The following is a 429,060-nucleotide window of genomic DNA, read 5'->3' on the forward strand; positions in this document are numbered from 1 at the left end:
CATCTTCCCGGCGTATTCCCGGTAGGCCTCGCGGATGGGGCCGAAATCGTCTTCGCGGTAGTACGCCTCGTCCGGCAGGCCCAGCCCCGCCTGGTACAGGTAGATCAAGTAGCGGGTGGGGTCGCCGGCGTCGTTGTTGACGAAGAACGCGAGCGGATACGCGGCGCCGCTGCGGCTGAAGGCTCCGATGACCTCGCGCAGCCCTTCCCGGTCGGAGATTTTCGCGATCGCGGCGAACTGCTCCGCCAGCGGCGAGAAGCCCTTGGCCTCGGCCGCGTCGGTGTCCATGAAACCGGCGTAGAGTACGCCGATCTTTCCCGCCGGACTGGTGGGATCCGGGTGTGTGGCGGCGTCTTCGATGATGGCCCGAACGGATTCTTCGGAGGCGTCGCGCAGGGCGGTGAAGGAGCCTTCCAGCGCCCGGTCGTCGGGGATGGCGGTCTCCGCAAGCCACTTCCCGTTCACGTGCCGGAAGAGGTCGTCCTGCGGGCGGACGGCCGGGTCGACGTTGGACAACACGATGCCGGAGCGGCTCATGGGCGCCTCATTTCATAGTTGCTTTCATCTTTTCCCTCACATCCTACGCACCGTGCTAGTGTGAAATTGTGCGCGCAGGAATGCTCCTTCTTAGCTGCCGCGGCGAGGCCACGCGAACTTCTGTTTGACAGGCCGAACCCTCGCTGCGGAGTTTGTGTTGCCCGGCCAAAATTTTTCGATTAGCTCTCATGAGAAAAGGCCACACACCAAAATGCGAAACGCACAGAAGTCCTCCGGAATGCCCATCCATAAGTACATTCCCTTCCAGGACCAGATCGCCGTAGAACTGCCCGACCGCACCTGGCCGGACAAGGTGATGACGAAGGCCCCGCGCTGGTGCGCGGTGGACCTGCGCGACGGCAACCAGGCGCTGATCGATCCGATGAGCCCGGAACGCAAGCACAAGATGTTCGACCTGCTGGTGAAAATGGGCTACAAGGAGATCGAAGTCGGTTTCCCGTCCGCGTCGCAGACCGACTTCGACTTTGTCCGCCAGCTGATCGAGGGCGACCGGATCCCCGATGATGTGACGATCCAGGTTCTCACGCAGTCCCGCGAGCACCTGATCGAGCGCACCTACGAGTCCATCGCCGGCGCCGGCCGCGCCATCGTGCACCTGTACAACTCCACCTCCGTGCTGCAGCGGCGGGTGGTGTTCCGCGAGGACCAGGACGGCATCGTGGACATCGCCCTGCAGGGCGCCCGGTTGTGCCGAAAGTACGAAGAGGGCCTGAAGGGCACCGAGATCACCTACGAATACTCGCCCGAGTCCTACACCGGCACGGAGCTGGAATTCGCCGCCCGCATCTGCAACGCCGTCACCGACGTCTTCGAGATCTCCGCGGACCGGAACGTCATCTTGAACCTGCCGGCCACGGTGGAGATGGCGACCCCGAATGTCTACGCCGATTCCATCGAGTGGATGTCGCGGAACCTGAACAACCGTGAGAACGTGATCCTCTCGCTGCACCCGCACAACGACCGCGGTACCGGGGTGGCAGCGGCGGAACTGGGCTACCTGGCCGGCGCCGACCGGATCGAGGGCTGCCTGTTCGGCAACGGGGAGCGGACCGGCAACGTGGACCTGGTGACGTTGGGGCTGAACCTGTTCAGCCAGGGTATCGATCCGATGATCGATTTCTCCAACATCGACGAAGTGCGCCGCACCGTCGAATACTGCAACCAGCTGCCGGTGCCCGAACGCTCCCCGTACGGCGGCGACCTGGTTTTCACCGCGTTCTCCGGCTCCCACCAGGACGCCATCAAGAAGGGCTTCGAGGCCATGGAGGCCGACGCGGCCGCCCAGGGCAAGACGGTGGACGACCTGGTCTGGGCGGTGCCCTACCTGCCGGTCGATCCCAAGGACCTGGGCCGCAGCTATGAAGCCGTCATCCGGGTGAACTCGCAGTCCGGCAAGGGCGGCGTGGCCTACCTGCTCAAGCATGAGCACAACCTGGACCTGCCGCGTCGCGCCCAGATCGAGTTCTCGGGCGTGATCCAGCGCCGCACGGACACCGTGGGCGGCGAGGTCAGCCCGGCGCAGCTGTGGGAAACCTTCAACGACGAGTACCTGCCGACCCCGGACAACCGGTGGGGCCACTACACCCTGGGATCGGTCAAGACCGACAGCGCCGACGACGGTTCGTTCCAACTGACGGCCACCATGGGCGTGGACGGCGTCCAGAGCCGCCGCACGGCCGAAGGCAACGGCCCGATCGCCGCGCTGCTGGAGATCTTCCGGCAGGACGGCGTGGATGTCCGGGTACTGGACTACACCGAGCACGCGCTCTCCGAGGGCGGCAACGCCCGGGCCGCGGCCTACGTCGAGTGCGCCGTGGGCGACCGGGTGCTGTGGGGCATAGGCATCGACACCAACACCACCATGGCCTCGCTGAAGGCCGTGGTGTCGGCGGTGAACCGCGCCATTCGCGACGAGGGCGCCAAGAACTCCGGTTCGCTCTAGGAAACCGTTCAGCGGGCTTCCCTGCCGTACGCCGGAGGGAAGCCCGCTTTAGTGGGAGAATGGAACGGTGTCCAACAGATCGTTCGCCTCCCGCACCTACCGGGACCAGGGCGTCATCCTGCGGACCCACAAACTCGGCGAGGCCGACCGGATCATCACGCTGCTGACCAAACAGCACGGCCAGATCCGGGCGGTTGCCAAGGGCGTCCGCCGCACCAGCAGCAAGTTCGGCGCCGTGCTGGAACCCTTCATGGTCGCGGATCTGCAGCTGGTCTCCGGCCGGAGCCTGGACATCGTCACGCAGGCCCAGATGATCGGGCCGTACGGCCGGGACATCGCCGCCGACTACACCAAGTACACCTCCGCCGCCGCCATCTGCGAGACGGCGGAAAAACTCACCGACGTCGACGGCGAATCAGCAGGAGCGCAGTACGGGCTGGTCATCGGCGCGCTCTCGGCGCTCAGCCGCAGCGTGCACGCGCCCGAGCTGATCCTTGATTCCTACCTGCTGCGGGCCTTGGCGACGGCGGGCTGGGCCCCCAGCTTCGACGAGTGCGCCCGGTGCGGCGCGCAGGGCCCGCATACCGCCTTCGCGGCCCCGCTGGGCGGCGCGGTGTGCCACGACTGCCGTCCGCCCGGATCGGCCTCGCCCGCACCGGAGACGATGCAGTTGCTGGCGGCCCTGCTCTCGGGCGACTGGCCGGCAGCGGACGCCTCCGCCGCCGGTCCGCGCCGTGAGGCCGCCGGCCTGGTGGCCAGTTACCTGCAGTGGCACCTTGAACGAACCCTGAAATCCCTCAAGCACGTGGAGCGAGTGTGACCCCTAAATCCCGGCAACCGCAGCAGCCATGGCCGCACCCCTCCGGCGCCAGACCGCCCGCCCTTCCGCCGGCGCTGGTCCCGGAACACGTGGCCATCGTGATGGATGGCAACGGCCGCTGGGCGAACCAGCGCGGGCTGCCGCGCACCGAGGGGCACCGTGCCGGGGAAGCGGCGCTGCTGGACGTGATGGCCGGTGCGATCGAAATCGGCGTCAAACACGTGAGCGTGTACGCCTTTTCCACCGAGAACTGGAAGCGGTCCCCGGAAGAGGTCCGCTTCCTGATGGGCTTCAGCCGGGATGTGCTGCGCCGCCAGCGCGACCAGCTGGACGAATGGGGCGTGCGCATCCGTTGGTCCGGCCGCCGGCCCCGGCTGTGGAAGTCGGTGGTCAACGAACTGGAGGTCGCCGAGCGCCAGACGGCCGGCAACGCCACCTGCACGCTGACCATGTGCGTGAACTACGGGGGGAGGGCGGAAATTGCCGACGCCGCCGCCGCCATCGCCGCCGACGTCGCCGCCGGCCGGCTGCGGGCGTCGTCGGTCTCGGAGAAGACCGTGCAGCGCTACCTTGACGAGCCGGACCTGCCCGACGTCGACCTGTTCCTGCGCACGTCGGGGGAGCAGCGCTTCTCCAACTTCATGCTCTGGCAGTCCGCGTACGCGGAGATGGTGTTCATGGATACCCTCTGGCCGGACGTGGACCGCCGCACGCTCTGGGAAGCCATCGACATCTATGCCCGCCGCGACCGGCGGTACGGGGGCGCGGTGGACGCCGCCGCGGTCGGCGGGGCCTAGCCCTAAGGTTGCTGAGTGCCCGTGAGGTCCTCGGTCCGGTCGTCCTGCAACACGTACGCCTGGGCCCAGCGCTGCAGCCGGGCGTAGGCGTCCCGGCGCACGTCTGCCCGGGACAGGAACACATCGTGCAGGGCGTCCTGCACCTGCTCGATGGACACGCTGTATCCCAGCCGGACCGCCCGCTCGGTCATGGTGCGGATGTCCAGCACCACGTCCGTGCTCCTCATGTCCTCGTGCCAGACCGAGCCGTTCATACTGCGCGTCGAAGACATCACCAGTACCGGGATCTCGAGCTTGAGGCCCTTGGCGACCTTCGACTGTCCGTCCCAGATGGCGCTGAGCCACCCGGCGCGCACGGGGAAGGACTCCGGCGGCCGCAGCTTCGGGTCCAGGTCCCATTCGCCGTCGGCGGTGCTGCTGATGCTGCGGTAGTAAAAGCCGCGGACCGGCAACTTGATCTCGGTTTCCGGCTTCAGCCGGGACAACGGCTCCAGCACCGCGCCCGCGGCGCGGCGGACCAGGGAGCTGCCGTGCATTTCCAGCCAGGGACTGTTCAGGACCAGGGCGCGCAGCTCGCCCGGATGTTCCGCCGCCCACAGGGACGCCACCAGTCCGCCGGTGGAGTGTCCCATCAGCGTGACCTTCGTTTCCTCCTGCCCCCGTTCCTCACGGATCAGGTCCAGCGCCAGCGAAATCTCGTCCTCGTACTGGCGCAGGTCGGTCACAAAGCCGGCCGGGTCGCCCTTTTGCAGGCTGCGTCCGTGGTGGTGCAAGTCCAGCGCAAAGAACGCCACACCCTGGCGGTGCCAGAACTCCGCCAGTTCCGTATTGAAGAAATAGTCGCTCCAACCGTGCACGTACAGGACGGCGTGCCCGCCGGGGGAGCGCTGCGGGGAGTGGGGCAGGTAGCGGATCAGCGTCGCCCGCTGCTCCCGCCCGCCGGGGGCCGGCACCTGCAGGACCGTGGACTCGAACTCCGGACCGAGTATGTCTTCCTGCCAGTCGGCTGCCATCGCCACGGTGGTCCTTCCTCTCTGTCCGGTCGCTGCCCCCATGTTATCGCCGGGTGGACACGGTTTGGTGCGGCGGCCTCCGCACGGAAAACTAGGACCATGCGCCTCTACCCAGCCTTCTTCCGCGCCGCGTTCTCCTGGATGGACGCCGAGCGTGCACACCGAATCGGTTTCCAGCTCATCCGCGCCGCGCACAGGTGTGGGGCCGGGGCAGTGCTGCGCCGCGTCACCCGCCCGGATCCGTCGCTGGCGACCGAGGCACTCGGCCTGACCTTTCCCTCACCGTTCGGCCTGGCAGCCGGCTTCGACAAGGAAGGTCACGGCATCGAAGCGCTGGCCGACCTGGGCTTCGGCGCGGTGGAGGTCGGCACCATCACCGGGAGCGCGCAGCCGGGCAACGCGCAGCCCCGGCTGTTCCGGCTGATCGAGGACCGCGCCGTGATCAACCGGATGGGCTTCAATAACGACGGGGCAGCGGCCGTCGCGCCCCGGATCGCCGCGGCCCGGCGCGGCCTCGCCGCCAAATACGGCACGCTCCGGCCCGTCATCGGCGTCAACATCGGCAAGACCAAGGTGGTGGAACTGGACGACGCCACCGAGGACTACCTGAAGAGCACCCGGCTGTTGGCCCGGTCCGCGGACTACCTCGTGGTCAACGTGTCGTCGCCGAACACGCCCGGGCTGCGGCTGCTGCAGAACGTGGACACGCTGCGTCCGCTGCTGCAGGCAGTGGGGGAGACCGCCGATTCCGTGGCCGGCCGCCACGTCCCGTTGCTGGTGAAGATCGCCCCGGACCTCAGCGACGAGGACATCGACGACGTCGCCCGGCTGGCGCTGGAACTGAACCTGGACGGCATCATCGCCACCAACACGACGGTTTCCCGCGACGGCCTGGTCTCGGACGAAACCAAGATCGCGGCCTGCGGTGAAGGCGGCCTCTCCGGTGCCCCGTTGAAGGAGCGCTCCCTCGACGTGCTGCGCCGGTTGCGCAACGCCGTCGGGGACGACCTGGCGCTGGTATCCGTCGGCGGTGTCGAGACGGCCGACGAGGTGCAGCGGCGGCTGGACGCCGGCGCCACCCTGGTGCAGGGCTACACGGCCTTCCTCTACGAGGGACCCTTTTGGGCCGGCCGCATCAACCGCGACCTGGCCAAGCGCCGGCGCTGAACCGCCCGGCCCGGGCGCCGTGCGCGGCCCCGGCCGGGGCCGGCGGGCATGCAAAAGGGTCGGGAGCCGCGTTGCTCCCGACCCTTCGGACGCTCCCGTCCCGGCGGAATCAGCCGGGGTATTCGCCGCGCTTGACCTGCGGCTTCGGCAGGCGCATCCGGCGCAGCTGCAGCCCGCGCATGACGCCGTACCAGACTGCCCCGCGCTCCACGTCGCCAAACTTGGCGGCCAGGCGCTTCTTGAGCTGCCGGCCGAGGATGAAGGCGTCGATGGCCACCAGCGCCAGCAGCACCCAAAAGCCGACCAGGATGAAGGCCTGGACGTTGAGGTCGCGGACAAAGCTGAGGAGCACGAAGATGAGGGCGAAGACGATCAGGAATTCGCCCAGCACCCAGCGGGCGTCCACGAAGTCGCGGACGAATCTCTTCTGTGGGCCCTTGTCGCGCAGCGGCAGATAGCGCTCGTCGCCGGTGTTCATGGCCTCGCGCATCTTCAGCCGCTGATCCGCCATGGCGGTGCGGTTGGCCTCTTTGGCGGCCTTGCGGTCGTTCGGGACCAGGGGGCGCTTGCGCGCGGCTTCCTGGTCCTTTCGCCGGGGCGTGGGCGAGCCTTTGCCGTTCCGCGGCTGCTGGGCGTCGTTGGCCTGGTCGATGATTTCCTGGGGCGTGGGAGCCTCTTTTTTACGTCCGAACACCAGTCAAGAATACCGGACGGCGTGCGGCCATTGTCCCCGTTTGGACCCGCGCCGCGGGGGCAGCCATTGCGGCATCGTCGCGGCGGAGCCCGGGCGATAGGGTGTCGGCTATGACCAATGTGAACGTAGACGAACTTGCGGCCGCGGTAGACGTCGGCATGGGGCGCACCATCTCCTCGTTGGAACAGCTGGTTGCCATTCCGGGGATCGCCTGGCCGGCCTTTGATCCGGATGACCTGGCGCGCAGCGCGGACGCCGTGGCCGGCATGGTCCGGGAGCTGGGCCTGGAGGACGTGCAGATCCTCAGCGTGGCAAACGGCGAGGCCAACGGGGGCCCCGCGGTCGTGGCCCGCCGCCCGGCCGCCGCCGGCAAGCCGACCGTCCTGCTCTATGCCCACCACGACGTGCAGCCGCCGGGAGACCCGGCGCTCTGGCGGACGGAACCGTTCAAGGCCACGGAGATCGACGGCCGCCTCTATGGACGCGGAACTGCGGACGACAAGGCCGGGATCATGGTCCATCTGGCCTCGTTGCGGGCGTTGCTGGAGGTCGTCGGTGACGATTTCGGGGTCGGCATCACGTTGTTCATCGAGGGGGAGGAGGAGGCCGGTTCGCCCAGCTTCCGCCCGTTCCTTGAAACACACCGCGAACTGCTGCGGGCAGACGCCATCATCGTTGCCGACTCCAGCAACTGGAAGGTCGGGATCCCGGCCCTGACCACGAGCCTGCGGGGCCTGGTGGACGGCACCGTGGAGCTGCGCGTGCTGGAACACGCCGTCCATTCGGGCATGTTCGGCGGGCCGCTGCTGGATGCCCCCACGCTGCTTTCCCGGCTGATCGCCACCTTCCATGACGACGACGGGTCCGTCGCCATCAAGGGCCTCGTTTCGGCTCCGGCCGCCGCAGTGGACTATCCGGAAGCGGACTTCCGCCGCGATTCGTCGGTGCTCGAGTCCGTGCAGCTTGCCGGCACCGGCAGCATTGCCGACCGGCTCTGGAACAAGCCGGCCCTGTCGGTGATCGGCTTCGACGCTCCCAGCGTTGAACTCGCGTCCAACACCTTGATCCCCGCCGCCCGCGCGAAGATCAGCCTGCGGCTGGCGCCGGGACAGGACCCGGACCAGGCGATGGAAGCGGTGGCCGCGCACGTGGCCGCCCACGCGCCCTTCGGCGCCGCCGCCACCTTCGTGCCGGGCGAACGCGGCCACGCGTTCGCCACCGACACCTCCGCGCCGGCGGCCCAGGCGGCGTTGTGGGCACTGGAACAGGCCTGGGGCACGCGCCCGGTGGAGGCGGGCATGGGCGGGTCCATCCCGTTCATCGCCGACCTCACGGAGATCTATCCGGAGGCCCAGATCCTGATCACCGGCGTCGAAGACCCAGACTCGCGGGCACATTCGGCCAATGAGTCGCTGCATCTGGGGGACTTCCGCAACGCGGTCCTGGCCCAGGCCCTGCTGCTGGCACGGCTGAACACCGAGGGACTCTGAGGCTTGTTCGGGGCTATGCCGAGGCGGGGGAGAGTTATCCCATTTCGGCTGACCAGACGTACGATGGATGGGAAGCCCGACGCACCACTGAGTAATAGCAGCAGGTCACCGGACGGCCCGAAATAGATAAGGAAGTGCAATGAGCGCAACGACCAACTCGTCCGCCCCCACCACGGCACCCGAAGCGGCAGAACTGCCCACGCATGAAGTGGCATTGACCGACGTCGCCGCCGGAAAGGTCCGCAGCCTCCTGGAACAGGAAGGCCGCACGGATCTGCGCCTGCGCGTTGCCGTACAGCCGGGCGGATGCTCCGGCCTGATCTACCAGCTGTACTTTGACGAGCGGATGCTCGACGGGGACGCTGTCCGTGATTTCGACGGGGTCGAGGTCGTCGTCGACAAGATGAGCGTTCCTTACCTCTCGGGCGCCTCGATCGACTTCGAGGACACGATTTCCAAGCAGGGCTTCACCATCGACAACCCGAATGCCGGTGGCTCCTGCGCCTGTGGAGACTCCTTCCACTAAGGGCCTGCAGGGCGCTCTCCGGCCGCCGGAACGGCCGACGCACGGGGGAGCCTGTCACATGAAAGTCATGTGTGCGGGTAAGCTCTACAGTGAGTAGTAAAACTGGATATGCGGCCAGGCTCAGCTCTGCCATGGCCGCATCACTTGCACGAAACAAAGAGGAAGGGCCGTCTGTGAGTTCGCAGGTTCGAACCGGCAGTCGACGCGCCAGAATCGCCAAGGCTACAGGTCTGGGTGCACTCGGTGCGTTGTTGTTGACGGGATGTTCAGAAGAAGTCCGTTTGGGTTGGTTGCCCACCGAGCGGGACGTTACCAACCACACGCCCGAAATCATTGATTTGTGGGTTAACGGATGGATCGCCGCGCTGGCCGTCGGTGTCCTGACCTGGGGCTTGATCCTCTGGTGCATCATCGCCTACCGCCGCCGCAAGGGGGAGACGGGCTACCCGCGCCAGCTGAGCTACAACCTGCCGCTGGAGATCTTCTACACGGCGATTCCGGTCGTCATGGTCATGGTCTTCTTCTACTTCACGGACAAGACCACCTCCAACATCACCGAGCGCGTGGACAACCCCGACGTCGTCGTCGACGTGCGCGGCAAGCAGTGGGCCTGGGACTTCAACTACGTCAAGCAGGACAAGTACTTTGCCGGCGTGCAGGCCCACCTGACCGGCGAGACCGGCGTCCCGGAGACGCTGCCTACGCTGTACCTGCCGGTCAACCAGAGCGTGGAGCTGCAGATCAACTCCCGCGACGTCATCCACTCGTTCTGGGTCCCCGCCTTCCTGCAGAAGGTGGACATGATCCCGGGCAAGACCAACTTCCTGAACTTCACCCCCACCCGTGAGGGCATCTACGACGGCAAGTGCGCCGAGCTTTGTGGCGAGTACCACTCCGAAATGCTCTTCCGTGTCGCGGTGGTCTCCGAGGCTGAATTCGACGCTCAGATGGCGCGGCTCAAGGACGGCCAGCTCGGCGAAGAGTACGACCGCAACCCCTACGCTGAAGCGTCTGAGTAAAGGAGCGAGGGCCACAAGTGTCAACGTACGAATACACAGCTGACGACCGGGCTACCACGGTAGCTCCGCGCGTCGTGCCGGTATCCAAGGGGCGCATCGTCGTCAACTGGATCACCTCCACGGACCACAAGACCATCGGGTACATGTACCTGATCACGTCGTTCATCTTCTTCTGCCTCGGCGGCGTGATGGCCCTGGTCATCCGCGCCGAACTGTTCGAGCCCGGTATGCAGATCCTGCAGACCAAGGAACAGTACAACCAGCTGTTCACCATGCACGGCACGGTCATGCTGCTGATGTTCGCCACGCCGCTGTTCGCCGGCTTCGCAAACGTCATCATGCCGCTGCAGATCGGCGCACCCGACGTTGCGTTCCCGCGCCTGAATGCGCTGGCTTTCTGGTTCTTCCTGTTCGGCAGCATGATTGCCGTGGCCGGGTTCATCACGCCGCAGGGCGCAGCGTCCTTCGGCTGGTTCGCCTATGCGCCGTTGTCCAACACCACCTTCTCCCCGGGAGTGGGCGGGGACTTGTGGGTCTTTGGCCTGGCGCTGTCCGGCTTCGGCACCATCCTCGGTTCGGTCAACTTCATCACCACGATCATCACCATGCGCGCTCCCGGCCTGACGATGTGGCGGATGCCGATCTTCACCTGGAACACGCTGGTCACCGCCATCCTCGTCATGATGGCCTTCCCGCCCCTGGCCGCGGCGCTGTTCGCCCTGGGTGCCGACCGGCGCTTCGGTGCGCACATCTTCAACCCGGAGAACGGCGGCGCCATCCTCTGGCAGCACCTGTTCTGGTTCTTCGGCCATCCCGAGGTCTACATCATCGCCCTGCCGTTCTTCGGCATCGTTTCCGAGATCTTCCCGGTGTTCAGCCGCAAGCCGATCTTCGGATACAAGGGCCTGGTCTACGCCACCATCGCCATCGCCGCGCTGTCCGTGACGGTCTGGGCCCACCACATGTACGTCACCGGCTCCGTGCTGCTGCCGTTCTTCGCCTTCATGACGATGCTCATCGCGGTGCCCACCGGCGTGAAGTTCTTCAACTGGATCGGCACCATGTGGCGCGGATCGATCACCTTCGAGACGCCAATGCTGTGGAGCCTGGGCTTCCTGGCCACCTTCCTGTTCGGCGGCCTGACCGGCATCATCCTGGCTTCGCCCCCGCTGGACTTCCACGTCTCCGACACCTACTTCGTGGTGGCGCACTTCCACTACGTGGTCTTCGGTACCGTCGTGTTCGCGATGTTCGCGGGCTTCTACTTCTGGTGGCCCAAGTGGACCGGCAAGATGCTCAACGAGCGCCTCGGTAAGATCCATTTCTGGATGCTGTTCCTGGGCTTCCACGGGACCTTCCTCATCCAGCACTGGCTCGGCGTCGAGGGCATGCCCCGCCGCTACGCGGACTACATGCCGGAAGACGGGTTCACTGCGATGAACCAGTTCTCCACCGTTGCATCCTTTGTGCTCGGCGCCTCGATGATCCCGTTCTTCTGGAACGTGTACATCACCTGGCGCAACGGCAAGAAGGTGGAGGTAGACGACCCCTGGGGCTTCGGTGGTTCGCTTGAGTGGGCGACCTCCTGCCCGCCGCCGCGGCACAACTTCACCTCGCTGCCCCGCATCCGGTCGGAGCGTCCTGCGCTGGACCTGCACCACCCGGAGCTGGCACCGCGGCACACCCCGACGACTCCGGCGCCGGTGGCCCAGTTGGCCGGTCCCGCTGACCAGAAGGACGCATAACTGTGAAGATTGAAGCCTGGCTATTCATTGCGCTTGCGCCGTTCTTCGCCCTCGTTGCCACCGTCTACGGGTTCATGGGCAACTGGGAAGAGCCCGTCGGTTGGCTGGCACTGTATCTGACGGCCGGACTGTCCGTGATGATCGGCGGTTACCTCTGGTTCACGGCGCGGCGCATCGGTGCCCGTCCTGAGGACCGGGTCGACGCGGAAATCCATGAGGGTGCCGGCGAGCAGGGCATGTTCAGCCCGTGGAGCTGGTGGCCGATCGTGCTGGGCCTCGGTGCCGCCACCGGCTTCATGGGCCTGGCGGTTGGCTGGTGGATCGTCTACATCGCAGCCGGCCTCACCACGGTGGCCATCATCGGATGGGTCTACGAATACAGCCGCGGAGACCACGCGCACTAATTCCCGCAGCTGCAAGCGAAAAGGGTCCGGAACCGCAATGGTTCCGGACCCTTTCCGTGTCCCCGCGCACCGGCCGTGGGCGGGCTCGCTGGTCTAGACCGCTAGAATGGGAGGAATTCAACCGGCTGAGCAGGAGGCCGCATGTCCGTGAACGCCGCCGCGATCGAGGGTGAGCTCGACGGCTCCTCCCGCACCGCGAAACACGTCCAGCTCAGGGACATATTGCGGAGGCATGCCCAGGAGCGCTGCGAACCCGGAGCGGCTTTTCCCTCGGAGAGGGAACTGACAGAACGCTTCGGGGTGGCGAGGATGACCGTGCGCCAGGCGATCGACTCACTCGTCGCCGAGCAGGTGCTCGAACGCATTGTCGGTCTGGGAACGTTTGTGCGGCAGCCCAAGCTGGACCTGCAGGTCAAGCTCACCTCCTACAGCGAAGAGATGCAACGCCGCGGCATGGTTCCCGATGCCCGTGTCCTCAGCTTCGAGCAGATCGGCGCGACTCCGCTGGTGGCCCGCGAGCTGCAGATCGAGGAGGGCCAGCCGGTCGTGCGCTTCCGCCGCCTGCTGCTGGCGGACGCCGAACCGATGAGCGTGGACGAGAACTTCATCCCGGCGCAGCGGGTGCCGGGGATCCTCGACGAGGGACCGCCGTCGTCGCTGTACAACGTCCTGAGCGAACGCTACGGACTGATCATGGAGTGGGGAGAGGACACCATCGAGGCAACCGCTGCCCAGCCCTCGATCGCGCGGCTCCTGAGTGTGGACATTGGATCGCCGCTGCTGAAGATCCAGCGGCATGCCTACGTCTCCAAGACCATGGTTGACTTCTCGATCTCTTATTACCGCGCGGACCGCTACAAGCTGTGGGTCCCCCTGCAGCGGCCCGGGGGACGCGTCCCGCGTTCCTACAACGTCAAGCGTTTTTAGGGGCGCCACGGCGCCGCTGCAGGCTGTCTGGCCGCTATGGTACCGCCGGCCGAGGACGCCGGCAGTTGGGCAATGCAGGTCTGCGGCCGCAAGACTCGCCTGTGGCCGGCCGCACTAGCCCGCCCGCGCACCCTGCCCGCCCGTGCCGCACCTGCCCCCGTGACCGGCCGAAGCAGCGTCGGACATCACCCGTGGCCCGCGGTACCCGGCTGCAACACCGGTCAGCATGTTGAACCCCCTGCGCAACCGGGGGAGCGCGCCAGCGGCGCGGCGGCGCGGCCGCCCGTCGCCGTGGCTCAGCCCGGGCAGGGGCTAACGGGCGGGTGCAGGCAAAAGAATGGCCCCGGACCAGGTCCGGGGCCATTCTTTTGCAGTCGTTGCCTTAGCGGGCGCTGACTTCCGCCTTCTCGGCAGGTGCCTCAACCTCAGCGTGGTGGCTGTGCGCAGCCTCCAGCTCGGCCGGGGTAACCGGTGCCACACGGTCTTCGAAGAAGAACCGCGACAGGGCGCCACGCATTTTCTCGGAGCGCTTGATGTGCCCGGCCCGGTTGGGCTGCGCCGGGATCACTTCGGGCGACTCGTAGCTGACCAGCCGGTACTGCTTGTACTCGTTCAGCGGCTCGTGGACCTCGATGAACTCTCCATGCGGCAGGCGGACAATGCGTCCGGTCTCCCGGCCATGGAGGGCGATCTCGCGGTCCTTGCGCTGCAGCGCCAGGCAAATGCGGCGCGTGACGATGAAGCCGAGGATCGGGCCCAGGAAGAACAGCGCGCGCAGCCAGTACGTCACGTCGTTGAGCGACACGTGGAAGTGCGTGGCGATCAAGTCGGAGCTGGCAGCTGCCCACATCACCGAGTAGAAGACGATGCCGGCGACGCCGGTGGCGGTGCGGAACGGAACGTTGCGCGGGCGGTCCAGGATGTGGTGCTCGCGGGTGTCCTTGGTGATCCAGCTCTCGATCCACGGCCATGCGAACATCACCGTGAACAGCAGGGCCGCCGGGCCGAGGGCCGGGAGGAGCACGTTGAGCGAAATGGTCCGGCCGAAGATCACGAACTCGCCGACACCGGGCATCAGGCGCAGCGCGCCGTCCACCCAGCCGATGTACCAGTCAGGCTGGGTACCGGCCGAGACGGGGGAGGGGTCGTAGGGCCCGTAGTCCCAGATCGCCAGGATCTGGAAGTTCGCCGCAATGACGGCCAGGATTCCGAAGACAACGAAGAAGAAGCCGCCTGCCTTGGCCGCATAGACCGGGCCGATCGGGAAGCCGACGACGTTGGTCTCGGAACGGCCGGGGCCGGGGTACTGGGTGTGCTTGTGCACGACAACCATGAACAGGTGGATGGCGATCATCAGGAGGATCAAGGCCGGGACCAGCAGGATGTGAAGCACGTACAGGCGACCCACGATGTCCGTACCGGGGAACTCGCCGCCAAAGAGCAGCAGCGAAATGTAGGTACCGACCAGCGGGATTGCCTTGATCACGCCGTCGATGATGCGCAGGCCGTTGCCGGAAAGCAGGTCGTCCGGCAGGGAGTAGCCGGTGAAGCCGGCAGCCAGGGCCAGGATCAACAGGACACAGCCGACAACCCAGTTCAGCTCACGCGGGCGGCGGAACGCACCGGTGAAGAACACCCGAAGCATGTGGAACGAAACCGAGGCAACGAACAGCAGCGCAGACCAGTGGTGCAGCTGGCGCATGAACAGGCCGCCGCGGATCTCGAACGAGATCTCCAGGGTGGACTGGTAGGCGACGGACATTTCGACGCCCTTGAGCGGCACATACGGTCCGGCGTAGTGCGTATGAGCCATCGAAGGATCGAAGAAGAACGTCAGGAACGTTCCGGTGAGCAGCAGGATGACGAAGGAGTACAGCGCCACTTCGCCGAACATGAAGGACCAGTGGTCCGGGAAGATCTTCCGGCCGAATTCCTTGACGATCCCTGAACCGCCGACGCGGGTGTCGACGAAGTTGGTGATCCGTCCGGCCCGCGTCTTGGGTACGTAGGTATCAGTTGAAGCGCTCATGCTTAGCCACGCTCCCAGTAGCTCGGTCCAACAGGTTCATGGAAATCGCTGGTGGCGATCAGGTAGCCCTCGTCGTCGACGCTGATCGGCAGCTGGGGAAGGGCGTGTGCGGCCGGGCCGAACACAACCTTGCATTCCTGGGCTGCATCGAAGGTCGACTGGTGGCAAGGGCAGAGCAGGTGGTGCGTGTGCTGTTCGTACAGCGCCACCGGGCAGCCAACGTGGGTACAGATCTTGGAGTACGCAACGATGCCATTGTAGTTCCAGTCTTCACGGCCTGGGGAGACCTGGAGCACGTCGGGATTCAGGCGCATCAAGAGGACGACGGCCTTGGCCTTCTCCTCGAGCTTGTGCTCGGCCTCGTTGAGCCCCTCGGGGATGACGTGGAACGCCGAACCAATGGTGACATCCGAGGCCTTGATCGGGGTGCCGCTCGGGTCGCGGGTCAACCGGACGCCTGCGTCCCACATGGTGTGCCGCAGCACGTCCGGGTTGAGGTCCTTGGACAGGTCGCGGAAGATGCCGATGGCCGGCAGGATCGCCAGCACGCCGGCGCCGATCAGGGTGTTGCGGATCAACGGACGGCGGGAGATGCCCGACTCGTCGAGGACCTGGCCGATGATCTGCTCGGCGTCCTTGCGGTCTTCCTCGGTACGGACCTCGTGGCGCTCTTCCACGATTTCGTGGTCCGGCATGAGGGTCTTGGCCCAGTGGACAATGCCCACGCCAATGCCCAGCATGGCAAAGGCGGTGCCCATGCCGAGGGTGAAGTTCTGCAGTCGCAGCGTTGCGGTGGTGTCATCCAAGCGGATGCCAAAGTACCCGACGAAGAAAAGCACGGTGCCGATGATGGAGATTACGAAGAGTATCGCAACCTGGCGTTCGGCTCGCTTTTCCGCCCGGGGATCTTTGTCGGCAAGGCGCGGGCGGTGCGGGGGGAGTCCAGGATCCTGAAACTTCTCCACGTCGCTCTGACCAGCCGTAGCAACGGTGCCCGAGGTGTTCGGACTGCCGTGACTATGGTCGCCCATGATCCCTCTCATCCTTCTCTAAATAGTTCAAAACTCATAATGACTGTTGGCGCTTCTCCGGCGGCCCGCTGGGGCCGCCGGAAGCGAAGGTTAGGACGACCGCTGGGTCAGCCAGATGGTGAACGCGATGACCACGCCCAATCCAAGCGTCCACATCAGCAGGCCCTCGGACACGGGGCCGAGCCCCCCAAGCGCGAACCCGCCGGGGGAGGGCTGCTCTTCGATGGTCTTCAGGAAGGCGATGACGTCGCGCTTCTCCTCGGGGGAGATGTTCGCGTCGCTGAATACCGGCATGTTCTGCGGACCGGTGGCCATGGCCTCGTAGATGTGCGCTTCGCTGACGCCGCTCAGCGCCGGCGCGAACTTGCCGCGCGTCAGGGCCCCACCCGCTGCGGCAGCGTTGTGGCACATGGCGCAGTTGACCCGGAAGATCTCGCCGCCGGCGGCAGGATCACCCTGGGAGACGTCGAGGAATTCGTCCGCCGGAATCGCGGGACCGGCGCCGAGGGAGGCTACGTATGCCGCCAGCTGCATGGTCTGCTCTTCGTTGAACTGGTTCGGCTTTTCCATTGCCTGGGGGCCGGACATCTGCATGGGCATGCGGCCGGTTCCTACCTGGAAGTCGACGGCGGCCGCGCCGACGCCAATCAGCGACGGACCGGCCTGGTTGCCGTGCGCACCCTCCGGGGCCCCGACAGCACCGATTCCGTGACAAGTTGCGCAGTTGGCCACGAAGAGCTTCTCGCCCTCTTCGATGTCCTGCGCGGAAAAGGTGGTGGTTTGGGCCTTGGCCTCGTTGACGTTGCCGGCAACGGCGTACAGTCCGCCGGTGACGAGCAGTCCCATGAGCAGCAGGGCAACGGCCGCCAGGGGATGTCGTCGCCTCTGGGAGAGTGCCTTCACTTGTTGGTTCCTAACTTTGCGGTGCGTTTGTGTAGATGTTCGGCCGGCTGGGTCCGCAGCGAGGCGCGGACCTTTCTGCCGTCTACTTGAGGAAGTAGATGATGATGAAGAGAGCGATCCACACGACGTCGACGAAGTGCCAGTAGTACGACGTGACGATGGCCGATGTGGCTTCGAAATGGCCGAACTTCTTGGCGACGTAGGCGCGGCCGATGATCAGCAGGAAAGCGATGAGGCCGCCTGTGACGTGGAGGCCGTGGAAGCCGGTGGTGATGTAGAACGCCGAACCGTAGGAATTGGAGGACAGCGAGACGCCTTCGGAGACGAGCACCGCATATTCGTAAGCCTGGACGGAGACGAAGATGGCGCCGAGGAGGAATGTCAGCAGGAACCATTCGACCATGCCCCACTTGGCGACATTGAAGAGCCCGCCGGAACGGCGGGCCTGCAAGCGCTCTGCGGCGAAGACGCCGTACTGGCAGGTGAAGGAGCTGGACACCAGGATGATGGTGTTGGCCAGCGCAAACGGGACATTCAACTTCGCGGTTTCCATCGCCCACATGTCGCCTGAGGTGGCGCGGAGCGTGAAGTACATAGCGAAAAGGCCGGCGAAGAACATCAGCTCGCTGGAGAGCCACACAACGGTTCCGACGGAAACCAGATTGGGGCGGTTCAGCGTTGGATGCGCCGGGGTACTGGGGGCATGGGTTGCAGTTGTCACAAGGCCATTATGTCTATAAATCTGCCCACTTCACCAATGCATTTGAACGCGTGGCGCCGCGTTTCGGTTCCTGAACCGCTGGATTCCGCGGAACGGCGCGGAAGTTAACAATCCGGAAGTTTCTACAAAACGTAGATAACCTAGTGAAGTGACGACCGAACCCAACGCTCAGAACACACCCACCTGGCCCGAACTGATCTCGGCCCTGATCTCGCAGCAGGACCTCACGACGGCCCAAACCCAGTGGGCGATGAACACCATCATGTCCGGCGGGGCCTCCGACGCGCAGATGGCCGGCTTCCTGGTCGCGCTGCGGGCCAAGGGGGAGACGGTCGATGAGCTGACCGGCTTGGTGGCGGCCATGGTCGGCAACGCCCGGCCGATCGACATTCCGGGGGAGAAGCTGGACATCGTCGGTACCGGCGGGGACCGGCAGAATACCGTGAACATCTCGTCCATGGCCGCCCTGGTCTGCGCGGGGGCCGGCGCCCGGATCGTCAAGCACGGAAACCGCGCCGCGTCGTCGTCGTCCGGTTCGGCCGATGTGATCGAAGCCCTCGGGGTGCGCCTTGACCTCCCGGTGGAGCGGGTGGCTCAGACCGCCGTCGAAGCGGGGATCACGTTCTGTTTCGCCCAGGTGTTCCACCCGTCCATGCGCTATGCGGGCGCGGTGCGCGCGGAACTCGGTGTGGCCACCGCTTTCAATTTCATGGGTCCGATGACCAACCCGGCGAATCCCACGGCGGCGGCCATCGGCGTTGCCGATGCCCGGCTGGCGCCGCTGATCGCCGGCGTGCTGGCTGCCCGGGGGATCCGCGCGCTCGTTTTCCGCGGCGGGGACGGCCTGGATGAGCTGACCACCACGGGCCCCTCGTCGGTCTGGGAGGTGCGTGACGGCGGCGTGACGGAACACGAGCTGGACCCGCTGGACCTCGGCATCCCCCGGGCCACGCTGGACGACCTGCGCGGCGGCGACGCCGCCGCGAATGCCGACGTCGTGCGCCGCGTGCTCGCGGGGGACAAGGGACCGGTGCGCGACGCCGTCGTCCTCAATGCAGCCGCAGCCCTGGTGGCCAACGACACAACAGCCGACGCGCCGTTGCTGGAACGGCTGGCCGTAGGTTTGGGACGGGCCGAGGAAGCCATCGACAGCGGTGCGGCCGCCGAGGCGCTGCAGCGCTGGATCGACGCCACCCGCTGACCCAGGGCCCGCCTTCGGACGGCGCAGCTTAACCAGGAGTGCCCCGGACAGGATGTCCGGGGCACTCCTGCACGGTTGTGAAGCCTAGTGCTCGAATCCGAGCGAGAAGGCCGCGTCCAGGTCGTGCTTCGAATAGGCGCGGAAGGCGATGTGGGTCGTCGTTGCCTGCACGCCTTGGACCTTCGAGAGCCGGTCGGCAATGACATCGGCCAGCTCGTCGTGCTTGGCGACGCGGGCCACAGCGATCAAGTCCCATTCGCCGGTGACCGAATAGACCTCGCTGATGCCCTCGATCTCGGAGATCTCCTGGGCGCACTCCGGAATCCGGGTCGCATCGGTCCGGATGAGAACGAATGCTGTAGCCACTGCACTGCCTTTCTGCTGGAACTGGGTGTTCTTCCCTATAACCGAGGTTATTCCACCCGCCGTTTGATGAACAGCGCGGCCGCCGCCCGCCAACCCAGCAGGAGGGCGCCGAGCACCAGGAGGGCGACGATCTGGAAGGACAGGGCCAGCCCGCCCCCGGCGAGGCCGCGCAGGGCGAGTCCCAAGACCACTGCGGCCAGCCAGACGGCGACTCCGGTCGGCCAGAGGGCGGCCGGGCGGCGCCAGCCCCGCGAGGCCAGCCAGCCGACGAGCGCGCCGGCCAGGAACGGGCTCGCGGTGATCAGGATTCCGGCCAGGGCCAGTCCGTGTTCGTGCGTGTTTCGGCCCGCTGCCGCAAAAATGACGACGGCGGCCAGGTCCAGCGATGCTCCCGCCAGCGGGATGCCGGTGCGGAGCCGGGGCGATGTTTCAGTCACCCCTCCACACTATCGGGCGCGGGCGGGCGTACGATTCGAGGGACGAGCCGGTCAGGGGCTGGAACTCGGCGCAGTCGGGCAGGGGCCGCAGCCCGCGGCCGAGGGGGAGGAACGGCATTCATGAAGTTGGCACAGGTCGCGCTCGGCGTGCATGAGCTCGAGCGGGCAACCGCTTTCTACACCGACCTGCTCGGTTATCCGCCGGCCGGGGTGTTCGACCCGCCGGGCCTGGTGTTCTTCGATCTCGACGGCGTGCGCCTCCTGCTGGAGGTGGGCGCGCCAGCCGCCCTGTTGTACCTGGAGGTCGAGTCGGTCCGGGACCGGGTCGAGGAGCTGCGCGCCGCCGGAACACCGATTGTCGAAGAACCACACATCATTTTCCGGCATGCCGACGATGCTTTGGGGCCTGCGGGCATGGACGAGTGGATGGCCTTCATTCGCGACTCCGAAGGCAACCTGCTGGGGCTGGTGAGCCACCACCGGGGGGACTAGCAAGGGTTGTGTTGCGGCCTACAAGCCTGCATACTTGTCATCGGAGCAACAAGGAAGCAGGTTTGTATGTACGTGTTAACGGTGGACCAGCGGCGGTCCCGCCGCCAGTTGGACCTCGTCGAGGGCGCGCTCGGCACTTTGAATGATGACCCTGCCCGTCCGCTGGTGCGCGGTTTCGAACGCACCGCCGGCGACGAGATGCAGGCAGTGGTCGCCGATGCCGCCGTGGCGGCGGATCTTGCCCTGGATTTGGCCGTCAGCAACCGCTGGAGTGTGGGAATAGGTGTGGGCGGAGTCGTCAGTCCGCTGCCGGAGTCTACGCGGGCGGGCTCCGGCGAGGCATTCGAGCGCGCCCGCGAAGCGGTGACCGCGGCCAAGGTGTCGCCGGGCAACGTCGCCGTCTCCGGGGCCCGTGCGGAGGCCGGCCACGCCGAGGCGGTGCTGCAGTTGCTGGTATCCGTCGCACGGAAGCGCAGCAGGCAGGCGACCGAAGCCGGGGTGCTCAGTGACGAAGGACTCACCCAGCAGCAAATCGCCGACCGGCTCGGCATCACCCAGCAGGCTGTCTCGAGCAGGCTGCATAGTGGACTCTGGCAGGAGTGGCGCCGCGCGCGGCTGGCGGCACAAGCGTTGCTGGAAGGGGCCGACCGATGAGCGTCATGGCACTGGTCGCGCTGTGCATGGCGGCGGCGGTGGCGGCGCCCATGTACTTCGAGCGGTTCCAGGGCCGGGGCAACCGCTGGCTGTATGCCGCCAGCGCCGTGTCGCTGCTGCTCTTGGGTATCGCGGGATTGTTGGCGGTCTTGGGTTCGGGCGGTCTCGGTCCGGCAGCCTATGCGTTGGGCGTGGCTGCGGCGGCGATCGGCGGTGGCCCGGCCACCGTGACCATCCTGCGGTTGTCGTTCAATGCCTCGCACCCGGACAACACCACCGATCCCGAAGCATCCCCGGTACTCCGCGGAGGCGCCTGGATCGGGGTGCTAGAGCGGACGGCCATCGCGGCCACCCTGCTGGCCGGCTGGCCGGAAGGATTGGCCGTTGTCCTGGCGGTGAAAGGCTTGGGCCGGTATTCGGAGCTCGGCCAGTCCGGGGCGGCCGAGCGGTTTATCCTGGGCACGTTCGCGAGCGTGCTGTGGGCGGCGGCCGCCACCGGCATCGCGGTGCTCGTGCGCTGAGCGCAGGCGCGCCTCTCCAGTCGGCGAAGCGAATCGGCGCGGGCCGGCCAGCGGGGCACGGCCCGTAACATGAAGCACCGGACCACCCGGTGCCGCCGCCGCCGCCCGCGCAGAGCCCGCGTTCCGTCCCGCGAAATATTCCACGGTGTTTGTTGCCCACGCCACATTCGTCCTTTTATGATGATCACCGGTCAAGGAGCGGCCATGGGGAACTCTTGAGGGGACAAAGTATGGATCCCAAACTGCGAGTGGTCGTCCGGTTGGATATCGATAGGGAATCCGCCAACATCGAAGTGCGCGGACACGTGACAATCCGAAACATTGTGGCGCTGTATTCGCTGGTCCGCCGCACCAGCGCCCTTGCGCCCGGGCGCGGTGTCACCATCAACCTCCAGCATGCACGGATTGAAGTTGCGGCGCTCGAGGAGCTTCACCGCTGCAGTGAGAGCAAGCGGCTTCCCGGCTATGCGGCGCCCGAAGGGGTGGGGTGCCGCCTGCAGGTGATAGACCCGGATGGCCCGGACGCCACGGACCTGGAGCTGGCCGCCGCGCGCTGAGCAGGGAGGCCTGCGTGGCGTTGAATGCCGCGGGCGCTCCGTTCACACACCCGTGGGGTGGTTCTGGTACGACTGACGCAGGGGAGGAGCCCATCATGCAGAAGATCACACCGTGCCTGTGGTTTGACGGCGAGGCCGAAGAAGCAGCACAGTTCTACGTCCAGCTGTTCAACAACTCCAAGATCCTCGACGTGACGCACTACGGCGAGAGCGGTCCCGGATTGGAAGGTGAGGTGCTGACCGTAGAGTTCGAGTTGGACGGCCAGTCCTTCACTGCGCTGAACGGGGGAGCCCAGTTCACGTTCAATGAGGCGGTGTCCTTGCAGGTGGACTGTGACGACCAGGCAGAGGTCGACCGGCTGTGGGACGCGTTGACCGCCGACGGCGGTGCCGAGAGCCAATGCGGATGGCTCAAGGACAAGTACGGATTGTCCTGGCAAATCATTCCCTCCGTGTTGCCGCAGCTGATTGCCGGGCCGGATCCGCAAAAGGCCCAACGCGCTATGGAAGCCATGCTGCAGATGAAAAAGATCGACATCGGCGAACTGCAGCGCGCTTACGACGCCGGATAGCGCCTTCGGCTGCCACTTCCAGGCGGTTCCGCCGGCTGGAAGCTCAGAGGATGCCGGCCGGGAGGTGCGTGTTCCTGACGGCATCAAAGACGACGTCAGTGAGTCTGTGCTGGCGCGCGAGGACTCCCCGCTGCCTTGCCGCGCCGGTCCCGTCCCGAAGGATTCCATCGACGACGGTCCGTATGGATTCCAGATCGTCCGTTTCCGCCAACACGGGGCCGACGTGTTCGAGCAGGGCGCCGACCACGTTTCGGGCCGGGGTGCGGTCGCTCTTCAAGGGGTGGAGCAGTTCTTCTTCCAGTCCTGACCTGCTGGCCCGCCAGGAAGCCAGGCGCAGCAGTTCTGCCGGTACCGGAGGCGGCGGGCCGCCGTCGCTCCATTGGCGGGCCGCCGTCTCTACCAGCGCCCGGCACAAAGCGGCCACGGCGGCGGCATGTTCTGCTTGGAGGCAGACATCGGCCACGCGGATTTCGACCGTGGGATGCTGTTGACCCAGCCGCGCATCGAAATAGATCATCCCCTTATCCAGCAGTACGTCGCACTCGAGCAGCATCCCCAACAGTTGGTGGTAGGCATCGGGGGAGCCGAAGATGCCGGTCGGCCCGGCGGTGGGCCAGCGTTTCCAGACCTGGTACCGGAAGCTGGCGTAGCCACTGTCCACGCCTTGCCAGAAGGGGGAGTTGGTGCTGAGCGCGAGCAGGACCGGCAGCCAGACGCGGATCCGATCAAGCACGGCAACGGCTTCCTCATCGGAGGCAACGGAAACGTGCACGTGGAACCCGCACGTAAGTTGTTCACGCAGGGTCATCCCGAATCGGGATTCCATTGCCTGGTAGCGCGGGCGCGGCACGATGCTGGTAGTGGCAGGCAGGGGATAGGTGCCCAAAGCTGCAGCCCTGGCGCCAAAGCGCCGCGCCTGCCGGTCGGCCTCGGCCCGTCCGGCCCTGATACCCGCGGCCAGGTCCTGCAGATCCTTGTACGGGGCCGACACTGCTTCGAGCTGTTCCTGCTTGACCTCCGACATCAGGCTGCCCTTGTAACCGCTGTGGGAAGCGGTATCGGGGGCTGGATCCAGCGTCGCAGAGTCGGCCTGATCCCGGAGCAGTTGTTCCGAGACGGAGGCCAGGGCGCCGGTCTTGGCGTCCACCAGGAGCAGCTCTTCCTCCACGCCAAAGGTTCGCATGCTGTTTAGTGTTCACCACAGGCGGGCTTGGCGAAAGACCGTCGCGGCGTGCAGGGCATTCCGTGGGGGCGGGCGCGGCACGTTTGCGGGAAGTCATCCCAGTCGATCAGGTTCGCCTGCGGTGAGGCCTGCATTCAGGGGTCCCGCCGGGATGCAAAACGGGATACCGTTGCCGTCACGGGGACGATTGCGTACCCGGGCCCGCAACCGATCAGAACCTCTCGGCCTGATCCTCGGCAAGGCCGCTTTGCAGCTCCGGGGTCTGTGCCGTTGTGTCGGCTTATATCGGCCTCCAACCTAGGAGCGTCCTGTGGAGATTGTCGAAACCATGCTCCCCGGCGTCGGCATGCGATATGACCTTAAGACGAGGACCAACGTCAATTTCTCCCTGGTGATAGATCGGAATGGCGGGGCCGACATCCTCACCTTTGACGAGGACGATCCGGACCGGGCAGTGAGCAAGCTCCAACTGGAACCGGAAGAAGCCTTACAGCTGGCCGAGCTTCTGGGCGCGCCCCGGATCATGCAGCGCTTTGCGGATCTTTCCAGGGAGGTCCCGGGACTGGAAACCAGCCGCTTCACAGTTCGGCCCAACTCACGGTACGCGGGCCGGCCGCTGGGTGAGAGCAAGGCCCGCAGCCGGACGGGGTGCTCCATCGTGGCGATCATCCGCGGGGAGCGGGTGATCACTGGCCCCACCCCACAAGAGCAACTCCTGGCCGACGACGACCTGATAGCCCTGGGGTCGGCCGATGGGCTTGCCGCACTCGAAGCTCTCATCAATGCGCCGACCGCCACCTGAACGTGACACACCTGTCGCTCCTCCTGATCGAACTGGGAGTGCTGTTCACCGTCCTATCCGGGCTCGGGCTTCTAGCACACAGGCTTGGCCTTTCACCGGTCCCGTTTTACCTCCTTTCCGGGTTGCCGTTCGGCGAGGACGGGCTGCTGCCGGTGCATGCAGCGGGGCCCTTTGTGGAAACCGCGGGGGAGATCGGCGTCGTCCTTTTGCTGCTCCTGTTGGGACTCGAATTCTCCGCGGCAGAGCTGGTGTACAGCCTCAAGCGGCATCGTGTCTCGGGTTTGATCGATTTCCTGCTGAACGCGGTACCCGGGTTCCTGCTGGGACTGGTGCTGCAGCTGCCGTGGCAGGCGGCTTTGGCACTTGGGGGAGTCACCTGGATATCCTCGTCAGGCATCATCGCCCGGTTGCTGGACGACCTGGGCCGTTTGGGAAATCGGGAGACGCCGGCGGTGCTTTCGATACTGGTCCTGGAAGACATCGCCATGGCGTTGTTCCTTCCAATCTTGGTTGTCGTCCTTGCGGGCGGCGGAGCCTGGCAAGCAGCCGGGGGAGTTGCCCTGGCCGCGAGCGCTGTGACGCTCGCCCTGGTCGCGGCACGTAAAGCCGGGTACCGGATGGGACGTCTGCTGTCTCATCCCCAGAATGAACAGGTCATGTTGCGCCTCCTGGGCATTACATTGGCCGTTGCCGGGGTGGCCGAAGGTATGGGCGCCAGCGCAGCAGTGGGCGCCTTCCTGGTGGGTATAGCCATTCCCCAGCACTTTGCCGACCGTGCCCGGAGCGTTTTGAGCCCGCTGCGCGATCTTTTTGCAGCCATCTTCTTCGTGACCTTTGGCCTGGCCATCGATCCTGCGGACATGTGGCCCATCCTGCCTGCAGCCCTGCTGTTGTCCGTCGTGACCGCTGCTACGAAACTGGGTACAGGCTGGTGGGCAGCAGGAAAAGAAGGAGTGCGGCAGCGTGGACGCCTCCGGGCGGGGGCCGCTCTGGTCACCCGCGGTGAGTTTTCTGTCGTCATTGCCGGTTTGGCGGTTGCGGCAGGCTACACCGTGGTGGGGCCCATCGCTGCAGCATATGTGATGATACTGGCGGTCGCCGGTCCTCTCCTCGCCCGCTTCAGTGATTCTTGGATGCCTCCAGCGAACGGTAAGAACCTGCCGAAGGCGGGTCCCGAACCGCGAGGTGAAGGCCCAGTGCAACACTAGGTCAGTGGCTGCTTTCACGATATCGACCGCCCTGCCAGTATCCGATGCCGAACTGCTTTCGCTCTATGAGTCTGTTGGTTGGGCGGCCTATACCAACAACCCGGACCTGCTCTATCGTGCGATAAGGAACTCGTCCTTCGTAGCAGCGGCTCGGACTCAACCCGGCCAGCTAATAGGCCTCGCTCGGGCCGTTTCGGACGATGCGACAATTTGTTATGTGCAAGACATCCTGGTGCACCCGGCGTTTCAGGGAACCGGCGTCGGACGCGCCCTTTTTGATCACGTGAGGGAGCGGTACCAGCACGTTCGGCAAACGGTACTCATCACCGATGATGAACCTCGGCAACGCGCCTTCTACCAATCCATGGGACTGACCGAGGGATCAGATTTTGAAGCAGGCCCGGTTCGTGTCTTCGCTCAGTTCCGCTAAGCGCATCCGTCCGGGAAGGCCCCGGGAACCTTGGACAGGGGAGGACTAATCAATGCGTATGAAGGTGCTGAGTCTCTGGCATCAGTCGGCAGGTCTGGTGGTGGGCGATTGTTAGTGTGGGCAGATGACTTCCGTTGAACTTCGGTGGACTACTGAACTCTCCGCCTGTGACTACGGAGAAATCGCCGTTCTCTTTGACAGTGAATACGCGGAAGACTGGGGTTCCTGGAATGCGAAGCACGGCTACGGTTATGCCAGAGGCGAGTTGCACTGCCTTGCGCGTGCCGGTGGCGAACTCGTTGGATATGCTGCGTCAGCACGCCGCTTTGTAGGCGTGGGCAATGATGAGGTTGTCGTCGCAGGCGTGGGCGGTGTCCTGACGAGTGCAGCTTCCCGTGGCCAAGGTGTCGGGCGCAAGGTTATTTTCGCGCTGCAAGAAGCCATGCGTGGTTTGGCCCCTGCCGACTTCGGTTTGCTCGGATGCCGCGAAGAAGTCGTGGCCTTCTATCAGTCATGCCGCTTCACGCTCATTGAATCTCGCATTCGAGATGTTTCGCCGCGCGATGCCATGAGTGTGATGGAGAGCGGTGGCCCGACCTTAATCTGTGCGGGAACCAAGCCGGTAGAGGCCTGGCCCAAAGGGATTATTGATCTGCGCGGCTTGCCTTGGTAGGTAGAGTTTCATTGACTTTGCCGGGCGTCATGGGCCTAGTAGCTGCGTTCTCAGCGGATATTTTCACCAGGGTTCCGCCGCTGTTCCAGCGTGCTTCTGTGTGACTTGGTAGCTATAGCCGAGCATTTCGGCCACGAGCGGGGCAAGAACAGGCTGCCGGAACTGCTGCCTGTGCGCATGTGGGAAGGGGGCAATCTCTGTTCTACTTGACATAATGTGGATTATCGGCGTTACGAAATGGCTCGAGCGGGGGCCGATTTGAGACTGTTCTGGTCCTGCCGCAGCGGAGTCCACTCGGGTCGTCGGCTGCGCACTGCACCAAGCTGTCTTCGGCAACATGCGCAGCCTCCCTGGTGAATCTCATTGGCTGGTTACCTGCGTGCGGCTGATCCGTTGCCGGATCCGTTTGCAGACTGACTCAGAGGCTCAACGCGGCACGTCGGCTGGGTGCAGGCAGCCAGCAGTCCGTTCGGAGACACACTCAGGGGCGGCGGGCTGAAGGCTGGAGGAACCGTTGCAGCCGCAACCATGCCCCTATGATCGCGGGCCCCGTAAGCGGCGTAGGTTGACATAACTCTGCACCCGCCCGTTGCCGCCGGATTCGGACACCGGCGGAAACGTCCGCTCAGGCCCCGACGTACGCCGCGAGGTGCTTGCCCGTCAGCGTGGAACGATCGGCGACGAGCTCGGCCGGCGTCCCCTCGAAGACGATGCGGCCGCCGGCGTGCCCGGCTCCGGGGCCGATGTCGATGATCCAGTCGGCATGCGCCATGACTGCCTGGTGATGCTCGATCACGATGACCGACTTGCCGGAGTCAACGAGGCGGTCCAGCAGGCCGAGCAGCTGCTCGACGTCGGCCAGGTGCAGTCCCGTCGTTGGCTCGTCGAGCACGTAGATGTCGCCCTTTTCGCCCATTTGGGTCGCCAGCTTGAGTCGTTGCCGCTCGCCGCCGGACAGCGTGGTGAGCGGTTGGCCGAGCGTCATGTAGCCGAGTCCCACGTCGGCGAGCCGCTCCAGGATCTTGTGGGCGGCGGGTGTGCGCGCGTCGCCGGTGCCGAGGAACTCCTCGGCCTCGTTGACCGGCATGGCCAGCACCTCGGCGATGTTCCGGCCGCCGAGCCTGTATTCCAGCACCGCCGCCTGGAACCGCTTTCCCTCGCATTCCTCGCAGGTGGACTCGACGGTCTCCATGATGCCCAGCTCCGTATAGATGACGCCGGCACCGTTGCAGACGGGACACGCGCCCTCGGAATTGGAGCTGAAAAGAGCCGGTTTGACGCCGTTTGCCTTGGCGAATGCCTTGCGGATCGGTTCGAGCAATCCGGTGTAGGTGGCCGGATTGCTGCGCCGGGACCCTTTGATCGCGCCTTGGTCTATCACCACGACCCCGGGGCGGCGGGCGACCGAGCCGTTAATCAGCGAGCTCTTGCCGGAGCCGGCGACGCCGGTGATCACCGCAAGCACTCCGAGCGGGACGTCGACGTCCACGTCCTGCAGGTTATGCGTCGAGGCGCCCCGGACCTCCAAGGCACCGGTGAACGGGCGGACCGACTCCTTGAGGGACGCCCGGTCGTCGAAGTGGCGGCCGGTGGTGGTGTCGCTCCCCCGTAGTTCTTCCACGCTGCCTTCGAAGCAGATCGTCCCGCCTGTCGTGCCGGCGCCCGGCCCGAGATCCACGACGTGGTCGGCAATCGCGATCGTCTCGGGCTTGTGCTCGACCACCAGCACCGTGTTGCCCTTGTCCCGCAACTGGAGCAGCAGCTGGTTCATCCGCTCGATGTCATGGGGGTGCAAGCCGATGGTGGGTTCGTCAAAGACATAGGTGACGTCGGTGAGCGATGAGCCCAGGTGGCGGATCATCTTGGTGCGCTGCGCCTCTCCCCCGGACAGCGTCCCCGCCGGCCGGTCGAGCGACAGGTAACCCAACCCGATCTCCGCAAACGAGTCGAGCAGGTGCTGCAGGCCGGTGAGCAGCGGGGCGACCGACGGCTCGTCCAGACCGCGGATCCAGTCGGCCAGGTCGCTGATCTGCATCTGGCAAAGGTCTGCGATGTTCTTGCCGCGGATTTTCGACGAGAGCGCCTCCTGGGCCAGCCGGGTCCCGTTGCACTCGGGACAGGTGGCGAAGGTGATTGCCCGGTCCACGAAGGCCCGGATGTGCGGCTGCATCGCCTCCCGGTCCTTGGAGAGCATCGACTTCTGGATCTTGGGAATCAAGCCCTCATAGGTGAGGTTGATCCCCTCCACCTTGATCTTGGTCGGTTCCGAATAGAGCAGCTGGTGGAGCTCCTTCTTCGTGAACTTCGCAATCGGCTTCTCCATGGGCAGGCCGGCGCCGCTGAAGATGCGGCCGTACCAACCGTCCATGCTGTAGCCGGGCACCGTCAGCGCGCCTTCGGAGAGCGACTTCGTGTCGTCGTAGAGCGCGGACAGGTCGAAATCGCTGACCGAGCCCATGCCCTCGCAACGCGGGCACATTCCGCCGAGGCGGTTGAAGGTCGCTTTCTCCGCCTTGGTCTTGCCGCCACGCTCTACCGTGATGGCCCCGCTGGCCTTCACCGACGGGACGTTAAAGGAAAAGGCGTTGGGCGACCCGATGTACGGGTCGCCCAGCCTGCTGAAGAGGATCCGCAGCATGGCGTTGGCGTCGGTGGCCGTGCCGACGGTGGAGCGCGGATTGGCGCCCATCCGCTCCTGGTCCACGATAATGGCGGTCGTCAGGCCCGCGAGGAAGTCAACCTCGGGACGGGCCAATGTCGGCATGAAGCCCTGGACGAACGCGCTGTAGGTCTCGTTGATCAGGCGCTGCGACTCTGCGGCGATGGTGCCGAACACGAGCGAACTCTTGCCCGATCCCGAGACCCCGGTAAACACCGTGAGCCGTCGTTTCGGGATCTCGACATTGACGTCCCTGAGGTTGTTCACCCGCGCGCCCTGTACCCGGATCAGGTCATGGCTGTCCGCGGAATGCAGCGACGCGGGCTGCAGGTCCCCCGTTGTGGCCGTGCTCATGGTGTCTCCATCTCTTGGGTTCCTCGCCGGCACCGCCCAACCCTGCCGGAAGACCGTCCGATCGGCGTCGGGGTGCCTGCCCTGCGGGCGCCCCTCGCCCCGCCGCGGCATCGATTACGTATTTACCTTAATGGACTGGCCCAAAACCCGCGCTGGAAGTTGTTGGCCACGGACGGCCGGCGGTCACTCCGCCGCCTCGCCAGCCGACTCGAGCGCTTGCAGGATGCGGCGGGACGGTCCGCCCAGGTTCAAGTCCGTCGCGAGCTGTTCGACCCGCTCTGCCTGTTCGGTGTCCAGCGGCCCGAGGGTGGCATCGAATACCCCGAGATCCAGATCGCGGACGACGCCGACAACGGCCGGCGCGACGCTGAGGTAACCGGCGGCCTCCGTGATCTTCGCCCGCATACGTGCCGCCATGGAAGCCGTCGGATCTGCTGCCGCGGCAACAATCCCGTCGAGGCTGCCGTAATCCTTCAGCAGCCCGGCCGCCGTCTTGTCGCCGATGCCGGCAACTCCGGGCAAGCCATCGGACGTGTCGCCGCGCAAGGTGGCGAAGTCCGCGTACTGGCTGGGCAGCACGCTGTACTTACGCACCACCGCCACGTCGTTCATGACCTCGAGGTTGCTCATGCCCCGTGCCGTGTAGATCACCCGCACCCCGCGGTCGTCGTCCACCAACTGGAACAGGTCCCGGTCCCCCGTGACGATGTCCACCGGCACGGCGGCCTGGGCCGCGAGACTGCCGATGACGTCGTCGGCCTCATGGTGGTCCGCTCCGATGACGGTGACATTGAGCGCGTCGAGCACCTGGCGGATCAGGGGCAGTTGGGCCACCAGGCCCGGTGGGGTCTCCTCGATATCTGGGCCGTCCGGAACCAGCCTGGCCACACGGTGACTCTTGTAGGTGGGAAGCAGGTCCACCCGCCAGGCAGGGCGCCAGTCGTTGTCCCAGCAGGCCACCAGCCGGGTCGGACGGTAGTCGGTGATCAGCCGGGCCATGATGTCGAGCAGCCCGCGGACGGCGTTCACGGGCGTGCCGTCCTCGGCTTTGATCGTGTCCGGCAGGGCGTGGAAGGCCCGAAAGTACAGCGACGCGGTGTCGAGGAGCATCAGTCGTTCGGCCACAAGTTGCCCTTTCGCTGCCGGTGAGGATCACGTCCACTGAAGTTGGTACTACCTTAGTGGCATGGCTCCCGGTCCCCTGCGGTACCGCAGCGGCTCGGTGCTGCTGCTGGTGTCGGCAGCCCTGCTGTCCGCATGTTCGGACGCTCCCGGGAGCCTCTCCCCCGCCTCCCCGAGCGCCCGGGAATCGGTCTCTGCCGCCGTGGACCAGAGCCGTGCGCACTACACGGACCGGGTGGTCAACCTCATGATCACCAACACCTCCGAGGAGCCCCTGCTGGTCACGTCCGCGGCGCTGCATTCACCCCTTTACGACGGCGCCGCGGACTGGAAGCCGACGCGCACCGGCGGGACCAGGATTGCTGCCGGTGCAACGGTGAGCCTGCCGGCGGAATTGCCGGCGGCCCGGTGTTCGGACGGGAGCTCCCCGGAGGCTGCGGCGCATCGGATCACGGTGACCCTGGACGGCGAGGGGCCCGCGCCCGGCACGGTGGACGTCCCCGCCGCCGATCCGCACGGTGTGCTCGCCCGCAACTACTCCGGGGACTGCCTGGCGCAGGCGGCGGCTTCTGTGGCCGAGCTGCGGGTCAATGCAGGGCTGGAGGTACTGGCCGGGAACAACGCGGCCGTCGTCGACATTGATGTCCAGCCGTCCGGCCGGAATGGGTCGCTGGTGATCGAGTCCTTCGGGACCACCACCTTGCTCAGCGAAGACGCCGAGCACCCGTGGCCCAGGAACATCCACGTGGCCGGAACGGACCCGGCGTCGCGGCTGGCCCTGCATGTCGTGCCGACCCGCTGCGATCCCCATGCCCTGGCCGAAGACAAGGTGGGCACCAAGATACCGGTGACCATCAGGACCGCCGGCGGACACGGCGTACTCCGGCTGGACGGCGGACAGGATTTCATGCGGAAGGTGTACCGGTTTATCACCGAAGCCTGCTCCTCCGCGGACCGGAGCGGCTAGCGGCGCCGGACCGGCCCGCGCCCTACACTGGCAGCTGTGACCGACTACTCTGCAGAACACCTGCGCGATCTGGTCCATTCGCTGGCCGCCTCCGGCGGCCCGGCCCCGATCCTGCAGGTGGGCGAGCCCGTGCTGAGGCAGCCCGCCGCGACGTTCGACGGGCAATTGGACCACACGGAGCTGAACGCCCTGCTGGCGCTCCTGCGCCGGACCATGCACGCGGCGCCCGGAGTCGGACTGGCGGCGCCGCAGATCGGCATCCCGCTGCGCATAGCGGTCCTCGAGGATACATTCGAAGCGGCGCCCGAGGTGGCCGCAACCCGGGAACGAGCCCCGCTCCCCTACTTCGCCATCATCAATCCGTCCTACCGTGCCCGCGGCGACGAGACAGCCGCGTTCTATGAGGGGTGCCTGTCCTTCGCGGGCTACCAGGCGGTGGTGGAGCGTCCCCGCAGCGTCGACCTCGACTTCGAACGGCCCGATGGCGGCCGGGCACGCGAGACGTTCTCGGGCTGGCAGGCCAGAATCGTGCAGCACGAAACCGACCACCTCTCCGGCACGATCTATGTGGACAAGATGCATCCCCGGTCCCTGTGCGGCAATGACGAGTACACCCGGTACTGGGCGCAGCCGACAATTGACCGGGCACGCGCCGGCCTGGCCTTTTAGCCGGCACCCGGACTACGCCCGGGCTGCGGTGTCCGCTTCTGCCGCTGCGGCGGGTTCGCCGTCGTTGTTCCGTGCCGTGGGAAGGTGCGCCGCCCACCAGCGCAGGATCTCGTCGAAGCGCTGCTTCCGGTGCCACGGCGTGCCGGTGCGGGACAGCTCATGGTTCTCCCCGGGGAAGATCAGCAATTGCGTGGGGACGCCGCGCTGCTTGAGGCCCACGTAGTAGCGCTGGGCCTGTTCCAGCGGGCAGCGCAGGTCGTCTTCGGAGTGGATGACGAATACCGGCGTGCGAACGGAATCCAGCTGGGCGAACGGGTTCTGGCCGCGGACCTGCTCCGGATCCGTGCCGGTGTATTCGTCGGAGAAGAACCAGCCGATGTCCGAGGAGCCGACGAACGACGGCGGATCCAGGTAGCCCCGCTCCACGATCGCCGCCGTGAACCGGTGGTCCCGGGACACCGTCCAGGCGGTCAGGTAGCCGCCGTAGGATCCGCCCATGATGCCCTGCCGCTCACCGTCCAGCTGGGGGTATTTGTCGATGGCACCCTTCAGGAACGCCAGGACATCGGCCATGGCGAGGGTTCCCATCGCGCCCTTGACGGCGCGGCCGTGGGCCTGCCCGTAGCCGGCGGAACCCCGCGGGTTGCACATGACGACGGCGTAGCCGGCCTTGGCATAGACCTGTGCCTCGTCGAATAGCTCCCAGCCGTACTGCGCGAACGGCCCGCCGTGGATGTTCAGCAGCACGGGATGCGGCCCCTGGCCCTCGGGCAGCAGCACCCAGCCGTGCACCGGGTACCCGTCCGCCGAAGCGAAGGTCTCTTCCCGCGGCTGGATGATGCCGGAGTCCCGCAGCGCCGCGGAGAAGTCCGTCAGGCGGGTCAGTCCGCCGCCGGCCACGAGCCCCAGGTCGCCGGCGGTCGACGCGTCGGAGAAACTGAGAACGGTGCGACCCGCCGCCCGGGCGGCCGCCGCTGCGTTCAGCGGACCGTCGACCAGGACCGTCATGCTGCCGGTTGCCGAGACCTCCACCAGTTGCGCGGCGCCGCGGTGCCGGTTCAGGGCCAGCACCGCATCCGGACCGGCGGTCGCCAGCGTGCCGTCGGCCAGGTCCATCGCCTCCGGATCGGTCAGGCGGCGCGCCTCGTGGGGGGCGGAGACCGGAGCCGCGTACAGCGCGGTATTTTGGGCGACGAAGTCCCTCCCGCCGCCGATCAGGCCGCCCAGGTAGAACAGCCAGCTGCCGTCGGCGCTGGGTTGCGGCGAGGCGGCGGCCAGGAGCGGGCCCGAAAGGTTGGACATCAACCGCGGGCTGCCGGCGACGGCGTCGGGCTCCAGCGCGTACACATCCCGGCGCAGGTCCTCGTCGGCTCCCTCGTGGAGGGCGGCCGTGAAGTAGAGCGTGCGGCCGTCCGGGCTGAAAGCCGGGCTGTCGTGGTCGGCGTCCGCGAACGTCAGCCGGCTCGCTTCGGGCACGGCAGAAAAGGCGGCTTCGGCGTCGCCGCCCGCCTTCTGGGCGGCGCGGCCCACCGGGGCGACCGGCGGTTCGGCCTGCAGATCCGGTGCGTCCACCACGAACAGCTGGGCGCGCTTGTCGCCGGTGTAGCCGATCCCGTTCAGGCGGTACTTGTAGCCGGTGACCAGCCGGGCGTCCTCGGCACCGGGGCCGACGCCGTCCACCGTGCCGTAGCGCCCCTCGGCGGGGACCCGGGCCGCGAAGACCAGGCGGCGTGCGTCCGGGGACCAGACGAAGGAGGAAACACCCAGTTTCTGGTCGGTGACGGCGACCGGCTCCCCGCCCCGGCTGTCCACCACCATCAGCTGCGCCCGTTCCCCCGGGCCGGCCGCCCGCAGGAACGCCAAGGAGAGTCCGTCGGGCGAATAGGCAGGCTCGGTGTCCCTGAAACCGCGCGTGAGGCGGCGTGGCGGGGCACCGCCGTCGTCCAGCGGGACTTCCCACAATTGCCCCACGTAGCTGTCCGACGCGAAGTCGGGATGCGTTGCCGATACTGCGGCGCGGCCGCCGTCCGGGTGGAGCGTGGGGGCGGACACGGAATTAAATAAAGCAATGTCTTCAGATCGCACGTCTGTGAGCCTAGTCTCACCAGCAGGCCGGAGCCAATCGGCCGAGCTGGGTGCTGCTCTGCCTAGGATGGAGCATGCCCTCCGCCCCGCACTTCCTGGACCTGATTCCGCTGCTGCTCTGTCCGGTCTGCGGGGAAGGCCTGGTGGCCGCGGGGCAGTCCCCGGCCGAGGGGCTCCGCTGCACGGAGGGCCACCAGTACGACGGCGCCCGGCAGGGTTACGTCAATATGCTCACCGGGCGCGGCACCCGGTTCATTCCGGACAGCGCCGAGATGGTCTCCGCGCGGGATGCGTTCCTGGGCGCCGGCCACTACGCCCCCTTGGCGGAGCAGCTGTCCCGGACGGCCCGCGCCCTCCAGCCCGGCTCCCCCGGCTCTCAGGGTCCCGTGGTGCTGGATGCCGGCGCCGGCACCGGATACTATCTCGGAGCCGTGCTGAAGCAACTGGCCGGCGGGCGGGCCGTGGCGCTGGACCTGTCCAAGTTCGCCCTCCGTCGCGCGGCCCGGATGCTGCCGGATGCCCTGTGCCTGGTCTGGGACCTCTGGAAGCCGCTGCCGCTGGCGGCCGGGACCGTGGACCTGATCCTCAACGTCTTTGCCCCCCGCAACCCGGCCGAATTCGCCCGGGTGCTGAAGCCGAACGGACACCTGGTGGTCGCCACCGCCGCGCCGGGGCACCTGGACGAGCTGCGCGAGGTGGTCCCGCTGCTGGCCGTCGAAACCGACAAGGCGGACCGGCTGGGTGCGGCGTTGGGCGACGAATTCGAGGAGCTGGCGGCCGATCCGCTGCAGGTGTCGCTTCAGTTGGGCACGGAGGACATCGTGCGGCTGGTCATGATGGGGCCCAACGCCCACCACACCGATGCCGACGCCGTGCGCGCGGCCGTGGGGGATGCCGGGGGCCCGCTCCAGGTCACCGCGCGTTTCACCGTGACCACGTACCGGCGCCGCGGCCGCGGCGGGGAGCCCGTGCGCCCCGCCCGCTAGCCGTGCGGGGTGGCCGGCGTTTGCTTGCGCACGGCCGGATTCAGGTCGACGAACATCCACTTCAGGAACAGCTGAATCAAGGGGCCGATGGCCAGGACGAACACCAGCGTGCCCAGACCCACGACGCCGCCGAGCAGCCACCCGGCCAGGGTTGCACCTGCTTCGATCCCGGTGCGGACGATCCAGACCTGCCAACCGGTGGCCGCATGCAGGCCGGTCATCAAGCCATCCCGGGGGCCGGGACCGAGGCCTGCCCCGATATACAACGCGCTGGCCGCCGCCAGCAGGACCAGGCCGGCACCGAACGAGAGAACCTGCGCGGCCAGATGATCCCAGAGCGGAATGAGCAGCAGCCCGAAGTCGGCGAAAAAGCCGACGAGGATGGCGTTCGCGATCGTTCCAGCGCCCGGCTTTTGCCGCAGCGGGATCCACAACAGCAGCACGGCCGCGCTGATCGCCACCGTGGCCCAGCCGAAGCTGATGCCCGTGGCCCTGGCGATGCCCTGGCTCAGCACATCCCACGGCGCAGAGCCAAGATTGGCCCTGACCATGAGCGCGATGGCGATCCCGTAGGCGAAGAGGCCGGCAAAGAGCCGCAGCGTCCGCAGGGACAGCCGATCGCTGGTCAGCAGGGTTCGCATGGCCGGTTCCGGGGGGCGCGGCAGGGCGCGGTGTTCAGCACTGGATCATCCTATCCAGCAATGGCCAGCGGCCCGCCGAAGGGCCTTTCTGGTCACAACTTGGCCACGAAACGCTCCCGACCGCCCGGAAGTGGTGGATTTCACTCCGCCACGCGCCGTCGTCGGGCATGATGGAGGTATTAAGGGCACCAGCAGCCCGCGGTTTGATGCATGCGTGCAAGAGGCAGGCTCGGGAGACGGCGGCTGCTCCAACATCAGGGGGTACTGATGATCGAATGGCTCGTCGCCAACAGCTGGGTACTCTGGCTGGCCGTGTTCCTGATCCTGGCCATCGTCGAAATGATGACGCTGGACCTGTTCTTCATCATGATGTCCTCCGGTGCACTCGTGGCCCTGTTCGGGGCACTGCTCGGCCTGCCGTTCTGGATGCAGGTGGTCATCTTCTGCGTGGTCGCGCTGCTGATGGTGCTTTTCGTCCGCCCGGTAGCGCTGCGGCATCTCCGCAGCGGACCGCGGGACCTGGCCACCAATGTGGACCGGCTGATCGGCGAATCGGCAATGACCCTCGAATCCGTCACCGACCATTCCGGCGTGGTGAAGATCGGCGGCGACACCTGGTCCGCCCGGTCGGCGGATGGGTCGGCCATCCCGGCCGGCCAGCGCGTTTCGGTGGCCCGGATCGAGGGTGCAACCGCCGTCGTGACCCCGCAGCGCGCAGACGGGCCGCTGCCGGCCCAGTAAGACCCGGGCCGGGAACCGCGCCGGCACCGTGAGCCACCGACACCACTCTTAGAGGGGAACCATGGATAGCAATATCGGAATCTGGATCGTGCTGCTGGTCCTGATCATCTTCGTCGTGATCGTGCTGGTCCGCGCCGTGCGGATCATCCCGCAGGCACGGGCAGGCGTCGTGGAACGGCTGGGCAAGTACCAGCGCACGCTGAACCCCGGGTTGACCATCCTGATCCCCTTCGTGGACCGGTTGCTGCCGCTGCTGGATCTGCGCGAACAGGTCGTGTCCTTTCCGCCGCAGCCTGTCATCACCGAAGACAACCTGGTGGTCTCCATCGACACCGTCGTCTACTTCCAGGTGACCGATGCCCGCGCCGCGACCTATGAGATCGCCAACTACATCCAGGCGGTCGAGCAATTGACCACCACCACGCTGCGCAACGTGGTGGGCGGCCTGAACCTGGAAGAGGCGCTGACCTCACGCGACCAGATCAACGGCCAGCTCCGCGGCGTCCTGGACGAAGCAACCGGACGCTGGGGCATCCGCGTGTCCCGCGTGGAGCTCAAGGCGATCGATCCGCCCCATTCCATCCAGGACTCGATGGAAAAGCAGATGCGGGCCGAGCGTGACCGCCGGGCGGCCATTCTGACCGCCGAAGGCACCAAACAGTCCCAAATCCTGACCGCCGAAGGCCAGCGCCAGGCGGCCATCCTCGCGGCCGAAGGCGACGCCAAGGCGGCGATCCTGCGTGCGGACGGCGAGGCCCAGGCAATCCAGAAGGTGTTCGACGCCATCCACAAGGGCAACCCCACGCAGAAGCTGCTGGCCTACCAGTACCTGCAGACGCTGCCCAAGATCGCCGAGGGCGAGTCGAACAAGCTCTGGATCATCCCCAGCGAGGTCGGCGAAGCGCTCAAGAGCATTGGCAGCGTGCTGGGGACGGCTACACCGGACAGCGAGACCGCGCCGGTCTCAACTGCCGTCGGCGAACCCCGCGGCTAAGACCGCAGCGGCAAGCACGGGCCGGGAGTCCGGAGTGTCCGCCCATTTGGGATGCTCCGTGCTCCCGGCTTTGGTTTACCCGAAACCGCGGCCCGGACTATAATGGGTGGTTTGCCGGGAAGTTGCCGCCTACAACCATCCTTGACGCTGGCAGGATTGGCGTTATCATCGCGGCCGGGAACAGACGGCCGACCGCCGACGTTGAGAATGTTAGCGAGCCATCGCGGACGCGGTCCATCCGCCGGTCCGCCACAAGACAAGAGGGAGAGATCATGAGCGATCGTAGCCTGCGGGGTATGCGCCTCGGAGCGCAGAGTATGGAGACTGAATCCGGTGTCGAGCCGGCTCCGCGCCAGCGCGTTGAATACCGTTGCGAGGACGGCGAGCAGGTGTTCGTGACCTTTGCCGCAGAAGCAGAGATCCCCCCGGTATGGGTTTCCAAGTCGGGCAAGGAAGCACTTCTGGTCAACGGGGAAAGGCCCGTCGACCCGAACGCCAAGCCGGTGCGCACCCACTGGGACATGCTGCTGGAACGCCGCAGCGTTGAGGAGCTCGAACAGATCCTCGAGGACCGCCTGACCAAGCTGCGCGAACGCCGCGGCGAACGGCGCACGGCCTAGAGTCCGACTGTTCATCCGTCAAGAGAGGGAGCGCACCCGCCAGGGTGCGCTCCCTCTCTTTGTGCGGTCGGGTCTCTGTGCGGTCGGTCGGGCCGGTCAGGGTTTCCGGGCGCGGAGTTTCCGCCACTTGTCGGCGATCCCCCACTTGGTGACCAGCGCGATGGACTCCAGCACGATGCCGCCGCTCATTTTCGAGTCGCCGTATTCGCGTTCGACGAAGGTGATCGGCACTTCGCGGACCGCCAGTCCTGCCTTCAGGGTCTGCCAGGTGAGGTCGATCTGGAAGCAGTAACCGACCGATTCCACGCTGTCCAGGTCGATGGTGCGCAGGGTCCCGGCCTTGAAGGCGTTAAAGCCGCCGGTGATGTCCCGGATGGCCACGCCGAGCATGAGGCGGGAGTACAGGCTGCCGGCCAAGGAAATGCCCTTGCGGTGGAGGGGCCAGTTGACCACTTTACCGCCGGGAATCCAGCGCGAGCCTTTGACCATGTCCGCGCCGTCATTGAGTGCGCCCAGTAACCGGGACAGTTCCTCAGGCTGGTGGGAGCCATCGGCGTCCATCTCCACCAGGACGTCGTACCCGGCGTCGAGCCCCCAGCGGAAGCCGGCGATGTAGGCTGCGCCCAGACCCGCTTTCCCCTCGCGGTGGAGGACGTGGATGGCGGAGTCGTCGGCCGCCATTCGGTCGGCCAAGGTTCCGGTGCCGTCCGGGGAATTGTCGTCGACCACCAGGATGTCCGAGCCGGGTACGGCGGTGCGGAGGCGGGCTACTGTCTTCGGGAGGGACTCAATCTCGTTGTACGTCGGGATGATGGTGACGACCCGCACTCAGTGGCCTTTCGAACGTTGTGCTGCAAACCGCAGATTTCCTCGTGCAGGAGATGCCCCGGGGGCTTCCGCATCGACGGTCCAGTATAGGCCATGAGTTTGAACGGGCGGCCGGCGGGCAAACCCTGCCGCGCGGCCTCAGGTGAAAGGAAGGGTAGGTCCGCACGCCTTCGGGCCACGAAAGCAAACCTGTGGGGGAACGCAGACATGTTTTCTACTGACGTGCGGACCTACCCTGGAAAGTGCCGGTTCGTCGAGGGACAACGGGCGCAACTGCACTCAGGCAGGTGCCGCCCGCAGCCTCTCTCCCCGGCACGGACCGGAATCCGCGAAGAAATACCGGCCCATTGAGAGTTCAGCCTACTGGCTCTGTGGGATGTGTCAATACCGCTCTGACCTGCGGTTTTGTCCATACCTGCACGTCAGAGCGGGGCTCCCGGCGGCCGAAAGTTGCCGGAATCAAACAATTCGTTCAGATTTTTGGGCCCCCGCCCGGACGGGGCGGGCCTCAGAACGCATCGAAAATGGTTATTCCATTCATCACCGTGCGGACACACGCCGGCAACCTGTCGCTGTCCAGGGAAGGCAGCATGGGGGTTCCGGCACGCGCATCGGTGCTCCAGGCCGACACCCGCGAGTCGGGGGTCTGGATGGAGAGTTCGTCCGCGTCCCAGACGGCGAATGTCGCGGGAGTTCCCGGAGCCAACTGGCCCTCCATGGGATTCCGTTCCCCTGCGGCCCGCCAACCGGCCCTGGTGTGCGCCAGGAACGCCGCCCGGGCGGAGATTTGCTCAGACCGGTTATGGTGCTCCAGGCACGCTTTCACGGCGGCCCACGGGCTTTGTTCCGTAACCGGGGAGTCGGAGCCGATCGCGACCGGAACGCCCGCGGTCTGCAATGTTCCCACTGCGTTCATGGCGAGTGCGGCCTCGGCGCCGAGCCGGGTGGCGTACATTCCTTCCGCTCCTCCCCAATAAGCGTCGAAGAGGGGCTGCATGCTGGCGGTGACCCCGTGTTGAAGCAGCCGCTCCAGCGCCCCCTCCGGCACCATTTCCACGTGTTCGAGGCGCGGGCGGGCCGAACGCACCGCGGCGTGCCCGATCCGTTCGGCGGCCAGGTCCAGGGCGTCGAGCGCCCGCAGCAGCCCTGCATCGCCAATCACGTGGAAGCCCGCCTGGATGCCCTGCTCCGCTGTCACTTCCACGTGCCGCGCGGCAGCCTCGGTGTCGAGATAGAGGATCCCGTGTGACCCGGGGAGGTCGGCATAGCCGGCGCTGATGGCCGCCGAATGCGATCCGATGGACCCGTCCATGGTCAGGTCCCCGGCCAGCCCCCGCAGGCGTCCGGAGAAGAAGTGCACCGTTTCCCTGACCTGTTCGGCGGAGGTCATCAGCTCACCCCAATACGGCAGGATCCTGGGTCCTGGCTCGGCCTCGCCGAGCGCCAGCAGCCCCAGCAGGTCCTCGGCGGGCCCCAGTTGCGGGGCGGCCATTTCCGCCAGGGCGACGTAACCGCGGGACGCTGCGTGCTGCAGGGCCAGGCGCTGGAGGTCTTCACGCCGGCCGGCCGCAGGGGCCTGCACCGCTGCCCGGACCCGTTCGAGGGCCGGCCCGCTGGCCGTTCCGGTGCCCGACCAGCCCGGCAACTCCGAGAGGGACAGACGGGACGCCAGCGCAGCCGAGACGGCCGCGGAATGGACATCCACCCGCGTCAGCAAGACATCCGCCCCGCCCGTCGCGCGATCCAGTTCGGCGGCGGAGGGAGCGCGGTTCTCGGGCCAGCGGGTTTCATCCCAGCCGTGCCCGACGACGGGCCCGGCGTCCTGCCGTGAGGCGGCGGCAACGGCGTCGAGCAGTTCCGCCAGCGATGCGCAGCCGGTCAGGTTGAGCGAGGACAGCGCGAGCCCCGTCTGCGTCACGTGGGCGTGCGAGTCCACGAAACCGGGCGCCACCAGGCGTCCATCGAGGTCGACGACCTGCATGCTGCTGTCGGCGATGGACGTGGCGGCATGCTCCGAGCCGATCCAGGCCACGGTGCCGCCGTCGACGAGCATCGCCGTGGCGTACGGGTCCGCCGCGCTGTAGACGCTGCCATTGCGGTACAGCGTGAGGCCCGTGGCGGCGGGCAGGACAGAGTCGCTCATGGAAATCCTTTCAACATGGTGGTGCGCTGGTGCGCGGGGCCGGGCTATTCGGCAACGGCCGCGTAGGCGACGACGCCCCGGCGGACCAAGCCAATGGCTTGCCTGCCGCGGGCCGCGAGCTGTGGATCGAGGGCGGGTACTTTGATCAGCTGGTCCAGCAGGTCGATGACCTGCTTGGCCCACCGGACAAAGTCGCCGGCCGCGAGGTCCGTGCCCTTGAGCGCGGTTTGCAGGGACCGGCCGCTGGCCCACTTGTACATCGGCCAGGCGAGTCCCAGCTCCGGCTCGCCGGTAAGCGGCAGCCGGTGCTGTTCCTCAAGATCGGTCAGCTGCGACCACTCACGGACGGCGACCATGACCGACGCTTCCATGGCGGACGAGGGCATCTTGGGCCGGATGCCGGCTTCTTCCCGCTTGGCCTGATACACGAGGCAGGACACGAAGGCCGCCAGTTCCGCGGCGGTCAGCCCATCGAAGGCGTCCTGCTCCAGGCACAGCGCCACCAGCAGGTCGCGGTCGCCGTAGATCCGCCGGAGCCGTTCTCCGGCGGGGCTGATGGCGACACCGTCGCCGCCGGTCTCCAGGTAGCCATAGCTGTCGAGCACCTGGCAGACCCGGTCGAAGGTCTTGGCTATGGTGTTGGTGCGGCCCTGGATCTGTGTCACCAGCTGGTCGGTTTCCTTGCGGAGGGTCCACCAGCGCTCGGCCCAGCGGGCATGGTCTTCCCGGTCGCTGCAGCCGTGGCAGGGGTGGGCCTTGAGCTTGCGGCGCAGGTCGTTGATCTGCCGCTCGGCCTGTGTCCCGCCGGGGACGATGAAGTCACGGTGCTCGCTCCCGCGCCGCGGCGGACGCTTGTCGTGCAGGGCATTGCGCAGCGAGGACGCCAGGTCGCGGCGTTCCTTGGGGCTGCGCGCATTGAACGTCTTGGGGATCCGGATGGTGGAGAGTACCTCCACCGGGCCCTGGAAGTCGTCAACGGAGATGCGGCGGATGTGCTTTTCCTGGGTCAGCACGGTGGGGCGGGGCTCGCGGGCGGATTCGTCCCGGTCCAGCACCACGGCATAGCCGAGGTTCCGGCCAGCCGAGATATCGATGATGTCGCCGCGGCGCAGGCGGTCCAGGGAGGAAGCCGCCGCCGAGCGGAGGTGCCGGGACTGGGTGCGGGAGGCGCGTTTCTCGACCTCGTTCAGGTCCCGGCGCAGGCGCGCGTATTCGTTGAAGTCGCCCAGGTGGCAGCTCATGGCCTTCTCGTAGCCGGCCAGCGATTCTTCCCGGTTGCGCACCTGCTTGGCCAGGCCCACGACGGAGCGGTCGGCCTGGAACTGGGCGAACGAGGTTTCCAGGATCTCGCGGGCCGGGCCGCGGCCGAACTGCGCAATCAGGTTGATGCTCATGTTGTAGGTGGGCCGGAAACTGGAGTTCAGCGGATACGTCCGCCGCGACGCCAGGCCCGCTACGGCCCCCGGGTCGGTGCCGGGCTGCCAGAGCACCACGGCGTGGCCTTCGACGTCGATGCCCCGCCTGCCCGCGCGACCGGTGAGCTGCGTGTACTCCCCCGCCGTGATGTCGACGTGTGCCTCGCCGTTGAACTTGTCCAGCTTCTCCAGCACCACGGACCGCGCCGGCATGTTGACGCCGAGCGCCAGCGTCTCCGTGGCGAAAACGGCGCGGACCAGGTTGTCGGCAAAGAGCTTTTCGACCACTTCCTTGAACGTGGGCAGCATGCCGGCGTGGTGGGCCGAAAACCCGCGGGACAGGCCTTCGCGCCAGGTCCAGAAGCCCAGGACGTCCAGGTCCTCTTCGGCGATGTCCTGCACGGCCTCGTCCACGCGGCGGACGATGACGGCGCGTTCCTTCTCCGTGGTGAGCAGCAACCCGGATTCCAGGCACTGTTTGACGGCGGCATCGCAGCCGTTGCGGGAGAAGATGAACGTGATGGCCGGCAGCAGTCCCTCGCTGTCGAGCTTGGCGATGACCTGCGGCCGGCTGGCGCGCCGGATCCGGGTCAGCGCCTGCCGCGGGGGTTCGGGTGCGCGCCGGCCGCGCCGGCCGCCCGGACGGCCCCAATTGGCGCTGCGGTTGAGCCGGTGCTCGGCCGACGCCAGCTTCAACAGTTCGGGGTTCACTTCGTAGGCGCGGCTGCTGCCGGTGCCGGAGTCCTGCGCGGTCTCATCGAAGGCGACGTCGCCGGCGAAAAGATCGAACAGGTCCGAGCCGACCATGACGTGCTGCCACAGCGGAACGGGACGGTGCTCGGACACCACCACATCGGTGTCGCCGCGGACGGTATCGAGCCAGGCGCCGAATTCCTCCGCATTGGAGACGGTCGCAGACAGCGAGACCAGCTGCACGTCGTCGGGCAGGTGGATGATGACCTCTTCCCACACGGCACCGCGGAACCGGTCGGCCAGGTAGTGGACTTCGTCCATCACCACATAGGCCAGGTCCAGCAGGGTGTCGGAATTGGCGTACAGCATGTTCCGCAATACCTCGGTGGTCATCACCACCACGTCCGCATGCGGGTTGACCGAGGTGTCGCCGGTCAGCAGTCCCACTCGCTCGGGGCCATAGGTGGCCACCAGCTCGTTGTACTTCTGGTTGCTCAGGGCCTTGATCGGCGTCGTATAGAACGCCTTCAGTCCCCGCTGCAGGGCCATGTAGACCGCGAATTCGCCGACGACGGTCTTGCCGGCGCCGGTGGGTGCCGCCACCAGCACGCCGCGGCCGCGTTCCAAGGCCTCGCACGCCTCGCGCTGGAAGGGGTCGAGTTCGAATCCGAGCGTCTGGCTGAACGAGTACAACCGGGTCTTGGAGAAGGCCACCCGTTCGGCGGCCGCCAGGTAGCGTTCGGAGGGGGAACTCATAGCAAAAGCCTATCCGCTTAATCCCGGCCGCCCGATGGGTGCCGCCGACCCGGACCGGCCGCGGCCTATCTGGCCCCGTCCTGCTCTCCGTCGTCGGCCTTCAACTGATCGAGCGGCGTGGCCTGGTCGACGCCGGCGGCGACTTCCGCTTCGCGGACCTTGCGCCGCTTTTCCCGCCGCTTGTCGTTGAGCAGGCTGATGCCGGTTGCCACGAAGAACAACGCCAGCAAGGGGGCCGCCAGCAGGAACATGGACATGGCATCCGGGCCGGGGGCGGCCATCGCAGCCACCAGGCAGACCACGAACACCACGATCCGCCAGCTCTTGATCACCCGGCGGCCGGACAGCAGGCCGGCGAAATTCAGTCCCACCAGCACCACGGGGAGCAGGAATGCGATGCCGAGCGAGAGGAACATCCGCATCACGAACGTCAGGTAGTCGGTGGCCAGGATCTGGTTCACGCCGCCTTCGGGCGTGAACATGGTCAGGACCTTGACGATCTCCGGGAGCACGATCCAGCCGAAGTAGATTCCGAGCAGGAACAGCGGCACGGCGGCGACCATGAAGCCGAGCGTGTAACGGCGTTCCTTGCTCTTCAGGCCGGGCGTGATGAACGCCCACACCTGGTAGATCCACACCGGGGAGCTGACCAGCAGCCCCAGGAAGATGGAGACCTGGATCTTCAGGTCGAACGGCGAGCCGACACTGCCGTAGTTGATTTCGGCGCGCCGGCCCTCTTCCGCCGAGATTTCCATCAGCGGCGCCTGGACCGCGACCATCACGGGGTCGTACAGGAACCAGCCGGCGACTGCGCCGAGCAGGACGGCAATGCCGGAAACGATGAGCCGGTTGCGGAGTTCTTTCAGATGGGCCTTGAGCGGCATCCGCCCCTCAGGGTTGGCCTTCCGGCCTTTTTTACCGGCCACGGCCCTTACTGCTGGTGCGGCGATGGGGATCCGCCGTTCGCATTCGGCTGCTGTCCGCGGTTGTCAGTGTTGTTCCGCGGCGGGTTGACCACGCGGCCCTCGACGGGTTCCGATTCCGGGTCGGCAGCGGACGTGTCGTCGTCCTTCATCTGCTTCACCTCGGACTTGAAGATCCGCATGGACTGGCCCAGGCTCCGGGCAAGGCCGGGCAGCTTCGGTGCGCCAAAGAGCAGCAGCACAATGATGACCAGAATAATGATGGTCCAGGGGTTATCGAAGAGTCGTCCCATGCGTGGTTCCTTTCGTCTAGTCCATCCTATGCCATCGGCGGGTCAGGACAGCCGCAGATCGCGGAGGGACTGCCGCTGCCCGCGGGCCGCGCGCCGGGCGAACCTGCGCTGCCTCCGCTCCTCGCGCCGCCGCTCCTTGCCCAGCGAGTATTCCTCCTTGAGCACCGCGGGATCGGCGAAGAGGGCCAGCTTGGGGCGGTGCGGGTCGGCGGGCTGCTGTTCCGTCTGGAGTCCACCGGCCAGCCGGTCGGCCGCCGCCTCGAATTCACGCAACGTTCGCACGAACTGGCGGAAGATCCGCCAGCCGAGCAGGGCGATGAACACGAGGGCCAGCGCGCAGAGGGCAACCCAGAGCAGGATCCAGAACCAAAGGGGCATGTTGTCCACTCTAGCTTCCGGCCGAAGCCGGCGCCGCGCGGTAGGCCTCCAGCGCCTGCCGCAGCCATTCCCGGGTGTGGCGGGCCGCCTCCGCCGGTTCCAGCACGGCGACTTCGCCGCCGTGGCGTGCCGCCAGGCCGGGCAGCACCGCCGTGCTGGACAGCCGGATTTCGGCCGCGAGCGAACCGTCCGCCAGGACCGCTCGGCGCCGGGCGTTGTACCGGTCGGCCAGTTCGGCCAAGCGCTCGGAGATCCGCAGCACCACCACCTGGTCCGTCTCCTGCGGGGTGAACAGGCTGTCGGGGAATTCGCTGCTCCGCTCGGCCGGCGGCTCAAAGTGCTCGCCGGTGGCGGCCAGGGAACGCATGCGGTCCACCCGGAACTGCCGCACGGCCTGCTGGCGGTGGCACCAGGCCTCGGTGTACCAGTGGCCGTCCACGGCGAAGACCCGGAGCGGATCGATCCGGCGGTTCGTCATCTCATCCCGCGATGGCACGAGGTAGTCGATGTCCACGCTCCGCCGGGAGGCCGCGGCTTCCTGCAGCGCGAGCACCTCGGGCGTGCTGTCCTCGGCCGCCAGATCCGCGGCGATGGCCGTGTGGCGGGCGGCAACTCCGCCGGCCGCCGCCAGCAGTTTGCTGAGCGCGCTGCGCAGGGCGGGCTGCTCCCCCACCCCGGGCACGGTCTCGAGGGCCTGCAGGCCGACCACCAGCGAGAGCGCCTCGTCCAGGCTCAGGCGCACCGGCTTGTCGATCTCGTCGGCGTTGTTGATGGAGATGGTGCCGTCTTCCCAGAAGGCTTCGATGAGCTGGTCCGGGCCGTAGCCGGGAGTCCCGCAGACGAACAGCAGGTTCAGGTCCTTGATCAGCTGGTTCTTGCTGATCTTGAACTTCTCGGCGGTGGCGTCCAGCGGCACGCCCGGATTCGCCGTGACGTAGGAGACCAGGTCCAGCAGCCGCGGCAGATGGTCCAGGGACCCCGTCTTCCGTGCCGGCCGTGAGCTGTCCTCCAGCAGGGCGTACGACGGCGGTGCCTGGGTTGCGGCGGCCAGGGCGCCTTCCAGGCGGCGCACCACGGCGCCGCGCAGCTCGTCCGGACCCTGTACCAGGGCGTTGGCGCCGTGCGAGGCAATTTCCTCCGCCAGCACCTCCGCGTCGCCGTAGCCAAGTGTGACAGCGTCCCAGCCCGCCGGGGGCCGGACGCCCTCGGCGGCGGCAGCGGCCGCGCGAAGCGAGTTGGCCTTGTCCTGCCGGAGCAGGAGCACGGCCGTCCCGTTGTCCTCCGGCGCCTGCAGACCGTCCAGCACCGTACGCATGGCGAAGCCTTCCGGGATGCTGTACGTCCCGGACAGCTTCTTGATCGTGGAGGTGATCCTGGACAGCCGGAAGGTGCGCTGGGCGTCCCGGTCCAGGTCGCGGCCGGCCAGGTACCAGTGCCCGTACCGGTTGCCCAGCCCCCAGGGCTCGACCCGCCGCGGCTGCGGCCGGCCGTCCTTGGGCGACCGGTAGTCGAAGGAGACGGGGGTGTGGTCCAGCACCGCCTTGAGCAGCGGTTCGAAGGCCGGCTCCGCGGTGCGGATGCGCGGCTCCACCCCGATCAGTGGATCGCCGTCGGCCAGGGCGCCCTGGACGTCCAGCCGGCGCACGGCCCGGGCGGCTGCCGACCCCAGCGAGGCCTGCTGCCACAAGCGGGAGGCCAGCGAGAGCACCGCGCTCTCCCGGGCGTTGAAGTGGAGTTCAGGCAACCGGTACTTGTGCCGGTCGATCCGGTACCGCAGCCCGCTGTTGTCGTTTTCGTAGAGCGTGTCGTCCGGGAACGTCTCCACCGGGATACCCATCTCCCGCAGGTCCTCTTTGTCCCGCTCGAACAGCCGGTTGAAGGCGTCGTCGCTGGTCGCCTCGCGATACGGCGGGATCAGCGCGCGCAGCTCTTCCTTGCTGTAGCCCCGGCGGCGTTCCAGCAGCGCGATCAGCAGGTTGAGGAGGCGTTCGGTCTTGGAGGCGGACATAGTTGAAACGTTACTGGCTTGAGGGTTTCGGGGTGAAGTCAACGCCGGAGGGCGGAGTAACGATGAACTAACGTTCTCCGTCGCTCCGCCCCCGGCTGCCGGTCTGTGGGCTCAGCGGACGCCGAGCAGGTCCACCACGAAGATCAGCGATTCGCCCGGCGCGATCGCGGACCCGGCGCCGCGGTCGCCGTACGCGAGGTGGGCCGGGATCTCCAGCCGGCGGCGGCCGCCCACCTTCATGCCCAGCAGGCCCTGGTCCCAGCCCTGGATGACCTGGCCGACGCCGACGCGGAAGTCCAGCGGTGCGCCGCGGTTCCACGAAGCGTCGAACTCTTCACCGGTGGACCAGGCGACGCCTACGTAGTGGGTGGACACGGTGTCGCCGGCTTTGGCCTCGGCGCCGTCTCCCACGATGATGTCTTCGATCACCAGGTCCTGCGGGGTTTCGGTCCCGGGGAAGTCGATTTCAGGTTTGGTGCGGTCGTATTCGCGCTTGCCGAAAGACATGCTGAACCTCTCTTGCTTGACGTGTATCTGGTGCTGCCGTCGGCTACGTTACCGTACCGGGCGGCGGCATCCCTTACCGGACTTCCGTCAGCTCCACATAGAAGATGAGGTCTCCCACAGCATCTCCCTGGCCCTGCACGTAGGCCAGTTCGGTGGGAATGGACAGCAAGACCTTCGAGCCTTCCTTTAGGCCGGTCAGGCCCTTGGTCCAGCCTTCGATGACGCCGTCCAGCGGGAACTCGGTCGCTTCTCCGCGGGAGAAGCTGGAATCGAATTCGGTGCCCTCGGCCCAGTTCCACCCGGCGTAGTTCGCCTTCACCGTGCTGGACTCGGTGGCTTCCTTGCCGTCGCCTTCTTCGATGACCTTGACGATGAGGTTGTCCGGTGCGTCGTTGCCTTCCGGGATCTTGACCGAGGGGACGCCGTCGTCGTCGAGCGTGATCTGCGGCAGTTTGCCGGCCTTCTCCAGCTCGGCGACCTCGGCGGCATCGGCCTTGACGCCCTTGTCCTTGACGTCCTGCACGGTCAGGAAGAGCAGTTGCGGGTTCTGGGCGGGCGCGGAAGCACCGGTGTCTTCCGGCGGCTGGACGTAGTAGGCGATCTCGCTGCCCGGATTGGAGCCCAGCAGCGCCTCGTACAGGGCGGGGTCGGCGGTTTCGAAGCCCTCGCTCAGTTCCACCGTCTGGTCGGCCACGCCCGAGTAGGTTTCGCCCAGCTGTTCACCGGTGACGGCGTCCTTGGCCAGCAGACGGTAGCGGATCCACTGGCCCGCGGCAGCACCGTCCCCCTCGCCTTCGGTGATGACTTCGGCCCGGGATTCGGGCAGCTCCAGCGGCGCGGAGAAGTCGACGGTGGGGGCGGCGCCCGCGGCGCCGGAGGTCACGGAGATGTCATCCAGGCTGTCCGAGCCCGAACCGCCGTTACCGCCGCATGCGGTGAGCAGCAAGGCGGCCGGCAGGAGGATGGAGAATATTTTGCGCACAATCGACTTTCTTATCGCGGAACTTGCGGGCACGGGACATTCTCGCAGAGAAATCTGGTGGTCCGCTTGGAATATGCGGTGGAGGTCACAAGGTGGCGAGCAGTGCCTCGACCCGCGGGTCTTCGCTCCTGAACGGGTCCTTGCAGAGGATGGTCTGCTGGGAGCGGTCGTTGAGCTTCAGGTGCACCCAGTCGACCGTGAAGTCACGGCCGTTTTCCCGCGCCGCGCGGACAAAGTCGCCGCGCAGCTTGGCGCGGGTGGTCTGCGGCGGCCGGTCCACGGCGTCCTTAACGTCCTGTTCCTCCACCACCCGTGCCACCTCCCCGCGGGCCTGCAGCAGGTGGTAGAGGCCGCGCCGGCTGGAGATGTCGTGGTAGGTCAGATCCACCTGGGCGATGCGCGGCGAATCCAGATCGATGGACTGGCGGTCCATGATCCGGTTGATCAGCCGCTTCTTGATGGCCCAGTCGATCTCCCGCTCAATTCCGCGGTGGTCGCCGGATTCGACCGCCGCCAGGGTCCGTTCCCACAAATCGAGGATGCGTTCCACGTGCGGGCTGTGCGCCCCGTTGGACTCGACGAAGCCGCGCGCTTTGGACAGGTATTCCTGTTGCATGGCCAGCGCGGACATCTCCCGCCCGCTGGCCAGTTTCAGCGGCCTGCGGCCGGTCAGGTCATGCGAGATGTCCCGGATGCTGCGGATCGGGTTTTCCAGCCGGAGGTCGCGCATGATGACCCCCGCTTCGATCATCCGCAGGAGCAGGTCCACCGTCCCGACCTTGAGCATCGTGGTGGCCTCGGACATGTTCGAGTCGCCGTTGATGACGTGCAGGCGCCGGTAGTACTCGGCATCTGCGTGCGGTTCGTCCCTCGTGTTGATGATCGGTCGTGAACGGGTGGTGGCGGACGAGACACCCTCCCAAATGTGGTCGGCACGCTGGGAGAAGGCGTAGATGGACCCGTTTTGCGTCTTGAGCACCTTGCCAGCCCCGACCAGGATCTGGCGCGTCACCAGGAACGGGATCATGATGTCGGCCAGCCGGGAGAATTCGAGTTTGCGCGGGATCAGGTAGTTTTCGTGGCTGCCGTAGGAATTCCCGGCCGAGTCGGTGTTGTTCTTGAACAGGTAGACACTGCCGCCGAAGCCCTCCCGCGCCAGGCGCTCCTGGGCTTCGTTCATTAAGTCTTCGAGGATCAGTTCACCCGCCCGGTCCTGCGCCACCAATTGGGCGACGTCGTCGCATTCCGCGGTCGCGTACTCCGGGTGGGAGCCCACGTCCAGGTAGAGCCGGGACCCGTTGGTCAGGAACACGTTGGATGACCTGCCCCACGTGACCACTTCGCGGAAGAGGTAGCGTGCCACCTCTTCGGGCGAGAGCGGGCGCGAATCCGGCGCCGAATAGGAGATGCCGAATTCGGTCTCGATCCCGAAGATGCGTCGATCCATGGCTAGCCGTCCATTCCCTCGCCTAAAATCCGGGTCAGCTCAGCGGTTGGCAACCGGCGGAAGGCACGCCGGCTCCCCCGGTTGGACAGCGGGTCGCGGTCCAGGACGGCGACTTCCAGTCCCTCGGGACGCAGTTCCCTGCCCTGCCCCGCGTCCTGCTCGCCGGTCCCGCCCGACAGGGCGGCCACCGCTGCGCGGACCGCGCCGGGAAAGTCCCGCTCGTTAATCCAGTTGCCGCGCAGCCTCTCGCCCACTGCCTCAGCCGAGCCACCCATCACCACGAAGCCGCGTTCGTCGGCGATGGACCCGTCGAAGGTCAGCCGGAACAGCCGGTCTTCGGCGGGCGTATCGCCGACTTCGGCCACGGCAAGCTCCACCTCGAACGGCTTGCTGTCGGCGGTGAAGACGGCGCCCAGGCTTTGCGCGTAGACGCTGGCGAGGCCGCGGCCGGTGACGTCGTCCCGGTCATAGGAGTAGCCGCGCACGTCGGCGTAGCGGACACCGGCCTGGCGCAGGCTTTCGAATTCGTTGTATTTGCCGACCGCGGCGAAGGCGATCCGGTCGTAGATTTCCCCGATCTTGTGCAGCGCCGGCGAGGGGTTTTCGGCGACCAGCGCAATCCCCTCGGAGCAGCTGAGCACCACCACCGAACGGCCCCGGGCGATGCCTTTCCGGGCGAAGTCCGCCCGGTCCTTCATCAGTTGCTCGGGCGAGACATAGAACTGCTGCGTCATGCTCAGGCCTCCCGTCCGGCCACGGCGCGCGCCCCGATGACGGCCTCGGACGTGGAGGCCAGCTCCCGGTCCGGGATCCGGCGGGCGCCGGCGGCGTTGACCGTGTAGATCAAGGGCCACACCTGCCGGACGGCATCCGGTCCCCCGGTCGCCGAGTCGTCGTCGGCGGCGTCGTACAGGGCTTCGATGGCCACACGGACAGCTGCCGCCTCCTCCAGGTTTGGCTGCCAGAGCTTCTTCAGCGCCCCGCGGGCAAAGACCGATCCGGACCCCACGCTGTGGTGCTCCTGCTCCTCATAGCGTCCGCCCGTTACATCGTAGGAGAACAGCCGGCCCACCCGGCGCTCGGCATCGAAACCGGCGAACAGTGGAATGACCGCGAGGCCCTGCATCGCCATCGGCAGGTTCGACCGGATCATCGCGCCCAGTCGGTTCGCCTTGCCGTCCAGGCTGAGCAGCGTGCCTTCGATTTTCTCGTAGTGCTCAAGTTCCACCTGGAAGAGACGCGTGATGTCGAGGGCGATGCCGGCGGTGCCGGCTATGCCCAGCAGCGAATGGGAATCGGCCGGAAAGACCTTTTCGATATGCCGGCTGGCGATCAAGTTGCCCATCGTTGCCCGTCGGTCGCCGGCCATGAGCACGCCGCCGGCGAAGGTCATCGACACGATGGTGGTACCGTGCGGCACCATCGGTGCCGCCCCCGCCGGCAGCTGCTGGGCACCGCGGGCGCCCGGCAGCAGGTCCGGGGCGGTGCGCGCCAAGTACTCGCTGAAGGAGGCGGTGGCTGAGTGGGAAATCTGGGCGAAAACGGAGCCCGGACCGCCGGCCGGCATGTCCATCAACTACTGCCCGCCCTTCTGCACGAAACCGCGCACGAATTCTTCCGCGTTCTGTTCCAGCACGCCGTCGATCTCGTCCAGCAGATCATCGGTGCCTTCGGTCTCGGCCTGCGCGGCAGGTGCGGCGGCAGGCTCGGGCGTGGGCTCGTCGTCGTACTCTTCGTCGTCGCGGCGCGAGTCCACGTTCTTGCGGTCCTGGGTTGCCATGATGGCCTCCTTCTGGTGGGACGATCGACTCGGTCCTAGTGCTTATGTTGCCACGTGGGGCTCGTTCGCGGGGCCCAGCAACGCCGTGATGAAGTCCTCCGCTGACGAAGCTTCCTCGAAGAGCCTGCCGGTGAGTTCGCGGTTGCCGCGCAACGGCTCGCGGGTGGGGATGCGCTGCAGCCGGCGCCGGTCGGGAAGATCGAAAATCACGGAGTCCCAGCTGGCCCCGACCACCTCCTGGGGGAAGTGCTGAATGCACTTTCCGCGGAAGTAGGCCCGGGTGTCTTCCGGTGGCTCGCCCACCGCGGCTTCGATTTGGGCGTCCGAGAGCAACCGCCGGATCCGGCCGCGTGCGGCCAGGCGGTGGTAGAGGCCCTTCTCGGGCCGGACGTCGGCATATTGCAGGTCGATCAGGCCCAGGCGCGGGTCCCCCCATTCCATGCTGTCCCGGTCCCGGTACGCCTGCAGCAGCTTGAGCTTGGCCACCCAGTCCACTTGGTCGGCGGCGTCCATCGGGTCGCGGCGCAGTGTGTCCAGCACCTCAGCCCAGCGCCGAAGCACGTCCGCGGTCTGTCCGCTGTCGGTGTCGTGGCGGCGGCAATGCTCCACCGCCGCCTGCAGGTAGATCTCCTGCAGGTCCAAACCGGTGACCATGCTGCCGTCCTTGAGCGGGACCTTCTGCTGCAGGGAGGGATCGTGGCTGATCGCCTGCAGTGCCTGCACCGGGTCGGCCAGCTGGAGATCCGGTACTTCCCCGTGTTCGATCAGGGACAGCACCAGGGCGGTGGTGCCCATCTTGAGGAAAATCGACACCTCGCTCAGGTTCGCGTCGCCGATGATCACGTGCAGCCGCCGGTACTTGTCCGCGACCGCATGCGGTTCGTCACGGGTGTTGATGATGGGCCTTCGGATGGTGGTCTCCAACCCCACTTCGGCCTCGAAGAAGTCCGCACGCTGGCTGACTTGGTAGCCCGGGGTGCGGCCGTTGCTGCCCAGTCCCACCCGCCCGGCACCGCACACGACCTGTCGGGACACGAAAAACGGAATCAGACCCGTGACAATCCGGTTGAACGGCACGCTGCGCGGCATCAGGTAGTTCTCATGCGCGCCGTAGGAGACCGACTTGTTGTCGGTGTTGTTCTTGTACAGGTTCACCGGTGAGAACCCCGGCGTGGCGGCGATCCTGCGCATCGCTGTCAGCACGACGGCGTCGCCCGCCTTGTCCCAGCGCACCGCATCCAGCGGGTTGGTCACCTCGGGCGAGGAGTATTCCGGGTGGGCGTGGTCCACGTACAGCCGGGCCCCGTTGCTGAGCACCATGTTCATGAGCACGCCGGAGGCTTCGTCCGTGTAGAACTCGTTGCCGGCCGCGCGGCCGCCGGCCAGTGCAATCTGCTCGGCGTCGAGGATCGGCGGGACGTCGGTCAGTTGTGACGGGTCCGCCTGGTCGCGTGACAGGTCGAATCCACGGGCATCGTGCAGCGGCTCCTCGTCGGTGTAATCCCAACGGGTGCCGGCCAGGTTTCCCAGGCCTTTTCGCATGGTCGCCGCATACGCGTTGATCACCTGCGAGGAGAGGACCGTGGAGTTGGCCAGGGGTTCGCCGGGAGCATGGATGCCATACTCCGTCTCCGAACCCATCACGCGGTAGACGCTCACAAGTACTGCCCCGTGTTCGACATCGTTTCGATGGCCTTGCCGGCCTCCTGCCCGGCCTTGCCCTGCACGATGGTGCGGATGTAGGTGATCCGTTCGCCCTTCTTGCCGGATATCCGCGCCCAGTCGTCCGGATTGGTGGTGTTGGGAAGGTCCTCGTGCTCGCGGAATTCGTCCACCACGGCGCTCAGCAGATGCTCGATCCGCAGGCCCTTCTGCTGGTTGGTCAGCAGGTCCTTGATGGCGTTCTTCTTGGCCCGGTCCACCACGTTCTGGATGACGGCGCCGGAATTGAAGTCCTTGAAGTAGAGCATCTCCGTGTCGCCGCTGGCGTAGGTGACTTCCAGGTACTCGTTCGACTTGTCCGTGGAGTACATCTCCTCAACGGTGCGCTGGATCATCGCGTCGATGGTGGCCTTACGGTCCTGCCCATGCTCGGCGAGGTCCTCGGCGTGGATGGGGAGATTGGTGGTGAGGTACTTGGCGAAGATGTCCGCGGCCGCCTCGGCGTCCGGCCGGTGGATCTTGATCTTCACGTCCAGCCGCCCGGGGCGCAGGATGGCCGGGTCGATCATGTCCTCGCGGTTGGAGGCGCCGATGACGATCACGTTCTCCAGCTTCTCCACGCCGTCGATCTCGGACAGCAGCTGCGGCACGATGGTCGTTTCGACGTCGGAGGAGACACCGGTGCCGCGGGTACGGAACAGCGAATCCATTTCGTCGAAGAAGACCACCACCGGGCTGCCGTCGGATGCCTTCTCGCGTGCCCGGGCGAAAATCAGCCGGATGTGCCGCTCGGTCTCGCCCACGTACTTGTCCAGCAGTTCCGGTCCCTTGATGTTCAGGAAGTAGCTGCGGGTGTCGGTGCCGTTGCGCTCGATGGCCTTGGCGGCCAGGGAGTTGGCCACGGCCTTGGCGATCAGCGTCTTGCCGCAACCGGGAGGGCCGTAGAGCAGGATGCCTTTGGGTGCCTTCAGCCCGTGCTCGCGGTAGAGGTCGGGATGCAGGAAGGGAAGCTCGACGGCGTCGCGGATCTGGTCGATCTGCGGACCCAGGCCGCCGATGTCCTCGTAGGAGATGTCCGGCACCTCCTCGAGGATGAGGTTTTCCACCTCGCTGCGCGGAATCTTTTCCAGGGCGTAACCGCTGCGGGCGTCGATGGACACGGCGTCGCCGACCCGGAGCCGTTCGGTCCGCAGGGCGCCGGACAGCTTGACGACCCGTTCCTCGTCGGCCCGTCCGACCACCAGCACGCGGTCGCCGTCGAGCATTTCCTTGATGGTGACCAACTCGCCGGAGCGCTCGAAGCCGAGCGCGGCGATCACCGTCAGCGATTCATTGAGCAGGACTTCCTGGCCGGGAGCGAGGTGGTCCATCTTGACCAAGGGGCTGACCGCAACGCGCAGCTTGCGCCCGGACTGCACGATGTCCACGCTCTCCTGCACCATGGCAGCGTTGCTCGTGCCCGGCCGCGGCCTTTGTGCCTTGTTGACCTGGGTGATGGTCGCGAAGCTAAAGGGGGTTTCGCCGTCGCGTTCGAGGGCGGATTTGAGCCGGACGATCTCGGTCTTCGCGGTCTCGAGGGTGGAGACCAGCCGGGAGTTGTTTTGCGTGGCTGCGGCCAGCTGCTTGTCCAGGTGGCGCAGTTTGTCGCGCAGTACGTTGATCTGGCGCTGGGCGACCGTCAACGCGTCGCGCTGGTCGTCTTGCCGTTCAGCCGGTGCCGGTTGGTTGTTTTGGTTCTGGTCGTTCATCACCGCGACCTGCTTCCGTGATCGGTTCCTTCCCTAGACACTAACCGGCACCCGAGCCGGCTGCACCTGTATACGAAAGAAAACGCCAAACCGAGACATGTTGTTCCAATGTCTTCACCGAAGCGGCCCGCGCCTGGCCTCAGTCGGTTTCGGGATTGATGTCCTTGAACGCTCCCCGCTGCACGGTGGATGCTGCATCCTTGGCAGCACGGCGAAGCCGGCGGTCGGACACGGTCCGCTCCCCCAGTGCCTCGGCATTCCAGTCGTCCTCGTCGCCGGTCCACACCTGCACGTCCTCGGCGGCGAAGCCGGTCTTGGACGGACGGCGCTTGGGCGTCAGGCCGGTCACGCCGCCGGCCAGCCGGCGGGCCGTGAGCAGGAAGCCGGTGTGCGCCACCATGCGGTGGTCGGGCCGGACGGCCAGGCCCTCCAGGTGCCAGCCGCGCACCATCGACTCCCAGCCGTCGGGTTCGGTGAACCGGCCGTCGGCGCGGATCGCCTCGGCGGTACGTGACAATTGTGTAACGGTGGCCACGTAGTTGATCCACACGCCGCCGGGCGCCAACACCGTCGCCACCGCGTCGAGGCATTCCCACGGCGCCAGCATGTCCAGTACCACCCGGTCCACGCTGCCGGGTTCCTCGGCCTTGATGACTTCGTCCTGGAAATCACCCAGCGAGATCTGCCAGGCAGGGTGCGGTCCGCCGAAGAACGTTTCCACGTTGCCGCGGGCAACGTCGGCAAATTCCTCGCGGCGCTCGAACGAGTGCAGCCGTCCGCCGTCGCCCACGGCGCGCAGCAGCGAAATGCTCAGGGCACCGGAGCCGACACCCGCCTCGACCACCCGGGCACCCGGGAAAATGTCCGCCATGGTCACGATCTGGGCCGCATCCTTGGGGTAGACCACGGCGGCACCGCGTGGCATGGAGAGCACAAAGTCCGAAAGCAGCGGGCGCAGTGCCTGGTACCGGTGGCCCACCGTGTTTGCCACGACGGTGCCCTCTTGCCGGCCGATCACCTCGTCATGGGGAAGGAAGCCCTTGTGCGTATGGAATGCGCCACCGGGCGTCAGGGTGACGGTGTTCATCCGGCCCTTTTCGTCCGTGAGCTGGACCCGTTCCCCGGGCCGGAACGGCCCGCGTCGCTGGTCGGCGCCGTGCGCGCTGGTGGAGGAGCTCATGCGTGGATCACTTCCGGTCGTTGTTGGTGCGGCCGCGGCAGTGCGTGCCGGGCCGGTTCGTCGATTGTATTCCGGCCGCCGGTTAAGTTCCCGGCGCCAGCGGCTGCCGGGGTCAGAGCCTGCCGGCCTTGCCGGTGATGGCCCGGACCACCGTGCTTTGCTGGAGCACCCCGGTCACGCGGCCTTCGCCGTCGATCACGGCATACTCGCTGCCGGCCAGCCGGGCCAGGTACTGCACCAGCTCCTGGCCGGCGGCCGCCTCCGGGACGTAGGCCCCCGGCGCCAAGGCCCGGGAGACGGCCGCGGCCGGCGTGCGGGCGGCAGCCGACGGCGGCACCTGGCCCAGCGCGTTGCGGTCCACTACTGCTTCGGGTTGGCCGGTCGCGGCGGTGAGCACCACGGAGAGCCCGGGGTGCCCCTGGATCAGCTGCTGTACCTGGTCCACCGTGGCGGTGGCGGGCAGCGACGTGGCCGGAAGCTTGAGCTGCCCGGCGCTGACGGAGGGCAGGCGCAGCCGCATCCGGGCGTGCGAGATGGCCGAACTGGCGCCCATCCAGAGGAAACCGCACACCAGCACCATGAGCACCACCATCTGGAGATCCGGTGTTCCGCCCCGCAGCAGCGGGATGCCAATCACGCCGATCACCAGCAGCACCACGATGATGCGGCCGGCCCAGCCCGCCGCCACGGTTCCCTTTTCCTGGCTGCCGGTCGCTTTCCAGACGGCGGTCTCCACCAGCCGTCCGCCGTCCAACGGGAGCCCCGGCAGGATATTGAAAACGGCCACCAGGAAGTTGGCCCAGATGAAGATGTCGGTCAGCAGGAACGGAATCGGTTCGCCGCGGAACAGCGGCAGGACCAGCATGCCGAGGCCGGCCAGCGCAAAGTTGGCCACGGGCCCGGACAACGCCACCAGCAGGGACTTGCCCGGCGTGGCGTTGAAGTTGTCGAATTGCGTATGGCCGCCCCAGAGGTTGAGCACGATTTTGGCCGACGGCCACCGGAAGGTCCGGGCCGTCAGGGCGTGGGCGAGTTCGTGCACCAGCACGGAGAACAGCAGCAGCAGCGCGTAGCCGAGGGCCACGGCGTAGGCTCCCACGCCGATTTCCGGCATCAGGCGCTGCACCTGGGGGCCGAAGATCAGCACGATGAAGGCGGCGATCACGAACCAGGACCAGGCCAGCACCACCGGGACACCGAACATGCGGCCCAGGGGAATCCCTTCGCTGCGTTCCTTTTCCTCGGGCGGCCGGGGCGTCTGCGTGCTCATACTCCTGCTTCCTGGGCGGCGCGCACCAGGACGCGCTCCAAGTCCCTCAGGCCCCTCCCGGAAAGGCTCTCCCAGTGCGGGCGCCCCGGTGCCGGCGGAACGGGCACGACGTGCGGAATGGCCACGGTCACGAGGCCGGCGGCTTCGGCCGACGCAACCCCGGGAATCGAGTCTTCCAGCGCCACGACGTTCCGCTTGTCGGCGCCGGGCAGCTGGCTGCTGAGCCAGTCGAAGGCTTGCTGGTACGGTTCCGGGTCCGGCTTGCCGCGCGTGACCATGTCACCGGTGACAAGGTGCCGGAAGCTGCCCTCGGGCAGCGCGCGGACCACCTCGGCGGCCAGCTTGGTCTCGCTCATGGTCACCAGGACTGCCGGAATGCGTTCCTCGGCCAACTCCGCGAGCAACTCCCGTGCGCCGGGACGCCACGGGATGCGGCCGCGGACGCGTTCGGTCACCGCGTCGATCAGCCGGTCCACTATTTCGCGGATACCCAGGTCGACGCCGGCCTGCTGCAGCACGGCGGCCGATGTCTCCAGCGCATTGCCCACCAGCTTCTTGCCCAGCTCGTCGTTCCACATCCCGCCGAACAAAGCCACCAATTCGGACTCGGCTTCGATCCAGTATGGCTCGGTGTCGACGAGCGTTCCGTCCATGTCCCAGAAAACGGCCTGCAGGCCGGACGACGGGTGGCTGGACGCAGCGGGGGAAGGGTCAATTACGGGCATGCATCCAGTCTACGGTCCCTTGCTGCCCGGCCCCGGCACGGCCGCCGGCACGGGCTTATGCAGCCGAATCGGGCGGCTATGCTCTGCGCGAATCGAATGTTGGCTCACTGACAAGCCGTGCCGGGAGGATTAGGGTGAAACCGTGAGTACTCAGGACAGTGGCGACCTGCCCACGGAAGGCGACGGCGAGCAGCGCGGTTTGCACCTGCTGTTCCCGCAGGCGAAGCCCGGCGAGACACCGCGGCGTTACACCGTGATGCTGGCGGCATTCGAGGGCTGGAACGACGCCGGCGAAGCCGCCACGGACGCCGTCAAATACCTGAGCCGGCTGTGGGACAGCCACAAGGTGGCCACGGTGGACCCGGACCTTTATTACGATTTCCAGTTCACCCGGCCGGTGGTGCACCGCACCAGCTCCGGGGAACGCCGGATCAAATGGCCGACGACGAAACTGACCCGCAGCAGCATCCCGGGCACGCGGCTCGACATCATCTTTGTCCACGGCGTGGAGCCGTCCTACCGCTGGCGTGCCTACACCGCGGAGCTGTTGGCCCATGCCGAAGAGCTGGGCGTGGACTGCATCATCCTGGTGGGCGCCCTCTTGGCCGACGTGCCGCACACGCGCCCCATCCCCGTCACGGTCACCAGCGACGACGACGACGTCCGCCGCGCCCTGAATACCGAATCCAGCCAATACGAAGGCCCCACCGGAATCGTCGGGGTGTTGTCCGATGTCGCCTCACTGGCCGGCATTCCCACGATGTCCGTCTGGGCCGCGGTGCCGCACTACGTGGGACAGTCGCCCTCGCCCAAGGCGGAACTGGCGTTGCTGCACCGGCTGGAGGACATCCTGCAGGTCCCGCTGGAAGTGTCGGTCCTGAGCGAAGAAGCCGAAGCGTGGGAGCGCGGCGTGGACGAACTGGCCACCGAGGATCCGGAAGTCGCCGCCTATGTGCGGCAGCTGGAGGAAGCCAAGGACACGGCCGAGCTGCCGGAAGCGACCGGGGAATCCATCGCCCGCGAATTCGAGCGCTACCTCAAGAAGCGCGGGAAAGAGTAACGCCCGGGCAGGAACAGCCCACCGCTCGGCGGCCGGGGCGGCAGTCCCGTGTCGACCTCGTCGCCACTTGGGGTCGCTGCCCGCCCCGCCGGCGTGGCTGTTCCTGCTCCGGCTGCTGCGAAACTAGAGCCGGATGCCCAGCAGCGCGTCGAGCAGCGCCGCGAACTGTTCGGCGCCGTCCCGGGTCTGCCCGGCGGCCTGCTCGCGGGAGTGCTCGGCGAAGCCGTCGATTTCGGCCAGGGCAGCGGGTGCGTTGAGGTCATTGGAGAGCGCCCGGCGGATTTGCTGCGCCAGCTCGGGTACCTGTTCGGCCTGCACGCAGGGGGCGGCGGCGCGCCAGGCAGAAAGCCGTGCCTGCGCCTGGCGGAGCAGATCATCGGTCCAGAACCAGTCGCTGCGGTAATGCTGGCCCAGCAGCACGGTGCGGATCGCGGCCGGTTCCACGCCCGCCTCCCGCAGGGCCGAGACGAGCACGAGGTTGCCCTTGGACTTGCTCATCTTTTCGCCGTCGAGCCCGACCATCCCGGCGTGCACGAAGTGCTTGGCCAGCGGCTTGCCCGTCATGGCATAGGCGTGCCCGGCGCTCATTTCGTGATGCGGGAAGCTCAGGTCCGAGCCGCCGGCCTGCACGTCGAAGGTTTCCGGCAGGAATTTGCGCGCGATCACCGAACACTCGATGTGCCAGCCGGGGCGGCCGGCGCCGAGGGAGGCGCCGGGCCACTCGGGTTCCCCGTCGCGGGCAACGCGCCACAACAGCGCGTCCAGCGGGTGCTTCTTGCCCGGGCGCTCCGGATCGCCGCCGCGCTCGGCAAAGAGCGGCAGCATCTCGGCTTCGGTCAGCCTGGACGTGGCGCCGCTGTGCCAGCCAGGTCCTGCGGCGGCAACGGAGTCGAAGTAGACGTCGCCGTCGGGCTCACCGCCGGTACCGGGGACGCGGTAGGCGAGGCCGCGGGCCAGCAGGTCCTCCACCACCGGAACGATCCACTCGATCGATTCCACCGCCCCGACGTACTCCTCGGGCGGGATGACGTTGAGTTCTTCCATGTCCGAGCGGAACAGCTCGGTCTGGTCCTTCGCGAGCAGCTGCCAGTCCATGCCGGTGGCCTCGGCGCGTTCCAGCAGCGGATCATCGATGTCCGTGACATTCTGCACGTACTTGACGGTGCGGCCGGCGTCGCGCCAGTAGCGGTTGAGCAGGTCGAAGGCCACGTAGGTGGCGGCATGGCCCATGTGGGTGGCGTCGTACGGGGTGATGCCGCAGACGTACAGGCTTCCCGTGGAAGACGGCTCAAGCCGTACCAGCGACCCCACGGAGGTGTCGTGGATGGTCAGTTCGTCTTTGCCGCCCGGGATTTCGGGTACGGCACGGGCATTCCAACCAAGCACTCTTGAGTTTCCTTCCGATGAGGCGAACGGATGCAGATGGCGGGCGGGCCGCCGTCGTAAATTACGCTCCTAACATTCAAGGATGCAGGAGCCGGATAAATTCCCGCGGGTCAGGCGTTGATGACTCCGAAGCCCAGCAGCACGAACAACAGCGCGCCCAGGGCGATCCGGTACCAGACGAAGAGCCGGTAGCTGCGGGTGGACACGTACTTCAAGAACCAGCCGATGATCACGAAGCCCACGCCGAAGGCCACCACCGTGGCCAGCGCGGTCTCCCCCAGCCCGTACGGCCCGGGTTCGCCGAAGCTCTTGGCCAGCTGGTACAGGCCCGAGGCGAAGACCGCCGGAATCGCCAGCAGGAATGAATACCGGGCGGCGGCCTCGCGGGTGTAGCCCATCAGCAGGCCGGCGGTGATGGTGCCGCCGGAGCGCGAGACGCCCGGGACCAGGGCCAGCGCCTGGGCCAGCCCGTACAGGATGCCGTGCTTGTAGGTGAGCTTGTCCAGCGTGCGCGTCTGGCGGCCGATGGAGTCGGCGATGGCCAGGAACAGGCCGAAGACAATCAACATGGTGGCCACGATCCACAGGCTGCGGAAGGTGGATTCGATCTGGTCCTGGAACAGCAGCCCGAGCACGCCGATGGGGATCGAACCGATGATCACCAGCCAGCCCATCCGGGCGTCCGGGTCATTCCGCGCCACCTTGCCGGTGAGCGAGCCGAACCAGGCCTTGATGATGTTGACGATATCGCGCCAAAAATAGACGACGACGGCGGTCTCCGTGCCCAGCTGGGTGATGGCGGTAAAAGCAGCACCGGGATCGGCGGCACCGGGCAGGATCTCTCCGACGATGCGCAGGTGGGCGCTGGACGAGATCGGGAGGAACTCGGTCAGGCCCTGCACGAGCCCCAGGATGATTGCTTCTAGCCAATTCACATCCTCGACCTTATGGCACGCAGGCCCGCGGAACGGAAACGGACACAGCCGCGGAGGCGAAGATCCGACCACGGCATGAGGACGGCGGGCCGCTGCCAAGGGCGCGGCGCCGCAGGCCATAAGCTGGCTTTATGGAGCACAATCGCTTGGGTCACAGCGGGCTGAAGGTCCCGCAGCTGTCGCTGGGAACGATGACGTGGGGAGAGGAAACGGACGAGGAGGCGGCCGGCACCATGCTGCGCGCCTACCTGGACGCCGGCGGCACGCTGCTGGACACCGCCGCGCCCTACGCCGAAGGCCGCAGCGAGGCCATGCTGGGCGCGTTCCTGGGCGAGCTGGTCCCCCGGCAGGAAGTGCTGGTGGTCTCCAAGGCGGGCGTGACGCGCAGCGAGGGCCGGCGCGAGGTGGACACATCGCGCGGCGCCATGCTGCGCAGCCTGGACGCCAGCCTGGCGCGGCTGGGCACGGACTACCTGGACCTGTGGCTGGTCCATCTCTGGGACGACGGCGGGGCGCCGTTGGAAGAAACCCTGTCGGCCCTCGAATACGCGGTGTCGTCGGGCCGTGCCCGCTACGTGGGAGTGTCCAACTACTCGGGCTGGCAGTTGGCCCGTGCGGTCTCGACCAGCCCGGTTCCGCTGGTCGCGGTGCAGAACGAATACTCGCTGCTGCACCGCCGGCCCGAACACGAGGTCATTCCGGCTGCCCGCGCCCTCGGGCCGGGCTTGATGGCCTGGTCGCCGCTGGGGCGCGGCGTCCTGACCGGCAAGTACCGTACCGGCATACCTGCCGATTCCCGGGCCGCCTCGGAGCAGCACGCCCGCTACGTGGAGCCGTACCTGAGCGGCCGGCCGGCCCGGATCGTGGATGCGCTGGCCACGGCGGCGCGCGGCCTGGACGTGCGGCCGCTGGACCTGGCGCTGAGCTGGGTGCTGCAGCGGCCCGCCGTCGGCACGGCAGTGGTGGGGCCCCGCACTCCCGCACAGCTGGAAGACATTCTGCGGGCTCCGCTGGACGCCCTGCCCGCCGCGATCGCCCAAGCGCTGGACGAGATTTCCACGCCCTGAACGCGTGCTACTTTTCTTCGATCTCCAGATCGTCGTCGAACGGGTCCACCACGTCGTCGGGTTCGTCCAGGGCCTCGTCGTCCGACTCGTCGTAAATGACCAGCGGCGTCACTTCGCCGTAAGCATCGTAGAGCGCGTCCTCGTAGGTCTCGAACGATTCCATGATGGACGAGAACGCTGCTTCCACGGCAGGATCGTCATCACCCCGGCGGCTGGAGGCGGCGGCCAGATGCTCCTGCAGGGCGGAAACCAATGACTCAAGTGCGACGCGCGGATCAATGCTCATGCTGTAGACGTTAGCCGCAATGTGGAGAATAAGTGAAGAGAACAGGAGGGCAATGAGAGAACAATTTCTGGGTGCCGCCGTCACCCGCGAACGCGACTACGCCCGGCAGTACGAATACCTGGTCCTGACCGTGAATAAAGACGAATCCGTGGGCGAAGCCCGCCGCGCGCTGACCGAGCACGCCGAGTACGGCAAGTGGGATCTGGTCCGTACCCGGCTGTACCTGGGCGGCAGCCGCAAGTACTGGCTCCGCCGCAGGGTGCTCAAGGTCGAACGCACCGCCTGACCCCCGGCAGGCGGCGCGCGGCCCGCGTCAGTCCTCCAACGGCCCCAGCCAGGCCGTTGCCACGGTGCCGTGCGCGGACTCGTCGTCCGAGGGGTGGTACAGCCCGGCCAACACGTCGCGGTACAGCCGCTCCAGTTCGCGGCCGCGGAAGTATCCGCCGCCGCCGGAGACGCGTACCGCCTTCTCCACCACGTCCTTGGCGGTCTCGGTGGCCCTGATCTTGATGCCGGACAGTTTGGCGAACCAGAACTTGCCGTGGTCGGCCAGCGTGTCCACGTCGCGGGCAATGGACGCCAGCTGCGGATACAGCCCGTCCATGGCCAGGGCGGCATCGGCCACCCGCCAGCGGATGTCCGGATCCTGCGCGTAGCTCTTGCCCGTTTTCAGCGAACGACGGCGGTGCACGGCTTCCACCGCAAGGTCCAGGGCGCGCGTGCCGATCCCCGCGTAGACCGACGAGAGCAGGATTTCGAAGCACGCGAAGATGCCGAAGATCAACGGATCCGGATGGGGTCCCACCGGCAGTTTCCGAAAGACCCTCTCCGGCGCGGCAACCGCACCTTCCAGCACCGTGGTGTTGGACTGGCTGGCGCGCATGCCCAGGGTGTTCCAGTCGTCCTTGATCCGGTAGCCGGGCTTGTCCCGGTCGATGAACCCCCACACCAGCTGCGGTTCGGTGCCGGACTCGTCGCGGCCAAAGACGCCGAGCCGCGTCCAGGCGGGCGAGAGGCTGGTGAACACCTTCGTACCGGTGAACTCATAACCGCCGTCCCCGCGGGGTGCGGCGACGGTGCGCGAATCGAAGAGGACCTGGTCGTTGCCGGCCTCGGAGACGCCGAAGCCGAAGACTTCGCCGCGGCCGGCCTCGGCCAGGACGTAGTCCATGGAGTCGTCCCCGCGGGCCTTGAGGACCCGGGCGACGCCGGTCCAGACCAGGTGCATGTTGACCGCCAGCGCCGTGGCCGGCGCTGCAGTGGCGAGCCGCATCTGCGCCCTGGCCACCTCTTCCAGCGTGTAGCCCAGGCCCCCGTCTTCCTCCGGGACGAACATTTTCAAGTAGCCAGCCTCGACGAGATCGGCGAAGTCTTCATGGAAGAAGCTGTTCGCTTCGTCGTAGCCTGCGGCCCGGCCCCTGATGGTCTCGAGCAGGTCGTCCGGGAGCAGTTCTTCAACACTGGCGGGCATGCCTGTGGTCCTTTCGTCGTCGTCCAAGAAGTCAGGTCGTCCAAGAAGTCAGTAGGTGGTAAGCAGGCGCTGCAGGACGCGGGTGCCGAATTGCAGCGACTCCACCGGAACCCGTTCGTCCACACCGTGGAACATCCCGGTGAAATCCAGGTCGTCGGGCAGCCGCAGCGGAGCGAAGCCGTAGCCGGTGATGCCCAGCCGGGCCAGCGCCTTGTTGTCCGTCCCGCCGGAGAGTGTGTACGGCAGCACCACGGCGTCAGGATCCTCATGTGCGAGCGAGTCGATCATGGCGTCCACCAGGTTGCCGGCGAACGGCACCTCCAGCGACCTGTCCTGGTGCACGTAGCTGACCTGGACATCGGGGCCGGCCAGTTCGCGGATGGTGGCCAGCACCAGCTCTTCCTGTCCGGGCAGTGTCCGCGCGTCGATCCGCGCCTCGGCCAGGCCGGGGATCACGTTGTCTTTGTAGCCGGCCTTCAACACCGTCGGGTTGGACGTGTTCTGCAGGGTGGCGCCCACAAAGCGGGCCAGGGTGCCCAGTTCCTTGAGCAGGATCTCCGGATTGTCCGGATCGAATTCGACGCCGGTCAGCTCGGTCACGCCGTCGAGGAATTGGCGGGTGGTGTCCGTCAGCTCGATCGGCCACTGGTGGGCCCCGATCCGGGCAACGGCGGCCGCCAGCGTGGTCACCGCGTTGTCCGTGTTGATCTGGGAACCGTGCCCGGCCCGGCCGGCGACTGCGAGCCGCAGCCACGCGATCCCCTTCTCCGCGGTCTGGAGCAGGTAGGCGCGGCGGCCGCCAATGGTGGCCGAGAAGCCGCCCACTTCCGAGATGGCTTCGGTGGCGCCGTCGAAAAGCTCGGGACGGTTCTCCACCGCCCAGCGCGCCCCGTACGTGCCGCCGGCCTCTTCGTCGGCGAAGAACGCGAAGACGATGTCCCGGCGCGGCTGGATGCCGCTGCGGGCCATGTGCCGCGCCACCGAGAGGATCATCGCGTCCATGTCCTTCATGTCCACGGCGCCCCGGCCCCAGATGAGGCCGTCCCGCTCCTCGCCGCTGAACGGATCCACCTGCCAGTCATCGGCTTGTGCCGGCACCACGTCGAGGTGCCCGTGCACCACCAGCGCCGGAGCCGAGGGGTCCGTGCCGGCCATCCTCGTGACGACGGATGCCCGGCCCGGCGCGGACTCGAACACTTCGGTCGCCAGTCCGGCCTCTTCCAGCAGTCCGGCCGCATACTCGGCGGCCAGCCTCTCCCCCGGCCCGTCGTTGCTGCCGTAGTTGGAGGTGTCGATCCGGATCAATTGCCGGCAGATCTCGACCACTTCTTCGTGCGGGCTCGGTACAGTCATGAAGGCTCCTCGAAATCGATGTCTCTCCCAGCCTAACGAGCGGGAGCGGCCGAAGGCAGCAGTTGTTCCGCGGAGGCGCCGCGGCAGGGCGCGGACGGATCCGTGCCCGCCGCCGGCGCCGTCGGGCCGGCGGCGGGCACGATTCAACAGTTCGGGCAAAACATGTTAGAGTTTTTCTCGCTGCTTTCGACGGAATCGGTTCGCCTGAGGGCCTCCGGAGATCCTGCGAAAGTCCACCTGCGCGGGTGGCGGAATGGTAGACGCGCTAGCTTGAGGTGCTAGTCCTCTTATTGAGGGTGAGGGTTCGAGTCCCTTCCTGCGCACAGAGAAAGCCCCGGTAATCCGGGGCTTTTTTGTGCCCTCGCAGCGCGGCAGGCCACCGGGCGGCTCTGGCCGCCGCGCCCTAGGGAGACGGCATCCACCCCTGACCGATCGCGGCCGATTCGGCGCGCACCACGGCGGCCGCCTCCCGGACAATGCCGCTGTCGTCGTCCTCCGCCGCACGGGCCCGGCGGATGAAAGCGCCGGTATCGCCCCGGCCGGCACGCACCGCCCGCAAAGGTGCCAGGAGGGCAGCCCTGCGCAGCCAGGGAGTCTCTTCTTCCGCCCAGCGATCGAGGATCGCTTCGCCGCGCGAGCGGGGCTGGCCGGTCAGCCCCTGAATCAAGGGGCCGACGACGTCAACGGCGAGCGGGTCCGCCAAGGCCGCCGTGCGCGCGTCCCGCAGGAAACCTTCCAGCCGCGTCAGGTCCGAGCTCCGCAAGAGGCCTTGGTTCGACTGCAGCAGCACCACGGCGGCCAGGCGCCGCTCGAAGACCGGCGGGGCCCACAGTTCGGAGCTGAGCGCGGTTACGTCGTCGTGCGAGAGCGGCCGGAACTTCCGCCCGGCGTCCCGGACCGTACCCCTGACCGCGCCCACCGACGCACCGTAATAGCGCAATCCTTCGCCGGCCGCATTCTGCGCTTCCGCCCGTTCCCAGGAGGCTTCCCGCTGCAGAGTGAAGTCGATGAATTCTGCCGCCGCACTCATCCATTGATTCTTTCATTTACTCGGTGTCCCGGCCGGACTCCCCCTGCCCGGGTGCCGGGTCGTTACCGGCTTCTTCCTGCCCGGTGTAGGTGCGCAAGAGGTCCTTCGCGCCGTCGGCGGCCGGGCCTTCCTGGTCCAGTGACCGCTGCATGGTTTCGGCGTTTTCCCGGCCGGCGGGGAACGGCGGGAGGAGCGGAACATCGGGATCGGTGAGCACCTCGATGAGATACGGCCGGTCGGCGGCCAGTGCCTCCTCCCACGCGGTGCCGAGCTGCTCGGGGTCCTCAACCCGCTTCCCGTGCAGTCCCAGCAGGCGTGCATAGCCCGCGTAGTCGACATCGGGCAGGGCCTGGCTGTCCGCGAAACGCGGCTCGGCCTCCATCTCCCGCTGTTCCCAGGTCACCTCGGCGAGTTCCCGGTTGTTCAGCACGCAGACCACAAAACGCGGGTCCATCCACCGCTGCCAGAGCCGGCCGACGGTGATCAGTTCGGCCAGGCCGCTCATCTGCATGGCCCCGTCCCCGGTGAGGGCGACAACAACCCGTTCCGGGGCGGCCAGCTTGGCGGCAATGCCGTACGGCAAGGAACAGCCCATGCTTGCCAGGGTGCTGGAGAGGTGCGCCTGGGCGCCGGCCGGCAGCCGCAGCTGCCGGGCATACCAGTAAACGGAACTGCCTACATCGACGGCGAGCAGGCCGTCCGGCGGAAATCTTTCGCTGAGCTCAGAGACCACCCGTTCGGGGTTGACCGGTTGAGCCGGGGTCATCGCCCGCTGCCGCGACAGCTCGCGCGACTGCCGGACCCAGCCCTCCACCTGCGCCCGCCATGGGCCCGCCGGGCGGTCCTCAAGCAGCGCCAGCAGCGACTCCAAGGTGGTCGCGGCGTCGCCGGTGAGCGCCGCCTCGACCGGATACCGGTTGCCGATGGCACCGGAATCGTTGTCCACCTGCACCGCCCGGGCAGCGCCGGGCGGCGGGTAGAACTCTGTCCAGGGATCATTGGAGCCAACGATCAGCAAGGTGTCGCAGTTTGCCAGCAATTGGCCGCTGGCGGCGGTGCCCAGATGCCCCATCGTTCCGGCCGCGAAGGGCAGCGACTCGTCCACATAGGGTTTGCCCAACAGGCTGGTGGCAATGCCGGCCCCGAGCTTCTCTGCCACCGCCACCACCTGCCCGCGGGCGTCCCGCGCTCCCTGTCCCACCAGCAGGGCAATCCGCTGCCCGGCGTTGAGCACGTCCGCGGCGGCGCGCAGGTCGTCCGGGTCCGGGACCACGTGCGCGGGGCGCCAGATCGGCGCGGTGGCCACCACGCCGTGGGTGTGCTCGAGTTCGGGAGCGGGCAGTTTCTGGATGTCGTGCGGAATGATCACCACGGCGGGGCCGCGGCCGGACAGGGCCGATTTGAAGGCCCGGTCCAGTACCAGCGGAACCTGCTCCGGGGTGCTGACCTGCTGCCGGAAGGTGGCGACGTCCTTGGTGAGGTTGGCCAGATCCACTTCCTGCATGTACCCGGAGCCGAGCGCGGTGCGCGACTGCTGCCCGACGATGGCCACGACCGGAACGCTGTCCAGTTTGGCGTCGTACAGGCCGTTGAGCAGGTGCACGGCACCGGGGCCCTGGGTGGCCGTGACCACCCCCACCCCGCCCGTGTACTTGGCGTGCCCCACCGCCATGAAGGCGGCATTTTCCTCGTGCCGGGCCTGGATGAATTCGATCGTCCCCGCGCGCCGCAGCGCGCCCATGAACGTGTTGATGCCGTCCCCGCTGTAGCCGAAGATCCGCGGGACCCGCCAGGCGCGAAGCCGATCGACGATAAGGTCTGCAACGAGCCGCTGGGCCATGTCCACTCCACTCGCAATAGCCAGGGTGCTTACTGTCTCTCATCCCTATCATCCGCTGCCGGCGTTTTGAACCCTTCCCGGAGCCTACCGCCGCCCTGCGGCCGGCATGCAAGGATGGCGGCATGGAACTGGACGGAGAACTGGCGGCCCATCCCATCCAGCAGGGTGCGGTGGTTCAGCGGGACATCGACCTGTACCGCACGCTGAGCGCCGACATCGCTGCCGGTGTGGCGGTGGTGTCGACGCGATGGCGGAACCGGGACTACGCGGCGACCGTCAGCGGTTATCTCTCGGTGTCCTACGATCCGCCCACCATGCTGGTCAGCCTCTTCGAGGAGTCGAGGATTTGCGACGCCGTGGCCAACTCGGGGACCTGGGCCCTGAGCCTGCTGGCGTCGCAGCACCAGGGCACGGCGAACTGGCTGGCGAGCCCGGGCAATCCGGTGGAAGGCCTGCTCAACCAGGTGCCGTACCGGCGCGGCCCTGCCACCGGTACCGCGGTGATCGCCGGAGCCCCGGCGTGGTTTGAGCTGAAGACGACGGCGGTGCACCCGGCGGCCACCCACCTGCTGATCGTCGGCGAGGTGCTGGCCATGGGCCGGGACGCCGCCGGTTCGGAAAGCGCCGATCCGCTCATCCACTTCGCCTCCTCCTACCAGCGCCTGGGCCGGTAGGAGGGGGCCGGACCCGTGAGCGCCAAGCTAGGGCAGCGCCGGCGGCTCGGAATAGGCGCCTTCCCAGACGGCCCGCGATCCGGATTCACCGGTCAGCACCACCGCCACCGTGGCGCCGGCACACACGGCCAGCACGGCAACGGCGACCACCGCCGCGATGATGCGGTACCCGGCGCCTAGCTTGCGCCGCGAGGCGGCGGCCGCCGTCGTTCCGTAGCGGAACCACAGCCAAAGCCCCAGCGCCGCGGCGAAAAGGCCGGCCACCCAGGGCAGCATCATGTCGCCCAACCGCATGTGTTCGACGGCCTGCGGCGTCTGGTCGATCCTCAGGAACAACCAATGGCCGGCCTGCTGGGTGACCGGCACCAGCACCAGGGCCAGCAGGGCGATCAGCGGGGTGGCAATCCCCAGGCGGCGCCGCGCCGCCGGCCAGAGCAGGGTGAGCGCAACGCACAGCGCGGCGAGCGGAACGAACACGACGGTGGCGTGGACCAGGAGCACGTGCAGCGGCAGGGAATTGATTTCGTACTCCACCGGGATCCGCTCCTTGTGTTCCAGGCATGGCCCATCACCCGGTAAGACGCGTCCGCCTGACGTTGCGGTTCAGCCGGGCGTCCGGCCGCCGGTCCATTGTCTTACCCAGCCGCCTGCTCTATGAATGGACTATGACGGTCACGCTGAGGTCCCTCGAAACCGCTGTTCCGGATACCATCCTGATCCAGTCGGAGGTGCGGGACGTGTTTTCCACGCAGCCGGGCTTGACGCGCCTGGGGCAGCGCCTGGTGACCACATCGTTCGACCAGTCAGGCATCGACACCCGGTACACCGCCGTCGACGAACTCACGATGGCCAGGCGAACGGACAACCCGGTGTTTTTCGACGCCGATTCCCGGCGGCTGCTCTCGCCGAGCACCAAGGTGCGGAACGACGTGTTCGCGGACAAGGCTACCCCGCTGTTCATCGAGGCCGCCGGCAAGGCGCTGGCCTCCTGCGAGGGGATCGGCCCGGCGGACATCACGCATCTCATCACCGTCTCCTGCACCGGCTTCTTCAACCCCGGCCCGGACTACAAGATCGTGCGCGCACTCGGGCTCAATCCTGCCGTCCAGCGCTACCACCTTGGCTTCATGGGCTGCTACGCGGCGTTCCCCGCCCTGCGCGCGGCCAAGTCGTTCTGCGACGCGGATCCGGACGCCGTGGTGATGGTGGTATCGGCCGAACTCTGCACCCTGCACGTGCGTACGTCCAACGACCCGGACACCATCGTGGGGTCCTCGCTGTTCGCGGACGGGGCGGCGGCCGCGATCATCACCGCGCGCGGCCTGGCAGAGACCGGACCGGCCATCCGGCTGGACCACTTCGAAACCGTGCTGACCCCGGTTGGCGAGGAATCCATGGCCTGGAACATCGGCGACGAAGGCTTCGAAATGGTCCTGGGGACCTATGTGCCGCACATCATCGACGATCACATCGTTGGCGCCCTTGAACCCCTCTTGGCCCGTGAACCGGCCCTGGCCGCCAAACCGTACCGCGACATTGAACACTGGGCGATCCACCCGGGCGGCCGCAGCATTCTGGACAAGGTCGAGGCCAAGCTGGAGCTGACCGGGGAACAGCTCGTGCCGGCCCGGGAAACGCTGCGGCGGTACGGGAACATGTCCAGCGCCACCGTGATGTTTGTGCTCAAGCACATCCTGGAACAGCCGGCCGGGTCCGCCGAGGAGCGGATCTGCTCGATGGCGTTCGGCCCGGGCCTGACAGTGGAAACCGGGCTGTTCACCAAGACCGTGCCGGCCGCGACCCTCCAGACCCGCCAGGTCCCCGCGGCAGCGGCGGTGTAGGGCGGGAACGGACCGCCGTGGCCGCACGCCCATCGGCACGCAATGCGTCAACGTTCCTGGCCCGCCGCGCCACGGATGCCGTGGAGGAAATGGACAGGCCGGATTGCGATCCCGCCATGCTGCGGCGCACCTATGCCCAGTTTCCGCTGATCAACCGGGCGGTCTCCGGTTGGCACGGCATCTACCGGCGCCTGCTTCGCCCGCGCCTGGCCGGCATCGAGGCCCCCACCCTGCTGGATATCGGCTCCGGCGGCGGCGACGTTCCCCGGCTGCTCGCCCGCTTGGCGGCCCGGGACGGCCTGGACCTGCGGATCACGGCCATCGATCCCGACCCGCGCGCGCATGCCTTTGCCGTGTCCCGGCCGCAGTCGCCCGGCCTGGAGTTCCGGCAGGCCTTCAGCTCGGAGCTGGTCGCCGAAGGACGCAGCTTCGACGCCGTGGTGTCCAACCACTTGCTCCACCACCTGTCCGCCCCCGAGCTGGCCGGGTTGCTGGCCGACTCGCAGCGGTTGTCCCGCACCCTCGCAGTGCACAGCGACATCATCCGCAGCCGGACGGCGTACGTGCTGTTCGCCGCCGGGACGCTGCCGTTTTTTCACCGCTCCTTCATCCGCCGGGACGGGTTGACCTCCATCCGGCGCAGCTACACCCCGGACGAGTTGCGCGCCGCCGTCCCGCCCGGCTGGCGGGTGCTGCCTGATTCACGCTTCCGGCAGCTGTTGATACATGAGACCAATGCCTGAGGCAGCGCCCCCCGAGAGCCGGCCCGACGAAGCGCTCGGGGACCGCGTGCTCGATGTCGCGGTGGTCGGCGGCGGCCCGGTGGGACAGTTAATGGGCATCCTGCTGGCCCGGCGCGGAGTGGATGTGGCGGTCCTGGAGCGGCGCCGGGCACGCAGCAGCCACTCCCGAGCGATCGGGATCCATCCGCCGGCCTTGGCCGTGCTCGACGACGCCGGAGTGGGCCCGGAGCTGTTGGCGGCCGGCGTCCGCATCCGCCGGGGGGTGGCCCGCAGCCGCGGCCGGGAAGTCGCGTCGCTGTCGTTTGATGCCATTCCCGACGCGCATCCCTATGTGCTGGCCGTGCCGCAGGTCATCACCGAACGGCTGCTGGAAGAACAGCTGGAGGCGCTGCGTCCCGGGGCCCTGCGGCGCGCGGTGGCGGTGCAGGCGGCGCACGACGACGGAGCTGCCGTGACGTTGTCCTGTCGCGTGGGCGCGGGCGTGGGAGCGGGTATGGGCACGGCGCCGGGCGTGGGCGCGGGTCCGGACCCGGGAGCGGGTGTGGACACGGTGCGGGCCAGGCTCGTGGTGGCGGCCGACGGCGCATATTCCGCCTTGCGCCATCAACTCGGCGTCGGGGTGCGGACCCGGGTGTATCCCGACGCCTACCTGATGGGAGACTTCGCCGACACCACCGGCGACGGCAGCACCGCCGTGCTCTATCTGGAGGCGGGCGGAATCGTCGAATCCTTTCCGCTCCCCGGCGGTACCCGGCGCTGGGTGGCCAGGATGCCCGGCGTGGTCAGCCACCCGACCGCGGGCGGCCTCGCCTCCCTGGTCGCGCGGCGCACCGGCACCGGGCCGGACCCCGGCAGCTGCTCCATGCTCAGCGCCTTCTCCGTCAGCTCCCGGATGCCGCGGCGGCTGATAGCCGGGCGCATCGCGCTGATCGGCGACGCAGCACACCAGGTCAGTCCGATCGGCGGGCAGGGCATGAACCTGGGCTGGCTGGACGCGGCCGCCTTGGCTCCGATCGTGGCCGCAGCCCTGGCGGGCGAACCGACCGGCACGGCGCTGCGCAGGTTCGAGGCGGACCGGCGGCGCGCCGCCAACACCGCCATCTGGCAGGCGCACCTGAACATGGCCTTGGGCCGGCCGCTGCCGGCGCCGGTGCTCGCCGCCCGCAACCGACTGTTCAGCACGCTCACCCGCGTGCCCGGCGTGCAGGACACGGTGGCCAGCCGCTTCACCATGCACTGATCCGTCATCAAGCGGCTGGGGCTTATCCGGACGGCTAAAGTGGCTCTAGACAAATTCGGCAGCACGTCGATTTTCCCAGGCCGGAGACGTCCCGGCTGGCACGGTATGGAGGTGGGCATGGTCGGCGCGGACCGCATCGCCGTGCTGTCGCTGCATACCTCGCCGCTGGCCCTCCCCGGTGGAGGCGATGCGGGCGGCATGAACGTCTATGTGCGCGCCTTGGCGCGTGAGCAGGCGGCGCTGGGCACCGCCGTCGACGTTTTCACCCGCTCCCTGCATGACGGGCAGGAACCCGTGGAACATCCCCGCGCCGGAGTCCGCGTGATCCACCTCGACGGGGCCCCGGCCGACACGGTGGCAAAGGAAGACCTGCCGCAGCGGCTGGACGCGCTGGAGGCCTCGCTGCGGCAGTTCACGCAGCAGGACGGGGCACGGTACGACGTGCTGCACTCGCACTATTGGCTCTCGGGCGCAGTGGGGCTGCGGCTGCAACACGACTGGCACATTCCACTGGTGCATTCGATGCACACGATGGGGCTGGTCAAGAACCTGCACCTGCAGCCCGGCGAACCGCCCGAACCGGACTCCCGGATCCGCGGGGAACAAGCCATAGCCTCCGGATCCGGCCGGCTGATCGCCAACACCCTGACCGAGGCGGCCGAGTTGGTCGATCTCTACGGCGCGGACGAGGGGACGGTGGACGTGATCCCGCCCGGCGTCGACCTGCACACCTTCCGCCCCGACGGCCGGCGCGCGGACCGGGAGGCGGCGGGAATCGGTCCGGATACCTTCCACCTGGTGTTCGCCGGCCGCCTCCAGGTGCTGAAAGGACCGCAGGTGTTGCTGGCCGCCGCGGCGGAACTGCGCCGGCAACGGCCCGACATCCGGCTGCGGGTGTCCATCATCGGCGAGATCAGCGGAGCCGCAGGGCTGGACCTGCCGGCGCTGTCCAGGGAGCTGGGGCTGGATGACATGGTGGAGCTCTCGCCGCCGGTGGAGCCGCGCGAACTGGCGGCTACCTTCCGCAGCGCCGATGTGGTGGCGGTGCCGTCCTTCAGCGAATCCTTCGGCTTGGTCGCCTTGGAAGCGCAGGCGTGCGGTACGCCCGTCGTTGCCACCAACGTGGGCGGGCTGCCGGTGGCGGTCAGCCACGGGCTCACCGGCCTGCTGGTGGATGGTCACGACCCAGCCCGGTGGGCGGGTGCCCTCCGCGAGCTGCATGAATATCCGGAGTTCCGCCAGCGCCTCGGCGCAAATGCGGCGGTGCACGCCTCGTCCTTCGGCTGGGAGCAGACCGCCGCGCTGACGGCGCACAGCTACCAGCTGGCGGTCGACCACTTCCGCCGCTGAGGGCCTGTACGGGGCCGGCGGGACAAGGGATCGGGCAGCCGCACGGCTAGGATTCATGGGTGCCACTTCATGATTTCCGCATCCGCCGCGCCACCCGCGACGACATCCCCGCCACGCTCGACATGAAGCTCGCCGCCTGGCGGGAAACCTACGCAGCCCAGCGTCCCGACAGCTTCTTCGCCGCCGAAGAGGACCGGCGGGAGCAGCAGATCGACTGGTGGACGCGCGGGCTGGCGGCTGGCGCCGAGCTGTGGGTGGCCGAAGATCCCGGCGGGCGGATCACCGGCTGCTCGGGCGGCGGCCCCGTGCAGGACGACGACGCCGACGCCGGAGTGCCGCACGAACTGCAGATGCTCTATGTGCTGGCGGAGGCCCACGGGACCGGGCTCGGGCAGCGGCTGCTGGAGGCGGCGATCGGTGGCGGGCCGGCGCTGCTCTGGGTCCTCGAGGACAACCCGCGCGCCCAGGCGTTCTACCGCAAGAACGGATTCAGTCCGGACGGGCGCCGCGAGCCGCTGACCGGCCTGTGGGAGGGCCTGCACGAGATCCGGATGGTCAGGCGGGGCGGTTAGACCCGTTCCAGCTCGGCGCGAATGGCGGCGATGCCGCGCCACACTTCCTGGAAGCTGGTGGACAGCGGCGAGAGCCCCAGCCGGAGGCCGTCGGGCTCGCGGAAGTCCGGTATCACGCCCTGCTCCCAGAGCCTGCCGGTGACCTGCTTGAAGTCCGGGTGGTCGATGGTGACGTGGCCGCCGCGTTCGGCCGGATCGAGCGGCGAGGCGATGGCGACGCCGAACCCGCCCAACGCCTCCTGCACGGCTTCGACGGCAAACCCGGTCAGGGCGATCGACTTCTCCCGGACCGCTGCCAGCCCGGCCTCGTCGATCAGGGCGACCATGTCCTGCAGGGCGGTCATGCCGATGATCGGCGGAGTACCCGACGTGAACCGGCGGATGCCGCCGGCCGGCTGGTACCCCTGACCCATCTCGAAGGGTTTTGCGCTGCCCAGCCAGCCTTGGATCGGCTGGCTGAAGTGCTGGTGCTCGGTCCGCACGTAGGCCCAGGCCGGGGCGCCTGGCCCGCCGTTAAGGTACTTGTAGCTGCAGCCGGCGGCCAGGTCAACGCCCCAGCGGTCCAGTTCCACGGGCAGCACCCCGGCGGAATGGCACAGATCCCACAAAACGAGGGCACCGGCGTCGTGCGCCGCGGCAGTGATGGCCGGGATGTCCGCAACATAGCCGGAGCGGTAGGCCACGTGGCTGAGCAGGACGAGCGCGGTGTCGGGTCCGACGACGGCCCGGACCGCTTCGGCCGTCACTCCCCCGGCGTGCGGGGGCTCGAGCCAGTCCAGCTCCAGCCCGCACTCGGCGGCGATGCCTTCCACGATGAAGCGGTCGGAGGGGAAATTGTCCCGGTCCACCAGGATGCGCCGGCGGCCCGGGCGGGCGGCGATCGCGGCGCGGGCCAGTTTGTACAGCAGCACCGTGGTGGAGTCCGCGACCACGCATTGGCCGGGGGCGGCGCCCAGCACGACCCGTCCGAGCTCGTCGCCGATCTGCTCCGGCAACTGGAGCCAGACCTCGTCCCAGGCACGGATCAGCCGGCCGCCCCACTGCCGCGTCATGACGTCCCGGACACGCTCGACGCTGGCGGCCAGCGGCCGGCCCAGCGAATTGCCGTCCAGGTAGGCCACGACGGAGCCGTCGTCGTGGCCCAGAAACCGGGTACGGTATCCGCCCAGCGGGTCTGCGGCGTCGAGCATCCGGGCGCGGTCACGCAACTGATCGTCGTTGGTCATACGGCAAGCATAGAGGCGGCTGCCGCGGCGCCGCCGAACCGCGGCGCGAAGATTCCGAAAAAAATACTCCGTGGCTGTCGATATCCACCCCCGCCGTTCGACGGCATAGTAGAAGGCGCACGCCCGCGTCCTCGTACTCAGAAGGAGAAAGCCATGAAGTACATGTTCATCATGCGGTCCACGGATGAAGCCCTTGAGGCGTCCAAATCCATGCCGTTCGAAGAAATGATCAACAAAATGGGCGCCTACAACGATGCGATGATCAACGCCGGCGTCATGCTGGCGGGAGAGGGTCTGGCGGATCTTTCCGACGGCAGCGGCTTCGTTGTGGACTTCTCGGAGGAACCGCCGATCGTGACCGACGGCCCGTACGGCGAGACCCACGAGCTGTTCAACGGTTTCTGGATTGTCCAGGTGGCATCCAAGGAGGAAGCCGCGGAGTGGGCCAGCCGCTGCCCGCTGGGACCGGGCTCGAAGCTGGAGGTCCGCCGCGTGACCGAGGCCGCCGATTTCGCGGAGTTTGCCGACAACGAGTACATCCGGAAGGAAGAAGGATGGCGCGAGGAAGAGGCGAAGCTCCGCTCGGAGAACGCCTGACCGCCGGAGCGCAGGAGCCCGGGGTGATGGGGGCGAAGCCCTGCGGATCGGACGCGTCCTGGTTTCACTGGTGCCCCGGGAGCCCGAAGCGCACGCGCTGGTGGCCCTCATGGAGTTCCAGGCCTCGCGTTTCGGCGCCCGCACCCGGTCCGACGGCAGTCCGGTCCTGCTCGCCGACCAGGACCGGACGCGTTGGGACCGCGCCCAGATTGAACGCGGCCGCGCCGCACTGGCCAGGGCCGACGCGCTGGGCCGGGGCCGGGGCAGCTACGCCCTGCAGGCAGCCATCGCCGAATGCCATGCGGCCGCACCAAGCGTCGCCGGCATCGACTGGGCGCAGATCGTGCTGCTCTACGAGGCGCTTGGCCGGGTGGCGCCGAGCCCGGTGGTGGAGCTCAACCGTGCTGTGGCCGTGTCCATGGCCACCGGGCCCGCCACGGCCCTGGCCATCGTGGACCGCCTGGTCTCGGAGGGCGCCCTGAGCGGCTCCCACCTGCTCCCCAGCGTCCGCGGCGAGCTGCTGGCCCGGCTCGACCGGGCGGACGAGGCCCGCGCCGAGTTCGCCGCTGCCGCCGCCCTGGCGAAGAATGCGAACGGGAGGTACTCGAACGCCGGGCCGCCACCGCCTGACCGGTCCGACCAGGCGCCGGTCAGCCGGCGAGTGTGTGGACGCTGCCGGTGAAGTGCAGCCGGTGGCTGCGCTCCCCCCAGCCGGTGAACTCGGAAGCCTCCCACGACCCGTTGCGTTCCGTGTCATGGATCCTGACGCCCACCGTGGCGGGCAGGAAGACCGGCGCGGCGAAGTCGATGCGCCAGCTGAAGGGTTCGCTGGCCGTTGCTTCCACACTGGTCAGGACCCGGGACGCCAGGTACATGCCGTGGGCGATGGACCGCTTGAGCCCCAGCATTTTGGCGGATACCGCGCTCAGGTGGATCGGGTTGAAGTCACCGGAGACTCCGGCGTACTCGCGCCCGGCCTCCGGCCCGAGCCGCCAGCGGGCCGTCGGCTGCGGCGGCGTGAAATCGACGCGTTCCGGCCGGGCCGCCTTGTCCAGCCCGGGCAGGTAGACCGCCTTGGCCAGGTAGTCCGAGACGCCTTCCCATACGGCGTCGCCGCCGGCCTCGATCCGGGTATGCAGTTCGACCTGCGTACCCGCGTGGTGGCCGCGGAGACCCTCGGCCCAAGCGGTCACGGTCAGGGGCTCGGCGAAGTGGACCGGCCGCAAATGCCGCACCCGGTTGGCCAGGTGGACCATGCCGAGCAGCGGCAGCGGAAAGTCCGGCCGCGTCATCACGCTCATGGCCACGGGGAACGCGACCGAGTGCAGGAACACGGAGGGTAAGGTGTCCCGGACCGTCCCGTGGACCAGCTGCTGGAACCCGCTGATCCGCTCGGGCGTGATCTGCACCCCGTCCAGGGTATGCCGTACCGGCGGGACCTGCTCGGTGTGCTGGCCGACGCCAAGCTTGTGCCGTGCGGCAGTCGACGCGGCCGTCAGGTAGAGGCGCGAGAGCGTGGGCATCTCCCCCAGGATCACCTCGTTCATGCGCCGACCATGCTTTGCCCGCAGACCCGCAGGGTCTGCCCGTTGATGCCGCCCGCGGCATCGCTGGCCAGGAAGGAGACGGCCTCGGCGACGTCGCGCGGCTGTCCGCCCTGTTGCAGAGAGGAGAGCCGGCGTGCCACTTCCCGGGTCACGAACGGCATCCGGGCGGTCATGTCCGTCTCGATGAACCCCGGCGCGACGGCGTTGATGCTGCCTCCGGCCTCCGCGAGTTCGGCAGCCGATGCCCGGACCATGCCGATGATTCCCGCCTTGGACGCAGCGTAATTGGTCTGCCCGCGGTTGCCCGCAATGCCGCTGACAGAGGCCAGCGAAACCAGGCGCGGCCGCCCGCGGAAGGCGCCGGAGGCCAACAGCTGCCCGTTCATCCTCAGCTGGGACGAGAGGTTGACGGCGATCACGGAGTCCCATTTGGCCTGATCCATGTTGGCCAGCAGTTTGTCCCGGGTGATGCCGGCATTGTGGATCACGATGTCCAGTCCGTGGTGCCGCTCCACGGCGTGGGCGGCGATCTTCGCGCCGGCATCGGCCGCGGTGATGTCCAGCTGCAGGGCGGTGCCGCCCACCCGGTTCGCGACCTGTGCCAGCTGTTCCCCGGCCGCGGGGACATCGACGACGATGAGCTGTGCGCCGTCGCGGTGCAGGGTCTCGGCGATGGCGGCGCCAATGCCGCGCGCGGCGCCGGTGACAACGGCGACCTTGCCGGCCAGCGGACGGTCCGGATCCGCGGGGAGCAAGCCCTCGTCGGAGTCAACCAGCAGGAACTGGCCATTGACGTAGGCGCTCCGGGCCGAGAGCAGGAAACGCAGGGGCCCGAGGACGGCCGGCGCACCGGCGTCAACGCCTTCCCCGAGGAGGATGCCATTGGCGGTGGCACCGCCGCGCAGCTCGTGCGCCAGCGACCGCAACGCCCCGTCCACGGCTTGGCGGGCGGCGGCCTGCGCAGGCCGGGCGGCGCCGTCGGCAGGGCGGGAGACGGTGATGACGCGGCCGCCCGGCGCCAGATCCCGCAGGCTGGCGCCGGCGCCGAGCATCGGACCCGAAAGGTCCTCGGGCGCGGCCAGTTCGTCGAGCACCAGCACGATGCCGCCGAGGGGTTCCTTCGGTGCCGCATGCCGGCGGACGTCCAGGTCCCACCCGAGCATTTCCTTGGCCACGGTGTCGGCGCCGGCGCCCGCACCGAGCACCAGGACAGGTCCGGGCAGCAACGGTGCGCCGGGCCGGTAGCGCCGCAGGACGGCAGGCTGCGGCAGCCCCAGCTTCTTGGCCAGGCTCTTCACCGGTCCGGCATTAACCAAATCCAGGTACCGGTCGGCCATCAGTTCGCCTCCAGGATGGCGACGACGCCCATGCCGCCAGCGGCGCAGACGGAAATCAGGCCGCGGGTGGTGCGGGACTCGGCGTCGGCCTTCTCGCGCAGCATCTTGGCCAGGCTGGCCACCAGCCGCCCGCCGGTCGCCGCAAACGGGTGGCCGGTGGCCAGCGAGGAGCCGTTGATGTTGAGGCGGGTGCGGTCGATGGCGCCCAGGGGCTTCTCGAGGCCCAGTTTGTTGCGGCAGAACTCCTCGCTTTCCCACGCCGCCAGGTGGCACAGCACGGTTCCGGCGAAGGCCTCGTGGATCTCGAAGAAATCGAAGTCGGCGAAGGTCAGGGCCTGCCGGGCCAGCAGCCGGGGCACGGCGTAGGCCGGCGCCATCAGCAGTCCTTCCTTGCCGTGCACAAAATCTACGGCCGCGGCTTCGGAGTCCACCACCTCTGCCAGCACCGGCAGGTCATTGCTCCGGGCGTATTCTTCCGAGCTGAGCAGCACGGTGGAAGCGCCGTCGGTCAGCGGCGTGGAGTTGCCGGCGGTCATGGTCGCCTCGGCGCCTAGGTTCTTGCCAAACACCGGCTGCAGCTTGCCCAGCTTCTCCAGGGTGGTGTCGGCGCGCAGGTTGGAGTCCTTGGCCAGGCCGCGGTAGGGCGTCATGAGGTCATCGAAGAACCCGCGCTCGTACGCTGCCGCCAGGTTGTGGTGGCTGGCCAGGGCGAGTTCGTCCTGCGCGTCGCGGGTGATGTTCCAGGCGGCGGTGGTCAGCGCCTGGTGCTCGCCCATCGACAGCCCGGTCCGCGGCTCGGCCGTGCCCGGCGCGTTGGGCGCCAGGTCCTTGGGACGCAACTTGGCGACGGCGGTCAGCTTCTGCTGCATGCTCTTGGCGCGGTTCAGTTCCAGGAGTACTGCCCGGAGTCCTTCGCTGACCGCGATCGGTGCGTCGGAGGCAGAGTCCACGCCGCCGGCGATGGCGGAGTCGATTTGCCCCAGTTTGATCTTGTTGGCCAGGCCCATCACGGTTTCCAGACCGGTGGCGCACGCCTGCTGCAGGTCGTAGGCCGGCGTTTGAGGCGAAAGCGCGGAACCGAGCACCGCCTCGCGGGTGAGGTTGAAGTCGCGCGAGTGCTTGAGGACTGCGCCGGCGGCCACCTCGCCGATGCGTTCGTCCTGCAGCCCGAACCGTGCCACCAGCCCGTCCAAGGCCGCGGTGAGCATGTCCTGGTTGCTTGCCTGCGTGTAGGCTCCGTTCGCGCGGGCAAAGGGAATGCGGTTGCCGCCGACGACTACTGCCCTGCGCAGTCCGTTGGCGGAGCGGGTGCCGGTGGCGTCAGGTGAAGTGGCCATGTGGGCTCTCCTCGTGGTTGGGGCGGAACGGAACAAAGACAGTTACCGTAACCAAGCGTACCTGATACGCTGAGTTACGTGAACACCATCACAGGCCGCCAGGCCGCATCGAATCCGGCGACGCCGGCGGACGGCCGCTCCGCCCGCTGGGACCGTCACCGGACGGAACGCCGCCGGGAGCTGATCCGGGCTGCGCGCCACGCGGTGCACCGGCTTGGCCCCGATGCTTCCATGGAGGAGATCGCGGCAGCGGCCGGGACGTCCAAGCCCGTCTTCTACCGCTACTTCGGCGACAAGGCGGGGCTGCAGCAGGCCATGGGCGAGGTGGTAATCGGCCGGATGCAGGCCCGGCTCCAGGAGGCCGCCGCGACCGCGACTACAGCCCGGGAAGGCCTGCACGCCATGGTTTCGGTCTACCTGCAGATGGCCGAATCCTCGCCGCACGTGTACGCGTTCGTCACCCGCAACGCACCGTCCGAGCCACCGGTTGCGCAGCAGCCAGGCGCGAAGGGGGCCCGGCCGGACGCCGCACCCGAGGACGGAAGTTCCGCCGTCCTCCACGACTTTTTCGCCAACGTCACCGCCATGATCGAGGCGCCCCTGCGCGGCCATCTGGCCGCGGCAGCGGGCAGTGCCGCAGAACTGACTGCCGCATCCTACTGGCCCCGCGCCGCCATCGGCATGGTGCGGGCCGCCGGGGAATGCTGGCTGGCGGCTCCCGACGATGAAACCAAACCGAGCCGCGAGCTCATGACGGGCCTGCTCACCCAATGGCTGCTGGGCGGCGTCGCCCCGGGCCACAGCGCTCCCGCAGCTGGCTCCGGGCATCCTGGCCGGGCCGACACGACCACCGGCAAGGGCTGAACCGGCCTGCACCAGGCCGCCCGGCCGCCCGGCCACCTGACTAACACCTGACAACCGAAGGAACATCCGATGACGTATACGCCGCCAGCCCTGGAAACCCCGGAACCGGTTGAAGACAACGGAGCCGCCGTTGATGTGGCCGAACTCGGCCGGCTCTTGCTGGGCCGCTGGGCCGACATCCGCCAGGCGGCACGTGACCTGGCCGGCCGCCCGGAACTCCACCGCATCGACGGCCTGACGATGGAGGAGCACCGGCAGCGGGTCTCCGGACAGCTGAAGTACCTCGTGGACACCGGCGCCGTGCACCGGGCCTTCCCCGCACGGCTCGGCGGCGAAGACAATCACGGCGGCAATGTGGCCGGTTTCGAGGAACTCGTCACCGCCGACCCCTCGCTGCAGATCAAGGCCGGTGTGCAATGGGGCCTGTTCGGCGCGGCGGTGCTGCACCTGGGCACTCGGGAACACCATGACCGGTGGCTGCCGGACATCATGAGCCTGAAGACTCCCGGCGCCTTCGCCATGACCGAGACCGGCCACGGATCCGACGTGGCCAGCATCGCCACCACCGCCACCTACGATCCGGGCACGGAGGAATTCGTCATCCACACGCCTTTCCGGGCCGCGTGGAAGGACTACCTGGGGAACGCCGCCAACGACGGCCTCGCCGCCGTGGTGTTCGCCCACCTCATCACCCAGGGCGTCGACCACGGCGTCCACGCGTTCTATGTGCCCATCCGGGACGAACAACATGACTTCCTGCCCGGCATCGGCGGCGAGGACGACGGCTACAAGGGCGGCCTCAACGGCATCGACAACGGCCGGCTGCACTTCGACCACGTCCGCGTCCCGCGCACCAACCTGCTGAACAGGTATGGCGACGTGGCCGAGGACGGCACCTACTCCTCCCCCATCGCCAGCCCGGGCCGCCGCTTCTTCACCATGCTCGGCACCCTGGTGCAGGGCCGCGTTTCGCTGGACGGCGCCGCCGTGGCCGCCAGCAAGGTAGCCCTGGCCATCGCCGTGCGCTATGGCACCGAACGCCGGCAGTTCAACGCGTCTTCCGACACCGCCGAAGAGGTACTGCTGGACTACCAGCGTCATCAACGGCGCCTGTTGCCCCGGCTGGCCACCACCTACGCGGCGTCCTTCGCGCACGAACAACTGCTGGAGAAGTTCGACGACGTCTTCTCCGGCGCCCACGACACCGACGAGGACCGGCAGGATCTGGAAACCCTGGCTGCCGCCCTGAAGTCGCTCAGCACCTGGCACGCGCTGGACACGCTGCAGGAGTGCCGCGAGGCCACCGGCGGGGCGGGTTTCCTGGCCGAAAACCGCTTCGCGGCACTGCGCGCCGACCTGGACATCTACGCGACCTTCGAAGGCGACAACACGGTGCTGCTGCAGCTGGTTGCCAAGCGACTGCTGGCGGATTACGCCAGGGAATTCCGCCACGCAGACTTCGGCGTGATGGCCCGGTGGGTTGCCCATCAGGCGGCCGACGCCACCTTCCACCGCACCGGCCTGCGCCAGGTGGCCCAGACCTTCGCGGACACCGGTTCGGAGCGCAAGAGCGCCAACTACCTCAAGGATCCGGAGTCACAGCGACAACTGCTCACCGACCGGGTTTCCACCATGGTGGCCGGCATCGGCGGCGCGCTCCGCAACGCCACCAGGCTGCCGCAGGCGGAGGCCGCGGCGCTGTTCAACGAACACCAGCATGAGCTGATCGAGGCCGCCCGCGCACATGCGGAACTGCTGCAGTGGGAAGCCTTCACTGCCGCACTCGCGCAGATCGACGACGACGGTACCCGCCAGGTGCTGACCTGGCTGCGGGACTTGTTCGGCCTGTCGCTGGTGGAGAAGAACCTGGGCTGGTATCTCACGTACGGCCGGCTTTCCACCCAGCGCGCCCGCATCCTCGGCGGGTACATCAACCGCCTGCTATCCCGGTTGCGCCCGCACGCCCGCGACCTGGTGGACGCCTTCGGCTATGGGCCCGAGCATCTGCGCGCGAAGATTGCCACCGGCGCCGAGCAGGAACGCCAGGCCGAAGCCATGGCCTATGCCCGGTCGCGGCGGGCCAGCGGCGATGCCCCGGTGGACGAGAAGGTGCTCGTCGCCCGCCGGAAAGCCGCCGAAAAGCTCGCCCGGAACCGCCGGAAGCTGCCGGCAAACAGCTAGGAGCACGACGGCGGGGCCCAGCCGGGGGTGTCGATCCGGATCGCCACGGCGGGGGCCGCCGTCGTCAGCGGGTGAAGCCCGGGCGAGGCGGCGCACCCGTGGCGGGCACACCGCCGTCGTCAGCGGGTGAAGCCCGGGCGACACGGCGCACCCGTGGCGGGCACCGCCGCGGCAGCGGAGCGGGAGCGGCTAAGATTTTCTGGGCCCGCTCTTCCCTTCCGCGGGCGGAAAGCAAAGCATGTCCTTCACCCAGAATGCCCTTGCCCGCTGGCAAGAGCTGCAGGCTCTGTCCGCGACGCCGGGCCTCAAGCTCGCCGCCGCCAGCCCCTGGGTGCCGGCGCTGTTCCGGACCGCTTTCACCCGCTCCCGGCCGCAGCTGCCGCTGGAGGAGTTCCATCGGAACACCGACTCGTTCCTGGCCGAGCTGCGGCGCGCCGGAGCACCGCTGCGCGAGGACTGGTCCGCCCGCCAGTACGCCGACGACTGGGTGGCCCGCAGGTTCCTGTCCCGCCTGCGCGAGGGCGGCCGGTTCGTCTACGAGCCCACCGAAGCAACGGTGCGGTTCCTGGAGTACCTGGACGGCCTGACCGGGGCTTCCTCCTCCCTGAACAGCTCCCGCCTAGCCACACTGCTCACCCGGGTCGAGGCCCTGGCCCATGAGACCGATCCGGATCACGAGGCGCGCATCGGTGTGCTGCGGGCCGAAATCGCCGAACGGCAGGAAAAGATCCGAGCGCTGGAAGCCGGCGACGCGCCGGCGTCGTTGCCCGAGGCCGCGGCCGCGGAGGCCGCACGCGACATCCTGGCGTTGGCGGCCGGGTTGCCGGCGGACTTCAAGCGGATGCGCGACGGGTTGGAGCGCATGCTGCACACGCTGCGCGCCGAAATCGTCGAGTCGAATGCCACCAAAGGCATCACCATGGGCGAGCTGCTCGACGCGGACAAGCGGCTGCGCGGCACCAGCGAAGGCCGGACGTACGAGAGCTTCACGGCGTTCCTGAACGACGAAGACCAGCAGCAGCGCTTCCGGCAGGCCATCGCCGACGTGCTCGAGCGGGACTTCGCCGACGGCCTGGAGCCGGAGGACCGGAAGGCCCTGCAGCAGCTCATGCCCCAGCTGCGGGCCCAATCGGCCGAGATCCACCGCATCTACGGGCGGCTCTCGGAGAGCATGCACACCTTCGTGCAGTCGGACGACTACCGCGAATCGGTCCAGCTGCGCCAAGCGATCCGGGCGGCCGAGGCAGCCATCTTCAAGTCCCGGCACGGCCTGCCTGGCCGGCGGGCGGTGGTACCGGCGCCCCAGCTCTACGGCTCCGGCTTTGAATCGGTGAGCATGATCCGGCTCTACGATCCGCAGGATCACCAGGCGCCGGCCAAGTTGCCGCCACCGCCGGAGTTCACCGAGGCGGACATCCGCCACGTGGCCCGCACACCGCAAGCAGACGCCGCGGTGCTCTCCCGTGCGGTGCGCACCGCCGTCGAGTCCCGCGGGCCGGCGCCGTTGTCGGCGGTCTATGACCAGCTTGAACCGGAACACCGGCACCTGAACAGCCTGCGCTGGCTGCTGCACCGGGCCTTGAATTCCGGCGGCGTGCTCGATCCGGACGCGACCGAGAGCGTCACCCTGATCCAAATCGACGGCAGCGAACGCACAGCAGTGCTGCCTGCCGTTACCTTCACGAAAGCTGCAGATTCATGAACGAGTTGACCGAGGACGAGGTGGCCGAGGTTTTCCTCGCATCGCCCGCAGGGCCGGACGAGGCGGCTGCGCCGGAAGAAGAACACGGCCCGCTGGAAGAATCGGATCCCGACGAGGCTTGGGAGGAGCCCGCCCGCGACGAGATCGTGGACGGGCCGGAACTCTTCGACGGCGATACCGGCAAGCTGCCCCTGAAACTGCGCCAGGCCCTGATCCGGCTGCTGCGCGGCCCCTACCTGCACGGCGGCTCCACCGACCGCGTCTACGACACCGTGGTGGAACACCGCCGTGTCCTCGCCTCCCGGCTCAGCGAGTTGTTCCTGCAACTGGTCATCGACGAAGACCGCAAGGTCGCCATGCTGCGGCCGGTCCCCATGGCCGAGCCCCACACCAACGCCCTGCAGCGGCAGCGGGAAATGACGCGCGAAGAGACCCTGCTGCTGCTGCGCATGCGGCTCATCCAGGACCGGCATGCCGGCACCGGGACGGAGCCGCTGATCAGCCGGGCCGACGTGATCGACGTACTGCAGGACTACGTGGACCCGGAACAGCGCGACGCCAAGCACGTGGAGGATCTGGCCGACGCCTCCATCCGCAAGCTGTCCAACGAGCGCCGGCTGCTGGAAGCCACCGAACTTCCCGACGTGTGGGTCATTTCCCCGGCGCTGCCGCTGGCCTTGCCCTTCGAGAACATCGGCGACATACCGGCGGTGATCGGTTCGCTGGCCGGCACGCTCCCGCAGGCGGGCGAGGCACCGGAGACGGACCAGTCGGCTTTCGACGGCGAGGAGGCCTGACATGAGCATCGAAACGATCCTTCCCATGGACGGGCTGCTGAATCCCGGCCAGCACCGCCTCAGCCGCGTGCAGCTGGTCAACTGGGGTACCTTCGACGGAGCGCACACCATCCGCGTGGACCGTGCCGGAACGTTGCTGACCGGAGGCTCCGGCGTGGGCAAGTCGACCATCTTCGACGGCATGCTCCAGGTGCTGGACGCCCGGCCAAAGATGAACGAGGCGGCCCAGACCAGCGCCGGCAGCGCCGCCGAGGAACGGCGGACCGCGTTCAGCTACATGCGCGGGCGGCTGGGCGCCACGCCGGCGGACGGCGACGGCTCACGGACCGCCACGTTCTACCAGCGTCCCGGTGCCACCTGGTCGGCGGTCTGCCTGACCTTCGACAACGCCCTGGGCCAGACCACCAGCCTGTCCGTGCTCCTGGACCTGCCGGCCAACGGCACCGAACACAACGTGGGCCGCTTCTACGCGCTGCACAACAAGGCGCTGGACATTCCCGCGCTGGAGGCCGGCATGCTCGGCCGGTTCAGCAAGACGTCGCTGGAGGCGCTGCTGCCGGGCAGCCAGGTCTTCGATTCGCACAAGGCGTTCGCGGAGCGTTTCCGGCAAGCGCTGGGCATCGACCAGGACAAGGCTTTCGGCCTGCTACGGACGCTGCAGACGGGCAGGGGCCTGGGCGGCACCGTGAACGACTTCTTCCGCAACCACGTGCTGGACACGCCGCGGACGCTGGCCGCCGCCGAGGAGGCCGTGGAAGACTTCAGCCACCTCAGCAGCATCAGGCGGCAACTGGAGCGCGCGCGGCAGCAGCGGGACCTGTTGGCCCCCGTCCCACAGCTGCATCAGGAGCTGCAGCAGACGCAGTCCGAACTGGAGCACAACCGCGTGTTGGCGGACCAGGCCCTGCCGCTCTACCGGCGCCGCCTGGCGCTGGACTGCCACGGCCGGCAGATCGACCGGCTGGAAGCGGAAGCAACGGCAGCGGCGGCTGCGCTGGCAGCGGCTGAAGCAGCACGGGACGGCCTCAGGGAGAAGGCGGCGGCATTGCGGGCGCGGTACGGCAGCGAAGGAGGCTCCGCCGTCGCGACCTTGGAACGGGAGCTTGCCGCGGCCAAGGCCGAGCTGCGGGCCCGCCAGTCCGTCGAAGATGCCGTCCGGGGCGAGATGGCGGCCGCAGGGATTGAGGCCGATTTCAGTCCCGCCGGGCTCGCTGCCGCGCGCAGCCGTGCCGCCGTGCTGGCCAGGGATCTGGTCAAGGAAGCCGAGTCGGCCCGCGAACGCAGCAACGACGCCCAGGGCGAGGCCTGGACCCTCAAGGGCGGGATCCGTGCGCTGGAGGAAGAGATCGAGTCCTTCCGCCGCCGCACCAGCAACATCCGTCCCGACAGTTTGGAGCGCCGCCGGCACATCTGTGCCGCCACGGGCATCGCGGAAGAGGAACTTCCGTTTGCCGGCGAGCTGATCGACATGGTCGCCGCCGAGGCCCGCTGGCGTCCGGCCGCCGAACGCGCGCTGCGGTCGCTGGCCTCGGCGATGCTGGTTCCGGGCGACCGGATGACAGCGGTCACCCGCTACCTGAACGAGCACAATATCCGTGGCTTCCTGCGGATCATTGACGTCAGCGCCCCGCTGGACGGAAAGGCCGAAGCCGGCGACGACGACCTGGTCACCAAGCTGGTCACCAAGGACACCGCCATGGGGCACTGGGTCCGGCGCAAGATCACGGCGCACTACGACTACGTCTGCGTCGACGACCCGGACCAGCTGGCACACGTCGCCCGCGGCGTCACCTTGGGCGGCGCGGTAAAGCGCAGCAGCAGCACCACGGAAAAGGACGACCGGCACACCGGGGCGTCCGATTATCTGCTCGGCTTCGACAACCAGGACAAGATCGCCGCCCTCGCCGCCCGGTTGTTGGAACTGCGCGAGACGTACGGCACGGCGGATGCCGAATCCGCCGAACGGGCCCGCGAGCAGCAGGATCTGGGCCGCAGGCTGGCCGCAGCCAAGTCCGTGGCGGCCGAGACCCGCGACTGGGAGGAGGTTTCCGCCGAAGCACACGCCGCCGCCGTGGCCGCGGCAGCGGAACGCCTGGAGCACGCCCGGGACGCCAACGCGGACCTGGAGCAGTTGCGGTTCGAACTGGAGACGGCCGAACTGGACCTCACCGCCGCCACGGAGAAGATCGGTGTGCTCAAGGGCGACGCCGCCCGGCTGTCCGCGGAGCTGGATGCCGCGCGCGGGCGCCGCGACGCCCTGGCCGCCACCGGCGGAACCGCCGGACAGCTGACGGACGAACTGGCCGCCGAGCTGGACGCCCTCTTTGCCCCGTACGGGGAGATCACCGACCTGGCCTTCCTGGGGGACGTCTGCACCCGGGTGGAGCGCACACTCCTGACCTCCCGCGGCGTGCTGGAGCGGACCCAACTGGAGGCCGGCAACCAGCTGGTAAAGATCTTCGAGTCCTACGGCAGGCAGTGGGGCTCCGACCACGGCACGTCCCTGGAGGCCGCCGCCGACTTCGAGGCCCGCTACCACGACATTGTGGGCGAAGGCCTGCCGCAGCGGGAGGCGGAGTTCCGCGAGTACTTCAACAACCGCACCTACGAACGGTTCAGCGACCTGCTCCAGTTGCTGGACGAAGAACGCCGCAGCATCGCCTCCCGGCTGCAGCCGCTGAACCAAATCCTGCGGCGGGTGAATTACCACGCGGACAGCCACCTGCAGATTGAAATCGCCAACGCAGTGCCGGACGCTTCGCACAAGTTCCGCACTGACCTGAAGAACGCGCTGCCGGTCATGGGCAGGCGCCAGACCGCCGAGGACATGGACGCCCGCTACCTTGCCCTGGAGCGGATCGTGGAGAAGCTGGCCTCGGAGGACGAGCGCCGCTGGCGCGCCGAGGTCCTGGACGTGCGGTCGCACGTGGACATCACCTGCACCAATCTCCTGGCGGACGGCCGCGCCTACGCCAACCTGCAGGCCAGCCTGATGTCCGGCGGCGAGGGCCAGCGCTTCACCGCGTTCATCATGGCGTCGGCACTGGCCTACCAGTTGGGCATCGCCGGGCAGGGCTTCAGCACCTTCGGCACGGTGATGATGGACGAGGCCTTCGTAAAATCATCGCTGGCGTTCGCCGAGGCGAGCATCAACGCGCTGCACGAATTCGGTTTCCAGTTGCTGCTGGCCGCCCCGGAAGACAAGGTGGATCTGGCCCGCTTCCTCGGTTCGGTCACCGAAATCCTGCGAGATGAATCCGCCAACCGGTCGGGCGTCCTGGAACGCGGCCGCTCGCTGGCGCGGCCGGTGGACATCGTGCTGCGCTGATCGGTCGTGCCCGCCAGCCCCGTCCGGGCCACCTGCGTTCACGCCGCGGAAGGCCTTCGACGGCGCTGGCCAAAGCGCCTCCTCAGTCCCTGCTGGAGGTTCGACCGGTCTCGCCCGGATATTCTTCGGTTCCCGCCCGTTGTTGGGCAAGTTCGTCATAGGCCGTACTTGGGTCCAGGGGCGTCTTGGCGTGGTAGGCGGCCCGCGCGATGGCGAACGTGCCGATGGGGACGGTGATGAGCTGCAGGAGGATCGCCACGATCGCCTTGGTGATGGCGTCGATCTCCGCGACGGCGAGGGCGCTGCCTGCCACGATGCAAACGACGCCCAGGCCACCGGCTTTTCCGGCGGCATTGATCCGGGCGTAGGCATCGGGCAGGCGCAGCAAGCCAACCCCCGCGAGTCCTATGAGGATCAAGCCGACCGTGAGCAGAACAACGACCGCTACGTCCGCGGCGGTGCTCACGGCGTCTGCCGATCTATGAGCCGGGCGAGGGCCAGACTGGCCACGAATCCGACAAGCGTGGCCACGAGTACCAGGTCAAAAAACACTGGTTGATCGAACTGGAGGGCTGCCAGTGCCAGCACCGCGACGAGCACGAAGAAGGCCAGGTCGGCGGCGACGGCGCGGTCGGCATTTGTCGGTCCGGCCGCCATTCGCCAGACAGTGGCAAGGAATGATAAGCCCAACACGAGGAATCCAACGTCGACAACAACGAGCATGATGCCCCCTCAGGTCGCAACATCCAGGACAGCCAGCATACGTTCCTCCAGCTCCTGCATCTGTCGACGGAGCGTCCCGGAATCCGGGGCATGCAGGCCGTGCACGAACATGACGGCAGGAGTGCCGCCTACCTCCAGTACCAAGGTACCGGGAGTCAGCGACACGAGTCCGGTGAGCAGCGCCAGGTGACTTTCCCGGGTAGAACGCACCGGCACGCGCGTGATCCCCGGCACTGCTTGGTAACGGGGGCTTAGCACGTGTCGTGCGACCGAGAGGTTGGCCAGCACGAGCTGACCGAAGTACCAGGCGATGAATCTCAGCAACCGCCAGATGCGGTCGGGCAGGCGCAGGAGTCGTTTCAAGCGTTTTTCACCGCCTGTGCGTAGCCGTCCGCATCCAGCAGATCGGCTGCCGCTTGCTCAGCCACCCACAACAGGACCTGCCCGCCCACTCCGAGGAGCAAGGAGACCGCGGTGAGCAGCAGCGCCGGCGCGACGACGCCGAAACTGAGCCGGGGCCCGTCGAGCACGAGCCGGGACGCATTCCCCCAGAAGGCACCAAGCCAGATTTTGACCATGGAGGTCAAGGTCAACAAGCTGACTGCTACGGCAACGGCGGCGCCCAGGTACTGGCCTTCGGTGACAGCTGCCACCACGAGGGCGAACTTCGCCACGAACCCGGAGAACGGCGGAAGCCCGGCCAAGGACAGCCCGGCGCCGACGAAGGCCGCCGCCAGCAGTGGTTCCCGGCCTGCCAGCCCGCCAAGCCGGTCGAGGCGGTCGGTGCCGTAGCCGTGGACCACGGCCCCCGCAACCAGCAGCAGTGCAGCCTTCACGAGGACGTATTGCACGAGATAAAATACCGCAGCAGTCAGACCGATCGGCGTGAAAAGGGCGATACCCAGCACAAGGTAGCCGATCTGGCTCACCATGTGGAAGCTCAAAATTTCGCGCATGTTCTGCTGTCCCACGGCACCGAGAACGCCGACGATCATGGTGATGATGGCCACTGCAACGATGAGCCATTGATAAGCGGGATCGCCGTCGAAGACCACGGCGTAGACCCGCCACGCCGCGTACAGCCCGACCTTGGTCAACAGGCCGCTGAACAGGGCCAGCACCGCCGGCTGGGCGTGGGGATAGGAACGGGGCAACCATCCGTGCACAGGCACCACCGCCGACTTCACGGCCAAGGCCAGCAGCACCACCCCCGCCGCGACGGCGACCGGTGGCGAAGTCAACGCCTGCCCGCTCAACTCCCCGAGGTTCACCGTACCGCCCGTCCCATAGACGAGGGCGACCCCGGTGATCAACAGTGTGGAAGCGAGCAGGTTGACGGGCACATAGATGCGGGCAGCGGCGAGCTGTTCCTGCCTGCCTTGCAGGGTGAGCAGGACGTAGGAGGGCAGGAGCATGATCTCTATGCAAACGAACAGGTTGAAGAGGTCTCCGGTCAGATAGGCCCCGTAAACCCCGGCGCTCAGCAACAGCACGAGCGGCCAGAAATGCCTTTGTTCGTCGGCTCTGGTTGCCGCGGCGAAGGCTGTGCAGGCCAGCACGAGCACTGCGGAGACCGCCAGCAGGAGCGCGGAGAAGGTGTCGGCGACCAGCGGAATCGCGATTCCTGCCGGCCAGCCCGCCACCTGCTCGACAAGGACGCCGTCGCGGGTAGCAGCCACCACCGCGCCGCTGAGGACGAGCACCCCTGTTGTTACGGCGAAGCCGATCGCTCGATGCACCCACCGCGCCCGGACCAGGAGCAGAACTGCAGCCGCGAGCATCGGCGCGGCAACCGGCAGGGCCAACCAAGAGGTCACTGCGCCTCCTGCCCAGGTCCACGCTGACCGGGGAGATTCGTCCGCCCCGGGTTGGGTGTGCCGGCAGCTGGATCCCGGGACGACTCTGCCTCCCCTGCGCGGTCTTCGGAAGGCAGAGGGGGATCAGCCTTGTTCCGGTCACCGCGCTCATGAGTGCGCAAAGCCAGCACCAGCAGGTAGACGGTGATACCGAAGGTAATGACGATCGCCGTTAACGCAAAAGCCTGCGGCAAGGGATCCGCGCTCTCGCTTGGAACGCCCCCACCCACCAAGGGCAACTCACGCAGGTGAAGCCCACCCGCGGAGAGCAGGATCACGTTGGCCGCATGTCCGAGGAGTATGAAACCGAAAACGGCCCGGACGAGTTCCCGCTGCAGCGCCAGGAAGACGCCGGCGAAGACCAACAACCCGACCACAACAGCGGCGCTCATGTCGGTGCCCCCAAACGGTCCACGGCACGGACAATAAGCGCCAAAACGACCGCGAACACGCCGAGGTCGAAGACCAGGGCTGCGGTCAGCTTGACCACCCCCAGGACGGGCACCGGCACCTCCAGCTCACCGCCGGTGAGGAAGGAGTCGCCCAGCACGAGGCCGCCGATGCCCACAAGCACCGCCAATCCGATCCCGCCGCCGAGCAACCACGGCACGGCCCGGCTCAACCTATCCATGCCGCGCGGACCGTAGGCCAAGTAGTGCAAGGCGACGGCGACGCCGGCGACCAAGGCGGCGACGAACCCCCCACCGGGCTCGTAGTGGCCGCGCAGCAGCAGGTACACGGCCACGACCAAGATCACCGGTGCGAGCAGGCGCTGCGCTTGCCGCAGCACCAGCGGCGGTTCCGTCGCCCGCTCGAGGGCCGCCCTTGGGGCCGGCTTGAGCAGGACACCTACCCCAACTGCTGCTGCTGCCAGCACCGTGATCTCGCCGAGGGTGTCGAGGCCGCGGAAGTCCACCAGAATCGAGTTGACCACGTTCGTTCCCCCCGTCTGCTCCTCCGCCTCGGTCAGCAGATAACGGCCGGCCGTGGAGAGTTCACGGCGCCCGGTCAGCGCGTAGGTGGCACCGGCGGCAGCCAGTCCCGCCCCGGCGGCTAACGCGGCCGCACCGATCAGTCGCACCCGGCCGGTCCGGGCGAAATCAGCCGGCAGTCGCCGCAACACCAGCACGGCGACCATTACTGTCAGGATTTCCACCACCAGCGTGGTCAATACCAAGTCGGGGGCGCCGGCCAACAGGAACCAAACGGACACAAGGAAGCCCACCAAACCCAGCAGGGACACGGCCGCGAACCGGGAACGGACCATCACCAGAGCCAATGCCGTGGGTGCCAGAAGGGCTACCAAGAACCAATCCTCCGCACGGGTGGTGGCCAACGGTGGCGGGAGTTTCGGGCCGGCGAGGACCCCGGCGCCGGCCAGGATCAGCATGCCGACCAGGACGGGTGTCAGCTGCGCCGCGATGGACTTGCTCTGCGCAGGGCGGCCAACTGCGGCGCCTGCCCGCAGGGTACCCGCATAGACGGCATCGAACATGTCCGACCCCGTGACACGGATGTGCCACCGTTGCAGGCGGCGCTCCACCCGGTCGCGGGCAAGATAAAGAAATGTGCCGAGAGCGAGGGTCGCCGCGGACAGACCTAGCGCCGGGGTCAGTCCGTGCCAGAGCTCGATGTAGTACGTCGAATCCTGCCCGCCCGGTGCCACGTCCGTGGTGATGCGGTCGGCCAACGGTGTGAGCGTGCTCGCCCCCAGCCCCAGGACCACCGAGGCTACAGCCGGCACGACTATGGGGGCCAGGAAGGCTTTGGAAGGCTCATGGAGCCTCACTTGCTGCAAGGGTCCGAAGAAGGCGCCGGCGACGATGCGGGCCGCGTAGGCGAAAGTAAGGGCTGCAGCCAGCAAGGCGATCATGGCGGCGACAAGCCCCACCCATGACGGCCCTCCCGTACGTCCCGGTGCAGCCAGGAAGGCCTCGAAAAGGGTCTCCTTGCTCACGAACCCGAGAAGGGGAGGAACACCCGCCATCGACAGCGCCGCGATGGCAGTCAGCGTGGCAGTCACCGGCATCGCATGGCGCAACCCGGATAGCTCGCGGATGTCGCGGCTGCCGGCTTGGCGGTCGATGACGCCCACCAGCATGAACAGGGTCGCTTTGAACAGTGCGTGGGCGAAAGTGTGGGTCGCCACGGCGCCCAGCGCAGCCGGTGTGCCTACCCCGGTGGCGGCGACGAGCAGGCCCAACTGGCTCATGGTGGAGTAGGCCAGGAGTGCCTTGAGGTCGTGTTGGCGCAACGCCAGCAGCGCGCCGAGCACCGCGGTGGCCAGCCCGACGGTGAGCAATACATACGTCCACACAGGCTGGTCACCATAGAGGGGGGAGAACCGCAGCAACAGATAGATCCCGGCCTTGACCATGGTCGCCGCGTGCAGGTAGGCGCTCACCGGAGTGAGGGCGACCATTGCGCCGGGCAGCCAAAAGTGGAACGGCAATTGGGCGGATTTCGTGAAGGCCGCCAGGATGACCAACACCTCCACGACTACGCTGAACCCCGAGTCGTGCAACAGCGATGGTTCGGCCAGTACTGTGAACAGGTCTGTCGTGCCGGCGCCGACGGTCAGGAAGGCCAGGGCAGCAAACAACGCCAGGCCTCCCCCGCCGGTAACCAGCAGCGCGCGCATCGCGGGTTTTGCCCCGGTGGTGCCGGACCCGCCGATGAGGAAGAAGGAGCAGATCGTCGTCAACTCCCAGCACACGAACAAGGTCAGCACGTCGGCGGCCATGACCAGGCCAAGCATCGCGGTAGCGAAGCCGCTGAGCAGCGTGTAAAGCCGCGCCGCCGGGGCATCGGGCTCAAGATAGCGGGCGCTGTAGGCCATCACCAAGGCCCCTACCCCCAGCACCAACAGCGCGAACAACAATCCCAGGCCGTCCAGGCGCAGCGCGAAGTTCACCCCCAGGGACGGGAGCCACTCCCAGCTCGCGGTGAGCGACTCACCGCCCACGATTCGCGGGGCCTGGGCCGCAACGAGTCCGCCGGACAACAAGAACCCCGCCGCGATCGGATACCCGGCGCTACGGCCCGCATACCGTCCCAGCAGCGGGGCCACCGCCGTCAGCCCGACCAGCAGGACCAGGGGCAGGATCATGAGCGGCTCGTTTCCCGCGGTGCGTTCGGGGTCATGGGCTCACTCCCGATGCAGCAGCCCACGGCGTGTTTGCGCCGACATGCGGCGGGACAAGCCGATGCCGCTGGAGAGGACGCCGATGTGGCTGAACGCCTGCGGGAAATTACCCAGGAAGGCCCCGATGGACGGATTAATCTGCTCGGACAGCAAGCCGAGCGATCGGTCGCCCCTTTCGGAGTACAACAGCGCAGAGAACACCGCCGCGGTATCGAAGCGCGGCAGGCATAGCCAGTCGATGGGTCCGTCCCTGCCTACCAGGGCGGCGCTACGTCCGTATCCGATCAACCCGTAGTCTTCGATTGGCAGGTAACCGTCAGGGCTTCGGGCGGGAAAGCGCATAGAAGTTTGCACCTCCAGTAGTCGAACACGAGCGTCCAACCGGAAGCGGAAGCGGCGCCTTGCTGCTGTGAGAGAGCCGAGCCTTCCCGCTGAACAGTCCGAAGTCTCAAGGATACTGAAACGCACATCCCCAACACAAAGACGGCAGCCGCGCTGGGAGATGGCCGGACGCCGGAAGAAAACTTATCCAGGGGATCAGCCGGGGAATACGACGGGGCTGAACTGGGCGCCCACCGACCGGCAAACCCGCGCGATCGCCCGCGAGCAGTGGGCCACCAACGTCTTCGACCCCGTCACGATCGCCTAACTTCCCTCGCCGCAGGACTACGAACCACGCTATTCGGGAGGGGTGGGCGACAAGGAGGTTGCCGAAGCCGCCAATGTCTCCGCCGACCTGGACTGGCACGCCCAGCGACTGCAGGAATACGTCCAGTTGGGTTTCGACAGCATCTACCTCCACCACGTCGGACAAGAACAGCAAGCCTTCATCGACGCGTTCGGTGAAACCGTCCTGCCGCAATTAGGCGGCGCTTAACTGCTGGCGGACCGTCCATCAGACAACGGTCGCCCGACGCACAGCGGGTCCCCCTTTGTCCACGAGATGCTCTAGGCCGCTGATGCAGCCCCGGTAAATTCCCGATCGACGGGCGGCGCGCGGCCGTATACTTTTGAGCATGCCGATCACGTACCGCAACCGTGGGCTCTACGCCCAGCAGTCCGCCGTCGAGCCGTGCGGGGGCGACCTGTGAGCGGCGGTCTCGTCGCCCTGCTGGACGACGTCGCAGCCCTGGCCCGGATTGCGGCCGCCTCGGTGGACGACGTCGCAGCCGGGGCCGCCAAGGCAGGCGCCAAGGCCGCCGGCGTCGTGATCGACGACGCCGCCGTCACCCCGCAGTACGTATCCGGGGCGGACCCGTCCCGCGAACTGCCGATGATCAAGCGGATCTTCTGGGGCTCGCTCCGGAACAAGCTGTTGATCATCCTGCCGGCGCTGCTGCTCATCAGCGCCTTCATCCCGGGCGTGATCCCGTTCATCCTCATGCTGGGCGGCACGTACCTCTGCTACGAGGGTGCCGAGAAGGTCTGGCACAAGCTCCGCGGCCACCACGCGGCCGACAAGGCACCGGCGGTCGAACGAGGGCCGGAGGCTGAGGCCAAGGTCACCAAGGGCGCCATCACCACCGACTTCATCCTGTCCTGCGAGATCATGGTGATCTCGATGAACGAGGTGGCCGACGAGTCCCTGTGGGTCCGGGCGCTCATCCTGGTCGTCGTGGCGATCGCGATCACGGTGCTCGTGTACGGCGCCGTCGGGCTCATCGTCAAAATGGACGACATCGGCCTGCACCTGACCACCAAGGACTCCGCGGGCTCGCAGCGCTTTGGCGCGCTGCTCGTCAAGGGCATGCCCGCCGTGCTGGCCGCGATCACCCTCGTCGGGACGGTCGCCATGCTCTGGGTCGGTGGCCACATCATGCTCCAGGGGGCATACGACCTCGGCTGGCATGCTCCCTATGACCTGGTCCACGTCCTCGAGGCCCCTTTCGTTGGGATTCCGGTGGTCGGCGGCTTCCTGGCATGGCTCGTGAACACCCTGTGCTCGGCCGTCCTCGGACTCGCCTGGGGCCTCGTGGTCATGGCTATCCTGCACCCGCTGCTAAAAGTGCTGCCATTCGGCAAGAAGAAGGGCGGGCACGAAGAGGGCGACGTCCGCGCCGCCATCGCCGGCCATCGGCCGCCGGGACGCGACGCCGATCCCACCTCTTAGTCTCTGCGCGCCGGGTAGAGGACTTCCCCACCGAATCCCGGCCTTGGCCCCGCGCAGCAGCTCTTCCTGAAGCGGTCCCACTCTTGAGGAGTGGGACCGCTTCTGCATTCAGCAACTTAGACGCTCGACCGTAAGCGGATTACACGTGACCAGTTCCGTACCCATTGGATGACTTCGATCTGAGTTCTTCTGCCTGGGCAGCGATGTCCCGCCGCTGGTCATGGGTGAATCTTCTGGCCCCGCTGCTCGCGGGGATCGTCGATGACCGGGGTCGGATGCGCCTGCTACGTGCTAATTACGAGCCGGCTACACGCGCTGCGGTAGTCACTGCTGACGGGCATGCCCGGCCATTTGATGCCGGCGCCGCCCGCCTAGGTGAAGAAGTGCCGGATCTCATCCAGAGTGCGGTAACCATGCTGCATACTGACGCGGTGGCCCGCTCCGGTTACCTTTGGCTTGAGGCAGGCTGGTGGCGGGTTGTTATGACCCGCAGCGACGACATCTCCCAATCCCCTACTGATGTAGTGGTCGTGGTGGCGAAGCCTAGTGCGCCACCGGCAGGTCTGACTCGACGTGAACTCCAGGTACTCGCACTGATCGCGGACGGATTGACCAATGGAGAGATAGCTGCACGTCTCGTGCTCAGTGTTCGAACGGTCACGGCACATGTGGAGCACATCTTGAGCCAACTCGGCTGTCCGGGCCGCGCGGCCTGCGCGGCCCGGACGGAGTCAGACGGACTGCGACCGCTCTGCTAAAGAGAGGCTCTATCTGGGTAGCTCCCAGAGAAGTCAGTCCCGCACCCCAGACACGGTCAAGCGGTGGCGGCGAGACGTTCGTAGGCCAATGCGATCTCAACGAGCCGCGCTTCGCTCCACGGTGCGCCGACGAACTGCAGCCCTACGGGAAGGCCGTTATCGCCGATGCCCGCCGGGACCGAGATTGCCGGGAGCCCTGCGACCGAGACACAGAACGTGTACCTTATGAACGTTTCAAACGTGTCCACGCCGCGGCCGTTGTGCTGCATCTCGACGTCCTCGGCGATGGGAACCGCGGTTGCTGACGTCGTGGCCGTGAGGAGTACATCAATACCGGAAAGAGCCTCGGTGAAGCCGCGTCGGATGGCGGGTACTGTGCGGGACATCGCCTCGGCGTAGGTGAACGCGGGAACGGGCGTCGCCTCCGGCCCAACCTGGCTGCCGAGTGCGGCGCGCACGTCTGCGCCGAAGCTTTGCAGATTGGCGGCGATCCCGCCCTCGACGCCGGCCTCCCGGAGTGCTTCTTCGGTGAGCACAACGTCCTCAGGGATAACCGTCAGGAATCCTGTATGGCTTGCCTGCTCCACGTTCTTGATCGTCACCGGAACGAGGATTGCACCGGCTCTCTCAAGCCGCTGGTAATTCTCAGCCAGCACCCGGTCCACGTCCGGAGTATTGTCCGCGGCGAAATAACCGTCTGGTATTCCGATCCTCACGCCCTTCAAGCTCGCACCGACTTCGGCGATGGTTTCCGGCAGCCGCGCGCCCGAGGGGTCGTCAGTCGCAGATGGGTCAAGCGGATCCGGGCCGGAGGTGATTACTCGCAGAAGTGCTGCAGCGTCCGCTACGGTGCGGGTTATCGGCCCGAGGACGTCGTAGCTCCAGGACAGACCCAGCATCCGTCCGCGGCTCGCACGGCCCAGAGTCGGCTTGAGGCCGACCACACCGCACAGTGCAGCAGGGATTCGGACCGATCCGCCGGTGTCCGTGCCGATGGCCGCCGAACACAACCGCGCGGCTACCGCGGCACCAGAACCGCCACTGGAGCCTCCGGGGATCCGCAGCGGGTCGTAGGGGTTACGCACCGGGCCAAAGTGGGGGTTGTTGCTCGTTATGCCGAAGCCGCACTCGTGGAGGTTGGTTTTGCCCAATACCAACGCGCCGGCGTTCTTGAGAAGCCGCACCGCGGTCGCATCCTCGGATGGGACAAAATCCTTAAGTGCGGCAGTGCCGCCAGTGGTGCGTGTGCCGGCGGTGAACAGCGCGTCCTTGATGCCAAGCGGAATACCGTGCAGCGGACCAAGGATCTCGCCGGCGGCCTGCAGGTCGTCCATCCGGGCGGCCTCAGCCAGTACCTCATCCCCCCTGGTGAGCAAGAAGGCGTTAAGTCTCTCAGGCGTGTCGAGCGCCTCAATACGCTCCAGATACATCTGAGTAAGTTCACGGCTACTCAGCTCGCCATCCCGAATAGCCTGCGCCTGCTCGGTCAGCGGTGCAGACACCTCGGCCGCGTGCGGCCCGGACTCCGCCACCGCAGGCGGCGATACCAGGTATCCGGTTGCCGATGTCTTCATCATTGCGCCTCCATTCCAATCGTCACCGCATCCCGGCGGCTACTTACTGGAAGCCTAAAACCAATGTGATAGAGGATACATCGGTAGAACTGCGTATTCCAGGAAACAACATGAGAGCTACAACGCTTCGCTCGTCGATGCAACCCGTTCCCCCAGCTTCAGCCGAAAGTTTGGCCTGAACCGAAACTGAGCAATGCCTAGATGCGGCGAACCAGCTCAGGTCATCCATCGCCGGGTTGAACGGCACGGCCAGGCTCTACACCGGCGCCATACGCTCGTTACTACTGCCCAGTGCGGAGAACGATGTCGCCTGAAAGCTGCCCAGCTCAGGACCAGCCCAGCTTCCCGAGGTACTCGGCAAGGGCATCGAGGATCGGCACCTGCCCCTTCGCCAGTTTGCTGCGCGCCTCGGACTCTCGGAACCATCTGGCATCGTCGATTTCGGGATACTCCCGCACCACACCGGAACCCTTCGGCCATTCCAGCGGGAACGTGTTGCTGGTGATGTGCTCTGGCTGGAAATCCGATTCGGCGGCAAAGGCGGTGATGACCTTCCCCGAAGGCTGGCGGAAAGCGCCCAGCTCAAGGTAGTCCGCCTGAGGCGCCGGCGTCCCGATTTCTTCGGCGAACTCCCGCAGCGCGGCCACCAGAGGGTCCTCCGCGTCGAGGTATATTCCCTTTGGAATTGTCCAGGCGCGGGTGTCCATGCCGGTCCAGTGAGGGCCACCATTATGGGCGATCCAGACCTCCAAGTGCCCTTCCAGGCTCCGCCGGTACAGCAGGATGCCTGCGCTGCGAACTGTCATACGCCCTCCACATCCCTAGGCTATAGAGATTGCCGGTTCTTGTCCTGCGTGCAGACCGGGCTCATAACTCGCCGAGCACCTCGAAACGCGCGCGCACGAGGCGCTGGGTGAGATCGTCCAGCACCCACTGGGCCTCGTCCTCCGAGGTCTCGGGCAGCAGGATCGCGAAGCGCCAACGGTCGAACCGGCCGACAATGTCCAGGGGCCGCAACCAGCGCGCGGTAATGTCGGCGAAGCGCGCGCGCAAGGGCGTCCGTGACACGATTCCCGAGGCGGCTGTGGACGGCCCTGAGCTCGTTGAGTTCAACGAGCTCAAGGACGCCTGGGCGGCCGCTACGGGTCGCGCGCGCGACCTCCCGGTGCAGCTCGTCGCGAAGAACGTGGGCGCTCAGCACCAGTGCGGGGATCGTTGTCAAGACGTTCCTTGGGGACCGCGCGCGTGGCGAGCTTCGCGTGGACGCACGCGGCCAACTCCTCGGGGCGCAGGGGCTTGGTGACGTAGTCGTATGTCCCGAGCTTCAGGACGGCGCGGATGTCGCCGGGTGTGCGCCACTCAATGAGGAAAACGAGCGGTATAGTTCGCGTCCGGCGGTTCTCACGCAGGCGCTCGACGAGCGAGAATCCATCAATGTCCGGCAGCATCGCGTCGCTGACGGTGAGATCCGGGACCGCCTGGGCGACGAGCTCCAGCGGCTGCGCCGCGTCACGAGCATGCGACACCTCGATGCCTGTTTGCTGCAGCGTCGCCTTCGCCACAGCAAGAATCTGCTCGTCATCATCGACAACGAGCACACGGCCGCGAACGGGCGGGCGGCCGGCAGGTAGCACCGGGTCGACCTCTCCCATCAGTCTCGATTATCCCATCACCGCAGTCCGACGCAGCGCTAACAGCCCTGTCTGACGATGGAGGCTTCTGTTTCGGTGATGTGCACCAAAGTCGAGGTCACGTTGTTATCGTCGTTCTTCTCGATAAGGGAACCATTGGGATCAGCCTCTGCCTCAAGGCAGAAATTTCCGGGCAGTTCCAAATCCTTGAGCTCGATGTACTGACCCTCGAGGTACCAGTTGTAGGAGTCCACCCACCCTTCGGTCATCCCTTGAACCAGCTCGGTGAGCTCGTCTTCCTCGTCTTCTCCGCAGTAGTAGTCCTCGTCGCTGTATCTGGATCGGTTATCGCGCAGGCCGCCGTCATCAACCAGGCACCAACCTTCCTTGCGAGAGCCCCGCCACTCCTCACTGCCCTCCGGTCGCATCCGATAACGCTGGAACTCCTGCAGGTGGAAGTGATCGTGCCTGTCTACGGTCTCGTACCGCATGATGGCGTCGGTTTCCACCGACCTCCAATCACCATTTGCCTGCAGGATGTCTTGAGAAACCTGCAGATCAGGCTCCTCCGTACTGGACCGGGTACCGGTCACCTGCATCGGTCCGTCGCCGTCGTTCAAGACATCGGCGGTGAAGCGAAGTACTTTCTCCCCTCGGTCATAGCCGATGTGGATCGACTGCAACGGCAGCATCACCAAGTCAGGAAGGAGGTCACCCGCAGCATCTGAAGACGCCGACGATGCTCCCACGTCCGTCGGCGGGGAAGTTCCTGCAGGGCTCAAGGCCGCATCGCCCTGCGGAACACACGAAGAAACCGCGATCGAAACGACCGCAGCACCGCAAAAACGCCAGTAATAAGTAGACATAGCTACTGCTCACCGCCAACGGCGGACTTGATACGCGGGTAAACATCCGGGAACTGCAGAGTCACGTCTTCCTCCTGATTATGGTGGTGGAGTTCGGCCTTGATGTAGTCCCTGAGTGCATCCGCGGCCGCAGCGTCGATGTGTATAGCATCGCGGAGGTCAACAGTAACGGCGAGCCCGTTCACCAAGGCGCGTGTACGCCGGACGATCGGGAGTAAAGCGCGGAAACTCTGAACGGTCAAGCAGCCTTTGACGGCAACCAAGGCTGAGCGGTTATCAATGTCCAGGCGAACAAGCATACGAAGCTTGTGATTCATCGGGGAACCTCCACCACGCGCGAAGATTATAGGCCCTCTGCTCAAGCTTGGTGTGATCTTAGCAACACGGGGCGGGCCGATCAATGGACCGGCGTTCGTCCGCTCAGCGGACGCAAGTGCCTTGAGACCGGATGCCCTACGCTGTCGAGGATCCGGTGAAGGAAAATGAAGACGATCGGCCAGAAAAGAAACTGGATCCATCAGCTTACGCAGCTGGATCCGGTCCGGCCTTCTGCCGAGCCTGCACAGCCTGCTGGTACAGGGCGGCAAGCCTTACCCACAACTGAGGCGGTATGCCACTGGCATAGGTCTCGAGGAACTCCCACGGGGTCAAGCCCAGCTGGGCACGTTCCAACTTCAGATCGCAGTGCCTGTACCGGGAATCCGACTGGCGGATGCAGTACAAGAGCTCCCGCGGCCGGATACCACCCGGCTCGATCACCGGCAGCAGTCCAAGCAGCTGAGCCGGATACCACTGCCGCCACGCGGCGAGAATCGTACCGGCCTAGTCCCGCCACCAGCGGTCAGCTGCACCCACCTCGTCGTAGAGGTCTCGGCTATCGGCGTCGATGGGCGTCGGCAGGCTCAGTCAGACCCGGATGCTTGCTGCTCCGCGGGGCAACCCCAAGGCGGACGGAAGGCACTTCACACGGGGGCCAAGGTACACGTCTTTTGAAACGTACGCCGTCGAGCACGCTGTTCGCATGAACCCAAGCATCCAAAGCGGTGAGACGCAGCGCTCCGTCCGGGGCTATCCTCTCTGGCATGGAACCACCGTGGGATCCTGGGCTGCCGGGAGTGCTGCGGCTGCCGTCCGGGCGACTGCTGCGCGGTCGCGCGCTGCGTGGTCCGCTGCCGCCGGGTCTCGCGCCGGATTTCGCCCTGTACTTGAAGCACCGGCCGCCGGCGTCCACCGTGTGGGAGCAACGGTGGGTGCGATGGCGTGATCTCCGGCTGCCGGAAGACCTGTCCGATGCCGAGGCAGCATTTCGCGAAGCGTGGCGACGCGCCGGGGACGAACGGGTGGAGGTTGCCTGCTACGGAGGCCGGGGGCGAACCGGCACGGCCTTGGCCTGCATCGCGATCCTGGACGGCATTCCGCCTGCCGAGGCCGTCCGCTATATCCGGGAGCACTACCGCCCCGGCGCCGTTGAAACCCCGTGGCAACGACGCTTCGTACGCCGGTTCCCCGGACGCTCGTAGCAGGCTGCGCGGGCTGCGCCTCTTATGCCACGACGCTGCGGTAGACGCCCAAGGTCTTCTCGGCGATGGAGTCCCAGGAGAAGTGTTCCTCGGCGCGCCGGCGGCCCGCCTCGCCCTGGTGGCGGGCGGCGGCAGGGTCATCCAGCGTCTTGGTGAGCGCGGCGGCGAAATCGCGGACGAACTGTTCCTCATCCAGCGGGGTTCCCGTCCCGTCGGTCGCTTGGGCCAGGGGCACCAGAGTGCCCGTGACGCCGTCGTCGACGACCTCCGGGATGCCACCGGTGGCGCTGGCCACAACCGGGGCGCCGCAGGCCATGGCCTCAAGGTTCACGATGCCCAGCGGTTCGTAGATCGACGGGCACGCGAAGACGGTTGCATGGCTGAGCACCTGGATCAGTTCGGCCCGCGGGAGCATCCGCTCGATCACCACGACGCCGTCGCGGGTCCCGCGCAGCCCGGCCACCAGGGCATTCACCGCGGCCGCCAGTTCCGGTGTGTCGGCGGCCCCGGCACACAGCACCAGCTGTACTTCCGGCGGCAGCAACGCCGCAGCGCGCAGCAGGTACGGCACACCCTTCTGCCGGGTTATCCGCCCCACGAAGACCACGCTGGGCCGGTCCGGGTCGATCCCCAAGGCGCGCACCGCGTCGTCGCCCAGATCCGGTTTCCATTCCTGCACGTCCACGCCGTTGTGGACCACGTGCACCCGGTCCGGATCCACGTCGGGGTAGCTGCGCAGAATGTCCCTGCGCATCCCGGCGGACACAGCAACGACGGCGGCGGCCGCCTCGTAGGCGGTGCGCTCTGCCCAGGACGAGAGCCTGTAGCCTCCGCCCAGCTGCTCGGCCTTCCACGGCCGCAACGGCTCCAGCGAATGCGCACTCAGCACGTGCGGAACATCGTGCAGCAGCGCCCCCAAATGCCCGGCCATGTTGGCGTACCAGGTATGGGAATGGATGAGGTCCGCTCCGGCGAAGCCACCGAGCATCTCAAGGTCGACGCCCAGGGTCTGCACCGCGGCATTGGCTTCCCGCAATCCGGCCGGAACCCCGTAGCTGCGCACCGTAGCGCCATGGAAATCCGACGGCCGCCCGGCACCGAAGGCATGCACGTGCAGGTCCACCCTGCCGGCCAGCACCCGGCTGAGCTCGGCCACGTGGACGCCGGCCCCGCCATAGATCTCCGGCGGGAATTCTTTTGTCACAATGTCTACACGCACGACACCTAACGTAGTGCACGCCCGACCCTTCCTCTACTGTGTGTGGACAAGGGGCCGTCATATGTCGGTCCGGCAATGGACCGCGGATGCGATTGGATGGACGATGCCACAGAAGAAGGTCCTGGCCGTTGTACTCGCCGGCGGCGAGGGAAAGCGCCTGATGCCGCTCACCGCCGACCGGGCCAAGCCGGCCGTGCCATTTGCCGGCAGCTACCGGCTGATCGATTTCGCGTTGTCGAATCTGGTCAACTCCGGGTACCGGGAGATCGTGGTGCTGACGCAGTACAAATCGCACAGCCTGGACCGGCACATTTCCGAAACCTGGCGCATGGCCTCGCAGTTGGGCAACTATGTGGCTTCGGTACCGGCGCAGCAACGGCGCGGCAAGAGCTGGTTCCTGGGCAGCGCCAATGCCATCTACCAGTCCCTGAACCTGATCCACGACGCTCGGCCGGACATCGTGGTGGTGGTCGGCGCGGACCACGTCTACCGGATGGACTTCTCCCAGATGGTGGAGGAGCACATAGCGTCCGGCGCGGTAGCCAGTGTGGCCGCGGTGCGCCAGCCGCTCGCGCTGGCCAATCAGTTCGGCGTGATCGAGTCCGAACCCGATGCCCCCACCAAGATCCGCGCCTTCGTGGAGAAGCCGGCGACGACTCCCGGCCTGGCGGATGACCCGCACAGTTTCCTGGCGTCCATGGGAAACTACGTCTTCAACACGGACGCACTGCTGCAGGCGCTGGAAGCCGACGCCGAGCGGCTGGACACCAACCACGACATGGGCGGCGACATCATCCCCTACTTCGTGGAACGCGGCGAAGCGGCCGTCTACGATTTCACCGCGAACGACATTCCCGGCTCCACCGGGGCGGACCAGCAGTATTGGCGCGACGTGGGCACACTGGATTCCTACTACGAAGCCCACATGGACCTGATCAGCCCGCTGCCGGCCTTCAACCTCTACAACCTGCGGTGGCCGATCTACACGCGCCAGTCGGTCTCTCCCCCGGCCAAGCTGGTGCGCGGAGTCAGCGGCACCGCCGGCACGGCGCACGATTCCCTCCTGTCCCAGGGCGTGGTGGTTTCAGGGGCAGAAGTCACCGAGTCCGTGCTCTCCTCCGACGTCTTCGTCGCCGAAGGCGCCCGGATCCACGGAAGCGTGCTGTTGGACAAGGTGACGGTGGGTGAGGGAGCCGTGGTCCGGAGGGCGATCGTGGACAAGAATGTCCGCATTCCGGCCGGGGCCACCATCGGCGTCGACCCGGAACTGGACCGCGCGCGGGGCTTCACGGTGACCGAGTCCGGGCTGACCGTCCTGAGCAAGGACCAGAACGTCCTCCTCGACCCCACTGCGAGCGCCCAGGACAAGGCCGCCTCTTTGTAGCATGCGCCCACAACGCTGTCGCGTTGTGACGCTCTCCTGAGGCCACGGTACCGACTGGGCCCGATCGGCGAAGCGCAGGCGGTACGGTAGCGAAGTGCCTCACCCTCAGTCACCGGAGCCCGGCCCTACGCGCAACGGACAGCCCCGGGAGCAGCACGGTCCCGGAACACGCGCCACACCCTGGCTGCGCCGAGTCGGGCCGGGGCTGCTCCTTGCGGCGGCCGCGGTAGTTGCCGCTCACGGCCTGCACTGGCTGGCGCCGGCTGTCCCGGTGATGAGCTTCGCCGTCGTCCTGGGCATCCTCGCGGCGAACCTGCCGCCCACTGCCGCGTGGTCGGGTGGGCCGGCGCATCCCGGGTTGGCCTTCTGCGGGCGGACGTTGATGCGGGCCGGGATTGTGCTGCTGGGTGCGCGGCTGGCGCTCTCGGACCTGGCCGAGCTGGGCTGGTTCGCGCTGGTGCTGGTGGTGCTGGTGCTGCTGCTGGCGTTCGGCGGAACCTACCTGCTGGCGCGCTGGCACCGTTTGCCCGGCGACCAGCCCGTGCTGCTGGCCGCCGGGTTCTCGATATGCGGGGCCTCGGCCATCGGTGCGGTTGCCGCGGCCCGGGGCAGCCGGGGCCAGGACACGCTGATGCCCGTCGCCCTGGTGACGCTGTGCGGCACCCTGGCCATCGGCGTACTGCCGGCCGTCATGGCGGTCACCGGCATGACCCCGGAAGTGTTCGGCTTTTGGGCCGGGGCCTCCGTGCACGACGTCGGACAGGTGGTCGCCACCGCCCAGAGCGCCGGCACAGCGGCCCTGACCATCGCCGTCGTCGTCAAACTCGCCCGCGTGGTGATGCTGGCACCCGTCACGGCCGCCGCGGCCTTGCACAGCCGGCGGAGGGCGAAGGCGGGAGCCGTCCACGCGGACGGGACCGGCACGCTAGGCAAGCAGCCGCCGGTAGTGCCGCTCTTCGTCCTCGGTTTCCTCACCCTCCTCTTGCTGCGCAGCACGGGATGGTTGCCGCAGCCGGTTCTGGATGGCATGGCGTTCGTGCAGGAACTCCTGCTGGCCGCAGCACTGTTCGGGCTGGGCTCGGCCGTCCGCCTGCGGGAACTGCTCCGCTCCTCGCTGCCGGCCATCTCCACGGCCCTGCTCTCCTGGCTGCTGATCGCCGGACTGGGGATCGGTGCGGCCTGGCTGGCGATGGGCGGACGCTGAAGGTGCCGCGACGGGACCCGCGCATGGTTAAATGGGCCGGGTGACGAACCAGAACCTCGGACGCGACGAAGCGGCCGCACGGTCAAGCATCCTGCAGGTGGACAGCTATGAGGTCTCGCTGGACCTGCGCAACGCCGAGGATCCCGACGCGCCGGGTTTCGTCTCCAGTACCGTCATCACGTTCAGCTGCAGCGAACCGGGCGCAACAGTGTTTGCCGACTTCATCCACGGCGGCGTCCACTCCGTCACGCTCAACGGCCGGCACCTGGACCTGGACGACGTGGTGGACGGTTCCCGGATCACGCTGCCCGGCCTCGAAGTCGAGAACCAGGCCACGATCACGGGCACCGCGCTGTACAGCAACAGCGGCGAAGGGCTCCACCGGTTCGTCGATCCGGTGGACGCCAGAACGTACCTCTACACCCAGTACGAACCCGCCGACGCGCGCCGTGTGTTCGCCAACTTCGAGCAGCCGGACCTGAAGGCCAGCTTCAGCTTCCATGTTGCCGCCCCCGAACACTGGCTGGTGGCCTCGAACGCCGCGGTGGCCGTGACCGAGCCGATGGGCTCCACGCCCGGCTACTCCGTCCGCCGCTTCGAGCCGACGCCGCGCATCTCCACCTACATCACCACCGTCCTGGCGGGGCCCTACCACGCGGCCACGGACACCTGGGAGGGCACCCTGCCCGACGGCGGACGACTGCGTGTGCCGCTCGGCGCCTACTGCCGGGCCTCGCTGGCCGACTCCTTCGATCCGGAGCACATCTTCGCCGTCACCAAGGCCGGCCTTGATTTCTTCCACGAACTCTTCGACTACCCCTACCCGTTCGGCAAGTACGAGCAGGCGTTCGTGCCCGAATACAACCTGGGCGCCATGGAGAACCCCGGTCTGGTCACCTTCACCGAGGCCTACGTGTTCTCCTCCCGGGCCACCGACGCGCAGTACCAGGCCCGCGCCAACACCATCCTGCACGAAATGGCGCACATGTGGTTCGGCGACCTGGTCACCATGAAGTGGTGGGACGACCTCTGGCTGAAGGAATCGTTCGCTGACTACATGGGGTCCCTGGCTTCCGCCGAGGCCACGCAATGGACCAACGCCTGGATCACCTTCGCCAACCGGCGCAAGGGCTGGGCTTATGTGCAGGACCAGCTGCCCACCACCCACCCCATCGTCGCCGACATCCCGGATCTGGAAGCCGCCAAGCAGAACTTCGACGGCATCACCTATGCCAAGGGCGCCTCGGTGCTCAAACAGCTGGTGGCCTATGCCGGTTTCGACTCCTTCGTCGGCGCCTCGCGCCGGTATTTCCGCGAACACGCCTACGGCAATACGTCGCTGGCCGATTTCCTCACCGCCCTCAGCGCGGCTTCCGGCCGGGACATGGAGCAGTGGGCGCGGCAGTGGCTGCAAACCGCAGGCATGTCCACCCTGGGCGTGGACCTCGAGTACGACGGCGGTGCGATCGCCTCCGCGGCCATCGTCCAGGAGGCGGTGGATCCGGTGACGCACGAGCCGTCCTTCCGGCCGCACCGGTTGCGGCTGGGCTTGTACAACGCGGACGCCTCCGGCCGATTGGTCCGTACGGACCAGCTGGAGCTGGATGTGGCAGGCCCGCGGACCGAGCTTCCGGCACTGGCGGGCCGGGACGTTCCCGCCCTGCTGCTGCTCAACGATGAGGACTTGAGCTACGCCAAGGTCGTCTTCGACGCCCGCTCCCTGGAAACGGTGCTTTCCGCCCTGGACAAGGTCACCGATCCGCTGGCCCGCGCCCTGTGCTGGTCGACCCTCTGGGACATGGCCCGCGACGCGCGCCTCCCCGCCGCCGACTATGTGGAGGCTGCGCAGCGCTTCGCCCCGGCAGAAACCGAGAACAGCGTGCTGCAGGTGGTCCTGGACTGCGCCAAGACCGCGATGGACCGCTACGCGCCGTCGACCATCCGGGCGGGCCTCCGGACAGGCTTTTTGGCTGCCGCCCGCCGCCAGGTGGAAGCAGCGGAGCCGGGCAGCGACCGGCAGCTGACCTGGGCACGGTCGCTGGCGGCGGTCGCACGCGCCGATGACGGCCAGGCGCCGTTCCTGCGCGGCCTGCTGGACAAGACCACTGTGCTGGAGGGGCTGAAGCTGGACACCGATCTGCGCTGGCGCTTCTGGCAGGCGCTGGCGGCCACCGGCCACGCTTCGGCGGCGGAACTGGATGCGGCTCTGGAAGCCGACCGCAATGCCGCTGCGCGCGCCGGCCACCTGGCAGCCATGACGGCACGGCCCGATCCGGAGGTGAAGGCCCAGGCCTGGCACACCGCGGTGCATACCGATTCGCTGTCCAACGAGCTGCTCGACGCCACCATCGATGGTTTCTGCCAGGGCCCACGTGAACTTCACGCCGGGTACGCGGAACCGTACTTCGAGGAACTCAATCGAATCTGGTCGGTGAAGAGCATCGAGATAGCGGGCAGGCTTGTCCGGGGGCTCTACCCCATCGCACAGGACCTGCGCTCCGGACAGGCGCCGGCGGCACACCCCGTCGTCGTACGCACCGATGCCTGGCTGGCCAACCACGCCGAGGCGCCGGCGGCGCTGCGCCGCATCGTGATTGAACAGCGCGACCATCTGCTGCGGGCACTCCGCGCGCAGCAGGCCGGCGCCAGCGGCTGAGTGTTCGTCGCCCGAGCGGGCGACGGCGGACGAGCGGCTGACCAGCGGCGGACGAGCGGCTGAAGGCGCTTCGGCGGACGTTGGCGGGCCGATAGCCGCTGTACGGTTCCCTGCGCCGCCGCCTTGGAATAGGCTGTCGTCTTCCAAGGACCCGGACCTCCCCGGACGTTCGGGCTTCAGGAGCAGGAGGATTCGTGCCCAGGCTGCGAGTGCACAATTTTTCCGTCTCGCTCGACGGCTATGCCGCCGGCCCGCGCCAGGGCGTGGAGGACCCGTTGGGAGTGGGCGGTGAACAGCTGCACGAGTGGGTGTTCCGCACCGCGGCCGGCAAGCGCATGAGCGGCGAAGGCGGCGGCTCCACCGGGCTGGACAACGACTTCGTCGAGGCCGGGCAGGAGGGCATCGGGGCCACCATCATGGGCCGGAACATGTTCGGACCGGTGCGCGGTGAGTGGCCCTCCGTGGAGTGGCGGGGCTGGTGGGGCGAAGACCCGCCGTTTCATCATCCGGTCTTCGTGCTGACGAACTACCCGCGGCCTCCCATCAGCATGGCCGGCGGGACCGTCTTCCACTTTGTCGACGACGGGATCGAGTCCGCCCTGCGGCAGGCCTTCAATGCAGCCGCCGGGCAGGACGTCCGGCTCGGCGGCGGCGCATCCGCCGTCCGGCAATACCTGCGAGCGCGGCTCGTGGACGAACTGCACCTGGCCATAGTGCCCGTCTTGCTGGGCTCCGGCGAGCGCGTGTTCGACAACCTGGACGCCGCAGCTCTCGGCTATGAATGCGTCGAATTCGCTGCCTCGCCCGATGCGGCACACGCCCGTCTGGTCAGAAGCACGGACCGGTAGCCGGCCTGCGGCTCCCGCCGCTCACCCTACGGCACGCGGTACAACCATTCCTCCGTGCCGAACTTGGTATCCACGAGTTCCCGGGCCATGGCCAGCTCTTCGTCGGAGAAACCGCTGTCCTCGGCGGCATAGCGGTCCTTGAAGGTCCCGATCATCACTTCGATGATTTCCTCGCGGGTCAGGCCGGTCTGCCGGCGCAGCGGATCCACCCGCTTCTTGGCGCTGGAAATGCCCTTGTCGGAAATCTTTTCCTTGCCGATCCGAAGGACGTCGGTCATCTTGTCCGCGTCGATGTCGTAGGACATGGTCACGTGGTGCAGCATCCCGCCATTGGCCAACCGCTTCTGCGCCGCGCCGCCGATCTTGCCCTCCGGCGTCGCGATGTCGTTGAGCGGCTGGTAAAACGCCTTGATGCCAACCTTCTCCAGCGACGCCATGACCCAGGCGTCGAGGTACGCGTAGGACGCCTCGAAGCTCTGTCCGTCCACCAGCGTCTGCGGCAGGTACAGCGAGTAGGTGATCGCATTTCCCCGTTCCATGAACATGGCGCCGCCGCCGCTGATCCGGCGCACCACGGTGATGCCGTGGCGTTCCACCCCGTCCGGGTCCACTTCATTGCGGACCGACTGGAAGCTGCCGATCACCACCGACGGCGCCTCCCACTCCCAGAACCTCAGCGTCGGCGGCCGCTTCCCGGCCCCCACCTGGCGGGTCAGGACCTCGTCCATCGCGACATGCAGGTGCGTCGGCAGCGGGGTGGGCGGAATAACCTGCCATTGATGGTCAAGCCAACCGGTGGCCTTGTTGAGCGCGCGGCGCACAGCCACGGCAACCGCATCGGCCGAGAAGCCAAACATTTGCGCGTCCGGCCGCAACGCAGCATTAATCGCGCTGGCATAGTGACCGTGGGTGCTTTCGATGCTCATCCCGTCAAGCGCGGCATTGATGTCGGCCAGTGCTTCATCCGGTTCCAGAAAGAAATCGCCGCTGACCGACGGCCGCATGATCTGTCCGTCCGCCACATCGAAGTCCACGACAACGAGCTTGCCGCCCTGGACCTTGTATTCTCCGTGGCGGTGGTCGGTCATGTGCGCTCCTTTTGCTTTCCGGCGGGGGACGGGTACAGGCCGCCACGCGGCTGCGGCCGAAGATTTTCCCAGTCTAATCAAGGCCCGCGGGCAGCCCGTCCAGCACGGGACTCAGGTTACTCCCAGCTCTTGCCGGGGATGTGCCCAGAACACGTGCGTAGTGTCATAGACACCTCATCACGGTGCGAGTGAAAGAGGGGCCGGACGTGCCCGGTCCAGCGCCGGCAGGTATGGAGTAACTCCCCCAACCTCTCCATACCTGCCGGCGCTTTTTCACGCCTTCTTCTCGTCTCCCGTGTCGGCGAGTTTCAGCCCGATCACGCAAGCGATAATCCCGGCAACGAACAACAGTTTGAGCACGCTCGCAGGTTCTCCGCCAAACACCATGGCGTACCCGACGGTCAACGCCGCCCCCGCGCCGGTCCACACCGCATACGCTGTGCCAATGGGGATGCCGCGCATGGCATAGCCGAGGCCCAACATGCTCAGGGTCAGTGCCACGAAGAACACCACTGCGGGCACCGTGCGGCTCAGTCCGTCCGACATCCCCAGCGCTGTTGCCCACACAGCTTCCAGGACGGCGCTGATCAACAAGATAGTCCAATGCATGCCAGCCCCCTTAGCCGATCGCCTTGAGGCCGACAACGCAGCCGATGATGCCCACCAGCAGGAGGACGCGTATCAACGTCGCTTTCTCGGCGCCGGTGACCATGGCAACGGCCGCGGTCAGCACCGCGCCGATGCCGACCCAGACCGCATAGGCGGTCCCTACCGGTATGGCAGTCATGGCGTAGGCCAGGCCGGCCATGCTCAAGGCCATGGATACTACGAAAATGATGGTGGGCCAGAGCCGGCGGAAATTCTTCGATGCGCCCAGGGCCGTGGCCCAGACGGCTTCCAAGACACCGGACAGAACAAGTATCAGCCATTCCATGTGTGATTCCTTTGGCCAGTCTTGTCGCACACCGGGTACTGAACCGTCGTCCGGAGACCCAAGGAACAGGTCTTGGACTAGAAAATAGCAAAGTACGACGCCGGTGCGCAGCTTTGGTGGCCAACCTCACCAGCCCCCTGGCCAGGCCTTAGTCGTTGATGGCCCACCCGATTGTTTGGAGCTTTCCTGCGCACCAATCCCCTACAGGCATCGAACCTGGGGAGCCGTGTTGCTACCGTCGTGCGCAAGAGGGTGCAACGGCGCGAGAACGTGGGGGTCGCGGTCGAAGCCCTGGCTGCCGCGAAGGGCTTTCGAATAACCCAGTCACCCTGAAGGACGAGGAGGCAACCGGTGAACGAAGAGATCTACCAGGGCAACCCCGAACCGCCGATCGCCGGCGACGAGACCGCCACCCTGCTGGGCTTTCTGGAGCGGCAGCGCGCTACCTTCGCCTGGAAGACCGCTGGGCTGGACGCGGCCGGCCTGCAACAGAAGCTCACCCCCTCATCGATGACGCTGGGCGGCATGCTCAAGCACCTGGCCCGCTTCGAGGACGACATGTCCACCGAGTGGCTGAATGGCCGCGCCCAACTCCCACCATGGAACGCCGTCGATTGGGACACCGACCACGACTGGGACTGGCGCTCCGCCCACCAGGACTCCCCCGAGCAGCTTTATGGACAGTGGCGCGACGCCGTAGCCCGCTCCCGCGCGTTGTTCGCCGAGGCCCTGAGGGACGGCGGTCCGGGACGGCGGGGCACAGTCGTCTCCAACCCCGACGTTGAGCTACCGAATCTGCGCTACATCCTGCTCAACATGATCGAGGAGTATGCCCGCCATAACGGCCATGCCGACCTCATCCGTGAATCGGTCGATGGGCTCGTCGGCCAAGACCCGCCGGGCTAAGAACGGCTGCCGTGCCCAGCGGGAGATCCTGCGCGGCATGGGGCTACCCGGCGCGCCGTTTCGCCAGGTGCCACGCAGCTCGAAGGGCCGATATCAAGGCAACCACGAAGCCGAGGGCGCCTAGCCCGAGGAAAGTGAGAACGAAACCGATCCTGACAGGGGAAGGAGGCAGTCCCTGGTCGGCCTCGCTGATTCCCCCGAAACCGATCCAGGTAAACAAGGCCAACACCAGGGCAAGGAACATCATAGAGATGCCGGCTGCGAAGCCGGCCGCAACGGGGATTTCTTTCATGAACTGCTGGCCCCTTTCACTGCGCTTACGTTCCATGCCGTGGAGTGCTTGGGACATTGAACAGGCGGCCACTCCTCGGACTATCGAATGATATGCCCTGTCGGGATACCCTGATCAGAAAAGTCTGGGCGCTATAAGGCCGAAACTGGAAGAGGGTAGTGCGTAGAACATTCAAGATCGCGTTTGCCACAGTGTTCGGCATGATCCTAGTCATTGCCGGGTTGTTCTTCTTTGGACGTCCCGAATGGGGAGGATATGCGATCCAGGGTTTGATGCTAATCGCCGTCGGGGTATTTCTAGCCAGGCTTGCATGGGGCGGTAAAAAGAGCATCTCTAAACCGATGTCGGAACCTGGAGAGGACCTCAACGGTCTATACCTAGGCGCCACCTACACAGGCCCGAGACTCGTCGCCCCTCCTCAGGGAAAGCATGCAGAGTTGGTCATCGATGATGATGAGCGCCTGAAGTTCCTCGAGACCCTCAAGGAGGCAGACGCACGCCCACACCGCGACGCCTCTGAGGAACGGCACCGCCCTTAATTTCCTACCTTCGATCCTCCAAGCGAAATCATTCCCGTGACTCGCCCTGCCCGGTTCTCGGATTGATTGCATTTCGGCCTCCAAGAACGCGGCCATCTCGTCTGCCTGGGCGATAAGCTCCAGATTTTCGACGTGGAAAACGAAGCCACTGCCGCACAAATGCAGGCCTTTTGTATGGCAGGATAATTCCCAGGCAATCGCACTGAATCCGTGCGTCACTTTTGCCGGACATATTGGGGGAAAACTTGCGCAAAAATCCGGGCCGAATGCTGGCCGCCATCGCTACCGCCGGAGCCCTGCTGCTTGGTGGATTCACGGCAGCAGCCCCGGCTGAGGCCCTCGGCCCGAAGGCCACGGGACCGAGCGCCTCCTCGGTGCTGAACACCCTGCCCGTCAAGGGCAAGGCCGCCAAGACCGGCTATTCCCGCGACAAGTTCGGCCCCTCGTGGAAGGACATTGATCGCAACGGCTGTGATACCCGGAACGATATCCTCAAGCGCGACCTCACCAAGGACAGGTTCAAGCCCGGCACGAATAACTGCGTCATCGCTTCCGGGACCCTGAAGGATCCTTACACCGGCAAGACCATCAGCTACGTCCGCGGCGGCAACAAGGTCGACATCGACCACGTCGTGGCACTGGGCCAGGCTTGGGTGTCCGGTGCCCAGAAGCTCTCCACCGCCCAGCGCACCGCCCTGGCCAACGACCCGCTGAACCTGCTGGCCGTGGATGCCTCCGCGAATCGGGCCAAGGGTGACCGCGAGGCCAGCGCGTGGCTGCCCAGGAACAAGTCCTTCCGTTGTCCCCTCGTTGCCACCCAAATCGCGGTCAAGAAGAAGTACGCCCTGTCGGTCACGCCCGCCGAGAAGGCCGCCATGAAGAAGGTTCTCACCTCCTGCCCCGGCCAGAAGACCGTGAAGGTCACCGCCCTCAAGCCCGCCGGAAAGGCAACGCCGACGAAGGCCGCCAAGCCCTCCACTGCGTTGAAGGTCTCCCCCGGTACTTTCTGCGCCTCGTCCCTGAAGGGCAAGCGGGGCATCGGCAAGACCAATGGCAAGACCTACACCTGCAAGGCGTCCTCCACGGAGAGCCGCCTCCGCTGGCGGGCCTGAATGGGGGCTCAGGAGGAAAGGAAGCGCACCACTCGTGCGGGTGAACCCACAACGATGGAATTACCGGGCACGTGCTTCGTCACTACGGAGGCAGCAGGTGCGACGATGATCGAATGCAGACCAGGGCTGACTTGCTCCTTGAGGGGCCGCGCGGGCGACGCCTGTGTTTCGAGCTGGCGAAGGAGGTCAGTCCGGACGTGAGAACGGCCGCCTCCGGGCTGGCATACGAACTGGACCCTGGAAAGGGCTCATCAACAGTCCTGCTGACCGCCCGTCAAGGTGATGCTTCCGCCCCTGCAACACCGGAAGAGTTGGCGGCAGCGATTCCTTCCCTCGATCCGGGTGCCCTGAACGATGTACTCATGGAATCGGCGCTGCAACAAACCGTTGCGTCGGCCAGGTACTGGCAAGGACCGGAGGGTGAAGACGTGCTCGCCGGGCATCCCGCCGTCATTGCCGCCCTCTACCCCGTGGCCGAACAGGTCATGGATTCGGCGACGGGGCGGCAATGGGGTCAGCCTCGCCGGACCGGGCAGTGGGCAATTGACTGGCGATCAGCGGAGGACCCGTCGCCGCTGCTTAAAGACCCGCATCGAACTTTGGCTGCGTGGGGACGTCGAGAGCGAGCCGAAGAGGCTCGGGCTGCGAAAGAGCGGCCCGATGACCCCGGGGCACCCTGGTCCGGCACGTGGTGGTCGATCCCGCATGGGTTGCTCCAGACCGTCGGGCAGATTCCGGCAGGCCTGGACCTGGTCGAAGACAGTCTTGGCTGGGAAGTTGCCACCACGATCCCGGTCCGTGGAGTGGGCCGGACCTATGAGATCCACACGGGGGATGACTGGATCCGCCTGTGCCGCGCCTTCCCCCTGGACGTCACCGCCTCCCGCCGGCACGACTGGTACCGCACCACCGGATGGGCCGGCCGATGGGTTATTCCTGACTGGGAACGAGTCGCCCACGAATGGGATGCCGTCCACCTAAGTGTTTTCGCATATCTCAACGGCGCTACGCGCCCGCTTCAGATTGATTCAGGCACGGCAAGCGTCATCGCCGGGTGGAACCCCGACACCACGATCTGGCTCGCCGACGTCGCACGCGAATGGGAAGGGCCTCGGCAAATCTGGCATCGCACGCCGCAAGACGGCTGCTGGTCTCCGGTATCACCGCCGACCGCGCCATGAACCAGCTGGCCCCGGCATGGAATGAGCTACGCCCCTGATGATCCTGCAGGTCGCAATCGACTTTTCAGAAGCTCGATTTCTTCTTGGCTGAGCCCTGCTTCGCGAAGATAAGAGCGGGGATCGAATCCTGCCAGCCATGTGATGAGTTCCGTCCGTCGCTCCACAATACGGTCCTCTAACTCTTCGATGGAGTGCACCCTGACCTTGCTGTGCGTCGGGTTGCGGCGTGCGTGCTTGTCCACGCCGCGAACCGCACGCTCGTAGTCGCTGGCAATCACTTCAGCCGGCACTCCGGCAAGTGCGAGGAGAACGGCGGCGATCATTCCGGTCCGATCGCGACCGCCTGCACAGTGAAACAGCACCGCTCCTTCAGCGTGGGCTATCGTCCGGAAGATTTGCGCAAACTTCTCGGGATAGAAGGCAAGGTTGTCCCGGTAGGACGCAGTGTGATCCAGCAGAGGTCCGCAGACCCGCATGAAGTCCTCGTCGTCGGGGTCCTCGGTCGGCAAGTTAACGATCAACAGGTCTTCGAGCACCTTTTCGTCGATAACGGGATGATGCCGCTCCCTTTTGATTTCGCCGGGGTTTCGTAGGTCAACAACGGTGGTGAGGCCGGAGTCCAGCGCATCCTCCCACCCCTGGAGAGACATGTACTCGCGCGCCCCGGACCGGTATAACTTCCCCTGACGAGTTTGACCACCTGCACGCAGCGGCATGCCGCCGCAACCTACCCGTCCGTGGCGCAGAAAAGCTGCAGTTCAGCGTCTCCGTCGCGGATGTAGTGCAGACCCGTGAACCCGTGTCCCCCGGCGAAGCGGGACTGCAGGGAGGCGCCGTCCTCCAGCTGGTACAGCATGTTCGCCAGCGCGTTGCCGGCCTCGTCGGTGATGGCCAGCGAGACGGCGCGTCCGTCCGGGGCCTCCCCTATGTAGCTTCCGGACAGCCGGAACGAGCCGGCAATCAACTCCTGCCGGTCCGCCGTCGGGCCGTCGACCCTGGGCAGGACCAACTCGCCGGCCTCCTCTCCGGCGCTGCTGCCAAAGTCCGGACGGTACTGCGTGGTGCAGGTGATCTCGGCCGGCAGCTGCTGGAGCCCTCCCGCGCACCCCGTGAGCAAAAGGGCGGAAACGGCCAGCATGACCGGACCCCCGACCACCCGCGGGCGGCGATGGTCCCGGTGCCGCCCTGTGCGGACCGCTTCATGGTGTGGAGTTGGCGCCATGCCAGCAGCCTAACGTCGCGGCCGGGGCGGGGACGTCAGGACCCGCTGCACCACGCGCCAAGCCCGGGCCCTAAGCCGATCCGATACGCCGGAGCATTAAACGGCGAAGCCCGCACCGAACGGTGCGGGCTTCGCTGAAGGCTTGCGGGCGAAGGGTTACTTCTTGCCGCCGAAGCCCTTGAAGCGTGCGTTGAAGCGCTCCACGCGGCCGGCGCTGTCCATGATGCGCTGCTTGCCGGTGTAGAACGGGTGGGACTCCGAGGAGATTTCAACCTCGATCAGCGGGTAGCTGTTGCCGTCTTCCCACTCCACCGTCCGCTTGGACGTCGCGGTGGACTTGGTCAGGAAGGAAACGCCGGAGGCCAGGTCGCGGAACACAACCGGGGCGTATGCCGGATGGATATCAGACTTCATAGTTGTACCTTTTCTACGCGCCCCTGGATTTTGCCAGCGGCTAGAAGGATGGAAAGATGGCAGCCCCATTAGGGCCAGCACACAACTCTACCGCATTCGGCGGGCTCACGTCGAAGTGACACGGCACGCCCAGAACGCCACCGCGCTGGCGGCCGCAACATTCAGGGAGTCCACTCCGGCGCGCATCGGGATCATCACGGTCAGGTCCACCTGGTCGAGCGTTTGCTGTTTCACGCCGGCACCCTCGGTGCCCAGCACCAGTGCCAGCCTGTCGTAGCTGCGCCGTTCCAACTCATCCAAGGTGATGGCGTCCTCGGTCAGCTCCAACGCCGCCGTGGTGAACCCGGCGTCGCGAAGCACGGCAACACCCTCCGGCCACTCCGGCAGCCGGGCCCACGGAATTTGGAAGACCATGCCCATGGAGACCCGGATGCTGCGCCGGTACAACGGGTCGGCGCATTGCGGACTGAGCAGCACCGCGTCCATGCCCATGGCGGCAGCTGACCGGAAGATCGCGCCCACGTTGGTGTGGTCGACGATGTCCTCCAGCACGGCCACCCGGCGGGCGCCGGCCAGCACGTCCTCGACGGGCAGCGGCGCGGGCCGGTGCATGGCGGCCATCGCCCCGCGGTGCAGGTGGAATCCGGTGATCGCCTCCAGCACCTCGGGCGTCCCGACGAACACGGGAACATCGGGGAACCGGCCGATCACGTCGCGCAGGTCGTCCAGCCACTTGTCGGTCAGGAAGAACGACCGCGGGGTGTGGCCGGCGGCGATGGCCCGGCGCAGCACCTTGGAGCTTTCCGCGATGTACATCCCCTCGGCGGGCTCGCGGCGCCGGCGCAGCGCGGTGTCCGTCAGCTGCGCGTAGTCTGCCACCCGCGGGTCGGCGGCGGACTCCAGGCGCACCAGGTTCATGCGAAGAGGTTCCTGACCAGCACGAACAGCGCCACCAGGCCAAGGGTGACAATGATGCCGCGCAGCACCACCGGCTTCAACCGCCGTCCCACGGCGGACCCGATCAGCGCGCCGACCAGCGAGCTGACGGCGATGACCAGCACCACAGGCCAATCGATCCGGTCGAACGCGAAGAGCATGTAGGAGATGGCGGCGATGATGTTCACGCCCAGCACCAGCACGTTCTTTACGGCGTTGGCCTGCTGCAGGGTGCCGTGCAGGAAGACCCCGAGGATTCCCACCAGCAGCACGCCCTGCGCGGCCACGAAATAACCGCCGTAGACACCGGCAAAATAGACCAGCCCCAGCAGCAGCCACGGCCGCGGCCGGGTCCGGGCCTGCGCGGCCTGGCGGTCGCGCACCCAGGCCTGGAGCTTCGGCTGGAACACCACGAACAGCAGCGCCACCACGATCAGGAACGGGGCCGCCACGCCGAAGACTTCCTCCGGCAGGTGCAGCAGCAGCCAGGCGCCGGTGATCCCGCCCAGCAGCGAGGCCGGAAGCAGGATGGACAGGGTGCGGCGTAGCCCGGCCAGTTCCCTCCGGTAGCCGTAGACGCCGCCCACATTGCCGGCGATCAGGCCCATCGCGTTCGAAATGGTCGCGGTCACCGGCGCATAGCCCAGTGCCACGAGAATGGGGAACGTGACCAGCGTTCCGGACCCGACAATGCTGTTGATGGTGCCGGCCCACAGCCCGCCCAACCCGATCAGGGCAGCGTTCAGCACATCCATGAGGCAGCCGCCGCCTAGGCGCGCTTGGCTACGGCGGTGTAGCGGCCGCCGTCGTGCTTGACGCTCAGCGGCATGTCAAAGGCGCTGCTCAGGTTCTCTTCGGTCAGCACCTCGGCGATGGGCCCCTGGGCCACCACCCCGCCTTCGCGCAGCAGCATGGCGTGCGTGAAGCCCGGCGGCACTTCCTCCAAATGGTGGGTGACCAGCACCAGCGCCGGCGCGTCCTCGTCTTGGGCCAGTTCGCTCAGCCGCTGCACCAAATCCTCGCGCCCGGCCAGGTCCAGGCCGGCACCCGGCTCATCCAGCAGCAGCAGTTCAGGGTCGGACATCAGGGCCCGGGCGATCTGCACGCGCTTGCGTTCGCCCTCGCTCAGCGTGGCGAAGGTGCGGTTCATGAAGGTGGACATGCCCCAGGCATCCAGCAGCCGGAAGGCGCGGCGCTCGTCCATCTTGTCGTACTGTTCGCGCCAGCGGCCGGTCACCCCGTAGGCGGCGGTGACCACCACATTGAGCACCTGCTCGTGCTCAGGGATCTGGCCCGCCAGCGCAGAGGAGGCCAGGCCGATCCGCGGCCGCAGCTCGAACACGTCGACCTTGCCCATGGTCTCGTCCAGGATCCCGGCGATCCCGCGGGTGGGGTGCAGGCGTGCGCCGGCGATCTGCAGCAGCGTGGTCTTGCCCGCCCCGTTGGGGCCGAGCACTACCCAGCGCTCCCCCTCCTTGACTTGCCAGTCAATGCCGTCGAGCAGGGTTTTCCGCCCGCGGACAACAGTGACCCCGGCAAATTCAAGTACATCGCTCATATCAGTAGACAGTAGGCTAAAACGCGTAGCATTCGCCAAACGCGACGCCGGGGCCTGCCATGATGGATCCGGCCCTCCCTCCAGCTTTGCGCAGAACGGAATCACCATGCCCTCGCTCCTCCGTGTCGTCTCCTACGGCCGGGAACTCCCCGATGCCTATCTCGCTGCCGTGCAGGCCGCAGTCACCGGAGCCGGCGGGAGCATCATCGAGCTGGAGAACGCGGCCAACGACCGTTTCCAGGTCACCGTCCTGACGGTGGAGTACGACGGCGGTGCCTCCGACGGCGTCGCAGCCTTAAGGGCGGCGCTGGCCCCCGTCCTCACAGATGACCTGGGCACGGCCGTGATGGATGCGTCGCTGGCCGGGCCGCAGCGCAAGCTGCTGCTGATGGACGTGGACTCCACGCTCATCCAGCAGGAGGTCATCGAACTGCTCGCCGAGCATGCCGGCAAGCGGGACGAGGTTGCCGCCGTGACCGAAGCGGCAATGCGCGGCGAACTGGACTTTGCCGAGAGCCTGCACGCCCGGGTGGCAACCCTGAAGGACCTTCCGCTCGACGTGATCGACCGCGTCCGTGCCGCGGTGCGGCTGACGGACGGGGCCCGGGAACTGGTGGAGGCCTTCCTGGCCGCCGGCCACGCGGTAGCCGTGGTCTCCGGCGGCTTCAGCCAAATCCTGGACCCGCTGGCCGCCGAGCTCAAGCTGACCTACCACCGCGCCAACCTGCTGGGCATCGACGCGGAGACGCTGACCGGCAAGGTGGACGGCGACGTGGTGGACCGCGCGGTGAAAGAGGCAGCGTTGCGCGAATGGGCCGCGGCGGAGGCGATCGACCTGGCGCAGACCATTGCCATCGGTGACGGCGCCAACGACCTGGACATGCTCGCCGCCGCCGGCCTGGGCGTTGCGTTCAACGCCAAGCCTGCCGTCCGGGCCGCCGCCGACGCCGCCATCAACATTCCCTACCTGGATGTGGCCCGCTACTTCGCCGGCGTCTGACGCTTTCGCGGCGGCCGGACCCGCAATCTTAGGCGTGTTGATTTTCGCCGGACGAGGCCCCTACCGCCGGGCCATGTGCCGGAGTAGGGTCGGTTGAACCTCCCCCGGACAGCGTCCCGGCTGCCGGCCTACGGGCAGGATTCCCGGAACCTGCCGTGAAGGAGAATCAGCGATGAGCACGCACTCCACAACGACCACAAGCCTGGATCCGGACGTGGCCGAGACGTGCCGCCGCCTGGCGGCGCAGCTGCGGGTCGACTCCATTCGGACCACCACCCGGGTCGGCTCCGGCCACGCCACCTCGTCGCTCTCGGCGGCCGACCTCATGGCGGTGCTCCTGGCGAACCACCTGCGCTATGACTGGCAGCGGCCGGAGCTGGCGGCGAACGACCATCTGGTTTTCTCCAAGGGGCACGCCTCGCCGCTGCTCTATGCCATGTTCCGGGCCGCCGGAGTGATTGACGAAACGGAACTGCTCGACGCGTACCGGCAGTTCGGCGGCCGGCTGCAAGGACATCCCACGCCTGCCCTGCCCTGGGTGGACGTGGCAACCGGATCGCTCGGCCAGGGGCTGCCCGTCGCCGTCGGCATCGCCATGGCCGGCAAGTACTTGGACCGGCTCCCCTACCGGACGTGGGTCCTCTGCGGGGACAGCGAGATGACCGAAGGATCCATGTGGGAGGCGCTGGACAAGGCCGCCTATTACCGGCTGGGAAATCTGACGGCGATCGTGGATGTGAACCGGCTGGGCCAGAACGGACCGACCGCACTGGGCTGGGACCTGGACCGGTACGCCGCACGGATCCGGGCCTTCGGCGCGCAACCGCTGCCGATCGACGGCCACGACCTGGCAGCCATCAACGAAGCCTTCTCCACGGCGCGTGCCACCACCGATCGGCCCAGCGTCATCCTGGCCCGCACGGTCAAGGGCAAAGGCGTTCCCGCGGTGGAGGACAGAGACGGCTGGCACGGCAAGGCACTGCCGGAGGACGTCGCCGGACCCGCCATCGACGCACTGGGCGGCCCCACGCACCTCCGGATCGCCACCCTTGCACCGGAACCCGGCGATCCTGCCATCACGCCAGACCCCACGGCCGCCGTCGAGCTTCCCGCCTACACGGTGGGCGATTCCGTCGCCACCCGGACCGCCTTCGGCGACGCGGTGGCTGCCCTCGCCGCCCGGCCCGAGGTGGTGGTCCTCGATGGAGAGGTGGGCAACTCCACCAAGGCCGGGGAATTCAGCAAGGCCGCACCGGAACGCTTCTTCGAAATGTTCATCTCCGAACAGCAGATGGTGGCTGCCGCGGCGGGGCTCTCGGTGCGCGGGTATGTGCCGTTCGCCGCCAGTTTTGCAGCGTTCCTCGTCTCCCGCGGTTACGACTTCATTCGGATGGCGGGGGTATCCGAGGTGGACATCCGCCTGGTCGGAACCCATGCCGGTGTCGAAATCGGCCAGGACGGGCCTTCGCAGATGGCGCTGGAGGACCTGGCCGCCATGCGGGCGATCCACACCTCGACCGTCCTCTACCCCGCCGACGCGCCCTCGGCCGCCCGGTTGGTCCGCACCATGGCTGACACTTCCGGCATCTGCTACCTCCGGGCAACCCGGGGCGACTACCCCGTGCTGTACGAAGAAGGCGAAGAGTTCCCCATCGGCGGGGCGAAGGTGCACCGGGCCACTGACGACGACGCCGTCGCCCTCGTCGGCGCGGGCGTCACCCTGCACGAGTGCCTGGCCGCGTCCGCCCAACTCGCCGGCGAAGGCATCGCCGCGCGGGTGATTGACCTCTATTCGATCAAGCCCATCAACCAGGAGACGCTGCTGACAGCGTGCCAAGCCACCGGAGGCCGGATCGTCACGGTGGAGGACCACTATCCCGAAGGCGGGCTCGGGTCAGCCGTCGCCGGTTCCCTGACGCAGGCGCGGGTACCGGACCTTAAACTGGTCCGGCTGGCCGTGAAAGGTTTGCCGACGTCCGGCGCGCCACACGACCTGCTGGACGCCGCGGGCATTTCCGCGCGACATATTGTTGAGGCGGCGCGCCGACTGGTTCGGGAGTAGTCCGGGCGCTGCGCCGGGCCGGGCGTGGGCCGGGCGCCGGCCGGCAAACCGGCGCGGCGGCCTCTTAGTCCTGCGCCTGCAGGAAGGACTCGGCGCCGCCGACGTATTCCGTGTGGCCGGAGGGGACGTCGGCGGTGACCATCTTGGCCACTTCCGCCCCGAACTCTTCCACCGAGTAAAGCCTGCCGGCCTCTGCGCGGCGGGCCTCGATCGCCCCGGGGCGGGCACGGTCCAGCAGCGTCGCGGTCACGGTGCCTTCGATCATGTCGCCGGATACGACCACCAGCGAGATGCCCTTGGCGTCCAGCTCCGGCAGCAGTTCGCGCAGCGCGTCTTCGCCGGCGCGCTTGCTCAGGGCCACCGGCTCGTACTCCGGCATGGTCGGTACGGTACGGATGAAGTGGGCCTGGTGGCTGGTGACAAACACCACCCGGGACCCTGCCGGCATCACCTCGGCCGCCGCCTTGAGCATGTTCACCTGCGCGTCGCGGTTCAGGCGCAGGGCATAGTCCTCGCCCATGCTGGACTCCATGCCGCCGGACGCGTTGAGCACCAGCACATCGACGCCGCCGAAGTTCTGCCGGGCGGCTTCGACCAGTGCCTGCGAGCCCTCTGCCGCGGTCAGATCGGCGGCAACGGCGACGGCGCGGCCGCCGGCTTCTTCGATCTGCGCCACTACCTTGTTCGCGCGGGGTGCCTTCTGGCGGTAGTTGACCACCACCGACGCTCCCTCGGCAGCCAGGAGCTTGGCCACCTCGGCGCCGATGCCGCGCGATGATCCCGTTACGATTGCTGCTTTGCCGTCCAGTGCGCCCATGGCTGCTCCTCGAGGTTCTGAGTGGTGGTCCGGTCGGCCCGTTGTAGGAAACGCTCAACCGGAAAAGGCTTCGGGTTCCATCTTGCCAGTCCCCGAAGCCTTATCCGTTGTAGAGAGCCCACAAAACGCAGGCCCGAACACCTGCCTGACCTGCCTAGTGGCCCATTCCCAGTCCGCCGTCCACCGGAATCACCGCGCCGGAGATGTAGGCGGCTTCGTCGCTGGCAATCCAGCGGACCACGTTCGCAACTTCTTCGGGTTCGGCGAAGCGGCCGGCCGGGATGGAAGCCAGGTAGTTCTTCTGGGTGTCTTCCGGCAGTACTGCCGTCATTTCCGTGTTGACGAAGCCCGGGGCCACCACATTGGCGGTGATGTTGCGGGATCCGAGCTCGCGGGTCAGCGACCGGGCGATGCCCACCAGGCCGGCCTTGGACGCGGCATAGTTGATCTGGCCCGGCGACCCGTAGAGACCCACCACCGAGGAGATCAGCACTACGCGGCCCTTCCGCAGCCGGATCATGCCCTTGGAGGCGCGCTTGATCACCCTGAACGCGCCGGACAGATTGGTATCCACCACGCTGGTGAAGTCTTCTTCGCTCATCCGCAGCAGTAGCGTGTCGCGCGTGACGCCGGCGTTGGCGACCAGGACCTCCACGGGACCGTGGGCAGCCTCGACTTCGGTGAAGGCAGCGTCCACCGACGCGGCATCCGTCACATCGGCCTTCACGCCCAGGAGTCCGTCGGGAACCTCGCCGCTGCGGTAGGTGATCGCCACCTTGTCGCCGTTCGCTTCGAAGGCCCGGGCAATCGCCAGCCCGATTCCCCTGTTGCCGCCGGTGACCAGCACGCTTCGACCGGACTGCTGTTCGTTGCTCACTCTTACCTCCATCAAGCTGCTGTTTTCCTATGGAATCCTAGCCCGGGATATCCGTCGGTCGGTCATCGTCGCGCGGCTTTAGACATTCCGGCCAGCGTGGGAGAATTGATACAGCCCTGATGGAGTGTGATGAGCAAGCAGCCTGACGAGAAGCCGGAAGTCCTGAGCATTACGGACGTCCCTGAAAGCCATACCGATGAAATGCACCGGCGCATGGTCAAGTACACGCTCGCCATGGGTATCCGGCTGGCTTGTTTGCTGCTCTTCTTCTTCATCGACAGCTGGTTCCGCTGGTTCTTCGTGGCCGGCGCCGTCTTCCTGCCGTGGATCGCCGTGATCATCGCCAATGGCGGCAGCGACAAATCGAACCTGCAGCACAGCACCGCCTTGCTGGACCAGGCGCCGCAGCCGGAGCTGGAGGCCCCCTCCGCCCGCACGGCAAACGCCGGGGCAGACACCGACCAGGTGCTCAGCGGGGAGCTTATCGACGACGCCGAGCCGGCATCGGCCGGCACCCCCCACGCGTCCTCCCCGCCCGTCCGCCCCGCCTCCGACCGATCCGAGCCGCCGGGCCCGGCCCCGACAGCGGCCGACGGGCCTGCCGTTGCGGACGCTACCCCGCCGGAGGATCCCCGCGTGGACGACCAGCCGGCCGAATTCACCGGAAACCTGAGCCCCGTCACCAAGCGGCGCTGGCGGAAGGCGGCCGCGTGAACCTTTTGGACCAGCTCGGCGGCGGGGCGGCGGCCGCCTCCCCCGTCTGTTCGCGGAAGGGCTGCCGCCAGGACGCGCAGTGGCAGCTGCTGTGGAACAACCCGAAAATCCATACCCCCGAGCGCCGCAAAATCTGGCTCGCGTGCGGCGGACACCGGGAGTGGCTGCAGGACTATCTGATCCAGCGCAGCCTCTGGCGCGAAACGCTCCCCTTGGAAGGTGCCTGAATGTCCTACCGATTCCTGCTCAGCGGCAAGTGGCTGGGCTGGCTGCTGATCGTTGCCCTGCTGGCCGCGCTGTGCGTGGTGCTGGGCAACTGGCAGATGGAACGCCGGGACCAGGCCCGCGACGTCATCGCGGCGGTGGAGAACAATTACGACGCCGACCCGGTGCCGTTCGGCGAGGTGCCGGAGATCTTCGCCACCGCCGATGACTCGGTGGAATGGACGCCGGTGGTCCTCACCGGCGAGTACGACGACGCCGGGCAGCGGATCGTGCGGAACCGTCCCCTGAACGGCCGGCCGGGCTACGAGGTACTTGTCCCGTTGCGCCTCCAGGACGGCAGCGCGGTAGTGATCAACCGGGGCTGGCTCCCGATCGGCAACAACCAGGCCGGCCACCCGGACACCATTCCCGCCGCCCCGGACGGCGACGTCACCGTCGTCGCCCGCGTCAAGCCAACCGAGGGCCCGGTCAGCCGCGGGGCCCCGGAGGGTCAGCTCGCGTCCATCCAGCTTGACGCCTATGCGACAGAACTGGGCTACCCCGTCCATACCGGCAGCTACGGGCTGATGGCGGCGGAATCTCCCGCTGCTGCCGTGCAGCCCGTGCAGATCCCCAAGCCGGCCATCGACGAAGGCCCACACCTGTCGTACTCCATGCAGTGGTACGCCTTCGGCGTGCTGCTGTTCGTCGGCTACGGCTATGCCGCCCGCCAGCAGGCGCACCAGAGCCGGTACGCGGAGGAAGAGGAGGCGCTCAGCGGTTACCACCAGGCGAATCCGGCACCGCGTGCCGCGGCTCCGAAACGCCGTCGCAAGCGGCCGACGGCCGAAGAAGAGGAAGACGCCCTGCTGGACTCCCAGGGGTTCCGCACCGACGGCACCCTGCTCAGCCGCGACGACTAGTTACGGCTCTGCCGGAACCGGAATTGCCAAGGCGCGCATCGCCGACCGAGGAACGAGGGAGGTGTCTAAGCGACGCGCAATTGCGGTTCGAGGCCGCGCCCGGAATCAGGCCAGGGTGACCAGGTCCAGGTAGTCCTCGTTCCAGAGGTCTTCGACGCCGTCCGGCAGCAGCACGACGCGCTCCGGGTTCAGGGCCGCCACCGCCCCTTCGTCGTGGCTCACCATGACGACGGCGCCGCTGTAGTTGCGCAGTGCGCCCAGGATTTCCGCCCGGCTGGCCGGGTCGAGGTTGTTCGTCGGCTCATCCAGCAGCAGCACATTGGCCGATGACGCGACGATGGTGGCCAGGGCGAGCCGGGTCTTTTCGCCACCGGAGAGCACCCCCGCCGGCTTGTTCACGTCGTCCCCCGAGAAGAGGAAGGAACCGAGGATGTTCCGCACCTCGGCATCCTGCAGGTCGGGGGCGGCCGTGCGCATGTTCTCCAGCACGGTCCGGTCCACGTCCAGCGTCTCGTGTTCCTGCGCGTAGTAGCCGATCTTCAGTCCGTGGCCGGGCAGCACATCGCCGGTGTCGGGGGTGTCCACCCCGGCCAGCATGCGCAGCAGCGTGGTCTTGCCGGCGCCGTTCAGCCCCAGGATCACCACGCGGGAGCCCCGGTCGATGGCCAGGTCCACATCGGTGAAGATCTCCAATGAGCCATATGACTTGCTGAGGCCTTCGGCGGTGAGCGGAGTCTTGCCACAGGGTGCGGGATCGGGGAAGCGCAGCGCCGCCACCTTGTCCTGTGCGCGCACCTCATCCAAGCCGCTGAGCAAGCGTTCCGCCCGCTTGGCCATGTTCTGGGCCGCCACCGCCTTGGTGGCCTTGGCGCGCATCTTGTTCGCCTGGTCCATGAGAACCTGGGCCTTCTTTTCGGCGTTGGCGCGCTCACGCTTGCGGGCCCGCTCGTCGGTCTCGCGCTGGGACAGGTAGCGCTTCCAGTTCATGTTGTAGATGTCGATGGTGGCGCGGTTGGCGTCCAGGTGGAAGACCTTGTTGACGGTCGCTTCCAGCAGCCCGGTGTCGTGGCTGATCACGATCAGGCCGCCCTGGTGGTTTTTCAGGAACTCGCGCAGCCAGCTGATCGAGTCGGCGTCCAGGTGGTTTGTCGGCTCATCGAGCAGCATGGTGTCCGCACCGGAATACAGGATCCGGGCCAGCTCGACGCGGCGGCGCTGGCCGCCGGACAGGGTCCGCAGGGGCTGGTTCAGGATCCGCTCCGGCAGGGCCAGGTTGGAGGAAATGGCGGCGGCCTCGGCCTCGGCCGCGTAGCCGCCGCCGGAGATGAACTCGGCCTCCAGCCGGTCATAGCGTCGCATCGCCTTGGCCTGAACGTCGGCGTCGGTGCTGGCCATTTCCGACTGCGTTTCCCTCAGCTTGCGGGTCACCACGTCGAGGCCCCGCACCGAGAGGATGCGGTCGCGGGCCAGCTGTTCCATGTCGGGGGTGCGGGGGTCCTGGGGCAGGTAACCGATTTCACCGGTGCGCACCACAGTCCCGGCGGCAGGCATGCCTTCTCCGGCCAGGACGCGGGTCAGCGTGGTCTTGCCGGCGCCGTTGCGGCCCACCAGCCCCACCTTGTCGCCCTTGTCCACACGGAAGGACACCGCCTCCATGAGCAGACGGGCCCCGGCACGCAGCTCAAGATCGTTGACGGTAATCACAGTGGAAGCCTTTCGAAGGGGTGCGGAGAGGGGATACCCGGGCGCCGTCCAGACGGGACGGGCGGAAATCAACCTTTCCAGTCTACCGGCAACAAAAGGCCGTCCCCACCCCCTCCGCCGGTATGATCGGACGGTTATCCTTGGCGAATGAGTTTCTCCCGCGGCTCCCAGCTGGATACGTCACAGGTTCAGGACCGCCGCGGCGGCCTGGGCGGCAAGCTCGCAATCGGCGGCGGCGGCCTGTTGGTCCTCATTGCCAGCCTGCTGGGTGTTCCGCCCGAAGTGCTGGAGGGCTTCGGCGTGGGCGGCGGCCAGGAACAGCAGCAGGCAGGAGGTTCCGTCCTGCAGGAAGAGTGCCGCACCGGCGCCGACGCCAACGAGCGCACCGACTGCCGCATCGTGGGTACCGTCAACAGCCTCAACGATTTCTGGGCCGGCTACCTCCCCCGCTACAACATGCAGTATCCCGCCCCGCAGACCGTCCTTTTCGACGGCGGCGTCAGCACCGGCTGCGGCAGGGCCAGCAGCGCGGTGGGCCCGTTTTATTGTCCATCCGATCAGACCGCGTACTTTGACACGTCCTTTTTCACCGAGCTGACCACCCGCTTTGGTGGGAGCGGGGGGCCGCTGGCCGAGGAGTATGTGGTGGCGCACGAGTTCGGGCACCACATCCAGAACCTGACCGGCGCCATCGGCTACGCCCGGCAGGATCCCCAGGGTCCCGAGTCCGGTGCAGTCCGGGTGGAACTGCAGGCGGACTGCTATGCCGGCGTGTGGGCGGGCAATGCCACGGAGCAGATCGACGAAAGGACCGGAGAACCGTTCATGCAGCCGCTGACCCAGCGGGACCTGCAGGACGCCCTCTCCGCCGCGGCCGCCGTGGGCGACGACCGCATCCAGCAAGCCGCCGCGGGGCAGGTCAACCCCCACACCTGGACGCACGGCTCCAGCGAGCAACGGCAGCGCTGGTTCCTGCACGGCTACCGGACCGGGGACGCCGGCCGGTGCGACACCTTCTCCGCCCCGGACCTCGACCGCCCCGCCTGACGCAGGCTGTGAAAGCTACAGGTCGCGCGGGTCCACCGGGTCGGTCTCGCGGATGCCTGGGGCGAACGGCGGTGCGCCCCCGGAGGTCCCGGCCCTGCCGCCGTCGGGATCGCCGGGTCCGAATCCCGGCAGATAGCCGTCGGGCTCGCGGCCCATCGTTGTGTCCAGCAGCAGGAAGACCATGCCCGCTCCCAGCCAGACCAGGATCAGGCCGATCCCCGTCATCAGCAACTCCCCCGGCCCCGCCGTCCCCTGACCATACGGCAGCCAGCCCGTCGCGGCGCCCCTGACCCCCGTCCAGAGCAGCCAGAAAACCGGGAAGGCCAGGCCGAGCGTCACCGCCCCGGCGCCGATGCGGGGCCGCGGACCAAAGATGAGCCAGCCGGTCAGGACGACCACGGGCAGCACGTAATGCAGGAGCCGGTCCGCCATCACCCCTGCCGCGGTCAGCCCGGCGGCTTCGGGAAAACCGCGGAACCGGGTGAACTGGGCCAGGAAGACCAGCAGCATGGCCGCCAGGGTGGCGGTCCGGGCTGCCCGCCAGAGCCGTCCCCCGGCCATGGTCGAATCCATCAACAGCGTCAGGCTCACCACAAAGACCAGCAGCGCGGCCTGCACCCCCGGCGCGCTGGCGTAGTTCCACCAGGCATGCGCGGCGGCGGGGGCATAGCCGGGCGCCGCCGGCACGGCGGTGATTCCGACGACGAGGCCCACGACGGCCAGCAGCGCAGTCAGGCCGTGGTAGGCCGCAGCGACGTGGACCTCGTCATAGCGTCCCCGCCGCCGCTTTAATGCCGCCCTCGACACTCCCATGACATGATCCTAGCCCCGCGGGCCGGTGCCAACACAGAAGCGGACCGGCCACCCGAAGGTGACCGGTCCGCCGTCATCGCTTCGTCGGGCTCAAATATTGAAGCCGAGGGCGCGCATCTGGTCGCGGCCGTCGTCGGTGATCCGTTCCGGACCCCACGGCGGCATCCATACCCAGTTGAGGCGCCACTCGTCCACCACGCCGTCCAGCGCCTGGCCGGTCTGCTCCTCGAGGACGTCGGTGAGCGGGCAGGCTGCGGTGGTCAGCGTCATGTCGATGAGCAGGGCACCGTCGTCGGCGTACTTCAGTCCGTACAGCAGGCCGAGGTCCACGATGTTGACGCCCAGCTCCGGGTCGATGACGTCCTTGAGCGCTTCCTCGACGTCCTCCAGGGACGTCTGCGGGGCTTTGGCTTCAGTCATGATCAGGCCTTTGCTGCTGTCAGGTAGCGGTCGTAGCCCTCTTCTTCGAGACGGTCGGCCAGTTCGGGGCCGCCCTCTTCGGCGATGTGGCCATCCACGAAGACGTGCACGAAGTCAGGCTTGATGTAGCGCAGGATGCGCGTGTAGTGGGTGATGAGCAGGGTGCCCATCCCGCCCCCGGCATGCACCCGGTTGTGGCCTTCGGAGACCACCTTGAGCGCATCCACGTCCAGGCCGGAGTCGGTTTCGTCCATGATGGCGAACTTGGGCTTGAAAAGTTCGAGCTGGAGGATCTCCACGCGCTTCTTCTCGCCGCCGGAGAAGCCTTCGTTCACGTTGCGCTGGGCGAAGTCGGCGTCGATGCGCAGCTGGCTCATCGCTTCCTTGACGTCCTTGGTCCAGGTACGCAGGCTCGGGGCCTCGCCGTCGAGGGCGGTCTTGGCGGTGCGCAGGAAGTTGGTCATGGTCACGCCGGGTACCTCGACCGGGTACTGCATGGCCAGGAACAGGCCCGCGCGGGCGCGCTCGTCCACGCTCATGGCCAGCACATCCTCGCCGTCCATGGTGATGGAGCCGGAGTCGACGTTGTAGCGCGGGTGCCCGGCGATGGTGGCCGCCAGGGTGGACTTGCCGGAACCGTTCGGGCCCATGATGGCGTGGATTTCGCCGGTGTTGATCGTCAGGGACACGCCCTTGAGGATCTGCTTGCTGCCCTGCTCGGTGTCGATGCTGACGTGCAGGTCCTTGATTTCAAGAGTAGACATCTGTCTGCTTTCTCCTTTGCGCCCGGTGGGAGCGGGCGCCGTTCACGTGATTGAAGTTTTTAGTTGAGGTCCGGGGCGGGCGCCCCGTTGAGGACGTTCGTGACGTCCACGTAGACGCCGTCGCCGTCGAGCGTCAGCGCGAACACCGGGACGGGCTCGAACGCCGGCAGGCTCAGCGGCTCGCCGGTGCGCAGATCGAACTGGGAGCCGTGGCCCCAGCATTCGATCGCGCAGCCTTCGACGTCGCCTTCGGAGAGGGAAACGTCCGCGTGCGAACAGGTGTCTCCGATGGCGTGGAGTTCGCCTTCCGAGTCCCTGACGATGGCTACCGGGTAGTCATCGATCAGGATGCGCACTGCCTGATTGACCTGTACGTCAGAGGCCTGGCACACCAGTTCGCCGCGCGGAGTCCCGCTCATCAGAGGTTGCCCGCCTCGAGCTCGCGTTCCAATGCGGCGTTGAGCCGCTCTTCGAGGGCGGGGACCCGGATCTGCTGAATGACCTCGTTGAGGAAACCGCGGACCACCAGGCGGCGGGCGACGTCTTGGGGGATGCCGCGCGCCATCAGGTAGAACAGGTGCTCGTCGTCGAAGCGGCCGGTGGTGCTGGCGTGGCCGGCACCTTCGATCAGTCCGGTCTCGATTTCGAGGTTCGGCACCGAGTCGGCGCGCGCGCCGTCGGTCAGCACCAGGTTCCGGTTTGCCTCGTAGCTGTCGGTGCCCTCGGCTTCCTTGCGGATCAGCACGTCGCCCACCCAGACGGTGTGCGCGTTCTTGCCCTGCAGGGCGCCCTTGTACAGCACCCGCGACTTGCAGTTCGGCATCGCGTGGTCCACGAACAGGCGGTGCTCAAGGTGCTGTCCGGCGTCGGCGAAGTAAAGGCCGAACATTTCCACATCGCCGCCGGTGGCAGTGAAACGGGTGGACGGCGTGACGCGGACCAGGTCGCCGCCCAGGCTGACGGTCACATGCTTGAACTTCGCGTCGCGGCCCACGCGGGCCTGCTGCGAGGAGGCGTGAACGGCGTCGTCGGCCCATTCCTGCACCGAGACGACAGTGAGTTCGGCGCCGTCCTGCACATCGATCTCCACGTTTTGCGAGACCGTTGCGCTGCCCTTGTGGTCCAGCACGACGACGGCCTTGGAGAACTTCTCGGCCACGATGACCAGGTGCTGCGCGGACAGCTCGGTGCTGTTGCCGTCCACCACGACGGCGACGCCGGCATCCAGCTGGGCTTCGGCCGGAATGGTCACCACGGTCGCTTCGGTGAACGCCTCCCAGGCCGCAGCCGAGACGCGGTCCTCGGGGATGCCCGCAACACCGATGCGCGCATCGCTCCGGCCCACGGTCTCAACCAGGACGCCGGCCGGCAGGTCGGCGCCTTCGGGCCCGGTGACGGTGACGGCCGGTGCGGTACCGGTCAGCGCGTCGCTCTGCAGGCCGCGCAGGCGCTTGAGCGGAGTGAACCGCCAGTCTTCCTCGCGTCCGGTGAGCGGGCCGAAGTCTTCTGCCTTGTACGAGGTCAGGCGGCCGGCGCGGGAGCTGTCCGGAACACCGACGCCGCCTCCGTGGCTGTGGCTCTTGGCGCTGGCCCCGGCCAGCGGACCTGCGGCAGCGTTGGCCGGGGAGAGATTTTCGCCTTCCTCCGTGAATCCGTCGATGGCCGGAGCACCGATGCGTGCCTTCTCAGTGATCTCAGTCATTAACCTACGGATCCTTCCATCTGCAGTTCAATCAAGCGGTTCAGCTCGAGGGCGTATTCCATCGGCAGCTCGCGGGCGATCGGCTCGATGAAACCGCGCACGATCATGGCCATTGCTTCGTCTTCGGCCATGCCGCGCGTCATCAGGTAGAACAGCTGCTCTTCGCTGACGCGGGACACGGTCGCCTCGTGGCCCATGGTGACGTCGTCCTCGCGGACATCGATGTACGGGTACGTGTCCGACCGCGAGATCGTGTCCACCAGCAGGGCGTCGCAAACCACGCTGTTCTTGGTGTTCTTCGCGCCTTCGCGGACCTGGACCAGGCCTCGGTAGGCCGAGCGGCCGCCGCCGCGGGCCACGGACTTGGCCACGATCGCGCTGGAAGTGTTCGGCGCGATGTGGACCATCTTCGAGCCGGTGTCCTGGTGCTGGCCCGCACCGGCGAAGGCGATGGACAGCGTCTCGCCCTTGGCGTGCTCGCCGGTCAGGTAGACCGCCGGGTACTTCATGGTGACCTTGGAGCCGATGTTGCCGTCGACCCACTCCATGGTGGCGCCCTCATGGGCGATGGCCCGCTTGGTGACCAGGTTGTACACGTTGTTGGACCAGTTCTGGATCGTCGTGTACCGGACGCGCGCGCCCTTCTTCACGATGATTTCGACGACGGCGGAGTGCAGCGAGTCGGAGCTGTAGATCGGCGCCGTGCAGCCCTCGATGTAGTGCACGTAGGAGTCTTCGTCGGCGATGATCAGCGTGCGCTCGAACTGGCCCATGTTCTCGGTGTTGATCCGGAAGTAGGCCTGCAGCGGGATGTCCACGTGGACGCCCTTCGGGACGTAGACGAAGGACCCGCCGGACCAGACGGCGGTGTTCAGCGAGGCGAACTTGTTGTCGCCGACCGGGATGACCGAGCCGAAGTACTCCTGGAAGATCTCCGGGTGTTCCTTCAGGCCGGTGTCGGTGTCCAGGAAGATCACGCCCTGGGCTTCCAGGTCTTCGCGAAGCTGGTGGTAGACCACCTCGGACTCGTACTGGGCGGCAACGCCGGAGACCAGGCGTTCACGCTCGGCCTCGGGTATGCCCAGCTTTTCGTAGGTGACCCGGATGTCCTCGGGCAGGTCCTCCCACGTCTTGGCCTGCTTCTCCGTGGAACGGACAAAGTACTTGATGTTGTCGAAGTCAATGCCGGACAGGTCGGCGCCCCAGGTGGGCATCGGCTTGCGGTCGAAGTACTTCAAGCCCTTCAAACGCAGATCCAGCATCCACTGCGGCTCGCCCTTCTTGGCGGAGATGTCGCGGACCACTTCTTCATTCAGACCGCGGCGGGCGTTGGCGCCGGCGGTGTCGGCGTCGGACCAGCCGTATTCGTAGGTCCCGATGCCATGCAGCTCGGGGTTCTTTTCCAGGATTTCGGAAATGGTGGTGTCGGCTACGTCGGTCGTCCCGACCGCGTTCCTCATGCTCTGATCCACTTGGTCCGTCATCACGGCCTCTCTTGCAGATTGATGGATACTCGTCTCGTGCCTGTCGCCGGTTCGACGGGTCGAACCGCAGACCTCGTTCGACCCACCGGGATGTGGGTCGTACAAACATGTCCCCCGCTGGCCAGCGTGGACAGTCGCCTGACATCCACCCCGAGCAGCCGGGAAAAAACTTCAGTTTCGCTGTCGCAGAAGTCCGGGAAGTCTGCTGCCAGCTGCTGCACCGGGCAGTGCCCCTGGCACAGCTGGACGGCCAGCATGGTGCTGTGCGGCGCTTGGGATCCCACCACGTTGGTGGAGCCAACGAAGCCGTCGGCGCTCAGCGCCTCCGCCAGCGCCTTGGCCCGCTCTTCGATTCCGGGCCCTGCTGCCTCCACTACCGGACGGTAGCGTTCTTCCATGTCCCGGTAGCGGTTCCGCGCGAACTCAGCAACCGCCTCGCGGCCGGCAGCCTCGCCCAAGGCCGCCAACGCGGTACGGGCGATATCCAGATAGTCGTTGCCGAGCCGTGTCTGGCCCTGCCGGCTCAGCACGTACTTCCGGGCCGGCCGGCCGGCTCCGGTGGCCGAATTCGCAGTGAGCTTGACCTCGATCAAGCCCTTGCGGGAGAGGGCATCCAAGTGGCGCCGCACGGCCGCGGGAGTGAAGCCCAGTATCTCGCCGAGCCCGGCGGCACTGACGGGTCCGTGTTCCAAGACGGCATTCAACACCCGGTCCCGGGTCCGCTCCTCGGACTCCGGTGCCTGGGCACGCAAAGAAGCACTACTGGTCATGGAATACACAACACAATCATGACGTATTCTATTCCGCCCTACCAGTAAGGCAGGCCTTAGCGGAGCATCCCTGCGTGGACCGCTCTACGTCCCGTAGAATGTTCGGGTGCCTACCTCCGAACCCTGCCTGGATATCCAGGGCCTCGTGAAAGATCTGGGACCGGTGGAGGCCCTGGACAACAAGATGGTCCGCGTCATCGACGGGGTCCATTTGCGCGCCTACCCCGGGCAGGTCACGGCCTTGCTCGGACCAAACGGCGCGGGCAAGACCACCACCTTAGCCTGCGCGCAGGGCCTCATGCGTCCCAACGGCGGCACCGTTCGGCTCCTCGGCCAGGACCCCTACCAGGCGGGCGCGGAGCTCCGCAGCCGGGTCGGCGTCATGCTGCAGGAAGGTGGCCTGCCGCAGGCCATCCGGCCGCTGGCCCTGCTCCAGCACGTTGCCGGAATGTACCGGGACCCCCGCAGCGTGGACGAGCTGGCGGAGCGGCTGGGCATCAACGGATTCGCCAACACCCCCATCCGCAGGCTCTCGGGCGGCCAGAAGCAGCGGGTCGCCCTGGCCGCCGCCTTGGTCGGCGATCCGGAGGTCCTTTTCCTGGACGAACCAAGCGCCGGACTGGACCCACAGTCCCGGGCCGTGGTGTTCGACCTGATCCAGGAACTGCGGGCCGAGGGGCTGGGCATCATCCTCACCACGCATCTCATGGACGACGCCCAGCGGCTGGCCGACTATGTCTTCATCATCGATGCCGGCAGGACGGTAGTGCACGGCACGGTCGCCGAACTCACGGCGGCCACGGACGAGAGCGCCGGCGTCGAACGCCTGCTGACCTTCGATGCCGCTCCGGGCCTGTCCTTCGCCCTGCCCGAGCCGTTCACCGCCGTCGAGAACGTTCCCGGCCGCTACATGGTGGCCGGCCAAATTACCCCCGCGGTGCTGGCCGCGTTGGCGGCGGAGTGGGCGGCCCACAATGTCATGCCGGCGTCCATCCGCATGGCACCGCGTTCGCTGGAGGATGTCTTCCTCGATATTTCCGGGAAGGACCTGCGATGAGCGCGCCCGCCCCCTTGATCCGCCGGATCGCCCTCCAGGGCCGCTACGAGACCCTGGGCATGCTGCGCAACGGCGAGCAGTTGCTGATTGCGATCATCCTGCCGCTGCTGGCGCTCATCGGCCTGACCGTCACGCCGCTGCTGGACACGTTCACGGACAACCGGATCGCCATGGCGGCCCCGGGCGTCCTGGCCTTGTGCACGGTATCCACCGCCTTGACCGGCCAGGGAATCGCCACCGGCTTCGACCGCCGCTATGGCGTCCTGCGGTTCCTGTCCACCACTCCGTTGGGACAGGGCGGCCTGATCCTGGGAAAGATTCTCGCCGTGCTGGCCATCATGGTGATCCAAGTCGTGGTGGTGGGCGGGACTGCCCTCCTGTTCCTCGGCTGGCAGCCCGCACTCGGCGGCATCGCGCCGGCAGCCGCGCAGCTGGTGCTCGGCGCCGCGGCTTTCACCTCGCTTGGTCTCTTGATCGCCGGGACCGTGCGGCCGGAAGCCACGCTGGCGATTACCAACCTGCTGTGGGTGCTGTTGGCGGCCGCCGGCGGTATCCTCTTCCCGGTGGCCAGCTGGCCCGACGTTTTCGAGCCGGCCGCCCACGTGCTACCCTCGACTGCTTTGGGCGACGCCCTGCGCAGCGCGCTGATCGACGCGCAGTTCAATCTCACCGCATCAATCGTGCTGCTGGCCTGGACCGTAGTGGCCAGCCTTGCCGCCATCCGCTGGTTCAAATGGAGCTAAGTCAATGACCACCGCCACCCCGAAGTCCCGCGGCCTCCAGGATCGGCTGCCCGTCTCGGTCAACCGGACCGTGCACGGGCTGGCCATTGCCTCACTGGTATCGCAGATGGGCATCATCATCACCGGCGGCGCCGTGCGGCTGACCAAGTCCGGCCTGGGCTGCTCGGAGTGGCCGAACTGCGTACCCGGTTCCATGACGCCGACGCCCGAGATGGGCATCCACGGGCTGATCGAATTCGGCAACCGCACGCTGACGTTCATCCTGGTCATCATCGCCGTGGCCATGCTCGTGTCGCTGTGGCGGATGCGCCGGTCGCACCGCACCCTGTTCGGCCTGGCGGTGGCCCTGCTGTGCGTCATCCCGGTGCAGGCCCTGATCGGCGGCATCACCGTGTGGACCGATCTGAATCCGTGGGTGGTGAGCCTGCACTTCCTGGCCTCGGCGGCACTGGTCGCTGTCGCCACGCTGCTGGTGAACCGCACCGGAATGTACTTGCGCGGCGGCACCGCCGTCGCCGTCGCTCCGGTCCCGCGCATCCAGGCAACCCTGGGCTGGACCATCGCCGCTACCTCTGCTGCCTCCATCGTGCTGGGCACGATCGTGACCGGCACCGGCCCGCATGCCGGTGACGCCAGTGCCCCGCGGCACAACTTCAGCGCGGACCTGGTGACGCGGATCCACGTGGTACCGGTCTACCTGCTGGTCGCGGCCATCGTGCTGGCGCTGGTGCTCGCCTACCGCCACGCCACCTCCCCGCAACTCCGTACCGCTCTTTGGTGGCTGGCCGCCGTGGTCCTGCTCCAAGGCGGCATCGGCTACCTGCAGCACTTCACCGGGCTGCCGGTCGGCCTCGTGCTGCTGCACATGCTCGGTTCTGCCCTACTGACCGTCGCGGCCACGAATGTCTGGGACCGTTCCACCGGCAAATTCCCGCTGTAGTCCGGTCCGACGGCGGGCTGTCGCTACTGTCCTGCCGAGGCCCGATCAGCCGGGCGGAACCCCTCGATGCCTTCGAGGAGGCGGGCGAGTTCGCGGCGGCTGCTCCCGGGCAAGGGGTGCAGCGGCAACCGCGGATCACCGGCGTCGATCCCGGCGGCCCTGGCCAACGAGTAGAGATTGCTGAGCGGGCGCAGCGAGCCGTAGTAGGCCATCAGCGGAGCCAACGCGGCGCGTGCCGCGGCGGCAGTTTCCTCATTGCCGGCCCGCAAGGCGTCGCGCAGCACCCGGTAGTGCGCCGGCAGCACGGCGATCGGCCCGCCGTGCCAGGCATCGGCGGCGAAGCCGGCCTCGGCGATCAGCGCGTCACCGCTCATGCCATGGCTGAAATCGCCCGCTTCGACCGGCAGCAGGTGGCGGAGTTCTTCATATCGCTCGCGGAATACTTCGGCATTGGGGGCCGATTCCTTCACGGCCACGATGTGGGTTTCCGCGGCCAGTTCGGCCACGAGCTCCAGGCTGAAGCTGAACTGCGTGGTGCGGGGATTGCTGTACAGGCAGACGGGGAGGCCGGACTGCCGGGCCGCCGCAACACACTGGGCGGCCACTTCCTCGTCCGTCAGGGGATAGTAGGAGACCGTGGAGACCAGGAGGCCGTCGGCGCCGGCAGCACTGGCGTCGTCGATGTTCTGCAGGAGTTCACGGGTGCCCACCGCGCTCACGCCGACGCACACCGGCAGCCCGGGCCGGACCGCCCTGGCCGCCTCCACCGCCGCTATGACGACATCCCGTCGCTCCGCGCGGTCCAAATAGGCGAAGTTGCCCGAACTGCCGAGCACCGTTATCGCGTCGACGGGCGCCTCGCTCACGGCGGCGATATGGCGAATCAGCTCCGGAAGGTTGACACCGCCGTCGTCATGGAAGGGGGTCACCGGATAAGCAATCAGGCCGCGGAAGGGATTCATGCCGCAATCTTAGGGCAGCGCGGGCAGGACAGCCCGACGGGGGCCGGCCGAAGAGATCAAGCCGGCGCGGGCGGGTGGCGCCTAGCCGAAGACGGGACCGCCGATGAAGGGGTCCAGGGCCAGGGCAAGGAACAGCACCGTCAGGTAGCTGATGGAACCGTGGAACACCCGCATGGCGCTCTTGTTCGTGACGGCGGTGCTTTCGGTTCCGCGCTTGGTCAGCGCGTAGAGCCGGTGCGATTCGTAGACGAACCAGGAACCGCTGAGCAGCGCCACGATCGTGTACACCCAGCCGGCGCCGCCGACCGGAGCCAGCAGCAGCGAGCAGACCAGGGTGGCCCAGGCGTAGAGCACGACCTGCACGGAAACCTGCCGGGCGCTGGCGATGGCGCCAAGCATCGGCACGTTGGCGGCGTTGTAGTCGTCGCTGTATTTCATGGAGAGCGGCCAGTAGTGCGGGGGCGTCCACAGGAAGATGACCATGAACAGGATCACCGCCGGCCACGCCACCGTGTTGGTCACGGCGGCCCAGGCGATGAGCACGGGGAAGCACCCGGCGGCGCCGCCCCAGACGATGTTCTGGGAGGTGCGGCGCTTAAGGATCAGCGTGTAGATCACGACGTAGAAGAAGATCGCGCCGACGCCCAGCATGCCGGCCAGCGGATTCGCCCCGAACCAGAGGAGCGCCACCGCCACCACGGCGAGCACCCAGGAGAACACCAGCGCCTCGCGCGGAGTCAGTTCCCCGGTCACGAGCGGGCGGTTCTCGGTCCGGTGCATGAGCTTGTCCATGTCCCGGTCGATGTAGCAGTTGAAGGAGCCGGCCGCTCCGGCAGCCAGGGCACCGCCGACCATCGTGGCAGCCATCAGCCAGAGGTCGGGAAAGCCGCCCTGGGCGAAGATCATGGTGGGCAGCGTGGTCACCAGCAGAAGTTCCATCACGCGGGGCTTCGTGAGCGCAATGTAGGCCTTGGCCTTGCGCGAGAAGCCGGGCTTGGCCGGAACGGCCAACGCCTGGTCCGGAACGGTCTGGATATTCAAGGAAAAACCACTCAGTTCTGCTGGAGTTCGTCTGACACACGAAAGCGCCCAGCCTTAAAGGACGGGCCAAGGTGCACCTACATCATACTCCTTCTATCTCTCGTAGAAACCGGTTTCGCCGGCCCCCGCCGAAACCTGCGCAGGCCCGCCCCGCTCCTGCCCGTCTCAAACAAGCTGCCTGTGACTGCGGGCACTGCAGCACGTCCTGCGCATTGCAGACTCAACGGATAGAGTGGGGAACAAGCGCCAACCCGCGGTGATGGGGCGCAACAAGCTCGAGGCAGTATCAACGGCGAATGGTCCACACGATCCGCGGCTGCGGCTGTTTTCCGGACCGTCGGCTGCCACCTGGACGTATCAGAAAGGGGCCCACCCGGTGCCACACATGGAAGATCAGGAATTGTCCTGGACATCGCTGGACCAGCGGGCGGTGGACACGGTGCGTGTCCTCGCCGCCGACGCAGTGGAGAAGGTCGGCAACGGCCACCCCGGCACCGCCATGAGCCTGGCCCCGGCCGCGTACCTGATCTTCCAGCAGTTCATGCGCCACGACCCGACCGATCCGCACTGGGTGGGCCGCGACCGGTTCGTCCTCTCCCCCGGCCACACCTCGCTGACGCTGTACATCCAGCTGTTCCTCTCCGGCTACGGCCTGGAACTGGAGGACCTGAAGGCGCTGCGGACCTGGGGATCGCTCACGCCGGGCCACCCGGAGTACGAGCACACCCCGGGCGTTGAAATCACCACCGGACCGCTGGGCCAGGGGCTCGCCTCCGCCGTCGGCTTCGCCTATGCCCAGCGCCGCACCCGCGGCCTGTACGACGCCGATGCTGCCGCCGGCGAGAGCCCGTTCGACCACACCGTCTGGGTGATCGCGTCCGACGGCGACCTGCAGGAAGGCGTCACCTCGGAGGCCTCCTCCCTGGCCGGCCACCAGGAGCTGGGCAACCTGGTGGTGCTCTACGACGACAACAAGATCTCCATTGAAGACGACACCGACATCGCCTTCACCGAAGACGTGCTCAAGCGCTACGAAGCGTACGGCTGGCACACCCAGCGGGTGGACTGGACCCGGACCGGCGAGTACGTCGAAGACGTCCCGGCCCTGTTCGAGGCCTTGAAAGCCGCAAAGGCCGAGACCTCCCGGCCCTCGATCATCTCGCTGCGCACCGTCATCGGCTGGCCCGCCCCCAAGAAGCAGAACACCGGCAAGATCCACGGCTCCGCCCTGGGCGCCGAGGAAGTTGCTGCCGTCAAGGAGGTGCTCGGCTTCGATCCGGAGCAGCACTTCGCCGTCGAGCCGGAGGTTCTGGACCACGCCCGGCAGGTAGCCGTGCGCGGCAAGCAGGCCCGCGCGGACTGGGAGACCGGCTACCAGGCGTGGCGCGAGGCCAACCCGGAGAACGCCGCACTGCTGGACCGTGTGCAGGCTTCCGAGTTGCCGCAAGGCTGGGAGGCGGCGCTGCCCGAGTTCCCGGCCGGCAAGGACGTCTCCACCCGGGCCGCCTCCGGCAAGGTGCTCAACGCCATCGGCCCGGTGCTGCCGGAGCTGTGGGGCGGTTCGGCGGACCTGGCCGAATCCAACAACACCACCATCGAAGGCTCCCCATCTTTCGTTCCCGAGTCGCGGCAGACCGACATGTGGTCCGGCGGGCCGTACGGCAGGGTGCTGCACTTCGGCATCCGCGAGCATGCCGCCGCCGCCATCGTCAACGGCATTGTGCTCAGCTCCAACACCCGCGCCTTCTCGGGCACGTTCCTGATCTTCAGCGACTACCAGCGGCCGGCCATCCGGCTGGGCGCCCTGATGGGCGTTCCCTCCATCTACGTGTGGACGCACGATTCCATCGGCCTGGGTGAAGACGGACCCACCCACCAGCCGGTGGAACAGCTGGCGAGCCTGCGCGCGATCCCGGGCCTCGACGTCGTCCGCCCGGCCGATGCCAACGAGGTGGCGCAGGCCTGGAAGACGATGCTGGAGAACCACAGCAACCCGGCCGGCATTGTGCTCACCCGGCAGAACCTGCCGGTCTACGAGCGCGGCGAAGGCGGTTTCGCCTCCGCCGACAACGTGGCCAAGGGGGCGTACGTGCTGGCCGAGGCGCAGTCCGGCGGCTCGGACACGACCCCGCAGGTGATCCTGCTCGCCACCGGTTCCGAAGTGCAGCTGGCCGTCCAGGCCCGCGAAACGCTGCAGGCCGACGGGATCGCCACCCGCGTGGTTTCCGTTCCCTGCCTCGAGTGGTTCAACCGGCAGGACGCCGCCTACCGCGAGTCGGTGCTTCCGGCCGGCATCAAGGCCCGCGTGTCGGTGGAGGCCGGCATTGCGCAGTGCTGGGACGGTTTGGTCGGCGACGCCGGCCGCAGCGTGTCCCTGGAGCACTACGGCGCCTCCGCCGACTACAAGACCCTGTTCCGCGAGTTCGGACTCACGGCCGAGGCTGTTGTCGAGGCCGCCCGCGACTCCCTCTCCCAGACCACCAATTCCTAAGGAGGACGCAATGTCCAACGCGAATACCCAGGCACTCTCCGACGCCGGCGTTTCCATCTGGCTCGACGACCTTTCGCGCCAGCGGATCAACTCCGGAACCCTGAGGGCCCTGATCGACGAAAAGAACGTGGTGGGCGTCACGACCAATCCCTCCATCTTCGCGGCGGCCCTGCAGGACGGCCGCAGCTACGAGGCGCAGGTTCAGCAGCTGGCCGCCGACGGCGCGGACGTGGACTCGGCGGTCTTCGCCATCACGACCTCCGACGTGGCCGAGGCCTGCGACCTGTTCTCCCCGCTCGCCGCCGATACCGAAGGCGTGGACGGCCGTGTGTCGATCGAGGTGGACCCCCGGCTGGCCCGTGACGCGCACGGCACGGCCGCCGAGGCCCAGCATCTGCACAAGGCCGTGGGCCGCACCAACGCCTTCATCAAGATCCCGGCCACCAGCGAAGGTTTGGAGGCCATCACCGAGACCCTCGCGCTCGGCATCAGCGTCAACGTGACCCTGATCTTCTCGCTGCAGCGCTACCGCGAAGTGATCAACGCCTTCATGCTGGGGCTGGAACAGGCCAAGGAAAACGGCAAGGACCTGGCGACCATCCACTCGGTGGCTTCGTTCTTCGTCTCCCGCGTGGATTCCGAGATTGACAAGCGCCTGGACGCCGCCGGGACCGAGGAGGCCGCCGCGTTGAAGGGCAGGGCCGGCGTCGCCAACGCACGCCTGGCCTACCAGATCTACGAGGAGCAGTTCGCGACCGAACGCTGGCAGGTGCTGGCGGCTGCCGGCGGCCGGCCGCAGCGGCCCCTGTGGGCTTCCACCGGCGTGAAGAACCCGGACTACCCGGACACCTTGTACGTCACCGAACTCGTCGCCCCGAACGTGGTCAACACCATGCCGGAGCAGACGCTGGAAGCCGTCGCCGACCACGGCAAGGTCGAGGGAGACCGGATCACCGGCACCTACGCGGAAGCCAACAAGGTGCTCGACGACATCGCGCAGGCCGGCATTTCCTACAACGAGGTGGTGGAGCTGCTCGAGGACGAGGGCCTGGAGAAGTTCGTGGCCAGCTGGCAGGAGTTGCGGGAGACCGTCCAGAACGCCCTCGAGTCGGTGCCCGGAGCCCGGAAGTCATGAGTTCGCTGGCTTTCGAAGCGTCGGGAGCCGCACTGGCCGCCGTCCGCCGTCATATCGGTACCCTGGTGGACGACCGGGTCGCGTCCCGCATCGCGGCCCAGGACAACACCCTGTGGGGCCCGGAGGCAGAAGCCGAGGCGGCCGTCCGCCTCGGCTGGGTGGACGCCGCGGCGCTGTCCCGGCCGCTGGTCCCGGAGATCCTGGAGCTGCGCAAGGAGCTTACGGCCGAGGGCGTGTCCCGCTTTGTGCTGGCCGGGATGGGCGGCTCCTCGCTGGCGCCCGAAGTGATCGCCAACACCGCCGGCGTGGAGCTCACCGTGCTGGACAGCACGGATCCCCAGCAGGTGGGTGCCGCGCTGGCAGAACGGCTTGCCGACACGGCCATCATCGTGTCGTCCAAGTCCGGTTCCACGCTGGAAACCGATTCGCAGCGCCGTGTCTTGGAGCAGGCCTTCACGGACGCCGGTTTGGATGCCGCTTCGCGGATCATCGTGGTCACCGATCCCGGCTCCCCATTGGATGAGGCGTCGCGGGAAGCCGGGTACCGGGCGGTGTTCAACGCCGACCCCAACGTCGGCGGGCGGTACTCCGCGCTGACCGCCTTCGGCCTGGTTCCCGCCGGACTGGCCGGCGTGGACATCGAACGGCTGCTTGACGACGCCGAAGAGGCCGCCGAGGTGCTCTCCGAGGATTCCGCCGACAACATGGCCCTGGCCCTGGGCGCGGCGCTGGCCGGCACCGAGCCGCTGCGCAACAAGGTAGCCATCGCCGACGAAGGGTCCGGCATCGTCGGCTTCGCCGACTGGGCCGAGCAGTTGGTCGCCGAGTCCACCGGCAAGCTGGGGACCGGACTGCTGCCGGTGGTGGTCAACGCCGGCGACCCGGAGACCGTCTCCGGAGCCAAGGACGTGCTGGTGGTCCGGCTCGTCTCCCCCGATCACGAGGTGACGGTCGGAGCCGACGAGGTTGCCGTGGGCGGGAGCCTGGGCAGCCAGCTGCTGCTGTGGGAGTACGCCACGGCCGTAGCCGGCCGCCTGCTGGGCATCAATCCCTTCGACCAGCCGGATGTCGAGGCGGCGAAGGTCGCGGCACGCGGGCTGCTGGACGAACGTCCGGCGGCGGCGCTGCCCGATTTCACCGACGGCGCCGTCCAGGTGCGCGGCAGCGGCTTGGCCATGGGCGCGTCGCTGGACGACGCGCTGCGCGACCTGCTGGGCAAACTGGGACCGGACGGCTATGTGAGCGTCCAGGCCTACCTCGACCGCTTTGGCCAGGCCGAGCTGGAACGCATCCGGCCCCTGCTGGCCGAAGCGACCGGACGGCCCGTGACTTTCGGCTGGGGCCCGCGGTTCCTGCATTCCACCGGGCAGTTCCACAAGGGCGGACCGGGCATTGGCGTCTACCTGCAGCTGACCGGCGAGGCCGCGACGGACATCCCCATCCCCGGACGCGAGTTCAGCTTCGGCGAACTCATCGATGCCCAGGCAGCCGGCGACGCCAACGTCCTGCGGGAGGGCGGCCGCCCCGTCCTGCGCCTGCATCTGGCCGACCGGGCGGCCGGCGTGCGCCAGGTGATGGACGCCGTGTCCCGACTGGCTGGAAAGCAGTAATGGCCCCTTCCGCACGACAACGTCCGGCCAACCCACTGCGTGACCCGCGCGACCGCCGGCTTGACCGCATTGCCGGGCCCTGTTCCCTGGTGCTGTTCGGGGTCACCGGAGACCTGGCCCGCAAGAAGCTCATGCCGGCGGTCTACGATCTGGCCAACCGCGGGCTGCTGCCGCCCAGCTTCGCGCTGGTCGGCTTCGCCCGCCGGCCCTGGGACGACGACGAGTTCGCCGCCCAGGTGAAGGAATCCGTGCAGCGGCACGCCCGCACCCCGTTCCGCGAGGACGTCTGGACCCACCTGGCGGCCGGCATCCGGTTCGTCCAGGGCGCTTTCGACGACGAGGCCGCCTTTGAGCAGCTCCGCGGCACCTTGGAAGAGCTGGACGAGCACCGCGGGACCCAGGGCAACCACGCCTTCTACCTCTCGATTCCGCCCAACGCCTTCGAGCAGGTGTGCAAGATGCTCTCGTCGCACGGCCTGGCCCAGGCAACCGATGAAGCAGACGGCATGCCGTGGCGGCGGGTGGTCATCGAGAAGCCCTTCGGGCACGACCTTCAGTCCGCCCGTGAACTGAACAACATCGTCGAATCGGTCTTCCCGCCGGACGCAGTGTTCAGGATCGACCACTATCTGGGCAAGGAGACGGTCCAGAACATCCTGGCCCTGCGCTTCGCGAACCAGCTGTTCGAGCCGCTCTGGAACGCCAACTACGTGGACCACGTGCAGATCACCATGGCGGAGGACATCGGCATCGGCGGCCGGGCAGGCTATTACGACGGCGTCGGGGCGGCGCGCGACGTCATCCAGAACCACTTGCTCCAGTTGCTTGCCCTGACGGCCATGGAGGAACCCATTTCCTTCGACGCGGAGGACCTGCGGACGGAGAAGGAAAAGGTGCTGGCCGCCGTCAAGCTTCCCGAGGACCTGTCGGCCCATTCGGCCCGTGGCCAGTACACCGGCGGGTGGCAGGGCGGCGAGAGAGTCGCCGGCTACCTGGAGGAAGAAGGCTTCAACCCGGACTCGGTCACCGAGACCTACGCGGCGCTGCGGCTGGACATCCACACCAGGCGCTGGTCCGGGGTGCCCTTCTACCTGCGTGCCGGCAAGCGGCTGGGCCGCCGGGTGACAGAGATTGCGGTGGTGTTCAAACGCGCGCCCAACCTGTTGTTCCCCAACCATCATGAGGACGACTTCGGCCAGAACGCGGTGGTGATCCGCGTCCAGCCCGACGAAGGGGTCACCATGCGCTTCGGTTCCAAGGTGCCCGGCACGCAGATGGAAGTCCGGGATGTCACCATGGACTTCGGCTACGGGCACGCGTTCACCGAGTCCAGTCCGGAGGCGTACGAACGGCTGATCCTGGACGTCCTGCTCGGCGAGCCGCCGCTGTTCCCCCGCCACCAGGAAGTCGAACTGTCCTGGAAGATCCTTGACCCGTTCGAGGAGTACTGGGCCAACAGCCGCACCCGGCCGGAACCGTACTCCCCCGGCAGCTGGGGACCGGCGTCGGCCGATGAGCTGTTGGCCCGTGACGGACGCACTTGGAGAAGGCCGTGATTAAAGAGCTCAAGGACACGACCACGTCGAAGGTCTCGAAGGAAATCGTGGCCATGCGGGAGCAAGGCGGCGTGGTGGCCCTGGGGCGCGTGCTGACCCTGGTGGTCGTGACCTCGCTGGGTTACGAAGAAGAGGCCATCTTCGCCGCCAACGCCGCCAGCCGGGAACATCCCTGCCGGATCATTGCCCTGGTCGATGCGGGGTCGGAGGCGAAGACCAGGCTGGATGCCCAAATCCGGGTCGGCGGCGATGCCGGAGCAGCCGAAGTGGTGGTGCTGTACGGCTACGGCCAGCTGGCAGCCGAAAGCGAGTCCCTCGTGGCTGCCCTGCTGCTGCCCGATGCCCCGATCGTCGCGTGGTGGCCGCACGGCATGCCGAAGGATGCTTCGCGCACGTCCATCGGCCGGATTGCGCACCGCCGCATCACCGATTCCGACAGGGAGCCCGACCCGCAGCAGGCACTGTTCAGCCTGCGCGAGACTTATACCGCCGGGGACACGGACCTGGCCTGGACGCGGTTGACCAGTTGGCGCGTCCAGTTGGCCGCCGTCTTTGACCAGCTGGAACCCGCCCCGGTCACCTCGGTTGCCGTGGAGGGCGCCTCCGACTCCCCCAGCACCGTCCTCTTGGCGGCGTGGCTGACGCTGGCCCTGAACGCGCCGGTGACCATCGTGGAGGACACGGCGGGGACCGGCATCCGGGGCGTGCGCATCTCCCGGACGACCGGCGACATCCGGATCCTGCGTCCCGGCCCGTCCGTGGCCGAACTCATCATGCCCGGCCTGCCGGTGCAGCGCATTACGCTGCCGCGCCGTCCCCTGGAGGAATGCCTGGCCGAAGAACTCCGCCGGCTGGACCCGGACGAAGTGTTCGGCGAGGTGCTGATTCATGGATTGCCCCGGACCAATTTGAGGAGCGTGCGCCGCAGTGACCGCTGACCCACACGTCGTAGTCCATTCCGACACCGCCGCCGTCGCCGGCTCGGCTGCCCGGAGGCTGGTGGAGCGCCTGGCGGCGGTCCAGGCCGAGCGCGGCGATGCCACCGTGGTGCTCACCGGCGGCAGCCTGGGCATCAACACGTTAAAGGCGGTCGCCGCCGTCGACGCCCCCGCCGGCTTCGATTGGTCCAAGGTCAACATCTGGTGGGGCGACGAGCGGTTCGTCGCCCAGGACAGCCAGGACCGCAACGAACGGCAGGCCCGCGAAGCGCTGCTGGACGCGCTCCCCCTGGACCCGCACCGGGTGCACCCCTTCGGCGCGGCCGGCGAACACGCCGACCCGGACGCTGCAGCCGCGGCCTATTCCGCCGCGCTGCGGCAGGCCGCGGCCGAAGAGGGCACGAGCGGCCCGGTGCCCAGATTCGACGTGCTGTTGCTGGGCGTCGGTCCTGATGCCCACATCGCATCGCTGTTTCCCGAGATGGGCGGCATCCGCGAGGAAGAGCGTTCGGTGGTCGGCGAGACCGATGCGCCGAAACCCCCGCCGGAGCGCGTGTCCCTGACGCTGCCGGCGATCAACTCGGCGGACGAGGTCTGGCTGGTGGTGGGCGGCCAGGACAAGGCCGGTGCCGTGGGACTGGCCCTGGCCGGCGCCAACCCGGTGCAGGTTCCCGCCGCCGGTGCGCGCGGGCGCAAGCGCACCGTGTGGCTGCTGGACCAGGACGCCGCGTCCAAGCTGCCGCACGCGCTGCTGTCCGCGGCCGAAAGAGGCGACGGCTAACAGCGGTTCCTCCGGCGCCCGGCATTGCCGGTGGGTTCGGCCCGCTAGCGCGCCTCTCGACGCCGTCGCCGCAGCTTCTCGAGCGCCTGTTCCACGACGGCCTCCGCCTCGTCCGGGCTGCGCCGTTCCTTCGCGTACTCGAGGTGGCTCTTGTAGGGCTCGTCGCTGCTGCGGGCTTCGGTGGTGTACCCGCCCGGTTCCCTGGCTGCGGTCTGGCCGCAGTGCGGGCAGTCCCACGACGGCGGGATGTCGGCTTCGCTCAGATTGGCGAAGACCGGTGTGGTCTGGTGTCCCTTCGGACACCAATACGTGACGGGAACCTTGGTCACCGGAACTACCGTCCGCCCGGTCACGGCCTGCCAGCCCGCAAGCCCGGCACCCGACTCGGAACCCACCCGTACCGCGCGGAAAGAATTCGACGGATCAACCATGTTTGCTCCCCGCTGAGAAGAATCGATGCCCCCTGCATCGGGCACCAGTCTACGGGTCGAACAGCGATGGGTTAAGGGGTAGGCCGAAGTCGTCGGTCCCTCGGGCCCAGACAGCGGAGCCGGGCGGGGAGCCGGGCGCCGGAAGCGTCGGTCAGGATTCCGCGCTGAAACGCATCATGAGGCCGAGGGCCACGATGACCGCGCCCCAGACAAGCCCCAGGACGACGGTGAACCGGTTGAGGTTGCGCTCCGCGACGCCGGACGAGCCCAGGCTGGTGGTCATGCCGCCGCCGAACATGTCGGACATGCCGCCGCCGCGCCCCTTGTGGAGCAGGATGAGCAGGGTCAGCAGCAGGCTCGTAATGCCGAGCAGGATTTGCAGCGTGATCTTCAGAGCTTCCACAGTGGCCTTTCGTCAGCTGTCGGGATATCCCAGTGGCGGGCAGACATCACTTTGTCAGCAGGTGGTGTTCGAACCTGACAATATTAGCAAATTCGCCTGCATCCAGACTGGCGCCGCCGACCAACACGCCGTCCACGTCGCGCTCGTTCAGGATCGCGGCCGCGTTTGCCGCCTTCACGGAGCCGCCGTAGAGCAAACGCACCCCGGCTGCCACGCTGTCATCGAAGAGGACGGCCATCTCCGCGCGGATGGCGGCGCACATCTCCTGGGCATCCTCGGGGCCGGCCACTTCCCCGGTGCCGATCGCCCACACCGGTTCGTAGGCGATGACCAACCCGGCCGCCTGCCCGGCCTCCAGGCCTGCTACATCCGCGCGCAGCTGACCGAGCGTGTGCTCCACGTGGTTCCCGGCCTGGCGCACGGCGAGGCCTTCGCCGACGCACAGCACCGGTGTCAGCTTGTGCCGGTAGGCCGCCTTCAGCTTCCCGTTCAGCAACGCGTCGTCCTCGCCGTGGATCTCGCGCCGCTCGGAATGCCCGACCAGCACATACCGGCAGCCCAGCTTGGCCAGGAATTGTCCGGAGATGTCACCGGTGTAGGCGCCGGCATCGTGCGGCGAGAGGTCCTGGGCGCCGTAGACAAGCTTCAGGTCGTCGCCGTTGACCAGCGTCTGCACGCCCCGCAGGTCGGTGAACGGAGGGAAGACGGCAACCTCGACCCGGGCATAGTCGTGCCGGGCATCGCTCAGCGTCCACGCCAGTTTCTGCAACAGGGTGATGCCCTGGACGTGGTCCATGTTCATCTTCCAGTTGCCGGCGATCAGCGGGGTGCGGTCGAACTTGCCGTTGGTCGAGGTGGTCACTGAGGTCTCCATCTGTTGTGGGCGTCGCGGTGGACGCCGTGCTGCGCTGCGGGGCGGCGCCGTCGGGCTTGGGCGGTACCGGCAGCCCCTGCCGCCGGAGGCGGCAGGGGTGCCTGCGATCAGTCCTCCAGTGCTGCCAGGCCGGGCAGTTCCTTGCCCTCAAGGTATTCGAGGCTGGCGCCGCCGCCGGTGGAAATGTGTCCGAAGGCGCCGTCGTCAAAGCCGAGGGCACGCACCGCGGCGGCGGAATCTCCTCCGCCGACGACGGTGAAGCCGTCGCTCCCGGTGAGGGCCTTGGCTACCGTGCGGGTGCCGTTGGCGAACGCGGCGAACTCAAACACACCCATCGGACCGTTCCAGAAGACGGTGTTCGCCGAGTGGATCTGGTGGGCGAAGGCTTCGGCCGACTCCGGGCCGATGTCCAGGCCGATGCCGCTGGAGCCGAACGATGCCGACTCGATGCTGTCCGCCGGAACCACTTCCCAGGCCGCATCGGCGGCGAACTTTTCGGCGACCACGATGTCGGTCGGCAGGATGAACGTGCAGCCCAGCTCCTTGGCACGTGCGAGGTAGCCGCGGACGGTGTCCAGTTGGTCCTGCTCCAGCAGGCTGGAGCCGACCTTGTAGCCCTGGGCCGCCAGGAAGGTGAAAACCATGCCGCCGCCGACCAGCAGGTAGTCGGCCTTGCCCAGCAGGTTCTCGATCACGGCCAGCTTGTCCGAGACCTTGGAACCGCCCAGGACCACCACGTACGGCCGCTGCGGGGCCTCGGTGAGCCTGTTCAGGACCTGCAGCTCCGTGCGGACCAGGTCGCCCTGGTAGGCCGGAAGCCGGCGGGCGATGTCGAAGACGGAAGCATGCTTGCGGTGGACGGCGCCGAAGGCGTCGTCCACGTAGGCTCCGTCGTCACCGGTCAGGGCGGCGAGTTCAGCAGCAAAGGCCTCCCGGTCGGCGTCGTCCTTGCTGGTTTCCCTGGGATCGAACCGCACGTTCTCCAGCACCAGCACTTCCCCGTCCTGCAGGCCGGCGGCCGCCTCCCGGGCGGCCGGGCCCACCGTGTCCGCGGCGAACTTGACCGTGACCGGTGCCAGCTCCTTCAGCCGGGCGACCGCGGGGCGCAGCGAGAACTTCTCCTCGGGTGCGCCCTTGGGGCGGCCGAGGTGGGCCGTCACGATGACCCGCGCTCCGGCTTCCGCGAGCTTGGAGATGACCGGCAGGGACGCCCGGATACGCCCGTCGTCGGACACCTTCAGCTCCGGGAGTTCACCCTCCAGGGGGACGTTCAGGTCCGAGCGGACCAACACGCGGCGTCCGCGGACCCCGGCGGCCAGCAGGGCATCAAGAGAATGTGCAGTCATTTCTTCCTTCGTGCGGAGGACGGGACGGGCTGGGACCTAGGACAGCTTTGAGGCAATCAGAGCCGTCAGGTCCACCAGGCGGTTGGAGTAGCCCCACTCGTTGTCGTACCAGCCGACAACTTTCACCTGATTACCCATTACCTTAGTCAGTCCCGAGTCGAAGATCGAAGAGGCCGGGTCTGTGACGATATCGGAGGACACGATGGGGTCCTCGGTATACGCGATGATCCCGGCCCAGTGCGGGTCGCCGGCGGCCGCCTTGAACGCCGCGTTGACCTCGTCCACATCGGTTTCGCGGGACACGGTAACGGTCAGGTCGGTCATCGAGCCGGTCGGCACCGGCACACGGACCGCGAAGCCGTCCAACTTGCCCTGCAGTTCCGGGAGGACCTGCCCGATGGCCTTCGCTGCGCCGGTCGATGTCGGCACGAGGTTGATGGCCGCCGCCCGGGCGCGCCGCAAGTCCCGGTGCGGCCCGTCCTGCAGGTTCTGGTCGGCGGTATAGGCGTGGATGGTGGTCATGAGTCCGTGTTCGATGCCGAACGTCTCGTGCAGCACCTTCGCCATCGGCGCCAGGCAGTTCGTGGTGCAGGACGCGTTCGAAATCAGGTGGTGGTTACCGGCGTCGTACTCACTGTCATTGACGCCCATCACAATGGTGATGTCCTCGTCCTTGGCCGGGGCCGAGATCAGGACTTTCTTCGCCCCGGCGTCGATGTGCTTGCGGGCGCCGCCGCCCTTGTTGAACCTGCCGGTGGATTCGATCACGATGTCGACGCCGAGGTCGCTCCACGGCAGGTCGGCCGGTTCCTTTTCGGACAGGACGCTGACCTTCCGGCCGCCGACGATCAGGTTGCCGGCATCCACCTCAACCGTTTCCTTCAGCACGCCCAGGACGCTGTCGTATTTGAGCAGGTGGGCCAGGGTGTGGGCATCGGTCAGGTCGTTGACCGCCACGATTTCCAGGTCCGTGTTTTGCGCCAGGGCGGCGCGGAAGTAGCTGCGGCCGATCCGGCCGAATCCATTAATTCCAACTCGAGTAGTCATGAGCCTCTACCTCGTGGATGGGGCCGTGGCCGGCGGGCTCTCCCCCGCTGGTCCGTGCCGGGTTGTTTGGCCTGCGTGGCCGGGGGTGGTCAGCGCGGAAGCGCCGGTGCGGGCGGCGACGAAGCGGGCGGCGACGTCTGCCCAATTGACGGTACCGGCGCGGTGTCCGCGCCGGCCCCGTAGGCGGCGTGGTGCCTGGAGCGGTGCGGCTCCATGATCCCCGCCGGGAGGTGCGGCCCCGGGGCCGCATGAGCGAAATTGAGCCCGGGCAGTTCGTGCTTGCTCATGGTTCCCTCCGTCTTCCCCCGACCGCTGTTTGCGGCCGGGTCGGATGATCCAACCGGACGGGCTCGTCCGTCCGGCAGCTCCCGGGGCCGGTCTTCGTTGACCGGTACCGGGCGATGCCCGGCATGCCGCCGTGCCGTGCCTAGTCGTCCAGCATCTCCGGCGTCACGTTGGCTTCGGTCCCCGGGATGCGCAGCTCCAGCGCCCGCTTGTCTGCCATGGCCAGCAGGCGGCGGATCCGGCCGGCGATGGCGTCCTTGGTCATCGGCGGGTCCGCCAAACGTCCGAGCTCGTCCAGGGAGGCCTGCTTGTGTGCCACCCGGAGCTCACCGGCGTACCGCAGGTGCTCGGGCACTTCGTCGTCGAGGATCTCGAGGGCACGCTCCACGCGCGCACCCGCTGCCACGGCGGCCTGGGCCGAGCGCCGCAGGTTGGCGTCGTCGAAATTGGCCAACCGGTTGGCGGTGGCCCGCACTTCCTTGCGCATCCGGCGTTCTTCCCACACCATCAGGGCATCATGGGCGCCCATCCGGGTCAAGAGCGCCGCGATGCTGTCGCCGTCGCGGATGACGACCCGGTCCACGCCGCGGACTTCCCGGGCCTTGGCCGCGATGCCCAGCCGGCGCGCCGCGCCCACCAGCGCCAGCGCGGCTTCCGGGCCGGGGCAGGTGACTTCCAGGGCCGAAGAGCGGCCGGGTTCGGTCAGCGAACCGTGCGCCAGGAAGGCGCCGCGCCAGACCGCCTCGGCGTCGGCGGCCGAACCGTTCACGACCACGGACGGCAGGCCCCGAACCGGCCGGCCGCGGCCGTCCAGCAGTCCGGTCTGCCTGGCGAGGGACTCCCCGTCCTTGACCACGCGCACGACGTAGCGGTTCCCGCGGCGCAGGGCACCGCCGGAGACCACGATGATGTCGCCGCTGTGGCCGTACACTTCCGAGATTGCGGTGCGCAGCCGCCGGGCGGTCGCAGCCAGATCAACTTCGGCCTCAATGACTATGCGGCCGGAAATGATGTGAAGTCCACCGGCGAAGCGGAGCGTCGACGAGACCTCCGCCTTCCGGACCTGGGACTTCTTGATGTCAAGGCGAGCGAGCTCATCCTTGACTGCTGCGGTCAGCGCCATGCACCTTGTCCTTACCTAATCCTTGTGGCCTTCGAAAATGTCGTGGTAGGCACTCGCCAGTCTCAACGGATCGTGTACGGGGCGTCCGCCTGAACTCCCTACTCTACCGAAGACAACGCGTGCACCGAGCGCAGCCGCGGCATCCTCGAAACGCCCCTTGTCGTCAATCACGGTCGGATCGGCCAACACCACGTCGAAACGCATCCCGGGCGCACAGCGCCTCACGGCAGCCAGGTGGTCCGACGCCGTCATCCCGGACGTTTCCTTGGTGTCCACCGACAGGTTCATGGTCAGGCAGCGGCGCGCCGGGGTGTCGCAGAGCGCTTCGCGCATCTCCTTCAGCATCAGGTGCGGCAGCACCGAGGTATACCAGGAACCGGGCCCAAGGATCACCCAGTCGGCATACTCGACGGCGTTCAGCGCCTCGACGCAGGCCGGGGCGTCGTCCGGCAGCAGGCGCACGTCGTGGACGTGGCTGTTCCGGCCGGCCGCTGCCAGCCGGGACTGGCCGGAGATCAGCGCGGTCCGCAGCCGGCCGTCGTCGCCCTCCACCAGCACGTCGCCCTCGATGGTCAGCGGCACGGTGGCCATCGGCAGCACCTCCCCGCGGGCCCCCAGCAGCGCGCCGGCCCACTTCAGGCCGGCAACGGGGTCGCCGAGCAACTCCCACAGGGTGACGATCAGCAGGTTTCCGAGCGCGTGGTTGTCCAGCGACGGCTCGGCGCCCGGGGATGACTTGAAGCGATGCTGCATCACATCGCGCCAGGTCCGGCCCCAGTCGGTGTCATCGCACAGCGCCGCGAGGGCCATCCGCAGGTCCCCCGGCGGGAGCACGCCGAATTCCTCGCGCAGGCGGCCGGAGGATCCGCCGTCGTCGGCCACCGTGACGATGGCGGTCAGTTCCGTGGTGAGCAGCCGCAGCGCGCCCAGCGAGGCGGAGAGCCCGTGCCCGCCGCCCAGAGCCACCACGGAGGGAGGCGTGCCGTTCTTCCCGGTCCGGCTGCGGGAGGCACCCGGGGCGGGAACCAGCGGCATCGGTCCGGTCAGGATCGCCACTATTCGCGCCCCAGGTCCCGGTGCTGGACGGTGACCTTGACGCTCGGCAACTGGGCCAGCCGCTTCCCGATTTCCTCGGCGACCGCAACGGACCGGTGCTTCCCGCCGGTGCACCCGATGGCGATGGTGCCGTAGTGCTTGTTCTCGCGCCGGTAGCCCTCCAGCACGGGCTCCAGGGCGTCCACGTAGCGGTTGACGAACTCATCGGCGCCGGAGTCCACCAGCACGTAGTCGCGGACCTTCTCGTCCAGCCCGGTATGGGGGCGCAGCGCGGGGACCCAGTGCGGGTTGGGAATGAAGCGGGCGTCGGCGACGAAGTTGGCGTCCACCGGCAGCCCGTACTTGAAGCCGAAGCTGACGACGTTGATGCGCAGGACGATCGGTCCGGATTCGGTGAAGAGTTCGGTGATCGCGGTGGCCAGGGCGTGGACATTCATCTCGGTGGTATCCACCACCAGGTCGGCAGAGTCCTTGAGGCTGCTCAACAGTTCCCGTTCCGCGGTGATGCCGTCCGAAATGCGGCCATCGCCCTGCAGCGGGTGCGGCCGCCGGCCCTGTTCGAAACGGCGGACCAGGACGTCTCCGGAGGCGTCCAGGAAGAGCACCCGGTAGTGGATGCCGCTCGCCGCCAGGGCATGCAGCGCCTCGCGGATGTCGCGGAACAGGCTCTGGCTGCGAACGTCCACCACCACGGCAAGCTTGGGCAGCGACTGCGGCATCCGCGAAACCAGTTCGGCCAGCGTGCCCAGCATCTGCGGCGGCAGGTTGTCCACCACGTACCAGCCATGGTCTTCGAGGGCGTGCGCCGCCGTGGTCCGGCCGGCGCCGGACATGCCGGTGACCACCAGGAGCTCGGATTCCACCGGCTTTTCCGGCGTCAAGTCCTCGTCCACCGTCATCGTCATTCCATCCATCCCGACCCCCACTCCTCGATTCCAGCTCTAGCCTAACTAAGATTCGACGATTTCGCCGGTCGCCATATTCACCGCCGGGGCGGGCTCCTCCGCGGCACCGGCCGCCAGCTGTCGCTTCAACGAAGCCGCCAGCGCGGGGCCGATGCCCGGCACCTGCTGCAGCTCGTCGACGCTGGCCGCCTTGAGTTTCTTCGCCGAGCCGAAATGTTTCAGCAGCGCCTTGCGTTTCGCCGGCCCCAGGCCCTGGATGCCGTCCAGCACCGAAACCGTCATGGCCTTGCCGCGCTTCTGCCGGTGGTAGGCAATCGCGAACCGGTGGGCCTCGTCGCGGATGCGCTGCAGCAGGAACAGCCCCTCGGACGAGCGCGGCAGGATCACGGGGAAATCGTCGTCGGGCAGCCACACTTCTTCCAGCCGCTTGGCCAGGCCGACCACGAACACGTCGGTAATGCCCAGGTCCGCCAGTGCCCGGGAGGCGGCGGCCACCTGGGGCGGCCCGCCGTCCACCACCACCAGGTTGGGCGGGTAGGCGAACTTGGTCTTGGGCGCGGGAGTCAGCGTCGCTTCAAGCACGACGGCGGTGTCCCCGCCGCCGGCGGCAGCTTGCGGCTGCGCGGGGTGCCCGCCTCCGGACGCCCCCGCGGCGGCTCCTCCCGCCGGGCCGATGCCCGCGCCACCGCCGAGGGCTTCGCCTGCACCCGTTGCCGCCGGAACGGCCTGACGACCTTGTTCCGCCAGGTAGTTTCGGAACCGCCGGCTGATCACGTCGTACATCGCCGAGGTATCGTCGCGGGCGGCCTCGCCGGTGATCGCGAAGCGGCGGTAATCGGACTTCTTCGGCAGCCCGTCTTCCACCACCACCATGGAGGCCACCACGTTGGTTCCCTGCACGTGGGAGATGTCGTAGCACTCGATCCGCAGCAGCGCTACGGGCAAATCCAGGGCTTCCTGCAGCTGCTGGAGGCCCGCCGAGCGCGTGGTGATGTCGCCGGCGCGGCGGCTCTTGTGCAGGGCCAGCGCCTGCTCGGCGTTCTCCCTCACGGTGGACACCAGGGCGGCCTTGTCCCCGCGCTTCGGCACGTGGATCTGCACCTTGCTGCCCCGGAGTACGCTGAGCCAGGCCTGCAGCTCGGCGGCGTTCTCCGGTTCCTGCGGCAGCAAGACCTGGCGCGGGATCCGGTCCGGCCCGTCGGCGTCCCCGTAGACCTGTTGCAACAGGTGTTCGGCCAGGTCGGCGGTGCTTTGGTCCTCGACCTTTTCCACCACCCAGCCGCGCTGGCCGCGGATCCTGCCGCCGCGGACGTGGAAGACCTGGACGGCCGCCTCCAGTTCGTCCTGGGCCAGGGCAAACACGTCGGCGTCCGTGTCTTCGCTGAGCACCACGGCATTGCGTTCGAAGACCCGGCGCAGCGCGGCGATATCGTCCCGGTGCCGCGCCGCCGTTTCGTAGTCGAGTTCCGCCACCGCCGCGGCCATTTTCTTCTCCAGGGCCCGGATGAACCGGTCGGCTTCCCCGCCCATGAACGCGCAGAACTCGGCGGCCAGGGCCTTGTGGTCCTCGGGAGAGATCCGCCCCACGCACGGCGCCGAGCACTTGTCGATGTAGCCGAGCAGGCACGGCCGGCCGGTGCGCTGGGCGCGGTTGAAGACGCCGGTGCTGCAGGTACGGACCGGGAAAACCCGCAGCAGGGTGTCCACGGTCTCGCGGATCGCCTTTGCCGGGTAGTACGGGCCGAAGTACTTGACGCCCTTGCGCCGCTCGCCGCGCATCACCTGCACGCGTGGGAACTTCTCCCCCATGGTCACGGCAAGGTAGGGATAGGACTTGTCGTCCCTGAACATGATGTTGAAGCGCGGCGTGAACTCTTTGATCCACGTGTACTCGAGCTGGATGGCCTCCAGTTCGCTGCCCACGATCGTCCACTCCACCGAAGCCGCAGTATGCACCATCGCGTGGGTCTTGGGCGGCAGGTTCTTGGGGCTGGCGAAGTAACTGTTGAGCCGTGACCGCAGGTTTTTCGCCTTGCCGACATAGATGACGCGGCGGTGTTCGTCCCGAAAGCGGTAGACGCCGGGATTGGTCGGGATCTCCCCCGTCCGCGGACGGTAGGAAACAGGATTAGCCATGGCCGGTCTCTCCCTTCCTCGCCTGGGTCCTAATGCCGTCCGGCTGGTCAGGCCGACGGCGTTTTGTTATAGCTGTTCGAGCGTTCCTGGCCGGTCAGGTCGGCAATCGCGTCCATGATCTGGTCGGTGGCTGACCGGCGCGCCGGCAGCGAGTGCTCCGGCCCGGTCCGCTGGAAGTACAACGGCTTGCCGATCCGTACCGTGAAGTGGTTCGGCCGGATCATCATCCTCCCGGCGGGCTGAAGCTGTTCGGTGCCGATCAGCCCTACCGGCAGCACCGGCGCCCCGGTGGTGAGGGCCAGCCACCCCACGCCGGTGCGGCCCCGGTACAGCTTGCCGTCACGGGACCGTGTTCCTTCAGGATAGATCCCGAAAGCCTCGTTGCGTTCCAGTACGTCCAGAGCGCTCTGCAGCGCAGCCACGCTGGCCGCCTGTTCGCCCCGCTCCACCGGTATCGAGCCGACGCTGTGGAAGAACCACCGCATCGCGGCCCCCTTGGGGCCCCGGGTGGTGAAGTATTCGGCTTTGGCGAAGAAGGCAACTTTGCGCGGCATCATCGCCTGGATGATGACGCTGTCGAAGAAGGACAGGTGGTTCGGCGCCACAATCACCGGCCCGGCGGCGGGAAAGTTCCCAATGCCTTCAATCGTCGGCCGGCAGCTGAGCCGCAACCCGGCGCGGAACGAGGCGCGTGTCGCTTCGAACGTCCTCATGCGGCCGGTCCCCGGCGTCCGGACAGGACACCGTCCGGCTGCTCGGCTACCAGCCGCCCGATAGCGGCCTCAAGTTCTTCGGCGGAGTGCACGACGACGGCGGCGCCCGCGGCTTCCAGTTCCCCGGGGGCGGCGAATCCCCAGCCGACCCCAATGGCGGGGATGCCGAGCTGGAGCGCCGCGGCCGCGTCGTAGAGACGGTCGCCCACCATCAGCACCGGGCCGAACGCGTCGGTGACGCCGTCCAGCGCAGCCTGCAGGATCGGCACCTTGCCCAGTCCTGGTCCCGCTGCCGGTGCGGGATCGTCGCCCTCGGCCCCGTAAATTCCTGCAAAATACTGCTCCAGGCCCTTCAGCCGCAGCAGGTCCCGGGCCAGTCCGGTCGGCTTCTGGGTGGCGACAACGAGGATCGCGCCGGTGGAGAGGAGCCGCTCCAGCAGTCCGGTGATGCCCGGGTACACGCGGCTTGCCGCCATGCCGGACCGGCGGTAGCCGGCTCTGTACAACGCGATGACCTCGCCGAGCCGGTGCTCGGGGACGCCGGCGCGGCGCAGGGACTCGCCCAGCGGCGGCCCCACCAGGGACTCGAGTCCTTTCTGCGGCGGGACCGGCAGTCCGGCCGCCGCGAGGGCGCCGGCTATTCCGGTGGTGATAGCACCTGCGGGGTCAACCAGGGTTCCGTCGAGGTCGAAAAGTACCAGCGCAGGCAATTGAGTCACCCGGGCATTTTCCCACAGATCCGCGGATCCGCCGGAATCCATTCCTGCTGGGGAATATCTTATTCCATCCTGCAGGCTCACTTGTGGCCGAGTGCCTCCGCCAGGAAACGGCCGGTGTGGCTTCCCTCGGCCGCCGCTACCTGCTCCGGTGTACCGCTGGCGATGATCTGGCCGCCACCGGAACCGCCCTCGGGCCCCAGGTCCACAACCCAGTCGGCACTCTTGATCACGTCGAGGTTGTGCTCGATGGTGATCACCGTGTTGCCCTTGTCCACCAGCCCCTGCAGCACCTGCAGCAGCTTGCGGATGTCCTCAAAATGCAGGCCGGTGGTCGGCTCGTCCAGCACGTAGATGCTTCGCCCGTTCGAGCGGCGCTGCAGCTCGCTGGCGAGCTTGACGCGCTGGGCTTCCCCGCCGGACAACGTGGTGGCGGGCTGCCCGAGCCGGACGTAGCCGAGCCCGACGTCCACCAAGGTCCGCAAGTGGCGGGCGATCGGGGTGAACGCGGCGAAGAATTCCGCTGCTTCCTCGATCGGCATGTCCAGGACTTCGGCGATCGTCTTGCCCTTGTAATGGACTTCCAGCGTCTCGCGGTTGTACCGCGCACCGTGGCAGACCTCGCACGGAACGTAGACGTCCGGCAGGAAGTTCATTTCGATCTTCAGCGTGCCGTCACCGGAGCATGCCTCGCACCGCCCGCCCTTGACGTTGAACGAGAACCTGCCGGGCAGGTAGCCGCGGAGCTTCGCCTCGTTGGTCTCGGCGAACAGCTTGCGGATGTTGTCGAAGACACCGGTGTACGTGGCCGGATTGGACCGGGGCGTGCGGCCAATCGGGCTCTGGTCGACGTGGATGACCTTGTCCAGCTGGTCCACGCCTTCCACCCTGGTGTGCCGGCCCGCAACATGCTTGGCTCCGTTGAGCTTGTTGGCCAGCACCTTGTACAGAATGTCGTTGACCAGAGTCGATTTCCCGGAGCCGCTGACGCCGGTGACGGCGGTGAAGATGCCCAGCGGGAACGACGCGTCGATGCCCCGGAGATTGTTTTCGCGGGCGCCGACCACCTTCACTTGGCGCTTCTTGTCCATCTTCCGGCGCTTGGCCGGCAGCTCGATCCGGCGCCGGCCCGACAGGTAGTCACCGGTGATGGAACGCGTGTTGTCCAGCAGTTCCTGCAGCGAGCCGGAGTGGACCACTTCGCCGCCGTGCTCGCCGGCGCCCGGTCCGATGTCCACTATCCAGTCGGCCTCGGCAATGGTGTCCTCGTCGTGCTCCACCACAATCAGGGTGTTGCCGAGGTCGCGCAGCCGCGTGAGGGTCTCGATCAACCGCCGGTTATCCCGCTGGTGCAGGCCGATCGAGGGCTCGTCCAACACGTAGAGCACGCCGACAAGACCGGAGCCGATCTGCGTTGCCAGCCGGATGCGCTGGGCTTCTCCGCCGGACAACGTGCCGGCGGCGCGCTCAAGGTTCAGGTACTCCAGGCCGACGTCCAGGAGAAAGCGCAAGCGCGCCTGGATCTCGATGAGTACCTGGTGGGCGATCTGGGTTTCGCGGGCGGAGAGTTCCAGAGCGGCCAGGAACGAACTTGCCTCGCGCAGCGGCAGGGCAGACACTTCCGCGATGGACTTGCCGTTGATCAGCACGGACAGCGACGCGGGGTTCAGCCGCGCCCCGTTGCACTCCGGGCACGGCACCTCACGCATGTACTCCTTGTAACGGTCCCTCGCCCACTCGGACTCGGTTTCCTCATGCTTTCGGTGGATGTACTGGAACGCGCCTTCGAAACCGGTGCTGTATTTGCGCTCCCGGCCGAAGCGGTTGCGGTACTGCACCACGACCTTGAAGTCCTTGCCGTGCAGTACGGCTTCCCGGACCTTCTTCGGCAGGTTCTTCCACGGCTCGTCCATGGAGAACCCCAGTTCGTGGGAGAGCCCCTCGAGCAGCCGGGTCCAGTACTCCTGGGTGGCTTTGCCCAATGACCACGGGGCGATGGCGCCCTCAGAAAGGCTCCGGTCCGGATCCGGGACCACCAGGTCCACATCGACTTCGAGCTTGCTGCCGATACCGGTGCAGGCCGGACAGGCACCGAACGGATTGTTGAACGAGAACGAGCGCGGTTCGATCTCGTCGATGGCGAGCGGGTGTTCGTTCGGGCAGGCCAAGTGTTCCGAGAAGGCACGAGTACGGCCCGGCTCGTCCTCGGCAATATCCACGAAATCAGCCAGGACGCGGCCCTCCGCCAGCGCCAGGGCGGTCTCCACCGAATCGGTCAGACGCTGATGGATGCCTTCTTTGGCCACAAGCCGGTCCACCACCACCTCGATGGTGTGCTTGTACTGCTTCCCCAGCTTCGGCGGTTCGCTCAGCTGCACCAGCTTGCCGTCCACCTTGGCGCGGGAAAAGCCCTTGGTGCTCAGTTCCTTGAACAGGTCGACGAACTCGCCCTTGCGCCCGCGCACTACCGGAGCCAGGATCTGGAAGCGCGTCCCGTCGGGAAGCTCTTGCAGCTGGTCCACGATTTGCTGCGGGGTCTGCTTCTCCACGGGCTCACCGCACTGGGGGCAGAAGGGGCGGCCGACGCGGGCCCACAGGAGGCGCAGGTAGTCGTAGATCTCGGTGATTGTTCCCACGGTAGAGCGCGGGTTGCGACTGGTGGATTTCTGGTCGATCGACACCGCCGGCGACAAGCCTTCGATGAAGTCCACATCAGGCTTGTCCACCTGCCCCAGGAACATTCGCGCATAGGAGGAAAGCGATTCCACGTACCGGCGCTGGCCCTCGGCGAAGATCGTATCGAAAGCCAAAGACGACTTGCCGGAGCCGGACAGTCCCGTGAAGACGATCATGGCGTCGCGGGGCAGGTCCACGCTGACGTTCTGAAGATTATGCTCGCGGGCGCCTTTGACTACCAGGCGGGACATGTCCGCGGAGCGGGAAACGGGGGTGGCGGACTCGGAATCGGTCGCCGGGACGGACGTTTCGCTTGCTTTTAGCACGGTATCTACTCTAATCGAAAATTCGTTCGAACTTGTATTGCATCGGTCACGGCCGGAGGCCGCTGCGGACAGCGGCTGTCCGCAGGGCGCCGTCTATGAGGCACCGGCCGCCTGCCGCGTCGCCTACTTGATGCCGTGGCGCTCCAACGCGGCCCTGGCGGCGGCGAGTGCTTCCTTGCCGCCGATGCCTTGGCCGTGAACGGCGCGGGCGAACGCTTCGGCGGCATCGCCCAGTTGTTGGCGGGCCTTGCCTGCGCCGGCGCTCACCACGGTACCGGCCCGGCCGTGTGTTTCCACCCGGCCGGCAGTTTCGAGCTCCCGGTAGGCGCGTGCCACGGTATTCGGGACCACGCCCAAATGATCGGCCAGCCGCCTGACGGGCGGCAGCTTCGTGCCCACCGGCAGTTCGCCGGCGTCGGCTGCTTCGATGATCCGCAGCCTGAGCTGCTCGAAGAGCGGCACGGCGCTGTCGCGGTTCATCCGCCAGTCAAACTCGCTCGCTTCCATCGCCTGCGCCCGCTCCCCGTCGTGTCCGCAGCATCCGGCTGCCTGTCCACTGCTACAACCAGAATGACATCCTGAGCCGTCCGGGTCGACTGTCGGTAGGCTGGGAAGCATGTTGCTTCACGAAGATCCTGCAGTCACCGTCCGCGGCATTTCCGTTTCCGAGATGGACAACAATGTCTATCTGCTGACAGCCAAGGCTTCCGGCACCCAGGTGTTGATTGACGCTGCCGACGACTTTCCGGCCATTGAGCAACTGCTGCGCGACGGCGCCGGGGATGCGGACCAGCCGGCCAAGGTCGCCCTGATCGTGACCACGCACAGCCACTGGGACCATGTCCGGGCCTTGCCGGAGGCGGTAGCCGCCACAGGGGCCAAGACAGCGGCCGGCGCGGAGGATATTCCTGAGATCGAGGTGCGGACTGACGTTGCGCTCGAGCATCAGGACGTCGGCCGGTTCGACGGATTCTCGTTGGAAGCCATCAAGCTGCGCGGGCACACGCCGGGTTCCGTGGCGCTGCTTTACCGCGCACCCGATGGTCCCCCGCACCTGTTTACCGGAGATTCGCTGTTTCCGGGTGGGGTGGGCAATACGCAAAAGGATCCGGAGCGGTTTGCGTCGCTCTACAGCGACGTGGTCGAACGGGTGTTCAACTACCTGCCGGACGATACGGTGGTCCATCCGGGCCATGGCGCAGGTACGACGCTCGGGGCTGAACGGCCCCATCTGGACGAGTGGAAATCGCGCGGCTGGTAGGGCGCGTCAACCCCGACAGACGTGGACGTTGGGGGGAATCCCGCCTGCCGGGGCCCTCTAATTCTAGCGCCGCGGGCTGCTTTCGCTCCCCTGTCACGCGAGGAAGGACGGCAGGCTGCGTTCCGCCGCGGAGTACGTTGCCGCGTCCGGGATTTGTCCTGCCATAAAGCGGTCGACGAGCCGCGGATCTACGTACGATTTGCGGGCTATGGCGGGCGTATTGCCCAGCCTCTCCGAGACGGCGTGCATGGCCGCGACGACGGCCTTGCGCCGGCCGGTGAGATTCGGTCTGCCGTTGTAGCGGGCCAGTGCCACGGCGGCCGTTACCGTTCCCTGCCACGTCCGGAAGTCCTTGGCGCTGAACTCCTGCCCGCAGAGTTCGTGGATAAACTCGTTCAACTCCGACGCGGACAGCCCGGACCAGTGTCCGGTGCCGTTGCGGTACCCGATGGCCGGATCGTCGGCCTTCAGGCCCCGCACCGTCGCCAGCTGGACGGTGATATCCGGATCTTTCAGTTCCACGTCCCACTGCAGCCCGCTCTTCCCGGGAAAATGCAGCCGGACGGTGTCCTCGCGCACCCGCACGTGGCGAGCCAACAGCGTAGTAACCCCGTAGGAACCGTTGTCTTCGGCGTAGACTTCGGAGCCGATCCGCAATGACGCGCTGTCAAGCAAGCGGAAGGCAACGGCACAGGCCACCTGCCGGGTTTGTTCTCCGGACCTCAGCAGCCGCGTCACCTTGCGGCGCGCGGTGGTCAGGGTGGATCCGAACGCCAGGGAGCGGTCGAACTTTTCCCGATCCCTCAGTTCCCGCCAACGGGGATGGTAGATGTATTGCCGCCGTCCGGCGTCGTCCGTTCCCGCTGCTTGGATATGCCCATTGGGCGCCGGGCAGATCCACACATCCGACCATGCCGGCGGGACCGCCAACGCCTTGATCCTTCGGAGCTCGTCACCGGCAGGCTTCGACCCGTCCGGGTTGCGGTAGGAGAACCCCGACCCGTGACGCCGGCGGGTGATACCGGGCGCACGGACGTTGCTGCGCCTTAGCCTCAGATGGGCACCTCCATCTTGAACCCGCAGCTGCAGCGAAGGATTTCAACGTCCACCCGCACGGTCGGGAGCGGGCCGGTTTCCGGGGAGCCGACGTCCACGGGATCAACGATCGAGTGGTCGATGCGTTCCACCGGCTGCATCGGCTCCCCGCAGTGCATGTAGCCCTCGGCCCCGAAATCGATTCCGACGCTCTCGGATTCCGTGGCGGGCACCTTGAATGTTTCGTGCCCGTAATAAGCGTCGCAGCGGCTGCACCAGTAGCTGACGTCCCATCGCGGCAGTGCGGGGGCTCCGGCCTGCGGCGGCAGCAGCGTTACGGCATCGAACACCAGGTACTCGTCGGTGCTGCAGGCGGAGCACCACGGATCGGGCAACTCGCTTCCCGGATCCCGGTCCTTGTCCTGGCCGGCATGGGCACTTGAACTGTCATTGGCAATCACGATTGTCTGCCCTTCCAATCTGCATCCCACTATTGATAAGCATACTGTTTGTCACCCATCATACGGGGGTGGGAAGAGCAGCATAAGCGCCGAGGCGCAGACCCGGGAAGGGTGAAGGCCCACCCGCGGTGCGGACCGCCTGAATCCGCCGGCGGGCAAATGCTTGCGGCCCAGAGCCTAGCTGGTGCCGTCGTACAGCGAGTCCGGCGGTTCGCCCCCCGGCTTGCCATACAAACCGCGGACCCGCCGCCTGCTCGCCTGCAGCGCATCCCGGCTGTCCCGCCGGTCGAGCTCGACACGCAGCTCCTCCAGGCGGAACTCGGTCTCGGGATCGGCCGCGCCGAACTGGATACTCTCCCGCTCGAGCTGGCGCATGGCCCTGCCGTACAGCGCCAGCAACTCGGGGTCACCAAGGGGAGCCAGATCCACCGGAAATTCGTCAGCGGGTGACAGATGGCGGTGCCGCATCAGTTCCGCCCCAAACCAACGAAGCACCCTGCGTCCCGACCGGCATCGAACCTGTCCATGCGCAGCCTCCAGATAGCCCGAGAGCCGTTTCGGCTCCAACTGCTGCGAGCTTACAAGTGCTTCCCCACTCCGGCAACGAATCACCAAAATATCGCTCCGGCTCGGTTAATTTTACGCCTGGGTCTTGACAGGCTGCAGCCCGGGATGCGCTCGGCACCCCGGGCCTCCGTCCACCGGCGGGCAGGCGGATTATTCGTCGTAGCGTTCTTCCCGGATCGTTCCGAACGGGACCTCCTCGGTCGCCATGGCTTGCACTTCGTTGGGGAGGAACCGCACCAGCACACCGCGCTCGCCGTCCGCGGCCGATTGCTTCAGCACCGGCAGGATGGCGTCGGCCTGGGTTGGCTCACATCCTGCCAGGTACTTGGCATACGCCTCCGGCAACTGCTCCGACATGATGGCCACCCGGATCAGTACGAGATGAACTCGACCAGTTCACCCACGCGGTCTTCCGGGTAGTTGCGGGCGACATCGGCCTGGCTGACAATTCCGACCAGGTCGTGTCCGTCGATGACCGGCAGCCGGCGCACCTGATGGTCCTGCATGGTTCTGATGGCCTCTTCGATACTGTCATCGGCGCCGATGGTCACCGGCTTGCCCTGGCCCAGCTCACCCGCTTTGATCGAGCGCGGATCCCGTCCGTCGGCCAGGCACTTCACCACAATGTCCCGGTCCGTGACCATGCCTTTGAGCCTGTTGTCCTCACCGCAGATGGGCAACGACCCGACGTCGAGGTCCCGCATTTTTTGGGCCGCCAGCTCCAGCGTCTCGTTCTCTCCGATGCATTCAACACCACCGGTCATGATTTCCCTTGCGGTAGTCACGGATATCAGTCCCTTCAGGTAGTTCGAGCCGCTTCGCGCACCGTCCAGCCAGAGGGACGAGCACGCCAAGCTGATTTATAAGGTTACTTACAGTTACCACAGGCTGCGTGGGAATTGAAGGGCGGCCGAGCCTCCCCCGGCGCGGGCCCGAAATTCCTGTCCCATCCCCTCGATTGCCGGTCGGAGCCATGCCTTGGAAGTTCCGCCCCCGAAACACGCCATCATCGGGAACCTGCGTAGTCGCAGCACACCGCTTTAACCGGCAGATCCCCCGTGAACCAGTGGCCCACGGGGGATCTGCGACAAAAGAACCGGCTTAGCGCCTGCCGCCGCCTTCGGTGTCGTCGGCAACGCGGTCGGCGTCCTCGTTCAGGTGGGCCTTGGCATCGGCGATCTTGTCCTTGGCCCCGCCCTCGACCTGCTGGCCCTTGCCCTTCAGCTGCTGGGACTTGTCATCCCTCGCCTCGCCGACGGCTTCGTTGACCTTGCCGGTCACCTTGTCCTTCGCAGCATCGAACTTGTCGCCCATACCCATATCAGCACCTCTTTCGGTTCAGGTTTTCCTACAGGTCCAGCCCCAGATTACCCCGCCGCGGCCCAAGTAGAAAGCTTGCTGACCTTAGGGGCGGTTCGCCGGCCGCGCGCACCTCTCGCTCCGGATCCTCACGGAGGAGGGCCGGCAACCGCTGGCTGTACGACCGATGCACGACAGCGTAGGGTGGCACCACGATCAGCAAACTGACCATGCCAGGCCGCCCCGGCCCCGCCTTCCATCGAGCGCAGCACCAAGGGTGCCGGCGGGGCCCTCGATGCGGCCGCAAGAAGGGAGCCAGACATGACGTCGGATCAGTACACCTTCCAGAATCCCGTTGACCGTTTTCCCAGCATCTCGCCGCCCAAGCAGAGCCAACCGGAGCCCGGGCTGGACAAAGACCTGGAGCCGCAGACGGACCGCGGCGAACAGTCGTACCGCGGCACCGGCAGGCTGACCGGCCGCAAGGCACTGATCACCGGGGCCGACTCCGGCATCGGCGCCGCCGTGGCCGTCGGCTTTGCCCGGGAAGGAGCAGACGTCGCCCTGTCCTACCTGCCCGCCGAGGAGTCCGACGCACAGCACATCGCTGCGGTGGTCGAGAAGGAAGGGCGCAAGGCTGTACTGCTGCCGGGTGACATTTCAGACGCCGCCGCTTCCCGCGAACTCGTCGCCCAGGCCGTCGAACAGCTGGGCGGGCTGGACGTCCTGGTCAACAACGCAGGGCGCCAGATCGCCGTCGAGAAGATCGAAGACATCAGCGACGAACAGTTCGAGGACACGTTCCGCACGAATGTTTTTGCCATGTTTTGGATCACCAAGGCCGCGGTGCCACACATGCCGCCGGGCTCGACGATCATTAACACCACGTCCGTCCAGGCCTACAACCCCTCGCCGGTCCTGCTCGACTATGCCTCCACCAAGGCCGCCATCAACAACTTCACCAAGGGCCTCGCCCAGCAGCTGGCCAGCCGCGGCATCCGCGTCAACGCGGTGGCCCCCGGCCCGTTCTGGACCCCGTTGCAGGTCAGCGCCGGCCAGCCGAAGGACAAACTGCCGGAGTTCGGCAAGAATGTGCCGCTGGGCCGCGCGGGGCAGCCTACCGAACTGGCCCCGGCCTACGTCTTCCTGGCCTCTCCGGAGTCGAGCTACGTTTCCGGCGAGACGCTGAACGTCAACGGCGGGACTCCCACGCCCTGAGGCCGGGTCCGTCCACCGTCCGCCACCGGAGGACGGGTTCAGCCGAGCTTGCGCCCCACCGCGAAAATCCGCCGGAATCCGAACAGGGTCCCGTGTTCGCCGGCCGGGTAGGCGTCGCGCAGCAGCGTGGCGTACTCGGCTTCGAACTTGGCCGCTTCTGCCGCCGGGAGGGCGGCCAGGACGGGGCGCAGGCCGGTTCCCCTGACCCATTCCAGCACCGGGTCCGCGCCGTGGAGCAATTGCTGGTAGGTCGTTTCCCAGACGTCGGCTTCACAGCCTTCGTCCGAGAGCAGCTCGAAATAGTCCTGTGGCTCGGACACGGCGTCCTCGTGGCGGAGCACCCCGTCCAGCCGGCGCTGCCATCGCGGTGAGCCGGCGAGCGCCCGCATGAGCGCATGCGACGGAGCGGCAAAGTTCCCCGGAACCTGCACGGCGAGCCAGGCGCCGGGCTTCAGGGCGCGCAGCCAGGAACGCATGATGTCCTGGTGCCCGGGCACCCACTGCAGCGCGGCGTTGGACACCAGTACATCCAGGCCTGCCGGAGGCGTCCAGGTACGGAGATCCCCGGCGACGAACTTCAGCGTGGCCGATGTGTGCCGTTGCTGCGCCTGCCGGATCATCTCGGGTGAGCTGTCCACTCCGGTGACGCTGGCGCCGGGCCAGCGTTCGGCGAGCGCCGCCGTCAGGCCGCCGGGACCGCAGCCCAGATCCACCACCACGGCGGGATCGACGGCAGCGATCCGTCCGGTCAGGTCGAAGAACGGCCGGTCGCGGTAGTCGGCGAATTCCACATACTTGTGCGGGTCCCAGTGCATGGGCAGTACGTTACGCCACACCCCCGCCACGTCAGAGGATTATGGGTGCCCGCATGGCGCGGGGACGCCACCGCCTAAGCTGGGAAGAACATGAATCTCCTCCAGCTCCTGCCGGACACCGGCACTGCCTCAAATCCCGACGACGTCTACACCCGGTTCATCGAGTGGGTCGAATCCCGTGGGATGTCGCTCTACCCCGCCCAGGACGAAGCCGTCATGGAGCTGGCCACCGGCAACAACGTCATCTTGGCCACCCCCACCGGGTCGGGGAAGTCGATGGTCGCGATCGCCGCCCATTTCCACGCCATGTCCACCGGGTCCGTCAGCTATTACACGGCACCCATCAAGGCGCTCGTGTCGGAAAAGTTCTTCGCCCTGTGCGACATCTTCGGACCGGAGAACGTCGGCATGGTCACCGGCGACTCGGCGGTCAACCAGGATGCGCCGATCATCTGCTGCACCGCCGAGATCCTGGCCAACATCGCGCTGCGCGAAGGCTCCGCCGCGGACCTCGGCACGGTGGTCATGGACGAGTTCCACTACTACTCCGATCCGCAGCGCGGTTGGGCCTGGCAGGTGCCGCTGCTGGAACTGCCGCAGGCGCAGTTCCTGCTGATGTCCGCGACGCTGGGCGACGTGACCCGGTTCGAGAAGGAGCTCACCGACCTCACGGACAGGACGACGGTCACCGTGAGCTCGGCGGAGCGTCCCATCCCGCTGCATTACTACTATGTGCAGACCAGCGTGCAGGAGTCGCTGGAGGAACTGCTCTCCACCAGGCAGGTTCCCGTCTATGTGGTGCACTTCAGCCAGTTGGAAGCCATTGAGCGCGCCCAGAATCTCATGAGCATCAACGTCTGCACCCGGGAGGAGAAGGACCGCATTGCCGAACTGATCTCGGGTTTCCGGTTCGCGGCAGGCTTCGGCAAGACCCTCAACCGTCTGGTCCGGCACGGCATAGGTGTCCACCACGCGGGCATGCTGCCCAAGTACCGCCGGCTGGTGGAGCAGTTGGCCCAGGCCGGGCTGCTGAAGGTCATCTGCGGCACGGACACGCTGGGTGTGGGCATCAACGTGCCCATCCGCACCGTGCTGCTGACCGCCTTGAGCAAGTACGACGGCGTGCGCACCCGGCTGCTCAATGCGCGCGAGTTCCATCAGATCGCCGGCCGCGCGGGGCGGGCCGGGTACGACACGGCGGGCACCGTCGTCGTGCAGGCCCCGGAACACGTGGTGGAGAACACGAAGGCGATGGCCAAGGCGGTGGCCAAGTTCGGCGACGACCAGAAAAAACTTCGCCAAGTGGCGAAAAAGAAGCCGCCGACGGGTTTCGTGAGCTGGGGTGAACCGACCTTCCACAAGCTGGTGGAGAGCGACCCCGAACCCCTGACGTCCAGCTTCACCATCAGCCACGCGATGCTGCTGAACATCCTGGAGCGCCCGGGGGACCCGTTCGCCGCCGCCAAGCGGCTGCTGACACGCAACCACGAAACACGCGCCTCGCAGCTGAAGCTGATCAAGAAGGCACTGGGCATTTACCGGGAGCTGGTGGTCTCCGGCCTGGTGGAACGCATGGACGCACCGGATGAGAACGGGCACCTCGTCCGGCTGAAGGTGGACCTGCAGCCGAATTTCGCGCTGAACCAGCCCCTTTCCCCGTTCGCCGTGGCCAGTCTGGACCTGCTGGATCCCGAGGACGGCGGCTACGCACTGGACGTGGTCTCAATCATCGAGGCCACGCTGGAGAAGCCCCGCCAGATCCTGTCCGCGCAGGAGAAGAAGGCCCGCGGCGAAGCGGTGGCCGCGATGAAGGCCGACGGCATCGAATACGACCAGCGGATGGCGCTGCTGGACGAGGTGACCTACCCGCAGCCGCTGGCCGAGCTGCTCGAGGCCGCCTTCGAGACCTACCGGCACGGTGCGCCCTGGCTGGGCGACTTTGAACTTGCCCCGAAGTCGGTAATCCGTGACATGTACGAACGGGCGATGAATTTCGGCGAATTCGTGCAGTTCTACGGGCTGGCCCGCAGCGAGGGCATAGTGCTCCGCTATCTGACCGACGGCTACAAGGCGCTGCGGCAGACCGTGCCGGCCGAGGCCCTGCGCGAGGACCTGGCCGACATCATCGCCTGGCTGGGTGAGCTGGTGCGGCAGGTCGACTCGAGCCTGCTGGACGAATGGGAAGAACTCGCCGCGGGCAAGGGCGCGGCGGATCTGGCGGCCGATCACGCCGCCGAGTCGGTGTTCACGCAGGAGCCGCCCAAGCTGACGGACAACATTCGGGCCTTCCGCGTCATGGTGCGCAACGAGCTGTTCCGCCGGGTCGAGTTGTTCGCCGACGAGCAGGAAGAGGACCTGGGTGCACTGGACGCCGATGCGGGCTGGGACGCCGACCGCTGGGCGGACGCCATGGACGCCTACTTTGAGGAGTACGACGACATCGGCATCGGGCCCGATGCGCGCGGACCGGCGCTGCTGATCATCGAGGAGCAGCCGGCGGTCTGGAAGGTGCGGCAGATCTTCGATGACCCGGCCGGAAACCGGGACTGGGGCATCAGCGCCGAAGTGGACCTCGCCGCCAGCAATGAGACGGGAGCTGCCGCGGTCCGGGTTCTCGACGTCGGACCGGCCGGCCGCTCGGCCTGATCGCGGAGCTGCCGGGCTCGGGCCCGCTTGCAGGCGGTTGGCAGCGTCCCTAGGGTAATAAGCACACTTACCTTCCGCGGGGCGCAGGGTGTGCTCCCCCGGCGACGCGACAGGGAGACGATTGTGAAAGCACTGACCTGGCAAGGCAAACGGAAGCTGAGCGTCGAGCAGGTTCCGGACCCGGTCCTGCGGGAACCGACCGACGCCATCATCAGGGTCACCTCCACCGCCATTTGCGGGTCCGATCTGCACCTCTACGAGCTGTTTGGCCCGTTCCTGTCACCCGGCGACGTCCTGGGCCATGAACCGATGGGGATCGTCGAGGAGACCGGCAGCGCCGTGCCGGGGCTCAAGCCCGGCGACCGGGTGGTGGTTCCCTTCAATATCGCATGCGGGCGCTGCCATATGTGCAGCCGGGGCCTGCAATCGCAGTGCGAAACCACGCAGGTCAAGGACAAGGGTTCAGGCGCTGCATTGTTCGGCTACACGGAGCTCTACGGCTCTGTTCCGGGCGGGCAGGCCGAGTTCCTGCGCGTCCCCCACGCGGACTACGGTCCCATCAAGATCGAGGACAGCCAGGCGCCCGACGAGCAATACCTGTTCCTCTCCGACATCCTCCCGACCGCCTGGCAGGCGGTGGCCTATGCCCAGGTTCCCGACGGAGGCACGCTGGCGGTCTTCGGGCTCGGGCCGGTCGGCCAGTTTGCCGCCCGCATCGGCCGGCATCTGGGCCACCGCGTCATAGGTGTCGACCTTGTCCCGGAGCGGCTGGAAATGGCCCGCCGGCACGGCATCGAGACCCTGAAGTGGGGCCCAAAGATCGTCGACGAACTGCGTGACGCGACCCAGGGCCGCGGGCCGGAGTCGGTGGTCGACGCCGTCGGCATGGAAGCGCACGGCGCGACGGCTGCGGCCACCGCACAGTTCGCCGTCGGACTCCTGCCCGACCCCGTGGCCAAAAAGCTGATGTCGACCGCAGGCCTGGACCGGCTGTCCGTCCTGCACGCCGCGATCGACGCCGTGGCCCGCGGCGGCACCATCTCGCTGTCCGGCGTCTACGCCGGCCAAGCCGACCCCATGCCGATGCTCACGCTCTTCGACAAGCAGGTCACGCTGCGGATGGGCCAGTGCAACGTCCGGCGCTGGATCGACGACGTGCTGCCGCTGGCGGGCGACCCGGCAGATCCCCTCGGCGTCGGCGACCTGGTCACGCATACGGCCCCGCTGGACGACGCGCCGGCGATGTACGAGAAATTCCAGAAGAAGGACGACGGCTGCATCAAGGTGGTGCTCAAGCCGTAGCGCCTGCTCCGGGACGCTAGGCTTTTGTCATGTCTGTGATACGCCCGGCCGACGAAGCCGATGTCCCCGTCATCCTCGAGCTGATCCGCGATCTGGCGGTGTACGAGAAGGAACCGGACGCGGTCAAGACCACGCCGGAACAGCTGCAAGACGCCCTGTTTTCTGCTCAGCCGTCCGTCTTCGCGCATGTCGCCGAAGACGACGGCGGTGTGCAGGGCTTCGCTCTCTGGTTCCGGAACTTCTCCACGTGGGAGGGCGTCCACGGCATCTATTTGGAGGACCTGTACGTCCGGCCCGAGGCCCGCGGACGGGGGTACGGCAAGGCCCTGCTGCAGACGTTGGCCAGCCACGCGGTGGCGTCCGGGTACGCCCGGGTGGAATGGGCGGTACTGAACTGGAACCGCCCGTCCATCGACTTCTACCGCAGCCTCGGCGCCCGGCCGCAGGAGGAATGGTCAACGTTCCGGCTGGCCGGCGACGCCCTCGCGTCGTTCGGCTCGGGAGCGGCCAAGGTGCACGCGTGACGGGACACCGGGTGACCGGCACACACCGCAGCCGTGGCATGAGGACGGCCGGGTATTTCTTCGACGTCCCGCTCGACCACGCGGACCCGGACGGCGAGACCGTGGAAATCTTCGCCCGTGAGTATTCCTCCCTGGAACACGACGACGCCGCGGCGGCGCGGCTGCCGTGGCTGCTGTTCCTGCAGGGCGGGCCCGGCGGCCGGGGCAACCGGGTGACGTCGTTTGCCGGCTGGATGAAGGAGGCGGCCAAGACCTTCCGCATCCTGATGCTGGACCAGCGCGGCACCGGCCTCTCCTCCCCCGTGAACCGGCAGACGTTGCCGTTGCGTGGCGACGCCGCGGCGCAGGCGGCCTATCTGGCACATTTCCGTGCGGATTCGATCGTGCGCGACGCCGAGCTGATTCGGCAGGAACTCGGCAGCGGACCATGGAGCATCTTCGGACAGAGCTACGGCGGCTTCTGTGCGCTCACCTACCTCTCCCTCGCACCCGAGGGGTTGCGGGAAGTGCTGATCACCGGCGGCCTGGCCCCGCTGGCCGAAGGAGCCGACCGGGTCTACCGGGCCACCTTTCCCCGGGTGGAAGCACGCAACCGCGAATACTTCGCCCGCTACCCGGAAGACCGGGCCCAGGTTACCGCCGTCGCACGACACTTGGAATCGGTGCCCGAGTACCTGCCGTCCGGCGAGCGGCTGACCACCGGCCGGTTCCAGATGGCCGGGTCGTATCTGGGCGGCAACACCCGGATCGACGCCCTGCACTACCTGCTGGAGGACGCCTTCGTCCCGACCCCGTCCGGCCAGCGGCTCTCGGATTCTTTCCTGGAGCAGGTCGCCGCACTCGTGAGCCGTGCTGCCAACCCGCTCTATGCCCTGATGCACGAATCCATCTATGCCCAGGGCGCAGCGACCGGCTGGGCGGCGTGGCGCGTACTCCGCGACTTCCCGCAGTTCGCCCCGGAGGCGGCCGAGCCGCTGCTGACCGGCGAGATGGTCTATCCCTGGTACTTCGAGCAGGATCCGGCGCTGGTGCCGCTGCGCGAGGTTGCGGAACTGCTGGCGGCGAAGTCCGACTGGCCGGCCCTCTACGACCCCGACCGGCTGGCCGGGAACGACGTGCCCGCCGCCGCTGCCGTGTACCGCGACGATATCTACGTGGAGCGCGGCCTGTCGCTGGAAACGGCCGCGCAGGTGAAGGGGCTCCAGGTCTGGGAAACCGGTGAGTTCCATCATGACGGCATTGCCGACGACGGCGAGGCCGTCTTCCAGCGCCTGCTCGGCATGGTCCGGGGGGGCTAGCTGCCTTCCCTCAAGCCTCGGCGATGCGCCGGAACGCTCTACCCGATGGTCTGTACGTAGAAGTTTTCGTTCCGAAGGCATCCCTCCGGCACGCTCTCAGAGAGACGGTCGAGTTGTTCCTGTCGGAGGGTTCCCCCGCCAAAGAATACCGTTTCTCCGATCGCCAAAGACCGGCCTTCGACTTCCACGGTCAGGAGTTCCGGCCCCTGACTGAAGGTGGCGTCGGCCGGAAACACCAGCATGATCTCACGACCCGACGTGTCCATACCGATGACGCAATTCTCCGCCGACAGCTCGAGGGTTCCCTCGAAGCCGGCCTCCATCTCGAAGTTCTCCCGACCGCTGTCGGGGTTCACCAGCAGGATCTCGTCCCCCGGACCCGTTTCTACGGCACCGAAGGATGCAGGGACACCCTCGTAGCCGCAGCCCGACAGGAGGATCGACACCGCGGTCACTGCGAGCACGACCTGCCGGTGGCTCACGATGGGCTCCTGTCGCCGGAACCAACTCCTGCCGGGACGCCCCCGCTGCGGGCGGCAAAAGCCGGTGCCAGCAATATGACGACGGCAACGACGGCGGCCGCCGCGTTCAGGCCGGCGAACCCCAGGGCGGCCAGCAGCGGGCCCGACAAAGCCGCGCCCAGGGCCCCCGCGGCACCCATGAGCGTGTCGGACAGGCCCTGTGCCGGCACGCGACCGGACTCCGGCACCGACTCGGCCAACAGCGTGGAGCCGGCAATCACCGAGGCCGACCACCCCAGGCCCAGCAACACCAGTCCGGCACCCACCAGCCACGTGTCCTGCTGACCCAACCCGGCCAGCGCCGTCGCGGCCAGGAGGACCACCTGCCCGGCCACGATGGTTCGGGTGCGTCCCAGCCGGTCGGTCAGCCAGCCCATCAGCGGCGAAAGTGCGTACATGCCGGCCAGATGCAGCGAGATGGTGAAGCCGATGATGGCGAACGTGTCTGTCTGGCTGTGCTGGTGCCCGCCGGCATGGTCCAGCGCCTGCAGGTGCACGGGCGTCATGGACATGACCGCAACCATCACCAACTGGGCGCCCACCACGGCCGCCAATCCGAGCGCGGCCGTGGGATGGTGCCGGACCGCTGCCAGGCCCGTTCGCAGGGTCCCGCGGCGGTTGACCGGCAGGGCTTCCCCGCCGCCGCGTGAACGCGCATAGCCCAATGGGTCCGGCCGCAGGCCCACCAGCAGCAGCGCAGCGCCGATGGCCATGCCTGCCATCGAGAAGAGGAACGGCCCGGACGATTCCGGCAGCCCGAGCGCGGCGCCCAACTCGGCGCCCGGGCGGATCAGGTTGGGTCCGGCCACGGCACCGACCGTGATGGACCAAACCACGAAGGCCAGATCCCGGCCGCGATGCTGTGGCACGGCCAGGTCCACCGCCGCAAAATGGGCCTGCAGATTAGCCGCGTTGCCGACCCCCAAGAGGGCGGAGCCCGCCAGCAGCACCGCAAAGGATCCGGTGACCGGTGCCAGCGCCATCAACGCCGAACCCAGCAGGGCCAGCAGCAGACCGGTGACCAGCGCCCTCCGGCGTCCGGAACGGGCGGCGACACCGGCCAAAGGCAGCGCCGCCAGCGCGCCGGCCAGGGCTATCGCCATCGTGGACGTTCCTGCCAGCGCCTCGCTGCCGGTGAGCTCCACGGCCAGCAGCGAGCCGATGGCCAGCCCCGCGCCGTGGCCCAAGCCGCTGAACAGCTGGGCCAGGGACAGGGAAACAACGACGCGGCGCTGAACGGCCCTCGTGCGAGGGTCTGCGTTCAGCGCCGCGTCTGGTTGCCGGGTCACACGCCGATCCTAGTCGACCTGCAACCGGTTGAACCGCCGTTACTCGGTGTCGGACTTCGCGCGCTCGGCGGCCGACTGGACGGGCCCGGCATCCGACCGGGCGGGCCCGGCATCCGACTGGGCTGGCTCGGCGTCCGACTCGCTGTTTGCCGCCCTGGCGCGTTCGGCGTCCTTTGCCAGCCTCGCATCGATGGCTGCCTGACGGCCGGCCGGGCTGAGCAGGCTGGCCACCGTGGCGACCACCAGGGTCCCGATGATCACGCCGAGCGACAGCTGGGTGGTGATCACGGGGATCCACTCGACATGCTGGCCGCCGTTGATGAACGGCACCTCGTTCTCGTGCAGCGCGTGGAAGATCAGCTTCACGCCAATGAAGGCCAGGATGATCGACAGCCCGTGCTTGAGGTAGACCAGGCGGTCCATCAGGCCGCCCAGCAGGAAGTACAGCTGGCGCAGGCCCATCAGCGCGAAGATGTTCGCCGTGAAAACGATGAACGCGCTCTGGGTGAGCCCGAAGATCGCCGGGATGGAGTCAACCGCGAACAGCAGGTCAGTCATGCCGATGGTGATGAAAACGATGACCATGGGGGTGAAGAGGCGCTTGCCGTCAACCGTGGTGCGCAGCTTGTTGCCGTCGTAGTGCTCGCTGACCGGCAGCTTCTTGGTCAGCCGGGAAATCAGCCCGGACTCGGAGCCTTCTTCCTCGTCCTCGCCCGAGTCTGTTGCCTGCTTCCAGGCGGTCCAGAGCAGGAACGCGCCGAAGATGTAGAACACCCAGCTGAACTGGGCGATCAGCGTCGCGCCCAGCAGGATGAAGATGCCCCGCAGGATCAGCGCGATGATGATGCCGAACATCAGCACTTCCTGCTGGTACTTCCTCGGCACGGAGAACCTGGCCATGATGATGATGAAGACGAACAGGTTGTCGACGCTGAGGCTGTACTCGGTGATCCAGCCCGCCAGGAATTCCTGGCCGTAGTCGGGGCCGGCCTGCCAGAACAGCATGCCCGCGAAGATCAGCGCCAGGGTGACGTAAAAACCGACCCAGAGGCCGGCTTCCTTCATGGACGGCTCGTGCGGCCGCTTGACCACGTACAGCAGGTCGAACAGCAGGATGGCGCCCAGAACCACGAAGGAAATGACCTCAAAGGGCAGCGATAATTGGTCCGACACGGAACCTTGCCTTTCACAGAAGATGCCGCGCGTGTGCGGTGCGCGGGTGCGAGTGTTCGCCGCAAGTCTCTCCGCCTGCCGCTCTGCGGCCAGGCCACTGCGCCCGGCGGGGCGTCGATGCCCCGCGTGTTGACGTCCACAGTGTTCGGGATACTCCCCTACGCTCGGTCAAGTGTAGCGCAGGTGCGCCTGACGACGGCGGGTGCGCACCGCCGTCGTCATCTGCCCCGCCGGAAACCGGTGCGGCAGCCGCCGAGGGCTTAGGCGTGGCCCGCGGCGCGCATCTGCCGCAGGTCCTTCTTCAGGTCCGAGACCTCGTCGCGCAGCCGGGCAGCCAGCTCAAACTGCAGCTCCGCCGCGGCGGCGTGCATCTGCTCCGTCATCTGGGCGATCAGCTCGCCCAGGTCTTCGGCCGGTGCCGCGGCCAGCCCGTCGCGGCGGATCTTGTCCTTCGACACGGCCGCGGAAATCCCTCGCTTGCCCTTGCCGTAGTCGAAGTCTTTCAGCAGCTGCTGGGTGTCGGCGTCTTCGCGGGCCAGCTGGTCGGTGATGTCCGCGATCCGCTTGCGCAGCGGCTGCGGGTCCACGCCGTGCTTCTTGTTGTGCGCCACCTGGATCTCACGGCGCCGGTTGGTTTCCTCGATCGCGTTGGCCATCGAGTCCGTGATCTTGTCCGCGTACATGTGCACCTGGCCGGAGACGTTGCGGGCGGCACGGCCGATGGTCTGGATCAGCGAGGTGCTGCTGCGCAGGAAGCCTTCCTTGTCCGCATCCAGGATGGCCACTAGTGAGACTTCGGGCAGGTCCAGGCCCTCGCGCAGCAGGTTGATGCCCACCAGGACGTCGAAGGTGCCCATCCGCAGTTCACGGAGCAGTTCCACGCGGCGCAGCGTGTCCACGTCCGAGTGCAGGTACTGGACCTTCACACCGTGCTCATTGAGGTAATCGGTCAGGTCCTCGGCCATCCGCTTGGTCAGCGTGGTGACCAGGACGCGTTCGTTCCGCTCCACCCGCGCGTTGATCTCGCCCAGCAGGTCGTCGATCTGGCCCTTGGTCGGCTTGACGATGACCTCGGGATCCACCAGGCCCGTGGGCCGGATAATCTGCTGGACATAGCCGTCGGACTTGGACAGCTCGTACTTGCCCGGCGTGGCCGAAAGGTAGACCGTCTGCCCGATCCGTTCCAGGAACTCGTCCCACTTCAGCGGCCGGTTGTCCATCGCGGACGGCAGCCGGAAACCGTAGTCCACCAGGTTGCGCTTGCGGGACATGTCGCCCTCGTACATCGCGCCAATCTGCGGCACGGTGACGTGCGATTCGTCGATCACCAACAGGAAATCGTCCGGGAAGTAGTCCAGCAGGCAGTGCGGCGCCGTGCCCGGACCGCGGCCGTCGATATGCCGCGAGTAGTTCTCGATGCCGTTGCAGAACCCCATCTGCTGCATCATTTCCAGGTCATAGGTGGTGCGCATCCGCAGCCGCTGTGCTTCCACCAGCTTGTTCTGCGACTCGAGCACCTGCAGCCGGTCGCGCAGCTCGTCCTCGATGTCCCTGACCGCCCGGCTCATCCGGTCCTCGCCGGCCACATAGTGCGACGCCGGGAAGACGTACATTTCCGTCTCCTCGCGGATGATCTCCCCGGTGACCGGATGCAGCGTCTGGATCTGCTCGATCTCGTCGCCGAAGAACTCGATCCGGACGGCCAGTTCCTCGTACATCGGAATGATTTCCACGGTATCGCCGCGGACCCGGAAGGTGCCCCGGTGGAAGTCGACGTCGTTGCGGGCGTATTGCATGGCCACGAACCGGCGCAGCATGTCGTCCCGGTTCATTTCGGCGCCCTTACGGAGCGTGACCATGCCCGCGATGTATTCCTCCGGCGTGCCCAGACCGTAGATGCAGGACACGGTGGCGACCACGATGACGTCGCGCCGGGTCAGCAGCGCGTTGGTGGCAGAGTGGCGCAAACGTTCGACTTCCTCGTTGATGGAGGAGTCCTTCTCAATGAAAGTATCCGTCTGTGCCACGTAGGCTTCCGGCTGGTAGTAGTCGTAGTAGGAAACGAAGTACTCCACGGCATTGTTCGGCAGCAGCTCACGGAACTCGTTGGCCAGCTGGGCGGCCAGAGTTTTGTTCTGCACCATCACCAGGGTGGGCCGCTGGACCTGTTCCACGAGCCAGGCGGTGGTGGCGGACTTGCCGGTGCCGGTGGCGCCGAGCAGCACCACGTCCTTCTCCCCGGCCTGGATCCGTTCGGTCAGCTCCTTGATCGCCGCTGGCTGGTCGCCGGCAGGCTGGAATTCACTGACGACCTCGAAGGGCGCCACAACGCGGTTGATGTCCTGCGCAAGACTCATGCCGTTAACGGTAGACCCGATTGCGGTCAGCGTGGGTCCGGAATCGCTCTGGGCCTAACCCCCGCAGGGGATTGGCCGAGGCGCCATTGCCCGGTGAGCATTGCCCGGTACCGCTGCGTGCGCTACATCTGTGGGTGCAGCGACGACGAACGGAAGGCACCCCATGGACCCGGTGCGGACCTATCCCGAGGGCGTGACGTCGTGGATTGACGTCGAACACCGTGATGTTGAGGCGTCCAAGGACTTCTACGGCGGGCTCCTTGGCTGGACCTTCGCCGAGGCTACTCCACCGGGTGTATCCCCGCGCTATGTAATTGCCAAGCTCGACGGCCGGGACGTTGCCGGTCTCGGCGAGGGCACTGCTGGGGCAACGCCCGCCTGGAACACGTACGTAGCGGTCGTGGATTCGGAGGCGGCGGCGGACAGGATCCGCTCTGCGGGCGGACAAGTGCTCTCCGGCCCGACCGATGCCGGTGAGGGCGGCCGCGCGACGCTGTGTGCTGATCCGGCCGGCGTTCCGTTCCGACTCTGGCAGGCCCGGGACAGGCCGGGCGCCCAGGCAGTCAACATGCCGGGCGCGTGGAATTTCAGCGACCTGCACGCCGGCGATCCCGCCGCAGCCTCAACCTTCTACGGCGAGGTCTTCGGCTGGCAATTCGACGACGTCGGTTTCGGCAGCATGATTCGCGTCCCCGGCTACGGCGACCACCTGCAGGCGACCAGTGACCCCGGCATCCACGAGCGCCAATCGGGCATCAACGTCCCGCCGGGGTTCGCGGATGCCATCGGGTGGCTCACCGCCCTGCAGCCCGGCGAGACGGCACACTGGCACGTGGCGTTCACGGTCGCCGATCGCGATGAGACCGCCGCCGCCGCTGAACGGTTGGGCGGGACGGTGCTTGGCCAAACCAACACCGACTGGACGCGGGATGCGGTGATCCGGGACCCGTTTGGCGCCGTCTTCACCGCCAGCCAGTTCGCACCGGCCTTCGGGTGAGAGGCGAAGGCGCTAGCTGCCGGCGGCCGGCGGCCTCCACCCGGTGTCCCGGGCCCACTGGTTCATCTGCGGATCGGCCGTCCGGCTGAACCAGTCTTCCTTCGCGCGGGCGTAGCGGCCGGTGGAAGCGTCCGAGGCATGCAAGCCGGCGAGCCGCCGTTTCTCGGCCAGATACGCCGCGGCGGCGCCGGGGTCGGCCCGCAGCCAGTCCCGGAACAGCAGGGCATAGCGCCACCCCGGCGAGCCGGCCGCCCGGATGTGGACGTTGACCGCGCGACCGGGGTCGGCGTTGCCGTGCAGTCGCTTCTGCCAGTCCCCCGGTTCCGGATGCTCCGGTCTCGGGGTGTCGCGCCAGGTACCGGGCCAGCGCGGGAATCCGGCCGCGGCCAGTGCGTCCGCGGCGGAATCGGCGTCGTCCAGGCTGCGCACGGTAACCTGCAGGTCCAGCACGTCCTTGGCCGGCAGCCCCGGAACGGCCGTCGAACCAACGTGATCGACGGCAAGGATGCGCGGGTCGGCGCGGCTGATCCGCTCCGCGAGCAGGGCTGCCTGCGCGGGCCAGTGCGGCTGCGGGTCGAGCAGGACCGGCGGGCCGGTGCGCGGAGCCAGCCGACGGGCCAACAGGTTCTGGTTAAACGGCACCAGTCGTTCCGCCCAGAGCGCGTCCAGCGCGGCCAACACTTGTTCCCGGGTGCCGTTGTTCTCCAACACGACGTCGGCCGCGGCCCGGCGTTCTGCCGGGGAGGCTTGGGCGGCCATGCGGGAGCGGGCGTCGGCTTCGGTCATGCCGCGGTCCTCAACCATGCGCCGCAGCCGCTCGTCTTCGGGCGCGTCGATCACCAGGACCAGGTGGAAGGAGGGGCTCTGCCCGGTTTCCACCAGCAGCGGGATGTCCTGGACCAGGATGGCGCCCTCGCCTGCCGCGGCTACCCGCGCCGCCGCGCTGGCGCGGACCAGCGGATGCACGATCGCATTCAGTCGCTCGCGTTGCGCGGGATCGTTGAAGACCACGGCACCGAGCGCCGGTCGGTCAAGCCTGCCTTCAGCGGTGAGGATCCCGGGGCCGAACGCGTCGACGACGGCGCGCAAGCCGTCGGTGCCGGGCTCTACCACTTCCCGGGCGATGGCGTCGGCGTCGATCAGGGTGGCGCCGAGCTCGGCCAGCCGCCGGGCAGCCAGCGATTTTCCGGCGGCGATGCCACCGGTGAGTCCGATTCTGAGCACGGCCTCAGTCTAGCCAGCGCGCGGGCCGTCACCGCGCCACAGCGTGTCCCGCGTCAACCGCGCCGGACCGGACCGGACCCGCGCCACGCGTGCCCAACATCGGCCGCGGCCGGCCGCGCCGTGCCGCCGTCGTGCTGCCTCCGGCGGTCAGGTGTGGCCTGGACCCGCTACTCGTCGTGCCCTTGGTCTGCGCTCATCTGGTCTTCGGCCGGCGGAGTTTCTCCGGGCGGGACGCCACCGCCGGGTTCCAGTCCGGTGATGTTCTGGCTTTCGGGATCCGGGTTGGCCGAGTCGCCCTGGTCGGCCGATACCCGGCCTTCGTCGCCGCCGCCGGGCGTGGCCTCGCCGTGGCCCTTTCCGCCCTGGACGCGCGGGTCGAATTCCGGTTGGTTCTTCGCCATGGTTCCGCCGTTCGTTGCGTTCTCCGGCCGCCGAAGCAGGCGCGGCCCTGTGCCACCCAGACTAGGCACGTCCGGGGCCGCCGGACAAGGGACCCGGGCGGCCCGTGCTGACCTGCATATCCGCGGGAGCCGGCCACCACGGGCGGGCGCACTAGGCTGGATCCTATGGTTTCCCCGTCCCCCAGCAGCAGCTACACCACCGTCGCCGGCGAGCACCGGCATGCGATCGAGATCAAACGCTCGCGGTTCATCACGGTGCTGCGACGGTCGGAGACGGAGGAAGAGGCCCGCGGCCTTGTCGCGGAGCTGCGCCGCGAATTCCACGACGCCCGACACCACTGCAGCGCCTTCCTGCTGGGCCCGGACCGGAGTGTCCAGCGCTCGAACGACGACGGCGAGCCCGCCGGTACTGCCGGGGTCCCCATGCTGGAGGCCCTGCTCAAACGCGAGACGGCGCCCGGGGTGACAGACCTCAGCGACGTCGCGGCCGTCGTCGTACGCTATTTCGGGGGAATCCTGCTCGGAGCCGGAGGACTGGTGCGGGCTTATTCGGAGTCGGTGTCGCAGGCCGTGGCGACCGCGCCGCTTCTCCGGCGGCGCCGGATGCGCCTGTTCGCGGTGCCGGCCGCGCACGCCGACGCCGGACGCTTGGAAAATGAGCTGCGGGCCGCGGGCACCGTGGTGCTGGGCAGTGAGTACGGAGCCGACGGCGTCCGGATCAACCTGGCAATGGACGACCAGCCGGCAGTCATCTCGCGCTTCGAGGAGCAGCTCGCCGCGCTGACGTCGGGTGGCCCGGGCGCGGAACCGCTCGGCACGGAATGGGTGGACCTTGACTGAGCATCACGAAATTGCGCCCAAAGCGCCGAACTCAGCGGGCTCCGGGCGGGAGGCGCCGCCCCCCGGTCCGCAGCGGCCCGAGTTCGACTTTTCCGCGCTCCGGCGTTGGCCGGATGTGGAGGCGGACAACCTCTTCGCCTACGACGCGGCGGACAGGTTGTTGCTGGACACCGCCGCGCCGCTGCTGGACGGCGCGGACGGAAGCCACATCACGGTGGTCAACGACCGCTACGGGGCGCTGACGCTGGCCCTCGCGGCAGCCGGCAAGCACGGCATGCGCGTGGTCCAGGACCCGCTCAGTTCCGAGCGGGCCCTGGCCAACAATGCCTCGCGGATGGGACTGACCGGCTACCGGAATTTCCTGCTGGAACCGGCGGCGTTCGACGGCGCACGGCTCGTGCTGCTGCAGCTGCCCCGCGCGCTCGATGCGCTGGAGGAGATTGCCGGCTGCATTGCGGCGGCCGCCTCGCCGGGCGTCACGATGCTGGCCGGCGGCCGCGTGAAGCACATGACCACGGCGATGAACTCCGTGCTCGGCGCCTCCTTCTCCTCCGTGACTGCGGGGCTGGCGCGGCAGAAAGCGCGCGTGCTCACGGCAACCGGTCCGCGGCCGGCGTCGGGCGGGCGCTTTCCCCTGGCGGAAGAGCACGACGTCGGCCTGCCGGTTCCGTTGCGGCTGCTTGCCTTCGGCGGCACCTTCGGCGGGCCCAAGCTGGATCCCGGGACCCGGTTCCTGCTGCCCTTGTTGGCGGGCGCCCGGCAGGCGGACCGCGCCGTCGACCTCGGCTGCGGCAACGGTTCCATCGCCGCCTATCTGGCCCTTGCACGCCCGGGAATGCGGGTACTGGCGACCGACCAGTCGGCCTCCGCCGTCGCGTCGGCACGTGCCACGGCGGAAGCCAACGGCGTGGCGGTCCGCGTGCAGGTCCGCCGGGACGATGCGTTGTCCTCGCTGCCGGCGGCATCCGAACAGCTGGTGGTGCTCAACCCGCCGTTCCACATCGGCAACGCGGTGCACGCGGGCATCGCGCTGAAGCTCTTCGCCGACGCCGGGCGGGTGCTGGGACCGGCCGGGGAGCTGTGGACCGTCTGGAACAGCCACCTGGCCTACAAGCCGGCGCTGAACCGGCTGGTGGGCCCCACCCGGCAGGTGGCGAGGAACTCCAAGTTCACCGTCACCGTCAGTACCCTGCCCTGAGGAACAGCTCACGGGCGTCAGTACCCTGCCCTGAGGAGCGGTTCACGGGTGGCAGGCCTCCGCTGCCGTGTCCCGGGCATGGGCGGCTCTAGGTGCCGTAGTACCTGCGCAACTCGGCCTCTTCCTCCGGAGTGAGGCTGTCGGACGCTTCCGGCGAGGGCGAGTCCTTAATGGTGTCGTGGCTGTAGGCGACGTAGACGTCGCGCGAATTGATGCGGGCTCCGGCAATCGGCACGAACTTCTCGCGGCTGTCGGCCAGGCCCAGGCCTACGGTGAGCCAGGTGATGGTTCCGGTAACCGGATCCTGATGGACCTGCCCCACGGCGCCCAGTTTTTGCTGCTCGTTGTCCCACACTGTGGATTGCTGCAAGGCGTGAATGTCGACTTGATCTGCCATGTTCTCTCCGTTCCGGCCAACGGCCTGCGTGGGTGTGCGTACGTTCCTCACCCTAAATCCCGCGCCTGCGCCCGGCAAGGACCGCAGCGGCCCCGGACCGGGCGTCGGCCTCGCAGCGACGGGCGTTCCGGCGATCCGGCGATCCGGAAACGCGCCGGACACAGCGGAACCCCCGCACCCTAACGGTGCGGGGGTTCCTCAGTCAGTGATGCCGGGTTGCCCCGGCGCTGAATGCCGTTGTTACTGGCCGGTCAGCTTCTCGCGCAGTGCAGCCAGGGCTTCGTCGGAAGCCAGGGTGCCGCCGCTGGAGGCCGGAGCCGCCGGGGCGTCGGAGGAGTAGCTGGTCGGTGCGGCCTCGGACTCGCTCGGAGCCTCGGCTTCCTCTGCCATGGAAGCAGCAACCTGCTTCTTGTGGGCTTCCCAGCGCGCCTGGGCATCGGCGTACTGCTGCTCCCACGCGGCGCGCTGCGCCTCGTAGCCTTCGAGCCACTCGTTGGTCTCCGGATCGAAGCCCTCGGGGTACTTGTAGTTGCCCTGCTCGTCGTACTCGGCAGCCATGCCGTACAGGGCCGGGTCGAACTCGGAGCCCTCAGGATCGACGCCCTCGTTGGCCTGCTTCAGGGACAGCGAGATGCGGCGGCGCTCCAGGTCGATGTCGATGACCTTGACGAAGACCTCGTCGTTGACGGAGACAACCTGCTCGGCCAGCTCCACGTGGCGCACGGCCAGCTCGGAGATGTGGACCAGGCCCTCAATGCCGTCTTCGACGCGGACGAACGCACCGAACGGAACCAGCTTGGTGACCTTGCCCGGGACGATCTGGCCCAGGGCATGGGTGCGGGCGAAGGTCTGCCACGGGTCTTCCTGGGTGGCCTTCAGGGACAGGGACACGCGCTCGCGGTCCAGGTCCACCTCGAGTACCTCGACGGTGACTTCCTGGCCAACCTCGACAACCTCGGACGGGTGGTCGATGTGCTTCCAGGACAGCTCGGAGACGTGCACCAGGCCGTCGACGCCGCCCAGGTCCACGAAGGCACCGAAGTTGACGATCGAGGAGACGACGCCCGGACGGACCTGGCCCTTCTCCAGCTTGTTGAGGAAGGTGGAGCGGACCTCGGACTGGGTCTGCTCAAGCCATGCACGGCGGGACAGCACAACGTTGTTGCGGTTCTTGTCCAGCTCGATGATCTTCGCTTCGATCTGCTGGCCGATGTACGGAGCCAGGTCGCGCACACGGCGCATCTCGACGAGGGAGGCGGGCAGGAAGCCGCGCAGGCCGATGTCGAGGATCAGGCCACCCTTAACAACCTCGATGACGGTGCCGGTAACAACGCCGTCCTCTTCCTTGACCTTCTCGATGTCGCCCCAGGCGCGCTCGTACTGAGCACGCTTCTTGGACAGGATCAGGCGGCCTTCCTTGTCTTCCTTGGTCAGCACCAGGGCTTCGACCTCGTCACCAACGGCGACAACGTCGCCCGGGTCGACGTCGTGCTTGATGGAAAGCTCGCGGGAGGGGATGACACCTTCGGTCTTGTAACCGATGTCGAGCAGGACTTCGTCGCGGTCAACCTTGACGACAGTGCCTTCGACCAGATCGCCATCATTGAAGTACTTGATGGTCGCGTCGACGGCTGCGAGGAAGTCTTCAGCGGTACCGATGTCGTTGATGGCGACCTGCGGGGTACCGGGCTTCTCGGTGGAGGTGATGGTCATGTAGTAGGGGCTCCGATGTGGATAGTTTTCTGAGTTCCGCTGCTGCCCTGCTTCCCGAGGCACAGCAGCATGGAACCGCTGCTGCACAAGGGATGCATTGCCGTTTACGGAAACGGACTGATGTGTTTTGGTGAAGCTCATGAAGCCTGCCCTTCGCCGAAGGGCTCTCCATACGCATTACGCGCCCAATAAGTCTAACTGGTCGCGCCAATCCCGGCAAAGCGACCCGCCTTGTCGAGGCGCAGGGTTACGGCGAAGCGGCGCCTCGACGGCGCTCCCCCGGTAGGGTCAGAAATGCGTGATGCAGTACGGCGGGGTGTCCGATGCGAACAGGCGGTCCATGCCGGCGACTGCTTCCGCTGAGGCACCGGAGAAGTGGCCGCCCGCGGCCAGGGTCCGTGCCTGGACTCCGCCCAGATAGAGCGAACCGAGCGAATCCACGGGCACTACTGCGTCGACGTCGGCATCCTCCGGCAGCACGTCAACCGCTCCCCGGCCGTCCTCGACGGTCAGCCGGTAGACGCCGCCGCAGATATCCAGCGGATCGGTGATCCGCAGGGTGCACGAGCCGTCGTGCAGGTACGGCCTGGCTTGGAGGGCCGCCACCGGGTCCAGCACGCGCAGCCACAACACATCTTCGACCGCCGCCACCTCGTAGCCGCGGCTGTCCGCCAGTCCCCACGCCAGCGGATCCTCCACCGGCCCGAGCGGGAACTTGATCCGTTCAACCAGGTCCAGCGACCCCAGGTAACGCCACAACTCCAGGTACGCATCCTGCCCGGCGGCAACCAGGTCAACCACCTTCACGGTGTAGGGCTTGCTGTCCCAGCCGGCAAAGCGATAGCTGACATAGCCGTCCGGCCGGCCCTCGCCGTCGTAATGGACAGCCGCTCGCAGCGACTTGTCTTCGGACGCGTTGTCCTGGCTCCAGCGACCCGAGACGCGCAAGGCGTAACTGGCCTGGCGTCCGATTGAGCCCAGGGTCCGGGCGTGGAACCCGTTGAATATTTCCGGCGCCAAGTTCTGGAGCGAAGCCGGGTCGGCCAACTCCATGGTCCCGGTGGCCGCGGCACGCAGCCCGAACCGCTCGCGGGCATCAATTTCCACTTCGCGAATGAACGTTGCGGCGCCAAAACCGAAGCGGCCGTAGATGGTGGCCTCGGAAGCGGTGAGCGCCGCCATCGCGAGTCCGCGGCCGGCGGCCTGCTTCAGGTCGTCGGTGATCATCCGCCGCAGCAGCCCGCGGCGCCGGTGCGTCGCCCGGACCGTCACCGCGGTGATCAGGTGGGTGTCCAGCAGCCGCCCGCCGCCCACGTTGAGGGTGTTGACCATGGTGGCGTAGGTAGCGACGGGTACTTCGGAGTCCCACACGCCCGGGCGCTGCGTGTCGTCGTAGGCGCCCCAGAGAATCCGCTGGTCCGTGCCGTAGGTCCTGGTGTAGGCAGCGACGTCGGAGGCATCCGGCTTGCCGTCGTGGAACCCGAACTTGACCGCTTCGAACCAGCCGAGGGTCCTGGCGTCCGGCTTGTCGCCGTCGAGCCCGGCTGCAAACCGGTCGATGCGGATGTCTTGGCGGGTTTCCTGTGTGTGGGTGGTCACGGTCTTCGAGCCTAGCGGCACCTCCCCCGGTCCGCCAGAGGAAGCCGCAGGCAGCGCACAGAACCGTCACCGCCTCTGCGCGCCCGCGACGCCGCGGCCAGGCGACCGGACTAGTGTCCGGCTTCCTGCCAGTTGGCGCCCACTCCCACCGACACGTCCAGCGGCACGGTCAGTTCCGCGGCGCCGCCCATCTGGGCCCGCACCAGCTGCTCCACCTGTTCCCGCTCCCCCGCCGCTACTTCGAGCACGAGTTCGTCATGGACCTGCAGCAGCATCCGTGACTTCAGTCCCTGGTGGCGCAACTCCTCCGAGACACCTAGCATGGCCTTCTTGATGATGTCCGCGGCCGAACCCTGGATGGGCGCGTTGAGGGCCGCACGCTCCGACATCTCGCGCAGCTGGCGGTTATCGCTGGCCAGGTCCGGCAGGTAGCGGCGGCGGCCTTCGATCGTCGAGGTGAACCCGTCCACCCTGGCCTTGTCCACCACTCCGCGCAGGTAGTCGCGGACAGCACCGAACCGGGAGAAGTATTCCTTCATCAGTGTCCGGGCCTCATCCACGGAGATGTTCAACTGCTTGGACAGCCCGAAGGAGCTCAGCCCGTACACCAGCCCGTAGGACATGGCCTTGACCTTGGCGCGCATCTCGCTGGTGACATCCTCCGGGGCGACCCCGAAGATGTGCGAACCGACGAACCGGTGCAGGTCCTCGCCCGACCGGAACGCCTGGATCAGGCCTTCGTCTCCGGACAGGTGTGCCATGATCCGCATTTCGATCTGAGAGTAGTCGGCGGTCAGCAGCAGTTCGTAACCCTCGCCGACGACGAACGCCTCGCGGATGCGGCGGCCCGCCTCCGACCGCACCGGGATGTTCTGCAGGTTCGGGTTGATTGAGGAAAGCCGGCCGGTGGCGGCGACGGTCTGCGCGTAGGTGGTATGGATCCGTCCATCATCCGCCACAGTCTTGCGCAGGCCTTCCACCGTTTGCCGCAGCTTTGAAGCATCGCGATAGGCCAGCAGCTGGACCAGGAATTCGTTGCCCGTCTTGGCGAACAGGTCATTGAGCGCATCGGCGTCGGTCGAATAACCGGTCTTGATCTTCTTGGTCTTCGGCAGCCCCAGCTCCTCGAACAGCACCGCCTGCAGCTGCTTGGGAGAGCCCAGGTTGATTTCCTTGCCGATGATGCCGAAGGCCGCCGAGCTGGCCGCGTCGATGGTCACCGTGAAGTCGTCCACCAGCCGGTCCAGCGCGCCGGCGTCCACGGCAATGCCGTCCAGTTCCATCCGCGCCAGCACCAGCGACAGGGGCAGGTCAAGCCCGCCCAACAGCTGGTTGGCGCCACGATCCACCAGTTGTCCGGCGAAGTGTTCGCTCAGCTGCAGCGCGGCGAACGCCTGCACCACGGCCGGTCCGGCCTTGTCATCCTCGGACAGGCCGAGTTCCAGCTGCCCGTTCGCGGCGGCTTCGGGGGCCGCCACGGACATCTTCAAGTGGTACTGAGCCAGGTCCGCCAGTTCGTAGCTGCGCCGGTCAGGCTGGATGAGATAAGCCGAAATGGCCGTGTCGTCGACTACGCCCAGCAGCTCGAACCCGCGTCGCGAGAGAACCTTGTAGGCGTACTTGAAGTCGTGGACGATCTTCGGTGCGTCAAGGTCTGACAGCCAGTGTGCCAGCAGCTGCTCGGCGTCGGCGTCCAAGGCAGTCAGCGGCACGTAGGCCGCCTGTGCGTGGGCCACCAGGGCCAGCCCGACGGCGTCGTCCCCGCCTTCCGCCGTTTCGGCCACCAACTGCAGGGCGACGTTGTGCTGGTTGGTCTCCTCCAGCCATTCCTTCAGGGCAGCCGCATCGGTGACCACCGCGTGGGCGGGGGCATTGACCTCCGTCTCGCGGACGGCGTCCTCCTCACCGAAGAGGTCGAAGAGTCGCTTGCGCAGGGTGTTGAACTGCAGCGCATCGAAGAGTTCCTCGATGGCGGCCCGGTCGGGGTGCTGCAGCACCATGTGCTCCAGCTTTACCGGAAGGTCCAGATCCCGGAGCAGGTGGTTCAGCCGGCGGTTGCGCTTGACTAAATCGACATTGGCCCGAAGCGCCTCGCCGACCTTTCCGCCGATCGAATCCAGGTTCTCCAAGATGCCCTCTACGCCGCCGTAGAGGTTGATCCACTTGGCAGCGGTCTTTGGGCCCACGCCCGGAACGCCGGGAAGGTTGTCCGCCGTTTCACCGACCAGCGCCGCGAGATCCGAATACCGTTCCGGCCGGACGAAATACTTGGCTTCCACCGCGTCGCCGTCCATGGGCGGGATGTCGCTGATGCCCTTCTTCGGGTACAGCACGGTGACTTTGTCCGTGATGAGCTGGAACGCGTCACGGTCTCCGGAGACCACAAGGACCTCCCAGCCGGCTTCCTCGGCCCGGGCACTGAGTGTGGCGATGACGTCGTCGGCCTCGTATCCGTCCAGGGTGACGGTGGGGATCTGCATCGCCTCCATCACCTTGACGATCAGGTCCACCTGGCCGTGGAATTCCTCGGGCGTCTTGTTACGGCCCCCCTTGTACTCGGAATACTCCACGGTGCGGAAGGTGGGGGTGTCCAGGTCAAACGCCACGGCGATATGGGTCGGTTCGCGCTGCTCGATCATCTTGATCAGCATGGAAGTGAAACCGTAAACAGCATTCGTGTGCTGGCCGGTATCCGTGGAAAAGTTCTCCACCGGCAGGGCGTAGAACGCGCGGAACGCCATCGAATGGCCATCGATTAGCAGCAGGCGCTTTGGCCCCGAAGCTTCGCTCTCCGGGCCGGCAACGGGGGCTCCCTCTGCCTCCACTATCGCGGTCACTGCTTCCGGTTTGTTAGTTTCACTCACACCTGCCAGCCTAGTTCCCATGAGCGACAAATTCACACCCGGCGACAGTGCTGCGGGACACTCGCAGGGCTCGCCCCCGGCCTCGGCCGCGATCGCCGAACTGGTCGACGCCGGTGTCCCGGAACACTTGCACCGGTGGCTGATACACACCGGTGTGGGAGCGCTCGTGGTGAAGATGGGCATCGTTTTCAGCGAGATGACGCCGCAGCGCATGGTCGCAACCATGCCGGTGGAAGGTAATACCCAAGTGGCGGGCATTCTGCATGGCGGCGCGCATGTGGTGCTGGCCGAAACGCTGGGTTCCTTCGCAGCGACTCTGCACGCGGGCGCCGGCCGCCACGCCGTCGGCATCGAAGTTGGCGCCAGTCATCACCGTTCGGTCTCCTCGGGACATGTCACCGGCACCGCGACGGCGATCCAGCTGGGCCGTTCGCTGACCGTGCACGAAGTCGTGATGACCGATGACGACGGGCGGCGCCTCTCCACGGCGCGGATCACCAATCTGATACGCGACAACGGGTAGGTAGTCTTCTAGGCCTCGGCCCGCAGTAAAGGTTAGCTCGGCGCACTGTACGGATCGGCCAAGTGCCGCTCGCCATGCGCTGTGTAGTGCCACGCCGCTCCCCTTGCGCTAGTTAGTGCCACTGCCCCTTGTGCTGGAAATCTAGGCGGCGGACCGAGCGAGCTTGTTCCTCGGGACCCTTACTACTGCCCAACCGCCGGCAGTGCACGCGCCCAGCCGGGCGCCGTCGTCGGCGTCGCCATCACTGTTCGTCCTGCCAGCGGCCAAAGCGCGGCGAATGATGTCCGCGCTCGAGAGGGTTGCCTCAACCGTCTCGAATGCCGGGATCCTTGTGCCCGCCGGCACCGTCTCGGTTCTGGCCTCCGGCACCGTCTCGGTTCTGGCCTTATCTGCCCCTGACGCCCCGGGCGGCGGGTTGCCGGGTAGTGGTGGCGGGGTGGAGGCGTAGGTGTGTCCGGTGGGGGTGGTGGTCTCCACCGTGTGGTGTGGTCCTTCGAGGGGGCGGGCGGACCAGCCTTCGGCTTCCTTGGACTGGTTGCATTGCTCGCACAGTCCCTGGCCGTTGGCCATGGTCGTTTTACCGCCTCTTGACCAAGGCACGATGTGGTCGATGTGCCGGATCGGGGCGTCGCACCAGGGCCTGCCGCAGACGGCGTCGCGGGCGAGGATCATCCGGCGCATCCCGTCGGGGAACTTCCGCGCGGCCGAGTCCATCCCCAGCAGCTGCCCGGCCCCGGGGGCGTTGTAGAGGCGGCGGACCCAGATGTCCTCCACGGTGGCCTGCTTTAAGACTTTGGTGCGTTGGGCCTGCTCGCGGGCGGTCTTCCACCCCGGCTCGGTCCCGGCCGGCGGCGCCTTCTGCCCCATCCCGCCCGGCGGGCTGCAGGCGCCATAGGGCGGAGGGCTGCCACCGTGTGGTCCTGCCGCCGGTAGCCCGTTGTCCTCGCGGCCGTCGCCGGCGGCGGTGCGGCCGGGCGGGCTGGCTTCGGTGTTGGCTTCGGGTGTGTGTGCCGTTGCTGGCGGTCGTTGCGGCAGGCCGGTGAGGTTGCGGGCGTAGTGGGCCGGGACGATGCCGTAGCCGGTCAGCCAGGCCGGTTCGGCCTCGCCCTGGAGCAGGGCGCGGTCGGTCATCACGAGCTGAATTTCCAGCCGGGCCGGGTCGGCGGTGCTGCGGCCGGTGACGCGTTCGAACACGGTGTCGGCCATCATCTGGCCGCGGGACCGGGGGTCTCCGCTGTTGCGCAGCCGGTCCGCTTCCCGGTGCAGGGCGGCCATGACCGCCACGCCCTGGATTACCGGCAGCAGGGTCCGGACCGAGACCATGGTGTCCGGCTCCGGCCGGGAGGAAACGTGCCGGTCCGCTTCGGCCTTCGCCGCCCGGTCCACCACCGAGCGGGGTTCCAGCCGGTAGGCGAGGCGTTTGGCTTCGGCCCGCAGCGCCCGGTTCCCAAGTCCGTGCAGCCGGTCCCGGTTCCCGGCCAGTTCCCGGTCCACGCGGGCGCGGTGCTCCGGGGTCAGGCAGACGGTTTCCTGGACCAGGATCTCGGCCCGGTATTCGTTCAGGTGCCCCGCGGCCAAGGCGGCCAGGGTGTGCGGCATCTGCCCGACCAGGGTCCGGGACAGGTTCAGCAGGACCGCGGCCCGGTGCGGGGACTCGCGCCGGGCCAACCCGATCTGGGCCGCCACCCCGGCGCCCTGCCGGTCTTTGGGGATCCCGGCGGCGGCACGGCGGGCACGCACGGATTTCTCCAGCGCGACCTGAACCCCGGCCTGCGCGGCCGCGGCGGCAGCCTTCAGCCCCTCCAGCGCCGTAAGCTCTTCCACCAACTCCCGGTCCGGCACGTCCAGGCCGATGCGCTGAAGGGCTTCGGCCGCCGCGTGAACGGCGGCAGACCCGACCGGACCCGCGGCATCGGCAGGCGGTGCTGGGGCGGGAGCTACGGATACTGCCGGATCAAACATCTCAGCGTCTCAATCTTCAGCATGCGTACTGCATGGCCTCGACTACGAGCGGTCACGAACCCTGAACGGATCCGCGGACGCCACCGGCAAACCCACGATCCGGCGGCCAACGTTGGTGCTGAACTGCTACTGAAAACAGACTATGCGCCGCCACTGACAGTTTCGGAGGATGCAGCCACCACTTCGGAGGGCGCAGCAACCGCCACCGACTGCAGCACGACAGCCGGTGGAGTGGCCGTGTCCGAAGGCGGCCTGTAGTTTCCGCAGCAGGAGGACCGCACGGGGTAACGCGTTGGCGTGAGGCTACACCAGCACCGGAGTGGCGTGAGGCTAGACCGGCACAGGCGTAAGGTCGTAATGCATCTCCACCAAGTCGCCCAAGGTGCGGCTGCCACGAAGCCGGGCAGGCGCCGTCGTGCTGGGAACCGGTAGCAGCGGTTGTCCGCCGCCCAGCACCACCGGCACCAACGTCAGGATGAGTTCGTCCAGCAGGCCGGCCGACGCGTACTGTGCTGCAAGTTGCCCGCCGCCGACCAGCCACACGTCTTTGTCGCCGGCGTCGGCGCAGATGTCATCGTGGAAGATACCCACATCGCCTCGCACAAACGTGATGTCCGCGCCGGGAATGCCTGGCAGTTCGTGATGCGTGAAGACCCAGGTGGGTGTTGAGCCGTAAGGCCATTCCTCCGGCGCCTCCTCCAGCACGAACTTGTACGTTTCGGAGCCCATGACGATGGACCCTATGCGCTGCATGAAGGTTCCGAAGCTGTCCTGGACGCCGGCGGCGTCATTGAACTGCGTGAGCCAGTCGAGTTTGTTGCTGCGGTCGGCAATATACCCATCCACCGAGCTGCCGACGTAGTAGATAGTCCGGGCCATGGGGCCCATGCTAGCCAGCGGGCCGGACCAGTGGAAGCTTGGCGCGCGTCCCGCGAGAAATGCGGGGGTTGTCGGTCCGCAGCTGCCGCAGTACATGCCGTGGCTGTGAGTCCGCAGCTGCCGCAGGACATGCGGGGGTTGTGAGTCCGCAGCTGCCGCAGGACATGCGGGGGTTGTGAGTCCGCAGCTGCCGCAGGACATGCGGGGGTTGTCGGTCCGCAGCTGCCGCAGTACAACGGTGGGATGGATGCGCAGACTTCGGCGTGGATCACGGCCTACCGGCAGGCGTGGGAAACCAATGACCCGGATCAGATCGGAGCCTTGTTCACCGACGACGCCGAGTACCGGCCGGAGCCTTGGACGGAACCCTGGCGTGGCCGGGACAGCATTGTCCGGCAGTGGCTGGCCCGCAAGGATGAGCCCGGCGCCGCGACATTCGAGTGGCACGAAATCGCGGTGACCGACCACGTCTCCGTGGTGGAGGGAACGACCGCCTACCGGGACGGACGCACCTACAGCAACCTGTGGCTGATCCGGTTGAACGGCGAGGGCCGGGCAACCCACTTCACCGAGTGGTGGATGGACCATTCGGTCGCTTCCTGACCCCACGAGGGCACAGGATGCGCCGCTCCTGCATCAACCGCGCTCGTGGCCGTAAGCTCGGGGAATGGCGAGATACTTCGACGTCCACCCCCAGGATCCCCAGCCGCGATCGATCGGCCAGATTGTGGACCTGGTCCGGTCCGACGCGCTGATCGTGTACCCGACCGACTCTTGTTATGCCTTCGGTGCGCAACTGGGCAACAAGGACGCGTTGGAACGGATCCGGACCATTCGCCGGCTCGACAACAAGCACCACTTCACCCTGGTCTGCAAGGACTTTGCCCAGCTGGGCCAATTCGTGCACGTCGACAACAACGTCTTCCGCGCCATCAAGGCCGTGACGCCGGGAAGCTACACCTTCATACTGCCGGCCACCGCGGAGGTTCCCCGCCGGCTGCTGCATCCGAAGAAAAAGACCGTGGGCGTCCGCATTCCGGCGAACAACGTCGCGCAGGCACTTCTTGCGGAGCTGGGCGAGCCGCTGCTCTCCAGCACACTGCTGTTGCCGGACGAGGAGGAGCCGCTGACCGAGGGCTGGGAGATCAAGGACCGGCTCGATCATGTGGTGGACGCCGTTGTAGATGGCGGCGACTGCGGGTCCGAGCCGTCCACCGTCGTCGACTTTTCCGGCGGCACGGCCGAGGTAGTCCGTTACGGGGCCGGCGACCCGTCCCGGTTCGAATAGGGCCAATCCGGCCGGCGGACCCGCCTGGCAGGCGGCCCATCCGGCTGCCGGCCCGCCCCGCCTGGGGCGGCGCCACGGGCGGTACGCGCCCGGTTCCGCGCGGTCAGTCCTTCTTGCGCGCCCGGCTGGGCTGCACCCGCGGCGGCTCGCCCGGCATCTTGGGGTAGTCGGGCGGGAAGGGCATCTCCCCCAGACCCGCCTCGAGGTCGCGTTCCCACCACTGGAGCAGGACGTCGATCTTGCCCGGCTCATCGTGCATGCGGGCCCACGGGTCGCCGGTCGTCTTCAACCTGTCCGGAACCGTGGCGATCGTGAAGTTCTTCGGGTCGGCCGTCTCGAGTTCGTCCCATTCGATCGGGCAGGACACCGCCGCGTTCGGCAGGGCCCGCGGGCTGTAGGCACCCGCCATGGTCCGGTCGCGGTTGGCCTGATTGAAGTCCACGAAGATCCGTTCCCCGCGCTCTTCCTTCCACCAGGAGGTCGTCACCTGTTGGGGCATCCGCCGCTCGATCTCCCGCGCCGCGGCGATGACGGCATGGCGTACGTCCAGGAATTCGTGCGTCGGCTCGATCGGCGCGAACATGTGCAGCCCGCGGTTTCCGGAGGTTTTGATGAACGCTTTGAGTCCGGCCTCGGCCAGCACCGACCTCAGTTCGATCGCCACCGGGATGGCGTCGTCGAACGAGGTCCCCGGCTGCGGATCCAAGTCGATGCGCAGCTGGTCCGGGTTGTCGGAGTTCCCCGCGCGCGAAGGCCACGGGTGAAACACCACGGTGTTCATCTGCACCGCCCACACCGCCGCGGCCGGCTCGTCGAGGACCAGTTGCGGGTGCGAACGGGCGCTCGGATAAACCACCATCACCGACCGCACGAAGTCGGGCGCGCCCTTGGGCGGATTCTTGGAAAAGAATTGCTCGCCGTCGATCCCGTTGGAGAACCGTTGCAGCGACACCGGCCGGTCGCCGTTGGCGCGGACGAACGCCTCGCCCACCTCCGCGATGTAACGCGCCAGATCCAGTTTGGTGATCCCCAGCTCGGGCCACATCACCCGGCTCGGACTGGAAATGCGTACCTCGCGCTCGCCGTGCGGTCCGTCGACCGTCAACGTTGTCTGTTCGCTGGCCATGGGAACACCTAAACACACCCACGTCGCTTCTGGCGAGGGCATGATGGGAGCATGCCTATCACCGAGACCCCCGTGACCATCGACGTCGGCGACACCACCGTCTCCGGTGTCTACGCCCGTCCCGGGTCCCCCTTCGCATCGCTGGTGGTGGCCCACGGGGCCGGCGCGGGCATGGACCACCCGTTCCTGTCGGGTTTCACCCGCGCTTTGAACGACGACGGCGTGGCCACCTTGCGCTTCAACTTCCCCTACCGGGAGGCCGGCAGGAAGTTTCCGGACCGCCCGCCGGCTGCCATTGTGGCGTGGCGTTCGGTCATGCGGGAGGCGGCAGCACGGTCCGAAGGTGAACCGCTGTGGGCGGCCGGCAAATCCTTCGGCGGCCGCATGGCGTCGATGGCCGTGGCGGAGGGAATGCCGGCCGCCGGCCTCGTGTACCTGGGCTATCCGCTGCACCCGCCGGGGAAGCCGGAAAAGCTGCGCGACGAGCACCTGTATGGCCTCACCCTGCCCATGCTGTTCCTGCAGGGCACCCGCGATACCTTCGCCACCCGGGAACTGCTCGAGTCCGTCGTCGAACGCATCGGCCCGAACGCCGTGCTCGCCTGGCAGGAAGGCGGCGACCATTCCTTCGACGTTAAGGGCCGGAAACGAGGGGCGGCGGAAATCGGGGCCTCGCTCGCCGGCCCTGCCGCCGAATTCCTCCACTCGAGGGTCGGCGGCGCTTGACCGCCGGGCCGGCTGCCGACCAGTGCCCGGCGATGGAGTCGATGGTCGGCGGCGCTTGATCCCCCGGCTGGCTGCCGGCTACTGCTCGACGATCGAGTCGATGGGCCGTGGGGAAGTGATGGGATCGGCGTGACGGTGGATGATCTTCCAGGTGCCGTCCTCCAGCCGGAATATCGTCGTGACGCGCAGCGAGATCGGGGAGGCCGCGTCGGACACGTTGACCTTCACCCGGGTCCGCTCTATTTCTACGATGTAGCCCAGGTCTGTCCCGACGTACGTGGAAATACGCTCAAACCGGATCGGCTCGCCCTCGCTGAAATGCGATACCGCGCGGTCCATGGCCGCCTCGACCTCCTCCCAGCCACGGGCGGGCGGGCCGAGCGGATTGGCAAGCGTGACCTCTTCCTGCCTCGAAAACAGTTCCTTCACCGAAGCGGGGTTTCCCTGGACGAACGCGTCCAGGGCGCTGTGATAACGCTCGGCAACAAGGTCAAGATCGGGCCCTGGCATGTTTCCTCCAGACGCTGCTCCCGCCGCAGCCGTACCGGCGGCCGGGGCGCGAATACAGCCATGCTCCCACCGGCATCCGGGGATGTCCACGACCGGTGTTGGCTCCGGTGCAGGGCCTCCTACCCGTGGGCCGGGCCGCGGGACTACGATGGCAGGCCAAGGGCCCGGACGCCCCCCAACTGGCGGGTCCGTGCCGGAAGGGGCTGCTTCCGATGAACGAGCGTCCTGGCGGTCTCGTGCTGGAGCTGGAGATGGTCCTGGCCGCGCCGTGCGAACTGGTGTTCCGGATGCTGACGGAGGCGGTCGAGTTGGCCAAATGGTGGGGCCCGGAAGGTTTCACAACACCCGAGGTCATGCTCGACGCAAGGTCAGGCGGCACCTACCGGCTGACCATGAAACCGCCCGACGGCCCGCCCTTCCGCCTCGCCGGCGAGTATCTCGAGGTCGTCCCGCCGCGCCGCCTCGCCTACACCTTCCGGTGGGAGGAGCCCGTGCCCGATGACCGCGAAACCATCGTCACGCTGTCCCTTGAACCCATGAAAGGCCGCACACGGCTTGCCCTCTCCCAGGGCGCGTTCGCTACGGAGGAACGCCTCGGCCTTCACCGGGCCGGCTGGACGGACGCCTTGCGGAAACTCGCCCGCGTTCTCCACGCCGGCGGGTGACCCGGTCCGTCCCGGCCGGCAGCCTCGTTGCCCGACCCCGGTCGGCCGGTGACCCGGTCCGTCCCGACCGACATCCTCACCGTTGCCCCACCCCGGTCGACGCTGTCGAAGGCACCGGGTCGTGCCGCAGGTAGGCGCGCCGGAAGCGTCCGGTGCCGCCGGTCAGGGCACGCAGGTCGATGGCGTAGCGCAGCAATTCCTGATCCGGGACTTCGGCGCTGATCTCGGTGAGGTCCCCGCCGGCTGAATCCGATCCGGTCAGGCGTCCGCGCCGCGCGGACAGGTCGCTCATCACCGTTCCCACATAGTCGTCGGGAACTGTGATCGTCACGGCGGAGACCGGCTCGAGCAACTGGATGCGCGCCGCAGCAGCGGCTTCCCGCAAGGCCAGGGCACCTGCGGACTGGAAGGCCGCGTCGGAGGAATCGACGCTGTGGGTCTTGCCGCCGACCAGTGTCACGCGGATGTCGACGACGGGGAACCCGGCGGAGACGCCTTTCTCCATCTGCGCCCGGACACCTTTCTCGACGGACGCAATGTAAGGGCCCGGGATGACACCGCCGACGATCTTGTCCACGAATTCAAACCCGGCGCCGCGCGGGAGCGGTTCGACTTCGATCTCGCAGATGGCGAATTGGCCGTGCCCGCCGGACTGTTTGACGTAGCGTCCGCGTCCGGCGGCCGCTGCCGCGAACGTTTCGCGCAGGGGCGTGACGACGTCGACCGTCTGCACGTTCACGCCCTGCCCGCGTAGCCGGTCGAGCACCACCTCGGCGTGCGATTCGCCCATGCACCACAGGATGAGTTGGTGCGTCTCCGCATGCCGCTCCACCCGCAGGGTCGGGTCGCCCGCGGCCACCTTGGCCAGGCTCTTGGCCAAAGCGGCCTCATCGTTGCGCGTTGCGGCCTCCACCGCGACAGGCAACAGGGGTTCCGGCATCTCCCACGGTTGGATGAGCATCGGCTGCTCCCTCGACGACACCGTGTCGCCGGTCTCGGCGGTGCCGATCTTCGTCAGCGCGCAGATGTCGCCGGCGATGCAATAGGACACCGACCGCAAGGTCGAGGCGAGCGGGGCGTGCAGGTGCGTGACCCGTTCATCGCTGTCGTGGTCGGCATGGCCCCGGTCGGCAAGTCCGTGTCCGGACACGTGGATGGCGGAGTCATCCCGCAAGGTGCCCGAGAAAACCCGCACCAGGGAGACCCGGCCCAGGAACGGATCCGTGGTCGTGCGGATCACTTCGCCGGCGAGCGGTCCGTCGGGATCACAGCGCAGCGGGGTGCTCCGCGAGCCGTAGAGTCCCGCCGCCGCCGGCAACGGGCGCTCGCGTGGGGACGGGAATGCCCGCTTGATCATGTCCAGCAGCTCCGTGATGCCCAGCCCCGTTTCCGACGAGGTGGCCAGCACCGGGTAGAAGGATCCGCGCGCCACGGCGGTCTCCAGGTCGGAGAAAAGAACGTCGAGGCCGATGTCCTCGCCGCCGAGATAGCGGTCCATCAGGGACTCGTCCTCGCTCTCGGCAATGATGCCTTCGATCAGGGCGCTGCGCGCCTCCTCGGCACCCTCCAGTTCCCCGGCATCCGCGGGGCGGAAGGCGGGGTGGCGTTCCCCGCCGCTGTAGTCCGATACGGTGCCGGAGAGCAGTCCGTGTAACCCCGTCAGCTCCGCCCCGTTGCGCACCGGCAGGTACAGCGGCTGCACCGAATCGCCGAAGGCGCGGCGGCAGCCGGCCAGCGCCGCGTCGAAGTCGGCCCGCGGGTGGTCCAGCCGGCTGATGGTCACCGCCCTCGGCAGCCCGACGCTCTGGCATTCGCCCCACAGCGCGGTGGTGGCGGCATCGATCCCCTCCACGGCGGACACCACGAACAGGGCCGCATCGGCGGCGCGAAGACCGGCACGCAGTTCGCCCGTGAAGTCCGAATAGCCCGGCGTGTCCAGGAGGTTGATCTTGACGTCGTCGTACATAAAGGGAAGGACGGAGAGCACGACGGACCGCTGCTGGTGGATCTCCGAGGGATCCGAGTCGCTGACGGTGGTGCCGTCGACGATTGAACCCATCCGGTTCGTGGCTCCTGCCGCCGCCAGCATGGCCTCCGCGAGCATCGTCTTCCCGGCACCGGAGTGGCCCACCAGCACCACGTTGCGGATTTGCTCCGGCCGGGACGCCGTTGCCGCGGCAGAGACCTCCGCCCGCCGTAGATCGGCGCTCCGGCCAGAACCCTTCGCCAATCCATTGGCCGATTTCCCCGACATGAGCGCCTCCTGGCGTCGTAGGCATCGTCGTCCTGCGCACTCACCTGCTCTTAACAGATTCGACACCCGGAAGGGGCGCAGCGGCAAGGGCGTGGTCGTATCCCCGCAAACAAAAGCCCGCTTCCCCGCTCACCGCGCATCGCGGGCCAAACGTCCCCGCCGATTGGGCGCAGGCTGACTCCGCGCGTGCGGTCAGTCGGTTGGACACCGGCTGTCCGGCCACTGGAACACCGCGGCCACGGGGTCCATCTGTTCGCCGGGCCGATACTGCTCGTTGAACAGAACGGATCCCTCCGGCGTCAGCCGGGCCGGTGTCTCCGGCAGGAGGTGGCAGGCGCCGCCCGCAACAAGCCGTGCCGAGGGCAACTGCAGCAGCGGCACGCGATTGCTCAGGTCCGGCCAGTGCCGCACGTCCACGATGCTCATCACCGACGAGTCGTTGTCGAATTCAATCCACGGGTCGGCAATCAGGACGGAGAGCATGCCGTAGTGCCCGCGCAACTGAACCTGGCCCCGAAACCTGAGGACTCCCGACGTCGTCAGCGGACCGTACTCCCCGCCGTCGGGCTCGAAGCGGAAGAAGCTGCCGTCCACAATCGCTGCCCCGTCCCGGGCGGTGACTGATCCGTCCGGCAGACGGGAGATGTAGTTAATGAAACTGCGTTTGATGCCCCAGGTCAGGCCTGCGGGCGGGGAGTCCCCGCCCGCAGGCTGCTGTGCGGTGGGCTCCGGTGCGGAGTCCATAGGTCCCTTCCTACAGGGCCAGCTTGAGCGGGCAGCCGCCCTGGGAGCGCGAAACGCAGATGAACATGCTGTCGCAGCTGACCTTTTCTTCGTCGGTCAGGATGGAGTCCCTGTGGTCCACGGCTCCGGCTACCACCGGGGTTTCGCACGTGCCGCAGGTGCCTTCGTTGCAGGAGGACAGCGCCGGCAGGCCCGCTTCCTCGGCCACCTCGAGGATGGACTTGTCCGCCGGAATGGTCAGCGTGACGCCGCTGTCCACGAATTCGACTTCGAAGGCCACATCGCCACTGGAATCAATCTCCTTGGGCACAAACCGCTCCACGTGCAGGCTGCCCGAGGGCCAGTGCGCCGAGGCCCCCTCCACCACGTTGAGCAGCGGCTCCGGCCCGCAGCAGTAGATCAGGGTCTCCGGCTTGATGTCCTGCAGGTAGGCGGCGAAGTCCACCCGGCCGTCGGTATCCTCCGGGACAATGCGGACCCGGTTCCCGAACTGTTCGAGCTCGCCCAGGAACGCCATGGTGGCCCGTGACCGGCCGCCGTAGACCAGGGTCCAGTCCGCGCCCGCACGTTCGGCCTGGTTCACCATGGCCAGGATTGGTGTGATGCCGATGCCGCCGGCAATGAAGACGTATTTCTTGGAGGGCTGGAGCACAAAGTTGTTGCGCGGCTGGCTCACGGTCAGGGTGCCGCCGGCCCGCACGGTCTCGTGGATGGCCCGTGAGCCCCCGCGTCCGTTCGGCTCGTTCAGCACGCCGATGCGCCAGCTGTCCTGGCTGCCGCCGGGAGTGCACAGCGAGTATTGCCGGACGTAGTCCCCAACATGCACGTCGATGTGCGCGCCCGGGTGCCATTCCGGCAGCCGTGCTCCGGCCGGGTCCACGAGGGTCAGCGAAAGCACGCCGTCGGATTCCTGCCGGCACTCGCTGACCCGCAGCTCGAGGGTTGCGGTGGGATCTTCCGGGAGCTCGACAGCATGCCGCGGCGCATTGGCGGCAACATCCCACTCCACGTCGAGGCTGCGCCGGACCGGCAGCAGCGCCATGCGGATGAAGTCCAGGCCCCAGTCCTTCGCCGGGCGCAGGCTGGGCAGCCGCTCGAAGAGCACCTTCAGGCCGGTGGCTCCCTGCACCCGGGCCAACGGCTGGCCCAGGCAGGTGTGGCGGCCCTTGGTGAAGGCCAGATGGTCGCGCGGGTCTTCGCGGTGGATGTCGAACTCGAACGGCTTTTCGTAGTATTCGGGATCGGTGTTGGCGCTGGCCAGCGCCAGCCAGATCATGTCACCGGCCTTGATGTCCGCGCCGCCGATGGTCACATCCACGTTGGCGCGGCGCGACGCGAAGGTCGACGACGGGCGGCGGCGCACGGTCTCGTCGAAGACGGCCTGCCACAGGGCCGGATCGGCCTTGGCGTCGGCGAGGGCGGCCGGGGTGTCATTGAGGAAGATGACCGCATTGGCCATCGCCTGGGCGGTGGTGTCGGTACCGGCCGCAGAGAACTCGCCCAAGTGCAGTGCGATCTGCGCCTCGGAGAGCGAATAGTTGCCCTGGCGGTCCTTGTCGCGGGCCATCACGGAGATCAGGTCATCCGCTTCGCTCTCGCGGCGGTCGCGGACAATCCCGCGCAGCACCAGCTGGGCGGCAACGTAGCGGTCCCAGACCTCCGTGCGGCGCGGTTCCGGCAGCGGCTCCTGCGCGCTGGCGAGGACCTGGAAGAAGTCGTCGCGCAGCTGGCGCATCATGGGCTCCAGCGCGGCGGGCAGGTCCATCAGCGCCATCAGCGTCTGGGTCGTCAGCTCGAGGTTGTAGGCGTCCATCAGGTTCGCGGCGCCGTCCGCCTCGATCCGGTCGATGATCCGGTGCGCGCGCTCTTCGATCTGCGGCTGGAGCGCCTCCATCCGGGCCTGCAGGAAGCCCTTCTGCGCCACTCGGCGGGCGATCGTGTGGCCCTGCGGGTCGGAGCCGACCAGGATTCGGGAGATCAGCTCAGCCGGCATGGTCTCCGCGTGCTTCTCCGGCACCGTGATCAGTCCGGCGTTGCTGGCGCTGGAGAACTTCTGCCAGTCCGGCAGGATCATCTCAGCGTCAGCTCGGCGGGTGACCATCCAGGCGTTGAGGTAGGGGTAGAAGAAGGTGGGAGTGCCTTCGCGGACGTCGGCGAAGTGCCGCGCCGGATCGCGGTAGTAGTCGTCGCCCATCGCGTCGAACTCCGGGGCGAGCGGCCCGCGTTCCCGCAGGCGGGTGGTTTCTGTGCTCATTGGCGGATATTCCAATCAGAGGGCCGCGGAGGCGGCGATGGTGGAGAGTTTTTGGAAGCGCAGCACGTTGTCGCCTTCGTCCATGACGCCGGCGGTGAGGCAGACGAAGGTCATGTCCCGCTCAGGGTCGATCCAGAACAGCGTGGATCCGGCGCCGTAGTTGCCATGCGTGCGCGGGCTGGTGAAGGGACCGAAGAAGGAGGCATGGGTGCCGGTGCCGCTGAGCGAGAAGCCCAGGCCGAAGTTGCCCATGGGCTCTTCCCAGCCACGGGCGCGGGCGATCATCGCGTACAGGTCATTGGTCATCTCGCCGGTCTGCAAGGTGGTCGCAACATCCAACACCGCCGGGGCGATCAGCTGCCGCCCGGCGAACTCGCCCTTGCGGCGGATCATTTCCGCGAACGTGAAGACGTCGGCGGCGGTGCTGACGGAGCCCACCCACGGCATCTCCGCATCCTGGTCCACTGCCTCGTTGAGGATTTCCACGTCCCGCGCGGAAAGCCATCCGTCGTCCGGGATGTAGGCCTTGAGCGGGACAATGCGGTCCTTCCACTCATCCAGCGGGCCGAACCGTGTGTCCGTCAGGCCCAGCGGACCGAACAGGTTCTTCTCGGCCAGATCGCGGAACGAGTCCGCACCGTAGACCCGGCGGAGCATCTCGCCCATCAGCGCGTGGTTGATGGCCGGAGAGTAGGTCAGGTTGCTGCCAGGCTCGTGGATGACGTCCAGATTGCAAATCGCCTCGATGGTGTTGGCCAGATTGCCCAGCTGCTCGGTGGGCAGCGGCTCCGGGGTGGCCGGCAGGCCCGAGCGGTGCGTCAGCAGGTGTGAGAGGTTGACCTTGTCCTTGCGCAGCATGCGGAAGCGCGAGGGGCCGAAGAATTCCGGGATCACGTCGACAACGCGGGTGCTCAGCGCCAGCTTGCCCTCGCCGATGGCCTGGTAGACCAGCGCATTGGTAAACGCCTTGGTCAGGGACAGGACGCGGAAGATGCTGTCCGCTCTCATTTCGCGGTTAGCGGCCCGATCCGCCCAGCCGATGGTGGCGTCCAGGGCCACGTCGCCATGGCGTGCCAGAATAATGCGGGCGCCGTCATAGTCGCCGGCGCTGATGTCGTTGCGGATGGTGGACTCGAGCAGCTCAAGGGCTTCTGGATTCAGTCCGTGGGTCATGGTCAAACTCCTGCAGTTTGTTGGTTTTCTGCGGTGGCACAAAGGCCGGAAAGACAAAACCGGGGGACGACGGCGGCAGCCGTCCGCCGTCGTACGTTGCGGTAGTGCGGGGCTGCTACATGTGGAGGCCGCCGGACGGCGAGAGGGTCTGGCCGGTGTAGTAGGCGCCGGAGTCGCTGGCCAGGAAGAGCAGCGTTTCGGCGATCTCTTCCGGGGCCGCGGGCCGCTTGATGGGCTGCATCCCGATCAGCATGCCGGTGATTTCGGCGGGCTGCTGGCGGAACAACGGGGTGTCCACTGCGCCCGGCGCAATCGCGTTGACCCGGATGTTGAAAGGAGCCAGCTCGGCGGCGGCGCTGCGGGTCATGCCCAGCACGCCGGCCTTCGACGCCGGGTAGTACAGCGGCATGGGCACGCCCAGCAGGGCTGCGGAGCTGGAGACGTTCACGATGGCGCCGCCGCCGGTGCGCTTGAGCAGGGGCGCGCCGGCGCGGATCACGTAGAACGGGCCGAAGAGGTTGATTTCCAGCACGCGCCGGAAGTCCTCGTCACTGATGTCGCCCAGGAAATCCGGGAAGTATTCCTCACCGGACTGCGCGGCACGGAAGGAACGGACGTTGGATTCAACCAGTTTGTCGTTGGCGGCCTTGTTGGGAGCGTTCACTCCCGCGGCGTTGATCACGGCGTCCAGCCGGCCGAACTCGGCATCCAGCTTCGCAAAGGCAGCGTTGACGGCGGCGCTGTCCGTCACGTCCAGGGCAATGGCCAGTGAACCCGGGATCTTCGAGAACTCCCTGGCCAGCGCATCCTCGGACAGGTCCGCGCCCACCACGGATGCTCCTGCCGCCGCGAAGGCCCGCGCCGTAGCCAGGCCGATTCCCGATGCCGCTCCGGTAATGAACGCCACTTTGCCGTCAAGATTCATTGTTTTCCTGCCATCCTCCATCCCAGCGGGACGGTACGAACTGTGATCGAAGACACCCAGTCTCGCACGTTGTTAGACACGTGTCTAGCGAAATGTTGGATGGGAATATAGAAAATGTGCACGCGTCCTATTGCCAGACGCCTGTCTATCGGTATGCTGATCACCGTCAGTCTTTTATGAGGCGCGTCACATCGCTGTGCTGCCTCTTTCTTTGCCGGCAACTTCGGCTCGCCGATCGAGCCCTTCACGCCGGCCCCTTTCAGCGGGTCCCGATGGACCTCTCTTCAGAGGAGAAACATGTCTGCTCCACTAACTCGGACCTCCGCGGCCGGACTGCAGGACGCCCGGGGAACACTTCCTTGGAAACGCGCAGGAATGCTGATGGCCATCACCTTTTCCGGCCTCCAACTGCTTAATGAAGTGGGCGCCATGATGGCCATCCCGCTCTATCAGTCGATGAGTCTGGACCTCGGGCTGACCCCGGCCCAGGTCTCCTGGGCATTGCTGTCCACCCTGCTGATGGGCGCGGCTTCCATCCCGTTGCTGTCGAAGGCCGGCGATGTTTTCGGCCACCGCAAGGTGATGATCTTCTGCATCCTCGGGATCCTGGCCGGCTACGTTATCTCGGCCCTCGCCACCACGTTCGCCGTGCTGGTGATCGGCCGGGCGTTGACCGGCATCATGGCCGGCCAGGCGCTGGTAGTGGGCATCATGAATGACCGGCTGTCCAACTTCGACCGCAAGAAGGCCATCGGCATCATCGCCGGCGGCCAGGCCATCGGGGTCACGTTCGGCTTTGGCCTGGGCGGCCTAATGGTGGTTGCGGGCGCCACGTGGCGCACCACTTTCTGGATCGGCGCTGTATTGACCGTGCTCAGCCTGGTCGGCATGCTGCTCTGGGGATCCGATTCGGACGCCGTGCTGCGCAACCGAAGCGCGAAGCGGCGGATCGATGTCACCGGCGTCGTCCTGATGGGCCTGTCCCTTACGGCCCTGTGCATCGGCATCAGCCAAAGCACGGCATGGGGCTTCTTCACCGCTTCCACCCTGATCTGGGTCATCGGAGGGATCGCCGGCCTGGTCCTGGCGCTCCTGGCGGAGTCCCGGAGCAAGCAGCCGCTGGTCGATGTCAGCCTGCTGCTGAGCACCCGGCTGCTGCCGGCCTACCTTGTCTTTGTTGCCCTGGGCGCCGCCGGGATCATGATCTTCAACTTTGTGATGGGCTGGGCCCTGACTCCGACGGAGGTGGCAGGCTATGGCTTCGGCCTGAATCCGCTGATGGCAGGCTTCCTGTTCATCCCGATGACCGCCGCCGGCATTGTTGTTTCGCTCTACGTACCGCGGCTGCTCCACCGCATCCCGCCGCGCCGACCGCTCGCAGCCGGCGCCATCCTGCTGACGCTGTCCTTCATTTGGCTGTACTTCATGCACAACCAATTGTGGGCCGTTGTGGTCGGCATTCTCTTCTACGGCGTTGCCTACACCACCGTGCTCACCGTAGCCATCTCCGTCATCGCCGCCGAAGCACCGGAAGGCAGGGGCGCCGGTACGGCCTCGCTCTACGTTGCCATTGCCTTATCCTCGTCGTCCATTGGCACGGCCATCTATGCCGCGATCATCGCACTCAACACCACGCCGGCGGCACCCCTGCCATTGGCCGAGAACTACGGCATAGGCTTCATGGCAGCGGCCGGCATTTGCCTGGTTGCGGTCGCCGCCGCCTTCTCGTTGTCCAAGAGCGTGCGCCTCACGGAAATCTCCAGCCAGTAGCACTTGTAGATTCAAGGGTGCCGGGCCCGACAAGCATCGATGCAGGCAAGCCGGCCGGATCCAATCAGTGAGTGTCCCTCCCCGGCAGGGACACTCACTGAGTTGTTGTATCCCTGCGGAGGAAGGCAAGCCACTGGGCCGCGAGCACCTCTTTAAGACTGACCATATCCACCGGGCGCTGACGAATAACGGCAAAATACATCATGCGGTCCAGCGCCATCTGGAGGGTCAGAAGGTGCAGCCGCGCACGTTCGTGCTCGTCCGGATCGGTAAACCGGGAGAACGTCCTCGGCATGACCTTGTAGCTGTTCCCCAGGACTGAGATCCACGTATCCGTCACCACATCGTCATTCGCGAGTGCCTGCTCCATGGTGGCAAAGTCCCGGGCCTTCTCGCGCCACAGGGCAAAGGTCTCCCCGAGCCAGGACACGATGCTCTCCAGGTCCGGGTCCCTTATTTCGTCCAGCCGCCGGTACGCAGCCAGCACCTCTGGCGCGCCCTGCCGCATGATCTCGGCAACAACTTCAGCCTTGCTCCGGAAATAGACGTAGAAGGTTGCCCGGCTGGCGCCTGCTGCGCTGGCAATGTTTTCAGCCGTCGTTTCGTTGTAGCCCCGGTTCCGAAACTCCTCCGCGCCGGCCTCGATCAACCGCTCCCGCGTCAGCTGCTTCTGCAGTTCGCGCAAAGACTGACGCGGTGCCTTCTCCTGAGCACTGCTCCCACTTTCGACCGGGCCAGGTCTGCGCTCATTTTCAACGGTGCTCACCCTCCCCAAACTACCATCGGCGCGGGGCCCCGCCCCTGCCGCGACATCCACCTGCCGCTCCCCACCGGTTGGATCCGTATCAGCACTAGCTGTGCCCGAGGTGGGATTCGAACCCACACGGTTTTACCCGCCGCATTTTGAGTGCGGTGCGTCTGCCATTCCGCCACTCGGGCAATGCACCGGTTGCGAAGCCGGTCTCCAACTGTGAAAACCGTCATGCTCCCCGGTGCGCGAATCTACTCTACATGCCGATAGGCTATTTCACGGAACCGACGCCACATGAATGGCAACGCAACACCCTAGGAGCGCCAGTGTCTGAACAAACCGAGTCTGTCCCCGCTCGCCGCGTCGTCGTCGCGGAGGACGAGACACTGATCCGCCTGGATATCGTCGAAATCCTCAGGGGCGAGGGCTACGACGTCGTTGCCGAAGCCGACAACGGCGAAAAGGCAGTGGAACTCGCCCAGGAACTGAAGCCGGACCTGGTCCTCATGGATGTGAAGATGCCCGTGATGGACGGCATCTCGGCGGCGGAGCAGATCGTCAAGGCACGCATTGCCCCAGTGGTGCTGCTGACCGCGTTCAGCCAGAAAGAGCTGGTGGAGCGCGCCCGCGACGCCGGTGCCATGGCGTACGTGGTGAAGCCCTTCACGCCGGCGGACCTGATTCCGGCCATCGAGATCGCGCTCTCCCGCCACGAGGAGCTCGCCGCCCTGGAGTCCGAGGTATCCGACCTCCAGGAGCAGTTCGAGACCCGGAAGCTGGTGGAGCGGGCCAAGAGCCTGCTCATAACCAAAATGGGCCTGACCGAGCCGGAAGCGTTCCGCTGGATCCAGAAGACGTCGATGGACCGCCGGCTGAGCATGCGCGAAGTCGCCGAGACGATCATCAATCAGGTGAACTAAGGCGAACGGGAACGGCCTCCGGAATGATCCGGAGGCCGTTTCTTCTGTCCGTGGCCTGCACCGGCCCTTCGCCTACGACGACGGCCAGGGGCCGACCCGCTCGGGCCGCGGGTGCGACTGGCCGTCCAGCAGTTCGCCGGCATCCGCCAGGTCGCCCACCCGGTGCACCTTCAGGGAGTTGGTGGAACCGGCCTTGCCCGGAGGCGAACCGGCCGCGATGACGACCAGGTCATCGATGTCCACCAGCCCGCGCTCGTAGAGGATCCGGTCCACCTGGGCGGTCATGTGGTCGGTGTGCTCGACGAACTCGACGACGAGCGGCTGGATGCCCCAGGTCAGCGAGAGCACGTTGAGGGTGGACTGGAGCGGGGTGAACGCGAACACCGGCCGCCCCGGGCGCAGCCGGCTGAGCCGGCGGGCCGAGTCACCGGACTGGGTGAAGGTACAGATGTACTTGGCGTCGAGCTGGTCGGCGATCTGCACGGCCGCCCGGGTGATGGCGCCACCGCGGGTCTTCGGCTGGCTGCCCAGCGGCTGGATGCGGTCCAGCCCGTGCTGCTCGGTGGATTCGATAATCCGTGCCATGGTCCGGACCGTCTCCAGCGGGTACTTGCCCACGCTGGTTTCGCCCGAGAGCATGACCGCGTCCGCGCCGTCGAGCACGGCGTTGGCGCAGTCCGATGCTTCCGCCCGGGTGGGCCGCGGGTTGTCGATCATGGATTCGAGCACCTGGGTGGCAACGATCACCGGTTTCGCCCACCGGCGGGCGAGTTCGACGGCGCGCTTCTGCACCAGCGGCACGTCCTCCAGCGGCAGCTCCACGCCCAGATCGCCGCGGGCGATCATGATGGCATCAAACGCGTCGATGATCTCTTCGATGGCGTCCACGGCCTGCGGCTTTTCGATCTTGGCGATAACCGGGGCGCGGCGTCCCTCCTCGTCCATGATCTCGTGGACCCGCTGGACGTCGGCGGCGTTGCGCACGAAGGACAGTGCCACCATGTCGACGCCGGTCTTGAGCGCCCAGCGCAGATCCTCCTCGTCCTTCTCGCTCAGGGCCGGGACATTGACCGCCACGCCGGGCAGGTTGATGCCCTTGTTGTTGGACACCGCACCCGCCACCGTGACTTCCGTCACGACCTTGACGTCGTCGACCTCGATGGCCTTGAGCGCCACCTTGCCGTCGTCGATCAGCAGGGAGTCGCCCACGTTGACGTCGCCCGGCAAGCCCTTGTGCGTGGTCGAGCATTGCTCGGCGGTTCCCTCCACGTCCTCGGTGGTGATCGTGAAGCGGTCGCCCACCGCGAGGTGGTGGGGGCCGTTCACGAAGCGTCCCAGGCGGATTTTCGGGCCCTGCAGGTCGGCGAAGATGCCCACCGGCTTGGATAGTTCGGCCGAAGCCTTGCGGACGTTGTCGTAGGTCTGCTGATGCACGCCGTAGTCGCCGTGGCTCATGTTCATTCGGGCCACGTCCACGCCGGCCTTGAGGACAGCCAAGGTGCTCTCGTAACTGGCGATGGCAGGGCCGAAGGTTGCAACGATTTTTGCGCGTCTCATATCCCTACCCTAATCAGAATGCGGCCGTTGCGCAGGGCGTGCCACCGCTAGGGCAGCACCGCGATCGCACGGTCGTCCGGGGCCACCGGAGCCGGCAGCCGCGTACTTCCGGTCAACCACTGGTCGACGGCGGCCGCGCAGGCGCGCCCTTCGGCGATCGCCCACACTATCAAGGACTGTCCGCGCCCGGCGTCGCCGGCCACGAAGATGCCCTTCGCGCCGGTCATGTAGCCGCCGTCGCGGGCGACATTCCCGCGCTCGTCGAAGGCCGCGTTGACCTGCGCGCCGAGCCCGGCCTGCTCCGGACCGGTAAAGCCCAGGGACAGGAACACCAGGTCCGCCGGGATCTCCCGCTCGGTGCCGGGCTTGGGCACCCGCCGGCCGTCCGCGAACTCGGTCTCGGCGACCTTCAGCGCCGTGAGCACGCCGTTCTCGCCCACGAACTCCACGGTGGAAGCGAGGTAGGTCCGCTCGCCGCCTTCCTCATGGGCGCTGGCCACTTCGAACAGGTTGGGGAACGTCGGCCAGGGCTGGTGCGCAGCACGCTGGGCCGGCGGCTGCTTGCCAATGGCCAGGGTGGTCACCGAGGCCGCCTGCTGCCGGTGCGCCGTGCCGAGGCAGTCCGCGCCGGTGTCGCCGCCGCCCAGGATCACCACGTGCTTGCCCCGGGCGTCGATCTGGTCCGGGACCGTCTCGCCGGCCACCACCCGGTTGGCCTGCACCAGGTAATCCATGGCGAAGTGCACGCCGGACAGCCCTCGCCCGGGGATCGGCAGGTCCCGTGGCACGGTGGCACCGGTCGCGATCACCACGGCGTCGTAGCGGCGGCGCAGCTGGTCCCAGCTGATGTCCTTGCCGGCCTCGATCCCGGTGCGGAACCGGGTGCCCTCGGCACGCATCTGCTCCAGCCGGCGGTCCAGATAGTGCTTCTCCATTTTGAAGTCGGGAATGCCGTAGCGCAGCAAGCCGCCCACCTTGTCGTCGCGCTCGTACACCGCGACCGTATGGCCGGCCCGCGTCAGCTGCTGCGCCGTCGCCAGCCCTGCGGGACCGGATCCGACGACGGCGATCGTGTGCCCGGTCAACCGCTCCGGCGCGTGCGGAGTCACCCAGCCCTGGTCGAAGGCTTCCTCGATGATGGAGACTTCCACCTGCTTGATGGTCACCGCCGGCTGGTTGATGCCCAGCACACAGGCAGCCTCGCACGGCGCCGGGCACAGCCGGCCGGTGAATTCCGGGAAGTTGTTGGTGGCGTGCAGCCGCTCAATCGCTTCCTGGTCCTTGCCGCGCCAGGTCAGGTCGTTCCACTCCGGGACCAGGTTGGCCAGCGGGCAGCCCTGGTGGCAGAACGGGATGCCGCAGTCCATGCAGCGGCCGGCCTGGCTGCGGAGCACGCCCTTCTCCTGCGCTTCGTAGACTTCCTTCCAGTCCATGATCCGCACGGGGACAGGACGGCGGGGCTGGGTCTGGCGCTCCCGCACCTTCATAAATCCGCGTGGGTCAGCCACCGGTTACCTCCAGGATTCGGGTCCAGACAACGTCGCCGTCGGGGTCCAGCCCTTCGGCTTCGGCGTTCGCCCGGGCTTGCAGCACCGCCGCGTAGTCGCGCGGCAGCACCTTAGTGATGCGGGTCAGGGTGTCTTCGAGGTCCTCGAGCAGGCGCGCGCCCAGCAGGGAGCCGGTTTCCTCCGCATGCTTCTTGAGCAGGGCCGCAATGATCCCTTCGTCCACCGGGTCCGGCCGCAGCAGTTGCAGTTCGCCGTTGTCGGTGCTCTGCGTGTTCAGCCGGCTCGGGTCCAGGTCCAGCACGTAGGCCACGCCGCCGGACATGCCGGCGCCGAAGTTGCGGCCGGTCCGGCCCAGGACCAGGGCCAGTCCCCCGGTCATGTACTCGCAGCCGTGGTCGCCGATTCCTTCGACGACGGCGGTGGCGCCCGAGTTGCGCACCAGGAACCGCTCGCCGACCTGGCCGCGCAGGAACATCTCCCCGCTGGTGGCGCCGTAACCAATGACGTTGCCCGCGATCACGTTGCGTTCGGACGCGAACGTGTTGGCCCGGTCCGGCCGGACGATGATCCGGCCGCCGGAGAGTCCCTTGCCGACATAGTCGTTCGAGTCGCCGAGCAGCCGCAGGGTGATGCCGGCCGGGAGGAAGGCGCCCAGCGACTGTCCGGCCTGGCCCGTCAGGGTCACGTCGATGGTGTCGTCCGCCAGGGTCTCGATGCCGAAACGCTTGGTCACTTCGTGGCCGAGCATCGTTCCCACGGACCGGTCGGTGTTGATCACGTCCAGGCTGATCCGCACCGGTTCGCGGTGGGTCAGCGCGTCGGAGCTCATGGCGATCAGCTGGTTGTCGAAGTGCTTGTCCAGTTCGTGGTTCTGCGTGGTCATGTTGCGCAGCGGGACGTCGGAGTCGGTGCCGTAGCCGCGCAGGATCGGTGCCAGGTCCAGGCCGTCGGCCTTCCAGTGGTCGACCGCTTCGCGGGTGTCCAGCAGCTCCGCGTGGCCGATGGCTTCTGCGAGGCTGCGATAGCCCAGTCCGGCCAGCAGCTCGCGCACTTCCTCCGCAATGAACTCGAAGAAGTTCACCACGAACTCGGGCTTGCCGGTGAAGCGGCGGCGGAGTTCCGGGTTCTGCGTGGCAACCCCCACCGGGCAGGTGTCCAGGTGGCAGACGCGCATCATGATGCAGCCGGAGACCACCAGCGGCGCGGTCGCGAAGCCGAATTCCTCGCCGCCCAGCAGCGCCGCGACCACCACGTCGCGGCCGCTCTTCAACTGCCCGTCCACCTGCACCACCACCCGGTCCCGCAGGCCGTTGAGGATCAGCGTCTGCTGCGTCTCGGCCAGCCCCAGTTCCCAAGGCGCGCCGGCATGCTTGAGCGAGTTCAGCGGGCTGGCCCCGGTGCCGCCATCGTGCCCCGAGACGAGGACGACGTCGGCCTTCGCCTTGGTCACGCCTGCCGCCACGGTGCCGATCCCGACTTCGGACACCAGCTTCACGTGCACGCGTGCCGAGGGGTTGGAACGCTTCAGGTCGTAGATCAGCTGCGCCAGGTCCTCGATCGAGTAGATGTCGTGGTGCGGCGGCGGCGAGATCAGGCCGACGCCCGGCGTGGAATGCCGGGTCCGGGCCACCCAGGGGTAGACCTTCTGGCTCATCAGCTGGCCGCCCTCGCCGGGCTTGGCTCCCTGGGCCATCTTGATCTGGAGGTCCTCGGCGTTGGTCAGGTACAGGCTGGTGACGCCGAACCGGCCGGACGCCACCTGCTTGATGGCCGACCGGCGCTCCGGATCCAGCAGCCGGTCGACGTCCTCGCCGCCCTCGCCGGTGTTCGATTTCCCGCCCAGCCGGTTCATGGCGATGGCCAGCGTCTCGTGCGCCTCCTGCGAGATGGAGCCGTAGCTCATGGCCCCCGTGGAGAAACGCTTGACGATGCTGGAGACCGGTTCGACCTCCTCCAGCGGCACGGGCGGGCGGGCGCCGGTCTTGAACTTCAACAGGCCGCGCAGCGTCATCAGGTCCTTGGCCTGGTCGTCCACGCCGCGGGTGTAGGCCTTGAACACGTCGTAGCGCCGTTCGCGGGTGGCATGCTGCAGCCGGAACACCGTCTCCGGGTTGAACAGATGCGGCGGTCCTTCACGGCGCCACTGATACTCGCCGCCGTTCTCGAGGGTCCGGTGGGGTTCTTCGATCCCGTCGGAGGGGTAGGCCTGGGCGTGCCGGGCCGCGGCTTCCGCGGCGATGACCTCCAGGCCGACGCCGCCGAGCTGCGACATGGTTCCGGCGAAGTACTGGTCCACCAGGGACTGGGCGAGTCCGATCGCTTCGAACGTCTGGGCGCCGCAGTAGGAGGCGACGGTGGAAATGCCCATCTTGGACATGATCTTCAGCACGCCCTTGCCCAGGCCCTTGATCAGGTTCTGCACGGCCTGGGCTTCGCTGACGCCCTGGATGTCGCCGTTGCGCACCAGTTCCTCGCAGCTTTCCATCGCCAGATACGGATTCACGGCGGAAGCGCCGTACCCGATGAGAACGGCGACGTGGTGAACCTCCCGCACGTCGCCGGCTTCCACCAGCAGCGAGATCTTGGTCCGGTTGGCGCTCTTGAGCAGGTGGTGGTGCACGGCGCTGGTCAGCAGCAGCGACGGGATCGGCGCCCACTGGGCGTTCGAGTCCCGGTCCGAGAGCACGATGAACTTCACGCCGCGGTTGACGGCGCCGGAAACCTTTTCGCAGATTTCCTGCAGCCGGGCAGCCAACTCGGCGGCGCCGCCGTCGGGCCGGTAGAGACCGCCCACCTTCAGCGTGAGGCGGTTGCCCTCCTCGTCTGCCATCGCGGCGATCTTGGCCAGTTCGTCGTTGTTGACCACGGGGAAGTTCAGCGCCACCTGGGTGGTGCGCACCTGGCCGGTGGCCAGGAGGTTGCCGTCGGGACCGATGGACGAGCGCAGCGACGTCACCAGTTCTTCGCGGATGGCATCCAGCGGAGGGTTGGTCACCTGCGCGAAGGACTGCACGAAGTAGTCGAACAGCAGCCGCGGGCGCTTGGACAACACGGCGATCGGGGTGTCGGTGCCCATGGCCCCCAGCGGTTCGGCGCCGGTGCGGGCCATCGGGCCCAGCAGGATCCGCAGTTCTTCCTGCGTGTAGCCGAAGGTCCGCTGGCGGAGGTTCACCGACGCGGCGGTGTGCACCACGTGCTCGCGCTCGGGCAGGTCCTCGAGCCGGATCATGTTTTCCTTGAGCCATTCGCCCCAGGGGTTGGCCGCCGCGACGTCGGCCTTGATCTCCTCGTCCTCGACCAGCCGGCCGGCCTCGGTGTCCACCAGGAACATCTTTCCCGGCGAGACCCGGCCCTTCCTGACCACCTTTGCCGGTTCGATGTTGACGACGCCGACCTCCGACGCCAGCACGACCAGCCCGTCCTCCGTGACCCAGTAGCGGGCCGGGCGCAGGCCGTTGCGGTCGAGCACGGCGCCAACGAGCGTGCCATCGGTGAAGGAAACGGCCGCGGGGCCGTCCCACGGCTCCATCAGCATGGAGTGGTACTGATAGAAAGCACGCCGCTCCGGATCCATCGTGGCGTGGTTCTCCCACGCCTCGGGAATCATCATCATGATCGCGTGCGTAATCGGGCGGCCGGAGAGCATCAGCAGTTCGGCGACTTCGTCAAAAGAGGCGGAGTCGGAGGCGCCGGGCGTGCAGATCGGGAAGAGCTCTTCGGGCGTGTCACCCAGCAGGGAGCCTTTCAGCTGCGACTGGCGGGCCCGCATCCAGTTGCGGTTGCCCTTGACGGTGTTGATCTCGCCGTTGTGCGCAATGGTGCGGAACGGCTGGGCCAGCGGCCACGAGGGGAAGGTGTTGGTGGAGAAGCGGGAGTGGACAATACCCAGTTTCGTCTTGAAGCGGGGGTCGGAGAGGTCCGGGTAGAAGGGTTCCAGCTGCGCGGTGGTCAGCATTCCCTTGTAGACGATGGTCTTCGACGACAGCGACGGGAAGTACACCCCGTACTTGTTTTGCGCGCGCTTGCGGACGCGGAAAACGCGGGCATCCACATCGCTGCTGCCGGCATCGGCCGGGTCGAGGCCCAGGAACACCTGGGCGAAGTGGGGCATGCAGGACCGCGCCATGGCGCCGACCAGTTCGGCGACCACCGGGACGTCGCGCCAGCCGAGGACCTGCAGGCCTTCGGAGGCGGCGATGGATTCCACGCCGTCCCGCGCCGCCGCCGCTTCAGACTCGTCGCTGGGCAGGAAAGCGGTCCCGGCGGCATACCGGCCGGGCGCCGGGAGTTCGAAGCCCACCACCGCCCGGAAGAATTCATCGGGGATCTGGGTGAGCAACCCGGCGCCGTCGCCGGTTCCTTCATCGGCGCCGACGGCGCCGCGGTGTTCCAGATTGCGCAGCGCCGTCAGCGCCGCGTCGACGATGTGGTGGCCCGGCTCGCCCCGCAGGGTGGCAATCACGGCGAGGCCGCAGGCGTCCTTTTCGTGGGCGGGATCGTACAGCCCGGTCTTTTCCGGGTAGGCGGCGAAACGACTGAACGGCGAGGGCACTGTGGTGTGCCGGCGCCCATGTCCGCCGCCGAGGCTGCGCGGGGTACCGGACCCCTTGAACGGAGGAGTCATCTGAACTTCCTTCTCCTGGATGTAGGTGAGAAGGGGACGGCGCTGGCCCCGCCCGGGCGGCTTGCTGGGAAGCCGGCCCGTGATGCACCGGGATTCTATGGCCAGCTCACCCCGCACAGCGTATTCGGTGTCCAAGGGGTCGGATGGGGGCCGCCAGGGTGAACTGTGCGGTCAATCGGCCACGGCCGCCGGGACCGCACTGGGTGGTGCGCCTTGTCCGGCGGAGAATCCACGTCAGTGTGGTCGGTACGCCGCATGCCTGCGCCCGGTCGGTGGTCCGGGAGGTGCGTACTGATCGTTCGGCCCGCCCATCAGGGTCGGACCGGCCGCGGAACGAGTCTGTTCTGCGGTAGAGCGACGATAGCACGGCAGGCACCTTGCAACACAGGCTTTTCGGGTTTTTTACCGACCGCTTTCCGGATTGTTATCGGCAGCCCGGAGCGCACGAAGCCGCCGGAACGTAGGGATGCGACGTTCCGGCGGCTGCGCGGGGAAACTAGTTCCGGGGGCGGTTGTTGTCCGCCGTGGGCGGGTCGTTCTCGGCGGCGGCATCGGCGGGCGCTGCAGGCTGCCCGGCTTCCTCGGCTGCCGGCGCATTGTCCGGGGTCGGCTCCGTGTCCTTTGACCCCGGCTCAACGTCCTTGCCGGCCGGCGCCGCGCCCTGTGGGGCACGTTCCCCGGCCTTCGGGTCCGGCGTCCCGCCCTTCGGGTCGGGCGTCCCGGCAGGGGTTTCCCCCTTCTCCCCCGCGATTACGGAAGATCCGGCTCCCGCAGCGCGCGGACCGCCGTCGTGCTTGGAGGCGTTCCCCTGCAGGACCGTTGTCTGCTCGGATTCCGCCGCCGCGACGCTGGACGGCTCCCGGCCCGGCAGGTACAGGGAGTCGGTTTCCGCGGTGCGAGGGCGGCGCGACAGCACAATGAAAATGACGACGGCGGCGACCAGGAGCAGCAGCGACGTCCAGACGTTCAGCCGCTGGGTGATGCCGAAGATGGTGACCATCTCGGCATCGTCGATGCGCAGCATTTCGATCCAGACCCGGCCGAGGGTGTAGAACGCGACGTACAGCCAGAACAGCATGCCGCGGCGGAACTTGAAGCGCCTGTCCAAAAGCAGCAGCAGGGCCACCCCGGCCAGGTTCCAGAGCGACTCGTAGAGGAAGGTGGGGTGGAACAAGGTGCCCGGTTCCGCGTCGGCCGGGAAGTTGGGGTTGTCGGCGTCGATCTCCAGCCCCCAGGGCAGCGTGGTGGGTGCGCCGAACAGCTCCTGGTTAAACCAGTTGCCCCAGCGCCCAATGGCTTGGGCGAGCAGCACCCCGGGGGCGGCGGCATCCATGAAGGCCGGCAGCTTGATGCCGGCCCGGCGGCACGCGATCCACGCGCCAACCAGGCCGAGTGCCACGGCACCCCAGATGCCCAGCCCGCCGCGCCAGATCTGCGGGATGAGGCTCAGGTCCCCGTTCGGTCCGAAGTAGGCGTCGGGCGATGAGAAGACGTGATACAGGCGGCCGCCAACAATGCCGAACGGGATGGCCCAGATGGCTGCATCCCAGATGAACTCCTCCGACCCGCCGCGGGCCTTCCAGCGGCGGTGGGTGAGCCAGATTGCCGCGACGATGCCCAGCAGGATGCACAGGGCATAGGCGTGGATGGTGAGCGGGCCGATGCTGAATCCGGACCAGCCGGGGCTGGGGATGGATGCCGGTACGGCCGTTGCAATAGTCGTGCTGTACACCAGGTGAGTCCTCTTGGCCGGAGTTTGCGGGTCGGGCGCGGGCAAGCGGCGGACCGCTGGCCACCGCTTATTCTGTCAGGCCCGGGCTGTGCCTTCGCTCAGCCGCGCCGCGAGCTTGCCGAGTGCAGGCACACCGGAGCTGCCGAGTTCGGCCACCAGCGCGGTGCCCACGATGGCGCCCTCGGCATAGGCGCCGATCTCGCGCACGTGCTCGGGACTGGAAACCCCCAGCCCAACGCAGACCCGCTCGGCTCCGGCCTCATGCGCCGAGCGGACCACACGCTCGGCGGCGTTGGACACACTCTCGCGGGCGCCGGTGACGCCCATGATCGATACCGCGTAGACAAAACCGCGGCTGGCCTTGACCGTCATCGCCATCCGCTCCGGAGAGGACGACGGTGCGACCAGGAACACGCGGTCCAGCCCGTACTTGTCCGAAGCCTCGAACCATTCGGCCGCCTCGTCCGGAATCAAGTCCGGCGTGATCAGCCCGGCGCCGCCGGCCTCGGCCAACCGGCGGGAGAACTCGTCGACGCCCATCCGCATGACCGGATTCCAGTACGTCATCACCAGGACGGCGGCATCGCAGCGCGCGGTGATCCCGGCGACGATGTCGAACACCTGGCTGACCCGGAAGCCGTTCTTCAGCGCCTGGACCGTGGCGGCCTGGATGACCGCGCCGTCCATCACCGGATCCGAGTACGGAATGCCGATTTCAATGACATCGGCACCATTCTCCGCCAGCGCGACGGCGGCGTCGATGGTGGTCTGGACGTCCGGGTATCCTGCGGGCAGATAGCCGACCAGTGCGGTCCGGCCGTCGGCCAGGGCCCTGTCGATGGCCGCGGCGGACTTGCTGGCGATGGCGGTGTTGTTCACAGCTGCTCTCCTTCGGAACCGATGCTTGCTTCGGGTGATTCCTCCGGAAGCAAGCCGAACCACTCGGCGGCGGTAGCGACGTCCTTGTCGCCGCGGCCCGAAAGGCTGACGACGATGATGACGTCCTGCGGATTGTCCCGGCCCTCGGTCAGGCGCTTGCCCACCCGCAGCGCTCCGGCCAGGGCGTGCGACGATTCGATCGCCGGGATGATGCCCTCGGTGCGGCACAGCAGCCGGAAAGCATCCATCGCTTCGCTGTCGGTGACCGGTTCGTAGCTGGCCCGGCCGATGTCCGACAGGTAGGAATGCTCCGGTCCGACGCCGGGGTAGTCCAGCCCTGCCGATATTGAATGCGACTCGATGGTTTGCCCGTCCTCATCCTGCATGAGGTAGGAGCGCGCGCCGTGCAGGACTCCGGGCCGGCCCAGCGTGATGGTGGCGGCATGGCGGCCGGTGGCGACGCCGTCGCCGCCGGCTTCAAAGCCGTAGAGCGCGACGTTCCGGTCGTCCAGGAAGCCGTGGAAGATGCCGATGGCGTTCGAACCGCCCCCGATGCAGGCGCAGACGGCATCCGGCAGCCGGCCGGTCTGGTCCAGGATCTGGGCGCGGGCTTCCTCGCCGATGACTTCATGGAAGTAGCGGACGAGCGCCGGGAAGGGGTGGGCACCGGCAGCGGTTCCGAGCAGGTAGTGGGTGTTGTGCACATTGGCCACCCAGTCGCGCAGGGCTTCGTTGATGGCGTCCTTGAGCGTCTGCGACCCGGCGGTGACGGGCACGACGGTGGCTCCGAGCAGTTCCATCCGGGCCACGTTCAGGGCCTGCCGGCGGGTGTCTTCGGCGCCCATGTAGACCACGCATTCCAGGCCGAGCAGCGCGGCGGCGGTGGCGCTGGCCACGCCGTGCTGGCCGGCACCGGTCTCCGCAATGATGCGGGTCTTGCCCATCCGCTGAGCGAGCAGGGCCTGGCCCAGCACGTTGTTGATCTTGTGTGAGCCGGTATGGTTCAGGTCCTCGCGCTTGAGGAAGATCCGGGCGCCGCCCGCATGCTGCGAGAAGCGCTTGGCTTCGGTCAGCAGCGAGGGCCGGCCCGAATAGTTCTTGTTCAGCTCGGCCACCTGGGCGGTGAATTCGGGATCCGCCTTGGCCTTTTCGAAGGTGTCTTCCAGTTCGTCCAGCGCAGCAATCAGGGATTCCGGCATCCAGCGCCCGCCGAAGGCACCGAAATAGGGACCGGGGGCATGGCGGAGGCTGTCTCCGGCCAGGAAGGCATCGGCGGCTTCCTGGGTGTTTCCGGGCTCCGCCGGGGTATCGGGGCTCTGCGTCATGGCCGTCCTGTCTGTTACTGGAGGCAGGACGCGGAGCCGCAGATGGCCCCTGTCTGCCCCTCTAAGGATTCTTAAGTTGTCTGGCCGGCGGGCTCAGCGGCGCGCGGCAATGGCCTCGGCGCCCGCCGCGCCGAATTCGGCAACGGCCGCTTCCGGATCACCGGTGATGACCAGCGCTTCGCCCACCAAGACGGCGTTGGCGCCCTGGGTGGCGTAGTCACGCACATCGTCCGCTCCGCGGACTCCCGACTCGGCCACCACCACGGCACTGGAGGGAATCCGGCCTGCCAACCCGGCGAACACCGAACGGTCCACGTCCAGGGTCTTCAGGTTGCGGACGTTCACGCCGATGATGCGTGCGTCGACGGCGACGGCCCGGTCGATCTCCTCGGCGGTATGTGTCTCCACCAAGGCCTCCATGCCCAGTTCGTGGGTCAGCGCCAGCAAGGCCTTCAGCCTGTCGTCGTCCAAGGCGGCGACGATCAGCAGCACCAGGTCCGCGCCGTGGGCGCGTGCCTCGAATATCTGGTATTCCTCGACGTTGAAGTCCTTGCGCAGCAGCGGCACGTCCACCGCGGCGCGCACGGCGTCGAAATCCGCCAGCGAGCCGTTGAACCGGCGCTGCTCCGTCAACACACTGATGACCGCAGCGCCGCCGCGTTCGTAACCGGCCGCCAGTTGGGCCGGGTCGCTGATGGAAGCCAGGTCGCCTTTGGAGGGGCTCTTGCGCTTGACCTCGGCGATCACCTTGAGCGCGGTCCTCGGCGAATCGTTTCCGCCGAGGGCTGCGTAGGCATCACGGGGAGCCGGCGCGCCGGCGGCCAGCCGCTGGATCTGCGCCAAGGGAACCTGGGCGCGCCGGGACTCGAGGTCTTCGCGGACTCCAACGATGATGTCGTCGAGAACGGTCACGCTCAGTGTCCGCTGCCCTGGATCTTGCTGCCGTCCACGCCGTAGCCGACCTTCTTCATGATCCCGCCGACGATCAGGCCGAGGAAGACGACTGCCATTCCGGCCCAGAAGACCACCGACGAGGCCATGGCGAAGCCGATGCCTGCCACAATGGAGCCCGCGATCATGATGAGCACGCAGGTCCAGGCGGCCGGGCTGTTCCCGTGGCCGATGACCTCGTCGTGGATGCTGCCTGCCGGGTCCGTCTTCATCGCGGTTTCGGTGGCGGTGGCCTGGTTGCCCATGGTGTATCTCCCTCTAAAAACGGTTCTGCTACTTCATTCTGCCATTGTTTGCGGGCTCTGCAGGCCAGTGTGACACGGCTGCCGGCTGCCCTCGTTCCCGGTGCGGGCCGCGGCCGGCGGTTCAGTCCGTCGGGTCCTTGCCCCGGCTGAGCTGGTCCCAGCTGTCGATTTCGTCGACGCTGCCGGCCCTGTCGGATGGCATTCCGTCGGCCTGCCGCTCGGTCGCCGGCACATACTTCTTCGACGCGGCCCAGGACCGTCCGGCCACCATCAGCCAGACGGCCGTCAGCAAGAGCAGGACGCCGGCCACGGCCCCCAGGTACGGGAAAACCGTGATGTCGACGGCGGCCTCTCCCCCGATCTGCCCGGTCGCCTCACCGATGGCCGCCGAAGCCGCCCCGGCCGGGTTGGCGACCACGGTAAAGCTGGCGGCGGAGATGCCGATGCCGGCCGCCGCCAGCAGCACGGCGATCACGATGCGGGCGATCCGGCCGGCGATGGAAGCGGCCAACGCGGCGGCCAGTGCCACCAGCGCCAGGGCTGTTACCGCGGTGGCGGCATCGCTGCCAGCCACGCTCACGTCGGGGGTCTGCACCCGGGTTCCCGGGAACCGGGCCGTGAGCCAGGTTTGCGTCGTGGTGCCAAAGGCGGCCAACGAGATCACGACGGCGGCAAGCACCACGGTGCCCTTGCGCTGCCAACGCGCGGGGGCCGGCCGCCGCTCCGGTTCCGCGTCCCGCGCCGGGGAGGTGTTCTCGTCGTTCATTGCTGCCCCTTGACCGGTACGTGTGCCGGATTGGCCGGATGGAGCCGTGCCGCCAGGGTCACCGCCCGCAGCGGCGCCGCCGCCTTGTTCACGGTTTCCAACGCCTCGGCCTCCGGCTGCGAGTCGGCCACGATCCCGCCGCCGGACTGGACGTAGGCAACGCCGCCGCGCAGCAGCGCCGAGCGGATGGCGATGGCCATGTCCATGTCCCCGGCAAAGTCCAGGTAGCCCACAACGCCGCCGTAAATGCCCCGGCGGTGCGGTTCCAGTTCGTCCAACAGCCTCAGGGCGCGGGGCTTGGGCGCGCCGGAGAGCGTACCTGCCGGGAACGTCGCGGCCAGCACGTCGTAGGCGGTCTTATCCGGGGAGAGCCGGCCAACCACGGTGGAGACCAGATGCATGATGTGGCTGAACTTCTCCACCTCCATGAACTGCGTGACGTCGACGCTGCCTGGTTTGCAGACCTTGGAGATGTCGTTGCGGGCCAGGTCCACGAGCATCAGGTGCTCGGCGCGTTCCTTTTTGTCCGCCAGCAACTCCTCGGCCAGTTCCTTGTCATGCTCCACGCTGTGCCCGCGGGGCCTGGAACCGGCGATCGGGTGCGTAATGACCTCGTCGCCGGTCACGGTGACCAGCGCCTCCGGGGAGGATCCCACGATCGAGTAGCCCACGCCGTCGGAATCTTCCAGGCTGAACAGGTACATGTAGGGGCTGGGATTGAGGTTCCGCAGCACGCGGTAGACGTCGAGAGCCTCGGCTGAGCATTCGGTCTCGAACCGGCGCGAGATCACGACCTGGAACACTTCGCCGTCGACGATTGCTTCCTTGCCGCGATCCACGGCCGCCAGATACTTCTCCCGGGCCCAGCTGTGGGTGACGCTGTTCATCAGGTCCGCGGTTTCCAGCGCGGCGTCTTCCAGCACCGACACCTGCTGCGCCAGCGGTTCGGCGAGTTGGGCCAGCAGGTGCTTGGCGCGTTTGACGGCGTCCAGCCACGCCTCGTCCACGCGCTCGTCGCGGTTGTCGAAGTTGATGGCATTGGCGATCAACGTGACCGTGCCTTCGGCGTTGTCGTGCACGGCCAGGTCGGTGACCAGGTTCATGGCCAGCTCGGGCAGGTTCAGGTCGTCTTCGGGCGGGGACGTCAGCCTCTCCCAGTGCCGCACGGCCTCCCAGCCGACGAAGCCCACCAGCCCGGAAGTCAGCGGCGGCAGCGAATCGAACCGTTCGGTCCGCAGCGCCTCCACGGTCGCGCGCAACGCCTCCACCGGGTTGCCCGCGCGCGGCACGCCCACCGGCGGCTCCCCCAGCCAGTGCGCCTGGCCGTCCCTGGTCGTCAGCGTGGCCCGCGAGTTGGCACCAATGAAGGAATAGCGGGACCAGACGCCGCCGACGGCGGCCGACTCCAGCAGGAAGGTTCCCGGCCGGGAATCCGCCAACTTGCGGTAAATGGAAATGGGAGTCTGGTCATCGGCGAGCACCTTGATGGAGACCGGGATGACCCTGCGGTCGCGCGCAAGCGCACGGAATTCCTCCAGGCTGGGGCTGATGACGCCAAGGTCCTGCATGCGTTAACTGTCTTTCGCTTCAGTGGCTGATACTGCGGTGGTCGTGGGGCCCGTTCCGGTGCCGGACGCTCCGGCGCCGCCGCCCGGTTCGGCGCCGTCGCCGGCGATGGCGTCGAGGCCGCGGCCGTCAAAGCAGGTGCGGGTGCCGGTGTGGCAGGCGGCGCCGACCTGGTCCACCCGGACCAGCAGGGCGTCGCCGTCGCAGTCCAGAGCCACGGACTTCACGTACTGCACGTGGCCGGAGGTGTCGCCCTTGCGCCAGTATTCCCGGCGCGAGCGCGAATAGAAGGTCACACGGCCGCTGGTCAAGGTGCGGTGCAGCGCCTCGTCGTCCATCCAGCCCAGCATCAGCACTTCACCGGAATCGAACTGCTGGACGACCGCGGCCACCAGGCCCGCGGAGTCGCGCTTGAGCCGCCCGGCGACGGCGGGGTCAAGGGCCGTTGCGCCGGCAGCGGACGGCATTGTATTCGGGGAATCAGACTCGGAAGGCATCGCTACAAGTCTAGTGCCAAGTCCCGGAGGCTCCCGCCCGCGCCAGGACGGCGTGCACGGACCCATTTACCGGCCCCAGGCGCCTTCTTCGTGCTAGGTTCATGATGATGCATTTCGTAAATCCGTCCCGTGAAGTCCTGGCCGAGACCTTGCTGGCTGCCGGGCCGGATTCACCCACCCTGTGCGAGGGGTGGAGGACCGCAGAACTGGCCGCCCACCTGTACATCCGGGAGCACCGTGTGGGTGCCGCCCTCGGCCTGGCCTTCAAGCCCCTCGCCAGGGTCTCGGACGAGGCCACCCGGAAGGTGGCGGACAAAGCCCGGGAACCGGCCGGCTATGCCAAGCTGGTGGAAGCCTTCCGCGCCGGACCACCGGCCCTGTCCCCGTTCAGGGTGCCGGGAGTGGACAGGGTGGCCAATCTGGTTGAATTCTTCGTCCACACCGAAGACGTCCGGCGGGCTACCGACCGTTGGGCTCCGCGGGCGCTGGACGAGGACTATTCGTCGGCGCTGTGGGACGAACTCATCAGGCGCGCGGCACTGCTGTACCGCGGAGTGGACCTGGGCATCGTGCTGGTGCGGCCGGACGGCCCGCGGCATGTGGCTAAACGGGCGCCGGTCTCGGTGGCAATCGTCGGAGAACCGGGCGAACTGCTGATGCATGCGTCCGGCCGGGCCAAGCATGCCCTGGTCACGTTCGAGGGCCAGGACGATGCCGTGGCGCTGCTGGACAGCGCCGAAATCGGCCTCTGAGCTTCCGTTTCCCCGGCTCCGGGCCTCAACGGACCGGGTAGCCCGCGTCCCGGATCGCCTGCTTGACCTGGGCGATGGCGTCGTCCGGCCCGAAGTGGAAGACCGATGCGGCCAGCACTGCGTCGGCCCCCGCGGCGACGGCCGGCGGGAAATGCGCGGGCTTGCCGGCGCCGCCGGAAGCAATCAGCGGGACCTTCACCGCGGCCCGTACCGCCCGGATCATCTCCAGGTCGAAACCGTCCTTGGTCCCGTCGGCGTCGATGGAGTTGAGCAGCAACTCCCCCACCCCGCGGTCGGCCGCCTCGCGTGCCCACTGCACCGCGTCGATCCCCGTACCCTTGCGGCCGCCGTGCGTGGTTACTTCGTATCCGGAAGCCACCGAGGGATCCCCGGTCCGGCGTGCGTCCAGCGAGAGCACCAGCACCTGGGAGCCAAAATGGCGGGTGATCTCGTCGATCACGTCGGGCCGGGCGACCGCGGCGGTATTGATGGCGGCTTTATCCGCCCCGTAGCGCAGCAGTTTGTCGACGTCGGCGACCTCGCGCACGCCGCCGCCCACGGTCAGCGGAATGAAGACTTCCTCGGCGGTGCGGGCCACGACGTCGAACGTCGTTTCGCGGTTGCCGGAGGAGGCGGTGACGTCCAGGAAGGTCAGCTCGTCGGCTCCGGCACGGTCGTACCGGTGCGCCAGTTCCACCGGGTCACCGGCGTCGCGCAGGCCTTCGAAATTAACCCCCTTGACCACGCGCCCGGCGTCAACGTCCAGGCAGGGGATCACACGGATGGCAACAGTCATGGCTTACTCCAGGGCGGTCAGATGCGGCAGGCGTGGATGGTGCTGACCAGGATGGCCCGGGCGCCGAGATCGTAGAGCTCGTCCATGATGCGGTTGGTCTGGTTGCGGCGGACCATCGAGCGCACGGCCACCCAGCCGGTATCGCGCAGCGGCGAGATGGTGGGTGACTCCAGCCCCGGGGTCAGCGCCGCGGCGGCGTCCACGAGGTCCTTGCGGATGTCGTAGTCCATCATGACGTACTCGCGGGCAACAATGACGCCGCGCAGCCGGCGCATCAGCACGTCCAGTCCGTTGGGCGAGGTCTCCCCGCGGCCGATCAGCACGGCCTCGGACTTCAGGATGGGGTCGCCGAAGATCTCCATCCCGGCGGCCCGGAGCGTGTTGCCGGTCTCCACCACGTCGGCGATCGCGTCGGCCACGCCAAGGCGCACGGAGGACTCGACCGCGCCGTCCAGCCGGACGACGGAGGCGTCGATGCCGTGCTCGGCCAGGTAGCTGCGCAGCAGCCCGTCATAGCTGGTGGCCAGGCGCTTGCCGCTCAGTTGCCCGGCACTGCTGAACTCGCCGACCGGGCCGGCGAACCGGAACGTGGACGCCGCGAAGCCCAGGTTCATCAGCTCGACGGCTTCCACCTGTGCATCCAGGAACAGGTCACGGCCGGTGATGCCCACGTCCAGGGTGCCCGAGCCTACGTAGACGGCGATGTCGCGCGGACGCAGGAAGAAGAACTCAATATCGTTGTCCGCATCGGTCATGACCAGTTCGCGGCTGTCGCGGCGCTGGAGGTAGCCCGCCTCGCCCAGCATGGCGGAGGCGGCTTCGGACAGGGAACCTTTATTGGGAACAGCTACACGCAGCATGTGGAGTCTTTCTGGAATCGTCGCGGCCGCAGGGCCGCGCAAGTGTGGAATCGGCCTGGGTCTGGGCGGGGCGCCGGCTCGGGCGGCGTCCCGCTACAGATGCTTGTAGACGTCTTCCAGCCGCAGGCCCTTGGCGATCATCAGGACCTGCAGGTGGTAGAGCAGCTGGGAGATCTCCTCTGCGGCGGCTTCGTCGGATTCGTGTTCGGCTGCCATCCAGACTTCGGCGGCCTCTTCGACGACCTTCTTCCCGATTCCGTGGATGCCGGAATCCAGCTCGGCTACCGTACGGGAGCCCTCCGGGCGCCGCTGCGCCTTTTCGCTCAGTTCCGCAAACAGGGATTCGAAGGATTTCACGCCCTTTAGACTACGTCAGGAGCGCATAAGGGCGGCAAACCGCCGTTCCCATTGTGACGAATGCCTCCGGGGCCGCGCGGCGGTCCGGCCTCAGGCGCGGCGCCGCGCGGCGGCCCGGCCTCAGACGCCGAGGCCCCGGAGCGTGGCCGCGGTCGCCAGGGCGGCGGTAACCGCTTCGTGGCCCTTGTCCTCCTTGGAGCCCGCCAGGCCGGCGCGGTCCAGGCCTTGCTGCTCCGTGTCGCAGGTGAGCACCCCGAAGCCCACCGGCTTGCCGGTCTGCACGCTGACGCTCGTCAGGCCCTCGGTGGCGGCCTGGCAGACGTACTCGAAGTGCGGCGTTCCGCCGCGGATCACGACGCCGAGCGCCACCACGGCGTCATAGTGCGGTGCCAGCCGGGCGGCGGCGACGGGCAGCTCGAAGGCCCCGGGCACCCGGACCAGGGCCGGTTCCCCGATCCCCGCCTCCGTTGCCGCCCGCAGCGCGCCGTCGACCAGCCCGTCCATGATCTCGGTGTGCCAACTGGCGGCGACTATCGCGAGCCTTAGCGCGCCAGTCTCCGCCTGCAGGCCGGTGATGTCGATAGTGGGTGCTCCGTGTCCGCTCATGTTCTTCCTTCGTGAAACTCTCGTCGGTGTCTCGTCGGTGGTTAGTGGTGGATGCTGTGCCGGGCGCAGGCGTCAGCTCTGCTGCACCGGTGTTGTCTGCAGGACGGCCAGCCGGTGGTCCATGCGGTCCCGCTTGGTCTCCAGGTAGCGGCGGTTCTGCTCCCGGTAGGGGACTTCGGCGGCCACCATCTCGACCACGTCGATTCCCAGGGCTGCCAGCATGCTGCTCTTGGCCGGATTGTTGCTCAGCAGCCTGATGGCGCCGATGCCCATCGCCTGCAGGATGGCGGCCGCGGCGGAGTAATCCCGCGCGTCCACGGGCAGGCCCAGTTGCTCATTGGCCTCCACCGTATCCGCGCCGGCTTCCTGCAGCGCGTAGGCCCGCATCTTGTTGGCCAGCCCGATGCCGCGCCCCTCCTGCCCGCGCAGGTACAGGACCGTCCCGCCGTGCTCGCCGATCATGGCCAGCGCCTGTTCCAATTGCTCGCCGCAGTCGCAGCGGTAGGAGGCGAACACATCGCCGGTCAGGCATTCGGAGTGCAGCCGGACCAGCGGTGCGGCCGCCGGCCGGACCTGGGAGGTGATGCTCAGGTGCTCCACGCCGGTGGCGGCATCGGTCCAGGCCCGGGCCGTGAAGCTGCCGAAGGCGGTGGGCAGCTGGACCGCGGGCCCGCCCTCGACCGTGGCGGCCGGAGTCTTTTCGCGGATGTCCTTACCGTCCATGGTTCGCCGCCTTCGGCAGGCCGGCGGCGTCCGGGCGCCCGGCCAGGTGGTTCGCGAGGTCCTCGATCGACACCAGCGGGCAGCCGTGCTCGTCGGCAAATGCACGCAGCGCCGGCAAACGCATCATGTCCCCTTCATCGTGCACGAGTTCTGCGATCACTCCCACCGGGGCACGCCCGCCCAACCGGCACAGGTCCACGGCCGCTTCGGTATGTCCGCGCCGCGCGAGCACGCCGCCGTCGACCGCCCGCAGCGGGAAGACATGGCCGGGCCGGGTCAGGTCGGCGGCGGTGCTGTCCGCTGCCGCGAGCACCGCGGCGGTGCGGGCCCGGTCCGCGGAACTGATGCCGGTGGTCACGCCGTCGGCGGCGTCGCAGGACACCGTGTAGGCAGTCCCCTTGGCGTCCTGGTTGACCTCGACCATGGGCGGCAGCCCCAGTTCGTCGGCCCGTGCCGCCGGCAGGGGCACGCAGATGACGCCCGAGGTATAGCGGATGGTCCAGCCCATCAGTTCAGGGGTGGCGGCGTCGGCGGCGAAGATGATGTCGCCTTCGTTTTCCCGGTCCTCGTCATCAACGACGACGACGGGGCGGCCGGCGGCGACCGCCGCCACCGCGGCATCGATCGTGTCGAGCGCGATCCGCGGCTCCACCGCGGCGCTCATGCCCCGGCTCCGGTGGTGAACGCCAGGAGCCGCTCGGCGTACTTGGCGAGGACGTCCACTTCCAGGTTGACCCTGTCTCCGGGCTGCTTCGCCCCCAGCCCGGTGTCGGCCAGCGTGGTGGGAATCAGGCCGACTTCGAAGAACTGGGTCGCGGCACCGGCGTCGCTGACGTTCGTGACCGTCAGCGAGACACCGTCGACGGCAATGGATCCCTTCTCCGCGATGTAACGGGCCAGCTCCACGGGAACGGTGAAACGCAGCCGCTCCCAGTCGCCCAGGTTCTCGCGTTCGGCCAGCGTGCCGACCCCGTCCACGTGCCCCTGGACCACGTGTCCGTCCAGCCGTCCGCCGGCCGGGACGCAGCGCTCCAGGTTGACTGTCTGCCCCGGCTGCAGCGATCCGGTGGTGGTGCGCGTGAGCGTCTCCCCCATCACGTCCACGCTGACCCGGCTGCCGTCCAGCGCGACTGCGGTCAGGCACACGCCGTTGACGGCGATCGAGCCGCCGAGTCCGAGGCCGGCGGCCGTTGCTGGTGCGGTGAAGGTCAGCACAGCACTGTCGGTGGCTGGACTCAGGTCCAGCGATTCAACGCGTCCTTGTTCCACGATGATTCCGGTAAACATTCATTTGCCTTTCTGGATGCCGTGGGACGGCAGGGGTTCTAAGTGCAGGCGCAGATCCGCGCCCAAGGTTCGGGTGCTGCCGCCGGCCGTGTCCCAACGCCAGCGGCCGGCCTCGGCCAGTGTCCCGATGCCGAGGTCGGCTACGGCACGCGTGCCGGCGCCGAGCATCAGGGGTGCCAGGTAGAGCACGAGCTCGTCGACCAGGTCGGCGCGCAGGAAAGCCGAGGCGACGGTGGCTCCGCCCTCGATCATGGCGTGGCCGACGCCGCGCCGTGCCAGTTCGGCCAATACTTCGGCCGGGTCGTGGGTGGCCAGTTGCAGGAAGCGGCCATCGGTGCCGCGGACGGCGGCGTCTGCAGGGACCTTCCGGCGCCCCATCACCACGCGCAGCGGCTGGCCGGGGGTCTCGTGTCCGGCCTGGTCGCGGGCGGTGAGCCGCGGGTTGTCGGCGGCGATGGTTCCGTTGCCGGCGATGATGGCGTCTGCGCGGGAGCGGATGCCGTGGCTGTCCGCCCGGGCCTCCTCCCCCGTGATCCACTGGCTGGTGCCGTCCGCTGCGGCAATCAGCCCGTCCACCGTCTGCGCGACGTGCAGCGTGGTGAACGGCCGGGCTTCCCGCCGGGACTGGACCCAGCGATGGTTCAGGTCCAGTGCCTGCTCGCGCAACAGCCCCGTGCGCACGGCGACGCCGGCCTCGGCCAGCCGCTGCGCCCCGCCGGCGGCCACCTCGGTGGGGTCGGCCGTGGCGTAGACCAGCGAGCGGATGCCCGCGTCCAGGATGGCACCAGAGCAGGGGCCGGTGCGGCCGCGGTGGTTGCACGGTTCCAGGGTGACCAGCATGGTGCAGTCGGCCAGGTCCGCGGCGCGCTCCCGGGCCACGTTCGCCAGCGCATCGACTTCCGCGTGGGGTGTGCCGGCGCCCCGGTGGTACCCGATGCTGACCACTTCACCCCGCGGGTCGATGATGACGGCGCCCACGAGGGGATTTGCTCCGCGCACGCCCTGCCGCGCGGCGTCCAGCGCCAACTCCATGGCGCGCTGCTCCGGCGTCGAAAAACTGCGGGCCGTGCCAACCGCCGCCTGGCCCGTCACGCCTGTACCTGCTCGTCGGCCGGGCGGCCGATCCGCGGATCGGGATGCAAAGTTTCGACCCCGGGCTTGGCCTGTGCGTTGGCCCGCCACCAGACAAAGAAACCAACCAGCGTGAAGCCGCCGTAGAAGAGGTACATGAAGGCGCTGGCGTAGTAGCCGGCGCTGAACAGCAGCGGCACACCCACAATGTCCACCGCCACCCAGATCAGCCAGAACTCGACCCAGCCGCGCGCCATGCCGTAGGTGGCCAGCAATGAACCCACGAAGGTCCAGGCGTCCGCCCAGACCGGCTCGTAGGAGCCGAGCGCCGCGAACACCGGGGTCAGGGCGACGGTGCCCAGGAGCAAGGCGGCGATCAGGCCGAGGCGCGCCTTGCCGCTGGCCCACTGCGGCGTGATGGCGTGGCCCCCGCCGCTGCGTGCGGAACGCCAGCGCCTCCAGCCGTAAACGGCCACGGCGATGAACATGACCTGCCGGCCCGCCTGGCCCAGCAGGTTGGCGGTATTGGCGGAGCCGAAGAGCGACCCGAGGAAGACGGTCAGCAGCAGCACGTTGCCGATGATGCCGATGGGCCAGGCCCACACCTTCCGGCGCATACCGCCGAGCGCGCTGAGCAGGCCGAAGACGTTGCCCAGAACTTCGCGCAGCAGCAGGGCGCTGCCGGCTACGGGAATCTGGGCTTCAAAGAGCCACCGCAGAAAATCCATGCCGTTCCTTTCGAGCCGCGGCGGCTCCGGGGAACGACAGAGCGGAAGATCCGGGGCCTTCCGGGCCAACGGTCATCGACCGTACCCGGTGGCCCCATGGCTGCCACCTGTACGTGCTTCTCCCATCCAGACTTTAACTGTCGGTACCGGAATTCCACCGGTTCAACCGCTGCGTGAAGTTCCGGGTGGAACTCTCGGCAGCGGGTCGCGGACTATAACCGCCGGTTCGGACTTACACCGACCCCGGAGCACGTTGTGTTTGCGTAACTATGCTCTCACAACTGCCCCGTGACACGTTCCATTCCCGTCACAACCTGTAACACCGGTCACAGGAGCCTCAGGAGGTGGGTTGCCGGCTGGCCGCGGCCCGCAGCGAAGCGATGGCCTGCTCCGGATCGGCCTTGCCGTACACGGCGGACCCGGCGACGAAGACGGTGGCACCGGCCTCGGCGGCCCGCACGATGGTTTCTTCGGTGACGCCCCCGTCCACCTGGATCGCTACCGGCAGCCCGGAACCCGCCACCGCGTGGGCGGCCTTGCGGATCTTGGGCAGCGTGACGTCCAGGAAAGACTGCCCGCCGAAGCCCGGCTCGACCGTCATGATCAGCAGGAGGTCCATCTCCGGCAGCAAATCCAAATAGGGCTCGACGGCGGTGGCCGGCTTCAGCGCCATGCCCGCCTTGGCACCGCGGGACCTCAGCTCCCTGGCCAGCCGGACCGGAGCCGCCGCCGCTTCCACATGGAAAGTCACCGATTCAATCCCGGACTCAGCATAGGCCGGCGCCCAGCGGTCGGGATCGGCGATCATCAGGTGCGCGTCCAGGGGCAGGGGGCTGACTTCCCGGATCCGCTGCACCACCGGCAGCCCGATGGTCAGGTTCGGCACGAAATGGTTGTCCATCACGTCCACGTGCACGGCATCGGCGGTACTAATGCGCCGCAGTTCGGCTTCGAGGTTGACGAAATCGGCCGAGAGGATGCTGGGGTTGATGCAGCACTGTGCCATCGGATGCTTGCCTGCCTGTCTGTGTGTGTCGAGGAGTGTGGGAACCGGTGTTGACCTAGTTGGTTCGGCGCAGCAGCGCCATGAACATGGCATCGGTGCCGTGCCGGTGCGGCCACAGCTGCGCGGTCGTTCCGCCGGACCGGCCCACCGCGTCGCCGCCCGGCTGCCCTGCTTCCAGCTGCCCCGGGAGACTGACCCCGTCGAGGACGGAGGACGTATCCAGCAGCTCCAGCCCGGGGTTGCGGCGCAGCAGGTCGGCGACCACCGCCGTCGTCTCCGCCGGATGCGGGGAGCACGTGACGTAGGCGATCAGGCCGCCCGGCCTGGCGGCGGCAACGGCCGCGGCGAGCAGTTCGCGCTGCAGGGGACCCAACTGGGCCACGTCGGAAGGCTTCCGGCGCCACCGCGATTCCGGGCGGCGGCGCAGGGCTCCCAACCCGGTGCAGGGGGCGTCCACCATGATCCGGTCGAACTGCCCGGCATACAGATCACCCAGCTCGCGGCCGTCTCCGGTACGGATCTCCCACACGTCGGCCGGGATCGGGGCCAAGGCCTTTCGGACCAACTCGGCGCGGTGTTCGGCCACCTCGTTGGCCAGCAGGGTGGCGCCCTGTTCGGCGGCCAGCGCGCCCAGCAGGGCGGCCTTGCCGCCGGGGCCGGCGCACAGATCCAGCCAGCGCTCGCCCGGCTTTACCGGCGCGGCGGCGGCCAGTGCCCGCGCCACGAGTTGGGAACCGGCGTCCTGGACGCGGGTGGTTCCCGCCCGGACGCTGGCCAGCCGGCCGAGATCGCCGCCGGCATACAGGGCGGAGCCTTCGACCAGTTCCCCCCGCTCGGCGCCGGCGTCGAACGCCTCGTCCAGCGTGCCCAGCCCCGGCAGCGCCACCAGGTTCACGACCGGCGCGGCGTTGTCGGCCGCCAGCAGGTCTTCCAGTTCGTCCACGCCGCGGCCGTGCCCGGCCAGGGACTGCCGCAGGGCCCGCACCACCCATTCCGGGTGGCTGTGTTCCAACGCCGCCGCCTTGACCGGGTCGGTCTCCCCGGCGGTCAGCTCGGCGGTCCAGCCCGGGAGGTCCCGGGCGGTGACCTTGCGCAGGACGGCGTTGATCAGCGAGCCGGGGCCCGCGCCAATCACCGCGCGCGCCAGGCTGACCGTCTGGTCCAGGGCGGCATGGGCCGGCACCCGCATGGCCAGCAGCTGGTGGGCGCCGAGGCGGAGCGCATCGAGGATGGCGGGGTCCAGCTGGTCCAGCGGCCGGTCCACGCAGCGGGCCAGGATGGCATCGTAGGTGCCCAGGCCGCGCAGGGCCCCGTAGGCCAGCTCGGTGGCGAAGCCGGCATCGCGCTTGTCCAGCCGGTGTTTGCGGATGCTCGCCGGCAGCACCAGGTTCGCATACGCGTCGTCCCGTTCCACCGCGCGCAGCACCTCAAAGGCCGCCAGCCGTGCCGGATCCGCCGTCCTCGTCCGCTGCGACGGAGCCGACCGGGAGTACTGCCTGGTGCCGCCGCGGTTGCGCTCCCGCCCCGCAGCATCCCGACGGCCGGCTCCCTGGCCGCCGCCACCCTGGCGTCCGCTGTTCCGGCTGCCTTCATTCCGGCCGCTCATTCGAAGTGCACATCCTCACGCTGCCCAAGCCCGCGGGCCCAATCTGCTGCATCCATCATTTTCTTGCCCGCCGGCTGGACCCTGTCCAGCTCCACGGCGTGGGAACCGGTGCCCACAAGCGCCGACGCCGACGAGCCGCCCGCCAGCCTGACGGCCCCCGGCGGCAGATCGCGGTGCTCCGGCCGCAGGCGTACCGGGCCCAGCTTGAAGCGCTGCCCGTCGAGCATGGTCCAGGCGCCGGGCTCGGGGGTGACACCGTTGATGCGGCGGCGGATGGCCAGCGCTGGCTGCCGCCAGTCGATGTGGCCGTCCTCCAAGGACAGCTTGGGCGCAAGACTGACGTCGCCGGACTGCGCCACCGCCGCTGCCGTGCCCGCGCCGACGGCTGCCAGCGTTTGGGACAGCAGCACCGCGCCGCTGCGCGAGAGCCGTTCCAGCACCTCGCCGCTGGTCTCCGCAGGGCCCAACGCCTCGGTCAGGGTGCCGTACACCGGGCCCGTATCCAGCCCCTTCTCCAGCTGGAAGGTGGAGGCGCCGACGACGTCGTCACCGTTGATGACGGCGTGCTGCACCGGCGCGGCGCCGCGCCAGGCGGGCAAGAGCGAGAAGTGCAGGTTGATCCAGCCATGTTCGGGTATGCCGAGCGCAGCTTCGGGGACGAGGCCGCCGTAGGCCACGATGGCCGCCACATCCGGAGCGGCTGCCCGGATGGCATCGGCCGCTGCCGGACCGATCCGGTTGGCCCGGATCACCGGCACGCCCAGTTCCGCGGCGCGGGCCGCCACCGGCGAGGCGGTCAGGACGCGTTTGCGCCCCACCGGCGCGTCTTCCCGGGTGAGCACGGCCACGATCTCGAAGCCATCCTCGACGAGCCGGTCGAGGGACGGCACTGCCACGCCGGGAGTGCCGGCGAATAGGACCCGCAAGCGCCTGCCGCCGTCCGTCATGCCAGCGGCTGCCCGAAGGAACCGGCACCCGCCGAAGCCGGTCCCCGGCTGAAGCCGGAGCCGACGTGGGCGGCGCGCTGGGCCTGCGTCTCGCCGGCCACGCCGTTATAACCGGCGTTGCGGATGGACCGCAGCGCGTTCTTCCGGTCCTCGCCGGTGAGGTGGTCGATGTAGAGGATGCCGTCCAGATGGTCGGCCTCATGCTGGAAACAGCGGGCCAGCATGCCTTCGCCCTCGTACTCCACGGGGTTGCCGTGCATGTCCTGGCCGGTCACCCGCGTCCAGCGGCGGCGGCGCACCGGGTAGCCCAGCGCGGGGATGGACAGGCACCCTTCGGCGGCGTCGTCCTGGAAGTCGTCGCTGAGCTCGAGCACCGGATTGACCACGTGGCCGCGCTTGCCGTCCACGCGGAAGGTAAAAACGCGCAGGCTCACGCCAACCTGCGGGGCCGCCAGCCCGGCGCCGTCGACGTCCTCCATGGTTTCGTCCATGTCCGCCACCAGCTTGGCCAGCTCCGGCCCGAACCCGGTGACCGTTTCCGCCTTGGTCCGCAGCACGGGGTCGCCGATAATCCGGATGCTCAGGATCGCCATGTAGTTCTTGTCCTCACTGTTGCCGCTTCGGGTACTGCCGTTGGTTCCGGTCCAGTTTAGTGGGCCTGCTGGGCCGCCTGCTGGGCCGCCTGCGGGCCAGCCGCGGGGGGCGGCGCGATCGGCAGCAGCGCCCGGCCCGCCTCGGCTACCTGCAGATGCGTCTCCCACGCTCGTCGCAGCGAGCAGAAGCGGTACCAGTGCCATCGAAGCACTTCGGGATTGGCGCGCATGGGCCGGACTTCCGTCTCACCGATCGCCACGCCCAGCAGCAGCGGATCGTCACCGTGCGCCCACGGCTCCCAGCTTCCCGTCGCGGCGTCGACCAAGGACTCCTGGGCCTTCATCCCGGCCACCAACTGCATGACCACCTTGTCGTTGAGCGCCTTGACCTGGCCGTTGCGGTCCGTGCCCTTGGTCTTGAAGTCGATCAGGCAGGTCCGCCCCCCGATCCTGGCCACGAGGTCCAGCGTGCCGGCGTATCCCACCTCCTGGTTCCAGACGGTGATCTCCGGGGCGATCGGTTCCACGCCATAGAGTTGCCACCATTCGTCGAACCTGGCGGCGAAAGCTTCTTCGCCGTTGGCCTTGAGCGCCTCCCGGGCACCCGCGACGTCGTGCTCCCTGTCCAGCGCCCGGAGCGCCACCTGTTCGCAGTAGCCGTGGACGCGGTCCCCGCGCAGCGCGGCAGCGTCCCGGTAGCGGTCCGCGGCCAGGGTCGCTTCCTTCGCCAGCGACCGCAGCCGGCCCGGGTCCCCGGCGGCTTCGGCCAGCCTGGCATCGGAGGCCAGGGAGGTGGCTGCCATGTGGGCGAACCAGCCGTCCAGCGTGGTCGGCTCCTGCGCGATCACGGTGGTGATGGAAGGAACCGACGGCGGCTCCGAGGTGGAGCGCGCGTACATCCGGCCGTTGGCGGTGGCATGCGCAAGGAGTGGTGCAGTCATAGGGAAATCTTCTCAGGTTCCACTGACCGTTCCGGTCCGCCAGCCACAGGGGCCTGTTCGAACGCGGCCGGCCCGGGCCCCGTTAACGAAAATATCCCGGCCAGGCACCGCTGCCTGGCCGGGATATTTACCGTGGTGGGCGATACTGGGTTCGAACCAGTGACCTCTTCGGTGTGAACGAAGCGCGCTACCACTGCGCCAATCGCCCGGGTTTGCTGCGGATGCGCCCGGCGCTTCCTGCAACGTCTAGAAATGCTAGCCCACAGACCCGCTGAAACAAAAATCGCGCGGGGACGAGGCTGTGGCAGTTGTCGTTTCACCCCGCCACCGGGCCGATTGGACGAAGCGGGAATCGTCCTATAGAGTTTTTACTCGTTGGAAATCACAGCGACGCCGCGGGCCGTTCGATGAACGGATCGCGGAAAAGTGATGGAAAACTTCTGCGGACGTAGCTCAGCTGGCTAGAGCACCACCTTGCCAAGGTGGATGTCGCGGGTTCGAATCCCGTCGTCCGCTCGCAAGTCACTGTTACGAGCCAGCGTCGCTGGCCGGTCCTGGCGCAACTGCGGATAGGCACGGTGGGGTGGCCGAGAGGCGAGGCAGCGGCCTGCAAAGCCGTATACGCGGGTTCGAATCCCGTCCCCACCTCGTTTGTGATGAGCAAACATCTCGTGAGAGATCACGGGCGATTGGCGCAGCGGTAGCGCGCTTCCCTGACACGGAAGAGGTCACTGGTTCGATCCCAGTATCGCCCACTGGAACGCAGTCCGGAGTGATCCGGAACCGTTTCGCGCGGACGTAGCTCAGCTGGCTAGAGCACCACCTTGCCAAGGTGGATGTCGCGGGTTCGAATCCCGTCGTCCGCTCTCTTTTCAGAGTTTCTCCAGCGGCCCGCCTCGGGCACACCGGGGCGATTGGCGCAGCGGTAGCGCGCTTCCCTGACACGGAAGAGGTCACTGGTTCGATCCCAGTATCGCCCACCATTCCACGGCTCCCCCGGCGGGAGCCTTTCTTGTTTAAGCCGTTGAGCGCTCGCGGCGCGATGCCTACGATGGACGTGCAGGGGCGAAAGGCCCCCCGTCGGAAAGGAGGTGACCGTGTCTGTATTTGACGAGCTCAAGGGCAAGGCCGGAGGACTCAAGGACAAGGCAGCCGGTCTCGTGGGATAACACTCTGGCAAGATCAAGGGTGCCGTCGGCAACGCCGGTGACTACATCGACGCCAAGACCGGCGGTAAGTATTCCAAGCAGGTAGGCGGCCTGCAGGCCAAGGCATCCGGTTTCGTCGACACGTTCGGCGACAGGGATGGCCAGGCACCGTCCGACGGGAACACCTCGTCCGCCTAGTCCTGGGCACGCCAAGGAGGGTGCCGGACCGCCGGGAGGCGGGCAGGCGCCCTTTGGTGAGGCCGCTTATTCGCCGCGCGCGCCTTGCAATCTGCCGGATCCGTCAGGGTCCGCTGTAGGCGCTGGCACTCCTTCGAGTCTGGGGATTGCTCGACCCAGTGAAACACCCTGCCGCAAGGCTCGACATCGGAACCGGCTCTAATCCGGTAAGGGGCCGGGGCCTTCCTCCACCGTCCCTCTATGCTGGGGGAACCGCAGCGGGCGGTACACGAGATCAATGGGGGTTGAACCGTGGACGACATTTCATTTCTCGGCACTATTGCCGCCGCTCTTTCCTGGATTGTCACCCTTGCGCCCCTTGCAGTGGCGATCCTCGCGGCCATCGCAGTGCGTACCTTGTTCCTGTTGAACGCCATGCTCAGGCTCCGGGTTGATCAACTCCGCTTCGAAAACCTGCGCCAGGATATCGCCGACGACGTAGCGCAATAGCCATTGGTTCGGACAGAGAAGGACGGGCCTCAGCCCGTCCCATTCCTGCGCCGCCTGCTCGGCAAACGATAGCTAACCGGGTGGGAGCCTGGAGGCCAAGGCGCGAGTGTAGCTCTCGGGATCGTTATGGGTCTGCGCCGAGACGACGAGATGCCTTGGGCTGATGCGCTTGGCGTAGTCCCCCTGATAAGGCATGACCAGGACGGTGTCCAAGCCTGTTTTCCAAGCGGCAACAAGAGCCGGCAGACAGCGGCGTTCGGGGTGTAGTTCAAGAGGGAGCATGTGGTTGGGCTGCAGCTGGATTTGCCAGTGGTTGAAGGCGTCGATGTCCACGCCATCCCAGCCGTATTCGGTTGGCCAGCCCGGAGGGAAGGCCACGTGCATCTCCTGATCGGCGCGGATTTCCGGCGTTGGATGCTGGTTCTTCTGGTCCCCCGTGTCGTACCAGGCCCAAGCTCGTTCCCAAGCCTGCTGCCAACGGGCGCCCCACTCAGTCCTGTCTGCAGTGGCAGGCGGTCGCGAGGCACCGGGCTTCGGTGCCGGGTTTAACTCCGGAATGTTGACATCCGGGGCAATGTTCCAAGCGCTACGGATGAAGAGCAGGAGCGATAAGTGGTTCGGCGCGTCTTTCACAGAGATGACCATGTCCTGCGGCCAGGGGTTATCTGGCAGGGGCTGATTGGATCTCATGAATTCCCTTTCGAGATTTTGATTCCTCGTCCGCTCCAGCTCGGGTCAGGTTAGTGTCCCACGATAGGACCGGCACAGAACCGCACAGAGCCTCCTGCACCTACTTCTCACCAAGCTCCAGATACGGAGAAGGACGGGCGTCAGCCCGTCCCGTTCCTGCGCCGGCTGTTGAGAAGCCGGCCCTAGTCTTGGTTGGCAACCGCCGGCGGCTCCACATCCTCTGTCCGCAAGAAATCCACTGCCTTGTTCCTGAGTCCGAACGCGACGGGCACAAGGGCGAGAGAGGCAAGAACCCCGAATAGCATGGCAGGCCCGCCGACGGCTGCGAAGGACCCGGCGTGTACGCAGACACCCGCGAAGATCACTCCCATGAAGATTAGGGAAAGTGCCATGACGTTGGCCCAGCCATTTGACCGAGCGGCCACAGCCCCTCCCCGCGCCGCGGCCGAAAGTAGTTGCCATGCTGCCAGCAAAGCCACCTCGAATCCGCCGATTGCAACCACGATCGCCGTGACATACGGGGGCGCCAGATACGCAACTTCGGGGTAGGCATCGGCATACTCAGCCGCGACCCGTGGAACAACCACAAGTTGAGCCAGCAGGGCGCCAAGAGCAAGCGCTCCGAGGAGAATGCGGAGGGGTGTAGCTTGCTGTGTGATCACAGCGCGATCATCGCCTTGCCTATCGTGACTGTCAACCATCCCGATGAGCTGTGTCTTGGAGGGCACGCCGCAGCGTGACCGACTCCAGCACAGCCTTGACGGTGGATGCGTGCCACGCCCTGCCCGTAGCAGTCGGGATTCCTTCCGCCGTCAGAGCTTCCGCGATCTTCCGGAGGGATAGACCGCGCTCGCGGTCGGCGTGGATCCGCAGCATGACCTCGACCGGCAGGCCGGCAGCCCTGCCCATGTGTTCCCCCTGGGCGGCTTTCTCCTGCATCGCCGCAGCCGTCCGCGCACCGATGAACTTCCGTTCGATCTCTGCAAAGTTGAGCGCCATGTTGTACATGCCAGCCCCCATGATGGTGGCTGTGTCGACTCCGAGGTCGAGACAGATGATGCGCCAACCCTGACGCTGCGAGTCGGCCAGCAGCCGGGTGCCGTCCTCCATGTTCCTGGAGAGACGATCAAGCTTGGAGACCATGAGCCCCTGGTACTTGCCTGCCTTCAGCTCTGCCAGCAGTGCCAGCATCTTCGGGCGCTTGCTGATGGTGGCCGCGCTCGCGGCCAGCTCCTCGACCAGCTCCAGTTCGTACCCCATGCGGCTGGCTTCGCGTATCAGCTCTGCACGCTGTACGCCGGGGCTGATGTCCTGCTTGTCCGTGGAGACGCGGATGTACCCAACGACGCGGATTGCCTGGTCGGCGTGGATCACTTTGGGAACCGAAGAGGTGGTGGTCATCTTCGGGGTCTCCACCCTCGGAGTATGTCAGAACGGGTGGGAGGTGCCCCCGTGCGGCGGTTGGCTTCGCCCGCCCGTACATAGCGGCCACGGAAGCGTACGGGTACTGCATCCGATGGAACGAAAGACGTGGCTCTTGGTTCGTGGTTCCTTGATCCATACAGCTTCGACAGGGGACTGCATGAATCACCGGCCCGTTTCGGCACGAGTGCTTCAGGGCGTGGCATTCGCGCTCACGGTCGCTGTTGGCCTGGTTGTCCTGCTCGTTCCCATCTACACCGTGGAGTCATTTTCGCAAGGGTCGGAGGCTCCGGATAGCCCGGTCGTGACCGAACAGCTGACCTTGCTTGCAGTCAACGGGCCGTTAATCTTCGTGCCGCTACTGATCCCGGTGATCCTGACCGGGCTTCCCCTCCTAATTCCTGGGAAGCCGTGGAGGGGTCTTTCCATCGCGGCAACGGTTCTTCTGGCAGCCTTTACCTGGATCGGTTCAGCATCCATAGGCTGGTTCTACGTGCCGGCCCTGCTCGCCTCAGTCGGCGCCCTCCTGGTCCGGCCAGAGGAAGACATACTGCGGCTTCTTGAGGCATGCCGAGCCAGCGATCCCCGGCGACAGGGGTGGGGGGTGTACTCCGGCCCCGCTCTCTCTAAATTGGCGTCTTCAGATCCGTTAGTGCCGTCAAGAAGATGATGGCGAACGCAAGTATGCACAGACCTCCGGTTAGGCACAGGGCGAGCATCATCTTTCGCTGCGGCCCGAACGGTTCCCCTTCTCGTCGGGGATGCGCAATGGCATAGACGGATGAGAGCCCAACCAGTACCAAGCCGATGATGAAAAGGATCAGCGCTTCCGGATGCATGCCCCATCCTTGCATCCCGACAGGGGGTAGCCCCCGTATCGCGGCACCCCGCGCCCACCCGTACATGGCGATCACGGAAGCGTACGGGTATTTACCGCTATAGGCGGCAGGTCCAAAGCGTAATCTCTTGCTATGACTGGCTCATGCCTATTCGAGGAGCGGGTGGAGCGGCTTCCCGCGCTACTGCCTCGCGCTTGCCTGGCGGCTGTGGCGCTGGGGGTATGCCTTAGTCTCGCTTCATGTGCCCAAGTCCAGGGCGGGGGTCTAACTACGACATCCAGCCCATCGAACGACACGCACCTCATCGTCACTAGTTGGACGAACGGAGATGACGCCATGCTTGCCCTCCTAAACGGCGTCCTCATCGTGCAGTCTGACGGTTGCGTCGGGCTGCGAACCAGCGACCCAAAGTCGAAACCAAATCTTTTGCGCTGGCCCGCCGGGACTCGCCTGTCTGAAGACGGGGAGGCAGTTGTCGGCCTATCCGGCCAGCGCTTTGACTTTGACACGCTGGTCGCGGTTGGCGGCGGCTTTGGCCTTGCCCCCGTTCCTGCCGAGTGCGATTCGGAGTTGTGGGCCGGTGTCTTTGAGGTACAGCAACCGCTGTAGGGTCGTGGTGGTTTCGGCCCGCGATCAAAGCCCGGGGGGTGGACCCTTCGGGCATCACCTGACCAAGCACCTTGGCGGGGATGCTGACCTGCCGTCGTGGTCCCCTGTCTGGGGTACTGCCCGTAGGGGTTTGTCTGTCTCTCCGTGGGTGCCTGGGCTTAGAAACGCTCCTGCAGAACCGGACACCGCAGAGGGAGCAGAGGGGCGAGGGAGGGCAGGATTCTGCCTCATTAGCTCCCCGGGGTGGGGGAACGTATCAGGCAGATGATGGTGTTGAACACCGCGTCGGTCGCGTCGGTTGCTCGGTCGTATCGTCATCAGGCGCAGGGCATTACTCCTGCACAGTGGCGGCATGTGCGCGCCCCGGCTGCGGGAGCTAGACCGCTGGTTCGCCGGCCTGGCCCTCGCGGGCCAGCGCGGTCAGGCGGGACACCGCGCGGAAGTACTTCTTCATGTAGCCGCCGGACATCATTTCCGGAGTGAACAGCTCATCGAACGGCACTCCGCTGGCGATGATCGGCACGTCCTTGTCATAGAGGCGGTCGGCCAGCACCACGAACCGCAGGGCCACCGCCTCTTCGGAGATGGTGTGCACGTTATGCCAGGCGACCGCATCCACGCCGTCGAGAAACTGCTTGTACCGGCTGGGGTGCACCCCGGCCAGGTGGTTGACGAGATCCGAGAATTCGTCGGCCGCCACCACCTTGCCATCGAAATCATGCAGCCGCCGCTTGAGTTCGTGGTCGCTGAGCGGCTGGGGAGCTGCCGGCAGCCCGCGGTGCCGGTAGTCCTCGCCGTCCACCCGGATGACATCGAACTGGTCGGACAGCACCTGGATCTCGCGCTGGAAATCGACGGCGGCAAAGCGTCCCTCCCCCAGCGAGCCCGGCAGGGTGTTTGAGGTTGCCGCAAGCCTGACTCCGGCGTCGGCCAGCTCGCGCATCAGCCGCGACATCAGAACGGTGTCGCCGGGATCATCCAGTTCAAACTCGTCGATGCACACCAAGCGGTAACTGCTCAGCGCTTCAACGGTTTTGCGGAACGACAGCGCGCCTACCAGGTTGGTGTACTCCACAAAGGTGCCAAAGGCCTTCGGGCCATCTACAGCGTGCCACAGCGAAGCGAGCAGGTGGGTCTTGCCGACACCGAACCCGCCGTCCAGGTAGACGCCGGAGTGGCCTTCCGGTTTGCCGCCGCCGAACAGCTTCTTCAAGCCCTTCGGCTTGGGCCGGTCGACCACGGCGGCAAAACGCTGCAGCGCCCTCACGGCCTCGCTCTGGGACGGCTGGGCCGGGTCCGGGCGGTAGCTGGCGAAGGACACTTCGCCAAAACGCGGCGACGGGTGCAGGACCGCCAGCAGTTCGTCCACGGACACCTTGGGCGTCCGGCGTGAAAGCTGTTCAATCTGGGGCACGTAGGCTAACCGCTGCCTTCCTGACATGGGCTTGGAGTATGCACGGCGGCCGGAATGCCGCCAGCAAAACGATACGCTACCCCGCCCGCCGGCGTCAGTCGGTGTAAGCCCCGCCACAGTCCCCGTCCCGGCGGGCCGTGGCGCTCCCGTCATCCCGCGACGCGTGGGGTGACGCCCGGAAGCTTTTGCCCGCTCCGGTGGTTAGGCTAAACAGAAGCCCCCCGGCCGTTTTGCACGGCTCCCCGCACGCTATGGAAAAGCTGCACCTCAAGGAAAGGTTTGCCATGCCCATTGCCCCCGAGCACAACGAGAAGTTTGCCGCCTACGCCAACCCCGACCGACTGGTCTCCACGCAGTGGCTGGCTGACAACCTGGGCGCCGACGGGCTGGTGGTCGTGGAGTCCGACGAAGACATCCTGCTGTACGAAACCGGGCACATTCCGGGTGCCGTAAAGATCGACTGGCACACCGACCTGAATGATCCGGACACCCGCGACTACGTGGACGGCGAACGCTTCGCCGCGCTGCTGGGTTCCAAGGGCATCAGCCGGGACACCACCGTGGTGCTCTACGGCGACAAGAGCAACTGGTGGGCCGCCTACGCCCTCTGGGTCTTCACCCTGTTTGGCCACGAAGACGTGCGGTTGTTGGACGGCGGCCGCGACAAGTGGATCGCGGAGGGCCGGGAAATGACCACCGACGCGCCGCGGCCCGCCGCGGTGACCTACCCCGTCGTCGAGCGCAACGACGCACCCATCCGCGCCTTCCTCAACGACGTGCTGGACCACTTCGGCAAGCCGCTGGTGGACGTCCGCTCCCCGGAGGAATACACCGGCGTGCGCACCACCATGCCGGCCTACCCCGAGGAAGGCGCGCTGCGCGGAGGCCACATCCCGACGGCGGCGTCCGTCCCATGGGCGCGGGCAGCGGCCGACGACGGGACGTTCCGTTCCCGCGAAGAGCTCGAAGCCATCTACCTGGACGACGCCGGGCTGAAGCCGGGCGACGATGTGGTGGCTTACTGCCGGATCGGCGAGCGGTCCAGCCACACCTGGTTCGTGCTCAAGTACCTGCTGGGCTTCGACACGGTCCGCAACTACGACGGGTCGTGGACCGAATGGGGCAATGCAGTGCGCGTGCCGATCGTCAGGGGCGCCGAGCCCGGCGGGATCCCCGCCTCGGCCCGCTAAGGAATAGCCGGCCGGCCCACAACGTTGACGTTGGCGAGCACGAAACCGCAAGAGAGAGCGCAAGTATGACCGTGACCGAGCAGACGATTCCCGAACCGCTGGCAGAAATCATCGACGACTTCCAGGCTGTCACCGAGGCCGAGCGGCTGCAGCTGCTCCTGGAGTTCTCCCGGGAGCTTCCCGAGCTGCCCGAACGCTTCGCCGGCCATCCGGAGCTGCTGGAGCAGGTGGTGGAATGCCAGTCGCCGCTCTTCCTGACGCTGGAACTGGGCGACGACCCGGACCAGGACGTGCAGATCTACTTCTCCGCCCCGCCGGAAGCTCCCACCACGCGCGGTTTCGCCGCCGTGCTGCACGAGGGGCTCAACGGGCTGCCGGCAGAACAAATCCTGGCCGTTCCCGATGATATCGCCGAGCACCTGGGCCTGACCCGCGCCATCACGCCGCTGCGGATCCGCGGCATGTCCGCCATGCTGTACCGCATCAAGCGCCTGGTCACCGAGGCACGGCACCTGCGCGCCGCCTCGGCCTGACGGTGGCCAAGCACAAGCCATCCGCCGGAACCCCCGCCACCACGCTGCTGCAGCGGGCGGGGGTTCCGCATGTGCTGCACACCTATGCCCACGACCCCTCGGCGCCCAGCTTCGGCCGCGAGGCCGCGGAGGCGTTGGGGATGGATCCCGCCCGGGTGTTCAAAACCCTGATGGCCGTCGTGGACGAATCGCTGGCGGTCGCCGTCGTGCCGGTCAGTTCCAGCCTTGACCTGAAGAAACTGGCTGCGGCCCTGCGCGGAAAGCGCGCAGCCATGGCCGACCCGCAGGTCGCCCGGCGGCGCACCGGGTATGTGCTGGGCGGAATTTCGCCGCTGGGACAGAAACATGCCAGCCCCACCGTGCTGGATTCCACCGCCAGGGACTTCGGCGCCATCCTGGTCTCCGGCGGCCGCCGCGGACTGGATATCGAAATCGCGCCGGCGGACCTGGCCGCCCTGACCGGCGCGTCCTTCGCCCCGCTCAGGGCAGATTAGCCTTACCCCACGGGACGGAGCACCCGGCTCAACCAGGACGTGACGACGCGCTCCCAGCGTTCCGGGTCCACGTTCCATTCGCGGGTATGTCCCGCCCCGCTGAAACGCTCGAACGTGACGAGCGGGTTCCTTTCGGCCAGCGCCGCCGACGGGCCGTACGGCACGAAGTCGTCGTCCTCGCTGTGCACGATCAGCGTCGGCACGCGCAGCTCGTCCGCCCGGGCCACCCAGTTCATCATCTTCAGGTCCAGCGGGGCGGCCAGGCCGGTCAGCAGCCGTCCGGCCTTGTTCGAGATCAGCCACTGCGAGAATTGCCCCACGGCATCCGGAATCCGGTTCAGCTTCGCCTGGTGGGCCAGCACATCCGTCCAGTCAATCACCGGGGCGTCCAGCACCAGCGCACGGATCCGGCTCCGGTAGCGGGACTGGTCGGCGGCCTGCAGGCTGATTGCCCCGCCCATCGACCAACCGAACAGCACCACGTCCTCCGCCCCGTTCGCCAGGGCGAACCCGATCGCCGCCTCGACGTCGCGCCATTCGGTCATGCCCAGCCCATAGCGGCGGTCCGGGGCGGAGGGGGCTTCGCCGTCGTTCCGGTAGGAGATCAGCAGCGAAGAGATGCCCAGGCCGCGGACCGACCGGACGGCGCGGATCCCCTCGGCCCGGGACGCTCCGCGGCCGTGCACCATGATGGCCCAAGTTTTCGCGTCAGCCTCGGCGCGGACCAGCCAGGCCGGCGCGATGCCGCCTTCCACCTCGATCTCCACTTCCTCATTGGCCAGCCCGACGGCGGCCGGGTCCGGGTAGGCCGCACCGCCCCACCAGCCGCGCGTGGCGGCGGCGAGGTCGCCGGCATACACCCGCTCCACCCTGCGCTGGACCGTGCCCTCCCGCGGCGAGTAGGACGTCACCTCACCCACCCGCGCCACCGAGCGTCCGCCGTCGAAATAGACGCTGTATACGCCCGGCGCGGTGGTGTCCAGGGTCGCCGGCAGGATGATTTCCTGCTCCACGCCGGATCCGACGACGGCCAGGATTTCCAGATCCTGTACATGCTCGCGGACGGGCGTGAGCACCTGGCGGGCGAAATAGGAGGCCAGCCCCGACGTCGCTCCCGCCAGCACGGATCCGGCCCCCGCCCCCGCCAAGGCACCGAGCAGCAGCCAGCGGGCACGGGGCAGCTGGCCGTCGCCGGCAGAAGTGTTCCGGCCGGACAGGTACGAACGTTCGAACACAGCCATGGCTCCATTCTTGCCGGTGCCGCTGCCCACCGCTAACCGGCGCGGCCGTCGGCGTGCCGCGTTGTTGTCCCCGGCTTGCGCTGCTGATTAGGCTGGGCGCATGACCGAAACCATCGTCGTGCTGACCGAGGAACCGCTCAATGACGCCGACCTGCAGAACTTCGGTTGGCTGGCCGGCGAGCAGACCGGCGGCGAGCAGACCACCTTCCGGGTGCTGATTCCCGAGGACACCAAGCGGAACCTGCTGTTGGATTTCGTCGAGCGGCTGAGCATGTTGGAGGTCGGCACCGCGTTCCGCGAGCTGGCGCACGGCCAGCCGAGCCCGGAGGAGGCCCGGCACGAGGCCGACGAGGCCAGGCGCATCTCCGCCAGGCTGCTGGCGGAAGCGGGCTTCAACGCCACGGTGGACATCGTTGAGGACGACGGAGTGTCCGCCCTGGTCAAGTACGTCGGGGAACATCCGGCAGACCGGGCGGTGGTCATCACCCGGCCGCATTCCATTTCCGATACCTTCCATACCGACTGGGCCAACCGGGCGCAGGACAAGCTGGGCATTCCCGTCCTGCACCTGTACTCGGGCTCGGGATACATTGGCGACTCGTGAGCGTTGGAGAGAGTATGAGCAACACAGAGGCCGGGCAGTTCCCGGTGACCAAGACCGACGATGAATGGCGGCAGGAGCTGAGCCCGGAGGAATACCATGTGCTCCGCGAGGCCGGCACGGAGCGGCCGTACACCGGCGAATACTGGGATACCCATACCGAGGGTGTCTACAGCTGCCGCGCCTGCGGGGCCGAGTTGTTTACCAGCAAGGAGAAGTTCGACTCGCACTGCGGCTGGCCGTCCTTCTGGGCGCCGCTGGCCGAAGGCACCGTGCGCTACCTGCGGGATTCGGCCCTGGGCATGGAGCGGATCGAGGTCCGCTGCGCCAGCTGCGACTCGCACCTTGGGCACGTGTTCGAGGGCGAGGGCTACGGGACCCCCACCGACCAGCGCTACTGCATCAACTCGGTGTCCCTGACCCTGAAGGACACGCAGTAGCTTTTTCGTACCGCCACCCGCAGCGCTTGAGGCGCTTCCACGTTTCAGCATGATTGAGCCCGGCCAGCACGAGCCGGGCTTAATCATTTTCGGCCGCCGCGGCACCGAGCATTACAGTTGCTTACCTGTTGCCGGTTTTGAAATAAGTATGGCTGTTGCGTTGCTACGCTCGCTACATATTCCACTCGAGGCGCCGGGACCCGCCGGCACGACGGAAAGGCGAGGCGACGATGACCATCACCCCCACCCGCAGCAACTCCAGCGCTGCCGTGCACGGCAACCCGGCGCAGCACCCGGCCTGGCTGCGTTTGAAGGAGGCAGCCACCGCGCTGCGCGCACTCCAGATCCACGACGGCTCCGTTCCGGACGACGGCAACAAACCCGCTGCCGCCCGGCACACCGACGTGATCATCGACGCCATCGGCCAACTGGCCCCATTGTTCGAACACGACGCCGACTACCTGGACAAACTGGCCGCGGATTTCCGCCGCTGGCGCGAGGGCGGATTCGGCGTCCCGGACTTCCTGGACTCGCTCCTGGCGTTCCAGCCGCAGCAGCACCGGGTCAACGGCCTGCGGCACCTGGTGGTCTTCCCCATGTACACGCAAAACGGCAGCAGCGACCGGTTGGTCGAAGCCGTACTGATCGAAGTCATCTGGCCGGACTTCATCGGCGAACTGGAATCGGGCTCCTACTCCAACAAGCTGTTCGTGCCCATCCGGTTCCTGGACTTCACGGCCGGCTACGACACCAACTCGGCCGTGCTCTTCCCGGAGACCGTGGCCGTGCGGGAAACCCCCGCCTTCACCTGGGGCGCCATCTTCGCCGACCGGGAGGCCGCCCGGTTCCGCAAAGTGGTCCGCGCAGCCGCCGAGATCACCTCGCTGGAACTGCCGGACGAGGCTGCCGCCCTGCTCGACGACCAGCAGCTGACGCAGGAAACCTTTGTCATGTGGGACCTGATCCACGACCGCACGCACATGCGCGGCGACCTGCCCTTCGATCCGTTCATGATCAAGCAGCGGATGCCCTACTTCCTGTACTCGCTGGAGGAACTGCGCTGCGACCTGACCGCCTTCCGCGAGTCGGTGCGCCTGGCCCAGGACGCCACCGCGTCCGATCAGGTCCGCAAGCACGCCCGGCTGGTGCAGTACGCGGTGATCTTCGACCGGATCTTCCGCTTCGCCATCACCGGCAACCGGGTGCGCAACTACGACGGCCTCGGCGGCCAGCTGCTGTTCGCCTGGCTGCACCAGCACCGGGTGCTGCACTGGACGGACGGCAAGCTCTCCATCGACTGGGACAACGTCGCGGACGCCGTCGTCGCCCTGGGCGGCGAAATCGAGGACCTGTACTGGCGCTCCATCGACCGGCCCAAGGTGGCCCACTGGCTGGCCGCCTACGAGATGCTGACCAGGACGCTGACCCCGCACCCGGCCTCGGTCTGGGCCAAGGGCCCCGATGCCCTGCCGCTGACCGGGCTGCCGCGCGAGGTCACCGACCAGGTCATGGACGACGAGTTCCCGCTGTCGATGTTCTACGAGGCCCTCTCGCGGAAGATGAAGCCGGTGATCGAATCCACCTCGGGGATCACCGGAGAGTCGGCCTGACATGGCCGCTCCGGACAACGGCACCGGCGACGGGCCGCCCGATGCCGAACGGCTGCTGGCCGCCGCCCCCGGCCCCGGCCGGCTGGCCGGCCTGACCGTAGTCGTCGCCGGCGCATCCGGCGCCTCCGGCCAGGCCGTCACCGCGGCCCTGACCGCCGCGGGCGCCACGGTGCTGGCGGTCGGCAGCAGCAAGGACCGGCTCGACGCCGCCTATGCGGAGAACGACGCCGTGGCCTGCTTCCAGTGCGACCTCGCCGACCCCCGGGCCGTGGAAGAACTGGCCGGCGCCGTTGCCGCGGAGCACGGCGGGGCCGACGGCCTGATCCACCTGGTGGGCGGCTGGCGCGGCGGCCAGGGCCTGGCGGGGCAGTCGGACGAAGACTGGGACTTCCTGCACCGGCAGCTGATCAGCACGCTGCGGAACACCACCCGCGCGTTCTACTCCCAGCTGGAGGCCTCCCCGTCCGGCCGGGTGGCCATCGTCTCGACCACGGCAACGGATTCCCCCACCGCGTCCGGCGCCAACTACGCCGCCGCCAAAGCCGCCGCAGAAAGCTGGATGTTCTCGGTGGCCGACGCCTTCCGCCGGGCCCAGTCCGGACGCAAGGAGGATCCTGCGCCCCAGCGCTCCGCCGCCGTCGTCCTGGCCGTCAAGGCCCTGCTGGATGACGCCATGCGCCGGGCAGACCCGGAGAAGGCCTTTGCCGGCTTCACCGACGTGGCAGACCTGGGCCGCGCCGCCGCCTCCCTGTTCACGCTTGACGCCGCCCGCCTCAACGGGGCACGCATCCGGCTGGCCTGACCCGGCCCGGCTGTGACGGCACCCACTGATTAAGGAATACTGAAACACGTGACTGACTCCCCCCTGCTTTCCGGCTCCCTGCACGACACCGACCTGCGCGGCTTCGCCTCGGACAATTACTCCGGCGTCCACCCGGAGGTGTTGACCGCGTTGGCTTATGCCAACACCGGGCACCAGGTCGCCTACGGCGAGGACGCCTACACCGCGCGGTTGCAACAGGTGATCGCCGGACACTTCGGCGACGCCGCCCAGGCTTTCCCGGTGTTCAACGGGACCGGCGCCAACGTGCTGTCGCTTCAGTCGCTGTTGCCGCGGTGGGGCGCCGTCATCTGCACCTCCACCGCGCACATCAACGTGGACGAAAACGGTGCGCCCGAACGCGTGGGCGGGATTAAACTCTTGGCGGTGCCGGCCGACGACGGCAAGCTTACCCCGGAGCTGATCGACCGCGAGGCGTGGGGCTGGGGCGACGAACACCGCGCGCAGCCGCTGGCCGTGTCCATCACCCAAAGCACCGAGCTGGGCAGGCTGTACAGCATCGAGGAAATCCGCGCCATCGCCGACCACGTGCACGAACGCGGCATGAAGCTGCACATGGACGGGGCGCGGCTGTCCAATGCGGCCGCCTCCCTGGGCACCGACCTGCGCAGCTTTACCACCGACGCCGGGGTGGACATTCTGTCGCTCGGCGGCACCAAGAACGGCCTGCTCTATGGCGAATGCGTGGTGGTGCTGAACCCGGATGCGGCCCACGGGCTGCCGTACCTGCGCAAGATGAACATGCAGCTGGCCTCGAAGATGCGGTTCATCTCCGCCCAGCTCATCGCCCTGTACGACGGCGACCTGTGGCTGCGCTCCGCTTCCCACGCCAACGCGATGGCCGCCCGGCTGCGCGCCGCCGTCGAGGGCGTCGAGGGGCTGTCGTTGACCCAGCCGACCCAGTCCAACGCCGTGTTCGCCGCGCTGCCGCCCGGGGTGGCGGACCGGCTGCGGCAGAAATTCCGCTTCTACGACTGGGATTCGTCGCGCGGGGAGGTCCGCTGGATGTGCTCCTTCGACACCACCGAAGACGACATCGACGCCTTCGCCGCGGCCATCCGCAGCGAACTCTCCTAGTCCCGCGCCGGGATCCCCACGGCTCCCCGGCGCGCCTGCCTGACGTCCTGCGGCGTCAGGGCCTAATCTGGCTGTGTGAGTGCGATTGATCTCTCAGCAGTGCCGCCTGAGTTCATGCGCGCGCTGTCGGCCTTGCGCCAGGCGCAGTGCCGGAATGAACTGCGGTTGGAGGAAATTCCCGCGCCCTCCCGGCTGGCCCCCTTCGCCGTGGCCCTCGGCGCGGAAGTCATCGCCGAACCCGGCCCCCGGCCGCTCCACGGCCCGGTGGTCACGGCGCTGCAGACCGCCGACGGTCCGGAACTGGCCACCGGCCGCTTCATCCTGCTGCATGATCCCGAAGGTTCGGCGGTCTGGGACGGAACCTTCCGGATCGTTACCTACATCCGCGCCCAGCTCGACGCCGACATGGGCAACGACACCATGCTCGGCTCCGTCGCTTGGGACTGGCTGGTGGAGGCCCTCGAGAACCACGGCGCCGCGTACCGCAACGCCGGGGGCACCGCCACGCGCGTCCTGTCCGAAAGCTACGGCACGCTGAGCGGGCGGCAGGACTCGATCGACATCGAGCTTCGCGCCTCCTGGACGCCTGCTTCCGCCGACATCCGCTCCCACCTGGAGGCGTGGAGCGACATGGTGTGCACCTACGCCGGGCTGCCGCCGCTGCCGGAAGGCGTTGCCGCCCTGCCAAACCGCCGCCGCAACTGACCAACCGCCGCCCATCTGCAGACCCAGCAGCCGGCGCAGCAGCCGGACGGGCGTCGGCCCGTCCCTTAGGCATCGTGTGCTTCGGTGTTAGGTCTCTCCGCCGCTTGTCTCGTTCCTCTATGCTTGCGGTTAACCGCAGCGTACGGCATGACCGGTTCACGAAGCTTGGAGAGTCGGGAGCCTCCACGCTTGAGTCCTGGCGGATTCGTGCGGAGGCTTCCTCATCGCCCAAGGTGCTGCGCCAATCATCCTGTCAACAGCTCACCGCCCCAAACGCCAGTGCACGCACAACCTATAACAGGCTGAATCTAACGCTCACAAACGCCCAGGCGTCCTCCGTAAGCATCTCCCGTGGAAGCGGATCGCCGAACTGGCGCGTGTCGGCTAAAGCGGACAGGATCACTTTGCGTGAGCCACACGGCTACACGCGGTCGAACCTAAAGGCAATCGCTGAGCAGCCCCACTCCAAGCATCTGCCGTCGGTAGAAGTCGGTCGTTCACTGCGACATGCTTTGGATCGGGAACGCCCTGTGTACGTGGCTGGTCTGGAGGTACGGTCGTGGGATGAGAGCAAAGCTCATCGATCCACGGGATCAAACCTTGCAGGTGGACGATCCGACATACCGGGTCTACTTCTGGACCGAAGGAGGCGCAAAGCAGGAGTGGGAGCTTGCAGGTGCCGACCTCGATGAAGTGCTTGAGTGGATTCCTTCGCACTCTCAAGGCCGATCCCACAGTCTTTGGGCGGTAACGCGATCTCCGGGTGAGGTCTGCTTGATTCGTCTGCAAGGCATCGACCTCGACACCGGACCCGACGCATGGCCGAGCTGGGCACGGCAGGTTCACCTGTAGCGTCGTTCAGTGAACAGGAAAGACGATCATTCTTTTCGGACTGCTCGGAATCCTGGTCACATTCCACTTCCCAAAGTCCCGGGATGGTCACTCGTCATCCTGACGCTGCTCACCCCCTGGCCGGCATATGGCTCCTGAGCGTGCTGAGCATAGGTGCTTCGAGACTGCCTGATACACCACCACCTGATCCTTCTCTCACGGTTTGATCAGTCCCAGCGAGACTAATACGGTCGATGTAACCGAATAGATCAGTAAGCTGTCGTTCCGTCCGGGGCGGCAGCCCTGAGAAGGAGGACAATTGAAGGCTTTGACATGGCAGGCAAAGCGGCGGACCGATGAGAAGTGAACTGACTGCTTTTGAACTGCCGGCTCCCACGCTGTCTACGCTGGCTCTCGATTCCTCCACAGACGGCTTTGTCCGGGTGCGCGGCGCTCGGGAAAACAATCTGCGCAACGTTGATGTTGATGTGCCTCGCGATGTCATCGTGGCGTTCACCGGCGTATCCGGCTCCGGCAAGTCGTCTCTGGCTTTCGGAACCATCTATGCCGAAGCCCAGCGCCGGTACTTCGAATCCGTCGCGCCGTACGCCCGCCGGCTCATCCAACAGGGGCACAACCCGAAGGTGGAGCAGATCACGGGGTTGCCTCCCGCCGTCGCGCTTCAACAGCGCCGTGGCGCGGTTACGGCACGTTCCACCGTCGGTACCATCACGACGTTGTCCAACTCGCTGCGCATGCTCTTTTCGCGTGCCGGCAGCTATCCGGCGGGCGCCAGCCAACTGGACTCGGATGCTTTCTCCCCGAACACTGCCGCAGGGGCCTGCCCGGAATGCCACGGCTTGGGCATCGTCCACACCGTCAGTGAAGCTTCCCTGGTCCCCGACCCCTCACTGAGCATCCGGGACGGCGCCATCGCCGCCTGGCCCGGCGGCTGGCAGGGCAAGAACCTGCGCGACATCCTCATCCACCTGGGGTACGACGTCGACATGCCCTGGCGGAAGCTGCCGAGGAAGGACCGCAACTGGATCCTTTTCACTGAAGAGCAGCCCGTGGTGGAAGTGACGCCTGAGCGAGACCGCGTCGAGAAACCGTATAAGGGCCGATTCTGGAGCGCCCGGAGCTATGTGCTGCACACCCTGGCCGACTCCAAGAGCACCACCATGCGTGAGCGCGTGCTGCGCTTCATGCAGAGCGGACCGTGCCCCCGGTGCGACGGCAGCGGGCTCAGAACCGAGGCCCTGGCCGTGACCTTCGCCGGGAAGACCATCGCCGAGCTCAATGCACTGCCGATGACCGAGCTGGCCGAAATAATCCGGCCCACCACGGAGCGCATCGCCCCTGAGACCGCCTCGCGCCAGCAATCCTCCGGAGAAGGCAACGAGGTGGCCGTCGCCATTACCCGCGATCTGCTGCTGCGGGTCACAGTGCTCCTGGACTTGGGGCTGGGCTACCTCGCCCTGGGCCGCTCCACCCCCACGCTCTCCCCCGGGGAGATGCAGCGCCTCCGGATCGCCACCCAGCTCCGCTCCGGGCTGTTCGGCGTGATTTACGTGCTCGACGAGCCCTCGGCGGGCCTGCACCCGGCCGACGCCGAACCCCTGCTCGCGGTCCTGGACCAACTCAAGTCCTCCGGCAACTCCGTGTTCGTGGTGGAGCACAACATGGATGTGGTACGCCGAGCCGACTGGCTGGTGGATGTGGGTCCGCGGGCCGGGGAAGGAGGAGGCGAGGTGCTTTACAGCGGCCCGGTAGCCGGCCTCGCCGAGGTCCAGGCTTCCGTGACCAGACCGTTCTTGTTCCCAGAGGGTTCCGATGGTTCTGTTGAAACGGCCGAGGGCGGTTCGCTGATTGATAGTGCGCCGGGCGGCGGTTCTGATGGCGATGCCCGCCGCGAAGCGACCGGCTGGCTGGAGCTGCGGGACATCAGCCGGCATAACTTGCGCGAGCTCGACGCCGACTTCCCGCTGGGGGTGCTGACCGCGGTCACCGGCGTGTCCGGTTCAGGCAAGTCGACCCTGGTCAGTCAGGTTCTCGCCGAGGTGGTGGGCGCTCGACTGCATCCAGCAACCGCCGCTGCGGACAAGCCGGCGCCGGACGGCCCGGGCGTCGCAGCCGGTGACCCGGCTGGGTCTCTGGGCTTGACGCCCGTCTCCGGGGTGGATCAGCTGGACCGGTTGGTGAAGGTCGACCAGAAGCCGATCGGCCGCACTCCGCGTTCCAACCTCGCAACCTACACGGGACTCTTTGATGCAGTCCGGAAGGAATTCGCGGCCACGGACCAGGCCCGCACCCGGGGCTTCGGTGCCGGACGGTTTTCCTTCAATGTTGCCGGCGGCCGCTGTGAAACCTGCCAGGGGGAAGGGTTCGTGGCTGTGGAACTGCTGTTCCTGCCCGGCAGCTACGGACCCTGCCCGGAATGTCACGGCTCGCGTTTCAACCCCGAAACGCTTGAGGTCACCTACCACGGCCAGAACATCGCCGAAGTGCTAAGCATGACGGTGGACGCCGCCGCCGAGTTCCTCGCCGGCGTCCCCGCCGCCGCGCGCAGCCTCCAGGCCCTGCGTGAGGTGGGATTGGGGTACCTGAGGCTGGGCCAGCCCGCCACCGAACTCTCCGGCGGCGAGGCCCAGCGCATCAAGCTCGCCACCGAACTGCAACGCCCCCAGCGTGGCCACACACTCTATTTGCTGGATGAGCCCACCACAGGATTGCACCCCGCAGACGTCCAGTTGCTGATGGCGCAGCTGCACCGGCTCGTTGATACCGGCAATACCGTCATCGTGGTCGAACATGTGATGGATGTGGTGGCGGCAGCGGACTGGGTAATCGACCTCGGGCCGGCCGGGGGTGACGCCGGCGGCAAGATCATTGCCGCCGGAACACCCGCCGCAGTGGCGCGTTCGCAGAAGAGCCGAACAGCACCGTACCTTGCAGCCGCCTGCCAGAGGCGGGCATGACAAGACAGACGGTGCATACCGAACACCATCTGCCACCGTCATGCGGCCCAGAGGCTGAGGGAGGTGCAGTGGCCGCAGAGGATCCACTCCTGCAGGTGCGGCGCCAGAGGGGCGATGCGTTACGGCGTGAATGCCGCCCTGCTACAGGGAGCTGAGTCGGTTATGCATAGGCCGAGCCCACTCGGCCAGGCGAACAAAGTCTCGAACTCAGCACTGTTTTCAACCTGCCGCGTAAGACGGTCGCACACCGCGACAAAGATGGGCGAGAACTTATCATGCCTGTGAACGGCCCCAGCGCGATGGAATTCATGTTCCACCAGGGCTCGTGAATGTCCCGTTAGAGGATGCTTCCTCGAGACATCTGTCCGGACATACTCACGGTTATCGGTTTTCTATGCCTGCTTCATTAGGTAGGCGGCCGGGTCAGAGAGTTGACCAATTGCCGTACTCGAATTGTCGCCAGCCATATGGTCCGATGTAAACCTGTTCGCGTCAGGGCTGCCGGAGGGCCCATGACTGCATCTGATGCCTACGGTTAGGTTCAGGGAGCAGGTAGCAATCCTCGAGGTCGACCATCTTGCGCTCTCCGAGACCGTACTCGTGGCCCCACAACACTTTCCAGGAAGGCATGGCGGTCTCCACGACACCCTGGTATTGGAGCTGTCCACGGTGCCTGACCTAAGCGGGCCCTTCATGAGCAGCGGAACCTCATCGAACAGGCTGACGGAACAGCAGACAACCCGCGCAGACAAGCCAACAGAGTTCGTCCGCCTTGACCATCGCTTCCACCGGCTCCTCGTTGACGCCGCCGGCAACGATCTCATTTCCCAAACATACGACAAGCTGCGCGCCCGCCAGGTCTTCATCGGCATCGAAGCACTCTTCCGGACCCAGGACCGGCAGAGCATCGTTTGCCATGAGCACGAGGTGATCGTCGAAGCCCTCCAGCGGGGAGATGTTGCAGCAGCGCACACAGCCATCGACAATAACATCGCAGCCACGCTCGACGTCTTTTTGCGAGCCTAGCATCAGCAGTTATAGCGTGCCTCTGCGGTCGCCACGAGACTTGGCAGCGCCTGGAACGCCCCCCGCCGACGTCTCCGGCAAGGGAAGTACAACCATGCCGGTTACCTGCGACTCCCCTGTCGTCCGTTCCGCCGGTGGCAGTCGCACCGGATCCCGCGCCTGCCATAGGCAACGTTTTTTGTAAACGAAGCCCAGGCTCCAGGCAGCGCTGCGGGATGACGGTCTTATAACTCGCTAAGTGGGCGGATCGAAGCGAGAGCTTCCATCCAGAGCGCAGGGGGCTCCCATAGATGACACAACGCCGATAACAGCGCATATGTAGCTCCCAGACATCGGGTATGAGATGAACAACAGACTCTGGCAGTCTGTTGTTCTCATCTGCACCTATCTCTCTCGAAGCTTTCGGAGACTTAGGAACGGTGCCAGCCTTACGATGCACGGACGCAGCGCTGACTGTGCACTAACGGCCCGGCCGTCCGGGTTGGACTCGTCGTGCGCGTTTCATCCCCGTTGTCTCCATAAGAGACTTCAGGGCTGCAGAATCTAGGAACCCAGCTATGGCGGCTGTGCCGTCAGAGGCGATCCGCACGTGGACGCGGTTCGGATGTGTTTTGGGATTGTAATCGGCATATCGGTCGGTCAGATGGATGAAGCGCTGGTTAGTGGAGCCAACGAGCGCCCTCTTCTGTTCGGGCATGTCTGCCCGGTAGGGTCCGTCGACCAGTAGATCTGTGCTGGCCAGCAAGGACTGCGCATCGTGGCCACGGCATGCCAGGTCATTGAACTCGTAGCCGGTGAAAGTGATGACGCCTAGTCCGCGTTTCTGCGCCAGGGATGCCAAGCCCCCCAGAGGGCGAGCTTGGTCGAATGGCTCGCCGCCCAGCAGCGTCAGTCCCTCGACCCCTGCAGCGAGGGAATCCCGAATGATTTGTTCCGGTGACATGATTTCCCCGCCCGTCAGGCTAAAGAGATGGGGGTTGATGCACCCGTGACAGCGGATGCTGCACCCTTGTACCCAAATTGCCGTCCGCAGGCCTGGTCCTTCGGCCGTCGTGGCGTGGACCACGCTGGCGATCCGCGGGTGGTTGGGCATCATAGGTCCAGGGTCCGGCCACCGGCGTCACGCTTTGGAGCGTCGGGGGTCGATGTTGACTGTCCATCCCGTGGAGCTTCAAAACTCAGTGACCCACGGAGGGGTATGAGGATGTGGGGCGCAACTCCCGTTGCTGCAAGCATGTGCTCGAAGGATCTGTAGCCACCAAGGTAGTAGCGGGTGTTAACGATTTTCTCGGCGGTGGCTTGGTCCACTCCAAGCGCGGCGAAATCCTCAGCTCTCGCCCCATTGACGTTTACGGGCCGTTGGCTCTGCTGGGCCTGCAAAGGGGAATGTCCCGATCCTGGTTCGCTTCCCGCTGCGTAGCTTTGACCGCTCATCGGTGCATGTGGTTGGTTCGGCCCCATGTACCGCGGTTGTTGGAAAGGATGCGCTTGAGGAGAATACGGCTGGCCTTGGTGCTGCTGCCCCTGCGCCTGATAGGGCCATGCAGGCGGAACCTGCTGCTGTCCTGGCTGCACGCCGGGACCCGCTTGGTGCATTCCATACGCTGTGGCTGGCTGCGCGTACCACTTGTTGTTCCTATGGTGGGCCTTCCACATGAGCCACTTGCGGTTGGTCATCACGGACAGGACGATGCCGCCGACCCAGCTCAGGAACCAGACCCACCCCCACGCGGTGGACCCGGGGGTCGAGACAGGTGCTTCTTTGGTGCCGCTGTTGACGTTAGAGCTCCAGGTGAGCAGAACGACCGACAGGACTGCAAAACCTATCCCGTAGATGATCCAGCGACGGTTCTTGGACTTGATCCCGCGGACAAGGAAGTTGACGCAGGTAAGCAACCCGAAGGAGAGGATGCTCCATAGCACTCCGGCACTGTTGAGCAGCCGCCACTTCCGGGAACACAGCTTTTCTTCTGGGGTCATTCCAGTTTCTCCATATATTCTCTATGCCACTGTGCCTGGGCAACGGTTTCCGTGGCACCCTGGTGGAACTCCCGGGTCAGACGTGAATCGACAGTCGTCGCACCCGGTATCAGCGACTTGATGGTCGCCATTTCATCCAGACATTTCGGTCCGGGCTGACCGCTCGCGATGACAGTGATCATCCCGTTCGGATCGACAGTGACTGTGATGCGCTTGGTCACGGCGCCTCCTCAAACACGAGTTCAACGTTGCCGTCGGCTGCCTGCTGGGTAATGAGCCTCATTCCCATGGCTGCGGCCTGGGCCCGCACGTTTTCGACCGTGCGGTGCTGCAGGATCGCACCGACAGCCTGGTCCAGTTGGGAGAGCAGCGCATCCGTTTGTGACTCGTTTTTGTCCACACGGCCGAGAAACACTTCGCCGATGCGCTGGAACGTAAATGGTCCTAATGGGCTAAGTCCGGTTACACGTCCCTCGTGAACCTTTATGTCCGCGGCTCCGATGGCCGTGAGGGCCTCGATGAGCAGTGGTTGGTCGGTGATGCGGGTCGTTTTGCACTTTTCGCACAGATCCGAACTGCGGGCTTCCTTTAGGGCGGCTATCACGGCGATTCCTGCCGGAATCAGCAGCACTTCGAGACTCATAGTTGACTCCTAGAAATCTATGCGGCGGCCGCCGCGCCAGGATGCGACGTCGCCGGTGTCGGCATGAACCGGGACGTCATACTCGGACTGGTCCTGGGCGGAGGTGGCGGCAACTGCCCTTTGGGAGGCCCACTGGCGAATGGCTCTGATTTGCTCCGCCTGGGTGGTCGAGAGCGGCACGGTGTTTTTGATCGTGCGGATAAGGTCGGTATCGCGCAGCGCCCGGCGTTCCGAATAGGCGTCGAAGCAGGCGCTGACCACGGCCTCCGCGACCTCGGCACCTGAAAAGCCGTTGCTCTCCTCTGCCAGCCGCTCGAGCAATGCGTTACTGACCTCGATTTCCCCGGATGCCTTCGAGCCTGGGGTTAGCCGTTGCTGCAGTTGAATCTTCCAGATGACCTTAAGTTCCGCCGTTGTCGGGAGGTCCACGAAGAAAATCTCGTCGAATCGTCCCTTGCGCAGCAGTTCCGGGGGAAGACCGTCGATTTTGTTCGCCGTCGCGATAACAAACACCGGCTGTGATTTCTCCTGCAGCCAGGTCAGGAAGGTACCGAAGACCCGCTGGCTGGTACCGGAGTCGCCCCCGCTGGCCGCCCCGAATCCTTTCTCGATCTCATCGATCCATAGAATCGAAGGAGCGACCGCCTCCGCCAGTCTTAGCGAGGCGCGCATGTTCTGCTCGCTGGAACCCACCAGGCCGGAAAAGACGCGCCCCACGTCCATCCTTAGTAGGGGCAGCCCCCATAGGGAGGACATGCACTTTGCTGTCAGGCTCTTCCCGCATCCAGGCACACCGGTGATCAGTACGCCTTTTGGAGCCGGTATCGACCACTCCTGTGCGCTCGGCAGCCAGGACCCGTTGCGCTTGTTCAGCCAGGTCTTTAGGTTTTCCAGCCCGCCGATGTCGTCGATGGACCCTACGTCATCGATGAACTCCAACAGGCCGGACTTTTTGATGGTTTGTCGCTTCTCCTCGAGGACCATTTCAATGTCTGCCGCATCAAGGCGCCGGTCAGAAGCAATGGCACGGGCGAATGCATTCTCGGCTTCCCTGAGCGTCAGTCCTTGCGCGGCTTGCAGCAGCCGCTGCCGGTCGTCCTCGGATAGATCGACTTCAATCTGCGACGCGTTAGCGCTGATGATGTCATCCAGCACAGACGCAATTTCGACTCTGCCGGGCAGGGGAAGGTCGAGGACGGACACCTCCTTTTCCAGTTCGACGGGCAGAGTCAGGCTTGGCGCAACGATCACCAAAGTATGAGGGACCTGCCCTGTTCGGAACTCCCGGGCTACGTCCTGCAAGCCACGCACGACAGCGGGTTCCGGGCCTCGGCCCTGGCCTCCGAGGAAATGCTGAAGATCGTAGAAGACAAAGATGGTCGGGTCAGGGATCTTCATGACAGCAGCCAGAGCATCAACCGGGGCTACGGCTTTCCCCGTTTCGCCGGGAACATGCAGGCCGCGGCTCAGCGTGAAAGCGGCGACGTTGCGTGGTCTCTTGATCGCCGGATCCCGAGCGACACTTAGGATTATCTCCAGGACCCGGCTGTCCTCGTGCGATTCGACCAAGAGTACGGGGTTGCGCGCCCTAACCAGATCAATCAGATTCCGGCGGAAATCTGTCTCCCGCTTGGCTTTCATGTCTTCCCCCATTCCATATCAAGCGATTCACTCCCAGCGCCGCGGCAAACTTCACGCGGATCAAGTGCGTAGTTTTGCGTAGACCACGTAGTTGTCGTCGAATTCTCGGGTCGCAGGATCGTATCCGTCGCAGGTGATGAGGCGAAGTTCGGACCCTTCCGTGTTCCCGTACACCGTCTGCGTCGGGAAAGTTTCCTTGGAGTAGGCCTCGGCGCGGTCGACGGTAAAGATGGCGGTGGTGCCGTCTTCCCGAGCGACTTCGATGGTGTCTCCGCCTTTCAGCGCGCGCAGGCCGGCGAAGACACCGGGTCCATTGCCGTAGGCATTGACGTGGCCGAGGAACACTGCCGGCCCGCGTTCCCCAGGTGTGGGGGAATGGATATACCAGCCGGCAGGCGAACCGGGATCTCCCGGAGGCACTTCGAGTGTGCCGTTATCCTGCAGGCCGAGCCGCAGCAGCTTCGACTGCACGCCGAGCGACGGGATGGCCACTGTGACCGGCGGGGATTCCGGCAGGACCGGCTCTTGGGCTTCCTCGGGCGCGGGCGCAGCAGAAGATTTTGGCTTCGATTGTTTGGTCTCAGCAGCGGCGGGGGTTGTCGTCTGCGTGGGTTCCGCGGCGGGGTGTTCCGTCTGGGCAGCTGCCGACGTGGCCTGGCCCATGGGGGCGGCTTGCGCGGCTGGTTCCGTTGCGGGCGCGGCGCAGCCGGCCAGAAGAATCAGGGCGGCCGCCGCGGTAGCCAGATGGCTTCCGCGGCGGCCGATTAGTGAGTCAATCATGCGTTAGTGGTTACGGCTGAGGTGGCTGTTAGGCCTGTGCTGCCGCACGACGGCGTACCAGGTAGGTTCTTCCGCCGACTGCCGCCAGGACGAGGCCGCCGGTCAGGGCGAGAGCGCTGATATTGGCGGGGTTTTCGGTCGGTACACCGGTGTCGGCGCCGCCGACGGGCATCTGGGTCACCTGCTGCGTATTGTCGGCGGGAGCCGGGGCGGGGGCAGGCGCGGCGCTGCTGTTTTCGCAGCCGATGCCATCGAGGTCACTATCGAGATGGGTTCCGTAGCCCGGGGAACCAGCCGGGATGTTGTAAACGCCCTGGGCTGCTGCGTCACTGCAGTTGTCGTAGGCGGTGCCCACGGCCATAGCCGGTGTTGCAGACAGAACGGAGAACCCGGCAACGGAGACGAGTGAAAGAACTGCGGTCTTCTTCTTCATGCTTACCCCTCAATAGCCAAGAAATAATGTTGTGCAGCAAACTGATAGAAAGTGGCGCTGCTAACATCAACGTACAGATTTATCGATTCATTGCAAGAGCGATGCTTATTTTGGGGGAAATATGTCAGCGCATCCGTCGTTGCCGTGCGCCGCGGACACTACGAACAACAAGTACATCAGGATGCCTTCCGGGCAGCGGGTTTCGGGCTCCGTTGGCCCCCTGTAATCCCCTCTTCGGCAGAGACTGACCGGGCTCCCCCGCACCCTGGCTGCTGCCGCCGCGATCCTGCTGCTGCCCGGCCTGGCCGTATGCGCGAAGACGGCCATCTCCTGCCCGGCAGACAGCTCCGCGGGCGTCCCGGACTCGGTCGGATGGATCTTCAAACTGCCCCGCCGCATGCCTTCGACGAGTTCCGGGATGTCGCTCAGCCGCGGCTGGGGCGCCCCAAGGTTTGTCCCACCCTAAGCGCGGAAGTGTATAGAGCGGAGGAGTCAGACGTTGCGAAGCAATAACTTCCTAAACGGTGGCAGTAGCTCAGAGCGTCCTGTGCTCTTCGCCCTCCAGTCCCCATCTATGTGATGATCTACCGCCGCCGACCATCCAGACCGGATCATGCTGCCTGCCCTTCGAAAGCGGAATAGCCGCCGAGTGCTATACGTTTACCGGAGTCAGTCAACCTTCGAGAAAAGAGAACAAGCCAAGTGGCAACCGATTACGACGAGGTTCGGTCCGACGTCAAGGAATCCCAGCAGAAGTCTCTGCAGGCACTAAAGTCTGCAAACGCACCGGATGCCCGCAGCGTCGTGATGGAGCTGGATGAGGCCGACGGCCTGGACGGAGCCGGTGTTCCCGGGGGCGAGTTCATCGCCGAGGAGCTGACCGTTCAGGTCATCCCCCAGGCCGAAGACGAATTCACGTGCAACTCGTGCTTTATGGTCCGCCACCGGTCCCAGATTGCCCGACAGAAGGGCAGCCACGCCTACTGCACCGACTGCGACGGCTAAACGGCCGTTCTCACTGTTGGGTGGGTCAGCACCCTTAGTGGCGGGCCATGCTCCCACCGTCAACATGGAGTCCGGCGCCGGCCAGCGCCAGTAACCGTCCGATGCCCGTGCCGGCGGCTTCATAGGCCGAACTCGACCCGCTGGTTCTCTTCCAGGGAGCGGTAACCGCTGGAGGCGCTGGCCGAGAAGTGTGCGAACACATCCGGCCCGCCGTCGTCCTGGCGCAACCCAGATGAGGACTCATCCGCAGGAACCCATCCGCTAGCGATTTAGTTGCACGTTTCGTAATTACCCGGGAGCTGCGGATGCACCAGAAATGGCTGCGGGTTGCGAGAAAGCCGGCGTGCGGCGCTTCATCGCCTCGATTACGGCACGGCGCGTCCCGCCATTCGGCCGGGCGCATAATGCTGGCCTAAACTGAACGGATCATGAGCTCCTTGACTTCGGACACGTCCGGGCACAACAGCCCTGACCAGAGCACCTCCACTGACGCCGCAGAACCCCGGGAGCAGACCCCCCAGCTGATCCACCTCGACGCGCCCCGCGACGGCGTTCCGCTGGTCATCGCCAGCGAAGCGGGGCTGCAGCGGGCCGCCGACGCGCTGGCGGCCGGCACCGGACCCGTCGCCATCGATGCCGAGCGGGCCTCGGGCTTCCGCTATGGGCAGCGGGCCTTCCTGGTCCAGTTGCGGCGCGAGGGTGCCGGCACCTGGCTGATCGACCCCGAGCCGTTTGAGGACCTGAAGCTGCTCAATGACTCCCTGCGCGGCGTCGAGTGGATCCTGCACGCCGCCAGCCAGGATTTGCCCTGCCTGTCCGAGCTGGGAATGTGGCCGGACAAACTGTTCGACACCGAACTCGCCGCCCGGCTGGCCGGCCTGCCCCGGGTTGGGCTGGCCGCCGTCATCGAATCCCTGCTCGGCTTCACGCTCGCCAAGGAGCACTCCGCGGCGGACTGGTCCACGCGCCCTCTGCCCGAGCCGTGGCTGCGCTATGCCGCCCTGGACGTCGAGGTGCTCATCGAGCTCCGCGAGGCCCTGATCGAGAAGCTGCGCGACGCCGGCAAGTTGGAGTACGCGCTGGAGGAATTCGAGGCCGTGCGCGCCGCCCCGCCGTCGCCGCCGCGCGTGGACCCCTGGCGCCGCACCTCCGGACTGCACCAGATCCGCGACCGCCGGCAGCTGGCCGCCGTGCGCGAACTCTGGAACGAACGCGAAGCCCTGGCCGCCAAGCGCGATGTTGCACCGGGCCGGCTGATCCCCGACTCGGCCATCGTCGCTGCGGCCAAGGCCATGCCCGCCACCGTCCCGCAGTTGTTGGAGACGCACGGGTTCCATGGGCGGGCGGCACAGCGTGAAGCACCGCGCTGGCTGCGTTGCGTTGCCACCGCCCGGGGCGAGACCGAGCTGCCTCCCCTGCACCTGCCCACCAACGCTCCCCCGCCGCCGCGCTCCTGGGCCGACAAGGACCCGGCCGCCGCGGCCCGGCTGCAGACAGCCCGGCCCCGGCTGGCATCGCTCGCCGAGCAGTTGGACATGCCGGTGGAGAACCTGCTGACCCCCGACTACCTGCGCCGCACCGCCTGGCGTCCGCCGGAGCCGGTCACGGAACAGTCGGTGGACGCCGCACTGGCAGAACTCGGCGCCCGCCCCTGGCAACGCAAACTGACGGCCGGGCTGCTCGCCGAAGCCTACGCCCACCCGGAGCCGCTGGCACTCAAGGAGAACCCGGAGCGGTCCGAGCCCGCGACCGGCGACGGTGCTGCGGGCATCCCCGCGCGCCGGCGGACTTCCACGGGAACCATTGCCGGGCCCGCCGATTCTTCAGCGGGGGCGGTGTCCGGCTCCATCCGGCGGCGCCGGCGTGAACGGCATTCCCCCGCCTGACCGCCTCTGCTGCGCCGGCGCGGGAGCGGCCGGCCGACCGGTCGAGGACGGTGACTGGCCGCTGACCGCGGAGGCAAACCGGCGGCGGCCGGGTACAGTCAGGACGGCGAGGCCGGCGACGACCAGGGCGACGCCCAACCAGCCGACGGGCGGAAGCCGCTCGCCCACCACCAGCACGGCCAGCACGGCAGCCACCACAGGCTCCGCCAGCGAAAGCGTTGTGGCGGTGCTGGCACGGACCCGCGCGAGGCCGAGGCCGAACAACACGTAGCCGGCGAACATCGGGACCAGTGCCATGTAGGCCCCCACGGCAGCGTTGCCCCAGGAGGCCAGCAGCGGAGCGCCCGTGGCCAGCAAGCACCGGCATCAGCAACAGTCCGCCCAGGCCGAACATGGCGCCCATGGCGGCACGTGCGGGAACCCCGCCGCCAATGATCCGATGTGCCGCCCAGGAGTAGAGGGCGTAGGTCAGTCCCGCCAACAGGCCCAAGGCAATACCGGCGAGCGTCCCGCCCGCACCCCAGGCAATACCGCCGTCCGGGGTACCGTTGCCGCCGCCTCCGGCGGCCGCGAAACACAGCAGGGCGGTTCCGGAGAGCCCCAGCACGGCGGCGCCGGCCCAGCGGGCGCCGAGGATGTGACGGTCGACAGCCCGTTCGATGAGCGCAGACGCCAAGGGGGCGGAGCCGATGCTGACAACCGTGCCGACGGCAACGCCAGCCAGGTGCATGGAACTGTAGAACGCCAACGGATACACGGCGACGGCGACCGCCCCCGGAAGCACCAGCTTCCACTGCACCCGGAGTCGCCGCCGGGCACGACCCAGCGGCCGCAGCGCAGTCAGCGCTTGCAACAGCCCGCCCACCCCCATGGCCACCGCGCCGATGGCAAGCGGACCAACCTCGGGCGCGAAGGTGGCAGCCGTTCCGGTAGTCCCCCACAGCACTGACGCCGCCAGCACCAGTAACGCACCGGGGTAGGCCACCGCCGGCCGGTACCGCTGTCCTTCTGCTTCCATGTCTCCTCGCCGGTTGCCTGCCGCCCAGCCTAGCCGCTGCACCGTACCCGCAGCATGCCTTCCACCCGACCACCGGCCCGCGCTTGCTGGCTAAGTTACCGGCGGGTAACATCTTGCCTAGCACTGTGTCCCGCATCTCATGGAGGTATCAGGTGAGCCCTACGTCCCCGCCCCGCGCCCTGCGCGATGTCGTCTTCGTCGACGGCGTGCGCACCCCGTTCGGCAAGGCGGGTGAGAAGGGGATTCACGCCGGCACCCGGGCCGACGACCTGGTGGTCAAGTGCATCCGGGAACTCTTGCGCCGCAATCCGTCGCTGCCGCCCGAGCGCATCGACGACGTGGCCATCGCCGCGACCACGCAGACCGGCGACCAGGGCCTGACCATCGGTCGCACCGCCGCGCTTCTCGCCGGGCTGCCCCGTTCGGTCCCCGGCTTCGCCATTGACCGGATGTGCGCCGGCGCCATGACCGCCGTGACGACGACGGCCGGGGGCATCGCCTTCGGGGCGCACGACGTGGTGGTGGCCGGCGGCGTGGAACACATGGGGAACCATCCAATGGGCCAGGGGGCGGATCCGAATCCGCGGTTCGCCAGCGAGCGCCTGGTGGACCCCGCGGCGCTGAACATGGGCAACACCGCCGAAAACCTGCATGACCGCTTCCCCGCGATCACCAGGGAACGGTCCGATGCCTATGCCGCGGCCAGCCAGGCCAAGCTCGCCGCGGCCTACCGGAACGGCAGCATCCAGCCCGACCTGGTGCCGGTGGCCGGCCGCAAACCGGGCGAAGGCTGGTCGCTGCACAGCGCCGACGAACCCCCGCGGCCGGACACCACCGTGGAAGACCTGGCCGGGCTGCGGACCCCGTTCCGCCCGCACGGCCGGGTCACCGCCGGCAACGCCGCCGGCCTCAACGACGGCGCCACGGTCTCCCTGCTGGCCTCTGCGGAGGCCGCCGGGGAACTCGGCCTGCCGGTGAAGATGCGCCTGGTCTCCTACGCCTTCGCCGGCGTCGAGCCCGAAGTGATGGGCATCGGCCCCGTCCCCGCCACCGAGAAGGCCCTGAAGCTGGCCGGCCTGGACATTTCGGACATCGGCTTGTTCGAGATCAACGAGGCTTTCGCCGTACAAGTGCTGTCCTTCCTGGATCACTACGGGATGGCCGACGACGATCCCCGCGTCAACCGCTACGGCGGGGCCATCGCCGTCGGCCACCCCCTGGCCGCCTCCGGCGTGCGCCTCATGACCCAGCTGGCCCGCCAGTTCGAAGAGGACCCGTCGGTCCGCTACGGACTGACCACGATGTGCATTGGGCTGGGCATGGGGGGAACGGTGATCTGGGAGAACCCGCACCATGCGGATTATTCGGGCAGCACCGTTGATACAGCCGCCGAAACTGTCAAAACCGCCGCCCCCGCATCAGCACCGGCACGAGAGGACCACGCATGAACCCCGCCCAGTACACGGCCCTGGCCGCGAAGTTTCCGGACGAGACCGTCACCCATTCCTACGTGCAGGACGTGGCGCTGCCCGGTGCCGGCACCCTGGCGCTGCTGACCCTGGACAACGACCTGGACCACCGCAAGCCGACCACCCTCGGCCCCAATACCCTGGTGGAACTGGGCACGGCACTCGAGGGGCTCAAGGCACGGGCCGCGGCGGGCAAGATCTCCGCCGTCGCCATCACCGGCAAGCCCTACTACCTGGTGGCCGGGGCGGACTTGAGCGCCGTGGGCAAGCTCGCCGATCCCGAAGACGGGCGGGCGATGGCCCGGCTGGGCCACGATGTTTACGCCACGCTCGCCTCCATGGGCGTGCCGACCTTCGCCTTCATTAACGGAGCGGCGATGGGCGGCGGGCTGGAGATCGCGCTCGCCGCCGACTACCGCACCATCTCCACCGGCGCCAGCGCCATCTCACTGCCGGAAGCCTTCTTGGGCCTGATCCCCGGCTGGGGCGGGGTCTACCGGCTGCCGCGGCTGATCGGCCCGGCCAACGCCGTCAAGATCATGGTCGAGAATCCGTTGAGCAACAACAAGGCGCTGGACGGCGCGGCCGCCTACCGGCTGGGCATCGCCGACGTCCTGTTCGAACCGGCCGATTTCCTGGAGCAGTCGCTGGCCTGGGCCACGCGGATCCTCACCGACGACGGCGCCCGACGGCTGGTCGCGGATCGCCGCGCTGGAACCTCGGCGGCCTCGGAGGCGGACTGGGACAACGCCATCGCGGCCGGTCGGAAGTTCGTGGAGGCCAAGACGTCCAACGCCGCGCCGGCACCGGCCAAGGTGCTGGACGTCCTGGACGCCGGCCGGGGCAAAGGCCAGCAGGAATCAGCCGACCTTGAAGTCGAGGCGCTCGCTGAATTGATGCAGACCCCGCATTTCCGCGACACGGTCTACGCCTTTTTGGAGCTGGTGCAGAAGCGTTCGAAGCGGCCGGCCGGCGCACCGGACCCGAAGCTCGCCCGGCCTGTCACCAAGGTGGGCGTGGTCGGCGCGGGCCTGATGGCCAGCCAACTGGCGTTGCTGTTCGCCCGCCAGCTGAAGGTTCCGGTGGTGATGACGGACATCGACCAGGCCCGGGTGGACAAGGGCGTGGGGTACGTCCACGCCGAAGTGGACAAACTGCTGGCCAAGAAGCGGCTCTCGGCCGACGCAGCCAACCGCACCAAGGCCCTGGTCACCGGCTCGGTCGCCAAGGAAGCGTTCGCGGATGCCGACTTCGTGATCGAGGCGGTGTTCGAGGAACTGTCCGTCAAGAAGCAGGTCTTCGCCGAGGTCGAGGCAGTGGTCTCCCAGGACTGCATCCTCGCGACCAACACCTCATCGCTGTCGGTTACGGAGATGGCGGCGGACCTGCTGCATCCGGAACGTGTGGTCGGCTTTCACTTCTTCAACCCGGTGGCCGTCATGCCCCTGCTGGAAATCGTCCGGGCGCCGAAGACCAGTGACGAAGTTCTCTCCACCGCCTTCGTTTTGGGCAAGGCACTCAAGAAGACCACGGTACTGGTCCAGGACGCTGCCGCCTTTGTGGTGAACCGCGTGCTGCTGCGGCTGATGGGGGAAGTGGCCAACGCCTTCGACGAAGGCACGCCCGCCGACATTGCCGACAACGCGCTCAGGCCCATGGGTCTGCCGATGACCCCGTTCACCCTGTTGGCCATGGTCGGCATCCCGGTGGCCCAGCATGTCACCGAGTCGCTGAATGCGGCCTTCGACGACCGCTTCCGGGTCTCCGCCAACCAGCAGCGGCTCATCGACAACGGCATCACGTCCCTCTGGATCACCGACGACGACGGCCGGCAGGTGATTCCCGAGTCGACTCTGGCGCTGCTGGAGTTCGGGGACTCCCCCAGCAGCGCCGAGCAACTGCTGCGGCGCACCCAGGACGCACTGGCCGAGGAGATCGGGCTCATGCTGGAAGAAGGCGTGGTGGCCGCGGCGGAAGACATCGACCTGTGCATGGTCATGGGTGCGGGTTGGCCGCTGCATTTGGGCGGCATCACCCCCTACCTGGACCGGGTGGGCGCCTCCGAACGGGTCAACGGCCGAAAGTTCCACCCGGAGCGGTAACCGCAGCACCCAGCCCGGGCACCGCCGTCGTACCGGTCCTCCGAGACGACGGCGGTTCGTGGCCGCGGGCGGAACCGGCGTGGTTACCCGGCCGCCCGGGAATGCAGGCCCGGGGCGCAGCAACTGTCCCCGCGCCACGCTTCGCGGCCTTCGTTGATCGCCACCGCGGCGATCACGAGCGCGGCGAGCGGATCGGCCCACGACCAGCCCAGGGTGCTGTTCAGGAGCAGGCCCGCGAGCAGAACCCCGGACAGGTAGGTACAGAGCAGGGTCTGCTTCGAATCGGCCACGGCGGAACGAGATCCCAGCTCGCGGCCGGCGCGCCGCTGCGCCCACGACAACCACGGCATGACGACCAGGCTGGCGGCCGCCAGCACGATGCCCGCCGTGGAGGGGTCCGCTTCGCGTCCGCCCAAGAGCGAACGGAGCGCATCGGTGATAACGAAGGCGGCCAGGGCGAAGAAGGAGAAGGCGATAAACCTCAGCGCTTTCTTCTCACGCTTCCCGGGGTCGGGACCGGCGAACTGCCATGCCAACGCAGCGGCGGAGGACACCTCGACGACGGAATCCAGGCCAAAACCGATCAGGGCGCTGGACGAGGCGACTGAACCGGCGGCAAGCGCCACGACCGCTTCCAGGACGTTGTACGCGATGGTGGCCGTGACGAGCAGGCGAATCCGCCGTGACAGGACCGCCCTTCGCTCCGCCGCGGCTGCGGTGGTCAGGTGGTGCCCAGTGGTCACCATCAAAGTGTATTCAGCGTTTGCGGATTCGGTCGATGCCGGGCGACTGAACCAACGCAGAGACCCGGACGTCTATCTCTTACGAACACGCATACTGCCCAACGGGGAAGGTCAGCGCATGAATCCCGATGCCGGTCCCGCGCGACGCTCGGTCCTGGCAGCCTCCGCAACAGCCTGCTCGGCGTGTGTACTGGCTGCCTGTGCGCCGGCGGGGACCGGTGACGGCCAGGCCGGCGAAAAACCCGGCCCTGCTACGTCCGGCGGCGCGGCCGTCCAGGTCCTGAAGCTCGCCGACGTTCCGGTTGGCGGCAGCGCCGGTGGTAAAGCCGGCGGGCAGGAAATCCTTATCCACCGCCCGGATGAAACCACCGTCCTGGCCTACAGCGCAATCTGTACTCACCAGGGATGCACCGTGGCGCCGGCGGACGCGGAGTTCCGTTGTCCCTGCCACGGCTCTGTCTTCAGCGCTGCCGACGGCACGGTGCTCGACGGGCCGGCCTCGGCACCGCTGCAGCGCTTTGCCGCCGCCATTGACGGCGACTGGATCACCGTGGTGGCCTGAACGCCGCAATGCGCCCTGCGCCCTGCGCCCCAGCATCGGTCCGTTTGGAATTTAACCGGTCCCGTCCGGGAGAATAGCGGACATGAGTTCGTCCCTGCCTTCGCGCCGCGCCATTTTGACCGCTACTACCGCCGTCGGTTCGGTGGGCGCGCTGACCGCATGTTCCCCGCTCCAGGACTACACAGGGGCGCAAGGCGGCTCTCCCTCCCCGGTTGCCAGCGACGGCAGGCCGGTTCGAGTCGGCAAGCTCAGCGATGTGCCGGTAGGCGGCAGCGCCAGCGGTGAAGCACACGGGCAGAAGATCCTCATCCACCGCCCCGATGAGACGACCGTCCTGGCCTACAGCGCCGTGTGCACGCACCAAGGATGCGGCGTGACCCCGGCGAAGGCCGAATTCGTGTGCCCGTGCCATAACTCGACGTTCGCGCTCGCCGACGGCACGGTAACCGGCGGTCCGGCACAGGCTCCGCTACCGCGTTTCGCGGCCGCCATCGACGGCGAATGGATCACTGTCACCGTCTGACGCCGGTGGCCGGGAAGCCCGCGGAGCAGGCGTTCTAGTCCGCTGGAGCTGCCCGGGCACCGTATCCGGTGTCCAGGAAGTCAATCAACGGCCCGTCGAGGCCCGCGGTTGCAGTCGCCCGATCCGGTGCCCGGAAGGACTCGGCTCCGCGCCAGTCGCTCTTGACCACACGGCCGCCGGCTGCCCAATGAACGCCGATCAGCTCCGCGCCGGCGTCCGACCCATAGTCCTGCGGTGTGGGAAAGCCGCCGTCGGGGGCCGCCGGTCGCCCGCTCCGGACAACTTCGTAGCGGTCGCACGAGGGCCGGCGGCCATCCGGCAACACGACCGTCTCGGTGCCGGCCAGCGACATCTTCGTCCATGCCGCGCTGTCGGGCTCGGCCGGGGCTGCGTCGTCCAACCGGAAGAACTCCACGGCGTGGGCGCCGGATCCGAGCATGTCCGCCAACAGGAGGTACTCCGCGTAGCTGGGCAGGCTCGTCCCGGGCAGCCCGAAATCCTCGCGGCGGGCCGATGCCTCGGTGCGGCCCGGCCCCTGCCGGTAGGAGGAGGACTCCCACCGCCGTGTCCCGGGCTCGAACCGGATGACGGATTCCGCGCGGTACCCGTCCGGCCCGCTCCCGAAGGCGATCCGCGTGGTGAGGACGTGATCCGCCCACCGTCGGTAGAGGCAGCCCTGCTTGGCGCCCTCAAAATAGAAGCCTTCCCAGCGTTCCATTGGTTCCTCCCGCGGCCTCCTCGAGGATGTCAAAACAGGGCCACTTTCGGGACCGCGGGGAAGATGCCTTCCAGCTCGGCCAAGTCCTCGCCAGTCGGCTGCCAGCCGGCGGATTGGGCGTTCTGCCGAATTTGTTCCGGCTTCGTGGCTCCGGCGATGACCGATGCGACCGCGGGACGCGTGGCAAGCCAGGAGAATGCCACCTCGATTTCCTTGAGTCCGCGGTCGGCGGCGAAGCGGGAGAAGGCTCCCAGCTGCTCCCAGTCGGCGTCCTTGAGCATGTTGGTGCGCGAGTGGGTCAACCGGCTGCCTTCCGGTGCCTTGCCGTCCTTGTACTTGCCGGTGAGCAGGCCGTTGGCCAGCGGGAAATACGGCAGCAGGCCCAGCCCGTAGGCCTCGGCAGCAGGGGTGACTTCCAGCTCCGCCCGACGGTCCAGCAGGTTGTAATGGTTTTGGCTGGAGATGAACGGGGTGTAGCCGCCCATCCGCGCGGTGAATTCCGCCTCGGCGATCTGCCAGCCGGACCGGTTGGAGTGGCCGATGTAGCGGACCTTGCCGGCGCGGACCAGGTCGTCCAGGGCGGACAGAGTCTCCTCGACCGGAGTCAGCGGGTCAGGCGTGTGGAACTGGTAGAGGTCAATCCAGTCGGTGCCCAGCCGGCGCAACGACGCCTCGGCGGCCTTGACGATGTAGCGCCGCGAGCCGCGGGCACCGAAGTCTTCGCCGTTCGCCCCGCGCATGTCCATGCCAAACTTCGTGGCAACCACGACGTCATCGCGCCGCGTTCCGAGTGCCTTGCCCAGGAACTCCTCACTCAGCCCCGGAGTCTTCCCGTAGGTGTCGGCCACGTCGAAAAAGGTCACCCCGGCATCCAGCGCGGCATTGACCACCGCGTCCGTGCCTTCCTGCGTTTCCGTCGGGGTATTGGACCGGCCCAGGTTGTTGCAGCCGAGCCCCACCGTCGAGACGGTGAGGCCGGATTTGCCAAGACGCCGGTATTCCATCGCTACATCCTTGTCATGTCACTGGGGGATTTGCCGTTCGTTTCGCATCCTATCCCGGCTCCAGCCCCCGCACCGGAGGCGGGCGTGAGTTCCCGCACGTCACGTAGGCAGCCGCGGCGTTGCCGCTTCTGTCTTTGGGTGCCGCTGCACATATGATCGAAACCATGGCCAAAGTTCTGACTTCCCTTCCCGTCGGCGAACGCGTCGGCATCGCCTTCTCCGGTGGACTTGATACGTCCGTTGCCGTTGCGTGGATGCGCGACGGCGGAGCCGTGCCCTGCACGTACACGGCCGACCTCGGCCAGTACGACGAGCCGGACATCGACGCGGTGCCCGGCCGCGCCACCGAGTACGGCGCCGACATCTCCCGCCTGGTCGACTGCAAGCCCGCACTAGTGGAGGAAGGCCTGGCCGCGCTGGCCTGCGGCGCCTTCCATATCCGCAGCGGCGGCCGTTCCTACTTCAACACCACCCCGTTGGGCCGCGCCGTGACCGGCACCTTGCTGGTGCGCGCCATGCGGGAAGACGGCGTGGACATCTGGGGCGACGGTTCCACCTACAAGGGCAACGACATCGAGCGTTTCTACCGCTACGGGCTGCTGGCCCACCCGCGGCTGCGCATCTACAAGCCGTGGCTCGATCCGCGCTTCGTCTCCGAGCTCGGCGGCCGCCAGGAGATGTCCGAATGGCTGACCGCGCACAACTTCCCCTACCGCGACTCCGCCGAGAAGGCGTACAGCACCGACGCCAACATTTGGGGTGCCACCCATGAGGCCAAGACGCTGGAGCACCTGGGCACCAGCCTGGAGGCCGTCGAGCCGATCATGGGCGTGGCCTTCTGGCGTGACGACGTGGACATTCCCACGGAGGACGTGTCGGTGCGCTTCGAGGCGGGCCGCCCGGTGGCGATCAACGGCACCGAGTTTGCCGACGCCGTCGCCCTGGTCCAGGAAGCCAATGCCATTGGCGGCCGCCACGGGCTGGGCATGTCCGACCAGATCGAGAACCGCATCATCGAGGCCAAGTCGCGCGGCATCTATGAGGCCCCGGGCATGGCCCTGCTGCACATCGCCTACGAGCGGCTGCTCAACGCCATCCACAACGAAGACACCGTGGCCAGCTACCACGCCGAGGGCCGCCGCTTGGGCCGGCTGATGTACGAAGGCCGCTGGCTGGACCCGCAGGCGCTCATGCTGCGCGAATCGCTGCAGAAGTGGGTTGGCTCCGCGGTGACCGGCGAGGTCACGCTGCGACTTCGCCGCGGCGAGGACTACACCATCCTGGACACCTCCGGGCCTGCGCTGAGCTATCACCCGGACAAGTTGTCCATGGAGCGTGTGGGCGACGCTGCCTTCGGGCCGCTGGACCGCATCGGCCAGCTGACCATGCGCAACCTGGACATCGCCGACTCCCGCGCTCGCCTGGAGCAGTACGCCGCGCAGGGCCTGGTGGGCGGTCCGACCGCCGAGCTCGTGGGCGCGCTGGAAGCCGGCGGCGCGAGCGAAATCGCTGACACCGCCGAGCTCGACCCGGCCGACCGCGCAGCCGACGAGGCGCTGGACCGTGCAGCGTTCGACGCCGGCACGGACTGATCCGCCGGTCCCGCCTGAGCGGGCCGCGGCATGGGCACGGCGCCCCCTTCACGGGGCGCCGTGCCTTCGTCTTTCCGGGGCCGGCGCCGTGTTCGCGGCGGGACTGCAAGCCGTGTGAAAGAGTGGTTTTGTGCCCTTTACCCGTGCTGAACTGCTCGCTTACCGGGACGCGTTGGTCCCCGATCTCCTGGGCCCGGCTTTGCGCCTGCTGTTCGTCGGCATCAATCCCGGTCTCTGGTCCGCTGCCACCGGCTCGCACTTCGCCCGGCCCGGCAACCGGTTCTATCCGGCATTGGCCGCCGCCGGCATTACCGGCCATCTGATCCGCGCCGGGGACGGCATGGCAGCGGCCGATCGCGACCACCTGATCTCCCGCGGTGTCGGCATTACCAACATCGTTCCGCGGGCTACCGCCCGGGCGGACGAGCTGGGTGCCGAGGAACTCCGGACCGGAGCCCGGCTGCTGGCCCTCCGGGTCGAAGCCCTGGGGGCCCGGGTGGTGGCAGTCGCCGGGGTGACCGCCTACCGGGTGGGCTTTGACCGGCCGAAGGCGCAGCTTGGCCGTCAGCCGGAGACGCTCGGCGGGGCTGAACTCTGGGTGGTGCCGAATCCCAGCGGCCTCAACGCCCACCACAGCGTGGCCACGCTGGCGGCCGCCTACCGGGAGGCGGCGCGGGCTGCGGGCCTGGAGCTGCCGGAGGGCAGCTAGCTGTACTGACCGGAGAGGTTGATTGAGTGACTCACTCGCCCCGACCGTGCACCGGTCTCGCGTTCGCTGGGGGTTTTCCTACCTCGTGGATGGTATGGCCGCCGCAAGCCGTCTTGGTTACGTTGGCTCGCTCGATGCGCGACACGGTGAACCAACGCATTGCGTTGCGCAGTCGGCACCACCCAACCAGGTACCACTGGCCGTTCGTGGAGGCGAACAGCACTGGCTCAACGTCGCGGGTGGTCGTGGTCTCGTCTCTCGATGTGTAGCGAATGCGGATCACTCGCTGCTCGGCCATCGCCTCCTCCAGTGCCGACTTGATTGCGCGCGAAGAGGAGGGAAGCGCGTTGACCCAGACGCGGTGGGCCAGCTCGTCGGCTCGTGCTCGGGTTTTGGGATCGAGGACGTCCAGGATCTTCTGAATACCTGCTGCTGCCAGATCGGCGTAGGGGGCATCGGGTGCAGCGGACACGGCTGCCATGAGCGCCACGGCCTGCGCTGGGGACAGGCTGACAGGCGGCAGGGACGCGCCTGTAGCCAATCCGTAGCCACCGCCCGGACCTGGGCGAGACCATATAGGCGCACCGCTGTTCTCCAACGCATCGAGGTCTCTCTTAATGGTGCGCACGGATACCTCGAACTCTCTCGCCAACCGTTCGGCGGAAACCCCCCGCGCGCCGCTGCGGCGCAACATCTCGGACAGAGCATGGAGCCGTTCGACTCGCTTCACAGTTCAGACCCCGACAAATTCATGACATAAATAGTGACATACCCTTGTCCGTAGTGCCTGCGAGGGTAGTGACATGACAACTACTACAAGCAGTCCGATCATTCTCATCGCCGGCCACTGGCTGGGCGCTTGGGCGTGGGATGAAGTCCTTGAACACCTGACAACCGACCACTCTCGTGCAATCGCGATGACACTGCCCGGTCTCGACGGGGACGATCCCGAGCGTGCGGCGAAGACTCTCGACGATCAAGCCGGAGCGGTCCTAGACGTCATCACTCAACTCGGGGCTTCCGAGGATCAGCCCGCAACTCTCGTCGCTCACAGTGGGGCGAATGCCCCCGTCAGCCTCGTCCTTGACCGACACCCTGAGCTTGTCCACCGAGTGGTGTGGGTCGACTCCGGCCCTCTGGCGACGGGAAGCGCCTTCGCTCCAGACATCCCGGAGGAGTTGGAGGAGCTTCCGCTGCCGTCCCTCGACGTCCTCGCACAGCAGGCGAGCCTCGAAGGCCTGAGCGCAGAGGTCCTCGAGCGTTTTCGGGCCCGCGCCGTCCCTGAGCCCGGCCCCGTGCTTCGTCAGGCCGTCGAGCTCACGAACGATGCCCGCCGCAAGGTTCGGACCACCTTGGTGTGCTGCTCGATTCCGAGCGCGCAGGTGCTGGAGCTGGCCCGCACAGGCCATGCCATGTTTGCCGAAGTCGCGAACATCGAGCACCTCGACGTCCTTGACCTCCCGACGGGGCATTGGCCTATGTGGAGCCGTCCCCGCGACCTCGCCAACGCCATTCAGTCAGCGGCTTCTCGAACCAACTGAACTGCACGTTCAACCTGCGGCATCACCGTCGAGCGGGTCCTGTCTGACAACGGGGGGCGCCTACCGCTCACACTGGTGGCGGGACACATGCGCCGAACTTGAAATCAAGCACAAGCGCACCCGCCCGTATCGCCCACAGACGAACGGCAAGATCGAGCGCTTCCACCGCACCCTGGCCGACGGCTGGGCCTACGCCCGCTGCTATACCTCCGAGGCTGAGCATCGTGGGGAGCTACATGGCTGGCTGCACCACTACAACCATCACCGACCCCACACCGCATGCTGCAGCCAGCCGCCCTTCTCACGTATGAACAACGTGTCCGGTCAGTACAGCTAGTGCCGCCCCCGCAGACGGCCGGACCTAGAGGCTGAACGCCGTCTTGGCCGGCAGCGGATGCTTTTGCTTCACTGCGGCAAGGTTCCCGTGGGGCGCGACGCCGATGCTCAGCTTGGTGAAGTCCAGTTTGGCTTCGCGGAGGCAGACCTTCAGGCCCGCCACCGCCTTGGCCGCATCCGGCGCGAGGACATAGATGTTGAGCTTGTGCGGCACGAACTCGGTCTTCTCCACGGTTCCGAGTCCGCGCCAGGCAAAGTACTCGGTGATGGTGCGTTTGGCCTTGTCCTCCAGGTAGCGGTCGCGGTCGCTGCCGGCCGCCGTCTTCAACGCATACTGGGCAATCACCCAGTGCTGCTCCCCCGGCGTGAGCTCGGAGTAGCCGTCCTCGGCGCACTGGGCGGCGAACGCACCCATCAGCGACTCTGCGGCCTCGGGGTCGACGTCCCGGCTGTCCTGGGTGGTGCTCTGATGGCCCACCGTCCCGTGGTTGACCACGAACTGGCCGTAGTCTTCGTCGAACCACGCCTCGCGGAACACCAGCCCGCCGTCGTCATTCTTCTTGTACACGCGCAGGAAACTCATGTCCGTCCTTTGTTCAACCACGTCAGGGCCGTCCCGTCGAACGGCGCGGCCTCTGCCGCCACTTGCTCATAAAGCGCCAGGCAGCTGGCTTGGATCCGTTCGGCCAGCGCCGGCGGATAGTGCATGCTGACCCGGTGTTCGGCGAATTCGTCCTCGTCGTCTACGTACACGCCGCCGCTGGCGGTGCGGACCACATCCAGGTCCATGTCCGTGAGCTGGACTTCCCAGCCGGCCGGAAGCAGCGGGTCCACCCGGATGCCGGTGGCCAGGTCGATGTAGATCCGGAAGTCGCCGGGGTAGGTGTCGTCGTAGAACGTCGCCACGTAGTCGCCTTCCTGGGGCAGTAACTGCACGGCGTCGGAGGTGGCGAAGAAGGCGATGCCGGGCCGGGCGACCAGGGAGCCGGCCGGCTGGAAGATCCAGTCGCCGAAGCCGTCGGCGCCCAGGTAGGTGCCGGGCACCAGCCAGTGGGCACCGCCGTCGTACTTCCAGTTGCGGAACACCACCATGTCGCCGGGCTGGGCCTCGGCGGGCATGCGGCCGGTCACTGGATCTTGGGAATCTGGCCGGTCGGCAGTTCCTGGCCGGGCAGCGGGCGCGCGAAGGGGACCTTGGTACCGAGCACCTGCGCGACCGTGTCCTGCGCCACCTGCTGCGCCGTGAGGCCCACGCGCTCCAGGACCTCGGCGCGGGTGCCGTGGACCAGGAACTCGACGGGCAGGCCGACCTCGTTCAGCGCGGTGTCCACGCCGGCGGCACGCATCTCCTGGCGGATCCGGGATCCGACCCCGCCGGCGCGGACGCCGTCTTCGATCACGACGACGATCCGGTGCCGGGCCGCAAGGCCGATGATCGAGCGGGGCACCGGCAGCACCCAGCGCGGGTCGACGACGGTGGAGCTGATGCCTTGCGCGCCGAGGCGGTTCGAGACATCCAGCGCCAGTTCGCTCATGGCGCCCACGCTGACGATTAGCACGTCGTTTTCGGTGGAGCCGGACGGCCGGCGCGCCAGGACGTCAACGCCGTCCTTGAGCCGCTCGAGCGCCTCAACCTCGGGCCCCACCGACCCCTTGGAGAAACGGACCACGGTGGGGGCATCGTCGACGGACACCGCCTCGCGCAGCTCTTCCCTCAAGCGGGTGGCGTCGCGCGGGGCGGCCAGGTGCAGCCCCGGCACGATCTGCAGCAGCGACATGTCCCACATGCCGTGGTGGCTGGGGCCGTCCGGGCCGGTGACCCCGGCACGGTCCAGCACCACGGTGACGCCTGCCTTGTGCAGGGCGACGTCCATCAGCAGCTGGTCGAAGGCGCGGTTCAGGAAGGTTGCGTAGAGGGCCACCACCGGGTGGAGTCCGCCGTAGGCCATGCCGGCGGCGCTGGCCAGCGCGTGCTGCTCGGCAATGCCGACGTCAAAGACGCGGTCCGGGTGCTTGCTGGCGAATTTCTGCAGGCCCACCGGGATCAGCATGGCTCCGGTGATGCCGACGATGTCCTGGCGTTCGTCGGCGATCTCGGCGATCTCGTCGGCGAACACCGAGGTCCAGGACTGCCGGCCGCCGGACTCGACGGGTTCGCCGGTCTCGGGGTCGATGACGCCCACGGCGTGGAACTGGTCCGCCTCGTGGGCGCGGGCCGGGGCGTAGCCGCGGCCCTTTTCGGTCATGGTGTGGACAATCACGGGGCCCCGGTAGTTCTTGGCCTGCGTCAGCGCGGCTTCCACGGCCTCCAGGTCGTGTCCGTCGATCGGCCCGATGTACTTCATGCCGAGGTCCTCGAACAGGCCCTGCGGCGCCCACCAGTCCTTGATGCCCTTCTTGGTGGCGTGCAGGCTCCGGTAGGCGAACTGGCCCAGCGGTCCGCCCGACTGCAACTTTTTCTTCCACCAGTCCAGGGTGCCTTCGTAGGCCTGGTGGGTGCGGACCTTGTCGATGGTGGTCCGGCGCAGCGCGGCCAGCTGGTCGGCCAGCCCGCCGATCGTCGGGGCGTAGGAGCGCCCGTTGTCGTTGACCACGATCACCACGCGCCGCCCGCGGTCCGCGGCGATGTTGTTCACGGCTTCCCAGGCCATGCCGCCGGTGAGAGCGCCGTCGCCCACCACCGCGACGACGTAGCGGTCGCCTTCGCCGGTCAGCCGCCGGGCACGGGAGATGCCGTCTGCCCAGGACAACGACGACGACGCGTGCGAGCTTTCGACGATGTCGTGCACCGATTCGCCGCGGTCCGGGTAGCCGGCCAGCCCGCCCTGCTGCCGCAGCGTCCCGAAGTCCTGCCGGCCGGTGACCAGTTTGTGCACGTAGGACTGGTGGCCGGTGTCGAAGACGATGCTGTCCTGCGGGGAATCGAACACGCGGTGGATGCCGAGGGTCAGCTCGACGACTCCAAGGTTCGGGCCGAGGTGTCCGCCGGTCTGTGCGACGTTCGTGATCAGGAACTGGCGGATTTCCCCGGCCAGGTCCTGCAACTGGACCATGTCGATCCGGCGCAGGTCGCGCGGCTCGCGGATGGTCTCGAGCAATCCCACAGAGCAGGTCCTTTCCTTCACAAAGCGTCGGTTAATCCTACCGCCATCCATCCGCCACTCTGCGTTCCGCCGGTGCGAGGGTGCACACAACGCGGTCGACGCGTGATCAGGGACTGAGCTGGAAAGCGGGCCGGTGCGGTGGGCAGACGCCGCAGGGCGGACGTCCATCGGACGCCCGCCCTGCGTTGGGCCGCTGTGCGGTGTGTGCCGGACCGGGAGGCTAGTTCACCGAGATCTGGCGCAGCACGTAGTGCAGGATGCCGCCGTTGCGGTAGTAGTCGGCCTCACCCGGGGTGTCGATCCGCACCACGGCGTCGAAGCTCTTGGTGCCGCCGTCCTCGCCGGCGGCGGTGACCTTCAGCGTCTTCGGGGTGGTGCCCTCGTTGAGCGCGGTCACGCCCTCGATGGAGAAGGTCTCCGTACCGGACAGCCCCAGCGACGCGGCGGACTCGCCGGCCGGGAACTGCAGCGGCAGCACGCCCATGCCGATCAGGTTCGAACGGTGGATGCGCTCGAAGCTCTCGGCGATGACGGCCTTGACGCCCAGCAGGGCGGTGCCCTTCGCGGCCCAGTCGCGGGATGAGCCGGAGCCGTACTCCTTGCCGGCCAGCACCACCAGCGGGGTGCCGGCGGCCTGGTAGTTCATGGCGGCGTCGTAGATGTACGCCTGCGGGCCGCCGGTCTGGGTGAAGTCGCGGGTGAAGCCGCCCTCCACGTTGTCCAGCAGCTGGTTCCGCAGCCGGATGTTGGCGAAGGTGCCGCGGATCATCACTTCGTGGTTGCCGCGGCGGGAACCGTAGGAGTTGAAGTCCTTGCGCTCCACGCCGTTTTCCAGCAGGTAACGGCCTGCGGGGCTGTCCGACTTGAACGAACCGGCCGGGGAGATGTGGTCGGTGGTGACCGAGTCGCCCAGCTTGGCCAGCACGCGCGCGCCGCTGATGTCCTGCACCGGCTCCGGCTTGGCGCTCATGCCTTCGAAGTACGGGGGCTTCCGCACGTACGTGGAGTTGGGATCCCAGGCGAAGGTATCGCCTGCCGGGGTCTCCAGCGCCTTCCAGCGGTCGTCGCCCTCGAACACGCCCTCGTAGCCCTTGGCGAACATCTCCTTGTTGATCGAGGAGTCGATCACCTGCTGGACCTCGACCGGGTTCGGCCAGATGTCCTTCAGGAACACGTCGTTGCCGTCCGGGTCCTGGCCCAGCGGCTGCTTCTCGAAGTCGAAGTCCATGGTGCCGGCCAGGGCGTAGGCGACGACCAGCGGCGGGGACGCCAGGTAGTTCATCTTGACGTCCGGGTTGATGCGGCCTTCGAAGTTGCGGTTACCCGACAGCACCGAGGTGATCGACAGGTCGTTGTCCTGGACGGCCTGCGAGATTTCAGGCTCCAGCGGTCCGGAGTTACCGATGCAGGTGGCGCAGCCATAGCCGACCACGAAGAAGCCAAGCTTCTCCAGGTACGGGATCAGGCCGGACTCTTCGTAGTAATCGGTGACGACCTTGGAGCCCGGGGCGATGGAGGTCTTGACCCACGGCTTGGACGCCAGGCCCTTCTCCACCGCGTTGCGGGCCAGCACGGCCGCCGCCAGCATGACCGAGGGGTTGGAGGTGTTGGTGCAGGAGGTGATCGACGCGATGGAAACCGCACCGTGGTCCAGTTCGAACTCGCGCCCATCTTCCATGGTGACGTGGACACGCTTGGAGGCGCGGCCGTCGCTGGGCAGGGCGACGTGACGTCCCTGGCTGGCCGAACCGCCGGAGGGACGGTCGTTGGCCTGCGCACCGCCGGCCTGCGCGGCAGCGGCAGCATGGCGGACCGTGGAGGTCATGGCCGGGACGTCCGACGCCGGGAAGGACTCTTCGAGCGCCTCGTCCAGGGCGTCCTCGTTGCCGGTGCCGACGTAGCCCTGCAGGTCCTTGCGGAACTGGTTCTTGGCGGAGGTCAGGGCGATGCGGTCCTGCGGCCGCTTGGGACCGGCAATGGACGGAACCACGGTGGACAGGTCCAGCTCAATGTATTCGGAGAACTTCAGTTCGTGCGACGGATCGTGCCAGAGGCCCTGTTCCTTGGTGTACGCCTCGACCAGGGCGATGTTCTCCTCGGAGCGGCCGGTCAGGCGCAGGTAGTCGAGGGTCACGTCGTCGATCGGGAACATGGCGGCGGTCGAGCCAAACTCCGGGCTCATGTTGCCGATGGTGGCGCGGTTCGCCAGCGGCACCGCGGCCACGCCTTCGCCGTAGAACTCCACGAACTTGCCCACCACGCCGTGCTTGCGCAGCATTTCGGTGATGGTCAGCACGACGTCGGTGGCGGTGGCGCCGGCTGGGATGGAGCCGGTGAGCTTGAAGCCGACAACGCGCGGAATCAGCATCGAGACAGGCTGGCCGAGCATGGCGGCCTCGGCCTCGATGCCGCCGACGCCCCAGCCGAGCACGCCCAGGCCGTTGACCATGGTGGTGTGCGAGTCGGTGCCGACCAGGGTGTCCGGGTAGGCGCGCAGCTTGCCGTCCACCTCGCGGGTCATCACGGTGCGGGCCAGGTATTCGATGTTGACCTGGTGCACGATGCCGGTTCCCGGCGGGACGACCTTGAAGTCTTCGAATGCGGTCTGGCCCCAGCGCAGGAACTGGTAGCGCTCACCGTTGCGCTGGTACTCGATCTCCATGTTGCGCTCGAGCGCGCCGGCATTGCCGAAGACATCGATTTGGACCGAGTGGTCGATCACCAGTTCGGCCGGGGCCAGCGGGTTCACGCGCTTCGGGTCGCCGCCGAGCTCCTTGACGGCCTCGCGCATGGTGGCCAGGTCGACGACACACGGAACACCGGTGAAGTCCTGCATGATGACGCGGGCGGGGGTGAACTGGATTTCGGTGTCCGGCTGCGCGTCGGGGTTCCAACCGGCCAGGGCGCGGACGTGGTCCGCCGTGATGTTCGCACCATCTTCGGTGCGGAGCAGGTTCTCCAGCAGGACCTTGAGGCTGAACGGAAGGCTCTCGGCACCTTCAACGGCACTCAGCCGGAAAATTTCATACTCGGCCCCGGCGACGTTCAAGACGCCTTTGGAACCGAAGCTGTCCACATTACTCATGACAGGACTCCTCTCGCCACACTTTATCTTTGTCCGGGCGGCAACCACCCGCTAGTTAGGCATCCCTAAGTGTGAAGGGACAGCTGTGGGCTCGGCCTCTGGCCTCTTTGCACGCCGAAGCCCGCAGAATTTACAAACCAGAGACTCTATGCTTCGTCCGGGACCGCTGCCTCCATCCTATCGGGTAGGCGGTTGGCAGGAACCGGAGCGCCGCCTGTGGCCTGCCTCACAGCCACAATCGCGGTGCGGCGGTCGCGGATGGTGAGGGAGGGTGGGGTGCGGCGCGAGGGAGGGCCGGGAGCGGCGCGAGGAGGGCCGGGCGGGCACGCGCTCCCCGCTCAGCGGTGGCCCGGAGTCAGCACGGCGAAGGATTCCATGTGGTGGGTGTGCGGGTACAGGTCGAAGACGCGCAGAGAGTCGAGGTTCCAGCCCAGCTGCAGGAAGTAGCCCAGGTCCCGGGCGAAGGAGGCCGGATCACAGGACACGTAGCCGACCACCCGGGGGTCCCGGGCGGCCACCGCCTGCACCACGGCCTTTCCGGCGCCGGCGCGGGGCGGATCAAGGACGACGGCGTCCATCGTGTCTGGCTGCGAACGCAGCACCCGCTCCACCTTGCCTTGGACGATCTCGACCTGCCCGAAGCCGTGCAGGTTCTTGAGGGCGTCCTTGCTGGCGGCCGGCGAGCCCTCGATGGAGAGCACGTTGCCCGTGACCCCGACGGCGTCCGCCAACGGCGCCGTGAAAAGCCCGGCGCCCGCATACAGATCGGCCACCCGCTCCCCCGCCCCGGGCGCAACGCCGTCCAGGACCGCGGCCGTCAACGTGGCCGGTGCCAGCCGGTGGATCTGCCAGAAGCCGTCTCCCGTCACCCGGTACTGGTGCCGCCCGCTGGTCTCGGCGACCCACGTGCGTCCCCGCAACCGGGTGAGCCGCCCTGGCTTGGGCTCCCAGGCGGCAACCGAAACGCCGGGTTCGATCCGTTCGGCAATCTTGGCCAGCCGTTTGGCCGGAGTCCCGGCCCTCGGCACCAGCAGCACCAGCGGAGTGCTCCCGTCGGCGGGCGCGGCTACCTCCACCCGCTCCAGCCCCGACAGATCCAGCTCCCACAGCCGCAGGTCGTTAACGCCGTCCGCGGCCAGCGGCATCTCCTGGATCGGCATCAGTTCGTCGGACCGGTGGGCGTGCATGGCCAGGCGCCCGTCTGGTCCCACGCCGAAGGCGGCGCGCGTGCGCCAGCCGAGTCCGTCGTCGTACTCCCCCGCCGGGGCTTCGACGGTGACCTGCCGTTCCAGCTTGGCCAGCCGTTGCAGCTGTTCGGCGAAGATCCGGCCCTTCAGCCGGCGCTGGGCGTCCAGCCCGATGTGGCCGAATTCGGCGCCGCCCACGGCCGGCCGGCCGGCTTCCGCAGCGGCCAGCGCGTCCGCCGGCGCCCAGGGATGCTGCACCCGGTCGGCGGATGCCTCCAGCACCTCAACGGTGTCCGCCCGCCAGAAGCCCGCCTCCGGTCCGCCTTCGGTGACGCGTGCCAGCACCCGCTCCCCGGGCAGCGCGTGCCGGACGAACACCACCCGGCCGTCGTGCCGCGCGACGAAGTGGCCTCCGTGCGCCGGGGCGCCGATGGTCAGTTCGATCAGTTGCGGTGCGGGGTCGGTCATGAAAGCTCCTGGTAGCGGCGGACGGAATCGGAGGAGGCCAGCTGCCATGGCACGCTGGCCACCATGACGCCGGGCTCGAAGTGCAGGCGGGTCTTGATGCGCAGCGCGGTCTGGTTGTGGACCAGCTGTTCCCACCAGCGTCCCACGACGTATTCCGGGATGTAGACCACCACCAGTTCGCGGGGTGAGTCCCGGCGGATGCTCTTGATGTAGTCGATGATCGGTGTGGTGGTTTCGCGGTACGGGGAGGCGAGCACCGTGATCGGAACCGGGATGTTGAGCTTCTCCCAGTCGCGCAGGGTCTGCTCGGTCTGTTCGCGGTCGAGGTCCACCACCACCGCGTCGAGCCGGGACGGGCGCGAGGCCCGGGCGAAGGCAAGCGCCCGGAGCGTCGGCTTGCGCACGTGCGAGACCAGAATGACTGCGTGCACCCGTGACGGCAGCGCGGTGGTGGGCTGGTCCGGATCGATCGCGAGCTCACGGGCCACCTGGACGTAATGGCGGTTGATGCTGAGCATAACCAGCCCAAGCAGGACGATGCCGAGTACGGCCAGCCAGGCCCCGAAAACGAACTTGCTCACCAGTACCACCACCAGCACGGTGACGGTCAGGATGAAGCCGACCATGTTGATGAACCGCGAGCGCAGCATCCGGCGGCGCACCGGACGGTGCGGGGTGGCCCGGATTTCGCGCGACCAGTGCCGGATCATGCCCAGCTGGCTGCAGGTGAAGGAAACGATCACGCCGATCACGTAGAGCGGGATCAGCCGGGTGACGTCCGCGTTGAAAACCAGCACCAGCACCACGGCCGCGGCCGCCAGGGCCAGCACCCCGTTGCTGTAGCTGAGCCGGTCCCCCCGGGTGCGCAGCTGGCGCGGCAGGAAGCCGTCGGTGGCGAGGATCGAAGCCAGCTGCGGGAAGGCGTTGAACGCCGAGTGGCTGGCCAGCACCAGGATCGCCGCGGTAGCCGCGACCGTCAGGTAGAAGAGCGGGGCGCCGTCGCCGAAGACCGTCTCCGCCAACTGGCTGAGCACCGGGGACTGGAAGTAGCCGGCCGGCAACTGCCCGCCGTCCAGCCGCAGTTGGTCGGCGGGGACCTGCACCACCCGCACGTCGGTGGCCCGGGCGAGGTACATCACCGCCATGGTGATCACGGTTGCGGAGATGCCCAGCATCAGCAGCGCAAAGCCGGCGTTCTTGGCGCGCGGTTTCTCGAAGGCCGGAACGTTGCTGGCCGGTGTCTCCAGGCCGGTGAGTGCCGCTGCGCCCGTGGAGAAGGCCCGCAGTACCAGCAGCGCGCCGGCCAAGCCGGTCAGGCCGGCCTCCAAACCGGGTTCCGGCACGACGTCGAACGCCGCACTGGGGGCCTCGCCAAGACTGCCGCTAAGGTCAAGGACGAACCCGGCCAGGCACATCAGCAGCACGGTGCCCACAAAGATATAGGTGGCGATCGCCACGGTGAGGCGGCCACGTCCCAGCCCCCGCAGATGGAGCAGGGCGAGGATCGCGATGCCGGCTACGGCCGCTCCGGGCTGCCAGCCCTTCAGCGCCGGGACGGCGGACACCAGATAGTGCGCCGCGGAGGACATGGACACCGCAACCGTGAGCACGTAGTCCAGCATCAGCGCCGAACCCACCGTAATGCCCGCCGGCTTGCCCAGGTTCTTGGTGGCGATCTCGTAGTCGCCGCCGGACGGATACGCATGGATGCTCTGCCGGTAGGAAGCCACCAGGACCAGCAGCACCGCCATGACCGCCAGTCCGACCCAGGGCGACAGTGCGATCGCCGCAACCCCCGCCAGGGCCAGCGTGAGCAGGATCTCGTCCGGGGCGTAGGCCACCGAGGAGAGCGCGTTGGCGGAGAAGACCGGAACTGCCAGCCGCCGCGGCAGGGCGTCCTGCTTCAGCCGCTCGCTGCGGAACGGCTTGCCCACCAAGACGCGCTTGAGGGCATCGAGAAATGTCAGCACGTTTCGCTCGGCGACACAGGCAGCGAATGGGTCCGGATCTTCACGGCTTAGAGTCTAGACCGCCGGCCGGAAAACTTCGGGGCATCAGGAACCCCGATCGACGATTTCATAGCCGCGGCACCACCGCGCGGGTTAGCATATGCGTGTGTGAATGTGCGCTGCATCACATTCACAATGCTGGGCCGATTGACCCAGTGACTGCTCGCTAAGGAGTCTTAGATGGGCAATGCCGCCGCCGTGATGACCGGCCTTAACAGCATCGAGATTCAGGAGCGCCCGATACCCGAGCCTGGTCGGGGCCAGGCCGTGATCCGGGTGGAAGCCGTGGGCGTCTGCGGCTCCGACGTCGCCTATTACCGCTACGGGAAGATCGGCCCGTTCGTCGTTGACGGCCCGTTCATCCTGGGCCACGAGGTTTCCGGCGAGGTGGTCGCCGTCGGCGAAGGGGTCGGCAACGTCCGAGTCGGTGACCGGGTGGCCGTCGAGCCGGGCACGCCCGACCGCAGTTGCGAAGAGTGCCGGGCGGGGCGCTACCACCTCTGCCCGAACCTGGAGTTCCTGGCCACCCCGCCCTACGACGGCGCACTGCTGCAGTATCTGGCCATGGACGCCCGCTGCTACTTCCCGATCCCGGATTCGATGAGCTACGAGGACGGCGCGCTGCTCGAGCCGCTGTCCGTGGGTTTGTGGGGCTGCCGGCGGGCGAACCTCCAGGCCGGCGACGACGTGCTGATCACCGGCGCCGGGCCGGTGGGCCTGCTTGCCGCCGAAGCGGCGCGGGCCCTCGGCGCCGGAAGCGTCACGCTCACGGACGTCTCCGACTACCGGCTCGGCGTGGCCCGCGACCACGGGTTCGCGGTGGAGAAAAGCGATGCGGCCACGGCGCGGGCCTATGACGTGCTGCTGGAATGCTCGGGCGCCAACGGCGTCCTCGCCTCCGGGCTCGGCCGGTTGCGCGAGGCCGGGCGGGCGGCCGTCATCGGCCTGGCCAAGACCGAGGAGGTGCCGCTGCCCCTGTCCACGCTCAATTGGAAGGAGATCACGATCTCGATGGTGAACCGGTACAACAACACCTGGCCGCTGGGCATCGACCTGGTGTCCTCCGGCCGGATCAACCTGGAGGGACTGGTCACGCACAGCTTTTCACTGCCGCAGAGCGCGGCCGCACTGGAAAACACCTCCACCGAACCCAAATCGCTCAAGGCGATGATCTACCCCCAGCGGCTCTGACCGCGGGTGCCGGAACGCACGAACGGCAACGCGGCACGCCACCAGTAAGAGGAGTTCCGATGAAGAAGAACACACGGGGAATCATGGGCCTCACCACGGCCCTGTTTCTCGCAGCCGGCATGACTGCCTGCGGTGGCGGCGGCGGCGGCGAAGGCGGCGGCGGCGGCGGGACCGCAGGCGGTGGCGGCGGCCAGGCCGAGGGCAAGATCGCGTTCCTGATGCCGGACCGGGCCTCGACCCGCTACGAGCAGCAGGACAGCCCGCTGTTCAAGGCCAAGGTCGAAGAGCTGTGCGGCGGCTGCGAGGTGCTGTACCAGAACGCCGACGGCGACGCGAACAAGCAGCAGCAGCAGGCCAACGCCATGATCACCCAGGGCGTCGAGGTCCTGGTCCTGGACCCGGTGGACAGCACCGCTGCCGCCTCGCTGGTCAACACCGCGAAGGGCCAGGGCATCAAGGTTGTCACCTATGACCGGCCGGTCCCGGACACGCCGGCGGACTTCTACGTCTCCTTCGACAACAAGAAGATCGGCAGCCTCATCGCCGAGGACCTGGTGAACAAGCTGGACGCCGACGGCAAAGAGACCGGAGGGGTGCTGATGGTCAATGGCTCCCCCACGGACCGGGCCGCGCAGCTGATCAAGGAAGGCGCGCAGGAAGCCGTCGAGGCCAGCGAGCATGAAATCCTGGCCTCTTATGACACCCCGGAGTGGCAGCCGTCGAAGGCGCAGGACTGGGTGGCCGGCCAGATCACTCAGTTCGGTGAGGACATCACCGGTATCGTGGCCGCCAACGACGGCACGGCCGGCGGCTCCATCGCCGCTCTGAAGGCCGCCGGCGTCTCGCCGTTCCCGCCGGTCACCGGCAACGACGCGGAGGTCGCCGCGATCCAGCGGATCATCAAGGGCGACCAGTACAACACGATCTCCAAGCCCATCAAGATCGTCGCTGAAAAGTCGGCCGAAGTGGCGGTCCAGCTGCTCAATGGCGAGACCCCCGAACCCGACGCGACGCTCTTCAATACCCCGTCAGCGTTGTTCGTGCCGACAGTTGTCACCAAGGAGAACGTCAAAGAAGTGATTTTCGACGGCGGCATCTACGAGGCTTCGGAAATCTGCACCGGTGAGTACAAGGCGGGCTGCGACGAACTCGGCATCACGTAGCGCAGCCGCGGCCGGCGGTGCCGCGCCCACCGCGGCACCGCCGTCGTAAGGGAAGGGGAAGCAGTGTCCACTGTGTCAGCAGAACGGCCGGAGACAACCGCTCCGGTGCTGTCCATGCGGGGCGTGAGCAAGCACTTCGGTGCCGTTGCCGCCTTGACCGGCATTGACTTGGACGTCCACGCCGGCGAAGTCGTCGCCTTGGTCGGTGACAACGGCGCCGGGAAGTCGACCCTGGTCAAGATCCTCGCGGGCGTGCATCCGCAGGACGCCGGAACCGTGAACTTCGACGGCAGGGACGTGACCATCCACACGCCGGTGGATTCCATTCAGCTGGGCATCGCCACGGTGTTCCAGGACCTCGCGCTCTGCGACAACCTCAGCGTGGTCGACAACCTCTTCCTCGGCCGGGAGCTGGGCGCGTGGCGGTTGAACGAAGTGGAGATGGAGGTCCAGTCCTGGAAGCTGCTGCGCCAGCTCTCGGCGAAAATCCCTTCGGTCCGCATCGCCGTAGCCTCCCTCTCCGGCGGCCAGCGCCAGACCGTCGCCATCGCCCGGTCGCTGCTCGGCAGCCCCAAGCTCATCATCCTCGACGAGCCCACGGCAGCCCTCGGCGTGGCGCAGACGGCCGAGGTGCTGAACCTAGTGGAGCGGCTGCGTGAAAACGGCCTCGCGGTGATCATGATCAGCCACAGCATGCAGGACGTCAAAGCCGTCTCCGACCGCGTTGCGGTGCTGCGGCTGGGGAAGAACAACGGCACGTTCCGGATGAAGGACGTGTCGACCGACGACCTGATCGCCGCGATCACCGGCGCCACCGACAACGTCGTGACCCAGCGCGCCGCCCAGACCGGGGCAGCAGCAGCCGCGGCCGGCGAGGCAGGAACCGACACTGGGGCCGAGGGGGCCGGGCTGGGCGGACCGGGCGGAGGCTCGCTGCCGCCCGGCCAAGCCGCAGGAAGCGCGGGCAAACAGGGGTCCGGGGCAGCAGCACCGGAAGAAGGGACCGTACCATGACAACGAATCCAGCCGCCCCGGTCATCCCCGTGGCCACGGACCTGCAGGATGAACGGCTGATCCGGACCGAGGGCTTCAAGGGCGCCGTCAAGGTCGGGATCAACCGGGTCCGCGGCGGCGATCTGGGCGTGCTGCCCATCGTCGTCGGGCTGCTGGTCATCTGGTCCATCTTCCAGGTGCTCAACCCGTTCTTCCTCTCCAGCGCCAATCTGGTCAACCTGCTGCTGGAAAGCGCCGCCGTCGGAGTCATCGCGCTGGGCATCGTCTGCGTCCTGCTGGTCGGCGAAATCGATTTGTCCGTCGGCTCCGTCAGCGGCCTGTCGGCCGCGATCGTCGGCGTCACCTTCATCAAGCAGGACTGGCCGATCGGGCTGGCGGTCCTGACCGCGATGGCGGTCGGCGCCGCGATCGGACTGGTCTATTCGCTGGTGTACACCAAGTTCGGGGTGCCGTCCTTCGTGATCACGCTGGCCGGCCTGCTCGGTTTCCTCGGCCTGCAACTGTTCGTTCTCGGCGTCGAGGGCACCATCAACCTGCCATTCGATTCCTTCCTTGTCTGGTTCGGCCAGCAGGCCTTCGTGCCGGGGTGGCTGTCGTACGTGCTGGCGGTCGTCGGCGTGGCCGGCTTCTTCCTCAGCCAGCTCACGCTCTCCCGCCAGCGGGTCAAGGCGGGGCTGTCCGGGCGGCCGATGAAGCTGGTCGTGATGCAGACAATCCTGCTGGCCGTGATCCTGCTGTTCGCGGTGTGGTACCTGAACCAGGCCCGCGGCGTCGGCTGGATGTTCGTCTTCTTCGCCGCCCTGGTGCTGGCGATGCACTACGCGTTCACCCGGACCCAGTGGGGCCGCTCCGTCTACGCCGTCGGCGGCAACCGGGAAGCGGCACGGCGGGCCGGCATCGCCGTCAACCGCATCTACGTGTCCATCTTCGTCCTGTGCTCGACGTTCGCGGCCGTCGGCGGCATGCTGGCCGCCGGCCGGCTGGCCGCCTCGGCACAGAGCAGCGGCACCGGGGACGTGAACCTGAATGCCATCGCCGCCGCGGTGATCGGCGGGACCAGCCTGTTCGGCGGCCGGGGCTCGGCGTTCTCCGCCCTCTTGGGCATCCTGGTCATCCAGTCCATCTCCAGCGGCCTCACCCTGCTGAACCTTGAGTCCTCGTTCCGTTACATGATCACCGGCCTGGTGCTGCTGCTGGCCGTGATCCTCGACGCCGTATCCCGCAAGTCCCGCACGTCGCACGGCCGCGCCTAGTGGCCGGCCGCCGGAGCGACATGTTCCTGGGCATCGACATCGGCACGGGCAGCAGCAAGGCGGTGCTCGCGGACGCCTGGGGCAGGGTACTGGACAGCGCGACGGCCGCGCACGACGTCGCCTACCCGCGGCCGGGTTGGGCGGAGTTCGACGCCGAGGGCGGGGCGTGGGCGGAGGTGGTGCGGCTGTGCCGGGAGCTCTTCTCCCGGAACGACGCCGGGGCCGTCGCCGGCGTCTGTGTCAGCGCGATGGGTCCCAGCCTGGTCGTCACGGACGAAAACCTGACCCCGCTGCGCCCGTCGATCCTGTACGGAATCGATGCGCGCGCCGTCGTCGAAATCCGCGAGCTTACGGAGGAGTTCGGCGCGGAGGCGATCTTTCGCGATGCGGGCAAGGTCCTGTCGTCCCAGGCCGTGGGACCGAAGCTCCGCTGGCTGCGCAACCGGGAACCGGAGGTCTTCGCCCGTGCCCGGAACTGGCACAGCCTGAACTCCTTCATCCTGGCCAGGCTGACCGGCGAGCTGGTGTTAGACCATCACACCGCCAGCCAGTGCGATCCGCTCTACGACGTTCGCGGGAACCGGTGGCATGCGGAGCGGTACGACGCCGTCGCCGGCCACCTGCCGAAGCCCCGGCTGGCGTGGCCGGCCGAAGTAGGCGGCCGCGTCCACCGCCGGGCGGCCCAAGCGACGGGGCTGCCCGAGGGAGTGCCGGTCTGCGCGGGCACCGTCGATGCCTGGGCCGAGGCGTTCAGCGCCGGCGTCCGACAGCCCGGCGACCTCATGCTGATGTACGGCTCCACCATGTTCTTCGTCCAGGTCCTCGGGGAGTTCCGCGCCGAACCCAAGCTCTGGACCACGGCCGGCGTGGACCCGGGGTCCCTCACGCTGGCCGCGGGGATGTCCACGTCCGGGAGCCTGACCACCTGGCTGCAGCGGCTGTTCGGCGACGTCCCCTTCGAGCAGCTCGTCACGGAGGCCGCCGCGGTGCCGCCGGGATCAGACGGACTGCTGCTGCTGCCCTACTTTGCCGGCGAACGGACACCCGTCTTCGACCCCGACGCCCGCGGCCTGATCACCGGCCTGTCGCTGCGCCACGGACGCGGCCATCTGTTCCGTGCAGCCTATGAGGGCATCGGCTTCGGCATCCGGCAGATCCTGGAGTCCCTCGAGAACGCCGGCGAACCGATCAGGCGCGTCGTGGCCGTCGGCGGCGGCACCAAGGCCAGGCTCTGGACGGAAATCGTCAGCAACATCAGCGGGCGCGAACAGCTGGTCCCGGAACAGGCCATCGGTGCCAGCTACGGGGACGCGCTGCTCGCCGCCATCGGCACCGGAGCCGTGCCCGCCGGGACCGACTGGGCACGCACGGCGGCGACGGTGAAGCCCGATCCGGCGACCGCCCCGCTCTACGAAAAGCTCTACGCCACCTACCGGCTCCTCTACCCATCGAACCGTGAGCACATGCACGTGCTCGCCGCCCTGCAGGAGCCCGCGGCCGGGTAGGCGGCCCGGGCTGCCCCGCAGCCGCCGGCCCTGTTTCAACCCCCTGCCCTGTCATGACATCGACGGACCGGTTCAGCGTTATGGTTGCAGTACATTTGATTCCCGCTGTTGCGGCGGGTGCCGGAAGGACGTGGATGGCGCACTTTGTGATCATGGGCTGCGGGCGCGTGGGCGTGACGCTGGCCCACACCCTGGAAGACTCCGGGCACAGCGTGGCCATCATCGACCAGGACGACCGGGCGTTCCGCCGACTGCGCTCGGGATTCACCGGCCGCAAGGTCACCGGCGTCGGATTTGACCGGGACACCCTGCGGCACGCGGACATCGAGAACGCCTACGCCTTCGCTGCCGTTTCCAGCGGCGATAATTCCAATATCCTCGCCACCCGGGTGGCCCGCGAGACCTTCCACGTGCCGCATGTAGTGGCACGCATTTACGATCCCGGCCGCGCCGAGATCTACCAGCGGCTCGGCATACCCACGGTGGCGGCGGTGCGCTGGAGCGCCGATCAGGTGCTCCGGCGGATCCTGCCCGAACAGGGCATCAAGGGCGATTTCCGTGAGGCCTCGGGCCGCCTGATCCTGGGTGAGGTGGAGCTGGACGACGGCTGGGTGGGCCGGGAACTGGCCGAGATCGAAGCCGCCTCCGGCGCCCGGGTGGCCTACCTGACCCGCTTCGGTGAGGGAATCCTGCCCGCCCGCGGCACCCGCTACCAGAAGGGCGACATAGTGCACGCCATGATGGCAGTGGATTCGACGTTCGAGATCGACAGGATCTTGTCCAAACCCCCGGTGGAGGAGTCCGAATGAGAGTGGTCATTGCCGGAGCCGGCAGCGTTGGATCGTCGATCGCGCGCGAGCTGCTCTCCAACAACCACGACATCCTGCTGATCGATCCGAAGCCCGAGGTGATCGGCCGCAGCGGGCTGAAGGGTGCCCGCTGGCTGGTCGGCGACGCCTGCGAGATCACCACCCTGCGTGAAGCCCGGCTGGAAGAAGCCGACGTGGTGGTCTCGGCTACCGGCGACGACAAGGTGAACCTGGTGGTCTCGCTGCTGGCCAAGAGCGAGTTCGGCGTCGGCCGCACGGTCGGACGCGTGAACAACCCCAAAAACGACTGGATGTTTGACGATTCCTGGGGCGTGGATGTTGCCGTGAACACCCCGCGCCTGATGACGGCCCTGGTAGAGGAAGCGGTGGAGATCGGCGACCTAGTGCGCCTGCTGACTTTGCAGAGCGGCGTCGCATCCATGGTCGAGTTCACGGTTCCCGCCGACTCGGCGTTAATCGGTCAGCGGCTGGGCTCCATCGCCTGGCCGCAGGACGCGACGGTGGTGGCGATCCTGCGCGACGACGCACCGATCACGCCGAGCCCTGACGACGTGGTGGAGGGCAGCGACGAGCTTTTCTTCATCACCACCATCGCCGCCGAGGACGACCTGCGGGCGGTCCTGACGGGCCGGCCCGCAACGGCGGCGGCCGACTAGTTCACTCGGCCCGGCCCGCCTCCACGAAGGACGGGCGGGAGACCAGCCAGGCCAGCCACAGCCCCAGCGCGTACAGCGGGACGCCCATGAGCAAGCGGGTGGTGCCCAGCGCCACCAGTCCGTCCTCGCCCATCAGGTAGAGGGGAAGCTGCACCGCAAGCCGCAGCAAGAGCACCGCCATCACGATCCAGGTGGCAATGGTGTACGCCTTCAGCCGCTTCGGCTCCTTCCGCCATGCCGTGCCCTCGCTGCGGATCAACCCGAAGATCAGGCCGAGCACCGGCCACCTGACGGCCACCGACACCAGCATGACCAGGATGTAGGCGGCATTCGTGATGAAGCCCCAGACGTAGAAGTCCTCGGCCCGGCCCGTGGAGTTGGCGACGAAGGCGCAGATGGCAACCCCCACGAGGCCGGAGAAGGCCTGCGTCACGGTGCCTCGCTGCACCAGGCGGAGCACGGTGAAGCCGGCGGCGGCCGCAAGCGCCCCGATCAGTGCGGGGCCGAGCTCCCGGCCGATGGTGAAGACCACCAGGAAGATCACGCCCGGCAGGATGCTCTCGGCCAGGCCGCGGACGCCGCCAACGGTCTTCAGCACATCGATCTGTCCGTCGTCGGTACGGTGGACCGCGGCGCTTGCGGCATAGGCGCCGGCGAGTGCTTCGGCCCTGTCCGGGCGCCTGGTGCCTGGTTCCCCGGCGGGTTCCGGACGGGCGCCCGGTGGCTGCCCGGCGCCGGCCGGCGGCACGATGTGCTCCGGACCGGAGTCCGGCTGCTGGTCTGTCATGGGTCAATTCTCCAACGGACTGAGGATCTCGTAGCGCGGGTTGTAGATGGTGGCGGTTCCTTCCACCCTAAACAGCATGCCCTCGAAGGCCAGCCGGATACCCGCCGCGATGCCGGGGACGCGGCGCTGCCCCAGCCAGACCAGCCGGACCCGCGGGTGCCCGCCGTCGCGGGGCTTGCCGGGCTCCTGCTGGCCCGCGTCGGTGACGACGGCGACAAACCGCGGCGGTTGCCCGGGCGGCGCGATGGTGATCGCCTCGACCAACCCCGTGCCGGCCACCTGGCCGCGCTCCGGCAGCCGCGCGATGGCGCTGTCCGCGGCGCCGCGATGGACGCGGGAGCGGTCAGCCAATCTCGGTGATCTCCGGACCCCGCTCGGGCGCGGTCAGTCCGGGGTTGTGCGGCGCGGCGGCCGGCGGCTGTCCCGGGACGCCCTTGGGCATCTTGAGCTGCAGCAGGTCCTTGGGCGGCAGCGGCTGCGTGCCCCGGACCACCACGGTGGAGCGGAAGAGTTCTTCGAGGTCGGCGGCCTTGGCCCGGTCCAGCGCGGCGGGGCCGCCGATCACGCCGCGCAGGAACCAGCGCGGCCCGTCGACGCCGAGAAAGCGGGCCACCCGGAAGCCCTTCTTCCCATCAGGGGTCTGTGCCGGCAGCTTGGCCACCACCTCGGTCCCCATCGGTCCGTCGATCTCTTGGACGGTGCCGCCCTGCGAGCCCACGGAACTCGCGATCTGGGTGCGGATTTCCTTCCACAGCCCCTCGGATTTCGGTGCGGCAAATGCCTGGAGCTGCAAGTTGGAACCGGCCAGGTCCAAGGTCACCGCAACAACCCGCTTGGACTTCTCCTCGACCTCCAGCCGCAGCTGCAGGCCCTCCCGGGGGCGGACCTTCAGCGCACCCAGGTCCAGGTAGCCGTTCCCGGTGTCCTGCTCGGAGTCGTCGTAGGGACCGTTGCGGCGGGGCCCGCTGTCCGGCGCCGGCCGGGTGGCTTCCTCGCCGGGTGCGGCCGCGCCGGCTTCCGGCTCTTCGCCGTCGTTCTGGTTCTTCTTCTTGGAACGCCCAAATGCCATAACGTGAGATTCCTCTTCCTCCGGTGCTGCACCGGGTTGCTCAATGTCTGCGCTGAGGGGATGCTGCCTGCGCGGCCAGGCATGCACGTGCCCGGGCACGCCGCCGCGCGGCACTAGCCGGCGCCGAACCCTCCGGTGGATCCGAACCCGCCGGCCCCCCGCACGGAGTCCGGGAGCTCGGCGACGCGTTCGAATGCGGCGGTCTCCACCTTCTGGATGACCAGTTGCGCGATCCGGTCCCCCCGCTTGAAGATGAGCGTTTCACTGGCATCGGTATTCAGCAGCGTAACCGCTATTTCGCCCCGGTAACCGGCGTCCACCGTGCCCGGGGCGTTGACGATGGTCAGCCCGTGCTTGGCGGCCAGCCCGGAACGCGGATGGACCAGGGCAACATACCCGTGCGGCAGCGCCAGCGCCACGCCCGTCGGCACCAGGACGCGCTCGCCCGGAGCGATCCGGAAATCGATCCGGCTCCGCAGGTCGGCCCCGGCGTCCCCCGGGTGGGCGTAGGCAGGCGGTTCCAGCCCGTCGTCGAGCATTTTCAGCTGGACCGTCAGCGTTTCAGTTGTCTGCTGCACTCGTGATCGATTGTCCTTGCGATTGCGGATGTGGCGGGAAAATGGCGGCCGCCGAGGGCCTGGCCCGCTGAGATATTCCGCACATCACTCTAGCGCCTTTTCAACCGTGGCGCCCGCGGGCGGGCAGGCTTCCGGGGCCCCGCCGGGAGCAAGATGAAATGCCTGTCAAAAGGTGAAAAGCTGAGTCCATGACACAACCCGCGACCCCTGCAGGCGGCTCCGGTCCCGCCGGCGGTCCTTCATCCGTGACCCACTTCGATGAGCGGCTCTGGCCCAACTTCTGGGTCTGGCTCATCGCTGCCGGCACCGCCGCTGCGGTCATCGTGATGCTGGCCCCGATCAGCATCACCGCGGGCATCATTGGCGCCGTCGTCGCCGCCGTCCTGCTGGCGGTCCTGCTGATCGCTTCCACGCCGCGGATCCTGGTCACCGATACGACGCTGCAGGTTGGCCGCGCCCAGATTGAGCGCCGCTACGTGGGGCGGGTGGAAGCCTTCACCGGCGAGGCGGCCACCGAGCAGCGTGGCACCAAGCTGAACGGCACCGCCTACATGTGCCTGCGCGGCTGGATCGACCCGGTGGTCACCATCGAAATCACCGACGAATCCGACCTGACCCCTTACTGGATTACCTCCACGCGCCGGCCGCAGCAACTCGCCGCGGCGCTGAACCGTCCCGCGCCGGACGCGGCCTAGCCGCACGCTGAGGGCAGCCTCCGCCGGCCGGCACGCGGCGCCCGAAGCGCAGCAGCAGCTACCCCTCGCAGTCCCGGCAATAGAGCAGCCCGTCTTTCTCCTTCGCCACCTGCGACCGGTGGCGGACCAGGAAGCAGGAAGCACAGGTGAACTCGTCCTGCTGGGCCGGGAGGACGCGGACCAGCAGCTCCTCGCCGGACAGGTCGGCGCCGGGCAGCTCGAACCCCTCGGCCGCCTCGGCCTCGTCCTCGTCGACGACGGCCGACTGGGTGTCGGTCCGCCGGTGCGACTTCAGCTCTTCAATGGACTCCTCGTGGGTCTCTTCGTCCGGCTTCCGCGGGGCGTCGTAGTCAGTGGCCATTGTTGTTTGCTCCCACTCCGGTGGTCGAGTCCAGTTTCACGTCAGACCCCCGGTTCCGGGACACCTGCCCCACGCCTGACGATCTGTGCACAGGCTCAACGCATTCGCCGTCTGATTTGTGCCCGTGACGCGAAGATTCTTGCCGATTTCCGTGCGCCTGCCAAACCGCGGGGTTCGAAGGGCGTTCACGGCGGGCTGCGGAAATGGCGCCCGGTGAGGGCGACCTTGGCCACAAACACCGCGCCACACCTGCGAAAACAATAGGAAAAGCCCGGTATGGGTGGCAGAGTTTCAGGCATAAAGTGTCGTCTGGTGGAGGGTTTTCATGCAGGATCTACGGCTGGTGGGTGTCCATGAGGATGGCGAACATCTGCTGTTGAGCGCAGGTGGGGACGACTACCGTCTGGCCATAGACGAAGCCCTGCGCACAGCGGTCTTCCGACCGACAACCACCCGCGCTCCCGGTGCCGGCGAACCATCGGACGCCGGTTTGTCCCCCCGGGAGATCCAGGCGCGCATTCGTGCAGGCGCCACTGCCGAGGAGGTCGCGGCCGAATCCGGCCTCGACCTTGCACGGATTCGGCGCTATGAAAGCCCGGTGCTGGCGGAGCGCCACTACATCGTCGAGCAGGCCCGCAAGGTGGAGGTCGCCGGTCCGCTGCCCGGCCACGATGGTTACCGTTCGGCCTTCGGCGATGAGCCTGCCACCCTGGGTGAAATGGTGGACCACAGGATCCACGCCTTCGGCATCGATCCCGACTCGATGGTCTGGGACTCCTGGCGTCGCAGCGACGGCAGCTGGGAAATTGTGGCCTCCTTCACCGCCCCGGCCGCCCCCGCCACCGACTCCATCGGGGAAGAACCGCCCGCCCGCTGGGTCTTCCACGCGGCCCGCCGCACCATCCAGAATGCCAACCGGTGGGCGCAGCAGCTGAGCGAACTCGAAACCGTGGACGGCCCGGTACCCGCACGCCGGCTGAAGGCCGTCACCGACCACGTCTTCGACTTCGAAGCCGACACCGGGACGGACCCGGACCTCGAACCCGCCGGGCAGCAGGACGGCGGGCAGGACGGCGGGCAGTCCTCCGAGTCGGACGAACTGCTGGAGGTGCTGCGCTCCCGCCGGGGCCAGCGGTTGGGCGTCGACGAAGATGCCGACGACGCGCTGGCCCTGATGCTCACCCACGGTCCGATTCCGGCGGCCCACCCGCGCGAATCGTTCGGGGAAGCGGACGATTCCGACGACGATGCCCCCGGCGCACGGCCGCGGGCCGGCTTCCCGTTGACCTTGGCTCCGGCCTACGACGACGGCGCGGCCTCGTCGCTGGAATTGGGGCACGGGATCAGCACCCACACGCACGAAATCACGCTCTCCGGCGCGCCCGGATTCCTGCGGGAACCGCAGGCCACGGAAACCGGCGGCGACGGTCGGGAGGCGGGCGGAGACTTTACCGGCGAAGCCAGCGAAGCCGGCGCCGCAGGCCTCGAGACCGGCGGCGGCGCGCAGGAACCAGGTGCGGCCGACGACCGGATCGAGTTTGTGCGTCCTTCCACCGCACCCCTGAACACCGTGGAGAAAGGCAGCGCAGCGGCCGCGGACCAGGCTCGGACTGCGGAGGCCGGGCCGAAGAGCGCCGCCGACCCCGAAACCGAAACCACAGACGCCCGGCAGGCCGATCCGGCACCGGAACCGCCCAAGCGCGCCATCAAGCCGAAGCGGTCCAGCGTTCCCAGTTGGGACGAGATCGTCTTCGGCACCAAGCACGACTGACCTGCCTCCGGCAGCAGCCAGACCCAGGGGGTGCGCGTTCCGGCGGCCTCCCGTTATTGGCGGGCGCGGATTCCTAGCGCCGTTTGCCCGGAGCCGCCAGCGTCAGCAGGGGCACTTCCCGCTCCGCCTTGGTTAGCGAGCCGTGCTGGCCGACCACGGACAGCGCGGTCTCCGGAACGCGCCGGGTGTCGTAGAACGCGACGGGTTCGCGGGCGGCCACCATCAGGTCTCCGATGCGCGGCAGCACCCGCGGGTCGACTTGGCCGAAGAACCCGCGGCCGACCGCTTCTTCGCGAGTGAAGACCCAGGCCTGCTTCCCATATTCCTGCAGCCACGCACGGGCCACCTGTTCGCGCTGCCCGTCCGTGGCGTCCGGTTCAAAATAGAGGTGCACCAGCCGCGGTTCGCCGCCGGTGTGCCGGACCCCGGCCACCAGGGCCGGGTCCGCCGAGTAGTCGAAACGAAATTCCTCGGCCACGTCCAGCATGCCGTGGTCCGCGGTCAGCAGCAGCAACGTATCGGCCGGAAGCTGCCGGGCCAGGCGGCGCATGTCCGAATCAAGTTCCTCCAGCGCGTTCCCCCATTGGGCCGACGCCGCACCAAACCGGTGGCCCGCCTTGTCCAGTTCGTTGAAGTAGAGGTACACCAACGCCCGGTCCGTAGCCGCCAGCGCTTCGGCCGCGGCCTGGGTCCGGGCGTGGCCGGTGGCGCCGGGCAGGAACGTGCTGCCGCGCAGCGCCGCCCGGGTCATGCCCGATTCCGCGAACCGGGGCAGGCTGACGGTGGTGACCGGCAGCTGCGCGGCTACCCGTTCAAACACCGTCGGATACGGTTGCCACACCTGCGGATCCACCCCGGGGTCCCAGCCTCCGAGCTGGTTCACCACCTTGTCCTGCCCGGGATCGAGGACGTCGTAGCCGACCATGCCGTGTTGCCCGGGTGCCAGCCCGGTCCCCAAACTGGCGAGGGACGCCGCCGTCGTCGATGGGAGGGCGCTGCCGAGGGTGCGCGAGTTGTCCATGGCCTGGCGCAGGAAGGGTGCATGTCCGCCGCGCTGCTTCAGCAGCGCCTTGCCCAGCCCGTCCACCATGACCACGCACACGCGCCGCGCCGGCGGCAGCTGCAGCTCATTGTCGAAGCCCTCGGCGCCCAGCGCGGCCGCGGCGCTGGTCATGACCTCGCCGAGGGAGTTGCGGCCGTAGCCGGGGGCAGCCGGAAGCGGTTCCTGTGTCAGGGTCACGCAGTCAGTCCCGCGGGTCAGCGGCCGTGGTGGCCGCGGACCAGGCGGTTGCCGATGCGCGGGCGCTGCTGCACCGGGCCCGGCGCGGCAGCGGGTTCCGGGTGGCTGGTGCTGACCTTGCGCAGGGCGCGGGCAAAGTCCTTGGCGTTTTGGACCGCCTGCAGCCCGTCGGCCTCCGCGCTGACCCGCAGCACGATGTCTTCCTGGACGATGTTGCCGGTGTAGCCGTGGTCGGCGTCGCACTGCGGATCGCCGCAGCCGGCCGGGCCCATGTCCAGCCGCTGGCCGCCGGACCAGGCGATGGCCAGGGTCAATTCGCGGGCCTGGTCGGCGGAGGTGTAGTTCTGCGGCTGGGCGTAGACGTAGCTGAGCACCACGGAGCGGATCTGGCTGACCGGGACCGACTCGGTGGAAATCTGCGCCACCATCTGCTCGCCCTCCTCGTCCAGCTGCTGGTCGTCCACGTGGGTGATCACCAGCATGTCCTCGGTGAGCACCAGCACGGTGATGTGCCGGTGCACCTCGTTGCGGTCGAAGTGTGTCTCCAGGTGCACCAGGTGGGACAGCGGCTCGCGCTCGTCCAAAGCGTCGTGGACCACGTCGGAAACCAGCAGCGGGTAAAAGCCTGCCCGGTTGAGGGCGTCATCGAGACTGCGGCGTTCGGCCGTCGAAAGGGGGCTCATGTGTTCCATAATCCCCTACCCTGCTGCCAGATGGCCAACCCGGACGGTTTAGTCACGCATGGCGCGCCGCGCGCTGTCGGTGCGGTGCGCGTGGTTTCCGAGCCGGATTTCGGCGTTCAGCACGGCCAGGCCCCGGTCGGAGAGCTGTACCGGGTTGAGTTCCAGCAACGCAACCTCGGGATGCTCGTCCTTGAGCTGCGCCACACGGGCGATCAGGTCTTCCAGCGCCGGAACGTCCACCGCCGGCAGGCCCTGGTAGCCGAAGAGCTTCTCGGCCGCGCGGGGTCCGCGGACCAGGTCCGCCACATCCACGGTGGTCAGCGGGGGAATCCGGTGGGACCAGTCCCCCAGCAGGTTGACGGCGTCGCCGGCCAGCCCGAAAGACACCACCGGGCCCAGGAGCGGATCCTCGATCGAGCGGATGGTGCAGGCCTGGCCCGCGGGCACCATCGACTGGACTTCCAGCGGGATGTCGCCGAACGGGGCCAGGCTGGCCCGCATGTGCGCGATGTTGGCGCGCAGGGTCGCCTCGTCGGTGATGTTCAGCCTGACCCCGCCGAGGTCCAGCCGTTGCCGCAGCCGCGCATCGGTGGTTTTGACGGCTACGGGCCAGCCGAGCCGTTCGGCAGCGGCCACGGCCTCGTCGTCGTGCGTGAAGCCGGCCGACTCCTGCACCGTGATGCCGTAGCAGCCCAGCAGCCGGGCGGTCTGCGCGGGGGTAGGCGTCAGCAGGTCGGTCCCCGTGACCCCGGCGAGCAGGGCGTCGATCTGCCGTTGGGCCTCGGCCGGGTCGGTTCCCGCCGGTTCGGCGAAGTCGCCCTGGTCGCGGGCCTTCCATTCGGCGTAGCGGACCACTGCCGCCAGCGCGTTCACGGCGCTGCCGGGGCTGGCAAAGCTGGGCAGGCCGCGCTGCAACCCGCCCTCGGCAACGCGGCCTCCGGTGGCGAGCAAGCCGTCGGTCCGTTCGGCCAGATCGAGCACGCCGGTGAAGGAGGCGACCACCGGCTTGCCGGCTTCTTCGGCGCAGTCCCGCAGCACCTCCGCCAGCAGGGAGGTCTGGATTCCGGTGGCGGGAAGGAGGGTGACGACGGCGGCGTGCACCTCGGGTGCGGACAGTGCCTGCCGCACCTGCCGGCGAAGCATCGGCAGCGCGTTGGACTGGCCGGTATTCAGGTTTAGCGCCACCTCCCGCCGGACCACGTCCAGCTGGTGCGCCTTGGCGGCGTCGGCCACCACGTTGCCCAGCGCCATGGAGTTGCTGAACACGGCCAGGTTGGCTCCGGCCGGAAGCGGCTGGCTGACCAGGACCTGCGCCACGTCCATCAGCTCTTCGTTGGTCTCTACGCGGATCACGCCGGACTGGCGGAACATCGCGTCGAGGGCGCCCAGCGGGGCCTGGGTTGTGCGCACCGCGTGGCCCGGCGGCAGTTGCAGTCCCATCACGTCGGACTTGGCCACGATCACCGGCTTGCTGCGCGAGAGCCGGCGCGCAATCCGGGAGAACTTTCGAGGGTTGCCGATGGATTCCAGGTAGAGCCCCACCGCCTTGGTGGCCGGGTCGTCTTCCCAATACTGCATCACATCGTTGCCGGAGACGTCGGCCCGGTTCCCCGCCGACACGGTGGACGACAGGCCCAGCCCGCGCCGGCTGGCGGCGGTGTAGAGCAGGACGCCGATCGCTGCGGACTGGCTGAACAGCCCGAGCGGCCCGCGCGGCGGCATGGCGGGCGCCATCGAGGCGTTCAGCGACACGGCCGGGTCGGTGTTCAGGAGTCCGAGCGAACCGGGGCCGATCACCCGCATGCCGTGGGCGCGGGCCTGGCGCACCAGCTCGCGCTGTCGTTGCAACCCTTCGTTCCCGGCTTGGGAGAAGCCGTCGCTGGCCACCAGGATTCCCTTGACCCCGGCGGCAGCGCATTCGCGGGCCACCTTGGGCACTTCCTCGTAAGGGACGGCGACGACGGCGAGTTCCACGGGGTGCGGGACGTCGGCGATGGCCGCGTGGGAGATCATGCCGTTCAGTTCGAAGGCCTGCGGGTTGATGGCGTAGACGGGGCCGGTGAAGCCGGCTTCGATGATGTTCTCCAGCAGCGAGTAGCCCACGCTGCCCCAGTCCCGGCTGGCGCCGATCACGGCCACGGATCCGGGCGCCAGCAGGGCAGCCACGCTCTTGGCCTCGGCCCGGTGTTCCCGCGCGGCCATCACGGCACGGGAGCGATCGGTCGGGTCGATGTCGAACTCGAGGGCGACCACTCCGTCGTCGAAATGGCGCCGCACCTCGTAGCCCGCGTCGTTGAAGACGGTGATCATCTTCCGGTTCTCCGGCAGCACTTCGGCGGAAAACTTGCTGATGCCGTTTTCCCGGGCGGCGGCGGCCAGATGCTCCAGCAGGATGGATCCCAGCCCCCTGCCCTGGTGGGCATCCGAAATGTTGAAGGCGACCTCGGCTTCGGCGGGATCGTCCAGCCTGTCATAGCGGCCAATCCCGATGATTTCGTCGCCGATGGTGATGACGAAGGCCACCCGGTTGACGTAATCGACGTTGGTGAAGCGGGCCAGTTCGCGGGCGCTGAGCTTGGACTTGAAGGTGAAAAAGCGCAGGTAGATGGAGCTCTCGGACTGCCCCACGTGGAAGGCCTGCAGGGCCTCGGCATCGGCCGGGACGATCGGGCGCAGGTGCGCCGTCCCGCCGTCGCGCAGCACGACATCCGCTTCCCAATAATCCGGATAATCGGGGGAATCAGCCTCTTGCGCCATAAACTCACTGTATCCGCAACTTTTAGCTAAGGACCGAAGCTCTACCCATGCCCCGACGCCAGACTCCCGCCCCCGAAGAGGACTACACGGAGAACATCGTCGATATCGACGTGACCTCCGAGATGGAAGGCTCCTTCCTCGAATACGCCTATTCGGTGATCTATTCGCGCGCACTGCCCGATGCCCGCGACGGGTTGAAGCCGGTGCAGCGCCGCATTCTCTACATGATGTCCCAGATGGGGCTGCGGCCGGACAAGGGGCATGTGAAGTCCGCCCGCGTGGTCGGCGAGGTGATGGGCAAGCTGCACCCGCACGGCGACGCCGCCATTTACGACGCGATGGTGCGGATGGCGCAGTCCTTCTCGCTGCGCATGCCGCTGATCGACGGCCACGGCAACTTCGGATCGCTCGACGACGGTCCCGCGGCACCGCGCTACACCGAGGCCCGCCTCGCGCCGCCGGCCCTGGCGCTGACCGACCACCTGGACGAAGACGTTGTGGACTTCGTTCCGAACTACGACAACCAGCTGATGCAGCCGGCGGTACTCCCGGCCGCTTTCCCCAACCTGCTGGTCAACGGTTCCTCCGGCATCGCCGTGGGCATGGCCACGAACATGGCGCCGCACAACCTCGGCGAGGTGATCGCCGCGGCCCAGCACCTGATCGCCAACCCGGACGCCACGCTCGAGGACATCATGCGGTTCGTCCCCGGACCCGATCTGCCCTCCGGCGGCAAGATCGTGGGCCTGGACGGCATCCGCGATGCGTATGCCACCGGCCGCGGCTCCTTCAAGACCCGCGCCAAGGTGGAGGTGGAGAAGCTCACCGCCCGCCGCACCGGCCTGGTGGTCACCGAACTGCCCTACGGCGTGGGCCCGGAGAAGGTGATCGAGAAGATCAAGGACGCCGTAACCTCCAAGAAGCTGCAGGGCATCAGCGACATCGTGGACCTGACCGACCGGCAGCACGGCCTGCGCCTGGTCATCGAGCTGAAGAACGGCTTCAATCCCAACGCCGTGTTGGCGCAGCTGTACCGCTATTCGCCGATGGAGGACTCCTTCGGCATCAACAATGTGACGCTGGTCGACGGGCAGCCGCGCACGCTGGGCCTGATGGAACTGCTGCAGGTCTACCTCAGCCACCGCATCGGCGTCGTGCGCCGGCGCACCGCGTTCCGGTTGGGCAAGAAGAAGGACCGGCTGCATCTGGTCGAAGGCCTGCTGATTGCCATCGTGGACATCGACGAGGTCATCCAGATCATCCGTTCCTCGGACGAAGCCGCCGCCGCCCGCGAACGGTTGATGGCCATCTACGACCTGTCCGAAATCCAGGCCAACCACATCCTCGAACTGCGGCTGCGCCAGCTGACCAAATACTCGCGGATCGAGCTCGAGAAGGAACAGGACGAACTGCGCGGCGAAATCGCCGGGTTGGAGGAGATCCTGGCCAACGAGGCCATGCTGCGCCAGCTGGTCTCCGACGAACTGGGCGAGGTTTCCGCGCTCTACGCCACGCCGCGGCGGACCGTGCTGCTCGAATCGGAGGCGGCGGCCCCGCTCCGCGGCACCGCCCTCCCGGCTCCCGCGGCCGCCGGCAAGAACGCCAAGGCCGCCCTGCCGCTGCAGATCGCGGACGATCCGTGCTGGGTCCTGCTCTCGGCTTCCGGCCAGCTCGCCCGCACGGTGGACCAGGAGCCCCTGTCGGACGGCCAACGGATCAGGCACGATGTCCTGGCGTCCGTCGTCAAGACCACGGCGCGGGCCGAAATCGGAGCCGTGACCTCGCTGGGCCGGATGCTGCGGCTTCCGGTCTTGGACATGCCGGTGCTCGCCGCCGCTGCCGGTTCGCCGAACCTGGCCGGCGGCGTCCCGGTCAAGGAGTTCGTGACCCTGGCGAAGGGCGAATCCCTGGTGGCTCTGGCGCCGCTGGACAAGGTCCTGGCCCTAGGCACTGCGCAGGGCATCGTCAAGCGCGTGACCCCGGACTACCCGCTCAACCGGGACGACTGGGAGATCATCGCGCTCAAGCCCAAGGACTACATCGTGGGCCTGAGCGTCCCGGCCGACGACGACGAACTGGTCTTCATCACCCGCCAGGCGCAACTGCTTCACTTCCCGGCCTCGGCGGTGCGCGCCCAGGGCCGCACAGCTGGCGGTGTCGCGGGCATCAAGCTGGCCGCGGAAGACGCCGTGGCGTTCTTTGGTGCGGTCGCCGCAGGGGATGCCGACGCCGTCGTCGTCACCGTAGCCTCCACCCGGGAAGCCCTGCCCGGCACCTCCCCCGGCTCGGTCAAGGTCACCCCGTTCACCGAGTACCCGGCCAAGGGCCGCGCTACCGGCGGAGTGCGCGCGCACCGCTTCCTGAAGGGCGAGGACATGCTCTCGCTGGCGTGGGCCGGGCACGGTCCGGCGAAGGCCAGCTCGTCCAACGGCGCCTCGCGGGCCCTGCCCACCGAACACGGCCGCCGCGACGGTTCCGGCATCCCGTTGTCCCAGGCGGTGGACGCCGTCGGTCCCTCCCTCTCGCAGCAGGGGGCGGAAGACTCCTAAGCTGGCTGCATGGCGATCATCCCCGACACCAAGGACTGGACGTGGGTCACCGAGCGGCCCTGCCCCGAATGCGGCTTCGACCCGGCCGGCGTCACGCCGGACCGGGTCGGACCGGCGGTGCTGGCCACGGTGCCCCGCTGGCAGGCGGCCCTGGCGGAGCCCGGCGTCCACGTCCGCCCCAACGACTCGACGTGGTCGATGCTGGAGTACGCCGCCCACGTGCGTGATGTCTGCCGGGTGTTCGATGCCCGGCTGGAGCTGATGCTCAGCCAGGACAACCCGGAGTTTGCCGACTGGGACCAGAACGCCGCGGCCGTGGAGGGGCGTTACGGCAGCCAGGACCCGCTCGCCGTGGCCCAGGAACTGGCGGCGGCAGCGGCGGAGGTGGCCGCCGGCTTCAATGCGGTGACCCCGGCCGAATGGGACCGGGGCGGCAGGCGCAGCAACGGTTCGGCTTTCACGGTCACCACGCTCGGCAGCTACTTCCTGCACGACGTCATGCATCACCTGCACGACGTCGGGGCGTAGCCGACGGCCGGCCGCGGCGCCCGACGCCGGGGCGCAGTCCGCCTTGCCCGCGCGGCGCCCGACGCCGGGGCGCAGTCCGCTGCCCGCGTCAGGTCAGCGGCAGTTCATAGTCCAGGTAGCGCTGGGTGGGCACGTAGCCCATCCGGGTGTAGAGCGCGAGTGCCCCGCTGGGATTTTGCGTGTCCACACCCAGGCCGGCGTGTGCCATCCCGCCGGCCCTGAACCGGCGCATCGCTTCGGCCAGCAGCGCCTGGGCCAGCCCGCGGCCGCGCCATGGCCTGCGGACGCCGAGGAGATTGGTGAACCCTTCGTCGTACCCTGACTGCAGCTTGTACTCGGGGTCGAAGCTGGCCACCTGGTAGGCCACCGTCTCGCCTGACGAGGCCTCCACCACCGACATGCTCCACTCCGGCTTGGTTTGCGGATGCCTCACCAGGGTGTTCCACCGGCGCTCGTCCCTGGGCTCGCTGCCCCAGTGGTCCGCAAAGGCCTCGTTGTGGGCGAGCCTCACGGCCTCGCTGTCCTCCGGGTCCAGGTCGACGAACGCGAACCCCTCGGCCAGCGGTGCTTCCGGAATCGTCTCCAGCGGCCGGGTCATCTCGGTGAAGTAGCGCACCACCGTGGCGCCCACGGCGGCCATCAGCGCGTTGTGCGCCGGGTCCCGTTCTTCGGTGCTGGTCCGCAGGACACCGCCGGCGATGCCGGCCGCGCTGAACCGGCGACGTTGGCACTCGGCCTGCCAGTCGTAGAGCGCCCTGCCGATGCCGCGGCGGCGCCATTCCGGGTCGACGCCGCCCCAGGTGTGGGCCGCCGCGGAGCCGGCGTTTGCGTAGACCCGCCCCACGGCACGGACCGTTCCGTCTGCGTCCACGCCGATGGCCGTGGTCTGCGCCGGGTCGTTGGCGGGGTCGTCGAACGCCTCCGCCAGGTCCGCCGTCGTCTCGACCCAGACCGGCTGGTCCACGGCGGCCATGCGGCGGATCAACTGGTGCCAGCCCTCGATGTCCGAGGCGGACATGGGGCGCCAGCGCAGGACTCCGCCGGGAAAGTCCGGCAGGTCGGGATCGGTCATTGCCTCAGCTTAGGGCAGCGGCGTAGCTGCCGGTAGCCAGACGCAGCCGGTGCTCGCACCAGGCGGCTTGCCGCTCGTCATGGGTCACCATGACCACTGCTTTGCCGGCGAGCCCGCGGCGCAGGTCGGCCAGCAACGCGTCCGCCGCCTCACGGTCCAAGTGCGCGGTCGGTTCATCCAGCAGCACCACGTCCGAGTCGGCCAGCAGCGCCCGGGCCACGGCGAGCCGCTGCCGCTGGCCGCCGGAGAGGAAGTGCCCGCCCGGGCCGATCCGGGTGCCCAGCCCGTGCGGCAGTCCGGCCAGGAATCCGCCCAGCCCCACGGCTGTGAGCGCCGAGCACATCTCCTCTTCGGACGGCGCGTCCGTGGCCGGGCGGGCCAGCAGGAGATTGGCTCGGAGCGTTGAGTTGAACAGGTGCGCCTCCTGCGGCATCCACGCGATGGCGGACCGCGGCGCCCCGCCGGCCATCCCGTTGACCAGGTAGTGGCCGGATGCCGGCGGCAGGAAGCCCAGCAGCACCCCGAGCAGCGTGGACTTCCCGCTGCCCGAAGGGCCGGTGACCGCCAGCCATTGTCCGCGCTCCACCCGCAGGTCCACTCCGGTGAAAGCGTCGTGGCCGGCGCCCGGGTACCGGTAGGAAACGTTGCGCAGTTCCAACGTCTCGACCGGGGCTTCGCGCCGGGTTTCGCCCTCCGGACCCACGCCGCTGGTGCCCAGCTCCGGCATGACGCGCGCACCGGCCTCGCGCCAGGCGCCCCATTGCTGCACGGCGGTGTTCACCGCCATGAACGGTTCCGCCAGCGCCAACTGCATCAGGACGACGACGGCGGCCGCTCCCGGCACTGTGCCACCGGCGGAACCGATCATCACCACCGCGGACAGGGAACAGGCCAGCACGGTCAGGGCATGTCCCAGGCCCTGCGCCCAGGCGCTGCGCTGCACGGCGGCGGTGGCTTCCCGGTCCAGGCGGCGGGCCCGCTGCAGCAGCGGCTCGGCCGCCGTGTTTGCGGCCAGGTCCGGCGCTGCCGCCAGCAGCCGCGTGAAAGCGTTCAGCGACCTGCCCTTGACCCGCACGTTCGTTGCCTGGGCGTGGCGGTCGGCCCAGCGCGTCACGGCGGGGGCACCCACCACGCAGATCCCCGAGAGCAGCAGCTGCCACCCCAGGGCCGCGGGCATCAGCAGGGCCGTGGCCACGCAGGACGCGGCGGCCACCAGCAGGCCCACCAGCGGGGCGAAGACGGCGCGGGGCGCAATGTCCCGCAGTTCGTCCACATCTCCGACCAGCCGTTCCAGGGCGCCGCCGCCGCGGGCCAGCCGCCGCCACGCCGCCGGCCGCTGCAGCAGCCCGTTCCACAGCCGGATCCGCAGCCGGTCGGTGCTTTCGAAGACGGCGTCGTGCAGCTTCAGCCGCTCCTGGTAGCGCAGGACCGAGCGTCCGATCCCGAAGAACCGGACGCCGACGATGGAGGTCATCAGGTACAGGATGGGCGGTTGCTCGCTGGCATAGACAATCAGCCAGCCGGACAGGCCCGCCAGCGCGACGGCGAAGAGCGCTGCGCCGAGGCCAAAGCACAACGCCGCCAGGAAGCGGGGGCTCCACGGCCGCAGCAGCGCCGCCTGCCGCCAGAGGCCGGGTCCGGCGCCGGCGGCGCCCTCCCCCGGCGTTTCCGTTCGGGAGCCTGCTGTGGCTTCGGGCGCGGGCCCGCCGCGTTCGGCCTCCGGTGCCGCGGGCCGCGGACCGCCGGTACGCGCCGCGGCGGCAGGAACTCCCCCGGGCGCCGGCATCACCGGCACCACGTGGTCGGCGAGCGCCGCCGTGTCCGGGTCGTGTGCCACCAGCACCGTGGTCACCCGGCCGCGGAGCCCGTCCAGCGCGGCCTCGATCGCGCGGGCGCTGCGCTCATCCACGTGTGCGGTGGGTTCATCGGCCAGCAGCACGTCCACACCGGGGACATGTTCGATCCGGGCCAAGGCCCGTGCCACGGCCACGCGGCGCAGCTCTCCCGGGCTGAGGTCGCCGGTGTCCGCGTCCGCCAAGCCGGCGGCATTGACCCGCGCCAGCGCTTCCTCCGCCGTAGCACGCCCGGCCGGTCCTGCCAGCCCCGCATACAGGGCCACCTCTTCGGCCGCGGTGGCTTCGGAGGGAACCGGGTGCTGCGGGATCCACGCGATCCGGCCGCGGTCGACGCCGGACACCTGGCCGGCCAGGTGGATGCCGGCCCCGTCCCGGCGCAGGCCGGCCAGGATCTCCAGCACCGTGGTCTTGCCGCCCCCGCTTGGTCCGGACAGGGCGGTGATGCGGCCGGCCGGTGCCGTGAAATCCAGCCCTTCCAGCACCTGGCCGCGGCCCGGGTAGGCGGCGGCCAGCCCCGCGACCCGCAGCTGGGGCGCTTCCCTGCCGGCGGCCCCGGACCGATGCCCGGCGTCCGAAGCGGGGACCAGCGGCCGGCCGGGCGGCGCGTCCAGCACGGCCTTGCTGCGTTCGAGGGCTTCCAGGCCGTCTTCGCTCGCGTGATGCGCCGAGCCGAGGTCGCGCAGCGGCTGGAAACACTCCGGAGCCAGGATCAGGGCCAGCAGTCCGGCTTCCAGGTCCATTTCGCCGTAGACGAGCCGGATGCCCACGAACACCGCCACCACGGCCACGGAGATGGTGGCGATCAGTTCCAGTGCCAGTGAGGACAGGAAGGCGACCCGCAGGGTGGCCAGGGTCCGCTCCCGGTAGGCGCGGGCGACATCGCCCAGGGCTTTGGTCTGTGCGGCAGCCCGGCCCAGCCCGACCAGGACCGGGAGTCCGCGGGCCAGTTCCAGCAGGTGGTCGGACAGGCGGTCCAAAGCCGCGGCGGCCTGTTTGGTCCGGTCTTCGGTGTGCTTGCCGATCAGGATCATGAAGACCGGCACCAGCGGCAGGGTGAGCACCACGATCAGCGCGCTCACCCAGTCAGCGGCCAGGATGCGCAGCCCCACCAGCAGGGGCACCGTGGCGCAGGTCACCAGCGCCGGCAGGTACTTGGTGTAATAGTCGTCCAGGTTGTCCAGTCCCCGGGTGGCCAGCACGCTCAGGGCGCCCTCACCCAGGGCGGAGCCGTCGCCCCCGGCCGGGGAGCCGCCGCCGTCGTGCAGGATCCGCGCAGCGAGCCGGGCGCGCAGGTCCTCCTTGACCCCGGCCGCCGCCCGCTGCGCCGCGACGTCCTGGCCCCACGCCGCGGCCGCGCGCAGTACGGCGCCGAGCGCGCCGGGCAGCAGCACCGTATCCCAGCTGAAAGTCCCGGCCGCCACGCCCGCCACCCCGGCGGCCACCGCCGAGGCGAGCATCACCAAGCCGCCGGCCTTGACGGCCGCGGCCAGCCCCAACAGGTAGAGCGCACGTTTGCCGGCGGCGCCCGCCGGAAGCATCGGCTTCACTGTGCGGTGACGGCGTGTGCTGCGGGGATGGCGGATGCGCTCACGCGCTTGCGGAACACCCAGTAGGTGTAGCCCTGGTAGACCAGCACCGCCGGGATGCCGAACAACGCCACCACGCTCATCACGCCCAGCGTGTAGTCCGAGGACGACGCCGAACCCACCGTCAGGCTGAATGCCTCGTCGACGGTCGAGGGCAGCACGGTGGGGAACACCGCGGTGAAGATGGTTGCCGTCCCGGCGACTACGAAGATGCCGAGCCCGGCGAAGGAGAGTCCGTCCCGCCCCGCCTTGGCCAGCAGCCAGGCCGCCGCCGCACCGAGGGCGGCGACCAGCAGCGTCGCCACCGTCAGCGCCTTGCCGTGGCGCAGCACCAACACGGCCGCCCAGGCGGCCATCGGCAGCAGCGCTACCGGCAGCCAGCGCAGGACCAGCGCCTTGGCCCGCAACCGGATCCCGCCGTCGGTCTTCAACGCCAGGAACGCCGCCGCGTGCACCAGGCTGAAGCCGACCACTGCCAGCCCGCCGAGCACCGCATAGCCGTTGAACCAGGCGAACGGTCCGCCCACGCGGTCGCCGTTGGCGTTGAGCGGCAGGCCGGTGGTGGTCAGGGCGAGCATGGCGCCGACGCCGAAGGCCGCGATCAAGGAGCCCAGCGCGATCGCCCAGTCCCAGCGGGCCCGCCACCGATCGGTGTCCACCTTGCCGCGGTATTCGATGCCGACGGCGCGGAAGATCAGGGCCAGCAGCACCAGCACCAGCGGGAGGTACAGGCCGGAGAACAGGGCGGCGTACCACTCGGGGAAAGCCGCAAACGTGGCGGCGCCCGCGGTGACCAGCCAGACTTCGTTGCCGTCCCAGACCGGGCCGATGGTGTTGAGCAGCACGCGGCGCTCCGTGTTGTTCCGGGCGAAGCCGCGCATCATCATGCCGACGCCGAGGTCGAATCCCTCCAGGAACAGGTACCCGGTCCAGAAGAAGGCGATGACAATGAACCAGATGGTGGGCAGGGTTTCCATGTTGCCGTCCTTATCGATCCGTAGGAGCCGGTTCAGTACGCGAAGGCGAGCACATCATCGGTGTCTTTGCCGTCGCCGTTGTTTCCGTCTCCGTCCTTGCCGGTGCCGTCGCCGCCGTCGTCCTTGCCCGGGCCATCCGCGGAGGTTGCGTGCAGCAGTTCGGGCATCGCCGCGGGCACACCGCCGCGGCAGTAGGCAGCGAGCAGCTTCACTTCCACCACCAGCAGTGAGCCGTAGACCAGGGTGAAGGCGCTCAGCGAGAAAATCAGCTCCCCCAGCGAGACGCCCGGCGACACGGCCGCGGCCGTGAACATGAAGACGTTGTCGATGCCGTCGGGGTCCGGGTTGGGTGCGACGACGAACGGTTGGCGGCCCATCTCCGTGAAGATCCAGCCGGCCGAGTTGGCGCCGAACGGGGCAAGGATTCCGAGCACGGCCAGCCGCATCAGCCACTTCGATTCGGGCACGGTGCCCTTGCGCACCACCCACAGGGCGACGGCGGCGGCCGCGGCTGCCAACATGCCGAAGGTAATCATCATCCGGAAGCCCCAGTACGTGACTTCCATGACCGGCACGTAGTCGATTTCGCTGCCGGCTCGCTCGCCGTAGATCGGGTTGTCGGGCAGGTGCGTCCCGAAGCGCTCCTGGTACTCCGGCAGCAGGCTGTTGATGCCCCGGATCTCGGTGTCGAAGTCGCCGTTGGCCATGAAGGAGAGCAGTCCGGGCAACTCCACCACGGCGACCATGTCGTCGCAGTCGTTGGAGCCGAGGTCGCCGACCGTCAGGATGGAGAAGCCGGTCCCGTCGTGGCAGGCGGCCTCCGCCGCCGCCATCTTCATGGGCTGTTGCTGGAACATCAGTTTGGCCTGCAGGTCCCCGGTGAGGGACACGCCGGCGAAGGAGACGACGGCGACGACCGCGCCGATCCGCAGCGAGCGGAGCCAGACCTTGTGGTCGGCCGCATCCCTGCCGCGTGCCGGATCCGATCCCACGACCACCGTGCCGTCCGGGCCTACGGTGTCGATGCCGTCGCGGCGGCGCTTCCACAGGTGGTACCAGCTGATGCCCAGCAGGAAACCGCCGGCGACCGAGGTGGCGCCGAAGATTGTGTGCGGGAAAGCCACCAGCAGGGTGTTGTTGGTCAGCACCGCCCAGACGTCCACCATCACCGGCCGCCCGTCGACCATTTCAACGCCGACCGGATGCTGCATCCAGGAGTTCGCGGCCAGGATGAAGTAGGCCGAACAGACGGTGGCCAGCGAGGCGCCCCAAATGCTGAGCAGGTGCACCGCTTTGGGCAGCCGGCCCCAGCCGAAAATCCACAACCCCAGGAAGATGGACTCCACGAAGAACGCGAGCAGCGCCTCCATGGCCAGCGGCGCGCCGAAGACGTCGCCGACGAAGCGGCTGTACTCGCTCCAGGCCATGCCGAACTGGAACTCCTGGACCAGGCCGGTGGCCACACCCATGATGAAGTTGATCAGGAACAATTTGCCCCAGAACTTGGTCATCCTCAGGTACTGGTCCTTGCCGGTGCGGTACCAGGCCGTGTGCATGATCGCGACGAGCAGCCCGAGGCCAATGGTCAGCGGCACCATGAGGAAGTGGTAAACAGTCGTGATACCGAACTGCCACCGCGCGATTTCCAGTGCTTCCATTGCCATTGCCTCCCCGGACTGAACTGGGTATCCGGACAGCTCCGGAAACCTTTTCTACAAGCCGTAGAACTTAATCTTCTACGAACTGTAGAACATTTGGGCGAAAGACGGTAAATTAGAGACCAAGAGCACGGTCGCGGAAAGGTTCTGCGCGCCGTCGATGCGACGTTAAAGAGACGAAAAGGAACCAGATGGCTACTCTCGGAGATTTGGAACGGGCGGTCATGGACGTGCTGTGGTCCCAGAACGCCGCCGATCCTGCTGAAGCCGGCCTGACGGCCAATGAGCTGCGCGACACTTTGGCACAGGTCTCCGCGGACGGAGCGGATGGCAAGGAGTTGGCCGTCACGACGGTGCTGACGGTCCTGTCCCGGCTTGAGAAGAAGGGACTGGTCCAGCGCGGCCGCGACATCCGCCCCCATCGCTACCGGGCAGTAACGAGCCGCGAAGAGCACACCGTGGAGCTGATGCACGAAGTCTTGGGCTCGGCCCCGGACCGCGAGGCCGTCCTGGCCCGGTTCATCGGCACGGTCAGCGACGAGGAAGCCGAAACCCTGCGCAAGATCCTCTCTTCCGACTGAGCTGAATGTTCCTGGCCTCCTATCTGCTGGCCGCCATGGCGGTCATTTTGGCGTGGCCGGCTCCCATCCTGCTCTCTCGGGCACGCTGGACAGCCCGCAGTCCCGGGACGGCGCTGGTGCTTTGGCAGGCCATCGCCTTGGCCGGCGGCCTGTCCATGATCGGGGCGATGCTGACGTGGGGCCTGGAACCACTGGGCGAACACCTGCTGGCGGGCCTCCGTGGACTGACCGGCCTTTTGCTTGACGACAGCGCGGACACGGGCCTTGACCTGGTGCACGTGTTCGCGCTCAGCGCCGCCCTGCTGCTCTCCGTCCATTTGGTCTTCACGCTGCTGCTGACCTACTACAAGATCCGCAAGCAGCGCGGCCGGCACCGCGACCTGCTGAACCTGCTCAGCTCCCCGTCCGAGGACTCCCCGCGCACCTTGGTGATCAACCATCCGGCGCCGGTGGCCTACTGCCTGCCGGGCGGCGGCGGCTCGGTCACGGTGCTCTCGAACGGCCTGCTCGAGTTGCTCTCGCCGGACGAACTGCACGCCGTCATGACGCATGAAAAGGCGCATCTGGAACAGCGCCACGACCTGCTGCTGTGGGCCTTCGCCGCCTGGCGGGCGGCCCTGCCCTGGCTCCCCACGTCGAAGCTGGCCAGGACGGCCGTGAACGAGCTGATCGAGATGCTCGCAGACGACCATGCCCTGAAGACGTCGGACCGCGGGACACTGGTGCGGGCGATCGCCGTCGTCGCCGCCGGTGAGCGGCCGGCGGCCACGGCGGGCCCGGCCGCCGGCATCGGCGACCCCGCGAAGGCTTTGCTCGGCGCCGCCGAGGCGGAAACCCTTGTCACCGCACACCGGCTCCGGCGGCTGCTCTCCCCTGTTCCGGCCCTCAGCGGGGCAGCCCGGGCCGCGGTGCTGCTGGCCGCGGCATTGCTGCTGGCGGTGCCGACCGCCCTGCTGGTGGCACCCGGGCTGGCGGCCTAGGCGTCGATCCGTTCCCGGTCCAGCATCGAGGCGCCGGCCACGATGAACTCCTTGCGCGGGGCCACGTCGGAACCCATCAGCAGGTCGAAGGCGCGCTCGGCGGCTTCGGCGTCCTCGATCCGCACCCTGCGCAAGGTTCGGTGGCGAGGCTCCATGGTGGTCTCGGCCAGCTGGTCGGCGTCCATTTCGCCCAGGCCCTTGTAGCGCTGGATCGGCTCCTTGTACTTCCTGCCGTCCTGCTCCAGCGTGGCGAGCAGTTTGTGGAGTTCGTTCTCCGAGTAGGTGTACACCACCTCGTTGGCCTTGGCGCCATGATTGATGATCTCCACGCGGTGCAGCGGCGGCACGGCGGCGAAGACGCGTCCGGCGTCGACCAGGGGGCGCATGTAGCGGAAGAAGAGCGTCAGCAGCAGCGTGCGGATGTGCGCGCCGTCGACGTCGGCATCCGTCATGAGCACGACCTTGCCGTAGCGGGCGGCGTCCAGTTGGAAGCTGCGTCCCGACCCGGCCCCGACCACCTGGATGATGGCCGCGCATTCGGCGTTGGAGAGCATGTCGCCCACCGAGGCCTTCTGCACGTTAAGGATCTTGCCGCGGATGGGCAGCAGCGCCTGATGGTCCGAAGAGCGGGCCAGCCGCGCCGTGCCCAAAGCGCTGTCGCCCTCGACGATGAACAGCTCGGTGCGTTCGACTTCGTTGGTGCGGCAGTCGATCAGCTTTGCCGGCATGGATGAGGTCTCCAGCGCATTCTTGCGCCGCTGCGTCTCCTTGTGGACGCGGGCCGAAATGCGGGATTTCATCTCGCTGACGACCTTTTCCAGCAGCAGCGCGGATTGGGCCTTGTCCCCGCGGTTCGAGGACGCCAGCTTGGCGGACAGCTCCTTCTCCACCACCCGGGACACGATGGCGCGTACGGCGGAGGTGCCCAGGATCTCCTTGGTCTGGCCTTCGAACTGCGGCTCGGCCAGGCGGACGGTGAGCACCGCGGTCAGGCCGGCGAAGACGTCGTCCTTTTCGATCTTGTCGCTGCCGGCCTTGAGCTTGCGCGCGTTGGCCTCGATCACCTTGCGGAAGGTCTTCAGGAGCGCCTGTTCGAAGCCGGTCTGGTGCGTGCCGCCCTTGGGAGTGGCAATGATGTTGACGTAGGAACGGACCGTGGTGTCGTAGCCGATGCCCCAGCGCAAGGCCACGTCCACCTCGCAGTCGCGGTCGACCTCGGCAATCTTGCTGTGACCGTTTTCGTCGAGTACCGGAACGGTTTCCTTGAACTTGCCGGAGCCGTGGAAGCGCCAGACATCCGTGACGGCGCTGTCGTTGGCCAGGTACTCGACGAACTCGGCAATGCCGCCGTCGTGGTGGAACACTTCCTCGATCGGGCCGTCCCCGCCGGGGGTGCCGGCCATTTTGCGCGCGTCGCGCAGCGTGATCTTCAGCCCCGGCACCAGGAACGAGGTCTGCCGGGCCCGGTTCTGCAGCTCTTCGTAGGAGAATTTGGCGTCCGGGGTAAAGATCTGCCTGTCGCCCCAGTACCTGATGCGCGTGCCGGTGACGCCGCGCTTGGCGGTACCGACCACTTCCAGTTTGGAGCCGGTGACGAACGGCTCGAACGTGGACTCCGGGCCCGGCCCCCGGGCCGTGTCGATGAACTTGCCCGGCTCGCCGCGGCGGAAGGACATTTGGTATGTCTTGCCGCCGCGGTCCACCTGGACATCCAGGCGGGACGACAGGGCGTTGACCACGCTGGCGCCGACGCCGTGCAGGCCGCCGGAGGCGGTATACGAGCCGCCGCCGAATTTGCCGCCGGCGTGCAGCTTGGTGAACACCACTTCGACGCCGCTCAAGCCGGTTTTTGGTTCGATGTCCACCGGGATGCCGCGGCCGTCGTCGTGGATCTCCACCGATCCGTCCGGGTGCAGCGTGATTTTGATGCTCTGCCCGTAGCCGGCCAGCGCCTCGTCGACGGAGTTGTCGATGATTTCCCAGAGGCAGTGCATCAACCCGCGGGAATCGGTGGACCCGATGTACATGCCCGGCCTTTTGCGGACGGCTTCCAGCCCTTCCAGGACGGAAAGATGGCGTGCTGTGTACTCAGACTTCGTTGGCGCCACGTGTACGAGTGCTCCTTGGCAGACAGAACTGCGGTCCTTGGCCGCGGCCCGCCGCGAATAACGGACCGTTACTAGGCTAATCCCCTTTGCGGGCGGGCTTGTGCACCGCGCCGGGGCGCACGGTGGCATGTGACGCAGCTCCCGGCTGTTACCGACACGTGATACGCGGTGAGCGAAAGTTGCCCCATCTTGCGAAGATTTACGCGCTTCGGATGGTTCTATGGATAGACGCACTCGTAAGGAGGTCATCATGACAACAGCAGTAGCCCCCCGTGAACTGACCGCATTGGACCGATGCGACCGGTGTGGCGCCCAAGCCTATGTACGGGCTGTCCTGGCCTCCTCCGGCGGCGAACTCCTCTTCTGCGGGCACCATGCCCGGCAGCATGAGCCGCAGCTTCGCTCCAAGGCCTCGGAATGGCAGGACGAGACCGGCCGGCTGACCGAAAAGGCCGGCGCCGCCGCCGAATAGGTTCTCCGGGAACAGCTGCAGCCGCAGCCCGTCCCCGGTGCGGTCCGACAGGTCCGCGCGGTACCCCGATCAAAGGGCGCCGTTCCCCGCAAGGGGAACGGCGCCCTTGGCGTTTCCGAAGGCGTTTCCGCCGGCGCATACGGGCCTGGATACGGCGCGGGCTCTCTCCCCTTCCCGTGCCCCCCGGTTAACGCAGCAGGGCCGGCCCCCGCGGGTGCCGGCCCTGCTGCGCAGTCGGATATCAGTCCAGGTAGTCGCGCAGTACCTGCGACCGCGACGGGTGCCGCAGCTTGGACATGGTCTTGGATTCGATCTGGCGGATGCGTTCACGGGTGACGCCGTAGACCTTGCCGATTTCGTCTAAAGTCTTCGGCTGGCCGTCGGTCAGCCCGAAGCGCATGGCCACCACGCCGGCTTCGCGCTCGGACAGTGTGTCCAGCACCGAGTGGAGCTGCTCCTGCAGCAAGGTGAAGCTGACCGCGTCGGCGGGAACCACGGCTTCGGAGTCTTCGATCAGGTCGCCGAACTCCGAGTCGCCGTCTTCGCCCAGCGGCGTGTGCAGCGAGATCGGCTCGCGCCCATACTTCTGGACCTCGACGACCTTTTCCGGCGTCATGTCCAGTTCCTTGGCCAGCTCTTCGGGAGTCGGCTCGCGGCCCAGGTCCTGGAGCATTTGGCGCTGCACGCGGGCCAGCTTGTTGATGACTTCCACCATGTGCACCGGGATGCGGATCGTGCGGGCCTGGTCCGCCATGGCGCGGGTGATGGCCTGCCGGATCCACCAGGTTGCGTAGGTGGAGAACTTGAAGCCCTTGGTGTAGTCGAACTTCTCGACGGCGCGGATCAGGCCCAGGTTGCCTTCCTGGATCAGATCCAGGAACAGCATGCCGCGGCCGGTGTAGCGCTTGGCCAGCGAGACCACCAGGCGCAGGTTGGCTTCCAGCAGGTGGTTCTTGGCGCGCTTGCCGTCGTGGACAATTTGCTCCAGGTCGCGTCGCAGGCGCGTCTCCATGGTGCCGTCGTCCTTGGCCAGCTTCTCTTCGGCGAAGAGACCGGCCTCGATCCGCAGGGCGAGGTCGACTTCCTGCTCGGCGTTCAGCAGGGCGACCTTGCCGATCTGCTTCAGGTAGTCCTTGACCGGGTCTGCGGTGGCGCCGGCGGAGACTACCTGCTGGGCGGGGGCGTCGTCGTCGTCGGCGTCCGAGTAAACAAACCCGGAACCGGTCTCGCCTTCCTTGCCCTTCTTGGCGCCGGTTTCCTCGGCGGCTTCTACATCTTCCTCCGTGGGCTCCGGCTCAGCTTCGGGATCCTCGTCGACTTCTTCCGTAGCCAGCCCGGCGGTGTTCGCCTCATCCTTTTTGGCAGCGGCACCGGGCTTGCGGCCGCGCCGTTTGGGAGCAGCTTCCGCCGCTGCCGCTGACTGGGCGCCCGCGCGCTTGGTCGTCGCGGACTTTTTCGGAGCGGAGGCAGCAGTCTCCTCATCGGGAGCTGCAGCAGTCTTCTTGTCCGGTGACACAGAGAACCTTTCGTACGGCGGTCTGTGACGCTACCTGCGGGTAACACCACTATGACCCTGTCAAGTCCGTGAATGACTTCAAACCAAACCACGGACGCAGGGTCTGCAAGGCATAACCTGTTCCGCGGCGACGGTATTCCCGCAGGAACTACCGCTGTTTGAAACACGAACCCAACCGGGTCTCGGTTCCCATTGTCTCACGATTCAGACCGCCGGATGAACTGGTTTTCGACCATCGCGGACGCCGCGGTCATGCCGCCAGGTGCCTCCGGCCCGGCCAGGCCGTCTCCCGCCGGCGCGCCCACACCGGCAGCATTCCGCTGCCCGCCAGTTCCTGCACCAGTTCCGCAAGCCGGTAGCCAGGCAATTCGCGCAGGCAGGCTTCCGCCCGTTGATGCGCATGCGAACCGCGCCCCCGTGCCCATTCGATCCAGGCATGCAGCGTGCCGGCGGCGGCGCGGGAGCGCCCCGTTCCGACGGCGTGCAGGTGTTGGAGCAGGTGGGCCGTGGCGTCCACGCGATCCCAGTCCGGAGCGTGGGGCGAGTCGCCGATCAAGATCCTTGACCAGCCCCGGGCCGCCGCAGGATCGCCGGATCCGGACAATGGCTCCGTGGGCGGCACCGCGTCGGTCGCCCCATCCGTGTCCTGGAGGAGGCCGGACGCATCCGCCCACCGGTACGCGGTCTCGGGGCTGCTGCAGGCGAAGATGGCAACGCCATCCCGGACCGCGTTGTCGGTCAGGCTTGCGAGCAGGAATGCCTGTGCTTCCGCCGTGACGGTTCCGGCCCGGTGCGCGGCCAGGGAATGCTCCCAGCGGCAGAGGGTATGGAAGTAGAAGGCCGGATGGGTCCACCCTCCCGCGCGCCCCTCGGCCAGCCGATCCGCCTCCTGCTGTATCCCGGCCGCCGCAGCGGGTGCCGCGGACGTTGCCGGTGACGGCGCTTCGGCGGCCTCCGCCGCGGATGCCGCATAGGTGCTGCCGCTGTAGACGAGTTCGGCGTTCAACGCGCTGTCCCGGATCTGTGACACCGGCCGCCCGGGCATCGGGCAGCATCCGATGTCGCCGCAGTAAAGCTCGCGCCAGTGCTGCGGGCCCACCGTCCAGCCCCCGCGCACCGGCAGTCCGGCGGCGGACAAGGAACGGCCGAGGCAGGCTACGAGTCGGGCGTGAGGCGGCCGGTCCGGCGAACGCCAGGGGTGGTCCGTGTAGAGAATCAGCAGCGCGGAGTCGGCGTCCTCATCGGAGCGCAGATAGTCCGCCGCTGTGTCGGTAAACAGCTCGAGGTGGCAGCTGTCCTCGCTGGTGGGGAGGTCCAGGCGGAGCGTCGCGCCCAGGCGGCCCCGGGAAAGGGCCAGCAGCACCACGCTGTCGGCGGGAAGGAATCCCAGCGCATGCGGCACGAAACCTAGGACGTCGACGGGCTGGCGGGCGGTGAACTTCTTCTTCTCCATGACAGGAGCCTTCCGCTGCGGCCGGCCCGGCCGCTAGCCGACGGGTCGCCGCTGTGGACGGTGGCCCTGGCGAAGGCCTTGTGGAGGGAGGGTGCTCAACCGCCCCGGGTTCCGCCGTTCCCCCTGCGTTCCCGGATCCGTTCGCGCCGCCGGCGGCGCTCCCGTGCCAGCGCGTCACGCAGCGGCGGCACGGTGATCCCTCCGTGCGACATCCGGGTACGCACTCGTTTGCGCACGGCCAGCATCGCCAGCGTGCCCGCGATCAGGAACAGGAACTGGAGGCTGAAGGCCAGCTTGAAGGAGTCCAGCGCGTACAGGTCTCCCTGGGAGAACCCGCTGGCCAGCAGGGCGTCAAGGACGACGCCCATGCCGAGCATTACCAGCAGCGCCGAGATAAAACCGCCGACGTTGACGATCCCGGTTGCCGTTCCGGCACGGCTGAGCGGATTGAAGGTCCGGGCGAAGTCGAAGCCGATCATGGACCCCGGTCCCCCGACGGACACGGCCATGACCAGCAGCAGAAGCAGCCAATACGGGGCAGGGCCGGGGTAAACCAGCACGCACAGCCAGGCCGCCGACATTGCCGCAACGATCAGCAGAACCATGGTGGAGCGCCTCAGGGGATGCCGGCCGACCCAGCGTCCCAGCAACGGGCCGGCGACGAAGGAGGTAAGGACCGCGGCCGTCATCAGCACCGAGGCTTCCGTCGGCGTCAGGCCCTGGGCCGAGACCAGGAACGGGTAGCCCCACATGAGCATGAATACGTTCGCGGGGAACTGGAGCGTGAAATGAGTCCACAGTCCCAGTCTCGTACCCGGTTCCCGCCACGCCTCGGCCAACGACGCCCCGGTCTGGCGCAAGCTCGGCTGCGGGGCCTTCCGCTGTTGGCCCGGCTCGTTGCGGACCACCGCGAGGGCAAGGACGAAGGCCACCGCCGAGAGCGCGGCAACGGAGAGGAACGCCGGCGTCCAACCCGCAAGGTTGAGGATGGCCACGAAAGGGATGACGCTGATCAGCTGGCCGATCTGACCCAGCTGGCCGGTCAACTGGGTCAGCAGCGGTATCCGCTTCCCGCTGAACCAACTGGGCAGCAACCGCAGCACGGACACGAAGGTCATGGCATCGCCGGCACCGACCAGGACGCGTCCGGCCAGCCCTTCGGGAACCGAGGACGCGAAAGCCAATGCGGTTTGCCCGGCCAGCATCAGCACGGCTCCTCCGGCCACCATCATCCGCGGCCCGTACTTGTCCACCATCAGGCCCACGGGTATCTGCAACCCCGCGTAAACCACCAGTTGAAGCACGGTGAACGTCGACAACGCGGCGGCGGTGGCATCAAAGCGCTCAGTGGCCTGCAGGCCTGCTACGCCAAAGGTTGTCCGCTGGGTGATCGCCACCAAGTAGGCGAATATCCCGCTCCCCCACACCCACCAAGCCCGCCGCGAATCCATTGCTCCATCTTGCCCACGGCCCGGGGCAAGGTACTAATCGGCGTCGCCGGACCCTGCGGAGGCTCCTTCGCCCCCGCCGTCGTCCGTGGCAGGCCGGGTGGCCAGGAAGGCCTCCACGGCCGCGCCGATTTCGTCGGCGTCGGGAAGCTCTTCGTTGTCCTTGACCAGCAGCGAGCGGCGCTCTTCGTGCCCCGCGTACTCGTCATACCGCTCTTCCAACCGGCCGACGACCCGCTGGACGTCGGCAGAATCCTGTACCTGCCGGTCGATCTGGCTTTCGACCTCGCGTCCGGTCTCGCGCAGCCGATCTGTCGGCAACGTCAGCGAGGTGGCGGCGCCGACGTACTCCAGTGCCGCGACGGCGGCCGGTGGGTACTGGGCGTCCGACAGGTAGTGGGGCACATGGATGGAATAGCCGACGACGTCGCGCCCGGCCTCGGCCAGGCGCATTTCCAGCAGCGGGCCGATGCCGGCCTGCAGCTCCGCCTGGGGCTTCCAACTGGTGATCCCGTCGATCAGGTCCTGCCGCGAGCCGTGGACGGTGACGCCGATCGGGCGGGTGTGCGGCACCGGCATCGGAAGCGACTGGACCCACGCGACCAGCCGGGTCTGGAGCCGGTTCGCCAGCCAGACGACCGCCCGGGAGAACCGCTCCCACTGGTAGTCGGGTTCGGGACCGGTCAACAGCAGGAACGGCGTGCCGAGCCCGTCGACCAGCCGGTAGAGCTCGATGGCGGGGGCTTCGTAGTCGGTGAAACGGTCGCCCGCGAAGGTGATGCGGGGCCGCCTGCTGCGGTAGTCCACCAGTTGGTCGACGTCGAAGGAGGCGACCAGCTGTGCATCGAGCTCGTCGAGCAATTCGTCGCCGATCTGCTCCACCACATGACCGGCTTCGGCTGCACCGGTAAATCCCATGACGAGATCAAGCCCGCGCAGCGCAGGCGAGTCGAACAACTCCGCGTTGGTCGACATCAGCGACTGTGGATCCAGCAATGTGCCCTCCGTTCCGGCATCGTCTTTCCCTGCCGTGCATGGCTCTCTAGCAATGTTCAGCGCCCGGGCGGGCGGAAAAATTCCTGCACTGCTGGCCGTGACAGCGCGTGCGCGGCACCGGATCCGGTGCCGGAGAGACTACGATCGACAGGTGCAGGCCCTGTTCCGGCCAACCTCTAAAGGCTCATTCCTGCTGGAACTACTGTAAACACAACGGTAAGCAACCGGTGAGCGGCGGCGGGCACCACCCGTCCGGCGCCGGCCGGCTGAAGGAGAAGTTAGGACAGATCTGCGTGATCCCCACGACCGAGCTCAAGCTCAGCGCCATTGCCAAAGATGTCAAAAAGGCCAAGTCCAACGCCCTCGTCATTGCGGTCGGACAGGACGGCGATGGTCCGGTCCTGCTGGAGAATCCGTTGCCGGCCAAGGCGTCGAAGACGCTGCAGGAGTCCCTCCCGCTGCTCGGTGTAACCGGGGCCGCCGACGAGGTGCACCGCCTGCCGGGGCTGCCCGAATCCGGGGCGGATGTGGTGGTGCTGGCGGGCGTCGGGAAATTGCTGCCCGGGCAGGCGCTGACGGAAGAAACCCTGCGCCGCACCGCCGGCTCGGCCGTGCGGCAACTCGCCGGGGTCCGGTCGGTGGCCCTCGGCCTGCCGGCCGGAACGGTCGCCGAAGCCGCGGCTGTTGCCGAAGGCGCGGCCCTGGGGGCCTATGACTTCAGCGATCACCGCACCCGCGGGGCCGGGGTCCGCGGCCCGGTGGCGGAAGCCACCGTCATCACGCCGGTCGCCGGCGATAAGGAACTGGCGAAGGCGCTCAAGCGGGCCTCGGTGCTGGGACGGGCGGTCAATGCGACGCGCTCCCTGGTCAACCAGCCGCCGAGCCACCTGTACCCGGAGTCGTTCGCCGAGGCGGCCACGCAGATGGCCAGGAACCTGCCGGTCAAGGTCACCGTCCTGGACGAGAACCGGCTGGCCAAGGACGGCTACGGCGGCTTGACCGGCGTCGGCAAGGGATCCAGCCGCCCGCCCCGCCTGGTCAAGGTGGAATACGCGCCGGTCCGGGCCAAGGCGAAGCTCGCCTTCGTGGGCAAGGGCATCACCTTCGACTCCGGCGGCCTCTCGCTCAAGCCGGCCACGGGCATGATGACCATGAAGTGCGACATGGCGGGCGCGGCCGTGGTGCTGAACGCCGTCCTGGCCATCGCCGAGCTGGGACTGCCGGTGAAGGCCACCGCGTGGCTATGCCTGGCGGAAAACATGCCCTCCGGCACCGCCTCCCGTCCCTCCGACGTATTAACCATGTACGGCGGCAAGACGGTGGAAGTGCTGAACACGGACGCCGAAGGCCGGCTGGTCATGGCCGACGGACTCGCTGCCGCCAGCGAGGAACATCCCGACGTCCTGCTGGACGTCGCCACCTTGACGGGCGCGCAGATGGTCGCGCTGGGCAGCCGGGTGGCCGCGGTCATGGGCGAAGAACCGGTACGTGATGCCGTCAAGGCCGCCGCTGACAGGGCGGGGGAACTGTTCTGGCCGATGCCGCTGCCGGAAGAACTTCGTCCCAGCCTGGACTCGCAGGTGGCGGACCTGTCCAACATGGGCGACAAGTACGGCGGCATGCTGACCGCCGCGATCTTCCTGCGCGAGTTCGTGGGCGAATCCGGCGGCGTGCGCATCCCGTGGGCCCACCTGGACATCGCCGGTCCGGCCTTCAACGAAGGCTCTCCGCACGGCTACACCCCGAAGGAGGGCACCGGCGTCGCCGTCCGCACGCTGGTTGCCTATGCCGAGGATGTGGTGGCCCGCAGCTCCTGAGCCTGCATCCCTCGCCACTTCCCGCGTGAATCCGCACACAATCCGGCCTGTTGGGGCCGTCACCAACTAGATGATGGTATGCGGGAGGGCTAAGGTGAAACCCAACCAACTTCGTTCGTCAACCCCAATCAACTCATCGACGTGTCACCACACGTTGCGAACACGCGAGGGAGCGTTCACGTGGCCGATTCGGCAACAGCGCAAGAATTCGACATCCTGATCCTCGGCGGCGGCAGCGGCGGTTATGCCGCTGCCCTGCGCGCCGTGCAGCTGGGCTTCAGCGTCGGCCTGGTGGAAAAGGGCAAGCTCGGCGGCACCTGCCTGCACAACGGCTGCATCCCCACCAAGGCGCTGTTGCATTCGGCCGAGCTGGCCGACCATGCCAAGGACGCCGCGAAATACGGCGTGAACGTTAGCCTCGATTCCATCGATATGGCTGCCGTCAATGCCTACAAGGACGGGGTCATCGCCGGGAAGTTCAAGGGCCTGACCGGCCTGGTCAAGTCCAAGGGCATCACCGTCATCGAAGGTGAAGGCAAGCTCGTCGGCACGGACACCATCGAGGTCGGCGGCACCGCCTACAAGGGCAAGAACATCGTCCTGGCCACCGGTTCCTACTCCAAGACCCTCCCCGGCCTGGAAATCGGCGGCAAGGTCATCACCTCCGACCACGCCCTGAAGATGGACACCCTGCCCAAGAGCGCCGTGGTGCTCGGCGGCGGCGTCATCGGCGTCGAGTTCGCCTCGGTCTGGAACTCGTTCGGCGTTGACGTCACCATCGTCGAGGGCCTGCCCTCGCTGGTGCCCAACGAGGACCCGGCCATCATCAAGCAGCTGGAGCGCGCGTTCAAGAAGCGCGGCATCAAGTTCAACACCGGCGTTTTCTTCGACAAGGTGGAACAGAACGACGACGGCGTGGTGGTCACCCTCGCCGACGGCAAAACGTTCCAGGCCGACCTGATGCTGGTCGCCGTCGGGCGCGGGCCGAGCACCGCAGGACTGGGCTTCGAGGAAGCCGGCCTCACGGTTGACCGCGGCTTCGTGATCACCAACGAGCGGCTGCACACCGGCGTCGGCAACATCTACGCCGTCGGCGACATCGTCCCGGGCGTCCAGCTGGCCCACCGCGGATTCCAGCAGGGCATCTTCGTGGCCGAGGAGATCGCCGGCAACAAGCCGGCCCTCATCGAAGACATCAACATCCCGAAGGTCACCTACTGCGACCCGGAGATTGCCTCCGTCGGCCTCAACCAGCCGCAGGCCGAGGAGAAGTTCGGCAAGGACAACGTGGAAACCGTCGAGTACAACCTGGCCGGCAACGGCAAGAGCTCGATCCTGGGCACCAGCGGCATGATCAAGATGGTCCGCGAAAAGGACGGCCCCATTGTGGGCATGCACATGATCGGCGGCCGCATCGGCGAGCAGATCGGCGAGGCGCAGCTGATCGTCAGCTGGGAAGCCTACCCGGAGGACGTCGCGGCGCTCATCCACGCGCACCCCACGCAGAACGAGGCCCTCGGCGAAGCCGCCATGGCGCTGGCCGGCCGCCCGCTGCACGGGTAACAAGCCCTCCCCTGGTGCACCCGTCCCCGCCGGACGGGTGCACTAGGCTCAAGACAAGACTCGATGTACCGGCCAGGCCGGAAAAATAGACTCAAAGGAGAACGGGCACCACATGTCTGAAACCGTGAACTTGCCCGCCCTCGGTGAAAGCGTCACCGAAGGCACTGTGACCCGCTGGCTGAAACAGGTCGGCGACCGGGTCGAAGTCGACGAACCCCTGCTCGAGGTGTCCACCGATAAAGTCGACACCGAGATCCCCTCTCCGGTAGCCGGTGTGATCGAAGAGATCCTGGTGGCCGAGGACGAAACCGCCGACGTCGGAGCCCCGCTGGTGCGCATTGGCGACGGTTCCGGCTCAGGCGAGGCCGCCGAAGCAGCGCCTGCGGAGGCGGAAGCCCCCCAGCAGGAGGCTCCGAAGCAGGAGGCCCCCCAGCAGGAAGAGCCCCAGCAGGAGGAGCCGAAGCAGGAGGAGCCGCGTCAGGAAGCCCCTGCCGCGGAAGCTCCGGCCGCCGGTTCCGGCGAGGGCACCGAAGTCACGCTCCCGGCACTGGGCGAAAGCGTTACCGAAGGAACGGTCACCCGCTGGTTGAAGCAGGTGGGCGACACGGTCGAGGTCGATGAGCCGCTGCTCGAGGTCTCCACCGACAAGGTCGACACGGAGATCCCGTCCCCGGTGGCCGGCACGTTGCAGGAAATCAAGGTCGCCGAGGATGAGACCGCCGAGGTCGGTTCAGTGCTCGCCATCATTGGCACCGGTGCCGGCCCCGCCAAGGCGGAGCCGAAGGAAGCGGAGCCGGTGGCCGCCGCGCCCGCCGAGGACCGCGAGGCCCCGGTGGCGGAACCGGCCGCCGAACAGCCGGCCGCCGAAGCTCCGAAGGCCGAGGCGCCCAAGGCGGAGGCTCCGGAGGCAGCAGCCCCCCAGGCTGCACCTGCCCCGGCCGCCGCCGAGTCCGCCGCCGGCCCGGACGCCGGCTACGTCACCCCGCTCGTGCGCAAGCTGGCCAACCAGCACGGCGTGGACCTGTCCACCGTCAAGGGCACCGGCGTTGGCGGACGCATCCGCAAGCAGGACGTGATGGAGGCAGCCGAAGCCGCCAAGCCGGCCGCAGCTCCCGCAGCCGCCGCAAAGGCTCCGGCGGAGGCCGCGGCCTCGGCGAAGCGCGGCACCGTCGAGAAGGCGCCGCGGATCCGCCAGGTGATCGCCCGCCGGATGCGCGAATCGCTGGACGCGTCCACCCAGCTCACCCAGGTCCACGAGGTCGACATGACCAAGGTGGCCAAGCTGCGCGAGCGCGCCAAGAAGTCCTTCCAGGAGCAGAACGGCGTCAAGCTGACCTACCTGCCCTTTATCGCCAAGGCCGTCGCGGAGGCGCTCAAGCAGCATCCGAAGCTGAACGCCGGGTACGACGAGGAAAAGCAGGAGATCACCTACCACAACGCAGAGCACCTGGCGATTGCGGTGGATACCGACAAGGGCCTGCTGGTCCCGGTGATCAATGACGCCGGCAGCCTGAACCTGGCCGGCCTGGCGGGCAAGATCGCCGATGTTGCCGCACGTACCCGCAGCAACAAGATCGCTCCCGACGAGCTCTCCGGCGGCACCTTCTCGATCACCAACATCGGCAGCGTCGGGGCCCTCTTCGACACGCCGATCATCAACCAGCCGCAGGTGGGAATCCTCGGTACCGGCGCCATCGTCAAGCGGCCCATGGTGGTCCAGGATGAGAACGGCGACGATTCGATCGCCATCCGTTCGATGATGTACCTGTCCCTGACCTACGACCACCGTTTGGTCGACGGCGCAGATGCCGGCCGTTTCCTGCAGACGCTGCGGACGCGCCTGGAAGCCGGACAGTTCGAGGCGGACCTGGGCCTCTAGCCCGGACTGCCCCGCGCGACGCACGAATCAGCGGCGGGCTGCGTTCCCCAGTGGACGCAGCCCGCCGCTGTGCTCTGCCGCCCTCGGCCCCCCAGCCGTACTACGCAAGGTAGAAAAACCCCGTGCCGGCCCGGCATGGCGCGGATCTGGGCGCTTCCCCGGCCGATAAGCTGGGCCCATGGACATCCTTTACAACATTTTCGTCTTCCTGCATATCGTCGGTGCTGCCATGATCGTCGGCATCTGGATCGGCAACATGAAGAAGCCCACCGTCCACCCCCGCCAGTTCGACGGCGCCGCCCTGCAGCTCATTACCGGCATCATCATGATGGGCCTGATCCCGGCCTTGGCCATGGACGCCGACTACGTAAAGCTGACCATCAAGCTTGTCATCGGGCTCGTCGTGGGCGTCCTCGCGTTCATCGGCCGCCGCAAGTACAAGGCCGGCGAGCCAATTTCGGCCGGTCTGGCCCACTCCGTGGGCGGCCTGGCGCTGCTGAACGTCGCCATCGCCACCCTCTGGAACTGACCTTACGAATTCCCGCGCTGCGGCCGGCCCCGACCCGGGGCCGGTCGCAGTGGCTTTAACGGTGCCGCCGGACAGCCCGGCGCAACTCCCCTAGGATGAGGATGACGGCACCGGCCGACTCTGGCCGGGACCGGCGGAAAACGCATCCTGTACATCGACCAAGGAGGACACATGGCTACAACACGTTCTGCCAGCACCGAGTGGAACGGCGACCTGTTTAGCGGCGCCGGCCAGACTACGTTCGAAACGTCCGGGATCGGCACCTACGATGTCACCTGGAAGGCACGTGCGGACCAGTCCGAAGGAAAGACCAGCCCCGAAGAACTGCTGGCCGCGGCCCACGCCACCTGCTACTCAATGCAGTTCAGCAACATGCTCAAGGAAAACGGAACCACCGCGGAGAGCATTAAGACCTCGGCGGCCGTGGATTTCGTGCCGGGCACCGGCATCACCGAGATTCGCCTGACCGTGAACGCGACCGTGCCCGGGATCAGCGAGGACGACTTCCAGCGCCTGGCCTCCGGCGCCAAGGACACCTGTCCTGTTTCCGGCGCCCTGGCCTCCGTCCCGAGCATCACGATTGATGCCACCCTGGCCGGCTAGCGCACAAATCTTTCGTTGAAGAACCCCGGGCACCTTCGGTGTGCCCGGGGTTCTTTAGTGTTCAACCCGGCGCTCAGCCGGCCTCCTGCGGACGCGGCGGCAGCGGTCCGGGGCGCAGCACGGGATAACCGGCCCGCGCCGGCGGCTGGTCGGTCGGCAGTTCGCCCAGCATCTCCTTGAGGATGCCGACGCTGTGCTCCAGTTGCGGGTCCTCCCCCGCCCCGTACGCATGGGGCGGGAACGGCACCTCGATGTCCGGGTCCACCCCGTAGTTTTCCACGCCCCAGCCCACGCCCTGGGTGAACCAGAACGCGTACCGTGGCTGCGTGACACCGGTGCCGTCGGCCAGGGAGAATTTCGCGTCGATGCCAACCACCCCGCCCCACGTCCGCGTCCCGACGACGGGACCGATTCCGCGCAGCTTGCTCACCTGGGTGATGATGTCGCCGTCGGACCCGGCGTATTCATCGGTGAGGACGACGACGGGGCCCCGCGGCGCATGTGCCGGGTACGTGCCCGGCTGCTCGCCGCGCGCCAGGTTCCATGCGGTGACCTTGCGACCGATCAACTCGGCCACCAGCTGCGAGGTATGGCCGCCCCGGTTGCGCCGTACGTCGATGACGAGCGCGTCCTTGGCGGTCTCCACATCCAGGTCGCGGTGCAGTTGTGCCCAGCCGCGCGCCACCATGTCCGGAATGTGGAGGTACCCGAAGCGTCCGTTCGATGCCTCGCGGACGTTGCGGCGGTTCCCGGACACCCAGTTCTGGTACCGGAGCCGCTCCTCGTCGCGGATGGGGACCACCGCGATCCGCCGCTGCAGACCGGCTTCCGGGCTGCCCGCCCCGTTAACGATGGTCAGTTCAACGGTCTTGCCGGCCGCGCCGACCAGCAGCGGCGCCGGGCCTGCCAGCAGATCCACGGGGATGCCGTCCACCGCCGCAATCACGTCACCCGGGTCGACGGCTGCGCCCGGAGCCGTCAGCGGGGACAGCGCCAGCGGATCCGATGATTCGCCGGCGAGGATCTTCTGCACGGTCCAGCCCGCCTCGGTCCGCGCCAGGTCGGCGCCGAGCCGTCCCTGTTTCCCGGAGCCCGGTTCCGCGACCGGCGGGGGCGAAACGTACGCATGCGAGGTGCCGAGTTCGCCGTGCAGCTCCCAGAGCAGGTCCACCAAGTCGTCATGCGACCCAAGTCGTTCCACCAGGGGCCGGTAACGGTCGTAGACGCCTTGCCAGTCCAGCCCGGCCATGTCCTCGGCCCAGTAGAAGTCGCGCTGCAGCCGCCAGGCCTCGTCGAACGCCTGTCCCCAGACCTTGAGCGGTTCGAGCGTGACCCGGATCCGGCTCAGGTCGACCTGCACGCTCTCGGGCGAGTCGTCGTCGACCTTCCCGGCGGCCGGCACGGCCTTCACCTGCGCCTTGTGCACGTACACGATCCGTTTGCGGTCCTGGGACACCTCATAGGCGTCCACGGCCGGCACCAGCACGGAAACCTCCCGGCGGGAGAGGTCGAACCGCTCCAGCCGCTGGGACTGCTCCGGTTCCTCCGCCGACGCGCGTCCCTCTCCGGTGACACCGGCGGGATCACTGGCCAGCCACAGCAGGGCTCCTTCGACCGCGCTGAGGTCCGTGTAGCGGCCTTGCTGGACCGGGACCGGGATGATCCGCTCGGCCAGCCGTTCGGCGTCCACAACCACCTCAGCGACGGCGGACGGGGTTTGGTCCTCCCCGTTCGGGGAACCGTTTGGCTCCTTCCCGGCCGCCGGCGGTGCGTCCGGCAGCGTGCCGTGCACCGACGGGCCGAACGGCGAAGACGTGGCAGCGGCCAGGGCCACGAGGAACGGCTTGGTCGATTCGGGGAAACCCAGATCGAAGCTGTGGGTGGAATAGACCGGATCGAAGCTCCGTTCGGAGAGGAACGCGGCGAACTTGCCGTCCGGCGTGAAGGCCGGCCCATGGTCGCGGAAACGTCCGTCGGTCACGTCGACGATGCCGCCGGTGCCGTCGGCCCGGGCGAGCCGCAGGCGGGTGCGGGTACCCTCCGCGGTCACCGGCTCGGCCCACAGGATCCAGCGGGAATCCGGTGAAAAGACCAGCTCGCTAACGGCCCCGTGGTCGGTGCCGGAGAGGCGCCGCAGCTCCCCGTTTCCGGCGTCCAGGACCAGTACCTGCCCGTATTCGGTGGCCACTGCCGCCAGCGACCCGTCCGGACTGGCGGCAAGCGCGCTCACCCGGTCCGGTCCGGGCAGCTCCACGCGGCGCAATTGCTGCGGCTCCAGCGCTTCGGCGGAACGCGCGTCCGGTTCCCGGCTCTCCGTGGCGACGCCTTGCTTTCCGACGGAACGCACCTCCACGATGGGCTGGGATTGGGTCGGATGGACGACGGCGGAGGCGGACACCGGGCGGGGCAAGCCGTCGGGCTCCGGTTCGACCGGGGCCGGCGCGGGTGCGGCGGGAGCAGGCTGGTCGCCGCGGGGAAGTTGTTCGAAGACCTGGCGGATGTAGAGGGCTTCCTCGCCGTCGTGGTCGGCGACGTAGACCACGCGCGTGTCACCGAGGGGCCGCGCCAGCCGGGCGCGGACGCCGGGCGTCGATTCCACCGCGCGCGAAGGCCCGTCCCGGTGGGTCAGCCAGTGCACGGTGCCGTGCGTTTCGATGACGGACGCGGTTCCCTTTGGATTCGGGACGGCGGACGCCAGGTGCTGTGCCACGTTGAGTGGGCGGCCGCGGCGGCTCGTGGAGGCCGAGCCCAGCGTGATCTGGAGCCGGCGCGGTGCCGCGTCCAGGGAATCGAGGAGCCAGAGTTCGCCGGCGGATTCGAAGACCACCCGGTTGCCGTCCGTCGCGGCATGGCGGACATAGAAACCGTCGTGGTCGGTGTGCCGGCGGAGGTCTGTTCCGTCCGGCCGCACCGAATACAGATTGCCGTAGCCTTCGTGGTCGCTCAGGAACGCGATCCGGTTGCCGATCCACATCGGGTCCGCCAGGTTGCCGTCGAGTTCTGCCGCCAGGCGCTCGAACTCGCCGCCTCCGTCCCGGTCGATCCACAGCTTGCCGGCCGTACCGCCGCGGTAACGCTTCCACCAAGCCGGTTCGCGCGAGAGCACGCTCCCGACCACCAGCGGACGCTCGTCGCCGAGTTCCGGCCCGAACGCGATCGAGTCGACGGGCCCGAAGGGCAGGACCCGGGCGCCGGAGCCGTCCAGCGGCACGGCATAGGCCCAGGTATGACGCGACTCTTCGCGTTCGAAGGAACTCGTCACCAGGGCGTCGCCCGAAGGCGTGAATCCTTTTACCCTGGTGGAGGCATGCCCCCAGTACGTCAGTTGGCGGAACCCTCCGCCGTCGACCGATGCCGTGACGGCCTCGGGCGCGCTGGCCTGCACCACACCCCAGGCCAGGTGCTGTCCGTCCGGCGAGAACCTGGGGTTCCTGGCCGGCAGTTGCAGCGACGAGACACGCCACGCCCGGCCGCCGGCAATGGGTGCAACCCACACGTCGTCCTCTGCGACGAACGTGACAAGATCGCCGTGCACGTGCGGGTAGCGGAAGTAGCTCGATGAAGTCATGCCTCGATCTTAGTCACGGCCCGCGCCCGCCCTAGGGTCATCGGAGCGGCGGGGCGCCTCATGGACGGCCTGGATCAGCCAGCCGGCGTCCTGCCTCACCATCTCCAGTTGGACCCGTTGCACGCTGGGTTCGGCGCGCCGTCCCACCACGCTGCCGTCGGCGGTCACCTGCCGGAACGCCGACGTGGTGACCGTCGCGGCCACCGTTTCCTTTCCTCCGCCTTGCGCCGCCGGATCAGCGGTTGCGTCCTCCACCGTGGTTTCCAGGCCCTCGAGCCAACTCCCCGAGCCTTCCAGTGCCGCGATGATCTCCCGGTCCGTGTCCATGACGGCCGTTCCGGGGACATTGACCCGGTCGAGGAGCATTGCATCGCGCGTCCTGACCGCTTCGGTGCGCAACCAGGCCAGGGCAGGCACGGCCGCGGCCGCATCGTCGCCCCGCAGCGCCTGTGCCAGGGCCGCCGGCAGGACCCGGGCCTCGGGGGGAGAAGGCGGCTGTGCTTCGTGCTGCGCCGTGGACACCTGTTGCACGGACTTGCCGCGGCCAGGCGGCCGCCCGGCGTCTGGGTCGTTGGGCGGAGCAGGCGCCAAGGCGCCCGCCAGGGCGGACAGCAGTCCCGCTGCCGCCGCCGCCGAGGTGATCGCCAGTACTGCCTTGGCCCACCGGCCGGCGGCCGGCCGGGCATCGCCCCGGGACAGGGGCCGGGCATCGCGCCGGGACAGGGGCCGGGGAAACGGTGGCAGCGGTCCCCAGTCCCGGCGGCCCGCCGCCCTTCCCGCCGCCGGCCGCCGGGTCAACAATTGACTGGCAACGGAAGGATGCGCCGACGCCGTCAAATCCAGCGCGTCCGGCTTTGCGGCCCGAATCGCCCGGCGGGCGAACTCCGCCGCCGAGGGGCGCTCCCCTACACGCTCGGCCAGTCCGTCTTCCAGGAGGGCCACCAGATCATCCGGCACCTGGGGCACCAACGCCGCCAGCGGCGGCCGCTGTGCGGTGGCACCGGGCACCCGGCCGGTGAGCGCGAACCACCCGAGGGCTGCCAGCGCATAGATGTCCGTTTCGGGATCCAGGCAACCTCCGCCGGACCCGCTCCTCGGTGCCCCGAACCCCGGCGTGCCCGCCGCCGGCGGGCGGTCGCTGCCCAGCGCACGGGCGACACCCAGGTCGGCCAGCAGCGGCTTGCCCACGGCGGTGAACAGCACATTGCCGGGCGAGACGTCTCCGTGCACGGTCCCGATCCCGTGCAGGTAATCCAGAACCTGGGCGATTGGGGTCAGAATCGTCACCACCTCGCCCACGGCCAGCGGTCCGCGGGCGGCGACGAGTGCCGCGAGCGAGCCGCCGGCAGCATACTCCAGCAGCAGCCCGGGCCCGCGATCAGTTTCCACGTGGCCATGGACGGGCAGCAGGTGCTCATGCCGCGCGCCCGCCAGCAGCAACAGTTCATGGTCGGCGGCGGCAGCAGCCGCGGTCCCCTGCTGCCCCTCCGCGGCAATCGCCCAGGGCGCTGGCTCGCCCTCCCCGGCGGCGGATCCGGGCCGGGCCGCGCGGCGCACCGGCGGCGGGCCGCCGGCGTCGTCGGTGGAGGGAACAGGCGGCGTGGACAGCACCTTCAGTGCATACTCAGTTCCGGTCGCCGTCTCGCGGACAAGCCAGACCGAGGCTGATGCGCCGCTGCCCAGCCATCGCTGCACGTGCAACCCCGCCGCCGCGGGACGCGGCGGTTCCGGCTCGACGGAGGCTGCGCCAAGTGTCTGCCCATCTTCCATGGACCACTTCTACTACGTCCGGCTGTGGGCTGCAGGAGTTATCCACAGCAATTGGGGCGCTACACAAATAGCAGTGCCCGGCCCTCGAAGCGTAGTCTTGCTGAATGGCTCTTGAGTTTTCACGACTGGGCTTCGCCCCTGACTACGTCGACTATGAAGAAGGCTGGGCGCTGCAGCGCAAGCTGCACGCTGAAGTCGTGGCTGGCACGGCGCCCAGCACCGTGCTGTTGCTCGAGCACAGTGCCGTCTACACCGCCGGCAAGCGGACCGAAGACCATGAGCGGCCGCTGGACGGCACCCCCGTGGTCAGCGTGGACCGTGGCGGCAAGCTGACCTGGCACGGCCCCGGCCAGTTGGTGGGTTATCCCATCGTGGCCCTTCCCGATCCAACCCGGGTGGCCGACTACGTCGACATCCTCGAGCAGGTCCTGATCAACGTGCTCGCCGGTTACGGCGTGGCCGGCACCAGGATGGAGGGCCGCTCCGGCGTCTGGATCGAGGCCGACGAGCGCGGCCCCGCCCGCAAGATCGCCGCCATCGGCATCCGCGTTAACCGCCGGGTAACCATGCACGGCTTCGCGCTCAATTGCCGGAATGACCTGGCACCCTACAGCCAGATCATTGCCTGCGGCATTACCGACGCCGGCACCACCACCATCCAGGCCGAGACCGGGCTGGACGTGGCCCCGGCCGACATCGCAGACCGGGTGGAGGCAGAACTCCGCTCGTTCGAAACATCCCTGGTCAAGACGGGCACCCCCGGACCCGCGGCCACCGACACCGACACTGGCCACCGCCAGACCGAAGGAGCCCTGTTGTGACGCTCGCCCCTGAAGGACGCCGCCTGCTGCGCGTCGAGGCCCGCAATGCCGCCACCCCCGTGGAGCGCAAGCCGGACTGGATCAAGGCAAAGGTCAACATGGGCCCCGAGTACGTGGGCATGAAGAACCTGGTCAAGAAGGAGGGGCTGCACACCGTCTGCGAAGAGGCAGGCTGCCCCAATATCTTTGAATGCTGGGAAGACCGCGAGGCAACCTTCCTGATCGGCGGATCCGAGTGCACGCGCCGCTGCGATTTTTGCCAGATTCACACGGGAAAGCCTTCACCCGTCGACATCCTGGAACCCACCAAGGTCGCCCAGTCGGTCCAGCAGATGAACCTGCGCTACGCCACCGTCACCGGCGTCGCCCGCGATGACCTGGCCGACGAGGGCGTGTGGCTCTACGCCGAGACCATCCGGAAGATCCACGAACTCAACCCCGGCACCGGCGTCGAAATCCTGATTCCAGACTTCTCCGGAAAGCCCGAACACATCGCGGCCATCTGCGAAGCCCAACCGGAGGTGTTCGCGCACAACGTGGAAACCGTGCCCCGGATCTTCAAGCGCATCCGGCCGGCCTTCCGCTATGAGCGTTCGCTAAACGTCATCACCCAGGGCCGCGACCACGGCATGGTGACCAAGTCCAACCTGATCCTGGGCATGGGCGAGACCCGCGAAGAGATTTCCGAGGCGCTGCGCGATCTCCACGCCGCCGGCTGCGACCTGGTGACCATCACCCAGTACCTGCGCCCGACCGAGCGCCACCACCCGGTAGAGCGCTGGGTGAAGCCGGAGGAGTTCGTGGAACTGAGCCAGGAGGCCGAGGAAATCGGCTTCCTGGGTGTGATGAGCGGACCGCTGGTGCGCTCGTCCTACCGTGCCAGCCGTCTCTGGGCCACCGCCATGCGCAAGAAGGGCCTGGAGCTTCCGCCCCAGCTCGCGCACATCGGCGAGTCCGGCAGCACCCGCCAGGAAGCCGCCACGCTGATGGCTGCCCGGTAACCGAACCGCCGGAACCGCGGTCCGGGAGCCTGCCGGCTGCCGGACCGTTGCCGTGTCCGCATCCGGCACGAGAGCCTCCTCCGTCACGATAGAATTGGACATTATGGCCCATAGCACCGATTCCGACGCCCCGAAGCGGGGTCTCTTCTCACGCAAGCCCAAGGCTGGGAAACCGTCCAAAGCCAACAAGCAGCCCGGCCGGCTGAAGCAGATCGGCCAGGTCTTCCGGATGACCCGGCGCAACGACCCGAACGTTGTCTGGTTCATGCTGCTGGCGTTCCTCGGCATCGTCGCCGTCGGCCTGGTCATTGGCCTGCTGATCAACAACTGGGTCACGCTGCTGATCATCTCCGTCCCGCTGGGCCTGCTGGCCGCCACCTTCATCCTGTCGCGGCGCGCCGAACGTGCGGCGTTTTCGCAGATCGAGGGCCAGCCCGGTGCTTCCGGGGCGGCGCTCAGTGTGCTGCGCCGCGGCTGGATCCTGCAGGACCAGCCGGTGGCCGTGAACCCGCGCACCCAGGACGCCGTATTCCGCGCCGTGGGCCGCCCCGGCATTGTGCTGGTCACCGAGGGCCCCTCGCACCGGGTGCGGCAGCTGGTCGAGTCGGAGCGGCGCCGGATGCGCCGCATCCTGCCCAACGTCACGATCCATGTGATCGAGACCGGCCGCGGCGAAGGCCAGGTGGAGCTGAGCAAGGTGGCCAAGACCGTGCAGAAGCTCAAGAAGGAACTGACCAAGCAGGAAGTCAGCGCCGTGGACAAGCGGCTGTCGGCCCTGGGCAGCAACAAGCTCCCCATCCCGAAGGGCGTGGACCCGTTCAAGGCCCGCCCGGATCGCAAGGCCATGCGCGGACGCTGATCCTCCCGCCTGACACACCGAGAGGCTGCCGGTTCTCACCGGCAGCCTCTCGGGTTTAACGGGTTGGCGTTGATCGGGGTTGAAGCACCCTTGGGCGCTGCCTCAGCGGCGCACCAGGACGGTGCCCATGGCACGATCGTGGAACCCGCGCTGGTCGGGGTCGAAAATGACCGCCGGAATCACCAGGCACAGGAGGGCGGTACGCACGACGGCGGCCAGCAACCCGGGCGCGGAGCCGTCGAGTTTGCGCACGTGGATGCCGAGCAGGCGGTGGCCGAAACTGTAGCCGAGCGTCCCCACCAGCAGCAACTGCTCGAGGGCGAACACTGCCAGGATGGCGAGTTGGTTGCCGCCCAGGAAGGCGTTCGCGATCGCATAGCACAGGAGCCAGTCAACGAGCAGCGCCACCATCCGGCGCCCCGGACGCGCAATCGAGCCGGAGCCGGACTGCGGGAGCCCGAGCCGCTGCCCGGGCCATTTCTGGATGTTGGACTGCGGGGGGCCTTCGAGCCAGGAACCAAGATCGCGTCTGCTTACCACCCCTCAAGTTTACCGGTCACGCCTGCCGCCGGCTTCCCCGGGGTTCGGGCCCCGGATTGGCTGCCGGTAAAGCGAGAGGACCACTGGCGGTAAACTTGCTGTGCACATCGATTTCGTAACCTGCCCGAAACAATTGCGACACTGTCGGGAAATTCCCTGCTCCTATTGTTGTAACTGTTGCCGGCCCCGTTCAGCGGAGGCAGGTTCCCCCAGAATGCGTAAGGAGCATGACCCCGATGTTCAAGAATGCGGACGAGGTCCTCAAGTACATCGCCGACGAAGACGTGAAGTTCGTCGATATCCGTTTCACCGATCTGCCCGGCGTCCAGCAGCACTTCAACGTGCCGGCCAAGACCGTTGACGCGGACTTCTTCGTGAACGGCCAACTCTTCGACGGCTCCTCGATCCGCGGCTTCCAAGGCATCGCCGAGTCCGACATGCAGCTGATTCCGGATGTTTCCACCGCCTTCATCGACCCGTTCCGCGTCGAGAAGACGCTGGCACTGAACTTCTCCATCGTGAACCCGCGCACCGGCGATCCCTACCACCGCGACCCCCGCGGCGTGGCCGAGCGCGCCGAAGCGTATCTTGCCTCCACCGGAATCGCCGACACCGCGTTCTTCGCCCCGGAAGCCGAATTCTTTATTTTCGACGACGTCCGCTACCAGTCCAGCCCCGAGCATTCCTTCTACAGGGTGGACTCGGTCGAGGCGTACTGGAACTCCGGCAAGAGGGAAGAAGGCGGGAACCAGGGGTACAAGACCCCGGTCAAGGGCGGCTACTTCCCCGTGGCCCCCACCGACAAGCAGGCGGACCTGCGCGACGCGATCTGCGTGGAACTGGACGCCGTGGGCCTCGAGGTCGAGCGCTCCCACCACGAGGTCGGTGCCGCCGGCCAGGCCGAGATCAACTACAGGTTCAGCACCCTGACGCACGCCGCCGACGATCTGCTGAAGTTCAAGTACATCGTCAAGAACGTTGCCGACGCCTGGGGCAAGTCCGCCACGTTCATGCCCAAGCCGGTCTTCGGCGACAACGGCTCCGGCATGCACTGCCACCAGTCGCTCTGGACCGGCGGGCAGCCGCTGTTCTACGACGAGAAGGGCTACGCCGGCCTCTCCGACACCGCCCGCTGGTACATCGGCGGCTTGCTCAAGCACGCTTCCGCGGTGCTGGCGTTCACCAACCCGACGGTGAACTCCTACCGCCGGCTGGTCAAGGGCTTCGAGGCCCCGGTGAACATGGTCTACTCGCAGGGCAACCGGTCGGCCGGCATCCGCATCCCGATCACCGGCTCCAACCCCAAGGCCAAGCGCATCGAGTTCCGCGCTCCCGACCCCAGCTCGAACCCCTACCTGGCCTTCGCAGCGCAGCTGATGGCGGGCCTGGACGGCATCAAGAACCGCATCGAGCCCGCTGACCCGATCGACAAGGACCTGTACGAGCTGCCCGCCGAGGAAGCCAAGGACATCCAGAAGGCTCCGGGTTCGCTGGAGGAAGCGCTTGAGGCTCTGGAGGCGGACAACGAGTTCCTGCAGGCCGGTGGTGTCTTCACCCAGGACCTGATCGACACCTGGGTCGCCTACAAGCGCGAAGAGGAAATCGCGCCGCTGGCCGCCCGCCCGAACCCGTACGAGTTCGAGCTCTACTACGGCTGCTAGCCGGATTCCGCGGCCAAGTCGCGGTTAGTCCGCGCGAGTCCGTACGGCGTGAGGCTCCTCCCTTGTGATGGGAGGAGCCTCACGCGTTCGCGGTGCCCGGCGCATCCGCCCGCCATCCCGCTGCGGCCGCAACGGTGAGCGGCAGCCGGATGCCTCGGCTGAAACGTCGAGGCATGGCAAAATGAACCCTATGGGCGAGAGCGGGGGGCCCGCACCTCAAAGCCGGACGCCGCGACCGGTCAGGGCCGCGCTCATCGGCGCTGCCGTCACCTTTTTGCTGTTTCTGGTCATCCTGCGCGTCGGAGTCGCCTATTCGCTGGTGCTGACCGCCACCGCGCTGCTATTCGCGGGAGTCGTCGCGATCATCCGCAGCGCGCTGCGCGGGTAAGGAACGGCTAGCCGCGGGTGAGGCACGGCCGCCGCTCAGCCGTCCCGGCGCGTCTCGGTGACGGCGGTCAGCAGGAAAACCGAGTCCTCGGACGCCTCCACCGAGTGCCGCTCCTGCGGGATCACGGCGAGCTGGTTCTCGTTGACGGCCATGCGGCCGGACGCGGACACCACGGTGACCGCCCCTTCCAGGACCAGCAGCGTGCCGGCCAGCGGGGCGTTGTGCTCCCCCAGCTCCGCGCCTGCCTTCAACGCCAACACCGTCTGGCGCAACGGACCGTCCTGGGCCACCAAGGCGGCACTGCGTCCGTGCGGGGCTCCGACGGCCACGGCCAGGTGTTCGCGTCCAAGCACATCGATGTCGGTCATGTCCGGCGCCTCCTTCGGTTGGGTTCCGGCCTCAGCCTAACCCGGCACCCTGTTCCGGGCCACACCGGCGGGGCGGGGCCCGACGGCGGCGCCCCCGCGCTGAGGCGCACCGCCGTCGGCCGGTCAGAGGACCTTGGCCAGGAAGTCCTGGGTACGTGCCTGCTGCGGAGCGCCGAAGAGTGCCTCCGGCCTGCCTTCTTCTACGATGTAGCCGTCGGCCATGAAGATGACGCGGTCGGAGACTTCGCGGGCGAAGCCCATCTCGTGGGTGACCACCACCATCGTCATGCCTTCCGCCGCCAGATCCTTGATGACCTGCAGCACCTCCCCCACCATTTCCGGGTCCAGGGCGCTGGTAGCCTCGTCGAAGAGCATGATGTCGGGGTTCATGGCCAGTGCCCGCGCGATGGCGACGCGCTGCTTCTGCCCGCCGGAGAGCTGGGCCGGGCGGGCGTCGGCTTTCTCGGACAGCCCGACCCTCTCCAGCAGTTCCAGGGCCTTGTTCCGTGCTTCGGCCTTGCCGAGCTTCTTGAGCTCCACCGGGGCCAGCATGATGTTCTCCAGCACTGACTTGTGCGGGAACAAGTTGAAGTGCTGGAAGACCATGCCGATGTGCTGGCGTACCTTGTCCAGGTCGACCTTCGGGTCGGTCAGGTCGAAACCGTCGACGACCACGGTTCCCCCGCTGATGTCCTCCAGCTTGTTCAGGCAGCGCAGGAAGGTCGACTTGCCCGAGCCGGACGGCCCGATCACGCAGACGACTTCGCCTTCGGCCACCTCGACGTCGAGGCCCTTGAGGACCTCGTTGCTGCCAAAGCTCTTTTTCAGTCCGGCGACGTGAATCTTGCTCACTTGTTGAACCTCTTATCCAGGATGTTGGAAAGCTTGATCAGCGCGGTGATCACCACGAAGTACAGCGCCGCCACGATCAGCAGGGTTTCGCCGGTGCGGAAGTTGGAGGCGTAGATCTGCTGGCCCTGGTAGGTCAGTTCGGCGAATCCGATGACCGCCAGCAGGGAGCTGTCCTTGAGGGTGATGACGAACTGGTTGATGAAGCTGGGGGTCATGATCTTGACCGCCTGCGGGATCACGACCTTCTGCATGGACTTGACGTAGCCCAGGCCCAGGCTGCGGCTGGCTTCCATCTGGCCTGGATCCACGGACTGGATGCCGCCGCGGACGATCTCCGTCATGTAGGCGCCGGCGTTCAGGCTCAGGGTCAGCACGCCTGCGGTGAGGACGTCGATCGGCGCGCCGGTCAGCTGCGGCAGGCCGAAGTAGAAGAAGAACGCCTGGACCAGCAGCGGCGTGCCGCGGAAGATGCCCACATAGGTGGTCGCGATCCCGCGCAGCACGATCCGGCGGGATACCTTCAGGAACCCGAAGGCGACGCCCAGGACCAGGGCGATGAGGATGGACAGCGCCGTGGCGAACAGCGTGAGCCCCAGGCCCTTCATCAGGGCGGGGAGGCTGTCTGTCAGCAGCTGCCAGAAACTGCTCTTCCCGGCGGTCTCCGGCGAGGCGAGGTACTTGTCCAGGATCTGCTGGTATTCGCCGCTGGCCTTGAGGTCGGCCAGGCCGGCGTTGAAGGCCTGGATCAGTTCGGGATTCTGATCCTTGTTCACCGCGAAGCCGTAGGAACTTCCGCGTTCCTTCTCCGTGACGGCCTTCAGCCCGTTGTTCTGGGCGATGCCGTAGGCCAGCACCGGGTAGTCATCGAAGACTGCCACGGAGTTGCCGGCCTTGACGTCGTCGTACATCGTGGCCGACTGGTCCAGCGGCTTGACCGTGAACCCGTACTCTTCGGCGATGGAGTCGGCGAAAGCTTCACCCTCGCTGCCGCGCTTGACCGCGACTGTCTCGCCCGCGAGGTCCTCGTACGACGTGATCTCGTTGTTGCTCTGCGCCACGGCCATCTGCACGCCCGAGTCGAAGTACGGGTCGGAGAAGTCGAAGACCTGCCGGCGTTCGTCCGTGATGGACATGCCGGCAATGACCCCATCCACCTGGTTGGACTGCAGGGCCTGCAGGGCGGCGTCGAACCCGAGTGAACGGATTTCCACCTCGAAGCCCTGGTTCTCGGCGATCGCCCGCAGCAGGTCCATGTCGATGCCGACCAGTTCGCCGCCCTGGCGGAACTCGAAGGGCGCGAACGTCGTGTCGGTACCGATGACGTAGCTCTTGCCGCTGGCGCTCTGCGGGGCCTGGGCCGCAGCCGCGGCCGCGTTGCCGCCGAAGACCAGCGAGAGCACCGCCAGCAGCCCGGTCAGGGCCAGCAGGCGCCGTCCCAGCCCGGTGCGTTGGAGGGTGTGCAAACTAAACAGCTCCTAGATTTGTTTCAGGGCACGCCTGTACAAGGCGCAAAAGATCCTCATTGAGGGTACAGACCGGCGACCGGCGGCACCACTTGGCGTCCGGGAGGCTAGGTGCCGTAACCGTAGAAGTAGCGCTCGAAGATGGCCCGGGCGCGGCGGGTGAGGCGCAGGTAGTCTTCCTCGATCGCCGCAGCGTTCCCGGGCTCGTACCCGCACCAGCGTGCCACCGCTTCCAGGTCCCTGCGCGAGACGGGCAACACGTCGGAGTTCTTGCCCGCCCAGATCACATTGGCCGACCGGATCCGTGTGGCAAGGCTCCAGCTTCGGCCGAGCGTGGCTGCGTCGTCCCCCGGGAGCAACCCGGCGGCTCCGATGGCGGAAAGCGCTTCGAGCGTGTTGGTGGTGCGCAGCTCCGGGAGCTTCCGGGCGTGCTCCAGCTGCAGCAGCTGGACCAGCCACTCCACATCGCTGAGTCCCCCGCGGCCCAGCTTCAAATGGCGGGCTGGATCGGCGCCACGCGGGAGCCGCTCCGATTCCACCCGCGCCTTGATCCGCCGGATCTCGCGCACCTGATCGCTTCCGAGCCCGTCCGGGTAGCGGATCGCATCCACGAGCGCAATGAACTCGTCCGCCAGGTTGTCGTCTCCGGCCATTGGCCGGGCGCGCAGCAAGGCCTGGGCCTCCCAGACCAGGGACCAGCGTTGGTAGTACTCGCGGTAGGAGTCCAGCGAGCGCACCATCGGCCCGTTCTTGCCTTCCGGCCGCAGCGCCGCGTCCACATCGAGCACCCGTTCGGCCAGCACCGGAGGCGTGCAGGGCTGCTTCAGGAGGGGAGAGATCCGCGTGACGATGCGCTCCGCCTGCTGCTGGGCCCGGCCGGGGTCGGCCCCCGGCAACGGCCGGTGCACGTACATGACGTCGGCATCCGAGCCGTAGCTGATTTCGCGTCCGCCCTGCCGGCCCATGGCCACCACCAGCAGGGCCGTCAGCCGTTCCTCGGACTCCAGCACGGAGGTTTCCGCCACATGGAGTGCGCCGAGCACGGCGGCGCGGTCTGCGTCCGCCAGGGCGGCGCCGACCTGGGACTGGTCCAGCAGCCCGGAGGAGTCGGCGAGCGCGATGCGCAGCGTTTCCCGGCGGCGGATCAGCCGGATCAGCCGGATGGCCTCTTCGGGCACCGGATGGCGGGACATCTTGGACCGGATTTCCTGCCACTGGGCGTCGAAGCTGAGCGGTACGAGGTCCTTGTCGGTGCCCAGCCAGGCCGTGGACTCCGGCGAAACCTCCAGCAGGTCCGTGATGAAGCGGCTGCTGGAAAGAATGTGGCACAGGCGTTCGGCAGCCGAGCTTGAGTCCCGCAGCATGCCCAGGTACCAGTGGGAGTCTCCCAGGCGTTCGCTCAACCGGCGGAAGCCCAGCAGGCCCGCGTCCGGGTCCACGCCGGACGCGATCCATTCCAGCAAGACCGGAAGCAGCTGGCGCTGCAGCAACGCCTTCCTGCTGACCCCGCCGGTCAGGGCCTCGATATGACGCATCGCACCACGCGGATCTTGGTAGCCCAGCGCGGCCAGCCGGCCCTGTGCCGCTTCCGGGGTCAGCCGCACCTCGTCCAGGCTCAGGTTGGAGGCGGCCGCCAACAGCGGCCGGTAGAAGATGCGTTCATGCAGCGCCCGCACCCGGCGCTTGGTCTGCTGCCACTTCTCCAGCATCTCGGCCGGCGCCGGACGCCTCTCGAGCAGCGCCCCCTGCGCGGCTTTGGCCAGCACGCGCTGCGCCTGCTCGTCGTCGGGCATCAAGTGGGTCCGGCGCAGGTTCACCAGCTGGATCCGGTGCTCCAGCACGCGCAGGTACCGGTAGGCTTCGTCGAATTCCTGCGCGTCGGCGCGCGCGATGTAGCCCGCCGCGCTCAACGCGGCGATGGCCGACGTCGTGTCACGCTGGCGGATGGAATCGTCCACCCGGGCATGCACCAGCTGCAGCAATTGGACCGTGAATTCGACGTCGCGCAGCCCGCCGCGGCCCAGCTTGATCTGGCGGCCGCGCTCGTGGGCCGGAATGTTTTCGGTGACCCGGCGGCGCATGGCCTGCACCGACTCGACGAACCCTTCCCGTTCCGACGAGGACCACACCAGCGGCGACACCGCTTCCTCGTACCGGCGGCCCAGCCCGGGGTCCCCGGCCACGGCCCGGGCCTTCAGGAGCGCCTGGAACTCCCAGCTCTGCGCCCAACGCCGGTAGTACGTCAGGTGCGAGTCCAGCGTGCGGACCAGCGGTCCGTCCTTGCCCTCCGGGCGCAGGTTGGCGTCGACTTCCCAGAGCCCGGGCTCGGGGCCGGGTGAGTTGATGGCGCGGGCCGTTCCGGTGGCCAGCGCCGCGCCGATCGCCCCGGCATCGCCGTCCGCGAGTCCGCCGGCTTCCACGACGTAGACCACGTCGACGTCGGAAATATAGTTCAGTTCGCCGGCCCCGCACTTTCCCATGCCGATGATGGCCAGCCGCACCGCCGCGACGTCATCGGTGCCGTACCGTTCCGCTGCTTCGGCCCGGGCCACCGCCAGCCCGGCGTCCAGCGCGGCCGCGGCCAGGTCCGCCAGTTCCCGGGCGGCGTCCGGCAGGAAATCGACCGGGGAGGCTGCGGAGAGGTCGCGGATCGCCAGTGCGGACAGGTGCCGGCGGTACGTGCTCCGCAGGGCGACGTAGGCGTCCTTGCCCGACAAGGAGGCGACCGGTTGTCCCGCCAACGGGTCCGCCCCGACGGACCGGAGCAGCGAGCTGCGCAGCCGGGACGCCGGCACCCGGCCGGGTTCCGGTCCTATATCCGTGTCGAGGACGTCCAGGTGCTCCGGCCGGCGGAGCAGGAAGTCTGCCAGGGCTTCCGAAGCCCCGAGCAGCCGGAACAGGGCTTCGCTGCCGTCTCCGCCCATGTTGATGACGTCGGCCAGGGTCGGGTTCTTCTCCAGCAGCCGCACCAGTGACACCAGTGCCTGGTCCGGGTCGGCGCTGAGCGCGAACCCGGCCTCCAGCCGGTCCTGGCTGATGCCGGACAATTCCTTGGCCTGGAGGAACCGGGTGCTGCGCTCCAGGTCGTGGAACCCTCGGGCGATCAACCGCCGGTTCGTCAGCACGTCCCCGCCCTAGAGGATTCCGATGTTGCGCTTCAGCTCGTGCGGGGTGACCTGCAGCCGGTAGTCGTGCCACTCGGCCCGCTTGTTGCGCAGGAAAATCTCGTACACCTGCTCGCCCAGGATCCCGGCCACCAGCTCCGACTCCTCCATGGTGCGGATGGCGTCGTGCAGGCTGGACGGCAGCGGGTCCAGGCCCATGGCCCGACGTTCGGCGGTGCTCAGGCTCCATACGTCGTCCTCGGCGGCCGGCGGCAACTCGTAGCCCTCCTCGATGCCCTTGAGCCCGGCGCCCAGCAGCACCGCGTAGGACAGGTACGGATTGGCCGCCGAGTCAATGCCCCGGTATTCCACCCGGGCGGATTGGCCCTTGCTCGGCTTGTACAACGGCACCCGCAGCAGCGCCGACCGGTTGTTGTGGCCCCAGGACACGTAGCTGGGTGCCTCTCCCCCGCCCCACAGGCGCTTGTAGGAGTTCACGAACTGGTTGGTGACGGCGGTGAATTCGGGCGCATGGCGCAGGATCCCGGCCATGAACTGGCGCGCGGTCTTGGAGAGCTGGAACTCGGCACCGGCTTCGAAAAATGCGTTCGAGTCGCCCTCGAACAACGAAAAGTGGGTGTGCATGCCGGAGCCGGGGTGGTCGGAGAACGGCTTGGGCATGAAGGTGGCGTAGATGCCCTCCATCAACGCCACTTCCTTGACCACCGTGCGGAAGGTCATGATGTTGTCCGCGGTCTGCAGGGCATCGGCGTAACGAAGGTCGATTTCGTTCTGGCCGGGGCCGTCCTCGTGGTGGCTGAACTCCACCGAGATGCCCACGTTTTCCAGCATCGTCACCGCGGTGCGGCGGAAGTCTTGGGCAACGCCACCGGGCACGTGGTCGAAATACCCGGCGTGGTCCACGGGTACCGGGACCCCGTCCGGACCCAACTGGTCGGACTTGAGCAGGTAGAACTCGATTTCGGGATGGGTGTAGCAGGTAAAGCCCATCTCCGCGGCTTTGCCCAGCGTCCGTTTGAGCACGTTCCGCGGGTCGGCGGTGGAGGGTTCGCCGTCGGGGGTGAGCACGTCGCAGAACATCCGGGATGTCTGCTCCGCTTCGCCCCGCCATGGCAGGATCTGGAACGTGGTGGGATCCGGCTGGACCAGCATGTCGGATTCGAAGACCCGGGCCAGGCCTTCGATCGAGGAGCCGTCGAAACCGAGCCCTTCCTCGAAGGCGCCTTCGACCTCGGCAGGGGCCAGCGCCACGGATTTCAGCGACCCGACGATGTCCGTGAACCAGAGCCGGACAAACCGCACGTCGCGTTCCTCGATGGTACGGAGGACGAATTCCTGCTGACGGTCCATGTGCTGCCTTTCGCTGAGTCCGGGCCCTGCATCCAAAACTGCATGCCAAAGCCTGCCGTGGTCTGCTTCCCTTTAGCCTACTGGCAGCACAACCGAAGTTGGCGCCCCGGTAACGCGTCCGCGTCGCAGTGGAGGAAGCGGACGCCGGAGGATTAGGCTCTATCACATGCCCACTTCACAGTCTTCCGGTGCAGAACAGCCGGCTCCTTACGGCATGTCGGCGGCGGCATCGGCTTCCCGCCCGGCGCGCCGCACCCGCATCCACCACCTGCAGCAGGCCAAGGACGAGGGCCGGCGCTTCGCCATGCTCACGGCGTACGACCAGTACACCGCGGAGATCTTCGACGCTGCCGGCATCGAGGTGCTGCTGATCGGCGATTCGGCGTCCAACAACGTCCTGGGCAACGAGACGTCCCTGCCGATCACGGTGGACGAGATGCTGCCGCTCTGCCGGGCGGTGGCCCGCTCGGCCCGCAGCGCGTTCGTCGTTGCCGACCTGCCCTTCGGCAGCTACGAGGTGTCGCCGGCGCAGGCGGTGGAAACTTCCGTGCGCTTCCTGAAGGAAACCGGCGTCCATGCGGTGAAGATGGAGGGCGGCGCCTACTATGCGGAGACCGTCCGGGCCATGGTGCAGGCCGGTGTTCCGGTGCTGGCGCACATCGGCTTCACCCCGCAGAGCGAACATGCGCTGGGCGGTTACCGGGTGCAGGGCCGCGGCGACGACGCCGAGCGGCTCATTGACGACGCCCTGGCACTGGAAGCAGCCGGAGCCTTCGCGGTGCTCATGGAGATGGTTCCGGCCGAGGCAGCCGCCAAGGTGGATCAGGCCCTGCGTGTTCCCACGATCGGGATCGGGGCCGGGCCGTCGACCACCGGCCAGGTCCTGGTCTGGCAGGACATGGCCGGCCTGCGCGGCGGCAAGATGGCGAAGTTCGTCAAGCAGTACGCGGACGTGCGCACCATCATCTCCGACGCCGCCGCCGCCTTCCGCTCGGATGTCCAGGACGGCTCGTTCCCCGGCCCGGAGCACTCCTTCTAGGCGCCGCGTCCTTCAGTTCGCAGACGCCCCGGCCGGGAACGGGCGCCGGCAGGATCAGTCGTCCTCCGCGTCCCACTCCTCGTTGCGCCGCTGCACCTTCTCCAACGCGCGCTCGGCTTCTTCGCGGGTCTCGTAGGGGCCGATCAACTGGGTCCAGTCGGACTGGGCGCCCACTTCCACCTGGTGGGTGACCACGTTGTACCAGAAATCCGCCATGCAGGCCTCCTTACGTTGACGGCGCCCGGCAGCGTTCGTAGGCTGTCGCAGCCTCGCTGTCGGGCACCTCTGCAGCACCTATATGATCGATACTATGCCCCACAACGCAGCAACAGCACCCGTCGGAACCCTCGTTCAAGGCACCGTCAGCCCCCCATTGCCCGTTCCCCCGTCGATCGCCCGGCCCGAATACGCGTGGAAGCCGGCGCCGGCCAAGTTCACGGGTTCGGAGGTCAAGACGCCGGAGACCATCGAGAAAATCCGCATCGCGGGACGAATCGCTGCGCAGGCCATCGTGGAGGTCGGCAAGCACATCGAACCGGGGGTGACCACCGACGAGTTGGACCGGATCGGCCATGAATTCCTGCTGGACCACCATGCGTATCCGTCCTGCCTCGGCTACCGCGGCTTCCCCAAGTCGATCTGTTCCTCGCTGAATGAAGTGATCTGCCACGGCATCCCGGACACCACCGTGCTGCAGGACGGCGACATCATCAACATCGATATCACCGCGTACTTGGACGGCGTCCACGGGGACACGAACTACACCTTCCTGGTCGGCGACGTCGATGAAGAGTCGCGCCTGCTGGTCGAGCGCACCCAGGAATCGCTGCGCCGCGGCATCAAGGCCGTGGCCCCGGGACGGGAAATCAATGTCATCGGCAGGACCATCGAGTCCTACGCCAAGCGTTTCGGCTACGGTGTGGTCCGTGACTTCACCGGCCATGGCGTCGGCGAGGCCTTCCACACCGGCCTGATCATCCCGCACTACGATGCCGCCCCGGCCTACAGCCGGGCGATCGAGCCGGGCATGGTCTTCACCATCGAGCCGATGCTGACCTTGGGCACCATCGATTGGGAGATGTGGGACGACAACTGGACGGTTGTCACCAAGGACCGGAGGCGGACCGCCCAGTTCGAGCACACGCTGGTAGTCACCGATACCGGAGCGGAAATCCTCACCCTCCCCTAGCCCTTCGCGGCCTGACACCGCCGGGCACAGCGGGTAGGCTTCCGGTAGTCCGGCGAGGCACGCCGGGCCTGAGCGAGCACGGAGGTGGCATGGCGACCCGGGACACTGTGGTCAAGAAGGCAGCCAAGCGGGCAGCCCGGTCGGCGATCGGCATCGATATCGGCGGAACCGGTATCAAGGGCGGCATCGTCGACCTCAAAAAGGGCGTCCTGGTCGGCGACCGCATCCGCTATGACACGCCCCGTCCGTCGAGTCCGGAGGCCGTGGCCGACGTCGTCGCGCGCATCGTCAAAGAACTCAGTGCCCGGCCGGAGGGCCCCGAGCCCGACCGCCCGGTGGGGGTGACGTTCCCCGCCATTATCCGCCACGGGATCGCACGGTCGGCGGCCAACGTGGACGCGCGCTGGATCGGAACCGACGTCGACGCGCTGCTCACGCACCGGATGTCCCGCCCCGTCCAGGTGATGAACGACGCCGACGCGGCCGGGCTGGCGGAGGCCCGTTATGGCGCGGGTGCGGGGGTGAAGGGGACCGTCCTGGTCATCACCTTGGGCACCGGAATCGGGTCGGCGTTCATCTTCGACGGCAAGCTGGTGCCGAACGCCGAATTGGGCCATCTGGAGCTGGACGGGCACGACGCCGAGTCGAAGGCTTCAGCCGCGGCGCGTGAACGCGACGGCCTGGACTGGGCTGAGTATTCGCAGCGCCTGCAGCGGTACTTTTCGCACGTCGAATTCCTGTTCTCGCCGGAGATGTTCATCATCGGCGGCGGCATTTCCAAGCGTAGCGAGGACTTCCTGCCCCGGCTTCAGCTCGCCACGCCGATCATCCCGGCCCAGCTGCGCAACAACGCCGGCATCGTGGGGGCAGCCCTGCAGGCGGCCCTGCACTTCGGCTTCGCCAAGTAGGTCGGCAACCGGTTGGTTGGTGCCGGTGGCGGCCTCGGCTTCCCCTCCGCAGCCGCCACCGGAGTCTTGGTCGCGCTACTGCGCTGTCAACGGCCGTTGCCGGCCTTCCGGCCCCTGTTGGCCGTTCCTGCTCGCGTCGTGGCGCAGCTGGTCGATGGCGGATTCAAAATCCTCCAGCGATTCGTAGCCCTGGTAGACACTGGCAAACCGCAGGTAGGCGATCAGGTCCAGCTTCTTCAGCGGGCCCAGGATGGCCAGGCCCACCTCATGTGCGTCGATTTCCGCGGCGCCGCTGGCGCGGACAGACTCTTCGACCTCCTGGGCCAGCATGGCCAGGTCGTCCTCCGTCACGGGACGGCCCTGGCAAGCCTTGCGCACGCCGTTGACGACCTTGGTCCGGCTGAACGGCTCGCTGACACCGGAGCGTTTGATCACGCTGAGGCTGGTGGTCTCCACGGTGGTGAAGCGGCGCCCGCAGGCCGGGCACTGGCGGCGCCGCCGGATCGCCGAACCGTCGTCGGTCAGCCGGCTGTCCACCACCCGGGAATCGGAGTTGCGGCAGAACGGACAGTACACGCCACACTCCTTCCCTCGGGACAGCCAACTCATTCATCCTAGGACCATATCTAGGTGAATTACAAGAGTGTCATTACTGCATGTTGGGGTTGGGCCGGCTCAGGCGAACCGGATGGCCACGGCGTCGCCATGGGCCGGGAGGTCTTCGGCGCGGGCCAGCGCGGCGATATGCCCGCTCACCTCCCGGAGCGCGCCGCTGCCGTAGTTGACCACCTGGACGGCACGCAGGAAGGTCGTCACGTTGAGGCCGCTGGCGAAGGTTGCGGTGCCGCTGGTGGGCAGCACGTGGTTGGAGCCGGCGCAGTAGTCGCCCAGGCTCACCGGGCTGTAGTCGCCCACGAAGATCGCTCCGGCGTTGCGGATCCGGGCGGCTACCGTGGCCGCGTCGGCGGTCTGGATCTCCAGGTGCTCGGCGGCGTAGGCATCGCAGACGGCGATGCCCTGTTCCAGCCCGTCCACCAGGATGGTCCCCGACTGCGGGCCGGAGAGCGCCTCGCGGACGCGGGCGGAGTGCTTGGTCCGGGCGATCTGCTCGCCCAGTTCACGGCGCACTGCTTCCGCAAGTTCCTCCGAAGCCGTGATCAGCACGGAGGCCGCATGCGGGTCGTGCTCGGCCTGGCTGATGAGGTCGGCGGCCACGAACGCCGGATTGGCCGTCTCGTCGGCCAGGATGGCGATCTCGGTGGTGCCGGCCTCGGCGTCGATTCCCACCACACTCTTGACCAGCCTCTTGGCCGTGGCCACGAATACATTGCCGGGTCCGGTGACGACGTCGACGGGCTCCAGCGCGGGGCCGTGCTCGTTCCCGGGCGCGCCGTAGGCGAACGCGGCAACCGCCTGCGCGCCGCCGATGGCGTACACCTCGTCGATGCCCAGCAGCTTGGCGGCGGCCAGGATCGTCGGGTGCGGGAGCGAGCCGAAGTCTTTCTGCGGCGGCGACGCCAGGGCGATGGACACCACGCCGGCGGCCTGGGCGGGAACCACGTTCATGACGACCGATGACGGGTACACCGCCAGCCCGCCGGGGACGTACAGCCCCACCCGGTTCACCGGGATCCACTTGTGCGTCACCACCGCTCCGTCACCGAGCTCGACGTCGGTGTCCCCCGGCTTTTGCGCCGCGGCGAAGCGCCGGGCGCGCGCGATCGACTCCTCCAGGCCGGCACGGACCTGCGGATCCAGCTGTTCCAGGGCCTCGTCCAGCGCCGCGGCAGGCACCCGGGGATGCAGTTGCTCCACCCCGTCGAACCGGCGGGCGAGTTCCGCCAAGGCGGCGAACCCGCCCGACCGCACCTGTCCGATGATCTCCTCTACGGCGCCGGTGGCGGCGTCGAAGGTGGTCTCCGCGCGCGGCATGGCCGCCTTGAGTTCGGCGCTGCCGAGCCGGCGGCCGCGCAGGTCCAGGGTGGGGAAATCGGTGAAGGTGTTGGCCGAGGCTGCAGAAGTCACCCACCCATTCTACTGACCCGGCACCGCCGCCTGGTCAGGCATCCAGGCAGGTGGGCCCCAGCAGGACTTTGAGGTCGCCGAACAGGGAGGGGTTCGGATTGACCCGCAGGTCCACGCCGAGCTTCATCACCTCGACCTTGCGCGAGCCGTTCAGCCGCACCTGCACCTCGGTGGTGCCCGGATGGGTGCGCAGCACGTCGCCCAGCGCGGTGACCACCGACTCGGTGGCCTTGAAGCTCGCCATCGAAATCACGACCGGCCCGGAGTGCCCGTCGCTCAGGTCCGGCACGGTGAGTTCCTGCGCATTCAGGGTGACGGCACCGTCGTCGCGGCGCTGCAGCCGGCCGCGGACCACCACGATCAGGTCTTCCGCGAGCACGGTGGCGATCGGCGCATAGGCCTGCCCGAAGAACATTACTTCCATCGAACCGCCCAGGTCCTCGACCTCGGCGCGGGCGTAGGCGTTGCCGCTGTTCTTGGCGATCCGGCGCTGCAGCGACGTGATCATGCCCGCGATGGTGATGATCTGCCCGTCCGGCGGGCCGTCTTCCCCGATCACCGACGTGATGGACATATCCGCGTGCTGGCTCAGGATCCCGTCCAGCCCCTGCAGGGGGTGGTCGGAGACATACAGGCCGAGCATGTCGCGCTCGAACGCGAGCTTGTCCTTCTTGTCCCACTCGGGCAGGTCCGGCACGTCGATCGAGAGCCCCCCGGCGGTTTCGCCGCCGTCGTCGAACGCGCTGAAGAGGTCGAACTGGTTGGCCGCCTCGTTGCGCTTGAGCACGATGACCGAGTCCACCGCTTCTTCGTGGATCATGGCGAGGGCGCGGCGCGGATGGCCCAGCGAGTCGAACGCGCCGGCCTTGACCAGCGATTCGATGGTGCGCTTGTTGCACACCACGGCCGGGACCTTCTGCAGGAAGTCGCTGAAGCTGGCGAAGTTGCCCTTCTCGTCGCGTGCGGCCACCATGGCGTGCACGACGTTGGCTCCGACGTTGCGGATGGCGCCCATGCCGAAGCGGATGTCCGTGCCGACGGGGGTGAAGTTCAGCGCCGACTCGTTCACATCCGGCGGCAGCACGGTGATGCCCATGTGCCGGCATTCGTTCAGGTACAGCGCCAGCTTGTCCTTGTCGTCGCCGACGGAGGTGAGCAGGGCGGCCATGTATTCGGCCGGGTAGTGCGCCTTCAGGTAGGCCGTCCAGTAGGACACCAGGCCGTAGGCGGCCGAGTGCGCCTTGTTGAACGCGTAGTCGGAGAAGGGCAGCAGGATGTCCCACAGCGCCTTGACTGCTGCCTCGGAGTAGCCGCGGTCCACCATGCCTTGGTGGAAGCCCGCATACTGCTTGTCCAGCTCGGACTTTTTCTTCTTGCCCATGGCGCGGCGCAGGATGTCCGCCTGGCCCAGCGAGAAGCCGGCCACTTTCTGCGCGATCGCCATCACCTGTTCCTGGTACACGATCAGGCCGTAGGTGGTATCCAGGATTTCCCGCAGCGGCTCTTCCAGCTCCGGATGGATCGGGGTGATTTCCTGGACGCCGGTCTTGCGCAGGGCGTAGTTGGTGTGCGAGTTCGCGCCCATCGGACCCGGCCGGTACAACGCGATGACGGCGGAGATGTCTTCGAAGTTGTCTGGGCGCATCATCTTCAGCAGGGACCGCATGGGGCCGCCGTCGAGCTGGAACACGCCGAGGGTATCGCCGCGGGCGAGCAGTTCGTAGGACGGGCGGTCGTCGAGGTCGAGCGTTTCAAGGTCCAGGTCGATGTCCTGGTTCATCTTGATGTTCTCGATGGCGTCCGTAATGATCGTCAGGTTGCGCAGGCCGAGGAAGTCCATCTTGATCAGGCCGAGGCCTTCACAGGTGGGATAGTCGAACTGCGTGATGACCTGGCCGTCCTGCTCCCGGCGCATGATCGGGATGATGTCGATCAGCGGCTCCGAGGACATGATGACGCCGGCCGCGTGCACGCCCCATTGGCGCTTCAGCCCCTCCAGGCCCAGCGCGGTTTCGAAGACCTTCGCGGATTCCTGGTCGGACTTGAGCAGTTCGCGCATCTCCTCGGCCTCGCCGTAGCGCTTGGCGTTGGGATCGTGGACTTCCTTCAGCGTCAGGCCCTTGCCCATGACGTCCGGCGGCATCGCCTTGGTCAGCCGCTCGCCGGTGGAGAACGGATAGCCCATGACGCGGGAGGAGTCCTTCAGCGCCTGCTTGGCCTTGATGGTGCCGTAGGTAACGATCATGGCGACGCGGTCGTCGCCGTACTTCTCGGTAACGTACTTGATCACTTCGGGACGGCGCCGATCATCAAAGTCGACGTCGAAGTCGGGCATCGAGACGCGGTCCGGGTTCAGGAAGCGCTCGAAGATCAGCCCGTGCTTGAGCGGGTTCAGGTCGGTGATGCGCATCGCGTAGGCCACCATGGAGCCGGCACCGGAGCCGCGGCCCGGACCGACGCGGATGCCGTGGTCCTTCGACCAGTTGATGAAGTCGGCGACCACCAGGAAGTAGCCGGGGAAGCCCATCTGGAGGATGATGCCGATCTCATATTCGGCCTGCTTCCGCACGTCGTCGGGAATCCCGTGGGGGAACCGGTAGTGCAGGCCCTTCTCGACTTCCTTGACGAACCAGGACTCCTCGTTCTCCCCCTCCGGCACCGGGAAGCGCGGCATGTAGGAGGCCTTGGTGTTGAACTCCACGTTGCAGCGCTCGGCGATCAGGAGCGTGTTGTCGCAGGCCTCCGGCACGTCGCGGAAGATGGCCCGCATTTCCGCCGGGGACTTCAGGTAGAACTCGTCGGCGTCGAACTTGAAGCGCTTCGGGTCGGCCAGCGTCGAGCCGGACTGCACGCACAGCAGCGCCGCGTGCGACTTGGCGTCTTCGGCATGGGTGTAGTGGAGGTCGTTGGTGGCGACGAACGGCAGCCCGAGTTCGCGGGCCAGTTTCCGCAGGTCGGCCTGCACGTTGCGCTCGATGTCCAGGCCGTGGTCCATCAGCTCGCAGAAAAAGTTTTCCTTGCCGAAGATGTCCCGGAAATCGGAGGCGGCCTGCTTGGCCTCGTCGTAGAGTCCCAGCCGCAGCTTGGTCTGGACCTCGCCGGACGGGCAGCCGGTGGTGGCGATCAGTCCCTTGCCGTAGGTCTGCAGCAGGTCGCGGTCCATCCGGGGCTTGTAGAGGTAGCCTTCCAGCGAGGCCAGCGACGAGGCGCGGAACAGGTTGTGCATGCCTTCGGTGGTCTCGGCCCACATGGTCATGTGGGTGTAGGCGCCGGCGCCGGAGACGTCGTTGCGCCCGCCGTCGCCCCACCGCACGCGCGTCTTGTCTGCCCGGGCGGTGCCGGGCGTCAGGTACGCTTCAACGCCGACGATCGGCTTGATTCCTGCGTTGCGGGCCTTGTTCCAAAAATCGAAGGCGCCGAAAACGAACCCGTGGTCGGTCGTCGCCACGGCGTTCATGCCCAGTTCGTCGGCGTGGCTGAACAAGTCGGTCAGCCGCGCGGCACCATCGAGCATCGAGTACTCGGTGTGGTTGTGAAGGTGGACGAAGGAATCGTTGCCGGTCTTGGATGAAGTCACTGCTGCCACCGTTTCATTCTAGGTGCCGGAGCCGGGCCGGTCCGGCTTACACGCGGTGTTCGGCCAGCGCCTGCAGCGCATAGGCCAGGTCCCGCGGGTACCCGCTCTCGTATTCGACCCACTCCCCGCTGCCGGGGTGGTGGAAACCAAGCTTCTTGGCGTGCAGCCACTGCCGGGTCAGTCCCAGCGCAGCGGCAAGTTTGGGATCCGCGCCGTACGTCAGGTCGCCGGCGCACGGATGCCGGAGCGCGGAAAAGTGCACGCGGATCTGGTGCGTCCGGCCGGTCTCCAAGTGCACTTCGACCAGCGAAGCCCTGCCGAAGGCCTCGATCACCTCATAGTGGGTGATCGAGTTGCGGCCGTCTTCGACCACGGCGAATCGCCAGTCGTAGCCGGGATGCCGGCCGATCGGCGCATCGATGGTGCCCTCCAGCGGATCCGGCAGTCCCTGAACCAGTGCGTGGTAGACCTTGTCCACCGTGCGTTCCTTGAACGCACGCTTCAGCAGCGTGTAGCCGTGTTCGGTCTTGGCGACCACCATGACGCCGGAGGTTCCCACGTCGAGGCGGTGGACGATGCCGGCCCGCTCGGCCGCTCCCGACGTCGAGATCCGGTATCCCCGGGCGGCCAGAGCGCCCACGACGGTCGGGCCGACCCAGCCCGGCGACGGATGCGCAGCCACGCCCACCGGTTTGTCGATGACGACGAAATCGTCCTCGTCTCCGAGAATCTTCAAATCCTCTACCTCTTCCACCACGACGGCGAGCGGATCCCGCTGTTCGGGTACGGCAATGCGCAGGCTCCCCTGCTGCGGAAGCTTCTCCGACTTGGCGATGGCCCGGCCGTCCAATTCCACGCGTCCGTCGCCGAAGAGTGCTGCGGCTGCCGAGCGTGACACTCCCAGCAGCGCGGCCACTGCGGTGTCGGCCCGCGCGCCGGCTGTCCGGCCGTCCAGTTCGACGACCCTGACCTCGTCAGTCACCGCTCTCGCCTGCCGCCTTGCCGTCGCCCGCCGGCTTGTCCCCGGCCTTGGCAGTCTCCCGGGTACCGTCCATGCCGATGCCCATGAACGTCAGCACGCACCACAGGATGACCGCTCCCACCACGGCGGAGTCGGCGATGTTGAAGATCGCGAAGTTGGGAAAAGCGATGAAGTCCACCACGTGGCCCACGCCGAAGCCGGGTTCGCGGAACAGCCGGTCGGTCAGGTTGCCCAGCGCGCCGCCGAGCAGGAAGCCGAGCGCCACGGACCACCACAAGGAGCGGACTTTGCGCGCGTAGACCAAGATCGCCGCGGAAACCGCCGTCATGACGATGGTGAACACCCACGTGTAGTCCTCACCGATCGAGAACGCGGCACCGGAATTGCGGATGAAATGCCAGTGCAGCAGCGGCGGCAGCACCGGGGTGATCTGGCCCTCGGTCATGGTGGACACGACCCACCATTTGGTCAGCTGGTCGAAGGCATAGGCGAAAGCAGCGCAGCCGGCCAGCAGCAGGATGAACCGGCCGCCGCCCTTGCGCTGTCCCGGTGCGGCCGGTGCCCCATCGTCGGGTCGATCGGCTGCCGGTGAAGTTTCTGACATGTCTCTCTCGTCTTCAGTGCCCGTCGGCGGCGCCGGAGCGCGGTGCCCAAAGCCAATGGCCGGCGGCAGGATAATCCCGGCGCCGGCCATTGGGAGCCCCGTGGCACAGGGCTGGCGGTTATCTTCCGCGCTTACGCGTCGGCGCTGTCCTTGACCTCGGGAGCAGCGAAGGAGCCGCGGGCTTCCAGGTCACGCAACTGGCCTTCGATGTACGCCTTCAGGCGGGCGCGGTAGTCGCGTTCGAAACCACGCAGCTGCTCCAGCTTGCGTTCCAGCACGGCCTTCTGCTGCTCGAGGTTGCCCAGGGTCTTACGGCTCTTCTCTTCGGCGTCATTGACCAGGCTGCTGGCTTCCAGCTGTGCTTCGGCAATGATCTTGTCCCGCTGCTCCACGCCGGCGGTGACGTACTCGTCGTGGAGCTTCTGGGCCATTGCCAGCACGCCTGCGGCCGACTCGGCGGTTGCGGTGTGCCCGGTCCCGGCTGCCGGAGCGGCCACGGGAGCCGGCTTCGGCTCTTCCTTCGGCTTGGGCTCTTCCTTGGGCTCTTCCTTGACCGGTTCCCTGACCTGCTCGGTCTTGGGGGCGGCGGAGACCGGAGCCGGCACGGAGGCCTCCGGACCCTGGTTCGACGTGGCTTCAGCCAGCTTCTTGCGAAGTTCGTCGTTCTCCTGGTTCAGCCGGCGGAGTTCGACGACGATCTCATCTAGGAAATCGTCGACCTCGTCCTGGTCATAGCCTTCGCGAAACTTAGTCGGCTGGAACCGCTTGTTGACAACGTCTTCTGGCGTCAAAGCCATCTGGTCACCTCATACTGGTTCGTGGGTCATGAATACAACGTGCTGGATTCATAACAACGGTAGCGAATATTCGCCGTGCAACGGACATCCGCCAGCTATATCTGAATCAGAATATATCGTTTCGGAGACGAACACTAACGCGCCCCCGGTCAAGCCAAACCCGCGACGATCGCCATCGCGATCGTCACGGCAAGGAACAACACCAGGAAGGCAAGATCGAGCGCAAATCCTCCGATCCTCAACGGCGGAATGAGTCGTCGCAAAGCCTTCATGGGAGGGTCGGTTACGGAGTAGACCGCGGAAGCCGCTACCAGCGCGATGCCGCGCGGCCGCCAGCGCCGGGCAAAGGCCTGCACGATTTCAAAGACGATCCGCACGATCAAGGCCAGCTGGAACAACATCAAGATCAGGTAGAGCAGGACGAAAATGATGGACACGCCGGTTCCACGATTCCTAGCGCTAGAAGGAGTAATACTGGCGGCACGCCTGCCGGAAGTAGCGGCGGGCTAGCTCTGGTTGAAGAAGCTGGCCTGCTGGTCGCTGGATTTCCGGTCCTCGCCCAGCACTTCCACGGTTGACGGCGAGAGCAGGAAGACCTTGTTCGTGACGCGTTCAATGCTGCCGTGCAGGCCGAAGACCAAGCCGGCGGAAAAATCGACCAAACGCTTGGCTTCCGCTTCGCCCATGTCCGTGACGTTCATGATCACCGGAATGCCGTCGCGGAAACTTTCGCCAATGATCTTGGCATCATTGTACGACCGCGGATGCACGGTGGTGATCTGGTGCAGCACGGTGGCGTCCTCGCGGGCCGACGGAGCGCGCTTGATAGGCGTCACCGGCGCCCGGTATTCCTCGGCAGCCTGTTTCACCGGCGCTGCGGGCTCGGGGCGGCGCTCCTGGCGGGGCTGGTCCACAGGCTGCTCCTCATCTCGAGCGGGCGTGTCTGCCTGCTCGGCTTCATAGTGCTCGTCACCATCGGCGAGCCCAAGATAAATCATTGTCTTGCGCAGTGTGCCTGCCATGGTAGCTCCCATCCTGTCTTCAGCGCTGCTGTCCGCCTTGCCGGGTCGCAGAATATCGGGCCCGGCAAGGAGTCTGCCTAGCCAAAACGCTACCCCACGGCCGGTCGCGGGCCGAGGACATCGGAGCCGACACGGAGGTGTGTCGCGCCCGCAGCGACCGCTGCTTCGAGGTCCTGGCTCATGCCCGCCGACACCAGTCCGGCGCCCGGGTGCTCTTCCTGAAGCCGCTGCGACAGCTCGACCAGCCTGCCGAAGGCCCGGGCGGGGTCTGCCCCCAGCGGAGCGACCGCCATCAGCCCGGCGGGGTTCAATCCCTTGGTGTCACCGAGGGCATCGGCCAGCGCCGGGATGTCCTCCGGTCGGGCACCGCCCCTGGCCGCTGTGCCGGCGGCCTGCCGCGTGCCGGTCTCGTCCAGGTCTACCTGGATCAGGCAGTCCAGGTGCGGCCGGGGTTCGAGCCCGGCCGACTCCCGCCGTTCCTGCTCAGCCGCCATGGCCTTGCCGAGGGCGGTGACGAGTTGCGGCCGGTCCACCGAATGGACCAGGTCCGCGTACCGCACCACGGATTTGGCCTTGTTCGTCTGCAGTTGCCCGATGAAATGCCAGCGGAGCCCCGCACCGGCAAGCTCGGCGGCCTTCGCGGCTGCTTCCTGGTCCCGGTTTTCGCCGACGTCCGTGACGCCCAGGTCATGCAGCAGCGCGACGTCGGAAGCCGGGAAAAACTTCGTCACCACGATCAATTCCGGCTCCGTGGAGCGTCCCGCGGCGGCCCGGGCGATCCGGGTCCGGACACGTTCCAGGTTCGCTGCCAGTTCGGACTTCCGGGTCTCGGTACTCATGCATCCTTCCAGACAAGGCCGGCGAACCGGCCGGTGCGTTGATCGCGCCGGTAGGAGTACAGCCTGTCGTCCTCCCGGGTGCAGCCGCCCACTTGGTGCACGTCCACACCGAGCCCGGCCAACTCTGCCCTGGCTCCCGCGGCAAGGTCCAGGGCCGGGGTCCCCCAGGCTGTCCTCGCCGACAGTTGGGGAATCCTGGCAACCGCCTCGGCCTGCATCTGCTCGGGGACCTCGTAGCAGGCCCCGCAGATGGAAGGCCCGATCCACGCCTGCAGTTCGCCGGAGCCGGCCTCCCGAAGCCGGGCGGCGGTGTTGGCCAGCACCCCGTCAAGCAGTCCGCGGCGGCCGGCGTGCGCCACGGCGGTGGCGGCACCGCCGTCCGGCAGCGTCCCCGCCAGCACGACAGGCAGGCAGTCCGCCACCATTACCGCAAGCGGCGCCGCGCCGTCGGCACTGATCAGCGCATCGGCCGTCACTGCTCTTTCCGCCGTCTCGGCTTCCCCGCCCCCGGCCGGGATGACGGCGGCGACGGCAGAATGCACCTGGTTCATGAACCGCAGCGAACCGGCCGGTACGGACATGGCATCTTCCAGCGACGCGCGCCGCCGGAGCACGGTGTCGGAGTCGTCCCCGACATGCAGGCCAAGATTGCCGGTCGAGCGGTCGGTAAAAGCGGCCCACACGCCGGTGCGGACCCGCTGCTTCCACCAGAACACTGCCGGACCTGTCTTCGGGGGTTACTTCAGGAAGTCCGGTACGTCCAGGTCGTCGACGCGGCCTGCGCTCAGGTCCGGCTCCACGATGGCCGGCAGATCCATGTCGAAGCCGGCATCGGCGGGAACTTGCTGCGACTGCGGCACGGCGCCGCTGAAGCTGTGCTCCATGGGCTCCGAGACGGGCACCGAGGGCTGTGCGGCGGGAACGGCGGGCGTACCGGCCGGGGCGCCGGCGGGCTTCTGGGCCGGGGCGGAGGTGACGTCCACCTGGTCAAAGCCGGCGGCGATGACGGTAACCCGGGCCTCGTCGCCGAGCGCGTCGTCGATGACGGCGCCGAAGATGATGTTCGCCTCGGGGTGCGCGACTTCCTGCACCAGCCGTGCGGCCTCGTTGATTTCGAACAGGCCCAAATCCGATCCGCCCTGGATCGACAGCAGCACGCCGTGCGCACCGTCGATGGATGCTTCCAGCAGCGGAGACGCGATGGCCAGTTCGGCGGCCTTGACGGCACGGTCCTCGCCGCGGGCGGAGCCGATGCCCATCAGCGCGGAGCCGGCTCCCTGCATCACGGACTTCACGTCCGCGAAGTCGAGGTTGATCAGGCCCGGGGTGGTGATCAGGTCGGTGATGCCCTGCACGCCGGAGAGCAGCACCTGGTCGGCGGACCGGAAGGCATCGAGCATGGAAACGTTGCGGTCGCTGATGGACAGCAGGCGGTCGTTGGGGATCACGATGAGGGTGTCGACTTCGTCGCGAAGCGTCTCGATGCCGCTTTCGGCCTGGTTCGACCGGCGGCGGCCCTCGAACGTGAACGGGCGGGTGACAACGCCGATGGTCAGGGCGCCGAGCGACCGGGCGATCCGCGCCACCACCGGTGCGCCGCCGGTGCCGGTGCCGCCGCCTTCGCCGGCGGTCACGAAGACCATGTCCGCCCCGCGCAGCACCTCCTCGATCTCTTCGGCATGGTCCTCGGCGGCCTTCCGGCCCACCTCAGGATCGGCGCCGGCGCCCAGACCACGGGTGAGTTCGCGCCCGACGTCGAGCTTGACGTCTGCGTCACTCATCAGCAGTGCCTGAGCGTCGGTGTTGATGGCGATGAACTCCACGCCGCGGAGTCCCACCTCGATCATCCGGTTGACGGCATTCACGCCACCGCCGCCGATGCCGACGACCTTGATGACGGCCAAGTAATTCTGCGGTGCTGCCACGTCCTGTGTCCCTTGCTCGAGTCTGTGCACTGATCAGTTCTGCCGGAGCGGGCGGGTACCCTGTCCGGTAGTTTCACTTAACCTTAACCCTCAGCTTGAAGGTTAGAGTTATGTCAAGTAGTTCCTATTCGAGACGCTAGACGCAAGCCCCGGCTCACACAACGACCTTGCTCCGCGTGTCGCGCGATCCCGGAATGTTGCGCTTTTCCTCTCCCGCTCAACGGGTCACCGGACGCGTGGGGGTGCTCACGTCGATGACGCTCGCCTTGTCCTTGACACCCTTTGCCTGCAGCAGCGCCTGCAGCACGGTCGCCTTGAGTTCCTGCTCCCCCGCGTTGCCCCACAGCACTTTCTGGCCGCTGGCCAACTGGAGTTCCACCGAGTCCACCGACTGCGCGGACGCGTGCTTGAGCTGTTTCAGGACGTCGGGCGGCAGCGCGGCGAGCACGCCGGTGATGGACGCGAAGACATCCGGGTTTTCGGCGGCCTTGGCTCCGTCGATCAAGGGCAGTTTGGCCTCGCTGCGCTTGGCGACCGACGCCAGCTCCGTCCCCGATTCGTCGATCAGCACGAATTTCCTGCCGTCCTTGAGCACAGCCACGGGTGTGTGCTCGATGATCCGTACATGCAGTTCCGACGGCGGCCTGGCGATCACTTCCACCGACTCCACGGCCGGCAGGTGGCCGACCCGGTCATAGACGTCCCGCTCTCCGATCCGGGCCAGCGGCGTGCCCGTGAGCGGTTGCAGTGCCTCGGTGAGTGTTGCGGACTCGGTCAATTCGGCGCCTTCGACGGTGATGGTCTTCACGGCCAGCGCCGGCGACAGGAAGATGACCGACATCAACACCGCGAAGAGCACGACCACAACGCCGGCCGCGATCAACAGCCGGCGCCGCGTCTTGCGCGCTGCCGGTTCGGGGAAGCTGACAACGGTGGTATCGGCGGGGTCCGCCCCTCCCGCGGTGCCCTGTACCGTCCGCTGGTCCCGCCACCGCGCCAGCAGGGCAGCTGCCCCGCCCCGCTTGGTTTCGGGAGCGTGCCCGGTGCCCGTTGCCTTCCCCGGCGCGCGGGATGCTCTTCCGGCGAGGGACGAGGTGCGGGCGCCGGACTTGGGCGAACGCCGCGGCTGTGCCGCTCCCCCGGACCCGGGTGTCCGCGGCGGCGCCGCCGCCCCGGCCGCCGCCCTGACCGCGGTGGCGCCGCCCGCGCCGGAAGGCCTGCCCGCTCCGCGCGGGGTGGCGCGCGGGGCGGGCCTGGCCGCCGGCGCCGGCTTGGCTGCCGTGGCGGACTCAGCGGCGGGCATGGCCGACACCCTGCCGGTGTTGATCCGCACCCCCGGATCCCGGCCGGCGTCCGTACCCCGGCCCGCGTCCGCCGCCGCTGCCTGATGCGGCTGCTGCCCGGTGGCCTCCGGCCGGCGGGGGGCTTCCGGCTGCCGGGGGGCGGCGGGACGCGCAGCGGGAGTGCGTGGCTTGCGCGGACTCATCGCGCCGCCGCTGCGGCCTGCCCCAGGGCCTCGACCAAGACCGGCCCGTATTGGGTCACGTCTCCGGCGCCGACGGTCAGCACGATGTCCCCGGGTTGGGAGCGGGACACGATGTCTCTCACCGCCTGCCCCGAATCCGGTGCATAGCTGCCGGGCGCCAGCCGGCTGGTGATCAGTTCGCTGGTGACGCCCGGGATCGGATCTTCGCGGGAGGCGTAGATATCGAGGACGGCGGCCGAGTCGGCCAATTGCAGGGCCCGGGCGAATTCCGCCGCGAATTCCCGGGTGCGGGAAAACAGGTGCGGCTGGAACAGGACATGCACCGCGTGGCCGCCGGCCACCTTGCGCGCGGCCGTGAGGGCTGCGTGGACCTCGGTGGGATGGTGTGCGTAGTCGTCGAACACGCGTACGCCTGCCGCCGTGCCTTTGGCCTCGAACCGCCTGGCCGCCCCGGTGAACCCGGCCAGTCCATCGGCTGCGGCGGCCGGATCGATGTCCTGCGTGATGGCGACGGCGAGGGCGGCGGCGGCGTTGCGGATGTTGTGTTCGCCCGGCACCTGCAGCCGCAGCGTGCAACTGCCGCCGGAGTATTCGATCCTGCTGGTGCTCCCCGAGCCGGCGAATTCAGTCCCTTCGATGCGCACCTGGGCGTCGGCCGCGTAGCCGTAGCCCAGCACGCGGCCTCCTGCGCCGGACGCTGCCGCCCGCTCCGCCAAGGCGCGGGCGCCGTCGTCGTCGAGGCAGGCCACCAGGGTGCCGTCGGCAGGAAGCAGTGCGGCGAACCGGTCGAAGGAGGCGTACACGGCCTCGGCTGACCCGTAGTGGTCCAGATGGTCGGCCTCCACATTGGTCACCACGATGACCTGCGGCCGGTAGTTGAGGAACGAGCCGTCGGATTCGTCGGCTTCGGCGACAAACAATTCGCCCTGCCCGTGGGCGGCGTTGACGCCCAGCGCCGCCACATCGCCGCCGATGGCGAACGAAGGGTCGCATCCGGTTGCCTGCAGCATCACGGTAGCCATGGCCGTGGTGGTGGTCTTGCCGTGGGTGCCGCCGACGGCGATCAGCCGCTTCCCGTCCATCGCGGCGGCCAGCGCCACCGAGCGGTGCACGATGTTCAGGCCGGCGGCGGCGGCGGCCTGCAGTTCGGGGTTTTCCGGCCGGATGGCGGTGGAGACCACCACCGTGTCCGCGCCGGCGACATGGGCCGCCTCGTGGCCGACGAAGACGCGTGCACCGAGCGCCTCCAGTTGGCGCAGGACCGCTGAGTCGTTCGCATCCGAACCGGATACCGGCACGCCGCGGGCCAGCAGGATCCGTGCGATGGCGGACATTCCGGCGCCGCCCAATCCAATGAAGTGCACGGCGCCGAGGTCGCCGAACGGCAGCCGGGCCGTGGTGTGGAAATCAGCGGCTTTCATCTGTGGTCCTCCCTGCTGCCTCGAGCACCAATTGTGCCATTCGGATGTCCGCGTCGCGGATTCCCAGGGCGTGTGCCGCCGCGGACATCTGCTGCAGCCGCTCCGGGTTTTTCAGCAACGGAATCAGCTCGTCCGTGACCCAGCGGGTTGTGAATTCGCCGTCGCGGACCTGCACGGCCCCGCCGGCCGCCACGAGGGAGGCCGCGTTCAGGGCCTGTTCGCCGTTGCCGTGCGGCAGCGGGACCAGCACGGACGGCAACCCCACGGCGGCTATCTCGCACACCGTGGCCGCGCCCGCGCGGGCCAGCAGGAGGTCGGCCGCCGCGTAGACATCCTGCATGCTGTCCACAAATTCCACCTGGTGGTAGCCGGGGGCGGCGAGCAGTTGCCCGTCGGCGTCCCGCAGCGCTTTGTTCCGCCCGGTGATGTGCAGCACCTGGACGCCTGCCGCGGCAAGCTCCTGCAGCGAAGCACCGATGGTGCGGTTGATGCTCAGCGCGCCCGAGGAGCCGCCGGTGACAATGAGGGTCGGTTGGTCCGGCGCCAGCCCCAGCCGCCGGCGCGCGGCCTCGCCTGAGGCTTCCCGGTCCAGGGTGGAGATTTCGGGCCGCATGGGCATGCCGACCCAGCGGGCGCCGGGCAACTGCGTGTCCTTGAACGCGACCGCGACCCACCGGGTCAGCCGTGCCCCGACGCGGTTGGCCAGCCCCGGGCGGGCGTTGGCTTCGTGGATCACGATCGGCACCCGGCGCAGCCGGGCGGCGATGTAGACCGGAGTGCTCACATACCCGCCCACGCCAACCACGACGTCGGCCCGCGCGCCGTCGAGGATGCCCGCGGCCTGGCGCACTGCCGCGGCGAACTTGAACGGCAGCTTCAGCAGGTCGAGGGACGGGCGGCGCGGCAGCGGCACCCGCCCGATGGTGGCGAGTCGGTATCCGGCCGCGGGGACCAGCCGGGTCTCCATGCCGACGGCGGTGCCCACGGCGAGGATGCGGGCCGTGGGGGCGGCTTGGACGACGGCTCCGGCGATGGCCAGCAGCGGGCTGACGTGCCCGGCGGTGCCGCCGCCGGCCAGGACAACAGAGGGCTCGGAAGTGTTCATGGTGTTGCTGGAGTACCTTCTGCTCGACTGCTGGTGGTCTGGGATGGGGTCAGCGGTTCCCGGCCGGCGCTTGCTGACGCAGCCGGCCAAGGAGTCCCCCGGACTTCTTCCGGCCAGGCACATCGGTCCGGGCAAAGGACAAGAGTACACCGACGGCGGCCAGGGTCACCGTCAGGGCGGAACCGCCGTAGGAGATGAACGGCAGCGGCACGCCGATCACCGGAAGCAGGCCGGTGACCACCGCAATGTTCACGAACGCCTGGCCGATGATCCAGACCATGATGGAACCGGCGAGGATCCGTACGAACAGGGATTCCTGGCGCATCACGGTGCGGACCAGCGCGATGGCCAGGACACCAAACAGGGCCAGGATCACGGTGGTGCCGAGCAGGCCGAGCTCTTCGCCGATGATGGCGAAGATGTAGTCGTTGTGGGCTTCCGGGATCCAGTTGTATTTTTGCCGGCTCTGGCCAAGTCCCACACCCCACCAGCCGCCGGAGGCCAGCGCGAAGAGCCCGTTGCAGGACTGCATGTTCAGCCCGGTCGTCGCCTCACAGCTCTGGTCGGTCCACATGAGGATGCGGCCCATGCGGTTCGGGCTGACCACCACGAGCAGCAACACCAGCGCGCCGGCGGCGAGTCCGGCCAGGCCGAACAGCTTCAACGGGGCGCCGGCGAAAAACAGCCCGCCGGCGATGATGAGCATCAGGATCATCGCGGTGCCCAGGTCGTTGCCCAGCAGCACCGGGCCGACCACCAGGAGGGCACCGGGGAACACCACCGGGATCAGCAGGTGCTTGGATTGGCCCAGCAGCCGTTCCTTGGCCGCCAGCACCGTCGCCATCCATAGGGACATCCCCAGCTTGGCGACTTCCGAGGGCTGCAGGGAAACATTGCCGGGAAGGTGGATCCAGTTGCGGTTGCCGCCAACCGATTCGCCCAGCGGGGTGAAGACCAAGAGCAGCAGGAGCACCGACACCGCGAGGGCAGGCCAGGCCAGCTTTCGGTACGTGGAGACCTTCCACCGCGAGAGGACCAGCATCGCCGTGACGCCCAGGCCGGCGAACAGGGCCTGCCTCATGAACAGGCTGAACGGCGAGGTTTCATCGGCGATGGATTCCACCGCCGACGACGAGAGCACCATCAGCAGGCCGATGGCGGTCAGGGCGAGGGCGGAGCCGAGGATCAGGTAGTAGCTGGCCCCGCTGGACTGCGTTCCGGTGCCCTGGATGCGGTCCAACAGATCGGTGCCGCGCTGGCGGAGCTCGCGCAGGCGGCCGGCGGGGGCGGCCTTCGTCCCGGGAGCGGCGTGTCCGCGGGCAGCGGCCGGTGGCCGGCTTCCGCTGCGGGTGGTGGCCATTACTGCTCCTTAGTCGACGGTGCCTGTCCCTCTCCGTACCGGCGGACGGCTTCCATGAACGCGTTGCCGCGGTGAGCGTAGGAGGTGAACCGGTCCATCGAGGCGGCTGCCGGGGCCATCAGCACGGTGTCCCCGTCGGCGGCGATGCCGGCTGCTGCTTCCACGGCCGCCGTCATCACGGTTTCGCCGTCAACGTTCCCCGTCGTCGGCGGCCTGCCTCCAGTGTCCCCCGGGTACGCGTGGACGACGGGGACATCCGGTGCGTGTCGCTGCAACGAGGCCAGGAGGGCGGTGTTGTCCCTGCCGATCAGCACGACCGCTTTCAGCCTGCGCGCGTGGTCGGCGATCAGCTCGTCGTAGTTGACACCCTTGGACAGACCCCCGGCGATCCACACGACGGAGGAGAAAGAGGCCAGCGAGGCCGAAGCCGCATGCGGGTTCGTCGCCTTGGAGTCGTTGACCCACAGCACTCCGGCGCGCTCCAGCACCTTCTGGATCCGGTGTGCCCCCGGATCGAACCGCCGGAGTCCTTCGCGGACCGCGGCCGGTTCCACGCCATACGCCCGGACCAGGGCGGCGGCGGCCAGGGCGTTGGCCACCTGGTGCCGGGGCGCCGGTTCACCCAGGTCGCTGAGGCCGGCCAGCTCGGCCGCGGAGTCCCGGCGTTCTTCGATGTAGGCCCGGTCCACGAGCAGGTTCTCCACGACGCCGACCATGCTGACCGATGGCATGCCGGTGGTGAAGCCGATCGCCCGGCAGCCTTCGACGACGTCGGCCTCTTCGACCATCTCCTCGGTCTCGCGCTGCTCGGCGTTGTAGATGCACGCGATCCTGGTCCGCTCATAAATCCTGGCCTTGTCGGCCAGGTACGCCTCATAGGTTCCGTGCCAGTCCACGTGGTCTTCGGCCACGTTGAGCACCACGGAGGCCAGCGGGGACATCGTGTGGGTCCAGTGCAGCTGGAAGCTGGAAAGCTCGACGGCGATGACGTCGTAGCCGATGGGATCACGCACTGCGTCCAGGATCGGCGTGCCGACGTTGCCCGCGGCGATGGCGCGCAGCCCGGCCGCCTGCAGCATGGATTCGGCCATCCCCACCGTCGTGGTCTTACCGTTCGTACCGGTGATGGCCAGCCATTCGGCAGTGCGCCGGCCGGCGCGTTCGCGTACCCGCCACGCGAGTTCGACGTCGCCCCAGATCGGAATTCCTGCGTCGGCGGCGGCCGCCAGCAGCGGGGTCCGGGGCTGCCAGCCCGGCGAGGCGACCACCAGCTCGGCCGGCTCCCCGCCGACGTCGGGCAGTGCGCGGACGTGGTCTTCGCCCAGCAGGACCTGCCGGGCCCCGACAATCTTCAACGTGTCTGCCTTGGCCCGGTTTTCCTCCGTGTCGCTGCCGTCGACGACGACGACGGCGGCGCCCAATTCGATCAACGTGTCGGCGGCGGAGAAACCCGACAGCCCGATGCCGGCGACCACCACGCGCAGCCCGGACCAGTCCGCGTCCCAGGAGGTGAGTGAATCGAGCCGGCTCATGAGCCCAGGACCCATTCGGCGTAGAAGATGCCCAGCGCGGCAGCCACGCACAGCCCGGCGATGATCCAGAAGCGGACGACGACGGTGACTTCGGCCCAGCCCTTGAGCTCGAAGTGGTGCTGCAGGGGCGCCATCTTGAAGACGCGTTTGCCGCCGCTGAGCTTGAAGTAGACCACCTGGATGATCACGGACAGCGAGATGATCACGAACAGGCCCGCCATGACCACCAGCAGCAGCTGGCTGCGGGACAGGATGGCGAACCCGGCGATGGCGCCGCCGATCGCCAGCGACCCGGTGTCGCCCATGAAGATCTTGGCGGGCGCGGTGTTCCACCACAGGAACCCGATCAGCGCGCCGGCCATGGTCCCTGCCAGCAGCGCCAGGTCCAGCGGGTCGCGTACCTCGTAGCAGACCTCCCCGGGCACCTTGACCGAGCCGCAGCTCTGGTTGAACTGCCAGATGCCCATCAGCATGTAGGCGCCGCAGACCATCACCGACGCGCCCGCCGCGAGCCCGTCCAGCCCGTCGGTCAGGTTCACGCCGTTGGTAGCTGCCGTGACGATAATGTTCGACCAGATGATGAACAGGATAGTGCCGAGCACGGTGCCGCCGAAGGCGAGGTCCAGCCACGGGATGTCACGGGCGAAGGAAATGTTCATCGAGGCCGGGGTGCGGCCCATATTGTCCGGGAAGTTCAGGGCCAGGACGGCAAAGAGAATGCCGACGATGCCCTGCAGCACGATCTTCGCCCAGGCCCGCAGCCCGAGGCTGCGCTGCTTGGAGATTTTGATGAAGTCGTCCAGGAAACCCACCAGCCCCATGCCGGCCATCAGCAGCATAAGGACGCCGGCCGAGACGGTGGGCCCGGGGTGCGCGTCCCCGTTCATCACCCACATCATCAGGTGCGTGGCAAAGTAGGAGAGCATCACCGAGGCCACGATGACCACGCCGCCCATGGTGGGCGTTCCGCGCTTGGTGTGGTGCGCCGTCGGGCCGTCGTCGCGGATGAACTGGCCGTAGCCCCTCCTCACCAACAGCTTGATGAACAAGGGAGTACCGAGCAGGGACAGGACCAGCGCCAGGGCAGAACCGATCAGCAGGGCTATCACTGCGCCTGGCCTTCCTCTTGGGCTTCGATTCCGCGCGCTGCCGCCGCGGCGGGGCCAGCCGTCGACGGATTTCCTAATGCTATCCGGTCGCCCAGGAACCGCAGCCCGGCTCCGTTGGAGGACTTGAACAGCACCAGATCGCCCGGTTCCAGCTTCTCCTCGAGCACCCGGCGGGCCTCCTCAGGCGTCCGCACCCAGAGCGATTCGTCGCCCCAGGAGCCTTCCAAGACGGCGGCGTTGTGCATGGCCTTGGCTCCCTCTCCCACCACGATCAGGTGCGAGATGTTCAACCGGACCACTATCCGTCCGATCGCGTCGTGCTCATGCACGGAGTCTTCGCCCAATTCCAGCATTTCGCCCAGCACCGCCCAGGTACGGCGGCCGCGGCCGAGTTCGGCCAGCGTGCGCAGCGCCGCCCGCATGGATTCCGGGTTGGCGTTGTAGGCATCGTTGATCACCGTGACGCCGTCCGCGCGCTCGGTCCGCTCCATCCGCCAGCGGCTGGCGGGGCCGGCCCCGTCCAGGCCGGCGGCGATGGTCTCCGCCGGCACGCCCAGCGCCCAGGCGGCGCCGGCGGCGGCCAGCAGGTTGGTCACGTGGTGGACGCCGATCAGCCCGGAGGTTACCCGGTGCTCGGAGCCGTCCGGGAAGCGAAGCGTGAAGTCGGGGTGCCCGGCGTCGTTGACACCGGCGCCGCGGGCCCGCAGCAACTGGGCCGCGCTCCCGTCGGGCAGGGTGAAGTCGTCGTCGGAGGTGAAGTACAGGATGCGGGCCCGGGTGCGGCCGGCCATGGCCTGGACGCGGGGATCGTCTGCGTTGAGCACGACGGTACCGCCGGGTGGCACCGCCTCGGCAAGCTCGCCCTTGGCGATCGCTATGTTCTCCACGCCGCCGAATTCCCCTGCGTGGGCGCTCCCGACGCCCAGCACCACGCCGACGCCTGGGTTGACCATGTCCGTCAGGTACCGGATGTGGCCGATGCCGGTGGCACCCATCTCCACCACCAGGTAGCGGGTGTTGAAGTCCGCGGCGAACACCGTCAGCGGGACGCCGACCTCGCCGTTGTACGAGCCGATGGGGGCCACGGTGGGCGCCACCCGGCGCAGGATGCCCGCCAGCAGGTCCTTGGTGGTGGTCTTGCCGGCGCTGCCGGTGATGCCCACGACCTCGAGTCCCGAGGCGGCGCGCAGCCGGGCCACGATGGCCGCGGCCACGGCGCCCATGGCCAGCACGGCGTCCGCCACCACGATCTGCGGCAGGAGGCGGCCGGCGGCGTCGGAGACCTCGCGTTCGGTCAGTGCCAGCACGGCACCGGCTTCAAACGCCGCAGCGACGAAGAAGTGCCCGTCTGCCGTCTCGCCCGGCTTGGCCACGAACAGGCCGCCGGGTTCAATCTCGCGGGAGTCTGTGGTGGCGGAACTCACGGTGATGCCGGCGGTCTCCCCCGCGGCACCGACGGGCTCCCCAACGATCCGTCCGCCGGTAATCGCCGCTATATCGGCTGCAGTTAGTTCAATCATGACGATCTAGGACTCTACCGCGTTCGGGGAGAGCACTTCGAATCCGTGCCGGTGCAGGGCCGCGCGCAGTTCCTCCCGGTCGTCGAGGGCCAGGTTCTCCCCGTTGACCTCCTGCCAGACCTCGTGGCCGCGGCCGGCGACGAGAACCGTGTCCCGGGGTTCCGCCAGGGCCACGGCGCGCTCGATGGCGTCCGCACGGGGGAAGACTTCGAGAATCTCGGCCGGCAGGTGCTCCTGTTCGGCCGCGGCACGGGCACCGGCCAGCACGTCGGCGCGGATGCGGGCCGCATCCTCGCCGTGCGGGTCGTCATCGCTGACAATGACGACGTCGGCGAGGCGGGCGGCGATGGCCCCCATCAGCGGGCGCTTGGTTTGGTCGCGTTCTCCCGTCGCCCCGAACACAACGATCACGCGGGCCCCGGGGTCGGGACGGCGCACCGAGGCCAGGGTTCTCTCGAGCGCGTCGGGATTGTGCGCGAAGTCGACGATCGCTGCCGGGTTCTCGCTGAGCACCTGCATCCGGCCGGGAACCTCGACGGTCAGCGGATCCGCCGCGTCCAGCGCCTGCTGGAGCCTGGCCGGGGAGGTTCCGGAGGCCGCCACCATCGCCACGGCCAGTGCGGCGTTGGAGATGTTGAACGAGCCGGGCAGTCCGGTGTGCAGCCGCAGCAGCACGCCGCCGGGCCCGTGCAGTTCGAACCGGTGTCCCAGGCCTGCACGGACCGGGTTGCGGACGGACCAGTCGGCGCTGCCGCCCTGCGTGGCCACGGTGGCCACCGGGACTCCGGCGGCCCGGGCGTGGCCGGCGAGTCGACGGCCCCAGTCATCGTCGACGCAGACGACCGCCCGGCCGGACCGTTCCGGACTGAACAGGCGGGCCTTGGTCTCGAAGTACTCGTCCATGCTCCCGTGCAGGTCCAGATGGTCCTGGGTGAGGTTGGTGAAGCCGGCCACGTCGAACCGGACGGCGTCGACGCGCCGGAAGGAAATGGCATGCGAGGAGACCTCCATGGCCGCCGCGTCCAGCCCCCGTTCACGCATCAGCGCCAGCAACCCGTGCACCTCGGGCGATTCCGGCGTGGTCAGGGCGCTGGGAATGGGTTCGGAGCCGGCCGTGATCTCGATGGTTCCGATCAGTCCGGTGCTGAGGCCCAGCGCCTCCAGGAGGGACTTGATGAAGTAGGTGGTGGTGGTCTTGCCGTTGGTTCCGGTGACGCCAAAGAGCGCCGGCGCCCTGCCGCCCTCCGGCTGGCTGCCGTAGACGGCGGCCGCCAGCGGGCCCACGAGTGCGCGCAGGTCCCCGGAGCGCAGCACCGGCAGCCCGGGGGCGCAGCCGGCTGCCCGCCGGGCGCCGTCGTCGTCGGTCAAGATGGCCGCTGCTCCGGCCGCTTCGGCCTGGGCGGCGAAGTCGGCGCCGTGCCGGCGGGCCCCGGGCAGGCCTATGTACAGGTCCCCCGGCTCGACGGAACGCGAATCTATGGTGATACCGGTAAAGGCCAGGTCCTCCGTCGCCGGGCTCCCCACCGGTACGGGGAGCCCGCGGTGCTGCAGCATGCTGCTCAGCGCCGCCAACCGGACCGGCCTGACCGTTTGGGGCCGCAAGGGCGAGGCGGACCGGTGGGGCTGCTCGGCAGTGGAACTCACATATTCTCCAGGTTGGTTCATTCCAGCGGCAGGTCGACCCGTTTGCTGGTGGACGGCGGCACGTCGTAGGCGTTGAGGACCTGCGTCATGACCTTCTTGAACGTCGGTCCGGCAGACAGCGTCAGCACCCCCCCCTGCGGCCGCTGGATGGTCGCCACGACGACGAACTGCGGATCCTCCATCGGGGCGATGCCGGCCATCGAAATGGTGTAGCCGCTGAATCCCCCGTCAGCGGCCGGTGCTTCGGCTGTACCGGTCTTGACCCCGATCCGATACTCCTTAATGTTACCGGGCTTGCCGCTGTGGTACTTCGAGTTGGTTTCCAGCATGTCCTGCACCAGGTTGGCGGTCTTCTTGGACACCGCCCGGCTGCCCTTCTCGACCGGCACCTCGTGCTCGGTGCCGTTCGGGTCGATATAGGCGTCGATGAGCCGCGGCTGCATCAGCACGCCGTTGTTGGCGATGGTCCCGAAGGCAACGGCGGTGTGGAGGGCTGTCTGTGCGAGGCCCTGGCCGAACAGGACGGTGAACTCCTGCCGTCCGTCCCACGTCCCGGGCTCGGCCAGCAGGCCGGCGGTCGCCCCGTTGATGCCGATGTCGAAGCGCTGGCCGATGCCGAACCTCCGCAGGTAGTCGTAGCGCTGCTGGCGCGTCAGCTGCTGCCCGATCATGGTGGTGCCGGTATTCAGCGACTGAGCGAAGATTCCGGCCGTCGTACGCGTCAGGGTGCCGTGCGGCGTCGCATCCTGGAAGGTCTGGCCGTTGACCGTGTACTTGGGCGGGATGGTGTATCGCGAAGCCGGGGTGGTGATGCCCTCTTCGATCGCGGCCGCCATGGTGATCATCTTGGTGGTCGACCCGGGTTCGAAGGCACGGGTCACCGCCATCGACTGCCGTTCGCTGTCGGGAGTGGCGCCCGGGTCGTTGGGGTCCACCGTCGTGGAATCCGCCAGCGCTATCAGGTCGCCGGTCTTGGCATTGAGGACGACGACGGTGCCGTAGTCGGCGCCGTAATCCTGCACGGTCTCGGCGATGACTTCCTGGGCGTACCACTGGATATCGGTATTCAGGGTCAGGCGCACGCTTTGGCCGTCCACGGCCGGGACTTCTTCGTTGGTCCCGACCGGAATGCGGATGCCGTCGGCACCGATTTCGTAGGTCCTCGAGCCCGGGGTTCCGGAGAGAACGTCGTTTTGCGAGGCCTCGATGCCTTCGAGCGGCACACCGTCCGACCGCATGAACCCGACCACGGAGCCGGCCACCGCCCCTGCCGGGTAGTTGCGGATGGTGGTTGCACGTGCGGACAGCCCGGGGAACGCCAGGTCCTCGATCTTCTGCTGCACTTCCGGGGTGACCGATTTGGCCACGTAATTAAAGGGCTTGTCGCCGATGACCGCTTCGGTGACGGTCTCCACGTCCTGGCCCAGGATGCCCGCCAGCTCGGCAATGGCGTCGGCGATTTTGACGTCCTCGGACTTCTGGCTGATCGGGTCGAACCTGGTGTAGTCCTCGACCAGGCGCTGGTCCACCACCACGTCGAACCGCTGCACGCTGCGGGCGAGCACGTTGTTGTTGGCGTCCAGGATCTCGCCGCGCAGCGCGGGCAGGTCGACGGTGCGCAGGCGCTTGTCCACCGCAGCCTGGGCCATGCCGGCTGTGTCGAGTCCTTGCAGCTGGAACAAACGGGCCCCGAGGATGACCAGCAGGACCAGCACGATCGCCAGCCCGGCCCGGAGCCTCCGTGTGGCCCTCGCCGTGCGGTTGGGGTGCTGCCGGTCGGCTGTTGGTGCTGCCACACGTACCTCGTTTGCGTTGCCGGGCGGTTACTGGCCTGTCTGTTGCTTCGGCGCCGGGATGCTGCCGCCGTTTAGCTGCTTCTGATCTGGTTTCCGTGCCGAGTCCCCTTCTGCGGCGGCTTCGGCAGCGGCAGCAGATTTCGCCGTTTCCTCCGCCGCGGCGGGGGCGCCGGCCTTCTTCCCGGCCCCGTCGTTGGCGGGCGGCTGGTGGCCCGGGTTTTCCGGCTGGGCCACCAGCAGCTCCGGCGCCGCGCCTGCTTCCGCGGCCTTTGGCTTCCCGGCGACCTTCCGGCTCTCCAGATTGATGGACCCCACCGACGGGGAGGTAACCATTCCCAATTCTGCCGCCTTGGCAGCCAGATTCTGGGGAGCCTGGTTGTTTTCGAGTTGCTGTGTCAGTTTTTCGTTCGCCTGGGCCAGGGACACCTGCTCGTTGCGCAGCTCCACCAGCTTGTACTGTCCGCTGGAGACCGAGATGTTCAGCATCAGTACGCTGCCGAGGGCGAGCACCAGGACGGTGAAGCAGAACAGGGCGAACGGCACCCGCTTGCGTGTCGGGCCGTTGGGTACAACGGAGAGCGGGGTACGGCGGGGCGCCTGCCGGGGCGCGGTTGCGGGACCTCGGGCCGGCGCAGCGCTGCCGTGCACGTACTGATGCTGGTCGGGACGGGCCGCGTGGGCACTGGCACTCATCTTGCGCTCCTGTTCCGGATCCGTTCTACCGCCCGCAGTTTGGCCGACGCGGCCCGCGGGTTCTCTTCAATCTCTGCTGCCGTAGGCACTTCGGTGCCCTTGGTCAGGGTCTTCAGCTGCGGCTTGTGTTCTTCCAGCTCCACGGGGAAGCCGCGGGGTGCGGATGACTTCGAAAGCTGGCCGAAGACGGCCTTGGTGATCTTGTCCTCCAGCGAGTGGTAAGACATCACGACAATCCGGCCCCCGAGGGCCAGCACGTCGATGGCGGCGGGCAGGGCCCGCTCAAGCACGTCCAGCTCCTCGTTGACTTCGATGCGCAGCGCCTGGAAGGTGCGTTTCGCCGGATGGCCGCCGGTCCGCGCCGCGGCAGCCGGCACGACCTTGCGGATAGCGTCCACGAGTTGGCCGGTGGTGGTCAGCGGGGCTTCATCGCGGGCCGCCACAATGCTGGACGCGATCCGTCCGGCAAACTTTTCTTCGCCCCAGCGCCGGATGATGCGCACCAGGTCGGCCTCGGCATACGTGTTGACGATGTCCGCGGCAGTCATCCCCCTGCTGGTGTCCATCCGCATGTCCAGGGGTGCGTCGTAGGAATAGGCGAAACCGCGGTCCCGCTCGTCCAGCTGGAGCGAGGAGACGCCCAGATCGAACAGCGCGCCGTCGATCTGGCCGGCACCGAGGTCATGAACCACGTCGGCGATCTCCTCGTAAACCGCGTGAACCAGATCGGTGCGCCCGGCGAAAGGCCGGAGCCGTTCTCCGGCCAGCGCCAGCGCCTGTTCGTCCCGGTCGATCCCGATCAGGTGCAACTGCGGGAAACGCTGCAGCATGGCCTCCGAATGTCCGCCCATGCCGAGCGTCGCGTCGACGACGACGGCGCGGCCCCGTTCCGCCACCGCGCGCTCGATGGCCGGGGCGAGCAGGTTGATGCAGCGGTCGCGGAGCACCGGAATGTGGCGCTCCCCTGCCGGCCGCTCGCTGTCCATCCTGAAGCCTTCTTTCCTGCCGGTACATGGGACCGGTTAGTCACTGTCTTTTAGGGCCGAAGGTCCTTGAACCAGATCCCCATCCGCGCCTGGCCTGTCCCGCCTGGCTCCGGGGAAGGTGAGCCAGGTTGGACCTACCGGGCGGCTGGAGATCTCATCCAAGAACGTCCGTGCCGCGTGTCGTGTTTGTCGTCCCGGGGTCAGAAGACTCCGGGCAGTACGTCTTCGTCTGTTTCGGAGAAGGCGGTTTCCTGCTCCTGGAGGTAGTCGTCCCAGGCCCGGGCATCCCAGATCTCCGCGCGGGTTCCCGCGCCGATGACCGCCAACTCCCTATCGAGCCCTGCATAGGTTCGCAGCGCCGGCGGGATGGTGACCCGGCCCTGCTTGTCCGGTACTTCGTCAGAGGCTCCGGACAGAAAGACCCGAATGTAGTCGCGGGCGTGGCGGGAAGATATCGGAGCCTTCCGCATCTCCTCGTGAACCCGTTCGAATTCCTTCTGGCTGAAGACGTAGATGCAACGCTCCTGGCCCCTCGTCAGGACGAGTCCATCGGCAAGCTCCTCGCGGAACTTTGCGGGAAGTATCAGGCGCCCCTTCTCGTCCAGCCGCGGCGAATGTGTCCCGAGGAACATCGCCACCGCCCCGCCGATTAGAGGAGACCATCGCCCCCTGCGTCACCACTACCCTCTTATGTCCTCCACTTTACTCCACATCACGCCACAGTCAACTACTTCCGGCCCCTTTTGTAGCTGGAAATGTTCGGTGTCATCCGCATGAGGGCGCGGAAGTAACCGGGTGGAGCGAAGTGGAAGGAAAGTGGAGGGTTTGGGGAGCCACCGGCAGCGGGAGATCCCGGTGGATCCGGTCGAGGCCCGGCCGAACCGGCCGTGGTGGGGCGGAATGGAGCGGATCGCCGCTAACCAGACCCCTTAAACACGAAAAGACCCGACGTTTGACGGGTCTTGCCTTCGTGCTGCCCGGCCGTTAGCCGCGGGGTGGGGCAAAGTGGAGGAGCCTCAGCGGCTGCTCCCGGTGGCCGGGTCTTGTGTCAGCGGTCTTCGCCGTGGTGCCGTTCGTCCCACCGCTCCTCGAGGCTCGCCATGAAGCCGCCCTTCGACGAGGAAGTCTGCTTGTTGCCGGTCGACCGCGGCGACCCTGCCCCGGCCCGACGCGTGGTGGCCCAGTAAACGCCGGCACCCATGATGACGAAACCCAGGACCCCGACGGCGATGATCTGGCTGAGGATGCCGGTGAGCAGGACCAGGATTCCGGCAATCGCGACGAGTGAGCCCACGACGATGTGGCGCGTCGACAACGATCGGCCGCTGGCCGATTCCATGTGGCTGGCAAACTTCGGGTCATCAGCATGCAACTGCTGCTCCAGTTGTTCCAGCAGCCGCTGTTCATGCTCTGAGAGTGGCATCTGAGCCTCCTTTGTTCCAGTCCCCCAGGGGTGCATAGCGTACAACGAACTCCGCGGGACAAGAGTTCCTGAAACCAACCGGAACCGAATTGACCTTTGCTACTAAGAATAGAGCGCAAAGCCTGCAATCGAAAGCTAAGATGACCCAACTGTGATCCCGTCCCCGGCGATTTCAAGCGCCCCGGCCCCGCCCCGGCCGGCGGCCGGATTCCGGGCCCTGCTCCGTCGGCTTGCGGGGCCCGGACTTGAGCAGCGAGGCAGGCACGATTCCCGCGCCGCCGAACTTCCGGTTTACTTCGTCCAGGGCCTGTTCGGCACTGTGCCAAGTATCCTCGTGGCCGTCAAAGCTCAACTGCTGGCCGCCCCGGCCGGCGTCCTCCAGCTGCTCCGCCCGCAAGCCGATGAGCCGGACCGCCTGAGGACGCTCGCCGATGGCCGCCAGGAGCCCCGCCGCTGCGGCCTGCAGCTGCTGGGCGCTGTTCGATGGCGCCGGCAGCTTCCGTGACCGGTTCAGGGTGGTGAAGTCGGAATACCGAAGTTTCAGCGCTACGGTCCCGGCGCGCATGTTCCCGGCGCGGAGCCTGGCGGCGGTCCGATAGGCCAGCCGCAGGAGTTCGCGCTCCAGCAGCTCGTCGTCGTCGACGTCCTTTTCAAAGGTTTCTTCGGCACCGATGCTCTTCTCCACCCGTTCCGGGGTGACCGTCCGGTCGTCGATTCCCCAGGCCAGTCGATGGACGTGGTCGCCGGTGGCTCCCAGGACGCGGTGCAGCGCCGCGGGCGGAGTCTGTGCCACATCGGCAACGGTACGGATGCCGAGGCGGGCCAGGACCTCCCGCGTTTTAGCGCCGACTCCCCAAAGGGCTCCTACCGGCAGGGAATGCAGGAACTCGACCGTCTCGGTCTCGGGTATGAGCAGCAGTCCGTCCGGTTTGGCATGCGTGGAAGCGATTTTTGCCACGAACTTGGTGGCGGCGATGCCTACCGTCGCGGTCAGGCCCAACTCTGCCGAGATCCTGCGGCGGATGAGCGCGCCGATTTCCAGCGGTTCACCCAGCCGCCGGCGCGCACCGGCCACGTCGAGGAAAGCTTCGTCGACGCTGAGAGGTTCCACGTACGGCGTGATTTCCCGGAAGATCGCCATGATCCGGGCCGAGGCCTGCTGGTACTTGGTGTGGCTGGGTTCGATGATGAGCGCCTGCGGACACAGCATGCGGGCCCGCGCCATCGGCATCGCCGAGCGGACGCCGTATTTGCGGGCCTCATACGATGCCGAGAGCACCACCGCCCGGCCGGAGGCGGATCCCACGATGACCGGCTGCCCGACCAGCTCCGGCCGCTCCAGCAACTCCACGCCGACGAAAAAGGCGTCCATGTCCACGTGGAGAATGGTGCAGTTCTGCTGGTCCGGGGAGGTCACAGCACTATCGTAGGCTGGCCGTCGCCCTGCCGTGCCGCGCCGCGGCAGCCGCCGCCCCGGCGGCCTCACCACATTGTCTAGACTGGGCTGGAGACATCAGTACCACCGCGAGGAGCTCCGCCGCATGCTGTACCGCCCTGAAAAATTCCGCCCCGCACGGGCAGACCGGAGGTAGCGGTGTGAAGCCCTCATTGACGACGACGGTCGCTGCCGAACAGGAAGACTTCCGGCAGGCCGTGGCCGGATTGCTCCGGGAGTTCCTCGCCGGGCAGAAGGACCTGCTGCAGGAGGCGGCCCCGGACGCGGCACCGCTGGTGGAGGCGATCACCGACCTCACCGCGGGCGGCAAGCGCCTCCGGGCGCTGCTGGCCTACTGGGGCTGGCGCGGGGCAGGGGGTCCCGTGCTCGCCGCGCAGTCCGTTCAGGCAGGAGTCGCGCTGGAACTTTTCCAGGCCGCGGCACTGATCCACGACGACATCATCGACCGCTCGGATACCCGGCGGGGCAGCCCGAGCGTCCACCGGCGGTTCGAACAGCAGCACAGGCTCAACGGCTGGGCGCTGGACGCCGAACGCTACGGGCAAGCCGCCGCCCTGCTGGCCGGCGACCTCTGCCTGTCCCTCAGCGAAGAAGTCTTTGCCGGGATCGGGGTGGAGTCCGCGTCCGAGACGCCCGCGCGCGCGATTTTCAACCGGATGCGCGCGGAGGTCATGGCCGGGCAGTACCTGGACTTGCTGGAGGAAGCGGCCGGCCCGGGCCGCCCGGCGGAAGCCGCCGTGGACCGCGCCCTGCAGATCCTGCGCTACAAGTCGGCCAAGTACTCCACCGTGCATCCCCTGTGCGTGGGCGGCGCACTGGCGGGCGCTTCGGCCGGCCTGCTGGAGGCCTACGAGGCGTTCTCGCTCCCCCTGGGCGAGGCCTTCCAGATCCGCGACGATGTCCTGGGGGTGTTCGGAGATCCGGCCACGACCGGCAAGCCGGCCGGGGACGACCTGCGGGAGGGCAAGCGCACCGTGCTGATTGCACACACGCTCAACCACTGCACGCCGGCCGAACGCACCCTGCTGGAGGCCCGGCTGGGCTCACCGGAGCTCTCCGACGCGGCGGTGGAAGAGCTGCGGGGCTTGATCACCAGCAGCGGCGCCCTGGCTGCCGCCGAGCAGATGATTTCCGACCGGACCGCTGCGGTGGACGCAGCCTTGGCAGCCCTGCCGGTACCGGACGGCGTGCGCCAGGCCCTGGGCAGGCTGGCCGACTCGGCGGTGCGCCGCAGCGCCTGAGCCGGTTGCCCTGAGCCCGGCCCCGGCGCGTAGCCGGCGGCGTGCCGCAGGGGGCCGGACGCCTACCAGCCGAGCGCTTGGGCGCGGCGGCGGATCTCGGTCTTGCGGCCCTCGCGCAGCGCGTCGATGGGCCGGCCGGGCAGGGAATCATCGGCGGTGAAGAGCCAGACCAGTGCTTGCTCGTCGCTGTAGCCGGCATCGGACAGGACGGCCAACGTCCCCTTGAGGCTTTCGAGCACGGTTCCGCCGACCAGGAACGCCGCCGGCACCGAGCGGATCCGGCGGTCCCCAACTCGTGCCTCGATCAAGGCGCGTTCTTCAAGCAGGGCGTGCACCTTTTTAATGGAGACGTCCAGTTGCTCGGCAACGTCCGGCAGCGGCAGCCAATCGGCAATCAGTTCTTCAAGTTCACTCACCGTATAAGGGTGCCACGGCGGCCCCCGCTGAGCCATTTCCTTTTCGACACGCCGCCTTCATTCTTCATTCGCCCGCTGTGGCTTTTGTGTTATGCGTCAATAGTGTAAATTCACTTGAGTAACAGTTTTCACATCGATAACAAATGGCACACCAGTACCACTGCGCGGCCCGTTGGGGGACGCTCGCCAGGCCGTAAAACGAGGATGAGGGACACCAATGACCGATCAGCGCCCGATCACGCGCACCGACCGCAGCCAGCCCCGCCGGGTGCTGCTGTCCGCGGCAGCAACCGCGGCGATTCCCGCCGTCGTACTGTCCTCCGCTGCTTTGGCCATGCCGGCCCAGGCCGCCGACCTGCCTCCGCGCTCGGCGCTGCAGCCCAAGGCGGCGATTCCGGGCGTCACTGTTCCGGCGACTGCTTTCATTCCCGCTTCCCAGGTTGTTGCCCAGTTGCCCGCGTCGCTGCGGGCGCAGACCGCTCCCGCCGCCCACACGGTTCGGGCCGGTGAGACGGTCAGCGGCATCGCGGCCCGTTACGGATTGTCCGTGCAGAAAGTGCTGTCGCTGAACGGCCTGGGTGCCAGCACCATCATCCACCCGGGGCAGAAGATCAAGCTGGGCGGCTCGGCCGCGAAGTCCTCCGGCAATGCGGCGACGCAGTCCTCGTCCGGTTCCGGCAGCTACACGGTCAAGTCCGGCGACACCCTGTCCGGCATCGCAGCCAAGCACGGCATGAGCCTGGGCGCCCTCCTCTCCGCCAACAACCTCAAGATCAGCTCGATCATCTATCCGGGCCAGAAGATCTCGGTCAACGGCGGAGCCGCCCGCGTCTCCACCGCCTCGGCCGCGGGCCAGGCAAAAGCTTCCACCAAAACCAGCGCCGGCAGCTACACGGTCAGGTCCGGCGACACGCTCTCCGGCATCGCCGCCAAGCACGGCATGAGCCTGGGCGCCCTCCTCTCCGCCAACAACCTCAAGATCAGCTCGATCATCTACCCCGGCCAGAAGATCTCGGTCAACGGCGGAGCCAAGGCTTCCAGCGTCCCGTCCGCCGCTCAGGCTAAACCTTCCACCCGGACCAGCGCCCCCTCGGGCACCGGCAGTTACACGGTCAAGCCGGGTGACACCCTCTCCGGAATTGCCGCCCGCCACGGCATGAGCCTGGGCGCCGTCCTCGCCGCCAACAACCTCAAGGTCACCTCGGTCATCCACCCCGGTCAGAAGATCAAGGTGAGCGGTTCGTCCGTGACCAACGCGTCGGCGTCGTCCAAGGCGCCGGCCAGCAGCACCGCAGCCACGGGCACGGGCAGCTATACGGTCAAGTCCGGCGACACGCTTTCCGGCATCGCCGGCAAGCTCAACGTGACGCTGTCCAGCCTGCTGCAGTCCAGCGGCCTGAAGTCGACCTCGATCATCTACCCTGGCCAGAAGATCAGCGTCCCCGGCGGTGCGCAAACCACGACGTCGAACGTCGGCACCGCGTCGGCCCAGCCGCTGGTGCCCAGTACCTTCCTGCACTACACGTATCCGGCCGCGGTGGTGGGCAAGGCCAATGAGAACAAGCGCCTGCTGCTCTCCACGCCGCAGCCCACCCCGGCCCAGATGAAGGACATCATCGCCCAAACGGCGGCCAAGATGGGCGTGGATCCGCGGCTCGCCCTGGCGCACGCCTACCAGGAATCCGGCTTTCAGCAGGACGCCGTGTCGCCGGCCAACGCGATTGGCGCCATGCAGGTCATTCCGTCCTCGGGCGAGTGGGCCTCGACCCTGGTGGGCCGCAAGCTCAACCTGCTCGATCCCTACGACAACGCGACCGCCGGCGTAGCGATCATCCGCTCCCTGGTGAGCACCAGCCCGTCCCTGGACATCGCCATTGCGTCCTACTACCAGGGCCAGTACGGCGTGATGACCTACGGAATGTACAGCGACACGAAGGCCTACGTGGCCGCGGTGAAATCGCACATGAAGAAGTTCTAGCCGGCGGCTGCCCCTGGCAAAGGACCCGAACCACGGTGTGGATTCGGGTCCTTTCGCTGTGAGGACTTAGGATCGTATAGTGCAACCGGCAACTGATTCACTGGTCGGCGCCCTGATCGACGGGCGCTACCGGGTTGCCTCGCGCCTGGCGCGCGGCGGGATGTCCACGGTTTACCTGGCGTCCGACACCCGGCTGGACCGCAATGTGGCGCTCAAGGTGCTCTATCCCTACCTGGCCGAAGACGCCGGCTTCCTGGAACGGTTCGAACGCGAGGCCAAGTCCGCGGCCCGGCTCTCGCACCCCCATGTGGTGGGCGTCTACGACCAGGGCATCGACGGCAACGTCGCCTACCTCGCGATGGAATACGTGCCCGGGCACACGCTGCGGGACCTGCTCGACGAGTCCGCTCCGCTGACGCCGCGGCACGCCCTGGCAGTCCTTGATCCTGTCATCGAAGGACTGGCCGCCGCACACGCCGCAGGTTTGGTGCACCGCGACATCAAGCCGGAGAACGTGCTGATGTCCGACGACGGGCGGGTCAAGCTCGGCGATTTTGGCCTGGCGCGCGCCGTGACCACCAGCACCAGCACCGGGTCCTTGATCGGGACCGTCGCATACCTGCCGCCCGAATTGGTCACCGGCACCGCGGCCGATGAACGCAGCGATGTCTACTCGGTGGGCATCATGCTGTTCGAGATGCTGACCGGGCGCCAGCCGTTCACCGGCGACGTGCCGATCCAGGTAGCGTTCCAGCACGTCAATTCCACCGTGCCCGCGCCGTCAACCCTGGTTCCCGGGCTGGCTCCCGACCTCGACGAGCTGGTGCTCTGGTGCACGGGGTCGGATCCGGACCAGCGGCCGGTGGACGCCGCAGCGCTGCTGGGCGAACTGCGGCACGTGCACAAGTCGCTCAGCGATGCCCAGCTGGATGCCCAGGCAGCCCGGACCGAGCCGGCGGCGACCTCATCCACCCAGGTCATCCCTTCCGATCCGCAGCGCACTACCGTCATTTCCCGCTCCGCACATCACACGCAGGTTTTCAGCGCCGGCGAGGCCGCCGCGGCACCGGCCGGGCAGCAGCGGCCGCTGTCCGCCCGCGAATCGAAGAAACGCCAGCGGGAAGTGGCCCGCCGCTCGCGGCGCCCTGAACAAAACCTGCGCCGTGGCAATCCCCGGCGCCGAGGCATCATCTGGATTGTCGTGCTGGCCATCGTGGCCGCCTTGGTCGCAGCCGCAGGGTGGTTCTTCGGCATCGGGCCCGGCGCCATCGTTTCCGTTCCCGACGTGACCGGCAAGCCGGTAGCGGAAGCTGAGGGCATGCTCCGGGAACAGGGGCTGGAGTTCACGCTTGAGGAAGTCTTCGACGAGAAGGTGGCCGCGGGGCTCGCCGTCGGCACGGAACCGGATGCGCCCGCCGAAATCCGCCGCTTCGAGCAGGTGGCCCTCGTGGTATCGAAGGGCCCGCAGCTCTTCGGCGTGCCGCCGCTGGCGGGCATGAGCGTGAAGGAGGCCACCGCCGCGCTGGAAGAAGCAGGGCTTGCCGCCGGGGATGTCAAGGAAGCGTACGACGAGGAAGCAGCGGCAGGTACCGTCCTCAGCCACAAACCCGCCGAGGGCGAACAGCTGCGGCGCGGCACCGCCGTCGGGCTCACGGTCTCCAAGGGGCCGAAGCCGTTCAGCGTGCCGCAGGTGGTGGGCCAGCCGCAGTCCGACGCCGCCGCAGCCTTGGAAGGCGCCGGCCTGAAGGTGGAGGTGGCACCGGAGGCCGTGTTCGACCGCAACGTTCCGGCGGGCTCGGTGGCGGCGCAGACGCCGGCCGAAGGCCAGGTCATCCGCGGCGACACCGTCACCCTGACGCTCTCCAAGGGCCCGCGGATGGTCGAGGTCCCGGACACTGTCGGCCAGCAGGTGGACGAGGCGAAGCGTGCGCTGGAGGAACTGGGCTTCGAGGTGAAGGTCAAGGAGTTCCTCGGCGGCTTCTTCGGCACCGTGCGGACACAGGACCCGGATAGTGGGTCTCTGCCGGAGGGCTCGGTCATCACGCTGACCGTGGTCTGATGCCGCCAGCCGCCGGCGGCGCCCGCGTCCCGTGACGGCCGGAAGGCCCGGAACCTGTTCACCTGGTTCCGGGCCTTCCGTGTCCCCGCTCTGAGCAGCGCCGGGCGGCAAGCGTGGGTTTGGCTACCGCTGGCGGGAGAGCGCCCCCGCCACCAGGAACGCCATTTCCAGGGACTGCATGTGGTTCAGCCGCGGGTCGCAGACGGACTCGTAGCGGTCCAGGAAGGCGTTCTGATCGATGGGATCGGCGCCGCCGAGGCACTCCGCCACGTCGTCGCCGGTCATCTCCACGTGCAGGCCGCCCGGGAACGTGCCCAGTTCGTGGTGCACGTCGAAGAAACCGCGCACCTCCTCGATGACGTCGTCGAAGTTCCGGGTCTTGTAACCGTTGGGCGAGGTGACCGTGTTGCCGTGCATGGGGTCGGTCACCCAGAGCACCTTGGCGCCGCTCTCGGTGACCCGCTTCACGAGCTCCGGCAGCTTGTGGCGGATGTTGCCGGCACCCATCCGGGTGATGAAGGTCAGCCGGCCCGGCTCGCGCTGGGGATCCAGTTTGTCGATCAGCCGCAGGGCGTCGTCGGCGGACGTGGTCGGGCCCAGCTTGACTCCGATGGGGTTTCGCACCCTGGACAGGAAGTCCACGTGGGCGCCGTCCAGCTGGCGGGTACGTTCACCGATCCAGAGGAAATGCCCCGAGGTGTTGTAGGGCAGGCCGGTCCGCGAATCGATGCGGGTCAGCGCGCGCTCGTAGTCCAGCACCAGCGCTTCATGGCTGGCGAAGAACTCGACCCGCTTGAGGGCGTCGAAGTCGGCGCCGCAGGCGTCCATGAACTTCACGGCGCGGTCGATTTCGCGTGCCAGTGACTCGTAGCGTGAATGTGCCGGATTGGCCGTGAAGCCCTTGTTCCAGTGGTGCACCAGGCGCAGGTCGGCGAAACCGCCCTGGGTGAAAGCCCGGATCAGGTTCAGCGTGGAGGCGGACGTATGGTACGCCTGCACCATCCGGCTGGCATCGTGGGCCCGGGACTCGGGGGTGAAATCAAAGCCGTTGACCATGTCGCCGCGGTAGGCCGGCAGCGTCACGCCTTCACGGGTTTCGTCGTTGGACGAGCGGGGCTTCGCAAACTGTCCGGCCATCCGGCCCATCTTGATCACGGGCAGCGAGGCGCCGTAGGTGAGCACCACCGCCATTTGCAGGATGGTCTTGACGCGGGCACTGATCTTGTCGGCGGTGGCTCCGCCGAAGGTTTCGGCGCAGTCCCCGCCCTGGAGCAGGAACGCTTTACCGTCGGCGGCCAGGGCCAGACGCTCCCGCAGGACGTCGACTTCCCCGGCAAAGACCAGCGGCGGCAGGGAGTTCAGCTCGGCAACGGAGGACGCGTAGACCGAGGGATCGTGCCAGGTGGGCTGCTGCACCACCGGCAGCTCTCGCCAGTCATCCAGACCGGGATAGTCCGCTGCCGTCGGCAGCTGGTCGGGAACGGAAGCAATGAAGGTTGTATCGGTCACCCTTCAATCGTAGACCTGCGGCTTCGCTGGCTTCACGTGAAGAGGTCATGGGCCGCCACATGGGCGTCACATTCCGACGGCGTCAGCGCCGGCCCTTCCGGCCGGACCCGCGGACCGCTCCCCCGGCGTCCGGGAGGCCGGCCGGAGCCGCTCCGTCCCCCGCGGCTTCGCCGGCTGCGCCGCTCTGCCCGGCCGCGCTGTCGCCAGCACTGTCGGGCAGGGCGCCGGAGGGTGTGGCGGCTGCGGCCTGGCCGGCAGCCTGCTCGTCCGTCCCGGACTGCGCCTCCCCCGGTCCCGCGGCGGCGGGTGCCGAATCGGCGGCGGGTGCCGGTCCGGCGGCGGCGGGTGCCGGACTGGCGGCGGGTGCCGGTCCGCCGATAACCGTGATGGCTCCCGGTGCTTTGGCCTTCGGAGGCTCCGGTTGCTCCGGCGGCAGGCCGACGGCGGCGTGGCGCTGGCTTTCCGCCTTGGCCGGTTTGCGTGCGGTCAGCCTGGCCTTGACCGTGCTGGCGTACGAATCGACGTACTCCTGGCCGGAGAGCCGCATGATCTCGTACATGATCTCGTCGGTGACCGAACGCTGGATGAACCGGTCGTCTTCCAGCCCCTTGTAGCGGGAAAAATCCAAAGGCTTGCCAATGATGATGCCCACCCGGCGGATGTTGGGGATGCGCCGGCCGATGGGCTGCACCTTGTCCGTGCCGATCATCGCCACCGGGATCACCGGCACGCCGGTGTGCAGCACCAACTTCGCCACACCGGTCTTGCCCCGGTACAGCTTTCCGTCTGGGGACCTGGTGCCCTCCGGGTAGATGCCCAGCAGGCCGCCGTCCTGCAGCGCGTCCCTTCCCGCCAGCAGGGACGTGGCCGAGGCCGCTCCGCCGGATCGGTCCATCGGAAGCTGGTTGGTCATCCTGAAGAAGGCCGCGGTGAGCTTGCCCTTGGCGCCTTTGCCGGTGAAGTACTCGCTCTTGGCCAGGAACACCACTGGCCGGGGCACCGCGAGGGGCAGGAAAATCGAATCGGAGAAGGAAAGGTGGTTGCTGGCCAGCACCGCCGGGCCGCTGTCCGGAATGTTGTCCAGCCCCTTGACCCATGGCCGGAAGAGTAGCCGGACCACCGGTCCTACGACGATGGTCTTCATGAACCAGTAGAACACGTGTGCCTTTCCGTTCCGCCGCCGCCGGCCGCTTTACCAATACCGCTTGAGACTCTACTCCAGCTTTGCGTCTGCGTGGCTGCGCAGGATGGGGGTACCGGAGAAGGAACCGGCCGGCTATCGATGGCCGAACGGCTCCCGTAATGACACGATAGTGCCATGACTTCTGTTGCCGACGGCGTCTTTTCCAGCCCCGGGCACGGCCCGAATTCCCGCGTCGGCGTCGTCCTGCTTCATGGTTTCACCGGTTCCCCGCGCAGTATGCGGGGGTGGGCGGAGAGCCTGGCCGATGCCGGCTACGCGGTACGGTTGCCGCTGCTGCCCGGTCACGGCACCACGTGGCAGGATCTGGCCACATCCCGTTGGCAAAGCTGGTACGGGGCGGCCGAGCAGGCCTTTTCGGAGCTCGCCCGCGAGCGCAGCCACGTCTTCGTGGCCGGGCTGTCCATGGGCGGGGCATTGGCGCTGCGGCTGGCCGCGCACCGCCCGGTCTCCGGCGTGCTGCTGGTCAACCCGGGTCTCACCATCGCGGACCCGCGGGCGCCGCTCACGGGCGTGTTGAAGTACGTCCTGCGCTCGGTGCCGGCCATTGGCAACGACATCAACAAGCCGGGCATGGATGAGGGCGCCTACGAACGCACCCCGGTGGCTGCCGCGCACCAGCTGGGCCAGCTCTTCAAGACGGTCGTGGCCGATCTGCCCCGCGTCACCGCTCCGACACTCGTTTTCCGCTCCGCGGTGGACCATATAGTCCCGGAATCTTCCATGCATGTACTCCGGCGGCGGATTGGCACGGACCGGCTGGAGGTGGTGCCGCTGGCGGACAGCTATCACGTGGCCACCATGGACCACGACGCCGACCTGATCTACCGCCGGTCGGCCGAATTCATCCAGGCCACTGCGGCCACTTCGCTGGGGCAGACGGGAGCCACGCATGCCCGGGCATGACCAGGACCGGGACGACGCCGCCTGGCAGGATCTCGTGGCCCGGCTGGAAGAGACAGACTCCGGGAGCGCGGACGGCAGGCCTCCGGAGCGGCCCGCTGCCGGCAACGGCACCGATCCCCAACGCCTGCGCGGGATTTTCGAGAACCGCCTGCCGGAGATCCCGGCGGATGGAGCCCCGCCCGGCCCGCGGGATTACACCGTCGCGGAACCGGACGACGACGAGGGCTACGTGCCGCCGGAACCTGCTCCACTGGGCGCAGGCGAACCGCTACTGGTACTGGCGTGGATCGGGGCTGTGGGGGCTCCGCTGGGTTTGTTGCTGACCGCCATGTTCTGGCGGGGCGCACCCTTCACTGCGATACTGGCGCTGGTGGCCCTGTTCGTGGCCTCTGCCGTCTATCTGGTCTTCCGGCTGCCGAAGGAACGCGACGGGCACGACGACGGGGCGCGGGTCTAGCGCTTGGCCGTGGAATCAGGTGGAATCGCCGCGGGCCAGGTCCGCGGCGCCGATCATTCCGGCCTTCGGCCCCAGGCCAGCCAACCGCACGTCCGCCACCGGCCGGAACCCGCGGCCCGTCAGGTTCCGCTCCAGCGCATGGCGGGCCGGCTCCAACAGCAGGTCGCCGGCTTCGCACAGCCCGCCGCCGATCACGAACAGGCCCGGATCCAGCGCCGCGGCAAGATTGGCCAGCCCCAGCCCCAGCCATTCCCCGGCCTCTTCCAGCAGCCGGACGCTGGCAGGGTCGGCCCGTTTCGCCTGGTCCGTCACCACCGCACCCGTGATGTCATCCACCACCCCGCCCGCGGCCTGCAGCCAGCGCTGGGCCACCGGGGAGTTCGCCGCGGCCAGCTCCCGGGCCTCGCGTCCCAAGGCATTGCCCGAGGCGTATTGTTCCCAGCAGCCGCGGTTTCCACACGCGCAGCGGTGCCCGCCGGGCATGATGACCTGGTGCCCAAATTCCCCGGCAACACCCCACCGGCCCCGCTCCAGCCGGCCATCCATCACCATGGCTCCGCCGATGCCGGTGCCCAGGGTAATGCAGACCAAACGTCGCTCTCCCGTTCCGGCACCAAAGCGGAACTCGCCCCAGGCGGCGGCATCGGCGTCGTTGACCACGGTGACGGGCCGGCCCAGCAGCCGCTCCAGGTTGTCCCGCAGCGGTTCGTTCCGCCACGCCAGGTGCGGGCTGAACAGCACGGTCCCGCCGGCGAGGTCCATCCACCCCGCCGCTCCGACGCCCACTGCGGCAATGTTGTGTTCCGACGCCAACTCCCGCACCAGCGTCGCGATGAGGTGTTCCACGTGCCGCGGATCGCGTCCCGGCGTGGGGCGGACCAGCTCAGCGACGACGCGCCCGGACCGGTCGACGGCCCCGGCCGCCACCTTGGTGCCGCCGATGTCTATCCCCACCGCCAGGGCGCTGTTCTCCACCAGACCATCTTAAGCAGCCCATCCCGGCGGGGCTGCTTAGGCGGGGAGCGGGCCGACCGTTACCGTTTCGTAGGTTACCTGCCAGTATCCGCTGTGATTTAGGTTATAGGCTAAAAGGAACCTCCGTCAGGGAGGCTATCCGGAGCTGGCCACAGCTGAAGAAGTGAGGAGCTATCGTGCGCGAATACAGCGTGCCCGTCCTGGTTGACGTTCCGCGGGATGCCAATATCGCCGGCCTGGTGGTTGAGCAGGCGCAGAAGGGATCGAATCCGGCCTTGTTTTCCCGCAAGGACTCGTCCGGGACGTGGCAGGACATCCGTGCCACTGAGTTCCTCGCGGACGTGACCCGGTTGGCCAAGGGGCTGGTCTCCAGCGGCGTCCAGCCAGGCGACCGGGTGGGCATCATGGCCCGCACCCGCTACGAATGGTCCCTGGTGGACTTCGCGATCTGGTTCGCCGGAGCCGTGTCGGTGCCGATTTACGAGACCTCCTCCCCCAGCCAGATCGCCTGGATCCTCGGCGATTCCGGTGCCGTGGGGGTCTTCGCGGAGAGCGCCTCCCATGAAGCGAAGGTCCGCCAGGCCGCCCTCAACGAAGGCTTGGAAGACCTGAAACACGTGTGGCAGCTGGGCGAGGAGTCACTCGACGCTCTCCGCGCCGCCGGCCGGGATGTTCCCGACGCCACCGTGGAGGAACGCCGTACGGCCGCAGGCCTGGACGACCTGGCCACGATCATCTACACCTCCGGCACGACCGGTCGGCCCAAGGGCTGTGAACTGACCCACGGAAATTTCGTGGAGCTATCCAAGAACGCCGCGGCGGCGCTGCCGGAAGTGGCCCACGAGGGCGCGCAGACCATCATGTTCCTGCCGCTGGCCCACGTCTTCGCGCGGTTTGTCTCCGTCCTGTGCGTCGCCGCGGGTGCCACCGTGGCGCATACTCCGGACATCAAGAACCTGCTGCCGGATCTGCAAAGCTATCGGCCAACCTTCATCCTGGCGGTCCCGCGGGTGTTCGAGAAGGTCTACAACAGCTCCATGCTCAAGGCGGAGGACGGCGGCAAGGGCAAGATCTTCCACGCCGCCGCGGACACGGCCGTCGCCTGGTCCCGGGCCGATGAAGCCGGCAAGGTACCGCTGATGCTCAAGCTCAAGCACAAGCTCTTCGACAAGCTGGTGTACCACAAGATCCGTGAGGCGATGGGCGGCCGGGTCGAGCACGCGGTCTCCGGCGGCGGTCCGTTGGGCGAACGGCTGGGGCACTTCTTCCACGGCATCGGCCTCCTGGTGCTGGAAGGCTACGGCCTGACCGAAACCACGGCCCCGGTGTCGGTTAACACCCCCAAACTGGTCAAGATCGGCTCGGTCGGGGCCCCGCTGCCCGGAAACGCCGTCAAGATCGCCGACGACGGCGAGATCCTCGCCAAGGGCGTCTGTGTGCTTCGCGGCTACTTCAACCGTCCCGACCTCTCCTCCGAGGCCTTCGAAGACGGCTGGTTCCGCACCGGTGACATCGGCGAACTGGACGCGGACGGTTTCCTGCGCGTCACCGGCCGGAAGAAGGAAATCATCGTCACGGCCAGTGGCAAAAACGTTGTCCCGGCCCAGCTTGAGGATCAAATCCGCGCCGATGCGCTGGTCTCCCAATGTGTGGTGATTGGCGACAACCGGCCGTTTATCTCCGCGCTCATCACCTTGGACGAGGAGGCGCTGCCCGGCTGGCTGGACCGCCACAACCTCCCGGCCGGCACCACGATGGACCAGGCAGCTGACCACGAAGTGGTGAAGGCGGCGATCCAGGCGCTCATCGACCGGGCCAACCAGACCGTCTCCCAGGCGGAAGGGATTAAGTCCTTCCGGATCATCCCGTCCGACTTCACTGAAGCATCGGGGCACCTGACACCGTCGCTGAAGATCAAGCGGGCGCAGGTGCTGGCCGATTTCGACGAGTACGTGGAGCAGATTTACGCCGGCGTGCGTCAGTAACCTTGCCGGAAACGCAGGGCCGCGGCTTCACAGCCACGGCCCTGCGTTTCTCTTCCCGAGTATTTGCCTCCGGCCCTAGGCCGGGTCGATGACCAGGAGCAGGTCTCCGCCCTGGACCTGTTCGACGGCCGAGACCGCCAGCCGCGTGACGGTGCCTCCGGCGGGAGCCGTGATGCCGGCCTCCATCTTCATGGCCTCGATGGTGGCCACGGTGTCGCCCGCCTTAATGGTGTCGCCGACCTTGACGATGACCGTGACTGCGCCGGCGAACGGAGCCGCCACGTGCCCCGGCTGGGCAGGATCGGCCTTCTCCGCGACCTTGACCTCGGATTCCACGCTGGCGTCGCGCACCATCACATTGCGCTGCTGGCCGTTGAGCGTGCAGTGCACGGTGCGCATGCCCTTCTCATCCGGCTCGGAGATGGCCCCCAGCATGGCGATCAGGCGGACGCCCTTCTCGAGCTCGATCACGTGTTCGGTTCCCGGCTGCAGCCCGTACAGGTAGTCCAGCGTGTCCAGCACGGACACGTCGCCGTACATGTCCCGGATTTTCTCGAACTCCTTGGCAGGGCCGGCAAACAGCAGCCGGTTCAGGGCCGCACGCCGGGTGGCCGGGTCCGCGGCCAGCGCTGCCGAGTCCTCGGCCGTCAGCTCCTCGTTGCGCGGCTTGATATTGCGCCCGGCCAAGGCCTTGGTGCGGAACGGCTCCGGCCAGCCGCCGGGAGGATCGCCCAGCTCGCCGGAGAGGAAGCCGATGACGGAATCGGGGATATCGTACTTCCCCGGATCGGACGCGAACTCCTCAGGATCAACGTTTGCACCGACCAGCTGGAGGGCCAGGTCGCCCACCACCTTGGACGACGGGGTCACCTTCACCAAGCGGCCCAGGATCTTGTCCGCGGCGGAGTACATGTCCTCGATCGCCTCGAACCTCTCCCCGAGTCCCAGCGCAATAGCCTGCTGCCTGAGGTTGGAGAGCTGGCCGCCCGGAATCTCGTGCGCATACACGCGGCCGGTCGGCCCCGGCAGCCCCGACTCGAACGGTGCATAGACGCGTCGTACCGCTTCCCAGTAGGGCTCCAGCGAGCCAACGGCGGCCAGGTCCAGGCCGGTGTCGCGTTCGGTGTGCGCCAACGCCGCAACCAGCGCCGACATGGGCGGCTGGCTGGTGGTGCCGGCCATGGCCGCGCTGGCGACGTCCACCGCATCTGCACCGGCATCGACGGCGGCCAGCAGCGTCGCCAGCTGACCCCCGGCCGTGTCGTGGGTGTGCACGTGCACCGGGAGATCGAAACGCTCGCGCAGCGCCGTGACCAGCTTCGCCGCGGCCGCCGGACGCAACAGACCGGCCATATCCTTGATCGCCAGGATATGCGCCCCGGCGTCAACAATCCGCCCGGCCAGCTCCAGGTAGTAGTCCAGCGTGTACAGGTCCTCTGCCGGATCCAGCAGGTCTCCGGTGTAGCAGAGCGCGACTTCGGCCACGGCCGTTCCGGTCTCCCGCACGGCACGGATCGCAGGTTCCATCTGGGAGACATCGTTGAGCGCGTCGAAAATCCTGAAGATGTCGATGCCGGTGGCGGCAGCTTCCCGGACGAACGCCGTGGTGACTTCCTCCGGGTACGGGGTATAGCCGACCGTGTTCCGTCCGCGCAGCAGCATCTGCAGGCAGATGTTCGGCATCGCCTGGCGCAGCGCCGCCAAACGCTCCCACGGGTCCTCGCCCAAGAAGCGCAGCGCGACATCGTAGGTTGCGCCGCCCCACGCCTCGACCGAGAGCAGCTGCGGGGTGAGTGCCGAGACGGCGGGTGCGGCGTTGAGCAGGTCCTTGGTGCGCACCCGGGTAGCCAGCAGCGACTGGTGAGCGTCACGGAAGGTCGTGTCCGTGACCGCCACGGCTGTCTGGGCCCGCAGCGCGGCCGCAAACTTCTCCGGGCCCAGTTGCTGCAGCCGCTGCCGGGAGCCGGACGCCGGAACGGCTGTCAGGGCACCGGTGGCCTCCAGCGCCTTCCTGGCTGGTTCGGGCAGCTTCGCCACCGGTGCCGTGGACACCGGCAGCTCGCCGTGCGGTTTGTTGACGGTGACGTCCGCCAGCCAGGTGAGCAGCTTGGTGCCGCGGTCGGCCGAGATACGGGCCTTGAGCAGTTCCGGCCGCTCGTCGATGAACGAGGTGGCGACGTTGCCGGCCAGGAAGTCCGGGTCCTCCAGCACCGCCTGCAGGAACGCGATGTTAGTGGAGACGCCGCGGATGCGGAACTCGGCCAGGGCACGCTTGGCGCGGGCGGCCGCCGTCGCAAAGTCGCGGCCACGGCAGGTGAGCTTGACCAGCATCGAGTCAAAGTGCGGGCTGATTTCGGCACCGGTGTAGATGGTCCCGCCGTCCAGCCGGACTCCGGCGCCGCCGGCTGACCGGTAGGCGGTGATCTTGCCCACGTCCGGACGGAATCCGTTGGCCGGGTCCTCGGTGGTGATACGGGACTGCATGGCGGTGCCGTTGACGGACACGGCCTGCTGGGACAAGCCCAGGTCGGCCAGGGTCTCACCGGCGGCAATGCGCAGCTGGGACTGCACCAGATCGACGTCGGTGATCTCCTCGGTCACCGTGTGCTCGACCTGGATGCGGGGGTTCATCTCGATGAAGACATGCTGCCCGGCCCGTTCACCGACCGTGTCCACCAGGAACTCAACCGTGCCGGCGTTGGTGTAGCCGAGCGCTTGCGCGAACTTGACCGCGTCCCGGTACAGTGCCTGCCGGATGCCCTCGTCCAGGTTGGGTGCGGGGGCGATTTCAATGACCTTCTGGTGTCGGCGCTGGAGCGAGCAGTCGCGTTCGAAGAGGTGCATGACGTTGCCCTGCCCGTCGGCCAGGATCTGCACTTCGATGTGGCGCGGCCGCAGCACGGCCTGTTCAAGGAATACGGTGGGATCCCCGAAGGCCGTGTCGGCTTCCCGCATGGCAGCCGCGAGGGCTTCCGGAAGTTCGTTGCGGCTGTCGACCCGCCGCATGCCGCGGCCGCCGCCGCCGGCGACGGCCTTGACGAAGATCGGGAAGCCGATCTCCTCGGCTTCGACCAGCAATTTTTCCGGATCCGCACTGGGTTCGGTGGACTTCAGCACCGGGATCCCCGCCTTGCGGGCTGCGTGCAGGGCGTGGACCTTGTGCCCCGCGAGCTCCAGCACCTCGGCCTTTGGGCCGACAAAGGCTATGCCGGCACCGGCAGCGGCGCGGGCCAGCTCGGGATTCTCGGACAGGAACCCGTAGCCGGGGTAGATGGCGTCCGCGCCCGACTCCTTGGCGACCCGGATGATCTCGTTGACGTCGAGGTAAGCCCGGACCGGATGTCCCTTCTCACCGATCAAATACGCTTCGTCGGCCTTCTGCCGGTGGATCGAGTTGCGGTCCTCATACGGGAACACCGCCACGGTTTTGGCGCCCAGCTCATAGGCCGCGCGGAATGCCCTGATGGCGATTTCGCCACGGTTGGCTACCAGGATCTTTTCGAACATTTCACTCCTGCATCGTTGCCGTGTCCGGACTTTGGGTGTGAAGCACGACCGTCCGGCGCCGGTGCCGGCGGACTCAGTGAGCCAAGTCTCACGGACGGCCCGTTGCACTGGCAAGCCAGTGTTGCACAGATCACGCACCATGGCGGATCTTACGGTCCGCATGTTACGGCGCTGGCGGCGAAACGCCCCGGCGGCGCGGGTGGCACGGTGTGCTGCGGCGCTCCACTTATGATGAATAGGGTGCCGTGAAGACAGGTCCGGCGCAGAAGCCCCACGACTCGATACGTTAGGTTTTGGTTTTTACGTGCAAGTAGTGAGCATCAGCAGCCTCAAGGGCGGGGTTGGCAAGACCTCGGTCACGCTGGGCCTGGCCTCTGCGGCGCTGGCAGCGGGAATCCCCACCCTGGTCATCGACTTGGATCCGCATGCTGACGCCACGACGGGACTCGGCGTCAAGCCGTCCCGCCAGACCGACGTCGGCCGGCTCCTCAAGAACGCGCGCAAAGCCGATCTACGGGCCAACGTCGCCCCGAGCGGCTGGGTGGCCTCAGCGGATCCCGGCAGCGCGCCGGCTGCCGGGCGGCAGGTTCTCGACGTCGCCATCGGTTCTGCCTACTCCGGCATCTACGACCGGCCCGATCTGAGCCGCCGGGACCTGCGCAGGCTCTCCACCGTGCTCTCACGGGTGAATGATTACTCTCTGGTGCTCATCGACTGCCCGCCGTCGCTCAACGGACTGACGCGCATGGCCTGGACGGCGAGCACCCGGGTGCTGCTCGTGGCCGAGCCGAGCCTCTTCTCGGTGGCCGGCACCGAACGCACCATGCGGGCCATCGATTTGTTCCGGGAAGAATTCGCCCCGGACCTGAAGACGGCCGGGGTGGTGGCCAACCGTGTCCGGACCAGCTCCAATGAGCACGGTTACCGGCTGGCTGAAATGAAAACCATGTTCGGCGACCTGCTGCTCTCTCCCACCATCGCGGAGCAGGCGAACTGGCAGCAGATCCAGGGTGCGGCGCATTCCGTCCACCAGTGGCCGGGTGAATCGGCACGGCAGGCGGCCGCGCTTTTCGACGAGCTGCTCAGGAACCTGACCGATTCCGGGCGGATGCGCAGCCGCGCGCTCCGCCGCCAGCCCAGCTGACGGCCCGGCTGGCGGCCCGGCTGACAGCGGGTCCCGGCCCGGCGGCAGAAACGGCCTGGATCGCACCTTAAGGTGCGGGAGAGGCTCCGGTTTCCCCGGAGCCCCTCCCGCTGTTTAAGCCTTTGTGATCGCTCAGCTGATCTTGCGCGCAGCGCGCCGGCGGCTCAGCTCGTCGTCGGGAAAGTCCTGCTCCTCTGCGGCATGTTCGCTGGGGAGCTCCGCGAGGCTGCCTTCGACCTCTCGCCACACCCGGCCGACAGCGATGCCGAAGACACCCTGTCCGCCCTGGACCAAGTCGATGACCTCGTCTGCGGAGGTGCACTCGTACACGCTGGCCCCGTCGCTCATGAGCGTGATCTGGGCCAGGTCTTCCACGCCGCGTTCGCGCAGGTGGCCAACGGCGGAGCGGATCTGCTGCAGCGAGACGCCGGTATCGAGCAGGCGCTTTACCACCTTCAGGACCAGGATGTCGCGGAAGCTGTAAAGGCGCTGGGAGCCTGAGCCGGACGCGCCGCGCACGGCGGGTTCCACCAGCCCGGTGCGTGCCCAGTAGTCCAACTGCCGGTAGGTGATGCCGGCCGCCTTGCAGGCTGTGGGACCGCGGTAGCCGGCGTCCTCGTCCAGCACGGGCAGGTCTTCGGTGAACAGCAAGCCCTGGGCACTTGCGGGTATGGCAGCGCCGGTCTGCAGAGCGTGCGGCATCTCGCCCGCATCACCTTTAGGACTCACGTGAACCCTCCTTGTCGAAGTTCCCTGTGGGGAATGAGCATCGCAGTCAGCCCAGAGGTCTGGTCTAAGTCTGCCCTGAGTTGGCCTGCGCTGCAATGGGAACTGTATGCTTCGACGTTAGAACGGCGGGGGCCGCCGGTCAAAGACGCTGGCATTTTTGCTGCGGCGTGTCGGACGCCCGGCCCCCGGGCCGGCCGATTCGGGTGCGGGGCCAGAGCCCGGCGACGGCTATTTTTCGAAGTCCTCGGGCTCCACGTCGGCGAGGAATTCCCTGAACTCGCGCAACTGGCTTTCCGCGGTCTCCTGCGCCTGGCCGTCGGATTCCTCATCTTCGGCGGCTTCGGCGATCTTGACCCCGGCCTCGTCCATCACTTCGTCCGCGCAGTAGATCGGGCAGGGCACACGCAGTGCCACGGCGATGGCGTCCGAGGCGCGGGAGCTGACGGTTGCACCGCCGTCGAACACGAGCTCGGCAAAGAAGACGGTGTCCTGGACGGTCACCAGGCGGACTTCAGTGATGCGCCGGCCGAGCACGTCGACGACGTCACGCAGCAGGTCGTGGGTCATGGGGCGCGGCGGTTTGATGCCCTGCTGGGCGAACGCAATCGCGCTGGCTTCCGGCGCGCCGATCCAGATGGGTATGTGCCGTTCGCCGTCGGTTTCCTTGAGCAGCACCAGCGGCTGGTTCGACGGGAGTTCAATGCGGACTCCGACAACCTCGAGTTCGAGCATGGCTTCTCCGTTCAGCGGTCCATTTGGGCCAGGTGCCCGTGAACCAGCGCAGTGTGCAGGTTCAGACACAGATCGCTGATTTCCTTGGCGGCTTCCGCGGCACGCGCCCGGGAGGCGACATCGCGCCGGGACGCCAGCGGTGCCACGGCACGCTCCACCAGCCCGACCTCGCGGTCCGCGGCGGCCCGGAACGGACGAAGGTGCCGCGGTTCGATGCCATGGCTGCCCAGCTGCCTGCAGGCGCGCACGACCTTGAGTGCGTGTTCGTCAAAACAGGCGTCGTGGGCGTTGATCAGTCCGTAGGCGAGAAGGTCGTCCACGAGTTCCGCGGAGGCTCCGCTGATCTGCAGCAGTTCGGCCCGGGTGAGCGCCCGCCCCCTTCCGTTGAGTTCTGCCGCCAGCGGTTCCGAGACCATCCGGGGGGCCAGGGTCATGCCGCCGGGAAGGGCTTCCGGCCGCTCGCCACGGTCGATCGCGTCGAGGTAATCCTTGATGACCTTGAGCGGCAGGTACTGGTCGCGCTGCAGGGCCAGCACAAAGCGGAGGCGTTCGACGTCCTGCGTGGTGTACTTCCGGTAGCCGGCCGGCGTGCGTTGGGGGCTGATCAGCCCTTTTTCCTCCAGGAAGCGGATCTTGGAGGCCGTGATCTGCGGGAACTCCTCCGTCAGCTGTTGCAGCACCTCGCCGATATTGAGGACGCTGCTGCGGTACCCCTCCCGGGACGACCCGAGGGTGCGCCGTGCTGGCTGGGACCCGGGCACAGGTTAGCCCTGCCCCTTTGCCGCCGTGCCTGCGTAGTAGGTCAGGCGGAACTTGCCAATCTGCACCTCGTTGCCTGTCCGCAACTGCAGGCTGTCCACGCGGTCGTTGTTGACGTAGGTGCCGTTAAGGCTGCCGGAGTCCACCACCATGAAGCCGTCGCCGGAGCGGCGGAATTCCGCGTGCTTGCGCGACACCGTGACGTCGTCAAGGAAGATGTCCGCCTCCGGGTGCCGGCCGGCCGTGGTGACGTCCTGGTCCAGCAGGAACCGCGCCCCGGCGTTCGGGCCGCCGTGGGCTATCAGCAGCGCCGACCCCGCAGGCAGCGCGAACACCGATGCTTCCTCCTCGGAGGAAAGCCTCGGCTTGGCGACGTTAACCAGCGTCTGCGGCGGCAAAGAGATGGATGTGGTTTCCGCGTTCGCCTCCGGGTTCCGGCCGTCGCCGTTCCCGTTGTTTGTGGCGTTGCGAGCTTCGCCCACCATCAATAGTTCCTCCCGTAGAAATGTAGCGGCCAACCGGTTCAGGACCGGTTGGCCGTCGAGTGGCTCCGGTAGCTCCTAGCCTACCTGCTGTTCATACTCCGGGGCACTGAGCAGAGTCTCCAGCGCTGCTGGATCCGAAAGCTTGACCTCCAGCAGCCACCCCTCCCCGTACGGATCGGAGTTGATCAGGGCGGGGTCGGACTCCAGCGCGTCGTTGACGGCCGCGACTTCGCCGCTGACGGGAGCGTAGATGTCGCTGACGCTCTTGGTCGATTCCACCTCGCCGATGACCTCGTTGGCGGTAATGGAAGAGCCGGCTTCCGGCATCTGCACGTAGACCACGTCGCCGAGGGCGTCCTGTGCAAAGTCGGTGATACCCAGGCGCACCGTGCCCTCTGCATCCGCGGCAGCCACCCACTCATGCTCGGCTGTGTACTTCAGGTCGGCAGGAATATTGCTCATCGGTTGCCTTTCTCGCACCATGGACGGCCAGTTGCTGCGGCAAGGATCCGTTCCCCGCCATCGCTGAAAGTATAGGCATACAGGGCCTTGCACAAGCCAATGGAAAAGGGACCCGGCCCTCGCGGACCGGATCCCTTGCTGTCGGGTTGACAGGATTTGAACCTGCGACCCCTTGACCCCCAGTCAAGTGCGCTACCAAGCTGCGCCACAACCCGAAGTTCCGCTTCATGCAACCGGCGGAACCACCTCAAATACTGTACAGCATTTTTCCTTGCGTCATGACCACCGGCGCCCCCGCGGGGCGGTGGCGCCGGTGCCCGGACCGCGGGCCGGGGCCGGATCAGTGCTTGCGCGACCGCTTCTCGCGCACCCGCATGCTGACCTCGATCGGGGTGCCTTCGAAGCCGAATGTTTCCCGCAGCCGGCGGGTGATGAACCGGCGGTAGCCGGGGTCCAGGAAACCGGTGGTGAACAGCACGAACTTCGGCGGCCGGGAGGTAGCCTGCGTGCCGAACAGGATGCGCGGCTGCTTGCCGCCGCGCACCGGGTGCGGGTGGGCCGCGACCAGTTCGCCCAGAAAGGCGTTCAGGCGGCCGGTGGGGATGCGCTTGTCCCAGGACTCGAGGGCGCGGTCCAGCGCCGGAACCAGCCTGTCCTTGTGCCAGCCGGTCTTGGCCGAAATGTTCACCCGGGGCGCCCAGTCCACGTGGGCCAGGTCCTGCTCGATCTCGCGTTCCAGGTACCGGCGGCGGTCGTCGTCCAGCAGGTCCCACTTGTTGAAGGCAAGCACCAGCGCCCGGCCGGAATCGATGGCCAACTGCAGGATGCGCACGTCCTGCTCGCTGAGCACCTCGTCCACGGCCAGCAGCACGACGGCGACCTCCGCCTTTTCGAGCGCTGCCTGCGTGCGGAGCGAAGCATAGAAGTCGGCACCTTGCTGCATGTGCACGCGGCGGCGGATCCCGGCCGTGTCGACGAAGCGCCATGTGCGCCCGCCCAGTTCGATCATTTCGTCGACCGGATCGCGGGTGGTGCCGGCAATGGAGTCGACCACTACCCGCTCGCTGCCGGCCAGCTTGTTCAGCAGCGACGATTTGCCCACGTTCGGGCGGCCGATCAGCGCCACCCGGCGGGGCCCCCCGGTGCGTTCCAGTCCCCCATACGCGGAGAACTCCGGCAGCACCTCCATGACGGCGTCCAACATGTCGGCCGTGCCACGGCCGTGCAGCGCCGATACCGGGTACGGTTCGCCAAAGCCGAGGCCCCAGAGGGTGGCGGCTTCGGCTTCCTGGGCCATGTCGTCCACTTTGTTGGCCACGAGGATGACCGGCTTCTTCTTGCGCCGGAGCATCTTCACCACTGCTTCGTCGGTGGCGGTGGCCCCCACGTTGGCGTCGACCACCAGCAGGACGGCATCGGCCATGTCCACCGCGATTTCGGCCTGGTCGGCGACGCGGGCGTGGATGCCGCGGGCATCATGCTCCCAGCCGCCGGTGTCCACCAGGGTAAACGGGCGTCCGTTCCAGTGGGCCGAGTAGGAGACACGGTCGCGGGTGACGCCGGGGGTGTCTTCGACCACTGCCTCGCGCCGGCCCAAGATCCTGTTCACCAGCGTCGACTTGCCCACATTGGGCCGGCCGACGATGGCCAGCACGGGCGCCACCCGCAGCGGTTCGTCTTCGGGGACGGGCTCTCCGGCCGCGGCCAGCAGCGCGGCGTCCTCGTCGTCAAGGTCGTAGTCGGCCAGGCCGGCGCGCAGCGACGCGGCGCGCAACTCGGCTTCGGCGTCGTCGAGCTCCAGCATGTGCTCGGCGATCTGGTCCTCGCCCGCCGGACGGTATTCCTCGTCGGCCGGCCGGTCCGCCGGGGAGGTTCCGGGCTGGGTGTCACTCATCGTCTGTTCCTTCTGGGTAGGCAGCAAGCCGATTGTCGTCGCGGGCATGGTTGGCCGGAAGCGGCTGCCCGGTGAACGCCACGCTGCCGGACATGGCCGGACAGCTTCCGGCGGATCTCTTCGGCTGCAGTGTCCATTGAAACACGGCCGGCCACCGAGGGCAGCCGCCGGCAGGTCTCCGGGGAGCCGAACGCCACGTGGAAAACGCGGCCGGGGCGAGGGATGCCATCCCGCTGCGGCCGGTGATCCGCACCGGTGCCGGCGCTGGCCAGTTCAGTGCGCGGCATGCCGCACGACGGCGAGCACCGCCTCGACGGTTTGTTCGAAATCCAGATTGGAGGAATCCACGGTGAAGACGCCGTCGGCGGCCTCGGAGAAGTTCACGACGGTCGAATCCTTGGCGTCGCGGGCCAGCACCTGCTCGTGCAGGTCGGCGTCGCTCTGCGTCCCGCCCAGCTGGAGGCCGCGCCGGCGCAGCCTCGCCTCTTCGCTGGCGGTCAGCAGCAGCCGCACCTCGGCGTCGGGAGCAACCACCGTGGTGATATCGCGGCCCTCGGCAACGATCCGGCGGCCGGAATCGGCGATGATCTGCTGCTGGCGCCGGACCAGCTCGGCCCGCGCTCCCAGCGTGGTGGCCACGGCGCTCACGGATGCGGAAATTGACGGCTCGCGGATCTCGTCGGTGATGTCCGTTGAGCCGATGCGCACATATTCGTCGTCCGGATGGGTGCTGATCTGCAGGTCGACGTCCTTGCTGGCCTGCTCGACGGCCGCCGCATCCGCCAGGTCCACACCGGTGTTGACGCAGTACCAGGTCACGGCCCGGTACATGGCGCCGGTGTCCAGATAGGACGCGTGCAGCCGGCGTGCGGCTTCCTTGCTGACGGACGACTTGCCGGAGCCCGACGGCCCGTCGATGGCAACCACCAGCGCCTTGCCCTGCCGGTAACGAGCCATGTCCACTTCCGCCGCGCTCATTGCACAACCTTCCATCCGTGTGAGGTCAAATAATCAATCAGTTCGTGTCGCTTGCTGGGCAGCACGGCGAGCTCCGCCAGCCCCACCGGCTGGCCGGCCGAGTGCTCCAGGCGCAGGTCTTCCAGGTTGATGCCCACCTCGCCGATCTCGGTAAGCAGGCGGGCGATTTGGCCCGGCGTATCGTCGACCAGGACGGTCAGCCACGCGAACGCCTGCGGAGGAGCACCGTGCTTGCCGGGAATCCGCGCCTGGCCGGCGTTGCCTTCGCTGATCAGCTGGGCCAGATCCAACCGGGAGCCGTCGGCCTCGGGGTGCTCAAGCGTCCTGATCAGCCGTTCCAGGTCCTCGCGGACGCCGTACAGGATGTGCACGAGCCGGGACGCGTTCGCGCCGAGGATCTGCACCCACAACGCCGGGTCGCTGGCCGCGATCCGCGTGACGTCGCGCAGGCCTTGGCCGGACAGGGACAAGGCGTGCGCCGGCGTGTCCTGCAGCCGGCTGGCCAGCAGCGACGACATCACTTGCGGCAGGTGCGAGATCAACGCCACGGAGGCGTCATGCTCGTCGGCCGACATTTGGGAAACCACCGCGCCCAGGTCGATCGCCAGCGCGTGCGCGGCCTTCACCGCACCCGGCAGGGACAATTCCGACGGGCACAGGACCCACGGCATCGACGTGAAGATCTCGCCGCGGGCCGCGACCGGGCCGGATTTTTCCCGTCCCGCCATCGGGTGGGTGCCCACGTAACGGCCAAGGTCCGCCTCCCCCAGGTCCGGATCCTTGGCCAGCGCCTCGAAGACAGCCGTCTTGACGCTCGCAATATCCACGACGACGGCGTCCGGGTAGTCGCGCAGGGCCCGCGACACGACGGCGGCGGTGACGTCCGGCGGCGCCGCGACGACGACCAGTTGGGGTTCCACCTTCTCCCCGGCGGGCAGGATCCGTCCGGCACCGATATCCTGCGCCACGCCCTGGGCCGACGGCGATGGGTCCGAGAGCAGGACGTCGATACCGCGGGCACGCAGGCCAAGCCCAATGCTGGCTCCAAGCAGCCCGGTCCCGATCACCAGGACCGGGCCGGACAGATGGGTAGCCTGCGCGTGTGCTGGGTTCACCGGCTACATCCCCACCAAGGCCAGCAGATGCCCTGCTTCCTGGCGGCCCAGGGCGCGGATGCTGCCCTGTCGCTGATCACCCAGCCGGATGGGGCCGAACTGGATCCGGACGAGCCGTTCCACGGGGTGGCCGACGGCGTCGAACAACCGGCGCACGACGCGGTTCTTGCCCGAATGCAGCACGACTTCCACCAGGACATGTCCTGGCGTCGAGTCGACCAGCTTGAACGAATCGACCGAGGACACGCCGTCTTCCAGTTCGATTCCGGATTTCATCCGTGCCCCGACACCGTGCGGCATGGGACCGCGGACCTGCACAAGATACGTTTTGGGGACCTCGTAGGACGGGTGGGTGAGGCGGTTGGCGAGTTCGCCGTCGTTGGTCAGCAGCAGCAGGCCTTCGGTGGCCTGGTCCAGCCGGCCCACATGGAACAGCCGCTGGCCCTGTTGCGGCTTGAGGTAGTCGCTGATGCAGGGGCGTCCTTCCGGATCCTCCATGGTGGAGACAACGCCCTTGGGTTTGTTGAAGACCAGGTACGTGAGCGTTTCGTCCATCTGGACGCGGATACCGTCTACATGGATCACGGCGCGGGACGGGTCGACGCGCACGCCAAGTTCGCGCACGGTCACGCCGTCCACTTCGACCCGGCCGGCCTGGATCAATTCTTCGCACACGCGGCGGGAGGCTACACCGGCCCCGGCGAGGACCTTTTGCAGGCGTACTCCCTCCGGATCGTGCAGCTCGGAGGACGCTCCCGCTCCCGCCCGCGAGGGACGGCCCGGACGGCTGACCGGTCCGAGGTTCTGGCCGAAGCGCTCCCGTCCGAAGGGCTGCGGGCCGGCCGGTCGCTGCGGCTTCCCGCCGCGTGACTTGCCGGCCCCTGCCTTGCCCGCTGCCTTGCCTGCGGCCTTGCCGCCGGCCGGTTTGCCAGGCTTTCCTGCGCCCGGACCGGCCGTCGACGGCTTGCGGCTGCCGTGCTTGGCCGCACCGGGGTCGGCCGCACCGGGGTCGGCCGGACCGCGGCGGGCACCCGGCTGACCGGAGCTCTTGCCGAACTCGTTACGGCCCTGGTCCCGTCCGGCCGCGCCGGAGCGGCCGCCGCCCGGCTTGCCGGCACCGGTCCGGCCCGCGCCGCCGGACCCCTGACCGGGCCGGCCACGTCCCTGGGCGGAACCGCCCTGCGGACGGCGCTCAGCATCGTCCGGCCGGCGGCCGTCGCCCGGACGTTTTCCGCCGCGGGGGTTGTTCCGTCCGGAACCGGAACGAGGCGGTTGTGTCATGGTGGATCCTTACCCGTGGAAACTACTGCAATGGTCTGGTGCTGCCGGAGGCCGGCAGCCTAGAGCGAAGCGTCGTCGTACTCGGACAGGTTTTCCAGCCCCGGCAGATGCGGGGCGATCTCCGGCAGTTCGCCGATGCTTCCTATACCCAATCTTTCCAGAAAATAAGAGGTGGTCCGGTACAGGATGGCTCCGGTCTCCGGATCGGTGCCGGAATCCTCGATGAGTCCGCGCTGGGTCAGCGTGCGCACGACGGAATCGACGTTGCCCCCTCGAATGGCCGAAACGCGGGCCCGGGAGACCGGCTGCCGGTACGCGATGACGGCCAGCGTCTCCAACGCGGCCTGGGTCAACCGTGCGGTCTGGCCTTCCAGCACGAAGCGGGACACCAGCGGCGCGAAATCGCTGCGCGAAAAGATCCGCCAACCGCCGGCGATGTTGCGCAGCTCAAAGCCCCGCGGCTCCGCGGCGGGCCTGCCGGCTGCACCGCCGTCGTACTCCCGTTGCAGGTCCAGCAGGAGGGCCTGGACGGTGTCCACCGGCAGGGCCAGTGCTGTGGCCAATTCAACATCGGTGGCCGGTTCGTGGATAACCATCAGGACCGCTTCCAAGGCGGCGCGGGCACCGCCCGGCAACCGCTCCACGTCGACCTGGGGTCCGGCCGGTTCCTCCAGCGGATCAGTCATCGCGTCCCTCCGTTCCGTCCGTGGCCGTGTCGGCCGCCGGTGCGTTGTCATATTCTTCGCTGAGGTTATCGCCGGTCCATTCCGTGTCCGGGCCGGTCCAACGGACCGTCAGCTCCCCGAGCGGCGCAACCTGTTCGAACGCGATGACGCCGTCGCGGAACATCTCCAACAGCGCCAGGAACCGCGCAACCACCACCAGCGCGCCGTCCGCATCATCGGTGAGCGCACGGAACGACAGCGGCCGACCCGCCTGCAGGCGTGCCCCCAGGAGGGCCGCCTGCTCCTTCACGCTGACCGGCGGCGCATGCAGGTGCGCGAGTCCCACCTGGGTCGGCGCGGGCTCCTTGGGCTCCAGCGCTTTGGCCGCAAGGGCGGCAAACTCCGCCAGGGGCGTGCGCCACACGAGCTCGGGCAGCAGCGCAGCGAACTGCGGCTCCAGCGCGACCTGCCGCGGGAAGCGTTCTGCCTCCCGGGCCAGGCGCTGGCCCAGCAGGGCCGCGATTTCCTTGAAGGCCTTGTACTGCAGCAGCCGGGCGAAGAGCAGGTCCCGGGCCTCGAGCAGGGCGATGTCTTCGTCGTCCTCCACCTCGCCGGTAGGCAGCAACCGGGCGGCCTTGAGGTCCAGCAGGGTCGCCGCGATCACGAGGAATTCGCTGGCTTCGTCCAGGGCCTTGTCGTTGCCGTCGGCCTGCAGGCGGCGGATGTAGGAGATGAACTCGTCGGTGACACGGGCAAGCGCCACTTCGGTGATGTCCAGTTCGTGCTTGGAAATGAGTCCCAACAGCAAATCGAACGGTCCGCTGAAATTGTCCAGGGTGACGGCGAAGCCCGCCGGCTTCCGGTCGCCCTCCTCCCCCGGGACGCCTGGCGGGGGGTCCTGCCGTGCCGGCCCTGTCCCTGCCGGGACTGTCCCTGCCGGCGAGGGCCTCATCAGGGGGCGCCGCCGCGGACGATGAGCTCCTTGGCCAGATCGCGGTAGGCGGTTGCGCCGGCGTGGTTGCCCGCGTAGCTGGTGATCGGTTCGGCGGCGACGGTGGCGTCGGCGAACTTGATGGTGCGCTTGATCACGGTTTCGAAGACCTTGTCGCCGAACGCTTCCAGCAGTCGGCCGATGACCTCGCGGCTGTGCAGGGTGCGGGCGTCGTACATGGTGGCCAACACGCCGTCGATCTGCAGGCGCGGGTTGAGCCGGTCCTGGACCTTTTCGATGGTCTCCACCAACAGCGCCACCGCGCGCAGGGCGAAGAACTCGCAGATGAGCGGAATGATCACGCCGTGGGCTGCGGTGAGCGCGTTAACGGTCAGCAGGCCCAGCGAGGGCTGGCAGTCAATCAGGATGACGTCGTAGTCGTCCTCGACCTTGCGCAGCGCGTGGGCCAGGACCTGTTCGCGCGCCACCTCGTTGACCAGTTGCACCTCCGCGGCCGAGAGGTCGATGTTGGCCGGCAGCAGGTCGATGTTTTCCACGTCCGTGGCTTGGATCGCCTCGCGGATGTCGGTCTTGCGGTCCATCAGCACGTTGTAGACGGTCAGGTCCAACTCATGCGGATTGGTGCCCAGCCCCGCCGACAGGGCGCCCTGCGGGTCGAAATCGACCAGCAGGACCTTGCGGCCGACCTCGGCCAGGGCTGCGCCGAGGTTGATGGTGGACGTGGTCTTGCCGACGCCGCCCTTTTGGTTGACCATTGCCACGATTCGCGCGGGACCATGGGATGTCAGGACGGGCGGTTCAGGGAACTCGGTCAGCGGCCGCCCGGTCGGGCCCAGGACATCCTCGTCCGCTTGCCGCAGAGTGGTTGTCGAACCTTGTTCGCTGCTCACGTATCTAACCCAGCTTCCATCGTTTCGCTGCCGTTCTTCTTCCTGACAAGGTTACAGTGACCGTCCTGTTATCGATCGACAGGCGGCTGATGACCGGCGAGCCTTTAGCTTCAAGTAGAGGTCTAAGGTTCAACGCCCTACGCGGCGCGGAAGACTCGCTTTGAGGGCACGACGGCGAACTTATGTATACAAAGGGGACGCTTTTTCCGCTTTTCGCGCACGGCAGGCACAACTGTGTATACACTGGCACCATGAAGCAGAACTTGCGTGCCGGCGAACGCGCGTATTGGTCGCTGCGCGAGGACATCGTGGAATGGCGGCTGCCTCCGGGTACTGTCCTGGCCGAGGTGGAACAAGCCGCCCGACTGGGCATCTCCCGCACCCCGCTCCGCGAGGCGTTGGGCCGGCTGACCGCGGAAGGGCTGACCACGCCCCACACCGGACGCGGCGTCGTCGTCGCCGACGTCTCGCTGGAGAACGTCACCGAGCTCTTCGAACTGCGCACGGCATTGGAGTGCCAGGCGACGGCTTTGGCCGCCAAACGCGGCGAACCGGCCGAGTTCCGGCGGCTGCAGCAGGAATTCCTTGCGGCTGCCGAGGCCATGCGCGGCGCCGTGCCGGATCCCCGGGCATACTACGAGTTGGCCGGCAGGCTGGACGCCGCAGTGGACCGCGCCGCTGCCAACACCTACCTCCGTCAAGCGATGGCCAACCTGCGCGTCCACTTGGTGAGGATCCGCCGGCTCGCGCGGGACAACCCGGCCCGGCTGCTGGCGTCGGCGGCCGAACACGCCAACATCGCCGGCGCCATCGCCGACGGCGACAGCCAGGTGGCGGCCGCGGCCACCCGCATCCATCTCCACCAGAGCCTGGAACACTTCAAGACCACCGATCCGAAACACCGGACCGACCTGCCAGCCGAGAGGACAGCCTGAATGACCGTCAAGCACCACGTACGCGTCTACCGCAGCGAAGAGAACCTGCCGCGCGAGGACCAGCTAGCCCAGAAGATCGCCCGGGTAGCCACCGACCCGGTGGAGGTTACCGACGATGTAGCCGAGATGGTGATCAACAGGATCATCGACAATGCCTCGGTGGCGGTCGCATCCCTGAACCGTGGGCCGATTATCGCCGCACGGGCGCAGGCGCTGAGCCACCCGGTCTCCGGCGGCGGACAAGGCGCCGGGGTGTTCGGCGTCGCCGGGAAAACCTCCCCGGAGTGGGCGGCGTGGGCCAATGGCGTGGCCGTGCGCGAACTGGATTACCACGACACGTTCCTGGCCGCCGAATACTCGCACCCCGGCGACAACATCCCGCCGATCCTCGCGGTGGCCCAGCACGTCGGCGCGAACGGCCGCGATTTGATGCGCGGCATCGCCACCGGTTACGAAATCCAGGTCGATCTGGCCAAGGCCATCTGCCTGCACAAACACAAGATCGACCATGTGGCCCATTTGGGACCGTCCGCCGCCGCCGGCATCGGCACGCTGCTGGGCCTGGATACGGAGACCATTTTCCAGGCCGTCGGCCAGGCGCTGCACACGACGACGGCGACACGCCAATCGCGCAAGGGCGAAATCTCCACCTGGAAAGCCCACGCACCGGCATTCGCCGGCAAGATGGCCGTGGAAGCCGTGGACCGGGCCATGCGCGGACAGACCTCACCCGTGCCGATCTACGAAGGCGAAGACGGCGTCATCGCCTGGCTGCTGGACGGCCCGGATGCCTCCTACGACGTGCCGCTGCCGGCCCCGGGCGAACCCAAGCGCGCCATCCTGGACACCTACACCAAGGAACACTCGGCCGAGTACCAGGCACAGGCCTGGATCGATCTGGCCCGCAGGCTGCACCGCATGCATCCGGAGGCCACCGACGCGGAGAACGTGAAGTCGGTGCTGATCAAGAGCAGCCACCATACGCACTACGTGATCGGCTCCGGCGCGAACGATCCGCAGAAGTACAGCCCCGCGGCCTCCCGCGAAACACTCGACCATTCGATCCCCTATATCTTCACGGTGGCCCTGCAGGATGGCGCCTGGCACCACGTTGATTCGTACGCCCCCGAGCGTGCGGCCCGCCCGGACACCGTGGCGCTGTGGCAGAAGGTCAGCACCGAGGAAGACCCGGAGTGGACCCGCCGGTACCATTCGCTGGACGTCTCGGAGAAGGCCTTCGGCGGCTCCGTGGAGATCACCCTGGCCGACGGAACGGTCATCACCGACGAGATTGCCGTGGCCGATGCCCACCCGCTGGGCGCCCGCCCGTTCGCCCGGGAACAGTACGTGTATAAGCTGCGCACGCTGGCGGCCGGAATCGTTGACGAGGCTGAAATCGACAGGTTCCTGGCCGTCGCCGAGCGCCTGCCCGAACTGGCCGTCGGCGAGCTGGACCAGCTGAATATCCAGGCAGCCGGCGGGGTCATCGACCTCGCGGCCGGACCGAAGGGGCTGTTCTAAATGCTTTACTCTGCGACCACCCCGGAGCAGAAGCGCCGGACCCTGCGCGAGGGGCTGGCGTCCGGGGAGCTGCAGCAGTTCCCGGGCGCGTTCAATCCCCTCTCGGCGCGGCTGATCCAGGAGAAGGGGTTCGACGGCGTCTACATCTCCGGCGCCGTGCTGGCCAACGACCTGGGATTGCCGGACATCGGGCTGACCACGCTGACCGAAGTCGCCACCCGGGCCGGCCAGATCGCCCGGATGACCGACCTGCCGGCCCTGGTGGACGCCGACACCGGCTTCGGCGAGCCGATGAACGTGGCCCGCACCGTGCAGGAGCTGGAGAACGCGGGCCTGGCCGGCTGCCACATCGAGGACCAGTTCAATCCCAAGCGCTGCGGCCATTTGGACGGCAAGAACGTGGTGGACCTGGAGACCGCCAGCAAGCGGATACGGGCCGCCGCGGACGCCCGCCGGGACGAAAACTTCCTGATCATGGCGCGGACCGATATCCGCGCCGTCGACGGCCTGGCTGCCGCCCAGGACCGTGCCCGCGCGCTGGTCGATGCCGGCGCGGACGCGATCTTCCCCGAAGCCATGAGGACGCTGGAGGAATTCGCTGCCATCCGCGAGGCCGTTGACGTGCCCGTGCTGGCCAACATGACCGAGTTCGGCAAGAGTGACCTGTTCACGGTGGACCAGCTGTCGTCCGCCGGGGTCAACATGGTGATCTATCCGGTCACCCTGCTGCGCAGCGCGATGGGCGCGGCCGAGCGGACCCTCGACGCCATCAAGGCCGACGGGACCCAGCAGTCACGGGTCGCGGACATGCTGACCCGTGCGCGTTTGTACGAATTGGTGGATTATGAGGCGTATAACCAATTCGACACCTCTGTATTCAATTTCCAGGTGCCCGGCCGGCACTGACCACAAGACATAGGAGTCGCCATGAGCACCGATGCATCAACCGAAGCACCGCAGATCCGCAAGGGGCTGGCCGGCGTCGTCGTCGACACCACGAAGATCTCGAAGGTCAACGCGGAGACGAACTCGCTGCTGTACCGCGGCTACCCGGTCCAGGACCTGGCCGCGCACTGCAGCTTCGAAGAAGTGGCGTATCTGCTCTGGAACGCAGAGCTGCCGGACAGCGGCCAGTTGCGGGACTTCACGGCGGCCGAACGCGGCGGACGAGCCCTGGACCCGGTGGTGAAATCGGTCATCGATGTGCTGCCGCTCGAGGCCCACCCGATGGATGTCTGCCGGACGGCCGCCAGCGTGATCGGAGCCCGACACCCGCTGGCCGGGGATTCCTCTCCGGAGGCGAACATGGCCAAAGCCGTGGAGCTGCTGGCAGCCTTCCCGGCGGTCGTCGCCTACGACCAGCGCCGCCGCCGCGGCCAGGAGCTGGTGGAACCGCGCGAAGACCTGGGCTACGCGGCGAACTTCCTCTGGATGTCCTTCGGTGAAGAGGCCGCCCCGGAAGTCGTGGACGCCTTTAATGTGTCCATGATCCTGTACGCGGAGCACTCTTTCAACGCGTCCACGTTCGCGGCGCGCGTGATCACCTCCACGCTGTCCGACCTGCATTCGGCCGTGACCGGTGCGATCGGCGCGCTGAAGGGCCCGCTGCACGGCGGAGCGAATGAGGCGGTCATGCACACCTTCGAGCAGATCGGCATCCGCCCCGATGAGCCCCGCGAGGAGGCCGCCGCCCGCGCCCGGACCTGGATGGAGCAGGCTCTGGCCGACAAGCAGAAGGTGATGGGCTTCGGCCACCGGGTCTACAAGCACGGCGATTCCCGCGTGCCGACCATGAAGGCCGCCCTGGACAAGATGATCGAACACTATGGACGGCCCGAAATACTCGGCCTCTACGACGGCCTTGAGCACGCGATGGCCGAGGCCAAGAACATCAAACCGAACCTGGATTATCCCGCCGGGCCCACCTACCACCTGATGGGGTTCGACACGGAGATGTTCACCCCGCTGTTCGTGGCCAGCCGCATCACCGGCTGGACCGCCCACATTATGGAGCAGCTGGAGTCGAACTCGCTGATCCGTCCACTCAGTGAATACAACGGGCCCGCCCAGCGGGAGCTGGGCCGCTAGGTCTGCCAGGCCACGCGGTGGCCGGTGTCGAGATTCTCGACGCCGGCCACTGTTTCGTTATCCGGCTGCATCAGCACCCGCAGCCGAGGCCGCTGCCCCGACAGCGCCAGCGGCAGCCAATGGCCGGCGTCCTGCCACATCTGCCCCAGCGGCAGCCGGTCCACGCGGTACCAGGCCGGGGCGATTTCCGCAGACTCGACCGGGACGCCCTCCCACCGCCGGGCCACGAAGAGCGCGGTGTCCATATTCCACGCGGGCTGCTCCGGGAAATCGAAAAAAATCCGTCCGGCCTGCTCCAGCGCCTCGGGCCCGACGCGGACTCCGGTCTCTTCCTGCATCTCCCGGCAGGCCGCGTCGTCGTCGCCCTCCCCCGGCTCCACTTTGCCGCCGACTCCCACGACCTTCCCGGTGCCGAACCCGGTCTTCTTCCGGCCGAGGAGCACGTAACGGCGCCCCGCGTCCTCCCGGAGCAGGAAGCACAGGGCAACGGCGACAGTCATGGCAGCGAGTCTAGCCCGGCGCCACGGCTCCAAGGGTCATGTTCCGCTGCAGCAAGCCCGCGCTCCACGGTTACCCCGTCAGCCCCGGGCCCGCGGATGTGCCGCCGCGTAAACCTCGCGGAGGGTATCGGCGGTGACGAGCGTGTAGATCTGCGTCGTGGTCACGGACGCATGGCCCAGCAGCTCCTGCACCACCCGGACGTCCGCGCCGCCCTCCAGCAGGTGGGTGGCGAAGGAGTGGCGCAGGGTGTGGGGGGAAACGGGCTGGGTGATCCCGGCCTTTTCCGCGGCAGTCTTCAGAATGGTCCAGGCGCTTTGGCGGCTCAGCCGGCCACCGCGGGCGTTCAGGAACAACGCCGGTGTGCCGTGTCCCTTCGCGGCCAGAGCAGGACGTCCCCGGACCAGGTACGCGTCCGCCGCCTGGGCAGCAAAGGAGCCCAGCGGCACCAGCCGCTCCTTGGACCCTTTGCCGAACAAGCGGACGACGGCGGGACCGTCGCCTTGCGGTTCGACGCTGACATCGTCGACGTCCAGGCCAACCGCTTCGCTGATCCGCGCGCCGGTCGCGTACAGGAACTCCAAGAGCGCCCGGTCGCGCAGCCCGGTGGGGGTGTCTGCCCCCGCCGATTCCAGGATCCGGGTGACAGCGGCTACGGAAATCGCCTTCGGCAGGCGTTTGCCGGGCATCGGCGGGTGCACGTCAGTGGCGGGGTCGGTTTCCGTGATCGCCTCAAGCGTCCAAAACTTATGCAGCCCCCGCACGGCCACGATGGTCCGCGCCGCGGACCTGACGCTCAGCGCGGCGGCGCCGTCGGACCCATCGGTGATGGCTTGGGCAAACGCCGTGACATCGTGTCGGGTCACCGTGGACGGCTCGCCGACCCCGCGCGCCTGCAGGAAACGCAGGTAACGGCCCAGGTCCCTGCGGTAGGCCGCTACGGTGTTGGCGGCCAGCCCGCGTTCCACCGCCATGTGCTGCAAGTAGTCGCCCGCCGCGCGCCCCAGCGGCGTTGCGGTGAATTCGTCTCCTTTGGCTGACGGGGCCTGCACGGGCGCGATGGCGGATCAGTCCCGGCCGGTTCCAGCGGCACCGTCCGGGCGCTGGCTGGGATGCTCGGGCCAGGGAGCATCGGCCGGGCGCAGGTTCTCGAAGCCGGTGGCCGCAGCCCTGGCGGCGGCGAGCACCCCGGTCACGGCCGACGGATTGTGCAGCCGTCCGGCCATGACCGCGTCCACGGCGTCGTCCAGATCCACCCAGAGGTGCTCGATTTCGGCTTCCTCATCGGTGCGCTGATGCCGCTGGGCTTCCGGAACCTCGGAGAGGTCACGGGCCAGGTAGATCCGGATTGCCTCGCTGGAGGACCCGGGCGAATTAAAGAAGTCCACCAGCACGTTCCAGCGACCGGCCACCAGGTCCGCTTCCTCGGCCAGTTCCCGCACCGCGGCATCCACGAAGTCCTCGCCGTCCACGTCCAGCAGCCCCGCGGGGATCTCCCACAGCGACATCCTGGTGGGCTGCCGGTACTGCCTCAGCAGCAGGACCCGTCCCTGCGTGTCCATCGCCAGGATGGCCACCGCCCCCGGATGTGCGATGTAGTCGCGCACTAGCGTCTCGCCGGTGCCGGGGCCCAGGGTGAACGTGTCGCTGACCACGTCCCAGATGCGTCCCCGATACACCGTACGGCTGTCGACCAGCGGACGCGGATCAGGGACGTCGGCGAAGACCTCGGGGTGTGCCGACACTCAGGCTCCGGACTTTGCCGGTGCCTTGGCCTTGCCCTGTTCCAGGGCGGCGGCAACGAGGCCCGCGAACAGCGGGTGCGGCCGCGTGGGGCGCGAGCTGAGTTCCGGATGCGCCTGGGTGGAGACGTAGTAAGGGTGCACGTCACGGGGCAGTTCAACGAACTCCACCAGCTTGCCGTCCGGGGAGGTACCCGAGAAAACCAGGCCCGCCGCAGCCAGCTGGTCGCGGTATTCGTTGTTGACCTCGTAGCGATGCCGGTGACGTTCGCTGACCTTGGTGCTGCCGTAGGTCTCTGCAACGACGGAACCGGACTGCAGGGCCGCCTCGTACAGGCCCAGGCGCATGGTGCCGCCCAAATCGCCCTTGCCGTCGACGATGTCCAGCTGCTCGGCCATGGTGGCGATCACCGGGTGCTTGGTGTCCGGATCAAACTCGGTGGAGGAAGCGTCTTCCAGTCCCACGATGTTGCGGGCGTACTCCATCACCATCGACTGCAGGCCCAGGCACAGGCCAAGGGTGGGCAGCTTGTGTTCGCGGGCGTACCTGAGTGCGCCGAGTTTGCCCTCCAGGCCACGGATGCCGAAGCCACCGGGCACGCACATGGCGTGCACGCCGTCGAGTGCGGCGGCCGCACCCTCTTCGGTGGCGCAGTCATCCGAGGGAACCCAACGGATCTTCACCCGGGTCTGGTTGGCGAAGCCGCCGGCGCGCAGCGCTTCGGTCACCGACAGGTAGGCGTCGGGCAGGTCGATGTACTTGCCCACCAGCGCCACCTCGACGTGGTGCTTCGGGTTGTGGACCGCCGACAGCAGCCGGTCCCACTTGGTCCAGTTGACATCCTTGAACTTCAGGTCAAGGTGCTGCACGATGTACGCGTCCAGGTTCTGCGAGTGCAGGGTCTTGGGGATGTCGTAGATGCTCGGCGCGTCCGGGCAGCCAATGACTGCGTCGATGTCCACGTCGCACATGCGGCCGATCTTCTCCCGCATCGCCGCGGGGACTTCCCGGTCGGACCGGATCACGATGGCGTCCGGCTGGATGCCGATGGAGCGAAGCGCGGCGACGGAATGCTGTGTCGGCTTGGTCTTCAACTCATGCGACGGGCCGATGTACGGCACCAGCGAGACATGCAGGAAGAACACGTTGTTCCGCCCGACATCCTGACGGACTTGGCGGGCGGATTCCAGGAACGGCTGCGATTCGATATCGCCGACGGTGCCGCCGATCTCGGTGATGATCACGTCCGGAACCTTCTTGCCCGCGACGGGCTCGGCGGGCAGGCGCATGCGGCGCTTGATCTCGTCGGTGATGTGCGGGATGACCTGAACGGTGTCGCCGAGGTATTCGCCGCGGCGTTCCTTGGCGATCACCGTGGAGTAAACCTGGCCGGTGGTCACGTTTGCCGAACCGTCCAGGTTCTCGTCCAGGAACCGCTCGTAGTGTCCGATATCCAGATCGGTCTCCGCGCCGTCGTCCGTGACGAAGACTTCACCGTGCTGGAAGGGATTCATCGTGCCCGGATCCACGTTCAGATAGGGATCGAGCTTCTGCATCGTCACGGAGAGGCCGCGGGCACGGAGCAGGTGGCCGAGGCTTGAAGCCGTCAGTCCCTTCCCGAGCGAGGACGCCACGCCGCCGGTGACGAAGATATGTTTGGTCGTCTTGGACGACTTGGAAAACCGGGAATTAGTTCGCTGCACCACGGAATTCGAGCCTATCACCTTTCTGGACGCCCTCGGATCTCAAGGCCGTTCCGACCGCTGCCGGGTGTGCGAACACACACCCGCCGGTCAACTCCTCCCCCGCCGGCGGCGGGGGGCTGGTCGTGCCTGTAGCCGATGCTACAGCGCCCTCGCTCCGTCGATCAGTTCCTGGGCGTGGGCCCGGGCGGAATGGGATTCTTCCTGGCCCGCAAGCATGCGGGCCAGTTCGGTCACCCGTTCCTCGTCGTCGAGCAACCGGACGTCACTGGCGGTCATCCCGCCGTCATCCCCGCCGGCCGTCTTGATCACGCGGATGTGCTGGTCCGCGAAAGCCGCCACCTGCGGCAGGTGCGTCACCACAATGACCTGCACATAGCGCCCCAGCATGGCCAGGCGACGGCCTATCTCGACGGCTGCCTTGCCGCCGACGCCGGCATCCACTTCATCGAAGACGAAGGTGGGCACAGGATCCACCTCCGCCAGCACCACTTCGATGGCAAGCATCACGCGGGACAGTTCACCGCCGGAGGCACCCTTGCCCAGCGGGCGCGGCGGGGCGCCCCGGTGCGGCTTCAGCAAGAACGTGATGACGTCGGCGCCGTGCACCGTCAGGGCCGGCGCGGGTTCGATATCGATCAACAGTTCGGCCTCGGCCATGGCCAGCGCCGACAGTTCTGCGCCGACCCGGCGGCCAAGTTCGGCAGCGGCTTCACGCCGCAGCGCCGTCACGGCGGCGGACTGGACGGCCAAAGCGGAGTCCAGTTCGGCGATTTCTGCCTCCAACCGCTCGATCCGGCTGGAGTCGTCGGTCAGGTCCTCCAGGCGGCTGCGGGCCTGAACGGCCCACTCGAGCACTTCGTCGATGCTGGGCGCGTATTTGCGCACAAGCCGTGCCAGGTCGGCCCGGCGCGCCTCGACCTCCTCCAGCCGGCCCGGGCCCTCGCTGTCCAGCGAGGCGCCGTAGCTCGCCAACTCCGCGGCGACGTCGGCGAGGATGATTCCGACCTCGGCCAGCCGGGCCGCAGCACGGCCCAGGTCGGCGTCTTCGTCCTGGACCTGCTCCAGCGACCGCTTCGCCGCGTCCACCAGGGCCGTCGCGTCCGGAGAATCGGTGTACTCCTCGGCCACGAGTGCCTGGTGAGCCAAGGTGGCAGCAGCCCGCAGTTCCTCGACATTCGCCAGCTTTACGGCTTCGGCCTTGAGGGCGTCGTCTTCACCGGGCTGGGGGTCCAGCCCATCAATTTCCTCCAGCGCCTGCTGCAGCGCCTCGGCTTCGCGCAGCCGTTCGCGGGCTTCGGTGCGCAGGGTCTCCAGCTCGGCGCTGGCTTCCTTCCAACGGGCGAACGATGCTGCGTAACCGGACAGCGCCGTGGTGAGGGCTTCACCGGCAAACTTGTCCAGCGCTTCCCGCTGCGCCTGCTGGCTCTTGAGCCGCAGCTGGTCTGTTTGGCCGTGGACCGCCACCAGGTGGCCGCCTATTTCGGCCAGCGTTCCCACCGGCGCTCCCCGGCCGCCGACGTGCGCGCGGCTGCGGCCGTCGGCGTTCACCGTACGGGCGAGCATTAGTTCGGCTCCGCCGTCGAACTCGTCGATGTCCGCCCCCGCTTCACCGGCGCGGGCCAGGGCAGGACTTCCCGCGGCAAGCCGAACCACGGCCTCGGTCACGGCGTTGGGTGCCCCGGTCCGCACCGCCCCGGCATCGGCGCGGGCTCCCAGCAGCAGGCCAAGCGCGGTGACCACCATGGTCTTGCCGGCTCCGGTCTCGCCCGTCACCACCGACAGCCCCGGCCCCAACGGAAGCGTGGCCTCGGTGATGACGCCCAGGTTGCGGATCCGGATTTCTTCGATCACTTTGGCGCCTCCTGGCTTGGCTGGGCGTATCGTGGTTCCACTGTTCGCACGGTAGGCAGGGACGAGGTCGGCGGTTGTTCTTCCGAGGGGCTGACGGGGCCGCGCCATCCCGACGTCGGTAGTTCGAATTTGCGGACCAAACGTTCCGAGAACGGCGTCCTCCGGGTGCGGGCCAGCCGCACGGGTTTGTTGGAGCGGGTCACTTCGATCCGGGATCCGGGCGGCAGCTCCAGGCTGCGGCGGCCGTCGCACCACAATACGCCGTTGGCATCGCTGCGGCTGAGCACTTCCACCGCCATGATCGAATCCGGGGCCACCACCAGCGGTTTGGCGAACAGCGCGTGGGCGCTGATCGGTGTCATCAGCAGGGCTTCCACCTGCGGCCAAACCACCGGGCCGCCCGCCGAGAAGGCATAGGCCGTGGACCCGGTGGGGGTGGCCATCACCACGCCGTCGCAGCCGAACGAGCTGATGGGCAGGGCATCGACCTCGACCACTACCTCCAACATCCGCTGCCGGTCGCCTTTCTCCACCGCTGCCTCGTTCAGCGCCCAGGTATGGCCGATCTTGCGCTTGTCCAGCCACACCTGCACGTCAATGGTCAGGCGCTCTTCAACTGTGTATTCGCGGTTTACCACCCAGTGGACCGTCTGGGCCAGGTCCGCCCGCTCGCTCTCGGCCAGGAAGCCGACATGTCCCAGGTTGACGCCAAGCAGCGGGACGTCCGATTCCCGGACCAGCTCAGCGGCGCGCAGGATGGTGCCGTCACCGCCGAGCACCATGCCCAGATCGACACCGTTCAGGCTGATGTCCTCGTCCAGGATCTCGGTGGGAACGGCCAGCTCGCCATAGGTCTCTTGGAGGTGTCCGACCTCCTCCCTTCGCATGACCGGCACCAGGCCGGACGAGTGGAGTTGGGCGCACGTTTCCTGCGCGGCCGCCAAGGCGTCTGCCCGCCCGGTATGCGCGAGCACCAATATCCGCCGGCTCATCGCTCCACTTCCGGTTCCTGACCTCTCGGTTCATCCAACTGGTCCGGCCGTGCTCCCCGCTCCTGCGGAAAATCGGCCATTGCTGCGTCCACTGCCCCCTGCAGCACCCTACCCGTTCTGCGCTCCGGAGCCCCCGGCGGCACACTTATCCACAGGAAATATTCGACGTTCCCGTCCTGGCCCGGGAGCGGACTGGCCGCCAATCCGCGGACGTCCAGCCCCGTTTCCAGGGCCGCGGCGACAACGTTGCGTACGGCCCTGTGCCGTTCCGCGTGTGAACTTACGACGCCGGTGCGCGCCAGCCGTTCGCGGCCAACCTCGAACTGCGGCTTGACCATCAGCAGGAGATTCCCGGCCGGACGGGTGGCGCCGGCCAAGGGTTCGATGACCATGGTGAGGGAGATGAACGACAAATCCGCGACGGTCAGATCCACCGGGCCGCCGATCGCTGCCGGGTCGAGATACCGGACGTTCATGCCTTCAAACACCCTGACCCTGCTGTCCGTGCGAATCGCGTCGACGAGCTGGCCGTGCCCGACGTCCACGGCGACGACCTCCCGCGCGCCGGCGCGCAGCAGTACATCGGTGAAACCGCCGGTAGAAGCTCCCGCATCGAGGCAGCGCAGGCCGGCCGGATCAACCGCGGGGAAGGCCGCCAGTGCTCCGGCCAGTTTGTGTCCGGCCCTGCTGACGTAGTCGGGGCCTCCGTCGGCGGCCACAACCAGCGGGTCGTCCGGGCCGACGGCGGCCGACGCCTTGGTCAGAACAGTTCCGGCACGGCTGACCCGTCCGGACGCTATGAGCTTGGCTGCATGGGTACGGGACCGTGCCAATCCGCGGGATACGAGCTCCTGGTCCAGTCTGGGCATCGGGCTCAATCAGCCTCGGTCTCCAGGTCGGCCAACAAATCGTCATGGATCTGCTGGTACACGGCTTGGTGCTCGCGTACCGGGAGATCCGGAACATGGGTCAGGGCGGAGATGATGGTGTCGACTGACTCGTCGGCCGTGGAGTCACCGGGGACTGGCCACTGCGGCTGCATCTGGCCGCCGCTTTCCCCTGTTTCTGGCAGGTGCAAGCTTTCCTCCCTTGCGTCGGCGGATGTACCCAACCGCATGAGTCAGTCTAATATCGGCGTTCAGCCGGAAAGGTCAGGCGTGGCCGCGGATGCCTGGTGCGGATAGGCATCCCACCAGGCCGCGCAGGCAGCCCGCCAGGTGTCCACATCCTCCCGGCTGCCGGAGACGTTGAGCTTTCCGTTTTCGACGGCGGCCAGCGCTGCACCGCAGCGGAACCCCGAGCCGTCAGGGGTGACGGCAGGATAGGGCCGGTACAGTTCCGCCAGGCTGCCCAGCAGATACCGTGGCCGTTCCGCGGTGCGCGCGGCGAGCACCGTTTCGACCCCGTCGATGCCGGTCAGTACGACTGCCGTGTCCATGCCTGCGTTGTTGCCGCCCAGGATGTCGGTGTCGAGCCGGTCCCCCACCACCAACGGCCGGTGCGCTCCCAACGCCGCAGCCGCCGTCGTGAAGATGCCCGCTTCCGGCTTTCCCGCGACCAGAGGTGCCACACCGGTGGCCGCCTGGACGGCGGCCACCAACGACCCGTTTCCGGGGGCGATGCCACGCTCCCGGGGGATGGTCAGGTCTGTGTTGGTGGCGATCCAGACGGCGCCGGCGGCGACGGCGAATGACGCCTCCGCCAAATCCTTCCAGCCCAGCTCCGGGTCGAACCCCTGGATCACGGCGACCGGAGCATCGAGGGCGGAGCGGACCGGGACGAAGCCCTGGGCCGCTGTTTCATCCGCCAGCGTCTGGCTGCCCGTGACCAGAACTTTTGAGCCCGTGGGAACGTGCCGCGCAAGCATCAGCGCACCGGCGCGTGCCGATCCGAAGACCTGATCGGCGGTGGCCGGGGCACCGAGCTCACGCAAATGAGCGGCCACCTGCGCCGGTGACCGTGACGCGTTGTTGGTGATGTAGCCCAGTGCGGTCCGGGTCTCCGCGAGGCGCCTCAACGCTTCGACGGCTCCGGGGATAGCCTTTTGCCCGGCGTAGACAACACCGTCCAGGTCCGACAGCACGGCGTCATAGCCGGAGATCAGGGGGTTACCCGTCATTGTCCCTGCTGGCCGGCGCAGGCGCAGCGCCGGTGTCTTCGGCGTCCGCGTCCTCGGCGTCCGCGTCCTCGGCGTCCGCGTCCTCGGCGTCCGCGTCCTCGGCGTCCGCGTCCTCGGCGTCCGCGTCCTCGGCGTCCATGTCCTCGGCGTCCACCGCAGCTGGAGCAGCCACTTCCTCTGAGCCTGCCGGAGAGCCGTCCACAGGTTCGGTTTCACCGTCGTCCGGCATGCCCTCTTCAGATTCAGCCGGCCCGGTCATCCCTGCGTCGCCGACCAGAGCTGGCTCTTCAGCAACGGATCCTGCCTCGCGCGGGCCGTCGACCGGTTCCATGTCATCGCCGACCAAGTCGACAATCTCAGGTTCGGCAAAATCTCCCACACCCAGAGCGTTTTCGGCCACCATCGCCTGGCGTCTCCACTGCTGTGCTTCCTCGCCGCGGTTAGCGGCATCCAAAGCGTCCGCATACGCGCGGAAGAGCCGCGGGCTGTAGGAGAAGGCCCGGTTCCGGTCCAGTTGCGGAATCTCCAAGGCTGCAACCGCCGCATCATACTGCTGCAGATCGGAGCGGGCACCGGAAGCCACAATCGCCAGTTCCACCTTGCCCGTCGTATCCAGAGTTTCGGCGTCCTCTGATCGCGTCAGCTCCAACGCCCTGTCCGGCCGTCCGAGGCCACGTTCGCAGTCGGCCATGATCGGCAGGTGCTCGTTGGAACCGCTGATCCGGCGGAAGGTGCGGAATTCCCTCAGGGCTTCACCGTAGTGACCGGCCGCGTAGGCCGTCAGGCCGACGGCCTCTCGCACCGGTGCCATACGCCCACCCCTGCGGCTTGCCGCCAAGGCGTGCTGGAAGGCCAGTTCCGGTTCCTCGTCGAGTAGTCGTCCGGCCATCACCAAGTGCTTGGCAACCCATTCAGCGTTCTTGGACTCCAAGGTCCGCAGCTGGGCGCGAGTGACGCGGTCCAGTTCTGCCCCTGTGACGTCGGGGTCAATCTCCGGCGAACGCGGGCGGTCGACCCGGTTGGAGCTGCGCAGGTCCCGGGCGTTGTGTTCGGGGGCTGCGCCGGCACGGTCGAATGACCTGTCACCACGATCCTGACGCGGCCGATCGCCAAAGTCCCGGCGCTCACCACGATCCTGGCGGGGACGGTCACCAAAGTCCCGACGCTCACCGCGGTCATCCCGTGAACGGAAGCCGCCGGCGTTACCTGATGCGCTGCCGCCACGGTCCTGACGGGGACGGTCACCCTGCGGACGACGGTCACCAAAGTCCCGACGCTCACCACGATCCTGACGGGGACGGTCACCCTGCGGACGACGGTCACCAAAGTCCCGACGCTCACCACGATCCTGACGGGGACGGTCACCCTGCGGACGACGGTCACCAAAGTCCCGACGCTCACCACGATCCTGACGGGGACGGTCACCCTGCGGACGACGGTCACCAAAGTCCCGACGCTCACCACGATCCTGACGGGGACGGTCACCCTGCGGACGACGATCGCCAAAGTCCCGACGCTCACCACGATCCTGACGGGGACGGTCACCCTGCGGACGACGGTCAC

General features: G+C 67.5%; 393 protein-coding genes, 9 tRNA genes, 5 pseudogenes and 2 riboswitches (1 of these 409 running past the window's edge). Of the genes and pseudogenes, 154 read left to right on the top strand and 253 right to left on the bottom strand.

Annotated elements, in window-relative coordinates; all coding sequences use genetic code 11:
• Positions 1-537 carry the beginning of a M13 family metallopeptidase gene (locus AC5RUK_RS02845; RefSeq protein ID WP_494151327.1) on the bottom strand. Its footprint begins 1,404 nt before the window's first position, so 537 of the gene's 1,941 nt are visible here — the first part of the coding sequence; it begins with the start codon at positions 535-537; its stop codon lies off the left edge, out of view.
• Between the two features lie 211 nt (positions 538-748).
• Here AC5RUK_RS02845 and leuA point away from each other — a divergent pair, with 211 nt between their 5' ends.
• The 3 genes from leuA (at position 749) to AC5RUK_RS02860 (ending at position 4,117) form a co-directional block, all read left to right on the top strand.
• Positions 749-2,500 (top strand): 2-isopropylmalate synthase, encoded by a 1,752-nt coding sequence (gene leuA, locus AC5RUK_RS02850; RefSeq protein WP_493987170.1) that lies wholly within the window; start codon positions 749-751, stop codon positions 2,498-2,500.
• Between the two features lie 67 nt (positions 2,501-2,567).
• A complete protein-coding gene (gene recO, locus AC5RUK_RS02855) occupies positions 2,568-3,320 on the top strand; it encodes a DNA repair protein RecO (RefSeq protein ID WP_493987171.1) in 753 nt (250 codons plus the stop codon).
• Positions 3,317-4,117, top strand: coding sequence for an isoprenyl transferase (locus tag AC5RUK_RS02860; protein WP_494151328.1), 801 nt, complete (start codon positions 3,317-3,319; stop codon positions 4,115-4,117). Before recO ends, AC5RUK_RS02860 begins: the two co-directional genes overlap by 4 nt.
• 2 nt (positions 4,118-4,119) lie before the next feature.
• Here the strand turns inward: AC5RUK_RS02860 and AC5RUK_RS02865 are convergent, their stop codons facing one another.
• On the bottom strand, positions 4,120-5,130 hold the full coding sequence (locus AC5RUK_RS02865; protein ID WP_493987532.1) for an alpha/beta hydrolase: 1,011 nt from the start codon (positions 5,128-5,130) through the stop codon (positions 4,120-4,122).
• A 99-nt stretch (positions 5,131-5,229) separates the two neighbouring features.
• On the opposite strand from AC5RUK_RS02865, the gene AC5RUK_RS02870 reads away from it, so the two are divergent.
• Positions 5,230-6,297, top strand: coding sequence for a quinone-dependent dihydroorotate dehydrogenase (locus tag AC5RUK_RS02870; RefSeq protein ID WP_493987173.1), 1,068 nt, complete (start codon positions 5,230-5,232; stop codon positions 6,295-6,297).
• 109 nt (positions 6,298-6,406) lie between these two features.
• Here AC5RUK_RS02870 and AC5RUK_RS02875 read toward each other — a convergent pair whose 3' ends face one another.
• Positions 6,407-6,991 (bottom strand): DUF3043 domain-containing protein, encoded by a 585-nt coding sequence (locus AC5RUK_RS02875; RefSeq protein ID WP_493987174.1) that lies wholly within the window; start codon positions 6,989-6,991, stop codon positions 6,407-6,409.
• A 110-nt stretch (positions 6,992-7,101) separates the two neighbouring features.
• On the opposite strand from AC5RUK_RS02875, the gene AC5RUK_RS02880 reads away from it, so the two are divergent.
• The 6 genes from AC5RUK_RS02880 (at position 7,102) to AC5RUK_RS02905 (ending at position 13,102) form a co-directional block, all read left to right on the top strand.
• A complete protein-coding gene (locus tag AC5RUK_RS02880; RefSeq protein ID WP_494108945.1) occupies positions 7,102-8,481 on the top strand; it encodes a M20/M25/M40 family metallo-hydrolase in 1,380 nt (459 codons plus the stop codon).
• A 139-nt stretch (positions 8,482-8,620) separates the two neighbouring features.
• The gene (locus tag AC5RUK_RS02885) at positions 8,621-9,007 is read left to right on the top strand and encodes a HesB/IscA family protein (protein ID WP_493978415.1); all 387 of its coding nucleotides are present in this window, start codon (positions 8,621-8,623) and stop codon (positions 9,005-9,007) included.
• Positions 9,008-9,180: 173 nt separating this feature from the next.
• A complete protein-coding gene (ctaC, locus tag AC5RUK_RS02890; RefSeq protein ID WP_493987176.1) occupies positions 9,181-10,026 on the top strand; it encodes an aa3-type cytochrome oxidase subunit II in 846 nt (281 codons plus the stop codon).
• 17 nt (positions 10,027-10,043) lie between these two features.
• Complete coding sequence (ctaD, locus tag AC5RUK_RS02895) at positions 10,044-11,771, top strand: aa3-type cytochrome oxidase subunit I (protein WP_493987177.1); 1,728 nt, start codon at positions 10,044-10,046, stop codon at positions 11,769-11,771.
• A 2-nt stretch (positions 11,772-11,773) separates the two neighbouring features.
• On the top strand, positions 11,774-12,175 hold the full coding sequence (locus AC5RUK_RS02900; RefSeq protein ID WP_493987178.1) for a cytochrome c oxidase subunit 4: 402 nt from the start codon (positions 11,774-11,776) through the stop codon (positions 12,173-12,175).
• A gap of 141 nt (positions 12,176-12,316) precedes the next feature.
• Positions 12,317-13,102: a GntR family transcriptional regulator gene (locus AC5RUK_RS02905; protein ID WP_493987179.1), complete on the top strand. Its 786-nt coding sequence runs from the start codon at positions 12,317-12,319 to the stop codon at positions 13,100-13,102.
• 382 nt (positions 13,103-13,484) lie between these two features.
• Here the strand turns inward: AC5RUK_RS02905 and qcrB are convergent, their stop codons facing one another.
• From qcrB to ctaE, 4 genes are all read right to left on the bottom strand, one after another.
• Positions 13,485-15,131 (bottom strand): cytochrome bc1 complex cytochrome b subunit, encoded by a 1,647-nt coding sequence (gene qcrB / locus AC5RUK_RS02910; RefSeq protein WP_494151329.1) that lies wholly within the window; start codon positions 15,129-15,131, stop codon positions 13,485-13,487.
• A gap of 2 nt (positions 15,132-15,133) precedes the next feature.
• Positions 15,134-16,162: a cytochrome bc1 complex Rieske iron-sulfur subunit gene (qcrA, locus tag AC5RUK_RS02915; protein WP_493987181.1), complete on the bottom strand. Its 1,029-nt coding sequence runs from the start codon at positions 16,160-16,162 to the stop codon at positions 15,134-15,136.
• Positions 16,163-16,252: 90 nt separating this feature from the next.
• Entirely contained in the window at positions 16,253-17,065 is an 813-nt protein-coding gene (gene qcrC, locus AC5RUK_RS02920; RefSeq protein ID WP_493987182.1) for a cytochrome bc1 complex diheme cytochrome c subunit, read from the bottom strand.
• A gap of 82 nt (positions 17,066-17,147) precedes the next feature.
• Positions 17,148-17,786 (bottom strand): aa3-type cytochrome oxidase subunit III, encoded by a 639-nt coding sequence (ctaE, locus tag AC5RUK_RS02925; protein ID WP_493987183.1) that lies wholly within the window; start codon positions 17,784-17,786, stop codon positions 17,148-17,150.
• 148 nt (positions 17,787-17,934) lie between these two features.
• Here ctaE and trpD point away from each other — a divergent pair, with 148 nt between their 5' ends.
• Complete coding sequence (gene trpD / locus AC5RUK_RS02930) at positions 17,935-18,987, top strand: anthranilate phosphoribosyltransferase (protein WP_494151330.1); 1,053 nt, start codon at positions 17,935-17,937, stop codon at positions 18,985-18,987.
• Between the two features lie 84 nt (positions 18,988-19,071).
• Here trpD and AC5RUK_RS02935 read toward each other — a convergent pair whose 3' ends face one another.
• Positions 19,072-19,353, bottom strand: coding sequence for an Lrp/AsnC family transcriptional regulator (locus AC5RUK_RS02935; RefSeq protein ID WP_493978425.1), 282 nt, complete (start codon positions 19,351-19,353; stop codon positions 19,072-19,074).
• Positions 19,354-19,400: 47 nt separating this feature from the next.
• Positions 19,401-19,790: a DUF3054 domain-containing protein gene (locus AC5RUK_RS02940; protein ID WP_494151331.1), complete on the bottom strand. Its 390-nt coding sequence runs from the start codon at positions 19,788-19,790 to the stop codon at positions 19,401-19,403.
• A gap of 120 nt (positions 19,791-19,910) precedes the next feature.
• Between AC5RUK_RS02940 and AC5RUK_RS02945 the strand changes: the two genes are divergently transcribed.
• The 5 genes from AC5RUK_RS02945 (at position 19,911) to AC5RUK_RS02965 (ending at position 22,586) form a co-directional block, all read left to right on the top strand.
• Positions 19,911-20,282, top strand: coding sequence for a VOC family protein (locus tag AC5RUK_RS02945; protein ID WP_494108948.1), 372 nt, complete (start codon positions 19,911-19,913; stop codon positions 20,280-20,282).
• A gap of 66 nt (positions 20,283-20,348) precedes the next feature.
• Positions 20,349-20,936: a sigma factor-like helix-turn-helix DNA-binding protein gene (locus AC5RUK_RS02950; protein ID WP_494108949.1), complete on the top strand. Its 588-nt coding sequence runs from the start codon at positions 20,349-20,351 to the stop codon at positions 20,934-20,936.
• The gene (locus tag AC5RUK_RS02955) at positions 20,933-21,457 is read left to right on the top strand and encodes a hypothetical protein (protein ID WP_493987188.1); all 525 of its coding nucleotides are present in this window, start codon (positions 20,933-20,935) and stop codon (positions 21,455-21,457) included. Before AC5RUK_RS02950 ends, AC5RUK_RS02955 begins: the two co-directional genes overlap by 4 nt.
• A gap of 230 nt (positions 21,458-21,687) precedes the next feature.
• Complete coding sequence (locus AC5RUK_RS02960) at positions 21,688-22,014, top strand: hypothetical protein (RefSeq protein WP_494108950.1); 327 nt, start codon at positions 21,688-21,690, stop codon at positions 22,012-22,014.
• A 95-nt stretch (positions 22,015-22,109) separates the two neighbouring features.
• Positions 22,110-22,586 carry a VOC family protein gene (locus AC5RUK_RS02965; protein ID WP_493987190.1) on the top strand — a complete coding sequence of 159 codons (477 nt, stop codon included), beginning with the start codon at positions 22,110-22,112 and terminating at the stop codon, positions 22,584-22,586.
• 43 nt (positions 22,587-22,629) lie between these two features.
• Here AC5RUK_RS02965 and AC5RUK_RS02970 read toward each other — a convergent pair whose 3' ends face one another.
• The gene (locus tag AC5RUK_RS02970; RefSeq protein WP_494108951.1) at positions 22,630-23,769 is read right to left on the bottom strand and encodes a glutamate--cysteine ligase; all 1,140 of its coding nucleotides are present in this window, start codon (positions 23,767-23,769) and stop codon (positions 22,630-22,632) included.
• A 310-nt stretch (positions 23,770-24,079) separates the two neighbouring features.
• Between AC5RUK_RS02970 and AC5RUK_RS02975 the strand changes: the two genes are divergently transcribed.
• The 4 genes from AC5RUK_RS02975 to AC5RUK_RS02990 all read left to right on the top strand — a co-directional run bounded on the left by AC5RUK_RS02975 (position 24,080) and on the right by AC5RUK_RS02990 (position 26,882).
• Positions 24,080-24,571 carry a cation:proton antiporter regulatory subunit gene (locus AC5RUK_RS02975; protein WP_493987192.1) on the top strand — a complete coding sequence of 164 codons (492 nt, stop codon included), beginning with the start codon at positions 24,080-24,082 and terminating at the stop codon, positions 24,569-24,571.
• Positions 24,572-24,573: 2 nt separating this feature from the next.
• Entirely contained in the window at positions 24,574-25,779 is a 1,206-nt protein-coding gene (locus tag AC5RUK_RS02980) for a cation:proton antiporter (protein WP_494108952.1), read from the top strand.
• Between the two features lie 4 nt (positions 25,780-25,783).
• On the top strand, positions 25,784-26,209 hold the full coding sequence (locus tag AC5RUK_RS02985; protein WP_494108953.1) for a GNAT family N-acetyltransferase: 426 nt from the start codon (positions 25,784-25,786) through the stop codon (positions 26,207-26,209).
• 124 nt (positions 26,210-26,333) lie between these two features.
• Positions 26,334-26,882 (top strand): GNAT family N-acetyltransferase, encoded by a 549-nt coding sequence (locus AC5RUK_RS02990; RefSeq protein WP_494108954.1) that lies wholly within the window; start codon positions 26,334-26,336, stop codon positions 26,880-26,882.
• Positions 26,883-27,507: 625 nt separating this feature from the next.
• On the opposite strand, the gene AC5RUK_RS02995 is transcribed toward AC5RUK_RS02990, so the two are convergent.
• Positions 27,508-29,895 carry an ATP-binding cassette domain-containing protein gene (locus tag AC5RUK_RS02995; RefSeq protein ID WP_494151332.1) on the bottom strand — a complete coding sequence of 796 codons (2,388 nt, stop codon included), beginning with the start codon at positions 29,893-29,895 and terminating at the stop codon, positions 27,508-27,510.
• A 183-nt stretch (positions 29,896-30,078) separates the two neighbouring features.
• A complete protein-coding gene (locus AC5RUK_RS03000; protein WP_494151333.1) occupies positions 30,079-31,020 on the bottom strand; it encodes a 5'-3' exonuclease in 942 nt (313 codons plus the stop codon).
• Between the two features lie 61 nt (positions 31,021-31,081).
• Here AC5RUK_RS03000 and AC5RUK_RS03005 point away from each other — a divergent pair, with 61 nt between their 5' ends.
• Together AC5RUK_RS03005 and AC5RUK_RS03010 are read left to right on the top strand one after the other, a co-directional pair.
• Positions 31,082-31,984, top strand: a complete 903-nt coding sequence (locus AC5RUK_RS03005) for a hypothetical protein (RefSeq protein ID WP_494151334.1) — start codon at positions 31,082-31,084, stop codon at positions 31,982-31,984.
• Between the two features lie 36 nt (positions 31,985-32,020).
• Complete coding sequence (locus AC5RUK_RS03010; protein WP_494108957.1) at positions 32,021-32,653, top strand: peptide deformylase; 633 nt, start codon at positions 32,021-32,023, stop codon at positions 32,651-32,653.
• A 12-nt stretch (positions 32,654-32,665) separates the two neighbouring features.
• Here the strand turns inward: AC5RUK_RS03010 and AC5RUK_RS03015 are convergent, their stop codons facing one another.
• A complete protein-coding gene (locus AC5RUK_RS03015) occupies positions 32,666-34,738 on the bottom strand; it encodes a S9 family peptidase (protein WP_494151335.1) in 2,073 nt (690 codons plus the stop codon).
• 74 nt (positions 34,739-34,812) lie between these two features.
• Here AC5RUK_RS03015 and AC5RUK_RS03020 point away from each other — a divergent pair, with 74 nt between their 5' ends.
• Complete coding sequence (locus tag AC5RUK_RS03020; protein WP_494151336.1) at positions 34,813-35,724, top strand: methyltransferase domain-containing protein; 912 nt, start codon at positions 34,813-34,815, stop codon at positions 35,722-35,724.
• On the opposite strand, the gene yczE is transcribed toward AC5RUK_RS03020, so the two are convergent.
• Complete coding sequence (gene yczE / locus AC5RUK_RS03025) at positions 35,721-36,365, bottom strand: membrane protein YczE (RefSeq protein WP_493987202.1); 645 nt, start codon at positions 36,363-36,365, stop codon at positions 35,721-35,723. The two genes, AC5RUK_RS03020 and yczE, sit on opposite strands and share 4 nt — an antisense overlap.
• A 267-nt stretch (positions 36,366-36,632) precedes the next feature.
• On the opposite strand from yczE, the gene AC5RUK_RS03030 reads away from it, so the two are divergent.
• The 3 genes from AC5RUK_RS03030 to AC5RUK_RS03040 all read left to right on the top strand — a co-directional run bounded on the left by AC5RUK_RS03030 (position 36,633) and on the right by AC5RUK_RS03040 (position 38,720).
• Positions 36,633-37,106, top strand: coding sequence for an NfeD family protein (locus AC5RUK_RS03030; protein WP_493987203.1), 474 nt, complete (start codon positions 36,633-36,635; stop codon positions 37,104-37,106).
• A gap of 61 nt (positions 37,107-37,167) precedes the next feature.
• Positions 37,168-38,100, top strand: coding sequence for an SPFH domain-containing protein (locus AC5RUK_RS03035; protein WP_493987204.1), 933 nt, complete (start codon positions 37,168-37,170; stop codon positions 38,098-38,100).
• 272 nt (positions 38,101-38,372) lie between these two features.
• A complete protein-coding gene (locus AC5RUK_RS03040; RefSeq protein ID WP_493987205.1) occupies positions 38,373-38,720 on the top strand; it encodes an RNA polymerase-binding protein RbpA in 348 nt (115 codons plus the stop codon).
• A gap of 96 nt (positions 38,721-38,816) precedes the next feature.
• Here AC5RUK_RS03040 and AC5RUK_RS03045 read toward each other — a convergent pair whose 3' ends face one another.
• From AC5RUK_RS03045 to AC5RUK_RS03130, 18 genes are all read right to left on the bottom strand, one after another.
• Positions 38,817-39,548, bottom strand: coding sequence for a polyprenol monophosphomannose synthase (locus tag AC5RUK_RS03045; RefSeq protein ID WP_493987206.1), 732 nt, complete (start codon positions 39,546-39,548; stop codon positions 38,817-38,819).
• A 508-nt stretch (positions 39,549-40,056) separates the two neighbouring features.
• The gene (locus AC5RUK_RS03050) at positions 40,057-41,691 is read right to left on the bottom strand and encodes an amidohydrolase (protein ID WP_494151337.1); all 1,635 of its coding nucleotides are present in this window, start codon (positions 41,689-41,691) and stop codon (positions 40,057-40,059) included.
• Positions 41,692-41,735: 44 nt separating this feature from the next.
• Positions 41,736-44,555 (bottom strand): DEAD/DEAH box helicase, encoded by a 2,820-nt coding sequence (locus tag AC5RUK_RS03055; RefSeq protein ID WP_494151338.1) that lies wholly within the window; start codon positions 44,553-44,555, stop codon positions 41,736-41,738.
• Positions 44,556-44,620: 65 nt separating this feature from the next.
• Positions 44,621-45,481 carry a twin-arginine translocase subunit TatC gene (gene tatC / locus AC5RUK_RS03060; protein WP_493987209.1) on the bottom strand — a complete coding sequence of 287 codons (861 nt, stop codon included), beginning with the start codon at positions 45,479-45,481 and terminating at the stop codon, positions 44,621-44,623.
• Between the two features lie 5 nt (positions 45,482-45,486).
• Positions 45,487-45,771 carry a Sec-independent protein translocase subunit TatA gene (tatA, locus tag AC5RUK_RS03065; RefSeq protein WP_493987210.1) on the bottom strand — a complete coding sequence of 95 codons (285 nt, stop codon included), beginning with the start codon at positions 45,769-45,771 and terminating at the stop codon, positions 45,487-45,489.
• Positions 45,772-45,813: 42 nt separating this feature from the next.
• Positions 45,814-46,149: a hypothetical protein gene (locus AC5RUK_RS03070; RefSeq protein ID WP_493987211.1), complete on the bottom strand. Its 336-nt coding sequence runs from the start codon at positions 46,147-46,149 to the stop codon at positions 45,814-45,816.
• A 10-nt stretch (positions 46,150-46,159) separates the two neighbouring features.
• Positions 46,160-48,157 carry a helix-turn-helix transcriptional regulator gene (locus AC5RUK_RS03075; protein ID WP_494151339.1) on the bottom strand — a complete coding sequence of 666 codons (1,998 nt, stop codon included), beginning with the start codon at positions 48,155-48,157 and terminating at the stop codon, positions 46,160-46,162.
• Positions 48,158-48,268: 111 nt separating this feature from the next.
• A complete protein-coding gene (locus tag AC5RUK_RS03080) occupies positions 48,269-48,664 on the bottom strand; it encodes an FKBP-type peptidyl-prolyl cis-trans isomerase (RefSeq protein ID WP_493978452.1) in 396 nt (131 codons plus the stop codon).
• A gap of 73 nt (positions 48,665-48,737) precedes the next feature.
• A complete protein-coding gene (locus tag AC5RUK_RS03085) occupies positions 48,738-49,679 on the bottom strand; it encodes an FKBP-type peptidyl-prolyl cis-trans isomerase (protein WP_494151340.1) in 942 nt (313 codons plus the stop codon).
• A gap of 52 nt (positions 49,680-49,731) precedes the next feature.
• A complete protein-coding gene (pafA, locus tag AC5RUK_RS03090) occupies positions 49,732-51,093 on the bottom strand; it encodes a Pup--protein ligase (RefSeq protein ID WP_494151341.1) in 1,362 nt (453 codons plus the stop codon).
• A 2-nt stretch (positions 51,094-51,095) separates the two neighbouring features.
• The gene (prcA, locus tag AC5RUK_RS03095; RefSeq protein ID WP_494108964.1) at positions 51,096-51,827 is read right to left on the bottom strand and encodes a proteasome subunit alpha; all 732 of its coding nucleotides are present in this window, start codon (positions 51,825-51,827) and stop codon (positions 51,096-51,098) included.
• A gap of 2 nt (positions 51,828-51,829) precedes the next feature.
• The gene (gene prcB, locus AC5RUK_RS03100; RefSeq protein WP_493987216.1) at positions 51,830-52,666 is read right to left on the bottom strand and encodes a proteasome subunit beta; all 837 of its coding nucleotides are present in this window, start codon (positions 52,664-52,666) and stop codon (positions 51,830-51,832) included.
• A 3-nt stretch (positions 52,667-52,669) separates the two neighbouring features.
• Complete coding sequence (locus tag AC5RUK_RS03105) at positions 52,670-52,873, bottom strand: ubiquitin-like protein Pup (RefSeq protein ID WP_493978456.1); 204 nt, start codon at positions 52,871-52,873, stop codon at positions 52,670-52,672.
• 42 nt (positions 52,874-52,915) lie between these two features.
• On the bottom strand, positions 52,916-54,514 hold the full coding sequence (gene dop / locus AC5RUK_RS03110) for a depupylase/deamidase Dop (RefSeq protein ID WP_494151532.1): 1,599 nt from the start codon (positions 54,512-54,514) through the stop codon (positions 52,916-52,918).
• 14 nt (positions 54,515-54,528) lie between these two features.
• A complete protein-coding gene (gene arc / locus AC5RUK_RS03115) occupies positions 54,529-56,217 on the bottom strand; it encodes a proteasome ATPase (RefSeq protein ID WP_493987534.1) in 1,689 nt (562 codons plus the stop codon).
• 205 nt (positions 56,218-56,422) lie between these two features.
• Positions 56,423-57,463: a tRNA (adenine-N1)-methyltransferase gene (locus tag AC5RUK_RS03120; protein WP_493987217.1), complete on the bottom strand. Its 1,041-nt coding sequence runs from the start codon at positions 57,461-57,463 to the stop codon at positions 56,423-56,425.
• 112 nt (positions 57,464-57,575) lie between these two features.
• Positions 57,576-58,733 carry a site-2 protease family protein gene (locus AC5RUK_RS03125; protein WP_494108966.1) on the bottom strand — a complete coding sequence of 386 codons (1,158 nt, stop codon included), beginning with the start codon at positions 58,731-58,733 and terminating at the stop codon, positions 57,576-57,578.
• Positions 58,730-59,458, bottom strand: coding sequence for an HAD family hydrolase (locus AC5RUK_RS03130; protein ID WP_494151342.1), 729 nt, complete (start codon positions 59,456-59,458; stop codon positions 58,730-58,732). The genes AC5RUK_RS03125 and AC5RUK_RS03130 overlap by 4 nt, the downstream gene beginning before the upstream one ends.
• 199 nt (positions 59,459-59,657) lie before the next feature.
• On the opposite strand from AC5RUK_RS03130, the gene AC5RUK_RS03135 reads away from it, so the two are divergent.
• The gene (locus tag AC5RUK_RS03135) at positions 59,658-60,518 is read left to right on the top strand and encodes a PAC2 family protein (protein ID WP_494108999.1); all 861 of its coding nucleotides are present in this window, start codon (positions 59,658-59,660) and stop codon (positions 60,516-60,518) included.
• A 123-nt stretch (positions 60,519-60,641) separates the two neighbouring features.
• Here AC5RUK_RS03135 and mshC read toward each other — a convergent pair whose 3' ends face one another.
• Positions 60,642-61,904, bottom strand: a complete 1,263-nt coding sequence (mshC, locus tag AC5RUK_RS03140; RefSeq protein WP_494108968.1) for a cysteine--1-D-myo-inosityl 2-amino-2-deoxy-alpha-D-glucopyranoside ligase — start codon at positions 61,902-61,904, stop codon at positions 60,642-60,644.
• Positions 61,905-62,014: 110 nt separating this feature from the next.
• A complete protein-coding gene (locus AC5RUK_RS03145; RefSeq protein WP_494151343.1) occupies positions 62,015-62,839 on the bottom strand; it encodes an undecaprenyl-diphosphate phosphatase in 825 nt (274 codons plus the stop codon).
• A gap of 131 nt (positions 62,840-62,970) precedes the next feature.
• Between AC5RUK_RS03145 and AC5RUK_RS03150 the strand changes: the two genes are divergently transcribed.
• A complete protein-coding gene (locus tag AC5RUK_RS03150) occupies positions 62,971-63,906 on the top strand; it encodes an aldo/keto reductase (RefSeq protein WP_493987222.1) in 936 nt (311 codons plus the stop codon).
• 7 nt (positions 63,907-63,913) lie between these two features.
• On the opposite strand, the gene AC5RUK_RS03155 is transcribed toward AC5RUK_RS03150, so the two are convergent.
• Positions 63,914-64,192 (bottom strand): hypothetical protein, encoded by a 279-nt coding sequence (locus AC5RUK_RS03155; RefSeq protein WP_493987223.1) that lies wholly within the window; start codon positions 64,190-64,192, stop codon positions 63,914-63,916.
• A 52-nt stretch (positions 64,193-64,244) separates the two neighbouring features.
• On the opposite strand from AC5RUK_RS03155, the gene AC5RUK_RS03160 reads away from it, so the two are divergent.
• Complete coding sequence (locus AC5RUK_RS03160) at positions 64,245-64,478, top strand: DUF5703 family protein (RefSeq protein ID WP_493978464.1); 234 nt, start codon at positions 64,245-64,247, stop codon at positions 64,476-64,478.
• A 27-nt stretch (positions 64,479-64,505) separates the two neighbouring features.
• Here the strand turns inward: AC5RUK_RS03160 and AC5RUK_RS03165 are convergent, their stop codons facing one another.
• Both AC5RUK_RS03165 and AC5RUK_RS03170 read right to left on the bottom strand, forming a co-directional pair.
• Complete coding sequence (locus AC5RUK_RS03165; RefSeq protein WP_494151344.1) at positions 64,506-65,663, bottom strand: acyl-CoA dehydrogenase family protein; 1,158 nt, start codon at positions 65,661-65,663, stop codon at positions 64,506-64,508.
• 48 nt (positions 65,664-65,711) lie between these two features.
• Complete coding sequence (locus AC5RUK_RS03170; RefSeq protein ID WP_494151345.1) at positions 65,712-67,016, bottom strand: M20/M25/M40 family metallo-hydrolase; 1,305 nt, start codon at positions 67,014-67,016, stop codon at positions 65,712-65,714.
• Positions 67,017-67,255: 239 nt separating this feature from the next.
• Here AC5RUK_RS03170 and AC5RUK_RS03175 point away from each other — a divergent pair.
• Positions 67,256-67,339: transfer RNA gene (locus AC5RUK_RS03175), tRNA-Leu, on the top strand.
• Positions 67,340-67,419: 80 nt separating this feature from the next.
• Here AC5RUK_RS03175 and AC5RUK_RS03180 read toward each other — a convergent pair.
• Positions 67,420-68,046, bottom strand: a complete 627-nt coding sequence (locus AC5RUK_RS03180; RefSeq protein ID WP_493987226.1) for a DNA alkylation repair protein — start codon at positions 68,044-68,046, stop codon at positions 67,420-67,422.
• Positions 68,047-68,062: 16 nt separating this feature from the next.
• The gene (locus AC5RUK_RS03185) at positions 68,063-69,886 is read right to left on the bottom strand and encodes a thiamine pyrophosphate-requiring protein (RefSeq protein ID WP_494151346.1); all 1,824 of its coding nucleotides are present in this window, start codon (positions 69,884-69,886) and stop codon (positions 68,063-68,065) included.
• A 122-nt stretch (positions 69,887-70,008) separates the two neighbouring features.
• Between AC5RUK_RS03185 and AC5RUK_RS03190 the strand changes: the two genes are divergently transcribed.
• Entirely contained in the window at positions 70,009-70,560 is a 552-nt protein-coding gene (locus AC5RUK_RS03190) for a flavin reductase family protein (RefSeq protein WP_493987228.1), read from the top strand.
• A gap of 27 nt (positions 70,561-70,587) precedes the next feature.
• Here the strand turns inward: AC5RUK_RS03190 and AC5RUK_RS03195 are convergent, their stop codons facing one another.
• Positions 70,588-71,094 (bottom strand): hypothetical protein, encoded by a 507-nt coding sequence (locus AC5RUK_RS03195; RefSeq protein WP_493987229.1) that lies wholly within the window; start codon positions 71,092-71,094, stop codon positions 70,588-70,590.
• Positions 71,095-71,225: 131 nt separating this feature from the next.
• Here AC5RUK_RS03195 and AC5RUK_RS03200 point away from each other — a divergent pair, with 131 nt between their 5' ends.
• The 5 genes from AC5RUK_RS03200 (at position 71,226) to AC5RUK_RS03220 (ending at position 76,306) form a co-directional block, all read left to right on the top strand.
• The gene (locus AC5RUK_RS03200; protein WP_494151347.1) at positions 71,226-72,401 is read left to right on the top strand and encodes a type III polyketide synthase; all 1,176 of its coding nucleotides are present in this window, start codon (positions 71,226-71,228) and stop codon (positions 72,399-72,401) included.
• Positions 72,402-72,418: 17 nt separating this feature from the next.
• Positions 72,419-73,144 carry a class I SAM-dependent methyltransferase gene (locus AC5RUK_RS03205; protein ID WP_494151348.1) on the top strand — a complete coding sequence of 242 codons (726 nt, stop codon included), beginning with the start codon at positions 72,419-72,421 and terminating at the stop codon, positions 73,142-73,144.
• Positions 73,137-74,384, top strand: coding sequence for an FAD-dependent oxidoreductase (locus AC5RUK_RS03210; protein ID WP_494151349.1), 1,248 nt, complete (start codon positions 73,137-73,139; stop codon positions 74,382-74,384). The genes AC5RUK_RS03205 and AC5RUK_RS03210 overlap by 8 nt, the downstream gene beginning before the upstream one ends.
• 117 nt (positions 74,385-74,501) lie before the next feature.
• On the top strand, positions 74,502-75,734 hold the full coding sequence (gene mshA, locus AC5RUK_RS03215) for a D-inositol-3-phosphate glycosyltransferase (protein WP_494151350.1): 1,233 nt from the start codon (positions 74,502-74,504) through the stop codon (positions 75,732-75,734).
• Positions 75,735-75,793: 59 nt separating this feature from the next.
• Positions 75,794-76,306 carry a GNAT family N-acetyltransferase gene (locus AC5RUK_RS03220; RefSeq protein WP_494151351.1) on the top strand — a complete coding sequence of 171 codons (513 nt, stop codon included), beginning with the start codon at positions 75,794-75,796 and terminating at the stop codon, positions 76,304-76,306.
• On the opposite strand, the gene AC5RUK_RS03225 is transcribed toward AC5RUK_RS03220, so the two are convergent.
• A complete protein-coding gene (locus AC5RUK_RS03225; protein WP_494151352.1) occupies positions 76,303-77,532 on the bottom strand; it encodes a kynureninase in 1,230 nt (409 codons plus the stop codon). The genes AC5RUK_RS03220 and AC5RUK_RS03225 overlap by 4 nt on opposite strands.
• A gap of 153 nt (positions 77,533-77,685) precedes the next feature.
• On the opposite strand from AC5RUK_RS03225, the gene AC5RUK_RS03230 reads away from it, so the two are divergent.
• Complete coding sequence (locus tag AC5RUK_RS03230) at positions 77,686-78,129, top strand: YciI family protein (protein ID WP_494151353.1); 444 nt, start codon at positions 77,686-77,688, stop codon at positions 78,127-78,129.
• A 34-nt stretch (positions 78,130-78,163) separates the two neighbouring features.
• Positions 78,164-78,811 (top strand): annotated as a pseudogene (locus AC5RUK_RS03235) (DUF6596 domain-containing protein); the annotation flags it as partial.
• On the opposite strand, the gene AC5RUK_RS03240 reads toward AC5RUK_RS03235, so the two are convergent.
• Genes AC5RUK_RS03240 through AC5RUK_RS03250 form a run of 3 tightly spaced genes read right to left on the bottom strand, consistent with a single transcriptional unit; the run spans position 78,780 to position 82,350 of the window.
• The gene (locus AC5RUK_RS03240; RefSeq protein WP_493987238.1) at positions 78,780-79,676 is read right to left on the bottom strand and encodes a MaoC family dehydratase; all 897 of its coding nucleotides are present in this window, start codon (positions 79,674-79,676) and stop codon (positions 78,780-78,782) included. The pseudogene AC5RUK_RS03235 and the gene AC5RUK_RS03240 sit on opposite strands and share 32 nt — an antisense overlap.
• Positions 79,673-81,013: a 3-oxoacyl-ACP reductase gene (locus tag AC5RUK_RS03245; RefSeq protein WP_494151354.1), complete on the bottom strand. Its 1,341-nt coding sequence runs from the start codon at positions 81,011-81,013 to the stop codon at positions 79,673-79,675. Before AC5RUK_RS03245 ends, AC5RUK_RS03240 begins: the two co-directional genes overlap by 4 nt.
• Positions 81,013-82,350: an acetyl-CoA C-acetyltransferase gene (locus AC5RUK_RS03250; RefSeq protein WP_494151355.1), complete on the bottom strand. Its 1,338-nt coding sequence runs from the start codon at positions 82,348-82,350 to the stop codon at positions 81,013-81,015. Before AC5RUK_RS03250 ends, AC5RUK_RS03245 begins: the two co-directional genes overlap by 1 nt.
• 78 nt (positions 82,351-82,428) lie before the next feature.
• Here AC5RUK_RS03250 and AC5RUK_RS03255 point away from each other — a divergent pair, with 78 nt between their 5' ends.
• The 5 genes from AC5RUK_RS03255 (at position 82,429) to AC5RUK_RS03275 (ending at position 91,222) form a co-directional block, all read left to right on the top strand.
• On the top strand, positions 82,429-83,214 hold the full coding sequence (locus tag AC5RUK_RS03255; protein ID WP_494151356.1) for a TetR/AcrR family transcriptional regulator: 786 nt from the start codon (positions 82,429-82,431) through the stop codon (positions 83,212-83,214).
• A 69-nt stretch (positions 83,215-83,283) separates the two neighbouring features.
• On the top strand, positions 83,284-85,395 hold the full coding sequence (locus AC5RUK_RS03260) for an acyl-CoA dehydrogenase family protein (protein WP_493987242.1): 2,112 nt from the start codon (positions 83,284-83,286) through the stop codon (positions 85,393-85,395).
• A 238-nt stretch (positions 85,396-85,633) separates the two neighbouring features.
• Entirely contained in the window at positions 85,634-87,097 is a 1,464-nt protein-coding gene (locus AC5RUK_RS03265) for a DUF3375 domain-containing protein (RefSeq protein WP_494151357.1), read from the top strand.
• On the top strand, positions 87,094-87,894 hold the full coding sequence (locus AC5RUK_RS03270) for a DUF4194 domain-containing protein (protein ID WP_494151358.1): 801 nt from the start codon (positions 87,094-87,096) through the stop codon (positions 87,892-87,894). Before AC5RUK_RS03265 ends, AC5RUK_RS03270 begins: the two co-directional genes overlap by 4 nt.
• A gap of 1 nt (position 87,895) precedes the next feature.
• Positions 87,896-91,222 carry an ATP-binding protein gene (locus tag AC5RUK_RS03275; protein ID WP_494151359.1) on the top strand — a complete coding sequence of 1,109 codons (3,327 nt, stop codon included), beginning with the start codon at positions 87,896-87,898 and terminating at the stop codon, positions 91,220-91,222.
• 82 nt (positions 91,223-91,304) lie between these two features.
• Here AC5RUK_RS03275 and mnhG read toward each other — a convergent pair whose 3' ends face one another.
• The 7 genes from mnhG to AC5RUK_RS03310 are packed head-to-tail and all read right to left on the bottom strand — an operon-like array spanning position 91,305 to position 97,288.
• Positions 91,305-91,688, bottom strand: a complete 384-nt coding sequence (gene mnhG, locus AC5RUK_RS03280; RefSeq protein ID WP_494151360.1) for a monovalent cation/H(+) antiporter subunit G — start codon at positions 91,686-91,688, stop codon at positions 91,305-91,307.
• Positions 91,685-91,945, bottom strand: a complete 261-nt coding sequence (locus tag AC5RUK_RS03285; RefSeq protein ID WP_494151361.1) for an MrpF/PhaF family protein — start codon at positions 91,943-91,945, stop codon at positions 91,685-91,687. Before AC5RUK_RS03285 ends, mnhG begins: the two co-directional genes overlap by 4 nt.
• A 9-nt stretch (positions 91,946-91,954) precedes the next feature.
• Complete coding sequence (locus AC5RUK_RS03290) at positions 91,955-92,308, bottom strand: Na+/H+ antiporter subunit E (protein WP_494151362.1); 354 nt, start codon at positions 92,306-92,308, stop codon at positions 91,955-91,957.
• A complete protein-coding gene (locus AC5RUK_RS03295; RefSeq protein ID WP_494151363.1) occupies positions 92,305-93,762 on the bottom strand; it encodes a monovalent cation/H+ antiporter subunit D family protein in 1,458 nt (485 codons plus the stop codon). Before AC5RUK_RS03295 ends, AC5RUK_RS03290 begins: the two co-directional genes overlap by 4 nt.
• The gene (locus AC5RUK_RS03300) at positions 93,759-94,193 is read right to left on the bottom strand and encodes a sodium:proton antiporter (RefSeq protein ID WP_494151364.1); all 435 of its coding nucleotides are present in this window, start codon (positions 94,191-94,193) and stop codon (positions 93,759-93,761) included. Before AC5RUK_RS03300 ends, AC5RUK_RS03295 begins: the two co-directional genes overlap by 4 nt.
• Complete coding sequence (gene mbhE / locus AC5RUK_RS03305; RefSeq protein WP_494151365.1) at positions 94,190-96,910, bottom strand: hydrogen gas-evolving membrane-bound hydrogenase subunit E; 2,721 nt, start codon at positions 96,908-96,910, stop codon at positions 94,190-94,192. The genes AC5RUK_RS03300 and mbhE overlap by 4 nt, the downstream gene beginning before the upstream one ends.
• Positions 96,911-96,949: 39 nt before the next feature.
• Entirely contained in the window at positions 96,950-97,288 is a 339-nt protein-coding gene (locus AC5RUK_RS03310) for a trehalase-like domain-containing protein (protein ID WP_494108991.1), read from the bottom strand.
• 349 nt (positions 97,289-97,637) lie between these two features.
• On the opposite strand from AC5RUK_RS03310, the gene AC5RUK_RS03315 reads away from it, so the two are divergent.
• The 3 genes from AC5RUK_RS03315 to AC5RUK_RS03325 all read left to right on the top strand — a co-directional run bounded on the left by AC5RUK_RS03315 (position 97,638) and on the right by AC5RUK_RS03325 (position 99,814).
• Positions 97,638-97,823, top strand: a complete 186-nt coding sequence (locus AC5RUK_RS03315) for a hypothetical protein (protein ID WP_494151366.1) — start codon at positions 97,638-97,640, stop codon at positions 97,821-97,823.
• 210 nt (positions 97,824-98,033) lie between these two features.
• Positions 98,034-99,056, top strand: a complete 1,023-nt coding sequence (locus tag AC5RUK_RS03320; protein WP_494151367.1) for a DUF808 domain-containing protein — start codon at positions 98,034-98,036, stop codon at positions 99,054-99,056.
• A gap of 482 nt (positions 99,057-99,538) precedes the next feature.
• Positions 99,539-99,814, top strand: coding sequence for a response regulator transcription factor (locus tag AC5RUK_RS03325; RefSeq protein WP_494151533.1), 276 nt, complete (start codon positions 99,539-99,541; stop codon positions 99,812-99,814).
• A gap of 56 nt (positions 99,815-99,870) precedes the next feature.
• On the opposite strand, the gene AC5RUK_RS03330 is transcribed toward AC5RUK_RS03325, so the two are convergent.
• The 6 genes from AC5RUK_RS03330 to AC5RUK_RS03355 form a co-directional block, all read right to left on the bottom strand.
• Positions 99,871-101,391, bottom strand: coding sequence for an amidase (locus AC5RUK_RS03330; RefSeq protein WP_494151368.1), 1,521 nt, complete (start codon positions 101,389-101,391; stop codon positions 99,871-99,873).
• Positions 101,392-101,714: 323 nt separating this feature from the next.
• Positions 101,715-102,194, bottom strand: a complete 480-nt coding sequence (locus AC5RUK_RS03335; protein ID WP_493987056.1) for an NUDIX hydrolase — start codon at positions 102,192-102,194, stop codon at positions 101,715-101,717.
• Between the two features lie 61 nt (positions 102,195-102,255).
• Positions 102,256-102,456 (bottom strand): nucleotidyl cyclase domain-containing protein, encoded by a 201-nt coding sequence (locus tag AC5RUK_RS03340; RefSeq protein WP_494108849.1) that lies wholly within the window; start codon positions 102,454-102,456, stop codon positions 102,256-102,258.
• Positions 102,457-102,527: 71 nt separating this feature from the next.
• Positions 102,528-103,040, bottom strand: a complete 513-nt coding sequence (locus tag AC5RUK_RS03345; protein ID WP_494108848.1) for a response regulator — start codon at positions 103,038-103,040, stop codon at positions 102,528-102,530.
• Positions 103,041-103,078: 38 nt separating this feature from the next.
• Complete coding sequence (locus AC5RUK_RS03350; RefSeq protein WP_494108847.1) at positions 103,079-103,885, bottom strand: lysyl oxidase family protein; 807 nt, start codon at positions 103,883-103,885, stop codon at positions 103,079-103,081.
• Positions 103,886-103,887: 2 nt separating this feature from the next.
• On the bottom strand, positions 103,888-104,202 hold the full coding sequence (locus AC5RUK_RS03355) for a hypothetical protein (RefSeq protein WP_494108846.1): 315 nt from the start codon (positions 104,200-104,202) through the stop codon (positions 103,888-103,890).
• Positions 104,203-104,967: 765 nt separating this feature from the next.
• Here AC5RUK_RS03355 and AC5RUK_RS03360 point away from each other — a divergent pair.
• Positions 104,968-105,405 (top strand): protein-tyrosine phosphatase family protein, encoded by a 438-nt coding sequence (locus AC5RUK_RS03360; protein WP_494151369.1) that lies wholly within the window; start codon positions 104,968-104,970, stop codon positions 105,403-105,405.
• Positions 105,406-105,427: 22 nt separating this feature from the next.
• Here AC5RUK_RS03360 and glgA read toward each other — a convergent pair whose 3' ends face one another.
• Positions 105,428-106,624, bottom strand: a complete 1,197-nt coding sequence (gene glgA / locus AC5RUK_RS03365; protein ID WP_494151370.1) for a glycogen synthase — start codon at positions 106,622-106,624, stop codon at positions 105,428-105,430.
• Positions 106,625-106,727: 103 nt separating this feature from the next.
• On the opposite strand from glgA, the gene glgC reads away from it, so the two are divergent.
• The 4 genes from glgC to AC5RUK_RS03385 all read left to right on the top strand — a co-directional run bounded on the left by glgC (position 106,728) and on the right by AC5RUK_RS03385 (position 112,716).
• On the top strand, positions 106,728-108,008 hold the full coding sequence (gene glgC, locus AC5RUK_RS03370) for a glucose-1-phosphate adenylyltransferase (RefSeq protein WP_494151371.1): 1,281 nt from the start codon (positions 106,728-106,730) through the stop codon (positions 108,006-108,008).
• A gap of 94 nt (positions 108,009-108,102) precedes the next feature.
• Positions 108,103-109,212 carry a YeiH family protein gene (locus AC5RUK_RS03375; protein WP_494151372.1) on the top strand — a complete coding sequence of 370 codons (1,110 nt, stop codon included), beginning with the start codon at positions 108,103-108,105 and terminating at the stop codon, positions 109,210-109,212.
• A gap of 40 nt (positions 109,213-109,252) precedes the next feature.
• Complete coding sequence (pepN, locus tag AC5RUK_RS03380; RefSeq protein WP_494151373.1) at positions 109,253-111,868, top strand: aminopeptidase N; 2,616 nt, start codon at positions 109,253-109,255, stop codon at positions 111,866-111,868.
• Between the two features lie 194 nt (positions 111,869-112,062).
• Entirely contained in the window at positions 112,063-112,716 is a 654-nt protein-coding gene (locus AC5RUK_RS03385; protein ID WP_494151374.1) for a dihydrofolate reductase family protein, read from the top strand.
• Between the two features lie 26 nt (positions 112,717-112,742).
• Here the strand turns inward: AC5RUK_RS03385 and lplAB are convergent, their stop codons facing one another.
• The 3 genes from lplAB to AC5RUK_RS03400 all read right to left on the bottom strand — a co-directional run bounded on the left by lplAB (position 112,743) and on the right by AC5RUK_RS03400 (position 114,738).
• Positions 112,743-113,804 carry a lipoate-protein ligase LplAB gene (gene lplAB / locus AC5RUK_RS03390; protein ID WP_493987259.1) on the bottom strand — a complete coding sequence of 354 codons (1,062 nt, stop codon included), beginning with the start codon at positions 113,802-113,804 and terminating at the stop codon, positions 112,743-112,745.
• Positions 113,805-114,077: 273 nt separating this feature from the next.
• On the bottom strand, positions 114,078-114,413 hold the full coding sequence (locus tag AC5RUK_RS03395) for a DMT family transporter (RefSeq protein ID WP_494151375.1): 336 nt from the start codon (positions 114,411-114,413) through the stop codon (positions 114,078-114,080).
• A 10-nt stretch (positions 114,414-114,423) separates the two neighbouring features.
• Positions 114,424-114,738, bottom strand: a complete 315-nt coding sequence (locus AC5RUK_RS03400) for a DMT family transporter (RefSeq protein WP_494151376.1) — start codon at positions 114,736-114,738, stop codon at positions 114,424-114,426.
• A 10-nt stretch (positions 114,739-114,748) separates the two neighbouring features.
• A riboswitch (guanidine-III (ykkC-III) riboswitch) is annotated at positions 114,749-114,814 on the bottom strand.
• A 275-nt stretch (positions 114,815-115,089) separates the two neighbouring features.
• Between AC5RUK_RS03400 and AC5RUK_RS03405 the strand changes: the two genes are divergently transcribed.
• Positions 115,090-115,644, top strand: coding sequence for a mycothiol transferase (locus AC5RUK_RS03405; RefSeq protein ID WP_494151377.1), 555 nt, complete (start codon positions 115,090-115,092; stop codon positions 115,642-115,644).
• 43 nt (positions 115,645-115,687) lie between these two features.
• On the opposite strand, the gene AC5RUK_RS03410 is transcribed toward AC5RUK_RS03405, so the two are convergent.
• Positions 115,688-115,993, bottom strand: a complete 306-nt coding sequence (locus tag AC5RUK_RS03410) for a hypothetical protein (protein ID WP_494151378.1) — start codon at positions 115,991-115,993, stop codon at positions 115,688-115,690.
• 101 nt (positions 115,994-116,094) lie between these two features.
• Here AC5RUK_RS03410 and AC5RUK_RS03415 point away from each other — a divergent pair, with 101 nt between their 5' ends.
• The 3 genes from AC5RUK_RS03415 (at position 116,095) to AC5RUK_RS03425 (ending at position 118,768) form a co-directional block, all read left to right on the top strand.
• Positions 116,095-116,475: a hypothetical protein gene (locus AC5RUK_RS03415; protein WP_494151379.1), complete on the top strand. Its 381-nt coding sequence runs from the start codon at positions 116,095-116,097 to the stop codon at positions 116,473-116,475.
• Between the two features lie 266 nt (positions 116,476-116,741).
• The gene (locus tag AC5RUK_RS03420) at positions 116,742-117,587 is read left to right on the top strand and encodes an HNH endonuclease family protein (RefSeq protein ID WP_494151380.1); all 846 of its coding nucleotides are present in this window, start codon (positions 116,742-116,744) and stop codon (positions 117,585-117,587) included.
• A gap of 362 nt (positions 117,588-117,949) precedes the next feature.
• Positions 117,950-118,768, top strand: a complete 819-nt coding sequence (locus tag AC5RUK_RS03425) for a hypothetical protein (protein WP_494151381.1) — start codon at positions 117,950-117,952, stop codon at positions 118,766-118,768.
• Between the two features lie 26 nt (positions 118,769-118,794).
• Here the strand turns inward: AC5RUK_RS03425 and AC5RUK_RS03430 are convergent, their stop codons facing one another.
• From AC5RUK_RS03430 to AC5RUK_RS03455, 6 genes are all read right to left on the bottom strand, one after another.
• The gene (locus AC5RUK_RS03430; RefSeq protein ID WP_494151382.1) at positions 118,795-119,484 is read right to left on the bottom strand and encodes a tyrosine-protein phosphatase; all 690 of its coding nucleotides are present in this window, start codon (positions 119,482-119,484) and stop codon (positions 118,795-118,797) included.
• A gap of 11 nt (positions 119,485-119,495) precedes the next feature.
• Positions 119,496-119,990: a hypothetical protein gene (locus tag AC5RUK_RS03435; protein WP_494151383.1), complete on the bottom strand. Its 495-nt coding sequence runs from the start codon at positions 119,988-119,990 to the stop codon at positions 119,496-119,498.
• A 156-nt stretch (positions 119,991-120,146) separates the two neighbouring features.
• The gene (locus AC5RUK_RS03440; protein WP_493978504.1) at positions 120,147-120,404 is read right to left on the bottom strand and encodes a type B 50S ribosomal protein L31; all 258 of its coding nucleotides are present in this window, start codon (positions 120,402-120,404) and stop codon (positions 120,147-120,149) included.
• A gap of 105 nt (positions 120,405-120,509) precedes the next feature.
• The gene (locus AC5RUK_RS03445; protein WP_494151384.1) at positions 120,510-121,322 is read right to left on the bottom strand and encodes a TrmH family RNA methyltransferase; all 813 of its coding nucleotides are present in this window, start codon (positions 121,320-121,322) and stop codon (positions 120,510-120,512) included.
• The gene (locus AC5RUK_RS03450; protein ID WP_494151385.1) at positions 121,319-122,095 is read right to left on the bottom strand and encodes a sulfite exporter TauE/SafE family protein; all 777 of its coding nucleotides are present in this window, start codon (positions 122,093-122,095) and stop codon (positions 121,319-121,321) included. Before AC5RUK_RS03450 ends, AC5RUK_RS03445 begins: the two co-directional genes overlap by 4 nt.
• Before the next feature lie 14 nt (positions 122,096-122,109).
• Positions 122,110-122,898, bottom strand: a complete 789-nt coding sequence (locus AC5RUK_RS03455) for an ABC transporter ATP-binding protein (RefSeq protein ID WP_494151386.1) — start codon at positions 122,896-122,898, stop codon at positions 122,110-122,112.
• A gap of 106 nt (positions 122,899-123,004) precedes the next feature.
• On the opposite strand from AC5RUK_RS03455, the gene serB reads away from it, so the two are divergent.
• Positions 123,005-123,898 carry a phosphoserine phosphatase SerB gene (gene serB / locus AC5RUK_RS03460; RefSeq protein WP_494151387.1) on the top strand — a complete coding sequence of 298 codons (894 nt, stop codon included), beginning with the start codon at positions 123,005-123,007 and terminating at the stop codon, positions 123,896-123,898.
• Between the two features lie 172 nt (positions 123,899-124,070).
• Entirely contained in the window at positions 124,071-125,960 is a 1,890-nt protein-coding gene (locus AC5RUK_RS03465) for a transketolase (RefSeq protein ID WP_494151388.1), read from the top strand.
• Between the two features lie 64 nt (positions 125,961-126,024).
• On the opposite strand, the gene AC5RUK_RS03470 is transcribed toward AC5RUK_RS03465, so the two are convergent.
• Both AC5RUK_RS03470 and AC5RUK_RS03475 read right to left on the bottom strand, forming a co-directional pair.
• Positions 126,025-126,777: an SDR family oxidoreductase gene (locus tag AC5RUK_RS03470; protein WP_494151389.1), complete on the bottom strand. Its 753-nt coding sequence runs from the start codon at positions 126,775-126,777 to the stop codon at positions 126,025-126,027.
• 154 nt (positions 126,778-126,931) lie between these two features.
• Complete coding sequence (locus AC5RUK_RS03475; protein WP_493987275.1) at positions 126,932-127,654, bottom strand: beta-ketoacyl-ACP reductase; 723 nt, start codon at positions 127,652-127,654, stop codon at positions 126,932-126,934.
• A 129-nt stretch (positions 127,655-127,783) separates the two neighbouring features.
• Here AC5RUK_RS03475 and AC5RUK_RS03480 point away from each other — a divergent pair, with 129 nt between their 5' ends.
• The 3 genes from AC5RUK_RS03480 to AC5RUK_RS03490 are packed head-to-tail and all read left to right on the top strand — an operon-like array spanning position 127,784 to position 129,495.
• Positions 127,784-128,368 carry a DUF3099 domain-containing protein gene (locus AC5RUK_RS03480; RefSeq protein WP_494151390.1) on the top strand — a complete coding sequence of 195 codons (585 nt, stop codon included), beginning with the start codon at positions 127,784-127,786 and terminating at the stop codon, positions 128,366-128,368.
• Positions 128,365-128,595, top strand: a complete 231-nt coding sequence (locus AC5RUK_RS03485; RefSeq protein ID WP_494151391.1) for a hypothetical protein — start codon at positions 128,365-128,367, stop codon at positions 128,593-128,595. Before AC5RUK_RS03480 ends, AC5RUK_RS03485 begins: the two co-directional genes overlap by 4 nt.
• Positions 128,596-129,495: an SURF1 family cytochrome oxidase biogenesis protein gene (locus AC5RUK_RS03490; RefSeq protein WP_494151392.1), complete on the top strand. Its 900-nt coding sequence runs from the start codon at positions 128,596-128,598 to the stop codon at positions 129,493-129,495.
• 105 nt (positions 129,496-129,600) lie between these two features.
• On the opposite strand, the gene abc-f is transcribed toward AC5RUK_RS03490, so the two are convergent.
• Positions 129,601-131,199 carry a ribosomal protection-like ABC-F family protein gene (abc-f, locus tag AC5RUK_RS03495; RefSeq protein ID WP_494108813.1) on the bottom strand — a complete coding sequence of 533 codons (1,599 nt, stop codon included), beginning with the start codon at positions 131,197-131,199 and terminating at the stop codon, positions 129,601-129,603.
• A 147-nt stretch (positions 131,200-131,346) separates the two neighbouring features.
• Here abc-f and ypfJ point away from each other — a divergent pair, with 147 nt between their 5' ends.
• Positions 131,347-132,246 (top strand): KPN_02809 family neutral zinc metallopeptidase, encoded by a 900-nt coding sequence (gene ypfJ, locus AC5RUK_RS03500; RefSeq protein WP_494108812.1) that lies wholly within the window; start codon positions 131,347-131,349, stop codon positions 132,244-132,246.
• Between the two features lie 15 nt (positions 132,247-132,261).
• Here the strand turns inward: ypfJ and AC5RUK_RS03505 are convergent, their stop codons facing one another.
• From AC5RUK_RS03505 to AC5RUK_RS03535, 7 genes are all read right to left on the bottom strand, one after another.
• The gene (locus tag AC5RUK_RS03505; RefSeq protein ID WP_494151393.1) at positions 132,262-133,059 is read right to left on the bottom strand and encodes a Pr6Pr family membrane protein; all 798 of its coding nucleotides are present in this window, start codon (positions 133,057-133,059) and stop codon (positions 132,262-132,264) included.
• Between the two features lie 90 nt (positions 133,060-133,149).
• On the bottom strand, positions 133,150-133,479 hold the full coding sequence (locus AC5RUK_RS03510) for a metal-sulfur cluster assembly factor (RefSeq protein WP_493978517.1): 330 nt from the start codon (positions 133,477-133,479) through the stop codon (positions 133,150-133,152).
• 2 nt (positions 133,480-133,481) lie between these two features.
• Positions 133,482-134,243: a Fe-S cluster assembly ATPase SufC gene (gene sufC / locus AC5RUK_RS03515; RefSeq protein ID WP_494151394.1), complete on the bottom strand. Its 762-nt coding sequence runs from the start codon at positions 134,241-134,243 to the stop codon at positions 133,482-133,484.
• Between the two features lie 59 nt (positions 134,244-134,302).
• Positions 134,303-134,662: a non-heme iron oxygenase ferredoxin subunit gene (locus AC5RUK_RS03520; RefSeq protein WP_493987283.1), complete on the bottom strand. Its 360-nt coding sequence runs from the start codon at positions 134,660-134,662 to the stop codon at positions 134,303-134,305.
• A complete protein-coding gene (gene sufD, locus AC5RUK_RS03525) occupies positions 134,662-135,945 on the bottom strand; it encodes a Fe-S cluster assembly protein SufD (RefSeq protein ID WP_494151395.1) in 1,284 nt (427 codons plus the stop codon). Before sufD ends, AC5RUK_RS03520 begins: the two co-directional genes overlap by 1 nt.
• The gene (gene sufB, locus AC5RUK_RS03530; RefSeq protein WP_493987285.1) at positions 135,945-137,429 is read right to left on the bottom strand and encodes a Fe-S cluster assembly protein SufB; all 1,485 of its coding nucleotides are present in this window, start codon (positions 137,427-137,429) and stop codon (positions 135,945-135,947) included. Before sufB ends, sufD begins: the two co-directional genes overlap by 1 nt.
• Complete coding sequence (locus tag AC5RUK_RS03535) at positions 137,429-138,199, bottom strand: helix-turn-helix transcriptional regulator (protein WP_493987537.1); 771 nt, start codon at positions 138,197-138,199, stop codon at positions 137,429-137,431. Before AC5RUK_RS03535 ends, sufB begins: the two co-directional genes overlap by 1 nt.
• 163 nt (positions 138,200-138,362) lie before the next feature.
• On the opposite strand from AC5RUK_RS03535, the gene AC5RUK_RS03540 reads away from it, so the two are divergent.
• From AC5RUK_RS03540 to AC5RUK_RS03550, 3 genes are read left to right on the top strand one after another with little or no spacing between them, the layout of a single operon-like run.
• Positions 138,363-139,256: an ABC transporter ATP-binding protein gene (locus AC5RUK_RS03540; RefSeq protein ID WP_494151534.1), complete on the top strand. Its 894-nt coding sequence runs from the start codon at positions 138,363-138,365 to the stop codon at positions 139,254-139,256.
• Complete coding sequence (locus tag AC5RUK_RS03545) at positions 139,253-139,999, top strand: ABC transporter permease (RefSeq protein ID WP_493987286.1); 747 nt, start codon at positions 139,253-139,255, stop codon at positions 139,997-139,999. The genes AC5RUK_RS03540 and AC5RUK_RS03545 overlap by 4 nt, the downstream gene beginning before the upstream one ends.
• A 4-nt stretch (positions 140,000-140,003) precedes the next feature.
• The gene (locus tag AC5RUK_RS03550; protein ID WP_493987287.1) at positions 140,004-140,939 is read left to right on the top strand and encodes a COX15/CtaA family protein; all 936 of its coding nucleotides are present in this window, start codon (positions 140,004-140,006) and stop codon (positions 140,937-140,939) included.
• Between the two features lie 23 nt (positions 140,940-140,962).
• Here AC5RUK_RS03550 and AC5RUK_RS03555 read toward each other — a convergent pair whose 3' ends face one another.
• Together AC5RUK_RS03555 and AC5RUK_RS03560 are read right to left on the bottom strand one after the other, a co-directional pair.
• Positions 140,963-141,901 (bottom strand): dihydrodipicolinate synthase family protein, encoded by a 939-nt coding sequence (locus AC5RUK_RS03555; RefSeq protein ID WP_494151396.1) that lies wholly within the window; start codon positions 141,899-141,901, stop codon positions 140,963-140,965.
• Positions 141,902-141,982: 81 nt separating this feature from the next.
• Entirely contained in the window at positions 141,983-142,942 is a 960-nt protein-coding gene (locus AC5RUK_RS03560) for a heme o synthase (protein ID WP_493987289.1), read from the bottom strand.
• A gap of 385 nt (positions 142,943-143,327) precedes the next feature.
• Here AC5RUK_RS03560 and tkt point away from each other — a divergent pair, with 385 nt between their 5' ends.
• The 6 genes from tkt to pgl are packed head-to-tail and all read left to right on the top strand — an operon-like array spanning position 143,328 to position 151,453.
• Positions 143,328-145,433: a transketolase gene (gene tkt / locus AC5RUK_RS03565; protein WP_494151397.1), complete on the top strand. Its 2,106-nt coding sequence runs from the start codon at positions 143,328-143,330 to the stop codon at positions 145,431-145,433.
• Between the two features lie 10 nt (positions 145,434-145,443).
• Positions 145,444-146,568 carry a transaldolase gene (gene tal / locus AC5RUK_RS03570; protein ID WP_494151398.1) on the top strand — a complete coding sequence of 375 codons (1,125 nt, stop codon included), beginning with the start codon at positions 145,444-145,446 and terminating at the stop codon, positions 146,566-146,568.
• Positions 146,565-148,178 carry a phosphoglucose isomerase-related protein gene (locus AC5RUK_RS03575; RefSeq protein ID WP_494151399.1) on the top strand — a complete coding sequence of 538 codons (1,614 nt, stop codon included), beginning with the start codon at positions 146,565-146,567 and terminating at the stop codon, positions 148,176-148,178. The genes tal and AC5RUK_RS03575 overlap by 4 nt, the downstream gene beginning before the upstream one ends.
• The gene (gene zwf / locus AC5RUK_RS03580) at positions 148,178-149,734 is read left to right on the top strand and encodes a glucose-6-phosphate dehydrogenase (protein ID WP_494108806.1); all 1,557 of its coding nucleotides are present in this window, start codon (positions 148,178-148,180) and stop codon (positions 149,732-149,734) included. Before AC5RUK_RS03575 ends, zwf begins: the two co-directional genes overlap by 1 nt.
• A gap of 53 nt (positions 149,735-149,787) precedes the next feature.
• On the top strand, positions 149,788-150,672 hold the full coding sequence (locus AC5RUK_RS03585; protein ID WP_494108859.1) for a glucose-6-phosphate dehydrogenase assembly protein OpcA: 885 nt from the start codon (positions 149,788-149,790) through the stop codon (positions 150,670-150,672).
• A complete protein-coding gene (pgl, locus tag AC5RUK_RS03590) occupies positions 150,662-151,453 on the top strand; it encodes a 6-phosphogluconolactonase (RefSeq protein WP_494108805.1) in 792 nt (263 codons plus the stop codon). The genes AC5RUK_RS03585 and pgl overlap by 11 nt, the downstream gene beginning before the upstream one ends.
• A 44-nt stretch (positions 151,454-151,497) precedes the next feature.
• On the opposite strand, the gene AC5RUK_RS03595 is transcribed toward pgl, so the two are convergent.
• The 14 genes from AC5RUK_RS03595 to AC5RUK_RS03660 form a co-directional block, all read right to left on the bottom strand.
• A complete protein-coding gene (locus tag AC5RUK_RS03595) occupies positions 151,498-151,884 on the bottom strand; it encodes an RNA polymerase-binding protein RbpA (protein WP_493987294.1) in 387 nt (128 codons plus the stop codon).
• Positions 151,885-152,035: 151 nt separating this feature from the next.
• The gene (gene secG, locus AC5RUK_RS03600; RefSeq protein WP_493938941.1) at positions 152,036-152,287 is read right to left on the bottom strand and encodes a preprotein translocase subunit SecG; all 252 of its coding nucleotides are present in this window, start codon (positions 152,285-152,287) and stop codon (positions 152,036-152,038) included.
• 46 nt (positions 152,288-152,333) lie between these two features.
• A complete protein-coding gene (gene tpiA, locus AC5RUK_RS03605) occupies positions 152,334-153,149 on the bottom strand; it encodes a triose-phosphate isomerase (RefSeq protein WP_494108804.1) in 816 nt (271 codons plus the stop codon).
• Between the two features lie 119 nt (positions 153,150-153,268).
• Entirely contained in the window at positions 153,269-154,507 is a 1,239-nt protein-coding gene (locus AC5RUK_RS03610; RefSeq protein ID WP_493987297.1) for a phosphoglycerate kinase, read from the bottom strand.
• 36 nt (positions 154,508-154,543) lie between these two features.
• Positions 154,544-155,554, bottom strand: a complete 1,011-nt coding sequence (gap, locus tag AC5RUK_RS03615; protein ID WP_493987298.1) for a type I glyceraldehyde-3-phosphate dehydrogenase — start codon at positions 155,552-155,554, stop codon at positions 154,544-154,546.
• An 89-nt stretch (positions 155,555-155,643) separates the two neighbouring features.
• Positions 155,644-155,841 (bottom strand): hypothetical protein, encoded by a 198-nt coding sequence (locus AC5RUK_RS03620; protein ID WP_494151400.1) that lies wholly within the window; start codon positions 155,839-155,841, stop codon positions 155,644-155,646.
• Positions 155,842-155,981: 140 nt separating this feature from the next.
• The gene (whiA, locus tag AC5RUK_RS03625) at positions 155,982-156,962 is read right to left on the bottom strand and encodes a DNA-binding protein WhiA (RefSeq protein ID WP_493987300.1); all 981 of its coding nucleotides are present in this window, start codon (positions 156,960-156,962) and stop codon (positions 155,982-155,984) included.
• 15 nt (positions 156,963-156,977) lie between these two features.
• Complete coding sequence (locus tag AC5RUK_RS03630; protein WP_493987301.1) at positions 156,978-158,018, bottom strand: gluconeogenesis factor YvcK family protein; 1,041 nt, start codon at positions 158,016-158,018, stop codon at positions 156,978-156,980.
• Entirely contained in the window at positions 158,018-158,932 is a 915-nt protein-coding gene (gene rapZ / locus AC5RUK_RS03635) for an RNase adapter RapZ (protein WP_493978538.1), read from the bottom strand. The genes AC5RUK_RS03630 and rapZ overlap by 1 nt, the downstream gene beginning before the upstream one ends.
• A gap of 36 nt (positions 158,933-158,968) precedes the next feature.
• Positions 158,969-161,059, bottom strand: coding sequence for an excinuclease ABC subunit UvrC (gene uvrC / locus AC5RUK_RS03640; RefSeq protein WP_494151401.1), 2,091 nt, complete (start codon positions 161,057-161,059; stop codon positions 158,969-158,971).
• A 47-nt stretch (positions 161,060-161,106) separates the two neighbouring features.
• Positions 161,107-161,772 carry a lysophospholipid acyltransferase family protein gene (locus tag AC5RUK_RS03645; RefSeq protein ID WP_493987303.1) on the bottom strand — a complete coding sequence of 222 codons (666 nt, stop codon included), beginning with the start codon at positions 161,770-161,772 and terminating at the stop codon, positions 161,107-161,109.
• Complete coding sequence (locus tag AC5RUK_RS03650; RefSeq protein ID WP_494151402.1) at positions 161,769-162,491, bottom strand: HAD hydrolase-like protein; 723 nt, start codon at positions 162,489-162,491, stop codon at positions 161,769-161,771. The genes AC5RUK_RS03645 and AC5RUK_RS03650 overlap by 4 nt, the downstream gene beginning before the upstream one ends.
• A gap of 77 nt (positions 162,492-162,568) precedes the next feature.
• Positions 162,569-165,415 (bottom strand): excinuclease ABC subunit UvrA, encoded by a 2,847-nt coding sequence (gene uvrA, locus AC5RUK_RS03655; RefSeq protein WP_494108858.1) that lies wholly within the window; start codon positions 165,413-165,415, stop codon positions 162,569-162,571.
• 198 nt (positions 165,416-165,613) lie between these two features.
• Entirely contained in the window at positions 165,614-165,997 is a 384-nt protein-coding gene (locus AC5RUK_RS03660; protein ID WP_493987305.1) for a GntR family transcriptional regulator, read from the bottom strand.
• A gap of 109 nt (positions 165,998-166,106) precedes the next feature.
• On the opposite strand from AC5RUK_RS03660, the gene AC5RUK_RS03665 reads away from it, so the two are divergent.
• Complete coding sequence (locus AC5RUK_RS03665) at positions 166,107-166,751, top strand: MBL fold metallo-hydrolase (RefSeq protein WP_494151403.1); 645 nt, start codon at positions 166,107-166,109, stop codon at positions 166,749-166,751.
• A 93-nt stretch (positions 166,752-166,844) separates the two neighbouring features.
• Here AC5RUK_RS03665 and AC5RUK_RS03670 read toward each other — a convergent pair whose 3' ends face one another.
• The 6 genes from AC5RUK_RS03670 to AC5RUK_RS03695 form a co-directional block, all read right to left on the bottom strand.
• Positions 166,845-167,840, bottom strand: a complete 996-nt coding sequence (locus tag AC5RUK_RS03670; RefSeq protein ID WP_494151535.1) for a DNA topoisomerase IB — start codon at positions 167,838-167,840, stop codon at positions 166,845-166,847.
• Positions 167,804-168,265 carry a hypothetical protein gene (locus AC5RUK_RS03675; protein WP_494151404.1) on the bottom strand — a complete coding sequence of 154 codons (462 nt, stop codon included), beginning with the start codon at positions 168,263-168,265 and terminating at the stop codon, positions 167,804-167,806. Before AC5RUK_RS03675 ends, AC5RUK_RS03670 begins: the two co-directional genes overlap by 37 nt.
• Positions 168,266-168,424: 159 nt before the next feature.
• Complete coding sequence (locus tag AC5RUK_RS03680) at positions 168,425-168,742, bottom strand: hypothetical protein (protein ID WP_493987308.1); 318 nt, start codon at positions 168,740-168,742, stop codon at positions 168,425-168,427.
• A gap of 222 nt (positions 168,743-168,964) precedes the next feature.
• On the bottom strand, positions 168,965-169,180 hold the full coding sequence (locus AC5RUK_RS03685; protein WP_493987309.1) for a hypothetical protein: 216 nt from the start codon (positions 169,178-169,180) through the stop codon (positions 168,965-168,967).
• A gap of 5 nt (positions 169,181-169,185) precedes the next feature.
• Positions 169,186-169,599, bottom strand: coding sequence for a CBS domain-containing protein (locus AC5RUK_RS03690; protein WP_493987310.1), 414 nt, complete (start codon positions 169,597-169,599; stop codon positions 169,186-169,188).
• Between the two features lie 316 nt (positions 169,600-169,915).
• Positions 169,916-170,134: a CsbD family protein gene (locus tag AC5RUK_RS03695; RefSeq protein ID WP_493987311.1), complete on the bottom strand. Its 219-nt coding sequence runs from the start codon at positions 170,132-170,134 to the stop codon at positions 169,916-169,918.
• Between the two features lie 300 nt (positions 170,135-170,434).
• Here AC5RUK_RS03695 and AC5RUK_RS03700 point away from each other — a divergent pair, with 300 nt between their 5' ends.
• Positions 170,435-171,331 carry a glucose 1-dehydrogenase gene (locus AC5RUK_RS03700; protein WP_494151405.1) on the top strand — a complete coding sequence of 299 codons (897 nt, stop codon included), beginning with the start codon at positions 170,435-170,437 and terminating at the stop codon, positions 171,329-171,331.
• Between the two features lie 38 nt (positions 171,332-171,369).
• Here AC5RUK_RS03700 and AC5RUK_RS03705 read toward each other — a convergent pair whose 3' ends face one another.
• Positions 171,370-172,146, bottom strand: coding sequence for a trans-aconitate 2-methyltransferase (locus AC5RUK_RS03705; RefSeq protein WP_493987313.1), 777 nt, complete (start codon positions 172,144-172,146; stop codon positions 171,370-171,372).
• Positions 172,147-172,236: 90 nt separating this feature from the next.
• Between AC5RUK_RS03705 and AC5RUK_RS03710 the strand changes: the two genes are divergently transcribed.
• The 4 genes from AC5RUK_RS03710 to AC5RUK_RS03725 all read left to right on the top strand — a co-directional run bounded on the left by AC5RUK_RS03710 (position 172,237) and on the right by AC5RUK_RS03725 (position 177,916).
• Positions 172,237-174,792 (top strand): DEAD/DEAH box helicase, encoded by a 2,556-nt coding sequence (locus AC5RUK_RS03710; RefSeq protein WP_494151406.1) that lies wholly within the window; start codon positions 172,237-172,239, stop codon positions 174,790-174,792.
• 123 nt (positions 174,793-174,915) lie between these two features.
• Positions 174,916-176,094 carry a zinc-dependent alcohol dehydrogenase gene (locus AC5RUK_RS03715; RefSeq protein ID WP_493987315.1) on the top strand — a complete coding sequence of 393 codons (1,179 nt, stop codon included), beginning with the start codon at positions 174,916-174,918 and terminating at the stop codon, positions 176,092-176,094.
• Positions 176,095-176,123: 29 nt separating this feature from the next.
• Positions 176,124-176,618, top strand: a complete 495-nt coding sequence (locus tag AC5RUK_RS03720) for a GNAT family N-acetyltransferase (protein WP_494151407.1) — start codon at positions 176,124-176,126, stop codon at positions 176,616-176,618.
• Between the two features lie 38 nt (positions 176,619-176,656).
• Complete coding sequence (locus tag AC5RUK_RS03725; protein ID WP_494151536.1) at positions 176,657-177,916, top strand: alpha/beta fold hydrolase; 1,260 nt, start codon at positions 176,657-176,659, stop codon at positions 177,914-177,916.
• 38 nt (positions 177,917-177,954) lie between these two features.
• On the opposite strand, the gene AC5RUK_RS03730 is transcribed toward AC5RUK_RS03725, so the two are convergent.
• The 4 genes from AC5RUK_RS03730 to uvrB all read right to left on the bottom strand — a co-directional run bounded on the left by AC5RUK_RS03730 (position 177,955) and on the right by uvrB (position 183,256).
• The gene (locus tag AC5RUK_RS03730) at positions 177,955-178,398 is read right to left on the bottom strand and encodes a hypothetical protein (protein WP_494151408.1); all 444 of its coding nucleotides are present in this window, start codon (positions 178,396-178,398) and stop codon (positions 177,955-177,957) included.
• Positions 178,395-179,726 (bottom strand): MFS transporter, encoded by a 1,332-nt coding sequence (locus AC5RUK_RS03735; RefSeq protein ID WP_494151409.1) that lies wholly within the window; start codon positions 179,724-179,726, stop codon positions 178,395-178,397. Before AC5RUK_RS03735 ends, AC5RUK_RS03730 begins: the two co-directional genes overlap by 4 nt.
• 39 nt (positions 179,727-179,765) lie before the next feature.
• Positions 179,766-180,899, bottom strand: a complete 1,134-nt coding sequence (locus tag AC5RUK_RS03740) for a TerC family protein (protein ID WP_494151410.1) — start codon at positions 180,897-180,899, stop codon at positions 179,766-179,768.
• Between the two features lie 260 nt (positions 180,900-181,159).
• Positions 181,160-183,256, bottom strand: coding sequence for an excinuclease ABC subunit UvrB (gene uvrB / locus AC5RUK_RS03745; protein WP_494151411.1), 2,097 nt, complete (start codon positions 183,254-183,256; stop codon positions 181,160-181,162).
• Between the two features lie 163 nt (positions 183,257-183,419).
• Here uvrB and AC5RUK_RS03750 point away from each other — a divergent pair, with 163 nt between their 5' ends.
• A complete protein-coding gene (locus tag AC5RUK_RS03750; RefSeq protein WP_494151412.1) occupies positions 183,420-184,253 on the top strand; it encodes a VOC family protein in 834 nt (277 codons plus the stop codon).
• Positions 184,254-184,265: 12 nt separating this feature from the next.
• Here the strand turns inward: AC5RUK_RS03750 and coaE are convergent, their stop codons facing one another.
• Positions 184,266-185,477, bottom strand: a complete 1,212-nt coding sequence (gene coaE / locus AC5RUK_RS03755) for a dephospho-CoA kinase (RefSeq protein ID WP_494151413.1) — start codon at positions 185,475-185,477, stop codon at positions 184,266-184,268.
• 167 nt (positions 185,478-185,644) lie between these two features.
• Positions 185,645-185,878 (bottom strand): DUF6480 family protein, encoded by a 234-nt coding sequence (locus tag AC5RUK_RS03760; RefSeq protein WP_494108783.1) that lies wholly within the window; start codon positions 185,876-185,878, stop codon positions 185,645-185,647.
• A gap of 165 nt (positions 185,879-186,043) precedes the next feature.
• On the opposite strand from AC5RUK_RS03760, the gene AC5RUK_RS03765 reads away from it, so the two are divergent.
• Together AC5RUK_RS03765 and AC5RUK_RS03770 are read left to right on the top strand one after the other, a co-directional pair.
• Entirely contained in the window at positions 186,044-186,718 is a 675-nt protein-coding gene (locus AC5RUK_RS03765; RefSeq protein ID WP_494151414.1) for an IMPACT family protein, read from the top strand.
• Positions 186,711-187,916 carry a class I SAM-dependent methyltransferase gene (locus tag AC5RUK_RS03770; RefSeq protein ID WP_494151415.1) on the top strand — a complete coding sequence of 402 codons (1,206 nt, stop codon included), beginning with the start codon at positions 186,711-186,713 and terminating at the stop codon, positions 187,914-187,916. The genes AC5RUK_RS03765 and AC5RUK_RS03770 overlap by 8 nt, the downstream gene beginning before the upstream one ends.
• Positions 187,917-188,004: 88 nt before the next feature.
• Here the strand turns inward: AC5RUK_RS03770 and AC5RUK_RS03775 are convergent, their stop codons facing one another.
• From AC5RUK_RS03775 to polA, 4 genes are all read right to left on the bottom strand, one after another.
• On the bottom strand, positions 188,005-188,313 hold the full coding sequence (locus tag AC5RUK_RS03775) for a PRC-barrel domain-containing protein (RefSeq protein ID WP_494108780.1): 309 nt from the start codon (positions 188,311-188,313) through the stop codon (positions 188,005-188,007).
• Between the two features lie 240 nt (positions 188,314-188,553).
• Positions 188,554-190,026, bottom strand: coding sequence for a 30S ribosomal protein S1 (gene rpsA / locus AC5RUK_RS03780; protein ID WP_493987334.1), 1,473 nt, complete (start codon positions 190,024-190,026; stop codon positions 188,554-188,556).
• Positions 190,027-190,314: 288 nt separating this feature from the next.
• The gene (locus AC5RUK_RS03785; protein WP_494108778.1) at positions 190,315-191,625 is read right to left on the bottom strand and encodes a GNAT family N-acetyltransferase; all 1,311 of its coding nucleotides are present in this window, start codon (positions 191,623-191,625) and stop codon (positions 190,315-190,317) included.
• A gap of 110 nt (positions 191,626-191,735) precedes the next feature.
• Positions 191,736-194,510 carry a DNA polymerase I gene (polA, locus tag AC5RUK_RS03790; protein ID WP_494151416.1) on the bottom strand — a complete coding sequence of 925 codons (2,775 nt, stop codon included), beginning with the start codon at positions 194,508-194,510 and terminating at the stop codon, positions 191,736-191,738.
• On the opposite strand from polA, the gene AC5RUK_RS03795 reads away from it, so the two are divergent.
• Entirely contained in the window at positions 194,509-195,012 is a 504-nt protein-coding gene (locus AC5RUK_RS03795) for a hotdog fold thioesterase (RefSeq protein ID WP_494151417.1), read from the top strand. The two genes, polA and AC5RUK_RS03795, sit on opposite strands and share 2 nt — an antisense overlap.
• 141 nt (positions 195,013-195,153) lie before the next feature.
• Here the strand turns inward: AC5RUK_RS03795 and AC5RUK_RS03800 are convergent, their stop codons facing one another.
• Both AC5RUK_RS03800 and AC5RUK_RS03805 read right to left on the bottom strand, forming a co-directional pair.
• Positions 195,154-196,974 (bottom strand): HNH endonuclease, encoded by a 1,821-nt coding sequence (locus tag AC5RUK_RS03800; RefSeq protein WP_494151418.1) that lies wholly within the window; start codon positions 196,972-196,974, stop codon positions 195,154-195,156.
• A 330-nt stretch (positions 196,975-197,304) separates the two neighbouring features.
• Positions 197,305-197,853, bottom strand: coding sequence for a dihydrofolate reductase family protein (locus AC5RUK_RS03805; protein WP_494151419.1), 549 nt, complete (start codon positions 197,851-197,853; stop codon positions 197,305-197,307).
• A 243-nt stretch (positions 197,854-198,096) separates the two neighbouring features.
• On the opposite strand from AC5RUK_RS03805, the gene AC5RUK_RS03810 reads away from it, so the two are divergent.
• On the top strand, positions 198,097-198,456 hold the full coding sequence (locus AC5RUK_RS03810) for a nuclear transport factor 2 family protein (protein WP_494151420.1): 360 nt from the start codon (positions 198,097-198,099) through the stop codon (positions 198,454-198,456).
• A 64-nt stretch (positions 198,457-198,520) separates the two neighbouring features.
• Positions 198,521-199,141: an L-threonylcarbamoyladenylate synthase gene (locus AC5RUK_RS03815; protein ID WP_494151421.1), complete on the top strand. Its 621-nt coding sequence runs from the start codon at positions 198,521-198,523 to the stop codon at positions 199,139-199,141.
• Between the two features lie 103 nt (positions 199,142-199,244).
• Here the strand turns inward: AC5RUK_RS03815 and ligD are convergent, their stop codons facing one another.
• Entirely contained in the window at positions 199,245-200,267 is a 1,023-nt protein-coding gene (ligD, locus tag AC5RUK_RS03820) for a non-homologous end-joining DNA ligase (RefSeq protein WP_494151422.1), read from the bottom strand.
• Between the two features lie 51 nt (positions 200,268-200,318).
• Here ligD and AC5RUK_RS03825 point away from each other — a divergent pair, with 51 nt between their 5' ends.
• Entirely contained in the window at positions 200,319-200,993 is a 675-nt protein-coding gene (locus AC5RUK_RS03825; protein WP_494151423.1) for an alpha/beta hydrolase family protein, read from the top strand.
• A gap of 78 nt (positions 200,994-201,071) precedes the next feature.
• Here AC5RUK_RS03825 and AC5RUK_RS03830 read toward each other — a convergent pair whose 3' ends face one another.
• The gene (locus tag AC5RUK_RS03830) at positions 201,072-201,503 is read right to left on the bottom strand and encodes a YybH family protein (protein WP_494108770.1); all 432 of its coding nucleotides are present in this window, start codon (positions 201,501-201,503) and stop codon (positions 201,072-201,074) included.
• A 212-nt stretch (positions 201,504-201,715) separates the two neighbouring features.
• On the opposite strand from AC5RUK_RS03830, the gene AC5RUK_RS03835 reads away from it, so the two are divergent.
• The gene (locus AC5RUK_RS03835; protein ID WP_494151424.1) at positions 201,716-202,168 is read left to right on the top strand and encodes an SRPBCC family protein; all 453 of its coding nucleotides are present in this window, start codon (positions 201,716-201,718) and stop codon (positions 202,166-202,168) included.
• A 76-nt stretch (positions 202,169-202,244) separates the two neighbouring features.
• Here AC5RUK_RS03835 and AC5RUK_RS03840 read toward each other — a convergent pair whose 3' ends face one another.
• The 5 genes from AC5RUK_RS03840 to AC5RUK_RS03860 all read right to left on the bottom strand — a co-directional run bounded on the left by AC5RUK_RS03840 (position 202,245) and on the right by AC5RUK_RS03860 (position 209,518).
• Positions 202,245-204,422 carry an elongation factor G-like protein EF-G2 gene (locus AC5RUK_RS03840; RefSeq protein WP_494108768.1) on the bottom strand — a complete coding sequence of 726 codons (2,178 nt, stop codon included), beginning with the start codon at positions 204,420-204,422 and terminating at the stop codon, positions 202,245-202,247.
• A gap of 192 nt (positions 204,423-204,614) precedes the next feature.
• A complete protein-coding gene (locus AC5RUK_RS03845) occupies positions 204,615-205,166 on the bottom strand; it encodes an HtaA domain-containing protein (RefSeq protein ID WP_494108767.1) in 552 nt (183 codons plus the stop codon).
• Between the two features lie 10 nt (positions 205,167-205,176).
• On the bottom strand, positions 205,177-207,420 hold the full coding sequence (locus tag AC5RUK_RS03850) for a cytochrome P450 (protein ID WP_494108766.1): 2,244 nt from the start codon (positions 207,418-207,420) through the stop codon (positions 205,177-205,179).
• Positions 207,421-207,435: 15 nt separating this feature from the next.
• Positions 207,436-208,593 carry a serine hydrolase domain-containing protein gene (locus AC5RUK_RS03855; RefSeq protein ID WP_494108765.1) on the bottom strand — a complete coding sequence of 386 codons (1,158 nt, stop codon included), beginning with the start codon at positions 208,591-208,593 and terminating at the stop codon, positions 207,436-207,438.
• A gap of 115 nt (positions 208,594-208,708) precedes the next feature.
• Positions 208,709-209,518 (bottom strand): SDR family NAD(P)-dependent oxidoreductase, encoded by an 810-nt coding sequence (locus AC5RUK_RS03860; protein ID WP_494108764.1) that lies wholly within the window; start codon positions 209,516-209,518, stop codon positions 208,709-208,711.
• Positions 209,519-209,899: 381 nt separating this feature from the next.
• On the opposite strand from AC5RUK_RS03860, the gene AC5RUK_RS03865 reads away from it, so the two are divergent.
• Positions 209,900-211,288 (top strand): MFS transporter, encoded by a 1,389-nt coding sequence (locus AC5RUK_RS03865; RefSeq protein WP_494108763.1) that lies wholly within the window; start codon positions 209,900-209,902, stop codon positions 211,286-211,288.
• Positions 211,289-211,382: 94 nt separating this feature from the next.
• Here AC5RUK_RS03865 and AC5RUK_RS03870 read toward each other — a convergent pair whose 3' ends face one another.
• On the bottom strand, positions 211,383-212,054 hold the full coding sequence (locus tag AC5RUK_RS03870) for a TetR/AcrR family transcriptional regulator (protein ID WP_493987352.1): 672 nt from the start codon (positions 212,052-212,054) through the stop codon (positions 211,383-211,385).
• Positions 212,055-212,146: 92 nt separating this feature from the next.
• Positions 212,147-212,227, bottom strand: a tRNA-Leu gene (locus AC5RUK_RS03875).
• Positions 212,228-212,365: 138 nt separating this feature from the next.
• On the opposite strand from AC5RUK_RS03875, the gene AC5RUK_RS03880 reads away from it, so the two are divergent.
• Complete coding sequence (locus AC5RUK_RS03880) at positions 212,366-212,959, top strand: ANTAR domain-containing response regulator (RefSeq protein ID WP_493987353.1); 594 nt, start codon at positions 212,366-212,368, stop codon at positions 212,957-212,959.
• Positions 212,960-213,031: 72 nt separating this feature from the next.
• Here the strand turns inward: AC5RUK_RS03880 and pyk are convergent, their stop codons facing one another.
• The 11 genes from pyk to hisI all read right to left on the bottom strand — a co-directional run bounded on the left by pyk (position 213,032) and on the right by hisI (position 228,579).
• The gene (pyk, locus tag AC5RUK_RS03885; RefSeq protein ID WP_493987354.1) at positions 213,032-214,516 is read right to left on the bottom strand and encodes a pyruvate kinase; all 1,485 of its coding nucleotides are present in this window, start codon (positions 214,514-214,516) and stop codon (positions 213,032-213,034) included.
• 47 nt (positions 214,517-214,563) lie between these two features.
• Entirely contained in the window at positions 214,564-216,024 is a 1,461-nt protein-coding gene (locus AC5RUK_RS03890) for a glutamate synthase subunit beta (RefSeq protein ID WP_494151425.1), read from the bottom strand.
• Positions 216,017-220,648, bottom strand: coding sequence for a glutamate synthase large subunit (gltB, locus tag AC5RUK_RS03895; protein WP_494108762.1), 4,632 nt, complete (start codon positions 220,646-220,648; stop codon positions 216,017-216,019). The genes AC5RUK_RS03890 and gltB overlap by 8 nt, the downstream gene beginning before the upstream one ends.
• Before the next feature lie 496 nt (positions 220,649-221,144).
• Positions 221,145-222,380, bottom strand: a complete 1,236-nt coding sequence (lgt, locus tag AC5RUK_RS03900) for a prolipoprotein diacylglyceryl transferase (RefSeq protein ID WP_494151426.1) — start codon at positions 222,378-222,380, stop codon at positions 221,145-221,147.
• Positions 222,381-222,455: 75 nt separating this feature from the next.
• Positions 222,456-223,259, bottom strand: coding sequence for a tryptophan synthase subunit alpha (trpA, locus tag AC5RUK_RS03905; protein WP_493987358.1), 804 nt, complete (start codon positions 223,257-223,259; stop codon positions 222,456-222,458).
• On the bottom strand, positions 223,256-224,584 hold the full coding sequence (gene trpB, locus AC5RUK_RS03910) for a tryptophan synthase subunit beta (protein WP_494151427.1): 1,329 nt from the start codon (positions 224,582-224,584) through the stop codon (positions 223,256-223,258). Before trpB ends, trpA begins: the two co-directional genes overlap by 4 nt.
• Positions 224,585-224,677: 93 nt before the next feature.
• A complete protein-coding gene (trpC, locus tag AC5RUK_RS03915; RefSeq protein WP_494108759.1) occupies positions 224,678-225,496 on the bottom strand; it encodes an indole-3-glycerol phosphate synthase TrpC in 819 nt (272 codons plus the stop codon).
• Between the two features lie 2 nt (positions 225,497-225,498).
• A complete protein-coding gene (locus tag AC5RUK_RS03920) occupies positions 225,499-225,780 on the bottom strand; it encodes an HGxxPAAW family protein (RefSeq protein ID WP_493987361.1) in 282 nt (93 codons plus the stop codon).
• A gap of 121 nt (positions 225,781-225,901) precedes the next feature.
• Positions 225,902-226,546 (bottom strand): Trp biosynthesis-associated membrane protein, encoded by a 645-nt coding sequence (locus tag AC5RUK_RS03925; RefSeq protein ID WP_494151428.1) that lies wholly within the window; start codon positions 226,544-226,546, stop codon positions 225,902-225,904.
• Entirely contained in the window at positions 226,543-228,114 is a 1,572-nt protein-coding gene (locus AC5RUK_RS03930; RefSeq protein ID WP_493987363.1) for an anthranilate synthase component I, read from the bottom strand. The genes AC5RUK_RS03925 and AC5RUK_RS03930 overlap by 4 nt, the downstream gene beginning before the upstream one ends.
• A 3-nt stretch (positions 228,115-228,117) precedes the next feature.
• A complete protein-coding gene (hisI, locus tag AC5RUK_RS03935; protein WP_494151537.1) occupies positions 228,118-228,579 on the bottom strand; it encodes a phosphoribosyl-AMP cyclohydrolase in 462 nt (153 codons plus the stop codon).
• A 137-nt stretch (positions 228,580-228,716) separates the two neighbouring features.
• Here hisI and AC5RUK_RS03940 point away from each other — a divergent pair, with 137 nt between their 5' ends.
• The gene (locus AC5RUK_RS03940) at positions 228,717-229,361 is read left to right on the top strand and encodes a TIGR03085 family metal-binding protein (RefSeq protein ID WP_494151538.1); all 645 of its coding nucleotides are present in this window, start codon (positions 228,717-228,719) and stop codon (positions 229,359-229,361) included.
• Positions 229,362-229,386: 25 nt separating this feature from the next.
• On the opposite strand, the gene hisF is transcribed toward AC5RUK_RS03940, so the two are convergent.
• From hisF to AC5RUK_RS04015, 15 genes are all read right to left on the bottom strand, one after another.
• Positions 229,387-230,157, bottom strand: a complete 771-nt coding sequence (hisF, locus tag AC5RUK_RS03945) for an imidazole glycerol phosphate synthase subunit HisF (RefSeq protein ID WP_494151429.1) — start codon at positions 230,155-230,157, stop codon at positions 229,387-229,389.
• A gap of 17 nt (positions 230,158-230,174) precedes the next feature.
• Positions 230,175-231,017 carry an ATP phosphoribosyltransferase gene (gene hisG, locus AC5RUK_RS03950; protein ID WP_494151430.1) on the bottom strand — a complete coding sequence of 281 codons (843 nt, stop codon included), beginning with the start codon at positions 231,015-231,017 and terminating at the stop codon, positions 230,175-230,177.
• A 93-nt stretch (positions 231,018-231,110) separates the two neighbouring features.
• Complete coding sequence (locus AC5RUK_RS03955; protein ID WP_493987366.1) at positions 231,111-231,374, bottom strand: phosphoribosyl-ATP diphosphatase; 264 nt, start codon at positions 231,372-231,374, stop codon at positions 231,111-231,113.
• 120 nt (positions 231,375-231,494) lie between these two features.
• Complete coding sequence (gene ribH, locus AC5RUK_RS03960) at positions 231,495-231,980, bottom strand: 6,7-dimethyl-8-ribityllumazine synthase (protein WP_494151431.1); 486 nt, start codon at positions 231,978-231,980, stop codon at positions 231,495-231,497.
• A gap of 72 nt (positions 231,981-232,052) precedes the next feature.
• On the bottom strand, positions 232,053-232,703 hold the full coding sequence (ribA, locus tag AC5RUK_RS03965; protein ID WP_493987368.1) for a GTP cyclohydrolase II: 651 nt from the start codon (positions 232,701-232,703) through the stop codon (positions 232,053-232,055).
• Positions 232,693-233,367, bottom strand: coding sequence for a 3,4-dihydroxy-2-butanone-4-phosphate synthase (gene ribB, locus AC5RUK_RS03970; protein WP_494151432.1), 675 nt, complete (start codon positions 233,365-233,367; stop codon positions 232,693-232,695). Before ribB ends, ribA begins: the two co-directional genes overlap by 11 nt.
• Positions 233,364-233,990: a riboflavin synthase gene (locus AC5RUK_RS03975; RefSeq protein ID WP_494151433.1), complete on the bottom strand. Its 627-nt coding sequence runs from the start codon at positions 233,988-233,990 to the stop codon at positions 233,364-233,366. Before AC5RUK_RS03975 ends, ribB begins: the two co-directional genes overlap by 4 nt.
• Positions 233,991-235,082, bottom strand: coding sequence for a bifunctional diaminohydroxyphosphoribosylaminopyrimidine deaminase/5-amino-6-(5-phosphoribosylamino)uracil reductase RibD (gene ribD / locus AC5RUK_RS03980; protein WP_494108757.1), 1,092 nt, complete (start codon positions 235,080-235,082; stop codon positions 233,991-233,993).
• Complete coding sequence (pnuC, locus tag AC5RUK_RS03985) at positions 235,079-235,789, bottom strand: nicotinamide riboside transporter PnuC (RefSeq protein ID WP_494108756.1); 711 nt, start codon at positions 235,787-235,789, stop codon at positions 235,079-235,081. The genes ribD and pnuC overlap by 4 nt, the downstream gene beginning before the upstream one ends.
• A 110-nt stretch (positions 235,790-235,899) precedes the next feature.
• A riboswitch (FMN riboswitch) is annotated at positions 235,900-236,044 on the bottom strand.
• Positions 236,045-236,126: 82 nt separating this feature from the next.
• Positions 236,127-236,795, bottom strand: coding sequence for a ribulose-phosphate 3-epimerase (gene rpe, locus AC5RUK_RS03990; protein ID WP_494108755.1), 669 nt, complete (start codon positions 236,793-236,795; stop codon positions 236,127-236,129).
• A 55-nt stretch (positions 236,796-236,850) separates the two neighbouring features.
• Entirely contained in the window at positions 236,851-238,401 is a 1,551-nt protein-coding gene (locus tag AC5RUK_RS03995) for an RsmB/NOP family class I SAM-dependent RNA methyltransferase (RefSeq protein WP_494151434.1), read from the bottom strand.
• Complete coding sequence (locus AC5RUK_RS04000; RefSeq protein ID WP_494151435.1) at positions 238,398-239,327, bottom strand: methionyl-tRNA formyltransferase; 930 nt, start codon at positions 239,325-239,327, stop codon at positions 238,398-238,400. Before AC5RUK_RS04000 ends, AC5RUK_RS03995 begins: the two co-directional genes overlap by 4 nt.
• 17 nt (positions 239,328-239,344) lie before the next feature.
• A complete protein-coding gene (gene def, locus AC5RUK_RS04005) occupies positions 239,345-239,941 on the bottom strand; it encodes a peptide deformylase (protein WP_494151436.1) in 597 nt (198 codons plus the stop codon).
• 56 nt (positions 239,942-239,997) lie between these two features.
• On the bottom strand, positions 239,998-240,882 hold the full coding sequence (locus tag AC5RUK_RS04010) for a cytochrome (protein ID WP_494151437.1): 885 nt from the start codon (positions 240,880-240,882) through the stop codon (positions 239,998-240,000).
• A 133-nt stretch (positions 240,883-241,015) separates the two neighbouring features.
• Positions 241,016-241,090 (bottom strand) — tRNA-Val (locus tag AC5RUK_RS04015).
• A 234-nt stretch (positions 241,091-241,324) separates the two neighbouring features.
• Between AC5RUK_RS04015 and AC5RUK_RS04020 the strand changes: the two genes are divergently transcribed.
• From AC5RUK_RS04020 to AC5RUK_RS04050, 7 genes are all read left to right on the top strand, one after another.
• Positions 241,325-241,398, top strand: a tRNA-Gly gene (locus AC5RUK_RS04020).
• Between the two features lie 61 nt (positions 241,399-241,459).
• Positions 241,460-241,530, top strand: a tRNA-Cys gene (locus AC5RUK_RS04025).
• Positions 241,531-241,565: 35 nt separating this feature from the next.
• A tRNA-Val gene (locus AC5RUK_RS04030) sits at positions 241,566-241,637 on the top strand.
• A 37-nt stretch (positions 241,638-241,674) separates the two neighbouring features.
• Positions 241,675-241,748: transfer RNA gene (locus AC5RUK_RS04035), tRNA-Gly, on the top strand.
• A 42-nt stretch (positions 241,749-241,790) separates the two neighbouring features.
• A tRNA-Val gene (locus tag AC5RUK_RS04040) sits at positions 241,791-241,865 on the top strand.
• A gap of 198 nt (positions 241,866-242,063) precedes the next feature.
• On the top strand, positions 242,064-242,228 hold the full coding sequence (locus AC5RUK_RS04045; protein ID WP_494151539.1) for an Rv0909 family putative TA system antitoxin: 165 nt from the start codon (positions 242,064-242,066) through the stop codon (positions 242,226-242,228).
• Positions 242,229-242,519: 291 nt separating this feature from the next.
• Positions 242,520-242,717 carry a hypothetical protein gene (locus tag AC5RUK_RS04050; RefSeq protein ID WP_493987379.1) on the top strand — a complete coding sequence of 66 codons (198 nt, stop codon included), beginning with the start codon at positions 242,520-242,522 and terminating at the stop codon, positions 242,715-242,717.
• Between the two features lie 72 nt (positions 242,718-242,789).
• Here AC5RUK_RS04050 and AC5RUK_RS04055 read toward each other — a convergent pair whose 3' ends face one another.
• The 5 genes from AC5RUK_RS04055 to zapE form a co-directional block, all read right to left on the bottom strand.
• The gene (locus AC5RUK_RS04055; RefSeq protein WP_493987380.1) at positions 242,790-243,407 is read right to left on the bottom strand and encodes a hypothetical protein; all 618 of its coding nucleotides are present in this window, start codon (positions 243,405-243,407) and stop codon (positions 242,790-242,792) included.
• 182 nt (positions 243,408-243,589) lie between these two features.
• Complete coding sequence (locus AC5RUK_RS04060) at positions 243,590-244,069, bottom strand: DUF2975 domain-containing protein (protein WP_493987381.1); 480 nt, start codon at positions 244,067-244,069, stop codon at positions 243,590-243,592.
• A 31-nt stretch (positions 244,070-244,100) separates the two neighbouring features.
• Positions 244,101-244,823 (bottom strand): recombinase family protein, encoded by a 723-nt coding sequence (locus AC5RUK_RS04065; protein WP_494108751.1) that lies wholly within the window; start codon positions 244,821-244,823, stop codon positions 244,101-244,103.
• A 632-nt stretch (positions 244,824-245,455) separates the two neighbouring features.
• Positions 245,456-245,668: a hypothetical protein gene (locus AC5RUK_RS04070; RefSeq protein ID WP_493987383.1), complete on the bottom strand. Its 213-nt coding sequence runs from the start codon at positions 245,666-245,668 to the stop codon at positions 245,456-245,458.
• 985 nt (positions 245,669-246,653) lie between these two features.
• A complete protein-coding gene (gene zapE, locus AC5RUK_RS04075; RefSeq protein ID WP_494151438.1) occupies positions 246,654-247,691 on the bottom strand; it encodes a cell division protein ZapE in 1,038 nt (345 codons plus the stop codon).
• Between the two features lie 284 nt (positions 247,692-247,975).
• On the opposite strand from zapE, the gene AC5RUK_RS04080 reads away from it, so the two are divergent.
• The 3 genes from AC5RUK_RS04080 (at position 247,976) to ybaK (ending at position 249,908) form a co-directional block, all read left to right on the top strand.
• Complete coding sequence (locus AC5RUK_RS04080) at positions 247,976-248,881, top strand: sulfurtransferase (protein WP_493987385.1); 906 nt, start codon at positions 247,976-247,978, stop codon at positions 248,879-248,881.
• A 65-nt stretch (positions 248,882-248,946) separates the two neighbouring features.
• Positions 248,947-249,414, top strand: coding sequence for a SufE family protein (locus tag AC5RUK_RS04085; protein ID WP_493987386.1), 468 nt, complete (start codon positions 248,947-248,949; stop codon positions 249,412-249,414).
• 2 nt (positions 249,415-249,416) lie between these two features.
• A complete protein-coding gene (gene ybaK, locus AC5RUK_RS04090; protein ID WP_493987387.1) occupies positions 249,417-249,908 on the top strand; it encodes a Cys-tRNA(Pro) deacylase in 492 nt (163 codons plus the stop codon).
• 2 nt (positions 249,909-249,910) lie between these two features.
• Here ybaK and AC5RUK_RS04095 read toward each other — a convergent pair whose 3' ends face one another.
• A complete protein-coding gene (locus tag AC5RUK_RS04095; RefSeq protein ID WP_494151439.1) occupies positions 249,911-251,149 on the bottom strand; it encodes an alpha/beta hydrolase family protein in 1,239 nt (412 codons plus the stop codon).
• 100 nt (positions 251,150-251,249) lie between these two features.
• Here AC5RUK_RS04095 and AC5RUK_RS04100 point away from each other — a divergent pair, with 100 nt between their 5' ends.
• From AC5RUK_RS04100 to AC5RUK_RS04140, 9 genes are all read left to right on the top strand, one after another.
• Positions 251,250-251,753: a hypothetical protein gene (locus tag AC5RUK_RS04100; RefSeq protein WP_494151440.1), complete on the top strand. Its 504-nt coding sequence runs from the start codon at positions 251,250-251,252 to the stop codon at positions 251,751-251,753.
• A 14-nt stretch (positions 251,754-251,767) separates the two neighbouring features.
• Positions 251,768-252,190 (top strand): peptide-methionine (R)-S-oxide reductase MsrB, encoded by a 423-nt coding sequence (gene msrB / locus AC5RUK_RS04105; RefSeq protein WP_494151441.1) that lies wholly within the window; start codon positions 251,768-251,770, stop codon positions 252,188-252,190.
• 230 nt (positions 252,191-252,420) lie between these two features.
• Positions 252,421-253,800 (top strand): DUF6421 family protein, encoded by a 1,380-nt coding sequence (locus AC5RUK_RS04110; protein ID WP_494151442.1) that lies wholly within the window; start codon positions 252,421-252,423, stop codon positions 253,798-253,800.
• 1 nt (position 253,801) lies between these two features.
• Positions 253,802-254,602, top strand: a complete 801-nt coding sequence (locus AC5RUK_RS04115; RefSeq protein WP_494151443.1) for an SDR family NAD(P)-dependent oxidoreductase — start codon at positions 253,802-253,804, stop codon at positions 254,600-254,602.
• Positions 254,603-254,650: 48 nt separating this feature from the next.
• On the top strand, positions 254,651-255,718 hold the full coding sequence (locus AC5RUK_RS04120) for a threonine aldolase family protein (RefSeq protein WP_494151444.1): 1,068 nt from the start codon (positions 254,651-254,653) through the stop codon (positions 255,716-255,718).
• Between the two features lie 114 nt (positions 255,719-255,832).
• Positions 255,833-256,423 carry a DUF3000 domain-containing protein gene (locus AC5RUK_RS04125; protein WP_493987546.1) on the top strand — a complete coding sequence of 197 codons (591 nt, stop codon included), beginning with the start codon at positions 255,833-255,835 and terminating at the stop codon, positions 256,421-256,423.
• A 564-nt stretch (positions 256,424-256,987) separates the two neighbouring features.
• Complete coding sequence (locus AC5RUK_RS04130) at positions 256,988-257,275, top strand: hypothetical protein (protein WP_494151445.1); 288 nt, start codon at positions 256,988-256,990, stop codon at positions 257,273-257,275.
• Positions 257,276-257,610: 335 nt separating this feature from the next.
• Entirely contained in the window at positions 257,611-260,232 is a 2,622-nt protein-coding gene (locus AC5RUK_RS04135; RefSeq protein WP_494151446.1) for an excinuclease ABC subunit UvrA, read from the top strand.
• A 693-nt stretch (positions 260,233-260,925) separates the two neighbouring features.
• Positions 260,926-261,258: an FCD domain-containing protein gene (locus tag AC5RUK_RS04140; RefSeq protein ID WP_494151447.1), complete on the top strand. Its 333-nt coding sequence runs from the start codon at positions 260,926-260,928 to the stop codon at positions 261,256-261,258.
• 460 nt (positions 261,259-261,718) lie between these two features.
• On the opposite strand, the gene AC5RUK_RS04145 is transcribed toward AC5RUK_RS04140, so the two are convergent.
• From AC5RUK_RS04145 to AC5RUK_RS04175, 7 genes are read right to left on the bottom strand one after another with little or no spacing between them, the layout of a single operon-like run.
• On the bottom strand, positions 261,719-262,354 hold the full coding sequence (locus tag AC5RUK_RS04145) for a 4Fe-4S single cluster domain-containing protein (protein ID WP_494151448.1): 636 nt from the start codon (positions 262,352-262,354) through the stop codon (positions 261,719-261,721).
• Entirely contained in the window at positions 262,351-263,238 is an 888-nt protein-coding gene (locus AC5RUK_RS04150; RefSeq protein ID WP_494151449.1) for a ComEA family DNA-binding protein, read from the bottom strand. Before AC5RUK_RS04150 ends, AC5RUK_RS04145 begins: the two co-directional genes overlap by 4 nt.
• Positions 263,235-263,459 carry a hypothetical protein gene (locus AC5RUK_RS04155; protein ID WP_494151450.1) on the bottom strand — a complete coding sequence of 75 codons (225 nt, stop codon included), beginning with the start codon at positions 263,457-263,459 and terminating at the stop codon, positions 263,235-263,237. Before AC5RUK_RS04155 ends, AC5RUK_RS04150 begins: the two co-directional genes overlap by 4 nt.
• Complete coding sequence (locus AC5RUK_RS04160) at positions 263,456-263,881, bottom strand: hypothetical protein (RefSeq protein ID WP_494151451.1); 426 nt, start codon at positions 263,879-263,881, stop codon at positions 263,456-263,458. Before AC5RUK_RS04160 ends, AC5RUK_RS04155 begins: the two co-directional genes overlap by 4 nt.
• A 9-nt stretch (positions 263,882-263,890) precedes the next feature.
• Positions 263,891-265,522: an AAA family ATPase gene (locus AC5RUK_RS04165; RefSeq protein ID WP_494151452.1), complete on the bottom strand. Its 1,632-nt coding sequence runs from the start codon at positions 265,520-265,522 to the stop codon at positions 263,891-263,893.
• Between the two features lie 60 nt (positions 265,523-265,582).
• On the bottom strand, positions 265,583-266,302 hold the full coding sequence (locus AC5RUK_RS04170; RefSeq protein ID WP_494151453.1) for a class F sortase: 720 nt from the start codon (positions 266,300-266,302) through the stop codon (positions 265,583-265,585).
• Between the two features lie 28 nt (positions 266,303-266,330).
• The gene (locus AC5RUK_RS04175; RefSeq protein ID WP_494151454.1) at positions 266,331-266,735 is read right to left on the bottom strand and encodes an excalibur calcium-binding domain-containing protein; all 405 of its coding nucleotides are present in this window, start codon (positions 266,733-266,735) and stop codon (positions 266,331-266,333) included.
• A 702-nt stretch (positions 266,736-267,437) separates the two neighbouring features.
• Between AC5RUK_RS04175 and AC5RUK_RS04180 the strand changes: the two genes are divergently transcribed.
• Positions 267,438-267,740: a DUF4193 domain-containing protein gene (locus AC5RUK_RS04180; protein ID WP_494151455.1), complete on the top strand. Its 303-nt coding sequence runs from the start codon at positions 267,438-267,440 to the stop codon at positions 267,738-267,740.
• 119 nt (positions 267,741-267,859) lie between these two features.
• Here AC5RUK_RS04180 and AC5RUK_RS04185 read toward each other — a convergent pair.
• Positions 267,860-267,961: pseudogene (locus tag AC5RUK_RS04185) on the bottom strand (cold-shock protein); the annotation flags it as partial.
• A 207-nt stretch (positions 267,962-268,168) separates the two neighbouring features.
• On the opposite strand from AC5RUK_RS04185, the gene AC5RUK_RS04190 reads away from it, so the two are divergent.
• Positions 268,169-269,626 carry an HRDC domain-containing protein gene (locus AC5RUK_RS04190; protein ID WP_494151456.1) on the top strand — a complete coding sequence of 486 codons (1,458 nt, stop codon included), beginning with the start codon at positions 268,169-268,171 and terminating at the stop codon, positions 269,624-269,626.
• On the opposite strand, the pseudogene AC5RUK_RS04195 reads toward AC5RUK_RS04190, so the two are convergent.
• Positions 269,564-270,644: pseudogene (locus tag AC5RUK_RS04195) on the bottom strand (DMT family transporter). The gene AC5RUK_RS04190 and the pseudogene AC5RUK_RS04195 sit on opposite strands and share 63 nt — an antisense overlap.
• 152 nt (positions 270,645-270,796) lie before the next feature.
• Between AC5RUK_RS04195 and AC5RUK_RS04200 the strand changes: the two are divergent.
• Both AC5RUK_RS04200 and AC5RUK_RS04205 read left to right on the top strand, forming a co-directional pair.
• Complete coding sequence (locus AC5RUK_RS04200) at positions 270,797-272,092, top strand: thiolase family protein (RefSeq protein WP_494151457.1); 1,296 nt, start codon at positions 270,797-270,799, stop codon at positions 272,090-272,092.
• Complete coding sequence (locus AC5RUK_RS04205) at positions 272,089-274,215, top strand: 3-hydroxyacyl-CoA dehydrogenase NAD-binding domain-containing protein (protein WP_494151458.1); 2,127 nt, start codon at positions 272,089-272,091, stop codon at positions 274,213-274,215. The genes AC5RUK_RS04200 and AC5RUK_RS04205 overlap by 4 nt, the downstream gene beginning before the upstream one ends.
• A gap of 83 nt (positions 274,216-274,298) precedes the next feature.
• Here AC5RUK_RS04205 and AC5RUK_RS04210 read toward each other — a convergent pair whose 3' ends face one another.
• Positions 274,299-274,961: a cation efflux transmembrane domain-containing protein gene (locus tag AC5RUK_RS04210; protein WP_494151459.1), complete on the bottom strand. Its 663-nt coding sequence runs from the start codon at positions 274,959-274,961 to the stop codon at positions 274,299-274,301.
• A 115-nt stretch (positions 274,962-275,076) separates the two neighbouring features.
• On the opposite strand from AC5RUK_RS04210, the gene AC5RUK_RS04215 reads away from it, so the two are divergent.
• Positions 275,077-275,520 carry a Rieske (2Fe-2S) protein gene (locus AC5RUK_RS04215; protein ID WP_493987399.1) on the top strand — a complete coding sequence of 148 codons (444 nt, stop codon included), beginning with the start codon at positions 275,077-275,079 and terminating at the stop codon, positions 275,518-275,520.
• 82 nt (positions 275,521-275,602) lie between these two features.
• Positions 275,603-276,043 (top strand): QcrA and Rieske domain-containing protein, encoded by a 441-nt coding sequence (locus AC5RUK_RS04220; protein ID WP_494151460.1) that lies wholly within the window; start codon positions 275,603-275,605, stop codon positions 276,041-276,043.
• 34 nt (positions 276,044-276,077) lie between these two features.
• Here AC5RUK_RS04220 and AC5RUK_RS04225 read toward each other — a convergent pair whose 3' ends face one another.
• Positions 276,078-276,761: a hypothetical protein gene (locus tag AC5RUK_RS04225; RefSeq protein ID WP_494151461.1), complete on the bottom strand. Its 684-nt coding sequence runs from the start codon at positions 276,759-276,761 to the stop codon at positions 276,078-276,080.
• A gap of 29 nt (positions 276,762-276,790) precedes the next feature.
• Entirely contained in the window at positions 276,791-277,765 is a 975-nt protein-coding gene (locus AC5RUK_RS04230; RefSeq protein WP_494151462.1) for an aldo/keto reductase, read from the bottom strand.
• A 164-nt stretch (positions 277,766-277,929) separates the two neighbouring features.
• Between AC5RUK_RS04230 and argG the strand changes: the two genes are divergently transcribed.
• Both argG and AC5RUK_RS04240 read left to right on the top strand, forming a co-directional pair.
• Positions 277,930-279,357 carry an argininosuccinate synthase gene (gene argG, locus AC5RUK_RS04235; protein WP_494108732.1) on the top strand — a complete coding sequence of 476 codons (1,428 nt, stop codon included), beginning with the start codon at positions 277,930-277,932 and terminating at the stop codon, positions 279,355-279,357.
• A 130-nt stretch (positions 279,358-279,487) separates the two neighbouring features.
• The gene (locus tag AC5RUK_RS04240; protein WP_494151463.1) at positions 279,488-280,066 is read left to right on the top strand and encodes a mismatch-specific DNA-glycosylase; all 579 of its coding nucleotides are present in this window, start codon (positions 279,488-279,490) and stop codon (positions 280,064-280,066) included.
• A gap of 31 nt (positions 280,067-280,097) precedes the next feature.
• On the opposite strand, the gene AC5RUK_RS04245 is transcribed toward AC5RUK_RS04240, so the two are convergent.
• A complete protein-coding gene (locus tag AC5RUK_RS04245; RefSeq protein WP_494108730.1) occupies positions 280,098-280,796 on the bottom strand; it encodes a helix-turn-helix transcriptional regulator in 699 nt (232 codons plus the stop codon).
• A 73-nt stretch (positions 280,797-280,869) separates the two neighbouring features.
• On the opposite strand from AC5RUK_RS04245, the gene AC5RUK_RS04250 reads away from it, so the two are divergent.
• Both AC5RUK_RS04250 and AC5RUK_RS04255 read left to right on the top strand, forming a co-directional pair.
• Entirely contained in the window at positions 280,870-281,607 is a 738-nt protein-coding gene (locus tag AC5RUK_RS04250) for an alpha/beta fold hydrolase (protein ID WP_494151464.1), read from the top strand.
• 18 nt (positions 281,608-281,625) lie between these two features.
• Positions 281,626-281,944 (top strand): annotated as a pseudogene (locus AC5RUK_RS04255) (integrase core domain-containing protein); the annotation flags it as partial.
• A 24-nt stretch (positions 281,945-281,968) separates the two neighbouring features.
• On the opposite strand, the gene AC5RUK_RS04260 reads toward AC5RUK_RS04255, so the two are convergent.
• From AC5RUK_RS04260 to AC5RUK_RS04285, 6 genes are all read right to left on the bottom strand, one after another.
• Complete coding sequence (locus tag AC5RUK_RS04260) at positions 281,969-282,526, bottom strand: hypothetical protein (RefSeq protein ID WP_494108728.1); 558 nt, start codon at positions 282,524-282,526, stop codon at positions 281,969-281,971.
• Positions 282,523-283,062 carry a DUF402 domain-containing protein gene (locus AC5RUK_RS04265; protein ID WP_494151465.1) on the bottom strand — a complete coding sequence of 180 codons (540 nt, stop codon included), beginning with the start codon at positions 283,060-283,062 and terminating at the stop codon, positions 282,523-282,525. Before AC5RUK_RS04265 ends, AC5RUK_RS04260 begins: the two co-directional genes overlap by 4 nt.
• An 8-nt stretch (positions 283,063-283,070) precedes the next feature.
• Positions 283,071-285,047: a 1-deoxy-D-xylulose-5-phosphate synthase gene (gene dxs / locus AC5RUK_RS04270; RefSeq protein WP_494151466.1), complete on the bottom strand. Its 1,977-nt coding sequence runs from the start codon at positions 285,045-285,047 to the stop codon at positions 283,071-283,073.
• A gap of 220 nt (positions 285,048-285,267) precedes the next feature.
• Positions 285,268-288,132 carry an aconitate hydratase gene (locus AC5RUK_RS04275; RefSeq protein ID WP_494151467.1) on the bottom strand — a complete coding sequence of 955 codons (2,865 nt, stop codon included), beginning with the start codon at positions 288,130-288,132 and terminating at the stop codon, positions 285,268-285,270.
• Positions 288,133-288,470: 338 nt separating this feature from the next.
• Positions 288,471-289,787 carry a class I SAM-dependent RNA methyltransferase gene (locus tag AC5RUK_RS04280; protein WP_494151468.1) on the bottom strand — a complete coding sequence of 439 codons (1,317 nt, stop codon included), beginning with the start codon at positions 289,785-289,787 and terminating at the stop codon, positions 288,471-288,473.
• Positions 289,784-291,757 carry an APC family permease gene (locus AC5RUK_RS04285; RefSeq protein WP_494108723.1) on the bottom strand — a complete coding sequence of 658 codons (1,974 nt, stop codon included), beginning with the start codon at positions 291,755-291,757 and terminating at the stop codon, positions 289,784-289,786. Before AC5RUK_RS04285 ends, AC5RUK_RS04280 begins: the two co-directional genes overlap by 4 nt.
• Before the next feature lie 219 nt (positions 291,758-291,976).
• On the opposite strand from AC5RUK_RS04285, the gene AC5RUK_RS04290 reads away from it, so the two are divergent.
• From AC5RUK_RS04290 to AC5RUK_RS04320, 7 genes are all read left to right on the top strand, one after another.
• Positions 291,977-292,987, top strand: a complete 1,011-nt coding sequence (locus AC5RUK_RS04290; protein ID WP_494151469.1) for an NAD(P)-dependent alcohol dehydrogenase — start codon at positions 291,977-291,979, stop codon at positions 292,985-292,987.
• Between the two features lie 59 nt (positions 292,988-293,046).
• A complete protein-coding gene (locus tag AC5RUK_RS04295) occupies positions 293,047-294,150 on the top strand; it encodes an ABC transporter substrate-binding protein (protein ID WP_494108721.1) in 1,104 nt (367 codons plus the stop codon).
• 72 nt (positions 294,151-294,222) lie between these two features.
• Positions 294,223-295,164, top strand: a complete 942-nt coding sequence (locus AC5RUK_RS04300) for an ATP-binding cassette domain-containing protein (protein WP_493987547.1) — start codon at positions 294,223-294,225, stop codon at positions 295,162-295,164.
• Positions 295,161-296,417 carry a sugar ABC transporter permease gene (locus AC5RUK_RS04305; RefSeq protein ID WP_493987414.1) on the top strand — a complete coding sequence of 419 codons (1,257 nt, stop codon included), beginning with the start codon at positions 295,161-295,163 and terminating at the stop codon, positions 296,415-296,417. The genes AC5RUK_RS04300 and AC5RUK_RS04305 overlap by 4 nt, the downstream gene beginning before the upstream one ends.
• 20 nt (positions 296,418-296,437) lie before the next feature.
• Positions 296,438-297,922 (top strand): FGGY-family carbohydrate kinase, encoded by a 1,485-nt coding sequence (locus tag AC5RUK_RS04310; RefSeq protein ID WP_494151470.1) that lies wholly within the window; start codon positions 296,438-296,440, stop codon positions 297,920-297,922.
• Positions 297,923-298,056: 134 nt separating this feature from the next.
• Entirely contained in the window at positions 298,057-298,731 is a 675-nt protein-coding gene (locus AC5RUK_RS04315) for a potassium channel family protein (RefSeq protein ID WP_493987416.1), read from the top strand.
• A complete protein-coding gene (locus AC5RUK_RS04320) occupies positions 298,728-299,408 on the top strand; it encodes a potassium channel family protein (RefSeq protein WP_493987417.1) in 681 nt (226 codons plus the stop codon). The genes AC5RUK_RS04315 and AC5RUK_RS04320 overlap by 4 nt, the downstream gene beginning before the upstream one ends.
• A gap of 1 nt (position 299,409) precedes the next feature.
• Here AC5RUK_RS04320 and AC5RUK_RS04325 read toward each other — a convergent pair whose 3' ends face one another.
• The 4 genes from AC5RUK_RS04325 to dut form a co-directional block, all read right to left on the bottom strand.
• A complete protein-coding gene (locus AC5RUK_RS04325) occupies positions 299,410-300,195 on the bottom strand; it encodes a DUF3159 domain-containing protein (protein WP_494151471.1) in 786 nt (261 codons plus the stop codon).
• Positions 300,196-300,198: 3 nt separating this feature from the next.
• Positions 300,199-300,546: a single stranded DNA-binding domain-containing protein gene (locus AC5RUK_RS04330; protein WP_494108718.1), complete on the bottom strand. Its 348-nt coding sequence runs from the start codon at positions 300,544-300,546 to the stop codon at positions 300,199-300,201.
• Positions 300,539-301,264 carry a DUF3710 domain-containing protein gene (locus AC5RUK_RS04335; RefSeq protein WP_494108717.1) on the bottom strand — a complete coding sequence of 242 codons (726 nt, stop codon included), beginning with the start codon at positions 301,262-301,264 and terminating at the stop codon, positions 300,539-300,541. The genes AC5RUK_RS04330 and AC5RUK_RS04335 overlap by 8 nt, the downstream gene beginning before the upstream one ends.
• A 113-nt stretch (positions 301,265-301,377) precedes the next feature.
• The gene (gene dut / locus AC5RUK_RS04340) at positions 301,378-301,842 is read right to left on the bottom strand and encodes a dUTP diphosphatase (protein ID WP_493987421.1); all 465 of its coding nucleotides are present in this window, start codon (positions 301,840-301,842) and stop codon (positions 301,378-301,380) included.
• A gap of 188 nt (positions 301,843-302,030) precedes the next feature.
• Between dut and AC5RUK_RS04345 the strand changes: the two genes are divergently transcribed.
• Positions 302,031-302,537: a DUF3093 domain-containing protein gene (locus AC5RUK_RS04345; protein ID WP_493987422.1), complete on the top strand. Its 507-nt coding sequence runs from the start codon at positions 302,031-302,033 to the stop codon at positions 302,535-302,537.
• Positions 302,538-302,595: 58 nt separating this feature from the next.
• Here the strand turns inward: AC5RUK_RS04345 and AC5RUK_RS04350 are convergent, their stop codons facing one another.
• Complete coding sequence (locus AC5RUK_RS04350) at positions 302,596-302,898, bottom strand: DUF4193 domain-containing protein (RefSeq protein WP_493987423.1); 303 nt, start codon at positions 302,896-302,898, stop codon at positions 302,596-302,598.
• A gap of 325 nt (positions 302,899-303,223) precedes the next feature.
• Here AC5RUK_RS04350 and sepH point away from each other — a divergent pair, with 325 nt between their 5' ends.
• Complete coding sequence (gene sepH / locus AC5RUK_RS04355; protein WP_494151472.1) at positions 303,224-304,669, top strand: septation protein SepH; 1,446 nt, start codon at positions 303,224-303,226, stop codon at positions 304,667-304,669.
• Positions 304,670-304,742: 73 nt separating this feature from the next.
• On the opposite strand, the gene AC5RUK_RS04360 is transcribed toward sepH, so the two are convergent.
• From AC5RUK_RS04360 to AC5RUK_RS04370, 3 genes are all read right to left on the bottom strand, one after another.
• Complete coding sequence (locus tag AC5RUK_RS04360; protein ID WP_494151540.1) at positions 304,743-305,843, bottom strand: alkaline phosphatase family protein; 1,101 nt, start codon at positions 305,841-305,843, stop codon at positions 304,743-304,745.
• An 83-nt stretch (positions 305,844-305,926) separates the two neighbouring features.
• A complete protein-coding gene (locus AC5RUK_RS04365) occupies positions 305,927-306,601 on the bottom strand; it encodes a DUF5998 family protein (RefSeq protein WP_493987425.1) in 675 nt (224 codons plus the stop codon).
• 39 nt (positions 306,602-306,640) lie between these two features.
• On the bottom strand, positions 306,641-309,349 hold the full coding sequence (locus AC5RUK_RS04370; protein ID WP_494108714.1) for a bifunctional acetate--CoA ligase family protein/GNAT family N-acetyltransferase: 2,709 nt from the start codon (positions 309,347-309,349) through the stop codon (positions 306,641-306,643).
• Positions 309,350-309,396: 47 nt separating this feature from the next.
• Here AC5RUK_RS04370 and AC5RUK_RS04375 point away from each other — a divergent pair, with 47 nt between their 5' ends.
• Complete coding sequence (locus AC5RUK_RS04375; protein WP_494151473.1) at positions 309,397-311,898, top strand: DNA gyrase/topoisomerase IV subunit A; 2,502 nt, start codon at positions 309,397-309,399, stop codon at positions 311,896-311,898.
• 9 nt (positions 311,899-311,907) lie between these two features.
• Positions 311,908-312,426: a DinB family protein gene (locus AC5RUK_RS04380; protein WP_494151474.1), complete on the top strand. Its 519-nt coding sequence runs from the start codon at positions 311,908-311,910 to the stop codon at positions 312,424-312,426.
• Between the two features lie 88 nt (positions 312,427-312,514).
• Here the strand turns inward: AC5RUK_RS04380 and AC5RUK_RS04385 are convergent, their stop codons facing one another.
• Genes AC5RUK_RS04385 through AC5RUK_RS04400 form a run of 4 tightly spaced genes read right to left on the bottom strand, consistent with a single transcriptional unit; the run spans position 312,515 to position 319,575 of the window.
• Complete coding sequence (locus AC5RUK_RS04385; protein ID WP_494151475.1) at positions 312,515-313,498, bottom strand: GNAT family N-acetyltransferase; 984 nt, start codon at positions 313,496-313,498, stop codon at positions 312,515-312,517.
• A 4-nt stretch (positions 313,499-313,502) separates the two neighbouring features.
• Positions 313,503-316,892: a thiol reductant ABC exporter subunit CydD gene (gene cydD / locus AC5RUK_RS04390; protein ID WP_494151476.1), complete on the bottom strand. Its 3,390-nt coding sequence runs from the start codon at positions 316,890-316,892 to the stop codon at positions 313,503-313,505.
• Between the two features lie 5 nt (positions 316,893-316,897).
• A complete protein-coding gene (cydB, locus tag AC5RUK_RS04395) occupies positions 316,898-317,917 on the bottom strand; it encodes a cytochrome d ubiquinol oxidase subunit II (RefSeq protein WP_494151477.1) in 1,020 nt (339 codons plus the stop codon).
• A gap of 32 nt (positions 317,918-317,949) precedes the next feature.
• The gene (locus tag AC5RUK_RS04400; protein ID WP_494151478.1) at positions 317,950-319,575 is read right to left on the bottom strand and encodes a cytochrome ubiquinol oxidase subunit I; all 1,626 of its coding nucleotides are present in this window, start codon (positions 319,573-319,575) and stop codon (positions 317,950-317,952) included.
• 191 nt (positions 319,576-319,766) lie between these two features.
• Here AC5RUK_RS04400 and AC5RUK_RS04405 point away from each other — a divergent pair, with 191 nt between their 5' ends.
• On the top strand, positions 319,767-320,156 hold the full coding sequence (locus AC5RUK_RS04405) for a BlaI/MecI/CopY family transcriptional regulator (RefSeq protein ID WP_493987433.1): 390 nt from the start codon (positions 319,767-319,769) through the stop codon (positions 320,154-320,156).
• Between the two features lie 5 nt (positions 320,157-320,161).
• The gene (locus tag AC5RUK_RS04410; RefSeq protein ID WP_493987434.1) at positions 320,162-321,136 is read left to right on the top strand and encodes a M56 family metallopeptidase; all 975 of its coding nucleotides are present in this window, start codon (positions 320,162-320,164) and stop codon (positions 321,134-321,136) included.
• Here the strand turns inward: AC5RUK_RS04410 and AC5RUK_RS04415 are convergent.
• Positions 321,133-323,244, bottom strand: a complete 2,112-nt coding sequence (locus AC5RUK_RS04415; protein ID WP_494108708.1) for a DNA gyrase/topoisomerase IV subunit B — start codon at positions 323,242-323,244, stop codon at positions 321,133-321,135. The two genes, AC5RUK_RS04410 and AC5RUK_RS04415, sit on opposite strands and share 4 nt — an antisense overlap.
• Before the next feature lie 250 nt (positions 323,245-323,494).
• Between AC5RUK_RS04415 and AC5RUK_RS04420 the strand changes: the two genes are divergently transcribed.
• On the top strand, positions 323,495-323,716 hold the full coding sequence (locus AC5RUK_RS04420; protein ID WP_493987436.1) for a DUF7455 domain-containing protein: 222 nt from the start codon (positions 323,495-323,497) through the stop codon (positions 323,714-323,716).
• Between the two features lie 241 nt (positions 323,717-323,957).
• Here the strand turns inward: AC5RUK_RS04420 and AC5RUK_RS04425 are convergent, their stop codons facing one another.
• The 4 genes from AC5RUK_RS04425 to AC5RUK_RS04440 all read right to left on the bottom strand — a co-directional run bounded on the left by AC5RUK_RS04425 (position 323,958) and on the right by AC5RUK_RS04440 (position 329,108).
• On the bottom strand, positions 323,958-325,232 hold the full coding sequence (locus AC5RUK_RS04425) for an RNA polymerase sigma factor (protein ID WP_494108707.1): 1,275 nt from the start codon (positions 325,230-325,232) through the stop codon (positions 323,958-323,960).
• 250 nt (positions 325,233-325,482) lie between these two features.
• Positions 325,483-326,685 (bottom strand): DUF4192 domain-containing protein, encoded by a 1,203-nt coding sequence (locus AC5RUK_RS04430; RefSeq protein ID WP_494151479.1) that lies wholly within the window; start codon positions 326,683-326,685, stop codon positions 325,483-325,485.
• A 95-nt stretch (positions 326,686-326,780) separates the two neighbouring features.
• Positions 326,781-328,136 (bottom strand): MFS transporter, encoded by a 1,356-nt coding sequence (locus tag AC5RUK_RS04435; RefSeq protein WP_494108705.1) that lies wholly within the window; start codon positions 328,134-328,136, stop codon positions 326,781-326,783.
• A gap of 33 nt (positions 328,137-328,169) precedes the next feature.
• A complete protein-coding gene (locus AC5RUK_RS04440) occupies positions 328,170-329,108 on the bottom strand; it encodes a proteasome assembly chaperone family protein (protein WP_494108851.1) in 939 nt (312 codons plus the stop codon).
• 314 nt (positions 329,109-329,422) lie between these two features.
• Between AC5RUK_RS04440 and AC5RUK_RS04445 the strand changes: the two genes are divergently transcribed.
• The 5 genes from AC5RUK_RS04445 to AC5RUK_RS04465 all read left to right on the top strand — a co-directional run bounded on the left by AC5RUK_RS04445 (position 329,423) and on the right by AC5RUK_RS04465 (position 335,520).
• Positions 329,423-330,946, top strand: a complete 1,524-nt coding sequence (locus AC5RUK_RS04445; RefSeq protein ID WP_494108704.1) for a leucyl aminopeptidase — start codon at positions 329,423-329,425, stop codon at positions 330,944-330,946.
• 180 nt (positions 330,947-331,126) lie between these two features.
• Entirely contained in the window at positions 331,127-332,509 is a 1,383-nt protein-coding gene (lpdA, locus tag AC5RUK_RS04450; protein WP_494151480.1) for a dihydrolipoyl dehydrogenase, read from the top strand.
• A gap of 112 nt (positions 332,510-332,621) precedes the next feature.
• Positions 332,622-334,388: a 2-oxoglutarate dehydrogenase, E2 component, dihydrolipoamide succinyltransferase gene (gene sucB, locus AC5RUK_RS04455; RefSeq protein ID WP_494151481.1), complete on the top strand. Its 1,767-nt coding sequence runs from the start codon at positions 332,622-332,624 to the stop codon at positions 334,386-334,388.
• Positions 334,389-334,566: 178 nt separating this feature from the next.
• Positions 334,567-334,917, top strand: coding sequence for a hypothetical protein (locus tag AC5RUK_RS04460; protein ID WP_493987443.1), 351 nt, complete (start codon positions 334,567-334,569; stop codon positions 334,915-334,917).
• A gap of 171 nt (positions 334,918-335,088) precedes the next feature.
• Positions 335,089-335,520, top strand: a complete 432-nt coding sequence (locus tag AC5RUK_RS04465) for an OsmC family peroxiredoxin (protein WP_493987444.1) — start codon at positions 335,089-335,091, stop codon at positions 335,518-335,520.
• Positions 335,521-335,593: 73 nt separating this feature from the next.
• Here the strand turns inward: AC5RUK_RS04465 and AC5RUK_RS04470 are convergent, their stop codons facing one another.
• Positions 335,594-339,088, bottom strand: coding sequence for a S41 family peptidase (locus AC5RUK_RS04470; protein ID WP_494151482.1), 3,495 nt, complete (start codon positions 339,086-339,088; stop codon positions 335,594-335,596).
• A gap of 9 nt (positions 339,089-339,097) precedes the next feature.
• Positions 339,098-340,858, bottom strand: coding sequence for a serine/threonine-protein kinase (locus AC5RUK_RS04475; protein ID WP_494151483.1), 1,761 nt, complete (start codon positions 340,856-340,858; stop codon positions 339,098-339,100).
• 104 nt (positions 340,859-340,962) lie between these two features.
• Here AC5RUK_RS04475 and lipB point away from each other — a divergent pair, with 104 nt between their 5' ends.
• The 3 genes from lipB to AC5RUK_RS04490 all read left to right on the top strand — a co-directional run bounded on the left by lipB (position 340,963) and on the right by AC5RUK_RS04490 (position 343,539).
• Positions 340,963-341,679: a lipoyl(octanoyl) transferase LipB gene (lipB, locus tag AC5RUK_RS04480; RefSeq protein ID WP_493987447.1), complete on the top strand. Its 717-nt coding sequence runs from the start codon at positions 340,963-340,965 to the stop codon at positions 341,677-341,679.
• Entirely contained in the window at positions 341,676-342,680 is a 1,005-nt protein-coding gene (lipA, locus tag AC5RUK_RS04485; RefSeq protein ID WP_494151484.1) for a lipoyl synthase, read from the top strand. Before lipB ends, lipA begins: the two co-directional genes overlap by 4 nt.
• Before the next feature lie 103 nt (positions 342,681-342,783).
• Positions 342,784-343,539 (top strand): DUF4191 domain-containing protein, encoded by a 756-nt coding sequence (locus AC5RUK_RS04490; protein WP_493987449.1) that lies wholly within the window; start codon positions 342,784-342,786, stop codon positions 343,537-343,539.
• Positions 343,540-343,641: 102 nt separating this feature from the next.
• On the opposite strand, the gene AC5RUK_RS04495 is transcribed toward AC5RUK_RS04490, so the two are convergent.
• Complete coding sequence (locus tag AC5RUK_RS04495) at positions 343,642-344,079, bottom strand: RDD family protein (RefSeq protein ID WP_494151485.1); 438 nt, start codon at positions 344,077-344,079, stop codon at positions 343,642-343,644.
• 236 nt (positions 344,080-344,315) lie between these two features.
• Between AC5RUK_RS04495 and glnA the strand changes: the two genes are divergently transcribed.
• The gene (gene glnA / locus AC5RUK_RS04500; protein WP_493987451.1) at positions 344,316-345,740 is read left to right on the top strand and encodes a type I glutamate--ammonia ligase; all 1,425 of its coding nucleotides are present in this window, start codon (positions 344,316-344,318) and stop codon (positions 345,738-345,740) included.
• 190 nt (positions 345,741-345,930) lie between these two features.
• Positions 345,931-346,128: a hypothetical protein gene (locus AC5RUK_RS04505; protein ID WP_493987452.1), complete on the top strand. Its 198-nt coding sequence runs from the start codon at positions 345,931-345,933 to the stop codon at positions 346,126-346,128.
• 35 nt (positions 346,129-346,163) lie between these two features.
• On the opposite strand, the gene AC5RUK_RS04510 is transcribed toward AC5RUK_RS04505, so the two are convergent.
• The 5 genes from AC5RUK_RS04510 to AC5RUK_RS04530 all read right to left on the bottom strand — a co-directional run bounded on the left by AC5RUK_RS04510 (position 346,164) and on the right by AC5RUK_RS04530 (position 353,286).
• On the bottom strand, positions 346,164-346,496 hold the full coding sequence (locus AC5RUK_RS04510) for a cupin domain-containing protein (RefSeq protein WP_493987453.1): 333 nt from the start codon (positions 346,494-346,496) through the stop codon (positions 346,164-346,166).
• Between the two features lie 123 nt (positions 346,497-346,619).
• Positions 346,620-347,348, bottom strand: a complete 729-nt coding sequence (locus AC5RUK_RS04515) for an amino acid ABC transporter ATP-binding protein (RefSeq protein WP_493987454.1) — start codon at positions 347,346-347,348, stop codon at positions 346,620-346,622.
• A complete protein-coding gene (locus AC5RUK_RS04520) occupies positions 347,345-348,811 on the bottom strand; it encodes an amino acid ABC transporter substrate-binding protein/permease (RefSeq protein WP_494151486.1) in 1,467 nt (488 codons plus the stop codon). The genes AC5RUK_RS04515 and AC5RUK_RS04520 overlap by 4 nt, the downstream gene beginning before the upstream one ends.
• Positions 348,812-348,918: 107 nt before the next feature.
• Positions 348,919-351,936 carry a bifunctional [glutamine synthetase] adenylyltransferase/[glutamine synthetase]-adenylyl-L-tyrosine phosphorylase gene (locus tag AC5RUK_RS04525; protein ID WP_494151487.1) on the bottom strand — a complete coding sequence of 1,006 codons (3,018 nt, stop codon included), beginning with the start codon at positions 351,934-351,936 and terminating at the stop codon, positions 348,919-348,921.
• A 9-nt stretch (positions 351,937-351,945) separates the two neighbouring features.
• Entirely contained in the window at positions 351,946-353,286 is a 1,341-nt protein-coding gene (locus tag AC5RUK_RS04530; protein ID WP_493977944.1) for a glutamine synthetase family protein, read from the bottom strand.
• A 166-nt stretch (positions 353,287-353,452) separates the two neighbouring features.
• Between AC5RUK_RS04530 and panB the strand changes: the two genes are divergently transcribed.
• A complete protein-coding gene (gene panB, locus AC5RUK_RS04535; protein WP_493987457.1) occupies positions 353,453-354,325 on the top strand; it encodes a 3-methyl-2-oxobutanoate hydroxymethyltransferase in 873 nt (290 codons plus the stop codon).
• 54 nt (positions 354,326-354,379) lie between these two features.
• On the opposite strand, the gene AC5RUK_RS04540 is transcribed toward panB, so the two are convergent.
• On the bottom strand, positions 354,380-354,541 hold the full coding sequence (locus tag AC5RUK_RS04540) for an SPOR domain-containing protein (RefSeq protein WP_494151488.1): 162 nt from the start codon (positions 354,539-354,541) through the stop codon (positions 354,380-354,382).
• Positions 354,542-354,635: 94 nt separating this feature from the next.
• Between AC5RUK_RS04540 and map the strand changes: the two genes are divergently transcribed.
• Together map and ppgK are read left to right on the top strand one after the other, a co-directional pair.
• On the top strand, positions 354,636-355,514 hold the full coding sequence (map, locus tag AC5RUK_RS04545) for a type I methionyl aminopeptidase (RefSeq protein ID WP_494151489.1): 879 nt from the start codon (positions 354,636-354,638) through the stop codon (positions 355,512-355,514).
• Positions 355,515-355,603: 89 nt separating this feature from the next.
• Positions 355,604-356,422, top strand: coding sequence for a polyphosphate--glucose phosphotransferase (gene ppgK / locus AC5RUK_RS04550; protein ID WP_493987459.1), 819 nt, complete (start codon positions 355,604-355,606; stop codon positions 356,420-356,422).
• Positions 356,423-356,497: 75 nt separating this feature from the next.
• On the opposite strand, the gene nrdR is transcribed toward ppgK, so the two are convergent.
• The 25 genes from nrdR to dinB all read right to left on the bottom strand — a co-directional run bounded on the left by nrdR (position 356,498) and on the right by dinB (position 385,685).
• Positions 356,498-356,998 carry a transcriptional regulator NrdR gene (nrdR, locus tag AC5RUK_RS04555; protein WP_493987460.1) on the bottom strand — a complete coding sequence of 167 codons (501 nt, stop codon included), beginning with the start codon at positions 356,996-356,998 and terminating at the stop codon, positions 356,498-356,500.
• A gap of 99 nt (positions 356,999-357,097) precedes the next feature.
• A complete protein-coding gene (gene hisD, locus AC5RUK_RS04560) occupies positions 357,098-358,447 on the bottom strand; it encodes a histidinol dehydrogenase (protein WP_494151490.1) in 1,350 nt (449 codons plus the stop codon).
• A 34-nt stretch (positions 358,448-358,481) separates the two neighbouring features.
• On the bottom strand, positions 358,482-361,961 hold the full coding sequence (dnaE, locus tag AC5RUK_RS04565; RefSeq protein WP_494151541.1) for a DNA polymerase III subunit alpha: 3,480 nt from the start codon (positions 361,959-361,961) through the stop codon (positions 358,482-358,484).
• 109 nt (positions 361,962-362,070) lie between these two features.
• Positions 362,071-363,006, bottom strand: coding sequence for an RluA family pseudouridine synthase (locus tag AC5RUK_RS04570; protein WP_493987462.1), 936 nt, complete (start codon positions 363,004-363,006; stop codon positions 362,071-362,073).
• Positions 362,999-363,610, bottom strand: a complete 612-nt coding sequence (lspA, locus tag AC5RUK_RS04575; RefSeq protein ID WP_493987463.1) for a signal peptidase II — start codon at positions 363,608-363,610, stop codon at positions 362,999-363,001. The genes AC5RUK_RS04570 and lspA overlap by 8 nt, the downstream gene beginning before the upstream one ends.
• 131 nt (positions 363,611-363,741) lie before the next feature.
• Positions 363,742-364,407 (bottom strand): DivIVA domain-containing protein, encoded by a 666-nt coding sequence (locus AC5RUK_RS04580; RefSeq protein ID WP_493987464.1) that lies wholly within the window; start codon positions 364,405-364,407, stop codon positions 363,742-363,744.
• Positions 364,408-364,556: 149 nt separating this feature from the next.
• The gene (locus tag AC5RUK_RS04585; RefSeq protein ID WP_493987465.1) at positions 364,557-364,844 is read right to left on the bottom strand and encodes a YggT family protein; all 288 of its coding nucleotides are present in this window, start codon (positions 364,842-364,844) and stop codon (positions 364,557-364,559) included.
• Positions 364,845-364,913: 69 nt separating this feature from the next.
• Positions 364,914-365,429 (bottom strand): cell division protein SepF, encoded by a 516-nt coding sequence (locus AC5RUK_RS04590; protein WP_493987466.1) that lies wholly within the window; start codon positions 365,427-365,429, stop codon positions 364,914-364,916.
• Positions 365,430-365,518: 89 nt separating this feature from the next.
• Positions 365,519-366,268: a YggS family pyridoxal phosphate-dependent enzyme gene (locus AC5RUK_RS04595; RefSeq protein WP_493987467.1), complete on the bottom strand. Its 750-nt coding sequence runs from the start codon at positions 366,266-366,268 to the stop codon at positions 365,519-365,521.
• Complete coding sequence (locus tag AC5RUK_RS04600; protein ID WP_494151491.1) at positions 366,265-366,984, bottom strand: purine nucleoside phosphorylase YfiH/LACC1 family protein; 720 nt, start codon at positions 366,982-366,984, stop codon at positions 366,265-366,267. Before AC5RUK_RS04600 ends, AC5RUK_RS04595 begins: the two co-directional genes overlap by 4 nt.
• A gap of 21 nt (positions 366,985-367,005) precedes the next feature.
• Positions 367,006-368,193, bottom strand: coding sequence for a cell division protein FtsZ (ftsZ, locus tag AC5RUK_RS04605; protein WP_493987469.1), 1,188 nt, complete (start codon positions 368,191-368,193; stop codon positions 367,006-367,008).
• A gap of 217 nt (positions 368,194-368,410) precedes the next feature.
• Positions 368,411-369,496 (bottom strand): cell division protein FtsQ/DivIB, encoded by a 1,086-nt coding sequence (locus tag AC5RUK_RS04610; protein WP_494151492.1) that lies wholly within the window; start codon positions 369,494-369,496, stop codon positions 368,411-368,413.
• A 179-nt stretch (positions 369,497-369,675) separates the two neighbouring features.
• Positions 369,676-371,100 (bottom strand): UDP-N-acetylmuramate--L-alanine ligase, encoded by a 1,425-nt coding sequence (murC, locus tag AC5RUK_RS04615; protein WP_494151493.1) that lies wholly within the window; start codon positions 371,098-371,100, stop codon positions 369,676-369,678.
• On the bottom strand, positions 371,087-372,205 hold the full coding sequence (gene murG / locus AC5RUK_RS04620; RefSeq protein WP_494151494.1) for an undecaprenyldiphospho-muramoylpentapeptide beta-N-acetylglucosaminyltransferase: 1,119 nt from the start codon (positions 372,203-372,205) through the stop codon (positions 371,087-371,089). Before murG ends, murC begins: the two co-directional genes overlap by 14 nt.
• A gap of 49 nt (positions 372,206-372,254) precedes the next feature.
• Positions 372,255-373,565 (bottom strand): putative lipid II flippase FtsW, encoded by a 1,311-nt coding sequence (ftsW, locus tag AC5RUK_RS04625; RefSeq protein ID WP_493987473.1) that lies wholly within the window; start codon positions 373,563-373,565, stop codon positions 372,255-372,257.
• On the bottom strand, positions 373,565-375,097 hold the full coding sequence (gene murD / locus AC5RUK_RS04630) for a UDP-N-acetylmuramoyl-L-alanine--D-glutamate ligase (RefSeq protein ID WP_493987474.1): 1,533 nt from the start codon (positions 375,095-375,097) through the stop codon (positions 373,565-373,567). Before murD ends, ftsW begins: the two co-directional genes overlap by 1 nt.
• Positions 375,094-376,206 (bottom strand): phospho-N-acetylmuramoyl-pentapeptide-transferase, encoded by a 1,113-nt coding sequence (gene mraY / locus AC5RUK_RS04635; protein ID WP_494151495.1) that lies wholly within the window; start codon positions 376,204-376,206, stop codon positions 375,094-375,096. The genes murD and mraY overlap by 4 nt, the downstream gene beginning before the upstream one ends.
• Positions 376,203-377,726, bottom strand: a complete 1,524-nt coding sequence (locus tag AC5RUK_RS04640; protein ID WP_493987476.1) for a UDP-N-acetylmuramoyl-tripeptide--D-alanyl-D-alanine ligase — start codon at positions 377,724-377,726, stop codon at positions 376,203-376,205. Before AC5RUK_RS04640 ends, mraY begins: the two co-directional genes overlap by 4 nt.
• Positions 377,727-377,732: 6 nt before the next feature.
• Entirely contained in the window at positions 377,733-379,391 is a 1,659-nt protein-coding gene (locus AC5RUK_RS04645) for a UDP-N-acetylmuramoyl-L-alanyl-D-glutamate--2,6-diaminopimelate ligase (protein WP_494151496.1), read from the bottom strand.
• Positions 379,388-381,166 carry a peptidoglycan D,D-transpeptidase FtsI family protein gene (locus tag AC5RUK_RS04650; RefSeq protein ID WP_493987478.1) on the bottom strand — a complete coding sequence of 593 codons (1,779 nt, stop codon included), beginning with the start codon at positions 381,164-381,166 and terminating at the stop codon, positions 379,388-379,390. The genes AC5RUK_RS04645 and AC5RUK_RS04650 overlap by 4 nt, the downstream gene beginning before the upstream one ends.
• A gap of 27 nt (positions 381,167-381,193) precedes the next feature.
• Positions 381,194-381,859, bottom strand: a complete 666-nt coding sequence (gene ftsL / locus AC5RUK_RS04655; protein ID WP_494151497.1) for a cell division protein FtsL — start codon at positions 381,857-381,859, stop codon at positions 381,194-381,196.
• Entirely contained in the window at positions 381,856-382,845 is a 990-nt protein-coding gene (gene rsmH, locus AC5RUK_RS04660; RefSeq protein WP_494151498.1) for a 16S rRNA (cytosine(1402)-N(4))-methyltransferase RsmH, read from the bottom strand. The genes ftsL and rsmH overlap by 4 nt, the downstream gene beginning before the upstream one ends.
• A 200-nt stretch (positions 382,846-383,045) precedes the next feature.
• The gene (gene mraZ / locus AC5RUK_RS04665) at positions 383,046-383,477 is read right to left on the bottom strand and encodes a division/cell wall cluster transcriptional repressor MraZ (protein WP_493987551.1); all 432 of its coding nucleotides are present in this window, start codon (positions 383,475-383,477) and stop codon (positions 383,046-383,048) included.
• Positions 383,478-383,893: 416 nt separating this feature from the next.
• Positions 383,894-384,268, bottom strand: a complete 375-nt coding sequence (locus AC5RUK_RS04670; protein WP_493987481.1) for an SCO2097 family morphological protein — start codon at positions 384,266-384,268, stop codon at positions 383,894-383,896.
• 172 nt (positions 384,269-384,440) lie between these two features.
• Entirely contained in the window at positions 384,441-385,685 is a 1,245-nt protein-coding gene (gene dinB, locus AC5RUK_RS04675) for a DNA polymerase IV (protein WP_494151499.1), read from the bottom strand.
• Between the two features lie 179 nt (positions 385,686-385,864).
• Here dinB and AC5RUK_RS04680 point away from each other — a divergent pair, with 179 nt between their 5' ends.
• Entirely contained in the window at positions 385,865-386,965 is a 1,101-nt protein-coding gene (locus AC5RUK_RS04680) for a polyprenyl synthetase family protein (RefSeq protein WP_494151500.1), read from the top strand.
• A 62-nt stretch (positions 386,966-387,027) separates the two neighbouring features.
• Here AC5RUK_RS04680 and AC5RUK_RS04685 read toward each other — a convergent pair whose 3' ends face one another.
• Positions 387,028-387,381 carry an Rv2175c family DNA-binding protein gene (locus AC5RUK_RS04685; RefSeq protein WP_493987484.1) on the bottom strand — a complete coding sequence of 118 codons (354 nt, stop codon included), beginning with the start codon at positions 387,379-387,381 and terminating at the stop codon, positions 387,028-387,030.
• 733 nt (positions 387,382-388,114) lie between these two features.
• Here AC5RUK_RS04685 and AC5RUK_RS04690 point away from each other — a divergent pair.
• The gene (locus AC5RUK_RS04690) at positions 388,115-389,359 is read left to right on the top strand and encodes a LysM peptidoglycan-binding domain-containing protein (protein ID WP_494151542.1); all 1,245 of its coding nucleotides are present in this window, start codon (positions 388,115-388,117) and stop codon (positions 389,357-389,359) included.
• Between the two features lie 76 nt (positions 389,360-389,435).
• Complete coding sequence (pknB, locus tag AC5RUK_RS04695; RefSeq protein WP_494151543.1) at positions 389,436-391,418, top strand: Stk1 family PASTA domain-containing Ser/Thr kinase; 1,983 nt, start codon at positions 389,436-389,438, stop codon at positions 391,416-391,418.
• A 123-nt stretch (positions 391,419-391,541) separates the two neighbouring features.
• On the opposite strand, the gene AC5RUK_RS04700 is transcribed toward pknB, so the two are convergent.
• Together AC5RUK_RS04700 and AC5RUK_RS04705 are read right to left on the bottom strand one after the other, a co-directional pair.
• A complete protein-coding gene (locus AC5RUK_RS04700; RefSeq protein WP_493987486.1) occupies positions 391,542-392,927 on the bottom strand; it encodes a class II 3-deoxy-7-phosphoheptulonate synthase in 1,386 nt (461 codons plus the stop codon).
• Between the two features lie 486 nt (positions 392,928-393,413).
• A pseudogene (locus tag AC5RUK_RS04705) lies at positions 393,414-394,086 on the bottom strand (lysophospholipid acyltransferase family protein); the annotation flags it as partial.
• 159 nt (positions 394,087-394,245) lie between these two features.
• Here AC5RUK_RS04705 and AC5RUK_RS04710 point away from each other — a divergent pair.
• The gene (locus AC5RUK_RS04710) at positions 394,246-395,034 is read left to right on the top strand and encodes an alpha/beta hydrolase (protein WP_494151501.1); all 789 of its coding nucleotides are present in this window, start codon (positions 394,246-394,248) and stop codon (positions 395,032-395,034) included.
• Complete coding sequence (locus tag AC5RUK_RS04715) at positions 395,021-395,491, top strand: hypothetical protein (protein WP_494151502.1); 471 nt, start codon at positions 395,021-395,023, stop codon at positions 395,489-395,491. Before AC5RUK_RS04710 ends, AC5RUK_RS04715 begins: the two co-directional genes overlap by 14 nt.
• Before the next feature lie 15 nt (positions 395,492-395,506).
• Here AC5RUK_RS04715 and AC5RUK_RS04720 read toward each other — a convergent pair whose 3' ends face one another.
• Positions 395,507-396,466: an ROK family glucokinase gene (locus AC5RUK_RS04720; protein WP_494151503.1), complete on the bottom strand. Its 960-nt coding sequence runs from the start codon at positions 396,464-396,466 to the stop codon at positions 395,507-395,509.
• 176 nt (positions 396,467-396,642) lie between these two features.
• Here AC5RUK_RS04720 and AC5RUK_RS04725 point away from each other — a divergent pair, with 176 nt between their 5' ends.
• A complete protein-coding gene (locus AC5RUK_RS04725) occupies positions 396,643-398,451 on the top strand; it encodes an AMP-dependent synthetase/ligase (protein ID WP_494109108.1) in 1,809 nt (602 codons plus the stop codon).
• Between the two features lie 75 nt (positions 398,452-398,526).
• Here AC5RUK_RS04725 and AC5RUK_RS04730 read toward each other — a convergent pair whose 3' ends face one another.
• A complete protein-coding gene (locus AC5RUK_RS04730; protein ID WP_494151504.1) occupies positions 398,527-401,958 on the bottom strand; it encodes a pyruvate carboxylase in 3,432 nt (1,143 codons plus the stop codon).
• 304 nt (positions 401,959-402,262) lie between these two features.
• On the opposite strand from AC5RUK_RS04730, the gene AC5RUK_RS04735 reads away from it, so the two are divergent.
• Positions 402,263-403,102 carry a ParA family protein gene (locus AC5RUK_RS04735; protein WP_494109106.1) on the top strand — a complete coding sequence of 280 codons (840 nt, stop codon included), beginning with the start codon at positions 402,263-402,265 and terminating at the stop codon, positions 403,100-403,102.
• A 132-nt stretch (positions 403,103-403,234) separates the two neighbouring features.
• On the opposite strand, the gene AC5RUK_RS04740 is transcribed toward AC5RUK_RS04735, so the two are convergent.
• From AC5RUK_RS04740 to AC5RUK_RS04800, 13 genes are all read right to left on the bottom strand, one after another.
• The gene (locus AC5RUK_RS04740; protein ID WP_493999446.1) at positions 403,235-403,831 is read right to left on the bottom strand and encodes a MerR family transcriptional regulator; all 597 of its coding nucleotides are present in this window, start codon (positions 403,829-403,831) and stop codon (positions 403,235-403,237) included.
• Positions 403,832-404,059: 228 nt separating this feature from the next.
• Entirely contained in the window at positions 404,060-404,563 is a 504-nt protein-coding gene (locus AC5RUK_RS04745) for a bifunctional nuclease family protein (RefSeq protein ID WP_493987494.1), read from the bottom strand.
• Positions 404,564-404,574: 11 nt separating this feature from the next.
• Positions 404,575-405,252: a transcriptional regulator FtsR gene (ftsR, locus tag AC5RUK_RS04750; protein WP_493987553.1), complete on the bottom strand. Its 678-nt coding sequence runs from the start codon at positions 405,250-405,252 to the stop codon at positions 404,575-404,577.
• Positions 405,253-405,327: 75 nt separating this feature from the next.
• The gene (locus AC5RUK_RS04755) at positions 405,328-405,807 is read right to left on the bottom strand and encodes an FHA domain-containing protein (protein WP_493987495.1); all 480 of its coding nucleotides are present in this window, start codon (positions 405,805-405,807) and stop codon (positions 405,328-405,330) included.
• Between the two features lie 75 nt (positions 405,808-405,882).
• Positions 405,883-406,269, bottom strand: a complete 387-nt coding sequence (gene gcvH / locus AC5RUK_RS04760; RefSeq protein ID WP_493977985.1) for a glycine cleavage system protein GcvH — start codon at positions 406,267-406,269, stop codon at positions 405,883-405,885.
• A 141-nt stretch (positions 406,270-406,410) separates the two neighbouring features.
• Positions 406,411-406,484 (bottom strand) — tRNA-Pro (locus tag AC5RUK_RS04765).
• A gap of 125 nt (positions 406,485-406,609) precedes the next feature.
• A complete protein-coding gene (gene der, locus AC5RUK_RS04770; protein WP_494151505.1) occupies positions 406,610-408,163 on the bottom strand; it encodes a ribosome biogenesis GTPase Der in 1,554 nt (517 codons plus the stop codon).
• 273 nt (positions 408,164-408,436) lie between these two features.
• On the bottom strand, positions 408,437-409,141 hold the full coding sequence (gene cmk, locus AC5RUK_RS04775) for a (d)CMP kinase (protein ID WP_494151506.1): 705 nt from the start codon (positions 409,139-409,141) through the stop codon (positions 408,437-408,439).
• Positions 409,138-410,256, bottom strand: coding sequence for a prephenate dehydrogenase (locus AC5RUK_RS04780; protein WP_494151507.1), 1,119 nt, complete (start codon positions 410,254-410,256; stop codon positions 409,138-409,140). Before AC5RUK_RS04780 ends, cmk begins: the two co-directional genes overlap by 4 nt.
• A gap of 3 nt (positions 410,257-410,259) precedes the next feature.
• Complete coding sequence (locus AC5RUK_RS04785; protein ID WP_494151508.1) at positions 410,260-411,537, bottom strand: pseudouridine synthase; 1,278 nt, start codon at positions 411,535-411,537, stop codon at positions 410,260-410,262.
• Between the two features lie 59 nt (positions 411,538-411,596).
• Positions 411,597-412,223, bottom strand: a complete 627-nt coding sequence (scpB, locus tag AC5RUK_RS04790; protein WP_494151509.1) for an SMC-Scp complex subunit ScpB — start codon at positions 412,221-412,223, stop codon at positions 411,597-411,599.
• Positions 412,216-413,154, bottom strand: a complete 939-nt coding sequence (locus tag AC5RUK_RS04795; protein WP_494151510.1) for a segregation and condensation protein A — start codon at positions 413,152-413,154, stop codon at positions 412,216-412,218. The genes scpB and AC5RUK_RS04795 overlap by 8 nt, the downstream gene beginning before the upstream one ends.
• Entirely contained in the window at positions 413,154-414,044 is an 891-nt protein-coding gene (locus AC5RUK_RS04800) for a ParA family protein (RefSeq protein ID WP_494151511.1), read from the bottom strand. The genes AC5RUK_RS04795 and AC5RUK_RS04800 overlap by 1 nt, the downstream gene beginning before the upstream one ends.
• Before the next feature lie 263 nt (positions 414,045-414,307).
• Here AC5RUK_RS04800 and AC5RUK_RS04805 point away from each other — a divergent pair, with 263 nt between their 5' ends.
• The 4 genes from AC5RUK_RS04805 to AC5RUK_RS04820 are packed head-to-tail and all read left to right on the top strand — an operon-like array spanning position 414,308 to position 418,588.
• Complete coding sequence (locus AC5RUK_RS04805; RefSeq protein ID WP_494109131.1) at positions 414,308-414,979, top strand: GntR family transcriptional regulator; 672 nt, start codon at positions 414,308-414,310, stop codon at positions 414,977-414,979.
• Positions 414,980-416,500: an MmgE/PrpD family protein gene (locus AC5RUK_RS04810; RefSeq protein ID WP_494151512.1), complete on the top strand. Its 1,521-nt coding sequence runs from the start codon at positions 414,980-414,982 to the stop codon at positions 416,498-416,500. It begins immediately after the preceding gene.
• Entirely contained in the window at positions 416,501-417,406 is a 906-nt protein-coding gene (gene prpB, locus AC5RUK_RS04815) for a methylisocitrate lyase (protein ID WP_494151513.1), read from the top strand.
• A 21-nt stretch (positions 417,407-417,427) separates the two neighbouring features.
• Positions 417,428-418,588: a bifunctional 2-methylcitrate synthase/citrate synthase gene (locus AC5RUK_RS04820; RefSeq protein ID WP_494151514.1), complete on the top strand. Its 1,161-nt coding sequence runs from the start codon at positions 417,428-417,430 to the stop codon at positions 418,586-418,588.
• Here the strand turns inward: AC5RUK_RS04820 and AC5RUK_RS04825 are convergent.
• The 11 genes from AC5RUK_RS04825 to AC5RUK_RS04875 form a co-directional block, all read right to left on the bottom strand.
• The gene (locus tag AC5RUK_RS04825) at positions 418,585-419,088 is read right to left on the bottom strand and encodes an 8-oxo-dGTP diphosphatase (RefSeq protein ID WP_494109096.1); all 504 of its coding nucleotides are present in this window, start codon (positions 419,086-419,088) and stop codon (positions 418,585-418,587) included. The genes AC5RUK_RS04820 and AC5RUK_RS04825 overlap by 4 nt on opposite strands.
• A 78-nt stretch (positions 419,089-419,166) precedes the next feature.
• On the bottom strand, positions 419,167-420,060 hold the full coding sequence (gene xerD, locus AC5RUK_RS04830) for a site-specific tyrosine recombinase XerD (RefSeq protein ID WP_493987555.1): 894 nt from the start codon (positions 420,058-420,060) through the stop codon (positions 419,167-419,169).
• Between the two features lie 93 nt (positions 420,061-420,153).
• On the bottom strand, positions 420,154-420,831 hold the full coding sequence (locus AC5RUK_RS04835) for an NUDIX domain-containing protein (RefSeq protein WP_494109095.1): 678 nt from the start codon (positions 420,829-420,831) through the stop codon (positions 420,154-420,156).
• The gene (pyrG, locus tag AC5RUK_RS04840; protein WP_494109094.1) at positions 420,832-422,553 is read right to left on the bottom strand and encodes a CTP synthase; all 1,722 of its coding nucleotides are present in this window, start codon (positions 422,551-422,553) and stop codon (positions 420,832-420,834) included.
• Positions 422,554-422,673: 120 nt separating this feature from the next.
• Positions 422,674-424,386 (bottom strand): DNA repair protein RecN, encoded by a 1,713-nt coding sequence (gene recN / locus AC5RUK_RS04845; protein ID WP_494151515.1) that lies wholly within the window; start codon positions 424,384-424,386, stop codon positions 422,674-422,676.
• Positions 424,383-425,378, bottom strand: coding sequence for an NAD kinase (locus AC5RUK_RS04850; RefSeq protein ID WP_494109092.1), 996 nt, complete (start codon positions 425,376-425,378; stop codon positions 424,383-424,385). The genes recN and AC5RUK_RS04850 overlap by 4 nt, the downstream gene beginning before the upstream one ends.
• Positions 425,375-426,247 carry a TlyA family RNA methyltransferase gene (locus AC5RUK_RS04855; protein WP_494151516.1) on the bottom strand — a complete coding sequence of 291 codons (873 nt, stop codon included), beginning with the start codon at positions 426,245-426,247 and terminating at the stop codon, positions 425,375-425,377. The genes AC5RUK_RS04850 and AC5RUK_RS04855 overlap by 4 nt, the downstream gene beginning before the upstream one ends.
• 5 nt (positions 426,248-426,252) lie before the next feature.
• Positions 426,253-426,456: a hypothetical protein gene (locus AC5RUK_RS04860; RefSeq protein WP_494109090.1), complete on the bottom strand. Its 204-nt coding sequence runs from the start codon at positions 426,454-426,456 to the stop codon at positions 426,253-426,255.
• 60 nt (positions 426,457-426,516) lie between these two features.
• The gene (locus AC5RUK_RS04865) at positions 426,517-427,497 is read right to left on the bottom strand and encodes an HAD-IIA family hydrolase (protein WP_494109089.1); all 981 of its coding nucleotides are present in this window, start codon (positions 427,495-427,497) and stop codon (positions 426,517-426,519) included.
• Positions 427,487-428,308, bottom strand: coding sequence for a hypothetical protein (locus AC5RUK_RS04870; RefSeq protein ID WP_494151517.1), 822 nt, complete (start codon positions 428,306-428,308; stop codon positions 427,487-427,489). Before AC5RUK_RS04870 ends, AC5RUK_RS04865 begins: the two co-directional genes overlap by 11 nt.
• A gap of 77 nt (positions 428,309-428,385) precedes the next feature.
• Positions 428,386-429,060: hypothetical protein (locus tag AC5RUK_RS04875; protein ID WP_494151518.1), on the bottom strand; the 675-nt coding region annotated here is incomplete at its 5' end.

The sequence above is a fragment of the Arthrobacter sp. Y3223065 genome, assembly GCF_059090885.1.

What these genes read in the sequence shown, in the direction of transcription:
- leuA (WP_493987170.1), top strand. Translation starts at nt 749, where the DNA reads ATGCGAAACGCACAGAAGTCCTCCGGAATGCCCATCCATAAGTACATT.
- AC5RUK_RS02865 (WP_493987532.1), bottom strand. Translation starts at nt 5,130, where the DNA reads ATGGCAGCCGACTGGCAGGAAGACATACTCGGTCCGGAGTTCGAGTCC.
- AC5RUK_RS02870 (WP_493987173.1), top strand. Translation starts at nt 5,230, where the DNA reads ATGCGCCTCTACCCAGCCTTCTTCCGCGCCGCGTTCTCCTGGATGGAC.
- AC5RUK_RS02880 (WP_494108945.1), top strand. Translation starts at nt 7,102, where the DNA reads ATGACCAATGTGAACGTAGACGAACTTGCGGCCGCGGTAGACGTCGGC.
- AC5RUK_RS02885 (WP_493978415.1), top strand. Translation starts at nt 8,621, where the DNA reads ATGAGCGCAACGACCAACTCGTCCGCCCCCACCACGGCACCCGAAGCG.
- AC5RUK_RS02905 (WP_493987179.1), top strand. Translation starts at nt 12,317, where the DNA reads ATGTCCGTGAACGCCGCCGCGATCGAGGGTGAGCTCGACGGCTCCTCC.
- qcrB (WP_494151329.1), bottom strand. Translation starts at nt 15,131, where the DNA reads ATGAGCGCTTCAACTGATACCTACGTACCCAAGACGCGGGCCGGACGG.
- qcrA (WP_493987181.1), bottom strand. Translation starts at nt 16,162, where the DNA reads ATGGGCGACCATAGTCACGGCAGTCCGAACACCTCGGGCACCGTTGCT.
- AC5RUK_RS02945 (WP_494108948.1), top strand. Translation starts at nt 19,911, where the DNA reads ATGAAGTTGGCACAGGTCGCGCTCGGCGTGCATGAGCTCGAGCGGGCA.
- AC5RUK_RS02950 (WP_494108949.1), top strand. Translation starts at nt 20,349, where the DNA reads ATGTACGTGTTAACGGTGGACCAGCGGCGGTCCCGCCGCCAGTTGGAC.
- AC5RUK_RS02955 (WP_493987188.1), top strand. Translation starts at nt 20,933, where the DNA reads ATGAGCGTCATGGCACTGGTCGCGCTGTGCATGGCGGCGGCGGTGGCG.
- AC5RUK_RS02960 (WP_494108950.1), top strand. Translation starts at nt 21,688, where the DNA reads ATGGATCCCAAACTGCGAGTGGTCGTCCGGTTGGATATCGATAGGGAA.
- AC5RUK_RS02965 (WP_493987190.1), top strand. Translation starts at nt 22,110, where the DNA reads ATGCAGAAGATCACACCGTGCCTGTGGTTTGACGGCGAGGCCGAAGAA.
- AC5RUK_RS02970 (WP_494108951.1), bottom strand. Translation starts at nt 23,769, where the DNA reads ATGCGAACCTTTGGCGTGGAGGAAGAGCTGCTCCTGGTGGACGCCAAG.
- AC5RUK_RS02990 (WP_494108954.1), top strand. Translation starts at nt 26,334, where the DNA reads ATGACTTCCGTTGAACTTCGGTGGACTACTGAACTCTCCGCCTGTGAC.
- AC5RUK_RS02995 (WP_494151332.1), bottom strand. Translation starts at nt 29,895, where the DNA reads ATGAGCACGGCCACAACGGGGGACCTGCAGCCCGCGTCGCTGCATTCC.
- AC5RUK_RS03005 (WP_494151334.1), top strand. Translation starts at nt 31,082, where the DNA reads ATGGCTCCCGGTCCCCTGCGGTACCGCAGCGGCTCGGTGCTGCTGCTG.
- AC5RUK_RS03020 (WP_494151336.1), top strand. Translation starts at nt 34,813, where the DNA reads ATGCCCTCCGCCCCGCACTTCCTGGACCTGATTCCGCTGCTGCTCTGT.
- yczE (WP_493987202.1), bottom strand. Translation starts at nt 36,365, where the DNA reads ATGCGAACCCTGCTGACCAGCGATCGGCTGTCCCTGCGGACGCTGCGG.
- AC5RUK_RS03030 (WP_493987203.1), top strand. Translation starts at nt 36,633, where the DNA reads ATGATCGAATGGCTCGTCGCCAACAGCTGGGTACTCTGGCTGGCCGTG.
- AC5RUK_RS03035 (WP_493987204.1), top strand. Translation starts at nt 37,168, where the DNA reads ATGGATAGCAATATCGGAATCTGGATCGTGCTGCTGGTCCTGATCATC.
- AC5RUK_RS03040 (WP_493987205.1), top strand. Translation starts at nt 38,373, where the DNA reads ATGAGCGATCGTAGCCTGCGGGGTATGCGCCTCGGAGCGCAGAGTATG.
- AC5RUK_RS03050 (WP_494151337.1), bottom strand. Translation starts at nt 41,691, where the DNA reads ATGAGCGACTCTGTCCTGCCCGCCGCCACGGGCCTCACGCTGTACCGC.
- AC5RUK_RS03055 (WP_494151338.1), bottom strand. Translation starts at nt 44,555, where the DNA reads ATGAGTTCCCCCTCCGAACGCTACCTGGCGGCCGCCGAACGGGTGGCC.
- tatA (WP_493987210.1), bottom strand. Translation starts at nt 45,771, where the DNA reads ATGGGACGACTCTTCGATAACCCCTGGACCATCATTATTCTGGTCATC.
- AC5RUK_RS03070 (WP_493987211.1), bottom strand. Translation starts at nt 46,149, where the DNA reads ATGCCCCTTTGGTTCTGGATCCTGCTCTGGGTTGCCCTCTGCGCGCTG.
- AC5RUK_RS03075 (WP_494151339.1), bottom strand. Translation starts at nt 48,157, where the DNA reads ATGTCCGCCTCCAAGACCGAACGCCTCCTCAACCTGCTGATCGCGCTG.
- AC5RUK_RS03080 (WP_493978452.1), bottom strand. Translation starts at nt 48,664, where the DNA reads ATGTCTTTCGGCAAGCGCGAATACGACCGCACCAAACCTGAAATCGAC.
- pafA (WP_494151341.1), bottom strand. Translation starts at nt 51,093, where the DNA reads ATGGATCGACGCATCTTCGGGATCGAGACCGAATTCGGCATCTCCTAT.
- prcA (WP_494108964.1), bottom strand. Translation starts at nt 51,827, where the DNA reads ATGACGCAGCAGTTCTATGTCTCGCCCGAGCAACTGATGAAGGACCGG.
- prcB (WP_493987216.1), bottom strand. Translation starts at nt 52,666, where the DNA reads ATGGACATGCCGGCCGGCGGTCCGGGCTCCGTTTTCGCCCAGATTTCC.
- AC5RUK_RS03105 (WP_493978456.1), bottom strand. Translation starts at nt 52,873, where the DNA reads ATGGCAACCCAGGACCGCAAGAACGTGGACTCGCGCCGCGACGACGAA.
- dop (WP_494151532.1), bottom strand. Translation starts at nt 54,514, where the DNA reads ATGGGTTCGGAGACGGAGTATGGCATCCATGCTCCCGGCGAACCCCTG.
- AC5RUK_RS03120 (WP_493987217.1), bottom strand. Translation starts at nt 57,463, where the DNA reads ATGAGCTCCTCCACCAGCGCGCACGGCGCCGACCAGCGACGCGGGCCG.
- AC5RUK_RS03125 (WP_494108966.1), bottom strand. Translation starts at nt 58,733, where the DNA reads ATGAGCACGCAGACGCCCCGGCCGCCCGAGGAAAAGGAACGCAGCGAA.
- AC5RUK_RS03130 (WP_494151342.1), bottom strand. Translation starts at nt 59,458, where the DNA reads ATGCCCGTAATTGACCCTTCCCCCGCTGCGTCCAGCCACCCGTCGTCC.
- AC5RUK_RS03150 (WP_493987222.1), top strand. Translation starts at nt 62,971, where the DNA reads ATGGAGCACAATCGCTTGGGTCACAGCGGGCTGAAGGTCCCGCAGCTG.
- AC5RUK_RS03155 (WP_493987223.1), bottom strand. Translation starts at nt 64,192, where the DNA reads ATGAGCATTGATCCGCGCGTCGCACTTGAGTCATTGGTTTCCGCCCTG.
- AC5RUK_RS03160 (WP_493978464.1), top strand. Translation starts at nt 64,245, where the DNA reads ATGAGAGAACAATTTCTGGGTGCCGCCGTCACCCGCGAACGCGACTAC.
- AC5RUK_RS03165 (WP_494151344.1), bottom strand. Translation starts at nt 65,663, where the DNA reads ATGCCCGCCAGTGTTGAAGAACTGCTCCCGGACGACCTGCTCGAGACC.
- AC5RUK_RS03170 (WP_494151345.1), bottom strand. Translation starts at nt 67,016, where the DNA reads ATGACTGTACCGAGCCCGCACGAAGAAGTGGTCGAGATCTGCCGGCAA.
- AC5RUK_RS03180 (WP_493987226.1), bottom strand. Translation starts at nt 68,046, where the DNA reads ATGAGTGCGGCGGCAGAATTCATCGACTTCACTCTGCAGCGGGAAGCC.
- AC5RUK_RS03185 (WP_494151346.1), bottom strand. Translation starts at nt 69,886, where the DNA reads ATGGCCCAGCGGCTCGTTGCAGACCTTATCGTCGATCGGCTTCGCGCC.
- AC5RUK_RS03190 (WP_493987228.1), top strand. Translation starts at nt 70,009, where the DNA reads ATGGAACTGGACGGAGAACTGGCGGCCCATCCCATCCAGCAGGGTGCG.
- AC5RUK_RS03200 (WP_494151347.1), top strand. Translation starts at nt 71,226, where the DNA reads ATGACGGTCACGCTGAGGTCCCTCGAAACCGCTGTTCCGGATACCATC.
- AC5RUK_RS03210 (WP_494151349.1), top strand. Translation starts at nt 73,137, where the DNA reads ATGCCTGAGGCAGCGCCCCCCGAGAGCCGGCCCGACGAAGCGCTCGGG.
- mshA (WP_494151350.1), top strand. Translation starts at nt 74,502, where the DNA reads ATGGTCGGCGCGGACCGCATCGCCGTGCTGTCGCTGCATACCTCGCCG.
- AC5RUK_RS03225 (WP_494151352.1), bottom strand. Translation starts at nt 77,532, where the DNA reads ATGACCAACGACGATCAGTTGCGTGACCGCGCCCGGATGCTCGACGCC.
- AC5RUK_RS03230 (WP_494151353.1), top strand. Translation starts at nt 77,686, where the DNA reads ATGAAGTACATGTTCATCATGCGGTCCACGGATGAAGCCCTTGAGGCG.
- AC5RUK_RS03240 (WP_493987238.1), bottom strand. Translation starts at nt 79,676, where the DNA reads ATGAACGAGGTGATCCTGGGGGAGATGCCCACGCTCTCGCGCCTCTAC.
- AC5RUK_RS03245 (WP_494151354.1), bottom strand. Translation starts at nt 81,013, where the DNA reads ATGGCCGACCGGTACCTGGATTTGGTTAATGCCGGACCGGTGAAGAGC.
- AC5RUK_RS03250 (WP_494151355.1), bottom strand. Translation starts at nt 82,350, where the DNA reads ATGGCCACTTCACCTGACGCCACCGGCACCCGCTCCGCCAACGGACTG.
- AC5RUK_RS03260 (WP_493987242.1), top strand. Translation starts at nt 83,284, where the DNA reads ATGACGTATACGCCGCCAGCCCTGGAAACCCCGGAACCGGTTGAAGAC.
- AC5RUK_RS03265 (WP_494151357.1), top strand. Translation starts at nt 85,634, where the DNA reads ATGTCCTTCACCCAGAATGCCCTTGCCCGCTGGCAAGAGCTGCAGGCT.
- AC5RUK_RS03270 (WP_494151358.1), top strand. Translation starts at nt 87,094, where the DNA reads ATGAACGAGTTGACCGAGGACGAGGTGGCCGAGGTTTTCCTCGCATCG.
- AC5RUK_RS03275 (WP_494151359.1), top strand. Translation starts at nt 87,896, where the DNA reads ATGAGCATCGAAACGATCCTTCCCATGGACGGGCTGCTGAATCCCGGC.
- AC5RUK_RS03285 (WP_494151361.1), bottom strand. Translation starts at nt 91,945, where the DNA reads ATGCTCGTTGTTGTCGACGTTGGATTCCTCGTGTTGGGCTTATCATTC.
- AC5RUK_RS03300 (WP_494151364.1), bottom strand. Translation starts at nt 94,193, where the DNA reads ATGAGCGCCGCTGTTGTGGTCGGGTTGTTGGTCTTCGCCGGCGTCTTC.
- mbhE (WP_494151365.1), bottom strand. Translation starts at nt 96,910, where the DNA reads ATGATCCTGCCCCTGGTCCTGCTGGTCGGGCTGACGGCGGTGGCCCCG.
- AC5RUK_RS03310 (WP_494108991.1), bottom strand. Translation starts at nt 97,288, where the DNA reads ATGCGCTTTCCCGCCCGAAGCCCTGACGGTTACCTGCCAATCGAAGAC.
- AC5RUK_RS03325 (WP_494151533.1), top strand. Translation starts at nt 99,539, where the DNA reads ATGACCCGCAGCGACGACATCTCCCAATCCCCTACTGATGTAGTGGTC.
- AC5RUK_RS03330 (WP_494151368.1), bottom strand. Translation starts at nt 101,391, where the DNA reads ATGATGAAGACATCGGCAACCGGATACCTGGTATCGCCGCCTGCGGTG.
- AC5RUK_RS03335 (WP_493987056.1), bottom strand. Translation starts at nt 102,194, where the DNA reads ATGACAGTTCGCAGCGCAGGCATCCTGCTGTACCGGCGGAGCCTGGAA.
- AC5RUK_RS03345 (WP_494108848.1), bottom strand. Translation starts at nt 103,040, where the DNA reads ATGGGAGAGGTCGACCCGGTGCTACCTGCCGGCCGCCCGCCCGTTCGC.
- AC5RUK_RS03350 (WP_494108847.1), bottom strand. Translation starts at nt 103,885, where the DNA reads ATGTCTACTTATTACTGGCGTTTTTGCGGTGCTGCGGTCGTTTCGATC.
- AC5RUK_RS03355 (WP_494108846.1), bottom strand. Translation starts at nt 104,202, where the DNA reads ATGAATCACAAGCTTCGTATGCTTGTTCGCCTGGACATTGATAACCGC.
- AC5RUK_RS03360 (WP_494151369.1), top strand. Translation starts at nt 104,968, where the DNA reads ATGGAACCACCGTGGGATCCTGGGCTGCCGGGAGTGCTGCGGCTGCCG.
- glgC (WP_494151371.1), top strand. Translation starts at nt 106,728, where the DNA reads ATGCCACAGAAGAAGGTCCTGGCCGTTGTACTCGCCGGCGGCGAGGGA.
- lplAB (WP_493987259.1), bottom strand. Translation starts at nt 113,804, where the DNA reads ATGACCGACCACCGCCACGGAGAATACAAGGTCCAGGGCGGCAAGCTC.
- AC5RUK_RS03395 (WP_494151375.1), bottom strand. Translation starts at nt 114,413, where the DNA reads ATGCATTGGACTATCTTGTTGATCAGCGCCGTCCTGGAAGCTGTGTGG.
- AC5RUK_RS03400 (WP_494151376.1), bottom strand. Translation starts at nt 114,738, where the DNA reads ATGGAATGGCTGATACTTGTTCTGTCCGGTGTCTTGGAAGCCGTCTGG.
- AC5RUK_RS03410 (WP_494151378.1), bottom strand. Translation starts at nt 115,993, where the DNA reads ATGTCCCAAGCACTCCACGGCATGGAACGTAAGCGCAGTGAAAGGGGC.
- AC5RUK_RS03420 (WP_494151380.1), top strand. Translation starts at nt 116,742, where the DNA reads ATGCTGGCCGCCATCGCTACCGCCGGAGCCCTGCTGCTTGGTGGATTC.
- AC5RUK_RS03425 (WP_494151381.1), top strand. Translation starts at nt 117,950, where the DNA reads ATGGAATCGGCGCTGCAACAAACCGTTGCGTCGGCCAGGTACTGGCAA.
- AC5RUK_RS03430 (WP_494151382.1), bottom strand. Translation starts at nt 119,484, where the DNA reads ATGCCGCTGCGTGCAGGTGGTCAAACTCGTCAGGGGAAGTTATACCGG.
- AC5RUK_RS03435 (WP_494151383.1), bottom strand. Translation starts at nt 119,990, where the DNA reads ATGGCGCCAACTCCACACCATGAAGCGGTCCGCACAGGGCGGCACCGG.
- AC5RUK_RS03440 (WP_493978504.1), bottom strand. Translation starts at nt 120,404, where the DNA reads ATGAAGTCTGATATCCATCCGGCATACGCCCCGGTTGTGTTCCGCGAC.
- AC5RUK_RS03445 (WP_494151384.1), bottom strand. Translation starts at nt 121,322, where the DNA reads ATGAACCTGGTGCGCCTGGAGTCCGCCGCCGACCCGCGGGTGGCAGAC.
- AC5RUK_RS03450 (WP_494151385.1), bottom strand. Translation starts at nt 122,095, where the DNA reads ATGGATGTGCTGAACGCTGCCCTGATCGGGTTGGGCGGGCTGTGGGCC.
- AC5RUK_RS03455 (WP_494151386.1), bottom strand. Translation starts at nt 122,898, where the DNA reads ATGAGCGATGTACTTGAATTTGCCGGGGTCACTGTTGTCCGCGGGCGG.
- serB (WP_494151387.1), top strand. Translation starts at nt 123,005, where the DNA reads ATGCCCTCGCTCCTCCGTGTCGTCTCCTACGGCCGGGAACTCCCCGAT.
- AC5RUK_RS03465 (WP_494151388.1), top strand. Translation starts at nt 124,071, where the DNA reads ATGAGCACGCACTCCACAACGACCACAAGCCTGGATCCGGACGTGGCC.
- AC5RUK_RS03470 (WP_494151389.1), bottom strand. Translation starts at nt 126,777, where the DNA reads ATGGGCGCACTGGACGGCAAAGCAGCAATCGTAACGGGATCATCGCGC.
- AC5RUK_RS03480 (WP_494151390.1), top strand. Translation starts at nt 127,784, where the DNA reads ATGAGCAAGCAGCCTGACGAGAAGCCGGAAGTCCTGAGCATTACGGAC.
- AC5RUK_RS03490 (WP_494151392.1), top strand. Translation starts at nt 128,596, where the DNA reads ATGTCCTACCGATTCCTGCTCAGCGGCAAGTGGCTGGGCTGGCTGCTG.
- ypfJ (WP_494108812.1), top strand. Translation starts at nt 131,347, where the DNA reads ATGAGTTTCTCCCGCGGCTCCCAGCTGGATACGTCACAGGTTCAGGAC.
- AC5RUK_RS03505 (WP_494151393.1), bottom strand. Translation starts at nt 133,059, where the DNA reads ATGGGAGTGTCGAGGGCGGCATTAAAGCGGCGGCGGGGACGCTATGAC.
- AC5RUK_RS03510 (WP_493978517.1), bottom strand. Translation starts at nt 133,479, where the DNA reads ATGACTGAAGCCAAAGCCCCGCAGACGTCCCTGGAGGACGTCGAGGAA.
- sufC (WP_494151394.1), bottom strand. Translation starts at nt 134,243, where the DNA reads ATGTCTACTCTTGAAATCAAGGACCTGCACGTCAGCATCGACACCGAG.
- AC5RUK_RS03520 (WP_493987283.1), bottom strand. Translation starts at nt 134,662, where the DNA reads ATGAGCGGGACTCCGCGCGGCGAACTGGTGTGCCAGGCCTCTGACGTA.
- sufD (WP_494151395.1), bottom strand. Translation starts at nt 135,945, where the DNA reads ATGACTGAGATCACTGAGAAGGCACGCATCGGTGCTCCGGCCATCGAC.
- sufB (WP_493987285.1), bottom strand. Translation starts at nt 137,429, where the DNA reads ATGACGGACCAAGTGGATCAGAGCATGAGGAACGCGGTCGGGACGACC.
- AC5RUK_RS03535 (WP_493987537.1), bottom strand. Translation starts at nt 138,199, where the DNA reads ATGACCAGTAGTGCTTCTTTGCGTGCCCAGGCACCGGAGTCCGAGGAG.
- AC5RUK_RS03545 (WP_493987286.1), top strand. Translation starts at nt 139,253, where the DNA reads ATGAGCGCGCCCGCCCCCTTGATCCGCCGGATCGCCCTCCAGGGCCGC.
- AC5RUK_RS03550 (WP_493987287.1), top strand. Translation starts at nt 140,004, where the DNA reads ATGACCACCGCCACCCCGAAGTCCCGCGGCCTCCAGGATCGGCTGCCC.
- AC5RUK_RS03555 (WP_494151396.1), bottom strand. Translation starts at nt 141,901, where the DNA reads ATGAATCCCTTCCGCGGCCTGATTGCTTATCCGGTGACCCCCTTCCAT.
- tkt (WP_494151397.1), top strand. Translation starts at nt 143,328, where the DNA reads ATGGAAGATCAGGAATTGTCCTGGACATCGCTGGACCAGCGGGCGGTG.
- tal (WP_494151398.1), top strand. Translation starts at nt 145,444, where the DNA reads ATGTCCAACGCGAATACCCAGGCACTCTCCGACGCCGGCGTTTCCATC.
- AC5RUK_RS03575 (WP_494151399.1), top strand. Translation starts at nt 146,565, where the DNA reads ATGAGTTCGCTGGCTTTCGAAGCGTCGGGAGCCGCACTGGCCGCCGTC.
- zwf (WP_494108806.1), top strand. Translation starts at nt 148,178, where the DNA reads ATGGCCCCTTCCGCACGACAACGTCCGGCCAACCCACTGCGTGACCCG.
- AC5RUK_RS03585 (WP_494108859.1), top strand. Translation starts at nt 149,788, where the DNA reads ATGCGGGAGCAAGGCGGCGTGGTGGCCCTGGGGCGCGTGCTGACCCTG.
- AC5RUK_RS03595 (WP_493987294.1), bottom strand. Translation starts at nt 151,884, where the DNA reads ATGGTTGATCCGTCGAATTCTTTCCGCGCGGTACGGGTGGGTTCCGAG.
- AC5RUK_RS03610 (WP_493987297.1), bottom strand. Translation starts at nt 154,507, where the DNA reads ATGACTGCACATTCTCTTGATGCCCTGCTGGCCGCCGGGGTCCGCGGA.
- gap (WP_493987298.1), bottom strand. Translation starts at nt 155,554, where the DNA reads ATGACTACTCGAGTTGGAATTAATGGATTCGGCCGGATCGGCCGCAGC.
- AC5RUK_RS03620 (WP_494151400.1), bottom strand. Translation starts at nt 155,841, where the DNA reads ATGAGCAAGCACGAACTGCCCGGGCTCAATTTCGCTCATGCGGCCCCG.
- whiA (WP_493987300.1), bottom strand. Translation starts at nt 156,962, where the DNA reads ATGGCGCTGACCGCAGCAGTCAAGGATGAGCTCGCTCGCCTTGACATC.
- rapZ (WP_493978538.1), bottom strand. Translation starts at nt 158,932, where the DNA reads ATGGATGGAATGACGATGACGGTGGACGAGGACTTGACGCCGGAAAAG.
- uvrC (WP_494151401.1), bottom strand. Translation starts at nt 161,059, where the DNA reads ATGGCTAATCCTGTTTCCTACCGTCCGCGGACGGGGGAGATCCCGACC.
- AC5RUK_RS03645 (WP_493987303.1), bottom strand. Translation starts at nt 161,772, where the DNA reads ATGAGGACGTTCGAAGCGACACGCGCCTCGTTCCGCGCCGGGTTGCGG.
- uvrA (WP_494108858.1), bottom strand. Translation starts at nt 165,415, where the DNA reads ATGTCCCGCCTGGTAGTCAAAGGCGCCCGCGAGCATAATCTTCAGAAC.
- AC5RUK_RS03660 (WP_493987305.1), bottom strand. Translation starts at nt 165,997, where the DNA reads ATGGAAGCGAGCGAGTTTGACTGGCGGATGAACCGCGACAGCGCCGTG.
- AC5RUK_RS03665 (WP_494151403.1), top strand. Translation starts at nt 166,107, where the DNA reads ATGTTGCTTCACGAAGATCCTGCAGTCACCGTCCGCGGCATTTCCGTT.
- AC5RUK_RS03695 (WP_493987311.1), bottom strand. Translation starts at nt 170,134, where the DNA reads ATGGGTATGGGCGACAAGTTCGATGCTGCGAAGGACAAGGTGACCGGC.
- AC5RUK_RS03700 (WP_494151405.1), top strand. Translation starts at nt 170,435, where the DNA reads ATGACGTCGGATCAGTACACCTTCCAGAATCCCGTTGACCGTTTTCCC.
- AC5RUK_RS03705 (WP_493987313.1), bottom strand. Translation starts at nt 172,146, where the DNA reads ATGCACTGGGACCCGCACAAGTATGTGGAATTCGCCGACTACCGCGAC.
- AC5RUK_RS03710 (WP_494151406.1), top strand. Translation starts at nt 172,237, where the DNA reads ATGAATCTCCTCCAGCTCCTGCCGGACACCGGCACTGCCTCAAATCCC.
- AC5RUK_RS03720 (WP_494151407.1), top strand. Translation starts at nt 176,124, where the DNA reads ATGTCTGTGATACGCCCGGCCGACGAAGCCGATGTCCCCGTCATCCTC.
- AC5RUK_RS03725 (WP_494151536.1), top strand. Translation starts at nt 176,657, where the DNA reads ATGAGGACGGCCGGGTATTTCTTCGACGTCCCGCTCGACCACGCGGAC.
- uvrB (WP_494151411.1), bottom strand. Translation starts at nt 183,256, where the DNA reads ATGAGTCTTGCGCAGGACATCAACCGCGTTGTGGCGCCCTTCGAGGTC.
- AC5RUK_RS03750 (WP_494151412.1), top strand. Translation starts at nt 183,420, where the DNA reads ATGGACCCGGTGCGGACCTATCCCGAGGGCGTGACGTCGTGGATTGAC.
- AC5RUK_RS03760 (WP_494108783.1), bottom strand. Translation starts at nt 185,878, where the DNA reads ATGGCGAAGAACCAACCGGAATTCGACCCGCGCGTCCAGGGCGGAAAG.
- AC5RUK_RS03765 (WP_494151414.1), top strand. Translation starts at nt 186,044, where the DNA reads ATGGTTTCCCCGTCCCCCAGCAGCAGCTACACCACCGTCGCCGGCGAG.
- AC5RUK_RS03775 (WP_494108780.1), bottom strand. Translation starts at nt 188,313, where the DNA reads ATGGCAGATCAAGTCGACATTCACGCCTTGCAGCAATCCACAGTGTGG.
- rpsA (WP_493987334.1), bottom strand. Translation starts at nt 190,026, where the DNA reads ATGACCATCACCTCCACCGAGAAGCCCGGTACCCCGCAGGTCGCCATC.
- AC5RUK_RS03795 (WP_494151417.1), top strand. Translation starts at nt 194,509, where the DNA reads ATGAGCGACAAATTCACACCCGGCGACAGTGCTGCGGGACACTCGCAG.
- polA (WP_494151416.1), bottom strand. Translation starts at nt 194,510, where the DNA reads ATGGGAACTAGGCTGGCAGGTGTGAGTGAAACTAACAAACCGGAAGCA.
- AC5RUK_RS03800 (WP_494151418.1), bottom strand. Translation starts at nt 196,974, where the DNA reads ATGTTTGATCCGGCAGTATCCGTAGCTCCCGCCCCAGCACCGCCTGCC.
- AC5RUK_RS03805 (WP_494151419.1), bottom strand. Translation starts at nt 197,853, where the DNA reads ATGGCCCGGACTATCTACTACGTCGGCAGCTCGGTGGATGGGTATATT.
- AC5RUK_RS03810 (WP_494151420.1), top strand. Translation starts at nt 198,097, where the DNA reads ATGGATGCGCAGACTTCGGCGTGGATCACGGCCTACCGGCAGGCGTGG.
- AC5RUK_RS03815 (WP_494151421.1), top strand. Translation starts at nt 198,521, where the DNA reads ATGGCGAGATACTTCGACGTCCACCCCCAGGATCCCCAGCCGCGATCG.
- ligD (WP_494151422.1), bottom strand. Translation starts at nt 200,267, where the DNA reads ATGGCCAGCGAACAGACAACGTTGACGGTCGACGGACCGCACGGCGAG.
- AC5RUK_RS03825 (WP_494151423.1), top strand. Translation starts at nt 200,319, where the DNA reads ATGCCTATCACCGAGACCCCCGTGACCATCGACGTCGGCGACACCACC.
- AC5RUK_RS03830 (WP_494108770.1), bottom strand. Translation starts at nt 201,503, where the DNA reads ATGCCAGGGCCCGATCTTGACCTTGTTGCCGAGCGTTATCACAGCGCC.
- AC5RUK_RS03835 (WP_494151424.1), top strand. Translation starts at nt 201,716, where the DNA reads ATGAACGAGCGTCCTGGCGGTCTCGTGCTGGAGCTGGAGATGGTCCTG.
- AC5RUK_RS03840 (WP_494108768.1), bottom strand. Translation starts at nt 204,422, where the DNA reads ATGTCGGGGAAATCGGCCAATGGATTGGCGAAGGGTTCTGGCCGGAGC.
- AC5RUK_RS03845 (WP_494108767.1), bottom strand. Translation starts at nt 205,166, where the DNA reads ATGGACTCCGCACCGGAGCCCACCGCACAGCAGCCTGCGGGCGGGGAC.
- AC5RUK_RS03850 (WP_494108766.1), bottom strand. Translation starts at nt 207,420, where the DNA reads ATGAGCACAGAAACCACCCGCCTGCGGGAACGCGGGCCGCTCGCCCCG.
- AC5RUK_RS03855 (WP_494108765.1), bottom strand. Translation starts at nt 208,593, where the DNA reads ATGACCCACGGACTGAATCCAGAAGCCCTTGAGCTGCTCGAGTCCACC.
- AC5RUK_RS03860 (WP_494108764.1), bottom strand. Translation starts at nt 209,518, where the DNA reads ATGAATCTTGACGGCAAAGTGGCGTTCATTACCGGAGCGGCATCGGGA.
- AC5RUK_RS03865 (WP_494108763.1), top strand. Translation starts at nt 209,900, where the DNA reads ATGGCCATCACCTTTTCCGGCCTCCAACTGCTTAATGAAGTGGGCGCC.
- pyk (WP_493987354.1), bottom strand. Translation starts at nt 214,516, where the DNA reads ATGAGACGCGCAAAAATCGTTGCAACCTTCGGCCCTGCCATCGCCAGT.
- gltB (WP_494108762.1), bottom strand. Translation starts at nt 220,648, where the DNA reads ATGACTCCTCCGTTCAAGGGGTCCGGTACCCCGCGCAGCCTCGGCGGC.
- trpB (WP_494151427.1), bottom strand. Translation starts at nt 224,584, where the DNA reads ATGACGCAGAGCCCCGATACCCCGGCGGAGCCCGGAAACACCCAGGAA.
- AC5RUK_RS03920 (WP_493987361.1), bottom strand. Translation starts at nt 225,780, where the DNA reads ATGGGCAACCAGGCCACCGCCACCGAAACCGCGATGAAGACGGACCCG.
- AC5RUK_RS03925 (WP_494151428.1), bottom strand. Translation starts at nt 226,546, where the DNA reads ATGAACGACGAGAACACCTCCCCGGCGCGGGACGCGGAACCGGAGCGG.
- AC5RUK_RS03930 (WP_493987363.1), bottom strand. Translation starts at nt 228,114, where the DNA reads ATGCAGGACCTTGGCGTCATCAGCCCCAGCCTGGAGGAATTCCGTGCG.
- hisI (WP_494151537.1), bottom strand. Translation starts at nt 228,579, where the DNA reads ATGCCGTCCGCTGCCGGCGCAACGGCCCTTGACCCCGCCGTCGCCGGG.
- AC5RUK_RS03940 (WP_494151538.1), top strand. Translation starts at nt 228,717, where the DNA reads ATGCATTTCGTAAATCCGTCCCGTGAAGTCCTGGCCGAGACCTTGCTG.
- hisF (WP_494151429.1), bottom strand. Translation starts at nt 230,157, where the DNA reads ATGACTGTTGCCATCCGTGTGATCCCCTGCCTGGACGTTGACGCCGGG.
- hisG (WP_494151430.1), bottom strand. Translation starts at nt 231,017, where the DNA reads ATGCTGCGTGTAGCTGTTCCCAATAAAGGTTCCCTGTCCGAAGCCGCC.
- ribH (WP_494151431.1), bottom strand. Translation starts at nt 231,980, where the DNA reads ATGAGCGGACACGGAGCACCCACTATCGACATCACCGGCCTGCAGGCG.
- ribA (WP_493987368.1), bottom strand. Translation starts at nt 232,703, where the DNA reads ATGGACGGTAAGGACATCCGCGAAAAGACTCCGGCCGCCACGGTCGAG.
- ribB (WP_494151432.1), bottom strand. Translation starts at nt 233,367, where the DNA reads ATGAGCGCCGCGGTGGAGCCGCGGATCGCGCTCGACACGATCGATGCC.
- AC5RUK_RS03975 (WP_494151433.1), bottom strand. Translation starts at nt 233,990, where the DNA reads ATGTTTACCGGAATCATCGTGGAACAAGGACGCGTTGAATCGCTGGAC.
- pnuC (WP_494108756.1), bottom strand. Translation starts at nt 235,789, where the DNA reads ATGGATTTTCTGCGGTGGCTCTTTGAAGCCCAGATTCCCGTAGCCGGC.
- rpe (WP_494108755.1), bottom strand. Translation starts at nt 236,795, where the DNA reads ATGGCACAGTGCTGCATCAACCCCAGCATCCTCTCGGCCGATTTCGTC.
- AC5RUK_RS03995 (WP_494151434.1), bottom strand. Translation starts at nt 238,401, where the DNA reads ATGAGCGGCCGGAATGAAGGCAGCCGGAACAGCGGACGCCAGGGTGGC.
- def (WP_494151436.1), bottom strand. Translation starts at nt 239,941, where the DNA reads ATGGCGATCCTGAGCATCCGGATTATCGGCGACCCCGTGCTGCGGACC.
- AC5RUK_RS04010 (WP_494151437.1), bottom strand. Translation starts at nt 240,882, where the DNA reads ATGACTGCACCACTCCTTGCGCATGCCACCGCCAACGGCCGGATGTAC.
- AC5RUK_RS04055 (WP_493987380.1), bottom strand. Translation starts at nt 243,407, where the DNA reads ATGAGATCCAATCAGCCCCTGCCAGATAACCCCTGGCCGCAGGACATG.
- AC5RUK_RS04070 (WP_493987383.1), bottom strand. Translation starts at nt 245,668, where the DNA reads ATGCATCCGGAAGCGCTGATCCTTTTCATCATCGGCTTGGTACTGGTT.
- AC5RUK_RS04080 (WP_493987385.1), top strand. Translation starts at nt 247,976, where the DNA reads ATGCCCATTGCCCCCGAGCACAACGAGAAGTTTGCCGCCTACGCCAAC.
- AC5RUK_RS04085 (WP_493987386.1), top strand. Translation starts at nt 248,947, where the DNA reads ATGACCGTGACCGAGCAGACGATTCCCGAACCGCTGGCAGAAATCATC.
- AC5RUK_RS04095 (WP_494151439.1), bottom strand. Translation starts at nt 251,149, where the DNA reads ATGGCTGTGTTCGAACGTTCGTACCTGTCCGGCCGGAACACTTCTGCC.
- AC5RUK_RS04100 (WP_494151440.1), top strand. Translation starts at nt 251,250, where the DNA reads ATGACCGAAACCATCGTCGTGCTGACCGAGGAACCGCTCAATGACGCC.
- msrB (WP_494151441.1), top strand. Translation starts at nt 251,768, where the DNA reads ATGAGCAACACAGAGGCCGGGCAGTTCCCGGTGACCAAGACCGACGAT.
- AC5RUK_RS04110 (WP_494151442.1), top strand. Translation starts at nt 252,421, where the DNA reads ATGACCATCACCCCCACCCGCAGCAACTCCAGCGCTGCCGTGCACGGC.
- AC5RUK_RS04115 (WP_494151443.1), top strand. Translation starts at nt 253,802, where the DNA reads ATGGCCGCTCCGGACAACGGCACCGGCGACGGGCCGCCCGATGCCGAA.
- AC5RUK_RS04125 (WP_493987546.1), top strand. Translation starts at nt 255,833, where the DNA reads ATGCGCGCGCTGTCGGCCTTGCGCCAGGCGCAGTGCCGGAATGAACTG.
- AC5RUK_RS04130 (WP_494151445.1), top strand. Translation starts at nt 256,988, where the DNA reads ATGAGAGCAAAGCTCATCGATCCACGGGATCAAACCTTGCAGGTGGAC.
- AC5RUK_RS04135 (WP_494151446.1), top strand. Translation starts at nt 257,611, where the DNA reads ATGAGAAGTGAACTGACTGCTTTTGAACTGCCGGCTCCCACGCTGTCT.
- AC5RUK_RS04140 (WP_494151447.1), top strand. Translation starts at nt 260,926, where the DNA reads ATGAGCAGCGGAACCTCATCGAACAGGCTGACGGAACAGCAGACAACC.
- AC5RUK_RS04145 (WP_494151448.1), bottom strand. Translation starts at nt 262,354, where the DNA reads ATGATGCCCAACCACCCGCGGATCGCCAGCGTGGTCCACGCCACGACG.
- AC5RUK_RS04150 (WP_494151449.1), bottom strand. Translation starts at nt 263,238, where the DNA reads ATGACCCCAGAAGAAAAGCTGTGTTCCCGGAAGTGGCGGCTGCTCAAC.
- AC5RUK_RS04160 (WP_494151451.1), bottom strand. Translation starts at nt 263,881, where the DNA reads ATGAGTCTCGAAGTGCTGCTGATTCCGGCAGGAATCGCCGTGATAGCC.
- AC5RUK_RS04165 (WP_494151452.1), bottom strand. Translation starts at nt 265,522, where the DNA reads ATGAAAGCCAAGCGGGAGACAGATTTCCGCCGGAATCTGATTGATCTG.
- AC5RUK_RS04170 (WP_494151453.1), bottom strand. Translation starts at nt 266,302, where the DNA reads ATGATTGACTCACTAATCGGCCGCCGCGGAAGCCATCTGGCTACCGCG.
- AC5RUK_RS04175 (WP_494151454.1), bottom strand. Translation starts at nt 266,735, where the DNA reads ATGAAGAAGAAGACCGCAGTTCTTTCACTCGTCTCCGTTGCCGGGTTC.
- AC5RUK_RS04190 (WP_494151456.1), top strand. Translation starts at nt 268,169, where the DNA reads ATGAGCTCCTTGACTTCGGACACGTCCGGGCACAACAGCCCTGACCAG.
- AC5RUK_RS04205 (WP_494151458.1), top strand. Translation starts at nt 272,089, where the DNA reads ATGAACCCCGCCCAGTACACGGCCCTGGCCGCGAAGTTTCCGGACGAG.
- AC5RUK_RS04210 (WP_494151459.1), bottom strand. Translation starts at nt 274,961, where the DNA reads ATGGTGACCACTGGGCACCACCTGACCACCGCAGCCGCGGCGGAGCGA.
- AC5RUK_RS04215 (WP_493987399.1), top strand. Translation starts at nt 275,077, where the DNA reads ATGAATCCCGATGCCGGTCCCGCGCGACGCTCGGTCCTGGCAGCCTCC.
- AC5RUK_RS04220 (WP_494151460.1), top strand. Translation starts at nt 275,603, where the DNA reads ATGAGTTCGTCCCTGCCTTCGCGCCGCGCCATTTTGACCGCTACTACC.
- AC5RUK_RS04225 (WP_494151461.1), bottom strand. Translation starts at nt 276,761, where the DNA reads ATGGAACGCTGGGAAGGCTTCTATTTTGAGGGCGCCAAGCAGGGCTGC.
- AC5RUK_RS04230 (WP_494151462.1), bottom strand. Translation starts at nt 277,765, where the DNA reads ATGGAATACCGGCGTCTTGGCAAATCCGGCCTCACCGTCTCGACGGTG.
- argG (WP_494108732.1), top strand. Translation starts at nt 277,930, where the DNA reads ATGGCCAAAGTTCTGACTTCCCTTCCCGTCGGCGAACGCGTCGGCATC.
- AC5RUK_RS04250 (WP_494151464.1), top strand. Translation starts at nt 280,870, where the DNA reads ATGACAACTACTACAAGCAGTCCGATCATTCTCATCGCCGGCCACTGG.
- AC5RUK_RS04260 (WP_494108728.1), bottom strand. Translation starts at nt 282,526, where the DNA reads ATGAGTTTCCTGCGCGTGTACAAGAAGAATGACGACGGCGGGCTGGTG.
- AC5RUK_RS04265 (WP_494151465.1), bottom strand. Translation starts at nt 283,062, where the DNA reads ATGCCCGCCGAGGCCCAGCCCGGCGACATGGTGGTGTTCCGCAACTGG.
- AC5RUK_RS04275 (WP_494151467.1), bottom strand. Translation starts at nt 288,132, where the DNA reads ATGAGTAATGTGGACAGCTTCGGTTCCAAAGGCGTCTTGAACGTCGCC.
- AC5RUK_RS04280 (WP_494151468.1), bottom strand. Translation starts at nt 289,787, where the DNA reads ATGACCGACCCCGCACCGCAACTGATCGAACTGACCATCGGCGCCCCG.
- AC5RUK_RS04290 (WP_494151469.1), top strand. Translation starts at nt 291,977, where the DNA reads ATGGGCAATGCCGCCGCCGTGATGACCGGCCTTAACAGCATCGAGATT.
- AC5RUK_RS04295 (WP_494108721.1), top strand. Translation starts at nt 293,047, where the DNA reads ATGAAGAAGAACACACGGGGAATCATGGGCCTCACCACGGCCCTGTTT.
- AC5RUK_RS04305 (WP_493987414.1), top strand. Translation starts at nt 295,161, where the DNA reads ATGACAACGAATCCAGCCGCCCCGGTCATCCCCGTGGCCACGGACCTG.
- AC5RUK_RS04310 (WP_494151470.1), top strand. Translation starts at nt 296,438, where the DNA reads ATGTTCCTGGGCATCGACATCGGCACGGGCAGCAGCAAGGCGGTGCTC.
- AC5RUK_RS04315 (WP_493987416.1), top strand. Translation starts at nt 298,057, where the DNA reads ATGGCGCACTTTGTGATCATGGGCTGCGGGCGCGTGGGCGTGACGCTG.
- AC5RUK_RS04320 (WP_493987417.1), top strand. Translation starts at nt 298,728, where the DNA reads ATGAGAGTGGTCATTGCCGGAGCCGGCAGCGTTGGATCGTCGATCGCG.
- AC5RUK_RS04325 (WP_494151471.1), bottom strand. Translation starts at nt 300,195, where the DNA reads ATGACAGACCAGCAGCCGGACTCCGGTCCGGAGCACATCGTGCCGCCG.
- AC5RUK_RS04335 (WP_494108717.1), bottom strand. Translation starts at nt 301,264, where the DNA reads ATGGCATTTGGGCGTTCCAAGAAGAAGAACCAGAACGACGGCGAAGAG.
- AC5RUK_RS04345 (WP_493987422.1), top strand. Translation starts at nt 302,031, where the DNA reads ATGACACAACCCGCGACCCCTGCAGGCGGCTCCGGTCCCGCCGGCGGT.
- AC5RUK_RS04350 (WP_493987423.1), bottom strand. Translation starts at nt 302,898, where the DNA reads ATGGCCACTGACTACGACGCCCCGCGGAAGCCGGACGAAGAGACCCAC.
- sepH (WP_494151472.1), top strand. Translation starts at nt 303,224, where the DNA reads ATGCAGGATCTACGGCTGGTGGGTGTCCATGAGGATGGCGAACATCTG.
- AC5RUK_RS04360 (WP_494151540.1), bottom strand. Translation starts at nt 305,843, where the DNA reads ATGACCAGCGCCGCGGCCGCGCTGGGCGCCGAGGGCTTCGACAATGAG.
- AC5RUK_RS04365 (WP_493987425.1), bottom strand. Translation starts at nt 306,601, where the DNA reads ATGGAACACATGAGCCCCCTTTCGACGGCCGAACGCCGCAGTCTCGAT.
- AC5RUK_RS04370 (WP_494108714.1), bottom strand. Translation starts at nt 309,349, where the DNA reads ATGGCGCAAGAGGCTGATTCCCCCGATTATCCGGATTATTGGGAAGCG.
- AC5RUK_RS04375 (WP_494151473.1), top strand. Translation starts at nt 309,397, where the DNA reads ATGCCCCGACGCCAGACTCCCGCCCCCGAAGAGGACTACACGGAGAAC.
- AC5RUK_RS04380 (WP_494151474.1), top strand. Translation starts at nt 311,908, where the DNA reads ATGGCGATCATCCCCGACACCAAGGACTGGACGTGGGTCACCGAGCGG.
- AC5RUK_RS04385 (WP_494151475.1), bottom strand. Translation starts at nt 313,498, where the DNA reads ATGACCGATCCCGACCTGCCGGACTTTCCCGGCGGAGTCCTGCGCTGG.
- cydD (WP_494151476.1), bottom strand. Translation starts at nt 316,892, where the DNA reads ATGCTTCCGGCGGGCGCCGCCGGCAAACGTGCGCTCTACCTGTTGGGG.
- cydB (WP_494151477.1), bottom strand. Translation starts at nt 317,917, where the DNA reads ATGGAAACCCTGCCCACCATCTGGTTCATTGTCATCGCCTTCTTCTGG.
- AC5RUK_RS04400 (WP_494151478.1), bottom strand. Translation starts at nt 319,575, where the DNA reads ATGGAAGCACTGGAAATCGCGCGGTGGCAGTTCGGTATCACGACTGTT.
- AC5RUK_RS04405 (WP_493987433.1), top strand. Translation starts at nt 319,767, where the DNA reads ATGGCTACTCTCGGAGATTTGGAACGGGCGGTCATGGACGTGCTGTGG.
- AC5RUK_RS04410 (WP_493987434.1), top strand. Translation starts at nt 320,162, where the DNA reads ATGTTCCTGGCCTCCTATCTGCTGGCCGCCATGGCGGTCATTTTGGCG.
- AC5RUK_RS04420 (WP_493987436.1), top strand. Translation starts at nt 323,495, where the DNA reads ATGACAACAGCAGTAGCCCCCCGTGAACTGACCGCATTGGACCGATGC.
- AC5RUK_RS04430 (WP_494151479.1), bottom strand. Translation starts at nt 326,685, where the DNA reads ATGGAGAAGAAGAAGTTCACCGCCCGCCAGCCCGTCGACGTCCTAGGT.
- AC5RUK_RS04435 (WP_494108705.1), bottom strand. Translation starts at nt 328,136, where the DNA reads ATGGATTCGCGGCGGGCTTGGTGGGTGTGGGGGAGCGGGATATTCGCC.
- AC5RUK_RS04440 (WP_494108851.1), bottom strand. Translation starts at nt 329,108, where the DNA reads ATGTCGACCAACGCGGAGTTGTTCGACTCGCCTGCGCTGCGCGGGCTT.
- sucB (WP_494151481.1), top strand. Translation starts at nt 332,622, where the DNA reads ATGTCTGAAACCGTGAACTTGCCCGCCCTCGGTGAAAGCGTCACCGAA.
- AC5RUK_RS04460 (WP_493987443.1), top strand. Translation starts at nt 334,567, where the DNA reads ATGGACATCCTTTACAACATTTTCGTCTTCCTGCATATCGTCGGTGCT.
- AC5RUK_RS04465 (WP_493987444.1), top strand. Translation starts at nt 335,089, where the DNA reads ATGGCTACAACACGTTCTGCCAGCACCGAGTGGAACGGCGACCTGTTT.
- AC5RUK_RS04470 (WP_494151482.1), bottom strand. Translation starts at nt 339,088, where the DNA reads ATGACTTCATCGAGCTACTTCCGCTACCCGCACGTGCACGGCGATCTT.
- AC5RUK_RS04475 (WP_494151483.1), bottom strand. Translation starts at nt 340,858, where the DNA reads ATGGAAGATGGGCAGACACTTGGCGCAGCCTCCGTCGAGCCGGAACCG.
- lipB (WP_493987447.1), top strand. Translation starts at nt 340,963, where the DNA reads ATGGCTCTTGAGTTTTCACGACTGGGCTTCGCCCCTGACTACGTCGAC.
- AC5RUK_RS04490 (WP_493987449.1), top strand. Translation starts at nt 342,784, where the DNA reads ATGGCCCATAGCACCGATTCCGACGCCCCGAAGCGGGGTCTCTTCTCA.
- glnA (WP_493987451.1), top strand. Translation starts at nt 344,316, where the DNA reads ATGTTCAAGAATGCGGACGAGGTCCTCAAGTACATCGCCGACGAAGAC.
- AC5RUK_RS04505 (WP_493987452.1), top strand. Translation starts at nt 345,931, where the DNA reads ATGGGCGAGAGCGGGGGGCCCGCACCTCAAAGCCGGACGCCGCGACCG.
- AC5RUK_RS04510 (WP_493987453.1), bottom strand. Translation starts at nt 346,496, where the DNA reads ATGACCGACATCGATGTGCTTGGACGCGAACACCTGGCCGTGGCCGTC.
- AC5RUK_RS04530 (WP_493977944.1), bottom strand. Translation starts at nt 353,286, where the DNA reads ATGGACCGTCAGCAGGAATTCGTCCTCCGTACCATCGAGGAACGCGAC.
- panB (WP_493987457.1), top strand. Translation starts at nt 353,453, where the DNA reads ATGCCCACTTCACAGTCTTCCGGTGCAGAACAGCCGGCTCCTTACGGC.
- AC5RUK_RS04540 (WP_494151488.1), bottom strand. Translation starts at nt 354,541, where the DNA reads ATGGCGGATTTCTGGTACAACGTGGTCACCCACCAGGTGGAAGTGGGC.
- map (WP_494151489.1), top strand. Translation starts at nt 354,636, where the DNA reads ATGCCCCACAACGCAGCAACAGCACCCGTCGGAACCCTCGTTCAAGGC.
- ppgK (WP_493987459.1), top strand. Translation starts at nt 355,604, where the DNA reads ATGGCGACCCGGGACACTGTGGTCAAGAAGGCAGCCAAGCGGGCAGCC.
- dnaE (WP_494151541.1), bottom strand. Translation starts at nt 361,961, where the DNA reads ATGCTCGATGGTGCCGCGCGGCTGACCGACTTGTTCAGCCACGCCGAC.
- lspA (WP_493987463.1), bottom strand. Translation starts at nt 363,610, where the DNA reads ATGTCAGAAACTTCACCGGCAGCCGATCGACCCGACGATGGGGCACCG.
- AC5RUK_RS04580 (WP_493987464.1), bottom strand. Translation starts at nt 364,407, where the DNA reads ATGGCTTTGACGCCAGAAGACGTTGTCAACAAGCGGTTCCAGCCGACT.
- AC5RUK_RS04590 (WP_493987466.1), bottom strand. Translation starts at nt 365,429, where the DNA reads ATGGCAGGCACACTGCGCAAGACAATGATTTATCTTGGGCTCGCCGAT.
- AC5RUK_RS04595 (WP_493987467.1), bottom strand. Translation starts at nt 366,268, where the DNA reads ATGAGTACCGAGACCCGGAAGTCCGAACTGGCAGCGAACCTGGAACGT.
- AC5RUK_RS04610 (WP_494151492.1), bottom strand. Translation starts at nt 369,496, where the DNA reads ATGCCCGCCGCTGAGTCCGCCACGGCAGCCAAGCCGGCGCCGGCGGCC.
- murC (WP_494151493.1), bottom strand. Translation starts at nt 371,100, where the DNA reads ATGAAAGCCGCTGATTTCCACACCACGGCCCGGCTGCCGTTCGGCGAC.
- murG (WP_494151494.1), bottom strand. Translation starts at nt 372,205, where the DNA reads ATGAACACTTCCGAGCCCTCTGTTGTCCTGGCCGGCGGCGGCACCGCC.
- ftsW (WP_493987473.1), bottom strand. Translation starts at nt 373,565, where the DNA reads ATGGCCACCACCCGCAGCGGAAGCCGGCCACCGGCCGCTGCCCGCGGA.
- murD (WP_493987474.1), bottom strand. Translation starts at nt 375,097, where the DNA reads ATGAGCCGGCTCGATTCACTCACCTCCTGGGACGCGGACTGGTCCGGG.
- AC5RUK_RS04640 (WP_493987476.1), bottom strand. Translation starts at nt 377,726, where the DNA reads ATGATTGAACTAACTGCAGCCGATATAGCGGCGATTACCGGCGGACGG.
- AC5RUK_RS04645 (WP_494151496.1), bottom strand. Translation starts at nt 379,391, where the DNA reads ATGAACCAACCTGGAGAATATGTGAGTTCCACTGCCGAGCAGCCCCAC.
- ftsL (WP_494151497.1), bottom strand. Translation starts at nt 381,859, where the DNA reads ATGAGTGCCAGTGCCCACGCGGCCCGTCCCGACCAGCATCAGTACGTG.
- rsmH (WP_494151498.1), bottom strand. Translation starts at nt 382,845, where the DNA reads ATGGACAGCGAGCGGCCGGCAGGGGAGCGCCACATTCCGGTGCTCCGC.
- mraZ (WP_493987551.1), bottom strand. Translation starts at nt 383,477, where the DNA reads ATGTTCCTCGGGACACATTCGCCGCGGCTGGACGAGAAGGGGCGCCTG.
- AC5RUK_RS04670 (WP_493987481.1), bottom strand. Translation starts at nt 384,268, where the DNA reads ATGCCACTCTCAGAGCATGAACAGCGGCTGCTGGAACAACTGGAGCAG.
- AC5RUK_RS04690 (WP_494151542.1), top strand. Translation starts at nt 388,115, where the DNA reads ATGAGCCTGGGCGCCCTCCTCTCCGCCAACAACCTCAAGATCAGCTCG.
- AC5RUK_RS04710 (WP_494151501.1), top strand. Translation starts at nt 394,246, where the DNA reads ATGACTTCTGTTGCCGACGGCGTCTTTTCCAGCCCCGGGCACGGCCCG.
- AC5RUK_RS04715 (WP_494151502.1), top strand. Translation starts at nt 395,021, where the DNA reads ATGCCCGGGCATGACCAGGACCGGGACGACGCCGCCTGGCAGGATCTC.
- AC5RUK_RS04730 (WP_494151504.1), bottom strand. Translation starts at nt 401,958, where the DNA reads ATGTTCGAAAAGATCCTGGTAGCCAACCGTGGCGAAATCGCCATCAGG.
- AC5RUK_RS04745 (WP_493987494.1), bottom strand. Translation starts at nt 404,563, where the DNA reads ATGCTCGAACTCGAGGTTGTCGGAGTCCGCATTGAACTCCCGTCGAAC.
- AC5RUK_RS04755 (WP_493987495.1), bottom strand. Translation starts at nt 405,807, where the DNA reads ATGGTGGGCGAAGCTCGCAACGCCACAAACAACGGGAACGGCGACGGC.
- gcvH (WP_493977985.1), bottom strand. Translation starts at nt 406,269, where the DNA reads ATGAGCAATATTCCTGCCGACCTGAAGTACACAGCCGAGCATGAGTGG.
- der (WP_494151505.1), bottom strand. Translation starts at nt 408,163, where the DNA reads ATGAGTGACACCCAGCCCGGAACCTCCCCGGCGGACCGGCCGGCCGAC.
- cmk (WP_494151506.1), bottom strand. Translation starts at nt 409,141, where the DNA reads ATGAGCGCGGCGGAAGTGGACATGGCTCGTTACCGGCAGGGCAAGGCG.
- AC5RUK_RS04785 (WP_494151508.1), bottom strand. Translation starts at nt 411,537, where the DNA reads ATGACACAACCGCCTCGTTCCGGTTCCGGACGGAACAACCCCCGCGGC.
- scpB (WP_494151509.1), bottom strand. Translation starts at nt 412,223, where the DNA reads ATGACTGATCCGCTGGAGGAACCGGCCGGACCCCAGGTCGACGTGGAG.
- AC5RUK_RS04795 (WP_494151510.1), bottom strand. Translation starts at nt 413,154, where the DNA reads ATGAGGCCCTCGCCGGCAGGGACAGTCCCGGCAGGGACAGGGCCGGCA.
- AC5RUK_RS04810 (WP_494151512.1), top strand. Translation starts at nt 414,980, where the DNA reads ATGACCGTCAAGCACCACGTACGCGTCTACCGCAGCGAAGAGAACCTG.
- prpB (WP_494151513.1), top strand. Translation starts at nt 416,501, where the DNA reads ATGCTTTACTCTGCGACCACCCCGGAGCAGAAGCGCCGGACCCTGCGC.
- AC5RUK_RS04820 (WP_494151514.1), top strand. Translation starts at nt 417,428, where the DNA reads ATGAGCACCGATGCATCAACCGAAGCACCGCAGATCCGCAAGGGGCTG.
- AC5RUK_RS04825 (WP_494109096.1), bottom strand. Translation starts at nt 419,088, where the DNA reads ATGACTGTCGCCGTTGCCCTGTGCTTCCTGCTCCGGGAGGACGCGGGG.
- xerD (WP_493987555.1), bottom strand. Translation starts at nt 420,060, where the DNA reads ATGGCGGTGGAACGCGGGCTGGCCGCCAACACCGTAGCGGCCTACCGC.
- AC5RUK_RS04850 (WP_494109092.1), bottom strand. Translation starts at nt 425,378, where the DNA reads ATGAGCCGGCGGATATTGGTGCTCGCGCATACCGGGCGGGCAGACGCC.
- AC5RUK_RS04855 (WP_494151516.1), bottom strand. Translation starts at nt 426,247, where the DNA reads ATGCCCAGACTGGACCAGGAGCTCGTATCCCGCGGATTGGCACGGTCC.
- AC5RUK_RS04865 (WP_494109089.1), bottom strand. Translation starts at nt 427,497, where the DNA reads ATGACGGGTAACCCCCTGATCTCCGGCTATGACGCCGTGCTGTCGGAC.
- AC5RUK_RS04870 (WP_494151517.1), bottom strand. Translation starts at nt 428,308, where the DNA reads ATGGCACCGGTGCGAGAGGCCGTCGGCCTGACGGCCTACGCGGCCGGT.